The organism is Paenibacillus sp. FSL R5-0527 (assembly GCF_038008055.1).
Taxonomy (GTDB): domain Bacteria; phylum Bacillota; class Bacilli; order Paenibacillales; family Paenibacillaceae; genus Fontibacillus; species Fontibacillus macerans.
The window spans coordinates 2,790,828-3,252,200 of record NZ_JBBOYI010000001.1 but is presented as its reverse complement, the minus strand read 5'-3'; the positions used below and the strand labels follow the sequence as shown (position 1 = coordinate 3,252,200).

Annotated in this window: 428 protein-coding genes, 3 tRNA genes, 1 other RNA gene, 10 pseudogenes and 1 other annotated feature (2 of these 443 running past the window's edge); of the genes and pseudogenes, 130 read left to right on the top strand and 312 right to left on the bottom strand. The window is 51.8% G+C overall.

Going from position 1 to position 461,373, the window contains the following annotated elements; translation table 11 throughout:
• The 6 genes from NYE69_RS14430 to NYE69_RS14405 form a co-directional block, all read left to right on the top strand.
• Nucleotides 1-1,258, top strand: partial view of an S-layer homology domain-containing protein gene (locus tag NYE69_RS14430; RefSeq protein ID WP_340926698.1) — the 3' portion only. The gene continues 392 nt to the left of window position 1, outside the view; only the last 1,258 of its 1,650 coding nucleotides appear in the window; the start codon falls outside the window, past its left edge; the stop codon is at nucleotides 1,256-1,258.
• A 290-nt stretch (nucleotides 1,259-1,548) separates the two neighbouring features.
• A complete protein-coding gene (locus tag NYE69_RS14425; protein WP_328269873.1) occupies nucleotides 1,549-2,595 on the top strand; it encodes an AraC family transcriptional regulator in 1,047 nt (348 codons plus the stop codon).
• 180 nt (nucleotides 2,596-2,775) lie between these two features.
• Nucleotides 2,776-5,142 carry a glycoside hydrolase family 2 TIM barrel-domain containing protein gene (locus NYE69_RS14420; RefSeq protein WP_328269872.1) on the top strand — a complete coding sequence of 789 codons (2,367 nt, stop codon included), beginning with the start codon at nucleotides 2,776-2,778 and terminating at the stop codon, nucleotides 5,140-5,142.
• Between the two features lie 177 nt (nucleotides 5,143-5,319).
• The gene (locus NYE69_RS14415; protein WP_340926697.1) at nucleotides 5,320-5,904 is read left to right on the top strand and encodes a TetR family transcriptional regulator; all 585 of its coding nucleotides are present in this window, start codon (nucleotides 5,320-5,322) and stop codon (nucleotides 5,902-5,904) included.
• A 107-nt stretch (nucleotides 5,905-6,011) separates the two neighbouring features.
• Nucleotides 6,012-6,359 carry a DMT family transporter gene (locus tag NYE69_RS14410; protein WP_340926696.1) on the top strand — a complete coding sequence of 116 codons (348 nt, stop codon included), beginning with the start codon at nucleotides 6,012-6,014 and terminating at the stop codon, nucleotides 6,357-6,359.
• Nucleotide 6,360: 1 nt separating this feature from the next.
• The gene (locus NYE69_RS14405) at nucleotides 6,361-6,675 is read left to right on the top strand and encodes a DMT family transporter (RefSeq protein WP_328269869.1); all 315 of its coding nucleotides are present in this window, start codon (nucleotides 6,361-6,363) and stop codon (nucleotides 6,673-6,675) included.
• A 69-nt stretch (nucleotides 6,676-6,744) separates the two neighbouring features.
• Here NYE69_RS14405 and NYE69_RS14400 read toward each other — a convergent pair whose 3' ends face one another.
• Entirely contained in the window at nucleotides 6,745-7,383 is a 639-nt protein-coding gene (locus NYE69_RS14400; protein WP_340926694.1) for a bifunctional 2-keto-4-hydroxyglutarate aldolase/2-keto-3-deoxy-6-phosphogluconate aldolase, read from the bottom strand.
• Nucleotides 7,384-7,680: 297 nt separating this feature from the next.
• Between NYE69_RS14400 and NYE69_RS14395 the strand changes: the two genes are divergently transcribed.
• The gene (locus NYE69_RS14395) at nucleotides 7,681-8,640 is read left to right on the top strand and encodes a sugar kinase (protein ID WP_340926693.1); all 960 of its coding nucleotides are present in this window, start codon (nucleotides 7,681-7,683) and stop codon (nucleotides 8,638-8,640) included.
• 72 nt (nucleotides 8,641-8,712) lie between these two features.
• Here NYE69_RS14395 and NYE69_RS14390 read toward each other — a convergent pair whose 3' ends face one another.
• From NYE69_RS14390 to uxuA, 3 genes are all read right to left on the bottom strand, one after another.
• Nucleotides 8,713-9,735 (bottom strand): LacI family DNA-binding transcriptional regulator, encoded by a 1,023-nt coding sequence (locus tag NYE69_RS14390; RefSeq protein WP_328269866.1) that lies wholly within the window; start codon nucleotides 9,733-9,735, stop codon nucleotides 8,713-8,715.
• A gap of 831 nt (nucleotides 9,736-10,566) precedes the next feature.
• The gene (locus NYE69_RS14385) at nucleotides 10,567-12,177 is read right to left on the bottom strand and encodes a mannitol dehydrogenase family protein (RefSeq protein WP_340926691.1); all 1,611 of its coding nucleotides are present in this window, start codon (nucleotides 12,175-12,177) and stop codon (nucleotides 10,567-10,569) included.
• A complete protein-coding gene (gene uxuA, locus NYE69_RS14380) occupies nucleotides 12,177-13,253 on the bottom strand; it encodes a mannonate dehydratase (protein WP_328269864.1) in 1,077 nt (358 codons plus the stop codon). The genes NYE69_RS14385 and uxuA overlap by 1 nt, the downstream gene beginning before the upstream one ends.
• Nucleotides 13,254-13,405: 152 nt before the next feature.
• Here uxuA and NYE69_RS14375 point away from each other — a divergent pair, with 152 nt between their 5' ends.
• Entirely contained in the window at nucleotides 13,406-14,059 is a 654-nt protein-coding gene (locus NYE69_RS14375) for a GntR family transcriptional regulator (protein WP_340926690.1), read from the top strand.
• 47 nt (nucleotides 14,060-14,106) lie between these two features.
• On the opposite strand, the gene NYE69_RS14370 is transcribed toward NYE69_RS14375, so the two are convergent.
• On the bottom strand, nucleotides 14,107-14,637 hold the full coding sequence (locus NYE69_RS14370; RefSeq protein WP_340926689.1) for an NAD(P)H-dependent oxidoreductase: 531 nt from the start codon (nucleotides 14,635-14,637) through the stop codon (nucleotides 14,107-14,109).
• Nucleotides 14,638-14,884: 247 nt separating this feature from the next.
• Here NYE69_RS14370 and NYE69_RS14365 point away from each other — a divergent pair, with 247 nt between their 5' ends.
• Both NYE69_RS14365 and NYE69_RS14360 read left to right on the top strand, forming a co-directional pair.
• The gene (locus NYE69_RS14365; protein WP_340926688.1) at nucleotides 14,885-15,232 is read left to right on the top strand and encodes a winged helix-turn-helix transcriptional regulator; all 348 of its coding nucleotides are present in this window, start codon (nucleotides 14,885-14,887) and stop codon (nucleotides 15,230-15,232) included.
• 335 nt (nucleotides 15,233-15,567) lie between these two features.
• Nucleotides 15,568-15,999, top strand: a complete 432-nt coding sequence (locus NYE69_RS14360; RefSeq protein WP_340926687.1) for a MurR/RpiR family transcriptional regulator — start codon at nucleotides 15,568-15,570, stop codon at nucleotides 15,997-15,999.
• Between the two features lie 349 nt (nucleotides 16,000-16,348).
• On the opposite strand, the gene NYE69_RS14355 is transcribed toward NYE69_RS14360, so the two are convergent.
• A tRNA-Leu gene (locus NYE69_RS14355) sits at nucleotides 16,349-16,433 on the bottom strand.
• Between the two features lie 181 nt (nucleotides 16,434-16,614).
• Here NYE69_RS14355 and NYE69_RS14350 point away from each other — a divergent pair.
• A complete protein-coding gene (locus tag NYE69_RS14350) occupies nucleotides 16,615-17,082 on the top strand; it encodes a hypothetical protein (RefSeq protein ID WP_230877097.1) in 468 nt (155 codons plus the stop codon).
• A 29-nt stretch (nucleotides 17,083-17,111) separates the two neighbouring features.
• Here NYE69_RS14350 and NYE69_RS14345 read toward each other — a convergent pair whose 3' ends face one another.
• The 4 genes from NYE69_RS14345 to NYE69_RS14330 all read right to left on the bottom strand — a co-directional run bounded on the left by NYE69_RS14345 (nucleotide 17,112) and on the right by NYE69_RS14330 (nucleotide 18,920).
• Entirely contained in the window at nucleotides 17,112-17,456 is a 345-nt protein-coding gene (locus NYE69_RS14345) for a carboxymuconolactone decarboxylase family protein (RefSeq protein WP_328272632.1), read from the bottom strand.
• A gap of 81 nt (nucleotides 17,457-17,537) precedes the next feature.
• Nucleotides 17,538-17,753, bottom strand: coding sequence for a hypothetical protein (locus NYE69_RS14340; RefSeq protein ID WP_328272634.1), 216 nt, complete (start codon nucleotides 17,751-17,753; stop codon nucleotides 17,538-17,540).
• 147 nt (nucleotides 17,754-17,900) lie between these two features.
• Nucleotides 17,901-18,233: a hypothetical protein gene (locus tag NYE69_RS14335; RefSeq protein ID WP_036624227.1), complete on the bottom strand. Its 333-nt coding sequence runs from the start codon at nucleotides 18,231-18,233 to the stop codon at nucleotides 17,901-17,903.
• Between the two features lie 114 nt (nucleotides 18,234-18,347).
• The gene (locus tag NYE69_RS14330) at nucleotides 18,348-18,920 is read right to left on the bottom strand and encodes a xanthine phosphoribosyltransferase (protein WP_328272636.1); all 573 of its coding nucleotides are present in this window, start codon (nucleotides 18,918-18,920) and stop codon (nucleotides 18,348-18,350) included.
• A 169-nt stretch (nucleotides 18,921-19,089) separates the two neighbouring features.
• Between NYE69_RS14330 and NYE69_RS14325 the strand changes: the two genes are divergently transcribed.
• Nucleotides 19,090-20,136: a YkvI family membrane protein gene (locus NYE69_RS14325; protein ID WP_328272637.1), complete on the top strand. Its 1,047-nt coding sequence runs from the start codon at nucleotides 19,090-19,092 to the stop codon at nucleotides 20,134-20,136.
• A gap of 366 nt (nucleotides 20,137-20,502) precedes the next feature.
• On the opposite strand, the gene NYE69_RS14320 is transcribed toward NYE69_RS14325, so the two are convergent.
• From NYE69_RS14320 to NYE69_RS14305, 4 genes are read right to left on the bottom strand one after another with little or no spacing between them, the layout of a single operon-like run.
• On the bottom strand, nucleotides 20,503-23,865 hold the full coding sequence (locus tag NYE69_RS14320) for an AAA family ATPase (RefSeq protein WP_340926684.1): 3,363 nt from the start codon (nucleotides 23,863-23,865) through the stop codon (nucleotides 20,503-20,505).
• Nucleotides 23,862-25,364 (bottom strand): metallophosphoesterase family protein, encoded by a 1,503-nt coding sequence (locus NYE69_RS14315; RefSeq protein ID WP_340926683.1) that lies wholly within the window; start codon nucleotides 25,362-25,364, stop codon nucleotides 23,862-23,864. The genes NYE69_RS14320 and NYE69_RS14315 overlap by 4 nt, the downstream gene beginning before the upstream one ends.
• Before the next feature lie 13 nt (nucleotides 25,365-25,377).
• Nucleotides 25,378-26,499 (bottom strand): glycosyltransferase family 4 protein, encoded by a 1,122-nt coding sequence (locus NYE69_RS14310; RefSeq protein WP_328273784.1) that lies wholly within the window; start codon nucleotides 26,497-26,499, stop codon nucleotides 25,378-25,380.
• Nucleotides 26,414-26,671: a hypothetical protein gene (locus tag NYE69_RS14305; protein WP_340930608.1), complete on the bottom strand. Its 258-nt coding sequence runs from the start codon at nucleotides 26,669-26,671 to the stop codon at nucleotides 26,414-26,416. Before NYE69_RS14305 ends, NYE69_RS14310 begins: the two co-directional genes overlap by 86 nt.
• A gap of 4 nt (nucleotides 26,672-26,675) precedes the next feature.
• Here NYE69_RS14305 and NYE69_RS14300 point away from each other — a divergent pair, with 4 nt between their 5' ends.
• From NYE69_RS14300 to NYE69_RS14285, 4 genes are all read left to right on the top strand, one after another.
• Nucleotides 26,676-28,214: an RsmB/NOP family class I SAM-dependent RNA methyltransferase gene (locus tag NYE69_RS14300; protein ID WP_445744834.1), complete on the top strand. Its 1,539-nt coding sequence runs from the start codon at nucleotides 26,676-26,678 to the stop codon at nucleotides 28,212-28,214.
• Nucleotides 28,215-28,778: 564 nt separating this feature from the next.
• A complete protein-coding gene (locus tag NYE69_RS14295; protein ID WP_340926680.1) occupies nucleotides 28,779-29,360 on the top strand; it encodes a DUF2087 domain-containing protein in 582 nt (193 codons plus the stop codon).
• A gap of 153 nt (nucleotides 29,361-29,513) precedes the next feature.
• The gene (locus NYE69_RS14290) at nucleotides 29,514-30,821 is read left to right on the top strand and encodes an MFS transporter (RefSeq protein WP_340926679.1); all 1,308 of its coding nucleotides are present in this window, start codon (nucleotides 29,514-29,516) and stop codon (nucleotides 30,819-30,821) included.
• Nucleotides 30,822-30,907: 86 nt separating this feature from the next.
• Nucleotides 30,908-31,894, top strand: coding sequence for a GNAT family N-acetyltransferase (locus NYE69_RS14285; protein ID WP_328271887.1), 987 nt, complete (start codon nucleotides 30,908-30,910; stop codon nucleotides 31,892-31,894).
• A gap of 40 nt (nucleotides 31,895-31,934) precedes the next feature.
• Here the strand turns inward: NYE69_RS14285 and NYE69_RS14280 are convergent, their stop codons facing one another.
• The 6 genes from NYE69_RS14280 to NYE69_RS14255 all read right to left on the bottom strand — a co-directional run bounded on the left by NYE69_RS14280 (nucleotide 31,935) and on the right by NYE69_RS14255 (nucleotide 38,445).
• On the bottom strand, nucleotides 31,935-32,756 hold the full coding sequence (locus tag NYE69_RS14280) for a Cof-type HAD-IIB family hydrolase (RefSeq protein ID WP_328271886.1): 822 nt from the start codon (nucleotides 32,754-32,756) through the stop codon (nucleotides 31,935-31,937).
• Between the two features lie 624 nt (nucleotides 32,757-33,380).
• Entirely contained in the window at nucleotides 33,381-34,136 is a 756-nt protein-coding gene (locus NYE69_RS14275; RefSeq protein WP_340926677.1) for a pseudouridine synthase, read from the bottom strand.
• 3 nt (nucleotides 34,137-34,139) lie between these two features.
• Nucleotides 34,140-35,687 (bottom strand): RsmB/NOP family class I SAM-dependent RNA methyltransferase, encoded by a 1,548-nt coding sequence (locus NYE69_RS14270; protein ID WP_340926676.1) that lies wholly within the window; start codon nucleotides 35,685-35,687, stop codon nucleotides 34,140-34,142.
• A gap of 333 nt (nucleotides 35,688-36,020) precedes the next feature.
• Complete coding sequence (locus NYE69_RS14265; RefSeq protein ID WP_328273570.1) at nucleotides 36,021-36,512, bottom strand: DUF309 domain-containing protein; 492 nt, start codon at nucleotides 36,510-36,512, stop codon at nucleotides 36,021-36,023.
• A complete protein-coding gene (locus tag NYE69_RS14260; protein WP_155621173.1) occupies nucleotides 36,502-37,317 on the bottom strand; it encodes a GTP pyrophosphokinase in 816 nt (271 codons plus the stop codon). The genes NYE69_RS14265 and NYE69_RS14260 overlap by 11 nt, the downstream gene beginning before the upstream one ends.
• 33 nt (nucleotides 37,318-37,350) lie before the next feature.
• A complete protein-coding gene (locus tag NYE69_RS14255; protein ID WP_270619225.1) occupies nucleotides 37,351-38,445 on the bottom strand; it encodes a quinone-dependent dihydroorotate dehydrogenase in 1,095 nt (364 codons plus the stop codon).
• Between the two features lie 204 nt (nucleotides 38,446-38,649).
• Here NYE69_RS14255 and NYE69_RS14250 point away from each other — a divergent pair, with 204 nt between their 5' ends.
• On the top strand, nucleotides 38,650-38,781 hold the full coding sequence (locus NYE69_RS14250) for a hypothetical protein (RefSeq protein ID WP_328273571.1): 132 nt from the start codon (nucleotides 38,650-38,652) through the stop codon (nucleotides 38,779-38,781).
• A 14-nt stretch (nucleotides 38,782-38,795) separates the two neighbouring features.
• Here the strand turns inward: NYE69_RS14250 and NYE69_RS14245 are convergent, their stop codons facing one another.
• The 4 genes from NYE69_RS14245 to NYE69_RS14230 all read right to left on the bottom strand — a co-directional run bounded on the left by NYE69_RS14245 (nucleotide 38,796) and on the right by NYE69_RS14230 (nucleotide 43,403).
• Nucleotides 38,796-40,262, bottom strand: a complete 1,467-nt coding sequence (locus NYE69_RS14245) for a L,D-transpeptidase family protein (protein ID WP_340926675.1) — start codon at nucleotides 40,260-40,262, stop codon at nucleotides 38,796-38,798.
• A 264-nt stretch (nucleotides 40,263-40,526) separates the two neighbouring features.
• A complete protein-coding gene (locus tag NYE69_RS14240) occupies nucleotides 40,527-41,267 on the bottom strand; it encodes a Bax inhibitor-1/YccA family protein (RefSeq protein ID WP_340926674.1) in 741 nt (246 codons plus the stop codon).
• 486 nt (nucleotides 41,268-41,753) lie between these two features.
• Nucleotides 41,754-41,996: a ferredoxin gene (locus NYE69_RS14235; protein ID WP_036624247.1), complete on the bottom strand. Its 243-nt coding sequence runs from the start codon at nucleotides 41,994-41,996 to the stop codon at nucleotides 41,754-41,756.
• A 99-nt stretch (nucleotides 41,997-42,095) separates the two neighbouring features.
• Nucleotides 42,096-43,403 (bottom strand): DNA polymerase IV, encoded by a 1,308-nt coding sequence (locus NYE69_RS14230; RefSeq protein ID WP_340926673.1) that lies wholly within the window; start codon nucleotides 43,401-43,403, stop codon nucleotides 42,096-42,098.
• Nucleotides 43,404-43,591: 188 nt separating this feature from the next.
• Between NYE69_RS14230 and cimA the strand changes: the two genes are divergently transcribed.
• The gene (gene cimA, locus NYE69_RS14225; RefSeq protein ID WP_328272387.1) at nucleotides 43,592-45,211 is read left to right on the top strand and encodes a citramalate synthase; all 1,620 of its coding nucleotides are present in this window, start codon (nucleotides 43,592-43,594) and stop codon (nucleotides 45,209-45,211) included.
• A gap of 85 nt (nucleotides 45,212-45,296) precedes the next feature.
• Here cimA and NYE69_RS14220 read toward each other — a convergent pair whose 3' ends face one another.
• Nucleotides 45,297-45,887: a TlpA family protein disulfide reductase gene (locus tag NYE69_RS14220; RefSeq protein ID WP_328272386.1), complete on the bottom strand. Its 591-nt coding sequence runs from the start codon at nucleotides 45,885-45,887 to the stop codon at nucleotides 45,297-45,299.
• 120 nt (nucleotides 45,888-46,007) lie between these two features.
• On the opposite strand from NYE69_RS14220, the gene NYE69_RS14215 reads away from it, so the two are divergent.
• The gene (locus tag NYE69_RS14215; RefSeq protein WP_328272385.1) at nucleotides 46,008-46,484 is read left to right on the top strand and encodes a M67 family metallopeptidase; all 477 of its coding nucleotides are present in this window, start codon (nucleotides 46,008-46,010) and stop codon (nucleotides 46,482-46,484) included.
• 475 nt (nucleotides 46,485-46,959) lie between these two features.
• Here NYE69_RS14215 and NYE69_RS14210 read toward each other — a convergent pair whose 3' ends face one another.
• The 3 genes from NYE69_RS14210 to NYE69_RS14200 form a co-directional block, all read right to left on the bottom strand.
• Nucleotides 46,960-47,691, bottom strand: a complete 732-nt coding sequence (locus NYE69_RS14210; protein WP_036624252.1) for an exonuclease domain-containing protein — start codon at nucleotides 47,689-47,691, stop codon at nucleotides 46,960-46,962.
• Nucleotides 47,688-48,779, bottom strand: coding sequence for a DUF294 nucleotidyltransferase-like domain-containing protein (locus NYE69_RS14205; RefSeq protein ID WP_340926672.1), 1,092 nt, complete (start codon nucleotides 48,777-48,779; stop codon nucleotides 47,688-47,690). Before NYE69_RS14205 ends, NYE69_RS14210 begins: the two co-directional genes overlap by 4 nt.
• 65 nt (nucleotides 48,780-48,844) lie before the next feature.
• A complete protein-coding gene (locus tag NYE69_RS14200) occupies nucleotides 48,845-50,245 on the bottom strand; it encodes an ammonium transporter (RefSeq protein WP_036624254.1) in 1,401 nt (466 codons plus the stop codon).
• 347 nt (nucleotides 50,246-50,592) lie between these two features.
• On the opposite strand from NYE69_RS14200, the gene NYE69_RS14195 reads away from it, so the two are divergent.
• The 4 genes from NYE69_RS14195 to NYE69_RS14180 all read left to right on the top strand — a co-directional run bounded on the left by NYE69_RS14195 (nucleotide 50,593) and on the right by NYE69_RS14180 (nucleotide 53,223).
• A complete protein-coding gene (locus NYE69_RS14195) occupies nucleotides 50,593-51,339 on the top strand; it encodes a DUF2087 domain-containing protein (RefSeq protein ID WP_340926670.1) in 747 nt (248 codons plus the stop codon).
• A gap of 20 nt (nucleotides 51,340-51,359) precedes the next feature.
• Nucleotides 51,360-51,911: a DinB family protein gene (locus NYE69_RS14190; protein WP_328272769.1), complete on the top strand. Its 552-nt coding sequence runs from the start codon at nucleotides 51,360-51,362 to the stop codon at nucleotides 51,909-51,911.
• 114 nt (nucleotides 51,912-52,025) lie between these two features.
• Nucleotides 52,026-52,451 carry a MerR family transcriptional regulator gene (locus NYE69_RS14185; RefSeq protein ID WP_328272770.1) on the top strand — a complete coding sequence of 142 codons (426 nt, stop codon included), beginning with the start codon at nucleotides 52,026-52,028 and terminating at the stop codon, nucleotides 52,449-52,451.
• 73 nt (nucleotides 52,452-52,524) lie between these two features.
• Nucleotides 52,525-53,223 carry a zinc metallopeptidase gene (locus tag NYE69_RS14180; RefSeq protein ID WP_340926669.1) on the top strand — a complete coding sequence of 233 codons (699 nt, stop codon included), beginning with the start codon at nucleotides 52,525-52,527 and terminating at the stop codon, nucleotides 53,221-53,223.
• A gap of 94 nt (nucleotides 53,224-53,317) precedes the next feature.
• Here NYE69_RS14180 and NYE69_RS14175 read toward each other — a convergent pair whose 3' ends face one another.
• On the bottom strand, nucleotides 53,318-54,229 hold the full coding sequence (locus tag NYE69_RS14175) for a LysR family transcriptional regulator (RefSeq protein ID WP_036628467.1): 912 nt from the start codon (nucleotides 54,227-54,229) through the stop codon (nucleotides 53,318-53,320).
• Between the two features lie 100 nt (nucleotides 54,230-54,329).
• The gene (locus tag NYE69_RS14170; RefSeq protein ID WP_328272786.1) at nucleotides 54,330-54,944 is read right to left on the bottom strand and encodes a rhomboid family intramembrane serine protease; all 615 of its coding nucleotides are present in this window, start codon (nucleotides 54,942-54,944) and stop codon (nucleotides 54,330-54,332) included.
• 108 nt (nucleotides 54,945-55,052) lie between these two features.
• On the opposite strand from NYE69_RS14170, the gene tpx reads away from it, so the two are divergent.
• Nucleotides 55,053-55,574 carry a thiol peroxidase gene (gene tpx / locus NYE69_RS14165; protein WP_328272774.1) on the top strand — a complete coding sequence of 174 codons (522 nt, stop codon included), beginning with the start codon at nucleotides 55,053-55,055 and terminating at the stop codon, nucleotides 55,572-55,574.
• Nucleotides 55,575-55,691: 117 nt separating this feature from the next.
• Here tpx and NYE69_RS14160 read toward each other — a convergent pair whose 3' ends face one another.
• The 3 genes from NYE69_RS14160 to NYE69_RS14150 form a co-directional block, all read right to left on the bottom strand.
• Nucleotides 55,692-56,090, bottom strand: coding sequence for a DUF1499 domain-containing protein (locus NYE69_RS14160; protein ID WP_036624260.1), 399 nt, complete (start codon nucleotides 56,088-56,090; stop codon nucleotides 55,692-55,694).
• Nucleotides 56,091-56,265: 175 nt separating this feature from the next.
• Nucleotides 56,266-56,455: non-coding RNA, 6S RNA (gene ssrS, locus NYE69_RS14155), on the bottom strand.
• A gap of 107 nt (nucleotides 56,456-56,562) precedes the next feature.
• Entirely contained in the window at nucleotides 56,563-57,366 is an 804-nt protein-coding gene (locus NYE69_RS14150; protein ID WP_340926668.1) for a YesL family protein, read from the bottom strand.
• Nucleotides 57,367-57,545: 179 nt separating this feature from the next.
• Here NYE69_RS14150 and NYE69_RS14145 point away from each other — a divergent pair, with 179 nt between their 5' ends.
• Entirely contained in the window at nucleotides 57,546-57,650 is a 105-nt protein-coding gene (locus NYE69_RS14145) for a sporulation protein YjcZ (protein WP_082207865.1), read from the top strand.
• A gap of 56 nt (nucleotides 57,651-57,706) precedes the next feature.
• Here NYE69_RS14145 and NYE69_RS14140 read toward each other — a convergent pair whose 3' ends face one another.
• Nucleotides 57,707-59,269: a DEAD/DEAH box helicase gene (locus NYE69_RS14140; RefSeq protein WP_036624262.1), complete on the bottom strand. Its 1,563-nt coding sequence runs from the start codon at nucleotides 59,267-59,269 to the stop codon at nucleotides 57,707-57,709.
• 231 nt (nucleotides 59,270-59,500) lie between these two features.
• Between NYE69_RS14140 and NYE69_RS14135 the strand changes: the two genes are divergently transcribed.
• The 4 genes from NYE69_RS14135 (at nucleotide 59,501) to NYE69_RS14120 (ending at nucleotide 63,640) form a co-directional block, all read left to right on the top strand.
• Complete coding sequence (locus NYE69_RS14135) at nucleotides 59,501-60,328, top strand: YitT family protein (RefSeq protein ID WP_036624263.1); 828 nt, start codon at nucleotides 59,501-59,503, stop codon at nucleotides 60,326-60,328.
• A gap of 169 nt (nucleotides 60,329-60,497) precedes the next feature.
• Nucleotides 60,498-60,698 carry a hypothetical protein gene (locus NYE69_RS14130; protein ID WP_155621168.1) on the top strand — a complete coding sequence of 67 codons (201 nt, stop codon included), beginning with the start codon at nucleotides 60,498-60,500 and terminating at the stop codon, nucleotides 60,696-60,698.
• A gap of 184 nt (nucleotides 60,699-60,882) precedes the next feature.
• On the top strand, nucleotides 60,883-62,076 hold the full coding sequence (locus NYE69_RS14125; protein WP_213510666.1) for a putative glycoside hydrolase: 1,194 nt from the start codon (nucleotides 60,883-60,885) through the stop codon (nucleotides 62,074-62,076).
• Nucleotides 62,077-62,269: 193 nt separating this feature from the next.
• Nucleotides 62,270-63,640, top strand: a complete 1,371-nt coding sequence (locus NYE69_RS14120; protein ID WP_326044266.1) for an MATE family efflux transporter — start codon at nucleotides 62,270-62,272, stop codon at nucleotides 63,638-63,640.
• Here the strand turns inward: NYE69_RS14120 and NYE69_RS14115 are convergent.
• From NYE69_RS14115 to NYE69_RS14100, 4 genes are all read right to left on the bottom strand, one after another.
• On the bottom strand, nucleotides 63,619-63,831 hold the full coding sequence (locus tag NYE69_RS14115; RefSeq protein ID WP_036624267.1) for a DUF3906 family protein: 213 nt from the start codon (nucleotides 63,829-63,831) through the stop codon (nucleotides 63,619-63,621). The genes NYE69_RS14120 and NYE69_RS14115 overlap by 22 nt on opposite strands.
• Before the next feature lie 484 nt (nucleotides 63,832-64,315).
• A complete protein-coding gene (pfkA, locus tag NYE69_RS14110) occupies nucleotides 64,316-65,287 on the bottom strand; it encodes a 6-phosphofructokinase (protein WP_213510665.1) in 972 nt (323 codons plus the stop codon).
• A 20-nt stretch (nucleotides 65,288-65,307) separates the two neighbouring features.
• Nucleotides 65,308-66,333: a DUF2600 family protein gene (locus NYE69_RS14105; protein WP_155621186.1), complete on the bottom strand. Its 1,026-nt coding sequence runs from the start codon at nucleotides 66,331-66,333 to the stop codon at nucleotides 65,308-65,310.
• A 162-nt stretch (nucleotides 66,334-66,495) separates the two neighbouring features.
• A complete protein-coding gene (locus NYE69_RS14100) occupies nucleotides 66,496-66,816 on the bottom strand; it encodes a hypothetical protein (protein ID WP_340926665.1) in 321 nt (106 codons plus the stop codon).
• A 128-nt stretch (nucleotides 66,817-66,944) separates the two neighbouring features.
• Between NYE69_RS14100 and NYE69_RS14095 the strand changes: the two genes are divergently transcribed.
• The gene (locus tag NYE69_RS14095; RefSeq protein ID WP_340926664.1) at nucleotides 66,945-68,138 is read left to right on the top strand and encodes an MFS transporter; all 1,194 of its coding nucleotides are present in this window, start codon (nucleotides 66,945-66,947) and stop codon (nucleotides 68,136-68,138) included.
• Nucleotides 68,139-68,305: 167 nt separating this feature from the next.
• Nucleotides 68,306-68,953 (top strand): nitroreductase family protein, encoded by a 648-nt coding sequence (locus NYE69_RS14090; RefSeq protein ID WP_340926663.1) that lies wholly within the window; start codon nucleotides 68,306-68,308, stop codon nucleotides 68,951-68,953.
• A gap of 353 nt (nucleotides 68,954-69,306) precedes the next feature.
• Here NYE69_RS14090 and NYE69_RS14085 read toward each other — a convergent pair whose 3' ends face one another.
• The 3 genes from NYE69_RS14085 to NYE69_RS14075 form a co-directional block, all read right to left on the bottom strand.
• Entirely contained in the window at nucleotides 69,307-70,206 is a 900-nt protein-coding gene (locus tag NYE69_RS14085; RefSeq protein ID WP_340926660.1) for a hypothetical protein, read from the bottom strand.
• 77 nt (nucleotides 70,207-70,283) lie between these two features.
• Nucleotides 70,284-71,315 (bottom strand): helix-turn-helix transcriptional regulator, encoded by a 1,032-nt coding sequence (locus NYE69_RS14080; RefSeq protein WP_213510660.1) that lies wholly within the window; start codon nucleotides 71,313-71,315, stop codon nucleotides 70,284-70,286.
• 185 nt (nucleotides 71,316-71,500) lie between these two features.
• Nucleotides 71,501-71,698, bottom strand: a complete 198-nt coding sequence (locus NYE69_RS14075) for a cold shock domain-containing protein (protein WP_036624279.1) — start codon at nucleotides 71,696-71,698, stop codon at nucleotides 71,501-71,503.
• Nucleotides 71,699-71,934: 236 nt separating this feature from the next.
• Here NYE69_RS14075 and NYE69_RS14070 point away from each other — a divergent pair, with 236 nt between their 5' ends.
• The 8 genes from NYE69_RS14070 to NYE69_RS14035 all read left to right on the top strand — a co-directional run bounded on the left by NYE69_RS14070 (nucleotide 71,935) and on the right by NYE69_RS14035 (nucleotide 78,775).
• A complete protein-coding gene (locus NYE69_RS14070; protein ID WP_340926654.1) occupies nucleotides 71,935-72,168 on the top strand; it encodes a hypothetical protein in 234 nt (77 codons plus the stop codon).
• 68 nt (nucleotides 72,169-72,236) lie between these two features.
• A complete protein-coding gene (locus NYE69_RS14065; RefSeq protein ID WP_036624283.1) occupies nucleotides 72,237-72,410 on the top strand; it encodes a hypothetical protein in 174 nt (57 codons plus the stop codon).
• A 245-nt stretch (nucleotides 72,411-72,655) separates the two neighbouring features.
• On the top strand, nucleotides 72,656-74,446 hold the full coding sequence (gene pepF, locus NYE69_RS14060) for an oligoendopeptidase F (protein ID WP_340930403.1): 1,791 nt from the start codon (nucleotides 72,656-72,658) through the stop codon (nucleotides 74,444-74,446).
• A 91-nt stretch (nucleotides 74,447-74,537) separates the two neighbouring features.
• A complete protein-coding gene (locus NYE69_RS14055) occupies nucleotides 74,538-74,912 on the top strand; it encodes a LapA family protein (protein ID WP_155621163.1) in 375 nt (124 codons plus the stop codon).
• Between the two features lie 39 nt (nucleotides 74,913-74,951).
• A complete protein-coding gene (locus NYE69_RS14050) occupies nucleotides 74,952-75,989 on the top strand; it encodes a M42 family metallopeptidase (protein WP_340926653.1) in 1,038 nt (345 codons plus the stop codon).
• Between the two features lie 313 nt (nucleotides 75,990-76,302).
• A complete protein-coding gene (locus tag NYE69_RS14045) occupies nucleotides 76,303-77,223 on the top strand; it encodes a hypothetical protein (protein ID WP_340926652.1) in 921 nt (306 codons plus the stop codon).
• Nucleotides 77,224-77,452: 229 nt separating this feature from the next.
• Complete coding sequence (locus NYE69_RS14040) at nucleotides 77,453-78,133, top strand: phosphodiester glycosidase family protein (RefSeq protein WP_340926650.1); 681 nt, start codon at nucleotides 77,453-77,455, stop codon at nucleotides 78,131-78,133.
• Nucleotides 78,134-78,271: 138 nt separating this feature from the next.
• Nucleotides 78,272-78,775, top strand: a complete 504-nt coding sequence (locus tag NYE69_RS14035) for a hypothetical protein (RefSeq protein ID WP_340926649.1) — start codon at nucleotides 78,272-78,274, stop codon at nucleotides 78,773-78,775.
• 736 nt (nucleotides 78,776-79,511) lie between these two features.
• On the opposite strand, the gene NYE69_RS14030 is transcribed toward NYE69_RS14035, so the two are convergent.
• From NYE69_RS14030 to hemE, 18 genes are all read right to left on the bottom strand, one after another.
• The gene (locus tag NYE69_RS14030) at nucleotides 79,512-81,935 is read right to left on the bottom strand and encodes an ABC transporter permease (RefSeq protein ID WP_340926647.1); all 2,424 of its coding nucleotides are present in this window, start codon (nucleotides 81,933-81,935) and stop codon (nucleotides 79,512-79,514) included.
• Complete coding sequence (locus tag NYE69_RS14025; protein WP_251590284.1) at nucleotides 81,932-82,615, bottom strand: ABC transporter ATP-binding protein; 684 nt, start codon at nucleotides 82,613-82,615, stop codon at nucleotides 81,932-81,934. The genes NYE69_RS14030 and NYE69_RS14025 overlap by 4 nt, the downstream gene beginning before the upstream one ends.
• A 96-nt stretch (nucleotides 82,616-82,711) precedes the next feature.
• Entirely contained in the window at nucleotides 82,712-83,953 is a 1,242-nt protein-coding gene (locus tag NYE69_RS14020; protein ID WP_340926646.1) for a sensor histidine kinase, read from the bottom strand.
• Between the two features lie 19 nt (nucleotides 83,954-83,972).
• Complete coding sequence (locus NYE69_RS14015; RefSeq protein ID WP_340926645.1) at nucleotides 83,973-84,659, bottom strand: response regulator transcription factor; 687 nt, start codon at nucleotides 84,657-84,659, stop codon at nucleotides 83,973-83,975.
• 35 nt (nucleotides 84,660-84,694) lie between these two features.
• The gene (locus NYE69_RS14010; protein WP_340926644.1) at nucleotides 84,695-84,928 is read right to left on the bottom strand and encodes a hypothetical protein; all 234 of its coding nucleotides are present in this window, start codon (nucleotides 84,926-84,928) and stop codon (nucleotides 84,695-84,697) included.
• A gap of 32 nt (nucleotides 84,929-84,960) precedes the next feature.
• Nucleotides 84,961-85,809: a 23S ribosomal RNA methyltransferase Erm gene (gene erm, locus NYE69_RS14005; protein WP_340926642.1), complete on the bottom strand. Its 849-nt coding sequence runs from the start codon at nucleotides 85,807-85,809 to the stop codon at nucleotides 84,961-84,963.
• Nucleotides 85,810-86,405: 596 nt separating this feature from the next.
• Nucleotides 86,406-87,749: an MATE family efflux transporter gene (locus tag NYE69_RS14000; protein WP_394373444.1), complete on the bottom strand. Its 1,344-nt coding sequence runs from the start codon at nucleotides 87,747-87,749 to the stop codon at nucleotides 86,406-86,408.
• A 307-nt stretch (nucleotides 87,750-88,056) separates the two neighbouring features.
• Entirely contained in the window at nucleotides 88,057-88,251 is a 195-nt protein-coding gene (locus NYE69_RS13995) for a hypothetical protein (protein ID WP_036624293.1), read from the bottom strand.
• Nucleotides 88,252-88,403: 152 nt separating this feature from the next.
• Entirely contained in the window at nucleotides 88,404-89,588 is a 1,185-nt protein-coding gene (locus NYE69_RS13990) for a DUF4179 domain-containing protein (protein ID WP_340926639.1), read from the bottom strand.
• A complete protein-coding gene (locus NYE69_RS13985; protein ID WP_155621155.1) occupies nucleotides 89,554-90,147 on the bottom strand; it encodes an RNA polymerase sigma factor in 594 nt (197 codons plus the stop codon). Before NYE69_RS13985 ends, NYE69_RS13990 begins: the two co-directional genes overlap by 35 nt.
• Nucleotides 90,148-90,739: 592 nt before the next feature.
• Nucleotides 90,740-92,782, bottom strand: coding sequence for an ABC-F family ATP-binding cassette domain-containing protein (locus tag NYE69_RS13980; RefSeq protein ID WP_340926638.1), 2,043 nt, complete (start codon nucleotides 92,780-92,782; stop codon nucleotides 90,740-90,742).
• A gap of 281 nt (nucleotides 92,783-93,063) precedes the next feature.
• Nucleotides 93,064-93,906, bottom strand: a complete 843-nt coding sequence (locus tag NYE69_RS13975) for a DUF92 domain-containing protein (RefSeq protein ID WP_340926637.1) — start codon at nucleotides 93,904-93,906, stop codon at nucleotides 93,064-93,066.
• 5 nt (nucleotides 93,907-93,911) lie between these two features.
• On the bottom strand, nucleotides 93,912-94,553 hold the full coding sequence (locus tag NYE69_RS13970; RefSeq protein ID WP_340930397.1) for a fumarylacetoacetate hydrolase family protein: 642 nt from the start codon (nucleotides 94,551-94,553) through the stop codon (nucleotides 93,912-93,914).
• Nucleotides 94,534-95,295, bottom strand: coding sequence for a glycerophosphodiester phosphodiesterase (locus NYE69_RS13965; RefSeq protein ID WP_340926636.1), 762 nt, complete (start codon nucleotides 95,293-95,295; stop codon nucleotides 94,534-94,536). The genes NYE69_RS13970 and NYE69_RS13965 overlap by 20 nt, the downstream gene beginning before the upstream one ends.
• Before the next feature lie 68 nt (nucleotides 95,296-95,363).
• Nucleotides 95,364-96,722, bottom strand: a complete 1,359-nt coding sequence (locus tag NYE69_RS13960) for a CapA family protein (protein ID WP_328271206.1) — start codon at nucleotides 96,720-96,722, stop codon at nucleotides 95,364-95,366.
• Between the two features lie 127 nt (nucleotides 96,723-96,849).
• The gene (gene hemG, locus NYE69_RS13955; protein WP_340926634.1) at nucleotides 96,850-98,274 is read right to left on the bottom strand and encodes a protoporphyrinogen oxidase; all 1,425 of its coding nucleotides are present in this window, start codon (nucleotides 98,272-98,274) and stop codon (nucleotides 96,850-96,852) included.
• A gap of 5 nt (nucleotides 98,275-98,279) precedes the next feature.
• Nucleotides 98,280-99,218 (bottom strand): ferrochelatase, encoded by a 939-nt coding sequence (gene hemH / locus NYE69_RS13950; protein WP_340926633.1) that lies wholly within the window; start codon nucleotides 99,216-99,218, stop codon nucleotides 98,280-98,282.
• 69 nt (nucleotides 99,219-99,287) lie between these two features.
• Entirely contained in the window at nucleotides 99,288-100,349 is a 1,062-nt protein-coding gene (gene hemE, locus NYE69_RS13945) for a uroporphyrinogen decarboxylase (protein WP_340926632.1), read from the bottom strand.
• 573 nt (nucleotides 100,350-100,922) lie between these two features.
• On the opposite strand from hemE, the gene NYE69_RS13940 reads away from it, so the two are divergent.
• Nucleotides 100,923-102,146 carry an MFS transporter gene (locus tag NYE69_RS13940; protein WP_340926631.1) on the top strand — a complete coding sequence of 408 codons (1,224 nt, stop codon included), beginning with the start codon at nucleotides 100,923-100,925 and terminating at the stop codon, nucleotides 102,144-102,146.
• 403 nt (nucleotides 102,147-102,549) lie between these two features.
• On the opposite strand, the gene NYE69_RS13935 is transcribed toward NYE69_RS13940, so the two are convergent.
• The 4 genes from NYE69_RS13935 to NYE69_RS13920 all read right to left on the bottom strand — a co-directional run bounded on the left by NYE69_RS13935 (nucleotide 102,550) and on the right by NYE69_RS13920 (nucleotide 106,850).
• On the bottom strand, nucleotides 102,550-103,956 hold the full coding sequence (locus tag NYE69_RS13935; RefSeq protein ID WP_340926630.1) for an ABC transporter substrate-binding protein: 1,407 nt from the start codon (nucleotides 103,954-103,956) through the stop codon (nucleotides 102,550-102,552).
• Nucleotides 103,957-104,040: 84 nt separating this feature from the next.
• The gene (locus tag NYE69_RS13930) at nucleotides 104,041-104,865 is read right to left on the bottom strand and encodes a carbohydrate ABC transporter permease (protein WP_340926629.1); all 825 of its coding nucleotides are present in this window, start codon (nucleotides 104,863-104,865) and stop codon (nucleotides 104,041-104,043) included.
• Nucleotides 104,862-105,839: a carbohydrate ABC transporter permease gene (locus tag NYE69_RS13925; protein ID WP_340926628.1), complete on the bottom strand. Its 978-nt coding sequence runs from the start codon at nucleotides 105,837-105,839 to the stop codon at nucleotides 104,862-104,864. The genes NYE69_RS13930 and NYE69_RS13925 overlap by 4 nt, the downstream gene beginning before the upstream one ends.
• A 267-nt stretch (nucleotides 105,840-106,106) precedes the next feature.
• Entirely contained in the window at nucleotides 106,107-106,850 is a 744-nt protein-coding gene (locus NYE69_RS13920) for a class I SAM-dependent methyltransferase (protein WP_340926627.1), read from the bottom strand.
• 54 nt (nucleotides 106,851-106,904) lie between these two features.
• Between NYE69_RS13920 and NYE69_RS13915 the strand changes: the two are divergent.
• Nucleotides 106,905-107,405: pseudogene (locus NYE69_RS13915) on the top strand (LysR substrate-binding domain-containing protein); the annotation flags it as partial.
• On the opposite strand, the gene NYE69_RS13910 reads toward NYE69_RS13915, so the two are convergent.
• Nucleotides 107,394-108,572, bottom strand: a complete 1,179-nt coding sequence (locus NYE69_RS13910; protein ID WP_340926626.1) for an alanyl-tRNA editing protein — start codon at nucleotides 108,570-108,572, stop codon at nucleotides 107,394-107,396. The pseudogene NYE69_RS13915 and the gene NYE69_RS13910 sit on opposite strands and share 12 nt — an antisense overlap.
• Nucleotides 108,573-108,717: 145 nt before the next feature.
• Between NYE69_RS13910 and shc the strand changes: the two genes are divergently transcribed.
• The 3 genes from shc (at nucleotide 108,718) to NYE69_RS13895 (ending at nucleotide 112,605) form a co-directional block, all read left to right on the top strand.
• Nucleotides 108,718-110,622 carry a squalene--hopene cyclase gene (shc, locus tag NYE69_RS13905; protein WP_340926624.1) on the top strand — a complete coding sequence of 635 codons (1,905 nt, stop codon included), beginning with the start codon at nucleotides 108,718-108,720 and terminating at the stop codon, nucleotides 110,620-110,622.
• A gap of 143 nt (nucleotides 110,623-110,765) precedes the next feature.
• The gene (locus tag NYE69_RS13900) at nucleotides 110,766-111,770 is read left to right on the top strand and encodes a glycosyltransferase family 8 protein (protein WP_340926623.1); all 1,005 of its coding nucleotides are present in this window, start codon (nucleotides 110,766-110,768) and stop codon (nucleotides 111,768-111,770) included.
• Between the two features lie 121 nt (nucleotides 111,771-111,891).
• Nucleotides 111,892-112,605 (top strand): cupin domain-containing protein, encoded by a 714-nt coding sequence (locus tag NYE69_RS13895; protein WP_340926622.1) that lies wholly within the window; start codon nucleotides 111,892-111,894, stop codon nucleotides 112,603-112,605.
• A gap of 441 nt (nucleotides 112,606-113,046) precedes the next feature.
• On the opposite strand, the gene NYE69_RS13890 is transcribed toward NYE69_RS13895, so the two are convergent.
• Nucleotides 113,047-114,228: an MFS transporter gene (locus tag NYE69_RS13890; protein WP_340926621.1), complete on the bottom strand. Its 1,182-nt coding sequence runs from the start codon at nucleotides 114,226-114,228 to the stop codon at nucleotides 113,047-113,049.
• 135 nt (nucleotides 114,229-114,363) lie between these two features.
• On the opposite strand from NYE69_RS13890, the gene NYE69_RS13885 reads away from it, so the two are divergent.
• A complete protein-coding gene (locus tag NYE69_RS13885; RefSeq protein ID WP_328270663.1) occupies nucleotides 114,364-114,735 on the top strand; it encodes a winged helix-turn-helix transcriptional regulator in 372 nt (123 codons plus the stop codon).
• Nucleotides 114,736-114,786: 51 nt separating this feature from the next.
• On the opposite strand, the gene NYE69_RS13880 is transcribed toward NYE69_RS13885, so the two are convergent.
• Nucleotides 114,787-115,416: an O-methyltransferase gene (locus NYE69_RS13880; protein WP_155621048.1), complete on the bottom strand. Its 630-nt coding sequence runs from the start codon at nucleotides 115,414-115,416 to the stop codon at nucleotides 114,787-114,789.
• A 181-nt stretch (nucleotides 115,417-115,597) separates the two neighbouring features.
• Between NYE69_RS13880 and NYE69_RS13875 the strand changes: the two genes are divergently transcribed.
• Together NYE69_RS13875 and NYE69_RS13870 are read left to right on the top strand one after the other, a co-directional pair.
• Entirely contained in the window at nucleotides 115,598-116,743 is a 1,146-nt protein-coding gene (locus tag NYE69_RS13875) for a THUMP domain-containing class I SAM-dependent RNA methyltransferase (protein ID WP_036624314.1), read from the top strand.
• 93 nt (nucleotides 116,744-116,836) lie between these two features.
• Nucleotides 116,837-118,879: an LTA synthase family protein gene (locus tag NYE69_RS13870; protein ID WP_340926620.1), complete on the top strand. Its 2,043-nt coding sequence runs from the start codon at nucleotides 116,837-116,839 to the stop codon at nucleotides 118,877-118,879.
• Here the strand turns inward: NYE69_RS13870 and NYE69_RS13865 are convergent.
• The 3 genes from NYE69_RS13865 to NYE69_RS13855 all read right to left on the bottom strand — a co-directional run bounded on the left by NYE69_RS13865 (nucleotide 118,876) and on the right by NYE69_RS13855 (nucleotide 121,177).
• Nucleotides 118,876-119,700 (bottom strand): EFR1 family ferrodoxin, encoded by an 825-nt coding sequence (locus NYE69_RS13865; RefSeq protein WP_328270230.1) that lies wholly within the window; start codon nucleotides 119,698-119,700, stop codon nucleotides 118,876-118,878. The two genes, NYE69_RS13870 and NYE69_RS13865, sit on opposite strands and share 4 nt — an antisense overlap.
• A complete protein-coding gene (locus NYE69_RS13860; RefSeq protein ID WP_328270231.1) occupies nucleotides 119,700-120,443 on the bottom strand; it encodes an SDR family NAD(P)-dependent oxidoreductase in 744 nt (247 codons plus the stop codon). The genes NYE69_RS13865 and NYE69_RS13860 overlap by 1 nt, the downstream gene beginning before the upstream one ends.
• 71 nt (nucleotides 120,444-120,514) lie before the next feature.
• A complete protein-coding gene (locus tag NYE69_RS13855; RefSeq protein ID WP_328270232.1) occupies nucleotides 120,515-121,177 on the bottom strand; it encodes a TetR/AcrR family transcriptional regulator in 663 nt (220 codons plus the stop codon).
• Between the two features lie 165 nt (nucleotides 121,178-121,342).
• Between NYE69_RS13855 and NYE69_RS13850 the strand changes: the two genes are divergently transcribed.
• Entirely contained in the window at nucleotides 121,343-121,729 is a 387-nt protein-coding gene (locus NYE69_RS13850; protein ID WP_036624318.1) for an MmcQ/YjbR family DNA-binding protein, read from the top strand.
• Between the two features lie 39 nt (nucleotides 121,730-121,768).
• Here the strand turns inward: NYE69_RS13850 and NYE69_RS13845 are convergent, their stop codons facing one another.
• On the bottom strand, nucleotides 121,769-122,731 hold the full coding sequence (locus NYE69_RS13845; RefSeq protein ID WP_328270233.1) for an acetylxylan esterase: 963 nt from the start codon (nucleotides 122,729-122,731) through the stop codon (nucleotides 121,769-121,771).
• Nucleotides 122,732-123,166: 435 nt separating this feature from the next.
• Here NYE69_RS13845 and NYE69_RS13840 point away from each other — a divergent pair, with 435 nt between their 5' ends.
• Together NYE69_RS13840 and NYE69_RS13835 are read left to right on the top strand one after the other, a co-directional pair.
• Complete coding sequence (locus NYE69_RS13840) at nucleotides 123,167-123,499, top strand: PadR family transcriptional regulator (protein ID WP_036624320.1); 333 nt, start codon at nucleotides 123,167-123,169, stop codon at nucleotides 123,497-123,499.
• Nucleotides 123,496-124,809 (top strand): FtsW/RodA/SpoVE family cell cycle protein, encoded by a 1,314-nt coding sequence (locus NYE69_RS13835; protein WP_340926619.1) that lies wholly within the window; start codon nucleotides 123,496-123,498, stop codon nucleotides 124,807-124,809. The genes NYE69_RS13840 and NYE69_RS13835 overlap by 4 nt, the downstream gene beginning before the upstream one ends.
• A gap of 923 nt (nucleotides 124,810-125,732) precedes the next feature.
• Here NYE69_RS13835 and NYE69_RS13830 read toward each other — a convergent pair.
• From NYE69_RS13830 to NYE69_RS13755, 16 genes are all read right to left on the bottom strand, one after another.
• Nucleotides 125,733-125,966: a DUF1450 domain-containing protein gene (locus tag NYE69_RS13830; protein WP_340926618.1), complete on the bottom strand. Its 234-nt coding sequence runs from the start codon at nucleotides 125,964-125,966 to the stop codon at nucleotides 125,733-125,735.
• A gap of 68 nt (nucleotides 125,967-126,034) precedes the next feature.
• Nucleotides 126,035-127,981, bottom strand: a complete 1,947-nt coding sequence (locus NYE69_RS13825; RefSeq protein ID WP_340926616.1) for a sigma-54-dependent Fis family transcriptional regulator — start codon at nucleotides 127,979-127,981, stop codon at nucleotides 126,035-126,037.
• Between the two features lie 34 nt (nucleotides 127,982-128,015).
• Nucleotides 128,016-129,317, bottom strand: a complete 1,302-nt coding sequence (gene rpoN, locus NYE69_RS13820) for an RNA polymerase factor sigma-54 (protein ID WP_036624325.1) — start codon at nucleotides 129,315-129,317, stop codon at nucleotides 128,016-128,018.
• A gap of 170 nt (nucleotides 129,318-129,487) precedes the next feature.
• The gene (gene lpdA / locus NYE69_RS13815; protein ID WP_340926615.1) at nucleotides 129,488-130,876 is read right to left on the bottom strand and encodes a dihydrolipoyl dehydrogenase; all 1,389 of its coding nucleotides are present in this window, start codon (nucleotides 130,874-130,876) and stop codon (nucleotides 129,488-129,490) included.
• A 15-nt stretch (nucleotides 130,877-130,891) separates the two neighbouring features.
• The gene (locus NYE69_RS13810) at nucleotides 130,892-132,235 is read right to left on the bottom strand and encodes a 2-oxo acid dehydrogenase subunit E2 (protein ID WP_340926614.1); all 1,344 of its coding nucleotides are present in this window, start codon (nucleotides 132,233-132,235) and stop codon (nucleotides 130,892-130,894) included.
• A gap of 27 nt (nucleotides 132,236-132,262) precedes the next feature.
• Nucleotides 132,263-133,252, bottom strand: coding sequence for an alpha-ketoacid dehydrogenase subunit beta (locus tag NYE69_RS13805; protein WP_326044219.1), 990 nt, complete (start codon nucleotides 133,250-133,252; stop codon nucleotides 132,263-132,265).
• Nucleotides 133,249-134,250, bottom strand: a complete 1,002-nt coding sequence (locus tag NYE69_RS13800; protein WP_340926613.1) for a thiamine pyrophosphate-dependent dehydrogenase E1 component subunit alpha — start codon at nucleotides 134,248-134,250, stop codon at nucleotides 133,249-133,251. Before NYE69_RS13800 ends, NYE69_RS13805 begins: the two co-directional genes overlap by 4 nt.
• Nucleotides 134,251-134,712: 462 nt before the next feature.
• Nucleotides 134,713-135,015: a heme biosynthesis protein HemY gene (locus tag NYE69_RS13795; RefSeq protein WP_036624332.1), complete on the bottom strand. Its 303-nt coding sequence runs from the start codon at nucleotides 135,013-135,015 to the stop codon at nucleotides 134,713-134,715.
• A gap of 756 nt (nucleotides 135,016-135,771) precedes the next feature.
• Nucleotides 135,772-137,049, bottom strand: coding sequence for an IS110 family transposase (locus NYE69_RS13790; RefSeq protein ID WP_326045729.1), 1,278 nt, complete (start codon nucleotides 137,047-137,049; stop codon nucleotides 135,772-135,774).
• Nucleotides 137,050-137,370: 321 nt separating this feature from the next.
• Nucleotides 137,371-137,610, bottom strand: coding sequence for a hypothetical protein (locus tag NYE69_RS13785; RefSeq protein WP_036624333.1), 240 nt, complete (start codon nucleotides 137,608-137,610; stop codon nucleotides 137,371-137,373).
• A 94-nt stretch (nucleotides 137,611-137,704) separates the two neighbouring features.
• Nucleotides 137,705-138,091, bottom strand: a complete 387-nt coding sequence (locus NYE69_RS13780) for an OsmC family protein (protein WP_326044220.1) — start codon at nucleotides 138,089-138,091, stop codon at nucleotides 137,705-137,707.
• 32 nt (nucleotides 138,092-138,123) lie between these two features.
• Entirely contained in the window at nucleotides 138,124-139,134 is a 1,011-nt protein-coding gene (locus NYE69_RS13775; RefSeq protein ID WP_326044221.1) for an ABC transporter ATP-binding protein, read from the bottom strand.
• Nucleotides 139,131-140,144, bottom strand: coding sequence for an ABC transporter ATP-binding protein (locus tag NYE69_RS13770; protein ID WP_326044222.1), 1,014 nt, complete (start codon nucleotides 140,142-140,144; stop codon nucleotides 139,131-139,133). The genes NYE69_RS13775 and NYE69_RS13770 overlap by 4 nt, the downstream gene beginning before the upstream one ends.
• Before the next feature lie 38 nt (nucleotides 140,145-140,182).
• A complete protein-coding gene (locus NYE69_RS13765) occupies nucleotides 140,183-141,112 on the bottom strand; it encodes an ABC transporter permease (RefSeq protein WP_340926612.1) in 930 nt (309 codons plus the stop codon).
• A gap of 28 nt (nucleotides 141,113-141,140) precedes the next feature.
• Nucleotides 141,141-142,091 carry an ABC transporter permease gene (locus NYE69_RS13760; protein WP_340926611.1) on the bottom strand — a complete coding sequence of 317 codons (951 nt, stop codon included), beginning with the start codon at nucleotides 142,089-142,091 and terminating at the stop codon, nucleotides 141,141-141,143.
• Between the two features lie 85 nt (nucleotides 142,092-142,176).
• Nucleotides 142,177-143,772 (bottom strand): ABC transporter substrate-binding protein, encoded by a 1,596-nt coding sequence (locus NYE69_RS13755; protein ID WP_340926610.1) that lies wholly within the window; start codon nucleotides 143,770-143,772, stop codon nucleotides 142,177-142,179.
• Nucleotides 143,773-144,068: 296 nt separating this feature from the next.
• Between NYE69_RS13755 and NYE69_RS13750 the strand changes: the two genes are divergently transcribed.
• From NYE69_RS13750 to NYE69_RS13725, 6 genes are all read left to right on the top strand, one after another.
• Nucleotides 144,069-145,262 (top strand): M20 family metallopeptidase, encoded by a 1,194-nt coding sequence (locus NYE69_RS13750; protein WP_340926609.1) that lies wholly within the window; start codon nucleotides 144,069-144,071, stop codon nucleotides 145,260-145,262.
• A gap of 115 nt (nucleotides 145,263-145,377) precedes the next feature.
• Complete coding sequence (locus tag NYE69_RS13745) at nucleotides 145,378-147,063, top strand: peptide ABC transporter substrate-binding protein (RefSeq protein ID WP_340926607.1); 1,686 nt, start codon at nucleotides 145,378-145,380, stop codon at nucleotides 147,061-147,063.
• Nucleotides 147,064-147,085: 22 nt separating this feature from the next.
• A complete protein-coding gene (locus tag NYE69_RS13740; protein ID WP_340926606.1) occupies nucleotides 147,086-148,027 on the top strand; it encodes an ABC transporter permease in 942 nt (313 codons plus the stop codon).
• Entirely contained in the window at nucleotides 148,024-149,067 is a 1,044-nt protein-coding gene (locus NYE69_RS13735) for an ABC transporter permease (RefSeq protein ID WP_340926605.1), read from the top strand. Before NYE69_RS13740 ends, NYE69_RS13735 begins: the two co-directional genes overlap by 4 nt.
• A 14-nt stretch (nucleotides 149,068-149,081) precedes the next feature.
• Nucleotides 149,082-150,140, top strand: a complete 1,059-nt coding sequence (locus tag NYE69_RS13730; protein WP_340926604.1) for an ABC transporter ATP-binding protein — start codon at nucleotides 149,082-149,084, stop codon at nucleotides 150,138-150,140.
• A 12-nt stretch (nucleotides 150,141-150,152) separates the two neighbouring features.
• On the top strand, nucleotides 150,153-151,127 hold the full coding sequence (locus tag NYE69_RS13725) for an ABC transporter ATP-binding protein (protein ID WP_340926603.1): 975 nt from the start codon (nucleotides 150,153-150,155) through the stop codon (nucleotides 151,125-151,127).
• 49 nt (nucleotides 151,128-151,176) lie between these two features.
• Here the strand turns inward: NYE69_RS13725 and NYE69_RS13720 are convergent, their stop codons facing one another.
• From NYE69_RS13720 to NYE69_RS13700, 5 genes are all read right to left on the bottom strand, one after another.
• Complete coding sequence (locus NYE69_RS13720; RefSeq protein WP_340926602.1) at nucleotides 151,177-151,806, bottom strand: TraX family protein; 630 nt, start codon at nucleotides 151,804-151,806, stop codon at nucleotides 151,177-151,179.
• Between the two features lie 80 nt (nucleotides 151,807-151,886).
• Complete coding sequence (gene racE, locus NYE69_RS13715) at nucleotides 151,887-152,702, bottom strand: glutamate racemase (RefSeq protein WP_270619198.1); 816 nt, start codon at nucleotides 152,700-152,702, stop codon at nucleotides 151,887-151,889.
• A gap of 159 nt (nucleotides 152,703-152,861) precedes the next feature.
• Nucleotides 152,862-153,233, bottom strand: a complete 372-nt coding sequence (locus NYE69_RS13710; RefSeq protein ID WP_270619196.1) for a YtxH domain-containing protein — start codon at nucleotides 153,231-153,233, stop codon at nucleotides 152,862-152,864.
• A gap of 193 nt (nucleotides 153,234-153,426) precedes the next feature.
• The gene (locus NYE69_RS13705) at nucleotides 153,427-153,855 is read right to left on the bottom strand and encodes a DUF86 domain-containing protein (protein WP_316561229.1); all 429 of its coding nucleotides are present in this window, start codon (nucleotides 153,853-153,855) and stop codon (nucleotides 153,427-153,429) included.
• Nucleotides 153,856-153,924: 69 nt separating this feature from the next.
• Nucleotides 153,925-154,212: a Dabb family protein gene (locus NYE69_RS13700; protein ID WP_124331624.1), complete on the bottom strand. Its 288-nt coding sequence runs from the start codon at nucleotides 154,210-154,212 to the stop codon at nucleotides 153,925-153,927.
• A gap of 161 nt (nucleotides 154,213-154,373) precedes the next feature.
• On the opposite strand from NYE69_RS13700, the gene NYE69_RS13695 reads away from it, so the two are divergent.
• The 3 genes from NYE69_RS13695 to NYE69_RS13685 all read left to right on the top strand — a co-directional run bounded on the left by NYE69_RS13695 (nucleotide 154,374) and on the right by NYE69_RS13685 (nucleotide 155,157).
• Nucleotides 154,374-154,691 carry a DUF2642 domain-containing protein gene (locus tag NYE69_RS13695; protein WP_036624339.1) on the top strand — a complete coding sequence of 106 codons (318 nt, stop codon included), beginning with the start codon at nucleotides 154,374-154,376 and terminating at the stop codon, nucleotides 154,689-154,691.
• Between the two features lie 303 nt (nucleotides 154,692-154,994).
• Nucleotides 154,995-155,070, top strand: a tRNA-Ala gene (locus NYE69_RS13690).
• A gap of 14 nt (nucleotides 155,071-155,084) precedes the next feature.
• Nucleotides 155,085-155,157 (top strand) — tRNA-Lys (locus tag NYE69_RS13685).
• Nucleotides 155,158-155,537: 380 nt separating this feature from the next.
• On the opposite strand, the gene NYE69_RS13680 is transcribed toward NYE69_RS13685, so the two are convergent.
• The gene (locus NYE69_RS13680; protein ID WP_340926601.1) at nucleotides 155,538-158,987 is read right to left on the bottom strand and encodes an S-layer homology domain-containing protein; all 3,450 of its coding nucleotides are present in this window, start codon (nucleotides 158,985-158,987) and stop codon (nucleotides 155,538-155,540) included.
• A 591-nt stretch (nucleotides 158,988-159,578) separates the two neighbouring features.
• On the opposite strand from NYE69_RS13680, the gene NYE69_RS13675 reads away from it, so the two are divergent.
• The 4 genes from NYE69_RS13675 to NYE69_RS13660 all read left to right on the top strand — a co-directional run bounded on the left by NYE69_RS13675 (nucleotide 159,579) and on the right by NYE69_RS13660 (nucleotide 165,094).
• Complete coding sequence (locus NYE69_RS13675) at nucleotides 159,579-161,690, top strand: bacterio-opsin activator (protein ID WP_340926600.1); 2,112 nt, start codon at nucleotides 159,579-159,581, stop codon at nucleotides 161,688-161,690.
• Between the two features lie 250 nt (nucleotides 161,691-161,940).
• Entirely contained in the window at nucleotides 161,941-163,314 is a 1,374-nt protein-coding gene (locus NYE69_RS13670) for an ABC transporter substrate-binding protein (protein WP_445744833.1), read from the top strand.
• A 36-nt stretch (nucleotides 163,315-163,350) separates the two neighbouring features.
• Nucleotides 163,351-164,238 carry a carbohydrate ABC transporter permease gene (locus tag NYE69_RS13665; protein ID WP_340926598.1) on the top strand — a complete coding sequence of 296 codons (888 nt, stop codon included), beginning with the start codon at nucleotides 163,351-163,353 and terminating at the stop codon, nucleotides 164,236-164,238.
• Between the two features lie 22 nt (nucleotides 164,239-164,260).
• Nucleotides 164,261-165,094 carry a carbohydrate ABC transporter permease gene (locus NYE69_RS13660; RefSeq protein ID WP_340926597.1) on the top strand — a complete coding sequence of 278 codons (834 nt, stop codon included), beginning with the start codon at nucleotides 164,261-164,263 and terminating at the stop codon, nucleotides 165,092-165,094.
• Between the two features lie 41 nt (nucleotides 165,095-165,135).
• On the opposite strand, the gene NYE69_RS13655 is transcribed toward NYE69_RS13660, so the two are convergent.
• Entirely contained in the window at nucleotides 165,136-166,116 is a 981-nt protein-coding gene (locus tag NYE69_RS13655; RefSeq protein WP_340926596.1) for a helix-turn-helix transcriptional regulator, read from the bottom strand.
• A gap of 276 nt (nucleotides 166,117-166,392) precedes the next feature.
• On the opposite strand from NYE69_RS13655, the gene NYE69_RS13650 reads away from it, so the two are divergent.
• Nucleotides 166,393-166,581, top strand: coding sequence for a hypothetical protein (locus NYE69_RS13650; RefSeq protein WP_036624350.1), 189 nt, complete (start codon nucleotides 166,393-166,395; stop codon nucleotides 166,579-166,581).
• 30 nt (nucleotides 166,582-166,611) lie between these two features.
• Here NYE69_RS13650 and NYE69_RS13645 read toward each other — a convergent pair whose 3' ends face one another.
• The 7 genes from NYE69_RS13645 to nrdR all read right to left on the bottom strand — a co-directional run bounded on the left by NYE69_RS13645 (nucleotide 166,612) and on the right by nrdR (nucleotide 173,578).
• Nucleotides 166,612-167,241: a DedA family protein gene (locus tag NYE69_RS13645; protein ID WP_340926595.1), complete on the bottom strand. Its 630-nt coding sequence runs from the start codon at nucleotides 167,239-167,241 to the stop codon at nucleotides 166,612-166,614.
• Nucleotides 167,242-168,089: 848 nt separating this feature from the next.
• Nucleotides 168,090-169,004, bottom strand: a complete 915-nt coding sequence (locus NYE69_RS13640; protein WP_340926594.1) for an IS1595 family transposase — start codon at nucleotides 169,002-169,004, stop codon at nucleotides 168,090-168,092.
• Nucleotides 169,005-169,316: 312 nt separating this feature from the next.
• Nucleotides 169,317-170,075: a phosphate ABC transporter ATP-binding protein PstB gene (gene pstB / locus NYE69_RS13635; protein WP_328271667.1), complete on the bottom strand. Its 759-nt coding sequence runs from the start codon at nucleotides 170,073-170,075 to the stop codon at nucleotides 169,317-169,319.
• Nucleotides 170,076-170,087: 12 nt separating this feature from the next.
• Nucleotides 170,088-170,975, bottom strand: a complete 888-nt coding sequence (pstA, locus tag NYE69_RS13630; RefSeq protein ID WP_326045161.1) for a phosphate ABC transporter permease PstA — start codon at nucleotides 170,973-170,975, stop codon at nucleotides 170,088-170,090.
• Entirely contained in the window at nucleotides 170,972-171,874 is a 903-nt protein-coding gene (gene pstC / locus NYE69_RS13625) for a phosphate ABC transporter permease subunit PstC (RefSeq protein ID WP_326045160.1), read from the bottom strand. Before pstC ends, pstA begins: the two co-directional genes overlap by 4 nt.
• Nucleotides 171,875-171,962: 88 nt before the next feature.
• The gene (locus NYE69_RS13620; protein ID WP_340926593.1) at nucleotides 171,963-172,925 is read right to left on the bottom strand and encodes a phosphate ABC transporter substrate-binding protein; all 963 of its coding nucleotides are present in this window, start codon (nucleotides 172,923-172,925) and stop codon (nucleotides 171,963-171,965) included.
• 182 nt (nucleotides 172,926-173,107) lie between these two features.
• A complete protein-coding gene (nrdR, locus tag NYE69_RS13615; RefSeq protein WP_328271666.1) occupies nucleotides 173,108-173,578 on the bottom strand; it encodes a transcriptional regulator NrdR in 471 nt (156 codons plus the stop codon).
• A 125-nt stretch (nucleotides 173,579-173,703) separates the two neighbouring features.
• Here nrdR and NYE69_RS13610 point away from each other — a divergent pair, with 125 nt between their 5' ends.
• Nucleotides 173,704-173,943 (top strand): alpha/beta-type small acid-soluble spore protein, encoded by a 240-nt coding sequence (locus NYE69_RS13610; protein WP_326045158.1) that lies wholly within the window; start codon nucleotides 173,704-173,706, stop codon nucleotides 173,941-173,943.
• A gap of 68 nt (nucleotides 173,944-174,011) precedes the next feature.
• On the opposite strand, the gene NYE69_RS13605 is transcribed toward NYE69_RS13610, so the two are convergent.
• The 12 genes from NYE69_RS13605 to NYE69_RS13550 all read right to left on the bottom strand — a co-directional run bounded on the left by NYE69_RS13605 (nucleotide 174,012) and on the right by NYE69_RS13550 (nucleotide 188,519).
• Complete coding sequence (locus tag NYE69_RS13605; RefSeq protein ID WP_340926592.1) at nucleotides 174,012-174,575, bottom strand: lytic transglycosylase domain-containing protein; 564 nt, start codon at nucleotides 174,573-174,575, stop codon at nucleotides 174,012-174,014.
• The gene (coaE, locus tag NYE69_RS13600; RefSeq protein WP_340926591.1) at nucleotides 174,572-175,168 is read right to left on the bottom strand and encodes a dephospho-CoA kinase; all 597 of its coding nucleotides are present in this window, start codon (nucleotides 175,166-175,168) and stop codon (nucleotides 174,572-174,574) included. The genes NYE69_RS13605 and coaE overlap by 4 nt, the downstream gene beginning before the upstream one ends.
• Nucleotides 175,165-176,076: a DNA-formamidopyrimidine glycosylase gene (gene mutM, locus NYE69_RS13595; protein WP_340926590.1), complete on the bottom strand. Its 912-nt coding sequence runs from the start codon at nucleotides 176,074-176,076 to the stop codon at nucleotides 175,165-175,167. Before mutM ends, coaE begins: the two co-directional genes overlap by 4 nt.
• Nucleotides 176,077-176,099: 23 nt before the next feature.
• Nucleotides 176,100-178,769, bottom strand: coding sequence for a DNA polymerase I (polA, locus tag NYE69_RS13590; protein WP_340926589.1), 2,670 nt, complete (start codon nucleotides 178,767-178,769; stop codon nucleotides 176,100-176,102).
• A gap of 176 nt (nucleotides 178,770-178,945) precedes the next feature.
• Nucleotides 178,946-179,605 carry a phosphate signaling complex protein PhoU gene (gene phoU, locus NYE69_RS13585; protein ID WP_328271662.1) on the bottom strand — a complete coding sequence of 220 codons (660 nt, stop codon included), beginning with the start codon at nucleotides 179,603-179,605 and terminating at the stop codon, nucleotides 178,946-178,948.
• Nucleotides 179,606-179,623: 18 nt separating this feature from the next.
• On the bottom strand, nucleotides 179,624-180,379 hold the full coding sequence (pstB, locus tag NYE69_RS13580; protein ID WP_340926588.1) for a phosphate ABC transporter ATP-binding protein PstB: 756 nt from the start codon (nucleotides 180,377-180,379) through the stop codon (nucleotides 179,624-179,626).
• A 422-nt stretch (nucleotides 180,380-180,801) separates the two neighbouring features.
• Nucleotides 180,802-181,968 (bottom strand): methyl-accepting chemotaxis protein, encoded by a 1,167-nt coding sequence (locus tag NYE69_RS13575; protein ID WP_328271661.1) that lies wholly within the window; start codon nucleotides 181,966-181,968, stop codon nucleotides 180,802-180,804.
• 113 nt (nucleotides 181,969-182,081) lie between these two features.
• Entirely contained in the window at nucleotides 182,082-182,804 is a 723-nt protein-coding gene (locus NYE69_RS13570; protein WP_328271660.1) for a response regulator transcription factor, read from the bottom strand.
• Nucleotides 182,805-183,098: 294 nt separating this feature from the next.
• Nucleotides 183,099-184,901: a two-component system histidine kinase PnpS gene (gene pnpS / locus NYE69_RS13565; protein ID WP_340926586.1), complete on the bottom strand. Its 1,803-nt coding sequence runs from the start codon at nucleotides 184,899-184,901 to the stop codon at nucleotides 183,099-183,101.
• 1 nt (nucleotide 184,902) lies between these two features.
• Nucleotides 184,903-186,480, bottom strand: a complete 1,578-nt coding sequence (locus NYE69_RS13560) for a fumarate hydratase (protein WP_340926585.1) — start codon at nucleotides 186,478-186,480, stop codon at nucleotides 184,903-184,905.
• A 187-nt stretch (nucleotides 186,481-186,667) separates the two neighbouring features.
• Entirely contained in the window at nucleotides 186,668-187,534 is an 867-nt protein-coding gene (locus tag NYE69_RS13555; RefSeq protein ID WP_328272070.1) for an SDR family oxidoreductase, read from the bottom strand.
• A 103-nt stretch (nucleotides 187,535-187,637) separates the two neighbouring features.
• Entirely contained in the window at nucleotides 187,638-188,519 is an 882-nt protein-coding gene (locus NYE69_RS13550) for a glycosyltransferase family 2 protein (RefSeq protein ID WP_340926584.1), read from the bottom strand.
• A gap of 164 nt (nucleotides 188,520-188,683) precedes the next feature.
• On the opposite strand from NYE69_RS13550, the gene NYE69_RS13545 reads away from it, so the two are divergent.
• Nucleotides 188,684-189,037, top strand: coding sequence for a helix-turn-helix domain-containing protein (locus NYE69_RS13545; protein WP_124331633.1), 354 nt, complete (start codon nucleotides 188,684-188,686; stop codon nucleotides 189,035-189,037).
• 60 nt (nucleotides 189,038-189,097) lie between these two features.
• On the opposite strand, the gene NYE69_RS13540 is transcribed toward NYE69_RS13545, so the two are convergent.
• Nucleotides 189,098-189,523: a hypothetical protein gene (locus tag NYE69_RS13540; RefSeq protein WP_036624383.1), complete on the bottom strand. Its 426-nt coding sequence runs from the start codon at nucleotides 189,521-189,523 to the stop codon at nucleotides 189,098-189,100.
• 359 nt (nucleotides 189,524-189,882) lie between these two features.
• Between NYE69_RS13540 and yedE the strand changes: the two genes are divergently transcribed.
• From yedE to NYE69_RS13525, 3 genes and pseudogenes are all read left to right on the top strand, one after another.
• The gene (gene yedE, locus NYE69_RS13535; RefSeq protein WP_124331743.1) at nucleotides 189,883-191,097 is read left to right on the top strand and encodes a selenium metabolism membrane protein YedE/FdhT; all 1,215 of its coding nucleotides are present in this window, start codon (nucleotides 189,883-189,885) and stop codon (nucleotides 191,095-191,097) included.
• A gap of 55 nt (nucleotides 191,098-191,152) precedes the next feature.
• Nucleotides 191,153-191,392, top strand: a complete 240-nt coding sequence (gene yedF, locus NYE69_RS13530) for a sulfurtransferase-like selenium metabolism protein YedF (RefSeq protein ID WP_036624387.1) — start codon at nucleotides 191,153-191,155, stop codon at nucleotides 191,390-191,392.
• Between the two features lie 280 nt (nucleotides 191,393-191,672).
• Nucleotides 191,673-192,017 (top strand): annotated as a pseudogene (locus NYE69_RS13525) (transposase); the annotation flags it as partial.
• Between the two features lie 676 nt (nucleotides 192,018-192,693).
• Here the strand turns inward: NYE69_RS13525 and mdh are convergent.
• The 3 genes from mdh to citZ all read right to left on the bottom strand — a co-directional run bounded on the left by mdh (nucleotide 192,694) and on the right by citZ (nucleotide 196,142).
• Nucleotides 192,694-193,635 (bottom strand): malate dehydrogenase, encoded by a 942-nt coding sequence (gene mdh / locus NYE69_RS13520; RefSeq protein WP_340926581.1) that lies wholly within the window; start codon nucleotides 193,633-193,635, stop codon nucleotides 192,694-192,696.
• 12 nt (nucleotides 193,636-193,647) lie between these two features.
• Complete coding sequence (gene icd / locus NYE69_RS13515) at nucleotides 193,648-194,943, bottom strand: NADP-dependent isocitrate dehydrogenase (protein ID WP_340926580.1); 1,296 nt, start codon at nucleotides 194,941-194,943, stop codon at nucleotides 193,648-193,650.
• An 86-nt stretch (nucleotides 194,944-195,029) separates the two neighbouring features.
• A complete protein-coding gene (citZ, locus tag NYE69_RS13510; RefSeq protein ID WP_036624392.1) occupies nucleotides 195,030-196,142 on the bottom strand; it encodes a citrate synthase in 1,113 nt (370 codons plus the stop codon).
• Between the two features lie 351 nt (nucleotides 196,143-196,493).
• Here citZ and ytvI point away from each other — a divergent pair, with 351 nt between their 5' ends.
• A complete protein-coding gene (gene ytvI / locus NYE69_RS13505) occupies nucleotides 196,494-197,612 on the top strand; it encodes a sporulation integral membrane protein YtvI (protein WP_340926579.1) in 1,119 nt (372 codons plus the stop codon).
• Between the two features lie 9 nt (nucleotides 197,613-197,621).
• Here ytvI and argS read toward each other — a convergent pair whose 3' ends face one another.
• The 10 genes and pseudogenes from argS to NYE69_RS13455 form a co-directional block, all read right to left on the bottom strand.
• Complete coding sequence (argS, locus tag NYE69_RS13500) at nucleotides 197,622-199,466, bottom strand: arginine--tRNA ligase (protein WP_340926578.1); 1,845 nt, start codon at nucleotides 199,464-199,466, stop codon at nucleotides 197,622-197,624.
• 56 nt (nucleotides 199,467-199,522) lie between these two features.
• Nucleotides 199,523-199,746, bottom strand: a binding site (T-box leader).
• A 42-nt stretch (nucleotides 199,747-199,788) separates the two neighbouring features.
• Nucleotides 199,789-200,181: an FxsA family protein gene (locus NYE69_RS13495; protein WP_340926576.1), complete on the bottom strand. Its 393-nt coding sequence runs from the start codon at nucleotides 200,179-200,181 to the stop codon at nucleotides 199,789-199,791.
• A gap of 86 nt (nucleotides 200,182-200,267) precedes the next feature.
• Nucleotides 200,268-200,687, bottom strand: coding sequence for an acyl-CoA thioesterase (locus tag NYE69_RS13490; RefSeq protein ID WP_036624397.1), 420 nt, complete (start codon nucleotides 200,685-200,687; stop codon nucleotides 200,268-200,270).
• Between the two features lie 115 nt (nucleotides 200,688-200,802).
• The gene (gene pyk / locus NYE69_RS13485; protein WP_036624399.1) at nucleotides 200,803-202,224 is read right to left on the bottom strand and encodes a pyruvate kinase; all 1,422 of its coding nucleotides are present in this window, start codon (nucleotides 202,222-202,224) and stop codon (nucleotides 200,803-200,805) included.
• A 459-nt stretch (nucleotides 202,225-202,683) separates the two neighbouring features.
• A pseudogene (locus NYE69_RS13480) lies at nucleotides 202,684-203,631 on the bottom strand (acetyl-CoA carboxylase carboxyltransferase subunit alpha); the annotation flags it as partial.
• Entirely contained in the window at nucleotides 203,632-204,525 is an 894-nt protein-coding gene (accD, locus tag NYE69_RS13475; protein WP_328271645.1) for an acetyl-CoA carboxylase, carboxyltransferase subunit beta, read from the bottom strand.
• 94 nt (nucleotides 204,526-204,619) lie between these two features.
• The gene (locus tag NYE69_RS13470; RefSeq protein ID WP_036624401.1) at nucleotides 204,620-204,808 is read right to left on the bottom strand and encodes a hypothetical protein; all 189 of its coding nucleotides are present in this window, start codon (nucleotides 204,806-204,808) and stop codon (nucleotides 204,620-204,622) included.
• Nucleotides 204,809-205,149: 341 nt separating this feature from the next.
• Nucleotides 205,150-205,638: a phosphatidylglycerophosphatase A family protein gene (locus tag NYE69_RS13465; RefSeq protein WP_340926574.1), complete on the bottom strand. Its 489-nt coding sequence runs from the start codon at nucleotides 205,636-205,638 to the stop codon at nucleotides 205,150-205,152.
• A gap of 1,966 nt (nucleotides 205,639-207,604) precedes the next feature.
• Nucleotides 207,605-207,772 (bottom strand): hypothetical protein, encoded by a 168-nt coding sequence (locus NYE69_RS13460; RefSeq protein WP_340926573.1) that lies wholly within the window; start codon nucleotides 207,770-207,772, stop codon nucleotides 207,605-207,607.
• A complete protein-coding gene (locus NYE69_RS13455; protein ID WP_340926572.1) occupies nucleotides 207,769-211,557 on the bottom strand; it encodes a DNA polymerase III subunit alpha in 3,789 nt (1,262 codons plus the stop codon). Before NYE69_RS13455 ends, NYE69_RS13460 begins: the two co-directional genes overlap by 4 nt.
• A gap of 113 nt (nucleotides 211,558-211,670) precedes the next feature.
• Between NYE69_RS13455 and NYE69_RS13450 the strand changes: the two genes are divergently transcribed.
• The 3 genes from NYE69_RS13450 to NYE69_RS13440 all read left to right on the top strand — a co-directional run bounded on the left by NYE69_RS13450 (nucleotide 211,671) and on the right by NYE69_RS13440 (nucleotide 214,029).
• Nucleotides 211,671-212,000: a YtrH family sporulation protein gene (locus NYE69_RS13450; protein WP_036624406.1), complete on the top strand. Its 330-nt coding sequence runs from the start codon at nucleotides 211,671-211,673 to the stop codon at nucleotides 211,998-212,000.
• A complete protein-coding gene (locus NYE69_RS13445; RefSeq protein WP_326045401.1) occupies nucleotides 211,997-212,494 on the top strand; it encodes a hypothetical protein in 498 nt (165 codons plus the stop codon). The genes NYE69_RS13450 and NYE69_RS13445 overlap by 4 nt, the downstream gene beginning before the upstream one ends.
• A 1,235-nt stretch (nucleotides 212,495-213,729) precedes the next feature.
• A complete protein-coding gene (locus NYE69_RS13440) occupies nucleotides 213,730-214,029 on the top strand; it encodes a YtpI family protein (protein WP_326045399.1) in 300 nt (99 codons plus the stop codon).
• A 256-nt stretch (nucleotides 214,030-214,285) separates the two neighbouring features.
• On the opposite strand, the gene NYE69_RS13435 is transcribed toward NYE69_RS13440, so the two are convergent.
• Together NYE69_RS13435 and NYE69_RS13430 are read right to left on the bottom strand one after the other, a co-directional pair.
• Nucleotides 214,286-215,620: a DRTGG domain-containing protein gene (locus NYE69_RS13435; RefSeq protein ID WP_328271326.1), complete on the bottom strand. Its 1,335-nt coding sequence runs from the start codon at nucleotides 215,618-215,620 to the stop codon at nucleotides 214,286-214,288.
• Between the two features lie 52 nt (nucleotides 215,621-215,672).
• Entirely contained in the window at nucleotides 215,673-216,395 is a 723-nt protein-coding gene (locus NYE69_RS13430; protein WP_316561171.1) for a YwiC-like family protein, read from the bottom strand.
• A 246-nt stretch (nucleotides 216,396-216,641) separates the two neighbouring features.
• Between NYE69_RS13430 and NYE69_RS13425 the strand changes: the two genes are divergently transcribed.
• Both NYE69_RS13425 and NYE69_RS13420 read left to right on the top strand, forming a co-directional pair.
• Nucleotides 216,642-216,875 (top strand): DUF2249 domain-containing protein, encoded by a 234-nt coding sequence (locus NYE69_RS13425; RefSeq protein WP_036624411.1) that lies wholly within the window; start codon nucleotides 216,642-216,644, stop codon nucleotides 216,873-216,875.
• A 20-nt stretch (nucleotides 216,876-216,895) separates the two neighbouring features.
• A complete protein-coding gene (locus tag NYE69_RS13420; protein WP_316561170.1) occupies nucleotides 216,896-217,132 on the top strand; it encodes a DUF2249 domain-containing protein in 237 nt (78 codons plus the stop codon).
• 238 nt (nucleotides 217,133-217,370) lie between these two features.
• On the opposite strand, the gene NYE69_RS13415 is transcribed toward NYE69_RS13420, so the two are convergent.
• Together NYE69_RS13415 and hemG (NYE69_RS13410) are read right to left on the bottom strand one after the other, a co-directional pair.
• Nucleotides 217,371-218,465, bottom strand: a complete 1,095-nt coding sequence (locus NYE69_RS13415) for a TIGR04053 family radical SAM/SPASM domain-containing protein (RefSeq protein ID WP_328271327.1) — start codon at nucleotides 218,463-218,465, stop codon at nucleotides 217,371-217,373.
• Nucleotides 218,465-219,898 carry a protoporphyrinogen oxidase gene (gene hemG, locus NYE69_RS13410; protein ID WP_340926568.1) on the bottom strand — a complete coding sequence of 478 codons (1,434 nt, stop codon included), beginning with the start codon at nucleotides 219,896-219,898 and terminating at the stop codon, nucleotides 218,465-218,467. Before hemG (NYE69_RS13410) ends, NYE69_RS13415 begins: the two co-directional genes overlap by 1 nt.
• A gap of 175 nt (nucleotides 219,899-220,073) precedes the next feature.
• Here hemG (NYE69_RS13410) and ilvB point away from each other — a divergent pair, with 175 nt between their 5' ends.
• Nucleotides 220,074-221,783 carry a biosynthetic-type acetolactate synthase large subunit gene (gene ilvB, locus NYE69_RS13405; protein ID WP_316561168.1) on the top strand — a complete coding sequence of 570 codons (1,710 nt, stop codon included), beginning with the start codon at nucleotides 220,074-220,076 and terminating at the stop codon, nucleotides 221,781-221,783.
• A 590-nt stretch (nucleotides 221,784-222,373) separates the two neighbouring features.
• Here ilvB and NYE69_RS13400 read toward each other — a convergent pair.
• The 3 genes from NYE69_RS13400 to NYE69_RS13390 all read right to left on the bottom strand — a co-directional run bounded on the left by NYE69_RS13400 (nucleotide 222,374) and on the right by NYE69_RS13390 (nucleotide 224,915).
• Nucleotides 222,374-222,667 (bottom strand): hypothetical protein, encoded by a 294-nt coding sequence (locus tag NYE69_RS13400; protein ID WP_316561167.1) that lies wholly within the window; start codon nucleotides 222,665-222,667, stop codon nucleotides 222,374-222,376.
• A gap of 111 nt (nucleotides 222,668-222,778) precedes the next feature.
• Nucleotides 222,779-223,123, bottom strand: a complete 345-nt coding sequence (locus NYE69_RS13395; RefSeq protein WP_036624424.1) for a YlbF family regulator — start codon at nucleotides 223,121-223,123, stop codon at nucleotides 222,779-222,781.
• A 628-nt stretch (nucleotides 223,124-223,751) separates the two neighbouring features.
• On the bottom strand, nucleotides 223,752-224,915 hold the full coding sequence (locus NYE69_RS13390; protein ID WP_316561166.1) for a DUF445 domain-containing protein: 1,164 nt from the start codon (nucleotides 224,913-224,915) through the stop codon (nucleotides 223,752-223,754).
• A 256-nt stretch (nucleotides 224,916-225,171) separates the two neighbouring features.
• On the opposite strand from NYE69_RS13390, the gene NYE69_RS13385 reads away from it, so the two are divergent.
• From NYE69_RS13385 to NYE69_RS13360, 6 genes are read left to right on the top strand one after another with little or no spacing between them, the layout of a single operon-like run.
• The gene (locus NYE69_RS13385; protein WP_316561165.1) at nucleotides 225,172-226,542 is read left to right on the top strand and encodes a YheC/YheD family endospore coat-associated protein; all 1,371 of its coding nucleotides are present in this window, start codon (nucleotides 225,172-225,174) and stop codon (nucleotides 226,540-226,542) included.
• A 14-nt stretch (nucleotides 226,543-226,556) separates the two neighbouring features.
• Complete coding sequence (locus tag NYE69_RS13380; RefSeq protein WP_213509887.1) at nucleotides 226,557-227,669, top strand: YheC/YheD family endospore coat-associated protein; 1,113 nt, start codon at nucleotides 226,557-226,559, stop codon at nucleotides 227,667-227,669.
• A gap of 23 nt (nucleotides 227,670-227,692) precedes the next feature.
• Complete coding sequence (locus tag NYE69_RS13375) at nucleotides 227,693-229,069, top strand: YheC/YheD family endospore coat-associated protein (RefSeq protein WP_316561164.1); 1,377 nt, start codon at nucleotides 227,693-227,695, stop codon at nucleotides 229,067-229,069.
• Nucleotides 229,066-230,187, top strand: coding sequence for a YheC/YheD family endospore coat-associated protein (locus tag NYE69_RS13370; protein ID WP_316561163.1), 1,122 nt, complete (start codon nucleotides 229,066-229,068; stop codon nucleotides 230,185-230,187). The genes NYE69_RS13375 and NYE69_RS13370 overlap by 4 nt, the downstream gene beginning before the upstream one ends.
• Nucleotides 230,188-230,204: 17 nt before the next feature.
• On the top strand, nucleotides 230,205-230,735 hold the full coding sequence (locus NYE69_RS13365; protein WP_316561162.1) for a GNAT family N-acetyltransferase: 531 nt from the start codon (nucleotides 230,205-230,207) through the stop codon (nucleotides 230,733-230,735).
• Nucleotides 230,717-231,820: a YheC/YheD family endospore coat-associated protein gene (locus NYE69_RS13360; RefSeq protein ID WP_316561161.1), complete on the top strand. Its 1,104-nt coding sequence runs from the start codon at nucleotides 230,717-230,719 to the stop codon at nucleotides 231,818-231,820. Before NYE69_RS13365 ends, NYE69_RS13360 begins: the two co-directional genes overlap by 19 nt.
• Before the next feature lie 53 nt (nucleotides 231,821-231,873).
• On the opposite strand, the gene NYE69_RS13355 is transcribed toward NYE69_RS13360, so the two are convergent.
• The 6 genes from NYE69_RS13355 to NYE69_RS13330 form a co-directional block, all read right to left on the bottom strand.
• Nucleotides 231,874-234,669 (bottom strand): endo-beta-N-acetylglucosaminidase, encoded by a 2,796-nt coding sequence (locus NYE69_RS13355; RefSeq protein WP_316561160.1) that lies wholly within the window; start codon nucleotides 234,667-234,669, stop codon nucleotides 231,874-231,876.
• Between the two features lie 173 nt (nucleotides 234,670-234,842).
• Nucleotides 234,843-235,541, bottom strand: coding sequence for an HAD family hydrolase (locus NYE69_RS13350; RefSeq protein ID WP_240752550.1), 699 nt, complete (start codon nucleotides 235,539-235,541; stop codon nucleotides 234,843-234,845).
• Between the two features lie 149 nt (nucleotides 235,542-235,690).
• Nucleotides 235,691-236,746 (bottom strand): stalk domain-containing protein, encoded by a 1,056-nt coding sequence (locus NYE69_RS13345; RefSeq protein ID WP_316561159.1) that lies wholly within the window; start codon nucleotides 236,744-236,746, stop codon nucleotides 235,691-235,693.
• A gap of 551 nt (nucleotides 236,747-237,297) precedes the next feature.
• A complete protein-coding gene (gene yfcE / locus NYE69_RS13340; RefSeq protein ID WP_340926562.1) occupies nucleotides 237,298-237,843 on the bottom strand; it encodes a phosphodiesterase in 546 nt (181 codons plus the stop codon).
• Nucleotides 237,844-237,846: 3 nt separating this feature from the next.
• Nucleotides 237,847-238,662: a bifunctional hydroxymethylpyrimidine kinase/phosphomethylpyrimidine kinase gene (thiD, locus tag NYE69_RS13335; protein WP_340926560.1), complete on the bottom strand. Its 816-nt coding sequence runs from the start codon at nucleotides 238,660-238,662 to the stop codon at nucleotides 237,847-237,849.
• 566 nt (nucleotides 238,663-239,228) lie between these two features.
• A complete protein-coding gene (locus NYE69_RS13330) occupies nucleotides 239,229-240,002 on the bottom strand; it encodes a patatin-like phospholipase family protein (RefSeq protein WP_240752545.1) in 774 nt (257 codons plus the stop codon).
• Nucleotides 240,003-240,530: 528 nt separating this feature from the next.
• Between NYE69_RS13330 and sleB the strand changes: the two genes are divergently transcribed.
• On the top strand, nucleotides 240,531-241,145 hold the full coding sequence (sleB, locus tag NYE69_RS13325; RefSeq protein WP_340930394.1) for a spore cortex-lytic enzyme: 615 nt from the start codon (nucleotides 240,531-240,533) through the stop codon (nucleotides 241,143-241,145).
• 800 nt (nucleotides 241,146-241,945) lie between these two features.
• Nucleotides 241,946-242,809: an aminoglycoside 6-adenylyltransferase gene (ant(6), locus tag NYE69_RS13320; protein ID WP_340926559.1), complete on the top strand. Its 864-nt coding sequence runs from the start codon at nucleotides 241,946-241,948 to the stop codon at nucleotides 242,807-242,809.
• 160 nt (nucleotides 242,810-242,969) lie between these two features.
• On the opposite strand, the gene NYE69_RS13315 is transcribed toward ant(6), so the two are convergent.
• From NYE69_RS13315 to NYE69_RS13305, 3 genes are all read right to left on the bottom strand, one after another.
• Nucleotides 242,970-244,478, bottom strand: a complete 1,509-nt coding sequence (locus tag NYE69_RS13315; protein WP_340926558.1) for a hypothetical protein — start codon at nucleotides 244,476-244,478, stop codon at nucleotides 242,970-242,972.
• Complete coding sequence (locus tag NYE69_RS13310; RefSeq protein WP_340926557.1) at nucleotides 244,459-245,040, bottom strand: RNA polymerase sigma factor; 582 nt, start codon at nucleotides 245,038-245,040, stop codon at nucleotides 244,459-244,461. The genes NYE69_RS13315 and NYE69_RS13310 overlap by 20 nt, the downstream gene beginning before the upstream one ends.
• Nucleotides 245,041-245,237: 197 nt before the next feature.
• A complete protein-coding gene (locus NYE69_RS13305) occupies nucleotides 245,238-246,317 on the bottom strand; it encodes a GIY-YIG nuclease family protein (RefSeq protein WP_340926556.1) in 1,080 nt (359 codons plus the stop codon).
• 254 nt (nucleotides 246,318-246,571) lie between these two features.
• Here NYE69_RS13305 and fdhD point away from each other — a divergent pair, with 254 nt between their 5' ends.
• The 3 genes from fdhD to hydG all read left to right on the top strand — a co-directional run bounded on the left by fdhD (nucleotide 246,572) and on the right by hydG (nucleotide 250,007).
• Nucleotides 246,572-247,390, top strand: a complete 819-nt coding sequence (gene fdhD, locus NYE69_RS13300; protein ID WP_326045385.1) for a formate dehydrogenase accessory sulfurtransferase FdhD — start codon at nucleotides 246,572-246,574, stop codon at nucleotides 247,388-247,390.
• A gap of 116 nt (nucleotides 247,391-247,506) precedes the next feature.
• On the top strand, nucleotides 247,507-248,538 hold the full coding sequence (gene hydE, locus NYE69_RS13295) for a [FeFe] hydrogenase H-cluster radical SAM maturase HydE (protein ID WP_340930392.1): 1,032 nt from the start codon (nucleotides 247,507-247,509) through the stop codon (nucleotides 248,536-248,538).
• A 53-nt stretch (nucleotides 248,539-248,591) separates the two neighbouring features.
• Nucleotides 248,592-250,007, top strand: a complete 1,416-nt coding sequence (gene hydG, locus NYE69_RS13290) for a [FeFe] hydrogenase H-cluster radical SAM maturase HydG (protein ID WP_340926555.1) — start codon at nucleotides 248,592-248,594, stop codon at nucleotides 250,005-250,007.
• Nucleotides 250,008-250,583: 576 nt separating this feature from the next.
• Here the strand turns inward: hydG and NYE69_RS13285 are convergent.
• From NYE69_RS13285 to NYE69_RS13250, 8 genes are all read right to left on the bottom strand, one after another.
• Nucleotides 250,584-251,165 carry a 4Fe-4S dicluster domain-containing protein gene (locus NYE69_RS13285; protein WP_340926554.1) on the bottom strand — a complete coding sequence of 194 codons (582 nt, stop codon included), beginning with the start codon at nucleotides 251,163-251,165 and terminating at the stop codon, nucleotides 250,584-250,586.
• Nucleotides 251,162-252,646, bottom strand: coding sequence for a [FeFe] hydrogenase, group A (locus NYE69_RS13280; protein ID WP_340926553.1), 1,485 nt, complete (start codon nucleotides 252,644-252,646; stop codon nucleotides 251,162-251,164). Before NYE69_RS13280 ends, NYE69_RS13285 begins: the two co-directional genes overlap by 4 nt.
• A gap of 42 nt (nucleotides 252,647-252,688) precedes the next feature.
• A complete protein-coding gene (locus NYE69_RS13275) occupies nucleotides 252,689-253,387 on the bottom strand; it encodes a 4Fe-4S dicluster domain-containing protein (protein WP_340926552.1) in 699 nt (232 codons plus the stop codon).
• 80 nt (nucleotides 253,388-253,467) lie between these two features.
• Nucleotides 253,468-255,603: a formate dehydrogenase subunit alpha gene (gene fdhF / locus NYE69_RS13270; protein WP_340926551.1), complete on the bottom strand. Its 2,136-nt coding sequence runs from the start codon at nucleotides 255,601-255,603 to the stop codon at nucleotides 253,468-253,470.
• A 148-nt stretch (nucleotides 255,604-255,751) separates the two neighbouring features.
• The gene (locus NYE69_RS13265; protein ID WP_326045013.1) at nucleotides 255,752-256,105 is read right to left on the bottom strand and encodes a Na-translocating system protein MpsC family protein; all 354 of its coding nucleotides are present in this window, start codon (nucleotides 256,103-256,105) and stop codon (nucleotides 255,752-255,754) included.
• Between the two features lie 252 nt (nucleotides 256,106-256,357).
• Nucleotides 256,358-258,655 (bottom strand): glycosyl hydrolase family 18 protein, encoded by a 2,298-nt coding sequence (locus NYE69_RS13260; RefSeq protein WP_340926550.1) that lies wholly within the window; start codon nucleotides 258,653-258,655, stop codon nucleotides 256,358-256,360.
• Nucleotides 258,656-259,035: 380 nt separating this feature from the next.
• Complete coding sequence (locus NYE69_RS13255; protein WP_340926549.1) at nucleotides 259,036-259,584, bottom strand: CueP family metal-binding protein; 549 nt, start codon at nucleotides 259,582-259,584, stop codon at nucleotides 259,036-259,038.
• A 137-nt stretch (nucleotides 259,585-259,721) separates the two neighbouring features.
• Nucleotides 259,722-260,894: a hypothetical protein gene (locus tag NYE69_RS13250; protein WP_340926548.1), complete on the bottom strand. Its 1,173-nt coding sequence runs from the start codon at nucleotides 260,892-260,894 to the stop codon at nucleotides 259,722-259,724.
• 429 nt (nucleotides 260,895-261,323) lie between these two features.
• Here NYE69_RS13250 and NYE69_RS13245 point away from each other — a divergent pair, with 429 nt between their 5' ends.
• On the top strand, nucleotides 261,324-261,671 hold the full coding sequence (locus tag NYE69_RS13245; RefSeq protein ID WP_155620450.1) for a helix-turn-helix domain-containing protein: 348 nt from the start codon (nucleotides 261,324-261,326) through the stop codon (nucleotides 261,669-261,671).
• Between the two features lie 98 nt (nucleotides 261,672-261,769).
• On the opposite strand, the pseudogene NYE69_RS13240 reads toward NYE69_RS13245, so the two are convergent.
• Nucleotides 261,770-261,955: pseudogene (locus NYE69_RS13240) on the bottom strand (ABC transporter substrate-binding protein); the annotation flags it as partial.
• Between the two features lie 357 nt (nucleotides 261,956-262,312).
• On the opposite strand from NYE69_RS13240, the gene NYE69_RS13235 reads away from it, so the two are divergent.
• Both NYE69_RS13235 and NYE69_RS13230 read left to right on the top strand, forming a co-directional pair.
• Nucleotides 262,313-262,495, top strand: a complete 183-nt coding sequence (locus tag NYE69_RS13235) for a hypothetical protein (RefSeq protein WP_340926547.1) — start codon at nucleotides 262,313-262,315, stop codon at nucleotides 262,493-262,495.
• Nucleotides 262,486-262,668 carry a hypothetical protein gene (locus NYE69_RS13230; RefSeq protein WP_340926545.1) on the top strand — a complete coding sequence of 61 codons (183 nt, stop codon included), beginning with the start codon at nucleotides 262,486-262,488 and terminating at the stop codon, nucleotides 262,666-262,668. The genes NYE69_RS13235 and NYE69_RS13230 overlap by 10 nt, the downstream gene beginning before the upstream one ends.
• A gap of 411 nt (nucleotides 262,669-263,079) precedes the next feature.
• Here the strand turns inward: NYE69_RS13230 and NYE69_RS13225 are convergent, their stop codons facing one another.
• From NYE69_RS13225 to NYE69_RS13215, 3 genes are all read right to left on the bottom strand, one after another.
• Nucleotides 263,080-264,138, bottom strand: a complete 1,059-nt coding sequence (locus tag NYE69_RS13225; RefSeq protein WP_340926544.1) for an AI-2E family transporter — start codon at nucleotides 264,136-264,138, stop codon at nucleotides 263,080-263,082.
• A gap of 74 nt (nucleotides 264,139-264,212) precedes the next feature.
• A complete protein-coding gene (locus NYE69_RS13220; RefSeq protein WP_340926542.1) occupies nucleotides 264,213-264,863 on the bottom strand; it encodes a response regulator in 651 nt (216 codons plus the stop codon).
• Nucleotides 264,860-266,077: a sensor histidine kinase gene (locus tag NYE69_RS13215; RefSeq protein WP_340926541.1), complete on the bottom strand. Its 1,218-nt coding sequence runs from the start codon at nucleotides 266,075-266,077 to the stop codon at nucleotides 264,860-264,862. Before NYE69_RS13215 ends, NYE69_RS13220 begins: the two co-directional genes overlap by 4 nt.
• 184 nt (nucleotides 266,078-266,261) lie before the next feature.
• Between NYE69_RS13215 and NYE69_RS13210 the strand changes: the two genes are divergently transcribed.
• Entirely contained in the window at nucleotides 266,262-267,014 is a 753-nt protein-coding gene (locus NYE69_RS13210) for a DeoR/GlpR family DNA-binding transcription regulator (RefSeq protein WP_340926540.1), read from the top strand.
• An 88-nt stretch (nucleotides 267,015-267,102) separates the two neighbouring features.
• Here NYE69_RS13210 and iolD read toward each other — a convergent pair whose 3' ends face one another.
• Entirely contained in the window at nucleotides 267,103-269,016 is a 1,914-nt protein-coding gene (gene iolD / locus NYE69_RS13205; protein ID WP_326045100.1) for a 3D-(3,5/4)-trihydroxycyclohexane-1,2-dione acylhydrolase (decyclizing), read from the bottom strand.
• A 32-nt stretch (nucleotides 269,017-269,048) separates the two neighbouring features.
• On the bottom strand, nucleotides 269,049-269,867 hold the full coding sequence (gene iolB / locus NYE69_RS13200; protein WP_330164907.1) for a 5-deoxy-glucuronate isomerase: 819 nt from the start codon (nucleotides 269,865-269,867) through the stop codon (nucleotides 269,049-269,051).
• A 113-nt stretch (nucleotides 269,868-269,980) separates the two neighbouring features.
• Between iolB and NYE69_RS13195 the strand changes: the two genes are divergently transcribed.
• The gene (locus NYE69_RS13195; RefSeq protein ID WP_036624486.1) at nucleotides 269,981-270,370 is read left to right on the top strand and encodes a tautomerase family protein; all 390 of its coding nucleotides are present in this window, start codon (nucleotides 269,981-269,983) and stop codon (nucleotides 270,368-270,370) included.
• Between the two features lie 115 nt (nucleotides 270,371-270,485).
• On the opposite strand, the gene NYE69_RS13190 is transcribed toward NYE69_RS13195, so the two are convergent.
• From NYE69_RS13190 to iolA, 14 genes are all read right to left on the bottom strand, one after another.
• Nucleotides 270,486-271,352 carry a sugar phosphate isomerase/epimerase family protein gene (locus NYE69_RS13190; protein ID WP_155620452.1) on the bottom strand — a complete coding sequence of 289 codons (867 nt, stop codon included), beginning with the start codon at nucleotides 271,350-271,352 and terminating at the stop codon, nucleotides 270,486-270,488.
• Nucleotides 271,353-271,412: 60 nt separating this feature from the next.
• Nucleotides 271,413-272,282: a sugar phosphate isomerase/epimerase family protein gene (locus tag NYE69_RS13185; RefSeq protein WP_155620453.1), complete on the bottom strand. Its 870-nt coding sequence runs from the start codon at nucleotides 272,280-272,282 to the stop codon at nucleotides 271,413-271,415.
• 107 nt (nucleotides 272,283-272,389) lie between these two features.
• Nucleotides 272,390-273,283, bottom strand: coding sequence for a myo-inosose-2 dehydratase (gene iolE / locus NYE69_RS13180; protein ID WP_155620454.1), 894 nt, complete (start codon nucleotides 273,281-273,283; stop codon nucleotides 272,390-272,392).
• A gap of 199 nt (nucleotides 273,284-273,482) precedes the next feature.
• A complete protein-coding gene (locus NYE69_RS13175) occupies nucleotides 273,483-274,157 on the bottom strand; it encodes an AraC family transcriptional regulator (RefSeq protein WP_340926537.1) in 675 nt (224 codons plus the stop codon).
• A gap of 183 nt (nucleotides 274,158-274,340) precedes the next feature.
• Entirely contained in the window at nucleotides 274,341-275,363 is a 1,023-nt protein-coding gene (locus NYE69_RS13170) for a Gfo/Idh/MocA family protein (RefSeq protein WP_155620456.1), read from the bottom strand.
• A gap of 47 nt (nucleotides 275,364-275,410) precedes the next feature.
• Nucleotides 275,411-276,739, bottom strand: coding sequence for an MFS transporter (locus tag NYE69_RS13165; protein ID WP_155620457.1), 1,329 nt, complete (start codon nucleotides 276,737-276,739; stop codon nucleotides 275,411-275,413).
• Between the two features lie 361 nt (nucleotides 276,740-277,100).
• Nucleotides 277,101-278,102, bottom strand: a complete 1,002-nt coding sequence (glpX, locus tag NYE69_RS13160; protein WP_213509882.1) for a class II fructose-bisphosphatase — start codon at nucleotides 278,100-278,102, stop codon at nucleotides 277,101-277,103.
• 37 nt (nucleotides 278,103-278,139) lie between these two features.
• On the bottom strand, nucleotides 278,140-278,937 hold the full coding sequence (locus NYE69_RS13155; RefSeq protein ID WP_155620459.1) for a pyruvate, water dikinase regulatory protein: 798 nt from the start codon (nucleotides 278,935-278,937) through the stop codon (nucleotides 278,140-278,142).
• 27 nt (nucleotides 278,938-278,964) lie between these two features.
• A complete protein-coding gene (locus tag NYE69_RS13150) occupies nucleotides 278,965-279,606 on the bottom strand; it encodes a helix-turn-helix transcriptional regulator (protein ID WP_036624503.1) in 642 nt (213 codons plus the stop codon).
• Nucleotides 279,607-279,796: 190 nt separating this feature from the next.
• Nucleotides 279,797-280,567 (bottom strand): inositol monophosphatase family protein, encoded by a 771-nt coding sequence (locus tag NYE69_RS13145; protein ID WP_340926536.1) that lies wholly within the window; start codon nucleotides 280,565-280,567, stop codon nucleotides 279,797-279,799.
• A 19-nt stretch (nucleotides 280,568-280,586) separates the two neighbouring features.
• Nucleotides 280,587-281,924 (bottom strand): gluconate:H+ symporter, encoded by a 1,338-nt coding sequence (locus NYE69_RS13140; RefSeq protein WP_213509880.1) that lies wholly within the window; start codon nucleotides 281,922-281,924, stop codon nucleotides 280,587-280,589.
• 59 nt (nucleotides 281,925-281,983) lie between these two features.
• A complete protein-coding gene (iolC, locus tag NYE69_RS13135; protein WP_340926535.1) occupies nucleotides 281,984-282,961 on the bottom strand; it encodes a 5-dehydro-2-deoxygluconokinase in 978 nt (325 codons plus the stop codon).
• Between the two features lie 110 nt (nucleotides 282,962-283,071).
• Complete coding sequence (gene fba / locus NYE69_RS13130) at nucleotides 283,072-283,932, bottom strand: class II fructose-1,6-bisphosphate aldolase (protein ID WP_340926534.1); 861 nt, start codon at nucleotides 283,930-283,932, stop codon at nucleotides 283,072-283,074.
• Between the two features lie 36 nt (nucleotides 283,933-283,968).
• A complete protein-coding gene (gene iolA / locus NYE69_RS13125; RefSeq protein WP_155620464.1) occupies nucleotides 283,969-285,441 on the bottom strand; it encodes a methylmalonate-semialdehyde dehydrogenase in 1,473 nt (490 codons plus the stop codon).
• Between the two features lie 381 nt (nucleotides 285,442-285,822).
• On the opposite strand from iolA, the gene NYE69_RS13120 reads away from it, so the two are divergent.
• The gene (locus tag NYE69_RS13120; protein WP_445744832.1) at nucleotides 285,823-286,764 is read left to right on the top strand and encodes an Rpn family recombination-promoting nuclease/putative transposase; all 942 of its coding nucleotides are present in this window, start codon (nucleotides 285,823-285,825) and stop codon (nucleotides 286,762-286,764) included.
• 125 nt (nucleotides 286,765-286,889) lie between these two features.
• Here the strand turns inward: NYE69_RS13120 and NYE69_RS13115 are convergent, their stop codons facing one another.
• Entirely contained in the window at nucleotides 286,890-287,891 is a 1,002-nt protein-coding gene (locus NYE69_RS13115) for an SDR family NAD(P)-dependent oxidoreductase (protein WP_340926532.1), read from the bottom strand.
• A gap of 306 nt (nucleotides 287,892-288,197) precedes the next feature.
• On the opposite strand from NYE69_RS13115, the gene NYE69_RS13110 reads away from it, so the two are divergent.
• The 3 genes and pseudogenes from NYE69_RS13110 to NYE69_RS13100 form a co-directional block, all read left to right on the top strand.
• The gene (locus NYE69_RS13110) at nucleotides 288,198-289,268 is read left to right on the top strand and encodes a helix-turn-helix domain-containing protein (RefSeq protein ID WP_340926531.1); all 1,071 of its coding nucleotides are present in this window, start codon (nucleotides 288,198-288,200) and stop codon (nucleotides 289,266-289,268) included.
• A 55-nt stretch (nucleotides 289,269-289,323) separates the two neighbouring features.
• A complete protein-coding gene (locus tag NYE69_RS13105; RefSeq protein ID WP_340926530.1) occupies nucleotides 289,324-289,947 on the top strand; it encodes a LysE family translocator in 624 nt (207 codons plus the stop codon).
• Nucleotides 289,948-289,973: 26 nt separating this feature from the next.
• Nucleotides 289,974-290,114, top strand: a pseudogene (locus NYE69_RS13100) (MerR family DNA-binding transcriptional regulator); the annotation flags it as partial.
• Here NYE69_RS13100 and NYE69_RS13095 read toward each other — a convergent pair.
• The gene (locus NYE69_RS13095) at nucleotides 290,108-290,404 is read right to left on the bottom strand and encodes a hypothetical protein (protein WP_340926529.1); all 297 of its coding nucleotides are present in this window, start codon (nucleotides 290,402-290,404) and stop codon (nucleotides 290,108-290,110) included. The pseudogene NYE69_RS13100 and the gene NYE69_RS13095 overlap by 7 nt on opposite strands.
• A gap of 124 nt (nucleotides 290,405-290,528) precedes the next feature.
• On the bottom strand, nucleotides 290,529-293,180 hold the full coding sequence (locus NYE69_RS13090) for a glycoside hydrolase family 78 protein (protein WP_340926528.1): 2,652 nt from the start codon (nucleotides 293,178-293,180) through the stop codon (nucleotides 290,529-290,531).
• Nucleotides 293,181-293,370: 190 nt separating this feature from the next.
• On the opposite strand from NYE69_RS13090, the gene NYE69_RS13085 reads away from it, so the two are divergent.
• Nucleotides 293,371-294,246: an AraC family transcriptional regulator gene (locus NYE69_RS13085; RefSeq protein WP_340926526.1), complete on the top strand. Its 876-nt coding sequence runs from the start codon at nucleotides 293,371-293,373 to the stop codon at nucleotides 294,244-294,246.
• A gap of 78 nt (nucleotides 294,247-294,324) precedes the next feature.
• Here the strand turns inward: NYE69_RS13085 and NYE69_RS13080 are convergent, their stop codons facing one another.
• The 9 genes from NYE69_RS13080 to NYE69_RS33715 all read right to left on the bottom strand — a co-directional run bounded on the left by NYE69_RS13080 (nucleotide 294,325) and on the right by NYE69_RS33715 (nucleotide 306,628).
• A complete protein-coding gene (locus NYE69_RS13080; RefSeq protein ID WP_340926524.1) occupies nucleotides 294,325-295,899 on the bottom strand; it encodes a response regulator in 1,575 nt (524 codons plus the stop codon).
• A 20-nt stretch (nucleotides 295,900-295,919) separates the two neighbouring features.
• Nucleotides 295,920-297,536, bottom strand: coding sequence for a cache domain-containing sensor histidine kinase (locus tag NYE69_RS13075; protein WP_340926522.1), 1,617 nt, complete (start codon nucleotides 297,534-297,536; stop codon nucleotides 295,920-295,922).
• A gap of 155 nt (nucleotides 297,537-297,691) precedes the next feature.
• Nucleotides 297,692-298,987, bottom strand: a complete 1,296-nt coding sequence (locus tag NYE69_RS13070; protein ID WP_340926521.1) for an ABC transporter substrate-binding protein — start codon at nucleotides 298,985-298,987, stop codon at nucleotides 297,692-297,694.
• Between the two features lie 149 nt (nucleotides 298,988-299,136).
• Entirely contained in the window at nucleotides 299,137-301,581 is a 2,445-nt protein-coding gene (locus NYE69_RS13065; protein WP_340926520.1) for a glycoside hydrolase family 3 N-terminal domain-containing protein, read from the bottom strand.
• Nucleotides 301,574-302,656, bottom strand: coding sequence for a family 43 glycosylhydrolase (locus NYE69_RS13060; RefSeq protein ID WP_340926519.1), 1,083 nt, complete (start codon nucleotides 302,654-302,656; stop codon nucleotides 301,574-301,576). The genes NYE69_RS13065 and NYE69_RS13060 overlap by 8 nt, the downstream gene beginning before the upstream one ends.
• Before the next feature lie 72 nt (nucleotides 302,657-302,728).
• On the bottom strand, nucleotides 302,729-303,631 hold the full coding sequence (locus tag NYE69_RS13055; RefSeq protein ID WP_340926518.1) for a carbohydrate ABC transporter permease: 903 nt from the start codon (nucleotides 303,629-303,631) through the stop codon (nucleotides 302,729-302,731).
• A gap of 17 nt (nucleotides 303,632-303,648) precedes the next feature.
• Nucleotides 303,649-304,599, bottom strand: coding sequence for an ABC transporter permease (locus NYE69_RS13050; protein ID WP_340926517.1), 951 nt, complete (start codon nucleotides 304,597-304,599; stop codon nucleotides 303,649-303,651).
• A gap of 121 nt (nucleotides 304,600-304,720) precedes the next feature.
• The gene (locus NYE69_RS13045; protein WP_340926516.1) at nucleotides 304,721-306,253 is read right to left on the bottom strand and encodes an ABC transporter substrate-binding protein; all 1,533 of its coding nucleotides are present in this window, start codon (nucleotides 306,251-306,253) and stop codon (nucleotides 304,721-304,723) included.
• A gap of 222 nt (nucleotides 306,254-306,475) precedes the next feature.
• The gene (locus NYE69_RS33715) at nucleotides 306,476-306,628 is read right to left on the bottom strand and encodes a DUF5597 domain-containing protein (RefSeq protein WP_445744773.1); all 153 of its coding nucleotides are present in this window, start codon (nucleotides 306,626-306,628) and stop codon (nucleotides 306,476-306,478) included.
• Between NYE69_RS33715 and NYE69_RS13040 the strand changes: the two genes are divergently transcribed.
• Entirely contained in the window at nucleotides 306,584-306,874 is a 291-nt protein-coding gene (locus tag NYE69_RS13040; protein WP_340926515.1) for a substrate-binding domain-containing protein, read from the top strand. The two genes, NYE69_RS33715 and NYE69_RS13040, sit on opposite strands and share 45 nt — an antisense overlap.
• Nucleotides 306,875-307,235: 361 nt before the next feature.
• Here NYE69_RS13040 and NYE69_RS13035 read toward each other — a convergent pair whose 3' ends face one another.
• From NYE69_RS13035 to NYE69_RS12990, 10 genes are all read right to left on the bottom strand, one after another.
• A complete protein-coding gene (locus tag NYE69_RS13035; RefSeq protein ID WP_340926514.1) occupies nucleotides 307,236-308,444 on the bottom strand; it encodes an MFS transporter in 1,209 nt (402 codons plus the stop codon).
• Nucleotides 308,445-308,589: 145 nt separating this feature from the next.
• The gene (locus NYE69_RS13030; protein WP_155620467.1) at nucleotides 308,590-309,174 is read right to left on the bottom strand and encodes a TetR/AcrR family transcriptional regulator; all 585 of its coding nucleotides are present in this window, start codon (nucleotides 309,172-309,174) and stop codon (nucleotides 308,590-308,592) included.
• A gap of 106 nt (nucleotides 309,175-309,280) precedes the next feature.
• A complete protein-coding gene (locus tag NYE69_RS13025) occupies nucleotides 309,281-309,694 on the bottom strand; it encodes a cupin (RefSeq protein WP_328270390.1) in 414 nt (137 codons plus the stop codon).
• A 36-nt stretch (nucleotides 309,695-309,730) separates the two neighbouring features.
• A complete protein-coding gene (locus NYE69_RS13020; protein ID WP_328270391.1) occupies nucleotides 309,731-310,561 on the bottom strand; it encodes a sugar phosphate isomerase/epimerase family protein in 831 nt (276 codons plus the stop codon).
• A 54-nt stretch (nucleotides 310,562-310,615) separates the two neighbouring features.
• Entirely contained in the window at nucleotides 310,616-311,044 is a 429-nt protein-coding gene (locus tag NYE69_RS13015) for a secondary thiamine-phosphate synthase enzyme YjbQ (protein WP_128632378.1), read from the bottom strand.
• Entirely contained in the window at nucleotides 311,032-311,841 is an 810-nt protein-coding gene (locus tag NYE69_RS13010; protein ID WP_328270392.1) for an amidohydrolase family protein, read from the bottom strand. Before NYE69_RS13010 ends, NYE69_RS13015 begins: the two co-directional genes overlap by 13 nt.
• Before the next feature lie 94 nt (nucleotides 311,842-311,935).
• Nucleotides 311,936-312,718 (bottom strand): fructoselysine 6-kinase, encoded by a 783-nt coding sequence (gene frlD, locus NYE69_RS13005; RefSeq protein WP_328270393.1) that lies wholly within the window; start codon nucleotides 312,716-312,718, stop codon nucleotides 311,936-311,938.
• A gap of 29 nt (nucleotides 312,719-312,747) precedes the next feature.
• Nucleotides 312,748-314,064: an anaerobic C4-dicarboxylate transporter family protein gene (locus NYE69_RS13000; RefSeq protein WP_328270394.1), complete on the bottom strand. Its 1,317-nt coding sequence runs from the start codon at nucleotides 314,062-314,064 to the stop codon at nucleotides 312,748-312,750.
• Between the two features lie 82 nt (nucleotides 314,065-314,146).
• Nucleotides 314,147-315,016, bottom strand: coding sequence for a fructoselysine 6-kinase (locus tag NYE69_RS12995; RefSeq protein ID WP_036624534.1), 870 nt, complete (start codon nucleotides 315,014-315,016; stop codon nucleotides 314,147-314,149).
• The gene (locus NYE69_RS12990) at nucleotides 315,016-315,990 is read right to left on the bottom strand and encodes an SIS domain-containing protein (RefSeq protein ID WP_128632372.1); all 975 of its coding nucleotides are present in this window, start codon (nucleotides 315,988-315,990) and stop codon (nucleotides 315,016-315,018) included. The genes NYE69_RS12995 and NYE69_RS12990 overlap by 1 nt, the downstream gene beginning before the upstream one ends.
• A gap of 274 nt (nucleotides 315,991-316,264) precedes the next feature.
• Between NYE69_RS12990 and NYE69_RS12985 the strand changes: the two genes are divergently transcribed.
• Both NYE69_RS12985 and NYE69_RS12980 read left to right on the top strand, forming a co-directional pair.
• The gene (locus NYE69_RS12985; protein WP_328270395.1) at nucleotides 316,265-316,975 is read left to right on the top strand and encodes a GntR family transcriptional regulator; all 711 of its coding nucleotides are present in this window, start codon (nucleotides 316,265-316,267) and stop codon (nucleotides 316,973-316,975) included.
• A 112-nt stretch (nucleotides 316,976-317,087) separates the two neighbouring features.
• Entirely contained in the window at nucleotides 317,088-317,309 is a 222-nt protein-coding gene (locus tag NYE69_RS12980) for a hypothetical protein (RefSeq protein WP_328270396.1), read from the top strand.
• Between the two features lie 58 nt (nucleotides 317,310-317,367).
• Here the strand turns inward: NYE69_RS12980 and NYE69_RS12975 are convergent, their stop codons facing one another.
• From NYE69_RS12975 to NYE69_RS12960, 4 genes are all read right to left on the bottom strand, one after another.
• A complete protein-coding gene (locus NYE69_RS12975; RefSeq protein ID WP_328270397.1) occupies nucleotides 317,368-318,717 on the bottom strand; it encodes an extracellular solute-binding protein in 1,350 nt (449 codons plus the stop codon).
• A 46-nt stretch (nucleotides 318,718-318,763) separates the two neighbouring features.
• The gene (locus tag NYE69_RS12970; protein WP_340926513.1) at nucleotides 318,764-320,413 is read right to left on the bottom strand and encodes a M56 family metallopeptidase; all 1,650 of its coding nucleotides are present in this window, start codon (nucleotides 320,411-320,413) and stop codon (nucleotides 318,764-318,766) included.
• 9 nt (nucleotides 320,414-320,422) lie between these two features.
• The gene (locus NYE69_RS12965) at nucleotides 320,423-320,794 is read right to left on the bottom strand and encodes a BlaI/MecI/CopY family transcriptional regulator (protein ID WP_036624552.1); all 372 of its coding nucleotides are present in this window, start codon (nucleotides 320,792-320,794) and stop codon (nucleotides 320,423-320,425) included.
• A 181-nt stretch (nucleotides 320,795-320,975) separates the two neighbouring features.
• A complete protein-coding gene (locus NYE69_RS12960) occupies nucleotides 320,976-321,797 on the bottom strand; it encodes a hypothetical protein (protein ID WP_340926511.1) in 822 nt (273 codons plus the stop codon).
• Between the two features lie 490 nt (nucleotides 321,798-322,287).
• Between NYE69_RS12960 and NYE69_RS12955 the strand changes: the two are divergent.
• Nucleotides 322,288-322,551, top strand: a pseudogene (locus NYE69_RS12955) (transposase); the annotation flags it as partial.
• 287 nt (nucleotides 322,552-322,838) lie between these two features.
• Entirely contained in the window at nucleotides 322,839-323,792 is a 954-nt protein-coding gene (locus NYE69_RS12950; RefSeq protein ID WP_340926509.1) for a hypothetical protein, read from the top strand.
• Nucleotides 323,793-323,842: 50 nt separating this feature from the next.
• Here NYE69_RS12950 and NYE69_RS12945 read toward each other — a convergent pair whose 3' ends face one another.
• A complete protein-coding gene (locus NYE69_RS12945) occupies nucleotides 323,843-324,196 on the bottom strand; it encodes an MOSC domain-containing protein (RefSeq protein ID WP_445744772.1) in 354 nt (117 codons plus the stop codon).
• Nucleotides 324,197-324,410: 214 nt separating this feature from the next.
• Here NYE69_RS12945 and NYE69_RS12940 point away from each other — a divergent pair, with 214 nt between their 5' ends.
• On the top strand, nucleotides 324,411-325,304 hold the full coding sequence (locus tag NYE69_RS12940; RefSeq protein WP_340926508.1) for a LysR family transcriptional regulator: 894 nt from the start codon (nucleotides 324,411-324,413) through the stop codon (nucleotides 325,302-325,304).
• A gap of 202 nt (nucleotides 325,305-325,506) precedes the next feature.
• A complete protein-coding gene (locus NYE69_RS12935; RefSeq protein WP_036624563.1) occupies nucleotides 325,507-326,430 on the top strand; it encodes a S66 peptidase family protein in 924 nt (307 codons plus the stop codon).
• A 97-nt stretch (nucleotides 326,431-326,527) separates the two neighbouring features.
• On the opposite strand, the gene NYE69_RS12930 is transcribed toward NYE69_RS12935, so the two are convergent.
• Nucleotides 326,528-327,211, bottom strand: a complete 684-nt coding sequence (locus tag NYE69_RS12930) for an MOSC domain-containing protein (RefSeq protein ID WP_340926507.1) — start codon at nucleotides 327,209-327,211, stop codon at nucleotides 326,528-326,530.
• A gap of 113 nt (nucleotides 327,212-327,324) precedes the next feature.
• Between NYE69_RS12930 and NYE69_RS33710 the strand changes: the two genes are divergently transcribed.
• Nucleotides 327,325-327,486: a hypothetical protein gene (locus NYE69_RS33710; protein ID WP_445744771.1), complete on the top strand. Its 162-nt coding sequence runs from the start codon at nucleotides 327,325-327,327 to the stop codon at nucleotides 327,484-327,486.
• 36 nt (nucleotides 327,487-327,522) lie between these two features.
• Here NYE69_RS33710 and hemL read toward each other — a convergent pair whose 3' ends face one another.
• On the bottom strand, nucleotides 327,523-328,833 hold the full coding sequence (hemL, locus tag NYE69_RS12920; protein ID WP_340930388.1) for a glutamate-1-semialdehyde 2,1-aminomutase: 1,311 nt from the start codon (nucleotides 328,831-328,833) through the stop codon (nucleotides 327,523-327,525).
• 172 nt (nucleotides 328,834-329,005) lie between these two features.
• Between hemL and NYE69_RS12915 the strand changes: the two genes are divergently transcribed.
• The gene (locus NYE69_RS12915; protein WP_340926506.1) at nucleotides 329,006-329,158 is read left to right on the top strand and encodes an ATP-binding cassette domain-containing protein; all 153 of its coding nucleotides are present in this window, start codon (nucleotides 329,006-329,008) and stop codon (nucleotides 329,156-329,158) included.
• 191 nt (nucleotides 329,159-329,349) lie between these two features.
• On the opposite strand, the gene NYE69_RS12910 is transcribed toward NYE69_RS12915, so the two are convergent.
• From NYE69_RS12910 to NYE69_RS12895, 4 genes are read right to left on the bottom strand one after another with little or no spacing between them, the layout of a single operon-like run.
• Nucleotides 329,350-329,793: a nuclear transport factor 2 family protein gene (locus tag NYE69_RS12910; RefSeq protein ID WP_340926505.1), complete on the bottom strand. Its 444-nt coding sequence runs from the start codon at nucleotides 329,791-329,793 to the stop codon at nucleotides 329,350-329,352.
• Nucleotides 329,794-329,804: 11 nt separating this feature from the next.
• On the bottom strand, nucleotides 329,805-330,326 hold the full coding sequence (locus NYE69_RS12905) for a hypothetical protein (RefSeq protein ID WP_340926504.1): 522 nt from the start codon (nucleotides 330,324-330,326) through the stop codon (nucleotides 329,805-329,807).
• The gene (locus NYE69_RS12900; protein WP_340926503.1) at nucleotides 330,313-332,073 is read right to left on the bottom strand and encodes a sensor histidine kinase; all 1,761 of its coding nucleotides are present in this window, start codon (nucleotides 332,071-332,073) and stop codon (nucleotides 330,313-330,315) included. The genes NYE69_RS12905 and NYE69_RS12900 overlap by 14 nt, the downstream gene beginning before the upstream one ends.
• Nucleotides 332,070-332,750: a response regulator transcription factor gene (locus tag NYE69_RS12895; protein ID WP_124331664.1), complete on the bottom strand. Its 681-nt coding sequence runs from the start codon at nucleotides 332,748-332,750 to the stop codon at nucleotides 332,070-332,072. The genes NYE69_RS12900 and NYE69_RS12895 overlap by 4 nt, the downstream gene beginning before the upstream one ends.
• 263 nt (nucleotides 332,751-333,013) lie before the next feature.
• Here NYE69_RS12895 and NYE69_RS12890 point away from each other — a divergent pair, with 263 nt between their 5' ends.
• Nucleotides 333,014-333,283 (top strand): TetR/AcrR family transcriptional regulator, encoded by a 270-nt coding sequence (locus tag NYE69_RS12890; RefSeq protein ID WP_340926501.1) that lies wholly within the window; start codon nucleotides 333,014-333,016, stop codon nucleotides 333,281-333,283.
• Here NYE69_RS12890 and NYE69_RS33705 read toward each other — a convergent pair.
• The 3 genes from NYE69_RS33705 to NYE69_RS12885 all read right to left on the bottom strand — a co-directional run bounded on the left by NYE69_RS33705 (nucleotide 333,250) and on the right by NYE69_RS12885 (nucleotide 334,385).
• Nucleotides 333,250-333,351, bottom strand: coding sequence for a hypothetical protein (locus tag NYE69_RS33705; protein ID WP_445744831.1), 102 nt, complete (start codon nucleotides 333,349-333,351; stop codon nucleotides 333,250-333,252). The genes NYE69_RS12890 and NYE69_RS33705 overlap by 34 nt on opposite strands.
• Before the next feature lie 200 nt (nucleotides 333,352-333,551).
• Entirely contained in the window at nucleotides 333,552-333,827 is a 276-nt protein-coding gene (locus NYE69_RS33700) for a hypothetical protein (protein ID WP_445744770.1), read from the bottom strand.
• A gap of 42 nt (nucleotides 333,828-333,869) precedes the next feature.
• Nucleotides 333,870-334,385: an isoprenylcysteine carboxylmethyltransferase family protein gene (locus NYE69_RS12885; RefSeq protein ID WP_328269815.1), complete on the bottom strand. Its 516-nt coding sequence runs from the start codon at nucleotides 334,383-334,385 to the stop codon at nucleotides 333,870-333,872.
• 472 nt (nucleotides 334,386-334,857) lie between these two features.
• Between NYE69_RS12885 and NYE69_RS12880 the strand changes: the two genes are divergently transcribed.
• From NYE69_RS12880 to NYE69_RS12865, 4 genes are all read left to right on the top strand, one after another.
• On the top strand, nucleotides 334,858-335,418 hold the full coding sequence (locus NYE69_RS12880) for a glycerol-3-phosphate responsive antiterminator (RefSeq protein ID WP_036624580.1): 561 nt from the start codon (nucleotides 334,858-334,860) through the stop codon (nucleotides 335,416-335,418).
• Nucleotides 335,419-335,589: 171 nt separating this feature from the next.
• On the top strand, nucleotides 335,590-336,402 hold the full coding sequence (locus tag NYE69_RS12875; RefSeq protein WP_340926500.1) for an MIP/aquaporin family protein: 813 nt from the start codon (nucleotides 335,590-335,592) through the stop codon (nucleotides 336,400-336,402).
• A gap of 33 nt (nucleotides 336,403-336,435) precedes the next feature.
• Nucleotides 336,436-337,926 carry a glycerol kinase GlpK gene (gene glpK, locus NYE69_RS12870; RefSeq protein ID WP_340926499.1) on the top strand — a complete coding sequence of 497 codons (1,491 nt, stop codon included), beginning with the start codon at nucleotides 336,436-336,438 and terminating at the stop codon, nucleotides 337,924-337,926.
• Nucleotides 337,927-338,111: 185 nt separating this feature from the next.
• Nucleotides 338,112-339,788 carry a glycerol-3-phosphate dehydrogenase/oxidase gene (locus NYE69_RS12865; RefSeq protein ID WP_340926498.1) on the top strand — a complete coding sequence of 559 codons (1,677 nt, stop codon included), beginning with the start codon at nucleotides 338,112-338,114 and terminating at the stop codon, nucleotides 339,786-339,788.
• A 65-nt stretch (nucleotides 339,789-339,853) separates the two neighbouring features.
• On the opposite strand, the pseudogene NYE69_RS12860 reads toward NYE69_RS12865, so the two are convergent.
• Nucleotides 339,854-340,243, bottom strand: a pseudogene (locus NYE69_RS12860) (manganese catalase family protein); the annotation flags it as partial.
• A gap of 721 nt (nucleotides 340,244-340,964) precedes the next feature.
• Here NYE69_RS12860 and NYE69_RS12855 point away from each other — a divergent pair.
• Nucleotides 340,965-341,933, top strand: a complete 969-nt coding sequence (locus NYE69_RS12855; protein WP_340926496.1) for a hypothetical protein — start codon at nucleotides 340,965-340,967, stop codon at nucleotides 341,931-341,933.
• Nucleotides 341,934-342,082: 149 nt separating this feature from the next.
• Here the strand turns inward: NYE69_RS12855 and NYE69_RS12850 are convergent, their stop codons facing one another.
• From NYE69_RS12850 to NYE69_RS12800, 11 genes are all read right to left on the bottom strand, one after another.
• Nucleotides 342,083-342,997 (bottom strand): hypothetical protein, encoded by a 915-nt coding sequence (locus NYE69_RS12850; RefSeq protein WP_340926493.1) that lies wholly within the window; start codon nucleotides 342,995-342,997, stop codon nucleotides 342,083-342,085.
• Nucleotides 342,998-343,213: 216 nt separating this feature from the next.
• A complete protein-coding gene (locus tag NYE69_RS12845) occupies nucleotides 343,214-344,329 on the bottom strand; it encodes an AlbA family DNA-binding domain-containing protein (protein ID WP_340926492.1) in 1,116 nt (371 codons plus the stop codon).
• A gap of 426 nt (nucleotides 344,330-344,755) precedes the next feature.
• Entirely contained in the window at nucleotides 344,756-344,878 is a 123-nt protein-coding gene (locus NYE69_RS12840) for a hypothetical protein (RefSeq protein WP_340926491.1), read from the bottom strand.
• 151 nt (nucleotides 344,879-345,029) lie between these two features.
• Nucleotides 345,030-345,662: a hypothetical protein gene (locus NYE69_RS12835; RefSeq protein ID WP_340926490.1), complete on the bottom strand. Its 633-nt coding sequence runs from the start codon at nucleotides 345,660-345,662 to the stop codon at nucleotides 345,030-345,032.
• Between the two features lie 68 nt (nucleotides 345,663-345,730).
• Nucleotides 345,731-345,961: a hypothetical protein gene (locus tag NYE69_RS12830; protein WP_340926489.1), complete on the bottom strand. Its 231-nt coding sequence runs from the start codon at nucleotides 345,959-345,961 to the stop codon at nucleotides 345,731-345,733.
• A gap of 28 nt (nucleotides 345,962-345,989) precedes the next feature.
• On the bottom strand, nucleotides 345,990-346,886 hold the full coding sequence (locus tag NYE69_RS12825) for a tyrosine-type recombinase/integrase (RefSeq protein ID WP_340926488.1): 897 nt from the start codon (nucleotides 346,884-346,886) through the stop codon (nucleotides 345,990-345,992).
• Nucleotides 346,887-347,292: 406 nt separating this feature from the next.
• Nucleotides 347,293-348,645 carry an SIR2 family protein gene (locus tag NYE69_RS12820; protein WP_340926487.1) on the bottom strand — a complete coding sequence of 451 codons (1,353 nt, stop codon included), beginning with the start codon at nucleotides 348,643-348,645 and terminating at the stop codon, nucleotides 347,293-347,295.
• A gap of 312 nt (nucleotides 348,646-348,957) precedes the next feature.
• Nucleotides 348,958-349,296, bottom strand: coding sequence for a YolD-like family protein (locus NYE69_RS12815; protein ID WP_340926486.1), 339 nt, complete (start codon nucleotides 349,294-349,296; stop codon nucleotides 348,958-348,960).
• Nucleotides 349,293-350,561, bottom strand: a complete 1,269-nt coding sequence (locus NYE69_RS12810; protein ID WP_340926485.1) for a DNA polymerase IV — start codon at nucleotides 350,559-350,561, stop codon at nucleotides 349,293-349,295. Before NYE69_RS12810 ends, NYE69_RS12815 begins: the two co-directional genes overlap by 4 nt.
• 389 nt (nucleotides 350,562-350,950) lie before the next feature.
• Nucleotides 350,951-351,238, bottom strand: a complete 288-nt coding sequence (locus tag NYE69_RS12805) for a hypothetical protein (protein ID WP_340926484.1) — start codon at nucleotides 351,236-351,238, stop codon at nucleotides 350,951-350,953.
• Between the two features lie 32 nt (nucleotides 351,239-351,270).
• Nucleotides 351,271-351,453 carry a ribbon-helix-helix domain-containing protein gene (locus tag NYE69_RS12800; RefSeq protein WP_340926483.1) on the bottom strand — a complete coding sequence of 61 codons (183 nt, stop codon included), beginning with the start codon at nucleotides 351,451-351,453 and terminating at the stop codon, nucleotides 351,271-351,273.
• Between the two features lie 151 nt (nucleotides 351,454-351,604).
• On the opposite strand from NYE69_RS12800, the gene NYE69_RS12795 reads away from it, so the two are divergent.
• From NYE69_RS12795 to NYE69_RS12775, 5 genes are all read left to right on the top strand, one after another.
• Nucleotides 351,605-352,021, top strand: coding sequence for a hypothetical protein (locus tag NYE69_RS12795; protein WP_340926482.1), 417 nt, complete (start codon nucleotides 351,605-351,607; stop codon nucleotides 352,019-352,021).
• A 183-nt stretch (nucleotides 352,022-352,204) separates the two neighbouring features.
• A complete protein-coding gene (locus NYE69_RS12790; protein ID WP_340926481.1) occupies nucleotides 352,205-352,390 on the top strand; it encodes a hypothetical protein in 186 nt (61 codons plus the stop codon).
• A gap of 61 nt (nucleotides 352,391-352,451) precedes the next feature.
• Nucleotides 352,452-352,679, top strand: coding sequence for a hypothetical protein (locus NYE69_RS12785; RefSeq protein WP_340926479.1), 228 nt, complete (start codon nucleotides 352,452-352,454; stop codon nucleotides 352,677-352,679).
• Between the two features lie 286 nt (nucleotides 352,680-352,965).
• Nucleotides 352,966-353,163, top strand: a complete 198-nt coding sequence (locus NYE69_RS12780) for a hypothetical protein (RefSeq protein WP_340926478.1) — start codon at nucleotides 352,966-352,968, stop codon at nucleotides 353,161-353,163.
• A 78-nt stretch (nucleotides 353,164-353,241) separates the two neighbouring features.
• Complete coding sequence (locus tag NYE69_RS12775) at nucleotides 353,242-354,102, top strand: ATP-dependent DNA ligase (protein WP_340926477.1); 861 nt, start codon at nucleotides 353,242-353,244, stop codon at nucleotides 354,100-354,102.
• On the opposite strand, the gene NYE69_RS12770 is transcribed toward NYE69_RS12775, so the two are convergent.
• The 11 genes from NYE69_RS12770 to NYE69_RS12720 all read right to left on the bottom strand — a co-directional run bounded on the left by NYE69_RS12770 (nucleotide 354,095) and on the right by NYE69_RS12720 (nucleotide 362,341).
• On the bottom strand, nucleotides 354,095-354,991 hold the full coding sequence (locus NYE69_RS12770; RefSeq protein WP_340926476.1) for a tyrosine-type recombinase/integrase: 897 nt from the start codon (nucleotides 354,989-354,991) through the stop codon (nucleotides 354,095-354,097). The two genes, NYE69_RS12775 and NYE69_RS12770, sit on opposite strands and share 8 nt — an antisense overlap.
• A gap of 439 nt (nucleotides 354,992-355,430) precedes the next feature.
• Nucleotides 355,431-355,691: a 3-isopropylmalate dehydratase gene (locus tag NYE69_RS12765; protein ID WP_340926475.1), complete on the bottom strand. Its 261-nt coding sequence runs from the start codon at nucleotides 355,689-355,691 to the stop codon at nucleotides 355,431-355,433.
• Between the two features lie 330 nt (nucleotides 355,692-356,021).
• On the bottom strand, nucleotides 356,022-356,420 hold the full coding sequence (locus NYE69_RS12760) for an A24 family peptidase (RefSeq protein WP_340926473.1): 399 nt from the start codon (nucleotides 356,418-356,420) through the stop codon (nucleotides 356,022-356,024).
• Between the two features lie 75 nt (nucleotides 356,421-356,495).
• Nucleotides 356,496-356,633, bottom strand: coding sequence for a hypothetical protein (locus tag NYE69_RS12755; RefSeq protein ID WP_340926472.1), 138 nt, complete (start codon nucleotides 356,631-356,633; stop codon nucleotides 356,496-356,498).
• A gap of 58 nt (nucleotides 356,634-356,691) precedes the next feature.
• Nucleotides 356,692-359,010: a CARDB domain-containing protein gene (locus tag NYE69_RS12750; protein WP_340926471.1), complete on the bottom strand. Its 2,319-nt coding sequence runs from the start codon at nucleotides 359,008-359,010 to the stop codon at nucleotides 356,692-356,694.
• Between the two features lie 79 nt (nucleotides 359,011-359,089).
• The gene (locus NYE69_RS12745; RefSeq protein ID WP_340926470.1) at nucleotides 359,090-359,977 is read right to left on the bottom strand and encodes a copper amine oxidase N-terminal domain-containing protein; all 888 of its coding nucleotides are present in this window, start codon (nucleotides 359,975-359,977) and stop codon (nucleotides 359,090-359,092) included.
• A complete protein-coding gene (locus tag NYE69_RS12740) occupies nucleotides 359,964-360,305 on the bottom strand; it encodes a hypothetical protein (protein WP_213509857.1) in 342 nt (113 codons plus the stop codon). The genes NYE69_RS12745 and NYE69_RS12740 overlap by 14 nt, the downstream gene beginning before the upstream one ends.
• 229 nt (nucleotides 360,306-360,534) lie before the next feature.
• On the bottom strand, nucleotides 360,535-361,227 hold the full coding sequence (locus tag NYE69_RS12735; RefSeq protein WP_340926469.1) for a SprT-like domain-containing protein: 693 nt from the start codon (nucleotides 361,225-361,227) through the stop codon (nucleotides 360,535-360,537).
• A 266-nt stretch (nucleotides 361,228-361,493) separates the two neighbouring features.
• Nucleotides 361,494-361,613 carry a putative holin-like toxin gene (locus NYE69_RS12730; RefSeq protein WP_340926466.1) on the bottom strand — a complete coding sequence of 40 codons (120 nt, stop codon included), beginning with the start codon at nucleotides 361,611-361,613 and terminating at the stop codon, nucleotides 361,494-361,496.
• A 136-nt stretch (nucleotides 361,614-361,749) separates the two neighbouring features.
• Entirely contained in the window at nucleotides 361,750-362,064 is a 315-nt protein-coding gene (locus NYE69_RS12725; RefSeq protein ID WP_051985616.1) for a type II toxin-antitoxin system PemK/MazF family toxin, read from the bottom strand.
• A gap of 46 nt (nucleotides 362,065-362,110) precedes the next feature.
• Nucleotides 362,111-362,341, bottom strand: a complete 231-nt coding sequence (locus NYE69_RS12720; RefSeq protein ID WP_036624629.1) for a hypothetical protein — start codon at nucleotides 362,339-362,341, stop codon at nucleotides 362,111-362,113.
• Between the two features lie 197 nt (nucleotides 362,342-362,538).
• Here NYE69_RS12720 and NYE69_RS12715 point away from each other — a divergent pair, with 197 nt between their 5' ends.
• Nucleotides 362,539-362,763 (top strand): hypothetical protein, encoded by a 225-nt coding sequence (locus NYE69_RS12715; RefSeq protein ID WP_340926465.1) that lies wholly within the window; start codon nucleotides 362,539-362,541, stop codon nucleotides 362,761-362,763.
• 247 nt (nucleotides 362,764-363,010) lie between these two features.
• Here NYE69_RS12715 and NYE69_RS12710 read toward each other — a convergent pair whose 3' ends face one another.
• The 37 genes from NYE69_RS12710 to NYE69_RS12530 all read right to left on the bottom strand — a co-directional run bounded on the left by NYE69_RS12710 (nucleotide 363,011) and on the right by NYE69_RS12530 (nucleotide 402,179).
• On the bottom strand, nucleotides 363,011-367,177 hold the full coding sequence (locus NYE69_RS12710) for a fibronectin type III domain-containing protein (RefSeq protein ID WP_340926464.1): 4,167 nt from the start codon (nucleotides 367,175-367,177) through the stop codon (nucleotides 363,011-363,013).
• Nucleotides 367,178-367,220: 43 nt separating this feature from the next.
• Nucleotides 367,221-367,910: a Flp pilus assembly protein CpaB gene (cpaB, locus tag NYE69_RS12705; RefSeq protein WP_340926463.1), complete on the bottom strand. Its 690-nt coding sequence runs from the start codon at nucleotides 367,908-367,910 to the stop codon at nucleotides 367,221-367,223.
• 11 nt (nucleotides 367,911-367,921) lie between these two features.
• The gene (locus NYE69_RS12700; RefSeq protein ID WP_036624641.1) at nucleotides 367,922-368,341 is read right to left on the bottom strand and encodes a hypothetical protein; all 420 of its coding nucleotides are present in this window, start codon (nucleotides 368,339-368,341) and stop codon (nucleotides 367,922-367,924) included.
• 4 nt (nucleotides 368,342-368,345) lie between these two features.
• Nucleotides 368,346-368,771, bottom strand: a complete 426-nt coding sequence (locus NYE69_RS12695; RefSeq protein ID WP_340926462.1) for a DUF4320 family protein — start codon at nucleotides 368,769-368,771, stop codon at nucleotides 368,346-368,348.
• An 11-nt stretch (nucleotides 368,772-368,782) separates the two neighbouring features.
• A complete protein-coding gene (locus NYE69_RS12690) occupies nucleotides 368,783-369,016 on the bottom strand; it encodes a hypothetical protein (protein WP_036624647.1) in 234 nt (77 codons plus the stop codon).
• Nucleotides 369,017-369,040: 24 nt separating this feature from the next.
• Entirely contained in the window at nucleotides 369,041-369,925 is an 885-nt protein-coding gene (locus NYE69_RS12685) for a type II secretion system F family protein (protein WP_340926459.1), read from the bottom strand.
• A 34-nt stretch (nucleotides 369,926-369,959) separates the two neighbouring features.
• A complete protein-coding gene (locus NYE69_RS12680) occupies nucleotides 369,960-370,841 on the bottom strand; it encodes a type II secretion system F family protein (protein WP_340926458.1) in 882 nt (293 codons plus the stop codon).
• A complete protein-coding gene (locus tag NYE69_RS12675) occupies nucleotides 370,838-372,919 on the bottom strand; it encodes a CpaF family protein (protein ID WP_340926456.1) in 2,082 nt (693 codons plus the stop codon). The genes NYE69_RS12680 and NYE69_RS12675 overlap by 4 nt, the downstream gene beginning before the upstream one ends.
• 322 nt (nucleotides 372,920-373,241) lie before the next feature.
• Nucleotides 373,242-373,529, bottom strand: a complete 288-nt coding sequence (locus tag NYE69_RS12670) for a hypothetical protein (protein ID WP_340926455.1) — start codon at nucleotides 373,527-373,529, stop codon at nucleotides 373,242-373,244.
• Nucleotides 373,530-373,585: 56 nt separating this feature from the next.
• Nucleotides 373,586-373,981: a hypothetical protein gene (locus NYE69_RS12665; protein WP_340926454.1), complete on the bottom strand. Its 396-nt coding sequence runs from the start codon at nucleotides 373,979-373,981 to the stop codon at nucleotides 373,586-373,588.
• On the bottom strand, nucleotides 373,978-374,388 hold the full coding sequence (locus NYE69_RS12660) for a hypothetical protein (protein WP_340926453.1): 411 nt from the start codon (nucleotides 374,386-374,388) through the stop codon (nucleotides 373,978-373,980). Before NYE69_RS12660 ends, NYE69_RS12665 begins: the two co-directional genes overlap by 4 nt.
• A gap of 294 nt (nucleotides 374,389-374,682) precedes the next feature.
• Nucleotides 374,683-376,914, bottom strand: a complete 2,232-nt coding sequence (locus tag NYE69_RS12655; RefSeq protein ID WP_340926452.1) for an FtsK/SpoIIIE domain-containing protein — start codon at nucleotides 376,912-376,914, stop codon at nucleotides 374,683-374,685.
• An 8-nt stretch (nucleotides 376,915-376,922) separates the two neighbouring features.
• A complete protein-coding gene (locus NYE69_RS12650; protein WP_340926451.1) occupies nucleotides 376,923-377,183 on the bottom strand; it encodes a hypothetical protein in 261 nt (86 codons plus the stop codon).
• A gap of 5 nt (nucleotides 377,184-377,188) precedes the next feature.
• Nucleotides 377,189-378,313 (bottom strand): M23 family metallopeptidase, encoded by a 1,125-nt coding sequence (locus NYE69_RS12645; protein ID WP_340926450.1) that lies wholly within the window; start codon nucleotides 378,311-378,313, stop codon nucleotides 377,189-377,191.
• An 11-nt stretch (nucleotides 378,314-378,324) separates the two neighbouring features.
• Nucleotides 378,325-380,151 (bottom strand): VirB4 family type IV secretion system protein, encoded by a 1,827-nt coding sequence (locus NYE69_RS12640; protein ID WP_340926449.1) that lies wholly within the window; start codon nucleotides 380,149-380,151, stop codon nucleotides 378,325-378,327.
• Nucleotides 380,152-380,171: 20 nt separating this feature from the next.
• Nucleotides 380,172-382,175, bottom strand: a complete 2,004-nt coding sequence (locus NYE69_RS12635; RefSeq protein WP_340926448.1) for a hypothetical protein — start codon at nucleotides 382,173-382,175, stop codon at nucleotides 380,172-380,174.
• Nucleotides 382,168-384,714, bottom strand: coding sequence for a hypothetical protein (locus NYE69_RS12630; RefSeq protein WP_340926447.1), 2,547 nt, complete (start codon nucleotides 384,712-384,714; stop codon nucleotides 382,168-382,170). Before NYE69_RS12630 ends, NYE69_RS12635 begins: the two co-directional genes overlap by 8 nt.
• Before the next feature lie 383 nt (nucleotides 384,715-385,097).
• Complete coding sequence (locus tag NYE69_RS12625; RefSeq protein ID WP_340926446.1) at nucleotides 385,098-385,568, bottom strand: hypothetical protein; 471 nt, start codon at nucleotides 385,566-385,568, stop codon at nucleotides 385,098-385,100.
• 36 nt (nucleotides 385,569-385,604) lie between these two features.
• Nucleotides 385,605-386,375, bottom strand: coding sequence for a metal-dependent hydrolase (locus NYE69_RS12620; protein WP_340926445.1), 771 nt, complete (start codon nucleotides 386,373-386,375; stop codon nucleotides 385,605-385,607).
• A 17-nt stretch (nucleotides 386,376-386,392) separates the two neighbouring features.
• Complete coding sequence (locus NYE69_RS12615; protein ID WP_340926444.1) at nucleotides 386,393-387,388, bottom strand: hypothetical protein; 996 nt, start codon at nucleotides 387,386-387,388, stop codon at nucleotides 386,393-386,395.
• 142 nt (nucleotides 387,389-387,530) lie between these two features.
• Nucleotides 387,531-388,217 (bottom strand): DNA-methyltransferase, encoded by a 687-nt coding sequence (locus NYE69_RS12610; RefSeq protein ID WP_340926443.1) that lies wholly within the window; start codon nucleotides 388,215-388,217, stop codon nucleotides 387,531-387,533.
• A 151-nt stretch (nucleotides 388,218-388,368) separates the two neighbouring features.
• Entirely contained in the window at nucleotides 388,369-388,662 is a 294-nt protein-coding gene (locus tag NYE69_RS12605; protein WP_340926442.1) for a hypothetical protein, read from the bottom strand.
• Nucleotides 388,649-389,032: a hypothetical protein gene (locus NYE69_RS12600; protein WP_340926441.1), complete on the bottom strand. Its 384-nt coding sequence runs from the start codon at nucleotides 389,030-389,032 to the stop codon at nucleotides 388,649-388,651. Before NYE69_RS12600 ends, NYE69_RS12605 begins: the two co-directional genes overlap by 14 nt.
• Before the next feature lie 37 nt (nucleotides 389,033-389,069).
• Complete coding sequence (locus NYE69_RS12595; RefSeq protein WP_340926440.1) at nucleotides 389,070-389,744, bottom strand: hypothetical protein; 675 nt, start codon at nucleotides 389,742-389,744, stop codon at nucleotides 389,070-389,072.
• A 911-nt stretch (nucleotides 389,745-390,655) separates the two neighbouring features.
• Nucleotides 390,656-390,976 carry a hypothetical protein gene (locus NYE69_RS12590; RefSeq protein WP_340926439.1) on the bottom strand — a complete coding sequence of 107 codons (321 nt, stop codon included), beginning with the start codon at nucleotides 390,974-390,976 and terminating at the stop codon, nucleotides 390,656-390,658.
• Between the two features lie 35 nt (nucleotides 390,977-391,011).
• The gene (locus NYE69_RS12585; protein WP_340926438.1) at nucleotides 391,012-391,497 is read right to left on the bottom strand and encodes a hypothetical protein; all 486 of its coding nucleotides are present in this window, start codon (nucleotides 391,495-391,497) and stop codon (nucleotides 391,012-391,014) included.
• Nucleotides 391,498-392,034: 537 nt separating this feature from the next.
• Entirely contained in the window at nucleotides 392,035-392,364 is a 330-nt protein-coding gene (locus NYE69_RS12580) for a hypothetical protein (protein WP_340926437.1), read from the bottom strand.
• 620 nt (nucleotides 392,365-392,984) lie between these two features.
• Nucleotides 392,985-393,200 carry a hypothetical protein gene (locus tag NYE69_RS12575; protein ID WP_340926436.1) on the bottom strand — a complete coding sequence of 72 codons (216 nt, stop codon included), beginning with the start codon at nucleotides 393,198-393,200 and terminating at the stop codon, nucleotides 392,985-392,987.
• Nucleotides 393,197-393,607, bottom strand: coding sequence for a hypothetical protein (locus tag NYE69_RS12570; RefSeq protein WP_340926435.1), 411 nt, complete (start codon nucleotides 393,605-393,607; stop codon nucleotides 393,197-393,199). The genes NYE69_RS12575 and NYE69_RS12570 overlap by 4 nt, the downstream gene beginning before the upstream one ends.
• Nucleotides 393,608-393,842: 235 nt before the next feature.
• Entirely contained in the window at nucleotides 393,843-394,961 is a 1,119-nt protein-coding gene (locus tag NYE69_RS12565) for a DNA-methyltransferase (RefSeq protein ID WP_340926434.1), read from the bottom strand.
• Nucleotides 394,962-395,426: 465 nt separating this feature from the next.
• A complete protein-coding gene (locus tag NYE69_RS12560) occupies nucleotides 395,427-397,352 on the bottom strand; it encodes a DNA cytosine methyltransferase (protein WP_340926433.1) in 1,926 nt (641 codons plus the stop codon).
• Between the two features lie 86 nt (nucleotides 397,353-397,438).
• The gene (gene dnaB / locus NYE69_RS12555) at nucleotides 397,439-398,806 is read right to left on the bottom strand and encodes a replicative DNA helicase (protein WP_340926432.1); all 1,368 of its coding nucleotides are present in this window, start codon (nucleotides 398,804-398,806) and stop codon (nucleotides 397,439-397,441) included.
• Nucleotides 398,766-399,125, bottom strand: coding sequence for a hypothetical protein (locus NYE69_RS12550; protein WP_213509832.1), 360 nt, complete (start codon nucleotides 399,123-399,125; stop codon nucleotides 398,766-398,768). The genes dnaB and NYE69_RS12550 overlap by 41 nt, the downstream gene beginning before the upstream one ends.
• On the bottom strand, nucleotides 399,112-400,089 hold the full coding sequence (locus NYE69_RS12545) for a hypothetical protein (RefSeq protein WP_340926431.1): 978 nt from the start codon (nucleotides 400,087-400,089) through the stop codon (nucleotides 399,112-399,114). Before NYE69_RS12545 ends, NYE69_RS12550 begins: the two co-directional genes overlap by 14 nt.
• A gap of 244 nt (nucleotides 400,090-400,333) precedes the next feature.
• A complete protein-coding gene (locus tag NYE69_RS12540; RefSeq protein ID WP_340926430.1) occupies nucleotides 400,334-400,732 on the bottom strand; it encodes a hypothetical protein in 399 nt (132 codons plus the stop codon).
• 343 nt (nucleotides 400,733-401,075) lie between these two features.
• Nucleotides 401,076-401,381 (bottom strand): hypothetical protein, encoded by a 306-nt coding sequence (locus NYE69_RS12535; protein ID WP_340926429.1) that lies wholly within the window; start codon nucleotides 401,379-401,381, stop codon nucleotides 401,076-401,078.
• A gap of 69 nt (nucleotides 401,382-401,450) precedes the next feature.
• Nucleotides 401,451-402,179, bottom strand: coding sequence for a Rha family transcriptional regulator (locus NYE69_RS12530; protein ID WP_340926428.1), 729 nt, complete (start codon nucleotides 402,177-402,179; stop codon nucleotides 401,451-401,453).
• 182 nt (nucleotides 402,180-402,361) lie between these two features.
• On the opposite strand from NYE69_RS12530, the gene NYE69_RS12520 reads away from it, so the two are divergent.
• Nucleotides 402,362-403,027 (top strand): hypothetical protein, encoded by a 666-nt coding sequence (locus NYE69_RS12520; protein WP_036624714.1) that lies wholly within the window; start codon nucleotides 402,362-402,364, stop codon nucleotides 403,025-403,027.
• Between the two features lie 32 nt (nucleotides 403,028-403,059).
• On the opposite strand, the gene NYE69_RS12515 is transcribed toward NYE69_RS12520, so the two are convergent.
• The 9 genes from NYE69_RS12515 to NYE69_RS12480 all read right to left on the bottom strand — a co-directional run bounded on the left by NYE69_RS12515 (nucleotide 403,060) and on the right by NYE69_RS12480 (nucleotide 406,368).
• Nucleotides 403,060-403,341, bottom strand: a complete 282-nt coding sequence (locus NYE69_RS12515) for a hypothetical protein (protein ID WP_340926427.1) — start codon at nucleotides 403,339-403,341, stop codon at nucleotides 403,060-403,062.
• 388 nt (nucleotides 403,342-403,729) lie between these two features.
• On the bottom strand, nucleotides 403,730-403,981 hold the full coding sequence (locus NYE69_RS12510; protein ID WP_340926426.1) for a hypothetical protein: 252 nt from the start codon (nucleotides 403,979-403,981) through the stop codon (nucleotides 403,730-403,732).
• A gap of 41 nt (nucleotides 403,982-404,022) precedes the next feature.
• Complete coding sequence (locus tag NYE69_RS33695) at nucleotides 404,023-404,181, bottom strand: DUF3970 family protein (protein WP_115311225.1); 159 nt, start codon at nucleotides 404,179-404,181, stop codon at nucleotides 404,023-404,025.
• Between the two features lie 243 nt (nucleotides 404,182-404,424).
• Nucleotides 404,425-404,646 carry a hypothetical protein gene (locus tag NYE69_RS12505; protein ID WP_340926425.1) on the bottom strand — a complete coding sequence of 74 codons (222 nt, stop codon included), beginning with the start codon at nucleotides 404,644-404,646 and terminating at the stop codon, nucleotides 404,425-404,427.
• 39 nt (nucleotides 404,647-404,685) lie between these two features.
• Nucleotides 404,686-404,853 carry a hypothetical protein gene (locus NYE69_RS12500; protein ID WP_340926423.1) on the bottom strand — a complete coding sequence of 56 codons (168 nt, stop codon included), beginning with the start codon at nucleotides 404,851-404,853 and terminating at the stop codon, nucleotides 404,686-404,688.
• A gap of 254 nt (nucleotides 404,854-405,107) precedes the next feature.
• Nucleotides 405,108-405,308, bottom strand: a complete 201-nt coding sequence (locus NYE69_RS12495; RefSeq protein ID WP_340926422.1) for a hypothetical protein — start codon at nucleotides 405,306-405,308, stop codon at nucleotides 405,108-405,110.
• Between the two features lie 248 nt (nucleotides 405,309-405,556).
• Complete coding sequence (locus NYE69_RS12490) at nucleotides 405,557-405,796, bottom strand: hypothetical protein (RefSeq protein ID WP_340926421.1); 240 nt, start codon at nucleotides 405,794-405,796, stop codon at nucleotides 405,557-405,559.
• 80 nt (nucleotides 405,797-405,876) lie between these two features.
• Nucleotides 405,877-406,104 (bottom strand): hypothetical protein, encoded by a 228-nt coding sequence (locus NYE69_RS12485; protein ID WP_144245275.1) that lies wholly within the window; start codon nucleotides 406,102-406,104, stop codon nucleotides 405,877-405,879.
• 57 nt (nucleotides 406,105-406,161) lie between these two features.
• Entirely contained in the window at nucleotides 406,162-406,368 is a 207-nt protein-coding gene (locus NYE69_RS12480) for a helix-turn-helix transcriptional regulator (protein WP_340926420.1), read from the bottom strand.
• 153 nt (nucleotides 406,369-406,521) lie between these two features.
• Here NYE69_RS12480 and NYE69_RS12475 point away from each other — a divergent pair, with 153 nt between their 5' ends.
• The 3 genes from NYE69_RS12475 to NYE69_RS12465 all read left to right on the top strand — a co-directional run bounded on the left by NYE69_RS12475 (nucleotide 406,522) and on the right by NYE69_RS12465 (nucleotide 409,372).
• Nucleotides 406,522-406,905: a helix-turn-helix domain-containing protein gene (locus tag NYE69_RS12475; RefSeq protein WP_036624734.1), complete on the top strand. Its 384-nt coding sequence runs from the start codon at nucleotides 406,522-406,524 to the stop codon at nucleotides 406,903-406,905.
• 142 nt (nucleotides 406,906-407,047) lie between these two features.
• Nucleotides 407,048-407,635: an ImmA/IrrE family metallo-endopeptidase gene (locus NYE69_RS12470; protein ID WP_340926418.1), complete on the top strand. Its 588-nt coding sequence runs from the start codon at nucleotides 407,048-407,050 to the stop codon at nucleotides 407,633-407,635.
• A 51-nt stretch (nucleotides 407,636-407,686) separates the two neighbouring features.
• Nucleotides 407,687-409,372 carry a recombinase family protein gene (locus NYE69_RS12465; protein WP_340926417.1) on the top strand — a complete coding sequence of 562 codons (1,686 nt, stop codon included), beginning with the start codon at nucleotides 407,687-407,689 and terminating at the stop codon, nucleotides 409,370-409,372.
• Nucleotides 409,373-409,389: 17 nt separating this feature from the next.
• On the opposite strand, the pseudogene cotJC reads toward NYE69_RS12465, so the two are convergent.
• The 8 genes and pseudogenes from cotJC to NYE69_RS12425 form a co-directional block, all read right to left on the bottom strand.
• Nucleotides 409,390-409,581 (bottom strand): annotated as a pseudogene (gene cotJC / locus NYE69_RS12460) (spore coat protein CotJC); the annotation flags it as partial.
• Nucleotides 409,582-409,751: 170 nt separating this feature from the next.
• Nucleotides 409,752-410,027, bottom strand: a complete 276-nt coding sequence (locus tag NYE69_RS12455; RefSeq protein ID WP_340926416.1) for a spore coat protein CotJB — start codon at nucleotides 410,025-410,027, stop codon at nucleotides 409,752-409,754.
• 4 nt (nucleotides 410,028-410,031) lie between these two features.
• Nucleotides 410,032-410,283, bottom strand: a complete 252-nt coding sequence (locus NYE69_RS12450; protein ID WP_340926415.1) for a spore coat associated protein CotJA — start codon at nucleotides 410,281-410,283, stop codon at nucleotides 410,032-410,034.
• Nucleotides 410,284-411,435: 1,152 nt separating this feature from the next.
• Nucleotides 411,436-412,794: a hemolysin family protein gene (locus NYE69_RS12445; protein ID WP_036624751.1), complete on the bottom strand. Its 1,359-nt coding sequence runs from the start codon at nucleotides 412,792-412,794 to the stop codon at nucleotides 411,436-411,438.
• Between the two features lie 16 nt (nucleotides 412,795-412,810).
• Nucleotides 412,811-413,950: a radical SAM/CxCxxxxC motif protein YfkAB gene (gene yfkAB / locus NYE69_RS12440; protein WP_326045220.1), complete on the bottom strand. Its 1,140-nt coding sequence runs from the start codon at nucleotides 413,948-413,950 to the stop codon at nucleotides 412,811-412,813.
• Complete coding sequence (locus tag NYE69_RS12435) at nucleotides 413,947-415,047, bottom strand: HD-GYP domain-containing protein (RefSeq protein ID WP_036624754.1); 1,101 nt, start codon at nucleotides 415,045-415,047, stop codon at nucleotides 413,947-413,949. The genes yfkAB and NYE69_RS12435 overlap by 4 nt, the downstream gene beginning before the upstream one ends.
• An 88-nt stretch (nucleotides 415,048-415,135) precedes the next feature.
• Nucleotides 415,136-415,963 carry an undecaprenyl-diphosphate phosphatase gene (locus tag NYE69_RS12430; RefSeq protein ID WP_328273538.1) on the bottom strand — a complete coding sequence of 276 codons (828 nt, stop codon included), beginning with the start codon at nucleotides 415,961-415,963 and terminating at the stop codon, nucleotides 415,136-415,138.
• 34 nt (nucleotides 415,964-415,997) lie between these two features.
• On the bottom strand, nucleotides 415,998-417,437 hold the full coding sequence (locus tag NYE69_RS12425; RefSeq protein ID WP_328273539.1) for a bifunctional metallophosphatase/5'-nucleotidase: 1,440 nt from the start codon (nucleotides 417,435-417,437) through the stop codon (nucleotides 415,998-416,000).
• A gap of 140 nt (nucleotides 417,438-417,577) precedes the next feature.
• Here NYE69_RS12425 and NYE69_RS12420 point away from each other — a divergent pair, with 140 nt between their 5' ends.
• From NYE69_RS12420 to NYE69_RS12410, 3 genes are all read left to right on the top strand, one after another.
• On the top strand, nucleotides 417,578-418,330 hold the full coding sequence (locus NYE69_RS12420; RefSeq protein WP_340926412.1) for a molybdenum cofactor biosynthesis protein: 753 nt from the start codon (nucleotides 417,578-417,580) through the stop codon (nucleotides 418,328-418,330).
• 84 nt (nucleotides 418,331-418,414) lie between these two features.
• Complete coding sequence (locus NYE69_RS12415; RefSeq protein ID WP_328273379.1) at nucleotides 418,415-419,461, top strand: HD-GYP domain-containing protein; 1,047 nt, start codon at nucleotides 418,415-418,417, stop codon at nucleotides 419,459-419,461.
• A 124-nt stretch (nucleotides 419,462-419,585) separates the two neighbouring features.
• Complete coding sequence (locus NYE69_RS12410) at nucleotides 419,586-419,924, top strand: L,D-transpeptidase (RefSeq protein WP_328273378.1); 339 nt, start codon at nucleotides 419,586-419,588, stop codon at nucleotides 419,922-419,924.
• A gap of 469 nt (nucleotides 419,925-420,393) precedes the next feature.
• On the opposite strand, the gene sufB is transcribed toward NYE69_RS12410, so the two are convergent.
• From sufB to NYE69_RS12380, 6 genes are all read right to left on the bottom strand, one after another.
• Nucleotides 420,394-421,791 (bottom strand): Fe-S cluster assembly protein SufB, encoded by a 1,398-nt coding sequence (gene sufB, locus NYE69_RS12405; protein ID WP_036624770.1) that lies wholly within the window; start codon nucleotides 421,789-421,791, stop codon nucleotides 420,394-420,396.
• 21 nt (nucleotides 421,792-421,812) lie between these two features.
• Nucleotides 421,813-422,235, bottom strand: a complete 423-nt coding sequence (gene sufU, locus NYE69_RS12400; protein ID WP_340926411.1) for a Fe-S cluster assembly sulfur transfer protein SufU — start codon at nucleotides 422,233-422,235, stop codon at nucleotides 421,813-421,815.
• On the bottom strand, nucleotides 422,235-423,455 hold the full coding sequence (locus NYE69_RS12395; protein WP_445744769.1) for a cysteine desulfurase: 1,221 nt from the start codon (nucleotides 423,453-423,455) through the stop codon (nucleotides 422,235-422,237). The genes sufU and NYE69_RS12395 overlap by 1 nt, the downstream gene beginning before the upstream one ends.
• Nucleotides 423,452-424,753 (bottom strand): Fe-S cluster assembly protein SufD, encoded by a 1,302-nt coding sequence (gene sufD, locus NYE69_RS12390; protein ID WP_340926410.1) that lies wholly within the window; start codon nucleotides 424,751-424,753, stop codon nucleotides 423,452-423,454. Before sufD ends, NYE69_RS12395 begins: the two co-directional genes overlap by 4 nt.
• A gap of 20 nt (nucleotides 424,754-424,773) precedes the next feature.
• A complete protein-coding gene (gene sufC / locus NYE69_RS12385) occupies nucleotides 424,774-425,556 on the bottom strand; it encodes a Fe-S cluster assembly ATPase SufC (RefSeq protein ID WP_036624780.1) in 783 nt (260 codons plus the stop codon).
• Nucleotides 425,557-425,808: 252 nt separating this feature from the next.
• A complete protein-coding gene (locus NYE69_RS12380; protein WP_340926409.1) occupies nucleotides 425,809-426,282 on the bottom strand; it encodes a Dps family protein in 474 nt (157 codons plus the stop codon).
• A gap of 213 nt (nucleotides 426,283-426,495) precedes the next feature.
• Here NYE69_RS12380 and NYE69_RS12375 point away from each other — a divergent pair, with 213 nt between their 5' ends.
• The gene (locus tag NYE69_RS12375; protein ID WP_340926408.1) at nucleotides 426,496-427,059 is read left to right on the top strand and encodes a hypothetical protein; all 564 of its coding nucleotides are present in this window, start codon (nucleotides 426,496-426,498) and stop codon (nucleotides 427,057-427,059) included.
• A gap of 690 nt (nucleotides 427,060-427,749) precedes the next feature.
• On the opposite strand, the gene NYE69_RS12370 is transcribed toward NYE69_RS12375, so the two are convergent.
• Nucleotides 427,750-428,127: a DUF423 domain-containing protein gene (locus NYE69_RS12370; RefSeq protein WP_328271074.1), complete on the bottom strand. Its 378-nt coding sequence runs from the start codon at nucleotides 428,125-428,127 to the stop codon at nucleotides 427,750-427,752.
• A 173-nt stretch (nucleotides 428,128-428,300) separates the two neighbouring features.
• On the opposite strand from NYE69_RS12370, the gene NYE69_RS12365 reads away from it, so the two are divergent.
• Both NYE69_RS12365 and NYE69_RS12360 read left to right on the top strand, forming a co-directional pair.
• Complete coding sequence (locus NYE69_RS12365; RefSeq protein ID WP_328271059.1) at nucleotides 428,301-429,149, top strand: DegV family protein; 849 nt, start codon at nucleotides 428,301-428,303, stop codon at nucleotides 429,147-429,149.
• Between the two features lie 55 nt (nucleotides 429,150-429,204).
• Nucleotides 429,205-430,059, top strand: a complete 855-nt coding sequence (locus NYE69_RS12360) for a DegV family protein (protein ID WP_328271058.1) — start codon at nucleotides 429,205-429,207, stop codon at nucleotides 430,057-430,059.
• A gap of 69 nt (nucleotides 430,060-430,128) precedes the next feature.
• Here NYE69_RS12360 and narI read toward each other — a convergent pair whose 3' ends face one another.
• The 7 genes from narI to NYE69_RS12325 all read right to left on the bottom strand — a co-directional run bounded on the left by narI (nucleotide 430,129) and on the right by NYE69_RS12325 (nucleotide 437,802).
• Entirely contained in the window at nucleotides 430,129-430,830 is a 702-nt protein-coding gene (gene narI, locus NYE69_RS12355; RefSeq protein WP_328271057.1) for a respiratory nitrate reductase subunit gamma, read from the bottom strand.
• 4 nt (nucleotides 430,831-430,834) lie between these two features.
• Entirely contained in the window at nucleotides 430,835-431,500 is a 666-nt protein-coding gene (gene narJ / locus NYE69_RS12350; protein WP_328271056.1) for a nitrate reductase molybdenum cofactor assembly chaperone, read from the bottom strand.
• Between the two features lie 16 nt (nucleotides 431,501-431,516).
• Complete coding sequence (gene narH, locus NYE69_RS12345; RefSeq protein WP_340926407.1) at nucleotides 431,517-433,013, bottom strand: nitrate reductase subunit beta; 1,497 nt, start codon at nucleotides 433,011-433,013, stop codon at nucleotides 431,517-431,519.
• A complete protein-coding gene (locus NYE69_RS12340) occupies nucleotides 433,003-436,686 on the bottom strand; it encodes a nitrate reductase subunit alpha (RefSeq protein ID WP_340926406.1) in 3,684 nt (1,227 codons plus the stop codon). The genes narH and NYE69_RS12340 overlap by 11 nt, the downstream gene beginning before the upstream one ends.
• Complete coding sequence (locus NYE69_RS12335) at nucleotides 436,687-436,968, bottom strand: hypothetical protein (protein ID WP_036624804.1); 282 nt, start codon at nucleotides 436,966-436,968, stop codon at nucleotides 436,687-436,689.
• Between the two features lie 74 nt (nucleotides 436,969-437,042).
• Nucleotides 437,043-437,372, bottom strand: coding sequence for a hypothetical protein (locus NYE69_RS12330; RefSeq protein ID WP_340926405.1), 330 nt, complete (start codon nucleotides 437,370-437,372; stop codon nucleotides 437,043-437,045).
• Complete coding sequence (locus NYE69_RS12325) at nucleotides 437,326-437,802, bottom strand: hypothetical protein (RefSeq protein ID WP_340926404.1); 477 nt, start codon at nucleotides 437,800-437,802, stop codon at nucleotides 437,326-437,328. Before NYE69_RS12325 ends, NYE69_RS12330 begins: the two co-directional genes overlap by 47 nt.
• A gap of 499 nt (nucleotides 437,803-438,301) precedes the next feature.
• Here NYE69_RS12325 and yhbH point away from each other — a divergent pair, with 499 nt between their 5' ends.
• Nucleotides 438,302-439,462, top strand: coding sequence for a sporulation protein YhbH (gene yhbH, locus NYE69_RS12320; RefSeq protein ID WP_328271047.1), 1,161 nt, complete (start codon nucleotides 438,302-438,304; stop codon nucleotides 439,460-439,462).
• Complete coding sequence (locus tag NYE69_RS12315) at nucleotides 439,459-440,910, top strand: SpoVR family protein (protein WP_328271046.1); 1,452 nt, start codon at nucleotides 439,459-439,461, stop codon at nucleotides 440,908-440,910. The genes yhbH and NYE69_RS12315 overlap by 4 nt, the downstream gene beginning before the upstream one ends.
• A 391-nt stretch (nucleotides 440,911-441,301) precedes the next feature.
• Here the strand turns inward: NYE69_RS12315 and NYE69_RS12310 are convergent, their stop codons facing one another.
• The 15 genes and pseudogenes from NYE69_RS12310 to NYE69_RS12240 form a co-directional block, all read right to left on the bottom strand.
• Nucleotides 441,302-441,841: a pentapeptide repeat-containing protein gene (locus tag NYE69_RS12310; RefSeq protein WP_340926403.1), complete on the bottom strand. Its 540-nt coding sequence runs from the start codon at nucleotides 441,839-441,841 to the stop codon at nucleotides 441,302-441,304.
• A 173-nt stretch (nucleotides 441,842-442,014) separates the two neighbouring features.
• Nucleotides 442,015-442,458, bottom strand: a complete 444-nt coding sequence (locus NYE69_RS12305) for a hypothetical protein (protein ID WP_340926401.1) — start codon at nucleotides 442,456-442,458, stop codon at nucleotides 442,015-442,017.
• Nucleotides 442,459-442,467: 9 nt separating this feature from the next.
• Entirely contained in the window at nucleotides 442,468-444,816 is a 2,349-nt protein-coding gene (locus NYE69_RS12300; RefSeq protein ID WP_340926400.1) for a peptidoglycan-binding protein, read from the bottom strand.
• Nucleotides 444,800-445,600 (bottom strand): hypothetical protein, encoded by an 801-nt coding sequence (locus NYE69_RS12295; RefSeq protein WP_340926399.1) that lies wholly within the window; start codon nucleotides 445,598-445,600, stop codon nucleotides 444,800-444,802. Before NYE69_RS12295 ends, NYE69_RS12300 begins: the two co-directional genes overlap by 17 nt.
• 541 nt (nucleotides 445,601-446,141) lie before the next feature.
• Nucleotides 446,142-446,813: a YfjL-like protein gene (locus tag NYE69_RS12290; protein WP_328270524.1), complete on the bottom strand. Its 672-nt coding sequence runs from the start codon at nucleotides 446,811-446,813 to the stop codon at nucleotides 446,142-446,144.
• A gap of 311 nt (nucleotides 446,814-447,124) precedes the next feature.
• Entirely contained in the window at nucleotides 447,125-447,511 is a 387-nt protein-coding gene (locus NYE69_RS12285; RefSeq protein ID WP_328270523.1) for a DUF5071 domain-containing protein, read from the bottom strand.
• Nucleotides 447,512-447,934: 423 nt separating this feature from the next.
• Complete coding sequence (locus NYE69_RS12280) at nucleotides 447,935-448,384, bottom strand: hypothetical protein (RefSeq protein ID WP_328270522.1); 450 nt, start codon at nucleotides 448,382-448,384, stop codon at nucleotides 447,935-447,937.
• A 671-nt stretch (nucleotides 448,385-449,055) separates the two neighbouring features.
• Nucleotides 449,056-449,459 (bottom strand): annotated as a pseudogene (locus NYE69_RS33690) (RHS repeat-associated core domain-containing protein); the annotation flags it as partial.
• A gap of 421 nt (nucleotides 449,460-449,880) precedes the next feature.
• Nucleotides 449,881-450,195, bottom strand: coding sequence for a hypothetical protein (locus tag NYE69_RS12270; protein WP_328270520.1), 315 nt, complete (start codon nucleotides 450,193-450,195; stop codon nucleotides 449,881-449,883).
• Nucleotides 450,196-450,262: 67 nt separating this feature from the next.
• A complete protein-coding gene (locus tag NYE69_RS12265) occupies nucleotides 450,263-451,147 on the bottom strand; it encodes an RHS repeat-associated core domain-containing protein (RefSeq protein ID WP_328270531.1) in 885 nt (294 codons plus the stop codon).
• A 306-nt stretch (nucleotides 451,148-451,453) separates the two neighbouring features.
• Nucleotides 451,454-452,083 (bottom strand): YfjL-like protein, encoded by a 630-nt coding sequence (locus NYE69_RS12260; protein WP_445744830.1) that lies wholly within the window; start codon nucleotides 452,081-452,083, stop codon nucleotides 451,454-451,456.
• 27 nt (nucleotides 452,084-452,110) lie between these two features.
• Nucleotides 452,111-453,100: pseudogene (locus NYE69_RS12255) on the bottom strand (RHS repeat-associated core domain-containing protein); the annotation flags it as partial.
• 166 nt (nucleotides 453,101-453,266) lie between these two features.
• Nucleotides 453,267-453,917: a YfjL-like protein gene (locus tag NYE69_RS12250; RefSeq protein ID WP_328270518.1), complete on the bottom strand. Its 651-nt coding sequence runs from the start codon at nucleotides 453,915-453,917 to the stop codon at nucleotides 453,267-453,269.
• 75 nt (nucleotides 453,918-453,992) lie between these two features.
• Nucleotides 453,993-459,647, bottom strand: a complete 5,655-nt coding sequence (locus NYE69_RS12245; protein WP_340926398.1) for an RHS repeat-associated core domain-containing protein — start codon at nucleotides 459,645-459,647, stop codon at nucleotides 453,993-453,995.
• Between the two features lie 17 nt (nucleotides 459,648-459,664).
• Nucleotides 459,665-461,373: the 3' portion of an OmpL47-type beta-barrel domain-containing protein gene (locus NYE69_RS12240; RefSeq protein WP_328270516.1), read on the bottom strand. It continues 925 nt past the right edge of the window; the window shows 1,709 of its 2,634 coding nt (coding positions 926-2,634); its start codon lies off the right edge, out of view — the gene reads right to left on this strand; it ends in the stop codon at nucleotides 459,665-459,667.

The window sequence follows — 461,373 nt, the reverse complement described above, 5'->3', positions numbered from 1 at the left end:
CCCGGAGCTGTCGTTTAATCAGGCATCCGTGACAACGGTGAAGACGCGGACAGTCGATGATTTTGCCGCTGGAGAGTATACGGGCACTAACGGGGAAAAGTTGACCTATCGGCTAAAATTGACCGATTCCAGCGCCCCGCAACCCCTGGTCGTTTGGCTGCATGGCGGCGGGGAGGTTGGTGCGGACAATCTGAAGCAGCTTACCGAGAACAAAGGCGCGGTTGCCTGGATAGACTCGGGTTACGATACTTCCGTACTCGCCGTACAGTTCCCCAAAAACTATGGCTGGAAAATCTATAACAATCCTGAAGAACTTTCGCTGATGCGGGATTATTTCGAGGTGCAGGCGGAACTGATCGGGAAGCTTGTCGATTCCGGCAAGGTGGATCCGAACCGGATTTATGTCGTAGGCGTGTCCAGCGGGGGAGGCGGCGCGCTTCGATTCCTGATGCAGTATCCCGGGCTGTTCGCCGGCTCCATTGTCATTGCGGCGAAAGACGCTGTAGCCGATTACACCGGTTCCGTGGATACGTTTAAGCGGGAACTGAAGGATCTGCCGGATGTGCCGGTATGGCTCGTGCACGCACAAAATGACCCGATCACGGATAGCCGGACGAGTACGCTGGCGTATGAGGCATTGACCGGATTGGGCAACAAGCAGGCCAAGCTGAGCATTTATGACGATGCCTTTATGGCCTCTCAACAGTTGTATGGAGATTTTAGACACTGTTCCTGGGTGCCCGTATTTAACGATAAGAACATGCTGAATTGGTTGTTTGAGCAGAAAAAAACAGCTGCCGCACCGGTCTCGCTGCAGCAGAATGCTCAAGTGACACGCGCGGAGTTGGCTGCGTTATTGGCGGACCGGCTGAACCTTGCCGAGGTGATCGGCACCGATATTTATAATGATACCGATAATTCGCCTCAGGATCTGGCTATTCGTCAGAATACGACCGCCGGGATCATGAAAGGAATCGGCGGCAGCCGGTTTGCCCCGGATTTGGCCGTGACTCGAGCGCAGCTTGCGGTGATCGCCGATAATATCGTGCGGAATGCGGGACCGGATCAGGCTCCCTCTTCGGCATCCGCGGCAAAGTTCAGCGACGTGCCAAGCGGGCATTGGGCTTCCGAAGCGATTTCGCGTTCCGTAGCGGCAGGGATTCTGAACGGTGATTCCGCAACCCGCTTTGCGCCGAATCGGTTCGTGACCGGGGCGGAAGCAACCAAGTTTGTGGAAATGCTGGCCAGTATGAGGTAGATAAAATGGAATTGTACAATTGAAGCTTGCTTAAAACCTGCACAATTGCAGGTTTTTTGTTTTGCTAAACAAGGATACCGACGTCTTCGGTCCCGAGATGAAAGCAGGGCAAGTTGTCGCGGTTTGGATCGGCTCCGCGAACCGGGACGAATCGCACTTCCGGGCTTTTTGTACATTTTTGTATTTCTCCAGCCGTTGGGTTGAAGCAGGAACCGGGTGTATGCTAGCATAACCATGTCAACCTTTTTTGCGAACGCTTCCAATTCTGGCCCAATTAGAGAGGTGGCAACATGAAATTGATGGAGAGAATTACCGAGATGGAGTTAAAAATGCAAAACACTCCTTTATATTCGTTTGATGAATTCATGGAAATGCCTGAGATGCCGAACAATACGCAATTGTATAACCTTCAGGATTCGGATAGCAATATTCATTTTATAAAGGATAGCTTTTCATTTATTTTATGGCGGGTTACCTCAAATGGGCGCATCAGTTTCATTATCAAAAATTTAGAGCAGCGAACCTATCGCATTGATGTCGATCATATCAAAAATAGACACAGGCATGATTATGTAGAATTGGCCTACGTTTGCAAGGGCCAATTGGCTATGGAGATTTCAGGTAATCACTACATTTTCCAACCAGGTGAAGTTTTTATTATCGACCGGAATTGCATCCATTCAGAGGATTTAGCCAATACGGACAGCGCTGTGGTGTATCTTTGCATGTCGGAGACTTTCTTTGATGAAATTTTTTTAAGCGAATTAAAAGAGGAGCCGCTTCAAGAGTTCATCCGGATGTGCTTGAAAAAACAAAAAAGGATACGTCAGTTTTTGCGCTTCACTCCTGCAAACCATGACGAACAAATCTATAACTTGATCAGCCAGGTCATTGAAGAAGCGGAGTCCAAAAGCAAAGGATACGAGTATTTAATCAAAGGGCTAATGATCCGAATTATGGACGTCTTGGCCAATTCCTATCGAATTCAATTATCCAAGCTGGAAAAACAGCGTAAGGATGAGATCTTATTTCAAGAATTAGAGAAGTATTTGAATCAGAAATATAAGGATGTCACCATTGATGAATTGGCATTAAAATACCATTACAATGCGGATTATTTTAACCGGCTGATCAAGAAATACACGCAGCTGTCTTTTTCGCAGTTTCTGCAAACCATCCGTTTGTCAAAAGCGGAAGAACTGCTTGCGACGAGCAAACTTCCGGTCCATCAAATCATCCATGAGGTCGGTTACCAAAACAAAGGATATTTTTATAAAATATTCGTTCAACGCAACGGGATTACGCCTAAGGAGTTCAGGAGCAGGCACAGAATTTAATGAATACGTTAAAAGTCGGTTTAGGTAACCGAAATTTAAAATCAAGCAGTTAGGGGGAATTTTCCCGCCTGACTGCTTTTTATATAATTCATACTAAAATAAGAAAGGCAGGCTGGAAAAATGATTAGAGAATCATTTAACCGAAGCTGGATGGTTAGACCTGTTACCGGTTTTTTTAACATGAATTCGAACGAACAACCCAAGGCGGTTACCTTGCCGCACGATGCGATGATTGCAAAGAAAAGAAGCGTTCAAGCGGTGAGCGAAAGCAAAAAAGGGTATTTCCCGGATGGGGCCTGCGAATACGTAAAGAAATTCCATGTGCCTGACGAGTACAAAGACAAAAGAGTCACCTTTGAATTTGAGGGGGTGTATATGCATGCGATGGTGTACATCAACGGTGACTTTGCAGGACAGCACCCTTACGGTTATACCAATTTTTATATTAAAGCGGACCGGTTTTTAAAATATGGCGCCGAAAATGAAATCAAGGTGGTAGCCAAAAGTCATGACGACTCCCGCTGGTACACGGGCACGGGGATTTACCGCAACACCAAAATAATGGTGGCGAACCCGCTGCATATTGCGGTATATGGCGTTAAAATCACGGCTATCGATATTGAAAGCAAGCACGCCGTTGTCGTAGTAGCCACAGATGTGGAAAACGAAGGAATGAACCCGCAGACGATCAGCATAGTCACTGAAATTGTGGATGCGGATGGCCATACCGTAGCTGCGGATACGGCGCCTTTTACCGCATTTGCCGGCGAAAAAGCGACAACTCGCCAGCGTCTATATATAAGGGAACCGAAACTGTGGAATGTGGAAACCCCTTATCTCTATACCTGTAAAAGTAAGGTAATGGATGGAGAACATGTTCTGGATGAAGAAACAAATCCTTTTGGCATCCGCTCACTCGCCTTGGATGCGGTAGAAGGTTTGCGTATTAACGGGCAGGTAGTTAAGCTGCGCGGCGCGTGCATCCATCATGACAATGGAGTGATCGGCGCCGCTACCATTGATCGTGCCGATGAGCGCCGGATCGAAATTTTAAAACAGGCCGGCTTCAATGCCATTCGAAGCGCGCATCATCCGGCCAGCAAAGCCTTGCTAAATGCATGCGACCGCATGGGCATGCTGGTGATGGATGAAAGTTTCGATATTTGGACTAATCATAAATCCGATTTTGATTACGCCCTTCATTTCCCGACCTGGTGGGAACAAGACATCCAAGCGATGGTAGATAAAGATTATAATCATCCATCCGTTATCCTGTACTCCATAGGAAATGAAATTCCCGAAACAGGAAGTGTAAACGGTACGGCTTGGGGCAGAAAAATAACGGAGAAAATCCGCAGCCTGGACAGCACTCGTTATGTGATGAATTCCATTAATGGAATGGTATCCGTGATGAATCATCTGCAAGAGATGTTTCAAGCAAACACCAGCCCCGGTGATGCCGGAACCGATGTCAATTCGTTTATGGCTAATCTTTCCTCTTTTACGAAGGGGATTATGGAAATGGATATCGTTACACATTCCACTGCGGAATCTTTTGCCGCGGTGGATATCGCAGGTTATAACTATGCCGATAACCGGTATCTAACCGATAAAGAATTGTTTCCTAATCGCGTGATCTGCGGCAGCGAAACCTTCCCTCAGGATATCGCGGGCAATTGGAAGCTGGTGGAAGAAAACGGGCATGTGATTGGCGATTTCACCTGGACGGGATGGGACTATTTGGGGGAGGCCGGGCTCGGCAAGACCGTATACGATGAAACTTCAGCCCAAGGGGCAACGGCATCCTATCCATGGAAAACAGCATACTGCGGCGATATCGATATCACCGGTTACCGCCGTCCGGTCTCCTATTATCGTGAAATCGTCTATGGTCTGCGCAGCCAACCTTATATAGCCGTACAGCGTCCTGAGCATTATGGCAAGAAACCGGGCATGACGCCTTGGAGTTGGAGCGATTCCATAGCAAGTTGGAGTTGGGACGGATATGAAGGCAAGCCTGTGAAGGTGGAAGTCTATTCCGAGGCGGATGAAGTCGAGCTGTTGGTTAATGGTAAAACGGTTGGCAAAGACGCTGCTGGCGAGACTCATGAATTTAAAGCGGAGTTTGATACCGTCTATGCACCCGGCGAGCTTGTAGCCATCGCCTACACCAATGGAAAAGAAACAGGCCGTACCTCGTTGTTATCCGCCGTTGGCAAAGTAAATTTACAGGTAGAAATCGACCGCGCGCAGATTGTATCCGATGACCATGATCTTTCATTTATAACCATATCACTGGTCGGCGATAATGGTGTTTTAAGGCCGCTTGCTGATCGCAAGATATCGGTGCGTGTGGAAGGCGCCGGAATCTTGCAGGGCTTGGGAAGCGCCAATCCAAAGAGCGAGGAAGATTTCTTTGAAACGGAACATACGACTTTCGACGGAAGAGCGCTTGCCGTGATTCGTCCCACAACTAGCGGGATCATCAACGTGACGATTGAAGCTGCAGGATGTACAGCTCAAACCGCTAAAATTGAAGTTCTGTAGTTACCAACCGTGTTCTATGGGAAAACATATTGAAGCCGCATCGACATCGGATGCGGCTTCTGCTCGCTTCGTATTTTCGCCAACGATTTAACCAATTGCGGAACGTTTGACAGTATTTTCGCATTCACGTATTATGAATGATAATCATTCAATAATCAAAAAGGAGGGGGATGAATATTGGCAAACTTCTCTGATGGGAAATACCAGCTTATTTTAAACGCGGCCATGGAGGTCATAACGGAAAAAGGATATGATAAGACGGTTATTTCGGATATCGTAAAAAAAGCGGGCGTTGCCCAAGGAACGTTTTATTTATATTTCTCATCCAAAAAAGCGTTAATCCCCGCGATTGCAGATCATCTTCTGACCATTACTTTTAGTAAAATCAAAGAACAAGCACAGGATAAAGAAAGCTTTTGGGACGTTTTGGAGGTTGTAATAAGCGAAACCTTCGACATCACCGATTCATACAAAGAAATCCTTGTCCTTTGTTATTCCGGTCTTGCGATCGATCATTCCATGGAAAAATGGGAAGCCATCTATTCTCCATATTATGATTGGCTTGAGAACATATTAGTGAAAGCCATGAACAATAATGAGATCGTCAGCGATCTTCATGCCAAATGGACGGCCAAACTTCTCATCAATCTGATTGAAAATGCTGCCGAACGATTTTATATCGGACTTGAACAAGAAGAACCCCTGGACGTATATAAGACGCGGGTATTTCATTTCATTAAGAGATCGTTATGGAGAACCTGAAGCAAAGTACCGGAAAATCTGCATTTATTTTTTTGAAATATTATGACTGACGTTCATTCATTAATCGTGCGGTGAATTTTTTGAATTTTCGGAAAGGAAAATGGTCTATGAATAAGGGTTGGATTTTTGTCCTTTTAACTTCTCTATTCGAATTTCTTTGGGTCTTTGGATTCAATGTTGCCGATACTTGGTGGCACTGGGTTATCATCATGGTCATAATTCTCATCGATATGCAGTTTCTTGCAAAAGCCTGCGAGTCATTGCCGACCGGCACCGTTTACGCCGTTTTTGCAGCCGCAGGTACAGTGGGCACGGCTTTAATGGACATCTTTATTTTTGATGCGGAATTCAGTGTTGCAAAAGGTCTGTTTATGGGGATTCTGGTCATTGGGGTTATTGCCTTAAAACTATTCGACAATAAGCCGGAAACCGGATCGGCAAAAGGAGTTCGTTAATATGGGTTGGCTATTCGTATTGATTGCTGCTTTATTTGAGCTGACTGGAGTCATTGGTTTAAAAAAATTCAGCCAAAGGAAATCCATGTTGAATTTGCTGATGTTTTTTGGCGGATTTGGAGGTTCTTTTGCCTTTCTTTACGCTTCTTTTAATTATCTGCAAGTCAGCATTGCCTATGCGGTCTGGATTGGAATAGGAACTTCGGCCGCCGTTCTGGTAAACATGATCTTTTTTGGTGAATCCAAAAGCATCGGGCGCATGATAAGTCTCTTGATCATTGTCGTTGGTGTTGTTGGTCTCAAAGCGGTTTCATAACGTAAAAAGATGACTCCTGATCCATACAGGAGCCATCTCTTTACAGCCTGGCGTTGTTCCCGCCCCGTTCTATTTACTTAGTGCCCGGTACTTGGATACATACGCTTCCGCCAATTCCGCGATTTGGTCGTAGCGGCCTTGCTTCGCCGGAGCCGTAAGGTTGCTGCCGATCCCGACGGCGATACAGCCCGCCTTAAGCCACTGCTCCATATTTTCCAGATCAACGCCGCCCGTTGGCATAATGCTGACATGCGGCATCGGGCCTTTAACGGCCTTGACGAAATCGGGACCGAAAGCACTGCCCGGGAACAATTTCAGGACGTCAACCCCCAGCTTCAACGCCTCCTTGATTTCGCCCAGCGTCAGAATGCCCGGCATATAAGGAATTCCGTAGAGGTTGCAAAGCTGCGCCGTTTCCTTGTCGAACGACGGACTGACCACAAATTCCGCCCCCGCTAGAATGGCAATTCGCGCCGTAACCGGATCAAGCACGGTACCGGCACCGACGACCGCACGCTTTCCATACTCGGCTACCAGCCGGCGGATGGCTTCTTCCGCGCCCGGCGTCGTGAACGTCACTTCTATATTGGTTAAGCCGCCTTCAATACAGGCTGCCGACATTTTACAGGCATCTTCCGCATTTTCCGCCCGGATTACCGCTACGACGCCGCATTCCTGCAAATTTCCCAACACTTTTAGCTTCTTCATAGAACTCTTCTCCTTTGCCTCTTTACTTTGATCAAGACTAGTCATTACACCTAAATAAATTTACTAAATTATTTTATCAAAATAAGATTAAAACCTAGTAATTTATGCTTCAACTAGATACTAAACACAATTATCGGCTCCGTCAATGTTTTTTTAGAATTCCCGTAAGCAACAATAAAAACGGCTATTTTCTAATCGATTTTGTTGGCATCCTCATGTTAAATGTAAACACCAGCATTGTACAAAACCGGTTTATATGATATTTTGAGGATAATTAGTCTTTAGGGGGAATCTTACATGTCAAAAGCCTTGGCCGCCGTCACTTTCGGCGAACCGATGGTCATGTTCCGCGCCGATGAAGTCGGCGAACTTCACGAAGCCGCTTCTTTCTCCAAAGCACTGGCCGGAGCCGAAAGCAATGTAGCGATCGGTCTCTGCCGGCTCGGTCATCAAACCGGCTATGTCACGAAGCTTGGAGAGGACAGCCTGGGACGATTTATTCTGGATGCCCAGAACAAAGAGGGCATCGATACCTCCAGGGTGAAGTTAACTCATGAGAAACCGACCGGCCTGCTTCTAAAGTCCAGAGTACTAAACGGGGATCCTAAGGTGGAGTATTACCGTAAAGGGTCCGCGGCCTCCACCCTTGGTATCGCCGACTTTGATCCGGATTACTTTGCTTCAGCCGCTCATCTGCACGTCACGGGTATTTCGGCTGCGCTTTCACCATCCATGCTGGAATTCTCGCGCCATGCTATGAACTACATGAAAAGTCAAAACCGGACAATCTCGTTTGATCCCAATCTGCGGCCGGTATTATGGAGCGACCAAGAGACGATGATTCGGACGATCAACGAGTTGGCCTTCCGCTCCGACTGGCTTTTTCCCGGCATCGGCGAAGGGCGCCTGTTAACCGGGTTGGAGGAGCCTGAGGAGATTGCCGACTTCTATCTCAAACAGGGCGTCTCGCTGGTCGTCATCAAAATGGGGCCAGGCGGGGCTTTCTACAAGAGTTTACAGGGTCACGGCTTTGTACCGGGCTTTAAAGTGGAACGGGTTGTCGATACAGTCGGCGCGGGCGACGGATTCGCCGCCGGCGTGATTAGCGGACTATTGGAGAAGCTGGAAGTCCAGTCGGCTGTGTCCAGGGGGAATGCGATCGGCGCGCTGGCGGTTATGTCGCCGGGCGACTCGGACGGCCTGCCAAGCCGTGCCGAATTGGAGGCATTTATGGCATCAGCCGTAACTGTCCGTTAAAATCACGATATTAAAAGGACTTTGACCTCCACACGCTGAGGAAGTCAAAGTCCTTTTAGGTTCTTGCCGGCTTTACCGAATCTCCAATTTTTTCACCGACTCCCCTTGCCGAAGCGCGGGCGGAAAACGGTACGTAATAGGTATCGGTCTGTCCCGATCCTCGATGCCGGAAAGAATGACTTTGGCAGCTTGAACCCCCATCTCATGGGCGGGCTGACAAATCGTTGTGATAACCGGATTGTAGATGCGGGCAAAGTCGGCATCGTCTATGCCAATGACCGACAGTCGCTCGGGAATGGAAATCCCCAGCCGGTTGGAGGCTTTCAATAACTCGGCCAGCACAATATCGTTGCCGGCGATCAGCGACGTCGGCGGCTCCGGAAGCGCCATTAGTTCCGAAAGCCGGGCTCCGATCTCCTGCGCCGGGGCACTCACAAGATATTCTTCCCGCAGCGGCAAACCCGCCTCCTCCATGGCCTTGCGGAATCCGCCAAGCCGCTCCTTGCGCGGAGTAATCCCCTGCTCCCCCAGCGGCAGCGTCATCATACCGATCCGGTTATGCCCGTGATGAACCAACTCTTCTACTCCCATTTTGGCGGCGATTTCGTTATCAAGCAGCAAGCTCTGGGTGCTGACGCCGTCAACTAGCCGGTCAATGAAAACGAACGGCATCTCCAGTTCGCCAAGACGGCTGTAGGCCGAGGATTGATGCCCCGTAGGGAACACAATCAAACCGTCAACCTGTCTGGCAATCAGTGTTTCAATATAGAGCTGCTCCTTCTCCGGATTTTCGTCAGCATTGCAGATCAAAACCTGGATCCCCCGGTTCTGCAGCTCGCTTTCGATGGCGCGGACGCACTGAATGGACAAAGTATAGTCGATATCAGCCACAATGATCCCGACGAGATGAGTGCGATTCTGCTTCAGGCTGCGGGCAAGGCCGTTCGGCCGATAATCCAACTCCTCAATGACTTCGGCGATCCGCTGCCGCGTCGCTTCGCTCATATACTTATACCGCTGGTTCAAGTATTGGGATATTGTGCTTTTGGAAACGCCGGCCCTACGGGCGACATCGTCGATAGTCAGCTTTTTCATCATCAAAGCTCCGCTCTTTCCAAATAAGTTTTGTGCAAAAACAGTTCATATCCTCCATAATAACACAGATTGCGATGCAAATACTCTGGGAAAAGCGGCAATCCAATTCAGGAGCTGGCGCTCATAACCGAGATCAGTGCTTGGCGAAATAAATTATGACGTTGGCACTGTAGTGTTCGAGTATTAGTGTTCGTGTCTTGATGTTCGTGTGTTGGTATCCCTTCCTGCACCTTTACACGATTATCCCTTTCGTTCAGGGGGCAAGAGTTGGGGGCTAAGGTAAGCGTTCAAGAAAAAAGAGCAGAAGAAAAAGAGAAGAAAAAGAGGTAAGGAAAAAAATGAGGCGGTCTCAGGTGAGATTTTCAGCTTGATAAGAGAACGCATGTTTGGCATAATAAGGTAAAGCGAACGCATGTACGTAAATTTTTGATTCGGGGGTGAGCGGACGTGGAAGTCAACCGGGAACTGCTCTGCGGAGACGTGAAGGTGAACAGCGATCAGTATGGGCGTGATCCATCCCGGTGTCATAAATTATATAATAATCTCAAATATATCTGCTTCTCCTAAACATATCTTCTTCTCCTGAATTTGTCTGTTTCTCTGCTACCTGATCAAACGGGATAATCGTGCAAAGCGTCCGGACAGTGGATATTGATCTCCCCCTTCACATTCGTTTGATGAATTAATGGATCACCTTTCTGATTGTAGAAAATTTATAGCAGAGAACATATCGGATTGATGTCGATCATACCCGGAGGTTAAAAGAAATGGCGGAGAAAATCCGCAGCCTGGATAAAAGCCGCATCGACAACAGATGCGGCTCCTTTGCTGCTATTTCAAATATTTCTCCAGCGTTTTACGTACGGCCCCCGGAGCTTCCAGCATCTCATAAAACATGCCCTCAATTTTCTCGCCAAGCCCAATCGAGTACAAGGGAACGCCAAAAATCTGCTCATCCTCAAGAATGGCGCGGACTCCCGAGGTTTTATCGCCTAGTTTCACCCCTGCCAAATGCCCCTGCAGCGTTTCCAAAAGCGGGTCCGGACTTAAAGTGAACGGCTTTCCTTCATCGTCCACGCCCAGTAAGTAACGGCACCAGGCGGCGATCGCCAACGGGATTGCCGTTAAATTTTCCGGGTTAAGGTCTTCCCTTCGCATGTAGGATTTGATCGTTTCACCGAAACGGATGCCTACTTTCTGCGAGGTATCGGTCGCGATCCGCTGCGGTGTATCGGGAATAAACGGATTCGCGAAACGTTCCTGCAGCACCTCGTCCAGAAACCCCTTGGGACTCAGGATGCCGGGGTCGACCACGACCGGAAGCCCCTCGGTGTAGCCTATCGTTTCCGCAAACTTGCGCAGCGCACCGTCCTTCATCTCATCCGCAATCAGCGTAAACCCTAGAAGACAGCCGGAAACGGCGAGTGCGGTGTGGAGCGGATTCAAGCAGGTCGTGACCTTCATCGTTTCCACCTTGTTGACGGTGTCCCTGTCCGTGAATATAATTCCGGCTTCCTCAAGCGGTGGACGGCCGTTTGCAAACTTGTCCTCGATCACCAGATATTCACTGATCTCAGCATTGACAAAAGGCGCGGTATACGTGTTCTTGGAGGTGACGATCACCTCCATATCGCCGATCCCCTGCTCCAGAAGTGCCGCCTGCACCGTTTCCGACGGACGCGGCGTGATTTTATCGATCATGGACAGCGGGAACGTAATTTTGTGTTCATCTTCAAGATAGCCGATGAAGCCGCCTTCAACAAGGCCCTTGTCCGCCCACTCTTTGGCTATCGTCAAGACGGCGTGCTTCAACTTGTCGCCGTTATGCGAGCAATTGTCCATGCTGACGAAAGTCATCGGATACCGGCCTTTCAAATAACGGCGGTACGCCAGCGAAGCGACAAGACTCATGGCATGAATCGGCTGAATGGGGCCATTTGCAATATCCTTCTCCACGATACCGAGGTACCGGCCGTCCGGTCCGGTCAGGGAATATCCTTTTTCCGTAATGGTGAAGCTGGCCATTTGCAGACTCGGCTGCTCAAAGATTTCGATCAGGCGGCTGTAATCCGCTTCCCGGTTTTTGTCCGCGGCAAGGGCTTCGACAATGCTGCCGACCACTTTCTTCTGAAACTCGCCGCGCGCGTTCATCAGCACCAGCAGCGTCAGATTGTCATAAGGCTTGTAGACCTTGTCGATCATCTCAAAATCAAACGATTCCGCAGCGATAATACCGGTATCCGCTTTGCCGCTGTCCAGCAGCTGTTGATGGGCATTCGCCACGAATCCCCGGAAGATGTTGCCTGCGCCAAAGTGAACCCATCGCGGATTAACCCGCGTATTCGCCGCTACCGTCTCCAGTTCGAACTTCGGCAGCTCAACACCCGCCGCTTCCCAGGCGGATCGGCCAACCTTCAGACTTTCCCGGCTAAGACGCAGCATTACTTGGCCTCCCTAGCGTTTTCCAGGCTGTCCCAAACGCCCAGCAAATACATCACGCCCAGCGCCCGGTCATACAGGCCATAGCCCGGACGGCAGTTCTTCTCTTCTCCCCACAGATGCCGCCCGTGATCGGGCCGCACATAACCGATGTATCCGTTTTCGTGATAGGCTTTTACAACTTCCGCGACATCTACGCTGCCATCGCGCCCGCGATGGGACACCTCGATGAAATCTCCGTTATCAAACACTTTCACATTACGGATATGGGCAAAATGAATCCGGTCATGGAACTCGCGGATCATCGCCGGCAGATCGTTTTCCGGATTCGTGCCCAGCGAACCCGTGCAGAAGGTCAGGCCGTTGTACGGGCTGTCCACAGCGTCCAGCATCCGGCGGATCGTGTCCCGGCTGCGGATAATGCGCGGCAGGCCAAAGATCGGCCAAGCCGGATCGTCGGGGTGAATCGCCATTTTGATATCTACTTCTTCACATACCGGAATAATCCGCTCCAAAAAATACTTTAGGTTCTCAAACAGCTTTTCTTCCGTCACATCCGCATAAGCGGCAAACAACTCGTCCAGCTTCGCCAGCCGTTCCGGTTCCCAGCCCGGCATCGTGAATTCTCCGGCGCCTTTCAGAATCCGGTCCACCATCTCCCGCGGATTATCCGTAATGGCAGCCTTTTCATAAAAAAGCGCGTTTGAGCCATCGGGGAGCTCCTTGTACAATTCCGTACGCGTCCAGTCAAAAACCGGCATGAAATTATAGCAGATCACCTTAACGCCAACCTTGGCCAACTTGCGGATGGTGTCGATATAGATGTCGATATATTTGTCGCGTGTCGGTAAGCCGATTTTGATATCATCATGAACGTTAACGCTCTCCACGACGGCGGTGCTGAAGCCTTTGCTTGTGATCTGATCCGCCACTTCCTGAATCCGTTCCATTTCCCATACTTCCCCGGCCACCTTGTCATGCAAAGACCAGACGATTCCCATCACCCCGGGAATTTGCCGAATATGGTCAAGCGTAATATTGTCGTTCCCTTCCCCATACCAGCGCCATGTCATATTCATCTCAACAATCTCCTCCTTCTTGTATACAAGATTGAGTTGATCATAAAATACAAGATCGAGAAGCGTCTGTAAGATTTATCACCCGGCCTGAATTTTGTTTATGATAACATGATGTATACTAGATAAACTCAAAAAACAAAGCAGGAGTCAACATGTCCATTAAAGCTGAGATCATGAAATCACTAAAAACCGAAATCCTTACCCTCAAGCTAAAGCCCGGCGCCATTCTAAGCGAAACCGCCCTGTCCGAACGTTTCCGGATCTCCAGGACCCCGCTTCGCGATGTGCTGAAGCAGCTCAGTCTGGAATCCTATATCGATATCTATCCCAAAAAAGGCAACCTGGTTTCCTTTATTGATTTGGAGTCGGTCGAACAGATGATTTATTTGCGAAGCGTGCTCGAAAAAGAAATCATCAAAGCTTTGTCCGCCCATCTCCCGCTCAAAGGAGTTCATGAGCTCGGAGAGATCCTGGACAAGCAGCAGGCCGTCATCGATGAGGACGAGGACAGCGAACGATTTCTGGGCCTGGACGACGCCTTTCACCAATCCCTGTTTCAGTTGGCCGGGCGGGAGTTCCTGTGGAATTTGATCCAGCAGACGAGTGTCCATTACGCCAGATACCGCAGACTGCATATGTTGAGGAAGGAAAAGCTGGTGGACATCCATAATGAGCATCAAACCATTCTCGAAATGATGATGCATAAGGAACTGGATCAACTTGACGAACTGATCGACCATCATCTGCGGGAGGATATTAATTCACGGTACTTGCAGGAGAATTTCTCGGAGTATATTAAGGCATAGACGTTTTTCATAGCAAAAGCGGGGCCGAAGCCCCGCTCATCTTGTTATTACTGGGCCAGGGCGGTCATAGGTGTCATAATATGCTGAACATACCGCTTAACCTCATGCGGCAGTTCCTCTGGCGATGGGCTGTAGGAGACGAAGGCGGGTAAATAAGTCCCGTTGCACCGGCTCAATGTTCCTTGGATCGGTCGCAAATATTCGCTGAGCGTAAACCAATTGTGTCCGCCAGCGCGATATCCCTTCTCCTCCCCGCCTGTCGTTGTCGCCACGACAAACTCTTTGCCCTTCAAATGGTCGCCGCCGGGCCCGAACGCCCATCCGAAGGTCAGCACATCGTCGAACCATTTTTTCAAAAGCGGCGGGCAGCTGTACCAGTACAGAGGGAACTGAAACACAATGCGATCGAATTCCAGCAGCAGCCGCTGTTCTCTATCAACGTCGATCTGCCAGTTCGGATATTCCTTATACAGGTCGCGAACGTGAATGTTCGAATGCTGTGCTAATTCCGCCGCCATCGCTTTATTCAATTCGGAATAATTTAAATCGGGGTGAGCTACGATAACCATGATGTTCATGACCATCATCCTTTCGTGTCAGGTTTGGTGGAATGCTCCCCCATTATTGTCGAGATCATCATTTTTGAAAAGTACGCAGTTTCATCGTACTAAGTACGGTAACCCATACAATTAAGCAGTTGCGCGGAACTCCTCATAGTACGGCCAACCATACTAAGTACGGAAAAGGATAGTACTTTTACATTTCCATCGATTCTGCTAAAGTAACCTGTAGTAACGAAAATCCTCACCGGGGAGGGACGTCCAAATGCAAACCAAAATACGAGACGCAAATACGACCCAAGGCATTCTGGCTACGCTCGATGTGATCGGCGGCAAGTGGAAGCCCCTGATTCTGTTCATTCTTCTGAATGAAGGAACCCAGCGGTTCGGAGAGTTGAGACGTCTGCTGCCCGGTATTACGCAAGGAATGCTCACGAATCAGCTGAGAGAGCTGGAACGCGATGGGCTTATCGACCGCCGCATTTATCAAGAAATTCCGCCTAAGGTCGAATATTCGATCTCCGAGCACGGGCAAACGCTGGCGACGGTGCTTGGCGATATGTGCGGCTGGGGCTTCAAACACTTGGAATATATAGAAAGTTTGAAAAAATAACGGATCTGGGCGGACATCTGATAAAGAGCACGATCAAGCATTCTATCGGACAAGGTTTTTCGCATGAAACCCTTTCCCCAAATATCTCCTTCCCCTGAATTTATCTTGTTCTCTGCTTCCCTGATCAAACGGTATAATCGTGCAAAGCGTCCGGACAGCGGATGTTGATCTGCCTCAACTTTCACAATATTCTTGTAACTTTATCCCTTCCTATTTCTTGATTAGGCCAAGCCGTTCGAATTCTTCCAGCGGTGCCTCGATCTCCTTCATTTTTTTAACCAGCTTTTCGATCATGGCTTTTTCAATTTCTGGATCAGTCAACGGATTTTCTTGCTTTGGATCCTTTTCCATATTTGCTGTCTACAGGACTGGCCCAGCAGCTTCAGGCACAGGTTTTGCAACGCAATTTCTTGAAAATCGGCATCAGCATGAGCCTGCTCCCGTTAGACATCGGAACTCATTTAACAAGCGCAGTCATCGAAAAATTGGAACCCGAGGATCTGTTGATCGTATTTTCATTTTCCGGCGAAAATCATGCCATGAAAGAAGCCTTGGCCATACCTTTACTTAAAAAAATTCCGATTATATCCATCACAAATACCATTCAAAACTGGCTTAGCAATCACTCTTTCTTTAATATTTCAACTTATATTGAAGAATCTGATGAGACTCATTTCACCTCCAGTTTCATACACAATATTATTGATTTTATTACGTTTGAGTTTGAGCAATATCTTAAGGAGAAAATGAGTGCGCGTTTAAAATAAAATACTGTGTCTTTTTTTGGCTCAACCTAATAATCAGCGCTTGACAGGGAAGGCCGGTGGGTTGGTCGGCAGATTAACATCCGCTGTCCGGACGCTTTGCACAATTATCCCGTTTGATCCGGAAGCAGAGAGGAAGACGAATTCAGGAATGCCGGAGCGTTATCCATCTATCGATCGATGCACGTAGCGGCTGGAGCTGCAAGCATCAGAGGTTTTAATTTAGTTGGTTAATGTAGATAAAGATCTCTTCGGCTCAAATGATGAGCTGTACCTTACAAATTCCAAATATGCAAAAAGCTCCTGAATCTCCACAAAAGGAAACTCAAGAGCTCGTTCATTGCTAAATTGATGCGGTCGAGAGGACTCGAACCTCCACGGGGGGTTAGCCCACACGGACCTGAACCGTGCGCGTCTGCCAATTCCGCCACGACCGCGTATATTGTCGGTGCATTGTTTTGCAGCAACGTTATATATAATAACATGTATTTTGATGTAAATCAACAACCTTTTTTTGCTTGGACCGGTGCGAAACCTCCCCTTGATTAAAACCGCTCCAATAGGGTATGATAAGAACACAAGTTCGTATATATTCGCATATAAAGGCGGTGTTTTCCCATGGCTGTTCCCGGCCTCAAAGAGGATGAGCTCGCGTTAATCAAAAGCGCGCTGCTGCTAGGATTTTTACAGAAAGTATTTCAGCGGGACGCCCGGATCCTCGAGCAAAGCGGGGTGCTGAAAAGCCCCGAGGTTTACGCCGATTTCATCCGTGGCGGAGAACGGCGGGTGGCCCTCGTGCTGGCCGAGATTCACGGCAAGTTCCGCGAGCGCAACATTGAAATATACCGGATCAGCCAGGACGAGAACGGCATCCAGGCGGAGTACCGCTGCCGCGGCTTCCATGGCAAGATGCGCATACTGTGGGCCGGCTTGCAGCGGGAGGTGTCCTCGCGGATGCGCGCGTATCTGGGCGGCAGCGGCGGCGCGGCGGCCAAAGGGCGGTCATCCTCCGAAGCCCTCTTCCAGAACGCGGACGATGGCGCCTTCCCGGCAAGTATAGCAAAAAAGGGACCCTCCAAGGTGTGATCCATCACCTGAAAGGTCCCTTTCCTCCGTTACTGCACAGGCGGCGAGGACAAAGCCTGCTGCACGCGGGTTACCCCCTGCGACAGCGCGTTTCCGGCCAAAGCCGCGGAAGCCACGGCGACCGTTTCCAAAATTTCCGCATCGGTCGCTCCCTTTGACTTCGCCTCCTCGGCATGGTAGAACGTACAGATTTCGTTATTCGTGGACAAAGCGATCCCGAGCGCAATCAGCTGCTTCGTTTTGGCGTCCAGCTCGCCGTCCCCAAGGCTTGCTCCGGTAAACGCGTGATAAGCTTCCGTGATGCCCGGCAGCGAATCGCCGTATCGGCCGATCTCGTCTTTGTACGCTTTGATTTTCTCGCTCACGAGCGACATGGGCTTAAGCATCCTTTCCTGTAATGTAGAGGATAGTCAAATCGTATCATTTATACGATGTCCCGCCCGGCAAAAAATATGCTAAACCTCCGGCGCAACCCGCGGTTCCCGCGAAGGCTGGTAAATATAATTCCGGTCCAGCTTGACCACATTGCGGTTGGGCCTGCGAATGAGCACATGCGTATCATCCCAGGCCACCACAATCCCGCGGACGTCGTTGGCTTCGATCGCATCGCGAATCACCCGAACTTTTTCGCCGGATAAACGGTATGCGTTTAATTCTTCATCCGTGATCATCGGTAACACCCACCTCCAGCTCTCATTATACAATAGATCCATCCGATATCCAGCCATGCAGAAAAAGACCCCGCCGGCCTTAAGGCCAGTCGGAGTCTCCAGTACTCCAGAACCTTATGAAAAACCATCATGACTTAAGCCTGCCGCTTACCGCGAAGCATGCTCCTTGCTGTCATTCGTCTCGAACCAAAAATCAAGCACCTTGGCCGACATGACCCGTTGTTCCAAATACCCCACCTGCTGCGGACTGAACTGTTCCTTCCAGGGCACATCGAGCTCTTGGCACAGCCCGGTTATCGTCAACAATTGCGACCATGCTACATAGCGTTTGTACCAGAAAAACTGAGGATGTTCCAGCATATAGGGATAAAGGTCGTCAAACTCTGTATGTTTGCAATCCAGGGCACGTTCAAAGGTAATCTTCGCTTCGGACAATTTCGAAAGGAAAAACTCCGCGTCTACTGCCAATTCTTTCCCCATTTTTTAAGCCTCCTCTCCCTAGTAATCCTCATTATAGCGAAAAAAAAGGGTGCTGCAAAGGATTGCTTGCAAAATTGTTTCTTTTTTCCGAGCTTGCTTTGTCCTTATCCGCACCTAGTCCGCAAACGTGATTTGCCCGCCATCCAGCGACGCGATGCGGACCAACGACTCCAAACGGATCCCTTGATCGCGAATCGCCCGGGCCCCGGATTGGAAACATTTTTCTACGACGATGCCCGCTCCGACCAATTCCGCTCCGGCGCGGCTGATGATTTTGATCAGCCCCCGGGCCGCGTCGCCGTTAGCGATGATGTCGTCGATAAATAAAACCCGGTCGTTCTCGCTAATAAACTCGCGCGATACGAGAATGTCCGTGACGATGCCTTTCGTAAATGAAGGCACCCGCTCGCACAGCATGTCCGGCTCGGCCAGCAGCGTTTTTTTGCGGCGCGCGAATAGCAGCGGCACCTCTAGCTCGTACGCCGTCGCGAACGCCACGGCGATGCCCGACGATTCCACCGTCACGACCCGCGTAACCCCGGCATCCCCAAACCGTTTCGCAAACTCTTTGCCCATTTCCATCGTCAATTTCGGGTCCACCTGATGATTCAGCAGACCGTCCAGTTTCAGCACCTGGTCCGAAACGATCACGCCTTGCTCCGTAATCTTTTGCTTTAACAGCTCCATCTTTTTTTCCTCCATAAGTCATTCTCTATAGTGAGAGTTCAAAAAGTATTCTTCCTTAATATCTTCAAAAGCTGGCTTTTTGAACTGCCTCTCTATGGGTTTGAGTCATGTCCCGTTCTTGGACAACATACCTTGTACTATATATAGCACATGAACCGGGGGGAAAACCATGAAAAATAGCGTGAAGGTTTTGCAGATCGCTTTCACATATATCGGTACCGTTGTTGGCGCCGGCTTTGCGACGGGACAGGAAATTCTCCAGTTTTTCACCCGGTATGGAAAATGGGGCGTCCTTACGATTCTGCTGTCCACCCTGCTGTTCGTTTGGCTCGGCACCAAAATGATGCTGCTCGCCCGCGAGATCAAGGCCGCTTCGTACGAGGACCTGAACCGCAAGCTGTTCGGAGAGCGCGCCGGGCGTATGCTCAGCCTGTTTACCCTGATCGTCCTGATCGGCGTCAACAGCGTCATGCTGGCGGGAGCCGGCTCCGTATTCATGGAGCATCTGGGCCTGCATTATCAGACAGGGCTTTGGATCACTCTGATTTTTACCTTTTTGCTGCTCGGACGGGGGATCAAAGGCGTTATGCAGCTGAATTCCCTCGTCGTGCCGCTGATGCTGATCCTTTCGCTGGTGATCATCGTTAATACGCTCGGCTCGCCGGGAGCGGCCCGTTTTTTAACCCTGGAAACCGACTCCGGATTGCTGGCCGCATGGGTATCTCCGCTCATGTATTCGGCGTTTAACCTGTCGATGGCCCAAGCCGTGCTCGTACCGATCGGAAGCCACACCACAAGCCGGAAGGTAATCGTCATGGGCGGGGTTATCGGCGGCGCGGGCGTCGGCTTCATGCTGATGGCCGGCCACTTTGCGCTCTCCGCCAATATGCCGGGGATCGTGCAGTATGAGATTCCGATGGGCAGCATTGCCCAGCAGCTTGGGCCAACCGTCCAGCTCATTTATGTGCTGCTGATTTTTATGGAAATCTTCAGCACGTTCGTGGCCGACGTCTACGGCGTGACCCTGCAGCTGCGGCAGCACCTTCAAGTACCGCCGATGCTGATCTCGGTCACGATTTTGCTGATCTGCTACATAACCAGCCAGTTCGGCTTCAGCTCGCTGCTTTCGGTGCTTTACCCGATATTCGGTCTGTTCAGCCTGTTTTGGGCCTTTATGCTGGCGGCATATAAGAGCAAAGGAAAAACAGGAAACTAACGGACTGCGGCTGTTCCAGGGCCGTGCAGCCACTGGCGTTGCATTAACGCCTACACAAAATCTCCGGTGCACCTTGCCTGATCTCCGGTATACCTTCCCGCTATTCCATTTGAGCTCACGCCAGAAATCTAACGGTTGTATCAGGCGCTATTTTGCCAAAAAAGCCCCTTTCTAAATTTTAACGGTTGTGAGCGTTGTTATCTGCTCTAATCTGAGCCCAAATCGCCGGGTTTTAGCTAAATAAGCGCTATGGCAACCGTTAGAATTTGAAAACGGCGATATTGGAGCAAATAGCGGCTGTGGCAACCGTTAGAATCGTTAAATGTAGTAAGCGTACATGCATTGGATCGGCCGCAGCGATCCACGTTACATTTCAACGATATGCGCCGTCGGCAGCGCCGCTTTGAGCCGGCCAACGACGTGTTCGTGGCAGGTCATCATGATGATCTGCTGGCGCTTAGCGACCGTCCGCAGCACCGACAGCGCTCCTTCGAGACGGGAGGCATCGAAATTAACGAACAAATCGTCGAGCAGCAGCGGCAAACTCCCTTGTCCTCCCGCGACCGCTTCGGATAAAGCCAGCCGCATCGACAAGTACAGCTGTTCCGCCGTCCCCCGGCTTAAACGGGCGCTGTCGATCGGACCATGTTCCGCATGCTCGGCCATCAGCTCCTGGCTGCCTATTTTCATGACAATCCGCCGGTACGTTCCGCCCGTCATCCGGGCAAAATACCGCGATGCCGCCTGCAGCACGGCCGGCTGGCGCTCTTCCTCATAGATCCGCCGCACGCGGGAAATCAACTCGCGGCATACGGCCATCACCGCATATTTATCGGCGTATTCCTCCAGCGCCGCCTGCTGTTCCGCCAGCTGCTGCGCCAAATCCTCCTGCCGGCAGCGCGCCTCCAGACTTTCCTGTTCCTGCAGCAAACGGCCGCGCCGTTCCTGCAGCTTGCGCCAGCGGGCTTCCGCGCCTTCGCCTGCCGCCCGCGCTTCTTCGAGCCGCCGCTTCAATTCCGCTTCGTCCACGCCCTCCAGCAGCCGCTCCAGATCGTTTCGCTTGTCCTCATCCATACCGGAAAACAGCACCAGCTCGCGCTGCCGAAGTTCCTTTTCCAGCGCTTCCCGCCGCTCGGCCGCGGCCCCGATGCGGAGAAATTCCTCCCCGCCCTCGGCTTGTCCTTCCGCGAGCAGATGCTCCTCCGCCTGCATCACCTGCTGCAGCCGATCCTCCAAGCGCCGCCCTTCCTCGTCCAGCGGCGCCAGCTTGGCGGCCAGCCGGTCGTGCCCGGCTTTAAGCTCCAGCTCGCGTTCAAGCTCCGCCAGGGCATCCTCCAACAGCTTTATCGCCGCGCCGGCCCCGGAGCCCGCCGTTTCTGATGCCGCTCTCCCGTTAGCGCCGTCCGAGCCGGCTTCCGGACCGGGCGCCGCAGCGGAAGACAGCGGAATTCCGGCGTAAACGCCGCCGTCCGCCGCCCGTTTCGCTTCCGGATCGTCCGCCGCTTGCCAGCCGGGCCCGCCGTCGTCTTGCAAAGCCAGGCATTCCCGCTCAAACCGCTCGTTTTCCGCCCGCAGCCCGGAGATCTTGTCCGTCAGCCCGTCGATCCGGCTCAGCCATTCCCGTCCCTGTCCGGCCAAATGGAACACGTCCATCGCCGCCTCCGGCGACAGGTCGGCGGAAAGCCGCCGCTCCTCCAGCCAGCGCTCCCATTCGGCGGCGAGCTTGGCAAAATCTCCTTCCCGCCGGGACAGCTCCCGCTCCACGTGCTGCAGCTCATCCTTGACGGCGGCAGCGTGGCCCTGCGCGGCCGCGGCATCCGCTTCGAGCGCGTCATGGCGCTGATCCCACAGCTGCCATTCTTCCATCAGCCGGCGCAGCTGCCGCTCCTCCTCGTCCCAGGCTTCCGTGCGAAGCGAAGCCGCGAAGCCGCTTCCCGCCGCGGCGGCCGCCGTTAGCGGATGCCGGACGAGCCGGGACAGCAGCGCCTCAAGGCGCGTCTCCATCTCCTCGCCGGCTTCCCCAGCTCTTCCGGCAGGCCGGCGAGATGCCGGCGCGGAGCGCCGCCCCGGTGAACCCGCCGGCTTGCCGCGGAAAGCGCCGATGGCGAGGTAAACGTCAAGGCCCAGCAGCAGCACGCCCGTGAAGGCGGCGCTCCAGAGCGATTCCGCGGCCAGCCACAACACGGCGGGAAGCGCGACCGTCAGCACGCAGGCGGCAGCAAACAGCTTGCGGTAAAGCGCGCGCAACCGCGTTTCGGCCAGCGCCTCCGCGTCGGCCGCCCGGACTTCCGCGCGCCGGGAGGCCGCGCTATCCCGCCAGCGGTCCAGCTCGCCGCGGAGCTCGCCCCACAAAGCGCGGATTTCGCCGCGCTCCTGCGGGAGGAGCATCGCAAACTGCCGGCGCCCGGCCGCCGCGCTGTCCTCAAGCCGCGCCGCCGCGTTCGCGCGCGCCGTCTCCGCGCCCGCCGCCGCCCGCTCCAGCTTGGAGCGCTCGCTTTGCAGCAGCTCCATCTCCTTGTCGTAGGCGGCGAAGCGCGCGCTGAACCGGCGAACCTGTTCCCGTTCGCCGACCGTCCCGGCAAAGGCGCGCAGCTCTTCGGCGCGCCATGCCGGGTGGATGCTGCGCAGGCACTCCGCCAGCCGGGCCTGGACCAGGGCGGCTTCGCCCGCCAGTTCGGCCAGCTCGCGCCGCCGCGCCTCATAGGCCGGCAGACGGCCGGCCAGCTGCCGCAGCAGCGGCTCCCGCGCCAGCACCGGCGCGCGCGGCTGCAGCGCGGCCAGCTCCGCCCGCAGCGCTTCCCGCCGCCGGGCCCAGTCGCTGCGCTCGAGCTGCAGGCGGTCCTTCTCCGCCTGCAGCGCCTGCCAGCGCGCCAGCCCCTGCTCCGGGAAGCGCGCCGCCGCCGGCAGCGCGGCCAGCTCGGCGCGGATCGCTTCGCGCTGCAGCCAGTCGCCGCGGCTTGCCGCCGCCTTTTGCAGGCGGGCGGTTTCCCGCGCCAGCGCAGCGCGCTCCGCCTCGCTGGCCGTCAGCTCCCCGGCCAGCTCCTCCAGCTGCTCGAGCACCTCGTTGTAGCGCGGGAGCAGCGCTTTGGCCGCCTCCGCTTCGCGCTCCAGACGCTCGACCGCCTGCAGCAGCTGGGCGATCTCCTGATTGCGGCCGCGCGGGCGGTACAGCTTGTCCATGTCCTGGGCCAGCTTTTTTTCCCCGCGCAGCACCGCTGAGCCCCCGCCGATCCCGGCGTGGAACAAAAAGCGGCTCAGCTCCTCGGACTGCAAAACGCCCACCTCCTGCAGCTCCGTAAGCGAGACGGCAAACAGCTGCTTGAACATCGCTTTGGACAAGCCGCCCAGCAGCTCGCGCTGCATCTGTTCCTGCGTCATCTCCTGCAGCCGGCCGTCCGCATCGCTGCGCGTAATCCGCAGCCGGTCGCCGCGCGTGCCCGGCAGGCTGCGGCCTTCCGGCGGCTGCGCATAACGCTCGATGACCCAGCGGGAGCCGTCCTCCGCGGCAATCGTCAGCGCGCCGCCGTGCACGCCGCCGCGCGCCGGCTCAAACCGCTCGGCGGCAAATGTCCGCGACGGGATGCCGAACAGCATCGCGCGGACGAAGCCGAGCAGCGTGCTTTTTCCCGCTTCGTTCGGTCCGTATAAAACGGTGACCGGGCCCGGCAGTTCCACATCCAGGCCGTGCAAATGGCCAAACCCGCTCACCTGCAATTTCTCCAGCCTCATGATGCTCCCCTCCCGCCAGCCGTTTCATCTTCCGCCAGCAGTGCCCAAGCGAGCTCCTCCGCCCGCCGCAGCAAGCCGAGCCGCTCTTCGGGCCCCAGTTCCTTCAACAGCCGTCTTAGCGTCCGGTTCTCCGCCAGCGGCGCCAGCGCGCTGCCGGTAAGGTCCTCAAGCAGCCCCGGCTCCCGCTCGGCCCGTTCGCCAAGCCGCAGCAGCTCGCCGAGGAAGCTGTCCTCTTCGAGCAGGCCCAAGCGGTCCATCTCCAGCGACGTCTCCACTTTAAAGCCGGCCGGCCAAACGACGCCGCTCAAGGGCGCCCGCGCCGCTAAATCGTCCGCCGCATCCGTTGCCGTCATGCCCTGGTTCCTTGCCGCATCGCTTAACGTTTTGCCCGGAGCGCTCCCCGTTTCATCGCCTGCCGTCCCGCCGGATGCATCCTCCGCTGAACCGCCCGCTGCAGCAAACGGCGCATTCTCCTGAGCGATGCCCAAGCCGCCTTCCTCCAGCAGCCGGCTTTCCCGGCGCCGCAGCTCCTGCATCAGCTCCGCGGCCTCCTGCCCGGACTGCAGCAGCGTATGGAGCGGGCCGCGCCCGGTAAAGGTCAGCCGCACGACGCTGATCCGCGCGGCTTCAGCTTCCCGGACCGCCTCCAGCGCTTCCTCCACCCGGTCCTTCCACGCTTCCTCGCTCGTCAAACCGTCGATCGGCACCGTAATTTCCCGCCACAGCACCTGATCCAGCCGGTGAAACGCCAGGCTTGCCTGCCCGTTCTCATGCACATCGACGATATAACATCCTTTGGGGCCGGTTTCCTTCAAGCTGCGCCCCTGGATGTTGCCGGGATAAACAACCCAAGGATTTTCGCTAAGGATCTGGCGTTTGTGAATATGCCCGAGCGCCCAATAGTCGTAGCCCGCTTCCTTCAACTCGCGCAGCGAACATGGAGCGTAAGCGTCATGCCCCTCCTGGCCGTCCACATTCGCGTGCAGCAGCGCGATGCGGTACAGCTGCGAGGAGTTCGCCTCAGCCTCATCGCGGCGAAACCGCAGCGCCAGATTTTCCGTCACCGACGGCGTTATGTAGGAGATGCCGCTGACGACCGCAACCGGCGCTCCGTCGCTCCGCCGGACCGCCACCCGGCTTTCCGCCTGCCCGCCGAACTCCGTCACATGCGGCGGCAGTTCGAGGCGCAAGCGGCGGCTGCCGAGCGGGTCGTGATTGCCGCGGATGAGATAAACCGGGATGCCGTGCCGCCCCAGCTTGTCCCAGCCTTCCCGCAGCCGCAGCTGCGCGCGCAGCGACGAATCGGCGGCATCGTAGATGTCGCCGGCGAGGACGACGAAATCGACCGCTTCCGCAATCGCCAGCCGGATCAGGCGGTCGAAGGCGGCGAAGGTCGAGTCCCGCAAAAAGCTACGCAGCCGATCCGGCACGCCGGACATCCCGGAAAACGGGGTGTCCAGATGCAGATCGGCGGCGTGGAGAAAACGAAATGATTTCATGATACCAGCTCCATTATTTGAATTGCAGGTACAGTTTTTTCAGTTCATGCACAACCCGGTTCAGCGAATAGTGCGCTTTGGCCTTCTCCGAACCGCTGCGCGCCAACTGATAGCGGTAGTCCGGATCGACGATCACTTTCTCCAGCGCCTCGGCCAGTGCCGGAGCGTCCTCCGGCGGCACGAGCAGGCCGTTCGTTCCGTTTTCGATCTGCTCGGCGATCCCGCCGACCGCCGTGCCGACGAGCGCCAGGCTGCAAAGGGCGGCTTCGGCAAACACGGAGCCAAACGCCTCGGCCCGCGAAGGCAGGACGAAGATATCGAAAAACGGCATAAACTCCTCCGGATGCAGCGTGTACCCGTAAAAAATCGTTTCATTGTAAATGCCCAGCCGCTGGGCGAGTTGCTCCAGCTCCTGGCGGATCGGGCCGTCGCCGATAATATGCAGCACATAATTGTGCCCCCGCTTCTTGAGCTCGGCGCACGCGTTCAGCAAGACGTCCAGCCCTTTGGCCGGAACGAGGCGGCAGACCGTCACCAACTGGGCCACTTCATTTTCGTGCGGCACCGGCTTAAACCGTTTCTCGTCAAAACCGTTCGGGATAACGCCGATCGCCTCGGGCTTCTCCACATAGGAAGCCAGGTACTCGGCAAACGACCGGGACACCGTTAGCAGCCGATCCGTCCGGTGCTCAAGCTCCCCATACAGCGAGGTGAGGAAGCGGTGCTCCGGCCCGTCCGCACGAATCCGTCCGTTTAAGATCAGCTCGCGCTCGTAGCTTGAGTGGACGCTCTGGATCACGGGGGTCCCCGGGAAAACCTCCTTCATGGCCAGCCCGGCGATCGGGTGATGGGCATGGACCAAATCGTACGGCTGCTTAATCCGCAGCTTGGTCCACCATAAGTAATCGCGATACGTTTGCACATATTTTTGCACGATCGGACTGTCCCCGAACTCCTTCCAATCAAAGGTGGCAAATTGTACGGGATCGGTCCCTTTGGAGCGGATGCGTTTCGGCAGCGAAAATAATTCCATTTCCCAGTGGGGAAGATTAAACCGGTCTTGCAGGTGCGGGATCATCGACGATACGCCCCCCGGCTGTTCCGGGGGAAAAAATAAAGCCTGCAACAGTCTCATAGGGTTCTCCTTTATCGCTCGTTCTTTTTGGCGGATGAACCGCTTCTTTTTCCATTATGCCATAGGCAGGAAGGAACATCCATTCCCCTTTTGAGATTGAAAAGCAATATGATACACTGCTGAAGTAAATAGGTACCGGGATTTTTTTGGTGAAAGGAGCAGTAAACATCATGAATATGCCTACCCTGACCGCCGCGTTTCGCGAGTCGGTGCTGGCGATGCTCGGCCGGGACGAAGGAGCACGGTTCCTCGCCAGCTATGCCCGCCCCCGCGCGTACGGGCTGCGGCTGAATACGCTGAAAGTCGGGCTGCACGGCGCGGCGGCGGCGCGGCTTGCGGAGCTGTTCGCGCTGCGCCCCGTTCCTTGGTGCGGTACGGGCTTTTATTACGAGGAGCGCACCCGGCCGGGAAAACATCCCTATCATGCCGCCGGACTATACTATATTCAGGAGCCCTCGGCGATGTCGGCCGTGGAGCTGCTCGATCCCCAGCCGGGCGAAACGGTGCTGGATCTGGCCGCGGCTCCCGGCGGCAAAACGACGCAAATCGCCGCCAAAATGGCCGGACAAGGCCTGCTCGTCAGCAACGAAATCCATCCGCAGCGCGCCCGCATTTTGGCGGAAAATGTGGAGCGGCTTGGCATCCGGAACGCCGTGGTGACGCAGGCCGCACCCGGGGAGCTGTCCGCGCGCTTCCCGCTGGCCTTCGACCGGATCATGCTGGACGCCCCCTGCTCGGGCGAAGGCATGTTCCGCAAGGACCCGGAGGCCGTGGCCGAATGGTCCCCGGAGGCGGTGGAGCAGTGCGCGGCGCGGCAGTGGGATATTTTGCAGGACGCGGTGGCGATGCTCAGACCCGGCGGGCGGCTCGCTTATTCGACCTGCACGTTTAACCGCCGCGAAAACGAAGAGACGGTCCGCCGCTTGCTGGAGGCGTACCCGTTCCTGCGGCTGATCGCCGAGAAGCGGGTTTGGCCGCACCGCGAGGAAGGCGAGGGCCACTACGTCGCCCTGCTCGAGCGGGACGGCGATGCGGACGGCGGGGGGCGCAGCGCCATCCTCGCCGCAGGCGCGCACAGACACGGCGGCACCCTCCCCGCAGGCGTGCAAAGCGTCGTCCCGGGCGGCGGGTGGCCCGCCCTCCGGCGCGGCGCGGACGCTCCCCCGGGCAGCGCCGCCGCCAAAGGCGGGCGCGGGGAGCGCCCCGGCCGCGGCCGCCGCGACTTGCGTGCCGGCCACGCCGGCCGGGAGACCGCCGCGGCCTGGGACGCCTTCCGCGCCTGGGCGGCGGACGAGCTGCCCGCCTCAGACGCCTTCGCGCCCGGGAGCGGCACGCCGCTCCTGTTCGGCGAAGCGCTGTACCTGCTGCCTGCCAGCAGCAGCCTGCCGCTGTCGCCGGACCACCTGGCCGGCCTGAAGGTCCCGCGCGCCGGGCTGCACCTCGGCGACGTCCGCAAAGGCCGGTTCCAGCCCGCCCACGCGCTCGCGATGACGCTCGGCGCGCCCGAAGCCGCACGGGTCTGGACGCTCGGCGAAGACTCGCCCGCCGCGGCCGCATACCTGCGCGGCGAAACGCTGGAGGTGCCCGCCGATCTGCGCGGCTGGCACCTCGTCACCATCGCCTGCGGCGGGGCCAGCTTCCCGCTCGGCTGGGGCAAAGCCAGCGGCGGCCAGCTCAAAAACCACCTGCCCAAAGGCTTGCGGCAGCACTGTTAACAAGAGCAGATCAACATCCGCTGTCCGGATGCTTTGCACGATTATCCCATTTGATCCGGAAGCAGAGCGGAAGATAAATTCAGGACAAGAAAATAGGTTTGGAGCAGCAGACATGTTTGAGTTCATTTGTTTGAGTTCATTTGTTCGAGATTATTAGTTCGAGATCGTTAGTTCGAGATCGTTAGACAGGTTTGTGAGAAGGAGGTCTAGGAGAAGTGAAGCAGACCTGACGGGAGGAATGGGGCAAAACACCGGGAAAAATGACCGTGATTAGCCCCACCCTCTCCCCCCTGAACAAGAGGGATAATCGTGCAAAGCAGCATGCAGGGGTACCAAGACACGAACGCTATAAACAGCCGTTTTTTTAACCTTTCTCCCAAGCTCGCCAACCGCCCCCTTCCCCCCGCAAAAAGAACGTATCATCCCCAGCATTCCGCGGCCCTACCAAGCGGTTTCCTGAGCAATCAACCGGGTTCCCGCCTCAAGTTTGTTGACAACAAGCTTTTTCCATGGAATAATACATCTATCTAATTAGATGATTATGAAATCAGGAGAGCGATAAACATGCAGCTTGACCGCCTCGTTCATTTCCACAAAGCCGTCGGGGACGTCACCCGCATCCGGATCATCGCGCTGCTTCAAAGCGGGCCGCTTCACGGCCAGGCGCTTGCCGGAAAATTGGGCGTCACGCCGCCGACCATTACCCATCACATCACCAAGCTCCGGGAAGCCGATTTGATTTATGAGCGCCGGGACAAAAATACGATTTATTTTTATCTGAACGAAAAAAGCTTAAACCAGCAGGCCCAGGCCATTCTGAATGTCGGCAAAACGCAGCCCCTGGCGGCGGACGGCAAACAAGATGAAGCGCAGCGCAAAGCGTCCGTCGAAAGCAGCTTTTTCAACAAGGACGGCACGTTAAAGCATCTGCCTGCCCAGCGCAAGAAAAAACTGATCGTGCTCGAACGCCTTGTCAAAGGTTTGGAGCCGCGCCGGAAATATACGGAGAAGGAGATCAACGAGTACATCCGGAAATTTCACGAGGATTTTGCGACCATCCGCCGCGAGTTTATCATGAACCACTATATGTACCGGGAAAACGGAATCTACGAACTGAACCCTCCGGAAATGTGGGGCAAAAGCTAGAACCGCCGTTCGGCGTAATAACTATTTTGGCCGGTAATGCGGTAGCGGGCGTACTTAGGACGCCCGGCCGCATGGCTTTTTTTGCTTAACAAATTAGATAAATATCAAATTAGATTACTATCTTATTTTGCTTACAAAGGAGTCTGATACAAAATGAAGCACAAGCATACGCTGCGTGAAGAAAAACAGTATGCGCGCCTGTTCGCCGCCGGGATCGTGAACGGCATCGGAGACCGCTTCAGCCAGGTTGCCGTTCTCGGTCTATTGCTGTCGCTGACGGGATCGGGTTTGGCCGTCGGCATTACTTTTGCCGTTCGCCTGGTTCCCTATCTGCTGTTCGGGCCGCTGGGAGGGATGCTCGCCGACCGTTTTTCCAAAAAATCGCTCCTGATCTTTACGGATGTCGCCCGTTTTTTCTTTGCCTTGACCCCGCTGCTGGTCCGGCAGGCGGACGATGTATGGATCATTTACGTCAGCTCGTTTGTGCTATCGGCCGGCGAGGCGCTGTATGCTCCAACCCGGATGTCCGTGATTCCCCGTTTGGTCCGCAGGGAAAATCTCCTGGCCGTCAACAGCTTGGAGCAGGCGCTGGTCGGTTACGTGCTGATCGCCGGCTCCGTGACCGGTGGATTCGTTTCCGCCCTGAGCGGCGGTCAGGCGTCGTTCATGCTGAACGCCCTGACTTTTCTCGCTTCGGCTTTGCTTTTGTCCAGACTGGATCTCCCCCGGGAACGCGGACAGGCTGCGGAAGCATGCGGCTCGGTTGTATCGTCGGGGCTTTCGGGCGGGGCGTTTATAGAAGCAGCCCCAGAGACCTCGCGGCCCCTCCCCGAGCCCCAAAGCAAACCTTCGGGAGCGCTTCGCCTGCTGTTGTCCCATTCGTTGTATTTGCGGCTAATGATCATCGTGTTTGCTATTTGGCCGATCGGCGACGGGATGATTAACATTCTGATCAGCGTTTACGCGTCGGAAGTGTTTCATATGGGAGAAATCGGCATCGGCCTGCTGTACGGTGCTTTGGGGATCGGTCTTGTGGCGGGCTCCAAAATCACCGGGAAAATTGGCCGGCGCATGGAAACGGTGGCGATATTCGCCCTGCTGCTGGAAGGTGCGATCCATATGCTGATCAGCCAAAGCGCTGTTTTTGTGCTCGCCCTGATCCTGATGATCGGTTCGGCCATGGTGTCCAGCATCGGCAACGCCTGCAACGAAACGGTTTTGATGAAGACGGTACCCGCCGGCTGGCAAGGGCGCTTCTTCGGTACGCTGGCCGCGCTGCAAAATGCGATCATGGGGGTGTCGATGTTGACTGCCGGTTTTCTCCTCGACTTCGTGGCCCCCAGATCCCTTGGCCTGGCTGCCGGAATTTTATTTACGTTGTTGGGAGCCGGGACAGGAATCGCCTGGGCCGTGGAGCAATCCCGGCAGGCTCGTACGAACATAGAGTCCGAGACACTTTAAATATAGCGGAACTTTACCGTGAACCGGGAAGCCGCATATGGGATAATGTGGTAGAAGCTATTATATAAATTGAGGAGGCAAATCATTTGCCGAAATTTACGATTCGCAAAATGGAGCGGCCTTACGATTTTACGGAAGTTGCGCCGCTGCTGAATTTCATTTGGTCCGAGCCGACGACGGCCGAACTGCTCAAGGAAGAAGAGGACAAAATTCCTCCGGGAAGGCTGCATTACAACGAAGAAGGCAAGCTGACGGGTTGGGATCGCCCTAAATGGGTGGCTGAAAACGAAGACGGGCTTGTCATCGGTTACGCCCATGCGTGGAGGGCCCCCTGGTCGGACCCGGGGACTTTGCTCCAAACCGTTGTCGTGCATCCGGAAAAACGCGGGAACGGAGTTGGCCGGGCTTTGTACGATGCGCTTCTGCGGTGGTCCGTTGAAGTCAAGGCTTCCCGCCTGATCAGCCACATCCGTGAGAACGATCAGGAAGGGGTAGCTTTTGCGGAACGGCGCGGCTACATCAAGGAACGGCATACTTTCGAATCCGTACTGGACCCGTTTGCGTTTGATAACGATAAGCTGTTCGAATCGATCAAGGCCGTGGAGCAATCGGGGATCCGGTTCGTTACGCTAGCGGAGGAGCCGGGAGAAGCAAGCGAGAGAAAGCTGCATGAGCTGTACAAAGTCACGCACCTGGACATTCCCGGATTCTCCGGCGACTTTCCCTGGTTCGAGGAATGGAAAAAGTGGAGCATCGAGCAGCCCGGCGTACGCCCGGAGTGGATCCATATCGCCAAGGACGGCGGCCGATACGTGGGCGTCGTTACGCTGCAGCAGAACGAACAGACGCAGGCGATGTATCATGAGTACACCGGCGTGCTTCGGGAATACCGCGGACGCCGGATTGCACTCGCCCTCAAGATGCTTGGCATCCAAACGGCACGCGCCTGCGCGGTTCCCTATTTAAAAACGCACAACGACTCCATGAACGGGCCGATGCTGCACATAAATCGCGATCTGATCGGTTTCCGGGCGGAGCCGGGAACTTACAAGATGGTGTGCGAGCTACAGTGAGAGCTGGGCCTGCATTTTGAAGCTATCTCGTGGCTAGTCGCTATTCGCCCATTTCCCGGGTAATTCCCAAGCAATATTTTTCCAGCGCCAGTTTAACGCCCTCTTCGTTGTTGGACGCCGTTACCGCATCGGCCGCGTCTTTAACCTCCTGCGGAGAATTGTCCATGGCCACGCCAAGCCCAGCGAAGGTGAGCATCGTCAAATCGTTATAATAATTGCCGATGGCCATGACGTTTTCCGCCGGAATGCCCCGCTTTTCCGCCAACTTTTGCAGCGCGGCGCCCTTGGAAGCATCCTTATGCATCAAATCGATGAAAAAATCGCCGCTGCGCAGCATGTTTAACTTCTGCGGCCATTCGCTCCATTCCGCAAACACGCGGTCCACCTGCTCCATCTCCCCCGAAACGGTTAGTTTAACGATCGGTTCGCGCAGCTCGGCCCAAGCCGGAAGATCCTGCGGCACCACAAAAAAATTGCTGTAGATATCCAGCACTTCCTGGCTCAAACGGGACGCTCCTTCCACGTATACGGTAAACGTCGTATTGATGTCGAAATGCACTTTATGCTTGCGGCAATACTCCATATATGGCTCCAGTACTTGCCGGTCAAGCGCAAATTCATGAACGGCTTCCTCCGTACGCACGTCGACCGTGACCGCGCCGTTATGTGTAATGACATACCCCTCCAGGCCGATCCGGCGCATAAAAGGGAGCGAACTGATCGGAGCCCGTCCGGTGCACAGCACGAATTCCGCGCCTTGATCGGCGATGGCCCGAATCGTTTCCATCGTGCCCGGCGTCAATTCATGATCATCGGTCAATAAAGTTCCGTCTACATCCAAAGCGATTAGCTTGTATTTCATATTTAAATTGTCTCTCCTTTATATTTCTCAACCCTCCCAAACCCTCCCTTACCGTAAGGGAGGGCCCCAAGGGCCTGCCGCCCTTTGGATACCCGCAAAGGGGAGGAACGTGGGAGCTATAGAGGCGCTCCTGCGGCTGTTCCCTTCGGGAATGCGCCTGGCTGCGTGCGTGGAACGCTTTTCCCCCTTCGGGTACGTCTTACTTGGGGCGCTCCCGGGTTACCTGGAAACACGCTGCAGGCACTGCTGCTTTCGCACGCACCAGGGTGGCTATAGGGAAGCAGCCGCTTGTCGCCCTTTGGGCACGCTCTGCTTTTGGCGCTCCTGCGAGGGGTGGGGACTGCTACATAGGCTGTTTTTACTGCAACGTTCGTGCTTGCACCCGCTCTCCCTTCGGGATTCGCTCTACTTCGGCGCAAAGCTTTAGCTTGTTTGTGCTACTTGTGGCGCGCTACACAGTTCCTTCGTGCTTGCGCCCGCTCTCCCTTCGGGATTCGCTCTACTTCGGTGCAAGGCTCTAGCTTGTTTGTGCTACTTGTGGCGCGCTGCCCAGTTCTTTCGTGCTTGGAGCCGCTCTCCCTTCGGGATTCGCTTACTTCAGCGCAAAGCGTTAGCTACTTTTGGTTACTTTTTATATGCTTTCAAAGCGGCCAGCTCGGCTTCGGTCAGCTCGCGGAAGGCGCCTTTGGGGAGCGCTTCGTCGAGGACGAGCGGGCCCATGGAAATGCGCTTTAAGTAAGTGACTTTGGAGCCGACGGCTTCGAACATTCGCTTCACTTGGTGGAACTTGCCTTCGGAAATGGTGAGGCGTATGCGCGAAGTTAGGGTGCCGTCGGCGAGTGTGTTTCGCTCAAGGACGTCGAGCTCGGCGGGCAGGGTGATGTAGCCGTCGTCGAGTTCGACGCCTTGTTTGAATCGCTCTGCTTCGGGGTCCCCGACGTGGCCGTCGACGATGGCTTCGTACGTTTTGGGCACGTGCTTGCGCGGGGACAGTAAATCATGGGCCAGCTGGCCGTCGTTGGTGAGCAGCAGCAGGCCTTCGGTATCTTTGTCCAAACGTCCGACGGGAAAAGGGTCGAACACGCGAAATTCCGCCGGCAGCAAGTCGAGCACGGTCTGTTGCCGGAGGTCCTCGGTGGCGGAAATGACGCCGGTCGGTTTATGCAGCATCAGATAAACGAATTCCCGGTATACGATTCGTTCTCCATCGAGCTCGATGACGTCCCCGAAAGGGTCGCATTGCGCGCCGCTATCTTTGACGACCGCACCGTTTCGGGTCACCCGGCCCTGCTTCACGAGCTTTTTGATTTCGGCTCGCGAGCCGTAGCCGAGATTCCCCAGGATTTTGTCGAGTCTTTGCGTTTTTTTGCCTGGACTCATTCGTTATGTCCACCTCCAGCCGGCCGGATATTCGTTTTTGAGCAGGCCGTTTTGCCATTTGCCCCAGCCGAGGGAATAACCGTCCACGGTGACAAGCACATAACCTTTCGGATTAGCCCCATCGCGGGTATGGACCCGCGAAGCTTCGATTTCCAGCGTTTCTCCTTTTAAATAGCGGACGGCCTCCCCGCCGTCCGCGGACAAATCGAGCGTTCTGGCCGCCTCGGAAGGCGCCAGCGCCGTAGCCAGCGGATGCCCTGGCGTAAACCGGCCGTTTTTGACCGTGCCGGCATACCAGCCCGGGCGAACGACCTTTAGCCCGTCCAGCTGTTCTTTGGCGACCGGCGAAAGGTACACGTTTCCGCCGAACGTCAGCGGTGTCCCGGGCAGTTCGGCCCGCAAATGCTCCGCGGCAAAAGCCCGCCAGCTCTCCAGCATCTCCCGTTCGCCGGAGCCCCTTTTGTCCCCGCCGGCCGCTTGACGGGAACGCTGCGCAGGGCGAGCCGCCGCTCCACCGCGAGTTGCTCCGCTTTGCCGCGAAGCGATGCGTTCATGCCCGCCCGCAAGCTTGGCCTCCGGAACGTGCGTCTCCCTATTTCGCTCCAGCACCGCGACAAAATGCCCTTCGCCTTCCACCTTATGCGGCCATAATCTGCCGCAGCCGGCGGTTTGCTTTTTGATTTCCTCTGGGACCGAAGCCATAACGCCCCCTTCTTCGCCGCTTAGCCAATCCAGCCAATCCGGCCGTCCCGGGGTAATACCGGTGTCCCGCGGCACAGGCACAACCTCGAAGTCCGGGTTCTCCAGCAAAAATTCCGCGATCATCGCCTCGTTCTCTTCCGGCGCAAACGTGCAGGTGGAGTAAACGATCCTGCCGCCGGGCGCCAGCATCGCCGCCGCCGTTTTCAAAATATCCCGCTGCATGACCGTACATTTCTCGATCGAATGCCGTTCCCACTGCCGGGCCATGTCTTCATCCTTTCGGAACATGCCTTCGCCCGAACACGGGGCGTCGATCAGGATTTTATCGAAATAATGCGGAAAAGCCCGGGCGATCCGCTCCGGCGCTTCGTTCAGCACCACCGCGTTCCGCACGCCGTAAAGCTCGATGTTTTTGGCCAAGGCCTTCGTCCGTTCCGCATGGATATCGTTGGTAACGAGCACCCCTTTGCCATTCAGGCGGGCCGCGATTTGCGTCGACTTGCCCCCCGGAGCCCCGCATAAATCCAGCACCCGGTCCCCTTCCGAGACGTTCAGCAGCTCCGCCGGCGCCATCGCGCTCGGCTCCTGTATGTAATACAATCCGGCGTGGTAGTACGGGTGTTTGCCGGGCTTGACCCGTTCATCCACATAAAAGCCCGCCTCGCACCACGGAATCGGACGGAGCGCAAACGGCGACAGCTTCAGGAACGAGTCCGGGCCGATTTTTAACGTATTGACGCGGATTCCCGCATGCCTGGGATCGTCATAGGAGGACAGGAACGCCTCATACTCATCCCCAAGCAGCTCCCGCATTCTATCCAAAAAAACGCTCGGTAGTTGCACCGTCATCTCGTACCATCCATTCTTCAGAAACTCTTGTTGAAAAACAACGCTATTGTACCACAGGTTCCCTATTTCCGGGAAACGCCCGTTCATCCAAAACAGCGGCGCAAACCGTGTAAAACTCCGCTGCGGATGACCAGACTCCGACGATTATCTGATGATTAACTGTAAATCATACAGCTATAGTATACCGAATTGCCAAGCCAATCGTTTTAATTGCATCTCATACAACTACATCCCATTCTTTTGAAAAATCCAATAGACTTCGCTTAGGCCGCCCGTTTTGCCCCGGAAACGGCAAAAGCCCGCCCCAATAAACGATAGAGGCGGGCCTTAATATCAGCCGTTTAATTCCCGTTGTCGCTGCTCCAGCTTCAGCCGGCGTTCCTCATGTTTTTCGCCCCGCTGCGGCTTGCGCCGCTGCGGGACGTTCGGGGCGATCTCCGCCGCCGCTTGCTCCACGGCGTCGCGCAGCGCCGGATCGACAATATCAATCGTTAAATCATAATACGCAAAAGAACGGTTTTGCCGGGGCTCCAAAGCTTCTGCATAAGCCGCCGTCTCCCGGCGCAGCTTGCCCAGGTCGATCCCCAGCGCCCCTTCCGGATACGGCGCGAGCCGTTCCAGCGCCGACAGCAGCATTTTCCGGGCGCCCGAAACGTTTCCGCTCCGCGCATGAAACAGCCCGACGGCTACCTGCAGCAGGCCTTTGTACAGCGGATCGTGATCCCGCTCCAGCCACAGCTCCTCCAGCACCTCATGGCACTCAAAGTAATCGCGGTCCCGGTTAAAATAAACCAGATACGCCACGTACAGCGGCTCATAGCTCATCGCCGGGCTCCTCCACTTTTTTGTGCCGCTTGATTAGCTCTTTGACCTCGGTCAGCAGTTCCTTGAAGCCTTCGAAGTCTTTCGCTTCCCAAAGCTCGTTAAACCGGCGCTGCGCGTCGATCGCCTCCGAGACGAGATGATAGAAATATAGCTGGTGAATGGCCGCGAGCAGCGACGACACGATATTGGAGTCGTCCTCAAAGCTTTTTTGCGCCAACAGAATTTCCTGACGGATGCTCGACATCTCATTGTCCAGCACAAAAGCGGCCTCGGCCGCTTTCTTCAGCCGGGCGCGCATTTCCTCCGGCAGGCTTTCGCGGTATTTATAGTTCAGCGAGTGCTCGATCGTCGCCCAGAAGTTCATCGCCAGCGTGCGGATCTGGATTTCGGCGAGCACGTTTTTTTGCCCAAGCGCGGTTTGCACCGGGTATTCGACGATCATATGAAAGCTGCGGTAGCCGCTTTCCTTGTAGTTCGTGATGTAGTCCTTCTCGTACAGCACCTTCAGGTCCTTGCGCATGCGGATATATTCCGCGACCCGCCGGATATCCTCCACGAACTGGCACATGATGCGGATGCCGGCGATATCCTCGATGCCCGTCTCCAGATCGTCCATGGACACATTAAGCCGTTTGGCTTTTTCTAGAATGCTGGAAATTTTTTTGACCCGTCCGGTCACGAATTCAATCGGCGCGTATTCTTCGCGTTTTTTTAGTTCGGACCGCATCGTTTTGAACTTCACTTTTAATTCCTCAACAGCTTGTTCATATGGAAGCAAAAATGTTCCCCAATCTCTACTGTCCATCCCTATGCCTCCTGTCTTCTGTAACCCGGTTTTCTAGCGGTGATCGGCCCCCACCGCCTCGGAAATATGGCTAAACCCGTCGCGCGCAAGCAGCTCCCTCAAGCCGCGATGCAGCTTCCGGTTGATCTCCGGTCCCTCATAAATCAGCGCAGTATAAATTTCCACCAGGCTGGCGCCCGCACGTATTTTGTCATAGGCGTCGGCAGCGGAAAAAATCCCGCCCGAACCGATAATCGGCAGTTTGCCGCCCGTTTGGCGATAAACGCGGGAGACGATTTCCGTCGATCTGGCGGCCAGCGGCTTGCCGCTAAGCCCGCCGGTCTCCTTGGCGTTCTTATGGTGAATCCCTTCTCTGGAAACGGTCGTATTCGTGGCGATCAAGCCGGAGACACCGCTTTTTTCGATCGTATCGACCATATACTCCAGTTCCCGGTCGCTTACGTCGGGAGCAATCTTCACCAGTACCGCTTTGCTCGCGCCGTGTTTCTTGGCCTCCGCCGCCATCTGGTTCGTCACCGCCCGCAGCAGCCCGGACAACTCGTCGCCATGCTGCAGATTACGCAAGTCCGGCGTGTTTGGCGAACTGATATTGACGACAAAAAAGTCCGCATACGGATACAGCGCCGAAACGCATTTCTCATAATCGCGAAACGCCTCTTCATTAGGCGTCGTTTTGTTCTTTCCGATGTTCACGGCGACGGGAATCGGCCGCTGTTTTAACGCCCGCAGCCTTGCCGCCATTTCCTCCGCGCCGCGATTGTTGAAGCCCATCCGGTTGATCAGCGCTTCTTCCGGAGGAAGCCTGAACAGCCGCGGCCGGTCGTTGCCCGGCTGCCCGGCCGGAGTTACCGTCCCCACTTCCATAAAACCGAAGCCGATGGCCGAAAAACCCTCCACCGCGTCGGCGTTTTTATCGAGTCCGGCGGCGAGTCCCACCGGGGAAGGAAAATGAATTCCGAATAAGTCCGTGGCCAGCTCCGGCACTTCCGGAACGCCGTACATACCGCGCATGAGGGTGAGGGCCCCCGGTATTTTGGCCGCATTATGCAAACCGTCAATGACTAAATGATGGGCATTTTCCGGATCCATCCGAAAAAAAACGGGTTTCCCCAAAAGCCGATACAACACGTTATTTGTCCACTCCGATCGCTGTTTCCTGTGCATTTTTCTATAAACAGTTTAGCCGTTTCCGGCCAAAAAGAAAAGTTTAACCTCGCCGCATGTGAAAACCACTACAAAGTGATGGAATTTTAAAATGAAAGCCATTACAATAGGAATATAGCAGTTGTAAAAGTATGTGTTCACAACCTCTAAAAGGGAGGGGATGTAGCTGTGTCAACCAAACGTATACCGCCCACGCTCCAGCAAAAAAAGGACGAAGTCAACAAGAAGGCGCTCATCTGGTCGATCTCCATCGCCGCGGCGCTTATTGTGGCAACTACCGTCCTCTTGATTTTGACGTAAAACTCAAAGTCTTTTTAGTTAAGCCAGTGATATACTCGATGGGGATTGGTCTGATCCTCGCGGTGTCCGAGCTTGAATCTTTCTTTCGGGACGCTCTCCAGGTCTGGCAAAATCCCCTTTCCTATCGTCACCTTCGTTCCTTTCGGGGCGAGATCGAACAGTTCTTCGACATCCTTTTTCCCCATGCGGATACAGCCCAGCGATTCGTCTTTGCCGACGCTGTCCGGATCGTTCGTCCCGTGAATCGCGTAGTTCGTGTCCGATAACTGCATGCCGCGGCTGCCGAACTCGCCGTTGTCTCTTCCGTTCGGGTTGATCACTTTGTCCGAAATAGCAAAAGAGCCTTCCGGCGTCCTGTCGCCGCCCAGTCCCACAGGATAACTGCGAATCAGCTTGTCACCGCTGACGACGGCCAGCACATGCGTTTTCTTGTCCACGATAATCTCAAACGGCTCGGTGAAGTACGGCTGTTCTTCCGGAGCCAGACCTTCCTTTGCCGCGTCCGAATTCGCGCTCGGCTGACCCGCCGCACCGGAACCGGCGGCGTTTTGCAGCGTCTTCAGCAGCGGCCCGAACGTTTTGACCATAACAGGATCGCTGCCGGCAAGCCAATTGTCCGGGAAAGGCCCGGTCAAATCGTCCAGACTGGACGGCCATTCCCCCGTACCCTCTTTGTATCTCTGCATCGCCGAAGCAAGCACGCCCAGCGACTCCTGGTACGGAATCCAGCGCTCGGCCGCCGCCTGCAAGCCGGAAGCGTCCGGCGGGGTGCAGCGGCATGCTTCCGGGTCGTAGGATTGGATCGTCGTCGTTCCTTGATTCGGACTTTGCTCCAACTCATAAACGACCGGCATGTCGTCCGTCCAGAGTAAATAATCGCCTTTCCGCTCCATGCCGAGTACTGCGGCATTCAGAATCGGCGCGCCGGTGCGGTTCTGCAAATCGATCAGCCCGCCGAGCGCCTCGGCGCCGGCCTTGGCTTTACCGAAAGCGTAACCTTGCGCCGTAAATACCGGCCCTTTGACGGTGTCCGCCGAGCCGGCCGAACCGGCCTTTGCCGGAGCTTTTCCCGGCGGCGTGGCCGGCTTGGCATCCGGTACAGCGGGATCCGTCTCCGCTCCCGGTTCGTCTTGAAGGCCGGCCATGGCCGGTTCGGCCGTTTTTTCACTCGGCGCATACGCCGAAGGGAGCCCGATCACCACCAGGGCGATCAGCAGGGCGATGCCCAGCTTGCGCAGAAAGCGGCTACGCTTCTCCCGCTGCTTCGTCTCCTGCAGCAAGTCGGCTTTGTAGCCCATCCATAAATCCTCCGGAATTTTGCTCGCTTCGAAAGCTTCATAGACGCCGCCCGCCTGAATATAGCAGTACCGTGCCTTTCCCGTCTGGCCGCTCGCTTCGTATTCCTTGCCCAGTAAATACCAGGCCATTTTGTTTTTCGGGTGGTTTTCCACAAATTTTTTGAGGTAGGCTGAATCCCCCATACGTTTCCTCCATCAAATGGAAAAGTTAAGCTTCAACTATTACTATATCGGCAAAATGGATGGCGTTTCTAACCCAAACCTGCGAGAAAAGCGCATTTTGCGACTTAGTACCTACATCGCTTCAACATTTTCCGGGACATTTTGGAAAAAGCAAAAAGCGCGGTCGGCAGGAGGCCCTGCTTTTCCGCGCTTTAGAACTATATAAATTGCCTGAATCTTGGCTTTTCGTAGGTTCAACCTATACAGCCGCTTGGTTCCAATTGCTTAATCCCGGCTCGCCAATTTTGCGAGCAGGCGAAGGATTTCCAGGTACAGCCATACCAGCGTGACCATCAAGCCGAACGCGCCGTACCATTCCATAAATTTCGGTGCTCCCCGGTGGGCTCCCTCTTCGATGAAATCGAAATCCAGCACCAGGTTCAAGGCGGCGATGATGACGATCACGACCGAGATGCCGATGCCGATCCAGTCGTTGCTGTGGAGATACGGCACCTGAATTCCAAACAAACCGAGAATAAAGCTGAGCAGATAGACGAGAGCCACGCCCCCGGTAGCCGCGACGACTCCGAGCTTGAAGTTTTCCGTCGCCTTAATCAGCCGGGTCTTGTAGGCGATAAGCAGAGCCACAAACACGCCCATGGTCAGCAGAGTCGCCTGTAGCGTGATTCCATGGTATACCGTTTCGTATTGGGCCGAAAGGGCCCCCAGGAACATCCCTTCGGCAATGGCGTAAACCGGGACCAGATACGGGGCCGTTCTCGGCACAAAGCTGACGATCAGCGCCAGGATCAACCCGACGATCGCACCTCCGATCGCCATCGGAATCACGTTCATCCCGTCAAAATACAGCATCCATGCGCTGAACGCGCTGCCGAGGAGGATGACTAATGTGATAAACGATTTGTTTACCGTCCCCTCGACGGTCATCGCGTTCATTCCGGAAAATGAGTCCGGCCTGTCAAACGTATCGCTCCTTAAAGTTGGGTTACCGCTGCGTCCGATCAAGAAACAACACCTCATTTATCAATTTGTTACTATGATATCATAAAATATTCCAACTATACTAGAACATATTGTCGTTTCCATTTTGGGCTCGAACTAACCTGCCTAAATCCCGCGAAGTTCCCACGAACCCACGAAATGCACGAACCCACGAAATCCACAAAATCCACGAACCCACGAAATCCACGAAATGCAAAAGAGCATGCGATTTTCGTCGAAACTCCTCGAAAAGGGTGGTTCAAATGCAAAACTACAGTTCATTTCCGCTCAAAAAACTCTTTTTTATCAAAAAGCTCATAATCAGATGCACTTTTGCATTTCAGACGCTCCATAATTGCTGATCCCTAGGATTTGGAATGCACTTTTGCAGTTGAACCACTCAAACTCCCCACCGCCCCCTGTCCGCCTAAACCGCCCCTTCAAACTGTCTTAAAAAAAACAAACCCCACCGCTGCGGTGAGGTCTTCAGCATGAACTCGCTATCGGAAATTAGCCTTCTTTATTAAACGGCTCATCCGCCACTTTGATGGAGTCGGTCGGGCAGCCGTCGCAAGCGTCTTGAAGATCGTCGTACAAATCTTCCGGGATTTCCGTCACGCCGCGGTTCTTGTCCTCACCATAGATAACTTCCGCCAAGCCTTCATCGTCGTAATCGTAAATATCCGGTGCAGTAGCGCCGCAAGCGCCGCACGCAATGCAAGTGTCCTTCTCAACCCAAGTATATTTTGCCATCTTTAATCTGCCTCCTGAATAAACGGTACAAGTCCGGTGTTTTATATCACCATGACCACTATAATATAAATAGAAAGCAATTTCAATTCATTTTCCGTATTATTCCAATCGAGAATCAGGATGATTCTCCCGCTGTTCCCGGAGAAAGTCGGTTTGCAGCGAGGTGCCGCGAATTTTGTGGTCGCGGATCAGCGCCGAAGGATCGTCGGTCAGCATGCCCGCCGTCAAAACGGCGTTTTCGCCGAATTTGTCGCGCAGCATGTCCATTACCCGCGTGAGCGATTCCTTTTTCGGCTGCTGCTCGTAATCGAACAGATCGAGCTGCAGCGCGGCCTCCTCTTTGGGCACCAGATTTTGCAGCGTGATGCCAAGCAGGCGCACCGGTTTATCTTCGTTCCAGTGCCGCCGGTACAGCTCGCAGGCTTCGCGGTAGATTTCCTCCGCCTGCTCGGTCACCGTCTCAAGGCTTTGCGAGCGGGTGATCGTCTTCATATCCGGCGTGCGGATCGTGATCTGCACCGTTTGCGCCATCAGCTGCTGCCGCCGCAGCCTGCGGGCAACCTGGTCGGCCAAATTCAGCATAACCCGCTGCACATCCTCCATCCGGCTGATGTCTGCCGGCAGCGTCGTCGTATGGCCGATCGACTTGTTTTTCTCGCGTTCGTCGTTCACCGGGGAATCGTCGATCCCGTTCGCCGCCCGCTTCATCCAGGCTCCGGCCACGCCGAAGCGTTCGATCAGCTTGTTTTCGTCCGCGGCAGCGAGCTGGCCGATCGTGTAAATCCGCATCTTCTTCAGCTTCTCCGCGGTTTTGCGGCCGACGCCGAACAACTCGTTACAAGGTTTGTCCCACAACAGCCGCGGCACATCGCGGATTCGGAGCACCGTAATGCCGTTGGGCTTCTTCATATCGGAGGCCATTTTCGCCAGCAGCTTGTTGGGAGCAACGCCGATGCTGCAGGGAAGGTCCAGTTCGTTTTTAATTCTTTGCTGAATTTGGGCCGCAATCTCCAGCGGCGTGCCGAACTGCTTGGACCCGGTAATATCCAGGTAGCATTCGTCGATCGACATCGCCTGCAGCAAAGGCGTGTATTCGTAAGCGATGTCCATGAACGCCCGGGAATATTTACGGTACAAATGAAAATCCGGCTGAATGACAAGAAGCTCGGGACATTTTTTTAGTCCCTGGCTGACCGTCATTCCGGTGGAAATCCCCCTTTTCCGCGCCGTGTAGGAGCAGGTGACGATAACGCCCTTGCGCAGTTCGACGCTGCCGGCCACGGCCGTGGGACGGTTCCGGTATTTCTCCGGCTCCTCCGCCTCATGCACCGAACAGTAGAAGGCGTTCATATCGACATGAAGAATGACCCTGCCCCGGGCGGGATAATAATCAGCGGCATTTTTCACGTTGCTTCCCCTCGTTTATCATTCGTTATTCTCCCCCTCAGCATACCTTTCCAAGGAATGCCGGTCAATATTGGACCATGCAATTTCGCAAAAAGCGTGTTACATTTAAAATAGCAGATGCTATAATTAGAAATTAATACACACGGAGCTTGTATTTTCGAAAACAACCAAAGGGGGACACTTCCATCATGTCAAAGGCTTTATCCATCTTCGACACCACTTTGCGCGACGGCACTCAAGGCGAGGGCATCAGCCTGTCAGCGGACGACAAGTTGAAGATCGCAGGGAAGCTGGATCAGCTGGGTGTCCATTACATTGAAGGTGGCATTCCGGGCAGCAACAGCAAAGACATCGAGTTTTTCAAGCGGGTCAAGGAGCTCAAGCTTCAGGCGAAAATCACCGCTTTTGGCAGCACGCGCCGGAAGGACAGTTTGGCCGAACATGATGCCAATTTGAACCGTATGATCGAGTCCGGCGTGCCGGCGGCGACGCTGGTGGGCAAATCTTGGGACTTCCACGTGCATACGGCGCTGCAAACGACGCTTGAGGAAAACCTGGCGATGATTTACGATTCCATCGCTTATTTGAAACGGCAAGGGCTGGAGGTTATTTTCGACGCCGAGCATTTTTTTGACGGTTACAAAAACAACCCGGAATATGCCTTGTCCGTCATGCGTAAAGCGGAAGAAGCCGGAGCCGACTGGCTCGTCATGTGCGATACGAACGGCGGAACGATGCCGCATGAGGTGCACGATATCGTCAGCGTGCTGGCCGGTACGATCACCGGATCGCGGCTTGGCATTCACACCCATAACGACTGCGAGCTGGCGGTGGCCAACTCCCTTAGCGCGGTGCGGGCGGGGGCGACGCAAATTCAGGGGACGATGAACGGGTACGGCGAACGCTGCGGCAACGCCAACCTATGCTCGATCATCCCGAATCTGCAGCTCAAGCTGGGCTACCAGGTTCTCGAACCGGAGCAGCTTAAGCAGTTGACCAATACGGCGCGCTACATCAGCGAAATCGCCAATGTGCATATGCCGGTGAACCAGCCTTACGTCGGCACGGCCGCATTTGCGCACAAAGGCGGCATCCACGTGTCGGCGATCCTTCGCGATTCCCGCACATACGAGCATATCGCCCCGGAACTGGTCGGCAACCGCCAGCGCGTGCTCGTCTCCGAGCTCGCCGGCCAGAGCAACATCGTGTCCAAGGCGCAGGAAATGGGCATCGACTTTGATCCGGAAAACGAGAGCACACGGGCGGTGATCAGCAAAATCAAGGAGCTGGAGCACCAGGGCTATCAATTCGAAGGGGCCGACGCCTCCCTGGAACTGCTGCTGCGCCAGGCGAACGGTGAACTTAAGGAACTGTTCGTGTTCGAATCTTTTAAAATGCTGGTGGAAAAAACGGCCGACAGACCGGTTGTGTCCGAAGCTTTCGTCAAGCTGAACATCGACGGCGCCAGCGTCTATACGGCCGCCGAAGGCAACGGTCCGGTCAACGCGCTCGACAACGCGCTGCGCAAAGCGCTGATTTCGTATTATCCGGGGCTGAAGGATATGCATTTGTCGGACTATAAAGTCCGCGTCCTCGACGACAAAGACGCCACCGCCTCCAAAGTGCGCGTATTGATCGAATCCAAGGATTTCACCAACTCCTGGAACACCGTCGGCGTATCCAGCAACGTAATCGAAGCGAGCTGGGAAGCGCTGGTCGACAGTATCCGGTATGCTCTGCTGGGGCAGGTGAAACGCGAGGATTACGAGGAACTCCCGTACGCCGGCACGGGTTTGGTGAATCAATGATCCGCCGTTTGGTTAAACAAAAAGCGCGGGCGCAAGGAGAGAAGTCTCCTGCCGCCCGCGCTTTTTTTTCCGGCCAATCCCTGCTTTACAGCAGCTTTTTAATTTTCGCCTCCAGCTCCTCCGGAGAAATGACGCCGAGGATGACGTCCTGAATGATGCCGTTCTCGTCGATCAGCACATTGGTGGGGAAAGCGACGCCGTTAAACCGGCTGTACACTTCCTCTTTCTCATCGAGCAAGACGGGAAAGGTATATCCGTAATTTTTGACAAATGCCTTGGCGTCGTCCAGCTTGTCGTAAAACGTCACGTTAACCCCGTATACGTCAAGCGAATCCTTGTATTTATCCGCAAGCTTGACCAGCTCCGGGGCCTCTTCCTTGCAAGGATCGCACCAGGAAGCCCAAAAGTTGAGCAGCAGCGGTTTATCCCGTTTGCCGCCGACGTCATATTGCTTTCCATCGAGCCCCATCAGTGAAAAAGACGGAGACGGCGTGCCCGGCTTCGGCGCTCCTGCCGCAGCCATCGCCGCGAGCGGTTGCCCGTTTTTCCCGGCTGCCGCTTCGGAACCGGCCCCGCCAAAGATCGACCGCCAGCCCTCTTGTGTGCCCCGGTCCATCAACACAAGCACCAGCAGCACAAGCAGAACGCCGGACAAAATCCATCGGTTTCGTTTCATCCTGTTCTTCCTTTTCCGGCTATTATAGCCTTCTTTTTACGCTATTGTACCCTTTTTTCGCGATTTGTTACAATATTCGAAACAGCCTGGAGCGGCAGGACACGGAAAGCGGGAGAACGAATGGAAAATAAATGGATTATACCGGACGGCATACGCAGGCAAATGCTTGAACATGGGCGGAACTGTTTCCCCGAGGAAGGCTGCGGGCTTCTGTTCGGCACGAACGCGGAATCCCCGTTCACAGTCATCACCGGCTACCTCCCTGTAGCCAATACGTCGCCAGCCCCGCTGCACAGATTTGAACTGGCTCCGGACGAATGGGTGCGCAGTTGCTTTGATCCGTCGTTAGTAGGGATTTTTCACACCCATCCCACGTCAAGGCCTGTGCCTTCGCCGGAGGATTTAAAACAGCTGCAGCATTTCGCCGCCCAAGTCCAGCTCTATCTTATCGGCTCGCCTGCGGGAAATGACAAGCCGCCCGGCGAACCGGACGGCTGGAGTTTAAACGCTTATTCCATTGTACGCGAAGCGGACGGCCGCTATGCGCTGCAACGCGCATCCGTAGGAGGACAGGACGTGATTAGTCTAAACCCATAGCTGGGTTGGTCGGCAGATCAACATCCGCTGTCCGGATGCTTTGCGCGATTATCCCGTTTGATCCGGTAACAGTGAGGAAGATTAATTCAGGAGAAGAAAATAGGTTTGGAGCAGCAGACATGTTCGAGACCGTTAGTTCGAGATCATTAGTTCGAGACCATTAGTTCGAGATCGTTTGCTTCGAGACCGTTAGTTCGAGACCGTTAGACAGATTTGTGAGCAGGAGGTTTATGGAGAAGTGAAGCAGACCTGACGGGAGGAATGGGGCAAAACACCGGGAAAAATGAAAGTACCGTGATCAGCCCCCCACCCTCTCCCCCCTGAACAAGAGGGATAATCGTGCAAAGCGGCATGCAGGGATACCAAGACACGAATTACAAACCAAGGGGCCGCCGGATGAATAGAGCGAAAATTTCTCCGGCGGTTTCTCTTGCGATAAAAGGAAGTTATACTTAGCAATCACTCTTCCTTATCATCAGTTTTTGCTCAGGAACGTGTACAGATCGCCTAACGTAATTACCCCCCGATCCCTTAAGCGGCCGATCAGCACCGTCCACAGCCGCGCCGTCATTTTGGCGTCTTCCAGAGCATGATGGCGCCGCGTAATGGGAATCCCGCATACATTCAGCCACTCGTCGAGCCCGGAGATCGGCCGGTCCGGCTCCAGCTTGCGCGCGATCATCATCGTATCGAGCACCCGGTGACCGAGGTGAGCCTTGGACGTTTTCCACAACGCCACATCGAGAAAAGCTTTATCATGAGCGCTTCCGTGCGCAACCAGCACCCGGTCGTCCACAAACGCCATAAATTCGCGCAGCGCCTCGAGCAGGGTCGGCGCATCCTGAACCATCTCCGGCGTAATCCCGGTCAGCTCGATGATTCGCTCCGGGATCGTGCAGGCCGGTTTGGTCAGGGAATAGTAGACTTCTTCGCTAATGTCCTCCCCTTCCGCTTTGACGGCCCCGAAGGACAGGATTTCATCGCCGTAATGGTAATGAAATCCGGTGGTCTCCAGGTCAAAGACCGCTGTTTTTAGTTCCGATAGCGGAACGTGGAGCGTCTCCGGGCGCCGCTGCCCTTTGGTCAGCGAACGGACAAACGCGATTTGCTGGGCGCTGGGAGCCCCAAGCATCGAAGCGATCCTGGGCACTCCGCCGGCCTTTAACGCATCCCAAAAACCGCCGTTTCCTTTCATAGGTTCTTTCATAGCCATTTCCTTTCCGCGTACCGATGTTGTCTCTGCAGCGTCCGGTACATCAGCTTGACTGTGCCGAGAGCATCCCGCAGCTCGCGCCGCAGCTCTTTTTGCTTGATCATCGCTTGCGGCAAATAGTGGGTACCCGTCAACATCCCGTCTTCGAGCTTCGGCGGAGCGATAGACCGGAATTTAACCGCCGTAGCAAAAGCTTTCCGGCACGATTCCAGCCACCGGGCCGGAACCGCTTCAAGCTGGTACAGCTGTGAAATCCTTTCCCCGGTCGAGGAAGACTCGATCCCATATTGCAGGGCAAAATAACGCACCGCGTTCACAATCGGTATATAGAGGCCGTATTTTACGTCAAAATCTCCGGCGTGCTCGCCGGCCGCTTCGGTAATCACCTGCCCGAGGATATTGAGCGCGGCTTTGTGGCGCACCGTATTGCGCAAAACCGCGGCAATCACGTCCCGCTCGGTCCCTTGATCAAGTTCCATAATCCGCTTCATCGTTTTGCGCAAAGCGCCGGATAACGCCTGATCCCCGTAGATATGGCGCATGTCCGAAGCGATCATCAAGTAGCGGACTTGCTCCCATCCGAGCGCCTCGCGCCACTCCATGAACTGCCTCTCCCAACGGCTCAAACCGCCCCGCCACAGCGGGTTCGACAGCATCACGTTGCCCGGGCACGGAGGATAACCGGCCTGCTCCAAAATTTGCGAGAGCTTGTTCCCGAACGCTGCGAAATAAGCGGCGTTCTCCGCGTCATCGCCGTCCCCGTAAACCAGGCCGTTGTCCTGGTCGCTCCACAGCGTTTGCTCCGCCCGTCCGGCGCTGCCAAATGCAACGAAAGCATAATGTGAAGGAGGAGGGCCAAAGCCCTCCTGCCGCAACAACTCTTCGCATAAATGGCAAGCCTGCCCCATGACGGCGTCATGCATTTCCCCAACCGCGCGGTTCCATTCCAGAATCGGCATCGAGGCGAAGCGGGCGTGCAGCCGGTTCTGCTCCTCGATTCTGGCCGACCTGAGCGATCCGGGAGAAGATGCCGACCGGATCGCTTGCAGACCGCCGCTGTTCATCGCCGTTTCGTGGCTCATGGGCGCCATCTCCCTTCCTGTTCCCGGAACCCCAAGCTTTCATAAGGTATATTCTCGCATTATTATTATTCAGCCGGAATGCCGGAAGAAGTATTTTTGTTCAGCAAACTCATTTGTTCGGGATAACCGTAAGTGCCGTGTTCGCTCATATCAAGGCCCATCGTTTCCTCTTCTTCGGTCACGCGCAGCCCCATCAGCCATTTCATGGCCCCAAGAATCAGGAAGGAAAGCACCAGAACGAACGCAAACGTGCCGATAACCCCAAGGAGCTGAACTCCCAATTGTCCGAATCCGCCGCCGTAAACCAGGCCTGGAGCGCCAACTCCGGTCTTCTCTACAAGCTCAGGCGTGGCGAACAGCCCCGTGGAAATCGCGCCCCATACCCCGGCGATCCCGTGCACGGAGGCAGCGAAGATCGGATCGTCTATGCCGGCGCGCTCGATCCATCTTCCGGTGAAGAACGTCAGGATCCCGGCGACGGCGCCGATCACGACCGAAGCCCAAGCGTCCACGAATGCGCAAGAACCGGTGATGGCAACGAGTGCAGCCAGCACCCCGTTCAGCATGCTCGGAATGTCGGATTTGCCCATAACCGCCCAGGAGATCAGCAGAGCGGCCACAGCGCCCGCTGCAGCGGCCAGGTTGGTCGTCATCAGGACATAACCGAAAAATCCATCGTTCAGCGGCGTCAAGGCACTGCCCGGGTTAAAACCGAACCAGCCGATCCACAAAATGATAACGCCGAGAACCGTCAATACTTGGTTGTGCCCCGGAATATTGTTCGGCTTACCGTCTTTGTTGTATTTGCCAAGACGGGGTTTAAGCAAAATCGTTGCCGCAAACGCCGCCGTTGCGCCGGTCAGATGGACGACGGTCGAACCCGCGTAATCCTGCATTCCCAAGTTGCCGAGCCAACCGCCGCCCCACACCCAGTGAGCCACGATCGGATAAATAATAACGATAAAGATCGTTCCGAAAACGATATATACACTAAGCTTGGCGCGTTCCGCCATACCGCCGCAAGCGATGGCCAGCGATACGGCCGCAAAAGCCATTTGGAACAGAAAGTTAAGGTTAAGCGGGACGCCGTTTTCCGCAAAAACGCTGAACGAACCGATATCCCCCGCGCCTCCAAACAGGAACCCGGTTGTTCCCAGGAAGCTGTTGCCGTCGCCGAATGCGAAGCCGAAGCCGAGCAGCCACCAGGCAAGCACGGCAATGCCCAGCGTCAGCACCGTTTTACCCGCTACGTGGCCGGCGTTTTTCATCCGGACCGTGCCCGCCTCCAGCAAGGCGAATCCGGCTTGCATGAAAAATACCAGCATCGCCGCGACGAAAACAAACAATGAGTTCAAGCCCAGCTCAAGCACCGGTGCGGTAATCTCCCCTTCCGCTGCATAAGCCGAGACCGGAAATGCAAATATTGCTGCCGATGCCAATAGACCATAGAGCCATTTCTTTTTCATCTTACACACTCCCCTAATGTTATGTTTCCTAACACAAAATGAATTGTTAAAGTGATTATAAGACTAAAGAAGCAGATATGACAATAGTTTTTTTGAAAAAAATTGATTAATCGCATGTAAACTAACATGATATGTAATGTTTATATACACGTATTTTGTATGAAGCTGGCCGAAAATTTCATCATCCTCACGACCGAACGGCTTCAGCGAGGATACTTGAAGGTTTGCAGCCCAATTTTTGCGGCAATTTAATAATTTATTTCATTATGTTGACTATATTAATAAACAAAAATATAATTCATTTATAAAATAAATAAACGAATCAATGAATAGGAGTTATGATAATCATGGAAATTGACCGGCTATCAGTAGAGGATCTTAAACGGGGATTTAGTTTTCAAGAGGAGAATCATTCCTATATTTGCAACATCTGCGGAAAGACGTTTGAAACCGGGGAGATTTATAGGTTCAACAATCGCTTCTTCGAAGCAGTTCGAGCCGCCGGCATACATGCGGAGACTGAACACGGCGATAATTTGAAACAACTGCTTGATACAGAATCAAAATACAATAACTTTACGGACAATCAAAAGCAATTGTTATGGTTTATGTATTCAGGACTAACCGACAAAGAAATCGCTGCTAAACTTGGAGTTTCCCTATCCACGGTAAGACATCAAAGGTTTATGTTCCGCGAAAAAGCGAAACAGGCCAAAATGTATTTGGCCGTTTACGAACAAGTCATGGCGAAGAAGCCATCCATGGAAGATGCGATTGTGCCGGTTCATGACCATGCAACGATGGTAGATGATCGGTACGTCACTACGGAAAAAGAAAGGGATCAAACCTTAAAAACAGCCTTTGAAAGCTTATCTCCGTTAAAATTGATAAAGTTTCCTGCCAAGGAAAAGAAAAAAATTGTCGTCTTATCCAAAATTGCAGAACAGTTTCAGCCTGACAAACGGTATTCCGAAACAGAATTAAATCATATTTTGAAAGAAATTTATGAGGATTACGCAGTAATCAGACGGTATCTGGTTGACTACGGGTTTATGGGGAGAACCGATGATGGTCAAGAATATTGGCTTAATTAGAAAGTCAGGAGGAATGTAACATGAAAGATAAGAATCTGCAGCACTCTGCAAACGCCATTCAAAGCGCCCTCCATTTCCAGTACCAGATCTCATCTCAAATGCTGGATATCCATTTAACCGGGCTTACAGACGACGAATATTTCTGGAGACCCGCCTCAACGGGGCTTCATTTTGTGAATGAATCGGGGTACTTGCGTGCAGATTGGCCGGAATTTGAAGGATACGAGATTGGTCCCGCCAGCATAACCTGGCTTACATGGCATATTATTTTCTGGTGGTCCATGGTTCTTGACCATTCATTCGGAGACGGAACGTTGACTCGTGAGAATATCCCCTGCCCCGGGAGCGCCAAAGAAGCAAATGACAAAATCCTTCAGTTAAAAAAGCAATGGGAAGCTGCAACGGACCGATTGTCAAATGATGAATGGCACACAGATGATCGAACAAAATGGCCTTTTAGCGGCAAACCGTTTTATGAACTGTCCGCTTGGCTTAATTTGGAGCTCATGAAAAATGCCGCCGAAATCGGGTACTGCCGATTTCTTTACGCTTCCCAGCCGCAGCTACTATAAAAAATAAAGTATGACGTTTGACTGTACGCTTAATGATCGGTATCATAAATATGCATAAGATATAAATATAAGCATTGGATAGGCGGGAGAGGTGATCATATTGGAGTAAAGAAAATGTACCGGATCGGGGAACTGGCCAAGGCCGCACACGTCAGCGAGCGCACGATCGATTATTACACCAAGCTTGGGCTGATTTCCCCGGAGAAACGGACGCAGAAAAATTACCGTTTATACAGCGCTGAAACCTTGACCAGACTGGAACGTATTAATCAAATGAAGCAGGAGAAATATACGCTGGAAGAAATCCGTGAAAAGCTGGAGCAGTGGGATCGCGTCACGCACGAGGAACAGGTGTCCGAGAAGCTGAGTTCGCTGGAACTTCACCTGCAGCAGCTGCAAAGAGAGGTTAAAGAATTGGAGCCCTTGATCTCCAATCTGCAGCCGAACCAGGTGAAACGCGCCTTTGCGCACCTGATGCCGCAAAGCCTCGCCTGCATGGAAGCGCTCCGGTTCCTGATCAATCACGGCCCTTTTTCATAACGTATAATTGCCTGCAGCAGGAAGCCTCTGACTCATCAACGAGCAACTTTAATCCTAAATGGAGGAATGATGCATGTTATATTCAGACGTTATGCTGATCCCGATTCTTCTTGCCTTCGCCTTGTCGCTGTGGGCGCAGTTTCGGGTCAAGGGCACCTTCAACAAATACGCGCAGGTGGCCAACATGTACGGCTTGACCGGACATGACGCCGCCAGACGGATGCTTGACGCCAACGGGCTGTACGATGTACCGATCGAACCGGTCCCCGGCGCCCTGTCGGACCACTACGATCCGATTCACCGCGTCGTCCGTTTGTCGGAGCCGGTATATTATGAAAGATCGATCTCGGCCGTGGCGGTGGCTTGCCACGAAGTGGGCCACGCGATTCAGCACAAGCAGAAATATCCGATGCTGGTGCTGCGCCACCGGATGTTCCCCGTCGTCAACTTCGCTTCCGGCGTCGCTCCGTTTCTGCTTCTCGCCGGATTCTTGTTCGGAGCGTACAATCTGGTCGGCATCGGCGTAATTTTCTTCTCGGCCGCGGTTTTGTTTCAGCTCGTTACGCTCCCGGTCGAGTTCAACGCCAGCAACCGGGCCAAGGAAATCATGGTGCAGCAAGGGTTCATTACGCACGACGAAACACGCGGCGTTGCCAAAGTATTGAACGCCGCCGCACTGACCTATGTCGCCGCCGCGCTGGTTTCCTTACTCGAGCTGTTCCGCTATGCTTTGATCTTCTTCGGCGGCACGAGCAGCCGCGAAGACAACTAGCCGTTCATTTTACAAAAACAAGCGCCAGCGGTCTGGGGATCGATCTTCCCCGGCCGCTGGCGCTTGTTTTGTTTCGGCAAAGATTTGAGCACTGCTATTGGGCCGGCGGTGTATCGACCTGCAGTCCGAAATATTCCAGCAAAAACACCCGGAACGACTGGGCCACCAGCGGCAGCTTTTCATCCATCCTATGGATAAGTCCGATCGTTCGCGTCACCTTCGGCTCGGAAATCCGCACCCGGCTGGGCTGAAGCGTAAAGCTTTGAAACAGCGCCATCTCCGGCAGCAGACTGACGCCCATACCGGCGGCCACCAGCCCCCGGATGGTGTCGGTCTCCTCCCCTTCAAAAGCGATTTTCGGGGTAAATCCCGCTTCCAGACAGGCATGCCAAACGATCGGCCGCAGGGAATAGCCTTTGCTGAACAAAATAAACTTCTCGTCTTTCAGCTGGCTGAGCTTGATGCTCTGCTCCCCGGCCAAGGGATGTCCCGGCGGCAAAATCGCCACCAAATCCTCGGTCAGCACCACATTGCCCGTCACTTGGTCATGATTTTCCGGAAACGGAGAAATAAAGGCCAGATCCACTTCTCCCGAGACGACGTCACGGATTAACGTGGGGTAGGTTCCCTGGCGGAAACGGAATTTCACGTTGGGATACAGCTTGCGGAATTCCGCCACGACGCTGGGAATGATATGAATGCCCAGACTATTCGGAAATCCGAGCCGGATTTCCCCTTGCTCCGGGTCGATAAACTCGTGAACCTCGTTCACCGCCCGGTCCAAATCCTTCAGAATCGTCTCCACCCGGCTGCAGAACAGCTGCCCGACGGCCGTCAGATGCAGGTTTCTTCCCTTCTGCATAAACAGATTGACGCCCAGTTCCTGCTCAAGCTGGTGGATTTGCCGGCTTACGGCAGATTGCGCCACATGCAGCTCTTCGGCCGCCTGCGTAACATGTTCTTTTCTGGCCACTTTCACAAAATATTGCAATTGTCTTAATTCCACGAGTTCTGATCGCTCCATTTCGCATCCACTGATAATCCGAATTAGGGCTTTTAAAAAATAAGGCTTTTTAACATAAATGTACCATTTCCCCGCCCCCGGTTCAACGCCGTTTTAACACTCGGATAATCAATCCGTAGATGAAAAAGCCGCCGACAAGCCCGCCGAAATGCGCCATCCAGTTGATTTTGGGGGCCACCAGCGAAAAAATGACACCGACGATCAGCAAACTGTAAAGGGTCTTGCGCGAGCTTTCGTCCATCAGGTGGCGCTGGAGCAGGGCGATGTACAAAAACGCCCCGTACACCCCGTAGACGGCGCCTGAAGCGCCGACGGAAAGGTGCAGCTCCCCCGATTGCTGATACATCCCGAAGCTGAGCAGATTGCCGACGATGCCGCTGCCGAGATACAGCAGCGCGTAGCGCCAGTGGCCAAGCAGCCGCTCCAGCGGCGGGGCAAACACGAGAATCGCGAAAGAATTGGAAAACAGATGGCCGAAGCCCATGTGCAGGAACATCGCCGTGAACAGCCGCCACCACTCGTGCTCGAACGGTCCGAAATTGGCTATCGCGCCATATTTCAGCAGCGTATCGGTGTTTAGCGATCCCCCGTTAACGGTCAAAACGAGAAACATGATGATGTTCGCGGCCAATAGCAAGCAGGTCACGGGAAAGTAACGGATATAACTTCTCCAGTTTTCATAGCGGATAAAAATCATCGGATCCATCCTTTGCATTCTTTTTTTCCTGATGTTGGACATTTTCTTTTTAAAAAGATTATAATTAATTTTGAATGAATAAATCCATCTGTTTAGGAGGAAATGTACATGGCGCAAGAACGTGCAAACGTAGCTACATTCAAAGGCAATCCGCTTACCCTGGTCGGACCGGAGCTCAAGGTTGGCGACACGGCCCCAGACTTCCGCTTGAATAAAAATCTGCTGGAGGAAGCAACCCTTCAGGACTTTGCCGGCAAAATCAAGCTGATCAGCGTCGTCCCTTCTTTGGATACGGGCGTATGCGACGCGCAAACCCGCCGCTTTAACGAGGAAGCCTCCGGTTTGGGCGACGATGTCGTTGTGCTGACCGTCAGCGCGGATCTTCCTTTCGCCCAAGCCCGCTGGTGCGGCGCCGCCGGCGTTGACCGCGTCGTTACGTTGTCCGATTACAAAGACAATTCCTTCGGCAAAGCATACGGCGTTCTCATCAAAGAGTTCGCGCTCGATATGCGCGCCGTGTTCGTAGTGGATAAGGAGAACAAAATCCAATACGTTCAAGTGCTGGGTGAAATGACCGAGCATCCCGATTACGACAAGCCGGTAGCGGCCGTTAAAGCGTTGCTGTCCTAAACCGGAGTCAAAATGAAAAGCGAGTAGGAGAGAACTCTCCCTGCTCGCTTTTTTGATGTATGGCGGCGCACCTTTGAAGCTTCGGCGTCCATACGGCAAGCTTGTTACTGGCGTACATTATGTAGATGAGGACACTTTATACGCGGACAGCTTCTTGTCCAGAACGGAAAACAGATGCAGAATCGTACGGTAGTTTGCCCCCAAATCGCCAAGCGACCCGCGCGTCGCGGAATAAATGTCCACCGCGCTGCGGACCGGCCCCGTGCCGACGATCGACACCGTTATGTCCATCGTTCTCCCAAAGGCGGTGCGTTTCTCCAGCGTAATTTCGCCGACGTTCGGCACCTCGTGCAGCACCTTGTACCCCGGGATTTTTTTGAGCGTGGATGACACTTCGTCCCAGAGCTTCTCTTTCGAAAGCTGGTAATATCTCGTTTTCAGTTCGGGCACCTTGGCGCGATCGCTCGTTCCTTCCTGGCTCCGGAATATTCCCGTCAACGTTCGCTTCAATGACAACTGTTCTTCCTCCTTCACGATCCTTAAAAAACCTTTAGGGTATGCGTTTTCTTTATTCATAGTTTAACATTGTTGGAAGACAAACAAAAGCGAGCGCCGCAGATAGCGCGCAACAAAAAAAGCACCCCGTTCCCTTTTGTGCAAAAAGAGGACAAGGTGCAGTTCGCGTTTCGTATGTAGACCCGCCTATGCCGTCCGGTTACGCTGTCTCGAACCTGCACCCGCAGGTGGGTGACCGCAACGACGTTTTTGAAGTCCCCTCATCCGGTGGATAGGGCCTTTCAGCCGCGCCGCAATATAGGTCTCCCGAGACATTGTCATTGGTTCAAAACAACATGAAACCGCAACGCACATCGCAGGACGTAAACCTATTATAGTGCTTCATCATCGAAATGTAAACCAAGGCCGGATGGAAAAACAAAGAAAATTTGAAAGCGGTTTAAAGGGCGGGAAAGCAAGTTATCAAACCGCTTTAGTCCTTCTCCTTGTCTTCGCCCGCCGGCAGGTTCAGCTCCAGATCGTCATCGGTTTTGGACAAGTTTATGCCGTTTGATTCCTCTTCCGCCTGGCGCATTTTCTCCACTTTCTCCTGGATTTTATTGTACGCGATGTAGAAGTTGTAAAAAGCGACCAGCGCCGTCAGGCTGCCGAAGCCGAACAGGATCAGCCAGCCGAAGCGCATCGTCAAAAACCCGAGCACCACCGCGCAAATCAGCGTGGACAACGTGCGGAACGGACGGATGATCGTGAACAAAATCGCGTTTTTGATCAGTTGGACCGCGCCCAAATGGTAATGCGCCACCAGGGAGAAAAAGTTGAACAGGGACAAAAGCAGCAGAAACAGCAAAAACAGCATGATCATGCCGATAATCTGCATATTGCTGATTTGGTTCATGTATACCGTGTAGTCCACGTACATAATCACGATCAAAAGCGTATAGAAAATTCCGCCCAGCATGCTTTGCTTATAATTTTCCTTATATCCTTTGAAATACACCTTGATGATGCTTAGATCGGCCTCGCCCATCACCCATTTCCGCGTCACCGAAAACAGCGCGGCCGTGGCGGGAAACAATGTAAACGGTGCCAATATCCCCATCGCCCATAACGTCAGATTTTCCTGGGGCGCGTCAGGGCTTTGCAGCAACAGCAGCTTCGTCAGCAGGAAAAACAAAAACGGAGATGAACACAGGAGCCACAGCAGATTGCTGCCTGAGATCCTCATAATCCATTCGGTGATTTTATAAAAACCGCCCATAAAACCTTTGTATTCCAAGCAAAAATCTCCTCTCGAGCATAGTTTGTTTCCGTCTATCTTAACTATACATGATTCGTCCATCCCATTCCAGCGCCTAATTTGACGATTATGGGTTGGCGTCTAATCCCATGCATGGGGTCTGCCATACTATATACCGTAACCACAAAACATCTCAAATTTTTAAAGGAGGTTATCTCATGTCTGCAGGTTTGGGATTTGGAGGAGGTTTCTTTACTTCTACAGGTGTAATTCTGGTATTGTTTATTCTGCTCGTTATTGTGAGCCGTTCGCTGTTCATCTAATTCAAAGCACAGATGAAACAAAGAAGGCGGAGATAATCTCCGCCTTCTTTGTTTTGTCAATTGTCAAAAGATTTGTTTTCGCTGTATTTGGAAGGTCTGCGGTCGCCGCCGGAGCGAGGTTTGCGATCGGAGGAACGGTAGGAGTCGCGCCCGCCGTCCCGGCCGTAGCCTCCTTTGGAACCATAACCGCCGCGGCTGCCGCCCTCGCGGTTGTCCCGGCGGTACCCTCCGCCGCGGCTGCCGTATCCCGATGGCTTGCGCCCGCTGGACCGGATGTCCGGATTGCGGCGTTTTACCCGGATCGGTTCTTCCGGCGTTAATTCGATCGCCGAATTTTCCGTTTTATCCCCGGTAATCAGCTTGAATGCCGCCGCCAGCAGGTTCACCGAATCGTACTGCTCCAGCAGCTGAATGGCGATGCCTTTATATTCATTCAGTTCGCCGGCTTCAACAAGCTCCAGCAGGCGCTCCGCGGTGATCCGCTGCTTGCCTTCGATCGCTTCGGCGATGCTCGGCAGAGGTTTGCGGGTGATTTTATGGCGCGTGATGCGCTCGATAAAATGCAGATGGTCGATTTCCCGCGGCGTCACAAACGAGTAGGCGGCCCCTTCCTTGCCCGCGCGCCCGGTCCGGCCGATCCGGTGCACATAGCTTTCCGGATCCTGCGGCAGGTCGAAGTTGACGACATGGGTTACGCCGGATACGTCCAGCCCGCGCGCCGCTACGTCCGTAGCCACCAGCACATCGATGCTGCCGTCGCGGAACTTGCGCATCACGTTGTCGCGCTGGTTCTGCGACAAGTCGCCGTGCAGCCCGTCGGCGGAATAACCGCGTTTTTGCAGAGCTTCCGAAAGTTCGTCAACCCGGCGTTTGGTCCGGCCGAACACGATCGCCAGTTCCGGCGATTCCATATCCAGCAAGCGGGTCAAAGCGTCGAATTTCTGGCGCTCGTGCACTTCGATGTAGGCTTGATCGATCAGCGGCGCGCTAACCTGCTTAGGAATGACGGAGACATGCTCCGGATTTTTCAGGAACTGCTGCGCCAGCTTTTGGATATTCGCCGGCATCGTGGCCGAGAATAACATCGTCTGCCGTTCTTCCGGCACAAGCTTCAGGATCGACTGAATGTCGTCCATAAAGCCCATATCCAGCATTTCATCCGCTTCATCGAGAACGACGGTCTGTACATCGTCGAGTTTGATCGTTTTCCGGTTAATGTGGTCAAGCAAACGGCCCGGCGTGCCGATAATGATTTGGGGTCTCTTCTTCAAAGCGCGAATTTGGCGTACGATATCTTGTCCGCCGTAGATCGGAAGGGAGCGTATGCCTTTGAAGCGGGAAAGCTTGCCGATTTCCTCGGCGACCTGAATGGCGAGTTCACGGGTCGGCGTCATGACCAGGGCTACGATGCGGTCTTCTTCCTTCGGGATTTTATGGATCAGCGGAAGGCCAAACGCCGCCGTTTTCCCCGTCCCCGTTTGGGCTTGTCCGATTAAATCGCGTCCGGTCAAGGCGATCGGGATCGATTTGGACTGGATCGGCGTCGCTTCCTCAAAACCGAGTTCCGTGATGGCTTGTAATACTTTAGGCTCTAGGCCGAATTCTGCAAATGTGCTCAACTTGTTCTACTCCTTCTATATAGTGGACATTCCCACCGGCTTAACTGTATTCTTAAGTAGCGCTAAACGTTTATAGACTGTCCAAACAGCCTGTAATTTTTACATATCGCTCTATTGTAATAACCGAAAAGGTTCCCTACTCAAGAATATCTCAAACATTATAGCACAAAACATAAATGGAACACCAGCAAGCAGGTTGGGATACTTCTATTATTTCCGAGGTGAAGATCCATGATTAAAGAAATTCGAAATGCCGCGGTCATTCTGCTTGGAGCGCTCCTGATCGCCGCGGGCTTCAATTTGTTCCTCGTTCCGCTCCATTTGCTAAGCGGCGGCGTATCCGGATTGGCCATGCTTACGGCGTATTTTTCGCCGCTTGGCATCAGCACGATGTATCTGGCCTACAACGCGCCGATTCTGATCGCCGGCCTGTTTTTGCTCGGCAGACGTTTCGTCGGACTAAGCATCCTGTCGGTAGCCGGAGCCACCTGGTTCATTGAACTCATCCCGACGCCGGACAAGCTGCTCGCTTCCGATACGCTGATTTCCGCCGTATTCGGCGGCGTGCTCGTGGGGATCGGCAGCGGGATTTCCTTCCGGGTAGGCGGATCGTCCGGAGGGTTCGATATCATCGGCTCGATCATTACCCGGTATCGCGATTTTCCGGTCGGCAACGTGCTGGTCGGCCTGAACGCCAGCGTCATTCTGGCGATGGGATATTTGGAGGGCAACTGGGATCTCGCGCTGGCCTCGATGATTTCGATTTACATCACCGGCAAAGTCGTCGATCTCATTCATGTCAGCCATATCAAAATTACTTTGTTTATCGTGACCGACAAAACCGAAGCGATGGTGCAGCGGCTGCTGACCCTGCCCCGCGGGGTGACGAAGATTAGAACGGAGGGCGCTTTCTCCCATAAGGAAAAAGATATGCTGATGACGGTGACGACGAGATACGAACTGACCGAGCTGCGGGAAATCATCAAGCAAACCGATCCGCAGGCGTTCGTCAATATCGTGGAGACCGTCGGGATCATGGGTTCCTTCCGCCGAAGATGACCGGTTTATGGAACGATCCTCCGTTTTCAAGCGCCGGTTTCTCTGCTATAATGAACTAAGCGGTTCCTTCGTCAATTCCATAAATATCAGCTTTACCTGCTTTCACAGGCTTTGTGCTTTTCCGATTTAGGAACATTCCGGGGTGAATATTTCTTAAGTGGAAAGGGTGATGAATGTGGAAATGGAAACGGTAAAACTGGAACAGATCGTCATGAAGTGGTTCCCTGACATGCTGCCTTTCTTGAAGCAGAAGGAACTTGATTCGATGATCGTCCTCCGGGATGGCTTGACCATCTTGGAACCGCAGGACGCGCTGGAGATCATTCAATTCAGCATCTGCGAGCACCAAAACCCGGCTTTTCTTCATTGAAAAGCGATAAACAAACGCAACACCCGGTCGTTTCTTTTGCTGCGGCGAGAGAAGCGGCCTTTTTTGCGCGGCAATCTATGAAACTTTTAAAAATATTTCCAATAGTGACAATCCTGTTTCCCTCTGACAGCCCTCCTTCCGATATAATCAAAAGCGAGTGTATACAAGGGAGAGGAAAGGGAAAATGAATATCATCTGGACGCTGCTGCTGCTAGTTATGAGTATGGGGAATGGAGGTGTGCAGCCGGCGGCGGATCAAGCCGCGGGGAACGGCCGACCGGAATCCATTCTTCCAGCAGTCGTGCAAACGATGGCCGCCAACCTGGCCGCCGGCCGGATCGACGATCCGTTAACCCCTGCCGAAGTGAAGGCCGCTTCGCTGGGGGAGGCGCCCAAAGTGAAGGGGATATATGTCACGGCGTACAGCGCGGGAGGCTCGCGCATGAACGAGCTGGTCGACCTCGTCGATAAGACGGAGCTGAACGCCATGGTCATCGACATTAAAGACGATTCGGGCTACATCACTTACAAAACGGAAAATCCCGAGCTGAACAAGCTGGGAAAAGCCCAGCCGTTCATTCGCGACATCGGGGCCTTGATGGAGCGGCTGGAAAAACACGACATTTACCCGATCGCCCGGATTGTTGTATTCAAGGATACGATTTTGGCCAAAAAGCATCCGGAATATTCGTTTGTGCAAAAAGACGGCTCCGTGTGGAGCAACGGAGGCGGCGACAGCTTCGTCAACCCGTACAGCAAAGAGGTGTGGGACTACAACATCGAAATCGCCAAGGAAGCGGCCAAACTCGGCTTTAAAGAAATCCAGTTCGATTACGTGCGTTTCCCGGAAGGTTTTGAGAAAAGAGCCGATTCGTTAAACTATGAAAAAAGCGAGATGAGCCGCGTGGACGCCGTCTCCTCGTTCGTGAAATACGCCAAAGAGCAGTTGGAGCCGCTCGGCATCCGCGTTTCGGTCGATATTTTCGGCTATGCGGCATCGGTGCCGGCCGCGGAGGGCATCGGCCAGGATTTTGTCAAAATCTCAGACCAGGTCAACATCATCTGCCCGATGATCTACCCGAGCCATTATTCGACGGGCTGGTTCAACGCCAAAGATCCCGACAAAGCGCCGTACCAGACGATCAAAGGAGCCATCAAGGATACCCAGGACAAACTGGCCCCGCTGGGCGAGGAGCAGCCGATCGTACGTCCGTGGATTCAGGATTTTACGGCGAGCTGGCTGGGGAAAGGACATTATATAAAATACGGCAAACATGAAGTTGAAGAGCAAATCCGCGCGCTGCGCGACATGAACGTCGACGAGTACCTGTTATGGAACGCGTCCAACCGGTATACGGAGGGCGTGTCCTATAAGTAAAAAAACGTTATGCTGCAACATTTGCGGCCAGACTACTTAATAGGGAAATTAACGGTAAACCATCCAACCAAACCCGGTCCATAAGCGCCCGGGATCATCGAGCAAACCGGACCCGGGCCACAAGCGCCCGGGTTTGGTTTGGCGTTTTTGCGTTTTGGCATGGTTTCCGGCACAGGAAATGGAGAATGGGCCAATGAAAGTAACTAACGGCTTGAAACAAAAATACGGGCAATTTATTCGTATTCTTATCCCGATTTTAGTTACCCAAGTAACGATGTCCTTAATGACATTTTTCGATACGATGATGTCGGGGCACGCGAGCCCCGCGGACCTGGCCGGAACCGCGATCGGGTCCAGCCTTTGGGTCCCGGTGCAGACGGGGCTTAGCGGAATATTGATGGGCATCACCCCCATCGTTTCGCAATTGGTGGGCGGCGGCCGGCACGACAAGGTCGGATACCATGTAATTCAAGCGCTGTGGTTCGGGTTCGCCGTCGGGCTGGTCGTGCTCCTTGCCGGCAGCTTCGCGATCTCCCCTCTGCTGAACGGGATGAACCTCGAGCCGAAGGTGCACCATGTGGCCTTTTATTTTCTCGTGGCCATTTCAACCGGGATTCTGCCGCTGTTCGGATACATCGTGCTGCGCTCGTTCATCGACGCGTTGGGACAAACCCGCACTTCGATGATCATTACCTTGATCTCCTTGCCGCTGAACGTGGGCGCCGGATACCTGCTCATTTTCGGCCACGGCGGTTTCCCAAGGCTCGGCGGCATCGGATCGGGCATCGCCAGCGCCTTTACATATTGGTGCATCTTTCTCATCGCCGTCTGGATCGTGCATCGCAGCGAGCCGTTTGCTTCCTACGGCGTATTTCGCAAACTGCATAAAGTATCGCTCGAAAAATGGCGTGAGCTCACCAAGCTCGGCGTGCCGATCGGCTTCGCGATCTTCTTCGAAACGGCGGTGTTTGCCGCCGTCACCTTGCTGATGAGCCGGTTCGACACGCTTACGATCGCCGCTCATCAAGCGGCCAACAACTTTGCTTCCACGCTCTACATGATTCCGCTTAGCATCTGTCTTGCACTGACCATCCTGGTCGGCTTCGAGACCGGAGCCGCGCGCCTGAAGGACGCCCGCCAATATGCCGTTTTGGGCGTCGGCACGGCCGCGGGGATGGCGCTGGTTACCGCCGTCCTCCTGATGTTGTTCCGCCAAAGCGTGGCCGAAATCTACTCCAGCGATCCCGAAGTCGTCGCGCTGACCAAGCATTTTTTGATCTACGCCATTTTCTTTCAATTGTCGGATGCGATCGCCACGCCTACCCAGGGCGTGCTGCGCGGATACAAGGACGTTAATCCGGGTTTTTGGATCTCCTTGTTGGCTTACTGGATCATCGGGCTTCCGCTCGGATTTGTGCTGGCCAACTATACGCCGCAAGGCCCCTACGGCTACTGGATCGGCCTAATTACCGGACTCGCCGTCGCCGCCGTCCTGCTGCTGCGCCGCCTTGTCGTCATCCAGCGGAGAATCGGCCGCAAGCTTCAGGCCGGCGAGCCGCTTTGAATCACATATCCCGCGCCGGGCGCGATCCGCTTCTTCTCCACGATGCTGATCTCGCCGATCGCCGGAGCCGGCGAAATATGCCGCCGCACATGTTCTTCCGCGGCGGCAAACGCCTGCTCCTCCCCCTCCGCGGCAATGACCAGCGCCAGCAGCCCGGCGGAAGTCTCCGCCTCCAGGCGATACAGGTACATGTCGATGTCCTCCTTTGTTTTACATTAGTTTACTTCCCGGCAGGTTACTGGCTAAGACTAGCGCATCGCATTTGGGCCGAGGGACCTGAGAGCCCCTATTTGCTCGAAAAATACTGAACCCACTAGCGTTGCATCAAATCGGACAAGATACATTTTCTAGCCACACCAATATTCTAACGGTTGCCATAGCGCTTATTTCACTGAAATCCGGCTTAGTTTACTTAGATTCAGGCAAATAACGGCGATCACAACCGTTAGAGTTTTGAAAAAGGCTTTTTTCGCAAATTAGCCGCTGCTGCAGATCTCCGGCGGACGATAGTTTGATTCGAAAAGCCATAGTTTGATTCGAAAAGCCTATGATGTCCGTTGCTATGGTGTCCGTTAATCCGCAAAGAATAGAAAGCCGAACCGGGAAAACCCGGCTCGGCTTATAACTTGCCCGTTTTATTTTGCTCAATAATAAGTTATGCCAAACTCCCCGCTCTTATTGCGACAACCGCGAAGCCAGCTCGTACAATTCCATATTAAACTGCTTTTTCGTGGAGACGACCTTCTCGATGTCGGTGAGCACCATTTCGCCGCCGATCATGCCGCAAGCTTTGTTCGATTCGCCCGCGATCAGGCTGCGAACGGCAAAGTCGCCAAGCCGGCTGGCCAGGTTGCGGTCGAACGGAGTCGGCGAACCGCCGCGTTGGATATGGCCCAGCACCGTTGCGCGCGGCTCCAGGGAAGGCTGGCGTTTCTTGATCGCTTCCACGACATCATCGCCTTTGCCCACGCCTTCGGCCACGATGACGATGCTGTGCCGCTTGCCGTTGTCGAAGTTTTGTCTCATACGGTCGGCCACTTCGTTCAGATCAAACGGAACTTCCGGCACCAGGATCGTTTCGGCGCCCGCGGCCAAACCGGCGTGCAGCGCGATATCCCCGCAGTGGCGGCCCATAACTTCGACGACGGACGCCCGCTCATGGGAGGACATCGTGTCGCGCAGCTTGTTGACGGCATCGACGACGATGCTGACGGCCGTATCGAAGCCGATCGTGTAGTCCGTAAAGGAAATGTCGTTGTCGATCGTTCCCGGCAGGCCCATCGTTTTGATGCCCAGCTTGCTCAGCTTTTCGGCCCCTTGGTAGGAGCCGTCGCCGCCGACAACCACCAGTCCGTCAATGCCGCGGTCGCGCAAAATCTGCGCCCCTTTCTGCTGTCCTTCCGGCGTCTTGAACTCCAGACACCGCGCCGACTGCAGAATCGTTCCGCCGCGCTGGATAATGTCGCCCACACTGCGGATATCCATCGCGAAGATGTCGTTGTTGAGCAGGCCTTGATAGCCGCGCTGAATGCCGTAAACCTCAAGCCCGTAAAACAATCCGCTGCGCACGACGGCCCGCACTGCAGCGTTCATGCCCTGGGAGTCTCCTCCGCTCGTAAGAATTGCGATTTTTTTCACTGCTGACATGATAATTCCTCCTAAAAAATTTACAAATATTTGCGAATCCAACGGCTATTGACAAAGAAAAACAACCTCATCAGCGGACTTCTTCGCATCAGTCGCCGGGATACCTCACGGATGTCTTCCTGCTGGCTGACTTTCGGATCGGACAAATAAAGCGCCAGCAGCCCTTCTATAATCATTTTATGAAACGAGGAAGCAGGCAACTTTTTGATGTCCCGCCGCGCTCCCTCGACGATAAACGCAATTCGGTCAAGCATCGTTTCCTTATTATCGTAATAGCTGCAAAAATTCAAATCCCCGCCAAGCTCGTCCTCCGCCTGGTCAATTAAGTAATCCAGCATAATGTGCAGCCCGCACACATGGGGGAAATAAGCATCATGAATCACCTTGGCGCTCTTCCCGTCCAAACCCGGGTTGCTGGCCGCCAAAAACAGCATAAACACGCCCAAGGTCGAACCGGTGGCGGCGGCAAATTCGTTCCAGCGCAATTGCGGCGCCCGGTATTCATGCGTTTCCCACCAGCTTAACAGTTTGGCTTCGCGCAGCTGCGGATCGATGTGCTTGTACACCTGAAGATCGCAGTAGAGCCCAACCAAATCGATAATAAACGGCATGGCTGCGGCATATCCGCGAAGCTCGGCGATATTCGCCCGGCAAGTGCGCACCAGCCGGTGCAAATAGCCCCCATCGTCCTGCTCCGCACGCAGGGCATAGTAATTTTGCAGCATGCCGCCGGGATTAACGGCATCCAGCATGCTTTGGTGCAATAAGCGGAAATCCTGCTCATCCTTGGAGGTGCTGCGGTCGCACAGGTTGTCCAAATAATCGCTGATCGTCTGAAATGCTACGATTAAGGGGATCAAAATATGGCGCATCGGCAGGTTAGCGGCAGCGTAGACGGCGCCGCCCTGGCAGTGAAATTCTTTTGTAGCGATGCTGGCGAGCGCCTGCCTTCTGAGTTCAGGGTCGGGAATGGCTTCCGCCTCTTCTCTCCAGCCATCCAGTTTCTGACGGACGTCCGGCAAAATAAACTTGTATACCCGGCTCATCAGCCGGATCGGCTCTCTCGGAAACTGATTTCGGCTTTGCTCAAGTTCAATCACTGCCCTGCCCCCATTACATTGTGTAATGCGCAGTTTGAAAATCAAACTGAAAAGAAAATCATTCTTTATTATAATATGATCCAACTTTTAGCACAAATATAATCAATATCACATATGCCCTTTGACCGATGGTTCGTCCTGGGTCGTCCGGTACCAAATATGCAGATCGTTAATCCGGCTGGCAAGCTCGGCAATTTCCCCGTTAATCCGGCAGCTTCTCTCGAAATCGCTTTCCTCGCTCATCTCCCGCAGCATCCGTTCGATCGCGCGCTCCAGCACCATCACTTTGCTCGGAATACGGCCGCGGATGTCCTCCCAAACCTCGATCATCGACAACCGTTCCTCCAAAGCGTATTCCTCAAAAGGGCGCTCCAGCAGCGGAATGTGAATGTCCAGCCGCTCGTCGTACACAAAACAGGAATGATTCATGGCGAAAAGCCTCCTTTTATCGTATAAAATAAACTGCCTGTAGTGGAAATTTTAGTACCGCCCGCTTTGGTTTTTTCTGTTATACTAGCGGTAACTTCATTCATCAGAAACGGAGTTTTGAAACCGGCATGAAAATAAGACCGTTGGCCGAACCCGACATCCAGTGGCTTCGAGCCTTTACCTTTACAGTATACGGAACAAGCGTCCTTGTTTCCTCCTATTTTCCGCTTTTTTATGCGCAGCTTGGCTTCACAAGCAGCCAGATCGGCCTCCTGTACGCCCTTGGACCGATGATATCCTTGTTTTCCAATTTGCTGTGGAGTCTCGCGAGCGACCGCTATAAAACGATCAAACGGATTTTGCTGATCCTGCTGGCCGGCCAAGCCGCGCTGGCGTTCGTCCTGTCGGAGTCCACCGCGTTTTCCGTCATTATCGCCGTGATTACCGTATTCTATTTTTTCTATTACCCCGTGTTCCCGTTGTCGGATACGATCCTCATCTCCACCGCCAACCGGTATCGCATCAATTTTATCTCGATCCGCTTGTTCGGGTCCGTCGGATTCGCCGTATTTGCCATCGCCATCGGTTACGTGCTTGACCGCGTCGGCTCCGCAAACACGATGTGGGTGGAAATGGCGGTCGCCGGACTTGCCCTGCTGCTCGTGCTTTGGGTGAAGGATCAGCCGGCATCGCTGGCAAAAATGAATTTGTCGGGGATTTGGACGATTTTAAAGCAGAAGGAGCTGCTTTGGTTTTTCGGTTGCGTCTTTTGCCTGGCGATCGGCACGCGGATGAACGACGCTTTCCTGACGATTTCCCTTAAGGAGCTTGGCGCCGGCGAAAACTTGATCGGCTGGGCAATGCTGGCCTCGTCGCTGTCGGAGATCCCCGTGTTTATCTACCTCAGCTTCCATGGGGACAAATACAAGGAACTGCCGCTGCTGCTGTTCGCCAGCCTGCTGTTTGCGGTCCGCTTTTTCCTGATGGGATTAACCCAATCGGCCTACGGCATCCTGCTGATCCAAATGATGCACGGATTGACGTTCGGCGTGTTTTACGTGACGGCGATCCGCATGCTGACCCGGCTGGTTCCGGAACAATTCCGGGCAACGGGAATGGCCTTTTACACCATCATGTGGTCGAGCCTGTCCGGCCTGCTCAGCGGCACGTTTGGCGGCATCGTCTTTGAACAGCTGGGAAGACAAATTTTTTATTGGGTAGCTATGTGCTCCTCGCTCGTCGCGTTTATCGGCTTTGCCGGCCGCTATTTCATCCGCCGGGCTAACCTGAACAAATCGGCCGGTCTGGATGAAGAAGCCTGAGACGCTCCCCCCTGTAGCCGGACCGCGCCCGAGAGACCACAGTTCCGCAAAACGCTCTCCCTATTAACCTGCTGAAAGATCAGTTGTTGCGATAGGGTTGTTACTATATAATAGTTATTATTAGATGATAGTACCTGGTATTAAATCATATAAAGCAGGTGAAAAACATGGAGTACGCATCGTTTCAAGACGTGCTGAAAACCCGCCGCAGCATCCGGGAATTTACCGAGGAGCGCGTCGGTATTTCCGATATCGAGGACATTATCGACTGCGCCCGTTATGCCCCCAGCGATACCAACTCGCAAACCTGGGAATTTATCGCAGTGATCAATTCGGAGAAAATCAAACAAATCGAAGAGTTTACCTGGGAGAAGCTGCATGAAACGGCGGCCCGCGCCGCCGGGAAAGGGCTGGAACGGGAAGCGAAGCTGCTCGTGAAATCGTTTGGGCCTTATGCCACCGCATTTTCCGGGGCACCTGCCCTGATCGTCTGCCTTTCGACCCCCTACACTTCCAAATTCCGCGAAAAAATCTTCGATCCGATCGACTTTGTTTCGCCGGAAGTGTGGCAGGAGGAAGGGTTGAAAAGCAGCTGCCTCGCCGCCCAAAACCTGATGCTCGCCGCTCACGCCAAAGGCCTCGCCACCTGCCCGATGACCGGACCGGTGCTGCTGGCCGAGGAGAAGCTGCGCGAATTTCTCGACATCCCCGCCGACCGCGGAGTAAACATGGTGATCGCGCTTGGCCACCCGGCCATCGCGCCGAAACCCGTTCCCCGCAAAGAGGTTGCGGAAATCCTTAGAATCGTGGAGTAGCTCCGGGCAGCGCTGAAAATTGTTTCAGCTACATGCTTGTTTAGCCGGTAATAAGTTCACGCAGCCTGACACACAACGTGCTGAAACATGCTGATTGGAAATTTCCAATAGAATCGTAAGATAACTAGCAAGTACAGCCGCTTGATTGGATTTTTCCAATAGAGTAGGCTCGGCAGAGTGCAAACCGGGCGGTTTACGCGAAATCTATTGGATATCTCCAATGTGAGTTCAAAATTGCATTCGATGTCCACGTCAATCTATTGGATTTTTCCAATGAGAGGTGGAAAGATTCGTTTTAAGAAAAAAAGGTCCCCGGACAGCTGCAGAAGCTGTTCGCGGGGACCTCTTTTATCTTACAGCCGCCCGTAGGCCTTGAGCGTCTTCAGCCTGTCCACGGCGAGCCAGCCCCGCCACTCCTGTTCTCCTGCCGGGCTTACCGCCGGAAACGACAAGGGCCAACCGCCGTCCTCCTGCTGCGATGCGATCAACGCGTCGAGATGGCGGTTTACCTCCTCTTCGGTCACGAGGCGGGCGGCGTAGCTGTCCGGCGCAGGCGCATAATCCAGCACCTTGTGGACATAGCCGCCTGCCAGCGGGTCCCGCTCGATGCCGCCCGGCCCGGCCAGCCAGTCATCAAGCACTGCCTTCAACCGGTCCGCCCTCCCTTGGTCCGGCTCCGGCGCATGCTCCAAAAAAGCGATCCACTGCGCAGCGTCATGGTAATCCCCCGGGACGCCACCGCTCTCCAGCGAACGCCACAGAAAAGCGATATTGCTCCGAAACCACGCTTCCTCCGCAAAATCCATGCGCTCCCGCTGAGCAAGCAGCATCCCGATGATGCTGCCGGTCGGATTCAGCGAAGGAATCCCGTCCCGCTCGGTGGTCCACCAAGGCGCGTGGGGATAGGCGTTTACGTCCGTGGTCGCCCTCGGCAATCCCCCGCCGTCCAAAGTGATGCTCCGCAAATACCTCAGCACCCCGTCCATCATATCCGAGCCAAACCCGCCGGCTTCCCGGATCACCATCAGCGCCGTTTCCGTCGTGACCGGCTGGCTTTGCGGGCAGCGCATATCGGGTTCAAGCGCGTTTCCGAAGCCGCCGTCCGCGTTCTGGTAAGGTTTCAGCGCATCCAAAACCTCCTCGGCCGAACCGGTTTCAAAATGGAACGCAAATCTTTTACGATCCAGCAGTCTGGCGTTTGTATAAATAAACTCCCTGGCGCGCCGCAAAGTTTCCCGTTCTCTTTTTTCCATATCGCTTCCTCCTTATATAGGTTCAAGTTCTTGGCCGTTACACCGCCCGATCGCAATGGAACGGCAGATGTTCGTCTTCACTGGTATTTTTGCGCCAAAGCCAATGCCCGTTCGCGAATCGCCCGGCGCAATTCCTGGGGCTCAGCCACTTCGGCGTCCGGCCCCATCGCAAAAAAGAACGACACCGCCCAATTCAGCTCCGAGGCGGGCAAACGGCAATCCAGCAGCCACTCTTCATCGCCCGTCTGCTGAACCTCATGGCCGAAATGCGGGTCCTGCTCGGCAAGCAGTGAACCGCGATAGGTAAGCTTCACGCGGAGATGCATGGTGTCTCCCCCCGCCGGAGGTGCGGTACTGTCCTTGCCGCTTTTGACGTTCGTGATGTCCTTGCTGCCGTTTATGTCCGAAACATCCCTATCACCCTCAATTCCCTTGACTCCCTTGACGTCCGTGCCGCCCTCCCTCTGTTCGGCCCCCGCGGCCTGCGGGGGCGAAGTTTCGGCGATGTCCTCGAACCGGTCGACGCGGAAGGTCCGCGGCTCCCCGTGCTCCAGCGACTCGGCTTCACAGTACCAAAACCCGTTTGCGGCATACACCCGCTTCGGCCGAATCGTAAGGTGCCGGCGGTAGTTTTGCGACCGGTACAACACGCGCAGCCATCGCCCCGCGGCGGCGTGGGACATCAACGCCTTCAGATGCGGCGTCTTGTAACGGCGGTCCGGCACCTCCATCTCCACATGTTGAAGCAGCGGGGCGATTTGGCCGAGCATGGGCCCCGGCAGCGCCGACCGGATTTTGTCGGCCGCCGTCCATTTCGCCTGTCCAAAGGGGCTGTCGCTGTATTTGGCCATCGCGTCCAAAGCAAGCAAAACGGTCAAGGCCTCGCCGGCATCAAACTGCAGCGGCGGCAGCCGGTAGCCGTCCATCAGCCGATAGCCGCCGCCCGGCCCGGACACAGCGCTGATCGGAACGCCGATCTCCGACAACGCTTGTATATCGCGCAGCACCGTCCGTTTGGAAACCTCCAGCTTGTCCGCCAGGGACAGCGCCGTTTCCGGACGCTGCTGCAGCGCCATGACGATCGCCATCATCCTGTCCATTCGCTTCATCCTGCTCTTTGCCTCCCGCTTATGTCCACTATATCAGGCTATTGGTGACAACGGATTGTCACCAATCTGCCGTCTTTTTTTAGAATACGAATATATACAAAAAAACACAGCCCTATAAAGAGCTGTGCTTTTCATTATCGCGCTTGGAACCAAACTTTATAAGTGATCCGTTGCCGGAAGTGATCTTATAATTTGATTACGTTAGCAGCTTGAGGACCACGATTGCCTTCAGTGATCTCGAATTCTACGGCTTGACCTTCTTCCAGAGTTTTGAAGCCATCACCTTGAATTGCGGAGAAGTGTACGAATACGTCTTCGCCACCTTCAACTTGGATGAAGCCATAGCCTTTTTCTGCGTTAAACCATTTAACTGTACCTTTCAAATGAACAACCTCCTAAAAATAACCGCCATCGTTGGCGAATATCCATATTATACTCTATGCCCACAGACAATGCAACGTGACAATTTTCGAAAGGTTTTTTCCGGGTCGCCGGCGGCGAAGAAACGATCGTTTTATTTGCTTTCCTCCAGAGCGTGAGTTATCATTTTACATAAAAATATTACCAATTATACGCGGCGTCTAAGCCTGCGAGCAAAGCCAAAGATTGGAGAATTGCGATGATCAAAAAACACGAAATATACAAAAAAGACAAGTGGAATATGATGACTGTAGAAGTTCAGGGCAAATACATCATTCTCCGCGAAATTTCCGATCAGTGGGGCGAAGAATCGCACACCTTCCTCAGCCGTCCGGCGATGATGGAGTGGGTGAACCGCCGTTTTCCCAAAGAGGATTTTGCCGGCAACGAAACGGAATGGAACGACATCATGAACGCCTTCAGGCAGGTTTAGACGGCCGGTCATTTCTCCTTTTGCCAAGCCTGCTTGGCAATCACATTAATGAAACGGGGCAACGATGAATGAATAGCAGTTCCAGCATTTTAATCTTCATTATTTGTGCGTTTGCGCTGGCCGTCATACTGATCATGAACAAGAACAACATCCACCCCCGGCTTAAACGCGGCCTCGCCCTCACTGCCCTGATTATGGTAGTGGTGTCGTTTGGCTTAATCATCTACAGCTTTCTGGCATAGGGAGCGGGTGGCAAATATTTCTTCGGCAGGCGGCCCATACTAGGATAATGCCCATGGCGAGCAAATTCAATCATCGTACTGCGCCGGGCTTCCGATCAAGACATCCGGGAGGTTTCCTAGTTATGAAATGGCCGCGTACCATCCCCTTGCTGCTATCCTGCTGCCTGTTGATTTCCACGCTGCAAGGCGGCTCCGCCGCGGGCCAGCCCGCGGCTTCACCTTACCCAAAACAAAGGAGGATTCCGATGAGCACCTTAATGAAACGCTCGGAAGTATCGCAGGAGAATACATGGAAGCTTGAGGATCTGTTTTCCGACCAGGCTTCTTGGGACAAATCGTACGAAGAACTGAAGGCATTGAAGGGCAAAGCCTCCGAATTCGAAGGCCAACTGAACAACGCCAAAAACATCAAGGCCGTTTTCGAGCTGGAAGACGATCTTTCCTTAAAAATCGAGCGGTTGTACGTTTACGCTCACTTGCATCATGATGAGGATACGACCAACCCTACATACCAGGCGCTTGTGCAAAAGGCGAAAAAACTCAGCGTCGAGGTCAACGAAGCGCTGTCGTTCATTACTCCGGAGATCTTGTCCCTGCCGGAACAGGAGCTTGACCGTCTGATCAGCGACCCGGAGCTTGCGGATTACAAATTTACGCTGCAGGAAATCAAACGCGAGAAAGCGCATGTGCTGAGCAAAACGGAAGAGGCGCTGCTGGCCCAGGTCGGCAATCTGTCGCAGGCGCCGCAGCAAATTTTTGGCATGATCAACAATGCGGATATGAAGTTCCCGAAAATCAAAGACGAACACGGGAACGAAGTCGAGTTGACGCACGGCAGCTACATTCAGTTCCTGGAAAACCCGAACCGCGAAGTGCGGGAGCGGGCGTTTAAAGCCGTATACGAAACGTACCGCAAGCAAAAAAATACGATCGCGGCAACTTTAACCGCCAACATTAACAAAAACATGTTTTATTCCCGGGTGCGCAAATACCCTTCCGTGCTGGAAATGTCCCTGTATGGCGACAACATTCCGAAGGAAGTGTACACGAACCTGATCGACACGATTCATGAAAGCCTGCCGCTGCTGCATCGCTACATGAAGCTGCGGAAGAAGCTGCTTGGCGTCGATGAGCTGCACATGTACGACCTGTTTGCCCCGCTCGTAGAGGAATACAAATGGGATATCAACTACAAGGAAGCGAAACAGATGGTCGAGGACGGCCTGAAGCCGCTCGGCGAAGATTACCTCAAAGCGCTTCGTTCCGGCTTCGAAAACCGCTGGATCGACGTGTACGAGAATGAAGGCAAGCGGACGGGCGCTTACAGCTGGGGAGCCTACGGCACCCACCCTTACGTGCTGCTCAACCACAAGGACAACCTGAACAGCATGTTTACGCTCGCGCACGAGATGGGCCATGCCCTGCATTCCCATTTTTCGGACGAAGCTTTGAAGTATCGCGATGCTCAGTACACGATTTTCCTGGCCGAGGTCGCTTCGACGACCAACGAGGCGCTGCTGATGGATTATTTGTTGAAAAAATCGGCCGATCCGAAGCAGAAGCTGTACCTGCTGACGTATTACGCCGACCAGTTCCGGACGACCGTGTTCCGGCAAACGATGTTCGCCGAGTTCGAGAAAATCATCCACGAGAAGGCGGAAGCCGGCGAATCGCTGACCCCGCAGGAGCTGTCTGCGATTTATTACGATTTGAACGTAAAATACCACGGCAAAGACATGGCCGTCGACCAGGATATCGAAATGGAATGGGCGCGCATCCCCCATTTCTATACCAGCTTCTACGTGTACAAATACGCCACCGGCTTCTCCGCGGCGACCAGCTTCTCCAAGCAGATCCTGGAGGAAGGCCAGCCTGCGGTCGACCGCTATCTCGGCTTCCTGAAAAGCGGCGGCAGCGACTATTCGATCAATATTTTGAAAAAAGCCGGCGTCGACATGTCCTCGCCGGAGCCGATCCGCGAAGCGATGAGCGTGTTCGAAGACGTCATCGAGCAAATGGAGCAACTGACGAAGTAGCGTCGCGCCCCATGCGGCCGCCCGGTTCCATAAAATCCCTTGCCCCGAGCGGGCAAGGGATTTTATACTGACCTAAAGGAGGTGTTACCTCATGCGAATTCAATGGTCCTTGATTTTAGCGCTTATTTTCGCCTTGATCACCGCCGTGTTTGCCGTTATCAACGTCAACCCGGTGCAGGTGAATTTATTGTTCGGCGCGGTCAGCCTTCCGCTGATCTTGCTGATCCTCGGTTGCACGCTGCTCGGCGGCATCATCGTCGGCTCGTTTGGCATCTACCGCGGATACCGGCTGCAGCGGGAAGTGAAAGGCCTGCAGGCCAAGCTCGTACATATCCAGGAAGCGACCGGCTACATTTTCCCCGAACCGGAAAAGACTGAAAAAGGGAAAAAAGCGGCCGGCAAAAACGAAAAGGCCGCCGGGAAGGCGGAACCTTCCGCGGAAGATTTATCTTCTTCCGAACATTGATCCGGCGGCAGCGAGTTCCTAATTTTTGAGGAGGTTCCCATGAAGATTCAAGCCAATGAGACCTATATTTTAAACATTCTGAAAACGCTGCTCGATACGCCAAGCCCGAGCGGCTTTACGCGCGGTATTATGACGCTGATCGGGCGCGAAGCGGAGGCCCTGGGCATCCCCTGTTCGTTTAACGAAAAAGGCGGCGCCATCCTGACGCTGCCCGGCCGCGACTCGTCCCGGCGGATCGCGCTAAGCGCTCACGTCGATACTTTGGGCGCCATGGTCCGTTCGATCACCGAAAAAGGCACGCTGAAGATCACCTCGGTCGGCGGATTTATGATGCACAGCATCGAAAACGAATACTGCCAAATCCACACTCGCAGCGGCAAGGTTTACACGGGAACGATCTTGTCGGCGCAGCCTTCCGTCCACGTATACACCGACGCCCGCGACTTCAAGCGCGAGGAGAAAAATATGGAAGTGCGGATTGACGAATTAGTGGAAAATAAAGACGACGTACTGAAGCTGGGCATCTCCGCCGGCGATTTTATTTCCTTCGATTCCCGCGCGGTCATTACGTCCAGCGGGTACATCAAGTCCCGCCATCTCGACGACAAGGCGAGCGTGGCCGCCCTGTTCGGCCTGCTGGAATCGAGCCGGCGCGAGGGCTGGACGCCGCGCCATGATCTGGTTTTCCTCATTTCCAACTATGAGGAAGTCGGGCACGGCGCAGCGTGGATTCCGGACGGCGTAAACGAAATGATCGCCGTCGACATGGGCGCGATGGGCGACGATTTAAGCTGCAAAGAGACCGATGTGTCGATTTGCGCCAAAGACTCCAGCGGGCCGTACGATTACGACATGACCGGCAAGCTGATCGAACTCGCCCAAGGCTTGGGAATCCCGCACGCGGTCGACATTTACCCGCATTACGGCTCGGACGCCTCGGCGGCGCTGCGCGGCGGTCACAACATCCGCGCCGCGCTGATCGGCCCGGGCGTGCACGCTTCGCACGCCATGGAGCGGACGCACAAGCAGGCCGTCATCAACACGACCCGCCTGCTCGCCGCGTATGTGGCCGAATAACGGGCCTCGCAACGGGCCTCGCCGGGAGCTCGATGGCCCGGAAGCAGAGCGTTCGCGCAGCGAGAACCGGGGAGGATCCGAGGGAACCGGGAAACAGGATCGATCCGCTGGAACCGGAACGGCCGGAACCGCAGGCCCGGGAGCGTCCGAGGAAACCGTGGAACAGGATCGATCCGGCAGAATGGGGATGCCTGGTACCGATGGATCTGACCGGCCCGGGGAGACCGTGCCACCGGAAACCAAAGGCTCAGGATGGCCCGAGGAAGCTAGGATGCCCGGAACCAACGGCCCAGGGTCGACCGAGGAAACCGAGATGTCCAGAACCAACGGCCCAGGATCGACCAAGGAAACCGAGATGTCCGGAACCAACGGCCCAGGATCGACCAAGGAAACCGAGATGTCCGGAACCAACGGCCCAGGATCACCCGAGTTCACCGGGCCGGCCGGAGCCAAAAGGCCGCTAGCGTTCGGTGGATTCAGGCGTTGGGCCGTTGCCTCCGCTGCGGCGGCGGTCATCTTCCTCGGCGTCCTGGCGATGCTCTTGTGGGGAAGCCGATTCCTCCTTCCCCATGCTTACGCTTATTATGAGACAACCGCAGATAACGGCGTGAAGCTGCACGCGCTGGCCGCTTCGCCGGAGCAAATCGAGCTGCGGGCCGCGGACCGGCCGCTGGGCGATTGCCGCGTATACGGCATCAACGGCGGATTTTTTTACAATGACGCCGTTTTATCCATCGCGGTTAGCGATGACCGGCCGGTCCAGGGCACTGCCGGCGAATACGGCTCCGGCTGGTTCAACGCCAAATACGCGCGCGGCACGCTCGTTTGGGATGCGGCGGCCGGCCGCTTTTCGGTGCAGGTCGTCTCGGCCGCTGGCGAGCTCACCGTCACCGACCGCGGCCGCTATTTCGCCCAGGGCGGCGTCAGCATGAAGCTGCAGGACGATACCGGATGGCGGGCGGCCGCCGTGGACGCCGAGCATCTGCCCTACCCGGACGAGGAGCGTCTCCGCTCCGGCCTCGTCTACGACGATGCGGGCCGGCTGTGGCTGATCGTCACGCCGACCCGCTGCACGGCAGAAGCGTTCCGCTCCGCCGTCAAGGAGACGATCGCTCCCGGCTCGGCCGTGGACGGCATCTTCCTCGACGGTGACGGCTCCTCGCAACTGAACGCCGCCGAGATCAAACTCCACGGCGATTCGCGCGATCTGCGGCAGATTATTGCGATTCAGTAGTGGCAGAACAAATAGAATTAACAAAAAGACAATTCGACGGATTTTTGCCGGAGAATTGTTTTTTTATTTTTTGGTTAGAAATTTATAATTAACTGCTTGTATTTTCGCTTCTAAATTTACCTTTAAGGGTGAGAGAGAAACGGCAGCGAGTTGCAAGTTTGGGAATGACTTGCAGTCGCTGATTCCCCCTAACATCTCCTCACCATTAAAATTTGAGGAGCGATTGAAAATGGCAAATTACACATATGCTACGTACACAGCATCGAATGGAGTTAAGTTGTACACGATCAAAACTTCCCCGAATAATATCTGGATTAAATATATTGGGGCTTCAAATGTACCCGAGCAAAGTTCTTACGGGGTGAATGGTGGTTATTTCATTCGTGATCAAGATGTTTTGCTTCAAATTGCAGTCAATAACGATGTCCCTGTAAACGGACCCAAAGATGAATATGGAAGCGGATATGAAAACGTAAAATATGCTCGTGGTACATTGGTCTGGGACGCTACTGAAAGCCAATTTTCCGTGCAAGTCGCAAAATCCGCAGCCGATCTATACGTTATTAAACGAACAAGATATTGGGCGCAAGGCGGTATTAGCATGTCTCTTAACAGTGACAGCACCTGGGCATCACAAGCAGATAAAGAAAATATGCAAAATAGAACAGGTCAGGCGGAGCGTACTGGACTCGTCTATAACAATACTAATAACATCTGGCTTGTTGTGACTGACACATTATGCACTGCTGCAGCTTTTAGATCGGCAATCAAGGAAAAAGTAGGCTCAGGAACACTCCTCAATGGAATATTCTTGGATGGTAGCGGTTCTTCACAAATGAATTGTAAAGAGAAACAAGCGTATGGTGATAAGCGAAAAGTTTATCAAATGGTTGCATTAAGAAACGAGTAATTAAAATATTCACCAGATTGAGACTCCGGCTACCTTATTGGTGGCCGGCGGTCTTGTTTTCAATTTCGTACTAAAAACGAGGTAACTTTTCCATATTTTAGACGTCTATATATAAAAAGAAAATATGGAGGATCATTTATGAATAAGTTGATTGTCTATACGGTGACTGGAATTGTTACACTAGGGATACTAACATCATGTTCAAATGAAGGCAATAAGGATCATGTTCAGGAGCAAAACGAAACTCAATCCATTGGGACAAATGCTTCTCAAAATCAGCAAGTAGAAAATGATGGCTCCTTTAAAACCGGTGTTTTTGTAGACTTCGATGCCTTGGATGATCCATTGTACACAGAGGAAATTAGGTCCCTTATGAAAACCACTTTGGAAGCTTTGGCCAATAAGGATGAACAGGCACTTCGGAGCGTATATTACAAAGAGGACTCCGAAGGTATCAGTGAATATTTTTTTGATAGAGATTATTGTTTTGAGTCTTTGGAAGGTATTACGAAGGACCATGATAGATTAATTGTTAGAGTTAAAACAAAAGCCAGAATTGAAAATGAAGTCATTGAACGTAGTGAAGATTATTGGTTGGTCAAGGACAAGAACGATCACTGGAAACTGGGGTCTATTGATTAAGTCTATCATGGGTTATGGGGGATACCTGACGAAAAAGTTAATTGTCTAGACTGACAAACGCACTTTTTACTCTCTATTTCGCAAAAAACAAGGAGACATTTTCCTTCTTACAAACGTCAATATAGATAAAAGGAAAAATATGGAGGAAAAAGCCCATGAACAAATTGATTGTCTATATGGTGACTGGAATTGTTACACTAGGGATACTAACATCATGTCAAATGGGGCAATAAGGATCATCTTCAGGAGTAAAACAAAACTCTATCCATTGGGACAAAAGCTTTTCACAAAACAGCAAGCAAAAAAAGACGATATCTTTCAAACCGGTGTTTTTGTAGATCTTTGATGCCTTGGACGATCCATTGTACACAGGGGAAATTAAGTCCCTTATGAAAACCACTTTGGAAGCCTTGGCGAATAAGGATGAGCAGGCACTTCGGAGCGTATTTTACAGAGGGGACACCGAAGGTATTCGTAAATATTTTTTTGATACAGATTACTGTTTTGAGTCTTTGGAAGGTATTACGAAAGACCATGATAGACTAATTGTTAGAAAATTATTGAATATTTCCAATCACAACACCGCTTAGCAAACGAAAAGGGGCCGCCTGTTGGAAGAATCCAACGACACCCCCGCAACGCAGACAAGGTTATTTATATCTGGAGTAATCCGCGTCGTAGTATGCTGCGGCACGGATTGTTTATTGTTAATGAACAGCCGATTAACCTCCAAAAATCAAAGCGAGCTTACGACCTCGGAAATGCTCATTCGTTTGATCCGCCGCAATGGTCCGATCACCGATAACAGTGTTACGGTTAGGATGAGGAAGACGATCAAAGTTACCTGCCCGAAAGGGAATCTCCAGATCAAATGAAGGTCGGACAGCACCCCGAAAATAAGCGTTCTTTGCAGCAACAGGCCTAGCACCAGGCCGCATATCGCGCCTGTGAGCGAGTAGACGGCCGCTTCCGTGACAACCATTTTTCCCAGTTGCGCTCCGGACATCCCGACTGCCCGCATGACTCCGAAATAGCGGACCTTCTGGGCGACACTCGTATTCATCGTATTGATGATATTCAAGATGCTGATCAGGCCGATTACCGCCACAAATCCGTATATAAACACGGCCATCGTCATAAATGTCTGATCGTTTTCGGCATTTCTCTGCCGGCTGTCCAAGTATTCCACGGAAGGCGGAACAAGACCTTTGATCTGCTCGACGGTCCTGGTTTCATCGCGGCCCGTGAGCTGAATGTCGATGGCTCTGTAGCCGGATTGCCCGGTCAATTCCCGAAACTGCTTTTCCGTGGTAATAAAAGTGGTCAGTACAGGCTGGGACGAACTGAACGGAACCTCGCGCAGCACGCCCATAACCTTCAACGTTTTGGGACCCTGCGGCGTTTCCATCTGAACTTCATCGCCAACTTCCAACCGTACCGCCTCCGCCTTCGTTCTCCGGTTGTTGATTGTGCTAAAGACGATGGCAATGACGCCGTTCCCTTCGTCCATTTTCGCTTCCGACAGCGCCCCGGCGACAAGATCGTCCCTGGCCCAGTCGAGTTGAACCTGGTCATAGGAAATGAGCCATGACTTTTCCGGCGGCACGAAACTCCCGTCTTCCTTTATTTTCAGTTTACCGGAATTTTTAACGCCATTAGACAGCTTCGTGGCGTCAAAACTTGCCTCCGCGTAGCCCATCATCCGGCCGTAGACGCGCTTCGTCCCTTCCAGTGCCGTCAATGCCTTGTATACATCGTCCTCGATCGTCCCCTCCTTGGCCGTAAGTGTTATATCCGGCGTGTACGGCTTGGTCGTTTTGATACTCGTATGCATAAAATCTACCAGCACCTGAAAGCCGAGGAACAACACGATGCTGATAGCGATAGAAGAGGCCATTAAGATGAGCGTTTTCTTTTTCATGACGGCGTTGTTCAGCCCCAGCGCCACCTCCGCGCGGAACATTCGCGTCAGCAGGCCGCGTTTGTGCCGTTTGCGCGGTTTAAATTCGCCGCTCCCAGTCACGGCGTTGACGGGCGAGACGCGTGCCGCTTTTCTGGCCGGCAGCAGGGAAGCAATATAGACGGTCAGAAAACCAATGACAACCCCCGCGACGATCCCCGCCGGACTTACGCTAAACAGTGGAATGTCCGCAAACAGCTCATCATTGTAAAATTTCAAAATGGCCGAGCAGGCGAACGTAATCAGCATCCCGGCCAACACGCCGGCCGGAATGGCCATTAGCGTAATGCGCAGCCCTTCCCGACGGACCAGCTTGCGGATTTGAACAGCGGAGGCCCCAATGCATCTTAGCAGCCCGAATTGCCGGACCCGGTCCATGACCGAGATATTGAAAATGTTGTAGATCATGACAACCCCGGCAACGAGGACGATAATGAATAAAACAAAGCCTGTGGCATACAATCCCATAATTGCCTCGCTCCCGCCCTGGCCGGACACCGCCAGCAAACGCGTATTCAAACCGACCCGGTCCCCTGGAATTCCAAGGCGCTCCCTGATGTCTTCGGCCGCCTTGTTCGCGTTGACCCCGTCCTTAAATTGAACAAGCAACGTGACCCGCTTCTCCCCGCTTGGAACGGTCTCCGCCGCGGCGGTAGAGAGCAGAACCCCGGGCGAACCGGAAGCCTTGCGGCCGCCCAAATCGTTGTAAATTCCGCTGACTACGAACTCCCCCTCCTTCAGGCCGGGAAGGGAAACCCGTACCTTGTCGTTCAGCTTGGCGCCCAGAAACAAATCGTCGGTAGCCCATTGTTCAATCATGATTTCATTCGATTTAGCCGGAAAATGCCCTTCCACCACGCGTATGTTCATATTTTCGGCAAAAGGTTCATCAAGAGCCCCAAATTCGCTGGACACCCCTTCCACCGTTCCGCCCTTTAAGCTGAACCACCTTCCGGACCGCTCTACATCCAGCCTGGCGGAGAGCGCCTCGATTTCCGCAGACGCCGGGGCCTCAACGGCCACATGGTAATTCCCGATATCGTGAATGACCTGGGCCTTTTCGAATTTCAGGGCAACGTCGAGCATGGAAAAAATCCCCGTCACGAGCGCAACAGAGATCGCGACGCTGGCCACCGTCAGCCGCGTTTTTCGCGGATGCGCCGTAAGGTACTTCCGCACAAGCCCCAGATAGCTTTTCATCGTCCTCCGCCCCCCAGTTCGGTCACGACGCCGTCTTCCACATTCAGCACGCGGTCGGCCACCGAGGCGAACCCCGGGTTATGAGTAATCATCACCAACGTCTGATTGTACCTCTCCACCGAAAGCCGCATCAAATTGATTACATCCTTACTGTTCACTGTATCAAGATTGCCGGTCGGTTCGTCGGCCAAAATGATCTTCGGCCTTGCCGCCAGCGCGCGGCCGATCGCTACCCGCTGCTGCTGTCCGCCCGAGAGCTGACTCGGCAGGTGAGCCCTGCGCTCCTTAAGTCCCAGCAGCTCAAGAAGTTCCCGTACGTAGTCGGGATCCGGCTTCTTATGGTCCAGAAGCAGGGGAAGCGTCATATTCTCCTCCACATTCAGCTCCGGTACGAGATTAAAAGCCTGGAATACAAACCCGATGTTGCGCCGGCGAAAGACGGCCAACTCCTTTTCCTTCATTCGGAACACATCCCTGCCGTCCAGAATAACGCTGCCCGATGTCGGAAAATCCAGCGCACCCAGCAGATTGAGCAGCGTGCTTTTCCCCGACCCGGACGGGCCGACAATCGATACGAATTCGCCTTTGTTAATGGAGAACGAGGCGTTTTTTAGCGCCTCCACCCTGGTTTCTCCATCACCGTACGTTTTACTTAAACCATCCGCTTTCAAGATTTCCATCATTCATATCCCCCGGTCTATGATTTCTTCTACAGGTTGATTAAAACTTGCAATATCAGAATAAACGCGGGAGCTTACCGAGCGATGAATTTCACCTTACAATTTCGTAAGCCTTGGCAGATGAAGCGTAAATTTCGCGCCTTGTCCGGGTTTGCTGTCCAGCGATATAAAACCGCCGTGCATCTCGGCGATCGTCTTCGCCAGTGTCAACCCGATGCCGGTTCCCTGTTTGTTTTGCGAAAAGCGGCTGCGGTAAAAAGGCTTGAACAGGAAATTGGCGTCATCCGGATGAACGCCTTCCCCACCGTCGGCCACCACGATATCCACCAGCAGGGGCGTTTCCGTAAGCTGCACCGTGATGCTACTGCCTGGCCCGGAATGCTCGACCGCGTTCGTCAGCAAATTGCTGACGGCCTCCAGCAGCCATTCCGGGTCGCACGCATAACTCACCGGACGGACGGCTTCCATATCAAGACGCTTCCCCTCTCGCTCCAGCCGGGTTTCCAGGCTGCCTGCCGCCCGGCGAATCAGTTCGTTCAGCATGACCGGCCTTTTATGCAGCTCGATGATTCCGGCATCCAGCCGGGCCATTTTAAGCAAATTCGTGATGAGCCGCTGCATCCGCTCCAGTTCCTGCCCGCTTTTCTCCAAAAACCGGGACACCGTTTCATTGTTCACCGCTTCCCCCTGCATAATTTCGTTGTACATAAACAAAGCGGAAAGCGGCGTCTTAAGCTGGTGAGATATATTCGTCATCGTCTCCTTCAGGAACAGGCGGTTCTGCTTCTCCTTGGCAATGTGGGTCTGCAGGGAGGAAATCATCGTATTGATCGCCGCCGCCAGCCTCGACAGACTGCCTTCCTCGGTATCGTCGATCCAGGTCGTTCTGCCCCCATTCATGATGTAGTAGACCTCTTCTTGGTACTGATCCACAGTCCCATACAAACGCTTTAGAAAACGATAGACCGTTAGGAGCACAAGAGCGCCGAAAAAAGTGCAGGCCAAACCGTTTATCCATGCATAACTCCGGTATGAAGTCCAAATCGAGGGCAACAGCCGCATGTCCGTGCCGCCGTTATAACCGGCGTCCGCGAGAATCGTCCTGCCGGATTCGGCATCCTCCGCGCGGGGAGCGGAGGTAAACAAAGCAGCAATCTCCGCGGCGGACAAGCCTGGGGAGACGCTTCTGATCCGTCCGGCCAACTCCGCATCCCGCTCCGTAAACATCCCCTGGACCACAGCGGCCTGCCTGTACGCAAGCATCCCCCATACCAACTGGCCCACGGTCAAGATCAGCACCAGCCCCAGTAAAAATGGCTTAACTCCTTTATTGTTCAAAACGTTCATGGCCATCCCTTTACTTCACGGTATTCCATCGGTATCCCATCCCTCTGATCGTAGTCAAAAACACCGGATTTTTCGGGTCGTCCTCGATCTTGTCCCGCAGCCTGCTGATATAAACCGCCAGGGTGTTGTCGTCCACGTAACTGTCGCGGCTGCCCCACATTCTCTCCATCACCTGCTCTTTATTCAAGACGATTTTCGAGTTGCGCATAAACAGACACAGCAAACGGTACTCGGCGGCCGTCAGTTCCAATTCGGCTCCATCCTTCAGGACACGCCCCTCCAGTAGTTTGACCATAATACCGTTGCTGGTCAAAAGCGCCTCTTGTCCGGAGGAAGACTCGGAACGCCGCCAGGCCGCATTCATTCGCGAGATCAGCTCATTCAGCTTCAGCGGCTTGGTCATATAATCGTCGCCGCCGATATCCAGCCCCATCACGACATTCGCTTCTTCATCGGAGGCCGTCAAGAATATGACCGGGACTTCCGATGTTTTGCGGATTTCACGGCAAAATTCAAAGCCGCTGCCGTCCGGCAGCATAACATCCAGCAATACCATGTTAAATATTACGTTCGCAAACCTTTCTTCCGCTTCCTTGACCGTTCTGACCACGCTAACCTCGTAACCTTGTTTGCCCAAAAAATAACGCAGACCCTCGATCAGGCTGAGGTCGTCCTCTACCAGCAATATTTTTTTCACCTTTCACCACTACCCTTGCACCAAAATGACGGTCACTACTCCAAAGCGATCAGCAGCTCGTTTATCGACGAGAATAAGTGCTTGTTATTTTTTACCTCTATACTATTTCCAATTATACAATAGCTTCCCATTTCCGCCACTTTGTCCGCAAGATCGGCGAACAGGAACATTTCCTCGTCCGTCATTTGGCTTTCCGTTTCGGTAGCGAAAGCCGCAGCGGGTCGGGCGCCGTCCCCAAACAATCGCTTTAGCGTCGCCTTAGTTGGCATAAAGTCAACTAAGGCTTCTTCCGATTAAGCTATCATTTTCGCGGTTTCGGCCAGCGGTGGCGGGGAACGTAGCGGATCAAGGCGTGATGGACCGCCACCCATTGCGCTTCGGTTAAGGTTCCAATCGCCGTCCGCGCGCCATCGATGCCTAAAGTCCTCCTTAAAACCGTTAATTGCGGTTTGGTGAAAAAGGCGCTTAAAACGGCATCAAATGAAGCATACGGAGATTTTAGCGCAGCTTCCGCAAGCCCCAGAAAAACGCTGCGTTCATGATAAGGCACGAGTGGCTCACGTTTTCGGTCGATCCGCACCAACGCCGAGTCGACGCTTGGCGGGGGAGCGAAATTCATCCGGGAGATGACCTGGATGAATTTGAAATCAAACCACATTTTCCACGCCAATACGTACGGGTCCTTCACTTGTTTGCCCGTAAACCTCCTGGCGGCCCCCTTCTCCATGACCAGGACAGCCCTTTGCAGAGACGTTGCCGGCTGGCTCAATAATTTTTTAAGAATCGGGGTCGTAATGGAATACGGGATATTGGACACAACGAGAAAAGCTTCCTGCGGTAGGCGGATATTCAGGATATCCTGGTGAATCACCTTTATATTCGCGTGGTGTCGGATTTTCCGTTTCAAAATCTCGACGAAGGCCGGGTCGTATTCGACAGCCACGACCTTTTTGGCCTTTTGGCATAACTCGGCCGTTAATGCCCCTTGACCTGCCCCCAGTTCCAGCACCGTGTCACCGTCTGAAATGCCGGCCTTGGCGACGATCTCCCGAATCAGTTTCCGGTTATGGATCAAATGCTGTCCCAAGTCATTGGGAAGTTCTCCCCGTTTTAATCGGGCTTGGTAAGGTTTTTTATTTTTTCGGCTCACTTGTCGCTCATCCCTTCGCAAAACGTCGCAGCTTCCCAACCTGCGGCCGGAGCAAAGGGAGTCACATGTAAAAAAGCCCGAATGTGCAGCGAAAACAATCCCTCCCCAGCCGGGAAAAGATCATTTAAGCACGCAAAAAAAGAAGGCAGATGCCCCACCTTCTCTTCTAACCGTTACAGATTGTATGCAGAAAAAAGGCAGACTGAACCCGTTGCTCCGCCTCGCAGGCAAAGCGCTTGAACGTAATTTAATTGTTCAATTCGCGGCGGTTCAGTTGTCGTTTATCACACATAATGCTCCTTTCCATCAAAATCCACATTTTTGGCAACAAAAAACACAGGCAGATCGCTGCCTGTGCAAGCCGTAATCGGGTGCGGAAAATAAACCTTCCCGCGATTCGCTGGGGAAAGCTTCTTTTCCAGATGCATATAAAGTGACAGGTTACCGCATGGGCAGACCAATCCCGATTACTCCGCTACAGGCAGAATATGAAGAAAACGTATAGTCACACGTTATTCTTATCGGGAAAAATCTATCACACGTAACCCTCCGTTCATCCAAGATATGAAAAAGAATAGCATAGAAAACAGCAAAATTCAAACTTTCGCCGGCTCAGCCTCCACCAGCCGGTGCCGGTACCATTTTGTTCCGTAGAACCGGCGCAGGAAGATGGCTCCCCGGATCCCCCATTCAATATTCATGGCCAGCCATACGCCGATAACGCCAAACGGCAGGACGACGCCCAAAATGTAGCCAAGCACGACGCGGAACAGCCACATGGACAGCATCGACACGACCGAAGTATATTTGGCGTCGCCCGCCGCCCGCAAGGCTGATGGGGTAATAAAGCTGATCGACCACAGCGGAATTTGCATGATCGTGTTGATCAGAATAATCGTAAAGATTTCGCCCACGATTTCGGCGGGCGGATGAAACAGCGACACCAGCGGGCGGAACAGCGGCAGGACGATCAGCCCCATGACGATGAACGTAGCCGACGACAGCCAGATGAAGGATCGCGTCAATTTTTTGGCGTCCCCGACGTCTCCCCGCCCGATGCACTGCCCCACCACGGTGACGATGGCGATCGACAAGGCGTTGGCCGGAATTTGCACCACGCCCGCCAGCGACGAGCTGATCGCATTGGCCGCGATCGCGTAAGTTCCCAGGCTGACGATAAAAATCTGCGTTAGAATCTTCCCGCCGTTAAAAAACATCTGCTCCGCGGCAAACGGCAGGCCGATGGACATGATTTTTTTCAGCATCCCCCAGTTGGCCATCAACATGTCCCGGATCCGTATGTGCAGGGCAGCGTCCACCCTGACCAAATAATAAATCGCGCAGGCGGCGGCCAAATACCGCGAAACATTGACGGCAATGGTCATCCCGAACACGCCCAGGTCGGCCAGATTAATGAACACGAAGTTCAGCAGGACGTAAGATAAGTTCATGATCAGCGACAGAAAAAGCGATGCCCGCGACCTCCCGATGCCCCGCAGCACCCCGCATACCGCCTCGACGATGGCAATCCCGCAAAAGGAAACGCTGCTGCCGATCAAGTATGTTTTGGCGTTGCTGAACACGTCGGCCTCCGCGGAACCGAACAGCAGGTTCAAGGTCGGATTATGAAGCAAAATAATCAGCAAGCTGATCGCCAGCGCCAGCAAAAATACCGAGGAGACTGAGCCGGCCGCCGATTTGGACACCATTTGATCGTTCCGGTTTCCTTTGTACTGCGCCACCACGACGGTGCCCCCGGTCGCGACGCCGACAAACACGTTGATCAAAAAAATGTTCAGCGAATCGACCATATTGACGGCGCTGACCGCGGCGACGCCGGAGGAACTGATCATCGCCGTGTTGACCAGATTGAGTCCGACGATAAACGCCTGGTCGATCAGGATCGGAATGATCAAGGCGATAATCTGCCGGTAATCCATCGATTCGGCGGAGAAATGTTTGTGCAAAAAACGATGCGTTTTGGCGCGGATGGCTGCGTTAACCACGTAATCACTTCTTTTTCGTCAAAAATATTTAAAGAGAAAAAATAAAAGACTCTTCAGCGCGAAGAGTTCTATCAGTTACAGCTTATGGATCGTTTTAAATGGTCCGCACAATATTATATCAGCAATCATAAATAAAGGCTCCCCGCTGAAATCGCCCATTTCCCCGTTTATCCGAAAAAAAGAGAGATTAGTAGGGACTAATCCCCATTTACCTCTCCGGAGCTTCCGTTTTTAAAGTTCCTCACCTAAAGGCGATGAACAGGGCGAAAATCAGCGCGAGAATCCCCATAGTGATCAACAAATTCGCCGCCTCACGAAAAACTCCCCGCACCCCCTCATTTAGAAGCCGCTGTTCTTTTTCCTTGAATTTAAGCTTGGCTGCCTCTTCATCCATCGAATTCAAAAAAGGCCGCTGATCGCCGCCGTAAAATTCCACGTTCTCTCACTCTCCTGATTCAAGATGGGCTCCGAACATTCAATCTTTAGCCCCATGATATCATAAAAAGGAAAACTGCGCCTCCACCTGCAGTAGTGAGTCAAAGGGGCGATTCTCCGAGCTTTCGCCCCGAGAACCGCCCCGTTCGTCACTTATTTTTCAACCGGAATCGTTACTTCGAGTTCTTTGATATAAGTTTTGTCGCCACGGCTGTATGTTCCATTGCTATCTTTACCCTGACCGACTACGCTCCAGTCGTTTTTATTCACCGTGAGGGTAAACGGTTTGATGGTGATTGACTTCGGCGTCCCGTTAAACGGACTGTACAGCTCGTCGACATGGTATTCGGTTTTGGGCTCACTGTGGAAATATCCGAACTTATTCTGGGTCAGCAGGTTGCCCTGATCGTCGACAATATCGTAATACATCATGCTGGCGATATAATCGCCGGTTTGCTCCGCGGATCTCGGCACTTTTCCGGTGCTGTCGATGACCAGCCGGGTGGTCACCGGTGTAATGACCAGCTCATTTACCGTATAACTGAAATCCTCGTAAGTTTTGGTAGCGTTAGGCTTGAGCAGCACGGCATTGTCCGCGATTTTCATCGGGACCTTGAATTCGAAGGATTCATCAACGCCCGTCACTTCGGTCCGGATCGTCAGTTCAAACTCATTACCCCAAGCCGTTTTGTCGTTCAACTGCCACTCTGCGCGTAAGGCATTATCCCGAGGAGGGAAATCTCCATAGCCGAGCGAGGTAGCTTCCTTATTACTGAATTCTTTGCCGTCAATAAAGATCTTCGGTCCTCCCGTTTTAATATAACCTTTTGGCAGTTGGTCTTCAGGCTTTTCCTGTTCGGTAAAAGGTGCGATCGTGTTCTCAAGATCAACGCCTTCCCGGTCGAGCACAAAGGACAATCTTGTCCCGTCATACAATAGATCTCTCAGTTTCAGCGTCACACCGTCATGCGTTACGCTCAGGTTCGGGTCTTTAACGAGCCCCTGATCCATCGCGGCCTTCACAGCCTCTTCGGTGGTGCCCTTAAAAATCGTACCGAACACCGGAACTTGCTTTAAAGCCTCGGCCATCGCCGGGGACACGAATCCCGAGCCGATAATCCCGCCTCCGAGAATAGCGGCGGCCGAAGCGGCAACTACGGTCCGTTTCCATACTTTCCTATTGTTTGCAGCGTGTTTTCTCGTTCTGCTCATATTCATCTCTCCAATTTTGTCGATAATTTCACCGCTCATGCTTGTTTTCGGCATCGCCGAATGACGAATCATTCGTTTGATCGCCTCCATTTCAGCGGACTCCGTTCGATCCGGCAAACGTCCCATGGGCCAACACTCCTTTTTCAGTGGCTTTTTCCATCAGCTTTTTGCGAATACGCTCGTACTTTTTGCGCAAAGTCGCCGGCTTGATTCCCATCACTTCGCCAATCTCCTCAAAACGGTATTGTTCTACCGACTTGAGCAGCAGGATATGGCGTTCCTCCGCCGTCAGATACGTTAATAGTTCCTCTACCGCCGACTGATGCGGAGAGATCTCCGGCACCGGATGCTGTTCCTGGCAGCGGTCGATCAATTTCAACAATCGGGCCTGCTTCTTCTTCATATTGATCAAATGATGGTAGGCTACCTTGTACAGCCAGGCAGAAAACGAAACTTGATTGCTGTACTGATGAAGATTCATATAGGCCCTGATAAAAATCTCCTGAACCGCGTCCTTTGTTTCCTCGTGATTGCGCAAAATGTAATAACAATACGTATACATTTGCCGTTCAAACCGTTGAATAATGGGAGCGTAAGCCTCTTTGTCTCCAGCTTTCACGCGCTCAATCAGCGCTTCGATTTTTAGGTTCCCATCCGTCGTTTCCCCGGGGATGACTGGTTGCAAAAAGCTCACCTCCTTTGCTGTTTACACCTATATAACAACCCGAAAATGCCGTTTTGTGACATGTCCCTCAATTTTGGCGTGAATCGAAAAATAAAGACCCGGATGAGGCCAACTTTTGCAAAGTGACCATCATTCGGGTCCATCGGATGTAGATGTGAGAAACTCCGGCGAAAAAGATAAGAGTAAAAAATGTCCCTATTCCGGCGATATCCCCCATTGATAGAGAAATAGAGTAAATTTATGTCGCTATATTCTCGAATCGCCAGGAAATGCCCGCGATCTGCACCATTCATAGGATAATAAGGACAAAAAATGCCGCTAATGGGGATGGGCATGATCTTATCCGGATAATAAGTACATAAAGTACCGCTATTTTTGAAGGATGGTGGTTAGTTAATCCAATGGCAATGGCAATGGTATTGGTATTGTTTATTGGTATTGGGGTCATGGTCATGCCATCAAGCGCGCAAGCGCCCTTAGCGCCGATTTTTAAGTTGAATCAATCTTTTGGGCGCTCAAGTCCTGGAATAGCGCATTTTTAGCGTTATCCTAAGCTGTGTGCATTCCGCAACCAGACGTGAAGCCATCCGCTTTATGAATTGCGCTGGGCTGCGATTTTTTCGGCCAGTTCGTTCAAATACGTCCAGCGCTCCATAAGGCGTTCCAGCTCCGCTTCAGCTTCCTCCTGCTGCTTCATCAGCTCCTGCAGCCGGGCAGCGTCGCTCGCCGCCGCTTCCATTTCCCCGGCAATATCCGCCAGGCGCTGCTCGGCCGCTTCGATCGTCGCCTCGATCGTTTCAAATTCCCGCTGTTCATTATAGCTGAATTTCAGCTTGTCGCCGCGGGAAGCGCCGCGGTTGTTCGAGGCGTCTGTTCCCGCTGCCGCGTCCGAATGGCCGGTTCCCGATCCCGATGGACCGGACGAACCGCTCCCTGCGGAAGCTTTCGCCCCGCCGGCCGCCGGCTTGCCCGCTCCGGCACCGGATCCCGGCTTGCCCGCTCCGCCGCCAGCTGCGGTCTTGCTTAATCCGCCGCCGCTTGCCCGCAGCCGCTCCTCATAGTCGCTGTAGTCCCCGACATGCACGGCCACCACGCCGCCGCCTTCGAACGCCATAATTTTATCGACGGTCCGGTCAAGAAAATAACGGTCATGGGAGACGACGAATACGGCGCCCGGGAACTCGTCCAAATACGCCTCCAGCACGGTCAGGGTCTGAATATCGAGATCATTTGTGGGCTCGTCGAGGAGCAGCACGTTCGGCGCGCCCATCAGCACGCGCAGCAAATACAAACGCCGTTTCTCGCCGCCCGACAGCTTGGATATCGGCGTCCACTGCATGTCCGGCGGAAACAGAAACCGCTCGAGCATCTGCGCCGCGGTAATCCGCGTCCCGTCGGCCGTGGCGACGACCTCCGCAGCTTCCTTGATATATTCGATCACCCGCTGTTTGCCGTCCATCTCCTGGTGCTCCTGGGTGAAATACCCCAGCTTGACCGTTTGGCCGATCACGATTTCTCCCTGATCCGGCTCGATCCGCCCGGCGATCATGTTCAGCAGCGTCGATTTGCCGCTGCCGTTGGGACCAACGATGCCGACGCGGTCTCCGGGCACCGCCGTATAGGTCAAATCGCCGATCAGCAGCCGTTCCCCCGCCGATTTGCGGATCCCGTGAATCTCCACGATTTTGCGCCCGAGGCGCGTAGAGGCGACCGAAATATCAAGCGCATCGCTTTTGTATTCGGTTTTCGCCGCCTGCAGTTGCTCAAACCGTTCGATCCGCGCCTTTTGCTTCGTCGAGCGGGCCTTCGCCCCCCGCCGAATCCAGGCCAGCTCGGTGCGCAGCAAATTTTGCCGCTTCTGCTCGGATGCGGCTTCCCGTTCCTCGCGTTCGCTTTTCAGCTCCAAGAACCGGCTGTAATTCGCCTCGTAGCGGAACAGGCGCCCGTGATCGAGCTCCAGCATGACGTTGCAGACCCGGTCGAGAAAATAGCGGTCATGGGTAATGAGCAGCAGCGCCCCGCGCCGTTTCTGCAAATAAGTTTCCAGCCAGGCCACGGAATCGTTGTCGATATGGTTCGTCGGTTCGTCCATAATGAGCAGCTCGGACGGGACGATCAGCGCGGAGGCAAGCGCCACCCGTTTCCGCTGCCCGCCGGACAAGCTGCCCATCTTTTGGCCAAAATCGCCGATCCCCAGCTTGGACAACACGCTTTTGGCGTCGCTGACCAGCGTCCAGGCCTGCAGCCGGTCCATCTCCTGGGCCAGCCGCGTAAGCTCCGCCTGCCGGGCGGCATCCTCCGGGCTTTGCTCCAGCGCTTCCTCGGCTTCCATATAAGCGGACACCACCTGCAGCTCGGGCCCCCCGCCTTGAAACACCCCGCGCAGGACAGAAATTTCCGGATCGTATTGCGGGTTTTGCGCGAGGAAATTCACCCGTACATCCCGGTTTATGGCAATACGTCCGTCATCGGCCGCTTCCAGCCCGGCAATCACCCGCAGAAACGTCGATTTGCCCGTACCGTTGACGCCGATGACGCCGATTTTGTCGTTTTCCTCCATGCCGAAGGAGACGTCCTGAAACAGCACTTTTTCTCCATAGGTTTTCGTGATATGTTCGACGGTTAGTATATTCATGCCTGATCCCTACTTTATATTTAGATGTCGTTCAAAAAGTCAGCTTTTGATCACGAAGCAAGACCATGGAGCGTATTCGGCATCGAATCTTGAATTCAGCCGGGCCAAGCTTATGCTTTCGAAGCATGTTTCCTTCGGAAACATTTCAGGTGCTCACGTACCCAAAACGTACGCTCCGCTCCTTTCGTCCCTAGCTTCATCCGACCTACAGCGTTTAGAAAAAACGCACATCGAAAGCATACGCTTCGATGCTGAAAAGCCGACTTTTTTGAACACGCAATTTATAGTATCATCCCGATTCCTAGGGCCAGCCCGCCGGCGGCCAGGGAACTGAGCAGATTCACCGCATCGTTGTTCATCCAGCGGAAGCCGCGCACCGGCACGGTCTCCCGGCCGCAGTGGGAAGCGACCTCCACCTCTTTGCCGCAAACGCTGCAGCGGTGCATCCACTGCACCGTCGCCCCAAGCCAGGAGTCGGCAAACGCGCCGAACAAACCGGACAGGCCGCCGATCAGCGCCCAGCGCACAAGCCCAAATGCGCCGGTGCCAGTGCCAGTGCCAGCGGGCTCGCCGCCCGCCGCATCCCCCGTCCAGGCAAGCAGCAGCCAGGCCCCACCGCCGATGAAGACGGCCCCGGCCAGCGCCGCAGCGCTGCCGAGCAAGGTCACGCCGCCCGACGTTCCCGGAGGGATTCGCCGTCCGGTCACAATGGAGCTCGGCGCTGTCCGGCTAAGGCCGCCCAGTTCGGTCGCCCAGGTGTCCGCGGTGACCGCGGCCATCGTGCCGACAAAAAAACAGCCCCAGCCCGGGTCCGGCCAAATCCAGTTGCCCAGGCAAGCCAGCATGCCGAGCCCGCCGTTCGCCAGCACCTGCCCGGCGTCCCGGCGCCCGCTTTTGGCGTAGGAGCGCTCCAATTCCTCCTTGCGGTCGCCGCGATAATGAGACAGCACGGACGAGCTAATGAAAAACAGCAACAGCAGGCCAAACCAAAACAGGCTGCCCGCGCCGTAATACACCGTCCCCATCACCGCAGCCGCAACCATCCCCGACAGGGACAACGAACGTTTCAGGTAAGCCGCCCCAGACACAAGCAGGGCGCATAGCGCCCCTACGATCCAATCCATCATCATCATGTTGCCGACGGGCCGGTTTCAATCACGCAGCTGCCGAGCGTCCGCGAACCGTACGCCAGTTCCAGCTTGTCCCCCTGACAGGCAGGCCCCACTCCTTCGGGCGTTCCCGTAAAAATAAGGTCCCCTGCACCCAGCCCGTAATGTTCGGCGATGTAATCCACGATCTGCTGCAAAGAAAAAATCATCCGGCTGATGTTGCCGCGCTGCACGATTTCCCCGTTTTTGCGCAGCACGAAGTCCTCCTGCGCGGTTTCGGCGGCTCCGGGGAAGGCGATGTAAGGCGTGAGCGGCGCGGAATGGAGGAACCCTTTCGCCGCCGTCCAGGGATGGCCTTTCTTCTTAAGTTCGCTTTGCACGTCCCGCAGCGTAAAATCGATGCCGAACGCCATCACGTCCACCAGCTCGTCGACCGTTATGCCCGGCTCATAGCCGCGGCCGATCCGCAGTACGAGTTCAGCTTCGTAATGCACTTCTCCCCGGTCTGCCGGCAGCGCGATTCCGCTCCCGTCCATCACGGTTACGGCATGGGACGGCTTCAGGAAAATCATCGGCTCGGCCGGGACGTCGTTGCCCAGTTCCTCCGCGTGCGCCCGGTAATTCCGGCCGACGCAAAATACGTTAGCGATCAATTTGTTCATCATGGCATTTCCTCCAATTTAAAATAGCCGTACGCCAAACATCCGGACGGTTCGTGCACAGCAGGATACCGGGGTGAAGCGCTGCAACCTTCCGCAGCAGCCGCACCTCGTCCATCGTCCAGGCCATCACCTCGATCCCGCGCTTTGACGCCTTGTCCGCAAGCTCCGCCGTTAAGGCGCGGTAATGGATGGACAGGAAATTGCAGCGCAGAAGCTGCAGCCGAAGCAGCAGGTCTTTCGGATAATGGTCGATGATCAGACCGGTGCGGATGCCGCGGCCGATTTCTCTGATTTTCGCCAGCACGCGAGGTTCGAAGGAGGTAAGCACAACCTCCTGCTCCATATGCCGCCGCTTGACGGCGGAAATCACTTTTTCCTCCAGGCCGGGGTAGCGATTTCCTTCCGTTTTGATTTCGATATTAGCCCGCAGGCGGCCGGCGATCGCGTCCAGGAACTCGCTTAGACTGAGCAACCGCTCGCCCGCGTAAGCTTGCGATTTCCAGCTGCCGGCATCGAGCTCCTGCAGCTCGGCCCAGGTTTTGTCCTTGACCGGACCGCTTCCGCTCGTCGTCCGGTTGAGCGTAAAATCATGAATCAGCAGCGGAACGCCGTCTTTGGAGAGCTGAACGTCGACCTCGATCCAGTGGACTTCGGGCTGCTCCATCGCCAGCTTGACCGCGGCCATCGTATTTTCCGGCGCAATGCCGGAGAATCCCCGATGGGCTACACATTGATTACGCAAGCTTATCGCCTCCCTGCAGCCATAGACGTTCGCACTCATGTTCCATTCGTTTGCTCGCCGATCACCGATCACCCCGAGGCGGACACCTCGCCCTTCTCATTGATGGTTACGCCGGGCGATAAGCTCTTCACTTCTTCCAGCAGCTTCTTCCCGTCCTCCGCCGTCATCGGCACCGGCTGCCCCAGCTCCGTGCGGTACGGGACAAGCTGCAGCCTGCAGTCCCCTTCACGCGTGCATTTTGCCGCAAATACGGCGGTATCCCAAGTTTTCTGATCCAGCGATCTCGTAAAAATAAAGTTGCCCGTACTGTAGGCAATCCATTTCCCCTTGTATTTCTCCAAACCTTGCATCACATGCGGATGGCCGCCGACCACCAAATCGGCTCCGGCGTCGATAAACGCGTGGGCCAATTCCTGCTGATGGTCTTCGAGTTCGGTCACACGCTCCTTGCCCCAATGAGCCACCACCAGCACCAGATCGGCCTGTTTGCGCGCCTCGCGGATCGCCGCAAGCGCCGGTTCGGGATCATATACGGCCGCCACGCCCGGGTGCTTCTTCAAGGCGGTCCACTCATACTCCGGGATGACGCGGCTGAAGCCGAACAAAGCGATTTTAACGCCTTTGCGTTCGACGTAAACCGGCGCGTACGCTTCCTTACTGTTTTCGCCCGCACCCACATATAAAATTCCGTTCTTCCGCAAATTCTTTAACGTATCTTTAAGACCGGGGACGCCTTGGTCCAATACATGGTTGTTGGCCAGGTTCACCGCGTCGACGCCGGCAGCGGCCATCGGGCCCAGCGCTTTGGGCGGCGATTTGAACACAAACGTTTTGTTTTCGGCCGCTTCGCCGCCCGCCGTGACCGGCGTTTCCAGGTTCAGCACGCTGAGATCATCGTTTTGAAACAAATCCTGAACAAACTTATAAGGATAATCATAGCCGGCTTGCTCGAGCTTTTCCTCCACCTTGCCCGAAAAAATCGTATCGCCCGCAAAATGGATCAGCAGTTCCTCTCCGCTCTCCGTCTTGTCGCCGTCGGTATTTGGTGTCTCTTCCAAGCTGGATTCGTCCGGGTTCAAGGGTGCTCCGTCATCCGCAGCAGCGTCTCCTGCCCCGGCGTTCCCGTTCCCGGGCGAAGAACCGTTATCCGCCTTAGCGGAATCTTCACCGGTTCCCTCCTGTGCCGGAGAGACATTCGGCGTTTCATGATCTCCCTGATTTCCCAGAGCGATGTTCGGATCGCCGCCCGTTTGTTCCGCGCCGTTCCCGGCACTGTCCTGCCGCGTGCGTTCTTCCAAATAGAAATAAGTCCCGAGCACGATGATCAACGAGATGAGAGTCAAATTGATCAACACCCACAAGCGGTTTTGCCGGTGTTGTTTTTCTTGTTTTCGTTGCTTGCGTTTTTCCGATCTTGGCGGGTACATTACAGACTCCTTTTAACGCTGTATTTGACCGTATAATTTTATTATATCAGGGATCGGAAAATAAATAGAACCCCTCGCCTATTTTATAGGCAAGGGGTCGCAAATTCCCCCGCAGGGGGAACTTTCCTTAGGCCTGAGGAACCGTCAATTTCTCAGCCATCCGCTGCGCCAGCTGTTTGGCCTGCTTGATGCAATCGGGCAGACCTACGCCTTCGAACGCAGCCCCGGTCGCATAAACGTTCGGCAGCGCGGCCTCAAGCCCTTTCCGGAAAGCGGCGATGCTTTGCAAATGGCCCACCGGATACTGCGGCATCGATTTCGGCAGGCGGGTAATTTCCGCGAACAGCGGCCGGGCCGTCACGCCCATCAGCTTTTGCAAATCGCGCAGCACCAGCGCGGTGATCTCCTCATCGGACAGGAACACTTTGTCCTCGTCTCCGGATCGGCCCACGTAGCAGCGGAGCAGCATCTTATCCTCCGGGCTCGTATGCAGCCACTTGATCCCGGTCCAGGTGCAGGCCGTGATGTTCAGGCCTTCCTTGCGCGGCACGAGGAACCCCGAGCCGTCGAAGCTGCCGGTCACGTCCTCCCTTTCAAAGGCAAGCACGACGTTCGCCACGGAGACGTAATTGACCGCATCGAGCGCGGCAACGTCGACGTGCGGTCTAAGCAGGTCGGCCGCGGCAAAAGCCGGCACGGTCACGATGACGTCGTCCGCCGCCAGCTTTTCGCCGGAAGCCAAAACGACCTCGTAGCGGCTTTCACCCAAACGCCGGATTTCCGCCACTTCGCTTTCCAGCCGCTGATCCACGCCGGAAAGTCCCTTCACCAGGCCTTCCACGAGCGTTTTTAAGCCTTTGCGGAACGTCAGGAAGGCGCTGCGTTTCGTTCCGGTGTGGGTCTCGACCGGCTTTTTCCCGCTCATCATGCCTTTGATCAAGCTGCCGTAGGCCCGCTCCACCTCGCCGAACTGCGGGAAGGTCGACTGCAGGCTGAGCTTGTAGGTGTCGCCCGCATAGATGCCGGCCAGCAGCGGCTCGGTGATATTTTGCAGCACCTCGGCGCCGAGCCGCCGTTCGATAAAGGCCCCCAGCGATTCGTCCTCCTCGCTCATGCGCGGCGGGGTGACCAGGTCGAGCATCGCCCGCATTTTGCCGTTCCAGGACACGAGGCCGGTTGCGAGGAAAGGCTCCAGCTCGGTAGGAATGCCGAGCACCAGGCCGGACGGCATCGGATGCAGGCGGCCGCCGCTGACGATATACGTTTTTTTCGCGTTCGGATTCATTTGCACCAGTTCCTGCTCCAGCCCCAATTCCCGCGCCAGCTCGATCATCGCCGTTTTGCGGGCCAGGAAGGAGTCAGGACCTTTTTCGATCACAAACTCGTCTTGCTCCAGGGTTTCGATTTTGCCGCCCATCGTTTTTCCTTTTTCGAGCAGCGTGATTTGCGGTTCAACACCTTTTTCCCCATAAAATTTGCGGATGTAAAAAGCCGCGCTGAGTCCGGTCAATCCTCCGCCAATAACGACAACCTTGCGGGAAGATTCGCTCATCGTTCTCATCTCTTTTCCCATGTATTCATAATGACGTCGCTTAACGCCTCCATATACAGCGGTTCGGTGTTCAGCGATTCGATCCGTTCCAGCCGCATATCCAGCTCCTTGGCGATCGTTTTGGCCTCAATGTCAAGGTCGTATAGCACCTCCAAATGGTCGGACACGAATCCGACGGGAGCCACCAGCACGTCCTCCACCTCCGGGCTCAAGTCCTTCAAAGTGTCCAGAATATCCGGACCGAGCCATGGATCGGCCGTCCGCCCCGCGCTTTGCCAGGTGAATTGCCAGTTGCTCACCCCGGCTTTGTCCGCAACGGCTTGCGACGTTTCCATCAGTTGGTCGCGGTACGGATCGCCCATCTCCAAAATTTTCTCCGGCAGGCTGTGGGCGCTGAACAGCACCTTCACCTCGTTCCGCTTGGCACCGGCTTCCTCGAACTGGTCCAGCTTGCGGGACACCCGAGCGGCAAAAGCTTCGATCAGCTTCGGATGCAGATGGTAGCTATGTACGAAGCTCATGCGGATCCCGGATTCCTGGGCTTTCGCTTCGGCCCGTTTGATGTAGCCGCCGATGCTCATCACGGAGTAATGGGGGGCCAGAACGATGCCGACGGCGTCCTTGATCCCGTCTTTGGCCATCTCGGCCACGCCGTCCTCGATGAACGGCCGCGCATGCTTCAGTCCCTGATAGCAAACAAATTCCCGGTCCGCGCCCGCGTTCAGGCGGTTTAACGTTTCCTGCAGCGCGGCGACCTGTTTGTCCGTGTTGGCGCGCAGCGGAAAAACGCCTCCGACGATCGCCTCATAGCGGCCGACGAGTTCGGCGAGCTGCTCCGCGGTTGGCGGATGGCCGCGCCGAATGTGCGTATAATAAGCCTCTACTTGGTCCATACTCTCCGGCGTGCCGTAAGACATCACCAAAACACCGATTTTTGTTTTCACGATTATGGGGTCACCTCTGATCCATTATTATTTCAAAATAAAGTAAATTACGCCGTCCGCGCCGTCTGCCTAAGTCCGCGGCACCGCCCGGCTGGCGATCGCTTCGGCCGAGTAGGCATGCACAAATTCGGTCAGCTCCCGCAGCTTGTCGATCGAAGCTTCCGGAAACAGGCCGTGGCCGAGATTAAATACGAACCCGGGGGCTTTAATGCCGTCGTCGATAATTTCCTTGGCCTGCTGCTTGATGACGTCCATCGGCGCGGTCAGCACGTACGGGTCCAGATTGCCCTGAACGGCAAACTTCCCGCCCGTGCGGCGCCGGCCTTCCGAAATCGACACGCGCCAGTCCAAGCCGATGCAATCCGCCGCGAGGCAGGTCAACGTCGGCAGCAGCTCGCCCGAGCTTACTCCAGGGAAATAAATTTTCGGTACATCCAAATCCCGAAGTTCGGCAAAAATACGAGTGACCGTCGGCAGCACATACTTCTGAAAATCTTTCGGCGCCAGCGCCCCGACCCAGCTGTCGAACAGTTGAAACGCTTTGCCGCCGCTTCGCACATGGGCCCGCAAATAGGCGATAACCATATCGCCCAACTTGTCCATGAGCCTAAACCAAAGCTCCGGTTCGCCGTACATCATCGCTTTGGTGCGGATATAGCTTTTGGACGGGCTGCCTTCGATCAAATAGCTGGCGATCGTAAACGGCGCGCCGGCAAACGTAATGAGCGGCACGTCCAGCTCCCGGTCGAGGATGGAGATTGTTTCCAGAATATGGGACAAGTCCTTTTCCACCTCGATCAGCTTCAGACGATCGATATCCGCCGCCGTGCGGATCGGCTGCTCGATGACCGGTCCGATATTTTTGACGATGTCGAATTCGACGCCCAGCGAAGCAACCGGATTCATGATGTCGGAATACAAAATGGCCGCGTCCACCCCAAGCTTGCGGACCGGCATCAGGGTGACTTCCGCCGCGAGCTCGGGCTGCCGGCAAATTTCCAGCAAGCTGTATTTTTCTTTGATTTTTCGGTAATCGGGATCATATCTGCCCGCCTGGCGCATGTACCAAACAGGAAGACGATCTACCTCCTGGCTTCTCAAGGCCCGGATCAAACGATCGTTATAAACCAACCAACACGCCTCCAATACGCTATAAAAGCAATTCTAAATGCAGTTAGGCCATTAGGACTTACATTCTAAGCGATGTTCAAAAAGTCAAGTTTTCAGCACACTTCCTCTATAAACATTCTAATTTACATTATGCCCTTTTTAAAAGTAAGTAACAACTGTCACAACGGCAAATCGGATGACGATCGCATGACAATCGCATGAAAATGCGATGAAGCCGCCCGCAAACTACGCCGGCTTACTTGTGATATACTTAGAAGACGTGATCAAAAACGGACTTTTTGAACTATATAAGTTGAACTATAGAGATGCGGAAGTAGGCAAGAGTGTGAAATGATTCTGAAGAAACTCAAAGCTTTCTGTAAGAAAGCTGCATCGGAAGCATATGCTTGGTCGCCTTTGTGAGCGGATTTCTACCGTATCTGAATTTAGTTAAATTACAGAAATCCGCGAACAACAGCGATCGTAAGAACATTTCACACGGCTGCCCCGATCCGGACAATCAATAGTTCCACTTATATAGCTCTTGAAGTTTGTCGTTTGCAACCAGATGCGCGGAAAGGAAGTGAAAGCACTTTGAAGACGTGGAAAGTCAATCTCATCGTGCTTTGGTTTGGAGCGTTTTTGGTCAATGCCGGGATGACGATGATTACGCCGTTCCTCTCGCTGTATTTGGCCAGGGATTTGCATGTGCAAGGCGAGCACGCCATCGGCCTGTGGGCGGGGACGATTTTCGCCGCCAACTTTGCGACGTCATTTATTTTTCAGCCGATTTGGGGCAAGCTTTCCGATAAATACGGGCGCAAAATCATGCTGCTTCGCTCAGGGTTCGGCATGGCCATCGTGATCACCTTGATGGGCTTTGCGACCCAGCCATGGCATCTGCTGGCGCTGCGGCTGCTCAACGGGACGATCTCCGGGTTCAATCCCGCTTCGGTTTCGCTCATCTCCGGCACAGCGCCGAAGGAACGAATGGGCTTCGCCATGGGCACGATCCAATCCGGCAACGTCGCCGGCACGATTCTGGGGCCGCTCATCGGCGGCCTAATGGCCGAGTATATCGGCTTTCGCCCGATCTTTTACATAACCGGGGTGTTAATGTTTATCGGCACGGTCCTTGCGCTCGTGTTCGTGAAAGAAAACTTCGACCGCGAGGAAGCGGCCCATACCCCGCAGCCCTCCGTGCTGCAAGGGTTCCTGGAGCTCAACAAAACGCCGCAGTTGACGGCGTTGTTCGCCGTAACCTTTCTGTTGCAATTCGCCATGCTGAGCCCGATGTCGCTGCTGCCGCTATACGTGGAGAAGCTGCACGGGGCGGCGGCCAATGTTTCGTTCTGGGCCGGATTCGTCAGCGCGGTCACCGGCATTTCCAACATGGCCACCTCGCCGCTGCTCGGCCGGGTCAGCGACAAGGTCGGAGCCCATCGCATCCTGACGTACTGCCTGATCGGGGCGGCGGCCACGCTGATTCCGCAAGCGTTTGTCCATACCGTTTGGCAGCTTATCGTCATCCGGTTTCTGATGGGGGTCTTTATGGGCGGATTGCTGCCGAGCGTCAACGCGTTGATCCGCTTTTACACCCCCGACGGGATGGAAAGCCGGGCGTTCGGCTTCAACAGCAGCACGCTCGCCCTCGGCAACATGCTGGGCTCGCTGATCGGCGGCTTCCTCGCCGGCTTTATCGGCATCGAGGGCCTGTTCATCATCTCCGGCATCCTGCTCCTGATCAACACGATATGGGTACGCATCAAGCTGTACGAAAAGCCGAAATTCACACTTCTGCGCCATGGGCGCGGGTGAGTGCGGCGGCATACGTGGCGGCTGGAGTGCCAGAATCGGCCTATTCATAGCTGCTGGGGTAGCATGAATCGGCTCATTCATAGCTGCTGATGAGGACTGCATCGGCTCGTACACGGCTCTGGAGAGGTTAGGGCGGCTCATAGGCGAGGCTAGTCCGTTAGCCTAACGGTAGCCAGTCGCAGGTATTGGGGTCCATTCACATTCACATTCATATTCACGTCGGAAGCTCCGGCTCGAACGGTAATTGCAAACCGTACAACTAGATTTCTACGAAAAAGCGGGTTAGCATGTTTTAATCGCATTTCCTGCAACTGCATCCAAACATTAAAAATTTTCCCCACGATTGAAAAAGCCGGGCATGGGTCGCCCGGCTTCCTCCTTATTTTCCGCTTCAAATTCGGATTTATTTCACAGTCGCGTTGTATTGACCGATCTTATCGGTAATTTGCTTGGCGGCGTCTTCCAGCGCCTGCTGCGGCGCTTTTTGCCCGTTCAGCGCTTCTTCGATCGCGCCTTCCACGATTTGGCGCGCCTCCGGGAATACGCCCATCACGGCGCCGGAAGTCGCGGTTGACGCTGCCGATGCGTGAAGCTGGTCGACGGCCGTCTGGAACTGCGGATATTTCGCCATGTTGTCCTTTAGCACCTGCTGGTCGTAGGCCGCTTTAGTGATCGGGAAGTAGCCCGTGTTTACGCTCCATTTCGCCTGCGCTTCCGGCGAAGCCACGTATTTGATAAACTCCCAGGCGGCTTTTTGCTGTTCTTCCGGCTTGTTGTTCATGATGTACAAGCTGGCTCCGCCCACGATCACGCCGCCTTCCTTGGCGCTGGCCGGTCTTGGCAGGAAACCGGTGCCCACTTCGAATTTGTCGCCGACCATCTCTACGATGTTGCGCAGGGAAGCGGTCGAATCCAGCGTCATGGCGACCTGGCCGGCGGCGAAGGCGGCGTTCGTGTCCTCGGTTTTACGGCCCAGATTGGCGACAACCTTTTCGTCGACCATCTTTTTCCACCATTCCAGCGTTTGCACGCCGGCTTCGGAGGCGAGCAGCGACTCGGTGGCCGCTCCTTCCCGGCCGTTGCCGTTATTCACGTACTCGGCGTTCTGATTGGCGAACAGCTGCTCCATAAACCAACCGTAAATCGCAATCGCCGCGCCCGGTTTGCCGTCTTTACTCAGCGCCTTGGCCGCCGCTTCATATTCTTCAAACGTTTTCGGCGGATTTTCCGGGTCGAGTCCCGCCGCTTTGAAAGCGTCCTTGTTGTAGTAGAGAATCGGGTTGGACGTATTGAATGGCATCGCGTTCAGCTTACCGTCAATCGTGTAATAACGGATGATGTTCGGCTCCAGTTGGGACACATCGTATCCGTCCGCATCGATGAACTGCTGGACCGGCGTGATCGCCTTGGAGTCGATCATGAATTTGCTGCCGATTTCGTACACCTGGATCAAATCCGGCCCGCTGTTTGAACCGAGCGATGCTTTGAGCTTGTTCAAACTTTCGTCGTATTTCCCCTGGAACACCGCTTCCACCTCGATGTCGGATTGGCTGGCGTTAAAATCGGATACAAGCTCGTTAATCGCTTTCTCCCCGGCGCCGGACATCGAATGCCACCAGGTGATGTGCACCGGTTTTTTGGCGTTGCCGCTGGCGCTGGCGGTGTCTTCGCTGCGGGCGTTCGTCCCCCCGCCCGTCTGGTCGGCAGCGCCGTTCGCGGCTCCGTGCGAATTTCCGCCGCAGCCGGCCAGGACGACGAATAAGGCGGCGATCAGCAGCAGCATGCTGTTTTTGTGGCGAAACCTTTTCATGATACGAATCTCTCCCTTGTTTATATTCATCATCTGCCAGCGGCAGTTGACAACGACCGGCCACACGGCATATCCTTTCACCGGTCAGCCCTTCAGCGCTCCCGCCGCCATTCCGCGGACCAGCTGCTTCAGCCCGAACACGAGCAGCAGCAGGGAAGGCAAAATCGCCAGCACGATCCCCGCGAACACGAGATTCCAGGAGGTCGTCTCCTGAAACTCCAGCATCGAAATGCCGATCTGTACCGTGCGCATCGGTTTGCTGTTCGTAATGAGAAGCGGCCATAGATAAGCATTGTACATGTTCAAAAAGGAGTACACCGCCAGTGTCCCCAGCGCCGGCCGCGACAGCGGCAGCACATGGAACAGGAAGTAGCGGAGATGCCCGCATCCGTCGATTTTCGCCGCCTCGAACAATTCTTTCGGCAGCTGCAGGAAAAACTGGCGCAGCATAAACGTGCCAAACGCCGTGGCCAAAAAAGGCACGATCAAGCCCTGATAGCTGTCGAGCCAATTCAGGCTGCGCACGGTCAGGTAATTCGGGATCATCGTCACTTCCCACGGGACCATCATCGTCGCCATGAACAGGCCAAACATCAGGCCTTTGCCCTTAAAGCGCATGTTGGCAAAAGCGTAGGCGGCCAGACTGGACGTCATCAGCTGCCCGGCCATAACGACGCCGGACACAAGGAACGTGTTCCCGATAAAAGCGGCGATCGGCACAATGCCGAACACCTCGATGAAATTGGCCAAATTCAGCGAGTGCGGCACGATGCGCGGCGGATACATGCTTGCTTCCTCCGGCGTCATCACCGCCATAAAAAAGCTGTAGACGACGGGGTACAGCACAAGCACGGCCGTAACGGCGAGCAGCAGCGTAACGGCGGCCCGGCCTGCGGTAAGTTTGGTCATTGATAATGCACTTTCCTTTCCACCCACTTAAACTGAATCAAGGTCAGCAGCATGATGACGAGGAACAGCAGCAGCGCCTGGGCGCTTCCGGTGCCGAACCGGAAATTTACGAACGCCTCCTGGTAAATGGTATAGACGAACACGTTCGTGCGGTTCATCGGCCCGCCCATGGTCAAAATATTGATCTGCCCAAACGACTGGAACGCGCTGATGATCGACACGACCAGCAGGAAAAACAGCGTTGGCGACAGCAGCGGCAGCGTTATTTTGCGAAACACGCCAATCGGTCCGGCTCCGTCGATCGTGGCGCTTTCGTACAGTTCGTCCGGGATGCCCTGCATGCCGCTGGACAAAATGATGTAATTGAAGCCGAGATTCATCCACACGGTCATCAGCGCTATGGATACCAGCGCCCAATCGGGGCTGACCAGCCACTGCACCGGGGAGACGCCGGCAAGTCCCAGCAAATAGTTCAGCATTCCAAGCGTCGGGTGGAACAGAAACTTCCAAATGACCGCGGCCGAGCCGACGGACAATACCAAAGGCAGCGAAAAAGCAAATTGAAACAACCGTTTGCCGGGCAGCCGCGAATGCGTCAGCGCCGCGAGCGCGAGGGCGAGCAGCATCCCCGCCGGCACCGTCAGCAAAGCGAACAGCGCGGTGACCTTCATTCCGTTCACGAACAAACCGGAGGAGAACAGGCCGGCGAAATTGTCCATGCCGACGAACGCGGCGACGCGGCCGGTCGGATCGGTGCTGTGCAAGCTTAAGTAAACCGACTTCAGCAGCGGATAGAACAAAAAAACGCCGAACAACAGCAGCGACGGGGCCAAAAATGCATAGGCGAGCGTATTCTCGCGGAGCTTTTGCCTTTTTATCGAAGCGGTCCGGCCGGCAACGCGGGTCTTGGATCCGGTTAACGCGGCGGATGGGCCGCTTCCCGGCAGACTGAGCGGATTGTCCAGTTCGCTCATGGAGGATGCCTCCTTTTTTGCTAATGAAGTTTGTCGTACAGGATAATTCCTTTGCCAGTGTAAGGCTTGGGTGTCAACAGAGCGTTATCGTAACATCAATCTAAAGTCAAATATGTAAAATTACGTTAAAAAATATAGCCGCAGGAAACCGCAAAAAACCGCCGTTCTTCCGCGCCTTCATAACGCTTCATAACGGCGGCATCGCGCCTGGCATCCATTAAATTTCCCGCTTCTACACCCGGCCGCGCACATCCGCCACGACCAATCTTAACGCGCAGGTATGAAAAGGCGTCTGGCGGTAAGCCGCGAACCGCCGGTCCCATTCGCCGGAGCGAAGGTCGTCGGCCAGCCGTTGGACCAGCTTCTCTCCCCCCCCCCTTCCGGCAGGAATCCCCAGGCCGACTGGGCCGCCCGCACCTCTTTCACCAAAAAAGCTTCAGGGCGCCCGTAAAAAGCTTCCTGAAAACCGTCAATGCAGTCAAACGGGATCGGGACCGGCACGATTTCGCAGTCTCCCCCCAAAGCCTCGGCAATGAAGTCCAGCGCGGGCATCCGGATTCGTTCGATTTCGATCAGTTCGGGAAAATAATGCGCCAGCCAAATCCCCTCCATCGCGGCGGGATCAAAGGTCATCACAACCGCCGTGTCCCGCGTCACCCGCCGCAGCTCCGCGAGGCCCCGGCGGATATCGGGCCAGTGGTGGACGGTGACCATCGCCATGGAGGCATCGAAGGCTTGATCGTCAAACGGCAGCGAATCCGCCCGGCCGATCACCGCCGGAGCTTTCCCCCGGGCCAGCCGCTGCTCGCGCATGACGCGGGAAGGCTCCACGGCAACGACATACCGGTCCGCCGGCTCGTATGAGCCCGCCCCGGCTCCTACGTTCAGGACGGTTTTGGCGTCCCCCAGGGCCCGGTGCACGTACTCCGCAATCCGCGGGTCCGTCCGCCGGTACCCGGAGTACTCGTGACCATACTTGTCATAATCAAACGCCGGATTCAAAATATCCATGGCTGTTCAGCTCCTTTGTCCGGAAGGGGTGGCCTCTTCCTTTTGAAGCCATTGGTGGAGGTGGATCTGGCGTTTTACGGCGGATTGGCCGAGGAATATCCGGAGACGATCCGTTCGGAGGAGCTGTTCCGGGACGAGCTGTGGTTCGTCGTCGCCCCGGATCACCGGTACGCGGGCCGGCAGGTCAGCCTGGCGGAAATGGTCAGGGAGCCTTTTGTCATGCGGGAGACGGGCAGCTCCACACGGGAGCGCTTTTTGGCCTTGTGCCGGACGTTTAACGCCCCCGCGCCGCGGATCGCCCTGCAGTTCAACGGGCTGAACGAAACCGTGCAAGCCGTGATCGCCGGGTACGGAGCCAGCTTTGTGTCGTCGCTGGTCGTCAGGGAGCAGGTGGAACGCGGCCGATTGTCCCGCGTGTTCGTGGATGGACCTGAGCCGCAAAATATTTTTTCCGTCTGCATGCGCAAAAACGAGCCGTTGTCTCCGGCGGCGGAGGCTTTTATCCGGCTCGTTCGGGAAAATCCATACGGACGAACGTTAGACTTAGGAAGCTAACGTCCGTTTGGCGAATTCCAAGAAAGCTTGCGTTTCCTCCCAAGATTCGAACCCGGCCTGCGCCTGCTTATCGCTGCCGCCGCCCTTGCCGTTAAAAGCCGGCAGATGCTCTTTGAAAAACGCGCCGCAGGAAACCGCCGCTTCCCCGTTATGAGCCATCACCGCTTTGTTGCCGGCCATGGTCGCAAGCAGCACGAGCGCGTCTGCGTCTAAGTCCGCCGTCAGCTTGGCCGCCAGGCTTTGCAGATCCTTCAAAGGCTTGTCCGCAAAAACATGGGCCACGATCCCGTCCTCCCGCCGCGACAGCAACTCCCGCGCCAAGTATTCGTCATTAACGGCCCTCACGTTGGCCAATTCCTGCTGCAGCTGCTTTTGCTCCTGCTCCCATTTTTCGATCCGCTCGGCGAGCCCTTCCCGGCTCGTTTTCAGTTTGCCGGTCAGCAGCCCCAAAATCCGCTGGTTTTCGTTGAATTCGGCCAAGGCCCGATAACCGCATTTGAAGTAGACCCGGGTGTTGCCCTTCTGCTTTTCGGCCTTTAACAGCTTGATCATTCCGATTTCGCCCGTCGAGGAGACATGCGTTCCCCCGCAGCCGTTGTATTCCACGTCCTTCATCTCGACGACGCGGATGTTCTCCGTCACCTTCGGACGCTTCACCAAAGGCAGCTTGGCCGCCTCCTCCCCGGTCACGAAATAGCTGGCGATCTCGTGGTTCAGATAAATATGGCGGTTCGCGGCCAGCTCGATGGCGGCTAATTGTTCCGGTGTGAGCTCGGGGCGCTCCACGTCGATTGTGCAGTAGTCGGCCCCCAGGTGGAAGCTGACCGTCATCGCCCCGTAAAGCTCGCGGCAGACGGCGGACAGCAGATGCTGGCCGCTGTGCTGCTGCATGTGGTCAAACCGGCGCTCCCAGTTCACCGTACAGTTCACGGCCGTATCGTCAGGCAAGCGCTCCACTTTATGCAGCACCTCGTCATTTTCGCTGATCACGTCAAGCACCGGGATCCCCTGGATCGTTCCTTCATCGTTCGGCTGCCCGCCCCCATAGGGGTAGAAGGCGCTTTCCTCGAGGACGACAAAATCCCCGTCCCCGCGCTGCAGCGTCCGGCTGACGCGCGTTTGCCATTCGGTAAGATACGCAGATTCGAAATACAGTCTTTTTGTCATCGTTCATTTCCCTTCCCGTGTCCAAGTACCCTTACCATACAATTTTTCCCGCCCGCGGTAAAGGAAAGATGCGCCTCCCCTCATTTCCCTTTTTCGCCCTTCATATACTGTTACGAGTGAAAACGGCTTTAAGGAGGAGCAAGGAATGGGACATGTTATCAGCGGGGTCGGCCGGGAAATCGGCCGGTTGACGGATGAACTGGTCCGGCGGCAGCAGCCGGACGGGACCTGGCGGTATTGCTTCGAAAACGGAACGGCCATGGACGTGAGCGTGATCGTGCTGCTTCGCTCGCTAAGCGCGGGCAGCGAAGAGCTGATCCGTTCGCTGCACGACCGCGTCCTCGCCGCGCAGCAGCCCGAGGGCTGCTGGCGATGGTTTGAAGACGAGCGGGAAGGGAACTTGTCCGCGACGGTGGAAGCGTACTACGCCTTGCTGTTCTCCGGGTACAGCCGGCCGGAGGACGAGCCGATCCGCCGGGCCAGAAATTACATTCAAGCCGCCGGAGGGATCGGGATGGCGGGCGGCCTGCTCACAAAAGCGCTGCTCGCCGCCACGGGACAGCGCAAATGGCCCGCGGCCCTGTCCTCCATTCCGCTGGAAATTCTGCTCCTGCCGCCGTCTTTTCCGGTCAGTTTTTTTGATTTTTCCGGATATTCGCGGGTTCATCTGGTTCCGCTGCTGATCATGGCCGACCGGGACTTCTCCCTGAAAACGCCGCATACTCCGGATTTAAGCGATCTGTATGGCGGCGGCCGCGGCTTGGACGAGGAGGAGCTTTCCCGGGAAAACCGCGATCTGCTCGCCCACATCCAAGCGGGGATCGGCCGGCTGATCGGCTCCCCGCAGCGTATCCGCCAGGCCGCCGTCAAGAAGGCCGAACAATACATGCTGGAGCGGATCGAGGCGGACGGCAGCCTGTATACGTATGCCAGCTGCACGGTGCTGATGGTGTTCGCCCTGCTTGCCCTCGGGTACGACCGCCGGGACCCGCTCATCACGCATGCCGTCGACGGCTTGGCGGCGATGCGCTGCAGCGCGGGCGGTACAGGCGGCGAAATCACGATCCAAAACTCCCCTTCCACCGTCTGGGATACCGCGCTGATCGCTTACGCCCTGCAGGAAGCCGGGCTAAGCGAGGATCACGCCGCGATCCGGAAGGCTGCCGCCTATCTTCGTTCCCGGCAGCACCGCAAAGCCGGGGACTGGCAAATTCACAATCCCGGCGTGGCCCCCGGGGGCTGGGGATTTTCCGACACCAACACGATCATTCCCGACGTCGATGATTCAACGGCCGCACTGCGGGCGATCCACAGCCTGGCCGGACGGGAACCCGCCTGCCTCGAAGCGTGGAACCGCGGGCTCAACTGGGTGCTCTCCATGCAGAACGACGACGGCGGCTGGCCGGCCTTCGAAAAAAACACGAACAAGGAAATGCTCACCTGGCTCGCCATCGACGGGGCCAAAGCGGCGGCCATCGATCCTTCGGAAGCGGATCTTACCGGAAGGACGCTGGAGTTTTTGGGGAATTTCGCAAGGCTGGACGCCCGCCATGAGTTCATCCGCCACGGCGCCGACTGGCTGATCCGCCATCAGGAAGCGGACGGATCATGGTACGGCCGCTGGGGAATCTGCTATATCTACGGGACGTGGGCCGCGCTTACGGGGCTGAAGGCCGCCGGCCTGGCTTCGGATCACGAAGCCGTTGCCCAAGGCGTAAGCTGGCTGTTGAGCGTGCGCAATCCGGACGGCGGCTGGGGCGAATCCTGCCGCAGCGACCGTGAAGAGCGCTATGTGCCGCTTCGCGCCAGCACGCCTTCGCAAACGGCTTGGGCGCTGGACGCCCTGATCGCCGCGCACGACCGGCCCACGGCCGAGATCGACCAAGGAATCGCCAGGCTGATCGCGATGCTGCACGAGGACGGCTGGACCGCCTCTTATCCCACAGGCGCCGCCCTGCCCGGGTATTTTTACGTACACTACCACAGCTACCGTTATATCTGGCCGCTGCTGGCGCTGGGGCATTACCGGAAGAAGTATGGAGGAGATTAAGCGGGGCGGGCGCGGCAATAAGCGCCTGTCCCTCGGAGCGCGGCGGCAAATTTGGGTTCATTGCTTAGGTTTAACGCCTTATCCACTTATCCGCGGCTAACGTATAATGTGCAGACAACTAACGTGAAGAAAGGATAAATCCGATGATCGAATTAGCTTTGGCTTTCCAGGATAAGGATGGGCAGTATACCGAGCATGCCGGTGTCGTGTTGGCGTCGGTTTTCCAAAATACGAGATCCTCAGTAAATGTGCATATTTTGCACGACGAGACTTTGAGCGAGGATAACCGGCAAAAACTCATTAATTTAGCCGCCAGCTACAATCAGACGATTCAGTTTTATCCCGTAGTGTTGCCTGAAAATATGCTCCAGGTGATGACGAGCGTGGGCTCGATTGAAGTGTGGACGCCGGCCTGCATGTATCGCTTGCTGCTGCCCGGCGTCATACCGGCGGACAGAGTTATTTACCTGGACTGCGATGTTTTGGTGAACATGGACCTTGAAGAACTGTGGCAGGTCGATTTAAGTAATTATTATCTGGGCGCGGTTTGGGACCAGAACATCATGAATGTCACGCATCTGATCAGCTCCAAAGGGCTGAATCCGGAACATTATTTTAACTCCGGAGTTATTTTATTCGCCTTGAACACGATCCGCGCTAATCCTAACTGGTACGAAGAAACGTTAAACTTCTTACGGAATTTCCCCGATACCACCATGCCCGACCAGGATGCGCTCAATGCGGTTTTCGGCGGAAATTACCTGCCTTTGGATGTGCGTTTCAACTTATTCAACATGGCCGCGGCCGATTACGACTTTACCAATAAAATCGTCCATTTCGCCGGGGATGAAAAATGCTGGGACCGCAAGTCTTCAGGTTGGAAACTTTACAAGCATTACCTCAGCATGACGCCATGGGCAGAACAAACGGCCGCAAAACCCGTGTATCCGGGCTCTTCCAGCCCGAGAAGACAGGGGAGCCGCAGGAAATCGGGAAAGCGGAAACTAGCCGGGAGAAGGCTCCGAATCAGAAGAAGCAAATTTGTCCGGATTGCCTTAACCAATTTGACATCTGTCAAATCAGCCAAGAGCAACAGAGCGGCAGGAATCCGAAAAAGAAGACGAATTCGCCGGCGGATCTACCGTTGACGAGGTTCTTGCGGCAAACGCAAACCTGGGGTTCGTTCCGAATCATAGTCTACCGGCCCTGTGCATAGATATTCAGTAGAAGTACAACGCCTAAGCGAAATAAGAAAGGCAGGGAACAATCATGGCGGTCTCCAGTATGGACTTCACTTCGCCATCCGCGCAATTTACGTACGACGTCAACCGCAACACCTCCTTTAAAAAGGATAACCGCAATTTTATCAACGAGCTGTCCATCAAACAGCTGAATACGCTCGGCAATATGTCGATGCTGGACACTTATTTGGACAAAGGCAACGCCATCGAACCGCACCACCATCCAAACGCCTCGGAGCTCGCATACTGCATTTCGGGCGAGGTCGTCGTCTCGATCATCAATCCGTTTACGAAAGAGCTGCGGCATTATCCGACCCGGCCCGGCCAGGCGACCAGCATCCCGCAGGGCTGGTGGCATTATGACACGGCTACCGTGGATGGAACGCATTTTTTAGCCATATTCGACGCGCCGGTTCCGGAAATCATCCCCGCCTCCGATATGCTGCGGCTCACGCCGCCCGAGGCCTTGGCGCATATGTACTGCCTCGATCCGGCCAAAGTCCGCGAGGCGCTTGCCCCGCTGAACCAAACCGTAATCATCGGGCCGCCATCCGGCTGTCCGAAAGAACAACATGGCGCCTATTACCAAACGCAGAATCACCAGCCCAATACCGCCCACACCAGCCATCCGCCCTACAACCAGGGCTACGGTCTTCGCCCGTACCAGCAAAGCGACGGCAATCCCCGGCGGCCGCAGGTCATCGGAAACGGCTGGGCTCATCTGTATCACGACGGTCCTTAAAAAAATCGGCCAGGAGGACTCCGCTATTAACGGCAAGGGACGTCCCGTAAGTCGTCTGACGGCTTGGGGACGCCCCTTATTCGTTAAATTTAGTTTCGATACTTTTCCGTTGGATGCGAGTGCGAGATTTCCCGCCAAATGCAAAAGGGCATGCGATCCCCGTCGAATTTACTCGAAAAGGGTGGCTCAACTGCAAATGTGCAGTTCATTTTCGGCCATAAGACCCTTTTTTAGCGAACAGTCTCTAATGAGATGTACTTTTGCACTTGATCAGCCGTTTTGGGGCGTTTTGGTGAAAATCAACTGCACTTTTGCAGCTCGTCCTTCCGGAGTTGGCCCTGCTCCAACCCCTGCTCCACAATAAACAGGGCACGAGGCTCTATGTCCAGCGCTCGCGAGCACTTATTTCGCAGTGCAATTAGAACCGTATGTCCGGCAAAGTTAATTTAGCGACAATTCGCTCCGGCTTTTCTTTCTCCCCCAAGCGATGCTTACGGAGGCAGCCGCAAGGCCTAGTCCGACCAAAAGGCCCCCCAGCCAAGGATGATAGTACAGCGTTCCCGTCGACTCCAGCACAAGACCTCCCCCGCCGGCGCCAAGCGCCAGCCCCAAGTGGGTGATCGAGGTGTTGATGCTTAACACCAGATTGGAGGACTGCGGCGCCCGCGCGATAAAATAGCTTTGAATCGCCGTTCCTGTGGCAAACATGGCTAGCGCCATCAAGGAAAGGAAGGCGATCCCCGGTATCGTCCGGCCCGCCCATAAAGGCAAAGTTGAAATGGTGGCCGCGTGCATCACCAGACCGGCGAGCAGCACGCGGGAGACTCCCCAGCGGTCGATGCAGTAACCGCCCAGGCGCGATCCGGCAGCCCCGACAAGGCCTAACCAGAGCATGACGAAGCTGCTGTAGGAAGCAGGCAAGGCCAGAATATTTTGCATAAAAGGAATGACGTACGTAAACAGCAGATTATTGCCCGACTCTCTGAACAACGTAATCAGCAGCCCGCTGACGATGACCGCGCTGCCGAGAACTTTAAACTGCATGAAAAAAGGAACCGCCGCATCCCCTTCCATCGGTGGAACCAGCTTGTTAATCAAGTACGCCACCCCTATACTAAGCAAGGCCAGGATCAGAAAAATCGCCCGCCAGTTCAGCCATTCGGCAATGGCCATGCCGAGCGGAATTCCCAAAATCATCGCGCTGCTGAAGCCGAGGACGACGGTGCCGATCGCGCTGCCGATTTTTTCCGGGGGGACGATTTTGGCGGCCGCGCCAAACACGACGACAAGAAAGACACCTGAACTCACGCCCAAAATAACTCGGGAAAGCATTAAAACGGCGATATTCGGGCTCATCCATGCCGCCAGGCAGCCGGCGATAAACACCGCCAGCGAGGCCAGCAGCATTTGTTTGCGGCCGAGCCGCGAGGTGAGCGATATGATCACCGGGGTGCCGATGGCGAACGACAGAGAGTACACCGTAACCAATTGTCCGGCTAACGCCAGCGAAACGCCCAAATCTCCGGATATCGTACCGATGATCCCCGAAACGATCAGCTCCGAGGTCGCCGTAAGAAACACGCCGATGGTCAACACGTAAATCACAAGCTTTCGTTTATTCATATTAAATTTTCCTCCTCACATCTTCTTGATTGCATTATAATGAGGTTACATACGATATGTAAGAAGGCAAATCTTTTGGATATTATCCAATTATTTTGACTAACTATATTTAAGTAAGTAAAAGGAGGAGGAAACATGGAACAGCAACAAAAAGAAACCGAGGACCTTTCCGACATCTGCTCCGTACTGCAAATCCTCGGGGCCAAATGGTCTTTTCTGATCATCGCCGAGCTATCCAAAGGCCCGCGGCGCTTTCAGCAGCTCCACCGCGATTTGAAGATCGTCCGTACGCAATCGTTGACCGATGCGCTGCGGCATTTGGAGAAAAGCGGCATCGTGCGCCGCGAGGTTTTTCCCACCGTCCCGGTTACGGTCGAATATTCACTGACCCCAAAAGGCCTGGATTTTCAAAGCTCGCTTAAGGAAATGGAGAAATGGGCGGCCAGGTGGAAAGAGGCCGAAGCGAAGGAAAGCGCGGAGAAAGAACACGCGGCGGCTGAAGGATAACGCAAACATCCCCCGGCGCCGAGTTTGACGCCGGGGGATAAATGATGAGCCTTATTTCACCATCGCCAGCGCAAGGCCGTCATAAGCCGGCAGCAGCGTGCTGATCAGCCGCCCGTCCCGGGCGATCATCTCGTTGAACTTGCGCATCGCCTGCACCGACGGCCCGTTTTTCTCCTCATTAAGGGTACGCCCCCGCAGCAAAATGTTGTCCCCGGCAATGAGCGCGCCCGGATTGGCCAGTTTTATCGCATATTCGAGGTATGCCGGATAGTTTTCTTTGTCCGCATCGATAAAAAAGAAATCGAACCGCTCCTCCCGGGCCTCCAGCGTCGCCAGACTGTCCAGCGCGGGGCCGATCATGTACTCGGCCAGGCTGCCGAATCCGGCGGCAGCCAAATTCCGCCGCGCCAATCCGGCGTTCTCCTCCTTCAGCTCCAGCGACACGAGCCGCCCGTCCGCCGGCAGCCCCCGGGCCAGGCAGATCCCGCTGTAGCCGCCAAGGGCGCCGATCTCCAGCACCGCTTTAGCTCCTGCCAGTTTAACCAGCAAGGTCAAAAGCCGCCCATACCCCGGCGCGATCGACACGTCCCGCAAGCCGCTGTCCAAAATGGACCGCGTCACCCGCTCCAGCACTTCATCTTTGGCGTATAATTCGTCTCCGTATTGTTCCGGCGTCAGCATCGCAATCTACATCCTTTCTTTTGGTTTCCTTATGTATACGGCACAGATCGCCGCGCAAACATTTTTTGCATCGCGATCCAAAGAACCGTTTGTAACTTGGCAAGCATTGGCCTATACTGAATTGTATGGTTTTTGCGCAGTTCTCACAAGTATAATGCCGAAGCTGGAGTGATCTACAGGAATGTCTGGACCTTTGCAACTGATCGCGACCGCCCCGATGGGGCTGGAAGCCGTGGTGGCGCGCGAATTGAAAGAATTGGGATACGAAGATACGGCGGTCGAAAACGGCCGCGTCCATTTCACCGGCGACCTGATCGATATTTGCCGCTGCAATTTGTGGCTGCGGACGTCCGACCGGGTTTTGATCAAGATGGGCGAATTTAGCGCCCTAACCTTCGACGAGCTGTTTGAAGGCACCAAAGCGCTGCCTTGGCAGGAGTGGATTCCCGCCAACGGGGAATTCCCGGTGGAAGGCCGGTCGCACAAGTCGCAGCTCAGCAGCGTCCCCGCCTGCCAGGGAATCGTCAAAAAAGCGGTCGTCGAAAAGCTTAAGCAGTCGCACTCTACCGAATGGTTTCAGGAGACCGGCCCGCGTTATGTCATCGAAGTCAATCTATTGAACGACAAGGCGCTGCTCACGCTCGATACGACCGGGCCGGCTCTGCACAAGCGGGGCTACCGCAAGCATGCGACGGAGGCGCCGCTAAAGGAAACGATGGCCGCCGCGCTGATTTTGCTCAGCCGCTGGAACCAAAATCCGGTGCGGCCGTTCTACGATCCTTGCTGCGGCTCGGGCACGCTGCCGATCGAAGCGGCGATGATCGGTTGGAACCTGGCGCCTGGGCTGCGCCGCACGTTTAATGCCGAAAGCTGGCCGGCCGTGCCGGAGCGCTTATGGCAGGAGGCCCGGGAAGAGGCGTTTGACGCGGTGCGGGACGATACCCCGCTGAACATCGCCGGCAGCGACATCGACCCGGCGGCGGTCGAAATCGCCAAGGCCGCCGCCAAAAGCGCCGGTTTGGCAAAAGAGATCAAGTTCGAATGCCTCCCCGCCGTCAAAATCCAACCGCAGGGCGATTACGGCTGCATGATTACGAACCCGCCTTACGGCGAGCGGATCGGTGAGGAAAAGGAAGTGCGGAAGCTGATCGCCCAGCTCGGCCGGATCATGGCCGGACTGCCTACCTGGTCCTTTTTCGCCCTGACGCCGACCAAACAGTTCGAGCATGATTTTCAGCGCAAGGCGGACAAACGCCGCAAGCTGTACAACGGCCGTATCGAATGCCAATATTTGCAGTTCCTCGGGCCCCTTCCTCCACGCCACTAACCGCGGAGGAAGGGTCTCCCTTTTAAATAGGTAGTGGTGCTGAAAAGCTGACTTTTTGAACGATTAAGTTAAGGAAAGGAGTTTTTTTAGAACATGCTGCGTTTTGCCGGGGATCGCGGGTTTGCCAAGCGGATAAATTGGCTGCTGCGGTACCGCCCGTTTGGATATATTTTGTTCGTGCTTGCGATTCTTTTAAAGCTTAAGATTCTGCACAGTCAGCTGCACGCCCTCTATATCGACATGAACCTGCTCGACGACCTGATTGCCATCGGTTCGGTGATGCTTGTCTCGTTCTGGACCTTGTGGCTGCCGCCGCGGGGTAGATCGCTCGCTCTGGCCGTGCTGAACGTGCTGCTCACCGCGCTGATTTTTTCCGATCTCGTATATTACCGCTATTTCAGGGATTTCATTACGGTGCCCGTGCTGCTGCAGGCCGGTCAGGTCGGGGAGCTTGGCGGCAGCATCCGGTCGCTGATTTATCCGTACGACCTATGGCTGATCGCGGATTGGGGAGCTTGGCTGGCGCTTAAGCTGGGGATGACGGCGCTGAAGAAAGGATTCGAACGCGGCGGCGGACTAGGACAAGGTGAACCGATGTTCCACCAGGCAGACCGGCGGGCGGATGGCGGTGCAGGCTTCTTGCCGGAAGCCGCCCGGCGCCAAGAAGGACGGCGCCGCCTGCTGGGGCGCTTTTCCGCCGGCGTCATCGCCTTTGCGCTCGGCTTTGTCCTCACCCTGGGACCGATCCGCCATTACGCCAAAACATGGGCGGGGAGCCTGTTCGAAAACAACTGGTGGAACGTCTCGCTATACAATGTGACCGGCCTGTTGGGATTTCATTTTTACGACGCATCGAAATACGTTAAAGAGCGGCTCGCCGGAACCAGCGCGGTGTCCGCGCAGGAACGGGCGGAAATCCAGCGCTGGTTTGACGAAGCGCAAAGCCGCCGCGCGGTGCGGAACGAAACGTTCGGCGGCTTTGCGGGCAGCAACGTGCTCGTGATTCAAGCCGAAGCGTTTATGAATTTTGTGATCGGCAAACAAATCGGCGGTCAGGAAATTACGCCCAATATCAACCGGTTGATGGAAGACAGCCTTTATTATCCGAACTATTATCACCAGACCGGACAAGGGCGCACCTCGGATGCGGACTTTTCATCGCACAGCTCGCTGCATCCGCTGCCGGTCGGCTCGGTGGCCATGCGTTATCCGAACCATATGTATGATGTCCTGCCGCGGATATTGAAGGAGCGAGGGGGATATACGGCAGAGGCTTTTCACGCTTACGAAGGCAGCTTTTGGAACCGCAACAATATGTATCAGGCAATAGGCTACGAACGCTTTTTCAGCAAAAAAGACTTCACGATGGACGAACCGCTCGGCTGGTCCCTGGGCGACAAATCGTTTTTCCGCCAGTCGCTGGCCCTGATGACGCAGGAAAAGCAGCCGTTTTATAACTTTATGATCACCCTGTCCAGCCATCATCCGTATACGCTGCCGGCCGACAAGAAAGAACTGGACACCGGGGAGTTCGAGGGCACGATGTTTGGCGATTACCTGCAGTCCGTCCATTACGTGGACGCCGCCTTGGGCGAGCTGGTCGAGGGGCTTAAGCAAGCAGGGTTATGGGACAACACAATCCTGTATTTCTATGGGGACCACGACAATTCGCTTACGGATAAAGCGGATTACGAGCGGTTTCTCGGCAGGTCTCTGACCGATCTGGACATGCATCAAATCATGAACCAGGTGCCGCTGCTGATCCATTTGCCGGACGGCAAATTCACCGGCACCGATAAGCGGCCTGCCGGACAGCTGGATATGGCCCCGTCGCTGCTTCATCTGCTGGGCATTTCTTCGGCGCCATATTACATGATGGGCAACAACTTGTTCGCCGGCGCCGAAACGGACCGATTCGTCGTACTGCGCTCGGGGGCGTTTACGGACGGCAAGCTGTATTACATTCCATCGGCCGACAACCGCTTCGAAAACGGGCAGTGCTACGACTTGGAAACCCGGGATGCGGCGGAGATCGGGCGCTGCCGCGCCCCCTACGAGCAAGCTCAGACACGGCTGCGCATCTCCGACGCGATCATCACCGGCAACCTGATCGCTGATTTTAGAAAGGAAAACTAGGATGACGACGGATTGTTAAGCCTCCCTTTCTGCTGTGCGATATCATATGCAGTGTATAGCGGATGACGGTACCTGCCTTTGGTCATCGACTTCGTTTTCCGGATTTGGATGGCTTGGCGCGGACAGTGATTGATGCAGGCGAAGCAAAAATAACATTTCTTCTCTTCATTCCAATGCGGCCTGCCGTTCTTCTGCTCAATTTTTGCGGATAAGCAAACTTTCGAACACAGGCCGCACCCGATACAACGGTCGTCGGCATAAAAATTTTTGTCCGTGTGCAAATAGTTCGTTTTGCGCAAGACGGCCGACAAAGCCGGAAAAAGCAGCTTTTTTCTCCAAAACGACTTCTCCGAGTCCGGCGCGTGAACCTCATCCCTGTTCCTGATGGCCGTTTTTATCGGTTCCAGCTTGACCAGCGCTTCCGCGCACAACCTTTCTATGAGCGCCTGATCAGGCGTATCCGCGATATGGCAAAAATTGTTGGGCATATCGATAAACCAGTGCGCGTTCAGCACCTTTCCTTTTTTTCGAAGCAGACGGTCCATATCCCGAAATACATTGCAGGGAGAGCCTCCCCGGGTTGCTATAGCAAAAAGGTAGGAGGCCTCGTCCAGGTTTATTTTCTCCAAAAAATGCTTAACCGGTGCCGGCATCGTAAACGCGTGAACCGGAAAAACGAAACCTACGGCATCAGCCTTAATATGATAGTCCGTTAATTGGATGACCGGTACAACGGTGGCTTCGGGAAACGATTTATGCAACTCCTGGGTGATATAAAGGGAGTTGCCCGTTCCCGAAAAATAAAAAATCCGCATGCTCATCAAATCGCCGTATAGCCCCCATCCACCATCAGGCTGGTTCCCGTGATGAACGAGGCATCGTCACTGGCCAGAAACAGAACCGCTTTGGCCACCTCCTCAGCCGTGCCCAACCGGCCTGCGGGGTGCAAACCTATGAGATAATTTTTGACCTCCTTGCCAAAGCGGTTGATCATCGGCGTATCGACGTACCCCGGACACACGGCGTTAACGCGGATATTTCTGGCCGCATAAGCTATTGCCGCGGATTGGGTCAGCATTTTCACGCCGCCTTTAGCCGCCGCGTAAGCGGTGACTCTCGCTTTCCCTACATGGCTATGGACGGAGCCGCAGTTGACGATCGCGCCGCCATTCCCCTGGCTGAGCATCTGCTTGATGGCATATTTGTTGCAAAGAAACACACCGGTCAGGTTGATATCTATGGCAAGCTGCCAATCCTCAAGGCTTAACTCATCCGCCAAGCCATCGGCTCCGACTCCGGCGTTGGCGAACAAAATATCCAGCTTGCCGTAGCGTTCCACGGTTTTCTCCACCATCCGCACGACCTCGCCTTCTTGGGTCACGTCCGTTTTTATAAAACTTGCCACGAGTCCGCTTCTTGTTAATTCATCCGCCAGTACCTGCCCTTCCTCGGATAAATCGGCGATTGCCACCTTAGCTCCTTCCTCCGCGAACAAGCGGGCAGTCGCGGCTCCGATCCCGCCGGCTCCTCCGGTGACAATAACGGCCTTTTGCTGAAATCTCATAAAATCAATCCTCCATTTTAATCTAACTAGTTATTTATATTTAAGGCAAAAAGATCGCCAAGCCCTCTAAACTACAGGACACTTGGCTCCATTACACCGTAAATAACGAATTTTGCGATCTGTTCTCTAAACTGTTCCTGCGTCATCGGCGGCATACGATCATCCGGAAAAATCTCGCTGTATCTTCGGAACGATTGCAGGAACGGAATTACCGTATTCATCAGAATCATCGGCACCATCACCGGTTCCATATCCCGCCGGATCATTCCATTCTCCTTGGCCGCCAAAGCCAATTCATACAACCGGGAAAAATCGTCCGGATTGTAGGCGATTTTCTTCCATGTCTTCCAATCCTCAGCCGCTTCCCAGGCGAATATTTTCAAATAACGGGGGTTTTCCATCAATAGCTGATAGGAAAAATCCACCACTTGTTCAAGCAGCTGCCGGAACTTGTTCGGGTCGGAAGCGGTTGTCTCATCCTTAAGCAGGTCCCCGGCCTGCTCCTCCAGCATCTTATTGCCGAACAGGTCGGCCCGCTTGACCACTTCGGTATAAAGTCCCAGCTTATCTTTAAAATACTGATAAATAAGACTTTTATTATAGCCTGCCGCATCGGCGATCGCATCGATTCGCGTTGCGGAGTAGCCATGTTCCGCAAACAGTCCTTCCGCCGCGTCAAGAATGATCGCTTTAGTGCGGGCGGCATCGTAAGTCCTCTTCTTTTTGTCGGTCATCATCATCTTCTCCACTAAAATAAACTAACCGTTTAGATTTTAATGTGAAATCAGGAACGTGTCAAGCAATAACCGCTGCGGGCTCTTAACACGCTTCCGGCGGACATGGTATAGTTAGTAGCACGGAAATCATAGAGCCGATTGTGGAAGGAGATGCCAGTGACTATGTACAACAAACTAACAGCCTATTGCTTATCGAAAAAAGGAGCCGTCCAGGAATATCCCTTTGGTCCGGACCCGATGGTCATGAAGGTGGGGGGGAAAATATTCGCCCTGATTTCCGCCTCGGAAAACGAGTCCGCCGTACGGATTTCCTTAAAATGCGATCCGGTGATCGCCGCCAATCTAAGGGAGCAGCATGCTTGCGTACAGCCTGGTTATCATTTGAACAAGCAGCACTGGAACACGGTGACCGCCGATGGCAGCTTGCCGATGGACGATCTGCAAGCGATGATCGATCATTCCTATGATCTGGTGCTAAACGGATTAACGAAGGCGGCTCGCGAGGCGGTCCTGATGAGAATAGAAGGGGACCGCGCCGGCGATATTTGAACCTGCGGAACAAATGAAAGAGGCCGGGCGGCTGCCCGGCTAACGTTGTAACTGCTCCCGCAAAAAAGCGTAGACCTTCAAACGGTGCTCGTCGGGACCTTCCTCATGGCCCATAAACGGATAGAGAAGCAGTTCCTTCCCCGGCGCGGGATTGCGGTTGTATGCCGCGGCGATCGTCTCCGGCCAGCAGATCATGTCCTTGAAGCCCGCCGAATACAGCACGGGGATATTGATTTTTTCGGCCAGGTTCAGATTATCGAAATAGCTTAGCGTTGTCAGCACCCGCTCCAGTTCTCCCGGATTTCTGGCCAGAAACTCGGCGATTTCCGCTACCGAACCGGTCGAATTCATCAAGGCGAACTCCAGATGGCACAGATTGGGGACATTGGCCACGGCCGCGCGCGGAACGTCGCTTAACGCCGCCATCTGCAGGGCCAGGCCGCCCCCTTGGCTCGATCCGTACACCCCGATCCGCTGCGGATCGATCTCCGGCTGCGCTTTGACCCACTGCAGCGCCTTCCAAGCGTCGATCGTCATCGCTTTGGCGTAAAATTGCTCCGGCTCCAAGATGCCCTGGGTCATCCACCCTTTCACGATGCCTTGGCCGGAGGTCAGCCGGTTCCCCGTCTCCCCGGTTTGCCCCCGCGTATCGACGGCAAAAACGGCGTATCCCATCAGCAGCCAGGCGGCGTAATTTTCCGGAAGCCCCCGATGGCACTGGTAGCCTTGATAGATCACGAGGCACGGATGCTTTTTCCCTTCCCCGCTCCCGTTCGGCACCAAAAACCAGCCGTGCAGCGGCGTATCGTCGAACCCTTCAAACGTCACATGATCGGCCGTTATCCCCTGCATCATCGTTTCCGTACGCTCCCGGCGGCCGTTCAATGGTTTGGACGCAAACCGTTCCAGCGTCCGGCTCCAGAACTCCTCAAAATCCGCTCTCGCCGTACGTTTGGCCTGGTATCCCGCCACTTCCGCAATGCGTTCCTGAATCGCTCCCATGTCATTCTCCTTGTTTTTTCATATATTACTGAAAACACGCTTGAGTCCATTCTATCCTTCCGTCCGGAATACATCAAACCGCTTATTCTAGGATAAGTTAGCCGGGTCACCCAGCAGCAAGTCAGAAGCTAGGAGAAATAGCGGTAATTTTGGGCGTTATTTCGGTGATGGGACTACTCTATTATAATATAACGACATTTTATGGCGTTATTTCTCAGTGCAAGTGTAACCACCATTTACAACCCTTCGCTGGGAAAATAAGGACAAAAAAGTCCGCTATCGCGGCAAAATTCGTTGGAGCGCCATGAATAGCGGACTTTTTTACCGTTAAAATTGGGCTCAATCTCAAAATCGGCGCTTGTTTATACATAGATTTGCGATGCATACTAATTCTATGTATAATGGTTGGTATGAATTGGGAAGGGGGCGCCAAAGTTGAAAGTAAATAAAGAACTGCTTAAAGGAAGCACAGGCATGCTGATCCTGACGCTGCTGGACAAGCAGGACTTATATGGCTACCAGTTGATCAAAGAGCTGGAGCGTATGTCGGAAGGCACATTTGCCTTGAAGGAGGGCACGCTTTACCCGATTCTCCACAGCATGGAGACGGAGCGCTGGCTGGAGTCCTATTGGGAAGAAGCCGAGGGGCGTAAACGCAAGTATTACCGGATCACGGATAGCGGCAGACGGCAGCTTCAGGAAAAGAAACGGGAATGGCAGCTGTTCCGTGGTGCCGTGGACCGGGTGCTAGGGGAGGGACCGGCATGAGAAATTTGCATCCGCTTTTGCAAGAGTACACGAAACAGGTAAGCAGGCAAGTAAAGGCGCGAGAGCTGCGCCAAGAAATAAGCGAGGAGATAGCCGGCCATTTGGACGAGCTGTCGGAATCCCTGCGCGCCCAAGGCTTGGACGACGAGACGGCCGCCCGGCAGGCCATCGCCCAGATGGGAGATACGGATGCGGTCGCGCGGGGGTTAAACCGTGTGCACAAACCGCGCGTTCCATGGGCCATGCTGTCCGTCTTGACGCTGCTGCTGGGGATTGCGCTGCTGGCTATGTATGCCGTGCAGCTTAGTTATGCTGCCGGTAGCGGAAGGATGTCGAACTATGATCTGCTTGTCAGACAAGCTTTTTATATGGCGGTAGGATTGACGGTTTTGTTCGTGTTAAGCCGGATTCATTATCGAGGTCTCCGCAGTTATTCGTGGGCGATTTACGGAACAGCGATCGTGATTTTGCTGGGGGCCCATTTACTGGGCCAACAGGTTAACGGTGCAAGTTTTTGGGTTATCGGGGCGCTTGGGCTGAGTTTGAATTTCAATGTTTTCTGCCCCTATCTTTTTACCATCGCGGCGGCAGGCGTTTTTTCCCGGGGATATGAAAACGGCCGGACCGCTTTACGGCAGATCGTTGTTTTCGGCATCATCCCGCTGCTGCTGTTTGCATCGATCCCGTCCATCGCGAACCTGATGCTTTACGCCGTTACCTTCGCCTTGATGTTGTTTTTTTCCGGGTATGGACGGCGCTGGGTGATGGCGTACCTTTCCCTGGTCACGGCGATTTTTCTTTTGCCGGCGCTGCTTAGCGGGTATGGCCAGAATCGGCTAATCGGCTTTTTATGGCGCTATCGGGACCCCGATGGTTACGGATACACTTATACGAAAATCGATGAGGCTATTCGTTCGGCCGGATGGCGGGGACATGGCTTCGGTTTGCAAATGGACTGGTTGCCCTCCATTCATTCGGATACCATATTTACATATCTTGTTTACAGTTTAGGTTGGTTGTTCGGGGCCCTCGTTTTGCTCAGCGTCCTGTTTTTCATTTTCCATTTGATGAAGGCAGGTTTGGCCATAAAAGAATCCTACGGAAAAATGCTCATTACCGGTCTCGGAGCCTTATTCGCCGTTCAATTCGTCTGGAGCATCGGGATGTCGCTCGGGATTTTGCCGATCTCCGACGTATTATTTCCTCTGTTAAGCTACGGAGGAAGCGGGCTGCTCGCGCAATTGGCGGCCATCGGACTCATCTACAGCGTATACCGGCGGAAGGATATAATTCGAAACGCTCGCGCTTGAGGTCCGCGCGCAGCTCCCAGCGCGTGGTGTTGCGCTCGGTGCTACAATTTGAGGTAATGTAACGATATGAGGACAATGGCGACAATTGAAGAATGATGCGACATTCCATGAAATGCAAAAGTGCAGGCGATTGAGGCCAATACTCCCCTGATAAGACCTGTCAAATGCAAAAGTGCATCTATTTAGGGGCTGTTTGATAAAAAAGAGTGTTTTGACTAAAAATGAACTGCATTTTTGCAGTTGAACCACCCGTTTCGAGGAATTTCGACGAAAATCGCATGCACTTTTGCACTTGGCGTAGTTAGTGCACTTGGCACACTTGGCGCACTTAGCGCACTTGTAGCACTTAGCGCACTTAGCGCACTTGGCGCACCTGGCGCACCTGGCGCACTTAGCGCACTTGTAGCACTTAGCGCACTTAGCGCACTTGGCGCACTTGGCGCACCTGGCGCACCTGGCGCACTTAGCGCACTTGGCACACTTAGCGCACTTGGCACACTTAGCGCGCTTGGCGCACTTGGCGCACTTGGCACACTTGGCGCACTTAGCGCACTTGGCGCACTTGGCGCACTTAGCGCACTTGGTACACTTGGCACACTTGGCGCACTTAGCGCACTTGGCGCACTTGGCGCACTTAGCGCACTTGGTACACTTGGCGTACTTGGCACACTTGGCGCACTTAGCGCACTTAGCGCACTTAGCCCACTTAGCGCACTTAGCGCACTTAGCCCACTTAGCGCACTTAGCGCACTTGGCGCACTTAGCCCACTTAGCCCACTTAGCCCACTTAGCCCACTTAGCGCAGATGACCCAGCTGGCGCGGTTGAGCCAGCCCTAAAAAACCGCCGGAGCCTAATCCCCGGCGGTAATCCCTTGGCCGTGTCTCTCGGCCCAATTTCCAGGCAGCCCTAACCGGCTGCCTGTTATAGTTTCGGTTTTTTCACGAACGGTGCGGCTTTAGCCAGCACTTCCTCTTCCGTTGACGCACTGATGTACCGGCCGTTGATATATACGAACGCCCTTTTGCCGCAAGGGCCGCAATACGATTTGCAGCCGACCTTGATCTCGGCGTCCGGCGCGAGCTTCTGCAGTTTCGGTACAAACGTCTTCATGCGGATATGATTGCATTTATCGCAAATCCGAATATCGTTAGCCATGCTGTTTCCCTTCTTTTTTGTCTACTCTGCTAATATCCAATAGTTGATTATAGCACTAAACCCGCTGATTATCCATTCCACCGGCCTCTGATTCCGTATTCGCCGATTTTTCTGTAGATGGTGGACTTGCCGATATTCAAAAGTTTCGCCGCGGACACCGCATTGCCGCCACAGGCTTGCAACGCCTGCACAATGTCCTCCCTTTCCCTGTCCCGCAGGCTTTTCATTCCGTGCTGCGGGAGCGCTGCGCCGCCGTCATGCCGGCTTATCCGCATGCCCTCCGGCAAATGGGATTCGTCGATGATCTCTGCTTCGCTTACATAATACGCCCTTTTGACGATATTTTGCAGCTCCCGCACGTTTCCTTTCCACTCCTGCCGCTGCAGCGCCCCCAGGAAGGAAGCGCTGAACTTCTTCGGCGGCCCCGGGTTCTCCCGGTTGCATGCGTGCAAAAACATCTTGGCCAGCTCCGCTGTATCCTCCTGCCGTTCCCGCAAGGGCAACAGTTTTATGTTGATCACATTCAAGCGATAATACAAATCGCTCCGGTATGAATTGAGCGCCACCTCTTCCTCCAAGTCCCTGTTCGTCGCGGCGATGACCCTGACGTCCAGCGTCCGCTCATGCCGTCCCCCGATTCTCCTGACCTTGTGATTATCCAGCACCCGAAGCAGCTTGGCTTGGATTTCCAATGACAGCTCGCCGACTTCGTCCAAAAAGAGCGTCCCTCCGTGTGCGAGTTCGAATTTTCCCGGACTGCCTTCGCGCAACGCGCCTGTAAAAGAGCCCTTCTCGTAGCCGAACAGCTCGCTTTCTACCAGTTCTTTGGGGAGTGCGGCGCAATTGATCGCGATAAACGGTCCGTTTGCCCGGCTGCTGGCCTGATGGATCGATTGCGCGAACAACTCCTTGCCGGTTCCGCTTTCTCCTTCAATCAGGACGGTGCAGTCCGTTCTGGCGATTTTTTTGGCAAAAGCAATCGTTTCAAGCATCGCCGGATGGCGCGTTACAATATCTTCAAAGCTGTAGTTGGCTTTAAAACCGGCAATTTGATTGACCGCCTTGCGCACCTGTCCCGCTTCCCTGATCAAAATGGCAGCGCCCAGGACCCGGTTATTAAATTCGTAAGGAAAAATGTTGACCATGCAGTCAACCCGCTGATCTCCGGCCTTGATGGTGCAGTCCGCGTAACTCAGATGCTGTTTTCCGCGAAAAACCACGTTCTCGATATCCCGCGCGTTCAGCATTTCCCTCACGTTCAGCCGATAGATCTCGTTCGCGTCCAGCCTGAAGATCGAGGCAAGCCGGCTGTTGATTCGCTGAATGCGGTATTCCGTATCGATCAGGAGCAGCCCATCCATCATTGAATTAAACACGGTATCCATCAGTCCGTTCGTCTCCATCACATTGAGCTGCTCCTGGATGCTGATCACGGCGGAGACCACGATCCCGAACGTATGAATGTGAACGTCCTCCACTTTTCCCGACAAATCGAGACAGCCGATGATATTTCCCCTGCTGTCGCGGATCGGTGCGGCCGAACAGGTCCACGGATGATGGGAAGTGCAGTAATGCTCTCCCCCGAGCACCTGGATCGGGCGGCCCGTCGCCAGCGCCGTTCCGACCGCGTTGGTGCCCACGCTTCGCTCATCCCAGCGGGCTCCTTGAAAAAAATTCACTTTCGCGCATTCCGGCTCGATCGTCTCATGATGCACCGTCTCCAAAATAACTCCGTCTTGGTCGGTTAAGACAATGCCGTATACCGTGCTTTTAATAATTTGAAAAATGCTGTTCATTACCGGCCTGGCCACGGCGATTAATTGCTTCCGGTCGTTTAAGCGAACGGAAAGTTCTGCGGAAGAGACTTGCTCTCCTCTGCCGTGCAAAGGATCGACGCCGGCCTCGCGGCAGCGAATCCACGATTCGGCAATCTCCGTCCTTGTATCCGCCGTTATGGTACCATATTTCGTGAACTGCTCCCAATTTTCGATCGACTTTTCATAGCTGATCAGCAAACGACAATCACTCCTCGCGTCCGGTTTGTTTCTTTTAGATCAGGCGCTGCTTTCGATCGGCCGCGCTGGCGATATTCATGCTCTCCCGGTATTTGGCCACGGTTCTGCGGGATATGCGAATCCCCTCGCTAAGCAGCAATTCGGCGATTTCACGGTCGCTCCAGGTTTTGTTCTTATTTTCACGATCGATAATATCACGAATCATCCGCTTCGCAGCATCCCCGCCCAACCGCAAAGATGCGCTCCGGTTCAGCGAAGGCGCGAAAAGCCGCTTCAGTTCATAAGTTCCCCAATCGCAGCGGACATACTTATGTTTGGTCGCCCGGCTTACCGTAGATTCGTGCAGGCCCAGCCGGCCGGCAATATCCTTCAGCACCATCGGCGCCATATGCTTCGGCCCTTTTCGAAAAAAGGCTTCCTGCCACTCCACTATCGCTTCCGTTACGCGAAACAAGGTCCGCCGGCGAGCCGCGATGCAGCTCATGGTCCATCTTGCCTGCTCTAGTTTTCGCGCCATATACTGCCGGGTACCGTCGTCGAGATTTTGCTCCAGCAAATTCCGGTACGAAGGCTGAATCGCTATTTCGGGGCAAACGGCGTCGTTCAGCTTGATGTCGAAGCCCCCGTCCTTAGCGGCAACCAGGACGTCAGGCACAATATATACGGTTTTTTGCCCGCTTTCGAAACCGCCGCCGGGACGGGGGTTCAACGAACGAAGCACCCGGTACGCTTCAACAATCGCGCGCTTGGGAACGCCCAATCGTTTGGAAATCGCGTCAAAGCGTTGTTTGCAGAGCTGTTCGAAGTGCCGCTCAATGAGTTCTTTCAGCAGCGGTGTCATCTCCTCTCTATGCTCCAGTTGCAGCAAAAGACACTCCTGTAAATCCGCCGCGCCGACGCCGGCCGGCTCCAAAGACTGCACGAGGCGAAGAGCGCGGAGCACGCTATCCGTATCCGTGCCCAACGCTTTCGCCGCCTCCTCCGGAGCAATCTCAAGGTAACCGTTCCCGTCCAGGCAGCCGATCAAGTAGCGGGCTGTCCGATATTCCCGTTTGGATAGGGTCAGCAGATTCAACTGGCCCATCAAAACATCGTGCAGGCTTTCTTCGCCGGGAGCGGCCATTGCTTCTACATCCGGAAAATGCATGCCGGTATCGTTCCTGTTCCTGCGGCTTAGACGATCCGCGAATGTGGTCACCTCGATAAGCGGATTCTCGGCGGCGAGCCGCAAGGCGTATTCCTCAAGCTCCTGTGAACCCATCTGCAAAATTTGCACCGCTTGCCTCATTTGCGGGGAAAGCGACGTTGTCTGTTTCATTTCCATAGCAATTTTCATACGCTCACCTGATTGTAAAAATATTATTGAATGCGCTTACAAATTCGCTTACTCTTATTATAATTCGTTTGTATCGGCAAGAAGCCTGAATAAGATGAATAAAATATGAAACATTCATCTTACCCAGGCGATTTAGTGGAGCTGCCGGGTCCGCCGGCTTCGATTGTTTTTTATCCGTACAGGTGAATCGCCCGGTGATGGGCTGCGTGAGCCGCTTCCGGAAGCGACTCGGCCACGGTGGGATGAGCGTGGATTGTCGTGACGATTTCGTCCAGCGTCGCTTCCAGCCGGATGGCCAGCGCACCTTCCGCGATCAAATCCGTTGCCCTGGGGCCGGCGATATGAAGCCCGAGGATTTCATCCGTAGCGGCGTCGGCGACAACCTTGATTAGCCCGTTCGTTTCGCCCATAATCATCGATTTCGCGTTGACCTGCAGCGGAAATACCCCCGTTCTCACTTCATACCCCCGCTCCCTGGCCGATTTCTCCGTCATCCCTACCGAGGCCAGCTCCGGTCTCGTGTAGACGCAATACGGGATCGTGCGGAAATCGATGTCCGCAGGCGCGCCCATGATCGCTTCTGCGGCAATCATCCCCTCGGCGGAGGCGACATGCGCGAGCATGACTCCACCGGTGCAATCGCCGATCGCATAGATGTGCGCAAGGTTCGTCTGCATGCGCCGGTTAACCTTGATTCCGTTTCTGTCCGCATCGACTCCGATGCGCTCCAGCCCCAAGCCGTCGGTAACCGGTCTCCGCCCGGTCGAAATCAGCACTTTGTCGGCCTCAATCGTGCGGCTTCCGGCGGACGACGCCGTACTTACGATCAATCCTCCGCCCGTTTTCTCGATGCTCTCCACTCTTGTCTCTGTATGGATTTGTATTCCCTCTTTGGCAAACTGCTTCTTCAGGCAGCTTACCGCATCCTGATCCATGGCCGCGATCAGTTCGGGCAACATTTCGACGATCGTCACCCGGCAACCGAGGCTGCTGTATACGCTGGCGAATTCGCAGCCGATCACCCCGCCGCCAATGATGCACAGCCTGCCCGGCACTTCGGGCAGGGAAAGCGCCTCATCGCTGGTGATCACCCCGTCCAAATCCGCGCCCGGAATCGGAATTTGCGCCGGCTCGGAGCCGGTGGCGATAATCGCCCGGTCAAAATGCATCGTTTGCTTGCTTCCATCCGCCGCTGTCACCTGCAGCTCATGCTCGCCGGTAAAGGTTGCGCTGCCCATCACTTTGGCGATTTTGTGCTTTTTCAGCAGAGCGTCGATGCCCCCTGCGTTCAGTTTGATCATGTGATCCTTTCTTCTTTGAAGCTGCGGCCAATTGAACGAAATGTCCCCCGCCTCCAGCCCGAGTTCTTTTCCGTCCCGTTTGAGCTGCGCGTAAAGCTCCGCCGTGTGCAGCAGCACCTTGGTCGGGATGCAGCCGACATTCAGGCAGGTCCCTCCGAGCGCTTTTCTCTCCACCAGCGTTACGTCCGCGCCAAGCTGTGCCGCCCGGATCGCCGCTACGTAACCGCCGGGACCGCCTCCTAGCACCACGATCTTCATTTTTTCTCCCCCCGTTTATAGTAGAAGCAGTGCCGGCGTTTCGACATACTGTTTCAACTTTTGCATAAAAGCGGCCGCCACCGCGCCGTCCACCGCCCTGTGGTCGGCGGCGAGGCTCAGGTTCATCAGCGGCTTCACGGCGACTTGGCCGTTGACGGCCACCGGCGTCTCAAGGATCGCGTTAACGCCCAGAATCGCCACTTCGGGCTGATTAATGATCGGAGTAAATGATTCCATCCCGTACATCCCCAAGTTGGTAATCGTAAACGTGCCGCCCGACATATCGCTCGAAGCTAGCCCGTTATTTCTCGCTTTGCCAACCAGTGCCCGCGCTTCCTCCGCGATTTCCCGCAGGCCTTTGCGGTCGGCGTTTTTGATGACCGGTACGACCAAGCCGTCCTCCAGCCCGACGGCAACGCCGATATTGGCATAGCTTCTTAGTACCAATTCATCATTTTCTATGGAGCAGTTTAACAATGGATGTTCGATCAGCGCTTTCGCTGCGATTTTCACCAACAGATCGGTGTAAGTTACTTTGCAACTGTCTTTCAATTGTTCCCGGAGCAGCCCCAAATTCGTCGTATCCACCTTCAGATTGTAGGTAACCGCAGGCGAAATCTCCTGGCTTTCCCGCATTCGCTTGGCGATGACTTTCCGCATGGCGTTCATCGGCACGCGGCGCGTCATTTCTGCCGGCTCCGAACCGGCATCGCCCGGTTGGGCGTTTGCCTTGGCGAAGTGGGCCTGCACATCGGACTTCATAATTCTCCCGTCTTTATCGATGCCGGAGATATCCACGCCTAAAGCGGCGGCGGTCTTTACGGCGGCAGGCGATGCCTTCGCCTTCTTTTCGCCCGATGAAGCCATAAATCGCTGAACGTCCGCTGCGGTGATCCGTCCTCCCGGACCGGTTCCCGGAATACGCGTCAGATCCGCGCCAAGTTCGGCCGCCGTTTTTTTGGCGAGCGGCGAAGCTTTGATTCTGCCTTCCACCGCCGCCGCTTCGACCGCATCAGAGAGCGGGGCGTCCCCCGCCTCCGCCGCTTCCGGCCGGTTCAGCTCGCCGGTCCCGGCTTGCGGTACGCTGCCGCCGGCTTCGGCCAGCAATGCGGAAATATCCTCATCCTCCGTACCGATGATCGCGACCGGACGAAGCACTTCGACCTCGCCGTCGCGAACGAGGATTTTTCGCAGCACTCCGCTTACTTTCGCCTCGATTTCATTGGACAATTTGTCGGTCTCCACGTCGAACAGGATGTCCCCCTGCTCGATGCGGTCTCCCTCCGCTTTGCGCCAGTTGGACAGGTTTCCTTCCGTCATGGTCAGTCCCAGCTTGGGCATCACGATAATTTCGGCCATTTTCGTCCCTCCATGTTTGAGCTCGTTCTACAGGATCGCTTTGTTCAACCCCATGCTTTTGACTCCGTTGACGATGTCCGCGGCATTCGGAAGCACAACCGTTTCCAGATCGGGAGCATACGGAACCGGGGTATTCAGCGCGCCTATCCTTACCACCGGGGCATCAAGCTCATCGAACATTTCCTCGGAAATCATCGCGGAAAGCTCCCCGCCATATCCGCCCCGCTTGACTTCTTCCGTAACGACGACCGCCCGGTGGGTCTTGGCTACAGTAGCGCGGATCATATCCTTATCGAGCGGATACAGCGATCTTAAGTCGATCACCTCGGCTTCGATCCCCTCCCGCGCAAGCTGCTCCGCCGCCGTCAACGCATCGTGGACCTGCTTTCCGTAAGTGATCACCGAAAGATCGCGGCCTTCCCGTTTTACTTTGGCCACTCCGAAAGGAATCGGGGCGACATGGTCCGGCACCTCGCTCTTGCGCGCATACAACGCCTTGCTCTCCAAATAACAGACCGGGTTATCGTCTTCGATCGCGGTCAGCATCAACCCCCAGGCATCCTCCGCATTGGATGGAAACACCACTTTCAGGCCGGGGATATGGGTCACCCAGGCTTCAAGCGATTGGGAATGCTGCGCGCCCGCGTTCATCCCGCCGCCCGTCGGCAGGCGCAGGACCATCGGGACGGAGATTTTGCCGCCGAACATATATCTCATCTTGGCCGCCTGATTGACCAGACTGTCCATCCCGAACGTCAGAAAGTCCATGAACATCAGCTCGGGAACAGGGCGCAGTCCCGTCGCGGCCGCCCCGACCGACGCACCGACAATGATGCCTTCGGAGATCGGGGTGTCGCGGACCCGCTTCTCGCCGAATTCCTCCCACAGCCCTTTGGTCACGCCAAACGTGCCGCCGTACGGCCCTACATCTTCTCCCAGCAGCACGACGTTCGGGTCTTCCAGCATTTTGATGCGCAGTGCTTCCCGGATTCCTTCGCCATAAGTCATTTTTTTCATCGTACGCGCGCCTCCTCGATCAAGTCAGAGTAAATATTCTCAACCGATGTCCCGATCGCCGGCACCTGGCTGCCGGAGGCAAAATCGAGCGCCTCCTGAAGTTCGGCATCCACTTCCGAGCGGATTTTTTCCAATCCTTGCGCATCGGCTATTTTTTGGTCCAGCAGGTATCGTTCCAGCTTCGGAATCGGATCTCGCTTGAGCCACTCCTCGACCTCTTCCGCCGGTCTGTATGCGGCCGGGTCCCCTTCAAAATGGCCCCGGTGACGGTAGGTTTTAAATTCCAGCAAGCTGGGGCCCAGGCCCGATCTTGCCCTTTCAACGGCCGCTTTCACATGCTCATACACGGCGAAGACATCGTTGCCGTCTGCGGTTACGGCAGGAATGTTGTACCCCGCCGCGCGCAGCGAGATATCCTTAATCGCCTGATGCCTTTCCTGGCTAACCGAGATGCCGTAAAGATTGTTTTCGCACACGAAGATAACCGGCAGCTTCCACACGCTGGCCAGATTCAGCGCCTCATGAAATGAACCGATATTTGTGGAAGCGTCTCCAAAAAAGCAGACGCTAACCTGGTCCGTCCCTCTGTACTGCGCGCTCCAGCCCGCGCCGACCGCAATATTGTGGCCTGCCCCGACGATGCCGTTCGCCCCCAGAATGCCAAGCTCCGCATCCGCGATATGCATCGAGCCGCCTTTGCCTTTGCAGTATCCGGTTTCTCTGCCGAACAGCTCCGCCATCATTAGCTTCAGATTGCCGCCTTTGGCAACGATATGCCCATGGCCGCGATGCGTGCTCGTAATGAAATCGTCGTCTCTTAAATTTGCGCAGGCCCCTACGGCTATCGCTTCCTCGCCGATATACAAGTGCACGAATCCCGGTATCTTCCCTTCGGAAAAAAACGCCCCCGCCGTTTCTTCAAACTTGCGGATCCGCTGTATTTTTGTATACATCTCTATCACAAGTTCGTTCGGAATATTTAATGCCTTCCCGCTCAAAACAATCCCCTCCCGGTTCGCTTCGTTTGGACAATACCGCTTGTCATACCAGGCCCAGCCGTCCCCGGATTCACAGCCCCTCCTCCTTTCCCCGGCCGCGTCTTCCCCACAAGAAAAGCTTCTGTACGACGAAAATTAAAGGGAAACAAACCGCAATTTAGCGGCAGCTTTTCTTACGCGATTATTGAACGCTTCGGCTCCGCCGAAAAATGATGCATTCTAAAATCTAACAACAAGCGGTTCACCCTTATAACAAGCAATTTCCGTGCCAACATGCCACGGCGAGCAGAAATTTTTGAGTTTTCGGCGCCAGCAGGAACATTTCGTACGACTGCCCTACCGGCGCGCAATCAACCGGGTGCAAAAAAATTCCCAAAACGGGAATCTCGAGTGCGAGAATCGTCCCATTTTGGGAATTCTAAAATGGCGAACTTAACACATAAACCGAACTGAACCGAATAATTAATGATCTCCGTGATTGCCTTTGGACGGGTTGGTGATGACGAAGCCTTCCTCCGGAAAATACAAGTAATCGATCTTCACGCCGTCAAGCAGCGGATCGGTACCTTCCACGAGCACGTCGATCTCCTTGTCCGTTTTTACGATTTGTCCCTTCTCGTCCGGTTTCACCAGATCCAGGCCATAGTGGGCGTGATCGCCATGCGAGTGGGTGATGAATACTTTAAGCACCAAGCCCTGGTTTTCTTCCTTTTCCAATTCTTTTTTTATCACTTTCGCCGCGTTGCGGGTAATTTTCACGTTCATACGATCGCTCCTATATCAGTTAATGGGTAGACATCTAACATTCCTATTGTAAAGAAACCCGGCAAAACAAGCAAGGCTGTCTGCTAAAAATTGCCCGCTACAAACTGTTCGCTACAAACTGTTCGCTACAAACTGTTCGCTAAAAATCCGCCTTGCACCATCAGTTCATCAAATCTGATCTAACAAGATACATTTCCAAACACGAAACTATTCTAACGGTTGCCACAACCACTATTTGCTCCAAAAACGCCGATTTCAAACTCTAACGGTTGCCACGGCGCTTATTTTACTGAAATCAGGCTAGTTTTGCTTAGATTCAGACAAATAACGGCGCTCGCAACCGTCCCTCGTATTTAAGAAGTTTTCTCACGAATACTCACTTATTCGCAGGATTTCGCTACCTTGAAAAGCGAAGAGATGGGGGAGCTCCGGACAAAAAGCCGTGGTTTCTTGCAAAAGGGTGTGCAGGAACAGAAGTCGTGCATCTTTGCACTTCTCCAAAAAATGGTTTCCTGCACCCTCCACTCGGCCCCTGGAGGTTCACCCTCCCATGTCTCTACGGGTCTTCGCCCTTACATTCCTTCGTTGTACCTGTCCAAGGCGTGGAGACCGATTGCGTTTAAAAGATGGGTCATTTGCCCTTACGGTTGCGAAACTCGGTTCTGTGTTGCTTTCTTTGTTCGAATCCTGCGAACGAGTCAATCTTCGTATGACGACGGATTATCAGCCAGGCTCGGTTACGTCAATAGATTTAGGCTAGGCGACTCGGTGGACCGCTATCTCGGAGCGATACGGTTCCCCCTTCTGAACCATGCCAATGAGGATTCGAGCGAGTTTGCCGATTAACTTGGTGATTGAAGCCATCTTCTTCATTCCTTTCTTCAGGTTGTACTCATGCCATCGCTTAAAGTCCGGATGTTGGCCAACCAAGCCCAGCACGCCCAGGTAGAGATACTTGCGAAGCATGCTGTCCCCGCGCTTGGAGAGCTTGATCTGTCCTTTGAACTTGCCCGAAGTACGTTCCGCTAGATTCAGACCGGCCCGGCGCAGCAGTTGACGCCCATGGGCATAGTTACGCAAATCTCCGGCACAAGCCAGAAGGGCCGCGATCGTTATGGTTCCAAGGCCTTTAATACTTCGCAACTGCCCAGCTAGCGGAATACAGCCTAGTAACTTCTTGACTTCCTGCTCGATCTCCTCAAGCGACTTGACGGCATATTCATACGCATCCAGCAAACGCTGCAGGTCACGCCGCGCTTCTTCAAGTGCCTGTATATCGCCGATACTATGTGCAGCCACCAGAAGAAGCCGGGCGGCCTTCGCTTTGCCACTTACTCCGCCCGCACGTTTCATCCCTTGCTCACGCCAAGCTTCGATCACGTCATCCGTACGAAGACCCTGCAAGTCGGACGGCAACGGAAAGGCGCGGAGCGACGCCAGAGAACGCAAAACTGTCCAATCCGGGAAGACCGAACGGAATTCCGGAAACTTCAGATCGATCCAGCGGATAATGCGATTTCCCAGGCTCACCTGCTGCTTGACCCAAAATTCTCGATCACTCATAACCGCCTTGAGTCGTTTGAAAACAGCCGCCTCTGGCGTATAGTCCGTGTAGAAGCCTCGGCTAACTACGTCGGCAATGTTCAATGCATCCTTGGGATCGTTCTTGGACGGGCAATTGTCGCGATTTTCCTTATTACGATGCACTGTTACCGGGTTCACCAGTACCACCGTGATCCCTTGCTCCCGTAACCAATTCGCGAGATTGAACCAATAGTGGCCTGTGGGCTCCATGCCGACGATGAGTGAGGATAGATGGTGTTTGTCCTGTACGTCACACGTCCAGCGCAGAAGCTTCTCAAAGCCTTCCCGCGTGTTTGCGAACGACAGATGGCGTGGTGTCAGGACACGCCCCCGAAAATCGGTCACTTGGGCGGCATGAACATCCTTGGCGATGTCAATCCCGATGATCGCATGCTGCATGGTAATTCGTTCAATCCGTTGATTTGTGGTTTGAATTCGAGTAGACTTCATAGTAAGCGCCTCCTGATAGGTTTTAAGGGCTTTTGACCCGTCGACACCCCTATCATACGAGGCGCTCCTGTTTTTTTCAAAGACGAAATCTTAACCTACACAGGAATGTTTAGAATTTAAAAAAGGTCTTTTTTCGTAAAATAGCCGCCGCTGCAACCGTTAGATCCCCGGTAGACCCGAAGCAGCAAGGCTGCAAAATCGTCTTGAGCAAGAGTTAAAGAAACGCTAAAGGGGGGATTGCACCGACAATCTGCCAGCAACAACCGCCGAGGAGACTTAACCGAAAAAAGCTCCCCGGCGTACGCCGGGTAAGGCCCATAGCTAAACTCCCGGATATTTCCGTTCGGCCCGGGTGACGAACCAATTCATCAACAGCATCGTCACGGCCATATCGTCGATCGGGATAAACGGCAGCACGTCCGGCAGAAACCAATACAACAGCGCCGGCGCGACCAGCAGCAGTTTGTCGGTGAACGGCACGTTCCCGGAGGTCAGGAGCGGCAGAGTACGGCGAAAAATATGGGACCAGTGCCGAAGCGATAACATTTTCGTCCATCTCATATGACTTCCCCCTCCTCTTTGAATCCTTATTTCCTACTATATAGTTTATCCCAAATCGTTGATTTCAGCATCCGGAACCCTCGCGGCGCAAAATTTATAACTCGATGACTTCAATGACCGGCGGATGCCGTAACGTATTGCTGATCGTGCAAACCCGTTCCACATTGGCGATCAATTTGTTCTTGTAGTCCACTTCCAGGATATGCGGCAGCTTCAATTCAACGTGAAAATGAGTAAACCGGCTTTTGACGCCTGGCTCCTTCAAAGCCGAAACCTCCACCTCCACTTGGGACGGGTCCACTGTTATTTCATCACGTTCCAGCAAATTCCGCAACGTGATTGAAATGCACAGCCCCAGCGAAGCCTCAAGCAATTCCTTGGGATTCAGGCCGGTTTGATCCGGACCGGGTGCGCCGATCAGTTGAAATCCCGCCCCGTTGTATATTTCATTTCGCCCGTTGGCGAATTTGATTGTCGTCATGGATTACACGCTCCTTTCCATTTTCGCTTGACTCAAATTTCAATTGGCCCGCTCTCGGCCAGGTGACAGGCCACCATATGAGCGGCCCCGTTCTCCCGCAAAGCGGGGGACGCCGCGCGGCAAATTTCCGCCGCCAACGGGCAGCGGGTATGGAAGGCGCAGCCGGCAGGCGGCGACAGCGGAGACGGGACCTCCCCTTTGAGCACGATCCGCTCCTTCATCCGGCCGCGGGCCAGATCGGGAACCGCCGAAAACAGCGCCTTCGTATAAGGATGCTGCGGGTTTTCGAACAACTCTTCGGTCCCCGCTTCCTCCACGATCCTCCCCAAGTACATGATGCCGATCCGGTCGGAAATGTAGCGGACCACGCTGATGTCGTGCGTAATAAACAGCATGGTCAACTTCCGCTCCCGCTGCAGCTGTTTGAGCATATTCAAGATTTGCGATTGAATGGACACGTCCAGCGCGGATACCGGTTCGTCGCAGATCAGGATTTTCGGATCGAGGATCAACGCCCGCGCGAGTCCCAACCGCTGCCGCTGCCCGCCCGAGAGCTCATGCGGATAACGGAAATAATGCTCGGGCTGCAGCCCGACCGCCTGCAAAATCTCGAACGCCTGCGCCCTCCGCTCCTCCTTGCTTCCCAGCTTGTGGATCAGCAGCGGCTCTTCCAAAATAGCGCCGATCCGCTTTCGCGGATTCAGCGACGAATAGGGGTCCTGGAAAACGATCTGAATATCCTTCCGCAATTTGCGAAGTTCCTTTTTGGACAGTTTGGTTAAATCCCGGTTCCCGTACTTCGCCTGTCCGGAGCTGGCCGGAGTAAGCCCCGCCAGGACTCGTCCGGTCGTGCTTTTGCCCGAACCGGATTCGCCGACAAGGCCGTAGGTTTCCCCTCCGTATAAGGAGAGGGACACCCCGTTTACCGCATGGACTTGGCGTTTGCCTTTGGCCCCGCCAAGAAACGAGCCCGAGGCGGGGAACCTTTTTTCCAGCGCTGCCGCCTGCAGCAGCGGCTCCGTCAAAGAAGCGTGTTGAGTCATTCGGCGATCCCCTCTCCTGAACGTGAACGGCTGATTTTGGCGAAATGCCAGCATTTGACGCGGCGCCCTACGCCGGCCTTCTCCACCGGCGGCTCATTTTGCCGGCATTGCTCGTCGGCAAACGGACATCTGACGGCAAAGCGGCACCCTTGCGGAATCTGGCTTAGCGGCGGAACCGTTCCGGGAATCACATGCAGCGGCTCGTCGCGGTTCCCCGACATTTTCGGCAGGGAGCGGATCAGGCCTTGCGTGTAAGGATGAAGCGGGTCGGAAAACAGGCGGTCCGCCGGCGCCTCCTCCACGATTTGGCCCAAATACATCACCTTGACGCTGTCACATATTTCGGAGACGACGCCCAAATCATGGGTGATGAACAGCACGCCCATGTTCAGCCGCTTGTTCAAGCCGGCGATCAGTTCAAGAATTTGGGCTTGGATCGTGACATCCAGCGCGGTGGTAGGTTCATCGGCAATAAGCAGCTTCGGCTCGCAGGACAAGGCCATGGCGATCACCGCCCGCTGCTGCATCCCGCCGGACAGTTCATGCGGGTAGCTGCGCGCGCGCTCCTCCGGCGAAGGAATGCCGGTCAGCCGCAGCATCTCCACCGCCCGCCTCATCGCCGCCTTCCGCGGCAGCCGTTGATGCATGGCGATGCCTTCCGCAATCTGATCTCCGATCGTGTACAACGGATTTAAAGAAGTCAGCGGATCTTGAAAAATCATGGAGATCTTGTTCCCGCGGATCTTTCTCATGCGGGAAAGCGGAAGGTCCAGCAGATTTTGGTTCTCGAACAACACCTTCCCCTCATATTCGATTTCGTCCGTGTGCTCAAGCAGCCGGAGCAGCGATTGCGACATCACGCTTTTTCCGCAGCCCGATTCTCCGACAATACCGACGACTTCGCCGCGCTGCACGGAAAAGCTGACCCCGTCCACGGCGGTCACCCTTCCCCGTTCCGTATAAAAATGCGTTTTTAGATTTTCCACTGCCAACAAAGGCTCTTCACTCACGATGCAACCTCCCTTTTAGCCCAGGAAATCCCCAGTATTCAGGCCCCCCGCCCGAACAGGCGTCTCATTTTCCGTTGTCTCTGCTTGCCGCGCGGGTCGAGCAGATCGCGCAGTCCGTCCCCGAGCAGATTTAAGCTCAGCACGGAGAAAATGACGGCGGCGCCCGGAAAAACGATCATCCACCAGGCCTTGCCGATCACCAGCTTGCCCGCCTGCAAAATATTGCCCCAGCTCGCCGCCGGCGCCGGTATTCCCGCCCCCAAAAAGCTTAAGGCGGCTTCGGATATAATCGCCTCGGCAAACACGAAAGTAGCCTGGACGAGCAGCGGAGACAAAGCATTTGGAGCAATGTGCAGCCAGATAATCCGGTTTGCGCCGGCTCCTTGCGCCTCCATGGCTTCCACGTAGGCCTGCTCGCGGATCACCAGCGCGGCGGAACGGACGGTTCTGGCTATGCTTGGCGTGAACACGATCGTTAAAGCCCCGATGACGTTCAAGGAGGAGGCGCCCAATGCGGCCATTAAGGCTATAGCCAGCAAAATGCCCGGGATGGCGATCAAACCGTCGCAGATCCGCATTAAAATATGGTCGAGCAGCTTGTAATAACTAGCATACAGACCGATCACAAGACCAAGCGCGGACGAAATCAGCGAAACGGCCAGGCCGACGCTCATGGATACCCGGGTCCCGTAGACCATGCGCGTCAGCAGATCGCGCCCGAATTCGTCGGTGCCGAGCAGGTGCCCCGCGCCAGGCGCCTTAAGCCGATTGACCACGTCCATCGAGGTCGGGTCGAACTTCACGAGCAGCGGCCCAAGCGCCGCGATGGCGAGCAAAACAAGCAGGATTGCGCCGCCGCCCAGCAAGCTGCGGTTGCCCCCGATTCGCGCAAGGAGCATCCGGCGATGCTCTTTTTTCAACCGCTGGCTTAGCGCCGCGATCTCTTTTTTGTCCTGTAACATGTTCATTGCTTTTCTCCCCTACTTAGAACTGCCGCTATTTGCGATCGAGCCGTACCCTGGGATCGACGGCGCCATACAATAAATCGATCAGCAAGTTAATGCCCACATACACGAGGGTGACGGCCAGGACAACTCCTTGAATGACCATAAAGTCCCTTCGAACGATCGAATTCAAAATAAGCTGCCCCAAACCGGGGATGTTAAAAATCGACTCCACCACGACCGCTCCGGTCATAAGTGATCCAAAGCTCTGCCCGATGACCGTCAAGATGGGCAAAAAAGCGTTCCGAAAAGCGTGCTTCAAAAGCACGCGGCTTTCCCGCAGGCCCTTGGCCCTGGCCGTCTTGATAAAATTGAAGCTCAACGTTTCGAGCATCGACGCCCGCGTCATCCGCGTAATCAGCGCCGCCTGGATCGTGCCGAGGGAAATCGCCGGCAAAATCAAATATTTCAGGTGATTCCACAGCCCGGCATCCAGCGGTTCATAACCCGCCACCGGCAGCCACTGCAGCTTCACGCCAATAAGCAGCATCAGAAACAGCCCCAGCATAAAGCTTGGGATGGCCATGCCCAGCAGCGAAACGCCCATCAATGAAATGTCCGCCAAGGAGCCCCGCTTATAGGCTGCGATAATTCCGAAAGGAATGGCCAAAATCAGCGCGATCGCCTCGGCCAGCACGGCCAGGGAGAGCGTTGGCGGAATATGCTCCACTATCGCCTCGGCTACCGGCTGATGCATAAAAATCGATTGGCCAAGATCCCCTCTGGCAACGCTTGCGATCCAACCGGCATATTGTTTGTACAGCGGACGATCGAACCCGAGTTGTTCATTTAAGGACGCGATGTCGGCTTCCGTTGCTTCCATGCCGAGCATCGTCGCGGCGGGGTCGCCGGGCATGACGTGAATGATCAGAAAAATCGCCAGCGTCACGACAAACAATACCGGAACCAGCGACGCCAGCCGTTTGATGAAATATCCGAACACAGGTCATCCCTCATTTATTGAAATCTGACGAATCAAAGGAGGATGGCCCGCCGCGCTGCCTCGCGGACCATCCTTCCGGCTTGCTCTATTGGGATGCTTTGGCGTTCCAGAGAATAAAGCTGTCCTGAACCGCAAAGCCTTCAACGTTTTTCGTCGTCGCGATAACGCTGTTGTAATGGCCGAGCACCGTAGCGGCTCCATATTCGTAAAGGAAGGTTTGGATTTTCTCCCACTCCTGCTTTGCATCCTCGGGCGTGGCGGCTCCGCGCAATGCAACGATGCCGTTTTTGACGGTGTCATGGTCGAGCCCCGCCCAATCCGGCGTAACGACGAGCATTTGCGGCGGAGTCAGCTGGTAGCCCGTGCTGGCCACGAACAGATCCCATTTGCTGCGGTCATTTTTCGTTTCAAGAAAAGTCGGAAAATCGTAGTTGTCCACTTTGACGTTGAATCCGGCCTTCTTAAGCTGATCCTGAATCACCAAGGTGGCCGTGTACATTTCGGCATAATCCTTGGTTGTCAGCAAGGTGATTTCTTCGCCGTTGTAACCTGCTTCCCGCAGCAGCTGCTTGGCCTTCTCCGGATTGTTTTGATTGTAGTATTCTTTGCCCGCGTCCGTGCTCCATTGCGGCTGTTTCAGGTTCATGTACCCCGGAGACAACGTGTACAGTTCGGGTTTGGCGTAGCTGGCCAGCAAAATCTCATCATCGTTCAGCGCGGCCAGGATCGCCTGGCGGAGCTTGTCATTTTTAAGCAAGCCTTCGCTGGTATTCAGGAACGCCGTCAAGGCTCCGCCGGCATATGTATGCAATTGAATATTGCTGTCGGCGGCAAGTTCATCGTAGTTTTCGGTCGGAATGCTTGCGGCCACATCGTATTTGCCCGTTTGGATACCCGCGATCCGCGTCGCCGGGTCAGAGACGAAGTAGAAAAACAGGTTTTGCGCAGGCGCTTCTTTTTTGCCGGAATACCCGCTGGCCTCCATATCAAGTCCCTTATAGCCGTCATATTTCACAAGCTGAATGTACTGGTCCTGCTTCCATTCCTTGAACTGATACGGACCGGTCCCGATATATTCCTTGAGCCCGTCCGCCGTCACCCCATCGATCACTTCTTTGGGCATAATGGCCGGGAACTGGGCATGCGAGGCCAGGAGGGTCAACACATCCGAAGTCGCCTTTTCCACAGTCAATTTCACCGTATAGTCGTCGATTTTCTCAAACTTGGCCCCTGCCAGCAGCGATTTTGCGCGCGAGGAAGTCTCCAGCCAGCGGTTCATCGAAGCTATGACATCATCCGCGACCATTTCTTTTCCGTTATGGAACGTGACTCCCTTGCGAAGAGGGAACGTGTATGTCAACCCGTCATCGCTTTTTTCGACGGATTCCGCCAGCTGCGGAACGGGTTCATATTGCGCATTCAAAGTATACAGCTGTTCAAAAATATTCCCCGCGATGTCAAATGTGACGGCGGAAACCGTACTGGCCGAATCCAAAGTCGGCGGCTGGGCGGTTACGGCTACATTAAGCGTATCCTTGTACTCCTTTGTCTGCTCCGACGCACTGCCGTCATTTTGCGCGGAACCGGCTTGGGTGGCGCCACCGCTCCCTTTGCCGCAAGCGGAAAGCGCCAACGACAACACCAGGATCAACGCCACCACGTTTAATTTATTTACTCTCATCTGAATCCTCCCCCACCAATATACCAAGTTATTTTATCGGATTAATAGAAATAAGTATAGGTCAGGATTGGCAGACTGTCAATTCATTTTTGCTAAAAAATGTCGAAAAAGCTCGGCGGAGATCATGCTCAACACCTCCGATTTCTCATTGACAATTTTTCATCCGTGTACTAGAGTATTTAGCAAATCTGCTATACCCCAATAATTTCCTGAGCTTCAATATTATTTTTTTGAACTTAATTCCGATTAAGTGGACAGGAATTATAAGTCTTAATTAAGCAGGAGGGAGATCTGTCATGAGCACTGTTTTGATGAACCGGCGGGAGCGGATTAAGCTGCATATCGAGGCCGCAAAAAAGCGGTATATCGAAACGAGCCGGGCGATTCACGCGCGGCCGGAGATCGGCAATGAGGAGTTTTTCGCTTCGCAAACGCTGGCCAAGATTTTAGAGGACGCCGGGTTTGAGGTAAGCTGGAACATCGCGGGTCACGAAACCGGCTTTGTCGCCCGCAAGGGTTCCTCCAAACCCGGGCCCAAAATCGGCTATCTTGCCGAATACGACGCTTTGCCCGGGCTTGGCCACGCCTGCGGCCATAATTTGATCGGGACGATCAGCACCGCGGCGGCGATCGCGCTCGCCGGAGTTGCGGAGGAAACCGGAGGAGAAGTGTATGTGTTCGGCACGCCCGCCGAAGAAGGGGGCACCAACGGCAGCGCCAAAGGCAGCTTTGCCAAGCACGGGCTGTTTGATGGCATCGATGCGGCGCTGATGATCCACCCGTCCGGAGAAACGCGGCTGACCGGACCAAGTCTGGCCGTCGATCCGCTTGATTTCCATTTTTATGGCAAACCCGCCCATGCCGCCGGCTCGCCGGAGCAAGGGATCAATGCGCTGGACGCGGTCCTGCTGTTGTTCAACGGAATCAACGCTCTAAGGCAGCAGCTTCCGGACCATGTGCGCATTCACGGCATTATTACGCACGGCGGTGATGCCCCGAATATTATTCCGGAATACGCTGCGGCGCGGTTTTACATCCGTTCGACGACTTGGGCGGAGGCGGAGGAGATTTCGGCCAAAGTGCGTAGGATCGCCGAGGGCGCGGCGCTTGCGACCGGCAGTACCGTCAGAATCGAACGGTTTCAGAACGAAGTGAAGGACATCATCATCAACCGCACGCTTGACGAAATCGTCGGAAAGGAACTGGAGCATTTGGGCGAAACGCTGATTCGCGAAGAGCGGAAAGGGCTGGGATCTACCGATGCCGGCAACGTCAGCCACGTCGTTCCGACCTCGCATGCCTATATTAAAATCGGTCCGGCCGATCTCGTTGCGCATACTCCCGCTTTCCGCGAGGCGGCGGCATCCGCCGAAGCGGACGAGGCGCTGATCACCGCCGCCAAGGCGCTCGCTTTGGCCGGTCTGCAGCTGCTGGAAAACCAGGAACTGCTGATCAAAGTGAAGGAAGACTTTGCGCGCACGCACGGGTAATTCCACGCGCGACGGATAATCCTTGGCGCAGCCGCGGATTAGAGGGTTCGATGCTGCCATTAAACCAATTATTTCAATGCAAATAATAAGATTAAATGGTTAGGAGGCATGAAAAATGAAAACAAAATGGAAGCAAAGCTTGTTGTTGAGCGCGGCCGTGGCCCTGGTGCTGGCCGGCTGCGCCGCAAACCAAGCGGGCGAGGCGAACGGCGCGAATCAAGCGGCCGCAAACCGAAACACGGAAAAACCGGCGGCACGGCAAGTTCTCAACTGGATCATCGCCAGCGAGCTGCCGACCGCCGACTCCGTGAAATCCTATGATACGTTAAGCTCTTCGCAAATCGAGATTTTTGCCGAAGGGCTCTACAAAATTGACGGAAACAACCAAACGGTGCCCGTCCTCGCCACCGGCGATCCGGCGATCAGCGAGGACGGCCTGACCTATACGATCAAGCTGCGGGACGGTTTGAAATGGTCCAACGGCGACCCGCTGACCGCGAAAGACTTCGTGTATGCTTGGAGAAGGCTGTTTGATCCGGACACTGCGGCGCAAAACGCAAGTACATATTTTAACATCAAAAACGCCCAAGCGATCAACGAAGGCAAGAAACCGAAGGAAGAACTGGGCGTCGAAGCCGTCAGCGACACCGAGCTGAAGATCACCCTGGAGTATCCGGACACTTATTTTACCGCCTCCCTGTCCTCGGTCAATCTGTTTCCGCAGAATGAAGCGTTTGTCGCCGCCAAAGGCGAAGCCTACGGAACCAACAGCGACAACACGCTGGGCAACGGCCCGTTTGTGCTGACGGATTGGGATGGAACCGGCCTCACCTGGAGCTACAAGAAGAACGAAAACTACTGGGACAAAGAAAACGTCAAACTGGACCAAATCAATATCCAAGTCGTGAAGGAAATCGGGACCGGCATCAATTTATACGAATCCGGGGCCGTTGACGTGGCGTCATTGTCCGGCGAGTATATCGCCCAATATATTAACGATCCCGAGTATTTGTCCGTGTTAACCTTGACGGATTCCAACCTCGAGCTTGGCATCAGCTCCAACAAGGCCCTGCAAAACGAAAACTTCCGCAAAGCGATCTCGCTGGTGATCAACCGGGAGGAACTGGTCAACAACGTGCTGATCGACGGTTCCAGGCCGTTGACCGGGATCGTTCCAAAAGGCATTGCCGTCCACCCGGAGACGGGCGCCGACTTTTCCGACGAGGCGGGAACGCTTGTCGCCACCGATGTAGAGGAAGGCAAAAAGCTGTGGGAACAGGCCAAAAAAGAACTGGGAACAGACAAGATCACGCTTGAACTGATTGCCAGCGACACGGACGCGGCCAAGAAAACAAGCCAATATTTGCAAAGCCAGCTGAAAACGAACCTGCCCGGCGTTACGATCGAGCTCAGCAATGTGCCGACCAAGGTCCGGTTCGATAAGATGATGTCCTACAAATTTGACCTGGCGCTCGGCGGCTGGACCGGCGACTTCGACCCGGTCAGCTACTTGAACCTGCTGTATTCGACCTATGAGCATAACCATGCCAAATACAGCGATGAAGCCTACGATGCTCTGATCACGAAAATAAAAACCGTGGACTCGACCGATCCATTAGCCCGCTGGCAGGACATGCAGGAGGCGCAAAAATACATTTTGGGCAAAGCCCCCATCGTTCCGCTGTACCAGGGAGCTTCCAATTACTTGGTCAAGTCCAAGGTCAAAGGCATCGTAACCCACAACCTCGGCACTCCGCTGGAAATTACGCGGGCTTATATCGAAGAAGGCACCGCCAAGTAAATAAGTTGGAGATGATTTCGCCTTGAGGACTTATTGCAAATTTATTGCCAAACGGCTGGTTTACATGGCGGCTACGCTGCTGTTTATCAGCTTTATCACCTTCCTGCTGATGAATTTTTTGCCGGGGAGCCCCTACAGCAATGAAGAAAAGCTGACGGCCCAGCAGCGGGAAATTATGAACGAAAAATACGGGCTGAACAAACAGCTTGGCGAAAGGTACCTGATCTATATGTCCGGCATCGTCCGCGGCGACTTCGGCATATCGCTGCAGTTCAGCAATCAGCCTGTCAGCAAATTGCTGGCTGAGCGGATCGGGCCGTCCGTTCAGCTTGGCCTGCAAGCGATGATACTCGGCACAATGCTGGGGATTGTGCTGGGAACCGTCTCCGCCATGTACCAAAACAGCTTGCTCGACACCTTTGCTTCCCTGTCCGCGATGATCGGCCGCTCCATCCCGAACTTCATATTCGCGGTTTTGCTGCAGCTTATTTTCGCCGTGAGCTTAAAGTGGCTGCCGATTGCGCTGTGGAACGACGGGTTCCGTTCCACCATCCTGCCGACGCTGGCCCTTTCGATGTCGCCGATGGCCGACGCGGCCCGCTTTATCCGCACCGAGATGATTGAGGCGCTAAGCAGCGATTATGTGGAATTGGCCAGAGCCAAAGGTCAAAGCGAGCGGCGTATCGCTGTGGTGCACGGACTGAAGAACGCGCTCATCCCGCTGCTAACGATTATGGGGCCGATGACTGTTGGCCTCATGACAGGCTCGCTGGTGGTGGAGAACATTTTTGCAATTCCCGGTATCGGAGAGCAGTTCGTCAAATCGATCCTGACCAATGATTACGCGACGATTATGAGCGTCACCCTGTTATATTCGGCGCTGCTGGTTGCCGTCATCTTAATTGTGGACATTTTATACGGGATCATCGATCCGCGGATCAGGGTTGCGGGAGGCAAATCATGAGTAGGATCGGCAGAAATATAAACGAAGTTCCGGCAATTCCGGATTCCTATTTTGAACCATTAGACAGAGACTATTTTAGAGAGATGGAAAAGGCGCCGCCGCCTGCGCTCTCCATTTATGGGGACGCCTGGCGGCGGCTTAAGAAAAATAAGGCCGCTTTTGTATCGCTTTATATTTTGCTGGCGATCATCCTAATCGCATTTGCGTCGATCCGATATACGCCGCAGGACCCGAATCTGCAAAATTTGCCGCACGCCAATTTGCCGCCGCGTATTCCCGGCGTCGAGATTAACGGGTTTAACGGTCTGGCCAAAGTTTCCGGTGGGTGGGTCGACAAATACGCGCTGGCGAAAGCGCCTGCGGACGTGAATTACTATTTCGGCACGGATGCCTTCGGACGCGATTTACTGTCGCGCGTGCTGGCGGGAACGCGCATCTCGCTGCTGATCGCCGGCGCGGCCGCCCTTTTCGACGTGTTTATCGGCATCACCTACGGTTTGATTTCCGGCTGGCGGGGCGGATTTACGGACAATATCATGCAGCGTGCGCTGGAGATCGTCTCAGGGGTGCCTACACTGGTGATCGTCATTTTGATGCTGCTCGTTTTTAAACCGGGAATCCCCTCGATCATCATCGCTTTGGCCCTCACCGGCTGGATCACGATGGCCCGCGTCGTGCGCGCGCAAACGCTGAAGCTTAAGGAACAGGAATATGTCCTCGCCGCGCGGACGCTCGGCGTGCCTTTTTACCGCATCGCGCTCAAGCATATCATTCCGAACCTGAGCGGCATCATCATCATTCAGACGATGTTTACCATTCCCAGCGCGATATTTTTCGAGGCTTTTCTCAGCTTTATCGGCATCGGGGTGCGCGCTCCCGACGCGTCGCTGGGCACGCTGCTGAACGAAGGGTACAAAACGTTTCGCTTTCTGCCGCATTTGATGTGGGTTCCCGCCGCCGTGCTGTGTCTGATTATGATTTCTTTCAACCTGCTGGCGGACGGGCTGCGCGACGCTTTTGACCCGAAAATGAAAGATTAGGAGATAAAACCAAAATGACCGAGAATCTTTTGGAGATCGACGATTTGAATGTCTCGTTTAAGACATTCGCCGGAACGGTGAGAGCGGTCCGCGGCGTGTCGCTGCATCTGAAAAAACGGGAAACGCTGGCGCTGGTGGGCGAGTCGGGGTCGGGCAAATCCGTGATTTGCCGGAGCATCATGGGGCTGCTCGCCAAAAACGCTGTCATCGATAGCGGCGAAATTCGCTTTCACGGTGAAGACCTGCTGACCAAAAGCAGCCGGGAGCTGCAGCGGATTCGCGGCAAAAAAATCTCCATGATTTTTCAGAATCCGATGACGTCGCTGAATCCGACATTGACGATCGGCTATCAGCTGGCCGAGCCGCTGCTTCTCCACGAGAAGCTGGGCAAAGCCGCCGCCAGACAAAAAGCGGCCGAACTGCTTGAGCTCGTCGGCATTCCCGATGGCCGAAACCGTCTGAACGATTACCCCCACCAGTTTTCGGGAGGACAGCGGCAGCGCATCGTCACGGCCATCGCGCTGGCCTGCAATCCGGAGATCCTGATTGCCGACGAGCCGACAACGGCGCTGGATGTGACGATCCAGGCGCAAATCCTAGCGCTGTTCAAGGATATCCAAAAACAGGCGGACACCTCGATTATTTTCATCACGCACGATCTCGGGGTCGTCGCCAACGTCGCGGACAGAGTCGCCGTCGTTTATGGGGGAAAGATCGTGGAAACCGGCCTGGCGGAGGAAATTTTCTATCATCCCCAGCACCCTTACACCTGGGGGCTTCTTCGTTCCATGCCGGCGCTGGACACCGAAGACGAGGAGCTGTACGCCATCCCGGGAAGTCCGCCGAATCTGCTGGACCCGCCACCGGGAGACGCGTTTGCCGCGCGAAATCCATATGCGCTGACGGCGGACGTACATGCGGAGCCGCCGATGTTTCAAATTTCACCGACCCATTTCGCGGCAACCTGGCTGCTGGACCCGCGCGCCCCCCGCGCCGCGGTGCCCGATGCGATTGCGGCTCGTTACCGTTATTACCGCAGCCGAAAGCAAGGCAGCGCGCAAAATGCCGAATAGGGAGGGATGCGTATGACAGAAAACAAAGCAGAACTGCTCAGAGTTGAGGGGCTGAAGCAGCACTTCCGCTCGGGTTCCGGGACGATCCGGGCCGTGGACGGCATCAGCTTCTCCATCTTCGAAGGCGAAACGTTCGGGCTGGTCGGCGAGTCCGGCTGCGGGAAGTCCACGACGGGAAGATCCATTATCCGCCTGTATAATCCGACGGCCGGACGCATTTACTTTAACGGGACGGAGCTGTCCGCTCTGCGGGGAAAAAAACGCTGGCAACAGTTCCGCCGTGACGTGCAGATGATCTATCAGGACCCCTACGGCTCACTGAATCCGCGCATGAAGATCAGGGAGATTATCGGCGAGGGCATCGATGTGCACGGTCTGGCTGGCAATGCCAAGGATCGCGAACGCCAGGTGGCCGGACTGCTGGAAACGGTCGGGCTTAGCCCCGAACATGCCGGCCGTTATCCCCATGAATTGTCCGGAGGGCAGCGGCAGCGGATCGGCATTGCCCGCGCCTTGGCCGTCCAGCCGAAATTTATCATTTGCGACGAACCGATTTCCGCGCTGGACGTGTCGATTCAAGCCCAAATCGTCAGCCTGCTGAAAAAATTGCAGCGGGAAAAACGGCTGACGTATCTGTTTATCGCCCATGATTTATCGATGGTAAAATACATCAGCCAGCGGATCGCGGTCATGTATCGCGGAAAAATCGTGGAACTCGGGCCGGCCAAGGAACTGTACCGCTTTCCGCTGCATCCTTACACGGAAAGCCTGCTCTCGGCGATTCCCCACCCCGACCCCGATGTTGAACAAATGCGGCGGCGGCTTGTCTACGAACCGCGGGCGGACAATGAAACAAGCGGACTGCATGAGGTCGTTCCGGGCCGCTACGTTTACTGCGATCCGGCAGAAATTCCCGCATATCAAGCCAAATACGAGCGAATGAACGCGGCGGCCGTTTCCCGGCCCGAACCGGCCGCCGTTTATTAACGCGGGCACGGGGGAGCCTCCTCCCCCGTGCTGTTCGCGTTTTTTTCCGTTAAATCCTTAAAATATACACCACCACCGCCAAAACAGCCAGATGCGCCGGATAAAAAGCCCGCCACACCCAGCGCGGCAGCGTCCAGGACTCCAATCTTCTCCACAGCCCGGGCCCGTACGCAATCACCAGGGTCGGAACGATGCTGGCCAGTTGAATCACCCAGCCGTAGGCGAAAAGATAGGCCAAGTTCAAGAGCAGATGCATCACGACCATCCTGCCCCGGCCCGCATACTTGAAGATCAGCACGAGAAGCAGTCCGTAGGCGCCGTAGTCGAACGGCAGAACCTCCATAATGACGCAGGCCGCCGCGATTGTGAGAGCGGATACAATCCCCGGTTTGACCGAATCCAGCAGCCTGAGTATCAGAGAAGAGACGAATAGCGTGGCGACGACGTTCAGGCCGTTGGTGTCGAAAGCGAGCTGATAGGGGATTTGCGACAAAACGGCGATGATAAACAAACGGCAAGCATATTTCCGGTAATTTGAAGTGTAGACGTGCCCCTGTACCAGCGCGTAGGCATAAAGGGGAAACGCGATCCGCCCGATGATCCGCCACAGCATTTCTCCGGGAAAAAACAACAGCCCGACATGGTCGATCAACATTGTGATCATCGCTATGAATTGCATGGCCCGCACCTCTTTTCTTGGACAGTTTTGAAAAAAACCTTTGGCCGGGAGAACATCCCGCCAAAGGTTTCAAGGCATGATCAGATTGTGCTGGACACCTGCCATACGATGGGCGTCAGCTCGATCTGCTCCCCCAGCCATTGCCGGGCGATTTTGCGGAAGATCCCCGGATCGCCGCTGCAGAAAAACTGATGCACCGGAATTCCGTCCCCGCGCGCCAAACAGCCTTTTTGATGCAAAACCGTGCTGATCTCCCGGGCCGTTTCATCCGCAGAGCTGATCAGTTTGACTTTGGGACCCATAACCTGCTGAATCGGCCGTTTTAAAAAAGGATAATGAGTGCAGCCCAGAATCAGGCAATCGATCGGATGTTCCTTCATATCCCGCAGCGAGTCCTGAACGACATAAATCGCCTCCGGATTTTCATAGAGCCCTCGCTCAACAAGGGGGACAAAGTCGGGACAAGCTTCGCTGACGATCTCGATTTGCGGGTTGAGTTCGCGGAGGGCCTTGTCGTATGCGCCGCTGCAAATGGTGCCGATCGTGCCGATAACCCCGACTTTCCCCGTTTTGGTGGCGCTGATGGCTGCCCTGGAACCGGGATGAATCACGCCGATGACAGGAACTTTAACCTTCGCCTTAATATAATCCAGCGCAGCCGCCGTTGCCGTGTTACAGGCGATGACGATCATTTTCGGATCGAACTGAATGAGATAATCGACGATTTGCTCGGTAAACAAGCGGACTTCTTCGGGAGAACGGGGTCCGTAGGGAGCTCTGGCCGTATCTCCGAAGTAAATAATTTTCTCTCTGGGAAGCTGCCGCATCACTTCCTTGCAGACGGTGAGGCCTCCCACTCCCGAGTCTAGTATAGCGATGGCTTGCTGCACGAACATACCGCATCCTTCATGTGTAGTTTACTTCTCTCCCGTTACTTTATGAAATTGGCGCACAAAGCGTACCTAAATATTAACTCAATTTAGAGGGCGGAACAAGGAATAAGCCGTGCCCCGGACATAGAAAAAGACCCGCAAAACGGGGTCCTCTTCGCTGGATTAGGATTCTTCTTTAGGCACGGCGCCGGCCAGTAACGCGTCCTTTTCCGCTTCGCCTGCGGTATCGTCCGCAAATCCCGACGCTTGCGCCGTCTGCGCTTCTTCCTCTTCCGGAACATGGCCGGCACGGCGCGCTTGAATTTCGCCGATGATTCCTTCGGCTTTGTCTTTAATTTTGCCGACCAAGGCAGCGCTCTGCTCCGTCACCTTGCCGGCGATCTCCTGCGTCTTCTCGCCGACCTGCCGGGCCCCGTCCGCGATATCCTTGCGCAGCTCGCGTCCGGGTTTCGGAGCGAACAACAGCGCGGCCACCGAACCGACGATCGTGCCGACAGCGGCCCCCCACAACCAACCTTTGTTTCCTTTGCTCACGGCTCATCTCTCCCTTGCCGGCATCTCCCTGCCCACACGGGGGCGGCGCGGAGCCGCTTTACGGACTTCCGGTCAACCATGGATCAGGGCGAATGCCTATATAGTTAATTTATATATAAGCAGCGGCGCCCAAATTGGTCACACCGGACGAGTCTCAATTTTTGCCGGCTTGTCAATGATTAGCCCGTTTGCTTCAGGAAGTAATGTCCTCACGGGTCAAATAGTCCCGTACGCTTTCCGCAAAAGTTTCAAGTATGCCGGGAAGCCGGTCCGCCAGCCCGCGAACCCGCGAGCGGTCCCAAGCATAATAGTCCTGCACCAGCGGCTTTCTTAGGCGTACCAGCTCCGTTAGAACGGCATGCTGCCCGGAATCGATCACCTTCTCGTCGAAAATGATGTCCACGATGTCCTCATAGCTGCTGGCGTCGCGCATGATAAAGCCGTCGATCAAGTAGCTGCCGACGTCGGTGACGATCTCCACCGCCAAATGCAAGGCGCGTTCCTCAGCGTAGCGCTCCAGCAAAGAAGGCTGCGGCGCCTTGGCCGCCCCCCGCAACACCTTGGTCAGTTCCGGCAAAAGTTCCAGCCTGCGTTCGATTTGTTCCCGGTTTACGTAATACACGGCGATCCCTCCTTCAGCCGTAGCGACTGTTTTTGTATAGACGAACGGTTCGGTTCCCCTGTGGAGACGCTAAAATTCAAAATCGACGGCCACTTGGCTTTCCCGGACCTGGGTTATATGTTCAATTACTTTTTTATGCTCCGGATGAACCTGATATCCTTCCAGATCCTCCAGCGAATCGAAGGTGGCGATCAGCGCGATGTCATAGGAACGCTGGGAGCGGACCACGTCAATGCCGACCTCAAGCCCCCGCAGCTGTTCCACCTTGCCTTCCAATCCGCGCAGCACCGCGGCCGTACGCTCCACGCTTTGCGGCGACGCGTCTTTTAATTTAAACAAAACGATATGCTTTATCATCTTTAAACGTCTCTCCCTATGCTCAAATTCGGTATCTGTACAAAATATAACATAACCGCTATCCGCAGGAAAGACGAGCACCCGCACGCTATGAATCTATCAACATACTATATATTGTCTCTTTTGATAGAGACCATATTTGATAGAGGAGGTGACACCTAATGAGCCTTCTTCGCTTCTTTCTTAACGGCCCGCTGCGCAGACGGATTCGCAGGCTTCAGGCGCAGTTGGAACTGCTGACCGGCCGCGTCGAGCGGCTGGAGGAAAGCATCGCCGCCGCCTCTTTTCCCGATCCCGGCACGCAGCAAAAACTGTCGCAATCGGTGGGCCAAAACATTTCGATCGAAACGTCAAACTCGGCCCTGCGCGGAATTTTAATCTCCGTGCAAAGCGATTCCCTGGACCTGAGCGACGAGCTTGGGCAGCGCGTAATCGTGCCCGCCGCCAGAATTACGGCGATTCGGTTGAGAGAGAACTGATCTTTTTCACCTTTTGCTTCCGGCTAATCATTGCCGGATTTTTTTTGCGAGAATACAAAACAATTCAGGCCACTGCCCTTTGCCCCAAATTTGGTGCCGCATCGTTATCCTATCGAGCCGTCCGCGATGCTCGGCGATCTTGCCGTCCACAACGCGATATTGACAATATAACGTAACATATTGATCATCGTCCGACAAAAAACGATTCGCACAATCCAGCTCGCTTTAATTTTCATAGAATATTTTTTTAAAAAATAGCTTGACACCCAGCACTCACTTTTATATAATAAAATAGTCGCTCACGGGGCCATAGCTCAGCTGGGAGAGCGCATCGCTGGCAGCGATGAGGTCAGGGGTTCGATCCCCCTTGGCTCCACCATAATTACACCTTAAGGATCGTTAGCTCAGTTGGTAGAGCAGTTGACTCTTAATCATCTGGTCCAGGGTTCGAGTCCCTGACGATCCATAGAGTAAAACGGCAGAGATGCCGTTTTTTATTTATCTCGTGTTTTGCGGTGGTCACGGAAATAACGGTAATAAAGGTCCCTATTTAGACCAAAGAAGAAAGTTAACTTCTGCTCAAGTTTTCCCGCAGGCAGCGTCCCGAAATCTAACGGTTGTGATCGTCGTTATTTGCCTGGATCTAAGCAAAAAAGCCGGATTTTAGCGAAATAAGCGCCATGGCAACCGTTACGATTTGAAATCAACGTTCTTGGGACAAATAGCGGCCATGGCATCCGTTAGCATATTTGTGCGACTAGACGATGCAACGCTAGTAAAAAGAAGCCCCCTTATAACGGTTGCTTACCGCTTCCGCCGCCTAAGGGGGCTTCTTTTTTTCATATATTAATCGATAAACCCAAGGTATTCCAGCATACGCTTCAGCAAAACGGCGCTTTGGGCGCGGGTAGCGAATTCGCCGGGAGCAAACGTGTTGTTTTTCGCGCCTTCGATCATCCCTGCCGCAAGCAGTTGCTTGACGGGTTCCTGAGCCCAGCCCGCGATGCCGGAATGGTCGAAAAAGCGCTCGAGCGAAAGGGGATCCGTTCCCGGCAATTCCCCGGCGAAGCTTACGGCGCGGGCGATCATGACCGCCATTTGTTCGCGGGTGATCGGCGAGTTCGGCTTAAACGATCCGTTCGGATACCCGTTAATGAGCCCGCCAGCAACGGCAGCTTCCACCGCCCCTGCATACCAGGCCCCCTCCGGAACGTCGTTAAAAGCGGATGGGCCCGTTTTTTCAAGAAGCCCTAAGGACCGTACGAGCATCGCTGAAAATTCGGCGCGGGTGACTTGACCGTCGGGCGTAAAACGCCCGTCAAAGCCGCCGGTCAGGACAAGCTTGTTCGCGAGCAGCTCAATTTCGGATTTCGCCCAGTGCCCATCCTGGACATCCGAAAAAGTGCGTTCCGATTGAACCACGGTGTACGTGCCGTTATGCGGCGCATAGATGAAAGCTTCGGTTCCGTCCCCTGCCGCTTGAAATACCGAAGGGACAAAATGCGCCCGCCCGTTTGCATCGACCCGCACCGCGGTGGACTTGGCGGAATTAACCCCGGCGTCAAGCCTGATCGAGCGTTCCGTGTAAACCGCTCCCGTATCGGCCAGCTCCTTGCCGTCTAAGGAAAGCGAGAAATCTACCGGTGCCGCAAGCATTTGGCAGCCTTGTCCGGCCAGCGCTTCTTGCAGTTCCCCGGCTGCGGCATCCGTCTGTTTGCCGATGGCGGCGCTTAGGACCAAACCGCCCGGTATGCTGTCCATGACGTGCAGCGGCAAGCCGTAACTCGCCCCATTGGCGCGTATCCGCAGCATTCCCTCGGGCTGCCTCAGGAGCGACTCCCGCAGCGCTTCCGCGGGAAAATCGGTCACCATGATCGGATCCGAGCCGTTAACGGTTATGATAACTTCGCGTTCTGCACCAAATGCGGCGCTTAAGAGAGGGCCGTCCAGGATAAACCGCGTGACGGCTCTGCCGTCGCCCGCCGTTTCTTTTACGATAGCTGTCTGAACTTCCTTGCCGTTTATATAAATCCGTTCCCCCGCACTCTCCCCCGGAGCATTTACCGTTTTATCCGCCACGCCTGAAGAACCGTCGCGATGCGATCCCGAGGAGCCGGAACTCCCCGGGGTGCCCGGATCTGCAGGATCGGTCGGGTCAGTCGGATTATCCGGATCATCGGGGCCGCCCGGATTTTCCGCTGTGTCTTCGACCGTCATCACGATACGGCCCGTATCCGTGATCTCGCCCGCAGTTACATTAACGGTCAGGGAATAAGGTTTATAGCCTGAAGCCGTAAATGAAACGGTTTGCTTGCCTTCGGGAATGTTAAACAACGTAAAATTCCCTTGGCTGTCGGTCGTGGCGCTGCTGCCGTACACGGCAGCCGTGACCCCGGGAAGCGGGGCGTCCCCCGTTCCGTAAACGGTTCCCGTCACCGTTCCGGCGGTGGCCGGAGGCGGCGTTACGGTCACCTTTGCAGCTGCCGCAAAGGAGCCGTCCACGGTCATGACCGTGATGTCGGCTTCGCCGGCCGCCACAGGAGCGACTTCGCCGTTTTGGCTAACCTCGGCCACCCCCGGAGCGCTGGAGCTCCAAATTACCGCAGGCTCGGTCGCGCCTTCGGGTTCGACGATAGCCGCAAGCTTCTGCGGCCCCTCGCCTAAGACAAACGTCAGCCGGTCCGGCTCCAGCCTTACGCCGGTGACGCGAACCACCGCCTGAATATCTTCGGCCGCAAGCCGGACGCTGCTCAAGGCCCGGATCAAGCCATGCAAATCCGCCTCATATACGTTTAAATACTGTCCTGCGGCAACGTTCGGAATGTCCTCCCCCAACCGGTACGCCGCCGCAGCGGCCGGAAGCTCGGCGCCAAGCAGCGGCCGAACATCCGCGGAATCAGTAAGCGTATAAGCAAACGTATGATCCGCCCCTTGGGGCTCTGCCGCTGCCTTGACGGATTTATAAACGGCGCCGGGGCCGACGCGGAAGGCGGCTAACTCGGGCGCTTGCTCTTTAACCGTCAACTGGAGCGTCGTACGATCGGTGGCGCCCCCGGCATCCGTTGCCGTGATATCGATGCTGTAGGTGCCGGGCTGCGCTGGCGTGCCCTGAAGTACCGCCGTATGCACCCCCGTACCGATTAGGCTCAGGCCGGCGGGAAGGCCGGTCGCACTCCAGGTGATTCCGCCTCTTGCACCGTCAAATCCCGCAAGCGAAACCGAATAAGGGACAGCTTTGACCGCATCCGGCAAATCCTCGGTCAGAATCGCCGGCCTGAGGTAAGGATACCCGCCGTTCACGTCCGGATTGATCGCCCAAGTATTCGTAAAATCCCAGCCCGCAGCCGCATATGTGGATTGTTGCCGCATCTCGCTCGTCTCGCGGGCGTTCGCTCCGCTCGGATCGCTGCCGGCCGTCACCCCGGTGGTAACGGAGTCGAAAAAAGAATCCGCAACGAAAGAACCTGCGAAATCGGCTACACCCACCAATCCAACGATCAACGAGTAGGATGCCCCCGCCAAATTGGACTTGTCGACATTTCCGGCCGCATAAGTGCGCTGAACGCTGCCGCGAACGATATGGGACACAAGGCCGGCAGATAAGAGATAATAATTATCGCCGGTCTGGTTCGATACGTTTCCTGACGCATACGAATCGCTGATCCCGCCCCTGCCTTGAGCGCCGACCAACCCGCCGACATAAATGTTGGGGGCCGTACCGCTAACGACGGATGCCAAAGAAAAGGAGCGAGTGATTTCACCTATGGCCCCTCCTGCCAATCCGCCGGTAACCGCAGCCGGATCAGCGTTCGTCCCTCCCTTGACGCTGCCCGTTGCATAAGCGCGGTCGATGCTGCCATCGCTCATCAGACCGACCAGTCCGCCGGTATAGGCGCCTCCCTCGATATGAACATCTACCCCCAGGTTTTTAATCACACCGGTGGAGCTGCCGAAAAATCCGACATTTTCCCGCTCATCGTCGATGACCCTGACCCCGGTGATCAAATGGCCCCTTCCGTCAAAAACGCCGCTAAATGCGGCATGCTCGTTGCCGCCGAAAGGAATCCAGCCATACCCGGCCAAATCAATATCGCCCAGCAGCAACAGGTTTCGGTTTAAATATGCCTCTTGATTCCGGTCGATATAAATCAACTGTTCCGCCGTGGATATTTGAACCCAGCCATCCGCTTCAGGCGGAGCCAGGCCGGCTTCGGCACGGACGGCACGGATTCCCCACGGTTCAAATATCGTAAACATCATTAGTAAGGCTAAGAAAGCAGATAAGCGTTTTGTCATATTGGCTCCCCTTTACAAGTAATAGTTAAGAAAAACACCTGACGGTGTCCTTTAGTGGCTGACTTCTACTTTGGAGCGACCCTATTTCACTCTAAACCCGTTCATCCAGGCCGACTTGAGGTGAATAACGTCATCTGTGTCCACATTTTGCAAACTCCCGTTTTTTCACAAATAACGGCTCCGGTGTCCCTTAGCCCACCAGATCCAGTCCCTCTTCTCCCCCCTCTCTACCTACGAATTTATAGATTCTATAATGGCTCAAGACCAAAATCAGTGCTTGACAAAATAAATGATGACGGAGGTGGAGGTAGGCTCTCCAAACCGCTTTGCACCTTTATTCCTTTGGTTCAGGAAGCCAAGTCACCTGGTCAAACGGGATAATCGTGCAAAGCCTCCGGATAGCGAGTCTCGTTCCAGGCCACGGTCTGTTGCCGGTTTGACTGTCAAGCACTGATGATTAGGTTGAACCTGTATAATCTTAAAAAACACGAATTTTTATTTTTAATAGTCGCATTTCATAGTGTAATATAATGGCATGGTCGTGACGTTTCATTTTTGTTTCAGATTTTAAATACAGAAGGAAGATGGGGAATGGAGTCATTATCGACAGAAAAAAATGAAATTGCCCGCCGTCAAGTGATCGGCTTTTCCCGGGAAATGAACAGTCTGGAGCAGTGGTTGGCGGACCCCGGCAGGGAGCTGCGGTTATTTTCGGTTTCCGGCATCGGCGGCATCGGCAAAACAACGCTGCTGACGGAAATGTTTCATAAGGCCAAGCAAGCTTCGCTGCTGACGGTATGGCTGGACGGTCAGTCCGAGCTAACGACTTCCGGAGTTTTTTTATCCAGTCTCGAAATGAGCCTGCAAAGCGAATACGGCAGATTCAGGGACCCGGAGGTTCCCCTTCTGCCTTACCTGATTGCGGAACTGTCCAAGCAGCGGTCCGTTTTGGTGATGGATAACTGCGAACGTCTGGACCTGATTGAAAGCTGGCTGCTTTCCAGCTTTTTGCCGAGGCTGAAAGACGCGGGAGTCCTGCTCGTCATCGCCTCGCGAAACGGCCTTCCCCTTAAATGGCGCACGAATCCGCTTTGGGGCGGCCGCATTCAAACGTTCCCCCTCAAGCTTTTTTCGCGTGAAGAGATCCACGAGTATTTGCAAGATAGCGGCCTGGAAGAAACCGTGCAGAAGGAAATTGCCCAAAAAACGGAAGGTCTTCCCCTACTGCTGGCGACGATCGTGGACTGGCGGCGTTCCCGGGAGGGGGATGTCCGGGAAATCCCCAGCATGCTTAGCGCCGAATTTTTAAAAGAGGCCGCTTCCCCTTCCCTGTACCAGGCGTTAACCGTCCTATCGCTGCTGCCGGCAGCCGACCAGCCCGCCATCAACTTATTGCTGGACGAACCGCTCAGCGCTTCCGGCTATTTTGAACTCGGCAAGCTGTCCTTTATCCGCAGCACCCCATACGGCCTGTCCCTGCACCATGTCGTCGCCCTCCTTTTGCGGGAGGAGCACGCCCGAAGAAACCCCAGCCAGTTTCAGCAGCTGCGCCTTGATGTGTTCAAGCTGCTCGCCGAACAATTCCGGCTGGCGGATAAGCGCCGGCAAATGCAGATTGCCGCCTATGTGCTGGAGCTTTACCGGGAGTTTCTGCCGGCTGCCCATGCTTACGCCGATTTTTCCTCCACCCTGAAGCCGCAGGAACACAGCCCTTATCGTGCGGAGGATTTGCCCCACCTCCAGCGGTTTCTGGCCTGGTCGATTTCACACTCCGATTGGCAATCCGAGCTGGTCGATCCGCAAAAATATCACGAATTGCTGGAAACCATCGCCGCCAAACATCCCGAGGGGGTTTTTGTCGTACGTGATCCGGGCGGAGTCCCGCTGGCGTTTTGCGCCGGCTTCTGGCTGCATGCCGGGACGATGCCGCTCATGGAACGTTACGCTCCCCGGCTTCTGTCCATCCTTGGCGAGGAGGCCCCCGCGCTGCGCCGTCTTCCCGCGGAAGCGGCCGACACGATCTGCGTGCTGCTCGCCGCGGTAAACAGCCGGCACCCGCTGTACGGCCCCGAGGAACTGGGCGCGTTGCTGATGCGGCAATGGCTGATTTTTATGACCCGCGGATTCAAGGGCATCAATATTACCGCAGATCCGCATTTAAGCAGCTTGTTTTCCCTGCTGGGCTTCAAGGAAACCGGCCGGATCAAGCCCGAAGGGCCCGCGGAAACGGAAGAACTGACCCGCTGGGAACTCGATTTCCGGCAAGCTGCGTTTGAGGAGTGGGTGCAAAATGTGATCCGGCAGACCGGTCCCGCAGACAAGGCGCCAAACGTGCCTCTGCCCGAAGCTGGGCAAAGCGCATCCGTGGCGATCGACGGCAAAGCCGCTAAGCAATTGCTGGAGCATCTGTACGATACGGAGCAGTTGGAGCGGATACCGGCCGTTCGTGCGCTGCGTTTACCCGCTGCCGCCGCGCAAAAATACGCGCTCAATCTTCTGACCGCCGAGCCGCCCGCCTACCCGTTAACGAAAACGGAACAGCAAATCCTTATGGCAAGTTATTTACAGAAAGAATGGAACAAAAACGAGCTCGCCGCCCGTTTCCATATGAGCCGGGCAACATTTTACCGCCATTCCCGGACTGCCCTGGAACATTTTGCGCTTGCTCTGGCACGTCTGGTTTCAAACTATGAAGTCCGGTAATATACGCGGCCGATCCGTCCGGGGTCGGTCCGTTTTTTTCGCGCGGGGCCGGCGCTTCCTTCCCTTTTCTCCGCCAATCACCTCTATTCCCAACCCTGCATACCTATAAAGAACCATTCAAATTTAGAATAATTGTTCCGGCAGGAAAGTATGTTTTAATCAAAAGGGGCTTGTAAGCGGATACAATCCGGCAAGCTTTTTCGCTTCTCTATCCGCATACTTACTTTGGGAGGGAAAAAACATGGCCTTCATGAACCAGAAAGGTTGGCGGATTACGTCCGTCGTGTTGTGCATCGCGTTGTGCGGAGCTTTGCTGTTTGGCTGTTCGGGCAAAAGCAACGAAGGGGCCGGCGAGTCCGGAAAAACGACGATTACGGTCACGTACCGGGACGATGGCGCCGGGGAAAAGGGCTCGTTTTACAAATGGATCCAGGAAGTTGCCGCCGGCTATCCCAATAAAAACGTGGAGATCAAGCCAACGCCGATTCAGGCGTCCGAAGGGGACTATTTTGCCAAAGTCGCTTTGGCTCTGAAATCGAAAGATACGGCGCCCGATATCGTCACGGAGGATACGTTTATCCTGAACTCCGATGCCAGCGCGGGGTACCTTGAACCACTCGATGAACGGTTGAAGGAATGGGAGGATTGGATCAACGGCTCGTTTATCGAGGCGATGAAAAAAGGCGTAACCGCCAGCGACGGCAAGGTGTACGGCGTACCCTATAATACCGATTCGCGCGGGCTTTGGTATAACAAGGAAATTTTCAAGCGGGCCGGACTTCCCGAGGACTGGCGGCCCAAAAACTGGGACGAGGTGCTGGACGCGGCCCGGACGATCAAAGAGAAGGAGCCGGACGTCGTGCCGATCTGGATGAACATGGGCAAGGCGACGGGCGAAGCCACCTCGATGCAGACCTATGAAATGCTGCTGTACGGCACGGGCGAACGGCTATACGACGACGCCGGGGGGAAATGGATCGTACAGAGCCAAGGCATCCTCGACGCGCTCGGATTTATTGAAACCGTGAACAAGGAGCAGCTCGGGCCGCCGCTCTCCAAAGTGCTGAACGGCCAGGCCGGGAACACCGCTTCACGCGAATATTTGCCGCAGGGCAAGCTGGCGATTTCGCTCGACGGTTCCTGGATTACCGGCAATTATCTGGACACCGGGGCCGCCCCTTGGCCCGAATACAAAGACGTGCTCGGCTTTGCCCCGATGCCGACGAGTCAAGGCCAGGATCCCGGCACGATCACGCTGGCCGGCGGTTGGGCGTTGTCCATCCCAAGCAATGCCAAACATAAAGACGAAGCTTGGGAGTTCATTAAATATGCGTTAAGTAAAGAAAACAGCCAAAAACTCGTCATGTCCTCCGGCAACATTACGGTCCGGGCCGACGTGGCCAAAGATCCGGAATACACGAAAATGCCGTTTAACGAAATCGCCACGGAATATTTGCAAAACGCCGAGTTCAGACCGGCTCAGGAAAAGTACCCCGAGGTGTCCACGCAAATCCAAACGATGGTCGAATCCGTGGCAACGGGAACCTCTCCGGCCGACGCCGCCAAAAAATACGCTCAAGACGTCACCCGCATCGTCGGCGAAGATCATGTGATGCAAAAATAGCGGAGAGCGCTTTGCTACCGGGGGGAGGAGAACGATATGAGCAGCATAACGGCCGAACCGTATCGGCAAAAAAGAAACTCAATAACGTGGCTCTACTTTTTGCTTCCGTCCGTCCTCATCATGCTGATTTTCTTTATATATCCGGTGTTCCTGACCTTTTTCTATTCATTCACGAACCTGGCCTTAACCGGAGAGTCCGCGAAGGAGCTGAAGTTTGTCGGGATCGATAACTATATCCATATGTTCAAGGACCCGACGGTTCGCATCAGCATCTGGAATACGCTGATTTTCCTGTTTGGCTCGGCGGTGATCGGCCAGCAGGTGCTCGGCTTTGTCATCGCTTTATTGATGAAGCATAAAAACAAGCTGTTCCGCCGCGTCATCGGCACGATCGTGCTGGCCGGCTGGGTAACTCCAGAAATCGTCTGCGCCTTGTGCCTGTACAGTTTTTTCGGGGACGAAGGCACGTTAAACTCAGTTCTCGCCTTTTTCGGCATCCCGGCGGTTACCTGGCTGTTCACCGTGCCGATGCTGACGATTATTCTGGCCAACATCTGGCACGGGACCGCCTTCTCCATGCTCGTGTTTCAAGCGGCGCTGGACGATGTGCCAAGCGAGGTCGAAGAGGCCGCCGTCGTCGACGGGGCCTCGAGATGGCAGGTGCTCACCCGGATCATCCTGCCCTATATTAAGGAAAGCTTTGTCACCAATATGATGCTCGTTACCTTGCAGACGCTTGGGGTTTTCGGGCTGATCTACGCCATGACCGGCGGGGGGCCGGGCACTTCGACGACGACGCTGCCGATCTTTATGTACAATCAGGCCTTTGTCAATTACCAGCTTGGATACGGAACCGCGATTTCCCTGCTGCTCCTGCTGATCGGAGTGGTGCTCAGCCTGTTCTATATCCGCTCGTTGAAATAACCTTTTGACAAGGAGGCTTCGTATGAACGCCAAACAACGCAAAATCGTCTATAGGGTGTTGCCGTACGCCATTCTTACCTTTATCGGCATCTGTTTCGTGCTGCCGCTGCTTTGGGTCATCGTCGCCTCGATCGACTCGAACGCGATGCAGACGCTTAAGCTGCCGCACCGGGTGACGGCGGAGAACTACATCGAAGTGATCACTAGCCGGGAAAATCAGCGCGCCTTCCTGATCGGACTCATCATGTCGCTCGGCCAGGCGGTGCTCGTCGTCATCCTGGCCCTGCTTGCGGCCTATCCCTTATCGCGGTACCAAATGAAATACAAAAAGCCGTTCATGCTGACCGTTTTATTTATGACCTCCCTGCCGATTACGGCGGTGATGGTCCCGGTGTACCAATTGTTCCTTACCTTGAATTTGTATGACCAGATTTACGGGGTGATCCTGTTTTACGTCGCTTCCTCAATGCCTTATGGAATTTGGATGCTGAAAAACTTTATGGATTCCGTGCCGCAGGACCTGGAAGAGGCGGCATGGGTCGACGGAGCGTCGGTGTTTACGGGCATCCGCAAAGTGGTTGCTCCTCTGATGATCCCCGGCATTTGCACGGTGGCCATCTTTACGTTCTCGGGAAGCTGGGGCAATTTCTTCGTTCCGTACATTCTGCTGCAGAATCCCGAAAACTTCCCGGCTTCCTTAAAGCTGTACCAGTTCTTCGGACAATACGGGATGGTCGAGTACGGGAACCTGGCCGCTTTCTCCATCCTGTATGCGATCCCTTCCATCGTATTGTATATCCTTTCGCAGCGCTTTATGTCCAAAGGGTTTGGCCTTCAGGGCGGAACGAAAGGCTAAAAATGAAGTAGGGCCGCGTCCTCGAACGCGGCCTCCTTATTTTATTTAAATTCCATGTTCATTCCCTCGTAGTGTGCGGCCATGTCCGCGCAGATCTCCGCCATCCGCCGCGCAAGCCGGTGGGGTTCGCGAATCTTCAGCGCTTTGCCGTAAGGCAGCAAATAGTACGGCACATAGGTATGTAAGGCGGAAGCATCCATTTTGAATTCCGCTTCCCCTTCACTCCGCCGCACCAGCGTGTGCCCGAACATCCAATGGTTTTGCAGTTCATTTAAGACCCGGTCATGTCCGGCAATGCGAACGGTAACCAGGGACTTCTCCTGCAGCGAAGGCGGGAGCAAACCGCCCAGCAAAAAATCTTTCGCGGAGAAATCCGCCGGCCGTTCAAACCGGTGATCCGAAGGCTCCAAGCGGACGATTCTGTCTACCCGGAAGCTGCGCAGCCCCTGGCGCAGGCGGCAAAATCCGACCGTATACCAGGTCCCCTTCCAGTGGATGATGCCGTAGCAATCAAACACGCGGCACTCCATAGCCGAATCCTTGCCCCGCGCATACTCCATAACAAGCGACCGCCCTTCCGCCGCCGCTTCCTCAAGCTGCTGCAAATAAGCCGACTGTTTCTCGCCTACAGGGGGATAAATCACGGACACGCCGCGGCCATGGCGTTCCATATGGTCAAGCTGCTTCTCGTTTGTATAACGCTTCAGTTTATCAACCGCCCGCTCCAATTCGGCGGAAAACGGGTACCCCGCCTCCCGGGCGAATATCGAAGCGTGCACCAGCGCTTTCTGCTCGTCCGCGTCAAACAGCAACGGCGACTCCGCAAAATCGCCGAGAATCCGATAGCCTCCGTTAGGTCCGGAATCGGCGGTAATCGGCACGCCGCTGGCGCATAAAGAGTCAATGCAGCGGTATACGGTTCGGATATGGATTTCTAACTCGTCCGCCAACTGCCGGGCGGTCATTTTCCTTCCCGACCGGAGCAGCCAAAGAATGGATAGCATGTTATCGGCTTTGGACATGACCATTTTTACCTTTCTCAGGAGAAGCTTAATTTCCTCTCTTCATTTCACCTAAATAACGACGCTGACATCCGTTAGAATGACAGCTCGCTTGCGGGGCCGCATCTTAAATTGAAGCGTACTTCGGACTTTGAATATCGGACTTCGTACTTCGGACTTCGGACTTCGGATGGGCCAAGCGCCGTTTTCGGTTTCGCCCAGTTTCGTTTAAACATGACCATCGCTTTCATTTGCAGCATATGATGAAGCAAGTTGACTTCAAAGCAGGTGGTGTGCTTGACAAAAAGAAAACGAAAGACGAAAAAAACGGACGATGGGATAATTACCGCTAGTGACCTGGCCATTATCGGAGCCGGATTCGCCGCCTTGGGCAACTTTTTCGAATTGCTGTCCCTGCTGAAGCTGCGCGAGGAAGAGGCAGCCGACGGGACGGCGGCGAAGGACCCTAAGCCGAAAGGATCATAACAATTTCAAAATGTTCATAAAGGTATCTCTTCAAGAGTTTCGCGACAGCTTGGCCACTTTCAGCCGCCATTTTCTCCACTTCAAATATACAATGACCAGCAGCAGAGCCCCAAGGCCCATAAAGAAATATTTCAAATACTTCTCCACCAGCCCGATCGCGTATTGCCACTGCTCGCCGAACACGAATCCGATGCCTACAAAAGCGGTGACCCATATAGCTGCCCCGGTATAGGCATAGAGGGCAAACGTGCGGTAAGGGATGCGAATGATGCCTACGAAATATCCGAAAAACTGTCTGACCCCCGGCACGAAAAAATTGATCAACAGCATTTTGTTTCCATATTTCTCATAAATGCGCCTGGTCTTCTCCAAGTGGGAAGGTTTCAAAAATATCCATTTGCCGTAGCGCTCAACGAGCGGCGCCCCGATCCGGCGGCCAAGCCAGTACGTAATCGTTACGCCAATCACCGATCCTGCGTAACCGGCCAGCAAAGACGGAACGAATTGGAGTACCCCTTTATAGGCCAAATAACCGGTATATGTCAGCGTCGTTTGCCCCGGCGGCAACGGCAGCGCGATAAAATCCACCGGCAGTCCGAGCAGCAGTACAAAGTAACCGTAATGCTCGAACATCCGCTCAATCCAAGCCAGCACGTTCATGATCGTTCTCCTTTTATGAATTCAAGGCGCCGCCATCAATTCGCCCTATTCTTTTTTTATGTTAACAGTATACGCGGAGAATTTCCAATCCAAAATGGCCCTAGGGCGGGTTCCATCCTGGACCGGGGGCCGGGGGAAGGGAAAGCTCGAATCCGTAAAATAGACGCCGCTCTAACGGACCCACGTGACTCTTGGCTCAAAACCAGTGCATCCGGGCCGATTTAAGGTAAATAAGATGATCTGTGTCCGTCCCTCGTGTTTACATGTTACAAACCTCCGTTTTTTCGAAAAAAACGGCTCTGATGCCCCCTAGCCCCCCGAGTCCTCTTCTCCTCCCTCTCTACCTGCGCATCGCCCTCTACCACGCCGGAATTTTATAACTCAACTTTCGCAGAGCAAAAATCAGCTTGAGTCCTTGAGCTGAAGGTATTCAAAGATTTAAGATACGCGGACAGAAGAGATGCCTGGCTCAACCTTATAATCCTTGCTTGCCTTGCCAGTCAAGTCAAAAACCGATCGTGGCAAGAAACGCGGAAGGGCGCCCGAAAGCTTGAGGATAGGGAAGTGGGGTGGGCGGCAGATCAACACTCCCTATCCGGAGACTTTGCACGATCATCCCCTTTGATCAGGTAGCAGAGAGAAAGACAAGCTCAAGAGAAAAAATATTTGGTGGAGAAGCAGATAGGTTCGAGATAATTTAGACGGGCATAGGCCATAGGAGAAGAAATTAGGTTTCAAGGAGGTGAAACAGACCGGACCAGAGATTAAGACAGGAGATCAGGACAGGAGATCAAGGACCCATTAAGTTGATCTGCATCAAGCTCCCCCCATATTTTCAAGCACCACGATCAGGCCGCAACCGCAAGGGGCTGATTCGGTTGGCGCACGATTAGCCGGGGGTAAGGAAGCACCGGCACCGCCACACACATCTGCAGCAGCTTCTGCCGCATCGTTTCTTCCGCTCCGGGCAGTCCTCCGGACAGGCGCAGCCGGTGGCGTACGGTGTATTCGTTCAGGTACGCCTGCAGATGCTTCAGTCCCAAGGCTCCATACGTACTCTTCAGCGATTCCCACGCCTCTCTCACCACTTTCCGCAAGGGAGTGTACAGCCGAAAGGCCTGAGGGAAGGACTGCACCGTCGATGTACGGACATCCACATGCCCGCCAATAAACGCGGTTAGATCGTGACGGTCTGCCCTTTTTTCGCCTCCCCGTTTATACGGCACCAGGCGGATTTTGACCTGCTCCGGCTCACCCGACTCCGTGACCGTGCAGCCGGCTACGACCGCCGAGGCGTACGGATGCGAAAGCTGACACCGGGACGGATTACGCCCATACTGATCGCTGTTCACCTTCACATCTCCGGAGAGCAGCTCCCGGGCATCGAACTCCCCGGCGGCATGGCGTATTTTGTGCAACATGGACCAGGCGGTCTTGTAGGTGACCCGGATCACCTTGCTCAGCCGCAGCGCCGAGATGCCGCCCTCCAGCAGGAACAAATCCAGGGCCTCGAACCACTTGAGCAAGGGCAGATGCGTTCCTTCAAATATCGTGCCGACCAAAGGCGATGTTTGATGCTTGCACTTTCCGCACTCGAACAAAGGGATATGCCGAGAAGTTAGACGGCTGCACCGGGTGTGAGCACAGCGCGGGCAGACAAAGCCGTTTGGCCACTTCATCGCGATCAGCGCCTCCATGCAGTCCTGCTCGCTGTTAAAACGGCTGCTGAATGGCTGATGTTCCGTTCCCGTATTGATCTCCATGTTTACTCGCCCCCGAATCAAGGATATACGAACATAAGTTCCATTTATTTCATTATACCAAACGTACGTTCCCTTATCAAGCCAAAAATCTCATCTGAACCGCCTCATTTTTTCCTCATCTTTTTTGTTTTTTTTCATCTCTCTTTTTTTGGAACCCTTGCTCTAGCCCCCACCCCCCGCTCCCTGAAAGAAAGGGATAACCGTGCAAAGGCAGGCAGCAGGCAGGAACACCAAGAATTTAATAATCTTAAGGGGAAAAAACCGAGCCAGAGAAGGCAGTCTCCCCTGGCTCGGTTTTTTAAACCAACCGGTTTATCCAAACCGGCCGGAAATATAATCATCCGTCCGTTTTTCCGACGGATTCGTAAAGATCTTGCTGGTGTCGTCATATTCGACCAGTTCCCCCATGAGGAAAAACGCGGTTTTTTCCGATACCCGCGCAGCCTGATGCATGTTGTGGGTTACGATAATAATGCAGTATTCGCGTTTTAATTCGGCGATCAGTTCCTCGATTTTGGCGCTCGAAATCGGATCCAGCGCGGATGCCGGTTCGTCCATCAAAATGATGCTCGGATTAACGGCGATCGAACGGGCGATGCAAAGCCGCTGCTGCTGGCCGCCGGACAACGCGAGCGCCGAGCTGTGCAGCCGGTCCTTCGTCTCGTTCCAGAGCGCGGCTTTGGTGAGCGACTCCTCTACGATCCGATCCAGCTTTTTCTTGTCGCGAATCCCGTGGTAACGCGGTCCAAAAGCGATATTTTCATAAATCGATTTGTGAAACGGGTTCGGCTTCTGCCATACCATGCCGATCTTTTGCCGCAGCAGCACGACGTCGGTTTTCGGATCGTTGATATTGTCGTCCCCGATCCAGATGTCCCCGGTGATCCGCGCGCCGGAAATCAAATCGTTCATCCGGTTCAAGCTGCGCAGGAACGTCGATTTCCCGCAGCCGGACGGGCCGATTAACGCTGTCACCTGCCGTGAGGCGAAGTCGAGCGAGATTTCTTTCACGGCCTGCTTTTCTCCGTAAAACACGCTCAAGTTTTTGGTGGATAATGCGGTATTTTGCACCTCGGAGCCCTCCTATTTCGTAGCCGTAAATTTCTTGTACATCAGGCGGCCGACCCAACGTGCGAGCAGGTTGAACAGAAGCACCGTGATGATAAGCACGGCCGAAGCGCCTGCGGCGATTTCGGGAGCGTCCGGAGCCAGCCCTTCGGAATTGATCTTCCAGATGTGGACGGCCAGCGTCTCCGCCGGGCGAAACGGGTTCAGCGGCGACGTCGGACTGAGCGGATTCCAGTTCCCGAAATCGAGTCTCGGGCTGCTCATGCCGGCCGTAAACAGCAGCGCCGCCGCTTCGCCAAACACGCGGCCCGCGGCCAGAATTGTCCCGGTCAAGATCACCGGCATCGCGATCGGCAGCATAATCGAACTGATCGTTTTCCATTTGGACAAGCCCAGTGCCAGGCTCGCTTCCTTCTGCGCCTGCGGCACGCTGGCCATGCCCTGTTCGGTAATCCGCACCATCAGCGGCAGGTTGAACACGGTTAACGCCAGCGCCCCGGAGAACAGGGAGAAGCCGAAGCCAAACACATTAACGATCACGAGCAGACCGAACAAGCCGACGACAATCGACGGAAAAGAGGACAGCACCTCAACGATCAGCCGGATAAAAGACGTCAGTTTGCCCGGTTTCGCATATTCGCTCATATAGATGCCCGCCCCGAGTCCAAGCGGAATCGTGATAATCAGCGTCAGAACAAGCAGGAACAAGGAATTGAACAATTGCGGACCGATCCCCCCGCCCGCCTTGATCGTTTCCGGCGGAGAGGTCAGAAAATCAAAGCTGATGTGCCCGAGCCCGCGGACCAAAATAAATCCGAGCAGCCCGGCCATGATCAGCACAATAACGCCTGCCAGCGTAACAATAACGGCCGTGGCGATTTTATCTGCGGTTTTTGCACTCATCGTTTTGCTCTCCTTTCCAGCCCACGCACGATAAAGACGAAGACGAAGGTCATCAGCATCAAAATCAAGGCAAGCGTCCACAGCACGTTGTTCTGTGTCGTTCCCATGGCCGTATTGCCCATGCTGAGCGTGATGACGCTGGTCAGCGTGGAGGTGGATTCAAACAGCGAGCGCGGAATGTGCGGCGCGTTCCCGATGACCATCTGTACGGCGAGCGCTTCCCCGAAGGCCCGGGCCATCCCCAGCACGACCCCGGTGAGCAGCGACGGCATCGTCGTCGGCAGGACGGTCCGCCACAACGTTTGCCACCGCGTGGCCCCAAGTGCATAAGAACCTTCTTTCAATCCGGGAGGTAGAGCGGTGATCGCATCCGTGGCGATGGACGTAATCGTCGGCAAAATCATTATCGACAATACCGTCGCCCCCGCAAAAATGCCAAGGCCCTGTCCGGGAAAAATATCCCGGTAAAACGGAACGATTACGCTCAGGCCGACAAAACCGTAAACGACCGAAGGAATCCCGGCCAACAGCTCGATTACCGGCAGCAGAAATTTTTTGCCGAATTTAGGCATAATTTCGACCATGAACAGGGCTGCGCAGATGCTAAGCGGCGCCGCGATGATGGCTGCCAGGATCGAAGTGCTGAACGATCCCAAAATGAATGGGAGCGCTCCGAACACCGGAGGAACTCCGTCCGGTCTCCACTCGGTGCTTCCGAAAATTTGGCCGATCGAAATCCCGTCCTGAAAAAAGGTGCTTAAACCTCTGGTTGAGACAAAATACACCATCGAAAATATCGTCACAACCAGCAGCACGATGCAAAATGACGTAAATATTTTACCGGTCCATTCCTCTATAATGTGCGGCTGTACTTTTTTGTTTCCGCCGGATTGAGCCATGAAACCTCTCCCTTTACACAGCACAGAAAGAGGCAGAAATGTCCGCCTCTTCTCTCTGCCGATATGATGTTATCGAATATAGTGTTGTTTATTTGGTAATGTTGCCGTCCACATCGCGTTTAACTTGCATTTTGCTGATCGGGATATAGCCGAGTTCCTCAACATCGCCGTTATCGCCTTGTACTTCAGGGGAAACCATAAAGTCCAGGAACGCCTTAACGACTTCGTTCGGCTCGCCCTTCGTGTACATATGCTCGTAAGCCCATACCGGATAAGTGCCGTTAGCCACATTGTCCACCGTTGCTTCCACGCCTTCGTATTTCACAGCTTTTACGGTTTCATCCAGGTAGGAAAGCGCAAGATAACCGATGGCTCCCGGCGTTTCGCCGACAAGCTTCTTAACCGTACCGGAGGAATCCTCTTGGATCGAACCTTGCAGATCTTCCGTCTTCGTGCCAAGCGCGTATTTCTCAAAGGTTGCGCGCGTACCGGAGCTCGAAGGACGGTTTACGATTTGAATCTTTTGATCCGGGCCGCCCAGGTCTTTCCAGTTCGTTACTTTACCCGTAAAAATTTGCACCAGTTGATCTTTCGTAAGGTTGTCGACCGTTACATCCGGATTCACTACAGCGGCCATAGCGACAACCGCTACTTGGTGGTCAACCAGTTCGGAAGCTTGAGCGGCTTCCAGCTTCTCTTCAGCGAACACGTCGGAGTTGCCGATGTCAGCCTGTCCGCCGGAAACTTGCGTCAGCCCCGTGCCGCTGCCTCCGCCTTGAACCTGAATGGATACGTTCGGATTTTGCTCCATGAATTTTTTCGAAACTTGATCTACCAGCGGTTGAAGCGCCGAGGAACCTACTGACAGGACCGAACCGGACAAATCCGAAGTCGCCTTGTTCCCGCCATTGTTTGCCGCTGCCTCGCTCGTCGCACCTCCATTACCGCCTTCAGCACCCGAGGTGTTAGTTTTCGCGTTGCCGCCCTGACCGCAAGCAGCCAAAGTCAAGCTTAATACCAAAGTCAAAACCATAAGCATACTCTTTTTCATTGTCTCAGGTTTCCCCCTTATTTGTTTTACAACCTGATTATAGGCGGCGAAGATCAATCCCGTGTTTTCGTAATGTAAACTTTGTGTAAAATGAACCTGGCGGTTACCCCTTAATTTCGACAATGGCAAACAAAAATAAACACTCCCTTAATTGAATACAGGGAGTGTTTATTCAAATCCGGCTATTCGAGTTCTCTCGTATTTTTGGACAACAGCCCGGTCAGTTCCTTCATAAACATATTGATATCTTTAAACTGGCGGTACACCGAAGCAAAACGGACGTAAGCTACTTCGTCCACGGGGTATAGCTGCTCCATCACCAATTCGCCGATCTCGCGGCTTTCCACTTCGGCATTGGCCGAATGGCGCATGGACCGCTCCACCTCGGACACGATGCTTTCCAGCCGCTCCACGGAAACGGGGCGTTTCTCGCAAGCCCGGATCAGCCCGCGCAGCATTTTCTCGCGGCTGAACTCCTCGCGGCTTCCATCCTTCTTGATGACGATCAGCGGCATTTCTTCCACCATTTCAAAGGTCGTAAAGCGCCGGCTGCATTTCTCGCATTCCCGCCGGCGGCGGATCGACCTGTTTTCGTTGGCCGGCCTCGAATCCAGCACCTTTGTCCCCAAATAATCGCAATACGGACATTTCAACGCAAGTTCCCTCCTTTCCAAAAAATGCAATTTACATTAATGCCAATAAATAACTTCAAAAAAAAGTAATGAAGTTGATAGTCCCGGCACATAATACTGTTACCAACCACAAGGAGGTGAACATCATGGCACAAAATAATAACTCTTCGAACGACCTGGTGGTTAGACAAGCTTCCGGAGCATTGGATCAACTGAAATATGAAATCGCTCAGGAACTTGGCATCTCTTTCCCACAAGACGGATATGCTGGTAACCTGACTTCTTACGAAAACGGTTCGATCGGTGGTTTCATTACGAAACGCTTGGTTACCATCGCTGAGCAACAGCTGGCTGGCCAAGCTGGCCAAACCGGCCAATTCAGATAAGCCGATCACTCCGAAGCATTGACAGGCGAATTGACGCCCGTCAGTGCTTCTTTATTATATACGAGCGATCAAAACTCGTCGTAAATGTCGGAATACTGTTTATAGTAATGCGTTACCCGCTGCACATAATGGCGGGTTTCGCCAAATGGAATGTTTTTGGACGTTTCCAGTCGGCCGTCCCATTTCCCGCTTTTGATCCAGTTTTTGACATTGGTCGGCCCGGCGTTGTAAGCGGCGATCATCGCAATCGCATTCCCGTCAAACTGCTCCGACAGCGACTTTAAATACCAAGTCCCGATTTCGATGTTGGTCCCGATCTCATTTTGCACCTGATCGAGCGACGTATCGGGCAAGCCCGCCTTCGCAATGACCCAATTCGCGGTGTCCGGCATGATTTGCATAACCCCTAAAGCTCCCTTTTTGGACTGGGCTCCGGACTTGTAATTGGTTTCCACTTTTATAATGGCCGCCACGATAAACGGATCGATGCCGTTGTTTTTCGCGTGATAACGAATTTCTTCTTTATAATAAATCGGATAAAACAACGAGAGCCAAGCGGAATTAAAAAAGATCAGAACAATAAACCCCAGGAATAACAAAAGCAGCACTCTTTTTTTGCGCAGCCACCTCATAGCATTCCCTGATCCCGCCAAAACTCGTCAATCTGACGTTCCGTCTCATCCAGTCCACGGCTGTTGTCAATCAAGATATCCGCCCTTTCTTTTTTTAGTTCGATATCCATTTGCGCATTCAGCCTGCGTTCCGCCTCATTCCGGCTTAGGCCGTCCCGCTCCATCAATCTGGCCAGCTGCAGATCCCGCGGCACGTAGACTACCATAATCCGTTCGTACAACCGCTCCAGTCCCGATTCGTACAGCAGCGGGATATCCGCGACGACAAGGCGGCGGGGAGCTGCGGCTTCAAGCGCGTCCAGGCGCTGTTTCATTTCGGCGCGAATCGCCGGATGCGTCAGGTTTTCCAGCGCTTTTCGCCGCTCGGGGTCCGCGAACACGATTTCGCCCAGCTTTTTGCGGTCGAGCGTCCCGTCCGGGTGCAGCACGGTTTGTCCGAAGCGCTTCGCTACCGCGGCCAGTACCGGATGCCCGGGCTCCATGATTTCCCTGGCGATGACGTCCGCGTCGATCAGGGCGGCTCCCCTCTGAACCAGCATGCGGGATACCGTGCTTTTGCCGGTGGCGATGCCGCCGGTCAGGCCGATGTTCATCCTTTCAACACCTCACTGTTTTCGCTTACGCGGGAAGCGGGCCGTTCGGGTTTAACTTTGCTTTGCTCGCGGCCGGGGCGGTATGGCTTTTGGCATTTGGGGCAAAAATGGGTTCCCCGGCCGCCAACGACCGTTTTTTCCACCGGATGCCCGCATTCGAGACAAGCCTCGCCGGTTCGTCCGTAGATGCGCAAGGCATGCTGGAACATGCCCATCTCCCCTTGACCGTTCACATACGATTTAATCGAGGAGCCGCCGGCGTTCACCGCTTCGTTCAGCGTGGCCACAATCGCCTCGTGCAAACGGTCAAGCTTAAGGCCGCTAAGCTTGTCCGCCGGATGCTCCGGATGGATGCCGGCCCGGAACAAGGCTTCATCCACATAAATATTCCCCAAACCGACAACATATTCCTGGTTCAGCAGCGCGGGTTTGATTTTCGTCTTCCGCCGCGACATCAGCTGCCGGAACACCTCCGGCGTAAAGGAAGGGTCCAGCGGTTCCAGTCCCAGTTTGGCCAAAGGCTGGTTCGTAAATTCCTCCCCCGGCGGAAACAAATGCATCGTGCCGAACTGCCTTACATCCTTATACCTCAGCTCCGTGCCGTCCGTAAATTTGAAAATCACGTGCGTGTGCTTTTCGACAGGCTCACCCTCGCCATACAATCCGTATCTGCCTTCCATACGCAAATGGGAAACGAGCACAAGCCCGTCCATCACGATCCGCAAAAACTTGCCCCTGCGGCCGATTTCCACGATTTTATGGCCGGCAAGCTCCGTCTCAAACCGCTGTATATCGTCCGGCCGCTGGATGATTCGCGGCAGGGACACCTTGACGGAGCGGATCGTTTTCCCCACGATCAATTCGGTCAGCGTTCTTCTGACCGTTTCCACTTCCGGCAATTCCGGCATACCAAGTCACCTCTTAACTCGTTCTACTTCGCTTCGTACCAGTTGACCCCGCTGCTGACCTCCGCCTTCAGCGGCACGGACAGCTTGATCGCGTTCTCCATCGTTTCCGGCACGAGCTTCTTCATGATGTCCAGCTCCTCCGGAGGAACTTCGAATACCAATTCGTCATGCACCTGCAGCAGCATCCGGCTCTTCAGGCCGTGCTCGTACAGGGCTTTGTCCATTTTCACCATCGCCAGCTTGATGATATCCGCCGCCGTTCCCTGGATTGGCGTATTCATCGCGGTGCGTTCGGCGAACGAACGCAAATTGAAGTTCGACGCGTTGATTTCCGGCAAATAACGCCGCCGTTCCAGCAAAGTTTTAACGTAACCGTCGCGTTTGGCGTCTTTGACGATGTCGTCCATATACCGGCGAACGCCCTGGAACGCGTCAAAATATTGCTCGATAAAGCGGGCCGCTTCCTTCCGCGTAATGTTCAGGTTCTGGGATAATCCGTAATCGCTGATCCCGTACACGATGCCGAAGTTGACCGCCTTCGCCGAACGGCGCATATTGGCGTCCACCTCGTCCGGCCCGACGCCAAAGACGTCCATCGCCGTCTTTGTGTGGATGTCCATATCGTGCAGGAAGGCCTCCTGCAGTCCCTTGTCGCCGGAAATATGGGCCAGGACGCGAAGCTCGATCTGGGAGTAGTCGGCGGCGAGAATAAACCACCCTTCCTCCGAAGGAACGAACACTTTGCGGATTTTGCGGCCTTCTTCCAGGCGGATCGGAATATTTTGCAGGTTCGGATATTGGCTGCTTAAGCGTCCGGTGGCGGCGACCGTCTGCCGGAAATACGTGTGCACCTTGCCCGTCCGCGGCATGATTTCCTTCAGCAACCCTTCCACATAGGTGGACTGCAGCTTGGCCAGCTGGCGGTATTCCAGAATAAACTGAACGATCTCGTGATATGGCGCCAGCTTCTCCAGCACCTCCGCGTCGGTGGAATAACCTGTTTTGGTCTTTTTGATGACCGGCAGCCCCAGTTTATCGAACAGAATTTCTCCTAATTGTTTAGGTGAATTCAGGTTGAATTCCTGCCCGGCGATTTCATAAATTCGCGCCACCAGCTTGTTGATCTGCGCTTCGAACTCGACTCCGAGCTCTTTCAGATCTTCCCGGTTGACGGCTACGCCCTGCTTCTCCATATCGGCGAGAATCCGCGACAGCGGCATCTCCAGGTCGTAGAACAGCCCGTGCATCTCGTATTTCTCCAGATCGGCGCGCTGGAGCGGAACGATGCGCAGCAGGGCGTCCCCTTTGCGGGCCAAATGCCGGCCGAGCGTCTCGGGATCGGGCACCTTGAATTTCGCGCCTTTGCCGTATACGTCTTCATCCGCAGGCATGTGCGGAAGCCCGTATTTTGCGGCCAGCCCGCTGATCGTCTGATCGTTTTCCGTCGGATCGAGCAAGTAAGCGGCAAGCTGGACGTCATGCTCGGCCCCGGCAAAAGCGATCCCCTGCCAAAACAAGGCGAGGTCGGCGCGGTGCAAATCGTACCCCCGTTTGGGTGCGTTTTCGTCCGCCAGCCAGGACAGCACGTCCGCCGCTTCCTCCCGCTTCAACAATTCAAAGGGCAGGAAGAAATGCCGCTTCGGCGTCGACAGCAGCAGTCCCATCAGCGTGGCATGGTGCGGATTATCCCCGTAAGATTCGATGATGATCCCTTCGACTTCCGCAAGCTGCGCGGATACTTCCGGCAAGGTGTCGGCGTCCACCATCGTCACGCTGACGTCCTCCGCCGCCTGCGCCGCATCCCCATCCGCCGCGGCGTTCCCGCCCGCTCCCGCGGTAAAGGACAAGCGCTCCAGCAAAGATTTGAATTCCAGCTTGCGCAGCATCGGCACCGCTTTGTCCTCTTCGATGCCGGAGAACTTCATATCCTCCCAGGACCGCTCCACCGGCACCTCGCGGAAAATCGTCGCCAGCTGCTTGCTCAGCCGCGCATCCTCGGCATGGTTCACGAGATTTTCCTTCATTTTGCCCTTGAGCTCATCGGTATGGGCCAAGACTTCCTCCACGGAGCCGAATTGATGCAGCAGCTTCAGCGCCGTCTTCTCCCCGATGCCCGGCACGCCCGGGATATTGTCGGACGCATCGCCCATCAGCCCCTTCAGGTCGATGATCTGCAGCGGCTTAAGCCCATAGCGCTCCTCGATTTCCTTCGGCCCGTAAGGCTCCACTTCGCTAACGCCCTTGCGCGTTAGCGCCACCTTGACCCGGTCCGTGACCACCTGCAGCATGTCCTTGTCGCCGGTGACGACAAGCACTTCGCGGCCCGAATCCTCGGCCTGCTTGCTGATCGTGCCGATGATGTCGTCGGCTTCGTACCCGGGGATTTCAAACCAGGAGATGCCGAAGCTTTCCAGCAGATCCCGCATCAGCGGGAACTGTTCCGACAGCTCCGGAGGCGTCTTGTCGCGCCCGCCTTTATACTCCTGGTAGCCTTCGTGGCGAAACGTCGTTTTGCCCGCATCAAACGCCACAAGTATATGGGTCGGCTGCTCCTCCTGAATGAGCCGGAGCAGCATATTGGTAAAACCGTAAACGGCATTCGTATGCAGCCCGCCGGAGTTCGTCAGCGGCGGCATCGCAAAAAATGCCCGGTAAATAATGCTGTTGCCATCTATAAGGATCAATTTATCCATACGACACCTCGTCCCGAGTGTTTTGTTCCTGTTACCTATGATAACACAGCGCGCCCCCGGTTAACACCGCGATGCCCCGCAAATAGCGCAAAAACGATAAAACCGGCAGCGGCCTGCATCTTATGCAAGCAACTGCCGGTTGAACAACCGGTATATAACGTGTTCTTGGTAGAATCTTACTGATTCAGGTCCGGGCGGTGGCCGGTGACGAGATACACCGCGCTTTCCCCGATGTTCGTGGCATGGTCGGCAATCCGCTCGATATACCGCCCGACCAAGGTAAGCAGCATCGCCTGCTGCAGGGAATCCGGATTTTCGATCATGAACGTATACAGCTCCTGAATCATCTGGCTGTACAGATGATCGACCTCGTCGTCGTCCTTGGCCATCTTATAGGCCAGATCCGTATTTTCGTCCAAGTAAGACTGCAGCGACTCCCGCAGCATCAGAATGACCAGGTCCGACATTTTCGGGATATCGATCAGCGGTTTGATCAGCTTCTGGCCTTCCAGGCGCATCGTCACCTTCGCGATATCGACAGCCAAATCGCCCATCCGTTCAAGATCGCTGGAAATTCTGAACGCGACGATAATCCGCCGCAGGTCCTTGGCCACCGGCTGCTGCGTCACAATCAGCCGCGAGCCGATTTCCATCACCTGCTCTTCCATCTGGTTCAGCTCGATATCGCGCTCGACGATTTGTTTGGCTTTCTGCGAATCCATGGTCCGCAGGGCTTCGATAGCTTCCGCAAGCCCTTGTTCGACATGCTCGCCCATCTGCCCGAGCAATTGCCGTAGTTCCTCCAGGTTCTGATCGAATTCTTTTCTTTGAATCATTCAGCAGCAGCCTCCTTGTTATCCGAAACGACCGGAAATATAATCTTCTGTGCGCGAATCCTGCGGGGTGGAAAACAGCTTCTGCGTATCGTCGGCCTCTACGATTTCCCCGTTCAGGAAAAAGACGGTCCGGCCGGAAATTCGCGCCGCCTGGTGCATGTTATGCGTGACCATCACGATCGTATACCTGTCTTTGAGCTGCTGGACCAACTCTTCGATTTTCAAAGTGGAAATCGGGTCCAGCGCCGAAGTCGCTTCGTCCATCAGCAGAATGTCAGGCTGCACCGCGATCGCCCGCGCAATGCAAAGCCGCTGCTGCTGCCCGCCCGACAGGCTGAGCGCCGAGCGCTTGAGGAAATCCTTCACCTCGTCCCAAAGAACGGCCTGGCGCAGGCTTTGCTCCACAATTTCGTCGAGGGCGGCCTTGTTTTTGATCCCGTGCAGGCGAGGACCGTAAGCCACGTTATCGTAAATCGATTTCGGGAACGGGTTGGGCTGTTGAAACACCATCCCCACCCGTTTTCGCAGCTCCTCCACTTCCACCTCATCGCCGTAGATATCGTCCCCCGCGATTTCCACGGAACCTTCAATCCGCGTGCCGGGAATCATGTCGTTCATCCGGTTCAACGTGCGCAGCAGCGTCGACTTGCCGCAGCCGGACGGTCCGATGAAGGCGGTAATCGTTCGCTCGGGGATATCCAAAGAAACGTCCTTTAACGCATGAAATTGCTCATAGTATAAGTTTAAATGCTGAATCCGGATCGCGATTTCCATGTCAAATCTCCTTAGTTAAAATAGCGCACACTTATAAACTCGAAGCACGCACCCGCGTCAAAACGAAAGTCCGTGCTAGAAGCAGCCTTGGCTTATATCACTTGCATGTATAGTTCTATTATGATCAAATACTTATCTATTTTAGCTTCTTTATGTAAAAGAAAATGAATCAAAATGTAAACGCAATGTAAAATATGTTTAAGTTCGTGTTCAAAAAGTCGGCTTTTCAGCACCGAGAAGGTTGGATGAAGCCAGGGACGTCAGGAGCGGAGCGTACGTTTTGGGTACGTGAGCACCTCAAATGTTTCCGCAGGAAACATGCTTCGAAAGCATCCGTTTGGCCCGGCTGAATTCAAGATTCGACGTCGAAACCACTTCATGAGCTGCTTCGTGATCAAAAGATGGCTTTTTGAACAACCTCTTTAAGCGTTCGTAAATTGGTCCAGCTCCCGCAGCACAGTTTCCGTTCTTCGCGCAGCGACATCCGCGGCATCGCGCATCTCCCGCTCCCTGGCCTCCACCGACCGGACCGACCGGACCAAGGCTTCGAACGTTGCGTCCGCTTTGCCCACCCGCCTATGGCCGGCTTCCATCTCCGCGGCCGTCAGGCCGGACGTCGTAGCCGCTTGCTGCACATGACGGTTGACGATATCCAGCGTTTCCCCGATATCCCCCGACAATTTTTGCGTCTGCAGGGCGAGCTTGCGGATTTCGCTTGCAACGACGGCAAAACCGCGTCCATGTTCTCCGGCGTGCGCCGCTTCGATCGAAGCGTTAAGCGCCAGGATCCCGCTCAGATTAGCCAACTCCTGAATGCTGGCGGTGATCGACGAAATTTGCTGCGTCCGTTCAAGCAGCTCCGCCATTTGCGCGGCCTGGCTGCGGGACGTCACCAGCACTCTGTCGAAGGAGGCCTTCACTTCTTCGAGTTCGGCCCGGCCCGTTTCGGCTTGTCCGCTCATTAGTTCCGACTCCCGCAAGCTGCGTCCGGCCGAATCGGACACCTGCCTAACCGAACGTTCGATATCTTTGATCAACGAACGGCTTTCGCGAACGACTTCTCCCCGGATTTGGTCCGCTTCCCGCTGCAGATCACGCGACATCCGCATGAGATCCTGTACCGTCAGGATGCCGTAAAAACGCCCGTTTTCGCTAATAATCATACTGTCGTAAAATTGGGCGTCCTCCCGGTTTAACGCCGCATCCACCACATCGCTGGCCGGAGTCAGCAAATCGCATACGAGCGGATGCTCGTCGGCAAAACCGGACGCCGGACGATCGTAGAACAAATCGGCCGCAAAACGCCCGGCCAAAAATCGGTAAAACCGGTCCCGCATCAAAATCCCCAGCGGTTTGTTACTTTCATCACAAAGGACGATGCATGAAAGATCGGATTCGCGCTGGAACCGCCGCAGCACGCTGCGGCAGGACTCCTCCCGCCCGATGACCGGCACGCTTCGGCAGTACATGCGCACATCCACCTCGGCTTTCTCCCGCTCAGGCGCAACCGCCACCCCCGTTTCCGGTTCCCCGGCTATGGTTTGAACCGGCTCCGTACGTTCCAATTCCGCTACCGTCTGTGCTCCCACACGAACAACTCCCCTCAGATTGGTGCGTATTCATTAAAAAAGCATAACCGGAAACTGTTTCCTTAATGTTTGCGGCATTTTGACCGTATGTAAAAAAACGTCCATCATCTTGCTTAAGTGATGGGCGTTTTTTTCTTGTTTACGACCAGCTTATATCCGACGCCGCGAATGGAATCGATATGCACCGATTGGGGATCGAGCTCCAGCTTTTTGCGCAGCGAACTGACATGAACGTCCACCGTACGCTGACCTCCGATGTAATCGAAGCCCCAGACCGCGTTCATCAGATCGTCTCGGGTCATCACGACTCCCGGTTTGCGCGCCAGGTACAGCAGCACCTCAAATTCCTTCGGCCTTAGCGTAATGGCTTCCCCGTTTAAAGTAACCTCATATTTCTCGGGGAAGATGGTCAATGCCCCCAGCGAAATCTGGGAGTTGTCCGGCACCGCGGATTCCCGCTCCTCCTGGCCGTTCGCTCTGCGGAGGACCGCCGCCACCCGGGCCAACAATTCGGCAACGCCAAAAGGTTTGGTAATATAATCGTCAGCGCCCGATTTGAGGCCCTGCACGACTTCTTCCTCCGCATTTTTGGCGGTCAGAATAATTACCGGAGTCGTCACGCCTTCGCTTCTCAGCTTGGACATGATTTCAAACCCGTTCATGCCCGGAAGCATCAAATCCAGCAATATCAGGTCAAACTTCTGTTTGAGCGCCGTCTCGTATCCGGTCTGCCCATGATCTTCCACGACAACCTCATAGCCTTCGTTGGTAAGATTGTAAGACAGCAGCCTGGATAACGTCGGTTCATCTTCGATAACCAATAGACGTTGCGTCATAGAACCCCCTCATCTCTACATGTGATGATGACAAGCCCAGCATATCACGGGAATGTTAACGCGGTGTAAAAAATATAAAAATGGGTAAAATCGGCTCTGTATAAGTTGAACTAATGATGTACGCGATAGGGGCAGCCGTGAGAAATGTTCCTACGATCGCTGTTGTTCGCGGATTTCTAGGATCAACTAAATTCGAATGCGGTTGAAATCCGCTCACAAAGGCGACCACTGCCGTTTCTTCGGAATCATTTCACACTCTTGCCTAACTCACGCTTTTCTTTAGTTCAACTTGTACTAACCATCATCTAGAGTATGCATAAACGGGAGCTCGACTATGAATGAGGAGCCTTCGCCGACTTTGCTTTCCACGCTGATCGTGCCGTGGTGCAGATCGACGAGATGCTTCACGATGGACAGCCCCAAGCCGGTTCCTCCGGAACTGCGGGACCGCGCTTTGTCCACCCGGTAAAAACGCTCGAAAATGCGCGGCAGATCTTTTTTCGGGATGCCGATCCCCGTATCGCTGACGACGATGCGAACCTTCTCGTCTTCCCCGCCTTCGCCCAAAATGGCGATATCGACGCGGACTCTGCCGTCTTCCTGCGTGTAGCTGATCGCATTGGACAGCAGGTTCATGAATATTTGCCGGAGCCGGTCTTCATCCCCTTCCATAAACAGGTGGTCGGGAATGTCGTGGGCCATGGCAATCGACTTCTTCTTGGCCGCGGGCAGCAGCACCTCGTAGATGCTGTCGAACAATTCCTTCAGGTTTACGGGAGCGTATTCGAGCGGCACGAGCTTGGATTCGATTTTGGACAGGTCGAGAATGTCGCCGATCAGGCGGTTCAGCCTGTCCCCTTCATCGTAGATGATCTGCAGGAACGAACGGGCCGTCTCCTCGTCTTTGACGCCTCCGGCGAGCAGTGTTTCGGCAAAGCCTTTGACCGCGGCGATCGGCGTTTTTAGCTCGTGGGACACATTGGCCACGAATTCGCTGCGCATTCTTTCCAGCCGGCGGATGTCGGTCACATCCCGGAGCAGAAACAGCATCCCCCGGTATTTCCCGTTATCCTCGAACATCGGCACGCTGTCGAACAGCAATATTTTTTCCTCGGGATCGTAAACGTTGCGTTCCTCCTGAACATTTTCCTGGCGGGAAATCCCTTCCTCGACGAACTTCGTAAATTCATAGTTGCGTTTGATGTCGCGGTACGGTCTTCCCAGGAGCTGATAGCCCTTGACATGCAGGATGCGCTCCGCCTCCCGGTTAATCAGGGCGATAGCGCCCGAGGCGTCGACCATCACGATGCCGCCGGTCATGTTGGCCAGCACGCTTTGCAGCAAATCTTCGTTGTCATGGATCCGCTTGAGCTGCTGCTGCAGGCTGTCCGCCATCCCGTTGATCGCCTCGCCCAGCTGGCCGATTTCGTCCCGGCGGGCAAGCTTGACCCGGGCGTTGTAGTCCAGCTTGGAGATGCGATGCGCGACGCGCGTGATTTGCTCCAGAGGACGGGTCATTCCCGCGGCGATCCGGTAGCTGACGAAGCCGGCAACGAGGAACAAAATCAGCAGCCCGCCGGCCATCAGCAGCCATCCTTGGGTGAGGCCCTTTTCCACGGCGCCCAGGCTCATCGACAGGCGGATGTATCCGTCAAATCCGTCCGCGGAGGTGACGCGGCGGGCGACATAAAGCATATTTTCGCCGACCGTATGGCTATAGCGGATCGCGCTGCCTGCCCCCCCACCCTCCGCTGACTCGATTTCCTTTCGATGGGCGTGATTATCCATTCCCTCCGGATCCATTTCCGAATCGCCGACCACCTTTCCGTCCAGGGTAATGAAGGTGACCCGGGAATCGGTCATTTTTTCCAGGGCTTTGGCCTGTTCCGTGTAATAGTCTTCCGCGCTTGCGTTGCCCTGGACCGGTTCAAACCGGAAGGTGTGCTCCAGCAGGCTGATTTCCCGCTCCATGTTTTCCTCCAGGGCACGGATATGGGAATTTTTAAACAGCTGGGCCATCGTCAGGCCGGCAGCCAGCATCGAGATGCCGACCAGACCCATCAAAATGAGGGAAAGCTTGGTTCTGAACGTCTTCATCTTATTTAAAAACCGGCTCTTTGAATGCGGACAACTTCGCGAGCGAGTCCTTTTCCACTCCTTCATGCAGGCTGTCTCCATGGGAATCCATCGTGACGATCGCGGCAAACCCGTCAACCTCAAGATGCCACATCGCTTCCGGTACGCCGAATTCCATAAAATCGACGCCGTTCACTTTCTTGATGCATTCCGCATAATATTGGGCGGCCCCGCCGATGGCGTTCAAGTATACCCCGCCGTGCTCCCGCAAAGCGGCAAGCGTCTTGGGGCCCATTCCGCCTTTGCCGATCACCGCGCGGATGCCGAACTTCTTCATGACATCGCCCTGATACGGCTCCTCCCGGATGCTGGTCGTCGGGCCCGCCGCCTTGACATGCCAGCCCGCCTCGTCCTTCAGCATGACCGGCCCGCAGTGGTAAATCACCGCGCCGTTCAAATCCACCGGGGCATCGTGATCCATCAAATATTTGTGCAAAGCGTCGCGGCCGGTGTGGAGCTCGCCTTTGAACACTACCACGTCGCCCACGCGAAGCTGCCGGATCTGCTCCTCGGTGACCGGCGTCTGCAGCACGATTTCCCGGCTTTGGCCTGCGAACGCGGACGTCTCGGCGCCGGCGGCAATCCCTGCTTTGGCAAGATCTTCGGCTCCTTGCTCCGCCGGTTCCTCGACGGAAACACCGCTGCCGCGCTCGTACAACCAATCGCTGATCGCGCCGGTGGCCGCGTCGATCGCCACCCCTTGCCGGCGGAAAGCCCAGCAGTTGTAAGCTACCGACACGAAAAAGCTGGCCGGCAGCCGGTTCTCGGCCCCCACTTTGCAGCCCAGCAGGGTAACTTCGCCGCCGAAGCCCATTGTGCCGATGCCCAATTGATTGGCCGTCTCCATAATATATTGTTCCAAACGATCCAGGTCCGGATTCGGGTTGACGTCGTCAACGGTGCGGAACAGCTGCCGTTTGGCCAGCTCGTAGCCCGTCGTCCGGTCGCCGCCGATGCCGACGCCGATGAAGCCCGCGCTGCATCCCTGGCCTTGAGCCTGGTACACCGCGTGCAAAATGCACTTGCGGATCCCGTCCAGATCGCGGCCCGCGCGGCCCAGGCCTTCCAGCTCGGCGGGAAGGCTGTATTGAATGTTTTTGTTCTCGCAGCCGCCGCCTTTCAGAATCAGGCGCATATCGATAAAGTCGTTTTCCCACTGTTCAAAATGAATGACCGGCGTGCCCGGCCCCAAATTGTCGCCGCTGTTCGCTCCGGTCAGCGAATCCACGGAGTTCGAGCGCAGCTTGCCTTCCTTGGTGGCCCGCTGTACCGCGCTTTTGATGGCCCGCTTCATTTCAATCTGGTTAGCTCCGATGGGAGTATGGATGATGAAAGTCGGCATTCCGGTATCCTGGCAGATCGGCGACACCTGCTCCTCCGCCATTTTAATGTTGCGGGCGATGGTCGACATCGCCAGTCCAGCCCGCGTGGCCCGGTTTTCCATGGAGCGGCCAAGGTTGATCGCCCGCCGCACGTCCCCCGGCAAATTGGTGGAGGTCTCCACGATTAATTGGTATACGCTTTCTTCAAACTGTCGCATGGTTCAAGAATCCCCTCTCTTGAATCGCAAATCATATCTTCTTCAACAAGTTTATAATAACATAAGAACTACTTTAAGATGACGATTTCCGTCCAAAATAAACTCCGAAAAAGAGAGGTTTATCACTGCACAAAAAAAATCCCCCGCCTCTCGATGAGCCGGAGAGGCAGGGGATATGCTATGATCACTATCCGCCCACAATTTCGCCGCCGTTGACGTGCAGGACCTGGCCGCTCATGTAAGAGGAATCCTCCGAGCCGAGGAAGACGTAGGCCGGCGCGACCTCCTCCGGCTGGCCCGGGCGCTGCATCGGCGTCGTCCCGCCGAATTCCGCCACCTGCTTCGCGTCAAAGGTGGACGGAATGAGCGGCGTCCAGATCGGTCCGGGAGCGACGGCGTTGACCCGTATCCCCTTGCTGCCGGCCAGGTTCATCGACAATGAGCGCGTAAAGCTGACGATCGCGCCTTTGGTCGCCGAATAATCCAGCAGCTGCGGGTTTCCTTTATAAGCGGTCACCGATGCCGTATTGATGATGGCGCTGCCTTTTTTCAAATGGGGCAAGGCCGCTTTGGTCAAATAAAACATCGAAAAAATATTCGTGCGGAACGTCCTCTCCAGCTGCTCGGCCGTAATTCCCGAAATATCCTGTTGCGGGTGCTGCTCCGCCGCGTTGTTGATCAGAATATCAAGGCCGCCGAGCCCGTCCACCGTCCGCTTGACCGCTTCCCTTGCGAAAGATTCGTCGCCGATATCCCCGGAAATCAGCAGGCATTTGCTTCCTTCCTGCTCGATCTCTTTTTTCGTCGCCTCCGCATCGCCGTGCTCGTTCAAATAGACGATCGCCACGCCGGCTCCCTCTTTGGCGTAAGCCACCGCAACCGCCCGTCCGATGCCGCTGTCGCCGCCGGTGATCAGCGCCACCTTGCCTTTCAGCTTGCCGGCCGCTTTGTACGTTCCTTCATATACCGGGCGGGGATACATGTCCGCTTCGACGCCGGGCTGCTGATTTTGATGCTGGGGAGGCATCGTTTGCTTGCTCTGTCCATGGTCCATCCTGGTACTCTCCTTTGCCGTGTTGTCGACTATTCCTCATAGAGGTTGTTCACGCACTTATAGGATAGACCCGGACCGGCGAGCTTATGCCCTTCCCCCTTTGTTAAAACACAATGTCAAAGCGTTTGAGAAACCACGCATCGTCGTGCTGCCGGCGAAGCGCATACTTCCGCCTTCTTTCCTCCGTCAACTCCCGCAGCTCCCGCTCGTCCCCGCCTTCGGGGCCAAAAACCTCTTCTACCAACTGCCGGCAAAACGAAATTTGAGGTTCCGAGAAATGCAAATAGGCCAGCATCATCAGATCCCGTCCCCAGCGTTCCCCGCTATGATCGTAAGGAAAATTTTGCCGAAAAACCTGGACGAGGGACACCTCCGGAACATAACGGCAGGTCCCTCCCAGCAGCCACATTCTTAACGAAAATTCCGCGGTTTCCAGCTCTTTGCCGGCAAATCCGTCCTCTATCCCGCCTATCCCCTGAAACCGATCCTTCCGGATGGCAAAACATTCCCAGGACAACCACGGCAAGTCCATCTTATCTTCCGCAACGGCCGGATAACTTCGGATGGATTTAAGCCATCCCGAAACGATTTCCGTCTTGGGCGACACGGAACGCTCGTGCATAACAAAGGAAGGCGAACAGCAATCGGCTTCTCCTTTAAAGAGCGGGTCAAGCAGCGCCTCCATCCACCCGTCATCGTAATACAGATGTGCCCCGCAAAAGATCAGATAATCTCCGGCGGCATGCGCGGCGCCGAGATTTCGCGCCGACACCCCGGCCATGCCCTTCAGGCGTTTGAACGGTTTCTCAAAGCGGTAACCCAGCAAAAAATCGCAACATCCATCCACCGAGCCTTCATCGACGATAATTACTTCATATGGAAGCGAGGTGCGCGACACCTTAAGCGACTCCATCGTCGTGTAGAGATCGACTCCGTTGTTTTTTACGGTAATAATAATCGATACGGTCTTTGATTCGCTAGACATCATATAAGCTCCTTAAAAATGGGTATTATTTATAAATTATTGTAAATCAGTAAAGACTATGATTCCATAATAAACCAATTCATACTTTCAGTAAACCCAAACAAAACACTTAGTTTATTATCTTTCCCTTTAGTTCTCACTATGGTAAATACAGGAGGGGTTTTATGGACTACGAGGCATTAGGGAAAAGGCTGCGCCAGGAACGGCATAAAATGCACTTGACCCAGGAGAAACTCGCCGAAAAAATTGAGGTTTCGGACGCATACATAGGACAGATTGAACGAGGCGAACGCAGTTTATCTTTGGAAACGCTCGTGAAGCTTGCTAACCAATTGGGAGTTACCGTCGATTATCTGCTTCATGATTCGCTGGAAATCAGCGATGACCATTTTATGGATCAAATTCAGCAAATCATGGCTGGCCGCACCTCAAAAGAGAAACAGCTCGCGCTGGATATCATGAAGCTGATGTTCACCCATCTGGATGAATTGCAGAAGGAAACGAAAGATCCTTCATAAGACCGCTATTTAGCAAACAAAGACCTGCCGGGTAGTTCCGGCAGGTCTTTGTTTGCGGATTTAGATAATGGTGCTGAACACCATAAAAAACGAAATGACGAGCACGGCTACGGCCAACACCGCGCTTAATGTGCGCAGTTTGCCTTCTTCGGCCGTAATCGGTTTGTTCTGGCGAATGCCCTCAAGCGCGAGACGCAGCGGCTTGCCCATAATCCCGCTAAGCGCGCCGATGGCCAGGAACAATAAGACGATGACGATCATCCAAGGCACCGAATAGTCGCCCTGACCGATCAAATACCCGCCGGTCAAAAGCTGAAGAATCAGGCCAAATTGCGCAAATCGGTTCAACGTTCTTACGGCCGATACGGTGCCTTCCTGCCCGGCGAGCGACAATTTGCCCAGCGTACCCAGCACAAACGGCAAAACCAAATAAAAGCCGAGCGCCAAAGCCCCGATAATATGTAGGAATAACATGACCTGATACATTAACACAACCGCCTTTCAACGTCAATTACATTTATTATAAACTATTATAACAATAAATGGAACGGCTGTTGGTAAGGGCTTAAATTTAGTAGAAGGGTCAAGGCAGCCGCTTCTCCGTCCAGCTGATTTTGCCTTTTTCCTGCGTATCCGAGCCTTTGCCCCAGGATGACGAACCATTAACTCCAACGAAGAACGGATAAGCCGCCAACCTTCTGATTTACGCCGGCTCTTAAAGTTGCCCCTTTCTGCCCCCAAATTTTCCCTTTCATCCCGCGGCGAGTATGATAAAATGATCTGTGGCCCTTGGGCATGCCCTGGGCAGGCAGCGGCTCAACTTAATTATGACAAGCAAGGGAGTAATGATTGTGAAGTTTTTGCAGGATTCGCGGCTAACCTCGTATTGGAATCCTTACGCGGCGATCGGGCTGGCCGGTCTGCTTAGCGCCGTATATTTTGGGATTACCGGGACGGTGTGGGCTGTGACGGGCGAATTCACCCGCCTTGGAGGACATGTTCTTCAGCTGTTCGGCGCGGATCTCTCGGATTGGGCTTATTTCCAGCTCGTTCCGATGAAAGGAACGACCTTCAGCCGGACGGACGGGTGGATCGTCTGGGGAATGTTTATCGGCGCGCTCATCATGATTTTGCTCAGCAACAATTTTAAAATCCGCGTCCCCAGGCAGAAGCGCCGCTATGTACAGGGCTTTATCGGCGGGATCATCGCAGGTTTCGGCGCCCGCCTGGCGTTAGGCTGCAATTTGGCCGCCTTCTTCACCGGCGTTCCGCAGTTTTCCTTTCACTCCTGGATCTTTATGATCGCTACGGCGCTTGGCACTTACGGAGGCGTGAAAATCGTCAATTGGGCCTGGTGGAAAGGCAGGCCCATGCTGACCAAAGGCAACGCCGCTTCCCCGGCCGCAGTCTCCCGCACGGTACAGCCACTGATCGGTATCGTGCTGGCGCTCGGCTACGCGGGACTCATCGTTTATTTCTTCATCACCGGCCGGACCATGCTCGGCGTGGCCGCTGCTTTCGGCGCCGCTTTCGGGATCTTGATCGAGCGGGGGCAAATCTGCTTCACCTCGGCGTTTCGCGATCTGTGGATCAGCGGCCGCGCGACGATGACCAAAGCCATTATCATCGGGATGGCGATCAGCACGGTCGCTACACTGATCATTTTGCTGGTCTGCGGAATGGACCCGATCACCAAAATTTCCGCTCCAAGCACATTCGTCGGCGGCGTGCTGTTCGGCATCGGCATCGTCCTGGCCGGCGGCTGCGAAACGGGGATGATGTACCGGCTGATGGAAGGCCAGATCGTATTTCTTCCCGTCTTCGCCGGCAACATCATCGGCGCCACGGCTCTGGCCTACGCCTGGGATCACCTTGGCGTCTACAATGCGCTGGTGAAGAACGGAGCGAAAATCAATCTGCTCGAAGCGATGGGACCGGGACCGGCGTTGCTCGCAACGCTCGCCGTGCTGGCCGCCGGATACCTGATTGCGGCTTATTGGAACAAGCATTACCGCTTCGGCAGCGGACTCAGGAACCGGCTTCGCCGTCCAAACCTTTAGGGCGACGCGCCGTTTACCTGGTCGTCTATACAACCCAATAAAGGAGGCAATAAGCATGTCGGTTGAATTAACTGTTGATTACACGCTGGATGTCAGAGGGGAATCGTGCCCCTACCCGGTGATATATACGCTGGAGACGCTGCGGGAAATGACCAAGGGGCAATTGCTGCTCGTGATCGCGGATTGCCCGGCCGCCTTCCGCAACGTACCGGAAGAGGTCGTCAAGCACGGCTATGCTTTGGAGCAGGAACCTGTCCTGGAAGGCCGGGAAATGCGGTTTTACATTCGGGCATGAGCAAAATCGGCCGGTTGCCGTTAGGCAGCCGGCTTTTTTATCGCGTCTTGGTGCTCCTGCCTGCTGCCTGCCTTTGCACGATTATCCCCTTCTTTCAGGAAACAGGGGATGGTGGCTAGAGCAAGGGTTCCAAAAAAGAGAGAAGAAAAAAACAAAAAAGATGAGGAAAAAATGAGGCGGTTCAGGTGAGATTTTCGGCTTGATGAGAGAACGTACGTTTGGTATAATGAAATAAATGGAACTTGTGTTCGTGTATTCTTGATTCGGGAGGTAAGCGGATATGGAAGCCAATGCGGGAACGGAACTTCAGCCATTCAGCAGCCGTTTTAACAGCGAGCAGGACTGCATGGAAGCACTGATCTCGATGAAGTGGCCAAACGGTTTCGTCTGCCCGCGCTGCGCTCACACCCGGTGCAGCCGTCTGACTTCCCGGCATATCCCTTTGTTCGAGTGCGGAAAGTGCAAGCATCAAACATCGCCTTTGGTCGGCACGATTTTTGAAGGAACGCATTTGCCCCTGCTCAAATGGTTCGAGGCTCTGGATTTGTTCCTGCTGGAGGGCGGTATCTCGGCGCTGCGGCTGCGCCAGATGATCCGGGTCACCTACAAGACCGCCTGGTTACTTGATGCAGATCAACTTAATGGGTAGGGGTTAGCATGAACAGTGCGGGCGTTGCTGCAGATGGAAGGGTTCAGGCAACAGCAAAATTACGATCTTTTCGTTTCCTTGGCTTATTGTCCTTGATCTCCTGTCTTGATCCTTGTCCGGTCTGTTTCACTTCCTCTAAACCTGATTTCTTCTCCTAAGCCCGTCTAAATTATCTCGAACCTATTTGCTCCTCTACCAAATATTTTCTTCTCCCGAGTTTGTCTGTTTCTCTGCTACCTGATCAACTCTCTACTACCTGATCAACTCTCTGCTACCTGATCAACTCTCTGCTACCTGATCAACTCTCTGCTACCTGATCAAACGGGATAATCGTGCAAAGTCCCCGGACAGTGAGTGTTGATCTGCCGCCCCCCCTCCCCCCACTTCCTAATCCTCAAGCTCTCAACGCCCCTCCGCGTTTCTTGCCGCGATCGGTTTTCGACTTGACTGGCAAGGCAAGTAAGGATTATAAGGTTGAGTCAGGCACCTCTTCTGTCCGCGTATCTTAAATCTTTGAACACCTTCAGCTCAGGGACTCAAGCTGATTTTTGCTCTGCGAAAGTTGAGTTATAAATCCTTAATCTTAAAAAAACCGCCCAGTTTTAAATGGGCGGGTTTTAAGGGCAGAAATAAACAGTGGATTATCCAACGATCAACCTTTCACGACCGCAATCACGCTTCTGACGGAGGCGGCGGATTGGTCGAGCGCGGCTTTTTCCTCGGCTGTCAAGGCAAGCTCGAACACCTTCTCGATGCCGCCCCCGCCAAGAACGACCGGTACGCCCATGAACAAATTGTCGTAGCCGTATTCGCCTTCAAGCAAGGCGATCACCGGCAATATCCGCTTCTTGTCCTTGAGAATCGCTTCGGTCATCCGCACCAGCGACGCCGCAGGTGCATAATAAGCGCTGCCGTTGCCAAGCAGGCTGACGATTTCACCGCCGCCGGCGCGCGTCCGCTGTACGATCGCTTCGATGCGGTCCGGCGGGAGCAGTGTGTCGATAGGAATCCCGCCGACGCTGGAATAGCGCACGAGCGGGACCATGTCGTCGCCATGGCCGCCAAGCACAAAACCGCGCACATCTTCCACGGAAACGTTCAGCTCTGCGGCGATAAACGTGCAGTACCGGGCCGTATCGAGAACACCGGACTGGCCGATGACGCGGTTTTTCGGAAAACCGAGCGTTTGGAAGGCCACATAAGTCATCGCGTCCACCGGGTTGCTGAGGACAATGACCGTGGCATCCGGGCAGTAATTCTTCACGTTTTCGCATACAGAGCGGACAATGGCCGCGTTCGTGTTGACGAGATCGTCCCGGCTCATCCCGAGTTTACGGGCGATCCCCGCCGTAATGATAACGATGTCGGAGCCGGCCGCATCCTCGTAGGAGGAAGTGCCGACGATCCGGCTGTCGACCCCTTGAACCGGGCCGGCCTCGAGCATATCAAGCGCTTTGCCCTTCGTTGGGCTTTCCAACTGCGGAATGTCAACCAGCACAACGTCCCCAAGTTCCTTTTGGGCGAGCATAAACGCCGTGGTTGCGCCGGTAAAACCGGCGCCGACAACGGTTATCTTTTTGCGTTGGATAGCCATGTGGGGGCCTCCCTACATGTTTTTGATCACTTCATTGGCAAACTCGGAGCATTTTACCTCTTTAGCGCCATCCATCAGGCGGGCGAAGTCATAGGTTACCGTCTTATTGTTAATCGAAGTTTCCAGTCCTTTGTAAATGAGGTCAGCCGCTTCCTGCCATCCGAGATGCTCAAGCATCATGACGCCGGACAAAATGACGGAGCCCGGGTTCACGACGTCCAGATCGGCGTATTTCGGCGCCGTGCCGTGCGTCGCTTCAAAGATCGCATGCCCGGTAACGTAGTTGATGTTCGCCCCCGGCGCGATCCCGATGCCGCCCACTTGCGCAGCCAAAGCGTCGGACAGGTAATCGCCGTTCAGGTTCAGCGTGGCGATGACGTCAAAATCGGTCGGGCGCGTCAGCACCTGCTGCAGCGCGATGTCGGCAATGGCGTCCTTCACGATGATTTTGCCGGCTTCCTGGGCGGCCTTTTGCGCTTGATTCGCCGCTTCCGTACCCGACTGCTCCTTAATCCGGTCATATTCGGCCCAGGTGAACACTTTGTCGCCGAATTCCGCTTCGGCCACTTCGTAACCCCAGTTTTTGAACGCGCCTTCGGTGAATTTCATGATATTGCCTTTGTGCACCAGCGTAACGCTCTTGCGGCCATGCTTGATCGCATATTCCACGGCGGCGCGGACAAGGCGCTTCGAGCCTTCCTCGGAAACCGGCTTGATGCCGATGCCGGACGTCTCCGGGAAGCGGATTTTTTTCACGCCCATTTCGTTTTGCAGGAACGCAAGCACTTTCTTGACTTCCTCGGAGCCTTCCTTGTATTCGATTCCCGCGTAAATATCTTCCGTGTTCTCCCGGAAAATCACCATATCCACCAGCTCCGGATGCTTCACCGGGGATGGCACCCCTTCAAAATAGCGGACCGGGCGCAGGCAGACGTACAGGTCCAGCTCCTGGCGGAGCGCCACGTTCAGCGAGCGGATGCCGCCGCCGATCGGCGTCGTCAGCGGTCCCTTGATGGCCACAATATACTCGCGGATCGCGGTCAGCGTGTCAGCCGGCAGCCACTCTCCGTAGGCATTGAAGGCCTTTTCCCCGGCAAAAACCTCGTACCAGGCGATTTTCTTGTCGCCGCCGTAAGCTTTCTCCACGGCGGCGTCCAATACGCGTTTGGATGCTTTCCAGATATCGCGGCCGGTGCCGTCGCCCTCGATAAACGGAACGATCGGGTGGTTCGGCACCTGCAGCTTTCCGTCTTGAATCGTAATTTTTTCACCTTCGGTAGGGAGATCAAACTTTTCCAGCTTCAACATGTTTTCGGTTTCCTCCTCGTTGATCGTTTCAACTATTCACGGTCTCCATTTTATCATAAATCGCCATGGAGCTCCCGCACTGCTGCTTATCTTAGTTCAATCGGTACGTAAGTCTGGTTCGTGGCCCCTACATATTCCGCGCGCGGACGGATCAGCCGGTTGTCCTCAAGCTGCTCCAAAATATGCGCAGTCCAGCCGGAGAGGCGGCTGATCGCAAAAATCGGCGTAAACAAATCTCCCGGAATGCCCAGCATCGTATAGACGGAAGCGGAATAGAAGTCTACGTTAGGCTTCAACCCTTTTTGCCCCGTTACGAGCTGATCCACTTTGACGGAAATGTCGTACAGCGTCGAGTCGCCTTTGAGCGCGCTGAGCTGACGGGACATTTTTTGCAGGTGTTTGGCCCGCGGGTCGCCGTTTTTGTATACGCGGTGGCCGAAGCCCATAATCTTCTCCCGGTTTGCCAGCTTCCGCTGAATATAAGCTTCCGCCTGATCCAGCGTGCCGATTTCGTTCAGCATTTTCATCACCGCTTCGTTGGCCCCGCCGTGGAGCGGCCCCTTCAACGTTCCGATCGCGGACGTCACCCCGGAGTAGATGTCCGACAGCGTTGCGATCGTTACGCGCGCGGAGAACGTGGAAGCATTGAGCTCGTGGTCCGCATGCAGCACCAGCGCCTGGTCCAGCGCTCGGACAGCGATCGGGTCGGGCTCTTCGCCGGTCAGCATGTATAAGAAATTGTGGGCGATGGAGACGCCTTTCAGCGGAGCCAGCGCTTCCTTGCCTTGGCGGATGCGGGCAAACGCGGCAACCAATGTCGGAATTTGAGCTTGCAGCTTGATCGCTTTTTTCAAATTGCTTTCGCGTGTGTTGTCGTTGGCGTTCTCATCGTACAAAGCAAGAGCCGATACGGCAGTACGAAGCACTGCCATCGTGTTGGCATCCTGCGGGTACAACTTCATCTGCGCGAGAACCGCCTCCGGAACCGCGGCATAGTCGCTCAGCTGCCGCTGCAGCCGCTCCAGCTCGGACTTATTGGGCAGTTTGCCGTTCCACAGCAAGTATGCCGTTTCTTCAAAACTAGCGCGTTCGGCCAGATCATCGATATTAATGCCGCGATAGCAGAGCACGCCGTCATGAATGGAGCTGATCGAGGAAGTTGCCGCAACAATGCCTTCCAGACCTTTCGTAGCTGTCATGATACATCTCTCCTTTGTTAACATTTTGTGAGCAACAAGCTGTGAAAACATTTTCAAATTAAAATTTTAAATTTTTTATGAACTGACGCGAAAACGACCCTGAAAAAAGGAATCACGCTATAAATCCTTACTAATCCATCATACTGGATTTCTCGGAGCATGGGAACCCGCTACGGCGCAGCCCGTCAGATCAAAAATTTCTTTCACGATCATAAAGAATTTTTGTAAACGATTTCAGTTTTGCAATAAAAAATGTCACATTAATTGAAAAAAGTAGGCTCGTCATACTCCCTGCTGACCGATAATATCATAGAACTAGGACATGTATTCACGAAAAAGGAGAAATGCCGTTTGGATAGCGTAGTCGTCAAACGCGTATTGCGCGGAAGCTGGATTTGTGTCGTCGTTGTCGGTTCCCTCGCCGCGGTTTACTGGCTGATCCCGCTTCTGTACCCGTTTCTGATCGCCTGGCTGATCTCCTATGCGATGAATCCGTTTGTCCGCTGGCTTCAGCAAAATATGAAGCTGCCAAGATGGCTGGCGGTTACGGTCTCGCTGCTCGTCTATTTCGGCAGCGCCGCCATCATCCTGTCCGCGGCGTTGACGCGGCTCGTCAAGGAGCTGATCCATCTGGCCGAGTCCTTCGACGTCCGCATCGAGGAGTGGAGGCGGCTGTTTATCTCCTGGACGCAAAGCGACAGTATCCAGTCGATTCTTAATGAAATCAACCGTTTTATCGCCGACAATCCCGGCTATGAAAATACGATCCACAAAAACATCGACAACACCGCGGAAAAGATAGGTTCCGCCGTTTCGCACCTCGTCAACAATTTTTTAAACATTGTGGTAGGTTTGATATCTTCGCTGCCGAACCTCGGCGTCATTCTCGCCGTCATACTGCTCGCGACTTTTTTTATCAGCAGCCATTGGGAGCGGGACATGCGCTTTCTGGCGCGCAGCATTCCCGCCCCGTTCCGGAGAACCGCCGGCGATATCTGGAAAGATCTGCAAAAGGCTTTATCCGGCTACTTGCGCGCCCAGTTTATCATGATCTCCATTACCGCCTTCATCGTGCTGATCGGGCTGCTGATTTTGGGGGTGGAATCGGCGTTCACTTACGCTCTGCTGATCGGGCTCGTCGACCTGCTGCCTTATTTGGGCGTAGGAACGATCATGATCCCCTGGCTCATCTATGCCTTTGCGACCGGCGACATGACGCTCGGCATAGGCCTGTCGGTCCTGTACGGCATCATCCTGGTCGCCAGGCAGCTCATCGAACCGAAAGTGCTGGCCAGCAGCGTCGGCCTTGACCCCTTGCCCACCTTGATCGCCATGTTTGCCGGTCTGAAGCTGTTTGGCGTGCTGGGCCTGATCGTCGGGCCCGTGACCCTGGTCGTCCTCGGCGCAGCCTTCCGCGCCGGGGTACTGCGGGACTTGCGCAATTACATCCTGCACGGAAGATTGAGGTGAAAAATCGCCCTACATTCGCTCGGGCGTCTGCAGGCCCAGGAGATGCAGCCCGTTGTGCAGCGTGATTTGCACGCATTTCACCAAAGCGGCCCGGGCTTCCCGCAGCTCGCGATCATCGACAAGCACCGCACATTCACGATAAAAACGGTTGAACGCCTGGGCCAAATCGAGCAAATAACGGCTGACGATGGAAGGCTCCATTTTATCTGCGGCCAGCTGAATCCGTTCCGGAAACTGCGATAACCGCTTTACCACCTCGTACTCCGCCGGATGCTTCAACAGCTCGGTTTTTGCGCAGCCGCAGCCGTCTCGCCCATCGCCGCATGTATCCTGTTGTTCCATTTTACGCAGCAGGCTGCACGCTCTGACATGCGCATATTGCAGATACGGCCCTGTTTCCCCTTCAAAGCTTAGCGCTTCTTCCCAGGAGAAATGGATGTCTTTGATCCGGCTGCCGCTTAAATCGTGAAAAATGACCGCCCCGACGCCCACCTGCCTTGCCACCTCGTCCTTTTGCTCCAGATGGGGATTTTTTAGCCCGATAATCTGCCGCGCCTTCATCACCGCCTGTTCCAGCAGTTCCTCCAGTTTAACCACATTCCCCTTGCGTGTGGACAGGCCGACTCCTCCCAGGTCCACCCGTCCGAACGGAACATGCACCAAATCCGCCGCCCAGGGGTACCCCATCAACTCCACCACCTTAAACCACTGTTTAAAATGCAAGCTTTGCGAGTAATCCGTCACATAAACCGCCTTATGAAAATCGTAGGCCTGTTTGCGGTAGAGCGCGGCCGCCACGTCGCGCGTATGATACAGCGTGCTGCCGTCCTGCTTGAGCATCAAAGCCGGGGACATACCGAAGGCGTCCAGCTTCACCAGCCAAGCACCCCCGTCCTCTTCCAGCAGCTGCTTGTCCCGCAGCTCCCTGATCACCGAAGCGGTTTTGTCATTGTAAAAGCTTTCACCCGTCACATAGTCAAAACGCACGTCAAGCAGCCGGTACACTTTTTCGAACTCGGTCATGCTCAAATCAACGAACTTCCGCCACAACCGCAAAGCTTCTTCGTCGCCCTGCTCCATCTTCGCGAACCAGGCGCGCGCTTCATCTTCCAATTCCGGCCGCTGCTCCGCCTCATCATGAAACTGAACATACAGGCGAAGCAGTTCGTCGATCGCCCCCGACGCCAGCCGTTCCTCATCCCCCCATAAACGGCAGGCGACGATCAGCTTCCCGAATTGTGTCCCCCAGTCTCCCAGATGATTGACCCCGATCACGCGGTATCCAAGACAGGAGAAGATCCGGTACAGCGCGCTTCCGATCACCGTCGAACGCAAATGCCCGATATGAAAAGGCTTGGCGATGTTGGGGGAGGAATAATCGATGACGATCACGCGGCCTTGGCCGGTATTTTGTTCCCCGTATTTTTCGCCGGCGGCGTCTATTTCACCGATCACTTCCCGGGCAAAAATCCCTTTGTTCCAATGGAAGTTCAAATAGCCCGAGCTTGCCTCAAGGCGCGAGATCGCGGAAACGTCAGCGTGCGTGTGAAGGAAATTCGGCGCATTCGGAGCGGCCGGCTGTTTATCCGGCTGTTTCTCCAGCTGTTTTTTCGGCTGTTCCCCCGACTGTTCCCTCGACTGTTCCCCCAGCCTGCACTCCAGTCTCTGCTTCAGTTCCTGCGCGATCTCCTGCGGCGGCTTGCGAAGCTGCTTGCTCAGCTTGAAACAAGGCAAAGACAGATCCCCCATCTCCTCCTCGGGCGGATATTCCAGCATCGCCTCGATCTCTTCGGCGGCGATTCCGGCAAGGCTCTGCGCCACTAGACCGGCGGTCATTTTTCTCCATTTTTCCATAAACGAAACCCGCTCCCTTATCCAAAATTCAGCAAACAAAAAAGGCCCCCGTCTCAAAAAGAGACGAGAGACCTTTGGTTCCCGCGGTGCCACTCTAAGTGCTAACCTAATTAGCCACTCTATACGTATAACGGCCTGTTGCCGGATTTGCCTACACTTGTTCCAGGTTCGGCAAACCATTTCCCGGATCCGCTTCATTCACGCCATTCGTACCGGCTTTCACCCTTCCGGCTCGCTGTGACTATCCGGCATGAACTACTATCCCGTTCATCAATGTTAGCGATGTAATTTTAAATATATATAATGGAAAAAGCGGAAAAAGTCAACGCCGGAAATAGGTGATCGTGCCGTCCTTCATTTTTTTATGGATCCATTTCATCAGCGGGAAACGGTACAACGGCCGGGTTAGCGGAAACACCATCGTAAACCCGATGATATCCGTAACAAATCCGGGGATCAATAGCAGGATGCCGCCGGCAAAAACGCAAATGCCGTCCAGCACCATCCGCCCGGGAATCTGCCCGCCGGTCATTTGGGCTCTGGCATCCGCCAGCACCTTGCGCCCTTCAAACTGCATCATCAACCCGCCGATCACCGAAGTGGCCAAGGTCAAAAAGATCGTCTTCCCGACCCCCAATCTTTCGCCGACAAACAAATATCCCCAAAATTCCACAAGCGGGACGATGATGACTAAACCAGCAATCCATTTACGCATATTTATAGAAACTCCTTTAAGCTTGCAGCATTAAAATATTGATCGTATATATGTATTTTACCGCTACAAAGGAGGAGAATCAAAAATCATGGTTTGCTCGCTTCCTCAAAGGCCGCAAACCACTCGGGAAATACCTTTTTAAACTGGACCGGCTTGAAATCCTCGCGCCGTACAACGTAGTGGGAGGACGAACCCTCTACGCAAAGCACGCCTTCGCCGTTAAACACATGGTACCCGTAAACGGTCTTCACGCCGCCGTTTTCGATGATCCATGTCTTAAGCAGCACCTTGTCGCCATAGCGAATGCCCTTTTTATACTCCACCTTCATTTCATGAACCGGGGAAATATATCCCGCCCGCTCCATATCGATATATTTAAAGCCGAGGTCCTCGCACAGCTTCGAACGTCCCGCCTCAAACCAGCCGAGGTAGTGGGCGTGATAAATAATCCCCATCATATCGAATTCAAAATATTTCGGCTCTATCGCCAGTTCGCTGACATACACGTGATCCCCCGCTCCTTTCTCACGCTGCAAAAAAAGCAATGGTCCCCGTTTTACAGGGTTCCCCATTGCCTTTTTTTAAATCGTTCGCACGATCGCTGCTATATACTAAATGGGACTACTTGCGGATTTGGCCGATTTTGATCAAGTTGGTAGAACCGGAGCGTCCAAGCGGAACCCCTGCGGTAATGACAACAAGATCTCCTTCCTTCACGACTCCGGAATCCAGGCCGCCCTTCATCGCCTTGTCGAACATTTCGTCCGTGGACGAAGCAACCTGGCCCTTCACCGGCGTAACGCCCCAGTTCAAAGCCAAGCGGCGCAGCGTCTGGTCTTCGGTCGTCACCGCGATGATCGGCGCTTTCGGACGATATTTGGACACCATCCGCGCCGTATAACCCGTTTCCGTGGAAGTGATAATCGCTTTGGCGTTCAGTTCCAGCGCGGAGTTGGCCACCGCCTGGCTGATCGCTTCCGTAACGGTCGTTTGTTGGGCGTTACTTTGTTTGATGAAAATTTCACGGTATTCGAGGCCGGATTCGGCTTTTTCCGCAATGCGGGCCATCGTCAGCACCGATTCCACCGGATATTTCCCGGCAGCCGTTTCCCCGGACAACATGATTGCGTCCGTACCGTCGAAAATCGCGTTCGCCACGTCGCTCGCTTCGGCGCGGGTCGGTCTCGGATTACGCTGCATCGAGTCGAGCATTTGCGTGGCGGTAATAACCGGTTTGCCGACGCGGTTGCATTTCTCGATCATCTTTTTTTGCACCAACGGCACGTCTTCGGCAGGGATTTCCACGCCAAGGTCGCCGCGGGCTACCATCAAACCGTCGGACACTTCCAGGATTTCGTCCAGGTTGTCGACGCCTTGCTGGTTTTCGATTTTGGAGATGATTTGAATGTGGGTTGCGTTATGTTTCTCAAGCAATTGACGGATTTCAAGCACGTCGCTCGCTTTACGAACGAAGGAAGCGGCAATAAAATCGATGCCTTGCTCGATCCCAAACTTGATATCGTTAGCGTCTTTCTCGGTGATGCCTGGCAGGGAAATGTTAACGCCGGGAACATTAACGCCTTTCTTGCTCTTGATGGTGCCGCCGTTGACGATCCGGCATTTGATTTCCGTACCTTGGATGTCAACTACCGTCAGCCCGATCAAACCGTCGTCGATCAAAATGGTCGAACCTACTTCCACGTCACCCGGAAGCTCTTTGTACGTAATCGAGATGCGATTTTTGTCCCCAAGAATTTCTTCCGTAGTAAGGGTGATGAATTCGTCTTGCACGAGTTCGATCGGTTCTTCCTTCAATTTGCCGGTGCGGATTTCCGGACCTTTGGTGTCCAACAGTATGGCGATTGATTTCCCCAGCTCCGCGCTCGCTTGGCGGATCGTCTTGATCCGGCCTCCATGCTCATCAAAATCTCCATGGGAGAAGTTCAGGCGAGCGACGTTCATTCCGGCCATGATCAACTTTTTGATGTTCTCTAACGATTCACTGGAAGGACCGATGGTACATACGATTTTTGTTTTGCGCATTTGGGTTTCCTCCGTTTTAATAGTTCTCTCTATATAGTCTTTTCCAACAACTAAATTTACTACAATTTTGTCGATTTGTATAGGAAGTTTATCATATTGTCACGAACATTCTATTGTTTTACACTACGAAAACAATCTATAATAGCCGAAAAATCCGAGGCCAAAGCCCCGATTTTTCGGCTACCGATCGTTTTACTCCTGCTTGTGGACCAATTCCGAGGATGCGTTTTTTTCAGTGCCGCTCTCGTCGCTGGTTTCTTTCCCTGGCGCTTCCACTTCGGCAGCCGCTTTCCCGGCGTCGGCTTCCCCTTCGCGGGCCTCTTCGTCGGCACGCCCGGCAGCGCCCGAATCATCCGGAGACGTCTTTTCCTGGCTAGAGCCCTCCGCCGGCACGGCGGAACCCGCCGGAGATACCGCCGGAGATCCTGCGTATACACGCGCTTTCACATTTCCGGCCACCGTAAACTTGCCGATTTTCCGGAATTTCCGGTACCGGTCCTCAAGCAGCTCGTCCGCATGCATGATCGACAATTCCTCCAAATGGCGGACGATCGCTTCTTTAATGGCGCTTGCGGTAGCTTCGTAATCGCGATGGGCCCCTCCCCGCGGCTCCGGAATGATCTCTTCGACCACTTCCATTTCCAGCAGGTCCTGGGCGGTAATCTTCATCGCTTCCGCCGCCTGGTCCGCCTTGGAAGCGTCCTTCCACAGGATCGAAGCCGCCCCGTTCGGCGAAATGACGGAGTAAATGGCGTTCTCCAGCATCAGCACGCGGTTGCCGACGCCCAGCGCCAGCGCTCCGCCGCTGCCGCCTTCGCCAAGGACCACGCAAATAACGGGCACCCGAAGCATCGCCATTTCCCGCAGGTTGCGGGCGATCGCCTCGGATTGTCCCCGTTCCTCCGCCGTAATGCCCGGATAGGCCCCTTTCGTATCGATAAACGTAACGATCGGCCGCCGGAACTTGTCCGCCTGCTGCATCAGCCGGAGCGCTTTGCGGAAGCCCTCCGGATGCGCGCTTCCGAAGAAGCGGGCGATGTTGTCCTTCGTATCTTTCCCGCGCTGCTGGCCAAGCACCGTCACGGGAATCCCGTTCAGCTTGGCCAATCCGCCGACGACAGCCAAATCGTCCCCAAACACCCGGTCCCCGTGCAGCTCAATGAAGTCTTCAAAGATCAGGTCGATCATATCCAGGGAAGTCGGACGCTGGTGATGCCGGGCCAGATGCATTTTTTGCGACGGCGTAATCTGGCTGTAGATCTCTTCTTCCAATTGCCGGTACCGTTCTTCCAAACGAGCGATCTCCTCGGCAAAATCGATGCCTTTTTCTTTACCGAACTGCTCCAATTCCTGAATTTTCTCGCGCAGCTTCACAAGCGGCGTTTCGAAAGGCAATTCGCCCGCCATTTATGCTCCTCCCTTCACACCGTGCAAATCCAGCAATTTGGACAGCGTAGCTTTCATTTCCTTGCGGTGAACCACCAAATCGAGCTGCCCGTGCTGCAGGTTGAATTCGGCCGTCTGAAAATCGTCCGGCAGCTTTTGCCGGATCGTCTGCTCGATCACGATTCTGCCGGCAAAGCCAAACACCGCACCCGGCTCGGCCAGAATGATGTCTCCAAGCATGGCAAAGCTGGCCGATACGCCTCCGGTCGTCGGATCCGTAATGACCGATATGTAGAGGCCGCCCTGCTCGCTCAATCGGGCCAAAGCGGCGCTCGTTTTCGCCATTTGCATCAAACTCAGAATGCTTTCCTGCATGCGCGCCCCGCCCGACGTCGAGAAAATAATCATCGGCAGCCGTTTCTCCGTTGCCGCCTCGATGGCGCGCGTAATTTTTTCCCCGACCACGGAACCCATGCTGCCGGTGAAAAAATCAAAGCTCATAACCGCCACAACGGCCGGAAATCCGCCGATGGTGCCTTGTCCGGTCACGACGGCTTCCCGCAAACCCGACTTCAGCGCTTGCTGCTCCAGTTTGCCGGCATATCCCGGAAATTCGAGCGGATCGACGGAGATCAGGTCGGCGTCGAATTCCGTAAAACTTCCTTCGTCCAGCGTGTAGCGGATGCGCTCCAGCGCGTTAAGCCGCATATGATAGCCGCAGGACGGGCAAACTTTAAAGTTCTTCTCCAGTTCCTTGCTGTACTGAATACTGCCGCAACGGGCACATTTATTCATCAGGCCTTCGGGAATCTCCCGTTTAGGCCGGTCCATCGACTGCGATCCCTCTTCGCTCCCTCGACGTTCTGAAGGAATGGTCGCGTATTTTCTTTTTTTCTGAAACAAGTCTTTAAACACAACTACACCTCTTCAGCCGTTTATATTCATGGCCAGTAATACAGTCATGGATCTATCGCACCGTAGCCTTGCGCCCTTTTGGGGACAATTCCGCCTAAGGATGCAAAATCGAATTCAAAACCTCTTGCACTTCCTCCAGCTCCCCGGAAGGAACCAGGATTTCGAACTGCTGCTTGGATAAATTGACAGGACGTGTTTGGACGAGGAAGCCTTCTTCGGTGAGTTTCGTTTTGATCATATCCGCAACCTTGGCGGTTGGCGCAATATACATTACAGTCCACATGTCCTTTTCAAAGCCCCCTACTTTCATCTTTGAGCCCGTATAATAGAGTTATGATAACATAATTTTCAAATCCCCCGCAACAAAGGGACAGGTCGCAAATTGGAAGCGGAGCGCGCGAAATCCGTCGGATTTTCAGGCTGTCATCCCGCGCCGCAAAACGCCCGTTCCCGCCGGAGAGGGGACCCGCGGGCTCCGCTTTGCCGCGAAGCTTGTCACAAGCTGTCCGGCTAAAAAAGCACTGCCTCTGCTTTGAAATTTTATCTTTAATGGCAGCTCCCTTATTTTCAATAGCATTTCCTCTTCTTCAGCGCAACTCCTTTAATTCGGAGGCGGGAGCGCTGTTATTTTTGGGAATAAGTGGCGGCATTTTTGTGGTTATGGGCGATTCTGGCCGAAGCGGCCGCGGCTAGTCCGGCCACCAGATCATCCATGAATACGTGGATATCGGAGCCTTTGTTGTTCAGCTTGCCGATGATTTCGGGCTTAACCTTGTCCAAATAACCAAAGCTTGTCAGCCCGATCATGCCGAAAACGCTTGTAATGCCTAATGCCAAAGTTTCATCAACGCCGTACAGCGGCTCATCCGCTTCCATGATCGATTGCAGCGGCTCGGGAAGGAGCTTTTGCTCCGCCAGCTCATCCAAAGCGATCCCCGTAAACAAAGTGTACTGCACCTCTCTTTTTTGCAGCACCGCCTTTACGCTGTCCAAGCACTGCTCCAGCGTCAAATCGTCATGATAGGCAATTTGCAAGGAATACACGATTTGCGCAATTTCCTCCAGCCTAACGCCTCTGCGCAGCAACTGGGCTTCCGCAATTTCATAGGTCATCCGATTTCCTCCTTCATTCCGGAAAAATGCGGTCCGGCTCCGGGGCGTGCTCCGAGGCATGCTCCGAGGCCTGCTCCGAGGTCTGCCCCGAGGGGTGCTCCGGGGGCGTGCCCCGAGGGGTGCTCCGGGGCCTGCTCCGGGGTGTGTTCCGGGGCCTACTCCGAGGCCTGCTCCGGGGTGTGCTCCAGGGCCTGCTCCGAGGTGTGCTCCGGGGCCTGCTCCGAGGTGTGCTCCGAGGCCTGCTCCGAGGGGTGCTCCGGGGCCTGCTCCGAGGCGTACTCCGAGGCCTGCTCCGGGGCCTGCTCCGAGGTGTGCTCCAGGGCCTGCTCCGAGGTGTGCTCCGGGGCCTGCTCCGAGGTGTGCTCCGAGGCCTGCTCCGAGGTGTGCTCCGGGGCCTGCTCTCCGAGGTGTGCTCCGAGGCCTGCCCCGAGGTGTGCTCCGAGGCCTGCTCCGGGGCCTGCTTCGAGGTGTGCTCCGGGGCCTGCTCTGAGGCGTGCTTCGAGGCCTGCTCCGGGGTGTGCTCCGAGGTGTGCTCCGGGGCCTGCTCCGAGGCCTACTCCGGGGCCTGCTCCGAGGTGTGCTCCGAGGCCTGCTCCGGGTCAGGGCCATACCCGCACCGCCGCCTTGTCCCGGCGGGAAAGCACAGCAACGAATGCCGGCTTCTATGGCATGGCCAACTGTGGTGCGTCACTGTGCGGCCGATTGTGCGTTTACCGCAAACCATACGGGCGCCTCGGTCGACTGGCCGCCGCCAAGCGGCGCAGCACCGCGCCGGAGCGGGTGCAGGAGCGTGCGCCAGAGCAGGTGCAGGAGTAGGTGCCGGCGTAAGTGTCGGAGTAGGTGCCGGATGCAGCGCGTTTTTCCGAAATATCATCTCACTCGGGCCCCGGGGGGTCCTTGTTCGTGGCGTATTGTGTTTCTAAGTGTATGCTTGAAGCGTAAAAAATGTTCGTTAAAACGGAGCCAAGCCTGAAAATCCGCTGGTATGGGGGGTTCTTATAGAGCTAGAATAGCCAGTATAGCCGGACGATAGACTTCCGCAGCCTAACACATCGTTCAGATTGGAATTATCCAATAGAATTGGAAATCGAATGGCCGGTCTTCAGCGTAATTGGTAATTTCCAATAGATTAGAAGCGGCACAGTGAAATGGGACGGTTCGCCGCGAATTCTATTGGATATTTCCAAGGAGAGTTCAAAATTCCGTTCGAACTTCGTCCATCTATTGGATTTTTCCAATGTGAGGTAAATGGGGACGAGTGGGCTGCTTTGTATTTTTTGGGCCAGGCTGGGGTTGCCTGCAAAATTAGAAGACCCTGCTGACCGCCCGTGTTACTTGTATCCAATAATCCCAATGCGACTGAGTCTAACGCCTTTTTGGATCTGTACCGCCTCCATTGTACATCTGGGCTTACCAATAATGAAACCCTCCTTCAATGGTAGCTTGTCGCTTCCATTTCGCAAGGAGGGCTGCTTTTACATCCTTTTCAAGTTAGCTTGCTCGGGAGAAAACATAAGGAAAAAAATGGCGCTATTTCTGCAATCTCCTCACTTTGAGTGAAATAGCGGACATTTATGGCGTTATTTTTTCGTATCGCATGAAAATAGCCATTTTGTGCACCATTCGTTGGGAATTAAGGCCATAAAATTCCGCTAACGGTGTTGAACATGCACATTTCATGAAAATAAGGCCTTAAAGTTCCGCTATTTTTTGGTGATCCACCAGTCTGATTTTTGCACCATGCTCGCTAAGCACTTGCCATACTATCGCCAGGAACGGATGGCAAACACTATTTACGGTACTCACTTAGAGACAAGCTATGTTACTTCCGGATCGATTTGCTAGCCTTTCGCGAAGCGCACACCTTTCTTAGCGCTTCCCCATCAATTTTTGCCAGGAGCCAAGCAATAGTCCGGGCAACGGACATGAATGCGAATTCGGCCAATGGCAAGAACGCCAAGTCCGGTTATCTCACCTTGACGGTATCCGGCCCGAGCATCTGTTCCATTTCACGGAAAAGCGCGGGGGACGGTTTGATGTTGTAACGTTCGGACAAGGCCAACAGCTTGCCGGTGCTCTCGTAGAACAGCACCGTCCCTACCGGTCCGGGATGCTGCTCCAGCAGCGTCTTCAACTGTTCCAGCAGGCGCGCGTTCTCCGCCGCGGCCGTGATTTTGATGAAGACGCGCTGCTGCGCCGGCAGCTTCTGTCCGCGGCGGCCGCCCGCGGCGGGCGGTGCGGCGTTGGCCGCGGCATCGCGGGCGCCGGGACGCCCGGCAGCGGACGCATGGCCGGGCGCCTGCCCGGCGGCGCCTTGCGGCGCCCCTGCCGGCGCCGGGGCGGCGGGCTCGCGCCGGGGCCGGGCCGCGGCCGCAGGCGCGCCCTGCGCCGCCGCTGCCCGCGCGGGCGGCTGCTCGGCGCCGCCGCTCCGGCCGGCGCTGCCGTTGCCGCCGCGCGCGAGCCCGCGCCCGCGTCCGCTCCGCCGCCGCTGCCCGCTGCGGCGCTTCTCCCGGCGCCGCCATACGCCCCGCGCCCGCGGGCGAGCCCGCGGCGCAGCTGCGCCAGCGCCGGCGCGCCGAGCGGCGCCACCTCGTCGGCCAGCAGCTTGAAGCCTTCGTCCTGCAGCTGGACGGTGGCGCGCAGCGCAAGCAAGGCCCCCTTGCTGACGTGCGCCGAGCAGCGCCGCCACACTTCGGGAAACAGCACGACCTCGCAGCGCTCGATCTGGTCCTCCAGCTCCATGAAGGCCATCGCCTTGCCCTGCTTCGTCGTGATCGCTTTGACCGACACGACCATCCCGGCCACCACCGTCCGGCTTTCATCCGCCGCTTCGGCCAAATCCATCAGCCGATCGGCGCCTTCCTGCTCAAGCAGCTCATCGTAATCGTCCAGCGGATGGCCGGACAGGTACAAGCCAAGCAGCTCCCGCTCCAATTCCAGCTGCTGCGCGGCGGTAAACGGCCGAACATCCGGGTACTCGATGTCCCAGTTCGGCGTTTCCACAAAATCGAATAGCTGGATTTGCAAATCCTCACGCTCCTTGCGCCATTTAAGCGCGGCTTCCACCGTCTCGTCCAGCATCGCCAGCAGTTGGGCGCGGTGCCCCGGGAGGGAGTCAAACGCGCCGCCCTGGATCAGCGATTCGATAACGCGCTTGTTGCACGTGCGCAGATCGACGCGGCGGCAAAAATCGAGCAGGCTGTCGAACGGCCGCTCCTTCCGCTCGCGCATAATGCTTTCGATCGCCTGGGTGCCAACGTTTTTGATCGCCGCCAGCCCGAAGCGGATCACCCCCAAGGCCGCGGCGGGGCTAACGGGCGCCGCGGCATCTTCTCCGCCGGAAGCGCCGGCCTGCCCCCGCGCCGCCAAGGCGGTTTCCGCTGCGGGAACGTCTCCCCCGGCTTCCGGGCCTCCCGCCGTTCCTCCTGCGAAGCCCTCGTCCGCAGCCCCGGCGCCAACCCGAGCCTGCGGCGTAAACAGCACGCCGCTTTCGTTCACGTCCGGCGGCAGCACGGTGATGCCCATCCGCCGGCATTCGACGATGTACTCCGCCACCTTACGGTGGCTGCCCATGACGGCGGTCAGCATCGCGGCCATGAACTGGACGGGGTAATGCGCCTTCAGATACGCCGTCTGGAACGCCAGCACGCCATAGGCGGCCGCGTGCGCCCGCGCGAAGCCGTAATCGGCAAAGCGGACGATCATGTCGTATACGGCGTTCGCTTCTTCGGCGGTATAACCTTGGGCCAGACTGCCGCTGACGAAATGGCCGCGCTGCTCGTCCAGCACCTCCCGCTTTTTCTTGGACACGGCGCGCCGCAGCAAATCGGCTTCACCCAGGGAAAATCCCGCCATTTTCGAGGCGATTTGCATGATTTGTTCCTGGTAGACGATGATGCCGTACGTGTCCTTCAAGATCGGCTCAAGATCCGGATGCGGATACTCAACGCTGATCTGCCCGTGCTTGCCGGCAATGTATTTGGGAATGAACTCCATCGGCCCCGGGCGATACAGCGCCAGCAGGGAGATGATGTCCTCAAACACCGACGGCCTCATTTCGCGCAGAACCCGCCGCATTCCCGCCGACTCCAACTGGAACACCCCGGTCGTCTCCCCGTGTCCGAGCATCTCGTAGGTGGCCGGATCGTTGTCGGGAACATGCCGGAAATCGGGAACGCTCCCCGTCTGCTCTTCGATCCAGCGCAGGCAGCGCTCGATGATGGACAACGTGCGCAAGCCCAAAAAGTCCATTTTGAGCAGGCCGATCGCTTCCAGGTTTTCCATCGAATATTGGGTTAAAGCGGCATCCTCGCTCCCCGATTGCAGCGGCACCGCGTCCGTCAGCGGATCGCGCGAGATGACGACCCCGGCGGCGTGCGTGGAGGCGTGCCGCGGCATGCCTTCCACCTTCATCGCCATGTCCAGCAGCCCTTTGATCCGCGGCGCCGATTCGTACATCGCTTTTAAATCCGGGCTTTCCTTAAGGGCTCGTTCAATCGTGATGCCCAGATGCGCCGGAATCAGCTTCGCCGCCTTGTCGACTTCGCCAAACGGCACGTTCAGCGCCCGGCCCACATCGCGAACGGCGGCGCGGGCCGCCATCGTCCCGAACGTAATGATCTGGGCCACGTGCTCCGCCCCGTACTTGCCGGCCACATAGGCGATCACCTCGTCGCGGCGCTCGTCGCTGAAATCGATATCGATATCCGGCATCGTCACCCGCTCGGGATTCAAAAACCGTTCAAACAGCAGGTTATACTTGATCGGGTCGACATCGGTGATGCGCAGCACGTAAGCAACCAGGCTGCCTGCCGACGATCCCCGGCCCGGGCCGGTAACGATCCCGCTTTGGTGAGCGAAGGCAATGAAATCCCAAACGATAAGAAAATAATCGGAAAATCCCATCTTGCCGATCACTTCCAGCTCATACCGCAGCCGCTGCTCGAGCCTTTCGCGGTCCGCTTTGTCCCGCCACACGTCCAGATGGCCGTAGCGCTCCTCCAGCCCTTTTTCGCACAGCTCAGCCAAATAGCTCTCCGCGGTCAGCCCTTCCGGAATCGGGCGGTAAGCCGGCAAAATATGGCGGCCGAATTCCAGCTCAAGCTCGCAGCGACCGGCTATTTTTACCGTGTTGGCCAGCGCCTCGGGCACATGCGGGAACAACGCGGCCATCTCATCCCCGGTTTTCAGGTAAAGCTGGTCCGTGTTCATTTTGAGCCGGTTTTCGTCGTCGACCGTTTTGCCGGTGCCAATGCAAATCAGCACATCCTGAACCTCGGCGTCCTCCCTGTTCAAGTAATGCACATCGTTGGTGGCCGCCAGTTCGATCCCCGTCTCCTGCGCCAGCTGAATAAGCTGGAGATTTACCTTTTTTTGCTCCGGCAGACCGTGATCCTGCAGCTCCAGATAAAAATCTCCGCCAAACGCCGACTTATAGCGCAGCGCCGCTTTTTTCGCTTCCTCGTAAGATCCGCGCAGCAAATGATGCGGCACCTCTCCGCCCAGACAGGCGCTCAAGCAGATCAGCCCTTCCCGATGCCGCTCCAGCGCCTCCCAATCGATCCGCGGCTTGTAGTGGAAGCCTTCCAGATGGCCGATCGAGACGAGTTTCATCAAATTCCGGTACCCGGTTTCATTTTTAGCCAGCAAAATCAGATGGTGGATCGGCTGATCCTGACGGCTCCCCCGCTCCTTGCGCGAGCCTGCCGTAAAATAAACTTCACAGCCGATGATCGGCTTGATCCCGTGAGCTTTGCACAATTTATAAAAAGGAACCGCGCCGTACATGACACCGTGATCCGTCAGCGCGAGCGCCTTCATGCCGGAAGCCGCCGCTTTGGCGACGAGCTCTTCCAGTCTGGCCGCGCCGTCGAGCAAGCTGTATTCGCTATGTACGTGCAGATGAACGAAGCTGTCCATGCGATCCCCTCCTTTTCGCTTTCAAACTCTATAAATATTTTATCATACATAGCCCAAGCGCGCCCATAGAATGGTAGAGGATAGGACAGACCTCGGAAAGGGGAGCTTGTATCGTGAGTTCGTTTTTGAGCAAAGCGGTTATGGACTTTTTTATCGCATTCGGAATCGTCGTGGGCGGAGCTATGGTTGGCGGGATCGGAGCCGTCGTTTCCCTGCAGCCGCCGACCCAAACGATGCTGGACATCGCCGACCGCATTAAAATTTGGGCGCTTGCCGCCGCGATCGGGGGCACAATCGATCCGATGCGGGTCATCGAAAGCAATTTTTTTGACGGAAACCTGTCCCCGGCCATCAAACAGATTTTGTATTTGCTGTTTGCATTCTTTGGCGCCCACATGGGTTCCGAGCTGGTGAGATGGATGTGCGGGGGAAGCCGGGGATGAATGAAGCAAAGCGGCCGGAAATCAAGGGATTCCGTCGGTTTTTGCAGCTTGCCGCCGTGTTTATTCTGGGGATGGTGGCGGGAAGCATCGTATACAACGTAATCTATCAGACAAGCTACAACGTGCTGTGGATTCAAAACAAGGATCTGCAAATCCAGCTGCATCAAGCCGAGGAGGACCTCCGGACGCTGAAAAAATACAATAACCGCTCGACCGTGATCAAAGAGATCAAGGTGCGCGTGGAGGAACGGGATCCTCCGCTCGATTCGCTGGCGGTCAAGGAAGTCACCAAACAGCTCCATGACGAGCTTGAGGTGCTTCGCGGCAGGAACATTTTCGACATCGACTCCGACGCCAAAATGGCCCGGACGCTGCTGAACCGGAAAATCTATATCGTGCGCGACAAGGAGTACAGCATCCAGATTAAAACGATGCTCGTGAGCGAAGGGGTGCTGCAGGTGTGGGTGGATATGCGGCCGTATATCCGGCTCTAACTTTTCATGCTACAATAAGGTTGTTAAAAAAACGGAGTTTGATCACGCAGTTGTGTCCTTGGAGCGGATTCGGCATCGAATCTTGAATTCAGCCGGGTCTTCCGGTGCTCACGTACCCTAAACGTACGCTCCGCTCCTCAGACCCTAGCTTCATCCAACCTTCTCGGTGCTGAAACTCCGTTTTTTTAACTTTTATCGAACGTGTTATTAAAAAAACGGAGTTTGATCACACAGCTGTGTGCTTGGAGCGGATTCGGCATCGAATCTTGAATTCAGCCGGGTGGAGCATATGCTTCCGAAGCATGTTTCCTACGGAAACATTTCAGGTGCTCACGTACCCTAAACGTACGCTCCGCTCCTCAAACCCTGGCTTCATCCAACCTTCTCGGTGCTGAAACTCCGTTTTTTTAACTTTTATCGAACGTGTTGTTAAAAAAACGGAGTTTGATCACGAGCACACCCGCAAAAACCAGGCTGGCTGCCAGGCTGATCGAGACCGGGGAAACTGCGGCGGAAAAATAAGCACTAGCGTTGCATTAAATCTGACAAGATACATTTTTTACCATACCCATATTTTAACGGTTGCCACAAGCGCTATTTGTTCCAAAAACGTTGATTTCAAATTGTAACGGTTGCCATGGTGCTTATTTCACTGAAATCCGGCTATTTTGGCTTAGATTCAGGCAAATAACAACGCTTACAACCGTTAGAATTCAGAAAAGGCCTTTTTTCGCAAAATAGCAACTGCTACAACCGTTAGATTCCCGGGGAGCTTTTTGGGAAATCTTTAGCAAAAGTTATCCAACGCTAGTGAAAAATAGGGGCAAAAAAAGCCGTTATTCCAGCGATATCCGTCCATTTGAGAGAAATAGAGGCAATTTATGCCGTTATTTTCCCCCGATCGCCAGGAAATGCCGTCACTTTGACCATTCATCGGGAAATAAGGACAAAAAATGCACTAATGGGGATGAACATGCCTGGCTCCGGATAATAAGGACATAAAGTGCCGCTATTTTGATGGCCACAGTCGGCCGTTCCAGCAATCAGCGGTTCGTTGTTACAGTAATCAGTAGTTCGTTGTTCCAGCAATCAGCGGTTTGTTGTTACAGTAGCCGGCTGGCCGGGTTAAGAGCGCCTATTCCCAAGCCAAGCCGATGATCATCCCCGCGATGATCATCACCCGCATTTTTCAAAGCCATCAAGCCAATTGTAAAAAAGGAGCTGTACATCTTCCCATGATCCAAACGATTCAATACGTCCTGTACGCCGTGCTCATTATCGCCTGCGTTTGTTCCGTCTTTTTCAGCTTTAAGTCGCGCCGTTCGCTCGACCCTAAGGTTCGCGGGCTGTCCGCCGCCAAAACCAACATCAGCATGGGGGTCACGCTCATTATTTTGGCGCTGATTCAAATGTTCATGTTCAGCGGCTCTTCGCTCCGCGTCGTGATCGGCGCGTTGTTTATGGTGCTGGGCGCGTTTAACATTTTTGCCGGCATCCGCAATCACGGCATCTTTTCCCGCCAAAAAGCGGAGTAGTTAAGCTCGTTATGAGAAATCTATGCCGGGAAATTACCTCCGGAAAGTAGTTACCTGCGGGAATTTATATACAGGCAATTCCTTCCAATAAAATTCCTTCCGGGAAATTCCCCCAAATCCCGGCTCGCCCGAGTCAGCTGGCTTGCTCATCCGGTTCGGCTGACTCCGCTGAATTCCGATCTTTCGGCCTTATCCGCATGGTCCGCCCGTGCTGCCTATGAGCGGTTCTTCCAACCGGCCGGTTTCATCCGGCCCGCTATGCGTGATCGATCGATTGCAGCGCCATGACCGCCTTGGAAACGAGGTAGTCCTGGTAAGTTAACATAATCTCCAGCTTGCAGGCCCGGCGGCTCATTTCCAGAACTAGCGGAAGGATGACGACCGGGTTTTCGATCTGCACCGGCCGCACGAAATAGGTCGTAATGTTGTCGACGACGAAGTCCATGCCGCTTGCGTCCTTGGCGGCGCGCAGGCCGGCCTGGGTCATCAGCGAGGTGAGCACGCCGTGCGAAATCGTGCCGAGGTCGGTGGCCATCTGCGGCGTTATCATCCCGCGAAAAAACAGTTTGCCCTCCGCGTCGCGCTCTTCGGCAAAACCGTTCCACATCAGGTGCTCGAACGTTTCCCCGAGCTGCGGCTGGTTGCGCACGTCGCGCATGGCCTGCAGCACCTCCCGGCGCGTGACGGAAGAAACCAGCTTCCGGTTGCGGTCCACCACCGGCAAAAAATCGATCCCTTCCCAAACCATGATTTGCGCGGCCGAAGCCAGCGACGTCTGCAGTCCCACCGTAATCGGATGACGCGTCATGCATTTTTCAATGGGCTGATCCCCGCTGAGCTCCTCCACGTTTTTGCGGCTGACGATCCCGATGACCCGGTTCCACTCGTCCACGACCGGAAAATGCTGATGCCCCGTCTCCAGCGACAACTCGTCAAAATCGGAGATGTTGCTAGCGGCTTTCAGCATGTTCACCCGCGGCTTACGGGCGACGATATCCTCCACCAGCATGATTTTTTTCTTGATCAACCGGTCGAAAATGGCCCTGTTGATCATGGAAGCAACGGTAAACGTATCGTGGCGCGAGGAAATGATCGGCAGCGCCAGCTTGTCCGCCAGCGCTTTGACCTCGCGGCTTGTGCCGAAGCCCCCGGTCACCAGCACCCCCGCTCCCTGCTCCAAAGCGAGCGAATGGGCGTTGTCGCGGTTCCCGATGATCAGCAGGCTTCCGGCGTCGATATACCGCGCCATGGCATCGATTTTCATCGCGCCGATGACGTATTTGTGCAGCGTTTTGTCCAGCCCTTCGCCGCCGCCAAGCACATGTCCCTCCACGATGTCGACCACATCGCCGAACGTAAGCTGATCGGAGATGTTCCGCGGTTTCTTCTCCACGCGAACGGTGCCGATCCGCTCCTTGGTGATGACGATGCCGAGGTTTTCCGCCTCTTTGACCGCGCGGTAGGCCGTTCCCTCGCTCACGCCCATCGCTTTGGCCAGCTTGCGCACGGAAATTTTCGTACCGATCTTAAGTTGTTCGATATGTTGAAGCAGCTGCTCGTGTTTTGTGACGCTTTCTTCCTGCCCCTCCAACTGTTATACCCCCTTGCCCGAATCTGTACTACTCTGTTTCCATTATACACGTTCAGGCATAAGTCATCCATACGGCCGCAAGCACGATCACGGAATAGACAATTTCCATGATTCCGGTTTGCTTTGCCGTGATCCGTATGCGCGGACACCATGCGGCCCTGGCCAGCAGCAGCAAAGCCGGCAGCAATAGCGGAAGGGGGAACAGCCATGCGGCGAGCAGCGCCAATATCAGGTGGTAGCTCACGGAATAGAAATAGAACCGGGGGTTGTTCCGCTCGCGGATGATCGTTTTGACGTAAAAAGCCGTGCCCGCGAAATAGCCGATGCTGATCAAAAACAGCTCCACGGCTGCCCCGTAGTCCGTACCTCCGCCCAAATTGAAAGAAACAAACACCATGATGCTGAACTGCACGATGGCGGCGATGTCGTTAATCAGGGCGCGTTCGCGTTTTTGCCTGGCGTAGTAGACGTTGACGGCAAACAAAGGCAGGAACAGCAGGGCCATCAAGATGACGTCGGGGCGAAGCAAGGCGAGCGCCGTTCCGGCAGGGACGAGAAGCGTTCCATACAGCAAGGCCGGTTTGCGGTAGCGGTCGCCTTTGCCCGTGCGGACCCACTGCAGCAAAGGAAACATCAGCAAGTAGATCAGCAGCCAGCAAGCAAACAGCAGGGCATGGATCCACCCGGGGGTCGAGGCGGCCATGCCGAATAGGAACGGAAGGACCAACATCGCCCAGGCTCCATGCTGATTGGGGATATAATGCTTCAAGCGCATGACGGCGTCCTCTCCTTTTTTTTCAAATGGATGGGGCAAATTACGGATCATTATATCCGCCGGAGGAAATCGCTCCAGTGACGCCGGTCACTGTAATCATGACAGCTTCCCAACAGAAAAAAGAGCGAATATCATGCCGTTTTTTATCTTGTGACTGATATCACAATCCATTCCGAAGCCGTTGATATAATGAGGGCGAACGGTAAGATTTTAAATTTTAACTAATCAATTAGGGAGGACTTCAAAATGAATCCGATTAAAGCAACCGTAAACGCCACCGAGTATCCGCCGCAGCTTAAGCATAAAACTATTTTTGACGCTTACGAAGCCCTGCATCCGGGAGAAGCCATGCTGCTGATCAACGATCATGACCCGGTACCGCTGCGTTATCAATTTGAGGCGATGCATCCCGGACGGTTCACTTGGGAGTATCTTGAAGAAGGGCCAGACACATTCCGGGTGAAAATCGGCAAAAATTAAAGCTTGGAGGGGGACGAATCATGGAGAACCGGGTTGTCGAGCTTGATGTACGCCCGCAGCTGCGCCAGGGAGCGGAGCCGTTAGGAAACATTATGAGCACCGTTAAGCAGTTGAAGGAAGGCGAGATTTTCGTCCTGCACGCCACGCTCAAGCCCGTTCCGCTGCTGAAGCTGATGGAACTTAGAGGGTACCGCAATCAATGCGAGCAGGTGGCGGAGGAGCACTGGAAAGTAACCTTCGAACGAAAAAGCAAGTGAACCCCCGGAAATAAAGGCTAGAGGCAAAGCGGCAAGCGGGTTTGTTGACCCGGGAAGGTACGGCCGTTAAAGCAAGGAGGATACGGGAACCGGTGATGCCGGCCCCTGTATCCTCTCTTTTTGCATAGCTGCCGCAACGGTTCGGCCGAATAACCGCAATATTCGCGAAAAACCCATTTCCTCGAGTTCCTCGAACTTCTTGGGCTCCTCTGGCTCCTCAAGCTCCTCGGCCGGGAAGCTACCTTTGCTCATACCCCCGCGGTACATAAGCGCAATACGGATCGCTTTCCAGATAATCGCCGGTCACGGCGTACGCCCTGGCCCGGGAACCGCCGCAAAGCTGCTTGAACTCGCAGGCGCCGCATTTGCCTTTCAGCAGTGTCTTGTCGCGAAGCTGCCGCATGACGGGCGAGTTCCGGTATATGTCGGATAGCGAAGAATCCCTGACGTTGCCGCAGCTTACCGGCAAAAATCCGCTCGGGTACACCTCGCCGGTATGGCTGATAAACACGAAGCCGTCCCCGTCGTTAACGCCCTTGGGCGAACGGCCGAGCACATCTTTGCGCTTCACCGCCCCGGCCTCTTCGCCGGCACCGCCTCCGCGCTTTTGCTGCTGTAAAAACACACGGCGATAGTGCGGCGCCTCCGTCGCTTTGATGCCGTAAGGCATCGCCCGCTGCATCTTGGCCAGCCATTCCATCACCCGTTCATGCTCCTCGGGCGTAATCATGTCCTTCACCATCCCCCGGCCCGTCGGCACGAGGAAAAACACGCTCCAAAGCACGGCCCCCATCTCCTTTACCGCTTCGGCGATCCGCGGCAGGTCGTCCAGGTTGTAGCGGGAGACCGTCGTGTTGATCTGGATCGGGATATCGAGCTGTTGCAAAAAACCGATCCCTTTCATCGTCATTTCATAGGAACCTGCGCTTCCGCGAAAATGATCATGGATTGCGGCCGTCGAACCGTCAAGGCTAAATGCCCAGCGGGACAAGCCGACCTCCTTGGCCTTACGCACGGCGGAAAAGGTGACCCGCGGCGTGGCGCTTGGCGTCATCGAGACCGGCAGCCCTTTGTCCTGAATCGCGTACCGGGCCAGCTCGAACAAATCGGGGCGCATCAGCGGATCGCCGCCGGTAAACACGAACAGCGGTTTATCCATTTCCGCGATATCGCCGATCAGCTTCTTCCCTTCCTCGAGGCTAAGCTGCCGCGGATCGGGATGATACTGGGCTTCCGCCCGGCAGTGCAGGCATTTTAACGCGCAAGCCCGCGTCACCTCCCAGATGACGATAAACGGATTTACGTTGTAGTCCCTGTCTTGAATCATTTGCATCACCGTCCATCCCCCAAATAAGCCGCCATGCTTTCAGCGGCTTCCTTGCCCTGCCGGATGCAGTCGGGAATGCCTACGCCGGCATATCCCGCGCCACACAGCAGCAGCCCCGGCTTCGCCCGGCCCAGTGCCCCGCGCAGCGCCTCAAGCCGCTCGACATGCCCGACCGGATATTGGGGCATCGACTCCGGCAAAGCGGCGAGCTCGCAAAACAGCGGGCTGGCGGCGATGCCCAGCAAATCGCGCAGCTCGGCGGCCACCCGGCGCTCGATGTCGGCCCTGGACATCGCGGTCCATGCCTCGTCGCCCAGGCGGCCGATATAGGCTCGCAGCAGCGCTTTATCGCCGGGAGCCGAATGCAGCCATTTCGAAGAAACCCAGGTAATGGCCGTAATCATTCGCCCCTCCCCGCGCGGGATAAGCACGCCGGAGCCGTTCAAATCGTGCGGAACGTCTTCCCGCCGGTAGGCAAAGGCCAAATTGGCTACGGACACATAACGGATCCGCTCCAGGTAAGCGGCTTCGGGAACGCCATCCAGCAGCCGGGTCGCGGCAAAAGCAGGAACCGCCAAAATGACTCCGTCCGCGTTCAAACGCTCGCCCCCGCTTAAGCTAAGCTCATAACCCGCCTCCTTCTGCGACAGTCCGGTTACCGCCTGGCCGGTAATTATGCTCTCTTCCCTTAGCGATTCCTCCAGCGCTTCCGTCAGTCCCTCCAAACCGCCCGTCAACGTCAGAAACATGCTGGTTTGCGCGGCCTTCGGCAGCGGGACCTGGCTTCCCGCCGGCCGCGGCGGCTGCTTTTTGCCGGCCAGCAGCCCAAGGATCAGGCTGCGGTGCTTGCGCTCCATCTCCATAAACTGCGGAAACGTCGCTTTCAAGCTAAGCTGTTCGGTGTCCCCGGCATATATGCCGGCCAGAAGCGGCTCCGTCATCTGCTCCAGCACTTCTCTGCCGAGCCGGCGGCGGATGAAGCCGCCGAGCGATTCGTCGCCGCCGCCGCGCCGCGCGGGAAGCAGCAGATCCATCGCGGCCCGCAGCTTGCCGGCCGGAGAGAGAAGCCCCGTCTTGACCATCGGCCACATTTGCGTCGGTATGCCGAGCATCAGCCCCGGCGGCATGGGATGGAATTTGCCGCGATGCAATATATAACTTCGCTTGGCCTGAGGATTCGTTCCCGCCAGCTTATCCTCCAGCCCGAGTTCCCGGATCAATTCCAGCGCGGCGGGCTTGCGCGCGATCATTGAATCCGGGCCCTGTTCTATCGTAAAGCCGTCACGGCGCAGGGAACGGATTTTACCGCCCAGCCGATCGGACTGTTCCACGAGGGTAACCCCAGCGTTCACCCCCTGTTCACGCAGCAGTTTACGCACGTAATAAGCCGCGCTTAACCCGGTTATGCCTCCGCCGATGACGGCGATTTTTTTGCTCACGTTTAACTTTCGACCTCCTTAATGCCGCAAGCCGAACGCCTCATGCTTAAGCGGCCTATGAACTCCTAATGCTATCGTAACCTCCGGACCCCCGCGCATTTTATGACTGGAGTCACTCCGAGATCAACATTTCTCGGTTAAAATTGTCAAAAATCAAACGGAAAGGAAGCTAACGATGAGTATAAACCAGACATTGCGGCTTAAAACGGGAGCGGAGCTGTTGATCGAATGCTTGCTGGAGGAAAAGGTCGATACGATTTTCGGGTATCCCGGCGGAGCGGTGATCCCGATTTATGACGCGCTCTATGATTGCTCCGGCATCCGGCATATTTTGACCCGGCACGAACAGGCCGCCGTACATGCGGCGGACGGTTATGCGCGGGTTACGGGACGGGCCGGCGTGGCCCTGGTCACCTCGGGACCGGGAGCTACGAACGCGGTGACGGGGATTGCCAACGCCTTTATGGACTCGGTGCCGCTGGTGGTGTTGACGGGGCAGGTATCCACCGATCTGATCGGGCGCGACAGCTTTCAGGAAGTGAACATTTTCGGCATGACGATGGATGTGACGAAACATAATTATGCCGTTACGGATATCGCCCAATTGCCGCGGATCGTGAAGGAAGCCTTTTATATCGCCACGACGGGAAGACCCGGACCCGTGCTGATCGATCTGCCCAAAAATATAATGGCGGCCAAAACGGGGCTGGTTCCGGCCCTGCAAGCTTCGATCCGCGGCTATCAACCCGCCCCGCCGATTCCTGACGAGTCCGCAGGGCTCATCCGGGACAAACTTCGGGCATCCCGCCGCCCGGTTCTCGTAGCCGGAGGCGGGGTAGTCTCGTCCGGCGCCGCCGAGGAGCTCGTCCGGTTCGCCGAGAACGCCGGGATTCCCGTCGCGACCACGCTGATGGGGATCGGGGCTTTTCCCTCCCGGCATCCGCTGTACCTCGGCATGCTCGGCATGCACGGCACCTATGCCGCCAACCGGGCCGTCCATCAGGCCGACCTGCTTATCTGCCTCGGCACGAGGCTAAATGACCGCTTGTCCGGTAAAGCCAAATCGTTTTCCCCGCAGTCCTGGAAAATCCAGGTCGATGTCGACGATGCCGAGCTGGACAAAAATATCCCCATGGATCTGAGCATCCAGGGGGATATTCGGGAACTGCTGGCCCAGCTGAACGCTCAGCCCTGCGGTAGCCTGGGAAGCGAATGGGCGAAAGACGCCGCCGGCTGGGAACGAAAGGTCCCGCAATTTACCGCCTCTGACGGCAAAGGCATGTTGAACCCGCAGGAAGTCATAAAGCTGCTCGACAAACTGACGGAGGGCAACGCGGTCGTGGCCACGGATGTCGGACAGCATCAAATCTGGACCGCTCACCACTACAGATTTTCCCGTCCCCGTTCATTCCTGACTTCAGGCGGACTCGGCACGATGGGCTTCGGCTTCCCCGCCGCCATCGGCGCGGCGATCGCCCTGGAGGGCGATGACCGGCCGATCCTGTGCGTGACCGGGGACGGGAGCTTTCAAATGAACCTGCAGGAATTAATGACCGCCGTCGACTACCGGCTGCCGGTTAAAATCGCCATCCTGAACAACGGTTATTTGGGCATGGTCCGGCAGTGGCAGCAGCTGTTTTATGAACGGCGTTATTCCTCCGTTCAAATTTCCTCGCCGGACTTTGCGGCCTTCGCGAACGCCTACGGGGTCCCCGGCTTTCGCGCGCAGACGGTGCAGGAGGTCGAACTTGCGATTCGCCAGGCGCTGGAAATTCCGGGCCCCGCGTTAATGGAGTTCAACGTCCGGGAAGAGCAGAACGTCTACCCGATGGTGCCGCCCGGAGAAAGCAACGACAAGATGCTGACGGGCGAAGGCGAGCTGTAGCTCCCGGTAGAAGCATGGCCCAGGCAGGCAAAACCGAAGTCCCCGGTGCTGCTGCACATGAAAGAAAGGGAAGGATTCTCGTAGTAGAACAGAAGAGGGGGAGTATGGGGTGGAAAGTTTACGGCCCGCCTTTAGAGTCAGGCTCTAACCTTAAAACAAGTTCGATAAGAACCTGACTCTAACAGCGGGTGGAGCCCCATACCCATCCTTCCGCTTGCGCTGAGCGTATGGGTTTGCACAGGCAAAGAACCTCGCCGGCGGCGAGGTTTTTCCTGGGCCGGGGCTCTTGCTGATTTATGGGCGCTGCGCTAACGCACTTCAGAGACCTTATCCGCCCATTTCCCGGTTATTTCCCAGCCTAACGGACCCGCATAACGCTATTTCGCGCTAAACGAGCTCACCTTGGCCAATCCGAGGTAAATAAAGCTCCTTCCCTCCTCTACCTGCACGTCGTCCTCTACCCCGCCGATTTTTTTAAATAATGCAAATAAGGGCTCCCCGAGAAGAACCGTCTTCGTCGGGAAAGCCCTTTTTGTCTTAGCCCAAGCTCGGCATGGTTCCAACGAACCCGCCTTGCCAGGCAACCGGCGTTATACACTCTGGCCGCGGCCGCCTTCCTCCTGCCACTTTAGCTCCCATTCCCGAAGTTTGGCCCGCCGGATTTTGTCGAGCTCGCGTTGCTTCTCTTCGCTAACGCCCAGCAAAAAATGCAGATGCGCCCCGATCACGAGAAAGGTAAAACCCGCCCAGACCGCGCCGAACAGCGATACCCAGCCAGCCCCTGGATCAAAGGAAATGAGCGGCAGCGCGTACACGAGCATCGCCAGCGCCAGAATCAAATAAACGACATGCTTCCATTTGTTCGGTTTCTTTACCGTCTTCATCTTTCGCAGCTCCTTCATTTCATAGATTAAGAGATTCGCACTCTCGCCTGTCCTCTTGTTCTCTTCTAATCTATGAAGGGAAACGAAAGAATATGAGAACCTTTTTAGGTTTTACATTCCCGCGCCGTACAAATGCTGCAGGCTGTCCGTAATGATCTTGTTGATGTCCTGGATAATGATGCTAAGCCGGCGTTCCGCGTCAAACAGACGGCGAATGTTCAGGTTCAGGCTCAGCGCCTCGAACTGCTTCTCCATCTGTTCCATTTCTTCGGGAGACGGCATTTCCCCCGCCATCATCCGCTGCTGCGCCGCGTTTTGGCGGACACGGAAATCGTCCAGCATCCGTTTGCCCTCCGGGTCGGCCTCTATAAGCTTCAACGCATCCGTAATTTCCGCCACTTCCGGGCTGTCCTTCAAGGCTGCCGCCAAATCATGCGCTTTGTCATAAATATTCATCCGTTTTCCTCCTAAAATTGGCCTTATTCAAAAATTTATGCTTTCTTCGGAAAAATAATTTTGGAACGCTAGCTAACATAAGAACAAAAAATGCCGCTAATGGAGATGAACAGGTTCATATCCGGACAATAAGTACATAAATTCCCGCTATTTTTGCCGCCGTCAACGAAGGAGGGGGCACCGGCGCGAATTCTGAACGCTGCATCCCATTGATACTGCAACGCCGCTAACCCTGCGTCACACTCCGCTATCCCTGCGGCAAATGAGCAAAAGCAATTCGCCGGCCGCCATTACTTTCGCACCACGCGCAGCTCCCGGCGCGCGGTGCGAAACCATCTCCGGCTCTCGGCACGTCAAAGTCATGCGGCAAAAGCCTACACCACGGCGCCCGAGATACGGTGAACCCTTCTTACCCACACTACCTAACACTTTCTAATATTACCTAACTTTATCCACCATTACCCAGCATTACCCAGTAATGCTCGATATTTCCCATAATTACCTGGCTTTACCCAGCATTGCCCGGCATTGCCCAGCATTACCTAGCATTACCCCAACATTACCTAGCATTACCTCAACATTACCTATAATCACCCGAAATCGTCAATTTCACCCAATATTACCCGCTTTACCTTGCCACCAGCATCAACAAAGACTGGAACAAGCCGATGATCCCGCCGAGCAGCACGCCCAGCCAGGTGATCGCGCGGAATTCCTTGCCGGACACGCTGAGGATGATCTCCTCGAGGCGTTCCACCGGGAATTTCCGCACCTGCTCCTCAACCAGCTGCGGCAGTTGAACGGCCTGCATGGCCGCGGGGATCCCCTGAGCCGTGAGGCGCAGCGCCCGTTCGGCCACCGCGGGAACCGCCGCGGCCGCCCGCTCCTTCCAGGGGGCCAGCAAGGAGCGGAGCGGCATTCCTTCCGCCCGTTCGAGCCACGCCTCCACCGGAAGAAGCTCCAGCTTTGCGGCAAGCCAGTCCAAAGCCTCTTCCCCGGTAAGGGCGGCAAGCAGCTCCGCGGCCGGTTTGTCCCCATACTGCTCAAGCCGCGTTTCGATCGCCTTCGCCGTTTTGCTTACCGCCTCCTCCCCCCGCAGCGCCCGGACGAGGGCCGGCGTCAGCTTTTGCACCAGCTTATCTTCATCCACAAAGATCGCCGCCATCGTTCCGAGGAAACCGCCGGCCTTGTCCATCAGGCCCGAAGCCATCTTGGATAGCATCCGCTGCCCCGCGGCCGACAGCAGCTCTTCTTCCACCGCCTGCAGAATCGCTTCCGCTGCGGCGGTGCTCCATTTCTTGCGGCTTTCCTCCGACCAGCCGGGAACGAGCTTTTTTAGAGGAATGCTATCCCACTCGTAACGCCGCCACAGGCTTTCAAATCCTGCCGCCGACGCCCGCCGCGCCGCGGCGGCCAGCCGCGGTTTCAGCGCTTCCCATCCCGCTTCGCCCCATATCCGCACGGCCGCGTCGCCAAGCGTCAACGTGCTTGCCTCCCAGCGCTCGATCAAACCTTGCAAATACCCCTCCGCTTTTTGCCGGAAGGCCGGCCGCTGCACGGTCTCCTGCAGCCCTTCGGCCGTAACCAGGTATTCCGCCACCACCCGGCCCAGCGACTCGGCGATATCGTCCCGCCGCTTCGGAATAAGCCCCGGCGTAAACGGAACCTTGAACTTGCCGATATGTACCGGATTTCTGGGATGAAACAGCATCTTAATCGCAAAATGATTGGTTATTCCGCCCACGAAGGCAGCCACTACCACGTTAATGACAACATAAAGCCAATCGGCCACCCAGGTTTCCTCCTTTATCTTAGGCAATTACCTAATATCTTAGGCTACTACCTAACTCTTCTCTCGCAGTTTCCGCTTTCAGCCCGCGCCCGGACCGGGAAACATTGCTTCATCACCCGCCCGATAGCCCGCGAAAACGGGCATAGGTCAATCACCAAGGATTCTATGTCCTCATATGATGCATTACATGCATTTGACGCAGACGATCTTTGCTTGCATCCAAGACTCAAGCTTAGCTTGGAAGGAGATCCGCTACATGCCCTCCAAAAAAATGACGGTACAGATCATGAGTCCGGGCCTGCTTGAAGACGATACTCTCGCGCTCGGAGACATGCTGATCAAACAGTGGAAAATACCGACCGATCTTCCACTCTTCCTGGCCTTCGGATCATTCCGGCACAGTGTAAAAGTCATCCCTTTAACCAGATCCGACGGAGTTCGAATGAGTGCTGGACTTGCAAGGAAAATGGGAATTCAGCCGCGATCGCCGCTGCGGCTCACATATCGCCCTCATTCATCTACCATTCAATTCGGCCCCTTGCTCGGCGTTTTGCTTAGCCAGGACTATGCGGAAAATCCGGAAAAACCTTTCGGTAAAATGACGTTATTTTGCAGTGAACTCGCAAACGCCTGCTCCAGGCAAGGGGTGTATGTCTACTTTTTTACGCCGGAGCATATCGGCAAAGATTCCGAACAAGTGTCCGGCTGGGTCTTCTACAAAGACGAATGGAAAAAGACCCGATTGCCGGCCGCAGATGTATTCTACAATCGGCTGACCTCCCGCAAACTGGAGAACAAACCTAGCGTACAGCATTTTATGAAAGAAGTAAAATCCCGTTACGGGAGCCATTTTTTCAACGAGAAATATCTCGATAAAACCGAGGTGTTCGACGCGCTGGCCAAAGACGGCTCGCTGCTCCGTTATTTGCCGGAATCCCATCTGTTCCGGGGCTACTCCATGCTCAAAGCCATGTGCGCCAAATACCCGATCGTTTTTTTGAAGCCGGTCAAAGGCAGTTTGGGAAAAGGGATCATTCGCATTTCAAGGCTCGAAAACGGCGTCTATCAGGCGCTAACCACCCAGGTCGGCGGCACGCGGCGCCATACCTATCCCAGCCTAACCAAGCTTTTCTCCGCCTTGTCCGGCCGCATGAAGACGACCCGGTACCAGATTCAGCAAGGGCTGCACCTGATCGAGATCGATCATCGGCCGGTCGATTTCCGCGCTCTTGTCCAGAAAAATCTGGCCGGCAAGTGGAGCACGACCTCGATCGTCGCCCGGATTGCCGGAAACCAGCACTTCGTGTCCAACCTGGCCCGCGGAGGCACGCTAAGCACGGTTAAGGAGGCGATCTCGCGCAGTTCGTTGCAGCCGGGAATGAAGAGCAGGGTCGGCGCCAGATTGAGAAAGGCGGCGCTGGACATCGCCCAGGGCGTTGACGCCAATTTGCCGGCCCATTTCGGGGAATTCGGCATCGATCTGGCGGTCGACATCAGCGGCCGGGTTTGGCTGATTGAGGTCAACTCCAAACCTTCCAAAAACGACAACACCCCGATGGGCGCCGGAAAGATCCGCCCGTCGGTCAAGCGAGTTATAGAATACACCCGCTATTTGTCCGGCTTCTAAGGAGGAATCATCCGATGGATCATGCTCTCAAAGGCAGCGTCGGCGTTCTTGTCGCCGAAAGCGAAGGCCCGCTTCCTTTCGCTGAAGCTTCTTTTTGCCGCAAGCTTTGCCGGATCGGCGAAAGGAAGGGCGTGTGCGTTTACGTATTTTGTTTGCCTTCGATTTCGGAGGGCAACGCAAGCGGGATTCCGGGTTACATGTTTGAGCGGGGAGGCTGGGTCCGCAAACGGCTCCCCCTGCCGGATATCATTTATGACCGCTGCCTGACCTATGACCGCAAAGGGCAGCTGCGCAAACAGCGCCTGCTGTCTAAGCTGGCCGCCAAACATCCGTATATCTACCTGGCGCGGGGGCTTGCGGGAAAATGGGCGGTGTACCAGGCGTTAAGCCAATACCGGGATCTCGCTCCTTATTTGCCGGAAACCGCGCTGTACGAAGGTCCGCTGCAGCTCGCCGAATGGCTTGAAGCCCATGACGGAGAGGCTTTTCTGAAACCCCGAAACGGTACGCACGGCAAAAGGACGCTTTACGTCAAGCTGACGGACTCCGGCAAGGGAATGGGAATGGTCGGCCGGAGCGGCAGCAACGCGTTGTTTAAACGGCGTTTCTCTTCCCGTAAAGCCGGGCTGGAATGGATCGATAAGTTTATCGGAGCCCGCCCCTTTCTGATCCAGCCTTATCTGCAGTTAAACAACGCGCAAGGCGAGCCGTTCGATATTCGAGTTCTCATGCAAAAAAACGAAAAAGGGGAATGGAGCTTAACGGGAATGGCGGTGCGGGTCGGTCCGAAGCATTCGCTGACCTCCAATCTTCACGGCGGCGGCACGGCGCATCAAGCGCTGCCTTATCTGATTCGGGAGCTTGGGGAAGACGGAGGTAAATCCGTCGTTCAAACCATCCGCCATCTGTCCTTGCGGGTACCGGAATATCTGGAGTCCCGCTTCGGCCGCCTGGCTGAGCTTGGCCTCGATTTCGGCGTGGACCGCGAGGGCCGCGTTTGGATCCTGGAGGTGAATTCCAAACCGGGACGGACTTCGTTTTTCCGGATCGGTGACCCGATAAGCGCCCGAAAATCGATTGAAAATCCGATTTCCTACGCCCGTTATTTGCTTCTGAGCAAACCCTGAAAACGTTTAGGAGGATAAAATTCATGAGTTTGACTTATTGCAACGTCCATTTCACGCAGGAACCCGAGCGGGTCGTCTACTTGTCCGGGGCATTAATGAAAAACCTGAAGCTGTCGGGGAAAAAATCGGTTCACCTAAGACTCGGCGGGGAACGGGTGCCCGCTGTCGTCAAGCCGATCAAAAAAACGGGAAAACACCTGTACTTGGCTTACGGGGTGCGCAAAGGCATCAAAATTCCGAAGCCCGGCAGCGTTTTTCTCCGCAGTCTTCAGGAGGGCGAGGTGCAGCTCGGGCCGCTGATCGGCGTGCTGTCCGACGGGCCAACCTCATCCCATACGAATCCGTTTGGTTCCCGCACCGACTTTATCAAGCAGCTGCTGCGCCAGGGCAGCAAGATGTCGTACATTTTTGCCTTTACCCCGCGCGACATCAACTGGGAAAACGATACCGTCAACGGGTATTTCCTGAACGAAGCCGGACGTTTCGTAAGGAAACGCGTGCCGCTGCCCGATGTCGTATACAACCGGCTGCCCAGCCGCCGGGCGGAGACCACGCCCTTGATCAATCAGCTGCGGGACCGGTTTGTCCGCCGGAGGATTCCATTTTTCAACTGGAGCTTCTTCAACAAATCCGACATCTACCGCCTCCTGGAAAGGGATCCTGCGGTTAGCCGCTATGTGCCCGAATCGATCATGAGCCCGACCCCGGAGCAGATCAAGGATATGCTCGACCGCCATTCGCTCGTTTATTACAAACCGAACAGCGGAAGTCTGGGCAACGGGATTTACCGTCTCTCCTATATCCCTAGAAGCGGCTATTACGCCCGTTACCGCAAAAACGGCCGCAACGCCCTGCTCAGGTTCAACTCCTTCAGCAGCCTTATGCGGACGCTGCAGGCCAGACACGGCCGCTCGTTGCGGGGCTACGTCGCCCAGCAGGGCATCCGCCTGATCGAGATCGACGGCTGCCCGATCGATTTTCGTTTTCATATGCACAAAAACGGCAGAAACCAGTGGGTTGTCGTCGGCATCGGGGCCAAGAAAGCCGGGAAAGGCAGCGTAACGACCCATTTGAAAAACGGCGGTAGCCTGCTGACGCCGGAGCAGGCTTTGACCCGGGCTTTCGGACCGCGCGCCGACGAGGTGCTGAGGCACGCGAAAAACGTCGCCATTACGCTGGCCGAGGCGATCGAGTCGCATCACCAGCATCTGCTCGGCGAAATCGGCTTCGACATCGGGATCGACCGGGACGAACGAATCTGGATGTTTGAAGCCAACGCCAAACCCGGGCGTTCCATCTTTAAACATCCCTCGCTCCGCGGCGAAGGGAAAGCCTCGATCGATCATATCCTCGAACATTGCCTGTATTTAAGCAAATTCCGGAGGAGGGACGGCTCATGAGCAGTACGCTTTTGAGCGAGAAGAAGCCGGTCGTCGCCGTGCTGACGGTCGATGACGAAAACAAACTATTCCGCGGCAACCGCGCCAATTTCCGGGATATCGTAAAAACGGGCCAGGAGCTGGATATCCCGGTTTACGTGATCACCGCCCGGGACCTCAAGCTCGGCGCCAAAAAGGTGCAGGGGTACGTGTTCCATCCGGAGGACAAAACGTGGAAAAAGCACTGGGTGCCCCTGCCCGACGTGGTCTACAACCGGGTCCCGCTGCGGGAGGATGAACGGAAGCCGGAGGTGCGGCGGAAAATCGACGAGTGCCTCCGGCATGAGTCGATCCATTTGTACAATCCTTTTTTCTTCAATAAGTGGCGCCTGTTCGATTGGCTGAAAAAGGGCCGGACGACCCGCTCGCTCGTACCGGATACGAAAAAAATGATCGGCCCCAATACGCTGGACGCGATGCTGCAAAAATACGGCAGCCTTTACTTAAAACCGGTGAGCGGCAAGGCGGGCAAGGGGATCATGCTGGTGAAGCTTAACGAGGCCGAGGAGAAACAGTACCGGCTGACGCTTCAGGGCAAAAGAAGCCGGAATGTCGTGTACAAAACGGCCTATCTTCCGGCCCTTTGGAAGCGGATCAGGTCCGAGGCGGGCAAGACGCCATACATTATGCAGGAAAGCATCTCCCTCGCCTCGTACCGCGGCCGCCACTTCGATATGCGCGTGCTCGTGCAAAAGACGGGCAAGGGCGTCTGGACGGTGACCGGCGTAGGCGCCCGACTTGCCGGGCCGAAGCGAATCACGACCCACGTGCCGCAAGGAGGGAGCATTGAGGATCCGGAGAAGCTGCTCACCCCGGCTTTCGGCGCGGACATGACGGATTATTTGATAGGCCGCGTAAAATCGAACGCCCTCCTCATCGCCAAGCAAATCGAAAAGGAATGCGGCCACATCCTGGGCGAGATGTCCATGGACTTGGGGATCGATACGGAAGGGCAAATCTGGTTTTTTGAAGCCAATGCCAAGCCGATGAAATTCGATGAGCCGCATATCCGCAAAAAGTCGCTGGAGCGCATTTTTCAATACAGCCAATATTTATCCCGGCAGCCGAAGCACAAGTAGCGAGGAGGCGAGGAGCGATGGAAATTCGAAAACTTAATCCCGGAGACGGAGCGGGTTGGGAAAAGCAGCATGGCGACATGCTGGCTTTCATCCGGAAGTATGGGGCGGGGCGCATCCCGCCTTCCGCCTTCCGGGCGCTGATGAAGCTGTCTCCAAGCGATCTCGGCCTCCCGGGGAGCTCGCTGCTGGCGGCCCGGATTCAAGCCGAAGACGGGCCGCGGATAGCCGGCGTCTCCTGTGTCACGGATTACGGCCGCGGCCTTTGCCTCGTCGTGGTCCATCCGTTGTACCGGGGACGCGGACTCGGCTCCAGGCTGCTCGCCGAGCAGCTTGCCATTTTGCGGCAGTTGTCATGCCGGGTGGCCTGCGATCAGATCTCCAGCCTGCAGATGTGTTTCCGCGCCGGACTTTATGCCCGCCGGCTGGTCAAGGTTCGCGGCGGTAAACCGCAGCTGCTCCTCGAAAACAGCCTTTCGCGTTCAAACGGCGAAGGCGCCGCCGCCCATTTCAACAAAGAAGGTGATTCTCTTTGTCTCAACCCGTTTTAGGGATCTTGACCTTGTACCTCAATGACAAGAAGCAGCTGGAGGAACGACATATTTACCAAAAAATGATCGCCGAGGGGCAAAGGCTCGGGCTGGACGTTTTTGTGTTCACCCCTGCGGATGTGCATGAGAAAAAAAAGCTGATTTATGCGCTCGTTTACGATCCGAAACAAAAAAAATGGTCCCGCAAATGGCGCCGTTTTCCGAACGTGATTTTCGACCGCTGCCGGATCCAGCGCAGCAAAAGGTTCGAACAGCTGAGGCGTTTCCGGGCGCGTTACGGCAGCCTGACCTTCCTTAACCGCCCGCTGCGCAACAAATGGACGATTTACCAAACGTTGTCCCGCGTGGCGAGGTTCCGCGAGCATCTCCCCGAAACCGTGCTGTTCCAGCATAGCGGGGACGCGCTCGGACTGCTGAAAAAATATCCGGCCGTGTACGTCAAGCCGATCAACGGTACCGGAGGCCGGGGTATCCTGCGGGTCGAACGCCTTGGTGCGGATAATTTCTTGATTCAGGGCCGAAAACAAAACCGCAGCATCGTGTCTCCCCGGAAGATCCATAAAGCCCGGCTGAGCGCTTATCTGCTCGGCTGGAAAGGCAGCGCCCAATTTCTCGCCCAGCAGGGGATTCAAATCAAGCTGCCGAACGGCCGGGTTCACGATTACCGGATGCTGGTACAGAAAAACGGGCAGGGCCGCTGGGAAGCAACAGGCTGCGCCGGGCGGGTCGGCCCGCCCCGCAGCGTAACCTCCAATCTGCACGGCGGCGGGCATGCGGTGGCGATGAACACGCTTTTGAAGCAGTGGATTCCCGGGGAGGAGCGGCGGGCCGAAGTCCGCAGGACCGCCGAGCGCCTGAGCCTGGACATCGCCGAATATTTGGAACAGACTTTCGGCCCCCTGTGCGAGCTGGCCCTCGATTTGGCCATCAACAAGCAAGGGCATATCTATGTCCTCGAGGTGAATCCCAAGCCGGCGCGCGAGGTGTTCATGAGATCCGGCGATCCCGACGCCTACCGGAAAGCGATCGTACGGCCGCTTGAATACGCGATGTGGGTCTACAAACAGAAAGCCGCCCCTTCCTGACGGAAGGAGCGGCTTCGCTTTATTGGGTCCGCTTATTTGTTCCGAAAACGGCTTTATGGTTGCTCGCCTCTAAGGTATACCGGAGCCGATTGGTTCCCGGCATAATCCTCCATCACGACGTACACTTCCTTCGCCGCAGAGGGGAAGCTGAGACAAGCCTTGGTCGTCCTGCCGCGAATGATGCGGTCCTTGTCCCCCACCCCGTAGGTTGTCGGGAATTTTTTCAGAACCCCGTCCTCATACACGTACATGTAACGCCAATCTCTGGTGTTTGGCATCGGCAAATTCAGTTTATCGCCGTCCCATGACCAAGCTTCAGCGTACGGCTCGGAAATTTTATCGATAAACCGGCCGCTGATCGAAACCGGCGTAGCGTCTTGCGAAGAAATCGTCACCAGATAATCGTCCCCGTTTATTGGCATACCGCTAAACAGCGCGGATGTGGAACCTTCCGGAACCGTCACTTTGGCGGAGACAGGCTCCAGAGTGGTGATCCAGTTTAGAGATTGCACGCTGACCGTAATATCGCCCGCAGGCCTGTTCGGATTGGTCCAGGTTACCCGAAGATCGCCGTTTTCCTGCGAATCAACAGCGATATCCGAGACCGAATGGGCCAGATTGAAGTTGATTTTCGCGGCCTGCCCTTCCCGTCCATCTGCGCCAACGGCGGCTACTTTGACCGTGCCCGACTTCGCCGGCAAATTTTTGATGTAATAGATGCCGTCGTATTTGCCGCCGACATAGACATCGTTTACGTATACATTGTATTGTTTAACCTTGGAGTAATCCGGGTCCAGCTCCCATTTGACGGTCATCTCGCCGGTATTCGGATAGGCTGCGGAAATCGCTAGCCCCTCCGGCGCGGAAGGCCTTACCGCCGAACCGTCATCGATGCGGATTTCCCCGATGTTGACCTGGTAGTCAGCCACCGCTTTTTTCCCCGGATCAAACACAAGGCCGAAAGCGGCGATCGATTTACCGCTGTAAGCGCCAAGGTCAAGCTCCGCCGTGACCCAGTCTTTCGTGCGTTTCCCGCTGTCCGGAACGGCGATTTTCACCACGTGCTCCGGATCGTCGGCCAGGATCAGGCCGGCGTACATCGCCGAACCGTCATTGGCCGAGCTTTTGTTGTAAGTCAGCGAAAGCTTCGAGCTTTTATTTACGTCAAGATCCGTCTTATACAGCCGCAGGAAGTTTTCCGCATTCAAATCGCCGCTCACAACCAGCGAGCTGCCGCCTTGGTAGGCGCCGATCTGCTTATAGTCGTATCGATCCGTGTCCGCAATATTATATTCCGGGCCGTAGTCGAAATCGACGGTAAGCTTGTTGCCGGCCGTATCCTGCCACCACTGCCAAGTCACCGGAACGTCCTGCAGGCTCATGTTGGACCACTCGTCCGCGCTTGACACCTTGCCGTCCGCATAATAGGACAGTCCGTGTCCTGTGTTGAAATTCGTATAGAAGTTCGGGCCTTCGATGACGGAACGCTCGGCGATCACGGACGCCATGCCCGGCCAATACCGGTTGTCCGCGTAAACGTCGCCGGCCGTGTTGGTAGCGGAGACCTGCGTGTTTTTCGGATCGATATTCGGCCCCGACCACCACAATTGCTCGCGGACTTTGGTCATCCATTGGTATTCGTTTTCCTGCCGGTGCCGGACCGGCCACGCTTGATTCATATCCTCGTCGAGCCCGGCATGAACGAAATCGGCGCCCAGCGTGGCGATACTAAGTTGCGGCAGGCCGTTGTTCAGTTTATTTTTCAGCGCCGTTCCCTGAACGCTCTTAAACCGGTCGCGCCCGGCCTCAAGCCCGGCGAATCCGACATCGTAAATATCGAAGTCCGTCCCTTGGGAATCGTTCAGCTTGTTCAAATAGTTTTTGGCCGCAGTGATTTGGCTGGCGCCCATGCCGTAATCAAAGAAAAAGGACTGCGCCACCTGTTTGCTGTCGCTTTTGTCGTACAGGAACGAAATATTGTTGTCGTTGAACGTTCTGGCAAAGGTGTTCGCACCGGTACGGGTATCAAGCGAGTCATACCACTGAACGTACAACCCGCCTTTTTGCAGCGCTTTCATAAAGGCGATATAGTCGGGAATATCCTTGGTGTCGACATTGGGGCCGATTTCCTCCTGGTTGATAAAATACCCGTCATACCCGAAGTATTCGGCCATTTCAATCAGCTTGCCGGCCACCGGAAAATTGCCGCGTTCATCCTTGACGATCATCTGCTTATACGTCTGCTGCCCGCGGTCGTTGTTGGAGAAAAAGATCCCCGCCAGCGAGAGCACCCCGTTTTTGTGGGCCGCGTCGGTATACGTCGGATTCGGAATGTTCAGCATGCCGAATTCAAACCACTTCTGCTGCCAGTCCTTCTGCGCCAGTTCGTCGTAATATTCCGGCGGGGTATAGGCCGTCGCCGTTCCGTGCCAATAAGAGTAATAATCGATGTACTGCCAAAAGTTAAAATGATATTGGGCAAATTTGTTCGTGTACGGCGCATTTTCGATAAAGGCGTTTCCATAATCGCCCGCCACGTTCATCATTTTAACGTTCGGGCCGAGCTCCGGATTGGCTTGGGTAGCCGGGAACGGGGCGATTCTTTTTTGCAGCGGCACATGGGATCTGAGCAGTTCGGCGCCAGGGTCCGTCTCCGGGCTCCAATTCATAATATGGCCGCTGGTATACCCGTGTACGCTGGGCTGGTTTGCCCCGTGAGCGCCCCCGCCCTGAAAAGGCCAGGTGTCCCCCGCCTGCGCCTCAAGCGGAAAACCCGTGACAACCACGGCTAAAACCACTGCGATCGAAGTGATTTTGGCAATTGCTTTTCTTCCGGTATGCACCATCATTATTTTCCCTCCGTTTTCATATCATGATGTTGTCCCAATCCGGATTGGTCGTTTACGTTTATCACTCTATATGATGAAAACCCTTCCAACAATGGGACAAATTAAAGATTCCGTGGTCGATTTAAAGAAAAAGCAGACCTTTTCCCTAAGGGAGAAAGATCTGCTTTGCCTAATTATTGGTAATTTGCCGCATCGTCATATAATTCGAGTAGTTCCTCGAAAGCGCCGATCAACGCGTCGGCCCCCGCCAATTCCCGGTCGTTCCCGAAGCCAGCGTAAGCGCAGCCGATGACGGTTTGCCCGTTTTTCTTGCCCGCTTCCACGTCGGAGGAGCGATCACCGACCATCCAGGCGGTGCGGATCGCGTGGTTGTCCAGCAGCAGCTTGACCAAATCCACCTTGGACGCCGTCCGGTATTCGCCGGCGCTGTATAATCCTTCAAACAACGGAAGGATGCCGTGCGTGTCGGCCACGCCCTTTACGTAATGCTCCAGCCCGTTGCTGGCCACAAACAGTCTGACGCCCCGCTCTTTCAGCCGCGTCAAAGTTTCGCGCACCTGCGGGTACAGCTCGGACGGGAGCTCCTTCAGTCCGGCCAGCTCCAGTTCGAGCAGCAGCTCGTCGGCCCGCCGGCGCACCTCCTCGCTTTGGTCCGGCAGCACTTTTTTCCAAATCTCCGGGAGCAGCATGCCGAGACAACTTAAAATCAGTTCCTCCGGGGGCGTTTCTCCTTCATACAGCCGCTCCTCGCGTAGCCGGTCAAACACTTGGTGAAACACGGGAACAAGCAGCGTTTCCGTCTTGAACAACGTTCCGTCCATGTCAAAAATCATCGCTTCGGGTTTTGTCAGCTTAGGTTTTGCGTTCTCCATCCCCACAATCCTTCCCTCTATTGTATAGCCCCATAATATGTCAAAACCGTGCCCGTTGTAAACCTTGCCTGAACTGCGTTGTTTTGTTGAAACAAAAAATACGCCGCTCTTTCCTGACGGAAGGAGCGGCCCAAACTAAGGCGCACGATTTATCTTGTTTGTCTGTCCAATCTTGACTTCGTATTATCATCGTAAACATAACCCTCGATATCATAATCGGGATATTCACGCTCCAGATCGTTCAGCATGCTGGACAGAATCTTTGTCTGATAAGATGAAGAGAGGTCGTCCCAGTCTTTCTTAACGATGTAAACTTCCACCCTAACTTCTTCGCGATCCTTATCAACGTCCAGTTGGATCGATAACGGAATACCGCGATAGGTTGAGTAATCTCTCCTCAATTGACTAAGCATTGTAGATTGGCTTGGTACGTTGCTGCTGCTGCTTCCTATAGAAAGCGTTCCGGACCGGCTGACGGAGAATGTCGTCAGTTTGGAAGAATTTTTGTTTTTCACGGTTCCGTCGATCTTCGCATCCCTGAATTCACGTCTAATATCGTCAGAGATGTCCTGCAGGAACGTTTTCTGTCTTGAAGAAGACAAATTATTCCATGTTTTCTCATCCACCTTGATCGTTACGCTAATGTCATCTTTATCCCCCGACAAAGAAAACGAGGCATCCAAATCGTAATCATCCTCGTGATCATCGTTGAGGTCGTCTTCCAATTTGCTCAGGCTGCCGCTTTTGCCATCCTTTTTCAGCGAATTGATTTCGGATTGCAAGGAAGCGATCGTGGAGTCTCTCGACGCAATCGTCGAATTCGCCGTGGTTAATTCCGTTTTTACACTGTTTAACTGGTTGTTTAAGTCCGTAATTTGATTGCGAAGCATTTCGATGACCTGTGCATCCGAAGAAGACGTATCTGAAATGTTAACGATCTTATTCGTGCCATCCCAGACTAACGATTTGCCGAGCGCTTCACCCGCCATCCGGATAGGTACATAGGTGGTTCCGTTAACCATAAAAGGTTCTTGACCGGAGCTGGACGAAATTGTTTGACCGTTATATACAAGTTTAATATTGCTATAGACCGCCTTCAATGTTTTCGTGGCACTCGCCGCAAAAGCGTCATTGGTAAGCAGCGTCCCGGAAATCAGTACGGATGATAGAGCTACGATGCCGATCATTTTCTTGTTTAACTTCATTGTTTCTAACATTCTCCTTTTCCCTTTTATTGCCCTGCCGCTTAAAGACTGGAATTGGTGACAAGCTTTCTATTAAAATTTAATAGCAGGTAATTTAAGCTTACCATATTTTTCACCCGCAGGCCAATTTCATTTGGTATCAATTTGGTATTTCTTCCGATTTAAAATTTTCAGTTGGAAAACTTAAGGGCAAAAAAGGGCGTTATTCCTGCGATATCAGCGCTTTGAGAGAAATAGAGGCAATTTATGTCGTTATTCTCCCAGGTCGCTAGAAAATGCCTGCGTTCTGGACTATCCATGAGAAAATAAGTACAAAAAATGCCGCTAATGGGGATGAACATGCTCATACCCGGAAAATAAGGCCATAGAATGCCGTTATTACTGAAGAGGCCCTATTATATAAACAAAGGCTCTAATAAGCAAAGGCTCTGATAAGCAAAGGCTCTAATAAGCAAAGGCTCTAATAAGCAGAGGCTCTAATAAGCAGGGGCTCTAATAAGCAGGGGCTCTAATAAGCAAAGGACGCCTTCCGGCGCCCTCGGCTTAAACTGCTACTTCAGACGGATTCCCTTCACTGTGCCGCCGTCAAAGTCCTTCACAAGGAATTCATCGCCCGCAAGAATCCCGTAGGAATGAGGATAGTTATCCTTCGGCAAGGCGATCGATCCCGGATTCAGCACAAACACCCCGCCTTTGCGGTCGGCGACAGGGATATGGGTATGGCCTTGAATGAACACGTCGTTTTCGGCCAGCGGCGGCAGTTGCTCGATATTAAAGCCGTGACCGTGCGTCGCATAAATGCGGCGGCCCTCATGCAAAATCATGGCGTAGTCCGCCATCATCGGAAACTCCAGCAGCATCTGGTCGACTTCCGCGTCGCAATTGCCGCGAACGGCGGCGATTTTGTGCTTGTGCCGGTTCAGCGTCTCCGCGGCCCGCTTCGGATCGTAGCCGTCCGGGAGCGGATTCCGCGGGCCATGGTAGAGGAAATCCCCCAGCATGACAAGCTGGTCCGGCCGCTCTTCCTCGGCCTTCTCCAGCGCCCGGTCCAGCCAATGGGCGGACCCGTGGATGTCCGAAATGAACATCAATTTCATGGCTTACTCTCCGTTCAGCCGGTACCCCGCATGGAACACCGGTCCGACATATTCATTAAACCGATATCCGGAAGCGATGGCGGCGGTGACGAATTTTTTCGCTTTAGCCACAGCTTCCTGGACCGTTAAACCGTTCGCCAGGCCGCCGGTAATGGCCGCCGCAAACGTACAGCCCGCCCCGTGGTTGTAGGCCGGTTCGATTTTCGGCGACTCCAAAACCGTGTACTCCTTGCCATCATAGAACAGGTCGATCGCCATTTCCCCGTCCAGCGCTTTGCCGCCTTTAATGACGACGTTTTTTGCGCCGCGCTCGTAAATCGCTTGAGCCGCCGTCTTCATCTCCTCCAGCGTGGTAAGGCGTCCCAGCCCGGACAATACCCCGGCTTCAAACAAATTCGGCGTCGTCACCGCCGCCAGCGGCAGCAGCAAATCGCGGATTGCGTCGGCGCTTTCCGGATTCAGCACTTCATCCTCGCCTTTGCAGACCATCACCGGGTCGATGACGACATTTTTTTGATCGTACTTGCGGATGCAGGACTCCACGACTTCGATAATCGGTACGCTGCCCAGCATTCCGGTTTTCATCGCGTCGACGGGGCCTCCGGCATACACGGTTTTGAGCTGCTCGGCCACCAATGAGGCTTCCACCGGATAGACGTTATGGTGCCAGCCTTGCTCCGGATCCATCGTGACGATTGTCGTCAAGGCGCTGAAACCGTAAGTGCCGTACTCTTCGAACGTTTTCAAATCGGCCTGAATTCCAGCGCCCCCGCTGGAATCGCTGCCGGCAATCGTTAAAGTTTTGAAGATCTTTGACATGTTGGGTTGCTCCTTTTCGCTGAACTTCCTAGCTCCCGAATCTTGGCGGAAACTGATAACATCTATTTTAGCACTATTTTTAGAAAGTTCAGACTATGGATTGCAAAAAAAACTAAAACCCATGATCGCCCAGTCGTTTTGCCCCGCTGCATATGGCTCAACCTAAAAATTGGCGCCGGAAAGCAGGCTGCCGGAAGACCAGCCGCCAAGATCAACCGCCAGGATCAAGTGCCAGGATCAACTGCCTAGACCAACCGCCGGCCTGCTAAATAGCAGCACTTTATGTACTTATTATCGGGAGCCAGGCATGGTCACCTCCATTAGCGACATTTTTTGTCCTTATTGTCCCTTGAATAGTCCAGAACGCAGGCATTTCCTTGCAATCCGAGAAAATAGCGGCATAAATCGCCTCTATTTCTCGCAAATGGATGGATATCGCCGGAATAAGCACATTTTTTGCTCTTATGATCTTCGCTGAAGATCGCTGGAGTTTCATAAGCAGCCTGGAATGAAGATGAAGATGTACGCCTGATTGTTTTGTCAAGCGCCGTTTAATGGTTCCGAGCCTAAATATGCACCCTCAATTCATCGATGATCCGCTCGGCCGCGGCTTCCCCCGCTCGAATACATTCCTGCGATTTGGAAAAATCGAAGGCGGCGATATGCCCTACCTCGGGCCGGATCACCCAGTTCGCCAAGCGGAGGCTGGTCCGCTTGCGCTCCGCCGTCATCAGGCTGTAGGAACGGTATACGACCTCCACCATATTCCGGGGCAGTTTCGGCTCGTGCTCCCTGGCCACATCGACGGCAATAATCAGGTCCAAGCCCTCGGACTTCAACTCCTCCACCGGCAAATTGTTGAGGACCCCGCCGTCCACCAGCATCTTCTCCTCTGCCATCACGGGCGCAAAAACCCCGGGAAAAGCCGTCGTGGCCCGAAGCGCCAGCCCGATGTCGCCACGGTCGATGATCACCTGCTTTCCCGTGATTAAATCGACGGAGACCGCTTTAAAGCGAATCGGGAAATCCTCGATTTGCAGCGCTTCTTTGCCATGCCGTTTCATCAGCCCTTGAACCGTGTTGTAAATGCTGTCGCCGCCGATCAGTCCCCGCCGCCTGATCCCCAAATCGATCAAACGGTACTTCGGTGTCGTCCGGATCAGCTCTTCGATGTCCCCGGGAGAAATGCCGGCCGCATACAAGCCCCCGATGGCTCCGCCCATGCTCGTCCCGGCGATGCAGTCGATCGGAATACAGTGCTTGTCGAACACCTTCAACACGCCCAGGTGAGCCAGCCCGCGCACCGCGCCGCCGCCCAACACCAAACCGATTTTTCCCATCTTTAACCCCTCATTATGATCGATTCTCATTTGTCTTCATTTTATACCTGCGCTTTTTGTCCCGGCAATCGTTCTTCACCTTTGCCCTCGATCGGATTCGTGTCGACCGGATGTTTAACCCGCATGCCGGTCCGGGTCTCCTGCAGCCGATATCGCTCCCTTCGCCATAGCAGAGCGGCATTCCGAGTCCCGTGAAATGCAGAAGAGCATGCGATTTTCGTCGAAATTACTCGAAGATGACTTGTCAAATGCAAAAGTGCAGTTCATATCCGGTTATATAGATACTTTTTATCAAATCGCCCCGGATGAGATGCATTTTTGCATTTCAATCGCGCTAAAATGGCAGATCGTAAAAAATCAAATGCACCTTTGTATTTGATTCAGTCAAGCCGCGAAAATTCGAGAGCGCCCCGGTAAAGTGTTCCATGCCAAATGTTGAGGGTTGTTCACCTTTTTCCCCCACCATACAATGGATACCATGGAAGGAGGTGATCCGCCGTGAAGTTATTCCGGGGACTGATATTCGTTATGGTCATAACCTTCGGATTTGGATTCTACGGCGAAACCACGCAGGCCGCGGCCAGCACGCTGCAAGCGGGCAGTACCGGCGGCGATGTATGGGATCTCCAATACCGGCTGAAGGCGCTTGGTTTGTTTAACCAGCAGTTGACCGGCTTTTATGGGACTCACACGAAGGCTGCGGTACAAAGCTTCCAGCGAAATTACGGGCTCCAGGTTGATGGGAAGGCCGGTCCGCAAACCTGGCGGGCGCTCAAAAAATATTCACTGAATCAAAGTGAAATGGATATTCTGGCTAGGGTGATCTACAGCGAAGCCAGGGGAGAACCGTACGTGGGTCAGGTAGCTGTCGGCGCTGTTGTGATGAATCGGATTCAATCCGAGCGGTTTCCCGACAATATACGTGATGTCGTGTTCCAGCGCGGTGCGTTTACGGCCGTAGATGACGGACAGTTTTGGCTTAAGCCGGACAAAACGGCTTATCTGGCTGCGCAGGATGCCGTTCGCGGATGGGACCCGACATACCATTCGCTGTTTTATTTTAATCCGAAAACAGCGACAAGCGCCTGGATTTGGACACGTCCGCAAAACGTTACCATAGGCAATCATATATTTACCGACTAATCCGGCAAAACCGGGGACAGGAACTGCAGCTGTGCTGCCGCCTGTCCTTTTTTTACATAATTTCGTTGTGTTTGCGTCGGGCCTAAGAAATTTTTGACATTCATAATTAGGCTTAGGCTCGGAAACAATTTTTCTTAGTCCATCAAATTTAAAAAGATAGGTGTGTACAGCTTCATGTATTTGACCCCGCGATTGTACCACTCCATCGTACGCCCCAGATGGTTTACCGAAAAATATATTCACAACCATATTCGAGACCGTTTCTCCTTAGAAAATAAAATGGTTCTTGATTTTGGCTGCGGAACCGGGGCGAACTGTTGCATAAGCCAGGCTGAGCATTATTGCGGAATCGATCTTGATAGCCGGAGAATCGGCTTTGCCTTCCGAACGAGCTCATTACCGACTATTTAGATGAGTTCCGCAGAGTTTTGAAGCCGAGCGGCAACATGGCCGTTATTGAACCTTATTTATGTCAAAAAAATAAATTCAATAACTGGTTTATGAAGCGATATGACGACGGGAACTACATTCGCAATGAAAATGACTACCTCCAGTTATTTAAAAACGCGCGGTATGATTGTAAAGTGTTAGAAAAATTCAGAAAGTGTTTCCTGTACAATGAAATTTTTTTTAGTGCCACCCCTAAATAAAGCTTTACCTTCAAAGATTAGATAAGAGACATCCCTGCTCAATCCCCATATGTTGACAGAACAACATGAAATATAGCAATATCGAATAAAGGGATAGGCTTCAAACGTTTTTAGAATAAAAGATCTAAGCCTGAACGGAGGGCTATGCACTTGAGAAGCGAGCAGGAAATGATGAACTTGTTTTTGGATTTCGCCGCGAAAGAGGATCGAATCCGCTTGGTAACTATGGAAGGGTCGCGCACCAACGTGAACATTCCTCCCGATTCATTCCAGGATTTCGACATTTCTTATTTTGTTACGGATATGGATTTTTTCAAGGAAAACGATGAATGGCTCGGCGTTTTCGGCAAGCGCATCATGATGCAAAAACCCGAGGATATGGAGCTTTTCCCCCCGGAACTGGGCAACTGGTTCTCCTATATCATGCTTTTCGAGGATGGCAACAAACTGGATCTGACCCTGATTCCCGTGAACGAGTCGGAGCTTTATTTCGCCGAAAGCGACGGTTTGGTGAAGGTATTGCTTGATAAAGACCGTCTCGTCAAAAATGAAGCGACCGCATCCGATCGCGGATATTGGCTTAAAAAGCCGAGCGCCAGGGAGTTTGATGATTGCTGCAACGAGTTCTGGATGGTTTCAACCTATGTCGTCAAAGGGCTGGCGAGACAAGAAATCCTGTTTGCCATCGATCATTTGAACGAAATCGCACGGCCCAATTTGCTGCGGATGATGGCCTGGCACATCGGCTCGGTGCACGGGTATACGTTTAGCGTAGGGAAAAACTATAAATTTATCGACCGCTATCTGCCGCGCGAAGATTGGGAAACATTGCTGTCAACCTATAACGGAACCGGTTATCCGGAAATGTGGCGGTCTTTGTTTACTTGTTACGATCTGTTTAGAAAATACTCCAAAGCGGTGGCGGAAAGCCTTGGGATTACATACCCGGATTATGATGAAGCCATTACGAAATATACCGGGGCGATTTATGATTCGTTGCCGGAAACGAGGTAAACTCTTTGCACATTGCCCCTTCGGCAAGCGAAAACCGCCGGAGAACTTGCTCCGGCGGTGTTTAAATGTGCGGGTTTAGTCGCAGCCTCCTCTTACTGAACACGTGATCTATGAATATAGCGGTAAATTATGGCGCTATTGTCTCGGCCTGCCGTTTACGTCATGGTCCTAAATCAATCTCAAGCGTCTTATCAACCGTAACATTATCCATATCCCGCATCATGCGAATTTCATAAGTATCCTGTTTTGGGACCAAAAAGGACAATTCGTACTCCTCTTTCCCCTCGGACGGAATAATCAGTTCCTTTCTTAAGTCCGCTTTTTCCCCGTAATACTCTTCCCAAAGCTCCGGAGACTTCTCTTTATCCGGGCGCAACGAAGGAATTTCAAAATGGATGCTCATGCGATTCTCCGCTTTTTGCAGTACTTTAAGCTTTAACAAACCGTCTTCATACCGCGCCTGCGTAATCGTCATTTCCTTGCCTTTAAAACGGATCGGTTTCGGCAGGTCTTCGTTCAGGCCTAGCGTAAACGTATCGCTTCCCGTCCAGTCCGATATCTCTACAGCGCCGACATGAAGCTTTAAGCTGTTCACTGTCTCGTCAAAAAACGGGGAAGAGTTAAACGTCAGCTCGATTACGCCCGGCTGAAACTTATCGTTCACGGGCTGATATTTGGTCCGATAGGTGTCCAGGGGATACACCTTGCCGTTATTATCCGTTAATCGTATGACATCGTGCCCTCCGTCTCCGGCCAAATCAAGATCGAGCCCATAGTCTTTGCTGTTATCCAGCCGCAGTTCGGCGTAGGTATTCAGAGGAGTAATCTTGATATTGTCCAGCACCAATCCCCCGATATCCGAGTCGCCAGCAACCTTGATCTGCTGTTTTGCCTGAATAATCCGGTCTTCCACTAATTCGGACGGGGCAAACGGTACATTCATATCATACTCCCGGTCCTTGCGGCCTGAAGGGTCATCGCCCACATAGAGTTTAAAACTTAAAGTGTCGGGATTTCCCTTGAGAAACGCCTGAACTTCTTCCGGGTCCAGTTCCAGGATTTCCGAAATAACCAAAATCGGCTCTCCCGTTTCCTGATCGGAGATAATGTCCTCGCTGCCGCTCCCTTCAATCATTTCGAAGTCCAAGCTTTGTACAGTATAATGGTCGGCCGTTCTATCGAGCGTCAAGCTGCCATCGGGATTTTTGGCGAGATGGTCTTTGATTCCATCCGTTTGAATAAACGCCTTGTACATCAGTTTATCGCTGGTCAGATAGACATCCGCCAGACTTACTTTCATATCCCCAAACTGCTGAACTACCGGTTCAAAGGGAGTGTACTTATGAGCGGCGGCGTTCTCTACCCCGTCCTGGCTGCGGATTGCGTCCAGCCAGTCGGCGGCGACCGAAATGCCGGGGATTTGCTTAAGCATGCTGGCAAACGCCGGAGAAATCTCCGCCGAAACGAACAAGATCGAAACGGCGGCCGCCCCGGCGGCTAACCCGATAAATAAAGGCTTTCTTTTTTTCGGAAGGGAGGGCACCTTGTTGTTCTCACTATGTAACGCGATATTCCGGGCAAAATCCCTCAGTGATTCTGGGGCCGTTAACTGGTCCAGCGACCATGTCATCTCCCTTTTCATATTCATTTCAATCTTTGTATCCAGCATTAATCATCACCTTCCTGTTTCCGTTAGATTGATAAAGCTTGAGCAGTTTGTGCCGGGCGCGATGGAGCCGGGATTTTACCGTTCCTTCCTTCACGCCGAGCGTGGCCGCAATCTCCTCGATGGACATTTCCTGATAGTAAAAGAGCAGGACCACCGAACGATGTTGAATGTCCAGCGACATCACCTGGGAGAGCAGGCTGTGCTGCTCCTCTTTTTTCAATAGGGCTTCGATCGGCTGCGCCCCCTGATCCACTGGCTCCAAATGCTCCAACCCCTCTGTCATCCTGTTCAGTCGCGAACGCTTCCGCGCCAGATCGATCGCTCTCATGGCGCACAGATGCTTGAACCAGCCGGTAAAATTACGGATTTCCTTGCCGTTCATAATGGCCCTGTAAGCCTCGATCAAGGCGTTCTGGACGGCATCTTCCGCCAAATGCGACGAGCGCAATATCGCGGCGGACGCGCTGTATACCCGGTCCAGCAGCGGTTCGACCAGCTTGTAAAACGCCTCCCGATCGCCGTTTCTGCAGCGCTCTATCCACTCTTGTTCCTCTTGCATCATTTATCACTTCCTAAAGTTGATCTCGATATATAGGCGAAGCCTGTTTGGCACCGGTTCATTTTTTCCGGAGAAAAAAATAACGCCTCCTTTTGGATTTACCCGGCTCCAAAGAAGGCGCTGTGCAGGAGTCTAAGACTAAAGCTTATCGTTCCCGGCCCAAACCGGGCATGGCGGACTCCCTCGATTCCAGGCGGTTCTCAAGGACGAGGGAGAATATTGTCCAATGCCGAGGCGATCCGCAAACGGTCCCGCGCTTCGATCCATTCCTCCGGAACGGTCAGATGCCGGCAGGCGCTGCTCTGCAGATAGCTGTAAATGATCTGCGCTTCATCGATTTCGTCGCGGGCAAGCGCGCTGGAGGGCGGCGTCTTCTCCGCTCCGAAGCAGCCGAGCACCGCCTCCGTAATCTCGGCCCGCAGTTGCTCTACCGCCGTATCGGCAACATGATACTTTTCCCTGAAAAGCACGCGATTCCGCTTCACCAGAAACAGCTTGAACGTCTGACCGTCCAACGCTTCAACGATGGCGAGGCTGCGGTTTTGCACGGTGAATTGGATCATATTTTCCTTATTCAACAGCAGGCTTACCGCTTGCAGCGAATCCCTGTACCTGGCCGCGGCTTCAAAATCATACCGTTCGGCCGCCGCCGCCATCTCTTGTTCCATAACCTCGTATATACAGCGGTCGCTTCCCGCCAGCAGGGCGATGAAGCGGTCGACAATCCGCTCGTATTCCCGGACCGCTTCACCTCCGAGACACATGCCCCGGCATAACCCAAGCGAATAATTCAAACAGGGGGCTTGGCCGACGGAAGACCGGGCGCAGGCGATCTGCAGACACTCCTGAATCTCCCGGACCGCCTCCAAAACGGTGTTTTTGCTGGCCGCATAGGGGCCGAACCACACCTCCCCGGCCTCCCCGCTGCCCGGATGATGGGTGACTTCAATGCGGCGGAAGCCGTTTCCCGGCCGGATGGCGATATAAACATAAGCGAGCGGGTTTTTCATTTTTTTGTTGTATACCGGCTTCCATTCGCGAATTAACCGGCATTCCAGCATTAACGCTTCGAATTCGGTATCGGTCACCCGTATTTCCAGATCCTTGACGTTGTTGACCAGCCTTTTGATTTTATTGGAATGGGGCGCGGAAGGATAAAAATAAGACCGGACCCGCTGCTGCAAATTTTTCGACTTGCCGACGTACAAAATCCCCCCATTCCCGTCTTTCATCAAGTAGACTCCCGGCGATGACGGCAGATTTCCCAGCTTGTCCTTCATCTTGGCGCCTCCCCCTTTCTAATCAGCCTTGGCTCTTTGAAGTTACCATAAAAACCGGGCGGACGCATCATAGAGGCTGTCCACTGTTTTCCCGCTGCTTCATCATCGGTCCCCAAAGCTGATTTGTGCAAAATGTAACAAACTAGATTGACAATTTTGCTTCCAAAGTGGGAGCATGTAAGAAGCAATATTTTTCAATATTTTTCTATTGCATCCATAAACAAGATTCCTATCAAAACAAGGGTGATGTGAAAATGAACTGGAATCCCCAGCACACGGAAGTCATCATACGTTACCGCGACGGAACCGTCACCGCGGCGGAAGATACCGTCGTATCCGAACAGCCGGTTACGCTCAAAATCAATGGCGAGGAATTCGTGACCCTCGTCTGTACGCCGGAATACATCGAAGACTTGGCGATCGGTTATCTGGCATCGGAAGGCATTATCGAACGCATGGACGACATCATGGAATTGTGGGTTGAGGAGGCGGGCGGCTTCGTTCATGTGACGTTAAAAGAGTGGAACCCCTTGCACCGCCAGCTGTTCGCCAAGCGTTACGTCACTTCGTGCTGCGGGGCGAGCCGGCACGGGTTTGTGTACGTCAACGACGCGCGGACGGCCAAGGTTTTGCTGGACCGGCAGGTGCAGCTTAGTTTTGCCGACTGTTTTCGGCTTATGGACGAGCTGCAGCGGGGGGCCGAATTGTTTCACCGTACCGGCGGCGTACACAGCGCGGCCCTCTGCGATGCCGGCGGGATCCTGCTCGCCCGCAGCGACATCGGGCGCCATAACGCGCTCGATAAAATTTACGGCCACCGCCTGAGGCATGGCATGAGTCCGGACGGGCAAATCATCGCCTTCAGCGGCCGGATTTCCTCGGAAATCCTGCTCAAGGCGGCGAAGATCGGCTGCGCGGTCGTTTTATCCAAATCCGCCCCCACGGCGCTGGCCCTGGAGCTCGCCGAGCACCTCGGGATCACGACGGTCGGGTTTATCCGCGGTCATTCCTGCAACGTATATACCCATCCGGAGCGGATCAGCGGGTGCGGCCCGGAATCGCCGCTGCATTGATTGCATCTTTGGAATCCGAAAAAACGGAATACCTAAGTTGTTATTCATTTTCAGGATTGGAGGAAACCGCAACGAAGCGAATCCATTCACCCCAAGTCGGAGCGTTATTGGACCGTCTGTATGCCGAGGCTTCTTTAAACCGTCAAGAGCTGCTCGTCGTTCTGCGCCATCTGAACCCGGAGACCCGGGAACAGCTGCGCGCGCTTGCGCACCGAAAACGGCTCGGCATGTACGGGACCAAAGTATATTTGCGCGGACTGATTGAATTTTCGAATATATGCAAACAAAACTGCCTGTATTGCGGACTTCGTTCCGCAAACCGGTCGCTTGAGCGCTATCGGCTGACCCCGGAAGAAATTGCGGATTGCTGCCGGGAAGGGTACGAACTTGGCTACCGGACATTTGTGCTGCAGAGCGGGGAAGACAACTGGTATACGGCGGAACGGTTGGTGCGCATCGTCAGCGGGATTAAACAGCGGTTCCCGGATGCGGCGGTCACCCTGTCGATCGGGGAACGGGACGACGAGACCTACGCCCGCCTGTTTGCCGCCGGAGCCGACCGGTTTTTGCTGCGCCACGAAACCGCCTCTTCCCGCCTGTATCGGGCCCTGCATCCGACCATGTCGTTTGAGAACCGGCGGGATCGGCTGGCGGCGTTGCAGCGGATCGGCTACCAGGTGGGAGCCGGGTTCATGGTCGGCTTGCCCGGGCAGACGCCGGAGGATTTGGCCGAGGATCTGCTGTATCTCAAACGGCTTGACCCCGATATGGTCGGAATCGGCCCGTTCCTGCCCCATCATGCGACGCCGCTGAAGGATTACCCGGCCGGGACGCTGGAAGCGACGCTCGACATGATCGCCCTGACCCGACTTTTGCTTCCGGCCGCCTTGATTCCGGCCACGACCGCGATGGGAACGGCTCACCCTTACGGCCGGGAAATGGCGCTGCAGGCCGGGGCCAACGTGGTTATGCCGAATTTGTCGCCGCTGGCCGTACGCCCGAAATACGCCCTTTACGACAACAAAATTTGTCTGGGCGACGAATCCGCGCAGTGCCGTTTTTGCTTGGAACGGCGGATCGCCTCCGTTGGCCTGGAGGTCGACATGGGCCGCGGCGACAGCCTGAAATCGCTGTCCGGCGCGGTTTGAACTGATTTTTACTAGCTGTCTCTATACAAATATTTCAAAAGGAGTGGATCAACATGAGTCGAGTTACCGAAAGCGAACCTGCCAATTTTATTCAGGATGAGGAGATTGCCGCGGCATTGGACTACGGAAAGAAGGCGGCGAATGACCACGGCTTGGTCGAGGCGATATTGGAAAAAGCGATGGACTGCAAGGGGCTGACCGCCCTGGAAGCGGCCGTTCTGTTATACGTTGACGACGACGGCATTATGCAGCGGTTGTTCGCGGCTTCCAGACAGATTAAGGAGCGGATTTACGGCAACCGGATCGTACTGTTTGCCCCGCTTTATGTCAGCGACTACTGCGTCAATCACTGCGTTTATTGCGGATACAAGCATTCCAACACCGAGTTTGAGCGCCATCGCCTGACTATGGAGGAGATCGCCAAGGAAGTGAGCGTGCTGGAGTCGCTGGGCCACAAGCGCATCGTGATCGAGGCCGGCGAAGATCCCCGCCACTGCGACATCGACTATATCCTCGATTGCATCAACACCGCCTACGAAACCAAAACGGGCAACGGCAGCATCCGCCGGATCAACGTCAACATCGCGGCCACGACGGTGGAGGAATACCGCCTGCTTGCGGGAGCCGGCATCGGCACTTATATTTTGTTTCAGGAAACCTACCATCGCCTCAGCTACCAGCATTACCATCCCCGCGGACCCAAAAGGGACTACGACTGGCACACCACCGCCATGGACAGAGCGATGCGCGCCGGAATCGACGATGTCGGCATCGGCGTGCTTTACGGTCTTTACGACTATCATTACGAAACGGTCGCCATGCTGAAGCATGCCGAGCATCTGGAAGAAACCTTCGGCTGCGGTCCGCACACCATTTCCGTTCCGCGTCTGCGCGCGGCGGAAAATGTCCACCTCGACAACTACCCTTACCTTGTCAGCGACCGGGATTTCATGAAAGTGGTCGCCGTATTGCGTCTGGCGGTGCCTTATACCGGCATGATCCTGTCCACGCGCGAGGACCCCGAGCTGCGGGATGAAATCATTAAACTCGGCATCTCCCAAATCAGTGCGGGTTCCGCCACCGGTGTCGGCGGATACGCGGTCAACAAGGACAAGGACGACAACCCGCAGTTTCAGGTCGGAGACCATCGTTCGCCGCAGGAAATCATCAAGTGCTTATGCCAGGACGGCTACGTGCCCAGCTACTGCACCGCCTGCTATCGCGAAGGCCGGACGGGCGACCGGTTTATGCAGCTCGCCAAGTCCGGGCAGATTCATAATATCTGCCAGCCCAACTCCCTGCTTACCTTCCAGGAATATTTGCTGGATTATGCGGACGAAGAAATGCGCGAGCTTGGAGAACGGACGATTGCGGAAAATCTCGAACGCATCCCCCGCGAAGCGACGCGCAAGCTGACGATGAAGCGGCTGGAGCGAGTTCGTAACGGCGAAAGGGATTTGAGATTTTGACGCATTACGCATTGCAAAAACGCCTGCGGAAGTATCGCATTCCGCAGGCGTTTCGTTTTTCACGGCTCTGAGGGCGTTTTAGATCATGGGGGTTTCTGCTAAACCCTGTTGTGGCTCTAACTATATACCTAGCTTTTTCTACGCTAACGGTTGCCACCCTCGCTTATTCGGGCGAAAAAGCAGTGGTTTCTTTTTTAACGGTTGTAGCAGCGGCTATTTTCCGAAAAAAGACCTTTTCTAAATTCTAACGGTTGCGAGCGACGCTAATTTCCTTAATCCAAGCAAAAACAACCGGTTTTCAGTGTAATAAGCGCTATGGCAACCGTTACAATTTGAAATCAACGTTTTTGGCACAAATAACGCTTGTGGCAACCGTTAGAATATTGGTGTGGCTAAAAAATGTATCTTGTCAGATTTAATGCAACGCTAGTGACATAAAACGGGAAATAGGCTCGCTGGCAACCGTTACATTTTGTATCCGCTCGTTTTTACCCAAAAATAGCGTCGTTCACAACCGTTTAGATTTTTTTCACACTTTTCTGCCGCTATCCCGATACCGCTTCAACTGTTTTATGGCTAGCGGGCGACCCCGCCAAACAGCTGCAAGGCCTGAGCCGTGGCCGCGCGTTTTTCGGCGACGGATACCTGCACGCGGGCGGGAACGATAAGCTGCAGCGCATTGGTCGGACAGACGCTTACACAGGCCGGCCCGCCGGGGGTACCCTCGCACAGATCGCATTTGCTGGCCACGATTTTTTCCTTGGGAATCCAAGCTCCGGCCGCGTTATAGCGCAACCCCGCCTGCAGCTGTTTCTCTCCATCGCGATACAAAGGCACCATCTCGATCGCTCCGTACGGGCAAGCCAGCATGCAGGTTTTGCAGCCGATACAGGTGTCCTGATTGATGCAAATACCGTCCTCGCTGCTGGTGATCGAGCCGTTCGGGCACACATTGGCGCACGGCGCATCCTCGCAATGCCGGCATTGCACGGGAGCCGTTATATTTTCTGTCTTCACAACGGTAAGCCGGGGGTAGAACTCCGTCTCTCCGGGCGTTTGCCGAAAAAAATCCTGGTCCGAATGAGCCACCGCGCAGGCCGCTTCGCAAGTATGGCAGCCGATGCATTTATCGGGATCGGCAAGCACAAAGCTGTTCATAGTTTGACCTCCTCTTTAAGGCTTACTTCCTCGGGCTTTCGCCGGGACTTGAAATGGGTATGCAGCAAATGGTGCGAAACGCTGCCCAGCGGCTCGCCCAAAACATCTTCGTACAGTTTTTTGATCCCCGGGTTTTCATGCGCTTTGCGTACAGGCAGCCCGGCATCATGACGGTAAACCGCGCTTTTCCGGGCCCGGATAGCAAGCTCGCGCATTTGCTCCGTCAGCAGCTTCGGCTGTCCCCCGCCGCTGATGCAGCCCGCCGGACAAGCCATCACTTCGATGAAATGATACGGGCAAGTCCCGTCCGCCACCGCCCGCAGTACGGGACCGACATGCTGCAGTCCGGCGACCACCGCCACTTTGAGCTCCAGTTCGCCAACCTGCACGTCCGCGGTGCGAATGCCTTCCTCGCCGCGCACGAAATCGAGCTGCAGCCGGGGAATTTCCTGCTCCGTCAGCAGCTCGTACCCGGTGCGGATCGCGGCTTCCATGACGCCGCCGGTCACGCCGAAAATCGTACCGGCGCCCGAATATTCCCCAAGCGGAGCGTCGAACGGTTCGTCGGGCAAAGCGGCAAAATCGATCCCCTGGTCTTTAATAAGATAGGCCAGTTCACGGGTTGTAATGACCACATCCACGTCGCGGTATCCGCTGGCCTGCATCTCCGGACGGGCACATTCGAATTTTTTGCAGGTGCAGGGCATGACCGCCACGCTGTAAATGTCCGCCGGGTTCACCCCGGCCAGCTCGGCGCCGTAGGTTTTAAACAATGCCCCGGCCATCTGCATCGGCGATTTGCAGCTGGACAAATGATCGAGCAGCTCCGGAGCCGCCGTCTCGGCGTGCTTCACCCAGGCCGGGCAGCAGGAGGTGAACATCGGCAGCCGTTCCCCGTCCAGCACCCGCCGGATCAGCTCCGTCCCTTCCTCCATCACCGTTAAATCGGCGCCAAAATTCGTGTCGTAAATTCTGTCGAACCCGAGCCGCCGCAGCGCGGCCGCCATTTTGCCCGGCGTCAGCGTCCCCAGCGGAAGGCCGAACTCCTCCGCCAGCGACACGCGAATGGCCGGCGCGCACTGCACGACCTTGTGCAGCCCGGGACGGCCCAGCATTTGCCGGACCTCAAGCGCATGCCCGGTGGAATAAGCGGCAAACAGCGGCTCCCGTACACTGGCGGGCATTCCCCGGAGCGCCCGTTTCGCCGCCAGCCGCTCCCGCGCCTCGAACCCGCCGGCAAGCCCGCTTCCCGCCGATTCCCCGGCCAATTCGGCGGCGTAATCTTCGCTATAGTCTGCGGCAAAGGCGGTACACACCTGGACACATTGCCCGCAAATCACGCAGCGGTCGGCGTCGATCATCTGGGGACTCCCGGCATCGCCGTGAATCGCGCCGACCGGACAAACGGAGGCGCACCGCTTGCAGCCGGTACACAATTGCTCATCGATATGAATTATCGGATCATAGCTAGGACTTGGCATAACTCTACCTTCTTTGCCATTCATATAGTTTGCTTATTAAAGCTAAAACGGCATTGCCTTTAAATCCGGAAACGGACGTACAGTCCGCTCCGGCTTCCCCGTTACCAAGGACAGCGCGCCGACCGGACAGGCGGCCACGCAGGCGGGAGACGCCGCGGCGTCCGCGGGCCCCGGCTCCAGCGTCCGGCCTGCAGGCCGCGATTCTGCCGCTCCCGCCTCCATGGCGCCGCCTTGCGTTTGGCCCGCCACTTCGGCCCATGTGTGCAGCGGCGCACAGCTTTGGCACAGGTCGCATTTGCTGGCGACCAGCCGCGGCTTGGGCTCCGCGCCGCGTTCGGTATGCGCCGAAAGTCCGCTCTGCAGCACTTCCCGGCCGTGCGAATACGATTTGACCAGCGCGATCGCGCCAAACGGACAAGCCAGCGCACAAGCCTTGCAGCCGATGCAGCGCTCCTCGTCGATCAGAATGGCGCCGTTTTCCTGGCGGATCGCCCCTACCGGGCAAGCCGCCGCGCAGGGCGCGTTTTCGCAATGCCGGCACTGCACCGGCGCCGCGGAGCGCCCCGCCTTCGTTACGTACAACCGAGGAATTACCGGAATCGTAATCGTTCCGACGGCGGCGCTCACTCCGTTCTCCCGGTTATGCACCGCAAAGCAGGCCAGCTCGCAGGCTTTGCAGCCGATACATTTGCCGGCGTCCGCGATGACGAACGGATTCGCCTCCATTTTCCCGGTGCCCATATGCTCCTCTCCTTTCCAAAAGCGCAAGCGCCGGCCGCGTTTCATCGCCTCGCCCGCGCTTGCACGCTGAACTCGCACGCTTAAACCGTGACGTGCATCTGCTTGCGGAGCTCCTCATATTGCTGCCGGACCTCCTGTTCGGCCCGTTCCTGATCGGCGATCCGCTCCAGCTTAATGGCGCAGAATTTATACTCCGGCGTTTTGGATACCGGGTCCAGGAAATCGCCGGTCAGCTCGTTGCAAGCTCCGATCCAGTAATGGTAGGTCATGTACGTGGCGCCGGGTTTAACCCGGTCGCTGATTTGCGCCCTCGACACGATCCGCCCCCGCCGGGACACCACCCGCACCAGCTCCCCGTCACGCACCTGCAGCGCCACCCCGTCCTCAGGGCTGATTTGAATAAAGCCCGGTTCATCGGACAGCCGGCTAAGCGCGCGGCAGTTTCCGGTCATCGTGCGCACCGAATAATGCCCCACTTCGCGCACCGTGGACAAAGTGAGCGGGTAGTCCGCGTCCGGCAGCTCCTGCGGGGCCCGCCATTCACAGGCGAACAGCCGCCCTTTGCCGTTGGGCGTACTGAAGCGGTTGCCTTCGTACAGGAACGGCGTCCCCGGATGATCGTCGGACGGACAAGGCCACTGCACGCTTCCCTGCTCCTCCATCTTCCGGTAGCTGGCGCCGGCAAATTTCGGGCACAGGCTGCGCATTTCATCCCAAATTTCCTCCGTGTTGCGGTAGGACATCGGATAGCCCATCGCCGTGGCCACTTCGCAAATAATTTGCCAGTCCGGCTTGGCTTCGCCCTGCGGCTCCACCGCTTTGCGAATCCGCTGAAAACCGCGGTCCGCCGAGGAATACACCCCGTCATGCTCGCCCCAGGAGGTGGCCGGCAGGACGACATCCGCGTGCAGCGCCGTTTTGTTCATGAAAATGTCCTGCACAATCACCAGTTCCATTTCGTCCAGCGCCTCGCGCAGTTCGGCCGCGTTCGGGTCGCTTTGCACCGGATCTTCGCCGAAAATATAATAAGCTTTCAGCTTCTTTTCCTTGAGCACCAGCCGGGGCACCTCCGTCAAATGGAAGCCGGTTTTATCCGGCAGACTCACGCCCCACGCTTTCTCGAATTTCTGCCTGATCTTCTTGTCCGTCACCGGCTGATATCCCGGATAAACATTCGGCAAGGCGCCCATATCGCACGACCCTTGGACATTGTTCTGTCCGCGCACCGGCCCGATCCCTACGCCGCGCCGCCCGAAATTTCCGGTCAGCAGGGCCAGGGAAGCCAGTCCTTTTACGACGTCCACCGCCTGCGAGAACTGGCAGACGCCCATCCCGTACAAAATGAACGCCTTATCCGCCCGCGCGTACTCCCGCATCGCCCGGCGAATATCGGCGGGGTCGACGCCGGTAATCGCCGCGGCGTATTCCGGGGAATATTTTTTGATCCCCTCCGCATACTCGGCGAAGCCTTCCACGTAATGGGAGACATAGTCCCGGTCGTATAAACCCTCATGCACCAGTACATGCCCAAACGCGTTGACCAGGGCCATGTTGGTGCCGCCCTTGAGCGGCAGCCACAAATCGGCGATGCGCGCCGATTCCGTCTTGCGCGGGTCCACGACGATCACGGTCGCCCCTTTTTGCTTGGCATTAACGATCCTCCTGGCGACGATCGGGTGAGTGTCGGCCGCGTTGTAGCCAAAAATCAGCACAAGGCTCGCTTCCTCAATCTCCGGAATCGAATTGGACATCGCCCCGTCGCCCAGCGAATAGCTCAGCCCGGCCACGGACGGGCCGTGGCACACACGGGCGCAATGGTCGATGTTGTTGGTGCCGATGCAGGCGCGCATAAATTTTTGCATCACATAGTTCGCCTCATTGCCCGGCCCCCGGGCCGACCCGGTCCCCATAATCGCATCGGGCCCGTACTTCTCTTTAATGGCCGCAAGACGCTCGGCCGTAAACCGGATCGCTTCCTCCCAGGGCACCTCCTTTAGCTGCCCCTCCTTGCGGATCATCGGCTTGCGCAGCCGCGCCGTCAAAAGCTGCGGATCGTTCAAGAAATCCCAACCGTAATGCCCTTTCAGGCATAACTTGCCTTCGTTGGTTCTCCCGTTCGCGGGTTCGGCGCCAACCACCTGCCCGTCCTCCACCTTCAAATACAGCTGACAACCGCTCCCGCAATACGGGCAAACCGTAAGCACTTGGTTTCCCATCGCTCTAACGCCACCTCTTTTTGTGAATTTTTGCACAAATGATTGCAGAATGAATGACAGAAACAAAAAAGCCAATACAAAGGCATGCTTGTCACACCGTGTATTGGCCTATTAAACAGCGAAAAGGCAGGCGCCTCTTTCTCTTTAATCAAACCGTCTTATTCAGTTCGATGATAATGGTCCGCTCCCCTTGCCTGTCATGGCTTATGGACCATGAGTAGGTAAAGGGGCCGCCTACCGCATCCGCCGCTTCCTGCATAAACTCGCGTTCCAAATAAGGCTGCAAAACTTTCCAGTATTGCTTGACGAGGTCGGTGGCACCTTCTTTCACTAAAATTTCCGATAAGTTGGATAAAATCCCTTTGATTTCGACGGTCGCCTTGCCCGCGCCGTCCAAGTTCACTTTGACGTTCTCCGGCCCTTTTCCCCGGTAGTGTTTGACGATTTTGACCGCAAGCCTTCTGATTCTCTCCTGAGCTTCAAACACCGTGGCAATAGACATACTGAGAACCTCGACAAACAAATGCCTTAATTTGGAAAATATTTCACAATTTAAATGTTACCCCCGCTAGAAATATTTTGTCAATCCAAAAAAAGGGTGATATCTACCCGTTTCCATGAAATTTCCGCAACTTCTCTGCCAAAACGATGTTATTTCGGCAAAATAATCGCCATCATGCGGACAGGAAAAATCGCGCAGAAAAGAAGCGGAGCTGCCCCCGCTTCCTCTCAATTTCCTATAAGCTTGCCCGGGTTACTGCAATTGCCACAAAGCAGGCACATTAGCCGGCTCCCAGCCGGCGAGCGAGGTGTGCGCCTGAAGGCACAGATAAATGCCGCCGTTGTAAGACACGAGATCATTAACCTTGTAGGCCGCTCCCGGTTCCCATGGACGAGCCTCGCCATCGCCCGGATTTTCCTCCGCCGTCGTCTTCCCTTGAACGGAGGCGGCCGCGGATACATTGCCGGCTGCGTCTCTTGCGGTTACCTTGAAGGTGTAAGCCGTATCCGGCGACAGACCGGTAATGGTTGCCGAAGTTCCGGTTACATTTATGCTGCCGGTGCCATAAGCAACGGTGTAGCCGGTCACGCCCACGTTATCCGTGGAGGCGTCCCAGGCGAGGCTGACGCTGGTCGGCGCGGTTTCCGTCACGCGCAGTTGTCCCGGTGCAGTCGGCGGCGTGGTATCCAGTCCCGGTTCAGGCTCGGGCTGCGGATCGATCGGCCCGTTAGGGCAATCCTCAATATATTTCCACGCGCCGTCCGCGCCGCTTTGATCGGGGCGATCCCCCTGGGTCCACCATCTGGCTTCGTAAATTTTGCCGTTGTAAACTACACGCTGGCCGCCGGTATATACTGCGTTGCTATCCCATGCTGCGTACGGACAGTCGCTTCCCTCGGCAGTCTTCACCTTGATCGAGGCGGCTGCGGACAGGTTGCCGGCCGCATCCTTCGCCTTGACCGTAAAGGTGTATTCCGTATTCGGCGAAAGGCCGCCGACCGTAGCCGCGGTGCCTGTTACATTCAGGCTGCCCGCGCCATAAGCGACGGTGTAGCCGGTCACGCCCACGTTGTCCGTGGAGGCGTCCCAGGCCAGCGTCACGCTGGTGGCCGATTGGGCCGTCGCCCGGAGATTGCCGGGAACGGTGGGCGGGGTTTGATCGTCGCTTCCGCCACCGCCGTCATCGCCACCACCGCCGTCAACGGCCAAATCGCCGGCCAGCTTGTTCAGCAGCGTTTTGTTCCGGTCGCCGCTAAACTCCCAGAACATGGCCCCGCCCAAATGGTTTGCTTTAATGAAACCGCTCTTGTAGCCGATCGATTGTTGATCGTCATAGCTGATAAAGGTTCCGCTGCTCGGATTGAACAGGTAAGGGACCTTGGCGATATCGTTCCAATAACGGGTATAGCCGTTTTTGTTGATATAATTGTTCTCCAGATCGCTATAGTCGAAAACGCCCTTTTCCCAAGTGCCCGCCGAAGGGCCGGCGTTTTTTTGATATTGGCCGTTGCCGGCGGCCGCTGCCCCGGTCCAGCCCCGTCCGTAGAAAGGAACTCCCAGCACGAGCTTACCGGCCGGTACGCCAGCGTTCAGATGCCCGCGCACGCCCGCTTCCACATAAAAGCTTTCCGAGTCCGGAACACCGGCCGCCACCGCCGCCGGATCCAGGTACAAGGGAGCGTTGTGGGCGGTGATGTTCTGCCAGCCGCCATTGAAGTCATAAGTCATGATGTTGATCCAGTCAACGATATCGGAGATCTTGTCCAACTCGGTGTTCTGAGCAAACGCAGGGGACGCGCCCGAGGCGATCGTCAGCAGATAACGCTTACCATCCTTGGCTCCCGCGGCGTCCAGCTTCTCCCGGGTTTTCTGCAGCAGCAGCGTGAAGTTTTGCTTGTCTTCCGCCCGTCTGCTGTTGCCCTGAAGTCCTCCGCTGACCGGATACTCCCAGTCCAGGTCGACGCCGTCAAATTGATATTTGCGGAGAAAATCGACCGCGGAATTGGCGAAGTTTTCACGCAACGCCGGGTCGGCGGCCACGTCCGAAAACCGGTTGGACCACGACCATCCGCCGACGGAAATAAGCGTTTTCAGATGCGGGTACCGCTGCTTCAGCTTGATCAGTTGATTGAAATTGCCGCGCAGCGGCTGGTCCCAGGTATCTCCGGGATAGCTTTTTTGCGCGTCGATCCACGGATCGCCCATCACGATCGTGCCGTTCGGCACGTTGATGACCCCAACCTCATCCTGCGTAGTCCAGGTCTGCGGATTGGGACCGGTCGGATCCGGATTGCCGTGAATGCCGTTCCAGGCGATATCGGCGAACGCGTAATTGATATGCGTAACTTTGGAGGCATCGATATCCGAGACCAGATAATTTCTCGCATAGGCCCCCCAGGATGGATAATAACCTACGATCTTATAATCTGCCGCGCCGGCGGCCTCCGCACGATTCTCACCAAACGGGGAAAGCGAAAACAACGGAACGATAAGCGCGGCAACGAGCAGCCATATCCCCGGCTTCTTGAATTCTTTTGCGTGCTTCAACATGATTCTCCTCCTCAATTACTGTAAGATAAGATGCCGACGGCCTGCCGACCGCAAAGCCGAAATGCTTGAAATCCGCCTATCACCTGCCCCTCCTGAATATGGTTAATCTCCCAAAATAAAAAGAGATTACCAAGTAGATATTTTTACATATTTGCCATGAATCCTCCTATATTTTTAGAAATTTACTTTAATTTGATAGATTTAAGTGCGGAGTTGCCCTGATATTTATCGAAAATGCCCGATAGTTAAAGGGTTTGGGGAAATTATGACAAAAAAGGGAACTTTCAAAACAGCTCATAGATTCAAGGGAATCGTCCCCAAGATACAACAAGCCCGGCGCCGTTTCCGGCACCGGGCTCGTTTAGACGCTCCAGAGTGAACTAACTTAATTGGAGGGTTGTGATGCAAGTGTTGTCGCTGTCAAACGTGGAAAACTCCGACTCGGCCGTTTTCCCGTCGTGACCTACCGTGATACGGTACGTTTTGTCCCGCGGCAGCCACAGATCGATAAATCCGTTGGCCTGAGACTTCATTTTTTGATCCAAAATAGTGCTGCCCTCCAGATCGGCGATGGATACATCAAACTCTTGATCCGCCAGTTCCCCTTGGCAGCCTGTCAAACTGTGAATATCGCATGGATGCGTTTGCTCGAGATACGGCGCGATGGACACAAAAAACTCGTCTTCCGGCAGTTCATACGCCGTAGAACCTTTTCCCTCGTCAGTCACCACAAGCTGACGCGCCGTGATCGAAGCCGATTGGGCTTGCAGGTTGTCCGCGCTGTAATCGTGCACCAGTTGCTTCAAGCTTTGCGCATCCAGCCTGACGGTTGCAGCTTCTTTCTCAGCGCTTCCCGTAAAAATATAGTAAGTTCCTAACGCCGCAACCACAATAACTCCGGCCGTCAGCAAGACATTTCTCCGTTTCATTCCTTGCACCCTTTCCGTTTAACAAGTTATTTTATGTAAGCAGATTGCTTCCTCATCCTGTCTAATAATACCATACATACGTATAGTATTGAGCAAAAAGCGGACGTTCATCCCTGAACGTCCAATGATTGACCTGCCTAGTTTACCCGCTCTATTTTGATGGAAGAGGTCTTGTCATTAAAATCGTCGCCGACATAGGAAGTGTCCGCAAGCAATACCTTGCTTGCTCCCTGGAAATCCTTATGTTCGTAGAGTGTCACTTTGATGCCGGGAGCCACTTTCACCGAGGAGAGCTTATCGTTGGGAATGCCAGCCGCCAGCATGTCATTGTAGTTGTAAGTGCCCACCCCCAGCGCCACGGCAAATCCGCCATAATTGGCGTCTCCATAAAAGACGGCCCCCTCAGAGATGGTTACGTCTCCACCGTAAGTGATTTGCGGAAATTCCCGGCGCGCCGCCTGATATTGGTTTTCGTATTCGTTCGTCCAACCGAAAGCGCCGGACGCCAGCGATTTCAGATCGGCTCTTGCCGCGCCGCTCATAAAATGTACATACTCGCCCATGTTCAAATCTCGTGTGAAATAACCGGCGGAATTCCTCGGGAAATATTGGGCAAGCAGCTGGAAGAAGCGTGTAAGCACTTGATCTTCCCCATAGTTGTCATAAACAGGATAATACCAATTCTTAAACCAGTAGGTTCCTGCCCGCGGGAAGTTTTCCGACTTGCTTACGAAGCTGTCATAAACTCGCTGCGCTTCGCTGTCGTACCCCAAAGCTTTGTAAACATCATATTGGTAAATTTCCGCCCATTTGCTGTCGCCCCACAGCCGGAAAGCCGGGGAGCCCTTGGCCCCGTTTGCCGCAAACTCTACAATATGAGCGATTTCATGGACAAGGATATCCAAATTCCATCCGCCCCGGCTGCTGAAGTCGGAACCGCCGATATCGATCACGTTGCGGTAGTCATGGTCGGCATTATAGTAATATCCGGGATGACCGCCGCTGTATTTTTTGTTATGGACCACTACGTAAAGTCTCCCGTCTCCTCCCATGGAGCCGTAGGTTTGCTTCGTATATTTCCATACGTCGGCGGCCGTGGAGTAAATCCAGTTGGCCTGATTCGGGTTTATATCATCGTCAAAATACACGGCCACCTCATCGTCATAATAGGCGAGCTTGAGCAATTCCTTATGCTCGAACCAATGCTCTTGCCAGGTCGAAGGCGGAGCGCTCGCCGCATTTGCCGGAATTTGCGGAAGAAAACCGAAGACCATCACCAACGCCATCAGTAAAGCCACTAACTTTTTCATCATAAACCTCCTTAAAATTTGGAATGACAATTTCGTTGCACGGACGTCCGTAAATTTTGATATTTTCCCACAATATTACAATATATGATATAAGTAGAATATTAAATTTTCATAGAAAAATCAATACGACAATAGATTTTCTAATAACACTCCAAATACTTGGTAACAATATGTCTTCCATGTCCAGCAGCAAAAAAGAAGATCTGGAAAAAACGCGGCAATCTTCGCGAGCAAGAACAAATCAGTGAAGCGGTATCGATGGAGTTATAGTTATCGGTTATATACCGCTTGGTCTCCCTTCCGCCACTATTTAAACCTCTACGTTAAATTCAAATTATTAGTTTATAATTTTTAACTTATAAGTTCAAATTAACTATTGATGCATGTATTGCACAAAGGAGGGTTGTTACAATTTAGGCAGGTGATGACATGGGTTACGATTATTCGCTAATTGGCAAAAGAATCAAGCGGGCCAGAGAGGGACGAGGATTAACGCAGGAAGTGCTGGCCGAAAAATTGGATGTCTCCAACGCCTATATAAGCAAAATTGAACGGGGCAAAACGGCGATCAACCTGGACAGATTGTCCCAGATCTGCGGCGTTCTTGAGGAATCGCCCGAATATATTCTGAGCGGCACGAACATTCAGGGAAAGGATTATCTCCGGCATGAGATTATCGAGCTGCTGGAGGATTGTTCTCCCGAGAAGATTCAATTGATTATGCAAGTGATCAAGCCGATCGTGCGCTTTAAGGAAAACGATTCGCCCGAGACCTGAAGGAGTTAAATCCGCAGCTTCTGTGCAGCAAAACGGAAAAAAGCCTCAAAATCCGCCGGTAGCGCGGCTTTTGAGGCTTTTTTCCGGCTTACGGATTATTAAACATCTTTTCCCGTAAAAAGCGATACCCTCTCTTTAACCAGCTCCGTATATTCTTTCTCCATCTTCTCGGCGCACTCTTTGTTCATCTCAGCGATGAAGGCGTCATAGACTTTGTCAAAGTCGGCCGGTTTGACCAGAATGGCTTCCGGAATGCGTTTGCGGACGATATCCTGCGTTTTTTGCCGGGCCCAGGAAGAACAAAAGAAGGAACTGTTGTAAGGCAACCAGCCAATCGAGTGTGCCGACTTCGTCGCACAGCAAATCAAACAAGCCACTGAAGGAGCGTGCGTTGTACTTTACCTGGTTTGTGCCTTGTGTCCCTGCCTGCTGCTGCCTTAGCACGATTATTCCCTTCGTTCAGGAGCAGGGGAAGGGCTAGAGCAAAGGTTCCAAAAAAAGAGAGAAGAAAAAACAAAAAAGATGAGGAAAAAATGAGGCGGTTCAGGTGAGATTTTCGATTTGATAAAGGAACGTATGTTTGGTATAATGAAATAAACGGAACTTATGTTCGTATATTCTTGATTCGGGGGCGAGCAAACATGGAGATCAATGCGGGAACGGAACTTCAGCCATTCAGCAGCCGTTTTAACAGTGAGCAGGACTGCATGAAGGCGCTGATCGCGATGAAAACTCGAACAAGGGGATGTGCCGGGAAGTCAGACGGCTGCACCGGGTGTGAGCGCAGCGGGGGCAGACAAAGCCGCTTGGCCACTTGGGACTGAAGCATCTGCAGGCGTACCTAAACGAGTACACCGGACGCCGCCGGCTGCGCCTGCCCGGAGCGGAAGAAACGATGCGGCAGAAGTTGCTGCACATGTGTGTGGCGATTCCGGCGATCCCTTACCGCCGGCTGATCGCGCGCCAACCAAACCAGCCCCTTGCGGCTGCGGCCTGATCGAGACGCTAGAACGGTGGGGGTTACTTGATGCAGATCAACTTAATGGGTCCTTGATCTCCTGTCCTGATCTCCTGTCTTAATCTCTGGTCCGGTCTGTTTCACCTCCTCTAAACCTGATTTCTTCTCCTATGCCTGTCTAAATTATCTCGAACCTATCTGCTTCTCCACCAAATGTTTTCTTCTCCCGAGCTTGTCTTTCTCTCTGCTACCTGATTAAACGGGATAATCGTGTAAAGTCTCCGGACAGCTGGTGTTGATCTGTCGTCCCACCCCACTTCCCTATCCTCGAGCTTTCAACGCCCATCGCGTTTTTACCACGATCGGTTTTCGACTTGAGTTATAAATCATCGCCTTGCCGCTCTGACGACGGCAAGGCGATGATTTTTTGCCAGCAGTAGGAGCCCCCTGCTATGTCTTCTCCACCGTCCCGGGTTTTTCCCGATTCTGCTGCTTGATTAACAGCCGGAACAGTTTCTTCCATAATATTTTGAGGATCATATAAATAGGTACGATCAGCAGCATGCCGATGATGCCGAATATTTTGCCGCTGCCCAGGATGAGCAGAATGGTCGTTACCGGATGGATATCCAGCGTTTTGCCGAACACGTAAGGCGAGATCAGGTTATCCTGAATTTGCTGCGCCGCCAGGATGATCACTAGCGACCAGATTCCGACGTACGGAGACTCGATCAAGCCGATAAGCACAATAGGAATGGCGGAGATGATGGCCCCGAAAATCGGGATGAAATTCATAATAACCGCGATGACCGTCAGCAACAAGGCATACGGAAGCCCCAAAATCCAAAATCCGATAAGCATCAAAATTCCCAGCGCTACGTTGACGATAACCCGGCCGACGATATAATTGTTTAGCACATTGTCGATTTCGCGGACCGTTCTCAACGCTTCTCCGCGATAGCGCCGCGGAAACATCTTCGCCAAAGTTACTCCGAAGCGCTGACCATCCTTGAGCATGTAATACAAAATGATCGGAAACGTGAACAAGGCGATCGCAAAATTGGAAAGCAGCGAAACAAGGCCGGTAATGGAATTGGCCAGCAATGTGACGCCATTGCTGAGATATTCGGTCACTTTGGAGAAATCAATTTCTTCCAGCGGCAAAAAGGATAGCTGCTGGTTCTCCGCCAGCTCGTTCAGCTTGACATTCAGCATGTCGAGCAAGTTTGGAACGTTTTGCAGCAGATTAACCATTTGGGTTTGCAAAGGCGGCCATACCCCCACGATAAACGCGACGGCGACGAGCAGCATGACCACATACAGCAGCAGAATAGCCAATGTCCGCTTGACCTTGCGCTGTTCCAGAAAATCTACCGCCGGCCGCAGCAAATAGTAAAAAAATCCGGCGAGCAGCAGCGGAACCAGGACCGCGCTTATCATGACTTGTATGGGACCATAAATAAAATCCAGCTTGGAGCCCAAATAAACGACGGCAATGATAATAAGCAACAAGGTGCCATAACGAATGGACCTATCTAACAGCTTTACCTCCCCCTCATTTGTTTGATTTTGACCGGGCGTACTTAAGGATGAAGAATTCCCCGTTCCAGAGCCGTTGCTACGGCTTGCGACCGAGAATCAACTCCCAGTTTATTATAGATGTTCGTTAAATACGCCTTAACCGTTCGCTCGGAAATGCCCATATCAAAAGCAATTTCTTTGCTTTTGTACCCGCGGGCGACGAGCTGCAGGACCTGAACTTCCTTCTCGGTAAGCGAAGAAACCTGCTCCTTCCGCGGGGTGTCCTCCCGGTGCTCTTTCGCAGCCAGCGCTTTGGCCAAAATATCGGCCTGCAGCAGCGTCTCTCCTCGCATCGCCGATTCGATCGTACGGAACAGATGATCCCGGCCCGTATCTTTGAGCAAGTAACCTTTCGCCCCCAAAGCAAGGCCGTTAGCGATAAGATCATCTTCGTTATAAGTCGTCAAAATAATGACCGGAATACGGCTGCCGCTGTTATTCAACAGCTTCATGGCTTCCAGCCCGCTCATGACGGGCATATTCAGGTCCATTAAAATCACATCCGGGTTAAGCTCATGCGCCAGCTGAACGGCAATCTCACCGTTCTCCGCTTCACCGATGACCTCGAATCTCTCATCGGTTTCCAGAATCAGCTTGAGTCCTTCTCTCACGACGAAATGATCGTCGGCAATCAGCACTTTATACCGGTTCATACTGTTTCTCCTTCAAGCAGTGAAGCCTCCAATTGAATTTTTGTACCCCCCGCACCGCTAAAAACATTGAGTTCTCCTCCGATCAATCTGGCGCGCTCCTGCATCCCCAATATGCCGTAGCGCCCCGGTTGCTTGCCGAGCATCTCCGTGTTAAAACCTGTCCCGTTATCTCTAATTTCAACAAACAACCGGTTATTCGCATCGGATACCGTTACCCATACTTTATCGGCCTTGGCATGTTTGGTCACATTGGTCAAGCACTCGCTAATGATCTGCAGACTATGTTCGGTCATTTTTCCGGACAGGCGCCGGGTGACTTTAATATCCAAAAATGTCTGAATCCCTGTAGCCTGGATAAAACGCCGGACCTCATCAGCCACCGCCTCTTTGAAATCGACGTCAGGGCCCGATTTGACCCGCAAGTCGTCGATCGCCCGGCGGGCATCGGCCAGCGTTCGCCGCGCCTGCTCCATCGCCTTCTTGACGATATCCCGCGACCGGTCCATATTTCCCTGCGCCATAAAAGCGTCGACGGCCTCCAACTGCATAATCAAGCCGGCCAAGCCCTGGGCCAGCGTATCGTGGAGATCGCGAGCCATACGCTGCCGTTCATTGGTGAGGGTCAATTCTTCGACTTTCCGATGTGCGTTCTCCAGGTCGCGCAAAAAATTTTGCGTCCTAAGACGCGCATGAACCTGCCTAAAAAAGAGCAGCGCGTACGCCATAACGATGATCGTCATTAAAACGAACATTAGAGTCAGACCAAAAATTTCATCCTTTTTGCTTACATACAGAATGCAATAAAAAAACAGCAGCATGCTGAACAGGACTGTAAGGAGTATTTTTCGTTTTTGATTATACAAGCCTACGCTCTGGCCGACCAATACGGGAAACAAACCTATTAAGACGGGAAAACAGCCGGCCGGCATCAAGAAGGCGCACGCCGTAATCAACAAGCCCTGCACTAAAAAATACAGCCAAGGCTGCCTTTTGGCAAAGCGGTACGAATTCCAGTGCAGGCAGATATGGGCTGCAATGACCCCGGTAAATAACAGACTGTTAAGAATACGAGGCTCGGCTAAATTTTGCAATGTCAACGTGCCGATAGATACCATCAACGCCCAAAGCAAAATCGGGAACCTGGATACGAACAATTCATTAATCGAGTCTGTCAGAGGCGACTCTATATCTTCCGAATTTTTTTTGCCGAACATCCGGCCCCCTCCTTTTTCTCTATTATAAGGCTTAACCACTCCTTTTTAACCGTACTTTCGTACATGTACCTTTTTGTTCAAAAGAAAACCGGCCTTTGTAGATTTTTGATCTCACCTCGATTACAATGAATTTAGCCACATATGATCAGGAGTTTAACCAAATTTGTCTTAGGGGAATCAACATATGATCAAATCACAACGAATAAATCAAATTAAAGAATATGTCTTTGAGCATGAGTCGGTATCCTTGGAGGAGCTGGTCAAGCACTTTGACGTTTCAAAGAACACGATCCGCAGGGATATCCAGACCCTTGTCGAAGCGGGGATTCTGAAGAAAGTTTACGGAGGAGTATCCGTCAACCACTCCGCACTCGTTGTCTTTAACGAACGAAGAGATCAAAACTTGACCAAAAAGCAGGAGATCGGGGAGCTGGCTTCCCAGTTTGTGGAGGATGGGGAGGTAATTTTTGTCGACTCGGGGACTACCACTCTCGAGCTTCTTCCTTACATTCATCACAAGCAGCTTACGATTATTTCCAACAACTTTGACTTTATTCACCAAGCCAAAGCGTATCCTTCCTTGGCCATCTTCTCCACAGGCGGCATGCTTGAACGCAAGACGAACTCTTTTGTCGGTTTTCAGAGCATTGAATTCCTTAAAAAATATAACATTAACAAAGCTTTCCTCGCTTCCACCGGCATCACCCTAACCAACGGAGTCACCAACTCGTCGCCGCTCGAGACCGAGGTAAAAAGTACAATCGTGGAGAAAAGCGCGAAAGTTTATTTGATGATTGACGACAGCAAATTTGACAAATACGGCATCACCACGTACTGCTCCTTAAGCGACATTGATTACCTGATCACCAACAGCATACCGGATGAGAGTTATCAACAATACGCTCTAGAACACGGCATTACGATTGTCACGCCATAAGAAAAAATTCCGGCTCCAAACATAAACGGCACGCCCCGGCCTGCTTCGTGGATAGGCCGGGGCGTGCCGTTTTGCGGCCGCACGATGATTAGTACTGCTTGGATTTCTTCAACATCTCCACCTTCCGCCGATACGCCCGCCGGATGCTCTCTTTGTCCGCTACCTCGGCAACCCCGACATGCCACCAGCTGTCATAGCCGTCCGTCATTGTCTTCGGCAACACCTTCATGTCGATCAGCGTAGAGGTTGTCTGCTTCTTGGCATCCTCCAGCGCCAGCTTGAGTTCTTGGGCGGTGTTCGCTCGATAAACCTTGGCGCCGTACGCTTCGGCTACTTTGGCGTAATCGATGTTCATGATCCGGTTGTCCTTCGTCCTGAACTCGCAGTAATAGCTGCCGGAGCCATGATCCATCTGTAAATTGTTGATACACCCGAAGCCCGAATTGTCAAACAGCAAAATGTTGATTTTGTGATCATATTGAATCGCTGTGACCAGCTCCGAGTGCAGCATCAGGAAACTGCCGTCGCCTACGATCGAGTAAACCTCCCGCTCGGGATGGGCCAGCTTGACGCCCAAGGCGCCGCAGATTTCGTATCCCATGCAAGAGTAGCCATACTCCAGGTGATACGTATTTGCCGCTTCGGACGCCCAAAGCCGCTGCAGATCTCCCGGTAAAGAACCGGCGGAAGAAATGATAATGCTGTCCTTGTCAATCGTGTCATTGATGGCGATCAGCGCCGTGGTCTGCGCCAGCTCCGTGCCAAGCGCATCCGCATATTCGTTCATCGTCTCCTGCGTAAAATGCCCCTTGATTTCCGGCTCGAAACCCGAACGTTTAAACTCAATCCGGCCCAATCGTTCCCGCTCGGCATTCCATTCCTTTTTCAGTTCCGCAAGTATCGGCCCAAACTCGCTCACATATCCGCGCAAGCGCTCGTGAAGTTTGCTTAAAGCGGCTCTGGCATCCGCCACCATTTGCAAGCCATCCAACTTGTAAGCCTGCATCCGGCTGACATTAATATTCAGAAACTTCGTATGCTCGAAGTCAAACGCCGTCTTGGAAGAAGTGGCAAAGTCGGTGTACCGGGTACCGATACCGATTACCAAATCCGCCATTTTGGCCGCCTTGTTCGCGGCCAGTGTCCCCGTAATGCCCATGCCCCCCAGGTTGTTGGCAAATGTGCTTTCCACGGCCGACTTGCCGGCCTGCGTCTCTACCAACGGAATCCCGTACTCCTTGGAGAAAGCGATAAGCTCTGCGCGCGCCTGCGAATATTTCACGCCTCCGCCAACAACAATCAGCGGTTTACGGCTGCTGCGAATCAACCGCTCCGCCGCTTCCAGTTCGCGTTCGCTTGGCTGCAGGCGATCCACATAATGGACGCGTTTTTGGAAGAAGGCTTCATCATAGTCGAAAGCTTCTCCCTCAACATCCTGGGCAATGCAGATGGTGACCGGTCCGCTCTTGGCCGGGTCGGTCAGCGCTTCAAAGCCTCGTATCAGGCTGCTCATTAATTGTTCCGGGCGCGTCACCCGGTCCCAGTAGCGGGAAACCGGCAGCAGCGCATCGTTGGTCGTAACCGCGATGCTGTATTCATGCTCGAGCTGCTGCAGTACCGGGTCGGGTTGTCTGGTGGCGAAAGTGTCCGCAGCCAGAAACAGAACGGGCAGATTATTGGCCAGCGCCGTGGCGGCCGCGGTCACCAGATTGGCGGACCCCGGTCCGGACGAGGTAGACACCGCAAAAATTTTCCGCCGCAGCTTCTCTTTGGCATACGCTATGGCGGCATGAGCCATACCTTGTTCGTTTTTGCCTTGAAAAACTTTCAAATGGCCGGCATCCTGCTCCAGCGCCTGTCCGATGCCAAGCACATTGCCATGGCCGAAAACGGTGAATATGCCTTCAACAAACGGTGTTTCCCGGCCGTCAACATGAATATACTGCTGATTTAGAAACTTGACCAAGGCTTGCGCCGTGGTCAATCTGATCTTATTCCCCATGCTGCTACTCCCCTTTATATTGAAGTTTCCGGTTATTGCCGTGCCAAAATCCACTCATGATCCGGGTCGTTGCGGAATTTCCAGATCCGCTTGGGCCCTGCCATGACGTTCAAGTAGTAGGATGTATATCCGTCCGGTACGCCCACCGGATGATACCCCGCCGGTACAAGCACCACATCCCGATGCTCTACGGACATCGTTTCATCCAAACTGCGGTCGTCCGTGTACACTCTTTGAAAAACAAATCCGGCACGGGGTTCCACTTCGTGATAATACGTTTCTTCCAGAAACGATTCCTCCGGAAGACGATCCTGGTCGTGCTTGTGCGGGGGATAACTCGAGAAATTTCCACCCTCCGTGTACACCTCCACCACAAGCAAGCTGCTGGCTGAAGGATCGTTGTCAGGCAAAATGTTGTGCACCGTACGTTGGTTCTGATATTTGCCCCGGCGCTCGACGCTTACATCCCCGGCTTTAATCCATCGGGTCGGAAGCTGCTGCAGGGAAGGGGCATAACACAGGGCGACGGTTGCAGCCGTCACCGCTTCAAGGCTGAACCGCTTGCCGCCGGAGACAAACACGCTGTCGGTCGGCTTTTTCTCGAATACGCGCTCCCTTGTCCCGATCCCCGCAAAACGATGTTCGCCTTCAGTCACCGTAATCCGGCCTGACAGCGCGACGATACAGCATTCCTGATCCGTCAGCGTTTCCTCGTAACGCGCCTTCGCCTTGAGATCAATCATTTGGAAGCCGACATATTTTAACATGGTGTCTTCGGTCAATAGCTGGTGGACGATGGCGACATCGCCTTCTTGAACTAAATTCGGTTTACGCAGTAAAGGACTGGTCACGGATGAATCCCTCCATGTTCATTAGAATCCAGAGACTCCCATAGGTTAACTATTGATAATATCTTGGTTATGTTTTATATTAAATGTATTCAAATTTACAGGAGGACAACAACATGCCGTTATTACGCTTTGACGTTATTGAAGGACGCAGCCCGGAGGAACTGAGAAAACTGCTGGACGCGGCTCATGATGCGATGGTCGAGGCCTTCCAGGTTCCGGTTACCGACCGGTATCAGATCGTGCATCAGCACCCTGCCCATGAGATGATCATTGAAGATACAGGCTTAGGTTTTAAGCGGACCGATCAGGTTGTCGTGATCAGCATCGTAAGCAAAGAGCGGACACCGGCGCAGAAAGAACGATTGTACAAGCTGCTGGCTGAACGTCTCAAGCAGGAATGCGGTATTGAGCCAACCGATGTGATCATCTCGCTGGTACAGAACGGACCGGCGGATTGGAGCTTCGGCATGGGGGAAGCCCAATTTCTAACCGGAAAGCTGTAAGCAGGCGTCTTTGAGGAAATGTACAGAACAGCCGCATTTTTAAAAGCAGCAAGGGCATGCATGAGAGCCGGTCAACTCCTATCGTTTGATGCAGGCACATGCATGCCCCTGTTTTTTAAAGCAATCCCAAACCTTCCTTCATCGCCTTTAACGTAACCTCGCTGGACCACTCGGGTTTGTCCGGATAAGCAAACACCGCGTTGGTGGCAATGCCGTCAAATTTCATTTCCTTCAGCTTTTTGAAGATTGCCGCAAAGTCGACTTCTCCTTCGCCAATGTTTAAATGCTGGTGAATGGTAATTTCGGCGTCCGGCGGATTGACAATATAACGCAATCCGAAGGCCGCTTTATGATTAAACGTATCGGCGAACAACACATGAGCCAGCAAGTCTCCGGCTTCGTCAAACATCTTCTCGATGTCGCCGATTCCGTCGTCATAATAAAAAGTGTGGGCGGTGGAGTAGACCAGCTTGATCCAATCTTTATCCAAAGCGCGAATCATGTTGATCGCTTCCCTGTTCGTTTCAATAAAATCCAAGGGATGAGCCTGCAGATTCAGCTTGATTCCTTCCCGTTCAAAGACCGGCAGCAGCTCATCCATGGATTTAATAAATTTCTCTTCGCACACCCGTACGTTATATTTACTGCCGCTGAATTCACTGTTCATCAAATCGACATCAAGCTCTACGGCGATTTCAATGGCGCGCTTCCAGTTCCGCACCGCCGCCTGTCTTTGCTCCTCATCCGGACCGGCCCAATAATATAGAGGCAATAACGAGGAGATTTTCAGCCCGGTGTCGCGCAATCTTTTTTTCAGGGAAGCGATTTTGGCTTTGTCGACCTTGGGATATTTATAAAACGGGCAAAAATCTTCCCGCGGCGACAGCTCGATATATTCGTAGCCCAGTCGCGCCACCTTATCGACCATTTTCTCAATCGTTGTGTTGTCTCTGTAATGCGTCGGGTCATAAGCGATGATCATGTTAATATCTCTCCCTTATCGGTATCATAAGATGGACTAATGCTTTCCGCCGGGATAGGGTCAGCCCCAGTACTTGGCTACATGTCTGCGGGTCGCTTCGGCGGCTTTTTTTACGTTCTCCTCCTGGGATAGCTTGTAATAATCGGGGCGGAAGACTTCCACCGTGCAAACGTCCCCTTCAAACCCGATTTTCTTCAACGTATCGGCATAACGCCGGTGGTCCAGACAATCGCCGGGCTCGCCCGGCCACAGCCGCTTCTCGTCGGTATTGTACGGGGCTCCGCAAGGCATATTTTCCGAACCGTTTAAATGCCAGACAAAAATTTTCTTGCCGTCCGCCTTTTCCAGCGCTTCAAAACTGGAGGCCATGGCATGGAAATGGTATTGATCCAGCGTGATGCCCACCAGCGGAGAATCAACCGCCTGCGCGATGGCGTAAGCGTCCTCGAAACGGTTGATCGACATGGAAGGAGCGCCGCAGAATTCGATCGACAGCTTGATGCCGTGCGGTTCAACCTTCTTCACCATTTCCTTGAGCACGGCAACCGCGTCCGCTTTGATTTCATCCACTGTGGCGTGAACCGGCAAATCCATCGACGGAACGACGACGATCATTTTGCAGTCCAGCATGTTGCAGCGGCGGATGATTTCGTCCAGTTCTTCCATCACAGCATCTTTTTCCGCCTGCGTTTGCTTCATATTAAAGAAAATCAGCGCGTTGTACGACAGCATTTTCAGCTTGTGGGCAGGGTCTCTGAACCAGGCGCTCAAATCCTCAAGCATGTATTTTCCGGCCTCCAGATCACGGTTCAAGCATTCGGACTGAATATCGATATAGTCGAACCCGTGTTTTTCGCAATATTCCAGATCCTTCAGCACCGAGTGATCCTGGCAAAACCGGTTGCAACCTTCGTTGAAGCCTATTTTCATTGAATTTACCTCCCAATGTTCATCTATCGTATCTCATAAAATCCCGGCAATCCGCTATTGATTTCTTCTCCGCCGGCTCCTATCCATTACCGCACATCTGTGTTCATTTACGCTTTCAATACGCAGGAATCGAGATAGTCCCGGGCGATTAAGGCGTATTCCAGCGGATTGGCAATCTCCGGATCCTGCTCGGCTTCAATCACAATCCAGCCTTGATAACCGCTCTGCATCAGAAAGGAGTATACTTCCGCAAAATCGATCAACCCGTCACCCGGAACGGTAAACATCCCCGCCAGAAAGGATTGCAGAAACGATTTTCCTGCCGCTCGGCATTTTTCCAATATTTCCGGCCGCACATCTTTGAAATGGACATGGGCAATCCGCTTTATATGCGCCTCCAGCAGTGACAGATAATCGCCATCCGATACATAAATATGGCCCGTATCATAGAGCAAATGAACAAGCTTGGAATCGGTGCCGGCCATCAGCCGGTCCACCTCTGCTTTGCTTTGCACCCCGGTCCCCAGGTGATGGTGATAAACCAGCTTTAGTCCGTATTTATCGGCTGCTTCCCCCAGAGCGTTTAAGCCTTCGCAAAGCCGCGTCCATTCTGCGTCCGTAAATTCCGGCTTCTCTTTAAATACATTTTTGTCCGTTCCCTGCACACTGTACGTTTGCTCCGAGACGACGGCGACATCCGCGTTAACCGCTTTCAAATAGGCGCAATGTTCAGCGAAATCCCGCGCGGCCCGCTCAACACCGTCACGGATGATGAAACTGCTGAACCATTTTCCCGCAATGCGCAAATTCCGCAGCTTCAGCTCCTTGTTCAACACCTCGGGCTCCGGGAAAAAGCCTCCTGCTTCCGTTCCTTCGAATTTTGCCACAACGATGTCGCTTAAAATTTGCTGCAAATTGTTGTTCTTGCCGATTTCGGGAATATCGTCGTTTCTCCAACCGATGGGCGCTATGCCCCATTTGATTGCATTTTGGGCTGCCATGTTCATCCCCCCCGCCAAAAAAGTAAGATACGGTTTTTTTCCATCTTTCGAGGTCCATTCTAATGGGAAACAGGCTCAAAAACACTATCCGCACTTGCTTAGAAATTGACTTTTTTTGCTCAACCAAAGCGCCTAAAAAAGAAGCCGGCGCCGTGCACCGGGTCAGCTTAAAAACGCATCTTTCTGAATTTGCCGGGGGTCAGCCCGCCCGTGGATTGGAGAACGTCCGAATGAAATGGGCGACATTATTAAACCCGCAGCGGGCGCTGATTTCTTCCACCGTAAGATTGGTCTCCACCAGCAGTTGCTTTGTTCTTTTCAGCCGCAAGTTCAGGATGTAATGGTGCGGAGTTACGCCGATCTCTTTTTTAAACAACCGCACAAAATGGTACAAGCTCAGATTGGAAAGCTTGCTTAATTGCTCAATATAAAGTTTCTCGGCAAAGTGAGCATGAATGTAATCCAAAGCCGGGCTAAGATCAGGATTGAGCCTTCTTCCCGAAACACGTTTTGGGCCTGCCGGATAACCCGCTTTAAACAGAGACACCAGTAATTGATAGATTTGCACGGACAGATCACAATCGTCGGGATTGCCGGCGGCGATTTTATCAATGATCGCGGGAATCGCCGTATTGTCACGGCCCATTCCGGAGAACAGGCACCCGGCTTTTTTATAGAGCTCCTCGCACATCAGCTCGGACTGCGGGCCCGAAAAGTGAAAGAAGTGAAATCTCACATCGTCCACCGCATAATAGTAATTGCGGTACCGGCAATCCAGCAAAACGATATCGCCCGCGGAAGCGGTAAATTGATCGTCCCGGTAATGAAAGGCAAGGCTTCCCTCCTGAATCGAAAATAGAATAAAGGAGCTCATATAATCTCGGTCCACTTTGTACGGAAACCGGCAATAATACTCGCCGCCCCAAAAAACATAAAAGAACATCGATTTTGCTAAGTCTGAGGCCTCATGAAAATATACGCCTCGCTTCCACACAATTCCCGGTTCCGATTGAGGGATATACAGATCGATCAAGGGGTTCCTCCTTGGCAGGCAGGTTTATCGGTTTGTACGGTAAAACTCCGGCTTCTCCTTCAAGGTTACAGATTCCCACTCGCCCGACGCTTGCGCTTTGACGCAAGCGTCGGCCGTCACCGCGGCGATGTAGCCGTCCCAGGACGTTGGCCCGCCCGGTTCGCCCGTTTTTTGAATGGAATCGATAAAATCCTGCAGCTCCACGTCGTAAGCCTCGATGAAACGCTGCTTCCAGTCCATAAGCAGGTTCACTCCGAGCTTGGCATCCTTGCGGAATGTAACGCTTTGAACTTCAGGCAGCGCGATGATCCCCTCTTCCCCGATCACCTCGCACTGAATGTCGTAACCGTATTGGCAATTGACAAACACTTCGGCGGTAATAATAATCCCGCTTGCGGTTTTTAGCGTGATGATTTGCGGGTCTTGCAAATGGCCCGAGGCATATTTGGTTTTCTTCGGATAAACCACCTGCACGGCTTTATAATCATCATTGACAAGCCAATGCAACACGTCGATTTCGTGAATCAGCGTATCCGTAATCGCCATGTTGGTCAGATAGCTGTCCCCCACTTCCGGATTGCGGTGCGCGGCGCGGATCATCAGCGGTTCGCCGATCCATTTATTTTCGATCGCCTCTTTCAGTTTGATGTATCCGCTGTCATATCGGCGCATAAACCCGACTTGCACCAAACGTTTGCCGTGCTTCATCTCGGCCTCGACAATGCTCAAGCAATCCTCTGCGGTTGTGGCGAGCGGCTTTTCGCAAAAAACGAATTTTCCCGCTTCAATGCCGGCCAGCACGCTCGCCTTGTGGGCCGGCCCCCAGCTCGTGATCACAATCGCATCCACGTTACCTTCGGCCAGCAGGGTGCGATCATCGGGAAATACCTGCGCATCCAGTCCCAAATTTGCCACCGCCTGCTTAGCCGCCTCCGGGTTTATGTCCGTAACCGCCACAACCTCGCCGCCGTTTAGCGTCTGCTGGATTCTTCTCATATGATCTACGCCAAGCGCTCCGGTTCCGATAACTCCAAACTTCATGGTCATGAGTATACTCCTCCAAATTTATTTATTTTGTTGATTGAAGATGTAAGTTAAAACTCATTTTTGGGTTCAACAAGGTCAGCTGAAGAGCCTTTATTCGAAAATAGGGGCGGTTTTGGTTCTCCGTAAAGCTCCAGCTGGATCTCTTCCAGTGATTTGCCGGAGGTGCTCGGAGCGAACAAGGTGCCGATCAGGAAGCTGATAAACACAAAAACCACCAGGATCGCGGCGACCGCCCGTATGCCAAAATCCGTGAGCAGCATCGGCACGAACACGCTCCATATGCCGAGCGTAATTCTCACCGCGAAAAACATAAAGCCTTGCGCGGACGCCCGCAGCGAAGTGGGGAACAATTCGCTGGACCACAGCTGGTAATTGGCTTGCTGGCCGGAGCCGTTGTTGATGCCCATCAAAATGATAAACAGTACAAGAATGGGGATTCCATCCACCGGAAGCAAAAGCAGCGACCAGCCGGCAACGGCAAGAAATGCTGAAAACGCATACACTTTGCGGCGATGTTTATCCGCGAACACCATAAAAATCAAGGCCACCGCCAGACCCGTGAAGGTAAAATACCCCATTTGCAACAGATTGGCGGTCGTTGCCGAGACCCCGCCGACTTTCTGATAGATATACGGCATAAAGAAACCCATAACGCCGGCGGCCAAATTCCAGACTAGATACACACCCATCAAAAAAAGAATGCTGCGCAAAAATTTGCGCTGGAACAAATGCCTATACGTTTTCCTTTCAATCATCCCCCGGTTCTGGTGGACCTGCCGGCTTTTCCAGGCTTCCGATTCCGGCAAGCGCAGGCGCAGGATTAAGGTAATTAAGGAAATGACCAACAAATGAGCAAAAACGATCCGGTTGCCGAGCAAACCCATCCCCCCGAGCAGCACCGACAGAAGCATAACGATAACCGCTCCCAGCGCCCAGGCAACCTGAGCCATTCCGGCATGCCTGGCCCGTTTCTCCTTGGGGGCATTCTCGGCGATAATGGTCCAGGAAGCGGTGATATCGGCTCCGACCGCGATGCCGGCGATAATGTATCCGACAAGCAGCATCGGAAAATTAACCCCAAAAACAATAAGTATGGTTCCAAGCGCATAAGCCACCATACTGGTCGTATAAATTTTCTTTCTTCCCACCTTATCCGCCAAATACCCGCCGATCAGCGCGCCGATGGCGGCCGAAATCGCGTTGGCGCTCATGGCCCCCAGCAATCCGATTTGACTGTCATTCAATCCAAGATAATCTACCCATAAAGACAATCCGGCCGAACCGGCCACAATCGAACCGGCATCGATGTAGTTAGCCAATGCGGCAACAATCGTTTTCTTCTGCTTGGACGGTTCTCTGCTTGCCAACGTATTCATGCGTTTCCTCCTCTTTTGGTTCTCTTCGTAATTTGCTTGTTTATGCCGCCTCCTTTCCCGAAGTTTTTGCAGAGATAAATCGCGATGATGTTATGATAAACTCTTGATGATAATTTGATTACATGATAATATTAAAAGCGCTTACAGTCAACTTATATTTTACATTTTTTCTTTTTATTCCACCTTTTGGGCACTAAATTATCATAATATCTTGTGTTTCTATCTATTGCATCCGATTTTGATTATATTTTGGTCAAAAAGTTATAGTTCCATGGAAGTATGCGCAAATAAAAACGGCAAGCGTCGCCCTTTTGGGCAACGCTTGCCGTTTTTATTGACTGACATCAATTGAATGATTGAGTCACAAGGAAGAAACCTGTTCCTGTTCCCAGGCGGGAATTTCCGCCGGAAACTGCTTTTTGGGAAGAAAGTGCACGCTCTTTATATAACGGATCGTGCGGCTCTGCGCGCGCATGATGACGGAATGCGTCTCCGCATGATCGGAACCGATAAAGCGGACCCCGTTCAGAAATTCTCCGGTCGTCACGCCGGTGGCGGCGAACAAGACATCGCCGGAGCCGACCATATCCTGCATGGAAAGCACCCGGGTGGGATCGGCAATGCCCATTTGCAGGCAGCGCTGGACCTCCTGCGGAGTGCTCGGCAGCAAAATGCCCTGCATCTCGCCGCCGAGGCATTTCAAGGCGGCCGCTGCCAGCACGCCTTCCGGCGCGCCGCCGGAGCCAAGGTAAAGGTCGACGTCGTTGTCCGGCAGCGCGGCCGCAATGGCGCCGGCGACATCGCCATGAAGCAGCAGTTTGATCCGGACGCCGGCTTTTCGCAATTCGGAAATCAGGCCCGCATGGCGTTCCCGGTCAAGAACCATGACGGTCAGTTCGGAAAGCGATTTGCCCGTAATTTGGGAGGCTTTGTTCAAGGTGATGCCGACCGGATCCGTAATGCTCAATTTACCGGCCAGTTCCGGGCCGCAGGCCAGCTTCTCCATGTAAATGTCAGGGGCGTGCAGCAGGCTGCCTTTGTCGGCGACGGCGATGACGGCTTGCGCGTTGCTGAGACCCGCGGCCACCACTTCTGTGCCTTCGAGCGGATCAACGGCAACATCCGCGGACGGTCCCAGGCCATTGCCTACCTTTTCCCCGATATAGAGCATAGGCGCTTCATCCATTTCCCCTTCGCCAATGACCACGGTTCCGTCAATCGAAACGGAATCGAACATGGAGCGGATCGCCGCGGTGGCAGCCTCGTCGGCCGCATTTTTATCGCCTCTGCCGACCCAGCGGGCGGCGGCCAGGGCGCCAAGTTCCGTCACCCTTACAATTTCCAGCGTCAGTTCTCGTTCCATACAAACTCCCCCCAATAGCGTTATAATCGGAAATTTTTTAAATATAACCCATGATGATGCCGGCCGTCTCTTCAATCGCTTTATCGGTAATGTCGATAACCGGACATTTGAGCCGGGAATATAGCGCCAGGGCGTAATCCGTTTCTTCCCGGATTCGGGCCAGGCTCGTGTATTGCGTGTCCAGCGGCAGGCCCAGCATTTTCAGCCGCTCCGAACGGATTTTGAGCATATGCTCCGGCTCCATCGTCAGGCCGATGAGGCGGCTCGCAGGCAGGCTCAACAGATGCGGCGGCGGCCCCACCTCGGGCACGAGCGGATAGTTTACGACTTTTTTGCCGCGATGGGCAAGGAAGATGCTTAAAGGCGTCTTGGAGGTGCGCGATATGCCCATCACCACAATATCCGCCTCGAACATGGCTTCAAGATTCCGTCCGCCGTCGCTGGCCACCGTAAAATCGATGGCTTCTATACGCCGAAAATAATTTTCATTAAGCTGATGCAGCAGGCCGGGCCGTGCTCGCGGGGCATCATCGAAAGTATCGATGAACGCCTGCATCATAGGGCCCATAATATCGACGATGCGCAGGTCGAGCCTGACGGCTTCCTCGCGAATCACTTCGCGGAGCTCCGGCTGCACCAGCGTGTAGGCCACGAACCCTTTGTGGCGCGCGGCCTCCTCCAGCAGCTTCCGCAGCTCATCTTCATGCCGGATGTTGCCGTACCGCTTGATCTTGACTCGTTGATTCTCAAATTGATGTATGACGGCCTGCACTACCGCCTCGGCCGTATCTCCCAATGAATCCGAGCAGATCGTGATCAAATGTGATGTTTCCATGCTCTCTCGATTCCTCCTGTTTCCCTATCAATGGTTCTCTTTGTCAAGAAGCAGCTTTAAGATCGAAGTTTTCGTCAAACGGCCAACCACCGTAAGCCTTGCGCCGCTCTCTTCCTCGTTAGCCGGAACGACAACCGGCAGGCTGTCTACCTCGTGCAAAATCATTTTTTGCGCCGCGTCGAGCACCGTATCTTCGGGAAATACCGTAACCACCTTGGGTTGGCGGGTCATGACCATGCTGACCGGCATGGACGCGGCGCCAGGGTTGCCGAGCGTAACCTTAAGAAAATCTTTGCGCGAGGCAACCCCGGCGAGCTTGCCGTCATCATCGCAAACGAAAAGCGTGCCCACGTCCTGCAGGAAAAGCGTAACGACGGCATCTTGTATGGTGGTGATTTCCCGGATAATGATCGGCATGCCCTGAATATCTTTGACTTTGCTATTTTGCAGCAGGTAACCGTTGCGCAGATCGGAAGAAGCTTTGCCTCCCGGGAAATAACCGACCTTTGGCTTTGCGTTGATATAATCGAGCATAACCAGCAGCGACAGGTCCGAGCGGATCGTAGGTTTGCTTAAGTGCAAGCTTTCAGCAATCTGTTCTCCGCTGATCGGTGCGTTTTTCTGGACGATATCGATAATTTGCAGTTGACGGGCTGTCAGTTCGATCACGGTTTACCTCCACTTCATAAACGAACTTGCACACTTTTTTAAACGTAAATCTCATATATAGTCAGCATTTATGTTTGAATAATACACAATATTTCAAGCAAAATCAATATATAGAACGTACTATATTTATTTTTTTTAAAATAAAAAGACCTCCTGGCCGAATAGGCCAACAGGTCTCCACCGGTGTAAATTATTGTTCATTCAACATTCGTATAGCGCTTTCATATGCGCGCGGTGTCGCGAATGCTCCCTGAACCGCTTCCAGCCATCCCAGCGGTTCGCCTTTAATGGTAGAACAACGAATCCCCGCGGTTTCGCACAAAATTCTCCCGGCCGCGTAATCCCAAGGTGCCAGCTTGGAAACGTACACCGACTGTTTTCCCAATAAAAGCTGAATAAATTCCGTACCCGCACAGCTCTGTATCCGGACCCCGCAGCTTCCCCAGGCCAGCGCCTTGACGTTGGAAACATTGTCGGCAAACATCTGCCAGTTAATAGCCACCAAGCTGTCCTTTAATTCGTGATCCTGCAATGGCGGCAGTGGCTGACCGTTATAATATACGCCGGTTTCCGGCCCGCCCCAAACGAGCCGGCTGCGCATTACATCATAAATGAAACCGCATTTGCCGATGCCATCTTCCACAACCGCGATCATGACCGCAAAATTTTCTTTCTGTTTGATGAAGTTCATCGTTCCGTCGATGGGGTCCAGTATCCATACGCGGCCGGCCAGATCCTCCACCCGGTCCCCCGTGCCTTCCTCGCCCAGGATACGGTCGCCGGGGTAGAACTCCCTGATATTGCGGACCAGAAACTGTTCGATCCGCCGGTCCATGTCGGTCACCAAATCAAGGGCCCCGGTCTTTTGGGATATTTCTCTTTCTTCTTGAAGCGAGCCGCGCAGCATTTGCCCCGCCTCCTCAAGCCAGCCCAACACCCGTTCAACATCCAGGCCGTTCATCTTTTGTCCCTCCTTACACTTACAAAATCGCACCCAAGGCCAACACACAGAGCAGTCCCGTCACCGAAAGCACCGTTGTCAGCGTAGTCCACGTACCAAACGTCTCCTTCAGCGTTAGTCCAAAATACTCCTTGATCATCCAGAACCCGGCATCGTTCACATGGCAGGCGATTACGCTGCCCGCTCCCGTAGCCAACACCATCAGCGCCGGATTCACATCTCCAACTGCAATCATCGGCGTCACCAGACCCGCTGTAGTGAGCGCAGCCACCGTGGCGGAGCCGAGGCACAATCGCAAAATCGCCGCGATCATCCAGGCAACAAGCAGCGGGGACAGATTCGTTGCCGAGAACAATTGGGATACGTAATCGCCGATCCCGCCGTCGACCAGCACCTGCTTAAAGGCTCCGCCGCCGCCGATTACGAGCAGCATCATGGAGATTTGCGAGATAGCGCTTACCAAAGTATTGCTGATTTGCTTCATCGCGATCCCTCTGGCTATACCCATAGTATACATGGCCACCAGCAAAGAGATAAGCATCGCGGTGCCGGGCGTTCCGATAAAATTCAGCACTTTGAGCACGGCCGAATCTTCGGGCATCACCATTTTGGCGGCCGCGGCGACGCCCATAAAAATCACGGGAAGCATGGAAGTCAGCACGCTGATGCCAAAACCGGGGGTTTCGCTAAGCACAAAGCTTTTTTGATCGCCGACGACAACGGAAGCGTCCGTTTCCCGCTCGTACACGCGGGGATACACTTTCATCAGCACTTTGTTGAACAAGGGTCCGGCCACAATCGTCGTCGGAATGGCGATAATCATACCGTACAACAGAACCTGTCCCAAATCCGCTCCATAAGCTGCCGAAATGGCGGTCGGCGCCGGATGCGGCGGCAGAAAGCCGTGGGTTACGTTCAGCGCGGCGGCCATCGGAATGCCGAGATACAGGAAAGGCATCTTTAGTTCTTTCGCGATGACGAAAACAATCGGGATCAAGAGCACCAGGCCCACTTCGAAGAACAAGGCGATTCCGACGATAAATGAAGCCACCACGACCGCCCACTGAATCCGTTTACGGCCAAACTTGTCGATTAGCGTAATGGCGATTCGGTAACCGCCGCCAGCGTCGGATACCAGCCGGCCGAGCATGGCGCCGAAACCGAACACCAGCGCCAAATGCCCCAGCTGGCCGCCGATTCCGCTTTCAATGGTGGTAACGATGGTCGTCGGATCCATACCGAGCAGCAGTGCCACGACAAACGCGGTAATCGTAAGCGATACAAATGTATTCAGCTTTGCTTTCATAATCAGAACAAGCAGCAGCGCAACCCCAAAGCAAACAATTAATATCGGCATAAACTAACTTCCCCCGCTTCAATTATAAAGTAATCACCAGATGTTAATAACCAGCAAATTTATTGGCTTTGCGCGGCAATGAGCTGCTCGATTTCGGCCACCGTCGGCATCGCTTCCGATGAACTGTGCTTGCTGACGACGATGGCAGCCGAAGCGCTGGCATATTTCAAGGCTTCAGCAATCTCTTTTCCTCTCATTAAGGCATACAGGAAAGCGGCCGCATAGGAATCGCCGGCTCCGAACGTTTTGAGCACTTTGGATTTATAAGCTAATCCCCTGTGCACCTTGCCGTCCCGGGTATAAGCGTAGGAACCCTGCACGCCGTGTTTGATAACCACCAGCTCCGGGCGATAACGGAACAATCGCGCAACGGTCGCCTCGTTAGTTCCGCCTTCTTTTCCTTCAAGCACATCAAATTCGTCCCGGGTTCCGATCACGACATCCGATTGCTCGGCAATCGCCGAATAATAAATCGACGTTTCCTGCGGAGACTTCCAGGTGTAGCCCCGATAATCCAATTCGAAGATGACTTTGGTATCGTTGTCCCGGGCAATTGAAACCGCTTTAAAAACGGCTTCGCGCGATGGGCTGGCGGCCAGCGCCGTACCGGAGATCAGCAACGCCGAAGCGGCGGCAATATATTCTTCCTCGATCTCATCCGGCCGCAAAAACAGATCGGCGACATTTTCACGGTACATCAGAATGCTGCATTCCTCCGGACTTTTAATCTCCGTAAAAGCCAGGCCCGCCTTGCGTCCTTCCGTGTCGTCAATCATACAGGAGACATCGACGCCGCTCTTCTTCATGGAATGCCGGATAAAGCGGCCGTGCTGGTCGGCGGGAACTTTGCCGATAAATCCGACTTGCAAGCCGAGTTTGGCCGCGCCGATCGCGATGTTGGCGGGCGATCCGCCCACATATTTCGAGAAGGTCAACGTTTCTTCCATCGGCCGGTTATATTCTACCGCGTTTAAATCAATGCAAGCTCTCCCCAATGTGATGAGATCAAATTTTCGTTGTTTTTCGTTTTGCAGCATTGCTATCTCTCCCTACTTGAATCAGTTTGCCTGCACGCCTGGCCTCTCGGCGCAAAGGTCGCAGGCCAGGCGTACAGGAATTTATAATTTGGTAATCCGCTAGCCGATGCTTACCGCGATGCTTTTCCCGCGGAACCGAACTCCCGGATTTTGCCTCTAACAACTTCCTTGATCGCCTCTGTTCCCGGCGACAAAATCGCACGCGGATCGTACAGGCCGGCATCGGCGTCAAGCGTCCGGCGGAGCGCCGACGCCCAGGCCTGAAGGCATTCCGTGTTGACATTGATTTTGGCATGGCCCAAAGCGATAGCGCGCCGAATCTGATGTTCGGGAATGCCCGAAGCGCCGTGCAGTACCAGCGGAATCCCGACAAGCCCGGAGATCCGCTCCATTTCCGCGAAGCCCAGTACCGGCTCTCCCCGGTAAGGGCCATGGACGGAACCGAGCGCCGCGGCGAGCGCATCGATCCCCGTTTCCTTGACCAGCGCGGCGCATTCTCCAGGGTCCGCATACCGAATCCCGCCGATCAAACCGTCTTCCATCCCGCCGACCGTGCCGACCTCCGCTTCAACCGACACTCCGCGGGGGTGCGCGTAGTTCACGACCTCGCCGGTCATCGCTATATTCCGCTCGATCGGATCATGGGAACCGTCGATCATCACGGAGTTGAAGCCGGCGTCAACGGCCTTTTTGCAATTCTCCGGCGTTTTTCCGTGATCCAGATGAAGCGCCACCGGAACGGTGATCGCCATCGCTTTGACAAGCTCCTCCACCATCACCGCGATCACTTTATAGCCGCCCAAAAAGGGCACCAGCCGGTCCGAAGCGGCCAGGATGACGGGAGAACGCTCTTCTTCAGCGGCCTGCAAGATGGCCTGCGCCCACTGCAGGCCGTTCAGATTGAACTGTCCGACCGCATATTGCTCCGCCTTGGCTTTTTGAAGCATTTCTTTGAATGATACCAGCGTCAATGGCCCCTTACCTCCCAACTGTCCTGAACATGATGATTATTCAAAAGCCGGCGCTGCATATCGGGCGGTCACGACCTTCTTATGCGTGTAGAAGTCCACGCTGTCTTTGCCGTTGGCGTGCAGCGTGCCGAAGAAGGAGGATTTCCAGCCCGAGAACGGGAAGAAGGCCATCGGCGCAGGTACGCCCAGGTTTACGCCCAGCATTCCGGCATCGATGTTTTCCCGGAAATACCGGATGGCGGACGCATTGGAGGTAAAAATGCAGGCTCCATTGGCGAATTCCGACCGGTTGGCGATTTCCACCGCCTCCTTGAGGTTTTTCACGCGGATTACGGACAGCACCGGCGCAAAAATTTCCTCCTTCCAAATCGTCATCTCCGTCGTTACATTTTCAAAGATCGTCGGCCCGACAAAATAACCTTGATCCGGCGTGTTTTCCCGTCCGTCGCAGATGAGCGAAGCTCCCTCTTCCAGACCTTTTTCGATATATTGCAGGGTCCGCCGTTTATTCTCTTCCCGGATCACCGGGCCGAGAAACACCCCGTCGTCCAAACCGTTGCCGATTTTAACGCTCTGCGCCTTTTCCTTAAGAAGGGCGATGAACTCATCGGCGATCCCTTCTTCCACAGTGACCACGGCGCAGGCCATGCAGCGTTCTCCGGCCGAGCCGAAAGCGGCGCTGATTACATTGGTCACCGTGTCCTCCAGATTCGCATCGTTTAGGACAATGGTATGATTTTTGGCTCCGGTTAACGCCTGCACCCGCTTCAGGTTTTGGCTGCCGCGCTTGAACACGTATTCGCCGACCGGCTTCGAACCGACGAACGAAACCGCCTTGACCTCCGGATGATCGAGAATACCGTTTACGACATCGTGGGCTCCGTATACGACGTTGAACACACCTTTAGGCAATCCGGCCTCCTCGAACAGCTCCGCCAGCCGTCTGGTCAGCAGCGGCGTACGCTCCGACGGCTTCAATATAAAGGTGTTGCCGAGCGCGATCGCCATCGGAAACATCCAGCAGGGCACCATCATCGGAAAGTTGAAGGGCGCGATTCCTCCTACCACGCCAAGCGGATAGCGGTAATTTACAGCTTCTACATCCGTGGCGATGCTGGCCAGCGAATCGCCCATCATCAACGTCGGTGCTCCGGCGGCAAATTCTACGTTTTCGATGCCGCGCCCCACTTCGCCCAAAGCCTCGGTCAGGTTTTTGCCGTTTTCAATCGTGATCAGCTTGGCCAGTTCCTCCTTGTGCCGGGTCAATAGTTGCTGATAATTGAACAGAATTCGAGCCCGGCGAGGTACGGCCACTTTCTGCCAACTTTTAAAAGCCTCGGCCGCGACTTCAACCGCATGATCAATTTCTTCTTTCGTCGATAAAGGGACACGGGCGATAACCTGGTTAGTCGCCGGGTTGTACACGTCTTCATAACGGTCGGTAGCGCTCTCCACCCATTCGCCATTAATATAATTTTTTAAGATCTCCACTTCTGACACTTGCGTCATCATAGCATCCTCCCAATTTCAAAAATTCCAATCTTCAATCAAATTTTTGATAACAGTTGATCAACTTATGGTCATATATTATTATTTAAACCGTTTTCAGTCAATGGTAAATACAAAAATTTCGCTTATATTAAAAAAAATTAACATTCCTCTTGCCTTTATTATTTTATGTTTCAAATTATTGGGTGAGTGTTGGTAATGTTTAGGTGGATAAACTGTTTAGCTCTGTTTCAGGTTGCAGCATTCATAATAATCGGGTATACTCTAACCATAATTTAACTGGCGTGAAGCACATGCCGCTTTAATACGAGCCTTCGTTTGGCTGCCGTATTGGAGCGGCTTTTTGTTTGCATGAACTTAAAGTGTGATAAAATAAAAGAAATGGAGTTGAATGTCAAATTGACGACTGAACTTCTTGACCCACGGAATGATTTCGTTTTTAAGCGGATTTTTGGCAGTGAAGACAACAAAGATGTGCTGCTGGCTTTCTTAAATCGAACATTTATGGAATCGGGCGAACCGCCGCTCATGGAGATCGTCCTTTTGAATCCCTATACGGATAAGGACGCTCCGCTCGACAAACAGTCGATCTTCGATATCTGGGCCAAAACTACGGAAGGCAAACTTATCAACGTGGAGATGCAGCTATTCAATAAATACGACATTGAGAAACGGACGCTCTATTATTGGAGCAAACGCTACTCCAGCCAGTTGCAGGAAGGACAATCCTACAAGCAACTGAAAAAATGCGTTACGATCAATATTTTGAATTTCACGGTCATTGCCAACGAGCGGTATCATAATGTCTATCACTTACGGGAAGATCATACGAGGGTTAAGCTATGTGATGACATTGAAATGCACGTCATAGAATTATCCAAGCTGGATGATCGATCGATTCCGGTGGAGGGCGGTTTGGTAAATTGGCTGCTTTTTTTGAAGAGTGCGGACAAATCGAACTGGGAGGCGCTGAAGATGAATGAACCAAGCTTGAAGAAGGCGATGGATACGCTGGAGTTTTTGAGTCTCGATCGGGAAGCCCGCCGCAAGTACGAGGAGCGCCAGAAATACTTGCATGACCAGGCGTCCATGATTGAGTGGGCAACGGAACAAGGTATGGCTAGAGGTATGGAGAAGGGAATCGAGAAGGGCATTGAGAAAGGCATTGAGAAAGGCATTGAGAAAGGTATGGCGCAGGGAGAACATAAGAAAGCCATGGAAATTGCCAAGAACATGCTGGCCATGGGCATTGAGGTTTCCGTTATCGTGAAAGCGAGCGGACTAACGAAGGATGAGGTTGAAGCTTTAAAGTCCACTCAATAATTCGCAAAATTAACGTCTTGCCTTTTTGAATAAAAGCAAGACGTTGATTTTTTAAATATCCAAAAGTATGAACCTCGGAGCGTCGGCTTCTTAATATTAAAACTCGCTGCTAAAGCGCTGCAAAACTAAGCCCATTCATTCCGCGTGGCAATGGACACATAATCTTTCAATAAATTTTCGGGAACGGTTTTAATCAATTCCTCCACCGTCCAAGGACCCTCGTTTTTCTTGATCTCGCCAGCCGGTTCAGGATCCGAGTAAAGGGCCACTCGTCCATTGGCTGTGATCGAAAACACCGCGCCGCTGATGAAGGCTGCTTCCTCGGTAGCCAAATAAGCGACGAAGGGCGCCATATTTTCCGCCGGTCCATGCGCCTCTTCCACTTCCTTCATTTTCGCTTCGTCAACCTCCATGGTGATCCCTTGGGTCTTTATCAACTCTCTTAACGTTGCGCGGAAATTGACGTGGCTGCGTGAAGCGGCTTGGGGGCAAAAAGCGTTGCAGGTTATGCCAAACGGCCACAATTCCTTCGCTGCCGCCTTCGTCAAACCGACAATCCCCGGGTTCGCGGCACTGTACGCGCCGAGCCCGGCGATTCCCACCCACGCGTCGGAAGCGACATTCAGGATACGACCGGACTTCTGCTCCCTCATGAAAGGAAGTGCATGGCTCAAGCAGTTGAAAGCACCTTTGAGTTTCGGTACCGTTTGATAATCCCAATCTGCTTCCGTCGTTGTTGCCAACATCCCGAAGCCCATACCCGCAGCGTTATTGACCAGGATATCAACTCTACCGAACGTATCGACGGCCGTTTGAATCAACTTACCCGCAGTGGCAAATTCGGACACATCACCATAAAAAGGTACAGCCTCCCCGCCCTCCTTGATGATTTCGTTCGCGGTGCTTTCGGCATCGCCTTTTAATGTGAGAAGTTTTGCCCGCTCTTCATCGTTGAATTGTTCGTCAAGTTCCTTCTTAAAGGAAGCCGTGCCGGTCGATCCCGGTTTGCGGTTGTTGGTAACGACTTTGGCTCCTTCACGAGCCAGGACAAGCGCAATCCCTCTCCCGACACCCTGTCCGGATCCGGTCACAACAGCTACCTTACCTTCTAATCTTTTGGTCATCATCGTTACCTCACTTTCCCCTATTGGTCTAATGGAGCTTAGAAAGCCCTTACACCTTCTATTAAGCATGACAGAAACTCATCTGGAAATATGGTATATTACATATAAAAATGTTAAGAAATCGAGGTTTATGCGATGCTCGCTATCATTGATCCTCCCGGCCTGGCTTATCTGTGTAAGCAACTTCACGAAAGTTTGCAGCTTCCGGTTTACTGCCAACCGAATGTTGACTTTGAAAATGAAATGATCTTAAACGCCAACCTTTCACTTCATCCCTTCTTTGCGGATCCGGCTGAGCTTTTCCGTTCTGTGGTAAGTCAAGGAACGGATTTGCATGGCCCGATTCTCCGCGAAACCAATTTCATGGAGCAATTTATCGTTCTGCCGGTAAAACAAAACGGCCATGGTCAAGCCATCATCGTCATCGGCCCGGCCATCCGGCAAAAGCTGAATGACGAGATTTGCGCCAATCTCTTAAACGATTACGGATTGCTGAATCCGGAGCGAACAAGATGGACGGAGTACTGGAACAGCCTTCCGGTCATGAACCGCCTGCGAATGCTGCATATCGGCGTATTGACCAACTGGATGATCAACCGGGAAGCATTGGATATTACGGACGTGCTTCATTCCAGCTTGCAATATGGACTTCCGAATCGGCAGAAGGAGAAAGTGGAGCTTGCCCTGGCGGAGCGCCGCGAGTTTTCCATCTTCCATGAGGGGATCGAAAGGGCAAACCAAATGTTTTCTTTAATTCGCAGCGGGAATAAAACCGAACTGATGAGGAAGTTAGCCGAAGCTACTTACGATGAAACCGAAGTACTCTCTAATCGCAGCCATCTTCGCAGTGTGAAAAACCTCGCGATCAACGGAGTCTCCATCAGCATGCTTGCGGCCATCGAAGGAGGTTTATATGAGGAATTAGCCTTTACGCTCTGCAATATGCAAATGCAACATATCGAGGAACTGAACGAGGTCAAAACGGTGGAGGCCGCCGCCATCCAAGCGATGTTGGATTTCGCCGACCGTGTTGCCCAATGCCGTAAAAACAGTGTTTCGACACCGGTCTATGTTTGTAAGGAATACATCTACAGCCACCTGTTCGAAGAAATTCGTTTACAGAAGCTTGCGGAGCTGTCCGGGCTTAACCCCGAATATTTATCGCAATTATTTAAGAAAGAAACCGGGCTGACATTGACGAACTACATCCAATGGGAACGGATCGAAGAGACGAAGAAGCTGCTTGCCCATTCGGGCGAGCCGATTTCCACCATCGGAGCACGGCTCACCTTCTATGACCAGTCGCATTTTATTAAAGTTTTCAAGAAACATGCGGGCGTAACGCCTAAACAGTATAGGAATCGGATCCGAGCAGACTGAACAAAGCCAATATTTGTGTTAAAACTAACTTTAAAATAAAAGTGGAGGGATATGTGTGGACTTTCTATCTGTAATATCTTTTTTAGGTACAGCAATAGTTCTTACCCTTATGCCAGGACCGGATAATTTGTTCACCTTGGCTCAGAGTATATCAAATGGGAAAAACGCGGGGATTTTTACTACACTCGGGCTTTGTACTGGAATAATAGTTCATATTACTGCCGCAACCATCGGAGTTACAGCTATCATTTATCAATCGGCTTTAGCATTCACATTAGTTAAATACACAGGAGCAGCATACTTGTTATACTTAGCCTATAAGTCATTTAGACAAAAAGGTTCAAGTTTTAACCTTAACAGCGAGGACTCCTTAGACTACAAATCCTTATACAAAAAAGGAGTAATAATGAATGTTTTGAACCCAAAGGTTTCTTTGTTTTTCTTGGCATTTTTCCCGCAGTTTATTCATTATGAAAATGGCAATGTTTCCATGCAAATGCTTGTTTATGGAATCTTATTTCTAGTCCAATCTTTAGTGATTTTTATGCTAATAAGTATATTTGCTGGAAAAGTAGGTTATTTCCTGCGCAAAAATAAATCATTATCTAAAAGGATTAACATCATCCAGGGGTCTCTGTTCACACTTATAGGTTTAAAAATCGCCTTTAGCCAAAAATAGTAATTTGCAGGCTTATTGGAGGAATTATGGATAATAAAAAGTATTTTTCAATTGGGGAAGTCTCCAGATTAAAAAATGTCACGATAAAAGCCTTACGTTATTATCATGATATTGGCTTGTTAATACCTGCATACACTAATCCCGATAACGGTTATCGCTATTATACATTCAGATTTAAAAGTTGCAGCAATTCACTTGTATAATCTTCTTGCAGCAATCTATAAGATGTTGTTTCACCAACTCTTGAACCAAAAATTACACCAATGACTTCTCCATCTAAAGTAGCTACTCTTCCAAAAGTGCTTTTGTTCAAAATTGGACTTATGAACATCAATGTAACTGCTGCATTTATTACGTCTTCATCTTCGATAAACCTCTTCGCGTTCCACGTATTGGAAATGATCGATTTAATAGGTTCGATATCCTCGCTTCTAACGTCTCTGATATCCAAGTTCATTTTGCTTTCCTCCCTTTTAATTGATCCGCTTACACATTGAGTTTAATGTCTCCCCTAAAGGGGAGAGTCAAGTATTTATTGAATAAAAAAAGCTCTCCTTATTTCAGGAAAGCCGTGAAATCCACTAAAACGTAAAGCTATAGTTTCCGGACCCTAGCAGAAGCATATAACCTTGGGCAGTTTGCTCCATCCCAAGCAGTTCGGTCATTTGGTCTAGTCGCTTCCCATTCTCTAGAAGATCATCGCCTTGATTCGCTGGAATGATTACTTCTGCTGTAGTATTTGAAGGGATCACCACATCCATTTTAACCGAACCATCATTCCGTTTGCTCCAAGCTACCTTTATGGTTCCGTATACGGAGTCAAGGGAGGTTTCTGCCCATGAGAACTGCTCGCCGATCTGCGGCTCGATTCGGATTTTCTTGTAGCCCGGCTCGAGCAAATCGATGCCGCCGACAACGCGGTAGAGCCAATCCCCGATGGCGCCATAAGCGTAATGGTTGTAAGAGTTCATATCGTCGCTCCAGAACGAGCCGTCCTGTTTGATGCCGTCCCAGTGTTCCCAGATCGTGGTCGCCCCTTGGATCACGGAATACAACCAGGATGGATATTCTTTCTGCAGTACCAGCCGGTACGCCAGATCGGTATAACCGAACCGCGAAAGGACCAGGCACAGGTATGGTGTACCGACGAACCCCGTCGTCAGGTGTACTCCGTTTTCTTCGATATGCTCGGCTAACATCTTGGCCGTGCGCGGACGATCCTGTTCCGCCAATAAATCGAACATGAGAGCCAAAACGTAGGCGGTTTGCGTTGGAGATGCTACCCGTCCATTCGGCGTGACGAACTCCTTGCGGAATGCCAGAACTATATTCCCGTGCAGGATCCCATATTCTTTCTCGTCTTCAGCTTTACCCAGTACGGCGGCGGTTTTGGCCAGCAACTCTGTCGAATAGGCGTAGAACGCGGTAGCGATCAAATCCTTCGGCGTCGCCCCGATGTAGCTGTTCTCTTTGGCATCCAAGCCAAGCCAATCTCCGAAGTGAAATCCGGTATTCCACAGAAACTCGTCTTCACCTTGTGCCCGAATGTACTCCACCCAACCTTTCATGCTCGGGTATTGCGTTTCCAGAGCGCGAATATCCCCATAACACTGATACAACGTCCAAGGACAAATGACGGCGGCGTCCCCCCAAGCGGCAGATCCGTATCCGGCAATCGGCACGTCGGGAATGACATGCGGAACGCGTCCGTCCGCCTCTTGATCTGCGGCCAAATCTTTCAGCCATTTTTCAAAAAACGGAACGACATTCATATTAAAAGCGGCGGTGCGAATAAAGACTTGCGCGTCTCCCGTCCAGCCCAATCTTTCGTCGCGCTGCGGGCAGTCTGTTGGGATATCGAGGAAATTGCCTTTCTGTCCCCATAAGATGTTGTGCTGAAGTTGATTCACCAGTTCATCCGAGCAGCGGAAGCGGCCGGTTGGCTCTAAGTCGGTATGAATGACGCAGCCGATGAATTGCTCCAGCAATTGAGCTTGCGGTACACCGGTCACTTTCACATAGCGAAATCCTTGGAAGGATAAGTGCGGTTCGAACGTTTCCGCTTCGCCGCCCCGGCATATATAAGTAATCGTCTGCTTGGCCGAGCGCAGATTTCCGGTATAAAAATTCCCATCGCGGTCCAAAACCTCCGCATGCTGCAAAGTAACGACCGTTCCGGCTTCGGCGCGCACCGTAAACCTCATCCACCCGACCATGTTCTGGCCCATGTCGAGCACGGTCTCGCCTTTGGGCGTTGTCAGGGCCACGGCAGGCTTAATGGTTTCGATAATCCTGGCCGGCTCGTTTTCTTGGGCAACTAATGCGGATTCCGGAGGATTCGCAATCATCGCCTTTGCCCAATCCTGATCCGCAAATCCGGGCGAAGACCATCCGTCCATCTCGAGTCTGGCGTCGTAGGTTTCGCCATGATACAATTCCGACATCCGAAGCGGTCCTGACGAAACACGCCAGTTCCCGTCCGAAACGATGATCCGTTCGGAGCCGTCGGACAACGTAACATGCAACTGGATCAGCGCGGCGCGAGTTTTGCCGAAGTGCTCCTTTTTACCTTCCCAGGCCAAATCCCCTTTATACCACCCGTTTCCCAGAAGGCAGCCAAGCACGTTTTCGCCTGCGGAGAGGAGTGACGTCACGTCATAGGTTTGATACTGGAGCCGTTTGTTATAGCTGGTCCAGCCGGGGCCAAACAGCGTGTCATCCGCCGGAGCGCCGTTGACATACAGCCGATACAAGCCGAGCGAGGTCGCGTATACCCGCGCTGAAACCACATTGTCCGGCAGGGTAAAGTTCGTGCGCATATAATCGCATGGTTCGTCACTCGATTCATCGCGGCGCGGCGGCGCCGTGATCCAGCTTGCCTGCCATTCTTCGGCCGACAAAAATGCGATTTCCCAGCAACCGGATTCGCTCCATGCCGATACATTCCCTTGGCGGTCCCACACGCGCACTCTGAAATAATATCGGGTACGGGATTGTAAGGCCGGACCTTGATATTCAATATGAACACTACGATCCGACTTCACTTTTTCGGAGTCCCAGACGATTTCCGATCCAAATTCGGGATCGTAAGCCACTTGGACCTGATAGGCGTTTTGCACAAAACCTCTGGTTTCCGCGCTGATCCGCCAACTGAGCCGGGGCCTCAAATCGTCGATTCCCACGGGATTTTTTCGATAATTGACGCTAAGGTCGGAAACTGTAAAATGTGTCATGTTGTCGCTCCTTTTTATTTATTGATCCTTTACCTTGACAGGTGGCATCATTACGTCTATTGTACGGGGCGGGGCCATCTCAATCAGGGGATGTTTCCGACATTTTTATAGGTGGATCTAGACATTTTACAACCGGTTTCGTATGATGGAGCCAGACCGAACAAACCATGAGAGAGGGGCAGCATAAAGCATGAGTGTCAAACGCAGCTCTTATGTGATGTCAGGAGAGAGCTTTTTCGAGCCGGGTGTGCCGATTTTTGTGAACCGGGCTTCCGAAACGTTCGAATTGACCGAGCATTCCCATGAATTTATCGAGATTACGTACGTCAGCGAAGGAGCGGGCGTCCACTATATCGCCGGTGAAGCCGTTCCCGTGGAACATGGGACATTGTTTTTCATTCCGGTTGGACGCAGCCATGTGTTTCGGCCGAAGACGCTGAAGAAAGACCGCCCCCTTATCGTTTATAACTGTTTGTTTCCAGTGTGGTATTTAACGGAACTTCGGGCTGGTTTCCCCGAGGCTTCGGACATTTGTGAACTATTTGCCGATGAGCGCTTGCCTTGGTTCTCGATGAAAGATGCCACCGGAGAGTACCATGCTATGTTTCGCGAGATGTATCGTGAATTCTCGGCAAAACCGCCGGGATATTTGGCTGTGCTCGCTTCCCTCGTGGTGCGGATATTGACAGGTTTGTACCGGCACCGCCTGCAGCTCGGCACTTCTAACGGGGACCGGCCGCAATGGCTGACCGTCGACGAAGCCATCGCCTATATTGACCGCAATTACGCCACCGAGCTTAAGCTTGGCGAACTCGCCGCCAAAGCGAATCTTAGCGAGCGGCAATTCAGTCGCCTGTTCCAGCGTCAGACTGGCATGAACTTTACCAACTACCTGCAAAGCATCCGCATGGACGCCGCGTGCCGTTTGCTGACCGGAGGCCGTAGCAGCGTAGGGGAGGTTGCCGCTGCGGTCGGATATGCCGACTTAAAATTTTTTCACCGGCTGTTTAAGAAAAAAATTGGCACCACCCCGAAACAATATCGTGAGGTGTTTTCGCAAGGTTAAACCATCACCCTGAAATCGATTAGAATCAAATGAGCACGCTTTCATTTTTGGAATAGAGCAAGGCAGCTTTTCAGCAATTTAATGTTTCGGTTGTTTCCTCAATACCGCTGGCGAACAACCTTCCATTTTTTTAAATACCTGCGTAAAATACATGTAATCCGAAAAACCAACTTTCTCACCGATGACGTACAAAAGTTCATTGGTATGAATAATCAGCTCTTTCGCTTGAGCAATCCTTAACCGGTTTACATATTCTTTAAAGGAAACGCCAAATTCACGTTTAAACCGATGACTAAAATAATTGGGCGTCATTCCCACATGCTCGGAAAGCTTCTCGACTGTAAGCTCCTGTGTATAGTTCTTGCGAATAAACGCATCCGCACGTGTCATAACAGGACTTAGTTCTCTCGATAACCGCATGCTCATCTTCTCAAATGTGGACACAACGATCTGCTTAAAATCATCCATGGCCAAAGCCTCCGACCTTTCGTCGATCACGGCGATATTTTTATGGATATATTCGACTACATCACTGGGAGCGTTTCTTATCATGACCATAAAAAACTGAAGCAAGTTCTTTGTATACGTGGAGATGCTCTTTCTACTATATTTACGTTCCAGCTTAAGCTGTGCAAATTCATTTTCAACCACATCAACCAGAGAAGCCAAATCCCCTTGAAGCAACTGTGCTTTAAATTTCGCATGATCCAGCAAACCAGCTATCGTTTCATCTGCGAATTCCATCGTTTCATCTTTTACATGTATAGAACCCTTACCTTCGTACAGCCTTAAAGATAAAGCTTGATTGGCCTCGTTATACATCTCTATAAATTCCGACACATGGCCGTAACTGCTTATTCCAGCCGAAAATGAAAGCTTACCCTGGGATTGCAATTCACGGTTCCAAGCACGCAACTGATTCAACAATTCACTTACCCATTGCCGGGAGTACAAAAAGGACGGCGTCTCGGATTTGAGCAAAAATACAAGGCTGCCTTCTTTAGATCTTAAGCAGATTCCTTTTTCAGCCAGTTCACTGGATTCAAAGAGACGGCAGAGCATCTCCGCTGTGGCTGTTACTGATTCGATATTCGTATTCCAGTCTTCGTCAATCCGAGCGGCTACACAAATAAGCCCCCCCGCTGCGTCAAACCCATAATGTTGCTGCAAACCTTCCAGAATGATCAAACGGTCCGTTATATTGCCCGCAAGCAGTTCAGAGCTGAAACTGGCTTTATAGGACTCGAGATATTTATTAAACTCTTGTTCCGTCATTTGTTCCCGGATAATCTCCTCTTTGACCCTCTTGATCAATGCGACTAGACTCCGTGCCCGAATAGGCTTCATTTCATAATCTACAGCATCCAGTTGAATGGCTCTCTTGAGGTATTCAAAATCGTTATATCCGCTTAATATGATCACCTTGGTTTGCGGTCTAATCCTCTTCATTTGCTTCAGAAGCGTAAGTCCGTCCATTCCGGGCATTCTCACATCCGTCAGCACGATCTCCGGCAACATGTCCGTAAATTTTTGCAGGGCCTCAACTCCATTGGAAGCCGTGATCACGATCTCGATATCCAAGGCATGCCAGTCGATTCCCTGCTCTATGCCTGTTCTAATCTGATCATCATCATCCACAATTAACAGCTTCATTTAGAATCACCTCCCATTTTTTATTCAATAAGAGGAATGTACACTTCAACTCTAGTGCCGCCCCCGTGCTTGCTGGTGAAATGAAGGCCATATTCCGGTCCGTAACTGATCTTGATCCGATCATCTATGTTTTTTAAGGCAAATACGTTTTTCGTTTCTCCTTCTTGGGTCATCATTTGATGAATTTTGGTTTCATCCGTCCCCAGGCCATTATCGATAACGATGAAACGAATTCCCTGCTCCGCTCTTGTTGCACTAACTTCTATTATGCCCCCATCAATAACCTGTTCCAGCCCATGCACGATCGCGTTCTCCACTAAAGGCTGCAAAACTAATTTAGGCATTTTATAATTCATCAAGGCAGGATCCACATGGATACGGAGCTTGATCCTTTGACCGTATTTTCGTTTCTGAATAAGCATGTAATTTTCTAAAAAATCGACTTCTTGACGAATGGTGACAAAAGGTTCTCCCTTATTGAGAACATGCTTGAATAATTCGGCGAGCGCTTCGATCTGCTCGCTTACATCATAATTTTTCTGCTTTAAGGCAAGCCAATGGATCGAGTCTAAGGTGTTGTATAAGAAATGAGGGTTGATTTGCGCCTCCAATGCCTTGATTTCTGCCTCCCTCTGCTTAATTCTTCCAACATATACGTCATTTATCGTTTCTTTCAGTTGATGAACCATCCGTAGGAAACCATTGCTAATCTCACCAATTTCATCTTTGGAATCTATCGTCAAAGCAATATTGAAATTTCCGCTTTTCAGCTTCATCATTTCTCTCCGTAATAGCTGCAGAGGTTTAAGTAAATATTTGTGCTGTACAAAAGAGAACAGCACGCCAAAAAAAAGACACAGCAGGATGGCGATAAGTAAAATTAAATTAATCGTTCTCCTTAACGTAGAAAACGATTTTTCCGGAATGATTTGCACTAATTTCCAATCAGGTTCCTCGATCGTATAATAAAAAGCCACTTTTTTGTCATCATCGATCGTCGTTTCCAGGTAGCCTTCGTTTGTACTAAAAATTTCTTGAATATTCGCCACATGATCCAGTTTGCTTCCGACCAAATTTCTTTCCGTAGAAGATAAGACAAGCCCCTTGGAATCCAATAGAAAAATTTGAGCGCCGGCATTAGACTGCAGATTGCTGAATATCCGATACAGGTTTTCTTCATCCAAATTGAATCTTTCGATCCCGATCATTCTTCCATACATGTTCAGATCCATGATCCCTCTGTAATAGGCAATTTCTCCGGGCGCGGTTACCCAAAAGGCTCTTCCTTGAAGACTCATAGCACGTTCCCTCACGGCCGGATCCATCTCCGGGACCTGCATCCCTTTTTGGAAGACAAGCTCTTGGCTTGAATATAAGCTTATTGACTTATAGTATTTTTGGGAACCCAGTATATCCTCCAGCCAATTGTTGATGTTCCAATAAATTTTGTCGTAATCCGTTAATTTATTGTATTTTCCGCTGGCGAAATCTTGAACAAGTTCGTTGGACAATATTCGCTTTGATTTATCGTTCGTATCGGCCACGATGGATTCAAAGTTTTGGCGGGTTTGCTTTAAAGTCTCGAGTACTGTATCATAGGTTCTTCTTTGCGTTAAGCTGGCGAATTGATAATTCAAATACAATCCCACCAAAATTAAGGGAAGGATAATAAATATCATGATGCAGGAGTACAGTTTCAACCTCAATGATAAGTCCTTAAACTTGATAATACTTATCACGCTCCAATGGCATTAGTGCGTGTTCAAAAAGTCGACTTTTTGAACAACCTCTATCAGTCATGCTGGATAGCCTCTTGTCTAAGCATGTCCAACTCTTTCAAAGCATCCATGCCATAAAATAAAAAGTTTGCCGGCATGTTATTGCCCATATAATCAGCTATTGATGGTGAAAGCGACAACATTTCTGGCTCTTTATACATTTTTCCAATGTCTTTGGAATATTCAGCGAAATGGGGGTCATCCGCTATCACACCTTTTACCATGACTGGCGCCCCGCTGTTCACCCGATGTTGAAGCACTTCAGCGCTCGTCAAATATTTGAGGACTTCAACCGATGCTGCCGGATGCTTGGCATTGATTGGAATCATATAGCCGTTGTAACCGCCCAACACTTTTGTCCGAGTTCCCATATGAGGCCAGCTTATAATTTCAACATTCCTTAATCCGGAGTCTTTGATGGATTGTTTGACAAGGCTGTTGAGGTCTGCCTTAATGGCTATCTTGCCGCTTTGAAAAGCGGTATTGACTTGATCCAAAGTCGTCGTCAAAGCCCCTTTGCCCGGATACACATACTCTTTATCATACAATTCCTTGACTTCATTAAACACATTCACAATCGTTGGATCGGTAAAAGCAATTTGGCCTTTAGACCATGCAAGTAATTTTTGCTCATCCGGCCAAACCGAGTAGAACAACTCTCTTACCGTCCAAGAAGCCCAATCTTTTTGCAGCCCCAGAGGGGCGATCCCCGCCTTTTCCTTAATGATTGACAGTATATTCTTAAATTCAGCCCAGCTCATAGGGCCATCCGGAAGATCCACTCCCACTTGATCAAGAATGTCTTTATTCACTTCCAATACCGGATAGACCGGGGTACTCGGCACCGCATATACCCTTCCATTGTAGGTTCCGGTATTCAATGCCCCGTCGAGGAAGGACGTTTTCCATTCGCCGTTATTAGCTTCAAGGTAGGGGGTGAGATCCAGTGCCAGATTTCCGTTAACCAAATTTTTCATTTGGGTGGGCCAATACATTACAAGATCAAGCGCTTCTCCCGAAGCGACAGACGTTTTGATTTCTCTTTCCGCATAGGCTGCTTCCCATATTTTAAAGGTAATATCATATTGATCTGCGAAGTGCTTTGACACCAGTTCTTCTTCAAGCTTGGCGTTTGCGTCTTCCGCGCTGGCGATCATTAGCGTCAATTTTATTCTTTGCTCAGACGGGCTGCCGGTTTCCGGTACGGGTCTGTCCGTAAGTTCCGATGAATTTGTCGGGTTGCCGGCACATGCGCATAATAGTAACATCAAGCAAACGGAAATCGCAGTTCTCACTTTTGTTAAATTCATGGTGTCCTCCCGGTAACCTTGTTTCCGATACCAATTCCCCCTCATTATAAGGTACCCAGATAAAAAAACAAATCGAGTATCATGCATCTTGGGACTACAAGCAGGTCAACCCAAAAGGCCGACCTGCTTGGAAACCGGTATGCTTGTCGCTATGACACCTCCACATCCGCGTAAAAACCTCTTGTTTTTCCGTCAATGAACAAGTCGGAGCAAATCCGGAAAGAGCCTTTCGCCCGGATGTCATGGGAAGAAGCGCCAACCATAACCTCGATTTCCCCTGCTTCGATTTTCCACGCCATGTCGGTATCCAGGAAAGCAAATTGACTCGGCTCCATACGGAATTGAACCGTTCTCGTCTCGTTCGGTTTCAACGGGACTCTAACGAAACCGGCCAGTTCTTGTACAGGACGTACGACACTCGCATATTTGTCGCGAATGTAGAGCTGCACGACTTCCTCGCCGAATACCTCGCCCGTATTCGTGACGTCGATCGTGACAATAACTTGCTCAGTAGGCTCATACGCTTCCTTGCTGGCCGTCAGGTGCGAATAACGGAAGGAAGTGTACGATAAGCCATGCCCAAAATAATACCGGGGCTCGCGAGGGCAATCCAGATAACTCGTATAATCGTTCATTGTGCCGACATGGTAGCTTGATCCTTGATCGTGATTATAGAAAAGAGGCACTTGTCCGGCGTTGTAAGCAATCGAAACGGGCAATCTTCCGGCCGGATTATAATCGCCGAATAAAATATCCGTCACGGCTTTCGCCCCGTATTGCCCCGGATTCCAGGCTTCGAGAATAGCGTCGATGTGCCCGTCGGCCATGTCGCTCGATATCGGTCTGCCGTCAAAATGAACGGCGACCGTCGGCTTCTGCAAAGCCGCCAATTTCCGGATGAAGCTTTCCTGGCATTCCGGAAGCCCAATATTCGTCGTATCGATCCCTTCGCCCGTTGTGCTGAACATACCCCAGCCATGCTTCCCGCCCAGAGTAAGGATGACCACATCCGCTTCTGCCGCCACCGCCAATGCCTCAGCATGCATGGACGTATCGTTCCCGGCATAGGCGTAACCATAAGCGTAAGTCACTTCGGCATCCGGGCATTCCAGTATGATTTGTTCGAGCAGATGATGACATGTCGGATAATGTTTTCTGACGAGTTCCTCCGTTTTTGGGCTTTCGACTTGCACAATACTTCCGGGATACGTGTAGTGATCCTTAGCCACACCGAATTCGCTCGCGTTCAGATTAGAAATTTTCTCAAAGTCCACGCCCGCCATCGTGTTCCCGACATTGTGCATGGCATCGAACAAACTCGTATACGAATAGCCGCCGAACAATGATCTCGTGGATGCCGCATGGTGGCCAATAACGGCGATTTTCTTTTGCGCGTTCTTTTGCAACGGAAGCAGGCCATTATTCTTCAGCAGAACGATCGATTGCCGCGCTGCTTCCAAGCTGGTTGCTTTGTTATTGGGATCTGCATAAATCCGTTCCACGGCAGCGCTCGGCATCGGATAAGGATTCTCGAACAAGCCCAATTCAAACTTCGCGATCAATACGCGGCGGACAGCTTGATCGAGAACCTCCATGGGGATCTTCCCGTTCCGAATACGCTGCATTAACTCGTCGTTATAGCAGTCTTTCGCAGGCAATTCCACTTCCATGCCGGCCTTCAAGGACATTTCACCGGCATCCGTTAAGGTCTCGGCAACCCGATGCCTCGAATGAATCTCCGAGATGGAGACGTAGTCGGATACGATCAAGCCGTCAAAGCCCATTTCCCCGCGCAGAAATTCGGTGAGGTACTTGCGGGAACCGGCTACAGGCTCGCCATCGATGGAGCTGTACGTATTCATGATCGATTTCATGTCGGCAAGCGTTATAACCGCCTGGAAGGGTTTCGCGTATACCTCTCGGAGCATTCTTGGCGGAACCGGCGTTGACGCAGCATGAATACCTCCCTGGGTCATATGGTAGCCGATAAAATGTTTGGCGCATGCCAGCATCCCTTCTTTGAGGTCGCCATCGTTTTGCAAGCCCGACACATAAGCCGTTCCCATTGCCGCCGCCAATGCCGGATCTTCCCCATACGTTTCGCCTTGACGTCCGAATCGAGGATCGCGGTTAATATCCAGCACCGGAGCGAACGCATGCGAAACGCCGACGGCCCGGGCCTGATCGCGAATAATGCCGGCCAGTTCCTTCTGAAGCCCAGGGTTCCAGGTAGAGGCTTGGCCGATTCCCGTGGGGAAGCTTGTTGCTTCAGGAAGCATAGCCCCTGTTAATGTCTCCACATGAAAAATAGCGGGAATGTTGTGATCGCTTAATTCCATAATTTTATGCTGGATATGTGTAACCTTTTCAACTACGGACTCCTTGTTCTCCAATCCGCCCGCGAATAACATGACGACTTCCCCTGCGCCCTGAGGAAAGCCCTGCTCCAGCTTTTCAATCGACCCTTTATCCGGCATATAGCCGACAATTTGGCCCATTTTTTCTTCAATGCTCATTCTTTTTAATAAGTCATCCGCACGTTCTTCAGCCGGAAGCGAAGCGTTCATAAATTTTGCATTAACAAACTTATTCATAATCCTCAACTCTCCATTCCTCTTTCCAGTCTAAATAAGCCATCTCTCCATCAAATCGGACCGGCAGCCATACGTAATCTGCGACCGATGTATCGATATTCATGTCACATGAATAATGGACCTCATCCATAACAAAATCGGTATCCGGTTCAAACATTCTTCTATATATCTCCGCAGCTTTTTGATAGCCCTTTCCGTTTGCGTGGTCTTCCCCCGCTAAATCAGGAAGGTTTGGCATCCATCGGTCAGCTAAAGCAATGTACAAATCTTTCTTAAATGGATGTCTAAATACAGAAGTAATCTGCGAGTTATAAGAAGTTCTCGAGATATCACACGGGTGCGGATCACCCAGAACCTCCCACGGACCATGGAAGGATTTCGCTAACGCTACCTCCGAAGGGTTCGGGTGATATCCGGTTGTCCCGGACGTAAATATATAATGCCGTCCCTTCCTAAAGAAGTAGGCTGGGGCTTCACGTACATATGGCGGCTGAGCATTAGGAAAATGCGTGGAATAATATCCTGTCACATCCGTGTAGTCCTCCGTCAGATCCGCACAAATAAGCTCACTGTGAACTCTTTCGAAATAATAGTAGGCCTTACCGTCGGGTCCCACGACTAAATCGAAATCTCCCGCACTCATATTCAACGGGCGAAGATCACTTTGCACCATCGTATAAGGCCCCAGAATATGTTCGGCCGTCAAAACCGTGGATTTTTGCGTCCCATCCCTTTTCATAACCTTGATCCAGCATACAAATTTTCCTGTCTTTTGATTAAAAATAATATGCGGCCTGTCCATATATTGAGCAGGATGCAAAGGAGAAGACTCATCTTTCTCATCCGGAGGAATAATGATCCCCTTGTCTTCCCAGTTGTATAAGTCTTTAGAAGCATAGCATCGAACTCCCCAATGCCAGATTCCGCTTCCGGGTTTCGTTTTTTCTTTATTTTCACCGTACCAGTAGAAGGTATCTCCCACCGCAATAACAGATCCCCCATGTGCCTGAATACGTTTTCCTTCGGTATCCAGCCATACCTGTCCGGGTCTAATTGAGTTATATTCCATTTTCATCGTTCCTTCCGAATCCATTTAATAGGTTGTTCAAAAAGTCGTCTTTTTGAACTCACACTTTAACTCGACTTACTATTCTTTTACTCCCCCTAATGTAATCCCTTTTACAAAGTATCTTTGGAAGAAAGGATACAACACCAGGATAGGCAAAATCCCAATTGCTGCAATGGCCATTCTTATCGTCGTTGAAGGCAGCTCCGATACTTTAGCGCCGATAGACTGGGCTTTGGAAGCATTTTGCAGCAGGACTTGGATATTTTCGTTGATATTGTTCAAAATGATTTGAATCGTATATAAGGAAGCCCCGTCACGGCCCGACAAATAATACATCCCGTTTTGCCAGTCATTCCAATAAGACAGACCGGTCATTAATCCAATCGTGGCAATAATCGGCAAACTTAGCGGCATGATGATTTTGGCGAATATTCTGAATTCACTGGCACCATCAATCGTGGCCGCTTCTTTTAACGCTCCGGGAATACTATATGAAATGTAATTCTTAACCAGAATTACATTAAACGCATTCATCAGAAGAGTCGGAATCAACAGTGCCCATATCGTGTCTTTAAAATCCAGGTAATGAACGTACGTGTAATAGGTTGCAACCAAACCTCCATTGAACAGCATGGTGAATATCAGAATGAAGTTAACGATTTTCATCCCCGGTATATGGGATTGGGATAAACCATAGGCAAATAGAGTCGTAATGAAAACACTGGCAATGGTCCCAATGAATGTTACAACCAGCGTCATAAAATAAGCTTTCCCGATCGTCCCCCACTGCACTGCAATATATTTATAGGCTTCCAAACTTAGCTTTCCGGGAAAAAAGGAATATCCATGTTCAGTAGCCCATGCTTCCGCAGTAAATGAAGAGATCATTAACAGCAAAAATGGCAGTATCGCACACAGTGCAATGATGCCGCAAACCAGGTGGGCGATAATTTGCGTTATTCTAGCCTCTCGCGTTCTCATATTTATCCCCTTCCCCCTTAAAACAACGCATTGTCACGGTTATATTTCTTAATAAAGAAATTTGCGGCTAAAATAAGAATAAATCCTACGATCGATTGATAGAAACTGGCTGCACTGGACATCCCGTAATCGCTATTGCGCAACAAGGCCTGATACACATAAACATCCAAGGTTCTCGTTACAGAGTAGAGCGCTCCGCTGTTTTGGGGCATCTGATAAAATAGACCAAAGTCAGACCGGAATATTTGACCGACACTGAGTATAAATAGTGTAATAAACGTAGGCTTCAGAAGCGGTATGGTAATATGCTTAATCTGTTTCCATTTGCTCGCACCGTCAATCGTTGCGGCTTCATAATAGTCCTGGCTGATTCCGACAATGCTCGCCAGATAAATAATCATGCTGTACCCAATACCTTTCCAGGTATTAACAAGAATCAGAATCAACGGCCAGTATGTCTTATCCATATACCAGTTTATCGGGTCTTTGCCTAAAGGCTCCAGGATCGAGTTATTAATTAAGCCCGTTTCCGAAGACAAAAAAGCGTATCCAAGATAACTTACAACCACCCAACTCATTAAATACGGAAGCAAGGTTACACTTTGATACGCTTTTGAAGCAAACTTGCTGCGGATCTCATTAATCAAAATGGCCATGGCTATTGCGGCAATGGTGCCAACAATGAAAAAGGCGACATTATAAAGAATGGTATTCCTTGTAATGACCCAGGCATCATTTGTGGCAAATAGAAATTTGAAATTGTTGAGTCCGCTCCAGGGGCTTCCGAAAATGCCCTCTGAAAAGTTCAATTTTTTAAAAGCAATAATGACTCCAAACATCGGGATATAGTTATTTATTAAAAGATAAAGAAGCCCCGGCAAAATCATCACATAGACCGGAATAAACTGTTTCCAACGTTTCTTCTTTTTTTCTTTAACCGCAAGCTGCTTGATTCCATTAGCCGCCATACAAATCCCCTTTCTGCAAGCGATAGGGCCGCCTTCCGGCAGCCCTCTTTAAGAGGTTGTTCAAAAAGTCGTCTTCCCAAGACGAAGCAGAAACCCGACTTTTTGAACTCGCACTTTAATGTTACTGCTTGTTACTTTGCAGCCACTTATCCAGTTGTGTCTGATTTTCTTGGATAATCTTATCCATCCCTGCCGCTTTCAGTGCAGACAAGAACTCAGGCATCGCCTTCGCCGGATCCAAAGCTCCACTATTTATAGCTGGGGTAAACTGTTCTATCACCGTTGAAACGGCGGCGATTTCCGACGATACATTGGTCTGAACAAAACTATACCCTAAAGCCGGCGAGTACCTCGATTCAGGGATGCGATCATCATCCTCTTTCAGAATTTTGTTCTTATCAATCGGTGCAGGAGCCACAACTGGCCACTCCAAGCGGTTGCCATAAATACCATAGGGTTGATAATAAGGAAGTTTAGAGGTGTCTTTGTCCAAATACTCAATTAAAGTGCCTTTGTCCGACTGTTCCACCACTTTATATGATTTTCCTTCGATGCCAAACTGGAGTAACCACGCCGCTGCTTTATTTTTATAAATATAATTCAGCACTTCCATGGCTTTGGCAGGATCTTTTGACGCCTTCGTGATGTTCCACATAATATTTTGACCGCCATTGTTCGCGACATATGGATCGAGCATGGGAATTCCGGTAAATTCCATACCCGCAGATGCACCATATTCACTAGCCGATAACCGGTCATTCCAATAGAACATCCCTAAATATTTTTTGGTTAAAAGCAGTGAATCCGGTGATTGCTTTGTAATCGCAGCATCCGAGGAAATGTATCCTTTTTGTGCCCAGTCATACATTTTATTCGCATAACTTGCGTATTCGTCAGTAGCAAAAAGATTGGTAACGGTCGTATCGTCAAATCCACGATTCAACATCAGTACTCCGGTCGCAAGCGATCCGCCGATTTTGTCGTATTCCATGTAAGAACTATTTAATGGATCTTGCGTAGTATTCCAGGGGATGGTCATATAGAAATCTTTACCTTCCCCCGCTTTAATTTTCGCAAATATTTGATCCAAATCGTCCAATGTGTACTTTTTGTCAGGATCAATGGTAATGCCGTATTTCTTCAAGAGATCTGTTCTTGCCAGATAACCATAGGTATTACCTTTAATGTACACCGGGGGGACACCGTAGATTTTTGAATCATAACTGGCGCCCTGCAGTAACACTCCTGCCTGTTCTTTAATATCCTTTCCGTGCTGATCAAGCAGCTCATCCAAAGGAATAATCATTCCGCTGTCTACCGACGGCCCCAAACTAGTAAAAGCAGTCAGCATAATGTCAAGCTGTTCTCCACTGGCTACGGCAAGAGAGGCTTTTTTGGCGGACTCATTTAATCCAACCGGTTCAAATTTCACACGTGCTCCAACATCTTTTTCCAGCATGGCATTGAGAGCGTCTTCAACTTCCTGGAAGCCTGATCCCAGATTTCCCGGCGTCGGATACTGCCAAACAATAGTCAGGATTTCTTCTGCAGCATTGCCGGCACCCTTGGCATCATTCGTTCCTTTAGCATTGTTTGAACAAGCAGTTAAGGCAGACAGAGCAAGAACTAATGCCAGCGTTACAAATTTCCTCATCTTTACTTCCCCCTTTGTATTGGTTAAAGCAGTTTTCTAAAAAATATTAGCGCTTACATTTCAAATTATATAATTGCGGAAATAGGGCGGGTATCTTGAAAAACTACAATTACTTTAGCTTTTCTTTAATAAGTTAGAAAATTATCGAATTCATAAGCATGCGAAAATCAAGCGAAAACCGAGGTATCTCAACAGATAAGATACCTCGGTTTGTAAACAAGCTTATTTATATTGATACAACTCTATTCGCAACGCGGCCGGATTGTTTCCGATCTTGATATGGTAAACTCCTTCGTCACCGTTGTGAACACGGCCAGGAACCCATTCATTTTGAACAAATTTCCCCTCTTCAATCCTTACATAACTTGTCTTCATCGAACTCGAGCGCTTCGGCAAAAATTCAACGTAAAAGCTGACAAAAATATCGTGGTTATCGGCTTCGACGGAAGCGCGGACGCGCTTAAAGCGATCAAGGAGGGCAAACTTTCCGCTACAATCGCGCAGCAATTCGACCTGATCGGGCAGAAAGCGGTTCAGACCGCAGCCAATATCCTCAGCGGCAAGTCCGTGGAAAAATATGTGCCGGTCGAGATTAAGCTGGTAACGAAAGATAGTCAGTAATTGAAGACAGTCAGAGAATATTAGCTTTGGCAGTCCTTTGAAGGTGAAGTGAGTGGCCTCCTGGGGCTCCAGACTCCGACTTGCCGAAAATAGGGTAATTTATGGCGCTAACTTGGCGGCTTTCCCCCTTGCCCACCAAATAGCGGAACTTTTGGGTCCTATTTTATTGCCAGGGTGGGAAAACGCCCCTTTTCGCCCCAGCTCACCAATAATAGCGGTAAAAAATTCCTCTATTGGGGATGAACTCACTTCTTTGCCGACAATAGGGCCCTTTTTTACCGCTATTCCGCAACCTCCGCAGCCTCCGCACGCATGAAGTACCCATTCCAGCCGCGTTCAGCTCTATTGTGGGGAAAAGCGCTCAGCCGCGCACTCCCCTTTTTTCCGTAAAAAAGTACAGCAAAGCGAATACCGGAAACAGAACGCCCACCCACAGCGCCGCCTGCCAGCCGCCCATAGCGTAAGCCCATCCCCCGACCGCGGAACCGATGGCACCGCCGGCAAAAAAGATCGCCATATAGAGACCGTTCAGCCGGCTGCGGACCTCCGCTCCCAAAGCGAAGATGGCGCGCTGTCCGAGTACCATGTTGGCGGACACGCCCATGTCCAAAAGGATGGCGGCAGCCACCAGGATAACAATAGAGAGAATCGAACCGCCGGCGAACAGCATCGGCAACAGTCCGGAAAGAATCACCAGCACGATGGACAATCCGGTGGCCGCACGGAGCAGGCCCTTATCCGCCAGACGCCCCGCGATAGGCGCCGCCGCCGCGCCGGATACCCCCGCCAAAGCGAACAGGGCAACCCCTGTTGAAGAAAAGTGAAACACCGGACTCGTTAAAACGAGCGGAACCGTGGTCCAGAACAAGCTGAACATGCCGAACAAAAAAGCGTGATAAAGCGCCCGGCGCCGCAAAATCGGCGTCGTCTTCAGCAACCGCAGCATCGATGAGAGGATCGCCGGATAGTTGACGGTGGTTTGCGGGCGTCTTGCCGGAAGTACCTTTGCCAGAACAAGAGCCAGCACCAAAAGCATGGCAGAGGATAAAATAAAGATCGCGTGCCAGCCGAAGTAATTTTCCACCAAACTCGAAACCGGACGAGCCAGCATGATCCCCAATAACAGACCGCTCATGACGTTGCCTACATTACGTCCCCGCGTTTCCTCGGGAGATAGATGAGCCGCGTAGGGAACCAGAACCTGGGCCGCTACGGACCCGACGCCGATCAACAGGGAAGCGGCCAGAAACAGCGCCGCGCTTCGGACTTCGGCGGCGATAATCAATACGATGGCCGTCAAAATCAGCAGCGTAACCACCAGCTTGCGGTTCTCCAGCAGATCCCCCAAGGGAACGATAAATAACAAACCGATCCCGTAGCCGATTTGGGTCAGCGTGACGATCAAACCCGCGGCTCCCGAAGATAACCCTACGGCCGAACTGATCGATTCTACCAAAGGCTGTGTATAATATAGGTTGGCCGCGATCAAACCGCAGGCCACAGCAAGAATCAGCGTGATCCATGGCGAAGCGGTATTCTCCTCCAACCTGCTCTTTGCGATTACATTCATGAAAAGCACTCCCCTTTATAAGTTATAATGCAGAAATACTGGAATATTCGTTCCAATATGAGAACAGGTTGCCCATTCCCTATGTATTCGTAAATGGGCCCGATTTTCAGGAACAATCGTTCCGATATACCGAAAAAAAATAGCTTCACAACATCTCCAAAACTGCGTTTATCATATCGCGAACTTTAGCGCTGTCGCTTTGGACCTTGGCCATCACGTTAATGCTATGGTTGAGATTCAACAGCAGGTACGCGAACATGTTAATATCTTTGTCGGGGGCAATTTCTCCCGCCTCTTGCCCTTTCTTTAACGTCTCGTAAAACAGCCGCTCCAATTCCGCATATCTGTGGCGAATCGTATTCTGCAATGGCTCATCCACGGCTTCAAGGCCAACCGATGCGTTCGTAATCAGACATCCGTTCGGATAAGCTTCGCCGTGTTCGGCAAATGCGTTTGTGATATGCAGCTCAAAATACTGGCGGATTCCGTCGATCGCAGAAGGGGCATGGATCATCAGATCGCGTTTTTTTTGCGACATTTTTTTGTAACATTGGATGGCTTCATAATAAAGTGTCTGTTTATCCTGAAACGTTTCGTACAAACTGGATCGGCTTAGTCCCATAGATTCCAGCAAATCCGGGATGCTTGTTCCCTCATATCCCTTTTCCCAAAAAACGATCATCGCTTTGCGCAGCACTTGCTCCCGGTCAAATTCTTTAATCCGTCCCAAAGGTACCGTCTCCTTTCCAACACAAGTATAAATTAATCGGAACGAATAGTCCAGTATTTTTTAAAAAAAGCCAATTCCCTTCCCAGGAATCGGCTTTTTGCGTTTCTTACTTATTCAATATTTCATGCGCGCTTTTTCTCACAAAAGCCAACTCGGCCTCGCTCATTTCGCAGTATTCGCTGTTTTCATTCGTGGTGTTGGCGTCTTGAACATACGTCATTACCGTATCCTTTTGCATGATCGTGTAAAACCAGGTGTCCTGAGGAATATTGTAGACCTTCCCCGGTTCCATCTCGATCAATTCAATATCGAACTTGCCGTCCTTCCGGTCCGCCGCCAGCAGGATCGCTTTGCCTTTCACCAAAATGAATTGTTCATCGGTTTCGCGATGGACTTCCAGGCGATAAATGCCGTCGATATCGTTATCCGGTTTCCAGTTTTTGATGCATACCAGCCATTTCTCGTTTTTGTACACGCATTGGATGCCTTCGCCTTCATGAATGAATATATCCGCCTTCATCGGTTTACCATTCCTTTCGCATTCCGCAGATGGGTATTAGGATAAGTGCTTTTCAAACCACGCGAGCGAATCCCGCATCGCTTTTTCCGGGTCCAAAATATATCTTCGATCCAGCAATTCCAGCCCGAGATATCCCTTATAATCGATATCGTTCAGCGCCTTCAACGCCTCCGCCATATCGAGCCGGCCTTCACCGGGAACCAGATGCCCTCCGGGATTACCGTCCACAAAATGGACATGGTTTAAATCATCTCCAAGTTCCTTGATGAAGTCGTGAATGGTGTCCTTGCCTGTCGTGGCCATCACATCCGTATCCGCCAACCCTTTCAAATAAGGGCTTCCGACCTCTTTGATCATCTTGGAAATATGCTCGGCCCGGTTAAACACGTGCGTGGAAAAGCTGGTAAACGCCTCCACGGGAAGGTAAACTCCTTCTTTTTCCGCCGTTTTGCAGATTTCACCCAAGGATTCCCGGCACCATTTCCACGCTTCCGTCTCATCGGCGTCCAGATAGGCAATCCCCGTGGTCACCAGCACCCGGTCGCATTCGAGAAGCGACGCGGCTTCAATATGGCGGCGAAAAAACTCGACGCTGTGCTTGCGGTACTCCGGATCGGGATGGCTGATGCTGACCGGATAGACGTACTGCTCGGGGGTCAGGCAGATGACCTTCAACCCGCGTGCTTTTATTTTTTGCTGCAAACTTTTGACGTCTTGAAGCGAAAAATAGTCCAAATGGAAATGCGGACCCGATGCCCATAATTCAATATTGCGGAATCCCAACCGTGCGGCGGAACTCAAAAAATACTCCAGGGAATACCTTTTATAATGATAGTTTGCGGCGGCCACTTGCGAGAGTTGTATCATTGTCCGAATACCTCCTTTGTTTGTGTCAAACAGCTACAATAAAGCGCTCCCCCGTTACTCTCCGATGACCTGAATGTAAACTTTCCTGCTCTTCGGACCGTCGAATTCGGCCAAATACACATCCTGGGCGTCGCCCGACACCAGCTTCCCATCCTGCACAACGAACATGCAGCTGTTGCCGGAAATCATCGACTTGAGATGCGAGGGAGAATTGCTGCCCGTTGCGCCGTACGACGGCAGGAAATGCGCATGAGCGTATGGCCAATCCTTGGGCGCCAAACGTTCCAGCAATTCCTCGATATCCGTCTCCACGCATTCCAGTCCTTCGTTGACCATAATGCCGGTAGTCGTATGCGCCGAGATAACAGCCGCCAGACCGTTGACTATGCCGCATTGTTCCACAAAACTTTGAATCTCCCTCGTAATTTTGATCATCTGAAATTCGGCCGTTGACCTGAGCACAAGCGTTTTTAATTTAACCAAGGCCGCTCATTCCTCCTTTCTCCCAGGAAAACCTCAGCATTGCCGCTCAGAATCTTCTGCAATGTCTTCGGCCGGAACTCCATCGCCTTAAGCGCCGGCAAAAGCCGCTTCGCCTTGAATCGGGGCGTGTTGGTGCCGAACATGACCTTGTCTCTCAGATTGCGTTCTATCCAGAGCGGACCCATATTCACTTTGAAAATCTGCGTATAGAAGTCAAGGGCATTATCCATATAGAGCAATGACGTGTCCGTGAACACATTCGGATATTTCAGCAGCAGCATCACCGTCTCTTGAATCCATGGCCAGCCGAAATGCGCCAGGCATATGCGAAGCTCGGGATACGCGATCGCCACTTCCTCGAAACGCAGCGGGTGCGAATATACGGCCGGAGCGTCAGGCTCCCAGCTCATCCCCGCGTGGAACATGATCGGTTTGTCGTATTTCACGCAAATCTCGTAGAGTGGCTTCAGCCTGTCATCATCGGGGTAAAATTTCTGCTTTGAAGGATGAAGCTTCAGGCCGCTCAGCTTCAGATGGACAAACGCGTACTCCAGCGCCTCCGCCGCATCCTCGCGATACGGATCCACACTGGCAAAACCGATAAACCGGTCCGGCGCAAGATCAACCAGCGTTCGCACCTCTTCATTCGCGACAATCCAGCCGCCGCTTCTGGTCGTCAGATCTAACGGGAGCAGCACGGAACGCGTTACGCCATTGTAGTCCATCTCCTGAAGCACCGACTCGACCGGAGTTGGCGACTGTTTGAATATGCCGAACTCCCGTTTTCGATATTCCAACGTCTCTTTGTCCCCGCAAATTGCCTTGTGGAAAATTGGATGTGTGTGCACATCAATAATCAAAGAAAACACCTCTTCTCTGGTCTGTACTGTTTCAGTAGGGTTCGAATTTGGTGACCACCCCGGCTGCCGTTCGAGCGCCATGATTCAGCGATTCCGCAATCGACCAGCCTTGCAGTTCGCCGTACATGAAGCCGGCACAGAAGGAATCTCCCGCCCCGACCGTGTTGACAACCTCCACAGGCACGATCTGACCGCGATACAACGTCTTGCCGTCATAAGCCAGACTGCCGCGCTCCCCTAATGTCGCGATGACGATACGCGGCCCCAACGCCTGCGCCCATGCGATGAATTCCGTAATATACGCGTCCTCCTCCGTATAGGAGAAGAATGCGTAATCCACATTCGGCAAAATCGGTCCGGCAATATCCTTCTTCGTTCGCGTGGAGAAATCAAACACAATGGAGACGCCCCGCTCCCGGAAATAAGGCAGTTCCCGCTCGATCCTGCCGGACAGGTTGGTGTGGAGTGCATCGTGCTCCGCAATAAACCGCCGGTCATCCTCATTCAAGGCGAAATGCGCCATAACGCCTTCGATTTTTTCCTTGTGCACGCGATCGTTCCCATTCAGCTCCATCTTGAAAACCGCCGTACTGCCCTGCCGCACGCTAAGATGGGATACATCGATCTTCTCTGTTTTCAGCATGTCGATCATCATGTCGCCGTAAGCATCCGTCCCGACAACACTAACCAAGGAAGCCTGAACTCCCATTCTGCGCATATGAATCACAAAATCGACACTATTCCCGGTTGGATACATCCTGTTCAATTGATCATAAACATCCATGCAGCTGAATCCAACTCCCGCTATTCGCACGCCCTCGGTTCCCCTTTCTTTGTTCAAGGTTATAATAAAGCGCTTCCAAGCAAGGTAGCTACGATGACGGAGATCACGGTATTAATTAATCCCGGTATCATGAAACTGTGATTTAATACAAATTTACCGATTTTGGTCGTTCCCGCGGTATCGAAAGAAATAGCGGCAAGGCACTGCGACGCGACCGGCAAAAAGTAGTTGGCATTAACGGCCATCCACGCTCCGATGACGATATAAGGCGGCAGATGCAGGGCGATGGCGATCGGAACCATAATCAATGTCGTGGCCCCTTGGCTCGTCGTCAAAGCGGCGACGACAAACATGATCACCGCAAGCGTCCAGGGATAACTATTTACGATGGTGGCGACATGATCCTGAATGAAAGCGGTTTGTCCGTTGATGAAGGTGCTGCTCATCCAAGCCAGCCCAAAAGCGCACACCATCGCCAGCGCACCCGCCCTAAATATAGGGCCGTTAAGAATCGTTTCAATCGCCGGACGGCCAAAGATAATGATGAGCGTAGCGCAAACCAGCATAATGATTTCAATCGTATTCGGCAAGGATAAAAGCGTAGTTTCGCCACCCTGCACCCAGGACGGACGCAGGTTGGTAAACAGGCCCATGACGACAATCGCCAGAACGCCCAGCAAAAAGAGCACTACCGAGGCTTTCGCGCCCTTGGTAACCGCTTGTTTCTCAGCATTTTGCTCCGGTTTGGCAATTAATCCTTCCGCCAGCCTCCGCAAATATTCCGGATCCTCCTCCAGCTCTTTGCCCTTGCGCATCGTCAATACAGCGCTTGCAACAACCCCCAAAAGAGTAGCCGGTATGGCAATCGTCAAGATGGTTCCCAAACCGATGCCAAGCGGGGCCATAAATCCGATCATCGCGGCGGTGGCCGCCGATACCGGCGAGCAGGTGATCGCCTGCTGGGAGGCGATAATACTGTTTGAAATCGGTCTTTCCGGTCTGATTTTATTATCGATGGCCAGTTCATTGATAATCGGCAATAAACTATAGACGACATGTCCCGTCCCCGATAAAAACGTAAACAACCAGGAAATAATCGGAGCTATGATCGTAATATTTTTAGGCGACTTACTTAGCATTTTTTCCGCAAGATGGACGAGAAAATTGAGCCCGCCCGAAGACTGCAGCGCCGAGGCCGCCAAAACGACCGCTAAAATAATCAGCATGACATCGATGGGGGGAGCCGCCGGTTGGACGTGGAAAATAAAAACAAAGATCGCCACGCCCACGCCGCCGAGCAAGCCCATAAATACATCGCCTTTTCTGGCGCCAAAGAAGATGAGCAAAATGATGATGATCAGCTGAAACCAAAACATGAAGGTTCGCCCTCCTTATGGTAGTCTGAATGCGCTTACAAATTGCCGATTTATGGTGTCTCTTTGTGAGTCGGAGGGCCCTTTATACGATTGCCGTGCCATGGCCAAATGCCCCGTTGATCCGGCAAATCTTCGCGGCAAATGCGGCTCCCTGCTCCATGCTTGCTTTGATTCTGCCCAGCATTTCCTCATCCGGACCCGAGAAAATGTTGCCGTCTTTCGAGCTGCGGATCATCCCGATAAGAAAGGCGGTTAAATAAGAATCGCCCGCTCCCATCGTGTCCACCGTTTCCGTCAATACGGCCGGCTGGTATATCCACTGATCTTTATAAAGCGCGTATGAGCCGTTTTCCCCCACCGTTCCGATCACTATTTTGGAGCCGAGCGTTTGGGCTTTGCGCATCTCTCTTTCTCGTTCGCTTTCCGTTAAATGACTGCAGGAAAGAAAGGATATGTCCGCGTACCGGCATACTTGCTCCAAATATTCGTCATTCCAACGCACCGAAAAGTCAAAAGAGATCGGTACATGGCTTGTTTTTAAAATCGCCAGATCCTGCTCGATATAGCTGTTTAGACTGGTGTGAATCACGGAAAATTGTTTAATGTAATCCAGATCGTCTTCCGTAAAATCCCATGCCTTTTCCTTGGCGATCCCGCCTTTGTTCGAACCGAGAAATACACGGTCGCCGTTTTCCAGCGTAACCCGCGCATATCCGTTTTCCCCTTCAAAATTCCGGCAATGACTATGCTCGATCTTCAATTCGTCCATCACCCGCTGAATATAATGGGCGACTTGGTCGTTGCCGAATTTTCCCAAATAAGACGCTTCCATTTCACACATTCTGGCATAAGCGCAGAAGTTCAAGGCGTTTCCACCAGGGTACATCAAACCCTGGTGGACATACTTGTCTACTACGTTGTCGCCGATGCCGATAACCTTATATTTTTCCATTAGTATTCAACCTTCCACATATATCTGCGGGTTGTAAGCGGATGCTCTCTTTCCACCGCCAAAGCTTGATTGTAAACCGGATAAACGTTATTAAACAGGGAATGGTTGAAGTAATCAACCACGGAGCTGTCGATGGTGGACAAGCCCAGGTCCTTGGCGTCCAATACTTCCACTCGCTTGGCATAACGGTTCAGGAAGTTCAGCGCTCTTTCATCCAACGGCCGGGTGCTTCCTTCGGAAATCTGAATGACGAACGGAATCTCCGCATCCGTAATCTCAAACGGTCCGTGGAAAAATTCGCCCGAATGGATGCTCGAGGAGTTGATCCACTGCATTTCCATGAAGATACAGATGCTTTCCATATAAGCGGCCCCGTAACCGGCTCCGCTGGCCATGGTGTAAATGACGTTATCGTCCTTGTGATTTTTGGCGAACGCCAGGGCGCGTTTGGCCACGTGTTTGCAAGCGTTTTTAACAATATGATCGATTTTCGCCACACCATCGAGGAATTGATTATAATGCTCGTATCCCTCAGTCTGATTCAAGGCCTCTACCGCCGTCAACAGGGCTTTAATGGTTTTTTCTCCAGCGATATCCTTGCCTTCGCCAAAGGTGTATTTCACCACATAATCAGCGTGCTCCGTAATCGGCGAATCCGTGAGCCAGGTTAACGCAATGACCGGAACGCCCGCCTTTTTGCCGATCTCGGCCGCTTTCACCGTCTCCGGCGTATTGCCTTTATGCGAAGCTACGACCAGTACCGAATTTTCGCCAAATGCTTTAGGCGTGTTGTGTACAAACTCGTTGCTGTTATACAAGCCTACTTTAATGTCTTTGGCTTCTTTCTCCAGAAAAGTTTTGGCTGGATAAAAAGCGCCATAAGAACCGCCGCAAGCTACATAATAAACCTGCTTAATACCTCCGACTTCTTGTTTTCCCGCCACAATTTCTCCAATAATTTGTTTTATATCCATTGTCTTCTCCTTGTATGATACATTTAGTTTGTTTTCATTCCTCACCGGTGTTTTGTATTGGAATGTCTTGATAAAAGAATAACACATGGTAATACATTAGGCAATAGCCATCGGTTAAATAAATTGAATTAAAAAGGGGACGAATAAGGGGAGGCGGGTGAAATATTCCTACAAATACGCAGGTTTATAGGCTGTTCACAGCTTGTACATATTGTTATAATAGAGAGGTACAGAATAAAACAATATAATACAAAGTTTTTTGGAGGGTAATACCATGGTCGATCATTCGGAAACCGCGCCATTATATAAACAGCTGCAAGATAAAATTTTGGACTCCATCCATAACGGCACGCTGAAGCCGGGGGACAAACTCCCGACGGAATTGGAGCTCAGCGAAAACAACAATGTGAGCCGGGTCACGGTCCGCGCCGCTCTCGATTCGCTTACTTCTGACGGGTATTTGGTGCGAATCCCGGGGAAAGGCACCTTTATTACGAAGGAGAAGATCAAGAAAAACGTCACGGAGACGATAGGATTCAGCGATACTTGCAGACTGCAAAACAAAGTCCCTGGGGCAAAAGTGATCAAGTGCGTGATTGAAGAGGCTACCGCTGCGGACCAGGAGCATTTGGGTCTAAAACCCGGGGATAAAATCATTAACATCGAAAGAATCAGATATGCCGACGATGTCCCTGTATCTGTGGAATATACCCGGCTTCCTTCTTCCTTTTCGTTTTTGCTGCAGGAGGATTTGAATCATAAATCACTGTACGAAATTTTAAGAAACAAACACAAAATTACATTTGGCATATCCCGAAAATATATCGTGATGGAATACGCCTCCTTCGATGTGGCCACCTACTTAAATATCGAGGAAGGCCATCCGCTGCTGTGCATCCGAAGTACGGTCAGCAGTACGGACGGCCAGAAGATCCATCGTTCCAAACAATTGATCTTGGGGGATAGATTTGAGTTGATTGTTTGATGTTTCCCAATTAAATTATCAGATTCATTATTTTTCCATGTATTTCTCCGAAATCATAAAGGGATATTATGTTTGATTGCGTACAAAATTGTAATGGATGGAGGAATAAAAAGTGGCACAGGTTGATACGAATACTCTGAAAAAAGCGGAAGCTGCCGCCTCGATTGCAAAAGATCTTATTGCTCAAGCGATTGAACAATCCGCCGCCAATCAAACGCTTTGCGAAGAAGCTCTGAAACAGGCTTCCACCGAGATCACGCAAGCTCAAACGATGATCGGCCAGGTCCAATCATCGATTCAGACGGCGCAAGCGCAACAGCAATCCAAGCAATAGCACTATGTAAACGGAGTCCCCCCTTTAGAAACGATCGCCTAAAGGGGGGGCTGTATCGTTATTGATTTTTTGGATTGGCTAACGCTTCATCCAGCAGCGCTTGTCCGGTCTTGGAGACGTTGTCCAGCGCCTCTTCCAAGGAAATTTCTTTCCGCGCCGCTTTGCTCATCTCCGTGCTGGTCAAGGCATCGAGGCTTTCCGTAAACGTATCGGGAATATCGGCTTTCCTACTATAATCGACCATCAATGGATCCAGTTTGTAAAAAGCCTGCAAACGGCTTTCGCTATAATGGTCCATCCGCGTTAATAAATTGCTGTTAAATACACGCGCTTTTATCGCGGCATAATCGTCGCTGTTGACATACTTCACGAAATCCCAAGCAGTCTCCAGGTTGGGCGTGCCCGCGCGAATGGCGAAAATTTGCCCCACTTCCATATCCCTTGAAGATGACCGATCCAGCGGGTCGACCGGCCCCGTTACGGTATCGAACTGAAAAGCTTTGAAGTCCGGAAGCGTTTTGGTCATGCCCGCCAAGACTTGCATGAAACCGGCATCATCCAGCTTCATCGCCACGCGGCCTTGCACAAATAAATCATGATCCAGAAAATCCTGCTGAGAGCCGCCGTAAAACGGAGTTTCCGGCAAATATAAAGCGCCGGATTGAGTTGCGTTTATCGCCATGTTCCATACGTTCTTCCAGGAGTCCGTATTTAAGGTCACTTGCATCGTTTTCGGATTGACGGCGGATAATCCCTGGGTATTGGCAATCCTTGCCGCCAAGTCATCGGCCGTTTGCACGAACGGAACGCTTAACCCGTAAATGCGCTGCTGCTCTTTCCCATCCGCAGGAAAGCGCGCCGCCAGCTCCAAGATTTCCTGCCAAGTCATGTTATCATGCGGAGGCGTAATTCCGTATTGCTTAAAAAGATCCGCGTTATAGTAGAGGGCCGTATTATAAAACGTCGGACTAAGCCCATAAAGTTGTCCGCCCCCCAATTCCTTCAAAAAGTCAATAATGGAGCTTGGCATGCCTGACAGCTCATCATGATCCGCTTGAATGTATGGCTCCAAACTGGCAAGCATCCCTTCCTGAACGTAACGCGCATATTCATCCGCCGATAAATAAAGTACATCCGGATTTTCAAGCCGAATAAATTCATCCAACGCCTCACGATAACTTTTCTCCGGCGGAAGAGTACTCTGGTCCAGGACCGCGACATCCAAATCAACATCCCTGTATTTGCTCAAAAATAAATCGCCGTAGTCTTCAAAAAAACTGCTGTCCCCAAAATACATCACTTTTAAAGATCTCTGTTGCGCTGCTTTTTCCGGTACTGCAAAACAGCCTGCAACACATACACAAAGGCCGATGGTGAAAATGATCGACCATACTTTTCGACGTAGCATTTCGCCGATTACCTCCTAAAGCGGGATAGACTGCAAGATTGCCAGATTACCGTATGGCCCCTGCCGGTAAAACTTCTACCGTCAATAGTTCGGCCGGCAACTCCAAACGTTCGGCCAGCGTTCGGATGATATCATCCCGGATGGCGGCGGGGCCGTTGCCGTTTTTGCTCAAAGCCCGGAGCACGAATTCATCAATACGAGTCTGTTCATCTTCCAATTGATTGTAAGACACATAGTCCAGTATTGAACTGGAAGCGTACACTTTGGCCGTGTACGGGCTCGTTTCGCTCCCGCAACGGCTGCTCAGCGGAATGCTCTCCGCGCCGGTGAAAGCAAAAGCGCCGTCCGCCAGCTCAAAATAAACCGTATCCGTGTACGGGATGCCTTGTTGTTTATATATGGCATAGATGTCGGCATCGCTTAACTCGTTGAGTTTGCTGCCGAGTTTTACAAGGTGCAGGCTCTCCGTCTCCTTCCCCCCCGGGCCTTTCCCCGGCATTGAAGCTTCGCCCGCCGCAGAAGAAGTCTCGTCAATGCTATAGGAGGTGCCTTCCATGCTGCCGATGCCGTTGAAAAATACCACGGAGGACGCCGTACCGGTGGAAATTTCCAGATTGGGCTCGGGACCGGTTGCGGAAGCAGGACCCAACTCGGCGTGTACGGCAGTAGCTATGACAACCCCGGACACCATAACCGTAACCGCTAAAATTGCCGAGAGGACAGCCGATCGCCGGTTTTTCCGCGTTGCCTTCAAAATATGTATCAACCTGCTTTTCATCCATGCGGCATTATCGCTAAAGCCGGTAAAGATTCCCGCCCGTTGGTTGGCCGCCCGCTCCAGTACATTTAAGATGGTTTCCCCATAGAAACGCCTTTCGCTTTCGGGCATCCCGCCGACAACCCGTTCGTCGCAGGAGATTTCCATGTAACGGTCGAGGTCTTTCCGCAAACCATAAACTGCAGGATTAAACCAATGTATCGCATTTGCCAGCAGAGCCAGCGCTTTGATGAATAAATCATGCCGTTTGTAATGAATCAGCTCGTGGCGGAAGATCAGCCGCAGTTCCCGTTCGTCCAGGTCAATTTCCGGTAAAATCAAGACCGCTCGTGGCATTCCAACCAACATCGGCGTGTGCACTCCGTCATTCGATTGAAGCATAATGTTTCCTTTGATCCCCATCTCCCGCTTGACGGACGCAAAGATCTCCAGCGCCCTTCCCTCCACAGGGAGATTGGTGCGGCAAAGTCTGGCGCGAAACCGCCAGTAAGCCGCGGCCCATCGGCCGCCGGCCGCCGCAAACCCGAGCAGCCATGCGATCGTCACCCATAAACCTGCTTCTTGAAACCAGACCCTAAAATCCGAAGAACCATCATCATCCGTCAGCGTTGGCGCAGTACCGGGCGCCGCTGTCCAAATCCGGCTTTCCGTACCGGCATCCGCCGAGGATATCGCGGGCGGTTGCCGAGGAACGCCGGCCGCAGCCGGTCCATTGGGTTCAATGAAGCGGGGGTACACCGATCCGCCAAACACTCCGATGGGCAGGAGCAAAAACAGGAGTACGACCTTCCTGACGCGGTAGTGCCACCTTCCATCGAACATTTTTTCGGTCAGCGGCTCCATTAGCCGTAGAGCGCCAAACAGGAACGTTCCGGTAACCGAAAGGACCGCTATCGTTAAAATCAACGCATTTCCCATCTTTACTTCCTACCTTTCGGAAAACCATTTTTTCAATTCTTCGATCTCCTGCGGCTTAATATCATCGGCATCGTATAAAGCCGCGATAAAATTTTTGACGGAACCTTTGTGTACCGAATCAAGAAAAGCCCGGGTTTCCAGATGCTTATATTCTTCCTCGCTAAGCGCCGGGGTGTAGAAATTGACCTTTTTTCGCTTTTCTGTCCGCAGCAATCCTTTTTCCGTCAACCGGCTCAAAAACGTCAAGACAGTGGTCGGCTTCCAATCCTTCCGCTTGTTGAGTTCGGCAAGAACCGCTTGGGACGTTACCGGTCCTTCCGCCGCCCATATAACACGCATCACTTCCGCTTCCGCATCCGACATTTTTTGTATGGAATTCATGAAATCACTCCTTTTATTCTCCAGTTTGATTTTCTACAAGTTGTAGTTTAATTAAATTCTACATCTTGTAGAATTTAAAGTCAATTTAATGCCATAAAAAAAGACGCTCCTGAAAAGGAGCGACTTATATCGCGGCCATTTATTCCTGAGTTTAAATGCTCATTTAGGGAGGAATGGCATTTTATTTCAAATACGCTTCGGCGAGTTTGGTCAACTGGTTTTTGCTGATCGGATTTATGGCCTCGATATGGTAATGAACCGCTGCTTTTCTGCTTGGAACATCATAGATCCATTGAATGTTTTTGCCGCTGCCGAAATCCGTGTAGATCATTTCCACGCCTTTTACTTTAATTTTTTCACGTTTGCTGTCATCGTCTTCAGGTATCCAAATCGTTTGTTTCTCGGGGGTCTTGGAAATGGTAACCCGAATATCGTGTTTTCCTTTTTTATAGGTGCTGTTGATTCTCCAATAATCATTGGATACCTTGATCGGCATCATAGCGTAATCTTGGCCCGCTTCCTCCGCCTGATTCAGCAGTTTCTCCGCCGTCGCCGCCTCTTCTTTCGGAGTCAGCGGCTTCTGGTACAATACCGGAAGGAAAGAGACATCGGCATGCTGAAATTTATAATTTCCGGACAATTGATCCAAAATTTTAACCGGCTGCTTCGCCATCTTCTTACGGAATTGGCTTAGATTCGTATAGTTGATCGATTTATATTTAATATCGATTTTTTTGTCCGGGTTGTTCCGGGCAACGTAAAAAATCGCCGCCGTTCCGTCCTTCAACTGCTCCTCCGCTAGACTTTCGACCGTTAAAGAGCGGATCTGTTCGTCCATAGAAGGCGCTTTGTAGTCGGAGCTGCTTTTATCCAGCGTTTTTGCTTCCACGACCACTTCGCCGGCCTTGTTCTTTAATGTATAGCTGGTCTTAGGCGCAGCTGCAGCCGCCGACACCGTTAACAGCATTCCGGCCAATACCAGCAGGCCAATTTTCCGTTTCAAGATGAATCGCTCCTTCGTTTTTGTTTTGCTTGCGGATTCTTCACCGCGCTTCCAACCTATCCGAACTGACTGCTTCCCCCCTCCCTTTCACTACAAATAACGAACCAGGCACAAGTCAATGTGACAGGAATAATAACTCAACTTTCGCAGCAAAAATTCGGCAGACAAGCCTTGATGTAGCTGGGTAAAACAGCAATCCATTGTCGAAGTTGACGCTGAAGGAGCGTGCGTTGGACTTTACCGGGTTCTTGTCTTGGTGTTCCTGCCTGCTGCCTGCCTTTGCACGATTATCCCCTTCATTCAGGAGCAGGGACCAGGGGGTGGGGGCTAGAGCAAGGGTTCCAAAAAAAGAGAAGAAAAAAACAAAAAAGATGAGGAAAAAATGAAGCGGTTCAGATGAGATTTTCGGCTTGATAAGAGAACGTGTGTTTGGTATAATGAAATAAATGGAATTTATGTTCGTATATCCTTGATTCGGGGGCGAGTAAACATGGAGATCAATACGGGAACGGAACTTCAACCATTCAGCAGCCGTTTTAACAGCGAGCAGGACTGCATGGAGGCGCTGATCGCGATGAAGTGGCCAAACGGCTTCGTCTGCCCGCGCTGCGCTCACACCCGGTGCAGCCATCTGACCTCCCGGCATATCCCTTTGTTCGAGTGCGGAAAGTGCAAGCATCAAACATCGCCTTTGGTCAGCACGATTTTTGAAGGAACGCATCTGCCCCTGGTGAAGTGGTTCCAGGCGCTGGAGCCCTTGCGGAGAGTGGTGAGGGAGGCGTGGACCAAATGTTTTCTTCTCCCGAGCTTGTCTGTTTCTCTGCTACCTGATCAACTCTCTGCTACCTGATCAAACGGGATAATCGTGCAAAGCCTCCGGACACGTAGTGTTGATTTGCCGCCCATCCCACTTCCCTATTCTCAAAAATTGAACGCCCTTCCGCATAAGTAATAAATTGTATATTATGTCACTTTATTAGAATTTTCGGGAGGTTATAATACTTAACAAAGTTAACTTATTCCACATATTGGTGATAAAAAATGGCATATTTCGCTAAAGAAACTGCTAAAAAAATTCTGTCTAATGAGATCAGCGTGGAAACTTTGCTGCGTCAGTACCCGAAGTACAAAGATGAGGTTCTAAGGGAAATAAGCATCATCAAGGGCCGAAATCATTCGAATTTAATCGAGGCCATGATTGCTAAATATACTACAAGTGCAAAGATTGCCAGTAAGAAAATATTGAACAGCGGCTTGAACGAACAAACATTAAACGCTTTTCTGCCTGACATCATCAAGGCGCGATTTGCTGTTTACTTGCTGGAACATTTAAGTATTGCAGCTTCATCTGAAAACGCAGCTAAATCTATAAGTTTCAATATTTGGGATGGAGCGATCTTGCAGCGGCTTTTATTCAGGAGAGCTTTTGAAAGAAAACCGGTTTCCATGGGTTTGTTCCGGCTTTTTTGGAGATTCGTCATACATAAGAAAATATTAATGCCCCTGGTCAACAAAAAAGGCATTTATTGCTTTTATTCGAAAGAATTGATTTCACAGCTTTCAAAAATCATTGGAGATAAAAAATGCCTTGAAATTGCCGCTGGTGACGGTACATTAACGAAGTTCTTGAACGAAAAAGGCGCCGACTGCAAAGCAACCGACGACTATAGCTGGGGGCATTATATTGCTTACCCCGATTTTGTAGAGAAAGCCGACGCCCGAACCGCCCTGCGCAAATACAGCCCTCAAGCCGTTCTCTGTTCCTGGCCAGTTCCCCAAAACACCTATGAAAAGCATGTTTTCAAAACTAGCTCGGTTGAGCTTTATATCGTAATCGGCACCAATAACCCGAAACGCACAGGAGATTTCGAGTCGTATTATAGAGCCGATGACTTTACTATGGAATTAAGTGAAGAGTTAACCTCTCTCCTCTTACCTCCGTCAGATGAAAATGCGGTTTATATTTTTCGGAGGCGGAATAAGGCTCAAAACTGAAATCGGTACTTGGATAATCTCAATTGCCGCTTTAAGAGCGGTCTGTTTCTTCACCTCATAACATCGCCGGCCAATCTTTCCTGCGGATTTGCCTCGATTCCTTCTAAACGCTTTACAAATGTGGCTCTCCAGTTAACCGACAATTCTTCCACCTCGAGTATCTTTTTAATGCCTGCAAGATCGTCTTTCTCGTGATGCATGATCCGGTTTGTAAGAAACCGTGATTGATACGTCCGTTTCCAATAACCCCGAATCGTTAAATTTTCTCCGAATGCACCATAATCCAACGTTTTCTGCAGTTCATTTTCCCAAAATGGATAGTGATCATAGGGGTAGACGCAAACGGCTTTTTCCCTGCCGCCGTGATGAACAAGATCCCCCTGGCCATCCCCCTCAAAGTTCAACCAGGATAAAAATAGAGATTCACTTGCAGGAAACTTGTTGATGCCAGTGGAAATTTCCTTGTTATTGAACCGTACCTGTACAGGGATGCCTACATTGAGCGAAAGATTTCATAATGAACCCTCATGTTGTTTCTCCTCTCATCTATTAGATATTTCTTATGGTTAAGATTATAATAATAGTAATTTCCTATCGAAAAAATCAGGAGGCTGACCTATGGAATTGAAGCAATTAGAGTATTTTATGGCCGTATGCCAGGAGCTGCATTTTACCCGCGCCGCCGAGAAGCTGGGGATTGCCCAACCCTCGTTAAGCCAGCAAATTCGTTTACTCGAGCACGAAATCGGCACTCCCTTGTTTGATCGCGTCGGCAAACGAACCCTGATTACCGAAGCCGGCAAAACGCTGCTGCATCACTGTTACAATATTTTTCACGAGTTATCTCAGGCACGCGCCGCGCTCAGCGAACTGCAAGGCCTGAATAGAGGAACCTTAAAAATCGGCACCCTGTTGACGGTAGTCAATTATTTGCTTCCGCCAACCGTAATCGGTTTTCACCGCAAATATCCCAATATCGAGCTGTCCGTTCTCGGTTTGCGAACCGGGGATATTTTCGAAGGGCTGCTGAAAAACGAACTCGATTTGGGCATCGTCTATTTGCCGATGGAGCATGAAGAACTGGAAAAAATCCCGTTATATAAGGAAAATCTTGCTCTTGCGGCGCCAGCCGATCATCCGGTCGCCAAGGAACCGTTCGTTACGCTTGATATATTAAAAGAAACCCCCAGTGTTCTGTTGCCAAGCTCCTATTTTTTACGACAACTGATCAATGAGCAGTGCCGTGCCCTTGATATAAAGCCGCAACAGGTCTTGGAAATGACAACCATGGAATCGATCATCAATATGGTTGTTCAAGGCGTCGGCGTCACCATTTTGCCGAAAGGCTACCTTGATTATATCGACAATCAGCAGATTCGGACGATCCCGATTAAAAGCCCGGTGCTTACTACCGAAATCGGCCTTGTTTACCGAAAAAACAAATATTTGTGCGCGGCAAGCCGAGTGTTTAAGGAACAATTGCTGGCGACGCTCCCCCTCATTCAAACATGATCGCTCTAACGCTAGTACTCCGATTCAGTATAAATCGCGGGAAACGCATCGTTCACTTCTATTGTTTATATCATTAAGATAGGTTTTCCCTATGAATGTCTCCCGGCTCCTTTTCAGTACTGTGCAGCCGATTTCGCCAATATAATTTAATGACATGATATTACGATGGCTTCTTCTATTCTCGGGGAAGGAAGATAAGCATATGCCGATACGTCCGCCAATTTTGCAGCGAGGAGATACCGTTGGAATCGTTACCTTGGGCAGCCCGCTTAATGCAAACCTCATTAATGAACGAATCGGAGTTTTGAGAGCAATGGGGTTCAATATTGTATTGGGCCAATTCGTTTATGCGCAAAACGGGTTTTTAGCCGGGACAGACGAGCAGCGGGCTTCCGATTTGATGATGATGTTTGAAAACGAGCAGGTTAAAATGATACTGCCCACCCGAGGCGGCACCGGAGTAGCCGGAATTCTTCCGTACCTTGATTACAATGTGATCCGGAATAATCCCAAAATCGTTACAGGCTACAGCGATATCACGGTATTGTTAAATGCACTGCATCAAATTGTGGATTTAATCACATTTCATAGTCTGCTGCTGATTGACTTCAAATCCGAAACGCCCGCCTATAATTTCGACCAGTTTTTTTCCGCGACATCCCTGTACTCGTTGACCCGGCCGATCCAGAATCCGCCGGGATTTCCGCTGATCAGCCGGGTACCGGGCAACGTTACGGGCCCGCTTGTCGGCGGGAATCTGACCTCTTTTGTCGATACGTTGGGCACGCCTTTTGAAATCGATACACGAGGGAAAATTCTCGTGCTTGAAGAAACGCACGAACCCACCAATACCGTCTACAGGTATTTGAATCATCTGAAGCTGGCCGGAAAATTGAATGACTGCATCGGCATTATTATGGGGGAATGCACGGGCTGTCAGGCGGCTTACGGCATATCCTATGAAGATTTAATCGAAGAATTCGTCGTTCCGCTCGGTAAACCGCTGATCACGAACCTGGCCACAGGCCACGGCCTTTATAAAGCGGCTTTGCCGATCGGCGCCATGGTTAACCTTAATTCGGTCAATAATACAATAACCGTGGTTGAACCGACCATCAGCGTATAACGTTGCCCTTTTTAAAACCGATTCTGCGAATAATCCCTGCAACGGATTTATTGTTAAACCATTTTTACTTCTTAGGTTCTATTGATGACAAGGCGCCTCATAAATTACCGGTCAATCGTTCCTGCGGATTAACCTCGATTCCGTCTAATCGCTTTACGAATGTGGCTCTCCAGTTCACCGACAATTCTTTGACTTCAAGGATCTTTTTAATACCGGCTATATCCTCTTTCTCATGATGCATGATCCGGTTTGCGTAAGTAACCGTGATCGCTCGGGGATGGCGGGAAATCCTGGTGAGGCCGTCCGCCTTGGAGACAAGCCCTTCTTCCAACACACGCAAATAAAAGCCGGTAAATCCGGTTTTCTGCATGGTTAGCGGCATGTCCGGGGCGTCGTATTTAATCGACAATTTATAACAGGGCTGCCGCGGTTGACTAACCTGAACAAGGGCTTCTCCAAACTTAAAGATATCGCCGATGCACACATCCGTTTCCGCCAATCCCCGAATCGTTAAATTTTCCCCGAACGCTCCAAAGTCCAATGTTTTCTGCAGCTCTTTTTCCCAAAACGGATAGTGTTCATAGGGATAGACGCATACGGCCTTTTCCTTGCCGCCGTGATGAACAAGGTCCCCCTGGCCATCCCCCTCCAGGTTCAACCAGGATAAAAAAAGCGATTCATTTGCGGGAAGTTTGAATATGCCGGTAGACACTTCCTTATTTTTAAACTGTATCTGTTTGGGTTTGCCTATATTAATCGAAAGGATTTCTGCATAACTCATAAGGGATCACCTCAACGATGATTTTTTTCCAGGGCCAAGCTCCTGTTTTTTGCGACAACGGATCAATGAGTATTACCGCGCCCTTGATATAAAACTGCAGCGGGTTGTGGAAAATGACTACGATGGAATCCATCATCAACATGGTCGCTCAGGGTGTCGGCGTCACCATTTTGCCGATAGGCTACCTCGATTATATCAACACCTCGTTTACCGAAAAAACAAATATTTATGCGCGGCCAGCCGAGTGTTTAAGGAGCAATTGCTTATGGCAGTAAAAAGCGATAACTAAAGCTAATACGATGTTCAGCCCCCTATTCCTCCACGATCTCTCTTAATGCCTGGCTATGGGCGGCTAGCGTCGTTTCGATGTCCTCGTCCGAATGGGCTGCCGAAACGAACATCGCTTCAAATGGAGTGGGGGCCGTCAATATGCCAAACTCCAGCATGGCTGCATAATACGTTTTAAATAACCGCGTATTCGATAATTTGGCCGTTTCGTAATCGATGACATCATGCTCCGTAAAATATGGGCACAGCAACGAGCCTGCCCGGTTCACCTTTAGCAGCACGCCTAACTTTATAGCATTTTGCAAGAAGCCTTCGGCCAACCTGGCCGCTTTTCTCTCCAATTCGTCATAAATTCCGGGTAACGCAAGCTCCCGCAAGGTTGCATATCCGGCCGCCATGGCGAGCGGATTGCCGGATAACGTTCCCGCTTGGTAGATCGGCCCGGCCGGGGCGATCTGCTCCATGATTTCACGTTTGCCGCCGTAAGCTCCCACCGGAAGCCCGCCGCCGATCACTTTGCCGAGGCATGTGAGATCCGGCCGGATTCCATATAGCCCCTGCGCCCCATGGTAGCCTAGGCGGAATCCCGTGATCACTTCATCGAAGATCAGCAGGCTTCCGTAACGCAACGTAATCTCCCGCAATCCTTGGAGAAATCCAGACAAAGGCGGTACAACCCCCATATTCCCGGCGACCGGCTCGACGATGACGGCGGCGATTTGTTCGCCGAACCGCTCAAAGGCAGCGTGTACGCTGTCCAAATTGTTATAAGCCGCAGTCAGGGTATTCGCCGCAATGCCTTCCGGTACCCCCGGGCTATCCGGCAAGCCCAATGTGGCCACGCCGGACCCGGATTTGATCAGCATCCCGTCGGAATGGCCGTGATAGCCTCCTTGAAACTTCAATATTTTTTGCCGTTTCGTATATCCTCTTGCCAAACGCAACGCGCTCATGACGGCTTCCGTACCGGAATTCACCATGCGTACCATGTCGACGGATGGAACGGCTGCGCAGATCAACTCGGCCATCCGGGTTTCCAGCTCCGTCGCCAATCCGAAGCTCGTCCCCCGTTCCGCCGCTTCCCGTATGGCATCAACTACCCTTGGGTGGGCATGCCCCAGGATCAACGGCCCCCATGAGCCGATATAGTCGATGAATTCATTTCCGTCGATATCATACACGCGCGATCCCTTGCCGCCCGCGGCAAACACAGGGGGCAAACCAACGGAAGCAAATGCGCGGACCGGGCTATTTACCCCGCCGGGGATCACGCGTTTTGCTTCATCGAACGCTACTTTGGATAACAAGTCCTTCCTTCCGGGGTTCACCTTCATATCCGTCCCCTCTTCATTCTCTTGCAGATTTTGCTTCAATTTCAGGATTCCGCTTCAGTATAAATCGCCGGAAACGTATTGTTCAATACTATTGTTTTTATCATTACAATAGGATTATCCTATGAATTGAAAATGAAATTATAGGTAACGCTTTTTTTAAGGTGGCAGGGGAATGACATCTGATATTCTTGTGACTTTAACAGAAGTTACGAAGAAATACGGTAATCGGGATGTTTTAACGGATATTTCGCTTACTATTAGGCAGGGTGACTGTATTATATTAAGAGGAAGCAACGGATCGGGAAAAAGTACGCTGCTTCGATAACCGAGTATCTGACCCACATGGGGAAAAAATATCCAATATGCCTAACGCTTTTCATCAAACTATCGGTGCTAGGAGCTTCAAAATTTTACAGGATAATTTTGGCTATGTTATTCTTGTTTATGCTCCATAAACGAAGGCTGGATTCACCACAGTCTTAATCATTATATTTTGTCAAGATGCTCGGGAGTTCGCTATGCTTGGTACGGAGGAAGCTCCATCACCTTCAGCGCGCCGTCCGTTTTTTTCACCGTATACGTGAATTGGTTCGTAACCGTATCGAATTCCCTGGTCTCGAACAAGGTTCCGTCCTCGAGCTGGAACGTTACCGTAAACTTATACGAATCTGCGCTTTCCTCGGTTTCGGCGGTAATTTCCTTCATCGAAATATCGGGCAGCAGCTTTAAATATTGCTCAAATAATTGCTGTTTGTCGTCAGGATCGGCATCGGGGAACAAATTGATGAGCCCCTCGTAGCTGCCGCCGTATAACGCGGCCAATTGTCCGGCGTCCTTTTCGGCGATGGCCTGCATATAACGTTCCAATGTTTGGCGCGGACTCTCGTCGGCCTTCATGCCGCTGCATCCCGCGAGCAGCATGACACAGATGATGAAACAAGCGAATGCGATCTTTCTCATCGTTCTCCCCCTTACTTCAAGGTGATCTCTTTTTCCCAGGTCAACTCGTTGTTCTCGTCATTCGCGAATATAAAGATGACCCGGCCTTTCTCGCCCTTCAGCGAATCCGGATAGAAGAAGCCGGAAAACTGGCCGTTGCCGCTAATGTAGAATCCGTCCTCCCCGGTCTGGCCATGTTCAATCGCTTCTTCGAGCGTATTGGCGATCTCGTTTTGATCCGAAACCCACTTCATTTCCTTCAAAGCGTATCCTTCCGGAGCTTGCTTCACGGTGAAATCAAAGCTGTTGCCTTCGATCGGTTTGGCCGTCTGGTCGATGACGATTAATATTTTCTCTTCCGGGCCGGCTGCATTTTCGGCCTGCGGGGCAGCGTTGCCGGCTTGCGTGCCGGACTCGGATACCGCAGGATTTTCGTTGGCGGCGTTAGGGTTCGACCCGGCGCCCGGTTGATTGCCGCATGCGGACACAAGTATCAGCAGCAGAACGAACAGCGCTGGTACAAGATAGATTCGTTTGTTATTATTCTTCATCATAATTTCCTCCGTTTTCCTTCAGGGTAAAATAAAACGCGACGCCCTGATGTGTATTTCTGGCCCCATACTCGCTATGATGGAGCTCCAATATATGCTTGACGATGGCAAGCCCCAGCCCCGTTCCGCCATGAAGGCGATCCCTGGAACGCTCCGCCCGGTAGAAGTGATCCCATATCCGGCTTAAATCTTCATCAGCCAGCGGCGCTCCGATATTTTCGAGGACTACGGTTATTGTCCCTACAGCCGTCCGCCGGATGTCGATTGTAATGACGGTGCGCTCCACGGCATGCCGAATCGCGTTGCTCAGCAAATTCAGTACGACCTGCTCGAGCCGCCGGGGGTCTGCCGTTACGAAGACTTCTTCCCCTGCCAAGCCGTCCAGCTTCATTTGAAGATGCTTGTTCTCCAACTGCCGGGTGAACGAATCGGCCGCCTTTTGAATCAGGCGAGGCAGGGATACGCTTCTTGGATGCAAGCGTATGGCCTTGGCTTCGTATTTGGACAGCTCCAGCATATCCATGATGAGGTCGTTCATCCGGTCCGTTTCCTTGACGATGAGGGCAAGGTAACGTTCCCGCTTGTCGCCGGCCACGCCGTCCTGCAGCCCTTCCGCAAAGCCTTTCACGATACCGAGCGGGGTTTTCAATTCATGGGAGAGATTCGCGATCAGCTCTTTCCGAAGCTGTTCGGAACGCTCCTTCTCGCTCATATCCTTCCGCAGCCGCTCGTTCGCCGCGGTCAGCTGCTTTAACGTAGCGTCCAGATTACGGGATAATGCGGTCAGACTGCGGGACAGCTCCCCGAATTCATCCTTTGCCCGGATTTCCGGCTGCGCGGTAAAATCCAGATCGGCAAGACGCGCTGCCGAGCGGCTTAGCGCAACTAACGGGCGGGAGATGATCCGGGAATAGAAAAACGACAGCAGCAGCACAAGCACAAGGATGACCGGCGCCGCATAAACGAAATATTGCCGGAGAATGCCCACCGCTTCCCCAACCGGCTGCAAGGAAGCCATAACGAATAAATACCGGATCCCGCTTCCGTCAACCGGCAGCGGCTGAATGATCACCGCGTAGCCGAGACCGCTCCATTGATCCTTCCATTCCTGGCGGACGCTGCGCCCTTCCTGCAGGAGCGCGGTGCTCTGCTCCGCAACCGGCGCCCATTCCTTCAGCGCTTCGTCCGCCAAGGTGTCCTGGTATAGCGGATTGTACGACCGGTTCTCGGGAAGCAGCAAATCCGTTACTTTCCCGTGCACGCGAACCAAGCCATCCTCCAAAGCGGCGTCTTCCCGCCGAATGTACGCAGGCTGCATAATGGTGTCCTCTTCATCCATGAAAATACCGTCAACGACGATGCGGTCCCCGACTTGAATGCCGTGGGGAATGTCGTCTAACGTCATGCCTTCCGGCGTAATGGGAAGCGTGACGGTCGTGCTGTCCGACAGCAGTTCCAGGAAATAAGGATTTACGGCCTTTCTTTCAAATTGCCCGTTCAGGAAGAAAGCGCTGGCATCGTTATCGTTCATAAAAGCGCCGAGCAGCCGTGCTGCACGCTGTTCATTGAATGGCGCCTCATTGATTTGCTGCGCGAGTTGGTTCATATTCCGTTCCAGCGCGCCGATTTTGGACATCCGGTAAAAGCGTTCGAAATACAAGCTCTCCGCGAGCATAACCAGGGAAAAAATAATCAGAATCAACAGCGACGTGACGGCAAAAAGCTTATATACTACGCTGTTCCTTCTCAAGGTATCATCTCGAACTTATAGCCGGAACGGATGACGGTGCCAATATAGCGGCCCTCGTCTCCGAGCTTGGCTCGCAGTTTTTTGATATGGGTATCGACCGTCCGTGCATCTCCCAAATAATCGTACCCCCATACCCCATCCAAAATATACTCCCTAGGCAGCACCTTGCCATAGTGCTTTATAAGAAAAAGCAGCAAGTCGTATTCCTTCGGCGACAGGTTGACCGGATTTCCCGCTACCGCTGCCGTATGCGCCTTTCTGTTAACCGTTAAATCGCCGTAAACTAGCAATTCCCCTTCGCGCCCCACGGTTCCTTCCGTTCTTTTCATTAACGCGACCGCTCGCGCGACCAATACCCTGGGGCTGAAGGGCTTAACGACATACTCATCGGCGCCGAGTTCGTAGCCCATAATTTGATCATCGTCTTCGGACTTGGCCGTGATCATGATAATCGGTACGTCCGACTTCTTGCGGATGCTCCTGCATACCGCCCATCCGTCCAGCTCCGGCATCATGATGTCCAGGACAACCAGGTCGACGGATGTCCGCTCGAACGTATCAAGGGCGATCCTGCCATTGCTTGCCTCGTATACTTCCCACTGCTCTCTTACAAAATAGTCCGTTATAAATTCACGCATCAGCGCATCGTCTTCGACCAGCAAGATCCTTCGTTTCATCGCCGCGCACGCTCCGTATGCTTAATTACCGCCATGCTGCCAAACCCTTTCCTAATCGTCTTGAAATGCATGCTCGTTCATGTACGCTTTCACCTCCGACTGCCCCCAAAAAGCAGTCTAGAAGAATCTTGTGTCCTTCGTGTGTACTTTACTGTACAACATAAAAATGCATCCTTATCATTGTATTTGCTATAACGACGTATTACAATGTAAAAACAACCACCCTGACGAACGTTCGTATCAATATGGGAAGGAGCATGGATTTGACAGCCGATGCGATTAAGAAAGTAGCCCGCCGGCATTTTGCTTTAAAAGGCTACGAAGCCACTTCATTGGATGCTATTGCTAAAGAAATCGGAATTAAAAAGCAATCTCTCTATACGCACATCCAAAGCAAAAGCGAGCTGTTCAGCACGGTATTTAAAGAATCCGTCGACGGCGAACTCGCTTTTGTAAGCCAATACTTTGCCGATTTAGCTGAAGATGCGTCATTACAGGATCAGTTATACCGGTTTAAAACGGCTCCGGCTTGAAAATCTTCCCTAGCTTGTCTTTTGGACGGCGCGGCCCCCGACAAAATCAATAATTCCAACAACGTCATTTTCTCACGCTTATCGACATGAATCGTTGAAACTCCGCAGGATACGGCTTCCAAATCGTCCGGAGCTAAAAAATGCAACTCTCCCCGAAACAAGATCTCCGATGCTTTTTCGCATGTTGAAGCTTCCTGTCCTCCATGGACCAAAGCGGTAACTTCTTTGGCAAGTGCGCGCTGTGCCGCTCTTTCTTCAGGCTTGTTCGTTAAAGCCTCTCGGTTTCTTTGGCCAGCATGTAATTTATCGTGAAGCGGGTTCCGCAATCCCTGAGAAATTCAATGATATTTATGGAAGCAAACCAATCGTAGTTGTTAAACACCCTTGCCGCTTTAGGAGCATGGTCAAATTCCAGGAAACGCGAAAGCTGGAGCTTAATGCTTTCGTTCCACGCCTCCACCGTTTGTTTTGTCAACCGCACGATATTTATAACTAAAATACCCGGCAAACCTATTGCCGTGACGTCGCCACAAAAAATAGCCACACTTTAAGAATGGCCGTCAGGAACCGCTTGGTTTTATTCCATCTAATACTGCTGGAACTTCTGCTTCATCATTTTTTCCTCCAGCCGGATGCGGTTGAACAGGGTAAGAAGATGCAGGGTGAACAGCGGCGCAAACACGATCCAAGCCTTCGAAATAATTGCAAAACTCAACACCTCCGGGATAATGTTCAAAAAATAATTCGGATGCCGGACATATTTAAACAGCGGGCTTTCGATCAACTCATGGTCCTTGGCAATATACAATTTGAAGGTCCAAAAGCGACCGAGCGTGCGGATCACATATACGAGGAACGCCATTGCAACCGCGTAAATCAACAGCCCGATATACGTATGCGAACCGATCGGCACATCCATTACGAAAGCGTAAACGATCGTGCTTATGTAGATGAGGAATTGCACCACGATCAGCAACTTGCTGTTGGTTTGCCCGTATTCCACTCCCCCGCCCGCAATGATCTTTGCTTCGTTCCGCCCGGAAATAATGGCCGAAGGCACGCGGAGCAGGGTGAGCACGATCAGTATGATGCCGGTAATCATTTCTAATTGTTCCCTCCTCTTACAATTTCATTTGTGCTCGCTTATTGATAAATTATTGATTCATTATGTTGGTTTTACTTTATATTGATTCAGTGAATTTGATTATTACTACTCCTCAATAAAATTTTCTCCTTCCCTTGCTCCTCCTTCAAAATCTCCACCGCCTCGCCTTTGGCCCAATACATAAAACATATCTCCTATATATGCGAATACAAGGATTCGGTTGCAGGGATTTTCGGAGGGTGTTCACGAACATATAAAAGGCGATCATTAGTGAACGCCTAGAGCATATATTTACTTGCTGCCTTTAATGATAACGTTATCCAGCGGACGACCTGGCTTCAGCATATGAGAAAGGCGCGGAATCTATGGGCTTGCATAGGATTAAAAACGCATTTATCATGGGATGTACAGTTAAGCATGGCTTTCATGCAAAATAGGGTTGGACTGTTTGAGCAAAGGGGCCTGAAATATGAATTTCTATGAACAGCGAATTTTACCTGCGTCGCGGCAGATGAAAGATTTGGAGAAGGCCGTGGCATCATCGTATGAGTATTTGGTGCTGCTGGATGTCCATATCGCCCAGCTCAAGCACGCCTGCGGCATGGTGCATCAAGCAAACAAGAAGCTGTTTCTGCACATGGACCTGATTCAAGGCCTGCAAAGCGACGGGCACGCGACCGAGTATCTTTGCCAGGAGTACCGGCCGTACGGGATATTGTCCACCAAGTCCAGCGTCATTCAAAAGGCGAAGCAAAAAGGCGTCGTCGCCGTGCAGCGCATCTTCTTAATCGACAACAGCGCCTTGGAGAAAAGCTGCAAGCTGCTGGAGAGCACGCAGCCGGATGTCATCGAAGTTTTGCCCGGCGGCATGCCGAGCGTGATCCGCAAGGTGAAAGACCGAACGAACCTGCCGATCCTGGCGGGCGGATTCATCTCTTCAAGGGAGGATGTAGAACTGGCTCTGCAAGCGGGCGCCGAAGCGGTGACCACCTCGAACAAAAATTTGTGGCGAGAATTTGAAAAAAAGTGATTGACAACGTTTACAAATTTAAATAAAATTTGAATCAAGTTAATAATGTTACGGAGACTTGGAGATCTACATTGAACGTGCCCCTCATCCCCGCATGGGCGGTTTAGGCGCACACTTGATGTAGGTCTTTTTGCGTTCTCTGAACAATCATAATCATTGGGAGGGGTTATCATGTCAGCGTTTTGGGGAGAGTTGATTGGAACCATGATTCTGATTGCACTGGGCGGAGGCGTATGTGCGGGCGTATCGCTTAAAAAATCTTTTGCGGCAAATTCCGGTTGGATCGTCATTACGATGGGGTGGGGACTGGCGGTCGCGATGGGGGCGTATGCGGTAGGTTCGATCAGCGGCGCCCATCTCAACCCGGCGCTCACCTTGGGCCTGGCGCTGATCGGGAAATTCCCCTGGGCCGACGTCCCCTCGTACATCGCGGCGCAAATGCTCGGGGCTATCCTCGGGGCCGTCATCGTGTATCTGCATTATTTGCCGCATTGGAAGGCAACGGAAGATCCGGGCACCAAGTTGGGCGTGTTCGCAACCGGTCCGGCCGTGTACCATCCATTCTCCAATTTGATGAGCGAAATGATCGGGACGTTCATCCTGGTGCTGGGGATTTTGGCCATCGGCGCCAACAAGTTTACGGATGGGCTAAACCCGCTGATCGTCGGCTTTCTCATTGTCAGCATCGGCTTGTCGCTGGGCGGAACGACCGGGTATGCGATCAATCCGGCGCGCGACTTGGGGCCGAGAATTGCGCACGCGCTGCTGCCGATCGCGGGCAAAGGCGGCTCCAACTGGAAGTACGCCTGGATTCCCGTCGTAGGGCCGCTGCTGGGCGGGTCGCTGGGGGCGTTATTTTACAAGAACGTATTTTTGGGCCAACCGGACCCGGCCATTTGGGTCGTCGCGGGCATCGCGGCCGTCCTCTTCGGCATCGTGCTCATTTTCTCCGGCAAAAGCGCCAAGTACAGCGTGTCAATGTAAGCTTTGAACACACACTTAAAGGAGGAACTTCACATGGAAAAATACATTTTGTCGCTTGATCAAGGTACAACGAGCTCCAGAGCCATTTTATTCAACAAAGCGGGCCAAATCGTCCACGTCGCGCAGAAGGAGTTCACGCAAATTTTCCCCGAGCCGGGTTGGGTGGAGCATAATGCCCTGGAAATCTGGGGAACGGTGCTCGCCGTCATCGCGACTTGCCTGATCGAATCCGGCGTAAAGCCGAGCCAAATCGCCGGCATCGGCATTACGAACCAACGCGAGACGGTGGTCGTATGGGATAAGGAATCCGGCCGGCCGGTCTACAATGCGATCGTATGGCAATCCAGACAGACGAAATCCATTTGCGACGAGCTGCAAGCCGCGGGTCATGGCGAATTGTTCCGCTCCAAAACAGGGCTGCTGATCGACTCTTATTTTTCGGGCACAAAGGTCAAATGGATTCTGGATCATGTTCCGGGAGTCCGGGAGAGAGCGGAGAACGGCGAGCTTCTGTTCGGCACGATCGATACGTGGCTGATCTGGAAGCTGACCGGAGGCGAGGTGCACGTTACCGACTACAGCAACGCTTCGCGCACGCTCATGTACAATATTCATGAATTAAAATGGGATGATGAGCTGTTGGAGCTGCTGACGATTCCGAAGCAGATGCTGCCTGAAGTGCGTTCCTCTTCCGAAATTTACGGCAAGACGGTCAATTACCATTTCTTCGGTGAGGAAGTCCCGATTGCCGGCGCCGCCGGCGACCAGCAGGCCGCCTTGTTCGGGCAAGCTTGCTTTAAAAAAGGCATGGCCAAAAACACCTACGGCACCGGATGCTTCATGCTGATGAATACCGGCGGCCAGCCCGTTCAATCTTCGCATGGTCTGCTGACGACGATCGCCTGGGGCATCGACGGCAAAGTGGAATATGCGCTCGAGGGCAGCGTTTTCGTGGCGGGCTCCGCGATCCAATGGCTCCGCGACGGCCTGCGCATGATCAAGGAGTCGAAGGACAGCGAGCTGTACGCAAGCAAAGTGGATACGACAGACGGCGTGTACGTCGTTCCGGCGTTTGTCGGACTGGGGACGCCCTATTGGGACAGCGAAGTGAAAGGAGCCATCTTCGGCCTGACGCGCGGCACTTCCAAAGAACATTTTATCCGCGCCACCCTGGAATCGCTCGCTTACCAGTCCAAAGACGTGCTCAGCGCCATGGAGGCCGACTCTTCGATTGAGCTTACCAAACTGCGCGTGGACGGTGGAGCGGTGCAGAACAATTTCCTGATGCAGTTCCAGAGCGATATGCTTGGCGTACCGGTGGAATGCCCGCAAGTCTATGAGACGACTGCGCTCGGCGCTGCTTATCTGGCCGGGCTGGCCGTCGGATACTGGGAGAGCCGGGAAGAGATTGCGGCGCAGTGGAGCATCGACCGCATCTTTACGCCGACGATGCCGGAAGCGCGGCGCAATGAACTGTACGCCGGCTGGGGCAAAGCGATTGAGGCCACAAAGGTATTCAAATAAGGCCGGAAATATGCTACAATTTTTAATAAGTTAATATTTAAATTCGGTTGGAGAAGCTTGAAACCGCAATTACACTTTAGCCCAGGGCTGAGGTGTTGTTGCGGTTTTTTTGTTCACTTCTATTTGTTCAATTCTATTAGAGGTTGCACTATTACGCCGTCTTTATGGCGAGGGAGGTTATTGGGATGACAGTAAGATTTTCCGCAGCAAACCGCAAAGCGATGGTGGAAGCCATGAGGCAGCAGCCGCTGGATATCATTGTGATCGGCGGAGGGATTACCGGGGCCGGCATCGCCCTGGATGCGGCGACGAGGGGGCTCCACACGGCGCTGTTCGAAATGCAGGACTTTGCCGCAGGCACCTCCAGCCGTTCGACCAAGCTGGTGCATGGCGGCCTTCGCTACCTGAAGCAATTTGATATCAAAACGGTGTCCGAGGTCGGCAAAGAACGCGCCATCGTTTACGAAAACGGCCCGCATGTGACAACGCCAGAATGGATGCTGCTGCCCCTGCACCGCGGCGGCACGTTCGGCAAATTCAGCACGGGCATCGGCCTGCGTGTCTACGACTTCCTGGCCGGAGTCAAGCGCAGCGAACGGCGCCGGATGCTGCCGCGGCAGGAGACGCTGGCCCGCGAGCCGCTGCTGAAACAGGAGGGGCTGCTGGGTGGCGGTTATTATGTGGAATACCGGACGGACGACGCCCGCTTGACGATTGAAGTCATGAAAGAAGCCGTTCGCTACGGCGCAAAAGCCATGAATTACATGAAAGTCGAATCTTTTTTATATGAAAACAACAAGGTCGCCGGCGTGCGCGTGGTCGATCAATTGGACGGCTCGGCGTATGAGTTCCGGGCTAAGAAAATCATCAACGCCGCGGGCCCCTGGGTCGACGAGCTTCGCGACAAAGACGGGTCCAAGACCGGAAAGCACCTTCAATTGTCCAAAGGGGTCCATCTGGTCATCGATCAGTCGAAGTTTCCCTTGACGCAGGCGATTTACTTCGATACGCCGGACGGGCGGATGGTCTTCGCCATCCCGCGCGACGGCAAGACGTACGTAGGCACGACGGATACGTTCTACAAGGCCGATCCTGTTCAGCCGGTCATGACGAAGGAAGACCGCGATTATATTATGGCGGCGATTCGCTACATGTTTCCGGCGGTTCAGCTTGCCGAGGCGGACATCGAATCCAGTTGGGCCGGCGTGCGGCCGCTTATTTATGAGGAGGGAAAAAGCGCCTCCGAAATTTCCCGCCGGGATGAAATCTGGCAATCTCCGTCGGGATTGATTACGATCGCGGGCGGCAAGCTTACCGGATACCGCAAAATGGCCGAAACGATCGTCGATCTGGTCATGCGGCTATTAAGCCAGGAGGAAGGGCTCAGGTTCGTGGCGGCGAAGACGAAAAACATGCCGATTTCCGGCGGCCATGTGGGCGGCTCCGACGCCTTTCCGCAGTTTGTTCGGCAAAAAAGCGAGGAAGGCGTTCGCCGCGGTTTGGATGCTGCGCTTGCCGAGCGCTGGGCGCGTTTGTACGGCTCCAACGTCGACCGGATCTTCGAACTCGCGGAGCGCCGGCGGGAAGACGCGGAACGAAGCGGACTGCCGCCGGAAGTGCTCGTCCCTCTCCTGTACGCTATAGACGAAGAAATGACCGTCAAGCCCGTTGATTTCTTTATTCGCCGCACGGGCGCGCTGTTCTTCAACATCCGTTGGGTGCGCGAATGGAAGCAGCCTGTGATTGAATTTATGTCCTCCGCCCTCGGCTGGACCCTTAAGCAGCGCGACGCATATACGCAAGAGCTGGACACCGCCCTGCATCAAGCGGTCGTTCCGCAGGTGGAGCAAGGCAGGGAATAAAGCCCTCCCTAGGAAAAAAATAAGCCCCGCAGTTTTCCAGCGGGGCCATCTTCTCGCTCATCACCTCAAAACACCTTCTTATGCTCCCGGTCCTCCTTCAAAATCTCCACCGCCTCGCGGAACCGCAAGCTGTGCACGATTTCGCGCTCGCGCAGGAACTTCAGACCGTCCTGGATGTCGACGTCGTCGGTCATGTCGATCAGCCACTGGTATGTAGCCCGCGCCTTCTCCTCGGCGGCGATGTCCTCGTACAGGTCGGCGATCGGGTCGCCTTTGGCCTGGATGTATGTGGCGGTCCAAGGAACGCCCGCCGCGTTCTCGTAGAACAGCGCCTTGTCGTGGTTCACGTAATACGGGTCCATCCCGGCGGCCTTCAGCATCTCTGGCGTCGCGTCTTTGGTCAGCTTGTAGACCATCGTCGCGATCATTTCGAGATGCGCGAATTCTTCAGTACCACCATGTTATCACTGATTTTATTTGGGACATTTTTCCGCAATCTCTTCCCTTTTCATTACCTTCTGTAATAAAATTTGAGGTATAACTTATTAATAATAAAGGATTGTTTAATAAATGCCAAAAATTAACTGAGATGAATGGAATGAACGAAAAGAATTTAAAAAACGTATGAAAAATGAGCAAAAGCTTAAACTAAGAATTTACTTGAATCAGATTTAAATTCAGTTACGCTAACCCTGCGTCAATTTACTCAAATGTGTGAAGATGATGAGTATATGTCTGAAATGTTGGATTTAATGGAAGAAGCGTTAATGAGGATTGTCGATGGCCAAGGGAATCCAACAGAAATAGCATGGTCGGCTCTAAAAAGATATTAAGGAGACTGTAGGGGTAGCACCAGCGAAGGTGACACCCCTGCACACTAAATGGAATTATTTTAAATAGTAGATCAGAAATAATAAATTTTTAGACGGCTAGTCGAAACCATAACGTGTTTCGTGCATCATTTTCCCAAAAGACAACTACTGAAAGAGTGGGAACGAATGCCGGTTACTGGAACAGGGGTACTTCAACATTACATTTCTCATATGATTATTCAATCAACAGTAGCTCGCCATTGTGAATATAGTTGTATCGATCATGTCTTTCACCTGATAATGAATAATTTAATGTGGTAAAATTGAGAAAACAGGGAAAATGAATAGAAGGGTTGATATTCTAATGGACATGCCCCTTTCTCAAAACCATTGCTTTTTGTGCGGCAGAAAACTGGAAAAAAATACAGAAGAACACATCTTTCCAAAATGGCTTCAGCACAAATTTAATCTTTGGGATCAAACCATTACATTATTAAATAGGACATATATTCCCTATCGAATGCTAAAAATCCCCTGCTGCAATACGTGCAACAATGAATATTTATCTCAACTTGAAAAAAATATTTCAATCGCTGTAGATGGAGGCTATCATTCATTTATACAGTTGGATGAAGACAAAATATTTTACTGGGCTGCAAAAATTCTTTACGGTTTATTCTTTAAGGAGTTGTCTCTTAATATCGACCGAAAAGATCCGCAGGTTGGTACGATTATGAATCCTGAAACCATGGAAAAGTTCCATACATTGCATATGTTATTACAGGGTATTAGGTTCCCAACCCAATACTTACCTGTAAAGCCCTACTCAATTTTTATATTTAAAATGTATGAATATGATGATGGAGATTGGGATGAATCAAATTTCAATTACTTTGACAGCTATATTCAAACCGTTTATGGCATGAAAATGAACGATATTGGATTTATTCTATGCATCGAAGACTCAGGGGTTCAAGAGGAATTTGGAAAAGAGTATTTTGATAAGTATAAGGACAAAACTCTTCATCCAATCCAGCTTAAGGAGATTTATGCTAAAATCAATTACAAGCAATTTCTAGCCAAATACACTCCTCGGTATATAACCATAGAATCGGCTAATGAACGAATTGTTCAGGTAATCCAGCCTTCAGGAGATGTATTCGATGAGTGGTCACAGGAGATATATGCTCATTGTTTAGCTCATATCTGGAGTGCGTACCCCAATCTTAGTTTTGAAGATATTTATTTCCCACCTGATAGGGTCATTAGTTTCCTAAATAATGAAGACGGTACCTTTATGCAACTGCCTAAACATATTCTTCAGAAAACTTAATTGCTCTACACTTTTACTTCAAAAAACTCTGCCATCTCCTCATGCACCATAGATAATAAAAAAAGAGACAGTTAAGATAATTATTCAGTCAACATAATTATCTTAACTGTCTCTTTTTTAGCTAAGCCATATGGTCGACTGCAAATCTATTAAGTAAATATATCGTATGATCCACCAATAAATAATTCACCATTTATTAGTTGCACATCAAATCCTAATATTTTCCATAAATTCAATGTTATCGAATTAAGAACTTCGATATCCTCAACACCCCGCCATGTAGGATAGGAATTATGTAACTTTGACAGTTCACACCACAATGAATCTAACGTTGATTTGTAATATGAGTCATTAAACGAAGGTGAAAGATCCTGATGACAACCTTGCAGCTGGCCGATGTAGTTTCCAGTTATTTTCAGCTGTAAATATGTAATCTCCTGCAATCGTTTAAACAGGAATCCAATATCTGCATGACCCGATCTGTAGTCGGCGATCAGATTTGCTAACTCCTCCTTCATAGTAGCTGTTCCTTGAATTACGCTTTTCTCCGTTTGGTCAAGTTGTTCTTGACTCTCTACCATTCTACTAGCCATAAAATCCGCATAAAATTCAGACCAAATACTATCTCCAAAGGTACGGAGTATATTAGCCAGATCATTAAAATGCCTAATTTTTATATCTTCATTGGTATAGACTTTGCAGTTATCATCATGCACATGGACAAGCTCATGCATGAGTAAATGGATAGCTCGGTTTAGTTGCTTGGATGCGATCATTCCTAAAATAATAGAAGCATTGAAAACTAATGAAAAACGAGTTTCTCCATTTTTTATATAAGTAAGGGATCTTGCGACACCAGTTAGGTTTTCTGTGTTGGTGTAACCTACCAGCAGTCCTTTTTCAATCTGGATTTCTTCAAGATCCTGTCCGTAATTTTCGGTAAACAAAATCAGATCCAAGTTATTCAAATTCAATTGCTCACTCAGTCTTCCAATCAGCTCTTCAATAAACTGAGGAAACTCTCCAAGGTCTCCATAGCTTTCGATTCGCATTTCTATTTCCATCTATATCACTACCCCTCTTTTGTCAGGTTTCCGGTCTTCTTTATTTCTGTGCGAACAACATTATAAAACAGAATCGTCTCTCTCTTCCAAGTATGCCTGCAGCGCCGCGCACAGCTCTGCATTAACAGGTAACTCCCTGTCTTTTTCACCCTTTCCACGGATATATGCAGTGCCTTTTCGTTAACTCATGGTAAGGTCCGCGATTTCCATCTCTTTTTAACGACTAGTTCTCGCCACTTCAAGCTCAGCCTTAGCGATCCCAAAAGCATTCCAAAGGGCATCTAATATAGGCATTATGGTCTGACCAACTGCAACAGGAGTCAAAGGTTCAATAATACTTGGGTCGACGAGAATTTCAGGAAGAACCAGCTTATCTTCTAAAAGCGGAAAAATGTCACAAAATCTATCGGGTCTTATTATAAAATTAAAACCTTCAACGCCGTAGAATGAACACGTTAAATAAAATGGTTCATCAATCCCCATAATTTTATAGTTTTTGATTTGATCTATAATACAACCTATTATTGTTTTTTCGAAATTCTCTGAGCTTATCTGTGATTCCCTTGTCAACCTAACCGATGTCTGTTCAATAATTCCATTTCTAAAAATCTGCATTCGCGACTCAGCTCGCACTGATTCTGAGTATAGACCATGAAAGTTAATGCGGGGATTCCAACCTGCACTTGCTATTGGCTTAAGATTTACTCGGTCCAAAAGTCCCATATCCAACGAATAATGGTGTTCAAAGCAGGATAGGGGAAGAAAATGGACCATAAAAAAAGGTTGATCACCATAGGCATTTACACAATATAGAAGTCGTTCCTCTTTAAAATGTTCGTACTTCTTAGAAAATTCTGTCGCGCCCAAAAACATTTCCCTCAGTTCATGTACATCCATCGGAAATTTACCATTTGATTTTCTCGAATAAAATTTTTGGTTTTTAATCACACGATGAGGACGTGTCCAACTTCGATATACACGAATTAAAATCACGCACTTTCCAGGAGCAACTTGGAAAGATCTCAAATCATACCGTCCCAATTTAGGCTCAATCCCATTTTGAAGGATATTATTAATTCTTAGTTCTTCATTATCAATGTCTTCTACTTCTATACCTACTAAAGATGTAGGCTCTCCATTTGACTCTTCTATTCCTATGTAAAAATCCCCTCCGTAAGCATTTGCAAACGATGAAACGGCAATGCAGATTTGCTCCTCTCTTATCATTTGCGACTTATATTCAATGTTACTTCCCTCTCTTACTTTATAAGTTACAAGATTTTGTATATCCGTAAGATTCAACTTGTCTATTTTTATAGAAAATGTACTCATCCCTATTACCCCATTTTCAATTAATGTATATTTAACTTCAACGACCCAATCTAATATAGATATGACTTAAGTCCATCCACGACCGCCTCCGCTCTTCCACTAGAGCATCTTAGACATACTGTATAAGAATGACTTGTTCATCGCAAAGTTATCAATTACATAATCGTCACCGATTGGCCCAGCAATCATGTGGACTGAATAATCATGGTCAAAAGCTACATGAATCCAATCCTTAGCATGTAGATCAGGGAAGATCTCTTCACGTTTCCGATAATGAGAAATATGAATTCTTTTAAACCCACCATATTCTTTTGAATTTCCTTCTTCATCGAAATAGCATTTATTAATATATTTTTTCACTGCATCTACTAGTTGCTGATTCCCTTCCGAAACTTCAAGTAGCTTGTCAAAATCAACTTCGAAGGGTTACGTTTGGAACACTCCGGCAAGGCCCTTGTAGTCGTAATAATGTTTCTTTAATTGAGACACAATGCCCGGAATTTCTTGTTGATTTTCAAACCATTTCGTTTCCTTTGATTTTTTACTCATAAAACACGCTCCCACTCATTTTTAATTATGTCCAGTTGATCGTTTTCACCGCTGCCTCAAGATCCTCCACGCCCGGCAACTGATCGACTCTACTGCTAGATCATCTACGCCGAGTGTCCTACCCTCATTGAAATGGCGCGTAAATGGCGGATCATTTTGTATACTTTCCTCCCTTGATTACTTTAAGCTTGGGCTTAGGATTCAATTTGTCTGTTTCGCTCCGATCATGGCTTGGTGTAACTTCTCCCCTACGCAAGTTAGAGAACAAATTAGGATGTTCAAGTACCATCTCTTTAGGGACATTACTGCTGAACAAAAAATTGTAATCGATTGAGCGTGGTTTGAACCCTTCATAAGTAGGATCGTCTATGTCTTCTACATGAAGCCAGAAATACCCATCTCCTAGCCATTCGTCAATTAGAGAATCATTCACGATGTATGTCCTTCGGACCTCTGATTTGTAGGCTTCTGGGTATTCGTGAAAGGTTATTTTAAGAACTTCCCCTTTCCCTATTCTAGCTAAGTAAAAAGGGAATGGACTAAGCTCTTCACCACCCATCCCGTATTCACTCATTTCTATTTTAATTTTTTCATCAGGAACTTTTAGCCTTTTAAATATATCTAATATCCCAGACTCCATAACATATCTTGTATTTAAATCACGTATTTTAAGGACTTTTTCTCTTGTTTGATCGAAAAACTTACTTCTGAAATCTTTTGGCAAACTAGTGTCTAATACAATATCTGTCATTTCAGCTATGTATTTTTTCATCTTACTCGTCATTTATTTTCCCCACCAATCAATTCTTCCTTAAATCTTTTAATACTTAAAGTGAATTTCATTCATTTTTTTCAGCCGATTGCCTTCACAGCAGCCTCCAGGTTCTTATCTACTGGATTAGTTTTTCTGTTTTTTTCAAAAACTTTATGTGCTTCTTTTATCCATTTGAGTCTTTCGGTTCCCTTCAGACCATGGGTTGTAAGGCAGAAATCAACCGCAGCAGCAAGCATTTCGCCATTGCTTAAACTCGTTCCCTGCTCGTTCCAAACTTTTTCCCAATACTCATATGTTCCGATTCCCATAAAATAAAGTCTCCCTCCTCATAACCGCTTATGTCCAGCTGATCGACTCCACAGCCGCCTCCAGATCCTCCACGCCGGGCGTTGTATAAATCATCGTCATCTGAAGATTCGGTTCTCCATTCTCTTTGTAATGCCCCATGAGGATGGCCACTTTCTGCAGATCTTTTACGGCTACAAGCAAGTCATGGCCAAACGTATGACGGAGGCTATGACAAGATAAATGATGTATTCCTGTACGCGCACGATATTTCTCAACCAAGTGCTGAATGCCACGCTCGGAACATTTTGGCGAACGTCTTGATACGAAAACGTATGGACTTGAATCGTCCCGTTCATTCAGATAAGTCTGAAGCGCAGCGCGCAGTTCCGAGCCTATAGGCAGTTCCCTATCTTTATCTCCTTTGCCACGAATATATGCTGTCCCTTTCCGATCGCTCATTTTCAGATCTGTAAGCTGAAGATCGCAAAGTTCGTGGACACGTAAACCCAGGCGAAGAAAAGTAAGTATGATTGCATTTTCTCTTACACTTCCGCGATATCTAACTTCCCTCAATAATGCGTTCTGCTCATTCCTGGTTAACCACTTGGGTTGACGGCGTGCTCTAGGTGGTTTTTTTACTGGACCAACCGGATTGTCTGGTATGTATCCCTTATCTGCAAAAAACCTGAAAATTGCGTTCAAATGGACAAACGTCAAAGCCTTCGTTGACGAAGCTGCCGGCTTTCCATTCTTCCCTCCAGCTACATCCAAATGCCGCTTAAAATCCGCGACATCTTTCTGAGTTGCATAAACGGCGTTTACTTCACCACCCCGATCCGTAGACTGAAACCAGGTTTCGAACCTTTTCCAACTCACTTGGTAACTTTTAACTGTTTTGTGGGAGACGCCTCTATTTTCTAGCTGTTGAATAAATTCGTGAAACATTTCGGACCCCTCTCATACGTACATACATAACACGACGAAAAAAAACTCTCTTAAGAAACGGTAAAATAAGGCTTATCTATTACCATTTTAACACATTTCGTCGTGTTATGTATAGAGAAGACGACGAAAGTATTCAGAAACTTCTTTCCTATCCTAATGGATACGATTCGTTTGAACCCCGCATTAAAGGGCAGCAGTTTTGCACTCGACATTTACCACGCAATATATTTCACGTATTAACCGTTAAGTTGTTCGGCTGACTATTTGGTTGCCAACCAAATCTAAACAAACTTTATAATCTATTGAATGTACGAATTTTAACCTCTAGCGCATTAAAAAAAAGAAAAAGCTAAGAATATAATATATACATTCTTAGCATACTCATCTTGCTTCGGAAGCAACACTTTCATATTTCTAAATGGTATTCTTCTCCCAATAGTTTAGCTCTCGCTAAATCTACAGCAGCCTCAGAATATTTACTAAACGTTGAGTTACCTATTTTCACTCGAATGTGATATTTATTATCACTAGCTTTAATATCAAAACCCGTCTCTTCTTTTATTTGTACAAAAGCTCGATGCACTTGATACCATCCAGAAAAACCAAGATGATTGCCAATTTGCTTAATTGTATAGGGAAACCCAGCGTTTAGTGCTGTTGGATTATCTAATGTGGTGATTCCATATATTTTAGCTAACTCCCCTTCTTGATTGATGGCATTCTCTAAAACCCTAAAATCTACTTCCACTGTTCTTTTCGGTATATCATATCGTATCATGTCATAAGTTCTTGCTAGTAGAGCGCGAAGTAATTTTGGATTTATTTTCTCCAAAGCTCCATTTGCACCAAAGGCTTTATACACCCACTCAAAAGAGTTAGCAACTATACTCTTGACTCTAACACTACGATGGTTACCTATAGGTATCAATTTTTCTCTAGCCGGCAGAGGCTTTTTTTCTATGTCTGCATCCCATTCCAATAAGTAAATATTCGGTATTAATTGGTTGTCAGTGGAAATGATTTCATCAATGTCAGACAATATTGCTCTGATATTAGGATCTTCAGCACTATAACCCAAAAAAACTAATGGATGCTCTGCAAAGTAAGTTAAAAGCTTAGCACTTAAATATTTCTTTTTAATTGAGAAGTTTTCATAGTCATCACTCGTAAGAACCAAGTTTGCAGGATCAGAAACACAACCATGTATTTTTAAAATTTCGCCTACACTACTATAATTGGATTTGAGAATTTGCTGACCTATTACAGGTGTATAATCAGGAAATACAATTTCCTGGAAACGATCATAATTTGTAGTTATAATTGCATGTGGTCTTATTTCTTGTAAAGCAAACAATTCTTTTTGTAATACCTGGTTTTCAATCAACTGAACATTTTCAGGAGTTATACTTTCTAAAAATTCCTTAATTTTGTATTTAATATATATATCTGGAGGGGTGTTTTTTTGAAACAATTCATCAGGAAATTCATTTTTTCCCTCTCTCCAGGCCCATTCCCTAAACTTTTGTGCAAAGATTTGGCCTATTTCCATAAAGCTATTTGTTTGGCTATAAAAAGCAAAGCTATCTTCGATACGCGGACACATTTCAGACAAGCTAACCAGAAGTTGTTCCCAGTTAGGCGCATTAAAATATCTTTTAGAAATTCCAGAACCGATAAACAATATTGGCTGACATCCCATGTCCTCTAAGCATGCCTGAATATCATTTGATATATCTACTTTATAATCTTCGTAAGACAATTTATACACCCCCTATAATTCACTTGAAGTCCCATATATTTCTATCTAACATAATAGATTAAAAAATTTATCAATACAATCATGGTTTTACGAAACTAATTTTCTAACTATGGTTTGTTGTTTATTAGCGGGGGCCTTCTGATTATTTATTATTTCTTCGATCACTAAAAACTCAACATACAGAAAGTGAGAACAACCATAACAAACCTAATTAATCACAATAAGTACCAGTGCCTCGGGCGTCTTATAGGTCTTGCTAGGTCTTGTTTTATCTGCGGATATAAGAGACTTTCGATGTTCTTAGTACTACGCTTAGTTTAAACTTACACTTAAAATATCCTCTATTTTTATCCATTTCCATTCACCCGGTTCAATAACCAGTTTAATCTCACGCAGGTAAGTTTGAACTATGGTTATAAACCCGCTCACTTCAACGTCTTCGTACTCTCCCCAAATGCAGATCGCAATGCGCCGGTGTTCACGGAAAGCTTGGGCTATGGCTCGCTCGATCAATTCGACTTCCTGATCATCTAGTACCGGCCGCTGTTTCCGTCCCTCTTCATGCTGCTTTCGAATGATGGTTTCTTTGTGCTCCGGTAGCATCATGCGGCTGGATTCCCAAAGCCCGTTACCCTCCAACTTTTTTGTCATTTGTAATGCCCTCCAATCATTTCGGCTCTTCGTCGAGCCTGGCCGGCCGTTGTCAGCGATGCCGCACGCAATATTGCCGAGTCCCCGAAACGCCGTTTGATGTCATCGGTCGCTTTTTCGAGCGCCTGGTATTTCGGACGATCGTCGAACAACGTGATCTGGTACTCTTCATCCTTCACCAATCCGGACAGAGAGACGCCAATCTTCCGAACCGGCTGGCCGTCCCAATGACGTCGAAATAACGTCATAACGCCGTCGTACACTTGCTTGGTGACGTTTGTTGGATCGGGCATCTTCATCTGTCGGGAAAAGCCGGTAGGCCGATCAAAATTAGCTCCCATACACCCTGCCGATACAACATGCCCCATAAAGCCAAGGGCACGGGAACGCTGGCATACAAGCTCTGTCAGTTCGAGCAGCACCACCTTGATCTCATCCAGCTTGTAGTAATCGCGCGATAAGGTCATCATGTGCCCGACACTCTTAGGGGGCACTTGGTGCGTTCCCGGCTGAACCGGACTGTCATCGATGCCGTTGGCAATCCGCCAGTACAATTCAGCTTGGATGTCCGAATTTTTACCGAATTTGCGACGCATCATCTGTTTTAGCTTGGCCAGAGGCGTCTGAGCAACGCTGCCGATTGTGTACAACCCCATAGCCATAAAATGGCGATGCATCCGACTGCCAACCATAAACATGTCGCTAACGGGCTTTTTCCACAACGTCTCGGGAAGCATTTCTTTGTTCAGGGTGTATACGCCAGACGGATTTTTCTTCGCATAATTATCGCAAGCCGTTTTAGCCAAGACCTTTGTCTCGGCAATCCCAAAGCGAGTATACACGCCTGTAGCTACCATGACATGGTTCTGGATTATACAGGCGAGCTCTTCCGGGCTATCGGCAAATAGATGCATTGACTTGGTAACATCAAGAAATTGCTCATCTATACTGTACGGTTCAACCAAATCGGTATAGCTTTTGTAAATGTCCGTGATCAGCATGGAAACGTTAATATATGTTTGCATTCGTGGCCTTATTACGACAAGATCCGGGCATTTGGCTACTGCCTCCCCCAGTCTCTCTGCTGTAGTAATCCCCCTTGATTTAGCTATGGGGCATGCGGCCAGAACAATGCCTGATCGGCGCTCTGGATCACCAGCAACTACTAGAGGACGATCCTTATAATGAGGATACTCCGCCTTTTCAACGCTGGCATAAAAAGACTGGCAATCCCCTAACATAATAATTCGTTTGGGTGGTTTCATCGATCATTCCTCCTACAAACAAGCAAAATAAGAACATTTGTTTGTATTATATGCGAATACACGTTCGTAAATCAATGTAAATAAAATCCTCCTGGAATCACTCCCAGGAGGTTCTACGAAAACATATTAATTTTCCCCTACTGCTCGTTCACCTGTTTGCTCCAATTCCCATCACAAATTTTGTCATAAGCTGTTACCACTGGTTCAAGATCCGCTATAGAAGATTCTACCTGACAATCATGGAATGTCCCAAGAGCGAAGCAACATAATGCGCTGCTGCAAGTTTCTGCATTTCAGGATTATACCGGGGGCCATTTTTTCAATTCCTTATAATGATGATCGATCCAATCCTCAACCACGGTATCACTCCTATTCTTTTAACCTGTTTGTTATTGTGGTGGCGAATACTTTTTTTTGGCTTCAATTTGAAGTAATTCTATCAGGCCGGGTGAAAATTCAACGGTTTCCACCTCACGTCCAAGTAAGAGTTCAACACCTTTCTGAAACACTTCAAACTCAATTAATATCGTGTTTTCATAAATTTGATAGTAACTCATATGTTTAACATCATCTGAAAGCCACCAACGATTCGCGCCGTAACTCTTCATCACAGAGAGCATCTTTTTCTGAGCTTCCAAATCACTGTTCATTAATTTTACATATTCTTCGTTTGTCATTGCCTTGCCCTCCTCCTCTCATAACAATAGACCTAACTGTCGGTAGTTTTCTTGTTGTACTTTTGCAATAGTAATTCAATTGCTTGGTCTAGTAGTTTTGATTTTGGGATATCAGTTTCCTTATGAAGCCGGTCGAATTGTTCGGCCAGATCGTTACGAAGCGAATTCGATAAAGCCTTTCGATTCACTAGCCCTCTATTCCCCGATTCCTTCATGTCATCACCTCTTGAGTATATCATAAACAGAATTGCAATTGAATTCAATTGATTTCAAAAATATACTTGCAACTGAATTCAATTGAATGTAATATAAAGACATAAAAAACGGAACAATCTGGCGGCGGCCTGACGCGGGAGGCATCTAGCGATGAAGGCAACTGTAAACGGAAAGGTTATGGAATTGGCAGTAATGAAGACTTACCACAATGGGATGGAAGCAGTCTACGAATGCGTAAATTCCGATGGCGTGTGGGTGGCTGTAACCGAGAGCTTCGTAATCAAAGAGAAGATAAATGTTCGCACGCGCATTGACTACTCTGGTGATCGTGAAGGTAAATGTCGCGCAGCAGTGGTTACAATTACCGGAAAGACGGAGAATGAGGTGGAGAGCGCTCTGGAAGCTCTGTATCTGGCTGCTTCTAAGGAGGGATACGAAGCGGCTCGTTGCGACAATGTGGAAGAAGGACGCAAAGGCAAAGGGTTCACGATTACTGAGTTCTTCTTTGTGGATAGCGCTGATGACGCGAAGTATTTCAAGAAAAACGTGTACAAGTCATTCAAATAAATCACGGAGCTTTGGCCTTTTCATTAACAGGAGGACACAATGATTGAAACAATAATTCTTATTAGGAAAATTTGCGAGAAAGCAGAAAAGGGAAAGGTCGGTTACGAGGATGCTTTGCGGCGAATCGAAGCATTGCTGAAAAAATAACAAGGGGCTTCAGCCCCGCTTGGGAGGATATGGGGAATGGTAACTTTTAATGACATTATCGAAATGCACTCAACCATTAGAATCTTGGAAGAAAAACAGCGACGCCTCGCCCAGCTAGCACAAGAATTCATGAGCGAAGCCGAATCACTCGGCGGCGTAATTGCGACACTCAGAAGTGACTATGACGCGTTAAAGAAAAAGGCAAAGGAAAAATCAAATTGAAAAGACTGTCAGTATTAGCTACACTGGTTTGAATTGAGAAATAATGATTGGGGGAATATCAATGAAATTGACCAAAGAAAACGTTATTGGCCGAGAGTACGACAACATTGAAGACGCTGTAAATGAAATCGTTGAACCGGAGGACGGTGATTATATCACTTATAGTCGGACAGTTAACAGCGGTGACAACATGACTTATGCCGTCAAAAACGACAATCAAACAGAACTCATTATCAATGTAGACGTCCGAAATAACGGATCAGTAGTTGTCCGGTATGTCGAAGCATAGGAGCGCGTGGCCGCTCCTTTTCCATGCAGGAATTTTTTAGTCCCTATCGAATAATTAATGACGGGAGGCGAATTCCTAGATGTTTTGAACCTGTGCCTGCAAACAAGGGCGGAAATGTCAGAATACTTCCCGGACAGCCAAGCTTTGAAGAAAAGGCCATCACGAGCCTTACAAGCATGATAGGGGCAAATACTAAAGCTACCAAACATTGTAGCTCAATTTTTTATCTGAACGAGTGGGACGCTGGTCAAAAACGCCAGCTTGTATATTGAGGAGGGAATTTCCCGTGGCAGATTGGAAGAAAATCGGTGATAATAAATACCGCCTAATTGCAGAGTTAGGCCGAGAGAACGATAAACGGGTCAGAAAATATAAGGAAATAACTCGTGAGGACAATCCAAGCAATTATGAATTGAAATTGCTGGCCAATGCTTTTGAACAGGAAGAAAGATTGAAGAGCAATATCCCACCTGCTCACTCATAATATTTGAATATAATCTACCACAACTTACCACACCTAACCCTAGAACCTAAGCGCTATAATCGGTATGGGGGTGGTTTTTTGTTTATAGACCCAATGCTACTTGCCACAGCCCCTGGACCATTTTCCGATCCACGATTTATCTATGAGCCGAAGATCGACGGCCACCGGTTAATATTCTCGCAACAGAACGGCGTCATTCGCCTATACACGCGCCACAATACCGACTGCACGCGCCAATACCCGGAGCTGCAGCTTCCGTTTGATTGCGATGTCATCCTGGACGGCGAAATAGCTTGCGTTGATCCGGCGACCGGCGTTTCCGATTTCGAGGCGGTTATGGCGCGGTTTCAGGCGAAGAAGGCCGACAAGATCGCACGGCTATCCATGGTTCAGCCGACCACTTACGTTATTTTCGACATTCTGTGTTATAAGGGCGAAGACTTGCGCCGGCTGCCATTGATGGATCGCAAGAAGATTCTCGCTAGTCTGACGCTACCTAGTACGAGTTTTGGCGTCGTTCCGTTCGTGGAAGGCGCGGGCGAGGCACTGTTTGAGCAGATCAAAGCTCGCAGCATGGAGGGTGTCGTTGCTAAGCGCATGGATAGCGTATATGAGACGGGGCGGCGATCAGAGAACTGGAAGAAGGTAATCAACTGGACGTATGCGGACATATTCATAACGGGATATAAGAAAACGGAGTTCGGCTGGTTGGCTGGCATTGCGGATGAGCGCGGAAGAGTACGGCCAGCCGGTATTATCGAACTGGGGGCGGGGCCGACAGAGAAGAAGGCATTCTATGGCGTTGTGCAACCGCTTGTTACCGGCGAGGATCGTGACTTTGTTTACGTGGAGCCGAAGATCCGGGCGAGTGTGAAAATGCGAAACTGGACTAAAGCGGGACTGCTGCGTAGTCCAGTGTTTGTGAAGTTTATCATATAAGCAGCGCATACTTTTCGTGTTTCTTGCGTAGATCGCTACTAAAAAGTTGAACGTAATGGGCTGTCATGTACCCGGAAGAGTGTCCGAGTATGCGCTGTAAACTGATCGGATCGCCGTCGTTCATAATCCAATGTTTCGCGAAAGTATGTCGAAATACGTGCGGGCGAACTTCTGTGTTATAAAACAAGTTGGGATTACTAAGTTTGATTCGCGCTAAGTATTTTCGTACAGCAGACGAAGAAACAGAGAATACACGGTTTGACTCTATTTGTTGCAGATGGGATCGAAGTTCCGGGACCAATGCACCTGACACCGGAACTACGCGGTCCTTTTTCGTTTTTGTATTTGTAATTAAAAGCTGACTCTCTTCTAAAAACACGTCCCCTTTTTCTAACCCCAAAACCTCTGATATTCTCAATCCGGTATTAATTAGAACTCGAAACACAAGGCTATAAAACGGGCTGCTTCTTTCAATTATGTAGACTAACTGATCGAGTGAAAAAGTTTTTGTTACCTTAACTGTTACTGGAGGTTTTCTTATGTCAATAAAGAGAGTGAAATTCTTCCGGCGAACCAGGAATGTCTCAAACATTCTCAAAACGTCGTAATATTTTCGGATTGAATTGGAGGTTAGGTTTTTTCCTGTTTTCACACTGATTTTATCTTTGTATAAATACCTGAAGTACTTGTCAATCAATTCTCGATCAATTTTATTCAAAGTTACTATGCCGAGGGCATGACAGAATGCCATAAAGTCGCGTAAAACGACTCCGTCAAGCATAAGCGTACTGCTGGAAAGCCCTGCCGATGCTCGATATGCTTTAAATTCTTCAATAACATTTTGAATACTTGCAGCATTGGGAAACGCAACAATAGAAGGACCGATCATCCTATGACCTCTTTCTATTTGAATTTCCCACAAAGTTCAGATAATTAAAACTGTTCGACGAAAGCCCAATCGTCAAGTCATCTATACCGCATATTTAAACGTGCATGCAGATCGAAGGTATCGGTCATTCCCAACCTTAATACTGTCCTTTGTTATCTCCGTGATCTTTCCGCTTCCAACAAGTTCCCCCTCAACGAATACTACAACCGGCACGCGATCCAACTGTGCGGTATAAAATTGAACATCACCGCATAAATCGGCTACTTCGTTTCATATTTCGACCACCTCACCAAAATTTTACCACATTTAACAGACTAAGTCCCACATTAGACTAAAGGGAGAAAATAAAAAAAGCCCTGCTTAATATCTTCAGCAGGGGGATTTCGTCTATGCAATAATATTTTTACTTCAACAATTTCCAAAGTCCACAATACGATTTTCATTTCCACCAACGGGCATCTTTAAAACTAACAAAGCCGCCCTGCTCAATAATGCTTTTCAGTGCCTCTTTCGCACCAACAGGTTGGTAAGGGTACTCAGTATCTTTAAAGCCGAACACACCTAACGTGGGATGCTCTAAAACATATCCTGAAACCATAATGTATCTATGTTTATCAAGATCAAATCGACGATCTTTCAACTTTACAATTTTTAACGCTGCGTTGATCGCTTTAGTTTCTTCCGTGATTTCATGATTCATTTAATAAATCTCCCTTCACAAGTATTGAACTATACCTCATTAAGGACTCGTAGTATTAACCACTCTCATCCACGACCACCGGACAGTTAACGTTAGCCCCCCGAACTGAATCTCATCGGCTTCACTCGGTGAAAAAGGCAATCCAGGTATAAGAAGCCCTATATTCATATCGAAATCCGTATCTTTTAAAATACTTTATAGCCTTATCTTGGAATGCTATGGGAATGAATACGATGTACCCGCCGTTTTCTGATTCGCAGAATTCAAATCCTACTATGTTTTCCTCAAGCCATTTTCTGATTCTATTGTTCATATGTCCTCCTAACAGGTCTAAATAATTATTGCGACCACTGCGCCGACTGATAAAAAAGGAGCTAGAGGGACACTTTGATCCTTCCTCCCCCTAACTCTCTCATAAATCGTATACACAAGGGCACCTGCAGACATTACAAAGATAACTAAAACAATCTTTGCACCTAAACAAAGGCCTAAAACGGCCAACATTTTTATATCTCCCGCCCCAATAAATTGGGGTTTTATCAGATACATCAAAAGAAATAAAAGGGCCGGAACCAGGGCGGCATAATAAGCCGGTTCCTGGATTCTTAGGATCAACAATAGCAAAAGAAATGGGTAAGTGATACTGTTTTTAATCTCCCGGGCCTTGAGATCGGTATAGCTGCAGACCAAGCAGTAAATAATCATACAGCCCATAATAAACAGATTCATTTTTGCCTCCTTAAAAAATAGAGGAGCCATATCGGCCCCCCCTTTCATTTTAATTGCTTAAGTGCTTCTATTTCATCAATCTTTATCAGTTTTAACTCCTGGACACTTCTCATTCATACAGATATAATCCGAAGCATGACCTTCTTCAGTTTCCAAGTAATCAGCCAGCTCCATTTCATGTCCACATTCTGGACATAATGGACTTTTCGACATTGCCAACAACTCCTTTGCTACATATAGATTCTCTTAAAATAGCCAAAAAGGCAATCTGTCAGTTATCAGACCGTAAATTTTGCACATCATCATACATGCTGCCATATATTCTTACTTTCTTGGTTACACATGAAACAAGCCCATGCATCCCGGCCCTGCTGGTTGTAATCGTAATGGTGTAGTTCCCGTCCGGTACATTGATATCAGTGTAGAATTTCCGGTCCTTGTATACCTTTCCGGATTCAGATTTTACTTCCTGTTCCGGCAACTCCCAAGTGGCGTTATTCCGATCCCCACTCGTCTTCTCCAGTTTAACCACTTTCACCAGCCGTCCTTTTGTATCACGTATGGTTGCCGTTACTTCGTCCGGACCATAGTATTCTCCCCCGAAAGGCTTGGCCGTTTTGCGCAGCCCTTTTGGTATCTCTGTCTCCCAATCTGTCCAATACGAGGTGGTTGCCTTAATTTCAAACCCATAACCGGCGCGGGTGACCATATTAGGGTCCAAATTATTTTCTTTTGCCCACGGGATTATTTGCCAGCTACCTCGGCTTTCTCGATCACTTTCTTTCGGATGATCCAGATCCGTCTTGATACCTTGCTTGGTGTTGATGTCAGCAGACAAGTTTAGTCTTTCATTGTACCAAACAGTTTTAGTTTTCCATACTGGAGTGTTTTCCGGTATAATTCGCGTAATATAATCGTAGGTAACTTTCCAATTTTTTGTTACCTTTGGCCCGTTATTACACGGTGGAACATCTTTCTCAATCGGGTTAACCAGGCAGCTCGTCGAAGCGATATTATTACCCGGATCGGTGTCCCCTTCTTTTTCATGTTCAGGATCGACTTGGACTGTCAAGCCGTATAATCCCTCTTGAGGCGCCCGCCATTGGAACGGCCCCACGCTTTGCGTCTTGTTGGCTGGGAGGTTTTTCCTCGCCTCATAAATTGTTTCACCGTCAGTCGAGAAGCGAATAAGAACATCTTTTTGGTCAAATTTTCCGACATTTTTCACTTCGGCCGTGATCGTCGTTTTTTCCCCTACTTCGATTTCATCCGGATTGACCGTGATCGATTCCGCGATCAAATCATACGCCGGCTCTTCCACCGTTATCGTCCACTGGCCAAGAATATCATTGTTTTGGTAGGCATCTACAGGAGACTCCAATGCACGATCCGGATGATTTGGATTATTGATCGTTGCATTGACTTTAATGTAATGCTTTCCAGGTGTATCCCCTATCTGGATCTTCCCGAGCATATAGCTAAATTCCTGTCCCTTTTTGAGTATGGCCGGGAGCTGATTGTCCATGGAAGGAAGAGAAAATTCAGCGGTATCTGCTCCCCCTATTTTAACTAATGCAGCCATCGGCATGCCCCGCTCATTGACATAGTCGGAGGAAATGATGTCTTCCCCATCGTACCGAAATTTTACCCATAGCTGCCCACCTTCGGTCAGTGTGAGTTTGGTAGGCACATAATCCATCGACTGCACATCCGGTAACTTAACGCTTTCTATGGCGGTGCGGCCATACCCGTCGTCAATGATGATGTCTACATCAGCCCCTAGAACCTTGGAAATATCTTTCGCATTGATTTTGGCGGAACCCGTATACTGCTCTTCAGATGTATTAATCAGCTTTCCATCGGTCAGACTGACGACTTTACTCAGGTCCGGAAATGCCCCCTTCGGAGCTGCAATAAGACGAATGTTACGCTCAGAATATCCAGATGTAGTAAAATTGATATTAAGCGCATCGCCTTGAGTAACCTTCAGCGTTGGCCACTTGGAAACTTCATATATAGCTTGATAGTCATCTTTACCAACCTTCTTGGTCTGATCAAATTTCGCTCCCATCCGGGTGATAATGCCCGCTGTGCGTAAGAATTCACGCCGTTCGACTTTGTAGTAATAATCATGACCATCTTTGAAAATGGGATCGTCGGCATTCGCCTCAAAAGATTCCTTGAAATAAGCTCGCTGTTTAGCTCCCAAGGGTTGGCCGGCCCACACAGCATCGAATAAATCTCCTAACGCTTCAGGGCTTTTATAGACCAACCCAAATCCGTTTTCTCTTTTAAATGAAGGTTCATCCGGCGTATCTTTCACATTGAACACATCGTAGTTATGGATAGTACTGCTGCCGCCATCTTTGAAATTAAAAATCCCTGCCCATTGGTACAACTCCCATGGATTTCGCTTTACTCGTTTATCCAAGGCGGGAATGTAGCCGCTGAACATCTCCTCAGTTTTGCCATATTCCCAAGGTTTAACGTCATTCACATGCTTTTGCAGCATCGGGGCTTCCGCAGCTGATGCAATTCCCGAAACCAGCAAAAACACCCCCATGAAGATCACACAAACTTTTTTCTTCATTTCCTTTCCTCCCCGCAAAATGGTAAAACAAAAAGAGCCTGCGTTCGGCAGACTCTTTTTGTTTTAGCAGTTGAGTATCTTATTTCAATTGTTGTGCCAGTTTTTGCACATCTTTCAATGGAGCGCCAGAATAACTCCCGGCTTCAACCACAATGGCGTCGTCAGTAATATCTCCAAAGAGTAAGGACAAGTCCTCATCGTCCTTACTATCCAGAATCACAAAATACCCTTCCTGGCTTTCGCGTCCTGGATAGACTTGTGCAAATGTGATAGACCCTTTTCCCCTCCCGATCTCATACGTATAGGTTTTTCCAGGGGTAAGTTTTTCTCCTCCATAACTCGCTTTTGCGCCCTTCGGAAGGGTAAACGTCAACTTTCCATTGGACACCTTCATGTTATTCGCAAACAGTTCCTTGGCCAGTTTATTGTACATATAACCGCTCGAGTCCGTACCCCATTCAAAATCCGTATTGTACATGTTATTTGGATCTGGTTCAGGCTCGATCACTTCAGCACCAGTGCTGATGCTCACCAGTTTCTTGCTTTGATTCCAATCGACCGTAGCCCCAAGCGCCTCGGACACGAAGCGCAGAGGTATTAACACCCGAGAGCCTTGCATCCGGGCCGGTACTTCCAATTTAACAAATACATCCCCAACCAACACACTGTCCGAATTAACCGGCATACGGATTGTCTTGCCTTCAAGCTCGACGTACACCACCCGCTCTACCCGGTTTCCGGTTTTCTCCTTCTTGTAATTGACCTTGGCCCCAAGTGCCTCACTGACAAACCGAATAGGAATCAGTACCCGATTGCTTTCAAAGTACGGCTTCTCGTCCGGGAACTTTACCGTCTTACCATCAACCTGAACTATCACATTTATCTTAGCTGCGGAAGCCGTAGAAACTGCCAAACCAAAAACCATTACAAAACTAAGCATTAAAACCATTACCTTACTTCTTTTCATGCTCATCACTCCTTTGTTTAATTGCCTGATTCATTTCATGGAGTAAATCCATCATGAGTTGAACAGCCTGTGTAACTTGTTCAGCACCATGATTTAACTCATTTTCAAACTTTCCCAACTTTTCACGCCACTCTGCAGTCAAAAAGTAGCTCTGATCCCGGTCGTTTAATCTTTGAATAGCTTCTCGAACAGCATCCGGACGTTTTGTATTATGTTTTTCGCAATAGTTTGTCAAAATCTTTTCTTCCTCTACCGACAACCGCATATGCAGCCACTCGCTTTTGGGTTCATCAGATGGTGGCCGCCCTCTTTTCTTTCCGCTTTGCAAACTTGAATCACACCTCGTTTTTCGTGATAATATAATTATATTTTATTATCACGAAAATTGTCAACCAGTATTTCCCAAGGCAATTTCTCTCCCCTCCCCACCGAAGTTTACAAAAATAATCGCCCGAAAGGGCGATTATTAAAATTATTGTTGAAATCCATAAATCAACGATATCACAGATAAGCAAACGATTCGTTCTAAAAAAGTATGATAGTTTTTAGTCCGAGTATTAATCCTTTGGCTCTTCTTCCAGCATTTTTTCATCGCAATCGTCACAACGAATATTAACCATTTTGGATGCTCTCACGGAGTTTCCACAGCCAGGGCAAACATACTTTCGGATATGGGATTTTTTTCTCTGAGTATCCCCCTTGCCTGCTGACTCTCCCGATTCCGAAGGTCCGCCTTCCGCTGCAGGGACACTCACTACGGTTCCAAAGGTGTTACGGGCGATCACAAAAACGTCACGATTTATCTTGAACCGATCAATTTTAGCCTTGGTTTCATCGGTTATTTTTGCGAATGACCACCCTAATTTTTTATCCGGTTCGTTGGATGGATAGTAAAACCCTCTTCGTAAACATTCATCACGAAAACGTTTATTGTGGTATTGCCCTCCTCTGGAAACATCTTGAACACCGTGAATCTTATTGTATAAATGAACCATTTCGTGCAGCATGGTATCCATGGTCTCATAAAAATCATTATTCAAATATTCTGCAGCGATGTTGATCTCATAAAGCTGAATTTTCCCCTCACTGTCCAGCCAGATCGGTGAACGAGAGCACCACCCCATTGTACTTCGCTTACCACCCGTTTGAATGGTTATGGCCGGTTCAGACAACTCACCATCAAAAAATGCTTCGTTTAAGCAACGGAAAGCCCTATGCAGTTCCTCTGTCGCTGCTTCGATGTTAACCATCATCGATCACCCATTTTTTTGAATGTACACATTCAAAAATCTAACTTTGAGCTTTGTTTCCTTTGAATGTTTACATTCAATGATGCAACCTCGATAAGCTGACCAATTGGTAGACCTCATTGAGGTATATTTACGCTTGTGCTATGATAAAAATAGAAAAGGAGCCGTGCTGTAACACGACTCCTCATGTACACTTACCGCTTTAAAGAGCGGTCGGCTGTGCAAAGGTGGATCAAAATAGACCGCATCCTTCGCTGGGGGGCGGTCTATTTCTTTGTGTTTTGATTAATCGCTACGACGATGGCCACAACCAGCGTCAGCAGCGCAATAATAAACGCACCAAAACTGATCATGATCGTCAAAGCTTCATTAATCGCCACGGGCATCACCTCCCTTCCGGGAGATTAGCCGACCGCCCTTATAAGCCAGTTTCATGTACAAGCATTATTATAGCAGAACTTGGAAGTCCAGGATCAGGGTTTTTATCAAAATTAAAAAGCACCTTTGGACGCCCTCACTAAATTACCAATAAATTCGCTCCAGGACATTAACAAGATCCTCATCATGGAGTTTACCAATATACTCACGAATTTTGCTATGATCCAGTGGTGCGAACTGTGAACACCTTGCTACTGATGGTTCTTTCAGCCCGGCTTCACGCCAATATCGGAGTTCCAAATCTCCCGGATCATTTGTTCGTTCAGCATGGCTGGTTACCTTGATCACAATTGATCGATTGTTTTCCGTATGCAAAATGATCCCGGGCCTAAGTTTTTCTCGTTCTTGATCGTCAAAGGGATAAAGAACAAGGTATACGTCTCCACGATTATGCAGCATAAAAACGAGCTCATGATCAACTCATGAGCTCTTCTCCCCTTGCTTATTATTTTTTGTAGTACTCTTTTTCCATTTCCTTTAAATTATGCTCAGCTCGTTTCCACAAATCCGGCAAGTGTTTATCAATCTCTTGGTTAGCTTTTTTGAGTCGTTCCTGCAGAGAGTTGTCAGGCTCCATTAGATCTTCTGTTTCTTTCCGGGCCTGTTCCCAAATATTCGGAAGAGCCCGTTCAAAATTTTGCAGAATCTCCGTTCGTTTTTCATCAGATGGGTTCATGTGGTATATCCTCCCCAGATGGTTTCTTACTTGATCATACCACAAATCGCTTCAAGCAGCGAACGGCCACTTAACGCAATTTTGCGCTAAATAAAATTCAGTTCTTGGTTTTCAATTCACCCTTAAGAACCCTATATAAGATAATATTTAGCACAGTAGATACTAGAAGAATCATATATAGGAATTCATTAATAATAGTGATCATTGAAAAATTGATTATGACTAATATAGGAAGTAATGCAGACGAGATTGTTCCAAAAATTATAGACCTTGTAACCAATTTGACTAACAATGATAACATGGGTTCTGTTCTATTAACTAAGTTAGTAAAAAGACCTAAAGTTAAAAATATAATAAACAAAATAACAGCTGTCGTAATCATCATATTCGCTAAAACCGGAAAAGAATTTATTATTTCTTGATTCGTTAGATTCGATTCGGATATCGTTATCACAACATTCTTATACCCAGAGATAGCCGCAATCAGAAAAAGAATTGATAAACTGCTAACATTTATATACATCCAATATCTTGCGATTTGGAACATCTTTTGATAATCCCAATTCGAGATCCGTTCATGCAATTCATTTCCCCTCCTCATTATGAGAGTAATTCATGAACAACATAATAAGGCCATCCTTTCATCTGGATGGCCTTATTATTGCCGAGTTATTCCATCAATCCAAGCGTTCGATATATCAAGGCTGCACATTCCGCACGTGTTAATTTTCGTTTAGGCTTGAACGTTTCGTCCGGATAACCATTGATTACCTGCTCTGATGTCAGGGCGGCCACTTCCAGCTTTGCCCAGAAAGCAATCATATCGGCATCCTTAAATCTGATCCCAGCAGCAGGGAGCATCCCTTTGTACGCTGCATTAGCGATCATTTTTGCGGCTTGTTCACGGTTGATCGGATCGTACGGGCGGAACTCTTTATCGCTGAAGCCACGAGCTACTCCATTCAGAACCGCAGCTCCCAGTTCCGGGGCATACCAAGCCGTCCGCTGAATATCCTCGAAAGTAAGGGGCACGTCCGAAGCGGCTTGCAATTCTAACGCACGCACCATCATAGATGCAAATTCAACACGAGTCACTTCCCGATCCGGCTCAAATTTCGTATCAGCCACTCCCTTGACGATTCCCTGATCGTACAATGCAAGGATTTCATTTTTAGCGAAAGATCTATCAATATCACTAAATCCGAGCTTATTATCAACGCTTTTAGGTTCTTCATTCTCTGGCAGTGTCGGTTCATGAACTGGGGGTTGGTCTGGCATCACTAGATCGCTGCCTCCATGATTCGTTCCGCCCGATCCTCCAGATCCGCCTGGTAACGACGAAGACAGAGTGCGCCCGGAAGCAGTTTTGGGCTCCGTTTTCTCACCTATACTGTTTTCTGTCCAAACATCGATAGTGTAAGGGTGATTCGCCACTAAATTACTCACTGTAAACACTTTATCCTTACCGCGATACAGTACTTTACCGCCACTTGTGTAGACGAATACTTCATTACTAAGCGAGCTGTCGATCTTGACCGTTAACGTTTTCTGCGTAGGATCAATAACCGATACCTCAAAATTGGAAGATGGTAGCGTTACAAACAGAGGAACTGGCGCAGCTTTACCTTCACCAGCGTCATTGACCGGGATAATCTTCCAATCATCATACTCCTTGGCGCTTTCCAAACCTTCTATCTCTTTCGCCGTTTCCGGAGTTGTGATGATTCCGACTACATTTCCATCTCCATCGATCACTTTGTACCAGTCCGCTCCATCCACCGGTTCAATGATGATCACTACCGAGTGCTCACCACGATCTCCGATAGTAATCGGCTGGCCGTTCGGATCGTTCGGGTCAACGTCAAAGTCTGCTGGAAGGGTGCGCTGCGAGAAACTTGATTTTGGGCCCTCTCCAGTATCGTTTACGGCGGAAACATTAACTGTTATGGTTTCCCCAGGTTTTAATCCCCCAACCGAATAACTCGTATTTGCCGTATCGCCAATCTGCTCACCGTTATTGTTGTAAATCACATATTTATTAGCACTGGTCACTTCATCCCAGGCAAAGGTCATTTGATTTGACTTCACCTCTTTGAGATGCACGTTACCCGGCATGGCCGGAAGCGTTAAAAAGGTTCCTGTAGTTGCCTCACCATATCCGGATGCATTGCCGGCAACGACTTTCGGCTGATAGAGAGTACCGGCAGACAAGTCAGTAAGGACCATTTCGGTGCCGGATATCTCGTAATACACTGTATCAGTAACGGACACTTTGTATTTGTCCGCTCCGGTTACAGGATCCCAACTAAGCTTTGCTTGTGTTTCTCCAACTTCGCTAACGTTTAAACCTTGTGGCATGTCCGGTAGCGTAGAGACACTGACTCTCCCGGCCGCACCAGTCCCGCTCCGATTTTTAGCGCAGACTTCAAAGGTGTAACGGCTTCCCGGTTCCAATGAAGTTACCGTGAACTGCTTCGTCTCGGCAGATAATTCTCTCTCCTCCACACCGTTAACCAGCAGCATGTAGTTTTCCGCCCCGCGTACAGCTTTTTTTATAGATAAGGTAACTTCGTTCTTACCGACTTCTTCAACAGCAATTTCCGTCTTCCCCGGCAGTGTTAGGACTCCATTAAAGTACGCAATGTCGCCGAATCCAGACTCATTTTTGGCGGCCAGTTGGTAATCATACTCCGTACCGCTGTCCAAACCTGTGTCGGTATATGATGATAAATAAGGCCCACTATAGCGGTTTATTGCATCACGAAGCAGTTCGTAGAGAGAAGCCGTTTCAGAAGCACTCCATGTCAATTCAACCTCTGTCTCCCGAATTTGAGCCGACTGGAATTCCCCCGGCGCAGCAGGAAGCGATAAAAAACCAAGTATGCTACTCTCACCAGATCCGCTTGCATTTTTAGCTGTGACCGAAACCGTATACTGCTTCCCAGGCTCAAGACCAGTCACCTGGTACGTTCCGGCTGCGCTTAATTCCTCTTCGTAGACGTTCCTGTCGGCATCTTTTACAAGCAAAATATAGCTGTCCGCCGACGAGACTTCGTCAAATGAAACATTGACGGTTTTACTATTATTGGTCACAAACGACACTCTAAGATTATCGACGGCTGCAGGAAGCGTGAGTACTTCAAACTGTTCGCTCCAGTCCGTTTCCCCGACGTGGTTGAGCACCTTAATCCGATATTTATATGTTGATCCGGCAGTTAGTCCTTCCTCCTTGATTTTATTCTCCGGATAATCCAGTAACCAGGTCTTGCCTGTTATTGTATTTTCTATCACGTACTTGTAACCGTCCGTATAAGGAGTATTCGGGAGTAGCCATCTGATTTCGGCCCAATCTGGACCTACCGAACGGGATTGAAATTCAGCTACTTCCGGTTGGAATTGGATTTGATACGGAGAGCTGGTTACCGTTACCTTATTACCCGCCTGATCAACAGCTTGAGCATGCACATACCACTTCCCTTCTTCAGCCAGAGTTAATCGTAATTCATCGCTATCGGCAGTATTCCAACTGGCCGGATCCTCTGGGGAAGTAGTAACTTTGTATTTTCTACCGTTTGATGAAAGGCCAGATAAATTATCCCCATACTTGACCACGATACCCACCGGCTTGTCCGTCCATCCCATTACATCTTTCGGCGAAATTGTAATGGTAGGGGCAGTCAGATCAACCTTTGCCATCACTGATGCTTCTTCGCTCACATTTCCTGCTTTATCAACAGTACGTGCGTAGAGTTCCGTTTGGCCCTCTGTGCTTATCTCCACAACGCCATTGTAAGTTGTCCAATCCCCTTCTCCAACTCTAAACTCAGTTTTTGATACGCCAGAGCCAGTGTCCGTACCAGCCGTGATTGTGGCGGTTATTTTTCCACCAGACCAATCTGATGTGCTTAAGATAATTGTCGGCTTTGTCGGCGGCGTCTTATCTACAAAGATAGTGCCCGAATAACTGGCCGAGTTTGAACCGCCAAATCCATCGGCTACCGATACAGTCAATGGATAATTCCCCTGTGGAATCGCGTCAGCCGTCCAACTCAGACTCCATGTCCCCTCTGGTGTAACAGTCGTTGATTTGGATACTCCCCCTAGGCTACCCGATATAGTCAACGTATCTCCATCGGCATCATTAGCCGTACCAGATATAGTTAAACTGTTGTAACCGGATACTTCAGAAATGTATCTATCCCCGGTTGTTGTCACTGTTAGGGTTGGGGACGTGTTGATAACCTCTCCCTTAACATACCAATATCCATCACTGTGTCTCCCATTGTTTGGATAGGTCCCGTCTGGGGCTTGTACATCACCTATAAACGCCCCCCTGCTATAAGTGTATCCCGATGGCTGAGCGGAAAAAGAATTATATATGATCCCAGTAGAAAGCCGAGTACCCTCGCGATCCCATTTATAGTCTCGATACACCCAAAGAGTGTTTTCAGGAGGAGAGAATGTAATCTCCCGACCCACATAGATTTTATATTCTGAAATATATGCAAAACTTTCTGAAATTGGAGATGGACCATGGTCACCTACGGTAAATGTTTTGCTACTGCCATTTAGTGAATACCTACCAGTGCTTGCGTCAAAGGTGAAATTTGACCATCCTGTGTAAGTTATTAGCCCATTGCTCATAGCATCTTCAATATCGCCATTAATGCCAGAGGAATCAATCCATGGACCATAAGGTTCTGCCAATGTCTCATATTTTTTGTAAATGAAGGCATGCGCTGCAGCTTCACTTGTTCCAACCCCAAAATTAAATGCGCTTAACACCAAAGCGACTGACAATACTAAACTCGTGATCTTATTTTTGAACCCGGACACTTAGAATCCCTCCTGTCTTTAACCAAATTAAAAAACCTCCCTATCATTTGATAGGAGGCTGCGTGCCCGACGGCAATAAATAGACCTTACCTTTTTCCTGATATTCCGTCAGCTTTTTCCCTTGCTCTTCCGTTACCTCTAGTACGACAACAGCCGGAATTAAGCTATTCCCGGCGCTAGGATCCGGAATCGTCCCTTCCGAATTCAAGCAACCAACAACACGCAGTCCCTTCAATTCATTATCAATGATGGTCTTGGTTTGGCCGGTTGCTTCATCCCGAATAAAAGCGTTCACGTTAACCAGGACGCCCGGCTTCACTTCCCCACCCGCAGACATGGCTAAGTCCGTCCTTATCCCGATATGGAGCATACCGTCTTTCAGTCCAACCGCAGAACCTAAAGCTGAATCCGCAGTGGTTGTAATGTATTCCTTTCGAATCGCCATCCCTTGCAGAAATCCATACTGGGAAGCAAAGGCATCACCGAAATTAATTTCGTCCGCTTCCTGGATCGCTCCGGCCGGCACCGCGCTCACGACCACATCTCTATACTCCAGCTTGTCCTTTGTAATCTCTTCGTACGGCGCAATGTCACCCTTGGCAACAATAATCTTCTTGGTGTGAACCTGCTCAGAAATCATATTGTTATTGATACTGAATGCAGCCAAGGCAAGAAGCACGCCTACCAGGATGATCAACCCGCTGCGCGTGTACTTATTCCAATACTTCTTCATCCAGAAGCCTCCTATTTATAAATACTCTCGTATGCAACCTTTCGGTTTACCGTAACCGGATATTCAATATCCGGAAATGAAAACGAAACTTTTGTATGGAACTCCACCTGAACCCACGGAACCCCGTTATCGTCATAGTCCAGTTTTAGGTCGAAGCTGCTGTCTTTCATGATGGCATTCTCCAGATTCGTACTCAGTCCCAGGTACCGAATAAATTCCGATTTTGTAGCTGCCTTAAGTGCCTCCGGCTCCAATTGCACAACCCCTTGCTGAGCATCCGTAACTATGCCGGAACGCACAATACCAGCATCTATGGAATGCTCAATTCCCCGACCCACAGCGTCGTAAACCCCGTCGATCACGTACCAATCAGTTAATAATGCAATCCCTAAAACACCGAAGAGAATGACGCCCATTACCTTTACCCACATGACATCACCCTCCCTCTCGAATGTATTTGTGAGCCAGCCCAGACACATGAACGCGAATGGTTGTCGTATAATGAACACCTAACGCTTTTAAGGCAAATACATCGTATTCCCGGGTAGCCGTCACCTCAACCAAGTCTCCGCGCTGAACTAATTTAGGAGTGGCCTGAAAAGTAACCTTGGCTGGGTCAAGTCCCATATTCGTTAACAATTCGTTAAACCGTTGTCTTGTTTTGGAATCTGCTCCATTTTCGATTTTCATGACCTGCAGCATTTCATTAGCTGCTGTCCGGATATTGGCACGCAGAATAGAATACTCTATTACCGTAACCGCAATCAGGGCCAGAATCATGAAGATAAGAACAGCAAAGGGGATGCCAAAAAGAGCATCCCCTCGTTCACTGTGGTTAAACTTGCGAAGGTTATGGATCATGTCATCACCGCTTAATTAAGACCATTCATCTTTCCAAAGATTTTTTCGGTTATGAATGTAGGAAGTTGATCTTTAAACAAATTAAAGACGATAATCAGCAACAGTAACGCGAAAAAGATTCCCATCGCCCAGCCCATCGCATCGCCAGCACCTCGTTGATCCCGGTTAAACTTTTGCAGTTTCGTATAGACCTTTGTACACCCTTTGGAAAAAGATTGTTTCAACATTTTTTTTATAGCTTTCATTTGGCAGCTTCCTTTCGTTTTAAATTAAAGTGAATTCAGACCACTAAACATTTTGATCATGGTCAAAAAGAAAAAGATCAGCACATGGCCGATCATGATAAAATAAAACCAATTCATTTTCGTCGGTGAACCTTTGGTAAGTTCGTCTAAGGACAGCTTTCGAAGCTCACGAAGATCATTCTTGATGCCGTTCAGATCCGCCTCCGCTTCGCGGAACCCTTTCTCCATGATAATGTTGACCACCGAGACAAAGTCGTACATCACGGGAAGGTCAACCTGCTTCGCAAAATTTTGCAACGCATCACGCATGGACATGATATTTGTATCTGCTACCAGCTTCCGTAGCATTCCGGCTAAGAGTGGCCCGCAGCGTTCACTCACTTCTGTGAATATTAATGTCAGCGGTTTTCCGACCTCCAAAGCCGTTATCATTTTGTTAATTAAGTTTGGCAAGTCGCGAATCAACAGATTTTTACGCTGTTTAAAATCGCGAGTAATTCCGTTAAGGGACACCCAGAAAAACAAGACAACGGAAACAGGAGCCATTACAAAAAAAATCGGCTGGTCTAGTGCATTTGCCAGAGCAAGGATCATCACACACGGAAGTATTGATTGTACTATTGATTTGGCCATAAAGAGCTCGTAGCTTTCCTTGCGATCCAATTTGAGGTACATGCTTCGCAGCTTTTTACCAAAAATAGTATCTAGCCATGGGCGCTTGGACATGCTGATGGCAAAAGAACGGATCAACGGATTCTGTCTCATCAATGTCAGCTCTGAGTCCGACTTTTGCAATAAAGAAGCAACGTTGGCAAGCTTCTTTTGCCGTCCAAACCCAGGTAAGATGAGCATAAGCAATGGAACCACAATGAGCACTACGGCTGCCCCGAGTAGTATCGATGTTACCATTTCCCACCTCCTTCCCCCGGTTTACTGGGTTCAATTACAACTCGTCTAAATTCAATCGCAAGTAAGCATCTTTTTTCCAAAGACCTATCAAAGTGACAATAGCCATACTTACAATCAGAATTTTTCCGATCCAAGTGTCCAACGTGATGGTCTGCCCCAACTCTTGGGCCATTTGACTTTCCATGTAGCGAAACAGATACGGGAGGGCGAAACAACCACCGAAGACCCCGTAAACCTCCAACCTTTTCCGTTGATTTTTAATGTCCATCTCTTGCAGTAGTTGCATGTCTTCATAGATATCGTCAATCGTTTCACGTATCCCCTCAATCACCCGGGCATGAAAACCGTCACGGGAGCCCATCAGGATTTTTTCACAGAAGTCGTCAAATTGCTTGAATCGGATTTCCGACTTCATACGCTCCAGGACTGTAAGCAAGTCCACTCCCAGACGCAAAGACTGATACGCCTTTTCAAATAAAGGAGCGGTTACTCCATTCATAACCGGAATCGACATTTCCAGTGCTTTTTGCACCGACTTACAGTCGCGAAGTTTGGAAGTGAATAGTCGACAATTGCCTGGCAGATTAAGTAGAACCTCCTTGCGACGGCGATACCTGATTTGGGACAAAATGATCTTCGGAACGATAAAACCCAGACCAACTCCAAACGCTACAAATAAAGTGTTTTTGGTTAGATAGGCTATGACCACGCCGACTCCCACTGAAATGGTTATTAACAAAGCAAAATGTTTGGCTTTAAGCTGAATCCCCAGCGCCTGCGCATCCGCCTGAGTTTGGTCAAACCCAAAGGTGAAGCGCAAGCGGCGAACCCGTGCATTGACCACTGGAGGAAGCCAAAACGATAGCCCCCAAGCGATGACAAAACCTGAAAGCAGGTAGAGCAGCAGTATGGTCATACCACGTTCAACTCCTTGCGACCCTTACACCAACGGACGATTTCTTGTTCCGTTGGCTCTTTCAGGTAGATTTTCTCAAGAAGAGATTCCGACTTGATGAGTCCGACCTGTTCGTGTTGTTTCGTATGATAATTGTATTTAAATATCGGATTAAGAATTGGCTCTTCAGTGCCCTTATACCCAAGCACCTCGCTGATCTCCGTGACCGTACGCCGACCGTCCGGCAATTTCTTTTGAAACAAAATGATGTCGATACTGCTGGCCACCTGACTCGCAGCAGCCATCGTATTTCCGTTAAGCTGCAAAAAGCGGGTAGCAGCTTCCTTGGCGCTATTGGCATGAATCGTCGTCCAAACGGTATGGCCGGTATTCATGCCGATGAGACTTTGCTTGGCGGCTGCCTCGTCCCGAATTTCCCCGATACACATCACGGTCGGCTTAAGCCGGAGACAAGCTTTGATCAACTTATCGATCCCATAGCTCTTCTTTTCGTCTTCGACTTCTTTAACAAGCAGCGACGGCAGGTTCGGATAATGTTTGTATTGTTCTTTCGACGCAAGCATCATCTCCTCCGAATCTTCAATACTAATGATTCGGGTCATCGGCTCCACACGAAGCGGCAGCCGGATGAGTTGAGCGGTCTTCCCAGAATTGGTTCCACCAGAAATGATGATGTTGGCCCCTTTTGGAACGATAAACTTAAGAAAATCAATAATATCCCGGGATAGGTTCCCATACCGGATACATTCTTCATCCGTATAAACCGCTGGTGGAAACTTCCGAATCGAAACTAGTGGGTATCTGGCGCTGATTCCTTGATACTCTTCCGTATCCGCCACGACACAAATGCGGAATCCCCGGTAATTCGCGTCGACAATCGGCTCTGTGCTGGATACAGGTTTACCGATCGGCATTAAGATTTTGTTAATCACTTCATGGTAGTGCCGGGCGCTGTTAAAGCGGATATCCTGACGATGAACGTCCCGTCCATCCTGTTCCACAATAACTTGGCCCGGTCCGTTAATCTCAATACTGCTAATCGTCGGATCATCCAGTATTTCCTGGATTACGCCGAGCTCCGTAATCTCCTTTTGTACCCACTCCACCAAATCGTTGATTTTCATGCTCTGGAAAGTGTATTCGGTTTGCTCCCGAACATAATCAGAGATGAGGTACCGAATTTTTTGCCTTGCTGTCTCATTGGTTAACGAATTAATGTAATCGTCCATATGATTTTGCTGGAGGCGATTACGTATCAAATTGGCCAGATCGTTCAACGTCTTCGAATCTGACTCAGAGAACTCCGTTGTATGGAGTCTTAATTGGGCCTGGTAGTGCAGATATTCCAGCGGCTCGATCAGCCCAACCACTTCGTTTTTTTCGGATTCGTTGTATCGCCCAATATGGACCGTTAATTCCTTCGAAGAAACTTGGCATATTTGCTTGGCAAGCTCCGGCAGCTTCGTAAGTACCTCTGCTTCATCCAGTTTCAGATGTGGGTCGGCAGAGAACAAGAACAACCGCTCTGCTTCCACTCCGAAAATCTCCTGAAGCTTTTTGTAATGCGTAAAATTCCCCACAAAATCAACCGGATCCGCGCTATATAATACAACGGCATCCGCATAACGGATTGAAAAGTGGGTGGTCGGATGAGCTAAGGTGCCTTGCGTAACAAAGAATACGAACTCGTAATTAACTAGTTGTTTTCTCAAATAAAGCGGGAATTCAATGAGAGTTTGATTAGACTTTAGTTTCCGGATCACCGGTGTTTCCGGAAGAGATCTCGGATTGATGAGCAAATAGTCCACCCCATCATACTGCATCATGTAATGATCCATGGGCTTGGGCGATTTCCGCTCATAGTCCAGCAGCAGCTGATCCATTGTCTGCTCCTTACTAAGCTGTGTAATATACTCGGCGTTCAGTGCGTAACCCAACCGTGGGATACCAAGGCAAGGGAATTCCACCACCGCTATACGTGCATTTTTCGGCATATGGTTTAGTATTTTGGTTATCCCTTGAGTTACATCTCCGCCGCCAAGATTCGCGAATGTAACGATTCTCGTAGTTTCGGCCACTCCTGTATGCTCCTTTCTGTATTTGGATTATGGGGCTATCGTTTCACCACGAAAACAGTTGCCGCGATATACCCAACCTTCAAAAGTCAATACGAGGGTTGGATAAGTCGCCTTACCATTCACGTGATCATGAGGTGCGCCCATTTGAATCAAGTTAGCACTCCAATAAGCTGGTGGGGCTATATTCAAGAAGTGCTCGACCGTCTCTTTATCGACCACGTCCCCACTTGTAAGTACTCTTCTAAAAACTCATCCAAATCGCCTATCCAGCCTGCAAATGTTTTTACTTCTATATTTATCACCCCTATCGGAAATCCGATGGTTAATCTGTTCTTAAGGCCGTCGTTTCACCACGAAAACAGTTTCCGCGATATACCCAACCTTCGGCAGTAAGCTCAAGGGTTGCGTAAGTAGCCTTGCCATTCACGTTATCATGAGGAAGGCCCATTTGAATTAAGTTATCACTCCAATAAGCTGGTGGGACTAAATTCAAGAAGATCTCAACCGTCTCTTCATCGACCACGTCCCCTACTTGTAAGTACTCTTTTAAAAACTCATCCAAATCGCCTTTCCATTCTGCTTTCCATTCTGCAAATGTTTTTACTGCCATATTTATCACCTTGTCCTATCGATTACTGCCAGCAAATAGTTTATGGACTCGTGTCTTCAATACCAGGTAAAGGTAAGGCCGCCGAGCCGCTTGATTCTGTCAAATATCCGATCAATCGTTTTCCGGTCATTGCTTTCAAGATAGGATCGGACAAGATATTCCAGCTCTATATCGCGCTTTGGAACGCAAAAAGCACAGCCGAAATTGTATACCATCTGCCCTGTTGTATATTCCTTGAAAATGCTCTCGGTCCCAGCGAGGATTCTTTCTCGCTGCTCATCGTAGTAGTTGATACTCCCGAGATAAGCACTTCCGTATTGTTCATAAAAAGCAGCGATTTGCTTCCGGTTCAAATCGTTATAGGTTTCATCTGCTTCACGCAGTTCGTAAAGACCGCCCATTCTATTTGCGTAATCCTGTTGTTCCTTGATGAGTTTTTCTAATTTCGTCATTGGGCCGCCTCCTTTCCTTGATTTTTATACACCTGCCAACGATCACTTAACTCTTGCACAGCTACGCTCTGCCCATGCCAAAATAACCGTTCCGAAAAATCACGGATAAGCCGATCCAAGCTTTCAAAGGCTTCGCTCCTTTCGGCAGGCTCACAGGTTCCTACAGACTGCGAACGGTTCAATTCAACGCACGCTTGCTGGCAAGCTTGTTCTACCGTCATTTTTTGACTAAGTAGTTTCACCTCCCTTAAAATGCCAAAATCTTGGATGTTTAGCTGTCTACGCTTGCCACCGCCACCACGATTAAACTCGTAGCCTTTTTCCTCAAGCATATACATCCATCGGCGCAGCGTGCTCTCAGCCGTATCCAGCCACTGTGCAGCCTCCTTAAACGATACCTCGTGCACTCACACTCCCTCCTTTTCCAAATCAAAAAGCCGCCCGGCATGGAGCGACTTTTTGAATGTGTATCTTTTTCTACTTGCTGCATGATATAAGCATATCAGGATAAATCCATCCGGACGTGCTTAAAAAGTATGAAAAAAGTATGATGATTTTTAGTTCTCGTTATAGTTCCCGTTACAGTTCCCGCTTTGGTTCCGGGCTTCCTCCAGATTTAAAAAGCCCGTAAAATCAAGGGGTTTCGGTTTTTTCAGCAGCATTATTCTTCGGGAACTGTAAATGGGAACTGTAAACGGGAACTATAAATCGGAAGTGTCCATTAAATCGGCATGCTGCTCTAAGAAATTGCTAATTTGACCGACATCCCAAGCAATCGTATAACCGATTTTAGAACTAGTCGGCGGATTTAGTACCCCCTCATCACAAAGCTTTGTCATGAGCTGCACCACCTTCTCGCGGCGTATACTAAAAATCGTTTGAAGTTCCCCAACCCTGGCTGTTTGGGTTTTGCAGATATGATACTTCATCCGCCGCAGCAGTTCCTCCTCTGTTTCTTTCGTTTCTGACTTTAGCCACGGTCGGAGTCCTCGGCTAAAGTCCATCTCACCGATCAGCCCCTCCTGAAACATTTGCTCCACCAAAAAGGCAGCTTTCATGTAGTCAATCCCTAAGGACACTTTTAAGTGATTGGGACTCACGCCTTGGTTTTCCTGCGCATACTTCAGAGCAGCCTGATAAATCACACCTTCCCCAGTTGCTCCTTCAGGTATCGGCATTGCTTCAGTCATAGGCGGTGGATCCGGTTCAGGTTCGGAATGAACGTTCCGCCCAATCAGTTGCTGTACTTCATTCGAATCATTCTCATCTTCTATTCGCTCTTCAGGCTCTTCTTCGGTCCATGGCTGCTGCTGCTCTGTGGAATAATCGTCTTGTTTCCAATATTCATTCATCTTCCTGATGAACTTGACCGATTCGTTATCATCCCCAGTGATCGCTGCGGATTGAAATCGCTGCTGGCTGCCGTCATTCAGCACGCATACTCCGTCACCCGCTCCTAACAAATGAGGGCCACTACCATCCATCACGGTTCGAAAATCATGTGGGCTCGGAAGCCTAAAGGCCACCCGAGAAGGCAGATTGGATTTGATGGTACCAGTAACAACCCCCACATCGGGCCGCTGGGTTCCTAAGATCAAATGAATTCCGGCAGCTCGCCCCATTTGTGTAATGCGCTGAACCGTATCTTCCACGGTGTCGCGGGCGACCAGCATCAAATCGGCATATTCATCGATAAATACAACATGATAAGGAATTTGGTCCTCATGGTTTTGATTATACTGCTCAATGTTGCGTACTCCCTCTTGGGCAAAGTGATCATAGCGCTTCTCCATCTCGACAACGACCTTTTGCAAAGTGATCGATGCTCGCTTGGGATCGGTAACCACCGGTAACAATAAATGTGGTGAGCCATGATATGCCGCAAATTCGACCCGCTTCGGATCAATCATGACGAGCCTTACCTGCTTTGGCGCTCGTTCGAGCAGAAGTGAACCAATGAGTCCGTTGATAAATACAGACTTGCCAGAGCCAGTGGCACCAGCCACGAGCAAATGCGGTAGCCGCGCCAAATCCACTAATATGGGTTCACCTACCATGGTCTTACCGAAGACAACCGGCAGGTTAGCGCTCTTCGCAAACCGATGAAGCTCATAAGCTACGTCCCTAACGTAAACAAAGGCTCGCTCCTTGTGCGGGATGACAAAGGCCGCAGAACTCGGGAAGGGGGACGAATCCACATCGAAGCCCCGACTGTGCCCTAAATGGTTGGCCAAGTCATCTTTACGCTGGACCAGTTTACTGAGTTGAACTTTCGGAGGCAAGGTGAACGATATTTTTTGCAAAGTCGGCCCTGATTCAATCGCGAGAATTTCCGGCTTTTCTTCCACGGTGAAATTCGTCATTTCCATAGCCCGTTGAATCGCCTCACCGGCCATGTCGGCGGTAACTGCAGCCGAGGGCACTGGACGCGGATTATGCGGCAGCAGTTCATAAATCTCGGGCAACCCCGCTATTCCACCCGATTCCCTTGAGGTCACTTCTGTGATTTGATTCGCTGATGGATTAACCTGTGGAACCGGGGCTGCAGGTGCCAAAGATGTGATAGGACCGGCTGAACCAATGGCATTGCCTCCAGGGAGATTTCCGGTATTAAGTGGTTCCTGCCTTTTTCTTTTTCGCGCAGATAGAAATTCATGGACAAAAACCGCCCCGGCCAATAACCACTTCCACTTTACGCCTTCTCCGTCACTACCACTACGCTTACCCCAAAGATTCTGAAATACAAAGGGGATGGCCGCGAACAGAAGCCACACCCAAAACGCATATTTCAGCACCTGCCAGGCAAGGGGCTCCAATTCGGGAGCCGCGTCAAAATAGATCAGAGCCCCGCTAATGACCATGATAGGTCCCGCGATTTTAGTCACAAATTGCGCGAAGGATTCTGATCGATCCCCATCTTGCTTTCCACTCATGGATTCCCTCACCCTCCATCGCTCATCATTTTCCGAAGTAACTCCCGGAAACCGGCGGACAGGTTCTGAGCATTTTCTTTAATCAGCGGCCACCAGTGATCGGATTCATTCACCACGAAATCATAAGCGTCTGAAAGATTGCGTAAAAGCATAAGGAGCAGGAATATTCCAATGCTCGTGGCAATCCATGAGGGAAGCTTCATCCCTGATGGCCCTTTCTTATACAGAAAAAAAAGAAGCAGCCCAATGAGAACGACCAACAGATTCATCGAAGCTACCCTCCTTTCGTTTCGAGTAGTGCTTTATATAATTTTGAGACACCAATCCACCAGCCATTATCTTCAGCGTAATACCCACGCGGATTATTTTTTGCCGACAGCCATTCAATGGGATTTCGCCCCTCCGGACGGTCCTGCGAAAGCTTCACGATGGTTTTCGCTGCAATCACAGCAGCCTCTCCCGTGGTTAACGTAGCCCCCTTGCCGGAACACCAGCAGCCGAAGACATTCCAGGGGTTTTTGACGATCTCACTAGCGTGATTATTATTTTTCGGAACAAAAGACTGCTCTTGTCCGGTGATCGCAAGCAGTAGATGCGGATCGACATTCGTCTTTTTACCCGCTGCATCGATCATCGCTAAAGTGTCCGCTGTAGCCAGGGCGGAATTTCGATTCTCCAAGAACTCTTGTACGGCAGGAATATTGAGCGCTTGGTAAGATAATTCCACAGGTACCGCCGCCCCCGGCTCCTGGATATAAGACAGGGGATCTACCGGCTTCCCGTTCACTTCTACCTGAAAATGCAGATGGGGGCCGGTGGAACGTCCTACGATACCTGCCCCGATCCGGCCGATTCGCTGGCCTTTTTTGACCGTATCCCCAACCGAAACGTCCATCTTTGAGTCTAAATGGCCGTATTTGGTAACGAGCCCGTTTCCATGATCAATATAAATGGCATAACCGTACCCGGAAGCACTGCCTGCCAGGGTAACCTGTCCATCCGCCATCGCATAAACCGGCTGGAGCTCCGTTTTTCCCGCTCCAGCCGCAATATCAATCCCTTTGTGAAACTCCATTCCGTCAAGATCGCGATAACCAAAGCTAGAAGTAATACGGCCGATCGAAGGCACGGGCCAAAAATAGGCTGAGCCGTCCGCATCCATTTGGACCGGAGTCATCCATTCATAACCATACTCGGATTCGGATACGGACTTCAAGTTGTCCTCATCCGCGAACAAAAGAAAAGGAAAAAAAAGCAGTAAAATCACAAGTGCGCCAATGAAAAGCAGGATTAAACCGACCAGAATGTAAGGAAAGGCGGCTGAGCTAACGATGACCCAAACATTACGGGCCTTCTGAACTTTTTCCACCGCGTTTGATACCGTTTGTACTGTTGACATGCCTGATTCCCCTAACTGGCCGCCTGCTTCAGCCCGCGAGTCTTATAGAGTTTGCCTTCTTCTTCCGGTACGTCCATAAAGAGCTCATCGTACTGTTTGTGGTACTCGATGATATATTTCCGGCTCCCCTCGTTCTGGCTTATCCGGTCCTGGATTTCTTCCGGAACGTCCGCCGCCTTAGCCAGAGCGCGTATCGCCGATTGTTCCATGTAAAAGAATACCCGGACACTGGTGTTTTCCCACATGCCCATGCCCTGGGCTGTGTCGAGCATGATGGCCGGCGTATTGCTGCCCAAAATCATCATGCCGTTCCATTTGCGGATGGAGGTATACCAATCAAATACCGCTCGGCGCAATTCTGCGTTCTGCAGTTGCCGCTGCCCTTCATCGACGACAACCGCACTAAAATAGGCGCCTTCAAAACGCAGCGCCTGAATGTTGGCGTTCACTACGTCAAACGCCATCGACATTTTCAGTTGGGCTTGCTTGGCTCGTTCATCCTTTTCCCCGGCTCCCTGCCCTGAGCCCACTTTATAAACCACCAGGGGTGCCCGCTGGACGGTCAAAGGCTCTTCGACACGGAATAATCCGTCATAAATACCGATGAAGTAAATCTTAATTTTACCCAACAGGCTTTGCGCGTCCGGATTTCCGGATTCCGCTGCTTTCCGGATTTCATCAAACGCCAGGTGAATGGTCGGCCGGGGTCCTGAATATGGACCATCCCAGGTCTCGTGCTGATCCTTATCAATGCCGGCTGCCGCAAGGACTCTACGGATGGCCTCGCCCGCTTCAAAAATTTCTTCCCGGGTCAAATCCTCGCCAAGCAAAGAGAAGGTACGAATGCCATTTGCAATCGCCAATGATAGCCGAGAACGGTTATATCGCATGCATTCCTCATCCAGCTCCGGAATTTCCGGCATAATGGCAAGAGGCTCAAAATAGCGGCCTTCATCTGCCGTATGGTCAATATAAACCCCTCCCACGGCCTCACAAAGATCACGCCATTCCCCATCGAGGTCAAACACAAAGACATGTACGCCTTCGTCTAAAAGCGATACTACTAGCGCCTTAAGAAAATAGCTTTTTCCCTCACCTGTTTTCCCAAAAACGGTCAGATTTTGCGCCCGCGAATCGGAGGGGTCGCAGATGTTGATAAAACAAAAGCCCCCATCCTCGGCGCGGCGGCCAAAATAAATGCCGCGAGAATCGGAAAAGGAGCCTCGGGTCATAGGGTAAGTTCTGGCGGCAACTCCGTCCGTCGTCACTCGCCCATAATGCTCTTTGACAAAGAAGCTGCTTGCCGGCGTCTCCGGATCAAAGACAGGCGAGGTTTGCCGCATCGCTTCGAGCTGCTCTTTATAAAGCGAATCCAGTCGGCCATCCATATTATCGAACCAGGTCCGCAAACTCGATTCCGCCGCGTCAAGCTGATGTTGCTTGGGGGCTGACAAGGTCAAAAAGGTGAAAACATCCAGCAGTTTACTGTTTCCATTCAACGTCGAATCCCGGAGAGCCAGAATCGTATCTCTCGCGGCAACTTCGGCCGGCCGAGCCGGGTCGGTTTCGCTTACCTCCTCCAGACTCTTATTCAGACGAAGTAGTTTGTTCTTCATCCCTGTGTTGAATTTCACTTCACTTGGCGCGTAGCGGATTGTTTTTCTTAGGGACGCCCCTTCCCGCTCGACCAGCTCATCCAATTGATCGAGATATCCCGCGAGAATCATGGGTGGATACCCTTTAATCATGAGTACACGGACCATGTGTCCCGTCTTGGTGTCTGTACCTGAAAGGGCATTTACAACCGTTTGCTTCTTGTGCTTGTCCCATCTTTTCACTAGCCGCTTCGTATAAGTGATCATGCACTCACCCTCTTTCTCTCCAGAAGATCATCAAACACGGCATTCGTCTGAGGATCTGCCGCCAAAGGACGGCCTTGAAACAGGGCCTTGGCGGCATCCGAGAAATAAGGGAATGTTAAAGACGGTTCACGTCCGAACCGCTTTTTCAATAATGGCGTCATACGACGTTGCATTTCCGGATCCGCTTGATTCAGCCACACCTCATCTACCTGATCCAGCTCCGCCTTTTCCCATCGGAGCCAGTGGTGGTAGTCGCAATCTACAACCGCAACCGTTTTTCCAAACTTAAAAATTTCTGTTGCCCTTGGGTAATCCCAAGGTAAATCGATGAAAACCGGGCCTGATGTCAGCGCCTCTTGCACAATCTGTTGCACCATTTCTGGCTCTGGATAATTTTGCGGCAACCATAACGTACACGCTGGTGCATGCTTAGAAACCCAGGTTTCCCAGCCCGATACGCTGCACTCGGAAAGCAAAGGATTAAGTAGCGTATGGCAGCCCCGATCCGGCGACAGTTCGATCAACGTAATCGGTCCCCCATAGGCTACGGCCAGGTTCACGGCAATAAAAGACCGTCCGCTGGGCGCTGGCGAAGACAAAACATACACGCCTTCAGCGAACGGATTTGGTCCCAGGTCAGGAAGAGGATCTGCCGGGATGACTTCGCTTGATGATGATTCGAGGGCACCCATAGGCGGCGTTGCCTCGCCCCGCTTCTTACGCGTTTTCAGCCTTTTCATTATAGAGGTATAAAGCATACCCAATTGTTGCAATAAAGCGGTGATTGCCTTTTTTACAGCAGCAATAAACGTCGTCATTCTCGTTGCTAGACGCCATTTCCCCGTTTTCTTCTGCCCTTGCGCTTGATGAATGGCACTTTGGACTAAATCAGCTGGGTGCGGTTCATTTTCTTCCGTAGATTCGCCCCTCATCACCGCTTCTTGCTGCTCTTCCCCGGTTTCCTCCGGCTGTGCAGATGTTTCTTGAGGGGCTACTACCCCGCTGGTGCCAACTTCATCCCCCTTAGAATCGACCTCCAGTTCAAGCGGTATGGCTTCCTTAGACAATTCTATGGTTTTCACCTCGGGTTCAACCAAAGGATCATCCTCCTCCCAAGAGCTCTGCCGTGCTTTCCAGGTCTCCCATGTGATCGGATCCCACCAGCGCCCCAAAATTTCTGGGATAGAGAATCCAGAGAGGATATTCCATGTATGTCCTCCTTGTTCGATACTGAGCATCACACGCCCCAGCATTTCACGAAGCTCGGTCATCATCCGAAAACGTTTGAGCTCCTCCTTTGTTGCTTCGGAAGGCTCATCGTCTCGCTGCCGGATGGTAATCCGACGATCCGGCAGTGATAACCGCAGGATGTATTCACTCCGCTGCGCCTCTCCAGATTCGGCAAGTTGTTGCCAACGGTCGAGACGTGCGGCTCTTAACCGGGCGATGCCTTCGCTAGCAGCAGAGGATGCTCGTTTGGCATTCCATATCGCATGCTGGTAATCCCCTACCTGCTCAGCGGATATAGCCGCCTCAAAACCCTCTCTCGCACAGGCACGAAGAAAATTCTCAAACCCGGCCAAACGTTGTTTTTTTTGGGATAGGACTGCTACTCCCCAGGGCGGTGCATTCACGGAGATTACCACATGCACCCAATCCCCGCTACGATAAAGCCACCCATCGGGCTTGGCCCCAAGCAAATCCTCCATGGATTCACCGCTCCCGTTCTTCGGTTGACGGGCATGATGGTACAACCTACGAAGCCGAAATGGCCATTTTAGCCACCGGCCGCTTAAGCTGATGATTAAGACGACAAGGACCCAGAACAACTTAAACCATAACGGCGCAGGGAGAATAAATGGGAAGCCGCCAATGACAAGCGTTAAGCCTATGGCCCAGCCGATATCTTGAATGGTCAGGCCCAGAAACTGAATATCCTCACGAATATCCCCCATCATGCCGGCTTGCAGCACGTCTTGTTCCCGGTTTGATTCATCCAACGTTTATTCCCCCTTTCCTTTTTTCTTTTTCTCTGGCTGAGCTGGTTGAGAACTCGTTTTTGTTGTGTCGTTTTTCCAACATTTCTTTTTGAAATGCCTCAAAGCTTCCCATATCCAGGCCATCCAATGGGGGTGCTCCGTGGTCTACCGGAACACCGTCAATAATGACCTTAACTTGACCGCTTTGCGTTCGCCAAAATGGCTTCCGATCCTTCCGGTAAGCTTCATACGCCTTCAAAAAGTCCTCTTTAGACTCTTGTTGTACATAAAGGTAATTCCGCTTTGGTACCGGTTCGAGAGCTTTCAGCAAGGTAGAGTGCTGGCCGGATTTTTCCCAATCCTGGATCATAGTATCTAGGAACCGTGAGCCTCTTGGCAGGTTAACCCGCACACTGGATTTTTGCTTAGCCAACATTTTTTCAACATAGGGCTTGGCATCATTCATATGGTCATCCGGAACGAGTAACTGAACCGGCTGCTGCTGCCCTAAAGCCAAAATTTGTTGGCTGCCGTCGGCCTTTGGAATTGGTACCCCTTGGCTCGTTTGCCATTTCAAATCCTTGACCCAAGGAAGCTCCTTTTGCCGATGAAGAAGCTGATCATAAACCCTCTGTGCGGTCTCAGGGTCCAGGGTTAATGGAGAATGGGTAGGTAATTCCTCTTGGATTTTGTCCACCACATCCTGCGTCTCCTGATAATCATCAAGCACGTGAATGGAGCGATCCCCTAAATCCACAAAAGCGCCTTCTTTGCTGAGCCCCTGGCGCATTTTCTCTATTTTTACCCCGCGTTTCTTCAGGTGAGAAAGCGCCTCATCCGCTTTGTCGGAGTTACCCGTTACAAATAGCCCTTTTGATGTTATCTGAACATGATCTTTAAAGCTTGGGTCTAACTTGTCTACGATTTTATGGATCTCTGCTTGTTCATGCCCCGAAACCGGCAAGTATTTTGCAGGGCTAAATCCTTGTTCGTTGGTCAGAATGTCATGGATATTCGTAGAAGACGTATCAATTTGAGACCGGCCCAGTTCAAGTTGCGGCGCTTCGGTACGGACAATCGTTCCAGCTTCTTCCGCCCATGCAGTTGGTGGTGTATAGACCACTCCTTGAAACGCTTCTGAGGCACCCTTTGTCATTTTGGACAGCGCCCGGGCAGCCCGAGCACTTCCCTGCTGAGCCTGCATTCTCTTGCCGACTTCCTGCATTTTCCGGCTTTTATCCGCCCAGGATAAAGCACGCTTTTGAAGGCCATCAGCCCCCATCCGTTTGCCAATCATATTGGCTGCAAGCGAGGCCCGCTCTCCCCATTGACCGGCGCGTTCCACGACATTCCCTCCGCCAAGATGAATCGGATCCTTGATGGCCCTCCATACCGGACGCCAATGGAAGAAATACAGGAACACCAAAAGAGCAATCACAGACAGGATCGCAAAGATAATCGGAGAAACGCCCAGTTCCGCCGCGATTCCAGTCCCCGTACCATAATCCGTCTGCATCCGCACGAAGACGCCAAAATGCAGGGCACTAAAGAACCCAACGAGCAACGTACGAATGTAGAGGTTTGCGAACCCTGCCAATGTTTCTGTTTTCCCGGTATAGGCGATATATGCAATCCATATCGGAAAGAAGACGATTAGCGCCATCAGTATCAATGTTTTAAACACCGAGACGAGCCACAGTGGAACAATCACAAACGCCAGATAGGTGACCAACATAAACATGCCGCCTGGAGACTGTACCACGATGTTTCCAAGCGACTGCGCCGCATAGACCGGGTCCGTAATCGCGTCACCGCCTACGATAAAAGCTTTCAAAATCTGCTCACCAGTGAGTCCCTGATAAGAAATACCGGAACCGGAAGTGCCGATAACCCCTTCAAGCATATTTTGTGTTAGCCAGTTCGTAAGCACATTGAGTACGTTTAGTATGGTTAGGCTATAGAAGACGATCGGCAGACAGATCAAAAAAGCTTGCAGCAATTTCTTAAGACTCTTTTTCCCCCGAATGACACGAAAAGAAAGCCAGATGACTCCGAGGATTAGGGCGGCCAGACCTAAAACCATGGCGATGGACCAGCCTTTATGGATTACATCAATCTCCGCTAGTTGCGGAGTAAACAAATAGCTTTTGGCAAAAGCCCCATAGAGCGGCGCGACTATTTCATCCACGGCCTTTACCGTCAGACCTTCAATCGCGTCGTAAATTAACTTCCCGCTCATCAGATCCTTAAAGGTCTGGAGCATATCGTCAATTTTTTGGATCAATTTTTTAGCCCAGCCAAACAGCCCCCCTGAAGAATCCGAATCATCGGATTCTTTTTGCTCCTCGTCTGGATCTGATGAGCCCGATTCACCGGACTCTGAATCACCGGATTCTTCCTCTCCAAATGACCCTGATGAACCCGAATGACCGGGTTCTACTTGCTTTCCCTCGTTATCAGCTTTAGCAGTCGTAACCGAACTGACAAAATACAACGTTGAAGGTGAGGGTGTCGCCTCTGCGACAACCCCGCCTCGAAAAAGAAAGAGAACCGTCATCAAAATAACGGCTCCCCTGCGCAAATGCTTTATGATGTTCCCCACCCCACAAGCGACATAAAGTCATAAAATCGGCTAATGATCAGAATCGCGGATCCGGAAATGAACAGAAAGATCAATAACAAGCCAAGGAGCAGACTCCTCCAGACCTTTTTGTTCCGGATAGAATCTTTCCCAGAGACGACATTCAAGATAAATATAAGAAACTTCCAAAACCAATAGAGAAATGCGGCGGTTGAAATTATAGTACCCAACGCTCCGGCCATAATAAAGACCCAATCCAGCGTACTTAAAACTCCCGGGTCAATGGTGTACATTTTTTTTAATTGCGGGATGTACGGGTTATTGGCATTTGCATTCATAGCATCACCGCCAAAAAGTCTTTATTAGGAAACATTGGTCCGAGCATCATACACCTTAAGGTCATCCACGGATCGCTCAATTTGGCTCGTCGATGAGCCATCTCCACCAATATCCTGTTTGTTGGTCCAATCGTAAATATTTTCGAGAAACTTGAACAAAGCGCCCGAGATGATCAGAAGCAGAATCAAAGCTACGGCCCCTATTTCCACCCAGAAAGCCTTGTCTTTTATGCTCGCCTTGCCGCTAAGTATTTTCACGATTTTGACAACGATCCGCCAAATTAAAAGTACAAGGGCGGCACCGATAATCAGAGATAAAACAATCATGACGGGACTAAAAACCCAATCCAATCCATCCAGTGCACTCCACTTCCACTTCATATAATCCCCAATTTTTTTAATGGGGTTCCCTCCCTCGCCTTCTTCCGCAAAGGCCAAAACGGGAAACAAAAAGACGCTCATCATCATGAAGAGCGCCATAAGGTACTTTTTCATATATTTCATCCTTTCCGTTTATTGAAAAATATGGTTTTAGAACACCAGCATCCCCCAAATTAAAAGGCCGCATCCCCAACATATTCGTGCGATCCACCGCTCCGCTAGCCCGCCATTGTGAAACCAATGGAGAGCTATTTTAAGATTAGGCAGGAATAAGGAATGAATTCCCTCGTTACCAAATACATCTCCCACCAGATGCGCCCACCAACCTATCACAAAACCGGTGGACAGCGCATAAATTAGTTCCGGTTGCTGGGTTGAAAAGCTAAGGAGACCGATGGACAGAACTGCAGCAAATTCCGGGGTATGGATCACCCCGCGATGGCGGACTAATGGTAAAATTAAAAAAGCAAAGCCGGTAAACGCTGTGATCCAGTGCAGATCATATATCGCGTACCCCGATAGCAATAATGTACCGACTCCGATGAGGACCAGACTCCTAAGTCTAGCCAAAAGCCAGCACAAAACGGCAGCTCCTAACCACAAGGAACCGCTTCGAGTCCATCCCCCGACTGTTGATGAAGCATTTCCAACATAAGAAAGAAGAATAAGTACAAGTCCCACGACTCCCAAAATCACAGACATCGTCCTTAATAAATGCCGATACTTAGCAGGAAGCTGAATATGTTTGCTTGCTGTACTGGTTTTATGATCCAAGTCAGGAGCCAATCCACCAACAGACGAGGCAAAAACCATGGCGGCTGCTGGAAGGATACTGTTTTGTACGGCCAGATCAGGCATAAAGTACAGCCCTACCGATCCTGCAGCCACAGCTAATGCAACATGCCCTTTTTTGTTCAACATGAACACCTCGCATTCTACTAAAAGAGACGAGCAAATCTCTTTTTTGGCCGTTTTTCCATCACCGGTGACAGCATGCCTTCAAGGACTTCTGCCGTTTCGTCCCGGATTTCCAGCACTTCCGGGTTCGAAGGAACCGAAAACACTGGACGCCCGGATAAGAGCTCGGCCAGCTCCTCGTGGGCTTCTTCACTCGCATGTGGAAGAGCGATCCGCCAACGATCTTGTCGTACCTGTGCGTGTGCTTGGCAAAACTGAACGATCTCACGAATCCGCCAGAGGCTCCCGGACCCAACAAGAATAGGTAACTCCGCTTTGAAGAACAATCGCTGCGCCTCTTCGCTCGTCGTCAAATCTCCAAGGTCCAAAATCAGGTAGCGAAACTGCTGAATATGATCAATCCAGGTCCAATCGGTTTCATTCCGAAATAACGTTAAGTTTGCGCCTAAGTTGAAATACGGTTCAGCACTATAACTTCCCAGTTCGACATAACTTAAAAAATCAAAACATGGGTGATTCCCTCCTTCCCATACAGCCACTTTCCCCCGGCTTACATTCGCCAAATACTGAGCGACCAGTAGAGCAGTATGGGTGCTTCCAGCCCCTCCGTACACACCTCCAACGGCAATTAGGATCGTTCCCCGGCTGGCAAGTGGAAGGGAAGAATGGTGAGCAGTTGTTCCCTCTGGTAAGTTACCCTGTGCATTCCCGTTTCTTGTCTCTGCCATGGAATAAAGGGCTTCCTCCCATTCTTCCTCAGCCCATACCAAGGAGGCCCCGCAAGCAGTCCAGCGGCGAACGTTTTGCGAAGAATTATCTGGGCTGACAACCACCACCTCCGTTTTCCCCACAGCGAAATCCAGAATCTCATGTGCTAACGTTTCATGGACCAAGAGTAAACCAGGCTGCAGCAGAAAGAGAGAGCGTTCCATCTGAACTTTGTCTTGATCGGTAAAGATCGTTAGCCCGGGTGGGGTCATTCTTTTGGGTTCTAAGCCATACAACATGACGTGCAAATCTATTTCACCCCCTTAAAAACCGACAAGCTGCCCCGATTACCTTGAGGCAGCTTGTCATGTTCAATTTGTTTACGTTAATAGGTTAACTCTTTTTTTCAAGAGAAACGTACCTAAAAAGTATGAAAAAAGTATGATGATTTTAGTTGTTAGTGGCGGCATTAATCCGCCTGCGGGATACTTCGTACCAATGAGGGTCCAGTTCAAAGGCAACCCATGATCGCCCCAATTCTTCTGCGGCAGTAGCTACAACGCCACTGCCGGAAAAAAAGTCCACAACGTATTCCCCCGGCTCACTGCTGCATTCAATGATCGTCTTCATAAGTTCAATTGGCTTTTCCGTTGGGTGAATCGTTAGATTCCCAGGAATCCTGGGGATTTCCCATACATCGCTCTTCTTGCGAGTTGAGACTCTCCTTACCTTGTTTTTACCTTTAACAGCCAGAATGATAAACTCGTGGCGATAACGGTACTGCCATCCCATGCCCATCTGTTTCTTGTCCCATACGATGCAATTTTTAATAGTAAAACCAACCAATTTGAGCCATCGAACCATATCCGGGTATGTACGCCAATCGATGCAAACATACAGATGACGACCAGGCTTAAGCACACGGTAGGCTTCTCTCATCCAAGACAGGGAAAACCGGCGATATGCAACCGGCGATAAGTCATCATTGGCGATGATATTAAATCTAGGACGTCTGGTTTTGGTTTGAGTCGTTCCACCGAATTTGAGATTATACGGAGGATCCGCAATTATCAAATCCACTGTTTCGTCATTGATATATTTTCGAGCTCCATCTATGCAACTTTCCAAGTACAACATGTATAGGTTCCTCCTTTTATTTTTCTATACAAATAATACGATTTACAAGAACGAATGTTCCTGTTTTTCTGCAAGCAAATGTGACGAATTCTAGGAGTCAAAAATGATTAGACCTTCCACTCAAAGAGAAGGAAGGTCTTATATTAGAGTATTATGAATCTTCTGGAAGTAAATCCAAGTATACTCCATCGACTTTATAAATGATTTTGTAATATACCTGAAGATCTTCACAGATCATCTTAAACCGATTTATCCAGTTCTCTTTATCATGATGGTCATTCCTACAAATCATGGCATCACCTTCATACATTGCCCATTCAAAAGTGTTCAAAAGATCGGCAATATCCTCTTCAACTACGTCTAAACCATTTTTCTGTTCATATGTTAAATAAAATTGATCTTCAAGTTTCTTCATATGTTCCAAAACGAATTTATTCGTTCTCATGATCTTTTACTCCCTTCAGACATCTTTCAATTTTTGCTTTCTGTTCAGTAAACTCCTTATACTCCTCACTTAAAACTTTGTGAAGGCTCTTATTGAGCTTTTTAATTGTTCGATCAGCTTCCTTCTCATGCCTCACGTTAAAAGTAAATTCCTCTTTACTCAGAAGAGAAAGCGGACAAGTAATGATTTGTTCATACAATTCAGGATCAGGATCTACAATCCTATAAAATTTACTGGACTTTATTACCAAAACCGTTCCGTTTGTCCTTAGTCTTCTCCGCTTTGCCTCCAAATCGCAAAAATCAAAAATAATATTGATAGGATCAATAGAAATAAGACCATGCTCATTCCTCACTTTAAATTTGATCACCCCGTGATCATTCAATAGAACACGGGGCTAAATAACCTTAAATAACTTTCAAAGAGGTGGCTAAAGTAATCAACGCCGTTTTTTTGACAGTGTAATACTTCTGTCTCCCCCAACCAAAGCTATTAATCAATGCATCATCTATAGGCTCTTCTCTACAAAAATATTTGGCTTCTACTAGCGATTGCTGCTCAAAATCAAGTTCAAGTAAAGCTTTCTGCATTGGATGCATACGCTTATCTAAATCCCGCAGTTCTTGTTCCAATCGTTCGATTTTTTCTACAGCCCTCATAAATGATGCTTCTATAGGATTATGAATACCTCCGCCCCCTGTCACTCCAGCAAGGTTTCCGTAGGTTGCGGTGAGCTTCGTAGGTTCTGCTCTTAAATTAGCTGTTGCTTGAGGAATCATCCCCTCAATCCATGCTTTCCGCTGACCGTGTCGATAATGTTCTCTAAGCCTATGCTCAACGATCGGAGCGTATTGTTGTCTCATCGCTACAGGAATGTCCATCTCCAACTGTTCGACGGTAGTATAAAGGCCGATAAGTTCAGCCTTTCCAATGTTTTCTAAATATTTTTCAATGAGCTCCATTTCTTTGATTTCTTGCGGATTACCATTTTTGCGTCTGCGCTTCAGCCTTTGATAACGAGCACATAACCAATCAATTGGAACGGAGGAGATATTCGTCTGGGTAACAAGAATATTTTTCATCTTGACCTCCTTTCTAGCCTTTGTTGCTGGTTCAACGATTTCGACAATTAACGGTAAGACGCTTTGTTCAAATGAAGCTCCGCATTCTGGGCAGGTATAGCCTTCCTCCGTCGGGAGGCAAATACTATCACATTCCGTGCAGATCATGACTAAATTCCAGCATCCTAGGCTTAATCATTCGCTTCATTAATCCCCGCGAGTACGTCTGCCCATTCCGCACCAGCGATATTTTGGAGGATAAAACGGCACTTAAAGCGGTTAAATAAGGCACATTCCATTTTCATTTCCTACTTTCCCCGTATTTTGATTTAAACAAGAACATAAATTAATCGGAATTATTAAAGACTTCCTCACATGTCTCAATCAATGCCATAGCTTCTCCTTCCAATCGAGTGCCTTTTGTGACTGTTTTTAATGCTTCAATCAAAGCGGCAATGCAGTATCCTTCAGGATGCATTGTATTTAAGTTTGCAATATTTCCAGCCAGATCAGCGTGTATGTCAATTAGCTTCTCAAGTTTTTTTGGCATTTCTTTTGGAAATTTGACTATGATAATTCACCATCCTTATTACTGCTTACTGCGCTAAATTTTCGAAATGTGCATTAATCGTTCTCGAATCCACCGCAACAAACTAAGTCATCTTCCAGAAAATCTGTCTTAGGTGGATCTCCTTCAAACTCTGGCTCTGGAAAATAAGGTCTTATCGTGCAGCAACGTTTCCCGTCTTTCGCGTAAAAGAACTTACAATCCTCGCATTTGTTTTGAGTAGCATCCGGGCCTTCGCCGTATATTTCAGCACAAGCCTTGCTGTCAGGGAGAAGGAACATGCAAGAGTCGCCAGTCACCGAACATATTGAACCGTTAAATGCAGAACATCCCACGCAATTTCCTCCTTCGCTCCTTGTGTCTACTACATAGGCGTGCCCATTATTTCACGCGGGTACAGCTTGTCCTTGATCTCGTTGTAAGCATCTGTGCGATCATAAAGTGGCACGTATCTATGTGTAAGATCGGATGTTCCAGTGCCAGCTGCGGGCGACCAAAGAAATGCCGACGGTTTTTCTCGTCCACTGGATAAAATAGGAATTCCCAACTGTTTGCATCTAGTTTTGGACAGCAAAACTGCAAATTCATAGGGTTCATGGGTCCAGCGATTCGACGTTGGAATATAGTATGGCAAACCCGTCTGAATCACTTCTTCTTTTGTAAACCTTCCTTGGACATTTGGCATTTTTAAAGCTCCCTTCAATCTGCTATATTTTCGAACTACGCATTATCCAAACTCTGCATTTCAGTGACATATTCTTCGGTTGGGCAATCGGCACAGGCACTCGGAATCAGCCCATGCTTACAGCACTCCAGTAATCCGCGATACGTCCCATGATGTTTTTCTGTGTTGCAGCAATATTCCTTGCCTACGTACTTCCGAACTCCGTTCCTGCCGTATTCAAGGCCACATACCGGGCAATATTTCATGGCAACGAACCGTTCCTTGAATTTACTGTCTTCCAAAATCTCCTTTGTCCCGTCTGGATAAGTGACGATCCACTCGCCCTCAGATACCACTTTCCATTGCGGTGTTTGTACCGCCGCCTGAACAATAGTTTGGCGTGTTGTGTCCACGTTTTCACACAATTCAAAGGTATGTCCGTCTTCCGGGTACTCGGTTTCATAGACAGCGTAACCATCCACCCGCATCTCCTTGTGATACTGAACAGCATCAACTTCAATTGCCTTTATTTGATATTTCATTTACATCGCCCTTTCATAATTTAGTTGGACTAAATGTGCCTACCAAAAAATTATCTCCGTACTGTTCACTTCTTAGCTTTGGCCTGCTTGTACAAGAAGTTCCAGCAATTCCAACATACAAATCTTTGATCGCCAGGGATTGGTGATTGCACAAGTTCATATCTTTCACGGGTGCAATTTTCACGTTGGCATTTCTGTTTAACTTCATCAGGATGGCGCTTCACTTTTCAAACGCTCCTTTCTATTGCTATAGCCTATTCAAGAAATTAACTAACTTTATTCTCTTCCCAGCTCTTCGGAAGCATCCCACACAATTCCAAAGCACTGCAGGGTATCCAAAACTCCCGCTTTATACGCTTCTGCCGCCATCGAGCTATAAATTCCATTCGTTTTCAACTCCCTATATTTACCATGTATATAATATAATCTACGGAAATTTTAACAATTAGTCAATATTGAATTATGAGTTCAATTAACGGACCCTAGGTAAGATTCAACCATTTCATACCGAGTCAACTCTCGCTTTTGCACCTGGAATCATTTTTCTTCTTCATGAAGCTGGCATGCCCTGGAATCGTATGCGTTAAACTGACGAAGTTGATCCCGAAGGGAGGTTATGATCTTGTCCTTTTCAGTAAACAGTGGTTCCACGTTAACCCTTTGCAAGTATTCCGGAACAAATAATCCGCTAAAACCTTCAAGAAAAATAGAGTCTTGTGAATATCTCCCTTCACCTCGGGTAAATTGATCGGTCTTACATGTCCAAATCTTGCCTTCATATTTTGGGTCTCTAGCTTCTTCACAGGTATGCATTACAAACAATTCACCTTTTTTAAGCGGCTCTGTCTCCCTATAACGTTCTGTCATGGCTGCCCCTCCCAGTTCCACAACCCTTGCTGCCCATTCGCCAGGATTGGTAGTGGCAATTGCTGAACATCCATCAGTTCCCATGCAAGCGGCCGATCGAATAGTCTCCAAAGTGATACTCGTTGGAGTCCTGAGCGATCCTAAATGTCCTATCTCCTACTGCGTCAAAGAGTATAGCCATTCCGCCAAGTGGGCTGTTAGAACGTCCGGTAATTGCCCAACAGCCGGTAAGCCGACATGTCGCCAAGACTTTGCCGGTCGGCAAGTTATTAACTGTGTATCCGTGCCTTGCTAGCGTGGATTTTATCGGTTCACGTTCACAGGCTACTCGATCGATCCTTTTACCAGCGTGGATAGCCAATTGACCGCGATAGTTTATACGCCGTCCTCGTGTTTCAAATCGTTTCTCACCGATTGCAATCAAGGTTGCCCAAGGCTGTAATATAGTAATACTCTTCATTTTCGTTCACCCCTCATTTAGAATCACTACACATTCCGGATCAACCATATCCGATATGCCATCACAAATTGAGCTTTCTGGAAACGGTGCCGTCAGGCTTGGCTTTCCTTTACATATTTCACCTTTTCTAAAAACCTTTCTGAGATGCCCCCAATTTTCCTCAAGGCACTGGTTCCCACTTCTTTAGATATTCCGTTGCAAATCCACCGCTGTAGCCTTCCAGCTTTACCACTTCTGCGCCGCACACATCCCAAGGCTCTGATTCCACCGTCCAAACCTTGCCGGCATTCTTTTCTTTCCTAGCCTCATAACAAGTGTGCATTATCACTTTATTGCCGGGCTTCAATCCAGATTTCTTGGCTGATGCTTTTTTCATCTCTTATCTCTTCCTTTCAACTTTTTATAAATTTCTGCGTTTCCGAAACTGACTACCTCGTTAAAATCAAACATTTTGTTGCAATGCGGACAGAACGGAAGCATTGTACCGCGCCGGTAAGACTGTTCAAGACGTTTAAAAAGAACAGAGTGCGGCTTTTGACTAATCCATTCCTTTTGTTGCTCAAATAAGGCTTGATGCTTCCGACCGATCTCCTCATAACGATTTGCCAAGTCCAGCATGGCCTCGAACGGATCTACCACAAGCCCGCAGGCGCATATGATTTCCCGATTGACCGGATCGACGGTGTAGTTACGATGTCCCTGACAGGTACATTTGCGAGGCCTATTGCGCTCGATCCGGATAATGTCAAGGACAACGATATTGTCGTCTTCCAAATTGCTCACTCCTTACCATAGCGTCAATTGCTCATACTCGGGCCGCTGTGGAGACAGCCGACATGCCCGAGGCACCGCGAACCGATCCCAATTCGCGCCGGGTATTGCGCCGGCCCCGATGCAATCGTATGAAAATCATGTGTCCAGTCGCCAGGTTGCGATTTTCTGATACTGTCGAGAAGCGACATGCATTCTTCATGGCTGAGCTGCCGCATCAAGATGTCCCCTCCTTTTTTTGGGATAGCTATATATTCAATACCGGCTGTATAATTGCGGTCCGCCTTTTCGCAATATCCACGTAATGAGGACCGATCTCGATGATGGTACATTCACGGTTGTTCTTCTGAGCGACCTTTAAAGTCGTTCCAGATCCGCCGAACGGATCAAGGACCCGACCACCCACCGGAGCACCTGCCAGAATACAAGGTTCAATTAGTCTTTCTGGAAATGTGGCAAAGTGAGCTTCAGGAAATGGCTGAGTGGCCACTGTCCATACAGAACGTTTATTTCTCATTCCTTTGTACTCAATGTCCTTCCGATCAAGTCTATGCTGAGATGGTTGACCGGGAGGCGGGGAATCCTTAACTCGTCGGGCAAAAGAATTTGCCTTAATCACCTTTCGCGCACCTTCGTTTCCGACACGTATATTACCCCTTGTCTTTCTCTTTCCACCTTCCTGGTTATCAAATGTGTTATCTGCAACATAGGCCCCGCCTCGGAAACCGTTAGCCCACTCATCCTGCACACCTGGCTCCTTGATTGCCTCCTGATCGTAGTAATACCGATCTGACTTCGAGAGCAAGAACATATATTCATGCGCCTTGGTCGGGCGGTCCTTAGTGCTTTCTGGCATTGGATTGGGCTTTGCCCAAATGATGTCGCTTCGGACATACCATCCGTCTGCTTGGAGGGCGAAGACTACACGCCAAGGGATTCCTAACAAGTCCTTGACCTTAATTCCTGATACAGCAGTCTTTGCCACGCTTTGGCCTCTTCGATCAGAATCCCATCCAGAAACATCAGAGTTGGATGAATGCGTCTTATAACCAGCAGTGGCATATGCATCCCCGAAATTCAGCCAGAGGGTCCCATCGTCACGTAGCAACCGCCATACCTCCCGGAATACGACCAGGTTGTGGGCGACGAACATTTCCGGTGTCGGCTCCAGCCCCAAACATCCGGTCCAGGGCGGCACGGTCAGCGGCGGAAGCCCTGGCATCGGCGTGTAGGTAACCTCCGGCCAGTCCGATGGAGGAATCCCGTAATCCCGCAGCCCCCAATAAGGAGGGGAAGTAACGCAGGTATGAAATGACTCGGCATCGAGTGTAGGCATAATTTTCATGTTGTCACCTTGTATGATCATCCTTTTCTCCTTTCCATTGAAGTAACACCAATCCCCTTCGTTTACTCCGGCCGATTTGCTTCCATCCCGCTACCTTAAAACAATATCCCGGGTTAGGACTGTAGATCTTGGTTGCATCGACGTAAGTAATAATCCCGTCCGTAGGCGGTTTTCCCCATTCGGCATGCGTTGCAGCAACGGCTGCCCGAATCATATCACTGCTGAGATAGAGCTCCGGGGCTTCATTTCGAAATATGGTGCATTCCCAAGCCTTTAGTCCGTCGTCACGAATCCCGTTCCAAGTTACCCATACGGCGGATCCGTCAGCAGTCCGAAGAACCAAATTTTGCCCAGGTCGAGTAAACTGTAGGGCTCCTACATGCTGCCTTGAGTAATGCCGATCAGCCAGTAGACGACAGGATGGATCAGTTTTATGTGTTATAAGCCAGTGGCCGTATTGTGGTAAATTGAGCATGATCTGATTCATTAATGAACCACCACCGGCTGGTCTTCTTCCTGAGGAGCTACCCAAATCGGTTCCCAACTCAAGGAAAACGTTTCTCCGGCTTCCGCCTGTGCTGCAGCCAGTAAGATTACATTCCCCATTGCTTCAGCCGCATCGCACGGCACTGCATTTCCGATATATTCCCTGGCCTTGGCATCTGAACAGCCTTCCAATTGAAATGGGCGACCATCCGGAAGATATCTTGGGAAGCTCTGTAGCATTGCAAGCTCATATGTGGTTAGCGGGCGATGCCAGGTTCCATCCTCAGCAATCAGAATCCAAGTGCCTCGTTCGTTATCCTCGGGAATGCGTGGATCGGCTACGGCTGATGCCCCAGAGTGAACATCTCCGGTTCCGGTCACAGTTCTACCCGGCTCATTCCACTCCTGAACGCCGTACGAACCCACCCGAGGCGAACAACCGAGGCGATAATCTGCGATCAATGGAGCTCCGGCTTGAACGTCGGTGACCCCCGTGACCGTTGCGGCAGGCTTTCTCATATCCTGTATCCTATACTTATCCGGGTACCTATTTTTCAAGTCTGAAAGTCTCGGATCGCTGATGCTGGCCGGGCTGTTCATGATTCGACTTGCTCCACGAACCGTTTTTCCTGTCGCATCCCAGTTTTGAACCCCGTAGCTGTCTGGCATGAGTTTGGTGCTTATTCTCGGATCTGCAACCGCCAGAGCACCGCTGCCGAATCTGGTCCCGGTTATGCAAGGTGCTGTTTCATCGACCCGGACAATCCGGTAAACCCCCGGATGACGCCCCTCTCTATCCTTGAGACGCGGGTCCGAAATCGATATGGCTCCGTTATTGGGCCGGTGAGCCCCAGTAACAGTAGGGCCCGGTTGGTTATTCCGGCATACCCTATATATTGCGCTATGGGTGTTTTCTTTGAAGTTGACTCTGGGATCAGATACCGCTGCGGCACCGTTACTCCGCCCTGGTCCTGCTGTTCCTGTAACCGTCCGACTTGTTTTGTCCCACTCTTCAATGGCATAGGCGCCGCCGCGTGCCTCATGTACGATCCGATATTGCTCATACGGGACGTTTTGGAGGTCACGCCAGTCTCCGCCCGCTTTGATCAGCGCTAGACGCACCCAAGTCTTCCATTGCAAATTTGGGAGCCGGTGAAGTGGACCAGCTGCTTCGGCGTCTCCTGGCATCGGTAAAGGGCCGATGACGTCGCCTATGGTCTTGAGAGGTTTCTCTTCTGGGTAGTAAATGAAGTTCGGAACTTGTGCTTCGTCCCGTGACATAATTAGAAACCGCAGTCGATCGGCCCCTAACCCTCCAATTTTTCCGAGATTGTGATCCCCACGCATATTGACTGCAAATCCGTATTTTTTGAGCATCTTTTCAATCTGCTGCAAAAGACTTTTTCCTCGAGTACGTATCCGAGGGACATTCTCCAACTGAATCACTGCTGGTAATCCGTCACCATAAAGGGTACATGCCTGAAGTACCAGCCATATTCCTCTAACCGTAAGTTGATTTAAAGCCTGGTACTTTGCCGTTTTAGCCGACTTTTCTGGCAAGAGCCCACTAAGCCCCTTGCAAGGTGGACTTGTGAACAGAAAGAAAGGTACCTGATATTTAAGCGCCACCCACATATCCCAAGGGGTCATTTCCCTCCACTCGGGTGGTGGCTCATGGCCATTCCACGCAACGTATTGCTCGCGTGTGAAAAGGTCCATGATAACGGATGTCTTTTCTCCAGTTATTAAATCGTGATTATGGCAGGCTACAGGGTCATAGTCGATCGAGCAAAGGATTTTGAAACGGTAGACTTTACCTCCATAGTCGATTTGGCATCGTTTCAAGCCTTTGGTTTCCCCACCGATTCCGCCGAATAGTATTGCTGCAGTTTTATAACTTACGTTATCTGCTAATAGCACTGACATAATGATTCCTCCGTCCCAAAAACAGAATGTATGTTCGGTTCAATGTGTGCAAAATGCTACGCCCAGTAATCAATAACAGGCAATTTTTACATTGCTGGTGCTTCTTGTTGGGCTCGTTCGTAATTCGCAAATTTACTGAAGTTTTTAAGGAACACAAGTTCTACCGTTCCTACTGGGCCGTTTCGTTGCTTGGCGATGATAATCTCGATGATGTTCTTCTTCTCTGTGTCTTGGTTATAGTAGTCGTCACGATATAGAAAGGCTACGATGTCTGCATCTTGTTCAATTGATCCGGATTCCCGAAGGTCGGAAAGCATGGGGCGTTTATCCTGCCGTTGCTCGACGTTCCGGCTGAGCTGGGACAAAGCGATTACCGGCACATCCAGCTCCCGGGCGATCAATTTTAATGTTCTAGATATATCAGACACTTCTTGCTGGCGGTTCTCCTTACGCCCGCTGCTGGCGATTAGCTGCAAATAATCGATCAAAATCATGCTTAAACCATGCTTTTTCTTAAGTCTTCGGCACTTGGCCCTAATCTCAGCTACGGTAATCCCAGGTGTGTCATCGATATAGATATTCTTCATACCCGAAATGCTCGTCACGACTTTAATCCAGTCCAGCTCTTCCAACTTTCCTTCCTTGAGCCTAGAAGCTTCGACATTTCCCTCAGAGGCAATCGACCTTTGCACTAACTGTGAATCATTCATTTCCAGACTGAAAATTGCAATAGGTTCTTTAACTTCTCTGGATGCATTCTGTGCCACATTAAGAGCAAACGCCGTCTTCCCAACACTTGGACGAGCTGCAACAATTATCAAGTCGCCTTTTTGAAAACCGCTGGTCATCTTATCTAGATCCATAAATCCGGATGGCACGCCGGTAATTAACGATTTGTCGCGATTTAGCGCACGTTTCTCCAGTTCTTCAAAATAATTCATCGCCGCTTCCTGAATAGGAATGAGTTCTTTGGCTGGTGAGGCTTGGTCAGAAAGGATGTCCACACTCTGCTGCATAAATAATAAAGCTTGCTCGACATCCCGTTCCTCGGTCGCCATTCGTACCTGCTGAATACCTGACCGGACTATACGGCGTAGTAGAAGGGATTCGTTGATGAGTTTGATATAATAATCAAAGTTATGAATCGTAACTACACTACCGGAGAGCCTTTTTAGGTACGATACGCCCCCAACAATTTCAAGCTCACCTTTCTCTTTCAGGGCTGCGGTCACCGTGACCAAATCAATCGGCTTCATTTCTTCATGAAGCTCTTCCAAAACGTCAAAAACCATACGGTGCGAGTCATCGTAAAAGGCATCCGCCTCGCTTTTGTCCATGAAGGTATTCATAAGTTCCGGTTGGTACAAAACGCATCCAAGAACAACTTGCTCCGCAGCCAGATTGACGGGCAGCTCATAATTTAGCGTGCTTACTATACTGTTTTTTAAGCTCATAAACCTGCTCCCTCACTTCCTTTGGCGGATCAACCGCAGTGGCGCTCATTTCGTCCCACTTTTCCAAGTACTCCCGACCTTCTCGCCTGGATTCTTCCAGCTCCTTACGGCTGCCGATTCCTCCACGGATATCGGAGATTATCGGCTCCACACGATAACGGTTTGTCAGTATATACTCATCAAGATTTGACTTAGCCATCTCGTAGGGAAAGTCTTGCAATTTCTCATAAAACCGTTCGATATTTTCAGAGCTAATATCAAACTTCGGATAATGTTGATGGATGGTTAAAAATAAAAGTGCAACTTCATCCCGTTCCATGCCTTTGCCTTGCCCCCTCTGCTATAGCTCTCAAATTTTCAAGCTGCGTTAGATGATCATGTGCTGTTGTCATTTCAGCATTTAATTGACTTGCCCATCCATCCTTGATCGCTCCCTCGTAGTAGCAGAACGATGAAATGGAGGTTGTCGTCGAGTATTTTTGAAATGTCTTTTGCATCGTTCGGAGAATGAAGTGTAGAGGGATTTTCTCAAAAACAACCAGCGAAACCATCAATTTCAGTTCCTTCTCCTTCACCAGACTAAAGGACTTGCTGTGCAGGGATGTATAGGCACGAAGCAAGCTGACGACATCTTCTTTCAACCTGTCCAAATTTTGAACAACTACTTTATTACTACTAGTAGTATTAGTAGTAATAGTATCTTTAAGTAAGTGTTCAATTTTTGAACGGGTTTCTTCGTTTTTTTCGAGAAAGTCGTTCAATTTTTGAACGACTTGGTCTGAGTCGTTCGGAAATTGAACAGCTTTTTTATCATACCCGTCCAAATTCTGAACGACTTGACCTTGTTTCGGAGGTGGGGTGTCCAAGTTTTGAACGACTTGCGTCGGACTTAGTTCATTATCTGCAAAGTCGTTCAATTTTTGGTCAACTCCCCCTCCAACCCCGTCCAAAAATTGAACAGGTTCGTGATTGTAAAACTGAAAATTCAGGATATACTCCCCATCATCCTTGCCTTGTGGTGGTTCGGTGTATTTAAAAAACCCCCCAGCTTGTAGTTTGGTTCGATGGGTGCCAATGGTTGTCCGGCTTTTGATTCCCGTCGCTACAATGACTTCTGTATTCGACATGATGAATCGATTGGACCAGCCTAATTTACTAGATTTTCGCCAAAGAGCAGTTAATATCGCCAACCCTCCCGGACCATACATACTTGGTCCTCCCATAAGCACAAATTGATCTAGCAGTCCAGAAAGGGTATATATAGCTCTGGCTGACTCCGTCAATGTGGTTCCCCCTTCCGTAGCAGCCAAGTCAATCATTTACGTTCGTCTCTGAGGTACACAATGGGATATTTAAAGCTCACAATGCGCCAATCTGGATAGGCTCTTTCAAAATATGCTGTCAACTCCCTGTCAAACGCTCTAAGCTCCCCGCTTCGTCGGAGATCCCAAATCCGCTCTCCTACCATGCTCTTTAAAAGCGGTGGACCTAACAGTTCATCCATTTCACTCCATCCAGATGTCTGGGTCATGAGGCCAAATCCCCTAGCAGCACGTCTTCAAAATTGCATAGCCCAAGTCTAATTTCGATAGCATTAACTGCGATCTGCAGCTTTACCGGCTCCAGGACCATTAACCGTGAAAAATCAAAATCAAGCTGGAGGTCGTAAAGATACAAAGCCAGTTGGAGAAGATACCATTCATCAAAGTTCCAATTTTCTCTAGCCAACTTGATTTCAATTTTCTTTTTGTCAATTTGTTGCGTGTCAAAGCTAACCACTTCATTGAATCCATTACACTTTGGGTGATGGACCAAAATGTAAATCAAGGCACTCCATTTACGGTTTTCATCCCCAGGCATGGGCTTGGATCTTATTGAGCGCACATTTGCGCTCAGTTCCATCAATCGTTCTAGCGATACCGTCATATCTTACCTCTCCTTACTGAACGCGAATGTGCGTTCATTCAAAATTTGAGGAATCGTGACTTACTTGAAATCCGCACAGAAACATGAGATAATACAGCATCTGAGTTTTTATGTTTCTGAACTTGGGGTACATTGGTTTTGCCAGACCGACGTACCCTTTTTACGTTGTATTCGCAGGATAATGCGAGCGAGAATCTGATGCTGCATCTCACTTTTGTCAAACCAAATTCTCGCCATGAATAGAAGCGTCCAATCGGGTTCCACTCAGTTCACCTCCCTCCACACTGAACGCAGCCTCGCGTTAAGTGCGGAAAATACGACTCAACGCAATCATGCGTTCAGGTCAAGCCACACCAAACCTTTGCTTAAACATCGAAATCATCTTCTCTTCATTTGTACCTACATATTGGGTACAGCAAATCCTAGTTTCATCATTTTGAAATCGAGCTTTATATTTGGTATCGTCTGTCCAAATTTCAAAACACTCCCCCCAGAACCGTTTATCACCCAGCCGCATCAATGAGGATTTACGAACAAGCAGTTTTCCGTCATGTTCCAGAAGAATATCTTCAAGCTCAACGCGATCCTGGTCGCTTTCCTGAAAAAGGCGCCGCAATTCCGCCCGAGCTTCCTCCCGACTTCTCGCCATCTTAATACCTCCTTCCGGATTAAATACTGAACGCATATCTGCGTCCATCTATTGAACGCAACGCTGCGTTCAGTTACTAGACGCGCTCTTGCGTTCAGTAGCCGGGACTGGCTTCCATAAAGCGATGAACTTCAAGGCTTGTTCAAAATCCTTCTTTAAAATATCGCGGTAACTATTAACTTCAAATTTGACATACAAGGCGCGATACAACTGTCGAAATAATTCCGGGCGCTCTTTTTCGTTTTTTGTCAATACAATGACTCGCCGGCCAATGGCCTGCTGAATGATTCGCTGCTCCGAAGTCTTGAGCGTAACTGTGTTCTCCATTTGTTCGGTTACCTCCTGAATCCGTTCTTCAAGTTGTTTTACAGTTTGAAGGAGTAGCGGATTCTCGGGCTGCTTGTATTCCATCTGAAGCTGCTGCTCCATCCTATTAAATGCCCCTATATAATCTTCTTTGAATCTGGCAGCCTCCTTACCTGTAAATCCGGTGACCAAGAAGGTGAATCCGTCACGCGTAACTTTGTAAGTTGGCAATTTACGTCCGGAACGATCGATATATTCACTGGGCGCAAAATTGCGCAAAATGAATTCTGGGCTGCATTCCAGATTTTTAATACTTCGAAGGACGTCCGCGTGCCGCTTGCCAAATTTATCAGCGATACTGCGACTATCCGTCATGATGACGCCATTTTCTACATAAACAAAGTGTTCGTCTGCCAGAGTTTGTGCTGCAGGTAATACAATATTGTTTTCCACCATGGCTCCCTCCCCTTTCCATGTTTCTTCATTTCCCATCGTTACCTCACACCTCCCCTTGGCCTGCCATCTTCGGGCGGAGTAGGCCATCTCTCCGCGACGCCCTATCTAGGGCGTTTCGGCTAATTACTACGGAACATAACTACAATCGAATTCCAATTTCTGATAATATAATGGTAGAAAAATACTTTTACAAAAATATACATAGGGAGACCAAGTTCATGGATTACAGAAAATTCATTGAAGATGCCCAACAGTATTCTGAAGGTTCTTCGCCTTGGCAAAGTTGTTTTGATGATGCTCTCAATGCAGCCAAGAATTCAAGAGAATTTAAAGCTGTGTATTCGATTGCTCAAAAACTTTCCGAGTATCAATCAAAAGGTTATAGCCAATGGAAAAACTTCATGCTGACCGCCCTCGAGGCCGCCCAAAATCTAAAAGATGATCGATGTATTATTGAAACCGCCCTTGCTCTTGCTAGTGAAGAATCAAAAGGTTACAGCAGCTGGAAGAACTTTACGCTAGAAGCATTGATAGCTGCCGAAAGACTCCAAGATCACTTTTTGATCAAACAAATCGCTCTTGATTTGGCAAGCGAAGAATCCAAAGGTTATAGCAGTTGGGAAAACTTTACTTTACGGGCGTTGGAATCAGCAAAACTTTTAAAGGATTTCTCCAGCATCAAGCAAATTGCTCTTGACCTAGCAAGTGAAAAGTCACCAGGATATAGTACTTGGCGATCTTACATGGAACTAGCTTATGATGCAGCTATTCAGGGACAGGATTTCACAGCTGTGGCCAAGATCGCTAAATCAATTGCTGATGAAGCATCATCAGGTTCTTACGATCAACAACAATGGCAAGAGAGAGCTGATCGATACTTCTGAATGTTACTGGCCGGGGAGTCCCCTGGCCTTTTTTAAGCCAGTGACTCATCGGATTCTTTTGCTGGAAACTGAGAAAGCAAGATTACGATTTGAGATACTTCCGACTTGGCTTGCATGGCGTTTACGAACACTTTTGAAGAAGTATTGACAGTCTTGTTCTGAAGTAGCATTAGGTCTGAACACATTTCCGAGACCAACTCCTCTAATCGCGATGTAGCTTTAGAAATCATCTTCCAAAAGGAGATGGGATCTGTCTTGTACATTCGAAGCCCTGATTCTGCTACTACATTTTTTATATCCGGAGTAGTTTCCATAGTGAGCACCTCCCTCTGGCCTGCCATCTTCGGGCGGAGTAGGCCATCTCTCCGCGACGCTCAGGTAAGGGCGTTTCGGCTTATTCGGTAATCTCTAGATTGGCGAGTAAGTAAGCTAGGTCCCCCGTATCGTACACAGCATCTGGGTAAGACCGGGAAGTCCATTCCCCTTGTGCAAATTCCCATATTGCACCGTCTGGAGCAACCATTTCGTAGCTGGCGGCTCTTAGCTTCTTCTCCCACTCCTCCGATCGTTCTTCGACACAAGCGCTGCACAAGTTATGTTCACTATCTACCCAGAAGCAAGCATTACCTTCAGAATTCACACAGGCATTATTATCTGTGCAGCCACATATTCTACAAACGCCCCACACAGTCATACACTCCTTTATTCATTGATAACATCCAGTTGGATGAAACCGGTAAGTCCTGTTTTTTGAGCCAGCCTCAATCCTCTTTCCGATGCGATAATCCTGGCGTGTTCAATCATCTGATCCAAATCGTAATCACGAACTTCCTTCGGATTGATAGCCCAGTTAAACTTATATCGAGTAATAAAATTCACTGCTCGTATTGCTTCAAAAAACTCAGGTGTTGAACATTCTACTCCATCAACAATTCGAGTCCGTTTCAACCCCATATGCATGCCCCCTATTCACAGGTTCATCATGATCAAGACTGTTATTCGCTAATACTGCCAATTTCAACATAAACACGAACGTATTCACTGTTTCTGTTTGGGTAAGGCTTCGAACGTTGCAAAACTCTGTAATAATCCTGAAAATGCTCCAAGAACCGATCGATTTCCCTGGGTAAACCCTCAACCCGTATTTTCAGCACTCCCTCGTTCCTCCTTTGTGATTTTTGCCGGCACTACCGCGAGAGTTGCCATTTTCCCAACCCATTGACCCATATGGACCGTCTTGGCCTTTCGGTGCGCGCCCCTACTATGCCTCCACGCATCCCACAGGCGGTTATGTGGATGATGACGAACCAGCCGTTTGTCTTCGTCCTTTTAATGAGGGAGTCAACAACGACAAAAAATGTAACCCTCGCGCTAATGCTGGCATGTAAGACAAAGAATCAGGAAATCTCAATCCCTTTTTGCTTCAGAGCTTTAATCCACTGGCTTTTAACCTCATCAGAACAATGCTCCATAGCATCTGTCCAGGTCGGCCAGCGACCATGCTTTTCAAAAAATGTAAACTTCCAGTAAAGACTGTCCTGATTGTGTGGATGCTGTGGGTCATGTTTTCTCCTACACTTCTGGCATAAGATCGGAGCCGCTGAATTTAGCGCAGACATAGCCTGTCCTCCTTTATTTGTAGTGATAAGAAATCAGTCCTAATCTCCCGTAATTGCTTTGATAGCATCTGCTACAGTCGCGTAAGTGTGGCCTTTCCCAAGTGCCGGTTCAATAATATAATCCTGACAATCACCGACCTCTGCGCCATTCAGCATTTTTATTTCAAATCCATTGATGGTTAAAACCGTTTCCCACTCCCTTTCCATTTTCTTCTCCTTTCGTTTAACGGTTTGATGTGAATATCTTCGCCCGCCTTAAGATGGAAGATCAAGGGAAAACAGTTTTGATATTGCCGTCTCGGGTGCCCCTGGTTTAACGGGTCTGCAACCGCCGCAGCACATATGTTGATATTGGTCACTACACTGTTTCCATTCCTTGAATACGTCACCCGCATCTCCATAAAACATTCACTGAGCGCAATCTTGCGCCAAGGCTTGTCCCACGGAAAGGGCGAACCGTATCAGTTATCCAGGCACTCGATTTCCTTACGAACTAAATTCCGTAAGTCATCCTCAAAGTCGTCGATAACCTTTATCAGACTTTCAAGTTTCTCTTTGGCATCCATATTTGGATTATTCGGATCCTGATCCATCACCGTTTTTAACTGTGCATACCGTTCCGCCAGCGCTATTGCAAATTGCTCCTTGTCCTCGTTATTCATGGAATCACCTTACTGTTTCAGCAGTTTGTTGGGAAATCCAGGTAAGAACATCTTCTAAACTAAACTCAGAACCATCAAGTGTGAATCTAAATTCCTCGGAATTGTCGTTGACTCCGATCTGAAGTAAATGACTGCCAATATGTATGCTTGAACCATGGAGCATGTAGGGCAACGAATGAATTGCCAATATACTCATGATTGTGATAAGGACATCGTCCACAGAAAATAATTCCTCCCATTGGATACAATCAGGTCATGTCTTTAAAATGATCATCCAGTGCCTCCTGGATGGACTGATGCAGTTCAGAACCCAGTTTTTCTTGCCTTTCATTTGGGTCCTGAACATTACATGCAAAAAGGCTTGCATCTAGCACCGGTTTCCCGTTACGAACATCAAAACGGAAAAAAGTATTTTCCAGATTATTGATTTGCACAATCCCCCAATTACTTGCCGTTGGCATTTCGATTTTGGTTATGGTTACTTTCATTTGAATCCCCCTCACCTTAAAAATCAGACTAAATAGTGCAAATGAGGTCCCAATATCTGCTAAAATACAATGGAGCGCATTTATTTACTTAACTGAAAAACGGGCCATGCAATGAGATGCATATCCTTGACGATTTTGCTTATTGCTTCCGGCGCACGAACGCAGAAATCGTCGCATATTTCTACGGTGGTTTCACCGAACTTATAAGTCTCAACAACATTTCCTTGCATAAGCATTGATTCGGGCTTTTGCATACCTGCATCCCTCCCAGGATTAAGTGTATGCAGCCGGTTCTGTGGGACAGCCATGTTTTCTCACCTCTTATTTAGTATCACTGAGAAATGTTCGTATTTCGAGCGTCGTATTCAAAACAAATCATCAATTGGTTTGCCCAACTCTTGTGATAATAACTGAGCAACTTTCAATGACGGATCGTACTCTCCGCGCTCGATGTTCGCTAGGTATGGTCGAGAGATTCCTACACGTTCAGCCAGCTCAGATTGGGTTAACCCCTTACTTTTTCTTGAAATAATCAATAATGTACGTTTCTTTTCTCTTGCAACTGTGTTCATTCAACCTCAACTCCTTTTTCCGCTCGTTTAACGAACATTTGATGTCTAAATTATATGTTCATTTTGCGAGCGTGTCAATATCAAAATGTTTGTTTTTTGAACGTTTATTTTACGAACATTTTCGTTTATTATTCATTTAGGTGGTGATAATAATTGGCTCTTTTTAAGGAACGTCTCAAAGAACTTAGATTAGAAAAAGGACTTACTCAAGAGCAATTAGCTCAAAAAATGGACATACCCGCAGCTTCGATAAGAAGGTTAGAAGTATCCGAGTCAATTCCTCGAAAAGAACGTTTAATTGCGTTGTCTAATTTTTTTAATGTTTCTATAGATTATTTAATTGGTAAATCTGATAAAAGAGATGGGAAAACACAAACTGAGGACATAGAGGGACTGTTAAATCATCCGCTTCATGGAGCATTTTTTAAAGGCTATCTTGAGGCCCCAGAGCAAAAAAAGGCAGAAATGAGACAATTCTTAGAATTTATACTTCAACAGGAAAAAGATCGAAAACCAGGACAAAAACAAGGCGAGTAACTTTTGCGCATTTTGTCAAAAAAAGTAATGCTAAAGTCTTGATAATTTCCTACTTTGGTCTGATAATGAGTGTATATGGCCCTACAGGGCTTTTCTTTTTACATAAAAAGGGAACGTACATTCTCATATAGGAGGCCGTTATATGTTTAGAAATTATCAGATGACTGAACTTGAGAAATTCCAAGCGGATCTCTATGCTAGAATTAATATTCAGCATCCTTGGGAGTTGGAAATTTTAGAGATTGCGGATCGATTAAACATATGGATCTATTTTACTAAGCAAGGAAGTAAAGCGCTGGAGTTAAAAGAGGGATTGTATTCCATAAACATAGATAAAAATTTATCACCTATGCAGCAACGCCTGGATTTTTTTCACGAACTCTGCCACGTATTACGTCATGCAGGGGATCAGTCCGTATTACCTGAAATGTTTACACAAGTTCAAGAAAGGGAAGCGGAACAATTCGTTTACTATGCTACATTACCTTTTAAAATGATTAGCGAACTTCCAATTCCTGTACGACTTGATCAAGCTGTTTCTTTCTTGTCTTCCGAGTTCAGAGTCCCTGCACAATTGGCGAAACAACGTCTCGATCAACTAAAACGAAGAACTTTTTTTGGAAATTTACTTGTCTCTTCAGCGAAAAAAAATCAAGTTCCAGAAAAAAGAGAATGGTCAAAAATGACCCATCAATTATTAATTCAATTAGAGTACCAATTAAAACACTGATTCTATTTCAAATTACTTATAGCATATTTTAAACATGTAGGAGGTTAGAACATGGTACATACTGTAATTGATCAGGAGGAAAAAAAGTTATATGACCAGTATAAAAACGAATTTTTCTCGTTAGTAGCTCAGCATAAACTAGATATGTCTGAGGAGTTTTGCATTTATTTAAGAAAATCTCGAGCTGACATTGAGGCAGAAGCTCGGGGTGAAGGTGAGACTTTTATTCGTCATCTACGTAACTTGCTTGATCTTGCATTACGCCAGAAAATTTATGTTGCGGAAATATACAAGGAACTTGTATCCGGGGAAACGATCGAAGCAAGACCGGTTATTCAGCACGTTATAAGTGAAGTAGAAGATGAAAGATGGCAGGGCGTACTGGTTATGGAAATCGAACGTTTGGCTCGTGGGGACACAATTGATCAAGGGACCATTGCTCAAACGTTCAAGTACTCTGGAACAAAAATCATAACTCCTACGAAGACTTACGACCCTAATAACGAGTTTGATGAGGAGTATTTTGAATTTGGATTATACATGTCAAGGAGAGAATATAAGACAATAAACCGCAGGCAACAGCGAGGTAGAGTGGATTCAGCTAAAGAAGGAAAGTACACTGGGAATATTAACCCCTATGGTTACAATAGAGTTAAGTTAGTAAAAACTAAGGGCTACACCCTTGAAATAGTTCCTGAAGAAGCCCGAATTGTTAGATTAATTTATGAATGGTACACCAAAGGTGAACCTGACCAGGATGGTGTATACCATCGTTTAGGTACTGGTTTAATAGCCCGAAAGTTAAATAACTTAGGTATTCCATCTGCTAAGGGCGGAGTATGGACTGTTCCAACGGTCAGAGACATACTGAGGAATCCTGTTTATAATGGTAAAATAAAGTTCAAATCAAGACCTTTAATTAAAAAGAAACAAAATGGTAAAATTATCAAGAGCCGTCCAAGAGCAAAAAAGGAAGATATGATTCTTGTGGACGGATTACACCCTGCTATTATTGATGAAACTACTTGGAATTTAGCCCAAGAAATTATGTCTAAAAACCCAAGAAAGCCAGTTGGTCTAAGATTAAAAATTTCTAATCCGCTTGCCGGTCTGGTAGTCTGCGGAGTATGTGGGCGTAAAATGATAAGACGACCGCATAAAGGTCGGCCGGCCACACTTATGTGTCAATTACCTAGTTGTGGAAATGTTAGTTCATTTCTTGATCTAGTAGAACAACGAATTTTGGCTGGATTAAAAGAATGGTTAAAAAATTACAAAGCAGAGTGGGATAAGAATGTCCCAGTTAATAATGATGCCAAGAATGAAGTAATGGAGTTGAAAATTGAATCAAAAATAAACCAAGAAAAAAAATTAGCTGAATTGGAGCAGCAACTCGAAAACGCTTTTGATCTTGTTGAACAAAAAGTCTATGACGTTGATACGTTCCGTATAAGATCACAACAGCTGAAGTCAAAAATCAATGATTGCAAAGAAGCACTTTCAAAAATCGAACAAGAGATAGCTTTGGAAAAAGAACGAACAACTGCCAGAGTACGAGTTATTCCCCAGGTTGAGCATGTCCTTGATGCGTACTACAAAACAGATGATCCAGAGATTAAAAATGAATTACTAAAAAGTGTTTTAGAAACATCCATTTATTTAAAAACAAAAAAAGCCCGTTGGAACGGGTCGCTGGATGATTTCAAAGTCACTCTATTTCCGAAACTTCCTCAGTGACAACATGGTGGTACTGATTCCTCGGTGCCGATATCGTTCAGGAGCCCGATGACCTTGTCGGGGATCGTGTACCTTTGGTTCAAATAACGCAACGCGGCCGCCAGTTCCCCGTCGGCTCCGCCGTACTGCTCGATCAGCAGTTTGGCCATCCGGGGGTCGCATTTGCCTACGCGAACAGGATATTGCAGCTTTTTCTCATATATCCACATATCGCCTAATTAACCTCCTTTAGCTTCAATCACAGGAAGAGGTAGTTAAAACGTCTTGAATTCAGCCGGGCCTTCCGGTGCTCACGAACCCAAAACGTACGCTCCGCCCCTTAGCCCCTAGCTTCATCAAACCTTCTCGGTCCTGAAAACCCGACTTTTTGAACACACACTTAAACCTGCCAAGGCCACGGGCTTTGCGACCATTCCCAGGGGAATTTCGAATAGGCTCGCCCAAAGTTTTGCAGCGGTCCGTAAAGCTGCTGAAAATGATTGGCGAGCTGTGTCCGTTCCCGGGTCACTTGGTTAAACTGCTGAATGGCGGCCAGGTCGTCGGGGTGCGTGTCAAGGTACAGGTTTAGCTCGACCAGCACGAAATCCAGCGCCTGCAGCTTTTCCAGCAGTTCATAATATTGCGAATCGAACGGCTGGTTTGCATTCTCACTCATGGGATCACCGTCCTTTTCCCCATTTGGATTCATAAGGGCTGTACAAAGCGGGCCACAACGTACCGTGTCTCAAAGCCTCCATCGGGCTGAACTGCGGCAAATTCGGCGGTTGAAAATGTATAAATAACTGCGGAGGGGTGCTGTATGTTTTGTGGGTGATCGGCGGACAAGGATCAAATGGGCCAATGAAGGGGGTAAATACACGCTCTTGGGGATGGTTCAAAGAAATTTCCTCCTTTTCCGGGACATATTTCATGCTGTCAGGAAACCATCATTTCCCTGCATCTTACCAATAACATATGACGTTCGCCCAGATAATGAACCGAAAATCCGCAAAAATCGCAAAAAGTGTCTGGCTTAACCTTATAATCCTTGCTTGCCAGTCAAGTCGAAAACCGATCGTGGCAAGAAACGCGGAAGGGTGTTGAAAGCTCGAGGATTGGGAAGTGGGGTGGCCGGCAAATCCACACTCCCTGTCCGGAGCTTTGCACGATTATCCCCTTTGATCAGGTAGCAGAGAGAAAGACAAGCTCGGGAGAAAAATATTTGTGGAGAAGCAGATAGGTTCGAGATAATTTAGACAGGCATAGGAGAAGAAATCAGGTTTAGAGGAGGTGAAACAGACCGGACAAGAGATCAAGACAGGAGATCAAGACAGGAGATCAAGGACAAGACGCGAGGGAAATGAAAAGACCGTGATTATGCTGTAGCCTAAACTCTTCCGTCTGCAGCAACGCCCGCACTGTTCATGCTAACCCCTACCCAATTAAGTTGATCCGCATCAAGTAACCCCCACCGTTCAAACATCGCGATCAGCGCCTCCATGCAGGCCTGCTCGCTGTTAAAACGGCTGCTGAATGGCTGCTGAATGGCTGAAGTTCCGTTCCCGCATTGATCTCCATGTTTACTCGCCCCCGAATCAAGAATATACGAACATATATTCCATTTATTTCATTATACCAAACGTGCGTTCCCTTATCAAGCCAAAAAATCTCACCTGAACCACCTCATTTTTTTCCCCCTCTTTTTTTCCTCTCTCTTTTTCCTCTCTCTTTTTTTGGAACCCTTGCTCTAGCCCCCACCCCCTGGTCCCTGAACGTAAGGGATAATCGTGCAAAGGCAGGCAGCAGGCAGGAACACCAAGACACGCCCCCCCGGTAAAGTCCAACGCACGCCCCTTCAGCGGCTTGTTGTATTTGCTGTGCGACCAAGTCGGCACACTCGATTGACCGGTTGTCTTACAACAGTTGCTTGCTCGACTTGATCAACGAAGCAGCCCAAAAAGCCGGGAAGACACTGACCGCTTCTAATTCAGCGTCAACTCCGGCAATGGATTGCTGTTTTACCCTGCTACATCAAGGCTTGTCCGCCGATTTTTTTGCTGCGAAAGTTGAGTGATAAAACCGTACTATTCATCCTCCAACTCAGCTTCATCCGGCTCCAAAATTTGCAGTTTCGTAATTTTCACCCGGGTGATGCGAAGGCGGCCCGATTCGGCCACTTCAAACAGGGTGTCGTCGACTTGTATTTTTTTCCCTTTGGCCGGAGCACCTTCCAGCTCCTTGAACAGCCACCCCCCGATGGAGTCGACCTCTTCATCCTCGATGTCGCTGCCGACCAGGTCGTTGACTTCCTCGATCAGCATCCGGCCGTCCACCGAATAGACGCCTTCCGCCAAAATTTCCACTTCCGGACGTTCGTCCTCGAACTCGTCATGCAGGTCGCCGACGATCTCTTCGAGAATTTCCTCCGCGGTCAGCAGCCCGGCCGTGCCTCCGTATTCGTCCACCACCAGCGTCAGCTGGGAATGCTTCTTCTGCATCAGGCGCAATACATGGCTGACTTCCATCGACTCCGGCACGTTCAGAATCGGCCGCACCATTTGCGCCAAATCCAGCGGGCGATCCGCTTCCGGCAGCAGCAGGTCGGTAATATGGACAAAACCGATGATTTGGTCTTTATCCTCAACCGCAACCGGATACCTGGAATGCTTCGTTTCGGCCACGATCTTCATGTTTTCTTCCCAGCTCAGGTTCGTGTACAAGCAGTCCATGTCCGTGCGCGGCAGCATAACCTCGCGGGCGAGCATGTCCGAGAAATCGAAAATATTGTCCACCAGCTTCATTTCGTCCTGATCGAAAACCCCGCTTTTGGCGCTTTGATTCATCAAAATGCGGATCTCCTCTTCGGAGTGCGCCGCTTCCGCCTCGCCGGCCGGCTCGATGCCGATCAGGCGCAGCGCCCCGTTGGCCGCCGAATTCAAAAGCCAGATGACCGGCAGGAACACCCGGTAAAACATCAGCAGCGGCCACGACAGCCACAGCGACGTCTCCTCCGATTTCTGGATCGCCAGCGATTTTGGGGCAAGCTCGCCCATGACGATATGCAAAAAAGTAATGATCGCAAAGCCAACGGCCACGGAAACCGTCGAAATCAGCGTCGGATCCGTGGCGCCCATTTTATGCATGAGCGGCTCGACCAGCAGTTCCGACACGGCGGGTTCGCCGACCCAGCCCAAACCGAGCGAGGCCAGCGTGATACCCAGCTGCGTTGCCGACAAATACGTGTCAAGCCGTTTATTCACCTTCAGCGCATAATTCGCGCGCCGGTTTCCTTCTTTAACCAGTTGGGTGAGCCGGGACTGCCGTACTTTGACAAGCGAAAATTCGGCCGCCACGAAGAAACCGTTCAGAAAAACGAGAATAAATACGATAAGCAGGTTTAAAATCAGCTTCCCTACTTCAAATTCGGTATGACCATCAGGCAATGGAAACGCCTCTTTCCTATAGAGTTATCGCTTGGCGGGCTTTAAAGTCGATATTTTTGTAGTACATATCGGCGACAAGCAGATTGGGACCGCAGCAGCCGGCGGCATCGCAGTGGCAATTCACCGTCTGGTTCAGCGGATGCTCCGTTTGCCATTTGGCGAAAATGTCGTCCAAACGGCCTTCCTTCACATTGCCGAACGCCGGAATAGCCGCAAAATCCGTGACGTAAACATCGCCCGTAAACATGTTCACATTCACGCGATTCCGGCCGTCCGGGTCGTTGCGGACCGTGACGTTGGGTTCTTTCCGCAAGCGCCGCAATAGCTTCAGATCATCTTCACCATCGCTGCACGCAAAAAACGGCAAAGTCCCGAACAGCATCCAAACCGACGGGTCCCGCTCATCCAGCAGCTTATGTATCGCCTTGCGCATTTCCGTGAGCGCCAACACCGGCAGACCTTCGGCAAAATCGGCCGCATACATCGGGTGAACCTCATGCCTCCGGCAGCCCATCTCCACGATCATCCGGTGAATTTGCGGCAGCTTCTCGTGCGTCCGGTAATTGATCATCGACTCCGCGGAAATGAACATCCCCGCTTCGCTTAGTTTGCGCGTATTTTCGATCATTGTATCATACAGCTTATACGCCGCTTCCGCCGGAACGGAATGCCCGCTTCGCGCAAAACCCACTTCGTGAAAATCGCGCTCGCTCGTATAGTTGAAGGAAATGTGCATCACGTCCAAAAACGGCAGCAGCGGCTCGTACCGGTCATAATTCAAGGTCAGGTTTGAGTTGATCTGGGAGCGCACTCCGCGCGCCTTGGCGTATTTGAGCAGCGGGATGATTTTCTCCTCCACGGTCTGCCGCCGGAACGTCGGCTCTCCTCCCGTGATGCTGATCGTCTGCAAATGCTCCACTTCATCCAGCCTTTTCAGAATAAGCGGCAGCGGCAGCTGTTCGGGCTCCTTTAGCACCAGGCTGTCGCCGACCGCGCAATGCTCGCAGCGCATATTGCATAGATTCGTAACCGTCAATTCCACGCTGGTCAGCACATGCCGGCCGTATTTGCGCAGCGAACCGATCGGGTCCCACGGGTCGTTCTGCGGACTGATCGCCTGACTCCAAGCTCCCGCCATATTATTCGTTTCTATCATGATTTTATCACCATTCCCATCCCGTCAATCTCCGTAATCACCACGGCGAATTGAACGGACAAATCAATTTCAAAGGGCGATTTCAATTCCGCGCCCAGCGGATCGGTTAAAACCCGCACCACCGGACGCTGCGGCATATGCCCGTTAATTTTCACCACAACGCCGCTTTCGCCCGTACTTAACTTCACGGTCATGCCTAACGGGTAAATCGCCACCCGGTCGCGGAAGACCTCCAGCTTCGATTTTTCGTACCAATCCCCGCATCCGGCGTACAGCACCTCGAGCGCCTGATGCGGCAGCATCGCCTTGCGGTAGACGCGGTGCGTCGTCATGGCGTCGTAAGCGTCCGTAATCGCGATCCAGCGGGCAAACTCATGGATCTCCTCGCCCCGCAGCCCCCGCGGATAACCGCTGCCGTCTATCTTCTCATGGTGCTGATAAGCGCAATGCGCCGAAATCAAAGGAATGCCCGGCTCATCCTTAAGCATTTTAAAGCCCAGCTCCGGGTGCAGCTGAATCTGCTTAAACTCCTCGTCGGTCAGCCGGGAGGGCTTGTTCAGCAGCGACAACGGCAGCTTTGTTTTGCCCACGTCATGCAGCATCGCCCCCAGGCCAAGCATCGTCAGCTCGTCTTTGCTGTACCCGTGAATTTGTCCGAGCAGCAGCGTATACACGCATACGTTCAAGGAATGACGATACAGGTAATGATCCATGCTGTTGATGTTCATCATCATAATCATGGCGTCGTTTCTGGCGCTGAGATCGTCGAGAATCGACTCGATGACGCCGGTAAACTTTTTTCCCAAATAGGGATATACCACACCTTTGACGGCCGGGGTCGCCCAATTGCGAAACTGGGTCCGGATCTCCGAGAGCGCATGCCGCCGCGTTTCATCCTCGATCATGTCATTGACAACGACATCATCCGTACGCGGATCCGCAATGTAGACGAAATCCAGCCCGTGGGACTTAAGACGCCGAATAATCGCATCGGTCAGCTCAGCATTTTCGGAGAGAAGAACGACCCCGTCCTCATTATAAATCTTTTTGCCTAATTTCATTCCGGCCTGCAGCGAGCCGACGGGTATCAACCGCATGTTATCCACTTCCGTCTCTGTAATTTCGTAATGTCCCTATGGAACAGCGGCTTATTTTGGGTCGTTAAACTTCCAGCCATATGCGGTATTAGCGCATAATAAAAATCCAGAATAGCGCGGCAAGAATAAAGCGATAGTAAGCGAAGTGGCGAAGCCGGATTTTTTGGATCAGCTTAAAAAAGGCCACGATCACCACATACGCAACGATAAAAGCCACGATAAACCCGACCAAAAAATAGCCCAGCGTATCTGAAGTTAAATATCGGTAAGAATCGAGCATTTCGTAACCCGAAACCGCGCACATGATCGGAATGGCGATCAGGAACGAAAAATCCGACGCCGCCCGGTAGCTCAGCCCGCTGAGCATGCCGCCCGCAATCGTGGAGCCGGAACGCGAGAAACCCGGCCACAGTACGGAAATGCATTGGTACACGCCGATCAGCAAAGCCTGCTTGTACGTAAGCCGATCGATGTCCGGCGCCGTAATGTTCGCTTTGCGTTTGGAGAACCATTCGGCAAACAGCATAAAAGCGCCGCCTACGACTAAGGCCCACAATACCGTGGAAGGGCTGAACAGGCTTTTGATGAAATCCCGGAAAACATAACCGACAAGAAGCGCCGGCAAAATGCCCAAAAAAACATGCAGCAAATTTAGCCGCTGTGACGGAGCGTTCGGGTTGACGGTCTTCACTTTTTGGCTCAGGCCAAGCAAATCCAGAATCCGCTCCCGGTAAACCCAGGCCATCGCCAAAATGGCCCCAAGCTGGATGACGATCTCGAATGTTTTCATCTCCGGCGACTGATCGTCGTAGCCGAACAGCTTGGCCGTCAGGATCATATGTCCGGTCGACGATACGGGAATAAACTCCGTCAGGCCTTCCACAATAGCTAAAACAATCGCGACGATAAAACTCATCCCATCCTCCTGATCAGGTGTGACGTCTATTCTTTTATTCTACTTTTTTCCATCGCTGCTGAAAACAATTTTCCGCCGCGCCGTCCGTTTGCAGCTCCAGCCGCAGCAAATCGCGGAGGAAATCGGGGAGCATGAACCGCATATCGCTTCCATTTTTGAGCCGCTCGTAGCCGACGCCGAACGAAAACATATCCAGCGTTCCGACATCGTAGGTTCTCCGGGCTTCCACGGGCTTTCCCGCCACGCGGGCCTCTACGATCCGCCGGAAGGGAGGGGCGTCCGGATTGTAGAGGATTTCCATGCCGTCGACGCAAATGCTCCCCAGCACTTTCCCCCGGAAACCATATCCGAAAATGACCTTTTCCTTCATTTCATCCAATAGCGATTGCTCCAGGCTGTAAAGGATGTCCTCCCCGCTCAGCTTCATTCTGCAGGGGTTAATGGGCGACGGGCACCGTTCATGCAGCATCCCCGCGCTAATTTCGCCCGCCGGAAGGCCGGACAGCAGCTGTCCGCTGTTCACGATCGACAGCTCGCTGCCCGTATACCTCCGGACCGCTTGCGCGAGCAGATTCCCGAACGGAGATTCCGCGCCGTATTCAATAGGCAGGCTTCGCTCCGCGACGGCCACCGTGCGGCTTAACCGTTCTTTGGCTGCGGCCAGGTTGCGGGCAATCGCCGCTTGCACCCGCCCTTGCTTGGGCCCGTCCCCCACTTCGAGGCAAACGCCGCCGATTTGCAAAGGCCGGCCCTGGCCCGGCGGATTTTTGCGGACGACGATCTTTCCCAAATAACGGCCGAATTTACCCGCCGCCGTAATCATCGCCGAGCCGATTGGCTCGGGCGTCTCCAGCAAGTGATGCGTATGTCCGCCCAAAATCAGGTCGATCCCCGGTACCGTCGCCGCCAGTTCGCGGTCCAGCGTCACCCCCAGGTGGGACATGACGATAACGAGGTCCACTTGGCCGCGAAGCTGCCGCACGTCCTCGGCAATCGTCTCCCGCGGATCGAGTGCGCTTAGGCCCAGCAGGTCATAAAACTCGGCAAAAGCGGCCGTCGCCGCAACAAGGCCGATCGTAAACCCGCCTTTTTGCACAATCAGCCGTCTGTGCATCCAGTCCGGCGGACGTCCGGTCGCTTTTTCCAGAATGTTGCCGCACACGACAGGGCTTTTCAATTCCGCATATGCTTGTTCAAGCTGGCCGGGGGTAAACGTCAGCCCTTCATTGTTGCCGATCGTCACGGCATCGTAGCCCGTCAGGTTCAGCACGTCGACGTTGGCTCGCCCCATCGTCCCTTCGGTTTCCACGGCGGAACGGTCCATATGATCGCCGATATCGAGAAGGAGCGTAGGGCCGGGCGCCTGAGCCCGCAATTCATCGATCATGGCGGCGATGCGCTCCATGGCGTCGAAATGGCTATGTATATCGTTCGTATAAAGTATCGTTAATGTGTCCTGGTCCATCTCCGGCATCACATCTTGCCCCCTTGCCTTCTCCTTTAAATCGGCCTATTCTAAATTTTAGAGTTCAAAGAGTATTATATACCTTTAAATTGAACATTGTCTTCCGATAATGATATATTACAATCAAACCAAGCCGAGGAGATTTACTTATGAAAATTAAAATTGCCTTATTCGCCGGACTGGCGGACCGGATCGGCACGTCCAGCCTCGATTTCGCATTTCCGCATCCCGAACATCAGCAAGTGACCGCAGCTCAATTGAAAGAAGCCTTGGCCGCGGCTTACCCTGCCGCCTCAACGTTGATTGACGCTTCGTTCGTGGCGGTTAACCAGGAATATGCCGCCGGGAACGCCGTCATCACCGAGCGTGACGAAGTCGCCTTGATTCCGCCGGTATCGGGCGGGGAAAACGCCGCGGACGATGACGAAACCCCGCGGGAGAGCGAGCTTTACGTCATTACCGAAGAGCCGGTTTCCGTCGAGGAAGTCACCCGTAAAGTCATCACTTCCGCGCATGGCGCAACGCTCACTTTTACCGGCACGACCCGGGAATGGACCGAGGGGCGCCGCACGGTGCACTTGGAATATGAAGCTTACGTCCCGATGGCCTTGGCCAAACTGCGGCAAATCGGCGCCGAGCTCGGCGAGAAATGGCCGGGCGCGCGGTGCGCCATCAGCCACCGGATCGGCCGCGTCGGCCTGGCCGAAATCAGCGTTGTGATCGCCGTATCGGCCCCGCACCGGGATAGCTGCTACGAAGCGAGCCGTTACGCCATCGAACGGCTGAAGCAAATCGTGCCCATTTGGAAGAAGGAAATCTGGGAGGACGGTTCCGAATGGAAAGGGCACGGCTTGGGTCCATGGAACCCCTCCGCCCCTGGGACTTATAGCTCCGTACGGTGACTGGCGCCCCATAATTCTCATTGTCAATCCAATTATTACCTGTTATTATGAAGGAAAACTGGTGATTATGAGGTGTCATCGTCCTTGAAAGTGCATATCATGGAACTCAGGTCCGGCGACCGTCTTCAAACCGACATATTCAATAATTATGGTGTTTTTGTTATGCAAAAAGGCACCCGGTTGACAAGCGATGCCATCGTAAGATTGATGCAGCACGGGGTCGACTATGTGGATATTGAACCGCAAAGCCTGGATGCGGATGTTCCTTCGGAAGAAGGACCTTCCCATCCGGGGCAAAAAGTCAAACCGATTTTGGACGACGCCGTGGACGGTTTTGAACAGATTTTCTTGGAAGCGCTCACCGGCGGTACCTTTGACAATGCCAAAGTGGACAAGCTGCTTAAGCCGATGGTCGATCAACTCGTTGACCATAAAGACGTCGTATCCTTGCTCCTGCTCATTGGAGGCGATGACAACTATACTTACCATCACTCCATGCAGGTCGGCATGCTCTCCTATTATATCGCTTCATGGCTCGGCTATTCCAAGGAGGAAGCCTATCAGGCCGGCAAGGCCGGCTATTTGATCGACATCGGCAACTGCAAGGTGCCGCAGGAAATTTTGTCCAAGCCGGGCAAGCTGACGCCGGAGGAATTTGAACAGGTCAAAGGACATCCCGCCTACGGATATGAAATTATCCTAAACTCAACCGGGGACGAAATCGCCGCTCAAGTAGCGCTGCAGCACCATGAACGCGAGGACGGGAGCGGGTATCCAAACGGTTTGCGCGCCAAAGACATCCACCCTTTCGCCAAAATCGCCGCCGTCGCCGACGTTTATTCCGCGATGACCACCAATCGCGTGTACCGCTCCAAGCAGGAGCTGCTGACCGTACTGCGCGAGCTAAACAGCCTCAGCTTCGGCAAGCTCAGCCCCGAGCCGACGCAGGCGCTGATCCGCCATTTGCTGCCGAACTTCATCGGCAAGAAGGTGCTGCTCAGCACCGGCGAAGTCGGCTCGATCGTGATGACGAACCAGACCGATTTTTTCCGCCCGCTCGTCCAAACCGATGCCCGCTTCGTCGATCTCTCCAAAGAACGGGAAACCATCATCGAAGATGTGTATCTGTAATGTGTACCTGTAAGCTATGCAAGGCCGCTCCATGGGGCCAACCGGCCCGGGGCGGCCTTGCGTGCGCCCAATCCACTAAAGCCCAGAGAGCATACACTATGGCAAAAACGTGGAGGCGCACAATATGCCGAACTACCGCATCATCGTCGATCTTTCGGAAAGAAAATTATATTTGCTGGACAACAACACCGTTGTCCGCGCGTTTCCGGTCGGAATTGGAAAAATGCTCACGCAAACGCCGCAAGGCACCTATACGATCGTCAACAAAGCCGTGAATCCGGGCGGCCCGTTCGGCGCCTATTGGCTGGGGTTATCCAAACCCCATTACGGGATTCACGGCACCAATGATCCTTCTTCTATCGGCAAAGAAGTATCGCACGGCTGCATCCGCATGTATAATCCGGATGTAATCGAACTGGCAAGAATCCTGCCGATCGGGACGCGCGTCACGATCAGGCGGTAGCCGTAACTTGTGCTGAATTGGGGGCAATAAAATCTCCTCAGGCCCCCTCCTGAGTCCGTACGATGACGAAATGCAAAAGTGCATGCGATATTCGTCGATATCCCCCGAAATAGGCGGCTCAACTGCAAAAGTGCATTTCATTTCCGGGCAAAAGATACTTTTTGATCCGATAGCCCCAAATCAGATGTATTTTTGCACTTCATCCGCTCAAAAGCAGAAATTTGCTAAAAATCAAATGTACTTTTGCATCTGATTCCCAGCGAGCCTTCTTTCTTCCCATGAAAAACGGGCAACTGCCGGACCTGATTCATGAAGCCGCTGTCAAAGTCGGGAGGCTTTCCGCTCTATTCAGCGACGACTCTACCGCTAGATGGTGGTTTTCCCCGCTATGTAAAAAAATCTATGTAAAAAAATCCGCAGAGAAAATCTGCGGATTTTACAACCTAAATAGTGGATAGCCTAACTTTCCTTAACCGATCGAACCTTCCATTTCGAACTTGATCAACCGGTTCATCTCTACCGCGTATTCCATCGGCAGCTCCTTGGTGAACGGTTCGATAAAGCCCATGATGATCATTTGCGTCGCTTCTTCTTCGGAGAGGCCGCGGCTCATCAAGTAGAAGAGCTGCTCTTCCGACACCTTGGAAACGGTCGCTTCGTGCTCCAGCACGATGTTGTCGTTCATGATTTCGTTGTACGGAATCGTATCCGACGTCGACTCGTTGTCGAGGATCAGCGTATCGCATTTGATGTTGGCTTTCGCGCCTTCCGCCTGGCGGCCGAAGGAAGCAAGGCCACGGTACGTCACTTTGCCGCCTTGCTTACTGATCGATTTGGACACGATCGTGGACGTCGTATCCGGCGCCAGGTGGATCATTTTCGCGCCGGCGTCCTGAAGCTGGCCTTTGCCCGCTACCGCGATCGACAGCACGCTGCCTTTCGCCCCGCGGCCTTTGAGCACGACCGCCGGATATTTCATTGTCAGCTTGGAGCCGATGTTGCCGTCGACCCATTCCATCGTCGCGTTCTCTTCGGCCACCGCCCGTTTCGTAACAAGGTTGTAAATGTTCGGCGCCCAGTTTTGAATCGTCGTATAACGCACGCGGGCATCCTTTTTCACGATGATTTCCACGACCGCGCTATGCAGCGAATTCGTGCTGTAGATCGGCGCCGTGCAGCCTTCCGTGTAGTGCACGAAGCTGCCTTCGTCGGCGATGATCAGCGTGCGTTCGAACTGGCCCATATTTTCCGAGTTGATGCGGAAATATGCCTGCAGCGGAATTTCGCATTTCACGCCTTTCGGCACGTAGATGAAGCTGCCCCCGGACCAAACGGCGCTGTTCAAAGCGGCAAACTTGTTGTCCGCCGCCGGAACGACGGTGCCGAAGTATTCGCGGAACAGTTCCGGATACTCGCGCAACGCGGAGTCCGTGTCCATAAAGATAACGCCTTGGTCCTCCAGGTCCTTCTGAATGCTGTGGTAAACGACCTCGGATTCGTATTGCGCGGATACCCCGGCGAGGAACTTCTGCTCCGCTTCCGGAATCCCCAGTTTATCGAACGTTTCCTTGATCTCGGCAGGAACTTCTTCCCACGTCTTCCCTTGCTTTTCCGAAGGTCTTACATAATATTGAATATCGTTAAAATCAAGCTCGCTCAGATCTCCGCCCCAACGCGGCAGCGGCATCTTCTCGAATTGTTCCAGCGACTTCAGCCGGAAATTCAGCATCCATTCCGGTTCGTTCTTAATCCGGGAGATCTCCGTCACGATTTCGCGGGTCAAGCCTTTACCCGATTGGAATACCGCCTTGTGTTCGTCCCGGAAGCCATATTTGTACTCTTCCAATTCCGGTGCTTTTTTGGCCATGAGTCAGGTCCCTCCTTAAATTTAAGATTCGGTTTGAATCCCTTTTTTCAAAGCGTTCCAAGCCAATGTGGCGCATTTGATCCGGGCGGGAAATTTATTAACCCCGGATAAGGCCTCGAGATCCTCGTAATCGTCAAAATCCACGGATTCGCCCATCATCAGCTTGGAGAAACGTCCGGCCAAATCCAGCGCATCCTGAAGCGTCCGGCCCTTGACGGCTTCCGTCATCATCGAGGCCGAGGACATGCTGATCGAGCAGCCCTCCCCGGTAAACCGGGCGTCCTTGACGATGTCGCCCTCGATGATCAGCTGCAGGGAAATCCGGTCGCCGCAGGTCGGATTGTTCAGGTCGACCGTAACGGCATCTCCGTCAAATTTCCCGCGGTTGCGCGGATTTTTATAATGATCCATAATGACGCGGCGGTACAAATCGTCCAGTTGCATTACCCAAAATACTCCTTTGTTTGGATTAAAGCTTCCGCCAGTCGGTCGATATCCTGTTCCGTATTGTACAAATACAGGCTGGCTCTGGCCGTTGCGCTCGCTTCCAGCCAGCGCATCAGCGGCTGGCAGCAGTGATGGCCGGCCCGGATCGCGATGCCGGAAGCGTCGAGCACGGTGGCCACGTCATGCGGATGAATGCCTTCCAGATTGAAGGTCAGAAGTCCGATCTCGCGTTCGCGCGGTCCGTACAACGTCAGTCCTTCAATTTCCGCCAGGCGGTTTATCCCATAAGCCGCAAGTTTGGCCTCGTGCCGATGAATTTCCTCCAGCCCGATTCCTTCCAGAAAATCGATGGCCGCCGCAAGTCCGACGGCGCCGGCGATAATCGGCGTCCCGCCTTCGAACTTCCAGGGGAGCTCCTTCCAGCTCGACTCGTACAAACCGACATCGTCGATCATTTCGCCGCCGTATTCGACCGGTTCCATCGATTCCAGCAGATGCTTCTTCCCATATAGTACCCCAATCCCGGTCGGAGCGCACATTTTATGGCCGGAAAAAGCATAGAAATCGCAATCGAGGTCCTGTACGTTCACTTTCATATGCGGCGTGCTTTGCGCCCCGTCGACGACCATGACGGCCCCGTGCCGGTGCGCGATGGCGGCCAGCTCCTTCACCGGGTTGACCACGCCAAGCACGTTGGATACATAAGAAGTGGCCACGATTTTCGTTTTGCCGGTGATCGTTTTCTCCGCATCCTCCAGCGCGATATGACCGTCCGGCTGAAGCGGAATATATTTCAGCACCGCCTTCTTCTTCAGCGCCAGCTGCTGCCAAGGAATCAGGTTGCTATGATGCTCCATCGGGGTGATGACAATTTCGTCGCCCTCATTCACGGCCGCCGCCCCGTAAGAGGATGCGACCAGATTCAGCGACGTCGTCGTTCCCCGGGTAAAAATAATTTCCTCGCGGCGCGCCGCGCCGATAAAGCGGGCTACCTTCTCGCGGGCGCCCTCGTAAGCGTCGGTCGCCCGGCTGCCCAGCGTGTGAACGCCGCGGTGCACATTGGCGTTATCCCATTCGTAGTAGTGCTTCAGCGCCTCCAATACTTGGACCGGCTTCTGGGAAGAAGCCGCGCTGTCCAGGTAAACGAGCGGATGCCCGTTTACCTCCTGCTGCAAAATCGGGAACTGTTTTTTGAGCTCTTCGGCGTTTATGCTCATTGTCCCAACTTCCTTTCCACCAGAGCCTGCAATTGCTTTTGCAGCGGCTCCAGCGGGATATCCGACACGACCGGAGCCAAGAACCCGTAGATGATCAAGCGTTCGGCCTCGGCGCGGGAAATGCCGCGCGACATCAGATAGTAGATTTGCTCAGGGTTGACCTGGCCGACGGATGCGGCGTGCCCGGCCGTAACGTCATCCTCGTCGATCAGCAGAATCGGATTGGCGTCCCCGCGCGCTTTCGGGCTCAGCATCAGCACTTTTTCCGTTTGCTGGCCGTCCGCTTTGGTCGCGCCTTTTTCGATTTTCGTAATCCCGTTGATGATCGCCGTTGCCGATTCGCGCATCACCGCGCGGGTGATCATTTGGCTGCTTGAGCTTTTGCCGTAGTGAACGGCCTTCGTCGTGTAGTTCAAACGCTGCGACCCGGAACCGACCGCGATCGCTTTGACGTCGGAGCTCGAGCCGTTGCCTTTCAGAATCGACAGCGTTTCGCTGGCCGCGTCGCCGCCGTTCATTTCGCCGACGATCCACTCGATGCTGCCGTCGTTTTCGACGATGGCGCGCCGGAACGTCAGGTCGGTCGCGTGCTCGCCCAAATGATGCACCGTAGCGAACTGCACCTTGGCCCCTTGGTTTACGAACACTTCCGCGGAACCGTTGTGCACGATTTTGCCGCCCAGGTTTACGGAAATGTAATTATCCGCGTATGTGACCTTGCTGTTCGCTTCAGCCACGATCAACACGTGCGGCGCAAAAACAGCTTCGGCCTCATCCAGCAGGAAAATGCTCTGCAGCGGCGCCTCGATTTCCACGTTTTTCGGCACGTACAGGAATACCCCGCCGTTCCACAAAGCCGCATGCAGCGCGGTAAGCTGGTTTTCCTCCGGCTTCACCGCCGCGTGCAAATATTTCTGGACAAGGTCGCCGTGCTCGCGGGCCGCGGTTTCCAGATCCGTAAAAATAACGCCCTGTGCCGCCAACTCAGGCGCAAGCCGGGTAAATACGGTGTCGGAGTTGCGCTGCACAAGCAGATTGCTTTGCTCCGTCAAATCAACAAGCGAAGTTATGCTTTCCGGAAGCTGCTGCGATTTTTCCTGGCGAACCTCGCTTAATCCCCCGTAATTGTTCAGATCCCAGCGGTCGAGCCGCGTTTTCTCCAATTTAGGCAATTCCAGTTCCGCCGCCAGCTGCAGCGCCCGCGACCGGTTATCGGTCAGCCACGCCGGTTCGCCGCGCTTAGCGGAAATTTTCTTCAACTGCTCCGCTTCCACCGGAAGAACGGTTTGTGTCGTCATCTTTTGGTTCCTCCTTCCGCTTAGGCTTCTTGACCGACCGTCTCGTCCACGATGCCAAGCTCTTCTTTAACCCAATCGTAACCGTCCTGCTCCAGACGTTCCGCCAGCTCAGGGCCGCCGGATTTGACGATGCGCCCTTGCATCATCACGTGCACGAAGTCCGGTTTGATGTAGTTCAGCAGGCGCTGGTAGTGGGTGATGATCAGGAAGCCGCGATCCTCGCTGCGGATCGAGTTAACGCCGTTCGCCACGATGCGCAGCGCGTCGATGTCAAGGCCGGAGTCGATTTCGTCGAGAATGACGAGTTTCGGATCGAGCAGCAGCATTTGCAAAATTTCGTTCCGCTTCTTCTCCCCGCCGGAGAAACCTTCGTTCAAATAACGGTGGGCGAATTCCGGATTCATTTCCAGCACCTTCATTTGTGCTTCCATTTGACGGATAAATTTGATCAGCGAGATTTCGTCGCCTTCTTCGCGGCGGGCGTTGATCGCGCTGCGCAAAAAGTCGGAATTCGTCACCCCGGCGATTTCGCTCGGATACTGCATGGCCAGGAACATGCCGGCGCGGGCGCGCTCGTCCACTTCCATCTCCAGCACGTCTTCGCCGTTCAGCGTAACTTTGCCGTCCGTCACTTCGTATTTCGGATGTCCCATGAGCGCCGATGCGAGCGTACTTTTCCCGGTTCCGTTCGGGCCCATAATGGCGTGGATTTCTCCGCCTTTTATCTCAAGATCGATCCCTTTCAGGATCTCCTTCCCTTCAATCGTCGCTTTAAGACCTTCCACAACAAAATGTGTAGCCATTTTTCCTGCTCCTTCCATCGTACGAGAGTTTAGCCAGGGACGCTGCCCTTTGTTTTTGCCATTATAGCATAATAATTATCACATTAGAATAATTCTAAGTGATTCTCATTGATTCTCATTTCATTCTAACCTACTTTGTATGCATAATCAACGTACGCCGGCGGATGGCCGTCATACGAAAAAGGCTCGGCCCTCTTCATGACGGCCAAGCCTGTTCAAACGTAAGGGGGGACCGACTTAAGCTTTCCTAAATCAGCCCAAGTAAGAACGCAGCATCCACATGTGTTTTTCCCAATCTCTTTTATACCCCGTCAACAAGTCGCTGGTGGCATCATCGCCGGCCTGATCGGCCAAATCGATCGCTTCATGATAAGACTCCGCCATGGTGGCAAGGTCCTCGACCAAGCTCTGCACCATGGCCTGAGGCTCTTCCTGCCCCGCCGCTTCCTGGATGGTGGCCAAGTCGAGATATTCCTTTAACGTTGCCGCAGGCTTCCACTTCAGGGCTAGCATCCGTTCGGCGATGGCGTCCATCTGCTCCGTGGCTTCATTATACAGCTGTTCGAATTTGGCATGCAGGGTAAAGAAAGTCCCGCCTTGAACATACCAATGAAAATGATGGAGTTTGACGTATAACACGTTCAAATTCGCCACCTGTACGTTAAGCAGCTGCTCCAAGGCCGTCTTGTTCGACTTGCCCGTCGGTTTGGCATCCGATTGCGCCATGATTCATCCCCTACCTTCATCCTGGAATAGAGTATGCTCCCTTATTTATTACCCACAACCAGTGTTTACGAAACGGGTTCGATTCATTCGGATAATTGTAAAATTTTTACATATTCTGTTTCGTGTTTTTTTGGGAATTTGGGGCTATGATTGTTTATTGAGCGGTGCTATTATTAATGAAGTCAAACCGAACACGACTTTTATGGGGGAACTATGGACAAGCAAAATGAACAGCATCATGAGGATGAATCCGGTTACTTATTTAACGTGGAAGTGTTGATTCGGAGCAAAACGAACGGGCAAGCGCTGCAGAACCTGCTGCAATTGTTGAACAACGGGCCCGACATCATGGATTTCCGAATTAATTCGGGAATAGAACTGGGCGAAATCATCGATTCGCTGCTTGCCAACCGGAAGCAGTCCTTTATTTCCAAGACCTATAAGCGCTTGGGAAAAACGGAGGCGAACAACAACGCTCCCGATGACGGCAAACAAAGCAAACCCCAGCCCAAAGCGGAAGTGCCTGTCCCGGATCAAGCCGCCAGCGGCTTTAAGGACTTTGCTTCCAGCGAGGAATTTCAGAAGTGGATTCAAAGTTACATTACGGGAAACAAACTGGTACGGTTATATATCAACCGGAACGGGGAACGGATGAGCATCCCGTGCCGGATTTTAAACTTCCTGCCGGAAACGTACGCCTTAAACGTGTATCATGTGGACGAGAAGCAGGTCTATAATCTGAAGCTGAGCGAAATTATCGACTTCCTGGATACTTAATCCGGGAAATGGACGATTCACGTCATTCAGCCGAGCTTATCGTTTTTCTTGGAAAGAAGGGCGGCCTGCTGAGCACTAGCATTGCATTAAATCTGACAAGATACATTTTCAGCCACACCAATATTCTAACGGTTGCCACAAGCGTTATTTGTTCCAAAAACGTTGATTTTAAATTGTAACGGTTGCCATGGAGCTTATTTCGCTGAAATCCGGCTTAGTTTGCTTAGATTCAGGCAAATAACGGCGCTCACAACCGTTAAAGTTTTGAAAAAGGCTTTTTTCGCAAATTAGCCGCTGCTCCAACCGTTAGATTTCCGTCAGGCGCATTATCGGCTTGAAAACATGATCATTTCCCAGTTAATGCAACGCTAGTGCCCGCTGAGATGAGATCAACTGCAAAAGTGCATTCTATTTTCCGTAAATCACCATTTTAGAGCGATTGAAATGCAAAAGTGCATCTCTTTAGGGGCTATTCGATAAATAAGGAACTTTTGACCGGAGCTGAAATGCACTTTTTGCAGTTGAACCACCCTTTTCGGGGAATTTCGACGAAATTCGCCTGCACTTTTGCAGTTCACGGGATTTCGTTCTGGTCGCACCAAAAGTCGAGTTATAAATTTTCATAAAAGACGGCTGAATCCGCTCCGCCGCGGAGCCCTTCAGCCGTCTTTTCCGTTGTTGCCGAGTCTGTCAGGCCTTCCTGTTCCAAGCCTCCAGCGCAAGCAGCAGCCAACCGGCGATAAAAGAAACGCCGCCCAGCGGCGTAACCGGCCCGAGCCAGGTCCAATGGAGTGCCGCCAATCCGTACAGGCTGCCGGAGAACAGGATGACGCCGAGCAGAAACAGCCGGCCCGCCCAGCGAAGCCGTCCGGATTCCCCCCATTGCCCGGCAAACAACGCCGTCAGCAGGATGGCAACTCCGTGAATCATCTGATAATGCACTCCGGTCTCATAGGTGGCGATGGCCGTTTCGCCGATTTTCGCCTTCAACATATGCGCTCCGAATGCGCCAAGCGCAACGGCGAGTAGCATGATGACCGCGCCGATTCCGGCATAGGTGCGCCGCATTTTTTCCGCCTCCCCTTGTTTGTCCATTTCGCCAAAATTCATTCATGTTCATTCTACCTCAACCATCCGTCCGATATCTACAGCAAGCGGAAATAAAGCCTATGACCGATGCCTTTCCCTTGTCTTTCGCTTTTTGCTAAAATAGAATAACCGAACTATGTAAGGAGATGCTTATGGCAAACGTGAAAATTTTCGCAGACAGTACCTCGGACCTGCCCGCAGAATGGATTCCCCGCTATGATATCGGAATTATTCCTTTATATGTCGTGTTTGGCGGCGAGACGTTCCAGGACGGGGTGGATATCACGCCGGTCGATATTTACCGGAGGGTCGAGGCTGCCGGGAGTTTGCCGAAAACAACCGCTCCGTCGCCCAAAGATTTTATGGACGCCTTCGGCCCCCATATCGAACGCGGGCAGGACATCGTTTATATCAGTCTTTCATCCAAACTCTCATCGACCTATCAAAATGCGCTGATCGCCGCCGCGGAGTTCCCGGAAGGGCGGATTCACGTTGTGGATTCCCTTACTTTATGCAGCGGCATCGGCCTGTTGGTCATGAAAGCGGTCAAAGCCGCCGCGGAGGGCCGCACCGCCGGCGAAATCGCCGCGCTGGTCAGCGCTATCCGGCTGCGGGTGGAAACGCAATTCGTCATTGACACGCTGGAATATTTGTATAAAGGCGGACGCTGCTCCGGCATGCAGAACTTTATCGGCAGCCTGCTCCAGATCCGGCCCGTGCTCAAGCTGGTGGACGGGAACATCATCCCGGCCTACAAGGTCCGCGGCCGCAAGGAGAAGGCGGTTCAGCAGATGCTGGACAACGCTTTGGCCGACCGGGACAACATGGACAACGATCTGATCATCGTCGCCCACACGCTGGCCGAAGAAGAGGCGCTGCGTTTGGCCGCGATTTTGCGGGAGCAGACGGGAGCGCGGGAGGTCGCCGTGGCCGAAGCGGGCTGCGTCATTTCCAGCCACTGCGGGCCCGGAACCGTTGCCATTATGTACACGAGACAATAATCGGCCGCCTAGGCCGGGCTGTTGCAGAAAGGCCACAACTTTTAGGAGGATCACTATGGCATCGATCAAAATTTTCGCGGACAGCACCTGCGATTTGCCGGCGGATTGGATTCAGCGGCACGAAATTGGCATCGTTCCCCTGTACGTCACTTTTTCCGACCAAACGTACAAGGATGGCGTCGATTTAAGCGTGCCCGATCTTTACCGCAAAGTCAGCGAGACCGGCAAGCTGCCGAAGACGGCGGCGCCGTCGCCGGCCGATTTCATTCAGGCTTTCTCCCCATATGCCCGGCAAGGGCAGCAAATTCTATGCATCAGCTTGTCTTCGGAGCTGTCCTCTACATACCAAAACGCCCTGATTGCGGCGGAAGAGTTCCCGGAAGGGACGGTCACCGTCTTCGACTCGCTTAATTTATCGACCGGCATCGGCCTTCAGGTGATGAAGGCGGTGCAGGCCGCGGCGGAAGGCAAAAGCGTCAGCGAAATCATCGACCTGCTCACCGCGGTTCGGCCCCAGGTCGAAACGGAGTTTGTCATCGATACGCTGGAGTACCTGTACAAAGGCGGGCGCTGCTCCGGCATGCAAAACCTGATCGGAAGCCTGCTCAAAATCCGCCCGGTCATCAAAGTGGCGGACGGCAAAATGACCCCGGCCTACAAAATCCGCGGCAGCCGGGAAAAAGCGCTCGACCAGCTGCTGAACAACGCGCTTAGCCGCTTGAACGATATGGATAACGACATTATTTTTGTCACCCATTCCCTGGCGGATGAGGACGCGGCCAAGCTGAAGCAAGAGCTTGAGGCCAGAACGGGGGCCAAGACCGTTGCCGTCTCCAATGCCGGCTGCGTCATTTCCAGTCATTGCGGCGCCAAAACGATCGGCATCCTGTATACGAAAAAGACAAGCTGACGTATAGATAGAGTCATGTCCTTTTAACTGCCGCGAGGCGGCTGGGACATGACTCTATTGGTTTAACGCCTAAGTTTGCGGCTTGCCGCGTTTGTAGCTGACCCGCGAGCGGTATTGCTGCGGCGCCCGGGCCGGATAGCGGACCGGCAGCGAAAACATATGCACGAGCTTCGTAAACGGGATCGCGGCGAACAACAGGAACGCCGACAGGACGTGCAGCCGGAAGAGGAGCGGAACGGTGTCCATCAGGTGATAATCCGGCCGAAGCGCCAGCAAACTGCGAAACCATGGACCTATGGTAGTGCGGTATTCGTAAGCGGCCACCGTCGTGTTGTATACGAGCGTCATAAAGGTCCCGTTGGCGGCGACGATCAGCAGCAGGATCACCGTAAAATAATCGGCAAATCCGGCGTGGGCGCGCACGCGCCGGTTCGTGATTTTGCGAATCAGCAAAATAATCAGCCCCAGCACCACCATGATTCCCGCCAGCCCGCCTCCGGCAATCGCAAAGATGTGGTACGTTTCATCGCTCACGCCCATGGCATGGTATACCCTTCGCGGAATCAACACCCCCATCACATGGCCGACAAAGGCGAAGATGATGCCGTAATGGAAAATCGTGGAACCGAGCCGCAGCCATTTTTTCTCAAACATTTCCGTCGAAGGAGCGGTCCAGCTCACTTGGCGGAAGGCAAACCGGTATAACAATCCGCCGATCATCACCACCAAGGCGATGTACGGATAAACGACCCACCAGAACAATCCGGTCATGAAGCTACCCCCATTCATTCAGTTGCATCTTTGGAAAAACGATAAATCCGCTCCCGTTCGGGCGGCTATCGTCCATCCCGTACAGAATCGGGTAAGGAAGCTCGCCTTGGTCGGCCTGCTCCCGCTTCTCCGTAAGCCGGCGGACATCTTCCTCCGAGGGTTCGCCAAAAACGTCCGCCACGAGATGGCGGAGCAGTTCCCGGTAAGGGTTGTCCTCCGCCAAATGCTCGCAGATCCGCTTCGTGGCGACGGCGAGCCGAAGCTCCAAACCCCGGACTTGGACATGGTCCGGACGCACGGCCAGCAGCTCGAACAAGAGCGGCATATAATCGGCCAGTTCGCCTTCAGCGGCGGCAAAACCGGCGTCCTTGATGATTTGCTGCAGGAGAATCAGCGCCGCGCCGCGCTCCCGGCTGTCCCCAAGCTCATGCGCGGTGAGATACAGTCCGGTTTTTTCCTTCCAGTCAAAGGCCCAAACATACTGCTCCCTTAGCTCCTTCAGCGGGCAGGATAACAGCGGGCGGCTTGTCTCCTGAAGACGTTCAGCCAATAGCGGGCTTCCGGCTTCCCGTACCGCTTCCAGCATGCTCCGCGCGGTTTCCGGAAAATCGTCCTCCGGATATCCCAGCAGTCTGGCCGCAAATATCAAACTGATTTGCTTGTCTTCCATCGCCAACCTCCTTACTCTACCTGTCTTCTTTGGCAACCCATTGCGACAAAAATCCTTCCTCCGGCGTGATGCCCTCCAGACTGCAAGCTCCCTGACGGTAATGCAGTCCGGCTTCGCCGATCATTTCCCGCCGGCCTGTAGGGATGACGAAACGTTCGTTGTGCTTGGCTACGGCAAACAAACGGGCCATCTCTTCGATTTCCTCCACGCTGGTTTCCGCCTCCCCAAGCAGCTTGCTGCGCTTCAGCTCGTCCAAGCCGCCGACCGCACGTTCCCGCACGCGCATCGCCGTCATCTTCAGCAGCACCCGCCGGATCACTTTCGTGTCTCCCGCCGTCAGCAGGGAAGCCAAATATTCCAGCGGAATCCGCATCTGATCGACCGCCGGGATGTACATGTCCGTCTGCAGCTCGTCCTCCTCGATATGGTTCATGATCGGGCTGAGCGGCGGTACGTACCAAACCATCGGCAAGGTGCGGTATTCCGGATGCAGCGGCAGCGCCACCTTCCATTTCATCGCCAGTTTGTAAACCGGAGAACGCTGGGCCGCATCGATCCAAGCATCCGTGATCCCCGTTCTTCTCGCTTCCTTGATGACCTCCGGATCAAACGGATCCAGGAAAACGCCGAGCTGCGATTCGTACAACTCCTGCGGATCCTCTGCCGAAGCGGCGGCTTTCACCCGGTCGGCATCGTACATGACGACGCCGATATAGCGAATCCGGCCCACGCACGTCTCGGAACAGATCGTCGCCAGCCCGGCCTCCGTACGCGGGTAACAAAAATTGCATTTTTCCGCCTTATGGGTGTTCCAGTTGTAATAAACCTTATGGTACGGGCAGCCGTTCATGCAGAACCGCCACCCCCGGCAAGCCTCCTGGTCAACCAGCACGATCCCGTCCTCGTCGCGTTTGTACAGCGCGCCGGACGGGCACGAAGCGACGCAGGAGGGATTGAGGCAATGCTCGCAGATTCGCGGCAGGTACATCATGAACGTTTTTTCATATTCCAGGGCGATATGCTCCTGCAGCTTTTTGACGTTGGGATCGAGCGGGACGATTTCGCTGCCGCCGGCCAAATCATCGTCCCAGTTCGGCCCCCATACAGGCTTGTCCATATACTCGCCCGTAATCAGCGACACCGGCCGCCCGACCGGGAGATGCTTGCTCTTTGGGCTGTGCAGCAGGTTGTCGTAATCATAGGTCCAAGGTTCATAGAAGTCGTCCAAATCGGCCATGTTCGGGTTGTAAAAAATGTTCGCCAGCTTGGTGATCGGGCCTCCGGCACGCAGCGCCAGCTTACCGCCGCGCAGCACCCACCCGCCCTTGTATTTGCCCGTCTCCTCCCATTCCTTCGGATAACCCGGGCCCGGCCGCGTCTCCACGTTGTTGTACCACATGTACTCCGTGCCGGGGCGGTTGGTCCAGGTATTTTTGCAGGTGACCGAGCAGGTGTGGCAGCCGATGCATTTGTCCAGATTCATCACCATCGCGACCTGCGTTTTAATCCTCAAGCCAATCTACCTCCTTCAGCGGGCGGATGATGGTCAGCGTATCCCGCTGGTTTCCCGTCGGACCGTAATAGTTGAACCCGTAGCTTAACTGAGCGTAGCCCCCGATCATGTGGGTCGGCTTGAGCGTAATCCGCGTCACGCTGTTATGCGTACCGCCGCGCTGCTTGGTGATCGACGTCCCGGGTACGCCCAGCGTGCGGTCCTGGGCATGATACATGTAGGCGATGCCTTCCGGAATCCGGTATGTCAGCACGGCCCGGGCGGCCACGACGCCGTTGCGGTTGTATACCTCGATCCAGTCGTTGTCCTTGATCCCGATGGAAGCCCCGTCCTTCTCATTCAGCCAGACGACCTGCCAGCCGCGGAACAGGGTCGTCATCTGGTTGGTGTCGGTGAACATCGTATGGATGCCCCACTTCTGATGCGGGGTCAGGTAACGGAGCGTCAGCGATTTCCCGTTCTCCGGCACGCCTTGTTCCCCTTTAAGAAAAGGAACGTGCCTTAGCGGCGGCAAATACAGCGGCAAAGCCTCCCCGAAATCGAGGATCATTTCATGGTCCAGATAAAAGCTCTGCCGCCCGGTGAGTGTCCGCCAAGGGATACTGTATTCGGTGTTCAGCGTAAATGGCGAATAGCGGCGGTTGTCCTTCTCCAGTCCGCTCCAGACGGGCGCGGAAATGGCCTGGCGGGGTTGGGCCGTGATATCGAGCAGCGTAAAGGCTTCCTCCGCGCGCGGCAGGGCGATCTCCACGAGTTTTTTGCCGGTCTTCTGCTCCATGTCGCGCCACCCTTCCACAGCGCGCTCCCCGTTCGTCGCCCCCGACATCAGCAGGATCGCTTCGATCACCTGGCGGTCGTCATACAAATCCGGCTGGCCTTTGCCGATGCCTTCACGCTTCGAGGCGCCAAGCCGGGCCAGCAATTGTTCGTAAACCCGCTCGCCCGGGATTTTCACCGCCTTCGAGCCGTACCCTTTGCGGATGTTGGGCCCGATCGTAATCATCTTGCCGTAAACGTCCTTGTAATCGCGCGGCACGATGAGAAAATGCGGCATGCTTTTACCGGGAACCGCCGCGGTTTCCCCTTTGCGCCAATCCTTGATCCTCCCGTGCACCTGGGCCACTTCGTCCGGGCTGTCATGGCCGAGCGGAGTCATCATCACGTCTTCGCAGGCGGGGAGATGCTTCTCCGCCAGATCGGAAAACGTCTTGGCGATCTCCCGGAACGCGTCCCAGTCGCTTTTGCTTTGCCATGGCGGCGAAATTGCCGGATTAAACGGATGGATGAACGGATGCATGTCCGTGCTGCTCAAATCGTGTTTTTCGTACCAGGTCGCCGCCGGCAGCACGATGTCCGAAAACAGCCCCGAGCTGGTCATGCGAAAATCGATGCTGACGAACAGATCCGTTTTGCCTTCCGGCGGCACGTCGTCGGTGTGCACGACCTCCGGCCGCCAAGAGTGGCTCGGGTCGGTTAGCACCTGATTGTCGGCCCCGATCAAATGTTTGGCGAAATATTCATGCCCTTTGCCGCTGTCCCCCAGCAGATTCGAGCGCCAGTTGAAGAACACCCGCGGAAAGTTGCGGGGGTCGTTCGGATGCTCGATCACCCAGTCGAGTTCGCCTTCCGCCGCCATCCTGGCGATTTCCCGCACGGCCTCCTGATCGTCCGTCAGCCCCTTTTCGCGCATTTGCCGCGCCAGGTCGATGGAATTCTGGGTGAATTGCGGGAACGATGGCAGCCAGCCAAGCCGCACGGCCAGCGCATTGACGTCGGCCGGATGCATTTTGCCGTACCGCCCGCCCCAAGGCGTATCCTGCTCTTCATTCGCGCGCACCTCGTAGCGGAACTGCTCCGTCACAAAGTAAAAATACGACGTGCCGTTCTGCAGCCGCGGCGGCCGGATCCAGTCGCCGGCAAAGGCGATCTGCTGCCAGCCTTCCAGCGGGCGCACTTTTTCCTGACCGACGTAGTGGGCCCAGCCGCCTCCGTTTACGCCCTGCGCCCCGGTCAGCATCACCAGGTTCAGGATCGAGCGGTAAATCTGATCGCTGTGATACCAGTGATTGGTCCCCCCGCCCATGGCGATCATCGAACGGCCGCCCGTTTTGGCCGCATTATCGGCAAACTCGCGGGCCACCTGGATGCAGTGCGACTTTTTGACCCCAGTGATCGCCTCCTGCCAGGCCGGCGTATAAGGCTTCATATCGTCGTAATCGGCCGGATAATCGCCAGGCAGGCCGCGCGGAACGCCGGCGTGGGCCATCATCAGATCATACACCGTCGCCACCTTAAACGTCTCGCCCGACGGGCTTTGCAAGTTTTTGACCGGGACACCGCGCCGCACCGTTTCGCCCGCTTTTTCCGCGAAATACGGGAAATCCACCTGCGCGACTTCGTCGGCATCCTGGATAAATGTCAGCTGCGGGTCGATTGAAGTTCCGTCCGGCTTGTTCAGATCAAGGTTCCAGCGGCTGCTTTGATCCCAGCGGAACCCTTCGCTCCCGTTCGGTGCCTCCGGTTTCCCCGACGCTGTGTCCCAGACAACGGTTTTCCATTCGGCAAGCTCCTGCGCATCGCCCAAGTCAGCCGCCCGCAGGAAGCGGTCCGAACGGATCATGCCGTGCTCCTCCTTCACGATGACGAGAAAAGGAAGATCTGTGAATTTTTTCACATAATTAATGAAATAGGGGATCTCCCGATCCACATAAAACTCTTTGAGAATGACGTGCGTCATCGCCATCGCCATCGCCGCGTCCGTGCCGGCCCGGGCCGGCAGCCAAATATCGGCGAATTTCTCGTATTCGGAATAATCGGGGCTCACGCCGACCACCTTGGTGCCGTTGTAACGCGCCTCGACCATAAAATGGGCGTCCGGCGAGCGGGTTTGCGGAATGTTCGTCCCCCAGATGATAAAATATTTCGTATTGTACCAGTCTCCGCTCTCCGGCACATCGGTTTGATCGCCCCATACCTGCGGCGAAGCGGGCGGAAGATCGGCATACCAGTCGTAAAAGCTCAGGATCGTCCCGCCGATCAGCGACAGAAACCGGGTTCCCGCCGAGTAGCTGACCATGGACATGGCCGGAATCGGACTGAACCCTACGACGCGGTCGGGCCCGTACCGCTTGATCGTATGGATCGTGGCCGCGGCGATCATCTGGCAGGCCACGTCCCAATCGCCGCGTACGAATCCGCCTTTCCCCCGGGCTTTGACGTAGCGCGCTCTTTTTTCCGGATCGCCGACGATGTTCTCCCAGGCTGCAACGGGGTCTTTTACGGCGGCCATTTCCTCCCGCCACATTTCGTAGAGCTCCCCGCGAATATACGGGTACTTCACGCGCAGGGGGCTGTAGGTGTACCAGGAGAAGCTGGCTCCCCGCGGGCAGCCGCGCGGCTCGTATTCCGGAAAATCGGCGCCTGTCGTCGGATAATCCGTCTGCTGCGTCTCCCACGTGATGATGCCGTCCTTCACGAACACATTCCAGCTGCAGGAACCGGTGCAGTTCACCCCATGCGTGGAGCGAACGACTTTGTCGTGCTGCCAGCGGCCGCGGTACAGGCTTTCCCAGTCCCGTCCCCTTGGGCTTTCCTCCGTCCATCCCTCATTGATGACTTCGCCGCGCCGCAAATGTTTCAGCGCCTGGAGCAGCTTGTTTTGCTTATCGCCCACCTATGAGTTCCCCCCTTCGCTTCCGCAAATCCGCGGCGCCGGATTAAACCGTTCGCCCGCCAGCTTAAACGCCCCTTCTCCCGCTTGCAATTCCTCCGCAAATACGCTCCATGCGCAAGCATTGCAAGCGGCCAGAATCAACCGCTGCAGCTCGTCCGGCTTGCGGATCGCCGCGATCCGTTCCACCGCCGCGCGCGGAATCTCCCCGAACCGCATGTCCAGCACCGCCAGCAAGTCCTCCTGATCCTGCGCTGCCAAAACGTCAAGCTCATGTGCTTCCATGTCGACCCTTCCTTTCCGTCAAAACGAATTCGGCCCTCCTGCGGGTAGCAATTCCCCGTGCCATGCCATAGACTTTAGAGCCGCGCTTTTTTGTAGTACTCCGCGATCAGCGTTTTTTTCACCTGTTCCGCCGCCTGGCGCATAAAGCCGCCGATTTGCTTGTCTTGATTTTCGACCATGTCCCAGGAAAAAAAACGGCCTTCCAACCGGTCGAACCTTTCACCGTAGCGGACGTAAACGGCAACTCCTTGTCCGCTCGCCTGCCCGCCGGCTTTTACGTCATAAGGATGCAGGTTCAGCCGGCGGAGCTCGCAGGTCAGGCACTCGTACAGCCGGGGCACCACCGCCCGCAGCGGTTTATCCGGCAGCAGGGCCGTCAACTTCGGGGCCGGAAACGGATCCATGGCGATTCTCCTCCAATTCCTTCTCCACCATTGCTTCTTCATCCCGGTTATGTATCTGGTCGATCAGAATCAGCGCTTGAAACCGTTGCAGCACCTGCTCGTCCATCTCGCCCCGCTCCAGCCGCGCTTTGATTTCGGCGACCAGTTCCCGCATCAAATTGTGATCCCGGGTCAAAGCGATTATGACGTCCCGAAGCTGCGGCTTCAGCTCCACCGCCTCCAGGTATAATCCTTCTTCCTCGCTTTGCGCGTGCTGGAGCGTGCGCGATTCCCAATGTTCGACGGCGATCCAGGCGATGTCAAGCGCTTTGTCCCGCTCGCCCCGGCGCAAGCTCCGCTCCACCAATTCCGCCAATTCTCCGGCTTCCTCAAGCGCGGCCTCATGAATCAGACCGTGGCTGTCCGCCCGTCTCAAAGAGGGCCCCGACATTTCACTCCACTTCCTTTTCCTACCTGAATTTTTTATTAGCGTTTGTTCCGAATCTGAGAAATATACCTTTTTAACTCAACTTTCGCAGAGCAAAATCGACTTAATCCCTGATGCTGTACCATTTGCCCAATCGTTCGTTTAATTGCATTTCATGCAGCTATTTCCTCGTCTTTTTGACTCTTCTTCGAAAGATAGCGGAGTAATTGCAGGTTTTATACTTAATCAAGCGCTGTGGCAGCATTTGCGGATATGTAAGTGTACATTTTGCAACTATTCCATAACTCCGGATCCGGTAATCCGCTTTGCCCCGTTACATTAACGCTTGCTTACCAATTTCATGCTGTGAACCCCCATCGCGTATACCAATAGTTCAACATGTATAACCAACAGTTCTACTTATATAGCAACTCCCCCTCACATATCGCCTCACCCCGTGAATATACTTTATTTACATCCACTTCACAGCGCTGGCGTAATTCCACATATGGAGGTGTTCACCATGTCTTCGCCCGAACGGTACAATTTCGTCGTCTCCAAAGAGGATTGGTCGCTGCACCGCAAAGGCTATCAGGATCAGCAGCGCCACCAGGAGAAGGTGCGGGAAGTCATCCGGCAAAATCTCCCCGATCTCGTAACCGAGGAAAACATCATTATGTCCGACGGAAAGCAGATCATTAAGGTACCCCTCCGCAATTTGGAGGAATACCGGTTTATCCATAACTATCAGAAGCAAAAGCATGTCGGCCAGGGCGACGGAAGCAGCGAGGTCGGCGACGTGCTTGGCCAGGACAGTCCCAAAGATAACGGAAAAGGCGGCAAAGCCGGCGATCGGCCGGGGATCGACTACGTGGAGGCGGACATCAGCATCGAGGAACTGGAGGATATGCTGTTTGAGGAGCTGGAGCTGCCGTTCATTCAGGAAAAAGACAAAGACGAATTGGAGACCGAATCTTACCGTTTCAACGATATACGCAAAAAAGGCCTCATGTCCAACATCGACAAAAAGCGGACGATCCTGGAAAATCTCCGCCGCAACGCGACGGCCGGCACGCCGGGCATCCACGGCATCACGCCCGACGATCTGCGCTACAAAACGTGGGAGGAAGTCGTCATTCCCCACTCCAACGCCGTCATCATCGCTATGATGGATACGTCGGGCAGTATGGGCGCGTTCGAAAAATATTGCGCGCGCAGTTTTTTCTTCTGGATGACCCGCTTTTTGCGGCGGCAATATGAAAAGGTGGAAATCGTGTTTCTCGCCCATCATACGGAGGCCAAAGAAGTCAGCGAGGAGGAGTTTTTCACCCGCGGCGAAAGCGGCGGCACGATCTGCTCGTCCGTGTACCAAAAAGCGCTGGAAATCATCGATTCCCGCTACTCCCCGTCCAGCTACAACATCTACCCGTTCCATTTCTCGGACGGCGACAACCTGACGAGCGACAACGAACGCTGCATCAAGCTGATCATGGAGCTTATGAAGCGCTGCAATCTGTTCGGCTACGGCGAGGTCAACCAGTACAACCGCGGCAGCACCCTGATGTCCGCTTACCGCAACATCAAGCAGGAGAAGTTCATGTATTACGTCATCAAGGAAAAAGGCGAGGTGTGGGGCGCGCTGAAGCGGTTTTTCCACAAGAGCGAAGGGGGTGCGGCCAGTTGAAAAGCGAACATGAGCAGCTCGAATACGCGATCGCGGAAATTATGGAAGTCGCCGACTCCTTTGGCCTTGATTATTATCCGATGCGCTACGAAATCTGTCCCGCCGACATCATTTATACGTTTGGCGCCTATGGCATGCCTACCCGCTTTTCGCACTGGAGCTTCGGCAAAACGTTCAACAAGATGAAAATGCAATACGACTTCGGGCTCAGCAAAATCTACGAGCTCGTCATCAACTCGAACCCGTGCTACGCCTTTCTGCTGGAAGGCAACTCCCTGATCCAAAACAAGCTGATCGTCGCGCATGTGCTGGCGCATTGCGATTTTTTCAAAAACAACGTCCGCTTCTCCGCCACCAACCGGGATATGGTAGAAAGCATGTCCGCCACCGCCGAGCGGATCAGCCGCTACGAACTGATCTACGGCGCGGGTACGGTGGAAAGCTTCCTCGATGACGTGCTGGCCATCCAAGAGCATGTCGACCCGCAGCTGATCAAGCCGAAACGGTACGACAAACGCCGGCAGATGGAAGAGAAGCTGCGGCTGGCCAAAGAAGGGCGGCAGGGGCGGATCAAGCCGAAGGAATACGACGACCTGTGGGAACTTGATGTGCTCGCGAACAAACGCGAAGCCGCAGCCGCAGCCAAAACCAAAGCCAAAGAGTCCTCTTTCCCCCCCGAGCCGGAGAAGGACATCGTGTGGTTCATCCAGGAATACTCGGAAACGCTGGAGGACTGGCAGCGGGATATCATGAGCATGCTGCGCGAGGAAATGCTGTACTTCTGGCCGCAGATGGAGACGAAGATCATGAACGAAGGCTGGGCCTCCTATTGGCACCAGCGCATTATCCGCGAGCTCGACCTGACCAGCGACGAAACGATCGAATTCGCCAAGCTGAACGCCTCGGTCGTGCAGCCCTCGCAGCAAAGCCTGAACCCGTATTATCTCGGGCTGAAAATCTTCGAGGATATCGAACGCCGCTGGGACAATCCGACGAAAGAGGAACAGGAGCGCTTCGGCCGCGAACCCGGACAGGGCCGGGAAAAGATTTTCGAAGTACGCGAGCTCGACTCCGATATCTCCTTCCTGCGCAGCTATTTGACCAAGGACCTGGTGCGCGACCTCGACCTGTACATTTTCGAGAAGCAGGGCCCGGAATGGAAAATCACCGACAAAACGTGGGAACACATCCGCGATCAACTGGTCGCAACCCGCGTCAACGGCGGCTCCCCGTACATCGTCGTCCAGGACGGCGACTACCTCCGCTCCGGCGAACTGCTGCTCAAACATCAATATGAAGGCCTCGAGCTCGACCTGAAATACTTGGAGCATACGCTCCCCCACGTCTACCGTTTATGGGGCCGCCCCGTCCACCTGGAAACCGTGGTCGAAGACAAACGCGCGCTGTTCTCCTACGACGGGCAAAAACATCTGCGGAAGATGCTGTAAGGGAAGCGTAAGCCGTGTGCCGAAATAGGTGCCGGACCACAAGACCCAAGATCAGCTGGCCGATCCTTTCGTATGGAGCGGACGGTTCGGCCCTCGGGTCTCGGGGTCTCTGGGTATCCGGGTCTCTAGATCTCCGGATCTCCGGATTTCCGGGTCCCCGGTCTTTCGCTAACGGTTGTAATCGCGCCTAATTAGCCGAAAAGACGGAGTTTTAATTTCTAACGGTTGTAATCGTGCCTATTTAGGCGAAAAAGGCTTGAATCCGCAGAAAAAGCCAAAATAGGCGCTGCCACAACCGTTAGAATTAATTTCCTCGGCATTTTGCCGAAATAACAGCGCTGACAACCGTTAGAATGGCGGCTGGACTGAGGGAGCTGCGCCTTTCTGGCCGTCAAGCGCCGTTTTTTGTTTTGCGCCTCTCGTGTATTAGAGCATTTGTTAAGTCAACATTAGAAAACTTTGCGTAGCTTAAATTTACTCTTCGAAATGATGCTCGCCTCAAGTCAGATCCAGATATATTAACAAAGCTAAGGTCTGTACCATCAAAAGACGCTTTTATACCTACACAAATTCTTATATTTGAATGTTTTAGGGATGCGTAATCAAATACTATTTTACTCAGTATACATTCCGAGAGATTCGTTTCTTCGAATGATATACTAAAAAAATAGCAATCACTCATATCATTATTAGTCAAAAACGAATTGTTCATATTTGACTCTTCAATCTCTGAACAACTCAAATTCATCCATGTAAGCTTCAGTTGTATTAATTCTTCTTTCACAATTTCTAATTTCTCTCCAATATGACCCTCCGAATCTGCCAATTTATGATGTTTTAAAAACATACTATCATCGCAGCCGAGCATCCAGCCGACAAAGAGATACAGCAAGAAGCCGCGCAGAGGGAAGATCATCAAGATCAAATCCATGTCCTGACATTCTCCCGCCGTATCAGGGCTCATCTAATGGAAAACGATTCATGGATTTTCCCTCCCTACTGTGACGGCGACGGCATTTAGTTCTTGTTATACTCTCCATTTTCTCCATAAGAGATACTGCCGTTGTAATTGCATTAATACGTTCTTTACAATTTGCTGTTACATTATTCAACATTTTCTAGCTGATATAGCTTTATAGCTTCATTTCCATTTGACTTAATCGCAATTTTATTCCTATTTTCTAGTATTTTTATTTTCCTTGGAATAGCAAGTTCACCCGTTCTCTTCATTTCACTTCTTAGTTCTTCTTCCTCAAAATCATTAAAAGAATAGTACAAACTCTCATCTTTTTCCCAGTCTATATTATGATAGTCTAACACCTCTTCGTTTCTTAGTGCATACGTATATACTTTTCCATCGTCACCCCAATAGTAAAATCGTTTACATTCCTCACAGTACCAAATTGCAATTTGAGTTAGATCAGTAAATTCTCCTTCAAAATTTTTAATAAGTTGTTTTTTTTCAGTTGCCTTATAAGTCCAAAAAACTACATTATTAGGTACAATTGTATCCGACAGAGTTACTCCGCACTTGCATGTCTTTCTCATGATATCCTCCTACTTAATGACATCCCCATCTGATGTCCATATTTCAATAGTTTTGTTTGGGAATTTCTCCTTAATTTTATTTGCAATATTACTCGCTTGCTCAAAAGTAATACTCTGACCATTTGAAGAAACATCCAAAACCAAAGAATCTGCGTTTTTACCTGCAGGTAACGGTGTGAAACTCTCTCTAGCGTATTTAAATGCCTTACTTTCAATACTTTCAAGCGTATCAGTAAGCAAACCTTTGAATTCCACCTTAACTTCATCAACTACAAAATCAGCTACCTTTTCCTTTGCGTTTTCGGGAATTCTATAGACATTCTTTCCGTTCCCCATGTATTTATCGATTGCCAACCATTCTTCTCGAGTTAAGCCATCCAATTCCCCTGATATTTTACCCGTCCACTTAGAAATATCAACTCTACCATCATTAATTGCTGAAATTACTGCACTTCGCTGTTCAGCATTAAGATATTTAAATTCATCCAAGTTCAAAATTTTCTTTTGAATAAACGTGGAAGAGTTCATTTCATTTTGAATCACTTTAGTGATGTTCTCTTCTGTTACACCTACAGCTTGCAATTTTTTAGCACGAACCATATTCTGTGGTGTATTTAACCCTAAATTCTCCAGTGTATTGAAAAGATTACTCGTCCCCTCAGCCATCTTACTAGGTACCGGCGTCTCCAAGTTTCCTTGCGTTGCCGGCACCTCATCCACTTCCGAACGCTTCAGCCACCCGTTCAGCTTTTGTCCCGCTGTACTCTTGAGCGCGCCGGAAATGAGCTTAAACGCATAGGTGAAGGTCACGTCCCCGGCTCCGGCCATAGCGGTATCCAGAGCGATATTTTGGGCGCGGCCTATGAGGTTTTGGTCGCCGTCATTCTTGAAGTCGGTTACCGCGTCAGATGCTTCGGTGGCCGTGCCGAAGATCGCTCCCGCCGTCATGGATCTGACCACCGTCGGCGATAGCTTGGAGAGGGCCGCCGGTGTTTTCACTGCCTTCACATATTTAAAGGGCAAAAAGAACCCGGCTACATTTCCGGCAGCTTCGCCAACTCCTTTGCCGTACGGATCATCCAGCGGATTTACGTATCCTTCCGGCTCCGGTCCCATAATCCATTCGGCAAGCAGCTCCGGCAATCCTGCCGAGGCCGTGTTGATTGCGTTCACCACAGCATTTGACCCGCCGACCATTAGGTTCGCGAAAAAAGGATTGCCGATGCCGCTTTGTTTTTGCCGCATCTCGTTTTCTTCTTTTTTCTCAAGCTCTTTCAGCTCGTTATAGATCCTGTCTTGTTCTTCCTTGGTCAAATCTGCCCAATAGGTCTGCTTCAGCCGCTCCTGAACTTCCGGATCATCGCGGTTTAGCACATCGTCCAGCGAATAGCTTCGCGGATCTACCGACGTGATATAGTATTGCGGCTCGCTCTTGGCCTTCTCAACAGGTTCCACTTTCGGAATGTTAAACAGCGCCTGCCAGGTTACCGGCCCAATTACGCCCTCCAGCCCGTCTTGATCCTTCTCGTAAACCTCCCGGAACCCTTCCAACGCGCGTAAGGTAGCTTCATCAAAATAGCCGTTCGCCTCGACCTCAAACCCCAGCTCTTGCAACCGCAACTGCGCCATTTTCAACGGCTCGGAATAGGTCTGATCGTGCATTTGCACCGTCAGCAGCCCGCTCAACGTCCCGAACAAAGTCCGCCACACATTTTCATCCACGATCCCTTGCCGATCGCCGGTATTGTCCAGGCCGTATTTTTCTTTGTACCGATTAACTGCTGCCAGCGTGGCCGAGTCAAAATAACCGTTCGCTTCCAGCTCATATCCCAGCTCGTGCAATCTTTCCTGCAGTTTGAGCACTTCATCACTCTTATGCTCCGGGTCCAGGGTCAGTTCTTTCGTAAGCGGCTCCACCGTGATAGGGAGGTAAACCGCCGCCCGGGAGAATAAGGAAAACGCCGAAAACGGAGAAGGAAGGACGGTCGTTTTATTCCCTGAAGTCGTGGGGAGCGCGGCAAATTTATTTAAGGTAACCGGAAGTTTTAACTGCTTCGCCTTCAAAAAGGACTCCTGCTCCTGGCGAGTATACTCGTTCGCCGCCCAGCGCAGCGTTTTCTCTTTCGTGCGCAATTCGTCGCCGATCTCCCGGGACAGCTGCCTAATCCGCTCCATCCGCCGCTCCACCTCAGATATTGCGGAGCGGACTCCCGACTCGGAATAAGCCAAGCTTGTTCTACTGGTTAACTCCGATACTCTTTTCAGCGTAACTGTGACTTGATCTCCGAACTGTTGCTCCAACCGGCGTACTTCGTCTGCGAGCCCGTTAATGCGGGCCGGATCAACCTTCAGTTCCAAGACGTTCCCCTCCCTTCGCCAACATGCTTGGGAACGCAAAAAGTTGTTCAAGGGCGGAAAGCGGTTTGCGCCGAAACAAGAGGACCTGATCCCGCTCCGGCATCATCCCCAGCATCCAGGTTCCTTTTTCTGTTCGCGCACAGGTAAAGAGCGCTTCGGCCTCCTCTCCAGAAGCCAAGTGGCACCCCGCAATGACCCGGCAATCGGACTGTGGCCCAAAGGCTTCCGCTAAGTCTTCCGAGGTCTGACGATCTAACCCAAGCTTTTGCCAAAGAACCGTTGCCGCTCCTTGTTCTCCCGCACCTGCAAGCGCCAGAGCATAATTGACCTCCGTCGCGGGTAGACGGTAAGACGCCTCCTGCTCACAATCGCTAAGCAAAAACTGCTCCCAGAGCATGGCAATCGCTTCTTCCCGCCCGGTGCAAAGCTGGACCTCGCAAGTCTCTTCCCCAGTTAAGCGCGTGAACATCCCCGCCCGGCAATGGATAAATTCCATGGAGACTGTCCCGTTTTTTTCCGCCAAGCAAGCAAACACCTGGTCCGGGAACGACAAAATTTCCGCAATCGCGGCATAATCACGCTTTATGTATAGTTGATCCTCATCTTCTTCCGTCAAAATATGTTTGCTCTTCAGCCGGCCGGACACGATCTCCCATCGTTGGCGGGCCTCCTGCAAATCAAGGCCATCCAGCACATTTTCCAAACCGAACAAGGTAGTGGCTCCGGAAAGAAAGCATAGGTAAAACCATTCATCTTGCGACAGCACATAGTTTGTCCTATTCATTCCGTACTCCTGGACATTTAGATATTTTATGGAAAAAACACTTCAATACATTCTATCAACCCGCCGCCGGCCTCACAATTCCTTAGTTGGCATAATATCCCACAAATGATCCGTTTCACCTATATAAATGAACAAAAAGTCCGAAACGGCTTGGAGCCGCCCCGGACACATTTATGAGGATAGTTTACTAAGGGAAACGTAGGAGACTCGTCCCCTGCACCCCATCGCTCACCACGTGGCTGTCCCAGCAAAGGAATCCAATCACCAGTCAAGTGTGGCCTTGACTGGTTTACGGTGAGCGGTCAACATGGCCATCAAATCTTGGACACTAGAAACCATTATAGTACGCTGCCGCTTCCTATTGCACTTTTGCAATGCTTCCTCGATTGGAATCATTTTTTTATTGGCATGAATAGCTGTATTTGCTTGGCTTCGTTCTCTTCCGCCTACTAAATGAACGGGTGCATAGTGCACGGGGTGCAGGACTCGTAAAAAACAAGACCACATGCAGTTGTCACACTCGCATGTGGTGAATAAAAAACTACTTTAGCTTGTTTGTCAGTGAATTAAGATCAGTAACCTCTTTTAAATCCATACCACTCAGATAATACGACTCATTATTTGTTTGATTATCTAACATAAAACTAATATTCGATAATCTGTAGTCCTTCTCCTTAAGAAATGAAACGATTTCAAATATTGTATTCATAATTTGCTCTTGCTTGTCATCATTTACACTAATCCATAGTCTTAATTCAGGCATATCTTTTCCCTTGATTTCTTTCTTTATTTCATGATAATTAGGCGGATATATTCCGTTAATTTCTGATCGATCTTGTGATGGATCAGACCTCAATTGAAACGATACGCTTGATACTTGGTGAAATTGCTGTTTAATCTCATTTTTAACTTCATATTCCCAGTAGGACATATAATAATTGTCCGATAACTTCTGATTGTACTTATTTACTCGAAACTGAATTTGAGGATTCTTCTTTAAATGGGCTACCGCATAGTACCTGTACTTGAAATATGATGAATTGTCAAAGTCATACTCTATCGACTCAATTTTCATCTCATCACCGTACTTATCTTGCAAGTATCTTGATGATTCTTTCCTCATGTTTTCTTTTCCCCATGGCGTTCCATTAAATATGCTATAAGTAAAGATCAATGCAGTAAAAACCACAAGTCCTATGATCCAATATTTCACTTCATCACTCCTTAGTAGCAGGATAGATATTCAATCTCTATCCTGCTACACGTTTCTAATCCAATAGTAGCTTTCCTATGTTAATATTCTTCAAAAATATATCAAATCGTTCGGATATGATTGTACAACCCCCCTATTTTAGTGCCATTTCATTAAAAATTGCCGTTTTAATTGAAAAGCAGGCCAATTTATGAGGCCTGCTTTAAATTTTAGTAAATAATTTCATATTATATCGTTGAGTATTTTTAGAAATCCGTGTGATTTTTTTATTGACCAGGTGAATCTACTCTTTATAAACTTTCACTCGAAACTCAATCCATACTGTTTAATATCTCTTTGGCCAAATTATCTATTTCCTCTTCTATATCTTCGTTGCTTGGATTATTTGAAAGTCTCATAAGTTCATCTTTTAAACGAACCTTATTCATAGTCGTAAAGTTTCTAACCAAGTTTGACAGTATACAATATTTCCATAGACTATCATTTGAATTCACAATCTCTTTAATGTGAGGTATTAACTCACCCTCCATTGGCATCAACAATTTACTGAGTTCCGAAGCAACAGGCCAATTTATGTCCTGTAGCCATTCGATAAGATCAGGAATTAGTGGAATTAACTCATTAGAACTTAAAGTCTTCAGATGCACTACACCTTCTAAATCCATTTTATCTTTAGGTAAATATCCCCTTGAACTCATACATTTTCCTCCTCTACAACAACTTTTATCATTTATTAATATTTGATAGTTATATTTTGTAAAATTAATGTTAAGTAGTAGGGTTTATTATTGGCATTTTCCCTTGATGCCATCCAAAGTAGATGCTTAGAGAAATTTCTGATACCGCTCCACCTACAAATCCTGCACACTGACTATCATAAAAGAGTTCTAAGTTGCACGTTCTTTTCCATTTTATACATTAAAATATAAAGGCGGAGATTTTCGTGTCACCCTTACTGATCTGCATTACCTCTTCAGAGGTAAACTTCATTTTCAAATCTCCTCTTGCGTTGTCTCCTGTGGAGGTAATTCGATGCTAGGGATTGTTTTCCTTTTTTAACCATAAAAAGTCCCCTGCTTAGGGTACAGGGGACATGAGTAGTAACACGTTACTGACACTATTCAAACAAATAGAGGCTTAAGCCAGATTGCCTTTATCTTCCCTTCATTAAGAGTCGCCAAAGTATTATTAGCAAACTCAACTGTAATATCATCTAGTGATACATTGTTATCACCGATACATATCCAACCTGATGATTCATCATAGCTTGTAAGCCATTGTTCAGTCTCATCTAAACTTTTTGAAAAACCCGCTTGGATTGTTTCTTCAAGATATAGTTCACCAGTGGAGTAAGATGGGACTTTCAACTCTTTCTGAACCCAAACAGTATAAGGATTATAACCCCAGACTTGCTGTGCTAGCATCGTCTCAGAATCAATACCCAAGTGTAAATAACTTATCATAACAGTAATATCGGCAGGCTTTGCAGGACTAAAATCAAATGAATATTCGCTTTTTTCATAAGTTAACTGCCCTTGTTTTTTAATACCATTAAGGTTTGCTATAAACATTAGCACCCTCCCCTCCATTATTTAGCCACGAAGTTGAAGTGTACGATAGTATTGGAATCCAGATCTATAACCAGTTGCCATTTTCCAGTACTTCCCCTGAATGTTCCTACAACATCCCATCTCAGTCCATTTTTCAAAGAGGCATCTCTAACAGGGGTTCCTGCATTCATTATTTCTCGAGTTAGCAATGTTGTCCCATTTGAGTCAATGTATGGTCTTGATAAGTCTCCTTTGTTGGGACCCTTTTTAATTATATCATTCATATGGTTTTGAACAGTTTTACTCATTTTTAAATTTTCAGCATTGGGGATGTTAACATTTGTCGACCTCTTATCCCCCCCAATCAACCCTTTAACCCAATTAGCCCCTTTTGAAACCCCGGCCTTCACTCCATTATAAGCAGAAGGAATTTCCGATACCGCTCCACCTACAAACCCTAAACACTGACTATCATAAGCACAACCGATAGCAGCATCCGATATCCCTGTCTTGTCTCCCTTAATATAAAAGGCACCTTCTGGATACCACTTACCTTTAGCTACTCCTGCATCAAAAACCATTCGTCCAAAATTAGTTCCGTTTTCGTCAGGAATGTAGTCTTGTCCGCTTCCACTGCCGCTACATTTTCCTGGGTGAGAATAATATTTTCCGCTAACTGTTGCTGTGCACCAATTTCCTGTAGGGTCAGAATAAATTAATGGATTGTTCTCTACATACGTGTACATATTTAAACTTAATGGATTTTTTAAGTTTCCCTCATACGAATCCTCATTTATAAATCGACCGACCGACGGATCATACCAGCGGGCTCTCAGGTACTGTAACTCAACCTCATCATCCCACAGCTCACCGGAGTAACGGAATGGATTATGGACTTTCTCCTGTTCAGAAATGATATTTCCCATATATCATATTGATACTGGTTCAACAACGTCCCTGCCGAATCTCTCAGCTCGATAAATCCCCGTGTCCATTATATAACGGATAGGCTTGGGTTTTGATCTGCATATTCTACGGCTTCCAGCTTCAGTCCTCTTGTGTAATTCGCGACTAAATGGGGATTTCCGTTTTCTACTTTAAATACGACGAAATCTAGGAATTTAGAAGGCCATAATATGAACAACTTTTAGGAATTAGATATGCTTTTTCAAGCATGTTTACGTACGATGTTTTTTAAAATATTTCATGTAGTGCTAAAAAAAGTAAATTCACTTATACTCTTAGTTCATTTTGGGATCATTAGTAGCCGTCGCCGCTCCAAAAAGAAAAAAACCACAAGCATTATCCGCCTGTGGCTTTAATCAGAAAACTATTTAATAAGACTAGAAATAAATAACGATAATCCACATATTAATGTGACTACCACCGAGATGCCCCAAATTAGCAGCACTACCTTAATATTCTTAATTCGATTGATAATATACGACAAGAGCATTAATGGGATGCTAAAATAAAGAATTGTCTTGAATAGTAGAACAAATTGCATATTTCCTCCCTTATTTCTTGATGGAATCCTGAGCACCATAAACATTTACTCCATCTACACCAATCAACAATGTACCGGAAGTGATTTTAGCAGTATCTATTACGGTTTGAGTTACTAATACATTGCCTTTAGTATAGGTACTAATCGTTACCATTTTCCCGCTTTGACTAACTGTTGTATACGTTTTCGCTCCATCTTTTACAAGTTTTATACCGTACCCAAACTTTGAAACAGTCGTAACCTCACTTGGAAGTTTACTTATCCCACTACCAAGAGTAAATAAGCCTATTCCTATTTGAGTGCCATTATAAAAATCGCTTCCCAAACCATCACCAAGTAATTCCTTATAAATTTTTCATGAAATTCCATTCATCACCTGCTTTCGATCCATTTCACCCGTTCTTTATCCTTGACGCACCACCTGACACATTGCTTACTCCATCAACAGCAATATATCCACCAACAGCAATCAAGACACCAGTTTCCGAGCCTGCGACAGCTATTGATCCACCTGCCCATGCCTCTGTTGCTCCCCCAACTAATTGTGCAAGTCCAAGAGCAATCTCTGACCAATCCGCGTTAATTGCTTTATTATAAGTGTCGACAGCAAAATCCTTTGTTGCGTTCCACGCTTTCTTACAATAGCTTTTCCCTAACCATTCAGTAAAACAATGACCTGACGGGTCAGTGTAACGCAATGGATTGTTGGCGGTGTACGTGTACAGGTTAAGAGTTAACGGATTGTCAATCTGCCCCTCATACGAATCCTCATTTATAAATCTCCCTATGGACGGATCATACCAGCGGGCTCTCAGGTACTGTAACTCAACCTCGTCATCCCACAACTCCCCGGAATAACGGAATGGATTATGGACTTTCTCCTGTTCGGAAATGATATTTCCCCATATATCATATTGATACTGGTTCAGTAACGTCCCTGCCGAATCTCTCAGTTCTATTAAATCTCCATGTCCATTATATAACGGATAGGCTTGGGTTTGATCTGCATATTCTATAGCTTCCAGCTTCAGTCCTCTTGTGTAATTTGCGACCAAATGGGGCTTTCCGTTTTCTACGGTTGCTTCGGCTATAATTTGTTCACTGTTGCTGTCATAATAATAACGGGTTTGTACTCCGCCTTGAATTCTTTCAACCAGCAGACCGTCTCCATTATATCGGTATTCGACGGTTTGGCCATTCACACTCACCTTAGTTAAACGATTTTGATCATCATAGCTGTATTCTCTTGGTTTCGTCTTTAATTCTTGGTCCGTCATCAAGGTAAGACGGTTGCCCCGAGAGTCATAGGTTATCCCTTGAGTTGCGGCAATCTTTCTTGCCTTCCCAATCGACTCGGGGTAGAAATATGTCGCGATTATTGCATTTGCATATTCACTTTTTAGAAAATCCAGGATAAGCCGAAGATACGGTATTTAGAGCATAACTTGGCAGTATCTATTAATTTCGAGGTTTGTTCGAGAGCGGATTATCTATAATAGGGTATTCGCACTGGGGGGGAGGCAACACCTGAGACGACAAAAAGAAACCACATGGAGTTGTTAACTCGCATGTGGTTATACGATTCATCGAATACTAAACCTCTTAATATCGTTTTCACTTTCAATTTTCTCTAATTCATCAGGTGGTATTCTAATAGAAATCTTACCATCTTTTGAATCGAAGTAAGTTTCTGCATAATATTTTTTCATTTTCATCCATTTGATAATCTCCAGAATCTGACTATATGCTTGATTATCTGAAAATGTTGCAGTAATAGATATCGTTGCATTTGATGCTACTTGTCTGCTTACACTTGCATAACTAGGAATATTATCAACGTTATCAATTATCTGTTTTCCATTAATAAAAATGTCTACAATTACATCAACTTTTGATTCGACAACTTCTTCCGCTTTTTCTGTAGTATTTAGTTCTATTTCGTTCATCCAAACGGCAGAAATGTAGTTGTCATCAAGTTTTCTATAATTGTTTTCATATACTAAAAATACGATTCCTGAATCAGCCAGAACTGTTGCCGAAAAGTCTCCCTCCTTAAATGAATAATCAACCGATTTGATTTTCCAATTCATGTTATTATACGTTTCTATCAAATAAGCCTCAACTTCTTTTCTGAATTTGATTCTTTCTAGGGGATTTCCCATTGTGACGGCTATGGCTAAAAAAATGATTACAACGACTAATACTAGTAAGATACTTTTTTTAAGAATTTCGCTTCGCCTCTATTCGGGATTTCTGCCTAACAATAAATCAATTCTATACATGTTGAAATTAGCAAAATGAATTTTACTCTTTAACCATCCCATATTTTCATACCAAGAGTATTTCTGTAACAATTGTTTTCTGTAATCCTTGATTGTATAAGCATTATTATAAAATATGTTTCTAATTTCTTTTGCCGCATTATTGGGAATTTGGTCACCTGTCGTTTCATCACTCCATATTCCATTAAAAAATTTGGCCGCACTTGTACCATTGTACAAAGTTCCAAGTGATAGTACCTGCGTTGTGATATCCAAACAACTTGAACCAATAAGTGCATAATCTTTGTTTTTCCCCCTAAGCGGGTGGTCTTTAGCAAGGCTTAAGGCTTTATCTACACTCGAATTAAAATCCCCCATAATATAAGTTGAAGAAGCATATCCTCCATCCCCAACTTTACCAAAACCCGCCAAACCTTTATTTTGTCCCCACTCATTCAATTTATCTATTGAAGTTAACGCATTTGCATCGTCCACAAGAACAGTTTGAACATTCTTATCTCCCCAATAAAAATAGTACCATTGACTATCTGAGTTCTCTATTAAAGCTGAAATATGCCCCAATCTGAAAGCTAAATCGGGGTTCGTTAGTACAATTGCATCGTGACCAGATGGGTCAACTTTCATCAACGGGTTGTTCTCTACATACGTATAAAGATTTAAACTCAACAGATTCGTCAGTTCCCCTTCATACGAATCCTCATTAATAAATCGACCGACCGAAGGATCATACCAGCGGGCTCTCAGGTATTGTAACTCCACCTCATCATCCCACAGCTCACTGGAATAACGGAATGGATTATGGACTTTCTCCTGTTCTGAAATGATATTTCCCCATATATCATATTGATACTGGTTCAGTAACGTCCCTGCTGAATCTCTCAGCTCTATTAAATCCCCATGGCCATTATATAACGGATATGCTTTGGTTTGATCTGCATATTCTATGACTTCCAGCCTAACTCAATTAGGGCTATAATCTGATTTTCTGAATATGCTTGGCTTCGTTCTCTCCCCCCTTGAAAAAGCGGTGAATGGTGTGCGAAAAAAGCGGTGTTACTGAACGAAAAAAGAAGCCACATGGAGTTTATTCTCGCATGTGGCTTTTGAAAAAGGCTCAATCAACCATAAATTTAACCAGATCTTCTTCCGATTTTACTTTTTCAAGTTCATTATAAGGGATTAAAATGTATAGCTGCTTTTCCTTAGTCATAAATGACACCTCGGCAAAATACTTTTTCTTAATAAGCCAATGAACTATTTCAAAACACTTTGAAAGAATAGTATCTTTCGGTAAATCAGCAATAAAAGCTATGGTAGTGTGTGAAGCAAATTCGCCACTGACTTCAGAATACGAAGGAACCTTATTTAATATTTTTAGTTCCTCCTTAGGCGCCAACTGAATATCAACAATTACTTCTACACTTGAACCCATAACCTCGACTGCTCTTTCGGTTGCTGAACGTCTTATTTCATCCATCCATATGGAGTAAACAAGGGTGTCAATCTTTTTCCCATCATAATCTTCATAAACAATAAAATGAATACCTGTATCCGTCTGCGCTGATGCCAAAAATTTATTTTGTTTAAAATCATAATCAACAGACGTTACCCTTAATTTTAAATCAGGGTAGGCGGCCTTAAGATAGTCTCTGGCTTCGTTCTTGAATGTGTATCTGTCGAGAGGATTCCCCGTTGTTAAAGTTATGACAATAAAAACTGCTACCACAGATACTAATGTAAATAAAATTTTCCGAAGTATATCCATGAACCTCCTTATGGCTTTCTTCCAAGTAGCAAATTTATTCTATACATATTGAAATTAGCCATATTTATTTTGCTGCTAAACCAACCCGAATCTTGAAGCTGATGTCCCATTGTATAGTGTAGCCAGAGACAATACTTGTACCGTGATATCCAAACAACTTGAACCAATTACCCAATAATCCTCATTTTTACCACTGAACGGATGTGAATCTGCTAGAGACTTGGCTTTTTCAACACTTTTATTAAAGTCTCCCATAATGTAGGTGGAGGAAGTGTACCCACTTTTGCCAAATCCAGCAAGCCCTTTCTCTCTGCCCCACTCATTAAGTTTATCGATTGATGATAATACATCTGAATCGTCAATCAGTACTGCTTGAACATTCTGATTTCCCCAATAAAAATAGTACCATTCCCTTTGTGAATTTTCTATTAATGCCGAAGTATGTCCCATTCCGAATGCCAAATCTGGATTTGTTAATATTACCGCATCATGACCAGAAGGATCGACATACTTGAACGGGTTATTCTCTACATACGTATACAAATTCAAACTTAGCGGATCAGTAAGCTGCCCCTCATACGTATCCTCATTTATAAATCTCCCTATGGACGGATCATACCAGCGGGCTCTCAGGTACTGTAACTCAACCTCGTCATCCCATAGCTCACCAGAATAACGGAATGGATTATGGACTTTCTCCTGTTCGGAAATGATATTTCCCCATATATCATACTGATACTGGTTCAGTAACGTCCCTGCTGAATCTCTCAACTCTATTAAATCCCCGTGTCCATTATATAACGGATAGGCTTTGGTTTGATCTGCATATTCTATAGCTTCCAGCTTCAGTCCTCTTGTGTAATTTGCGACCAAATTGGGCTTTCCGTTTTCTACGGTTGCTTCAGCTATTATTTGTTCACTGTTGCTGTCATAATAATAGCGCGTGTGTACTCCGCCTTGAATTCTTTCAACCAGCAGACCGTCTCCATTATATCGGTATTCAACGGTTTGACCATTCAAACTTACCTTAGTTAAACGATTTTGATCATCATAGCTGTATTCTCTTGGTTTCGTCTTTAATTCTTGGTCCGTCATCAAGGTAAGACGGTTGCCTCGAGGGTCATAGGTGTAAGTCTCGTTGTTTTCTGTCGAGGTGCTTATTCGATTTAGCTCATCATACGTAAATGAATCATTAATTCCGTTTTGCAGGCGCTCTCTGATATTTTTATTATCATCATAAACATACTCGAAATGATGGGTAACATTTTCTGCCAGCACATGGTTTAACTCCGTCAATTTCGCGCCTGAATACCGATTTTGAGTTTCGTAACCATTGCCTGAAACTGCGCCTTGAACCAGTCCATTTTTATAATACTGATACGTTGTGTCCGGTTGCTTTTCTACACTTCCTACCGTTTTCACTTGGTTCAAGTTGTCGTAAGTATAGAATGTTTCGGCTCCAAATGGCCCTACCATATGTGTTCGATTATTTCCTGCATCATATTGATTGGCAAGGGTTAATCCATCCGGGTAAGTCATCGTCTTCAACTGTTCCGTGTACTTATCGTACTCGTAAGTAGTTGTTCCGGTTCCATCCGTCATCGACAGACGTTTACCGGCTGCATCATAGGTATAACTTACCGTTTCACTGGTGCTTTTCCGTGTTTTCAAACGGTTGCGGCCGTCATATTCAAAAACCGTCGAGTTCCCGTTTCGATCTACCACACGAATTACATTTCCACTAGGATCAAAATACTGTTTTTCGGACTGGCCGGCTTCGTCTTTGGTCTGAATAACACGTCCAAGCTCATCGTAACTCTTCGATTTAACATGGCCATCAGGATATGTGATTTGAATCAAATTCCCAAGCATATCATAGTCATACTTGGTGATGTCTCCGTTAGGATCTGTAACCGAAATAACTTTGCCTGATGAATTATACTTGTAAGAAGTGGTGTTATTCAGAGCATCATAATCTTTTAGAACCTGGTCGTTGACCCGATCGTATTCAAACTTTGCCACAACCGTACTTTTATCTTGATTACCCGGCTGTTCTTCCGTTGTCTCAATTCTATTCCACTTATCATAAGTGTTAATTTGCTTATTGCCTTCTCCATCAGCTTGTATTACTTGGCGAAGAGCATCGTTGTAAGTCGTTGTGGCCGTTGAACCATCCGGATAAGTTGTTGAAGTAAGACGATCCAAACCATCATAGGCATATCTAGTAAGGTTTCCTAATGCATCTTCACTCGACACAAGGCGGCCATTGTGATCGTAAGCCGATTTTGTTTTAACCTGATACTCTGTGCCATTATACAAGCCCGTCTCAATGTTCCAGCCCAAAGCATTCCAACGTGTCTTAGACTTCACGCCCAATTCATTCGTTACGGTTACCGTATTTTCCTGATCATCATAAGACGCGCCTATGTTGTTTCCATCGGGATAGGTTACCTTAATCACACGTCCAAGCGCATCGTATTCATAAGTGGTTACATGGCCATTTCCGTCCGTTGCAGCAGTGACTAGCCCTGTAATTTTGTTATAACTGGTTTTTTTCGTGATTGTTGAAATATCGCCATCCGCGTTCGTCACTTGTACACTTTGCAAAGTAGGAAATGCATTACCATACTGGCTGCTGTACTCGCTTAGAGTAGTAACCGTTTTATCGCCATTAGTAATGATTTGCTTGGTGACATTCCCGTACGAGTCTCTATCCGCATACTCCACCTTCTGAAGTAATTTACCGCTTGCATTGTTCTCGCGAACAGTAGTTTGAACAATATCTCCTTGCCCATTTCGTACAAATTCAACATAGCCATTGGTGTTGGAGTCAAGAGGTTCTAACGCTGTTTTAACGAGACGATTGGTATCGTACGTATAGTACGATTTTGCGCCCCGATCATCCGTTGATTCCGTAACATTTCCGTAGTCGTCGTACACCGCGCTTGAAGTATATACATCTGAATTTTGATTATTACTCGATGTGGTAACCGTTGGAACTGGCGCCGAATACGCTCTTCCCTCTACCTGTTTATCATACTGATAGCTGGTTACCTTCTCGATTTCCCCTGCTTGAACAACGGCCTGTTCCAAGTAATATTGTGAACCGACATTATAACCGACATATTTCTTATTGTATTTATAAGTCGAATTCGTTAATCCATTATTTATAAGGGTTGAAAAGCTTGTATTGCCCTCATAAGCCGCCGCCATGTCGGAAGTATAGTGTATCGTTTCGCGATTAAACTCCTCAACTAGGTCATTACTATAAATAATTTGATCCACTCGCGAGACGGCGCGGTAAGCCTCGTTAACAGAATTCGCACCAATATAGCGCCGTACCGGTTGGCCATCGTAGGTGTAGACGGTGGCAGCTCCGGTAGGATGGTACACTTTGGTCAGAAGCGCGTATGGATTCGACAATTGTCTTCCTGGCTCTGAGGCGTTTAGATTAAATTTAGCAGGAGCCAAAGTATATGAATACGTCGTTTTCCTTCCGGCTGCATCTGTTACCGAATCGAGAAGTTCAACTCCTTGCTCCGTATGCTTTTTATAAACAACTGTCTCATTTCCTTTAACAACTGTAACCTCAGTCGCGGAGTACGAAATTTCTATTGTGTTCCCAATGGCATCCTCAATTTTGCTCAACAATTTACGATTATAGGTGGCATTTTGTTCATAGTAAAAGTGAATAAAGTTGTTGTAGGCATCCGAAATCTGCAGTAATCTGCCGTCTTTTGAAAAATAGTATTTAGGCTGGGCATCCGTTGACTTTAGTACGTAAGCTGACACCTCACCATTTACGTTTACGCTTTCGTCCGCTGCAAAGGTAAGTCCCTTCCAATCATAATTTTTGAGTTGGTCTCCCTCAATTTCATAACTTCCACCCTCAGGAAGATGAATATATTGTTTATCATCTTTGGTTTCTACATATGGGAGATTCCAGGCCCACCCTTTGCCTAATGGAAAAAGCTGCTCATTTAAGGGCGTATTAGTCGTATTCTGATAGATAAATTTGGGTTGATATTCAACGGTTACTGCACCAATAACGGGATGAGCGCCTTCTGCAATATAATAACGATAGTTAGGTTCGGCGCCTTCTTCCGAGCCGGTAATCTCCAAACCGGGATTGCTAGCGATAATCTCTTTCCATGCTTCAGCTTCTTCCAGTGTAGAGTACAGCTGTGTCTGTTTCAGAACCTTACTTCCATTTCCTTCAGACTCAAGCTTATCGATCCATGGCAGGCCGTCGGCAGTATATGCGTACCTTATCCTTCCTCCCTGCCCATTGTCGACCCAAGCATCGTAGCCGGTGTCACTGGTGTATCCGGGTTTGGTAACAGTTCCCCTATAGTTCAGCCCCCAAACTCTAGTGTCTGGAGTTCCCTTTGAATAGACCATGCCACTATAGTCGACAGAAGCTGCTGCAGTACAATAGGTGTTCCGTCTGCTATAATCTGGGGAAGGGCAAGTGGAAAAAGCCGTTTGACCGAATTTGGTAATTGTTCCGCTATATAGACCGTCATTGTATGTCATATATGGCTCACTACAATTATCTGTTACATAGAACGGAGACCAGAATCCAGTGCCATTATACATTCCATCTCGGCGATAGGTGCACCTCGTGGAAACCATCTTAAAATCTGGTGGGGTATACGATCCTGAAATTACTATTGCCTGTCCTCTAGGCTCAAGACTTCCAACAAAGCCATCTTGATTATAACGAATAGATTGTGGAAACAACTCCAGTTTGCTGGCTGTGATGTAATCAGTTACTATCTTAGATTCTGCAGGAACCGTGTACGTTATCTTTTGACTTGCCGCCTGATTTGCCTCTTCCAATGTCGAATAGGTTCCTACAACTTTGGTTGTGGCAGGGAGATCATATGTATTGCGGTCAACTACCCCGTCTCCATTGGTATCTTCCTGGATCCATTTTTTCTCGTTATAGCTCACCTTATATTGTCTTATGATAGGCTTCTCAATGACATTAAATTCGACGTAGTAATTTTGCTTTGCTTCGCTTACATCAATTAATGTAGCTCCCATGCCATAAAATTGGGCATCGTTGGAATTATATTGCCGAGTAAGTGAAAATCCAAGACCATTTCTCCCCGGTAACGACATATCTGAATTTTGGACATGCAAGTTACCCGAAAGAGTGGAAATGCTTTCTTTTTCATTTCCCACGGAGTAAGGAGCGTCGTTAAATGAAGTTTTATCGTAAACCGGAGCTTCTTCTGTTATTGGGGGGAGTACAGGTATATCGGCCACTCTATTTAAGGAATTCGCTGTAGCCTTACTAATAGAGTACACATCTTCTGTAACAGAACTACGGTCCTCTGTTTTATTCGCATCGACGTCATCCGTGACATCAAAAACTACGATACCGTCTAAAGGCGATGTATTTAACCGATTATAAACATTACTCGTAACGGTTTCTGATTTATTTAATTCCTTAGGAAACAATTCCGCCAAGGCTTCTTCATAAGTTTTACTCGACTGTTCTGCATGAAAAAGTGCAGTATAAATCTGATTTATAGAGTATCCTTTTTGCAGCTCGTTCTGGATAAATGAAGCAGACATTCCAAAGCGGGAAGCGATTTGTTCGTATGTACCCGTTTTCTCGGAAGCGCTCGCGATGTTAGGGATATAGGCACTCATTGTATTGAAAAAAAGGAGTAGCAGCAGGAATATAGCAATATTACGCGTACCCAGTTTTCTCTTCATCGACCTTTTCTCCAATCTTAAGGATTGACCAGTGTAATAATTTGTATGAGATTCCCGTTCTTGTCATATTGGTAATCGAATATCACTTTGCCGTTCGACTCGATATAGTCCAGTCTTCCAGCGGCATCATACTTGTAGTTATAGTTTTTAGACACGCCTTTAGTGACCGTATTGCTCGGACCGGAATAATTTCCGGCGGCATCCTTGGCCTTCACGGTAAACGCATAGCTGGTTTGCGGATCCAAGTTTGTGATTTCATAAGCGAGTTCTCTTGTCTCACCAATGAGCTGACCGTCAATATAGATTTCGTAGCTGACCCCGCCTTCATCATCGGTAGAAGCCTTCCAGGACAGTTTGATGCTGGTTGGCGTTACATTTGTGCCGACTAGGTTGGCAGGAGTAGACGGGCTGTTTTGATCATCTGGCACATCCGGCATCACTTGGATAGCATTCAATCGGTTCAGCAGAAGTTTTTGATCGGTATCCTTTAAATCACTAATGAGGGTGCGGGCCGCATTGATATCCGACTGAAGCCTCGATGCCTCAGCTTTTTCAACTGCTTGGATGGCTTCGGCCAGTGTTTTCTGGTATAAATTCGCATCAATTACCGCTACCGCTTCAATGGATACATTCCCGACCCGATCTATCGTTCTTGCATAGACGATGACCGCATCCTGACGGTTAACGGTAAATGGAGCCGCATACGCTGTCCAGGTGCCCTGATCCCCGATTTTGTACTCCGTCCGGCTCACTCCGCTAAGTGTATCCGTTCCCGGCGTTACCGTGATATTGGCTCCTGATCCGCTCGGATTCAATATGCTTTCAATCACCGGTTCCGTCGGAGCTGTCGTATCTATTCTTGGTTCAGCCAAGACTTCTTCACTAAAGTTACCTGCTGCATCAACAACCCTCGCATACACCTTTATGCCTTCATCTCCAACGGTGATGGGAGACTGGTAATCAGCCCATGCGCCGGTATCCCCGACTTTATACTGAGCCTTGTAGGAGATGCTTCCGGTTGAGTTGTTTGGATTGTTGATTGTCGCGATAACATTTTGGCTCGTCCAGTCCACAGGACTTAAGGTGATAGCTGGCTTTACCGGCTTGGTCCGAATAATTTTAGCCACTGCGGTTGCTTCTTCGCTCACATTCCCTGCTTTGTCCATGGTACGGGCATAGATGGTCGTTACCCCTTCATTGGTCACTGAAAAGGGCGCCGTATAATCGGTCCATGCTCCTGAGCTATCAATCCGATACTGTGATTTCAGCACGCCACTCAGGGCATCCTGCCCGCTGGTTACGGTGACCGAAACATTTTTGGACGTATATCCGGTCTCACTCAATGTAATGGAAGGCTGCGCCGGGGGTGTGCAGTCAATATTTCCGTTGGATTGAGCAACCTCGCCCGCATTACCGGCATTATCTATCGTTCTGGCGTAAACGACGAGGTTCTCTTGGTTTACGGTTACCGGATCGGTGTAATCGGTCCATGCCCCACTATCTCCGAGCTTGTATTGACTTCGGTTTACTCCGCTTCCTCCATTATCTGTTCCGTGTTGGAGCGTAAAAGTTTTACCGCTGCTGGTCCAGTTCCCATCCATGCTAATTGTTGGCAGGTTGGGCGCAAGTTTATCAATGTAGACCACACCTGTACTTTCTGGACCCACATTACCAGCATTGTCTATCGTTCGGCCATGGACGACACTCTGACCATTAGCGGATATGT

Bases quoted from the DNA above. Each gene is read 5' to 3' on its own strand.
- NYE69_RS14425 (WP_328269873.1), top strand. From the start codon at position 1,549: ATGAAATTGATGGAGAGAATTACCGAGATGGAGTTAAAAATGCAAAAC.
- NYE69_RS14420 (WP_328269872.1), top strand. From the start codon at position 2,776: ATGAATTCGAACGAACAACCCAAGGCGGTTACCTTGCCGCACGATGCG.
- NYE69_RS14410 (WP_340926696.1), top strand. From the start codon at position 6,012: ATGAATAAGGGTTGGATTTTTGTCCTTTTAACTTCTCTATTCGAATTT.
- NYE69_RS14405 (WP_328269869.1), top strand. From the start codon at position 6,361: ATGGGTTGGCTATTCGTATTGATTGCTGCTTTATTTGAGCTGACTGGA.
- NYE69_RS14400 (WP_340926694.1), bottom strand. From the start codon at position 7,383: ATGAAGAAGCTAAAAGTGTTGGGAAATTTGCAGGAATGCGGCGTCGTA.
- NYE69_RS14395 (WP_340926693.1), top strand. From the start codon at position 7,681: ATGTCAAAAGCCTTGGCCGCCGTCACTTTCGGCGAACCGATGGTCATG.
- NYE69_RS14390 (WP_328269866.1), bottom strand. From the start codon at position 9,735: ATGAAAAAGCTGACTATCGACGATGTCGCCCGTAGGGCCGGCGTTTCC.
- NYE69_RS14385 (WP_340926691.1), bottom strand. From the start codon at position 12,177: ATGCTGCGTCTTAGCCGGGAAAGTCTGAAGGTTGGCCGATCCGCCTGG.
- uxuA (WP_328269864.1), bottom strand. From the start codon at position 13,253: ATGAATATGACATGGCGCTGGTATGGGGAAGGGAACGACAATATTACG.
- NYE69_RS14375 (WP_340926690.1), top strand. From the start codon at position 13,406: ATGTCCATTAAAGCTGAGATCATGAAATCACTAAAAACCGAAATCCTT.
- NYE69_RS14370 (WP_340926689.1), bottom strand. From the start codon at position 14,637: ATGAACATCATGGTTATCGTAGCTCACCCCGATTTAAATTATTCCGAA.
- NYE69_RS14365 (WP_340926688.1), top strand. From the start codon at position 14,885: ATGCAAACCAAAATACGAGACGCAAATACGACCCAAGGCATTCTGGCT.
- NYE69_RS14350 (WP_230877097.1), top strand. From the start codon at position 16,615: ATGGCTGTTCCCGGCCTCAAAGAGGATGAGCTCGCGTTAATCAAAAGC.
- NYE69_RS14345 (WP_328272632.1), bottom strand. From the start codon at position 17,456: ATGTCGCTCGTGAGCGAGAAAATCAAAGCGTACAAAGACGAGATCGGC.
- NYE69_RS14340 (WP_328272634.1), bottom strand. From the start codon at position 17,753: ATGATCACGGATGAAGAATTAAACGCATACCGTTTATCCGGCGAAAAA.
- NYE69_RS14335 (WP_036624227.1), bottom strand. From the start codon at position 18,233: ATGGGGAAAGAATTGGCAGTAGACGCGGAGTTTTTCCTTTCGAAATTG.
- NYE69_RS14330 (WP_328272636.1), bottom strand. From the start codon at position 18,920: ATGGAGCTGTTAAAGCAAAAGATTACGGAGCAAGGCGTGATCGTTTCG.
- NYE69_RS14325 (WP_328272637.1), top strand. From the start codon at position 19,090: ATGAAAAATAGCGTGAAGGTTTTGCAGATCGCTTTCACATATATCGGT.
- NYE69_RS14320 (WP_340926684.1), bottom strand. From the start codon at position 23,865: ATGAGGCTGGAGAAATTGCAGGTGAGCGGGTTTGGCCATTTGCACGGC.
- NYE69_RS14315 (WP_340926683.1), bottom strand. From the start codon at position 25,364: ATGAAATCATTTCGTTTTCTCCACGCCGCCGATCTGCATCTGGACACC.
- NYE69_RS14310 (WP_328273784.1), bottom strand. From the start codon at position 26,499: ATGAGACTGTTGCAGGCTTTATTTTTTCCCCCGGAACAGCCGGGGGGC.
- NYE69_RS14305 (WP_340930608.1), bottom strand. From the start codon at position 26,671: ATGATGTTTACTGCTCCTTTCACCAAAAAAATCCCGGTACCTATTTAC.
- NYE69_RS14300 (WP_445744834.1), top strand. From the start codon at position 26,676: ATGCCTACCCTGACCGCCGCGTTTCGCGAGTCGGTGCTGGCGATGCTC.
- NYE69_RS14295 (WP_340926680.1), top strand. From the start codon at position 28,779: ATGCAGCTTGACCGCCTCGTTCATTTCCACAAAGCCGTCGGGGACGTC.
- NYE69_RS14290 (WP_340926679.1), top strand. From the start codon at position 29,514: ATGAAGCACAAGCATACGCTGCGTGAAGAAAAACAGTATGCGCGCCTG.
- NYE69_RS14280 (WP_328271886.1), bottom strand. From the start codon at position 32,756: ATGAAATACAAGCTAATCGCTTTGGATGTAGACGGAACTTTATTGACC.
- NYE69_RS14275 (WP_340926677.1), bottom strand. From the start codon at position 34,136: ATGAGTCCAGGCAAAAAAACGCAAAGACTCGACAAAATCCTGGGGAAT.
- NYE69_RS14270 (WP_340926676.1), bottom strand. From the start codon at position 35,687: ATGACGGTGCAACTACCGAGCGTTTTTTTGGATAGAATGCGGGAGCTG.
- NYE69_RS14265 (WP_328273570.1), bottom strand. From the start codon at position 36,512: ATGAGCTATGAGCCGCTGTACGTGGCGTATCTGGTTTATTTTAACCGG.
- NYE69_RS14260 (WP_155621173.1), bottom strand. From the start codon at position 37,317: ATGGACAGTAGAGATTGGGGAACATTTTTGCTTCCATATGAACAAGCT.
- NYE69_RS14245 (WP_340926675.1), bottom strand. From the start codon at position 40,262: ATGGGGGATTCAGCCTACCTCAAAAAATTTGTGGAAAACCACCCGAAA.
- NYE69_RS14235 (WP_036624247.1), bottom strand. From the start codon at position 41,996: ATGGCAAAATATACTTGGGTTGAGAAGGACACTTGCATTGCGTGCGGC.
- cimA (WP_328272387.1), top strand. From the start codon at position 43,592: ATGTCAAAGGCTTTATCCATCTTCGACACCACTTTGCGCGACGGCACT.
- NYE69_RS14220 (WP_328272386.1), bottom strand. From the start codon at position 45,887: ATGAAACGAAACCGATGGATTTTGTCCGGCGTTCTGCTTGTGCTGCTG.
- NYE69_RS14215 (WP_328272385.1), top strand. From the start codon at position 46,008: ATGGAAAATAAATGGATTATACCGGACGGCATACGCAGGCAAATGCTT.
- NYE69_RS14210 (WP_036624252.1), bottom strand. From the start codon at position 47,691: ATGAAAGAACCTATGAAAGGAAACGGCGGTTTTTGGGATGCGTTAAAG.
- NYE69_RS14205 (WP_340926672.1), bottom strand. From the start codon at position 48,779: ATGAGCCACGAAACGGCGATGAACAGCGGCGGTCTGCAAGCGATCCGG.
- NYE69_RS14200 (WP_036624254.1), bottom strand. From the start codon at position 50,245: ATGAAAAAGAAATGGCTCTATGGTCTATTGGCATCGGCAGCAATATTT.
- NYE69_RS14195 (WP_340926670.1), top strand. From the start codon at position 50,593: ATGGAAATTGACCGGCTATCAGTAGAGGATCTTAAACGGGGATTTAGT.
- NYE69_RS14190 (WP_328272769.1), top strand. From the start codon at position 51,360: ATGAAAGATAAGAATCTGCAGCACTCTGCAAACGCCATTCAAAGCGCC.
- NYE69_RS14185 (WP_328272770.1), top strand. From the start codon at position 52,026: ATGTACCGGATCGGGGAACTGGCCAAGGCCGCACACGTCAGCGAGCGC.
- NYE69_RS14180 (WP_340926669.1), top strand. From the start codon at position 52,525: ATGTTATATTCAGACGTTATGCTGATCCCGATTCTTCTTGCCTTCGCC.
- NYE69_RS14170 (WP_328272786.1), bottom strand. From the start codon at position 54,944: ATGATTTTTATCCGCTATGAAAACTGGAGAAGTTATATCCGTTACTTT.
- tpx (WP_328272774.1), top strand. From the start codon at position 55,053: ATGGCGCAAGAACGTGCAAACGTAGCTACATTCAAAGGCAATCCGCTT.
- NYE69_RS14145 (WP_082207865.1), top strand. From the start codon at position 57,546: ATGTCTGCAGGTTTGGGATTTGGAGGAGGTTTCTTTACTTCTACAGGT.
- NYE69_RS14135 (WP_036624263.1), top strand. From the start codon at position 59,501: ATGATTAAAGAAATTCGAAATGCCGCGGTCATTCTGCTTGGAGCGCTC.
- NYE69_RS14130 (WP_155621168.1), top strand. From the start codon at position 60,498: ATGAATGTGGAAATGGAAACGGTAAAACTGGAACAGATCGTCATGAAG.
- NYE69_RS14125 (WP_213510666.1), top strand. From the start codon at position 60,883: ATGAATATCATCTGGACGCTGCTGCTGCTAGTTATGAGTATGGGGAAT.
- NYE69_RS14120 (WP_326044266.1), top strand. From the start codon at position 62,270: ATGAAAGTAACTAACGGCTTGAAACAAAAATACGGGCAATTTATTCGT.
- NYE69_RS14115 (WP_036624267.1), bottom strand. From the start codon at position 63,831: ATGTACCTGTATCGCCTGGAGGCGGAGACTTCCGCCGGGCTGCTGGCG.
- pfkA (WP_213510665.1), bottom strand. From the start codon at position 65,287: ATGTCAGCAGTGAAAAAAATCGCAATTCTTACGAGCGGAGGAGACTCC.
- NYE69_RS14105 (WP_155621186.1), bottom strand. From the start codon at position 66,333: ATGAGCCGGGTATACAAGTTTATTTTGCCGGACGTCCGTCAGAAACTG.
- NYE69_RS14100 (WP_340926665.1), bottom strand. From the start codon at position 66,816: ATGAATCATTCCTGTTTTGTGTACGACGAGCGGCTGGACATTCACATT.
- NYE69_RS14095 (WP_340926664.1), top strand. From the start codon at position 66,945: ATGAAAATAAGACCGTTGGCCGAACCCGACATCCAGTGGCTTCGAGCC.
- NYE69_RS14090 (WP_340926663.1), top strand. From the start codon at position 68,306: ATGGAGTACGCATCGTTTCAAGACGTGCTGAAAACCCGCCGCAGCATC.
- NYE69_RS14085 (WP_340926660.1), bottom strand. From the start codon at position 70,206: ATGGAAAAAAGAGAACGGGAAACTTTGCGGCGCGCCAGGGAGTTTATT.
- NYE69_RS14080 (WP_213510660.1), bottom strand. From the start codon at position 71,315: ATGAAGCGAATGGACAGGATGATGGCGATCGTCATGGCGCTGCAGCAG.
- NYE69_RS14070 (WP_340926654.1), top strand. From the start codon at position 71,935: ATGATCAAAAAACACGAAATATACAAAAAAGACAAGTGGAATATGATG.
- NYE69_RS14065 (WP_036624283.1), top strand. From the start codon at position 72,237: ATGAATAGCAGTTCCAGCATTTTAATCTTCATTATTTGTGCGTTTGCG.
- pepF (WP_340930403.1), top strand. From the start codon at position 72,656: ATGAGCACCTTAATGAAACGCTCGGAAGTATCGCAGGAGAATACATGG.
- NYE69_RS14055 (WP_155621163.1), top strand. From the start codon at position 74,538: ATGCGAATTCAATGGTCCTTGATTTTAGCGCTTATTTTCGCCTTGATC.
- NYE69_RS14050 (WP_340926653.1), top strand. From the start codon at position 74,952: ATGAAGATTCAAGCCAATGAGACCTATATTTTAAACATTCTGAAAACG.
- NYE69_RS14045 (WP_340926652.1), top strand. From the start codon at position 76,303: ATGTCCAGAACCAACGGCCCAGGATCGACCAAGGAAACCGAGATGTCC.
- NYE69_RS14040 (WP_340926650.1), top strand. From the start codon at position 77,453: ATGGCAAATTACACATATGCTACGTACACAGCATCGAATGGAGTTAAG.
- NYE69_RS14035 (WP_340926649.1), top strand. From the start codon at position 78,272: ATGAATAAGTTGATTGTCTATACGGTGACTGGAATTGTTACACTAGGG.
- NYE69_RS14030 (WP_340926647.1), bottom strand. From the start codon at position 81,935: ATGAAAAGCTATCTGGGGCTTGTGCGGAAGTACCTTACGGCGCATCCG.
- NYE69_RS14025 (WP_251590284.1), bottom strand. From the start codon at position 82,615: ATGGAAATCTTGAAAGCGGATGGTTTAAGTAAAACGTACGGTGATGGA.
- NYE69_RS14010 (WP_340926644.1), bottom strand. From the start codon at position 84,928: ATGCCAACTAAGGCGACGCTAAAGCGATTGTTTGGGGACGGCGCCCGA.
- NYE69_RS14000 (WP_394373444.1), bottom strand. From the start codon at position 87,749: ATGGATTACCGGCAGATTATCGCCTTGATCATTCCGATCCTGATCGAC.
- NYE69_RS13990 (WP_340926639.1), bottom strand. From the start codon at position 89,588: ATGGGACGTTTGCCGGATCGAACGGAGTCCGCTGAAATGGAGGCGATC.
- NYE69_RS13980 (WP_340926638.1), bottom strand. From the start codon at position 92,782: ATGAATATACTAACCGTCGAACATATCACGAAAACCTATGGAGAAAAA.
- NYE69_RS13975 (WP_340926637.1), bottom strand. From the start codon at position 93,906: ATGGATTGGATCGTAGGGGCGCTATGCGCCCTGCTTGTGTCTGGGGCG.
- NYE69_RS13970 (WP_340930397.1), bottom strand. From the start codon at position 94,553: ATGAACAAATTGATCGCTAACGTATTTTGCGTCGGCCGGAATTACCGG.
- NYE69_RS13960 (WP_328271206.1), bottom strand. From the start codon at position 96,722: ATGTACCCGCCAAGATCGGAAAAACGCAAGCAACGAAAACAAGAAAAA.
- hemG (WP_340926634.1), bottom strand. From the start codon at position 98,274: ATGAGCGAATCTTCCCGCAAGGTTGTCGTTATTGGCGGAGGATTGACC.
- NYE69_RS13935 (WP_340926630.1), bottom strand. From the start codon at position 103,956: ATGAAAAGGTTTCGCCACAAAAACAGCATGCTGCTGCTGATCGCCGCC.
- NYE69_RS13930 (WP_340926629.1), bottom strand. From the start codon at position 104,865: ATGACCAAACTTACCGCAGGCCGGGCCGCCGTTACGCTGCTGCTCGCC.
- NYE69_RS13925 (WP_340926628.1), bottom strand. From the start codon at position 105,839: ATGAGCGAACTGGACAATCCGCTCAGTCTGCCGGGAAGCGGCCCATCC.
- NYE69_RS13920 (WP_340926627.1), bottom strand. From the start codon at position 106,850: ATGGATATTTTGAATCCGGCGTTTGATTATGACAAGTATGGTCACGAG.
- NYE69_RS13910 (WP_340926626.1), bottom strand. From the start codon at position 108,572: ATGACAAAAAGACTGTATTTCGAATCTGCGTATCTTACCGAATGGCAA.
- shc (WP_340926624.1), top strand. From the start codon at position 108,718: ATGGGACATGTTATCAGCGGGGTCGGCCGGGAAATCGGCCGGTTGACG.
- NYE69_RS13900 (WP_340926623.1), top strand. From the start codon at position 110,766: ATGATCGAATTAGCTTTGGCTTTCCAGGATAAGGATGGGCAGTATACC.
- NYE69_RS13895 (WP_340926622.1), top strand. From the start codon at position 111,892: ATGGCGGTCTCCAGTATGGACTTCACTTCGCCATCCGCGCAATTTACG.
- NYE69_RS13890 (WP_340926621.1), bottom strand. From the start codon at position 114,228: ATGAATAAACGAAAGCTTGTGATTTACGTGTTGACCATCGGCGTGTTT.
- NYE69_RS13885 (WP_328270663.1), top strand. From the start codon at position 114,364: ATGGAACAGCAACAAAAAGAAACCGAGGACCTTTCCGACATCTGCTCC.
- NYE69_RS13880 (WP_155621048.1), bottom strand. From the start codon at position 115,416: ATGCTGACGCCGGAACAATACGGAGACGAATTATACGCCAAAGATGAA.
- NYE69_RS13875 (WP_036624314.1), top strand. From the start codon at position 115,598: ATGTCTGGACCTTTGCAACTGATCGCGACCGCCCCGATGGGGCTGGAA.
- NYE69_RS13870 (WP_340926620.1), top strand. From the start codon at position 116,837: ATGCTGCGTTTTGCCGGGGATCGCGGGTTTGCCAAGCGGATAAATTGG.
- NYE69_RS13865 (WP_328270230.1), bottom strand. From the start codon at position 119,700: ATGAGCATGCGGATTTTTTATTTTTCGGGAACGGGCAACTCCCTTTAT.
- NYE69_RS13860 (WP_328270231.1), bottom strand. From the start codon at position 120,443: ATGAGATTTCAGCAAAAGGCCGTTATTGTCACCGGAGGAGCCGGCGGG.
- NYE69_RS13855 (WP_328270232.1), bottom strand. From the start codon at position 121,177: ATGACCGACAAAAAGAAGAGGACTTACGATGCCGCCCGCACTAAAGCG.
- NYE69_RS13850 (WP_036624318.1), top strand. From the start codon at position 121,343: ATGTACAACAAACTAACAGCCTATTGCTTATCGAAAAAAGGAGCCGTC.
- NYE69_RS13845 (WP_328270233.1), bottom strand. From the start codon at position 122,731: ATGGGAGCGATTCAGGAACGCATTGCGGAAGTGGCGGGATACCAGGCC.
- NYE69_RS13835 (WP_340926619.1), top strand. From the start codon at position 123,496: ATGAGAAATTTGCATCCGCTTTTGCAAGAGTACACGAAACAGGTAAGC.
- NYE69_RS13830 (WP_340926618.1), bottom strand. From the start codon at position 125,966: ATGGCTAACGATATTCGGATTTGCGATAAATGCAATCATATCCGCATG.
- rpoN (WP_036624325.1), bottom strand. From the start codon at position 129,317: ATGAAAATTGCTATGGAAATGAAACAGACAACGTCGCTTTCCCCGCAA.
- lpdA (WP_340926615.1), bottom strand. From the start codon at position 130,876: ATGAAGATCGTGGTGCTAGGAGGCGGTCCCGGCGGTTACGTAGCGGCG.
- NYE69_RS13810 (WP_340926614.1), bottom strand. From the start codon at position 132,235: ATGGCCGAAATTATCGTGATGCCCAAGCTGGGACTGACCATGACGGAA.
- NYE69_RS13805 (WP_326044219.1), bottom strand. From the start codon at position 133,252: ATGAAAAAAATGACTTATGGCGAAGGAATCCGGGAAGCACTGCGCATC.
- NYE69_RS13795 (WP_036624332.1), bottom strand. From the start codon at position 135,015: ATGAACGTGAAAATTACCCGCAACGCGGCGAAAGTGATAAAAAAAGAA.
- NYE69_RS13790 (WP_326045729.1), bottom strand. From the start codon at position 137,049: ATGAAGTCTACTCGAATTCAAACCACAAATCAACGGATTGAACGAATT.
- NYE69_RS13785 (WP_036624333.1), bottom strand. From the start codon at position 137,610: ATGAGATGGACGAAAATGTTATCGCTTCGGCACTGGTCCCATATTTTT.
- NYE69_RS13780 (WP_326044220.1), bottom strand. From the start codon at position 138,091: ATGACGACAATCAAATTCGCCAACGGGCGAAATGAAATATACAACGGG.
- NYE69_RS13775 (WP_326044221.1), bottom strand. From the start codon at position 139,134: ATGACTCAACACGCTTCTTTGACGGAGCCGCTGCTGCAGGCGGCAGCG.
- NYE69_RS13765 (WP_340926612.1), bottom strand. From the start codon at position 141,112: ATGAACATGTTACAGGACAAAAAAGAGATCGCGGCGCTAAGCCAGCGG.
- NYE69_RS13755 (WP_340926610.1), bottom strand. From the start codon at position 143,772: ATGAGAGTAAATAAATTAAACGTGGTGGCGTTGATCCTGGTGTTGTCG.
- NYE69_RS13750 (WP_340926609.1), top strand. From the start codon at position 144,069: ATGAGCACTGTTTTGATGAACCGGCGGGAGCGGATTAAGCTGCATATC.
- NYE69_RS13745 (WP_340926607.1), top strand. From the start codon at position 145,378: ATGAAAACAAAATGGAAGCAAAGCTTGTTGTTGAGCGCGGCCGTGGCC.
- NYE69_RS13735 (WP_340926605.1), top strand. From the start codon at position 148,024: ATGAGTAGGATCGGCAGAAATATAAACGAAGTTCCGGCAATTCCGGAT.
- NYE69_RS13730 (WP_340926604.1), top strand. From the start codon at position 149,082: ATGACCGAGAATCTTTTGGAGATCGACGATTTGAATGTCTCGTTTAAG.
- NYE69_RS13725 (WP_340926603.1), top strand. From the start codon at position 150,153: ATGACAGAAAACAAAGCAGAACTGCTCAGAGTTGAGGGGCTGAAGCAG.
- NYE69_RS13720 (WP_340926602.1), bottom strand. From the start codon at position 151,806: ATGCAATTCATAGCGATGATCACAATGTTGATCGACCATGTCGGGCTG.
- racE (WP_270619198.1), bottom strand. From the start codon at position 152,702: ATGTTCGTGCAGCAAGCCATCGCTATACTAGACTCGGGAGTGGGAGGC.
- NYE69_RS13700 (WP_124331624.1), bottom strand. From the start codon at position 154,212: ATGATAAAGCATATCGTTTTGTTTAAATTAAAAGACGCGTCGCCGCAA.
- NYE69_RS13695 (WP_036624339.1), top strand. From the start codon at position 154,374: ATGAGCCTTCTTCGCTTCTTTCTTAACGGCCCGCTGCGCAGACGGATT.
- NYE69_RS13680 (WP_340926601.1), bottom strand. From the start codon at position 158,987: ATGACAAAACGCTTATCTGCTTTCTTAGCCTTACTAATGATGTTTACG.
- NYE69_RS13675 (WP_340926600.1), top strand. From the start codon at position 159,579: ATGGAGTCATTATCGACAGAAAAAAATGAAATTGCCCGCCGTCAAGTG.
- NYE69_RS13670 (WP_445744833.1), top strand. From the start codon at position 161,941: ATGAACCAGAAAGGTTGGCGGATTACGTCCGTCGTGTTGTGCATCGCG.
- NYE69_RS13665 (WP_340926598.1), top strand. From the start codon at position 163,351: ATGAGCAGCATAACGGCCGAACCGTATCGGCAAAAAAGAAACTCAATA.
- NYE69_RS13660 (WP_340926597.1), top strand. From the start codon at position 164,261: ATGAACGCCAAACAACGCAAAATCGTCTATAGGGTGTTGCCGTACGCC.
- NYE69_RS13655 (WP_340926596.1), bottom strand. From the start codon at position 166,116: ATGTCCAAAGCCGATAACATGCTATCCATTCTTTGGCTGCTCCGGTCG.
- NYE69_RS13645 (WP_340926595.1), bottom strand. From the start codon at position 167,241: ATGAACGTGCTGGCTTGGATTGAGCGGATGTTCGAGCATTACGGTTAC.
- NYE69_RS13640 (WP_340926594.1), bottom strand. From the start codon at position 169,004: ATGGAGATCAATACGGGAACGGAACATCAGCCATTCAGCAGCCGTTTT.
- pstA (WP_326045161.1), bottom strand. From the start codon at position 170,975: ATGAGTGCAAAAACCGCAGATAAAATCGCCACGGCCGTTATTGTTACG.
- pstC (WP_326045160.1), bottom strand. From the start codon at position 171,874: ATGGCTCAATCCGGCGGAAACAAAAAAGTACAGCCGCACATTATAGAG.
- NYE69_RS13620 (WP_340926593.1), bottom strand. From the start codon at position 172,925: ATGAAAAAGAGTATGCTTATGGTTTTGACTTTGGTATTAAGCTTGACT.
- NYE69_RS13610 (WP_326045158.1), top strand. From the start codon at position 173,704: ATGGCACAAAATAATAACTCTTCGAACGACCTGGTGGTTAGACAAGCT.
- NYE69_RS13605 (WP_340926592.1), bottom strand. From the start codon at position 174,575: ATGAGGTGGCTGCGCAAAAAAAGAGTGCTGCTTTTGTTATTCCTGGGG.
- coaE (WP_340926591.1), bottom strand. From the start codon at position 175,168: ATGAACATCGGCCTGACCGGCGGCATCGCCACCGGCAAAAGCACGGTA.
- mutM (WP_340926590.1), bottom strand. From the start codon at position 176,076: ATGCCGGAATTGCCGGAAGTGGAAACGGTCAGAAGAACGCTGACCGAA.
- polA (WP_340926589.1), bottom strand. From the start codon at position 178,769: ATGGATAAATTGATCCTTATAGATGGCAACAGCATTATTTACCGGGCA.
- phoU (WP_328271662.1), bottom strand. From the start codon at position 179,605: ATGATTCAAAGAAAAGAATTCGATCAGAACCTGGAGGAACTACGGCAA.
- pstB (WP_340926588.1), bottom strand. From the start codon at position 180,379: ATGGAAATCGCGATCCGGATTCAGCATTTAAACTTATACTATGAGCAA.
- NYE69_RS13570 (WP_328271660.1), bottom strand. From the start codon at position 182,804: ATGACGCAACGTCTATTGGTTATCGAAGATGAACCGACGTTATCCAGG.
- pnpS (WP_340926586.1), bottom strand. From the start codon at position 184,901: ATGAAGACGTTCAGAACCAAGCTTTCCCTCATTTTGATGGGTCTGGTC.
- NYE69_RS13560 (WP_340926585.1), bottom strand. From the start codon at position 186,480: ATGCGACAGTTTGAAGAAAGCGTATACCAATTAATCGTGGAGACCTCC.
- NYE69_RS13555 (WP_328272070.1), bottom strand. From the start codon at position 187,534: ATGGACCATGGACAGAGCAAGCAAACGATGCCTCCCCAGCATCAAAAT.
- NYE69_RS13550 (WP_340926584.1), bottom strand. From the start codon at position 188,519: ATGTCTAGCGAATCAAAGACCGTATCGATTATTATTACCGTAAAAAAC.
- NYE69_RS13545 (WP_124331633.1), top strand. From the start codon at position 188,684: ATGGACTACGAGGCATTAGGGAAAAGGCTGCGCCAGGAACGGCATAAA.
- NYE69_RS13540 (WP_036624383.1), bottom strand. From the start codon at position 189,523: ATGTATCAGGTCATGTTATTCCTACATATTATCGGGGCTTTGGCGCTC.
- yedE (WP_124331743.1), top strand. From the start codon at position 189,883: ATGATTGTGAAGTTTTTGCAGGATTCGCGGCTAACCTCGTATTGGAAT.
- yedF (WP_036624387.1), top strand. From the start codon at position 191,153: ATGTCGGTTGAATTAACTGTTGATTACACGCTGGATGTCAGAGGGGAA.
- mdh (WP_340926581.1), bottom strand. From the start codon at position 193,635: ATGGCTATCCAACGCAAAAAGATAACCGTTGTCGGCGCCGGTTTTACC.
- icd (WP_340926580.1), bottom strand. From the start codon at position 194,943: ATGTTGAAGCTGGAAAAGTTTGATCTCCCTACCGAAGGTGAAAAAATT.
- citZ (WP_036624392.1), bottom strand. From the start codon at position 196,142: ATGACAGCTACGAAAGGTCTGGAAGGCATTGTTGCGGCAACTTCCTCG.
- argS (WP_340926578.1), bottom strand. From the start codon at position 199,466: ATGGAAAAATGGAGAAAAATGACCGCCGGTCTAGTGGCGCAGAGCCTT.
- NYE69_RS13495 (WP_340926576.1), bottom strand. From the start codon at position 200,181: ATGCGTAAATGGATTGCTGGTTTAGTCATCATCGTCCCGCTTGTGGAA.
- pyk (WP_036624399.1), bottom strand. From the start codon at position 202,224: ATGCGCAAAACAAAAATCGTATGTACCATCGGTCCTTCCAGTGAATCG.
- NYE69_RS13470 (WP_036624401.1), bottom strand. From the start codon at position 204,808: ATGTGGACTGTAATGTATATTGCGCCAACCGCCAAGGTTGCGGATATG.
- NYE69_RS13465 (WP_340926574.1), bottom strand. From the start codon at position 205,638: ATGACCTATGAAATTGCGGAAGCCCAGTTGCTGCGCAGAGGCGTTAGG.
- NYE69_RS13455 (WP_340926572.1), bottom strand. From the start codon at position 211,557: ATGGACAGCTTCGTTCATCTGCACGTACATAGCGAATACAGCTTGCTC.
- NYE69_RS13445 (WP_326045401.1), top strand. From the start codon at position 211,997: ATGAATGAAGCAAAGCGGCCGGAAATCAAGGGATTCCGTCGGTTTTTG.
- NYE69_RS13440 (WP_326045399.1), top strand. From the start codon at position 213,730: ATGATCCAAACGATTCAATACGTCCTGTACGCCGTGCTCATTATCGCC.
- NYE69_RS13430 (WP_316561171.1), bottom strand. From the start codon at position 216,395: ATGCGCTTGAAGCATTATATCCCCAATCAGCATGGAGCCTGGGCGATG.
- NYE69_RS13425 (WP_036624411.1), top strand. From the start codon at position 216,642: ATGAATCCGATTAAAGCAACCGTAAACGCCACCGAGTATCCGCCGCAG.
- NYE69_RS13420 (WP_316561170.1), top strand. From the start codon at position 216,896: ATGGAGAACCGGGTTGTCGAGCTTGATGTACGCCCGCAGCTGCGCCAG.
- NYE69_RS13415 (WP_328271327.1), bottom strand. From the start codon at position 218,465: ATGCAAATGATTCAAGACAGGGACTACAACGTAAATCCGTTTATCGTC.
- ilvB (WP_316561168.1), top strand. From the start codon at position 220,074: ATGAGTATAAACCAGACATTGCGGCTTAAAACGGGAGCGGAGCTGTTG.
- NYE69_RS13400 (WP_316561167.1), bottom strand. From the start codon at position 222,667: ATGAAGACGGTAAAGAAACCGAACAAATGGAAGCATGTCGTTTATTTG.
- NYE69_RS13395 (WP_036624424.1), bottom strand. From the start codon at position 223,123: ATGAATATTTATGACAAAGCGCATGATTTGGCGGCAGCCTTGAAGGAC.
- NYE69_RS13385 (WP_316561165.1), top strand. From the start codon at position 225,172: ATGCCCTCCAAAAAAATGACGGTACAGATCATGAGTCCGGGCCTGCTT.
- NYE69_RS13380 (WP_213509887.1), top strand. From the start codon at position 226,557: ATGGATCATGCTCTCAAAGGCAGCGTCGGCGTTCTTGTCGCCGAAAGC.
- NYE69_RS13375 (WP_316561164.1), top strand. From the start codon at position 227,693: ATGAGTTTGACTTATTGCAACGTCCATTTCACGCAGGAACCCGAGCGG.
- NYE69_RS13370 (WP_316561163.1), top strand. From the start codon at position 229,066: ATGAGCAGTACGCTTTTGAGCGAGAAGAAGCCGGTCGTCGCCGTGCTG.
- NYE69_RS13365 (WP_316561162.1), top strand. From the start codon at position 230,205: ATGGAAATTCGAAAACTTAATCCCGGAGACGGAGCGGGTTGGGAAAAG.
- NYE69_RS13355 (WP_316561160.1), bottom strand. From the start codon at position 234,669: ATGATGGTGCATACCGGAAGAAAAGCAATTGCCAAAATCACTTCGATC.
- NYE69_RS13350 (WP_240752550.1), bottom strand. From the start codon at position 235,541: ATGGAGAACGCAAAACCTAAGCTGACAAAACCCGAAGCGATGATTTTT.
- NYE69_RS13345 (WP_316561159.1), bottom strand. From the start codon at position 236,746: ATGAAGTTAAACAAGAAAATGATCGGCATCGTAGCTCTATCATCCGTA.
- yfcE (WP_340926562.1), bottom strand. From the start codon at position 237,843: ATGAAATTGATGTTCATTTCGGACATCCACGGGTCCGCCCATTGGCTG.
- thiD (WP_340926560.1), bottom strand. From the start codon at position 238,662: ATGTCAAAGATCTTCAAAACTTTAACGATTGCCGGCAGCGATTCCAGC.
- NYE69_RS13330 (WP_240752545.1), bottom strand. From the start codon at position 240,002: ATGGGAAAAATCGGTTTGGTGTTGGGCGGCGGCGCGGTGCGCGGGCTG.
- sleB (WP_340930394.1), top strand. From the start codon at position 240,531: ATGGTCATAACCTTCGGATTTGGATTCTACGGCGAAACCACGCAGGCC.
- NYE69_RS13315 (WP_340926558.1), bottom strand. From the start codon at position 244,478: ATGCTGGATACAAAGATTGAAATGAATATGAAAAGGGAGATGACATGG.
- NYE69_RS13310 (WP_340926557.1), bottom strand. From the start codon at position 245,040: ATGATGCAAGAGGAACAAGAGTGGATAGAGCGCTGCAGAAACGGCGAT.
- NYE69_RS13305 (WP_340926556.1), bottom strand. From the start codon at position 246,317: ATGAAGGACAAGCTGGGAAATCTGCCGTCATCGCCGGGAGTCTACTTG.
- fdhD (WP_326045385.1), top strand. From the start codon at position 246,572: ATGAACTGGAATCCCCAGCACACGGAAGTCATCATACGTTACCGCGAC.
- hydG (WP_340926555.1), top strand. From the start codon at position 248,592: ATGAGTCGAGTTACCGAAAGCGAACCTGCCAATTTTATTCAGGATGAG.
- NYE69_RS13285 (WP_340926554.1), bottom strand. From the start codon at position 251,165: ATGAACAGCTTTGTGCTTGCCGATCCCGATAAATGCATCGGCTGCCAT.
- NYE69_RS13280 (WP_340926553.1), bottom strand. From the start codon at position 252,646: ATGCCAAGTCCTAGCTATGATCCGATAATTCATATCGATGAGCAATTG.
- NYE69_RS13275 (WP_340926552.1), bottom strand. From the start codon at position 253,387: ATGGGCACCGGGAAAATGGAGGCGAATCCGTTCGTCATCGCGGACGCC.
- fdhF (WP_340926551.1), bottom strand. From the start codon at position 255,603: ATGGGAAACCAAGTGCTTACGGTTTGCCCGTATTGCGGGAGCGGTTGT.
- NYE69_RS13265 (WP_326045013.1), bottom strand. From the start codon at position 256,105: ATGTCTATTGCCACGGTGTTTGAAGCTCAGGAGAGAATCAGAAGGCTT.
- NYE69_RS13260 (WP_340926550.1), bottom strand. From the start codon at position 258,655: ATGTTGAAGCACGCAAAAGAATTCAAGAAGCCGGGGATATGGCTGCTC.
- NYE69_RS13255 (WP_340926549.1), bottom strand. From the start codon at position 259,584: ATGAAACGGAGAAATGTCTTGCTGACGGCCGGAGTTATTGTGGTTGCG.
- NYE69_RS13250 (WP_340926548.1), bottom strand. From the start codon at position 260,894: ATGAAAAAGTTAGTGGCTTTACTGATGGCGTTGGTGATGGTCTTCGGT.
- NYE69_RS13245 (WP_155620450.1), top strand. From the start codon at position 261,324: ATGGGTTACGATTATTCGCTAATTGGCAAAAGAATCAAGCGGGCCAGA.
- NYE69_RS13235 (WP_340926547.1), top strand. From the start codon at position 262,313: ATGGAGATCAATGCGGGAACGGAACTTCAGCCATTCAGCAGCCGTTTT.
- NYE69_RS13220 (WP_340926542.1), bottom strand. From the start codon at position 264,863: ATGAACCGGTATAAAGTGCTGATTGCCGACGATCATTTCGTCGTGAGA.
- NYE69_RS13215 (WP_340926541.1), bottom strand. From the start codon at position 266,077: ATGTTCGGCAAAAAAAATTCGGAAGATATAGAGTCGCCTCTGACAGAC.
- NYE69_RS13210 (WP_340926540.1), top strand. From the start codon at position 266,262: ATGATCAAATCACAACGAATAAATCAAATTAAAGAATATGTCTTTGAG.
- iolD (WP_326045100.1), bottom strand. From the start codon at position 269,016: ATGGGGAATAAGATCAGATTGACCACGGCGCAAGCCTTGGTCAAGTTT.
- NYE69_RS13195 (WP_036624486.1), top strand. From the start codon at position 269,981: ATGCCGTTATTACGCTTTGACGTTATTGAAGGACGCAGCCCGGAGGAA.
- NYE69_RS13190 (WP_155620452.1), bottom strand. From the start codon at position 271,352: ATGATCATCGCTTATGACCCGACGCATTACAGAGACAACACAACGATT.
- NYE69_RS13185 (WP_155620453.1), bottom strand. From the start codon at position 272,282: ATGAAAATAGGCTTCAACGAAGGTTGCAACCGGTTTTGCCAGGATCAC.
- iolE (WP_155620454.1), bottom strand. From the start codon at position 273,283: ATGGCAGCCCAAAATGCAATCAAATGGGGCATAGCGCCCATCGGTTGG.
- NYE69_RS13175 (WP_340926537.1), bottom strand. From the start codon at position 274,157: ATGAGCTCCTTTATTCTATTTTCGATTCAGGAGGGAAGCCTTGCCTTT.
- NYE69_RS13170 (WP_155620456.1), bottom strand. From the start codon at position 275,363: ATGACCATGAAGTTTGGAGTTATCGGAACCGGAGCGCTTGGCGTAGAT.
- NYE69_RS13165 (WP_155620457.1), bottom strand. From the start codon at position 276,739: ATGAATACGTTGGCAAGCAGAGAACCGTCCAAGCAGAAGAAAACGATT.
- glpX (WP_213509882.1), bottom strand. From the start codon at position 278,102: ATGGAACGAGAACTGACGCTGGAAATTGTAAGGGTGACGGAACTTGGC.
- NYE69_RS13155 (WP_155620459.1), bottom strand. From the start codon at position 278,937: ATGGAAACATCACATTTGATCACGATCTGCTCGGATTCATTGGGAGAT.
- NYE69_RS13145 (WP_340926536.1), bottom strand. From the start codon at position 280,567: ATGAACGGCCTGGATGTTGAACGGGTGTTGGGCTGGCTTGAGGAGGCG.
- NYE69_RS13140 (WP_213509880.1), bottom strand. From the start codon at position 281,924: ATGCCGATATTAATTGTTTGCTTTGGGGTTGCGCTGCTGCTTGTTCTG.
- iolC (WP_340926535.1), bottom strand. From the start codon at position 282,961: ATGCTGCAAAACGAAAAACAACGAAAATTTGATCTCATCACATTGGGG.
- iolA (WP_155620464.1), bottom strand. From the start codon at position 285,441: ATGACGCAAGTGTCAGAAGTGGAGATCTTAAAAAATTATATTAATGGC.
- NYE69_RS13120 (WP_445744832.1), top strand. From the start codon at position 285,823: ATGGAGTTGAATGTCAAATTGACGACTGAACTTCTTGACCCACGGAAT.
- NYE69_RS13115 (WP_340926532.1), bottom strand. From the start codon at position 287,891: ATGATGACCAAAAGATTAGAAGGTAAGGTAGCTGTTGTGACCGGATCC.
- NYE69_RS13095 (WP_340926529.1), bottom strand. From the start codon at position 290,404: ATGAACTTGGATATCAGAGACGTTAGAAGCGAGGATATCGAACCTATT.
- NYE69_RS13090 (WP_340926528.1), bottom strand. From the start codon at position 293,180: ATGACACATTTTACAGTTTCCGACCTTAGCGTCAATTATCGAAAAAAT.
- NYE69_RS13085 (WP_340926526.1), top strand. From the start codon at position 293,371: ATGAGTGTCAAACGCAGCTCTTATGTGATGTCAGGAGAGAGCTTTTTC.
- NYE69_RS13080 (WP_340926524.1), bottom strand. From the start codon at position 295,899: ATGAAGCTGTTAATTGTGGATGATGATGATCAGATTAGAACAGGCATA.
- NYE69_RS13070 (WP_340926521.1), bottom strand. From the start codon at position 298,987: ATGAATTTAACAAAAGTGAGAACTGCGATTTCCGTTTGCTTGATGTTA.
- NYE69_RS13065 (WP_340926520.1), bottom strand. From the start codon at position 301,581: ATGAATAAGTTTGTTAATGCAAAATTTATGAACGCTTCGCTTCCGGCT.
- NYE69_RS13060 (WP_340926519.1), bottom strand. From the start codon at position 302,656: ATGAAAATGGAATATAACTCAATTAGACCCGGACAGGTATGGCTGGAT.
- NYE69_RS13055 (WP_340926518.1), bottom strand. From the start codon at position 303,631: ATGAGAACGCGAGAGGCTAGAATAACGCAAATTATCGCCCACCTGGTT.
- NYE69_RS13050 (WP_340926517.1), bottom strand. From the start codon at position 304,599: ATGGCGGCTAATGGAATCAAGCAGCTTGCGGTTAAAGAAAAAAAGAAG.
- NYE69_RS13045 (WP_340926516.1), bottom strand. From the start codon at position 306,253: ATGAGGAAATTTGTAACGCTGGCATTAGTTCTTGCTCTGTCTGCCTTA.
- NYE69_RS33715 (WP_445744773.1), bottom strand. From the start codon at position 306,628: ATGAAGACAAGTTATGTAAGGATTGAAGAGGGGAAATTTGTTCAAAAT.
- NYE69_RS13035 (WP_340926514.1), bottom strand. From the start codon at position 308,444: ATGAATGTAATCGCAAAGAGCAGGTTGGAGGAGAATACCGCTTCGCCA.
- NYE69_RS13025 (WP_328270390.1), bottom strand. From the start codon at position 309,694: ATGAAGGCGGATATATTCATTCATGAAGGCGAAGGCATCCAATGCGTG.
- NYE69_RS13020 (WP_328270391.1), bottom strand. From the start codon at position 310,561: ATGATACAACTCTCGCAAGTGGCCGCCGCAAACTATCATTATAAAAGG.
- NYE69_RS13000 (WP_328270394.1), bottom strand. From the start codon at position 314,064: ATGTTTTGGTTTCAGCTGATCATCATCATTTTGCTCATCTTCTTTGGC.
- NYE69_RS12995 (WP_036624534.1), bottom strand. From the start codon at position 315,016: ATGGAAAAATATAAGGTTATCGGCATCGGCGACAACGTAGTAGACAAG.
- NYE69_RS12990 (WP_128632372.1), bottom strand. From the start codon at position 315,990: ATGGATATAAAACAAATTATTGGAGAAATTGTGGCGGGAAAACAAGAA.
- NYE69_RS12985 (WP_328270395.1), top strand. From the start codon at position 316,265: ATGGTCGATCATTCGGAAACCGCGCCATTATATAAACAGCTGCAAGAT.
- NYE69_RS12975 (WP_328270397.1), bottom strand. From the start codon at position 318,717: ATGCTACGTCGAAAAGTATGGTCGATCATTTTCACCATCGGCCTTTGT.
- NYE69_RS12970 (WP_340926513.1), bottom strand. From the start codon at position 320,413: ATGGGAAATGCGTTGATTTTAACGATAGCGGTCCTTTCGGTTACCGGA.
- NYE69_RS12965 (WP_036624552.1), bottom strand. From the start codon at position 320,794: ATGAATTCCATACAAAAAATGTCGGATGCGGAAGCGGAAGTGATGCGT.
- NYE69_RS12950 (WP_340926509.1), top strand. From the start codon at position 322,839: ATGGCATATTTCGCTAAAGAAACTGCTAAAAAAATTCTGTCTAATGAG.
- NYE69_RS12940 (WP_340926508.1), top strand. From the start codon at position 324,411: ATGGAATTGAAGCAATTAGAGTATTTTATGGCCGTATGCCAGGAGCTG.
- NYE69_RS12935 (WP_036624563.1), top strand. From the start codon at position 325,507: ATGCCGATACGTCCGCCAATTTTGCAGCGAGGAGATACCGTTGGAATC.
- NYE69_RS12930 (WP_340926507.1), bottom strand. From the start codon at position 327,211: ATGAGTTATGCAGAAATCCTTTCGATTAATATAGGCAAACCCAAACAG.
- NYE69_RS33710 (WP_445744771.1), top strand. From the start codon at position 327,325: ATGACTACGATGGAATCCATCATCAACATGGTCGCTCAGGGTGTCGGC.
- hemL (WP_340930388.1), bottom strand. From the start codon at position 328,833: ATGAAGGTGAACCCCGGAAGGAAGGACTTGTTATCCAAAGTAGCGTTC.
- NYE69_RS12915 (WP_340926506.1), top strand. From the start codon at position 329,006: ATGACATCTGATATTCTTGTGACTTTAACAGAAGTTACGAAGAAATAC.
- NYE69_RS12910 (WP_340926505.1), bottom strand. From the start codon at position 329,793: ATGAGAAAGATCGCATTCGCTTGTTTCATCATCTGTGTCATGCTGCTC.
- NYE69_RS12905 (WP_340926504.1), bottom strand. From the start codon at position 330,326: ATGATGAAGAATAATAACAAACGAATCTATCTTGTACCAGCGCTGTTC.
- NYE69_RS12895 (WP_124331664.1), bottom strand. From the start codon at position 332,750: ATGAAACGAAGGATCTTGCTGGTCGAAGACGATGCGCTGATGCGTGAA.
- NYE69_RS33705 (WP_445744831.1), bottom strand. From the start codon at position 333,351: ATGACGTTGTTGGAATTATTGATTTTGTCGGGGGCCGCGCCGTCCAAA.
- NYE69_RS12885 (WP_328269815.1), bottom strand. From the start codon at position 334,385: ATGATTACCGGCATCATACTGATCGTGCTCACCCTGCTCCGCGTGCCT.
- NYE69_RS12880 (WP_036624580.1), top strand. From the start codon at position 334,858: ATGAATTTCTATGAACAGCGAATTTTACCTGCGTCGCGGCAGATGAAA.
- NYE69_RS12875 (WP_340926500.1), top strand. From the start codon at position 335,590: ATGTCAGCGTTTTGGGGAGAGTTGATTGGAACCATGATTCTGATTGCA.
- glpK (WP_340926499.1), top strand. From the start codon at position 336,436: ATGGAAAAATACATTTTGTCGCTTGATCAAGGTACAACGAGCTCCAGA.
- NYE69_RS12865 (WP_340926498.1), top strand. From the start codon at position 338,112: ATGACAGTAAGATTTTCCGCAGCAAACCGCAAAGCGATGGTGGAAGCC.
- NYE69_RS12855 (WP_340926496.1), top strand. From the start codon at position 340,965: ATGGACATGCCCCTTTCTCAAAACCATTGCTTTTTGTGCGGCAGAAAA.
- NYE69_RS12850 (WP_340926493.1), bottom strand. From the start codon at position 342,997: ATGGAAATAGAAATGCGAATCGAAAGCTATGGAGACCTTGGAGAGTTT.
- NYE69_RS12845 (WP_340926492.1), bottom strand. From the start codon at position 344,329: ATGAGTACATTTTCTATAAAAATAGACAAGTTGAATCTTACGGATATA.
- NYE69_RS12840 (WP_340926491.1), bottom strand. From the start codon at position 344,878: ATGAGTAAAAAATCAAAGGAAACGAAATGGTTTGAAAATCAACAAGAA.
- NYE69_RS12835 (WP_340926490.1), bottom strand. From the start codon at position 345,662: ATGACGAGTAAGATGAAAAAATACATAGCTGAAATGACAGATATTGTA.
- NYE69_RS12830 (WP_340926489.1), bottom strand. From the start codon at position 345,961: ATGGGAATCGGAACATATGAGTATTGGGAAAAAGTTTGGAACGAGCAG.
- NYE69_RS12825 (WP_340926488.1), bottom strand. From the start codon at position 346,886: ATGTTTCACGAATTTATTCAACAGCTAGAAAATAGAGGCGTCTCCCAC.
- NYE69_RS12815 (WP_340926486.1), bottom strand. From the start codon at position 349,296: ATGACAAAAAAGTTGGAGGGTAACGGGCTTTGGGAATCCAGCCGCATG.
- NYE69_RS12810 (WP_340926485.1), bottom strand. From the start codon at position 350,561: ATGAAACCACCCAAACGAATTATTATGTTAGGGGATTGCCAGTCTTTT.
- NYE69_RS12805 (WP_340926484.1), bottom strand. From the start codon at position 351,238: ATGACAAACGAAGAATATGTAAAATTAATGAACAGTGATTTGGAAGCT.
- NYE69_RS12800 (WP_340926483.1), bottom strand. From the start codon at position 351,453: ATGAAGGAATCGGGGAATAGAGGGCTAGTGAATCGAAAGGCTTTATCG.
- NYE69_RS12795 (WP_340926482.1), top strand. From the start codon at position 351,605: ATGAAGGCAACTGTAAACGGAAAGGTTATGGAATTGGCAGTAATGAAG.
- NYE69_RS12790 (WP_340926481.1), top strand. From the start codon at position 352,205: ATGGTAACTTTTAATGACATTATCGAAATGCACTCAACCATTAGAATC.
- NYE69_RS12785 (WP_340926479.1), top strand. From the start codon at position 352,452: ATGAAATTGACCAAAGAAAACGTTATTGGCCGAGAGTACGACAACATT.
- NYE69_RS12770 (WP_340926476.1), bottom strand. From the start codon at position 354,991: ATGATCGGTCCTTCTATTGTTGCGTTTCCCAATGCTGCAAGTATTCAA.
- NYE69_RS12765 (WP_340926475.1), bottom strand. From the start codon at position 355,691: ATGAATCATGAAATCACGGAAGAAACTAAAGCGATCAACGCAGCGTTA.
- NYE69_RS12760 (WP_340926473.1), bottom strand. From the start codon at position 356,420: ATGAATCTGTTTATTATGGGCTGTATGATTATTTACTGCTTGGTCTGC.
- NYE69_RS12755 (WP_340926472.1), bottom strand. From the start codon at position 356,633: ATGTCGAAAAGTCCATTATGTCCAGAATGTGGACATGAAATGGAGCTG.
- NYE69_RS12750 (WP_340926471.1), bottom strand. From the start codon at position 359,010: ATGAAGAAAAAAGTTTGTGTGATCTTCATGGGGGTGTTTTTGCTGGTT.
- NYE69_RS12745 (WP_340926470.1), bottom strand. From the start codon at position 359,977: ATGAAAAGAAGTAAGGTAATGGTTTTAATGCTTAGTTTTGTAATGGTT.
- NYE69_RS12735 (WP_340926469.1), bottom strand. From the start codon at position 361,227: ATGGTTAACATCGAAGCAGCGACAGAGGAACTGCATAGGGCTTTCCGT.
- NYE69_RS12730 (WP_340926466.1), bottom strand. From the start codon at position 361,613: ATGCCCGTGGCGATTAATGAAGCTTTGACGATCATGATCAGTTTTGGT.
- NYE69_RS12725 (WP_051985616.1), bottom strand. From the start codon at position 362,064: ATGCTGCATAATCGTGGAGACGTATACCTTGTTCTTTATCCCTTTGAC.
- NYE69_RS12720 (WP_036624629.1), bottom strand. From the start codon at position 362,341: ATGAACCCATCTGATGAAAAACGAACGGAGATTCTGCAAAATTTTGAA.
- cpaB (WP_340926463.1), bottom strand. From the start codon at position 367,910: ATGAAGAAGTATTGGAATAAGTACACGCGCAGCGGGTTGATCATCCTG.
- NYE69_RS12700 (WP_036624641.1), bottom strand. From the start codon at position 368,341: ATGTGGGTAAAGGTAATGGGCGTCATTCTCTTCGGTGTTTTAGGGATT.
- NYE69_RS12695 (WP_340926462.1), bottom strand. From the start codon at position 368,771: ATGATCCATAACCTTCGCAAGTTTAACCACAGTGAACGAGGGGATGCT.
- NYE69_RS12690 (WP_036624647.1), bottom strand. From the start codon at position 369,016: ATGAAAGCTATAAAAAAAATGTTGAAACAATCTTTTTCCAAAGGGTGT.
- NYE69_RS12685 (WP_340926459.1), bottom strand. From the start codon at position 369,925: ATGGTAACATCGATACTACTCGGGGCAGCCGTAGTGCTCATTGTGGTT.
- NYE69_RS12680 (WP_340926458.1), bottom strand. From the start codon at position 370,841: ATGACCATACTGCTGCTCTACCTGCTTTCAGGTTTTGTCATCGCTTGG.
- NYE69_RS12670 (WP_340926455.1), bottom strand. From the start codon at position 373,529: ATGGCAGTAAAAACATTTGCAGAATGGAAAGCAGAATGGAAAGGCGAT.
- NYE69_RS12665 (WP_340926454.1), bottom strand. From the start codon at position 373,981: ATGACGAAATTAGAAAAACTCATCAAGGAACAACAGGATTACGCAAAT.
- NYE69_RS12655 (WP_340926452.1), bottom strand. From the start codon at position 376,914: ATGAGTGGAAAGCAAGATGGGGATCGATCAGAATCCTTCGCGCAATTT.
- NYE69_RS12650 (WP_340926451.1), bottom strand. From the start codon at position 377,183: ATGAATCTGTTGGTCGTTCTCATTGGGCTGCTTCTTTTTTTTCTGTAT.
- NYE69_RS12645 (WP_340926450.1), bottom strand. From the start codon at position 378,313: ATGTCAACAGTACAAACGGTATCAAACGCGGTGGAAAAAGTTCAGAAG.
- NYE69_RS12625 (WP_340926446.1), bottom strand. From the start codon at position 385,568: ATGAAAAAGTACCTTATGGCGCTCTTCATGATGATGAGCGTCTTTTTG.
- NYE69_RS12620 (WP_340926445.1), bottom strand. From the start codon at position 386,375: ATGTTGAACAAAAAAGGGCATGTTGCATTAGCTGTGGCTGCAGGATCG.
- NYE69_RS12610 (WP_340926443.1), bottom strand. From the start codon at position 388,217: ATGTTGTACTTGGAAAGTTGCATAGATGGAGCTCGAAAATATATCAAT.
- NYE69_RS12605 (WP_340926442.1), bottom strand. From the start codon at position 388,662: ATGAGAACGAATAAATTCGTTTTGGAACATATGAAGAAACTTGAAGAT.
- NYE69_RS12595 (WP_340926440.1), bottom strand. From the start codon at position 389,744: ATGAAAAATATTCTTGTTACCCAGACGAATATCTCCTCCGTTCCAATT.
- NYE69_RS12590 (WP_340926439.1), bottom strand. From the start codon at position 390,976: ATGCCAAATGTCCAAGGAAGGTTTACAAAAGAAGAAGTGATTCAGACG.
- NYE69_RS12585 (WP_340926438.1), bottom strand. From the start codon at position 391,497: ATGAAATATCAAATAAAGGCAATTGAAGTTGATGCTGTTCAGTATCAC.
- NYE69_RS12580 (WP_340926437.1), bottom strand. From the start codon at position 392,364: ATGACAGAACGTTATAGGGAGACAGAGCCGCTTAAAAAAGGTGAATTG.
- NYE69_RS12575 (WP_340926436.1), bottom strand. From the start codon at position 393,200: ATGAAAAAAGCATCAGCCAAGAAATCTGGATTGAAGCCCGGCAATAAA.
- NYE69_RS12565 (WP_340926434.1), bottom strand. From the start codon at position 394,961: ATGATCATACAAGGTGACAACATGAAAATTATGCCTACACTCGATGCC.
- NYE69_RS12560 (WP_340926433.1), bottom strand. From the start codon at position 397,352: ATGTCAGTGCTATTAGCAGATAACGTAAGTTATAAAACTGCAGCAATA.
- dnaB (WP_340926432.1), bottom strand. From the start codon at position 398,806: ATGAGCTTAAAAAACAGTATAGTAAGCACGCTAAATTATGAGCTGCCC.
- NYE69_RS12550 (WP_213509832.1), bottom strand. From the start codon at position 399,125: ATGGAACGGGATGAAGTTGCACTTTTATTTTTAACCATCCATCAACAT.
- NYE69_RS12540 (WP_340926430.1), bottom strand. From the start codon at position 400,732: ATGACGGTATCGCTAGAACGATTGATGGAACTGAGCGCAAATGTGCGC.
- NYE69_RS12535 (WP_340926429.1), bottom strand. From the start codon at position 401,381: ATGGCGAGAAGTCGGGAGGAAGCTCGGGCGGAATTGCGGCGCCTTTTT.
- NYE69_RS12530 (WP_340926428.1), bottom strand. From the start codon at position 402,179: ATGGGAAATGAAGAAACATGGAAAGGGGAGGGAGCCATGGTGGAAAAC.
- NYE69_RS12520 (WP_036624714.1), top strand. From the start codon at position 402,362: ATGGATTACAGAAAATTCATTGAAGATGCCCAACAGTATTCTGAAGGT.
- NYE69_RS12515 (WP_340926427.1), bottom strand. From the start codon at position 403,341: ATGGAAACTACTCCGGATATAAAAAATGTAGTAGCAGAATCAGGGCTT.
- NYE69_RS12510 (WP_340926426.1), bottom strand. From the start codon at position 403,981: ATGGGGTTGAAACGGACTCGAATTGTTGATGGAGTAGAATGTTCAACA.
- NYE69_RS12505 (WP_340926425.1), bottom strand. From the start codon at position 404,646: ATGTCTGCGCTAAATTCAGCGGCTCCGATCTTATGCCAGAAGTGTAGG.
- NYE69_RS12500 (WP_340926423.1), bottom strand. From the start codon at position 404,853: ATGGAAAGGGAGTGGGAAACGGTTTTAACCATCAATGGATTTGAAATA.
- NYE69_RS12495 (WP_340926422.1), bottom strand. From the start codon at position 405,308: ATGAATAACGAGGACAAGGAGCAATTTGCAATAGCGCTGGCGGAACGG.
- NYE69_RS12490 (WP_340926421.1), bottom strand. From the start codon at position 405,796: ATGAAAGTAACCATAACCAAAATCGAAATGCCAACGGCAAGTAATTGG.
- NYE69_RS12485 (WP_144245275.1), bottom strand. From the start codon at position 406,104: ATGGCTGTCCCACAGAACCGGCTGCATACACTTAATCCTGGGAGGGAT.
- NYE69_RS12480 (WP_340926420.1), bottom strand. From the start codon at position 406,368: ATGAACACAGTTGCAAGAGAAAAGAAACGTACATTATTGATTATTTCA.
- NYE69_RS12470 (WP_340926418.1), top strand. From the start codon at position 407,048: ATGTTTAGAAATTATCAGATGACTGAACTTGAGAAATTCCAAGCGGAT.
- NYE69_RS12465 (WP_340926417.1), top strand. From the start codon at position 407,687: ATGGTACATACTGTAATTGATCAGGAGGAAAAAAAGTTATATGACCAG.
- NYE69_RS12455 (WP_340926416.1), bottom strand. From the start codon at position 410,027: ATGAGTGAGAATGCAAACCAGCCGTTCGATTCGCAATATTATGAACTG.
- NYE69_RS12450 (WP_340926415.1), bottom strand. From the start codon at position 410,283: ATGAAATATGTCCCGGAAAAGGAGGAAATTTCTTTGAACCATCCCCAA.
- yfkAB (WP_326045220.1), bottom strand. From the start codon at position 413,950: ATGATAGAAACGAATAATATGGCGGGAGCTTGGAGTCAGGCGATCAGT.
- NYE69_RS12435 (WP_036624754.1), bottom strand. From the start codon at position 415,047: ATGCGGTTGATACCCGTCGGCTCGCTGCAGGCCGGAATGAAATTAGGC.
- NYE69_RS12430 (WP_328273538.1), bottom strand. From the start codon at position 415,963: ATGAGTTTTATCGTCGCGATTGTTTTAGCTATTGTGGAAGGCCTGACG.
- NYE69_RS12425 (WP_328273539.1), bottom strand. From the start codon at position 417,437: ATGCCGGAGATGGACCAGGACACATTAACGATACTTTATACGAACGAT.
- NYE69_RS12420 (WP_340926412.1), top strand. From the start codon at position 417,578: ATGAAAATTAAAATTGCCTTATTCGCCGGACTGGCGGACCGGATCGGC.
- NYE69_RS12410 (WP_328273378.1), top strand. From the start codon at position 419,586: ATGCCGAACTACCGCATCATCGTCGATCTTTCGGAAAGAAAATTATAT.
- sufB (WP_036624770.1), bottom strand. From the start codon at position 421,791: ATGGCCAAAAAAGCACCGGAATTGGAAGAGTACAAATATGGCTTCCGG.
- sufU (WP_340926411.1), bottom strand. From the start codon at position 422,235: ATGCAACTGGACGATTTGTACCGCCGCGTCATTATGGATCATTATAAA.
- NYE69_RS12395 (WP_445744769.1), bottom strand. From the start codon at position 423,455: ATGAGCATAAACGCCGAAGAGCTCAAAAAACAGTTCCCGATTTTGCAG.
- sufD (WP_340926410.1), bottom strand. From the start codon at position 424,753: ATGACGACACAAACCGTTCTTCCGGTGGAAGCGGAGCAGTTGAAGAAA.
- sufC (WP_036624780.1), bottom strand. From the start codon at position 425,556: ATGGCTACACATTTTGTTGTGGAAGGTCTTAAAGCGACGATTGAAGGG.
- NYE69_RS12380 (WP_340926409.1), bottom strand. From the start codon at position 426,282: ATGGCGCAATCGGATGCCAAACCGACGGGCAAGTCGAACAAGACGGCC.
- NYE69_RS12375 (WP_340926408.1), top strand. From the start codon at position 426,496: ATGGACAAGCAAAATGAACAGCATCATGAGGATGAATCCGGTTACTTA.
- NYE69_RS12370 (WP_328271074.1), bottom strand. From the start codon at position 428,127: ATGCGGCGCACCTATGCCGGAATCGGCGCGGTCATCATGCTACTCGCC.
- NYE69_RS12365 (WP_328271059.1), top strand. From the start codon at position 428,301: ATGGCAAACGTGAAAATTTTCGCAGACAGTACCTCGGACCTGCCCGCA.
- NYE69_RS12360 (WP_328271058.1), top strand. From the start codon at position 429,205: ATGGCATCGATCAAAATTTTCGCGGACAGCACCTGCGATTTGCCGGCG.
- narI (WP_328271057.1), bottom strand. From the start codon at position 430,830: ATGACCGGATTGTTCTGGTGGGTCGTTTATCCGTACATCGCCTTGGTG.
- narJ (WP_328271056.1), bottom strand. From the start codon at position 431,500: ATGGAAGACAAGCAAATCAGTTTGATATTTGCGGCCAGACTGCTGGGA.
- NYE69_RS12335 (WP_036624804.1), bottom strand. From the start codon at position 436,968: ATGGAAGCACATGAGCTTGACGTTTTGGCAGCGCAGGATCAGGAGGAC.
- NYE69_RS12330 (WP_340926405.1), bottom strand. From the start codon at position 437,372: ATGGATCCGTTTCCGGCCCCGAAGTTGACGGCCCTGCTGCCGGATAAA.
- NYE69_RS12325 (WP_340926404.1), bottom strand. From the start codon at position 437,802: ATGTCGGGGCCCTCTTTGAGACGGGCGGACAGCCACGGTCTGATTCAT.
- yhbH (WP_328271047.1), top strand. From the start codon at position 438,302: ATGTCTTCGCCCGAACGGTACAATTTCGTCGTCTCCAAAGAGGATTGG.
- NYE69_RS12310 (WP_340926403.1), bottom strand. From the start codon at position 441,841: ATGGATTTGATCTTGATGATCTTCCCTCTGCGCGGCTTCTTGCTGTAT.
- NYE69_RS12305 (WP_340926401.1), bottom strand. From the start codon at position 442,458: ATGAGAAAGACATGCAAGTGCGGAGTAACTCTGTCGGATACAATTGTA.
- NYE69_RS12295 (WP_340926399.1), bottom strand. From the start codon at position 445,600: ATGAATAGGACAAACTATGTGCTGTCGCAAGATGAATGGTTTTACCTA.
- NYE69_RS12285 (WP_328270523.1), bottom strand. From the start codon at position 447,511: ATGAGTTCAAGGGGATATTTACCTAAAGATAAAATGGATTTAGAAGGT.
- NYE69_RS12280 (WP_328270522.1), bottom strand. From the start codon at position 448,384: ATGTTTATAGCAAACCTTAATGGTATTAAAAAACAAGGGCAGTTAACT.
- NYE69_RS12265 (WP_328270531.1), bottom strand. From the start codon at position 451,147: ATGACGGACCAAGAATTAAAGACGAAACCAAGAGAATACAGCTATGAT.
- NYE69_RS12250 (WP_328270518.1), bottom strand. From the start codon at position 453,917: ATGGATATACTTCGGAAAATTTTATTTACATTAGTATCTGTGGTAGCA.
- NYE69_RS12245 (WP_340926398.1), bottom strand. From the start codon at position 459,647: ATGAAGAGAAAACTGGGTACGCGTAATATTGCTATATTCCTGCTGCTA.